The organism is Cobetia sp. PDI-23MA, assembly GCF_059507735.1.
Window position 1 is genome coordinate 1,430,536 of record NZ_CM183352.1, and the last position, 461,373, is coordinate 1,891,908.

At 61.2% G+C, this 461,373-nt stretch carries 381 protein-coding genes and 6 pseudogenes (2 of these 387 cut by a window edge); 183 read left to right on the top strand and 204 right to left on the bottom strand.

Annotated elements, in window-relative coordinates; translation table 11 throughout:
- From AC5WNJ_RS06135 to AC5WNJ_RS06170, 8 genes are all read right to left on the bottom strand, one after another.
- Positions 1-925 carry the 5' portion of a site-specific integrase gene (locus tag AC5WNJ_RS06135; protein ID WP_495930708.1) on the bottom strand. The gene continues 1,358 nt to the left of window position 1, outside the view, so the window shows 925 of its 2,283 coding nt (coding positions 1-925); its start codon is at positions 923-925; its stop codon lies off the left edge, out of view.
- Between the two features lie 326 nt (positions 926-1,251).
- The gene (locus AC5WNJ_RS06140; RefSeq protein WP_495930709.1) at positions 1,252-3,741 is read right to left on the bottom strand and encodes a hypothetical protein; all 2,490 of its coding nucleotides are present in this window, start codon (positions 3,739-3,741) and stop codon (positions 1,252-1,254) included.
- A 126-nt stretch (positions 3,742-3,867) separates the two neighbouring features.
- Complete coding sequence (locus AC5WNJ_RS06145; RefSeq protein ID WP_495930710.1) at positions 3,868-4,701, bottom strand: hypothetical protein; 834 nt, start codon at positions 4,699-4,701, stop codon at positions 3,868-3,870.
- 365 nt (positions 4,702-5,066) lie between these two features.
- Entirely contained in the window at positions 5,067-6,014 is a 948-nt protein-coding gene (locus AC5WNJ_RS06150) for a site-specific integrase (protein ID WP_024952250.1), read from the bottom strand.
- Between the two features lie 332 nt (positions 6,015-6,346).
- Positions 6,347-7,150 (bottom strand): DEAD/DEAH box helicase, encoded by an 804-nt coding sequence (locus tag AC5WNJ_RS06155; protein WP_495930711.1) that lies wholly within the window; start codon positions 7,148-7,150, stop codon positions 6,347-6,349.
- A gap of 20 nt (positions 7,151-7,170) precedes the next feature.
- On the bottom strand, positions 7,171-8,160 hold the full coding sequence (locus AC5WNJ_RS06160; RefSeq protein ID WP_495930712.1) for an IS481 family transposase: 990 nt from the start codon (positions 8,158-8,160) through the stop codon (positions 7,171-7,173).
- 42 nt (positions 8,161-8,202) lie between these two features.
- The gene (locus AC5WNJ_RS06165) at positions 8,203-8,994 is read right to left on the bottom strand and encodes a DEAD/DEAH box helicase (RefSeq protein WP_495930713.1); all 792 of its coding nucleotides are present in this window, start codon (positions 8,992-8,994) and stop codon (positions 8,203-8,205) included.
- Complete coding sequence (locus AC5WNJ_RS06170; RefSeq protein WP_495930714.1) at positions 8,991-9,536, bottom strand: VspR family transcription factor; 546 nt, start codon at positions 9,534-9,536, stop codon at positions 8,991-8,993. Before AC5WNJ_RS06170 ends, AC5WNJ_RS06165 begins: the two co-directional genes overlap by 4 nt.
- Positions 9,537-10,307: 771 nt before the next feature.
- On the opposite strand from AC5WNJ_RS06170, the gene AC5WNJ_RS06175 reads away from it, so the two are divergent.
- Positions 10,308-11,207 (top strand): DMT family transporter, encoded by a 900-nt coding sequence (locus AC5WNJ_RS06175; RefSeq protein ID WP_176676769.1) that lies wholly within the window; start codon positions 10,308-10,310, stop codon positions 11,205-11,207.
- Here the strand turns inward: AC5WNJ_RS06175 and AC5WNJ_RS06180 are convergent.
- The 6 genes from AC5WNJ_RS06180 to AC5WNJ_RS06205 form a co-directional block, all read right to left on the bottom strand.
- Entirely contained in the window at positions 11,185-11,934 is a 750-nt protein-coding gene (locus tag AC5WNJ_RS06180) for an ABC transporter ATP-binding protein (RefSeq protein WP_176676770.1), read from the bottom strand. The two genes, AC5WNJ_RS06175 and AC5WNJ_RS06180, sit on opposite strands and share 23 nt — an antisense overlap.
- Positions 11,928-12,995: a FecCD family ABC transporter permease gene (locus AC5WNJ_RS06185; RefSeq protein WP_176676771.1), complete on the bottom strand. Its 1,068-nt coding sequence runs from the start codon at positions 12,993-12,995 to the stop codon at positions 11,928-11,930. Before AC5WNJ_RS06185 ends, AC5WNJ_RS06180 begins: the two co-directional genes overlap by 7 nt.
- The gene (locus AC5WNJ_RS06190; RefSeq protein ID WP_285460342.1) at positions 12,988-14,112 is read right to left on the bottom strand and encodes an ABC transporter substrate-binding protein; all 1,125 of its coding nucleotides are present in this window, start codon (positions 14,110-14,112) and stop codon (positions 12,988-12,990) included. Before AC5WNJ_RS06190 ends, AC5WNJ_RS06185 begins: the two co-directional genes overlap by 8 nt.
- Before the next feature lie 374 nt (positions 14,113-14,486).
- Positions 14,487-14,873 (bottom strand): DUF1360 domain-containing protein, encoded by a 387-nt coding sequence (locus tag AC5WNJ_RS06195; RefSeq protein ID WP_271302054.1) that lies wholly within the window; start codon positions 14,871-14,873, stop codon positions 14,487-14,489.
- Between the two features lie 103 nt (positions 14,874-14,976).
- A complete protein-coding gene (locus AC5WNJ_RS06200; RefSeq protein WP_495930715.1) occupies positions 14,977-16,089 on the bottom strand; it encodes a flavin monoamine oxidase family protein in 1,113 nt (370 codons plus the stop codon).
- Complete coding sequence (locus AC5WNJ_RS06205; RefSeq protein WP_495930716.1) at positions 16,086-16,757, bottom strand: cupin domain-containing protein; 672 nt, start codon at positions 16,755-16,757, stop codon at positions 16,086-16,088. The genes AC5WNJ_RS06200 and AC5WNJ_RS06205 overlap by 4 nt, the downstream gene beginning before the upstream one ends.
- Before the next feature lie 205 nt (positions 16,758-16,962).
- On the opposite strand from AC5WNJ_RS06205, the gene gcvA reads away from it, so the two are divergent.
- Positions 16,963-17,904 (top strand): transcriptional regulator GcvA, encoded by a 942-nt coding sequence (gcvA, locus tag AC5WNJ_RS06210; protein ID WP_495930717.1) that lies wholly within the window; start codon positions 16,963-16,965, stop codon positions 17,902-17,904.
- A 232-nt stretch (positions 17,905-18,136) separates the two neighbouring features.
- A complete protein-coding gene (locus tag AC5WNJ_RS06215; RefSeq protein ID WP_253062021.1) occupies positions 18,137-18,589 on the top strand; it encodes a DUF417 family protein in 453 nt (150 codons plus the stop codon).
- Positions 18,590-18,670: 81 nt separating this feature from the next.
- On the opposite strand, the gene AC5WNJ_RS06220 is transcribed toward AC5WNJ_RS06215, so the two are convergent.
- Positions 18,671-19,354, bottom strand: coding sequence for a LysR substrate-binding domain-containing protein (locus AC5WNJ_RS06220; protein ID WP_495930718.1), 684 nt, complete (start codon positions 19,352-19,354; stop codon positions 18,671-18,673).
- Positions 19,355-19,603: 249 nt separating this feature from the next.
- Positions 19,604-21,631, bottom strand: a complete 2,028-nt coding sequence (locus AC5WNJ_RS06225; RefSeq protein WP_176676777.1) for a TonB-dependent receptor domain-containing protein — start codon at positions 21,629-21,631, stop codon at positions 19,604-19,606.
- Between the two features lie 466 nt (positions 21,632-22,097).
- Between AC5WNJ_RS06225 and AC5WNJ_RS06230 the strand changes: the two genes are divergently transcribed.
- Positions 22,098-22,868: an ABC transporter substrate-binding protein gene (locus tag AC5WNJ_RS06230; RefSeq protein ID WP_176676778.1), complete on the top strand. Its 771-nt coding sequence runs from the start codon at positions 22,098-22,100 to the stop codon at positions 22,866-22,868.
- Positions 22,869-22,974: 106 nt separating this feature from the next.
- Here AC5WNJ_RS06230 and AC5WNJ_RS06235 read toward each other — a convergent pair whose 3' ends face one another.
- The 5 genes from AC5WNJ_RS06235 to AC5WNJ_RS06255 form a co-directional block, all read right to left on the bottom strand.
- Positions 22,975-23,967, bottom strand: a complete 993-nt coding sequence (locus tag AC5WNJ_RS06235; protein WP_176676779.1) for a nucleoid-associated protein — start codon at positions 23,965-23,967, stop codon at positions 22,975-22,977.
- 172 nt (positions 23,968-24,139) lie between these two features.
- Positions 24,140-25,153, bottom strand: a complete 1,014-nt coding sequence (locus AC5WNJ_RS06240; RefSeq protein WP_176676780.1) for a CobW family GTP-binding protein — start codon at positions 25,151-25,153, stop codon at positions 24,140-24,142.
- Between the two features lie 63 nt (positions 25,154-25,216).
- Positions 25,217-26,962, bottom strand: a complete 1,746-nt coding sequence (locus tag AC5WNJ_RS06245) for an amidohydrolase (RefSeq protein WP_176676781.1) — start codon at positions 26,960-26,962, stop codon at positions 25,217-25,219.
- A 90-nt stretch (positions 26,963-27,052) separates the two neighbouring features.
- Positions 27,053-28,432 (bottom strand): YjiH family protein, encoded by a 1,380-nt coding sequence (locus AC5WNJ_RS06250; RefSeq protein ID WP_176676782.1) that lies wholly within the window; start codon positions 28,430-28,432, stop codon positions 27,053-27,055.
- A 159-nt stretch (positions 28,433-28,591) separates the two neighbouring features.
- Complete coding sequence (locus AC5WNJ_RS06255) at positions 28,592-29,332, bottom strand: class II aldolase/adducin family protein (RefSeq protein WP_176676783.1); 741 nt, start codon at positions 29,330-29,332, stop codon at positions 28,592-28,594.
- A 170-nt stretch (positions 29,333-29,502) separates the two neighbouring features.
- Between AC5WNJ_RS06255 and AC5WNJ_RS06260 the strand changes: the two genes are divergently transcribed.
- Entirely contained in the window at positions 29,503-30,396 is an 894-nt protein-coding gene (locus tag AC5WNJ_RS06260; RefSeq protein WP_495930719.1) for a LysR substrate-binding domain-containing protein, read from the top strand.
- 65 nt (positions 30,397-30,461) lie between these two features.
- Here AC5WNJ_RS06260 and AC5WNJ_RS06265 read toward each other — a convergent pair whose 3' ends face one another.
- Together AC5WNJ_RS06265 and AC5WNJ_RS06270 are read right to left on the bottom strand one after the other, a co-directional pair.
- Positions 30,462-31,517 (bottom strand): substrate-binding domain-containing protein, encoded by a 1,056-nt coding sequence (locus AC5WNJ_RS06265; RefSeq protein WP_176676784.1) that lies wholly within the window; start codon positions 31,515-31,517, stop codon positions 30,462-30,464.
- Between the two features lie 135 nt (positions 31,518-31,652).
- Entirely contained in the window at positions 31,653-32,657 is a 1,005-nt protein-coding gene (locus tag AC5WNJ_RS06270) for a helix-turn-helix domain-containing protein (protein WP_176676785.1), read from the bottom strand.
- A 174-nt stretch (positions 32,658-32,831) separates the two neighbouring features.
- Here AC5WNJ_RS06270 and AC5WNJ_RS06275 point away from each other — a divergent pair, with 174 nt between their 5' ends.
- From AC5WNJ_RS06275 to AC5WNJ_RS06290, 4 genes and pseudogenes are all read left to right on the top strand, one after another.
- Positions 32,832-34,022 carry an SRPBCC family protein gene (locus AC5WNJ_RS06275; protein ID WP_176676786.1) on the top strand — a complete coding sequence of 397 codons (1,191 nt, stop codon included), beginning with the start codon at positions 32,832-32,834 and terminating at the stop codon, positions 34,020-34,022.
- Between the two features lie 19 nt (positions 34,023-34,041).
- Complete coding sequence (locus AC5WNJ_RS06280; RefSeq protein WP_176676787.1) at positions 34,042-34,209, top strand: rubredoxin; 168 nt, start codon at positions 34,042-34,044, stop codon at positions 34,207-34,209.
- A complete protein-coding gene (locus tag AC5WNJ_RS06285) occupies positions 34,206-35,375 on the top strand; it encodes an FAD-dependent oxidoreductase (protein ID WP_495930720.1) in 1,170 nt (389 codons plus the stop codon). The genes AC5WNJ_RS06280 and AC5WNJ_RS06285 overlap by 4 nt, the downstream gene beginning before the upstream one ends.
- A 181-nt stretch (positions 35,376-35,556) precedes the next feature.
- Positions 35,557-35,838: pseudogene (locus AC5WNJ_RS06290) on the top strand (AMP-binding protein); the annotation flags it as partial.
- Between the two features lie 124 nt (positions 35,839-35,962).
- Here AC5WNJ_RS06290 and AC5WNJ_RS06295 read toward each other — a convergent pair.
- Both AC5WNJ_RS06295 and cadR read right to left on the bottom strand, forming a co-directional pair.
- Positions 35,963-36,157: pseudogene (locus AC5WNJ_RS06295) on the bottom strand (IS3 family transposase); the annotation flags it as partial.
- A gap of 169 nt (positions 36,158-36,326) precedes the next feature.
- Positions 36,327-36,734, bottom strand: coding sequence for a Cd(II)/Pb(II)-responsive transcriptional regulator (gene cadR, locus AC5WNJ_RS06300; RefSeq protein WP_007148576.1), 408 nt, complete (start codon positions 36,732-36,734; stop codon positions 36,327-36,329).
- A 95-nt stretch (positions 36,735-36,829) separates the two neighbouring features.
- Between cadR and AC5WNJ_RS06305 the strand changes: the two genes are divergently transcribed.
- From AC5WNJ_RS06305 to AC5WNJ_RS06315, 3 genes are read left to right on the top strand one after another with little or no spacing between them, the layout of a single operon-like run.
- On the top strand, positions 36,830-37,726 hold the full coding sequence (locus AC5WNJ_RS06305) for a cation efflux transmembrane domain-containing protein (protein WP_004364974.1): 897 nt from the start codon (positions 36,830-36,832) through the stop codon (positions 37,724-37,726).
- A 3-nt stretch (positions 37,727-37,729) separates the two neighbouring features.
- Positions 37,730-38,242 (top strand): signal peptidase II, encoded by a 513-nt coding sequence (gene lspA / locus AC5WNJ_RS06310; RefSeq protein WP_003821921.1) that lies wholly within the window; start codon positions 37,730-37,732, stop codon positions 38,240-38,242.
- Between the two features lie 21 nt (positions 38,243-38,263).
- Complete coding sequence (locus AC5WNJ_RS06315; protein WP_004574636.1) at positions 38,264-39,553, top strand: ISL3-like element ISPpu12 family transposase; 1,290 nt, start codon at positions 38,264-38,266, stop codon at positions 39,551-39,553.
- A gap of 58 nt (positions 39,554-39,611) precedes the next feature.
- On the opposite strand, the pseudogene AC5WNJ_RS06320 reads toward AC5WNJ_RS06315, so the two are convergent.
- Positions 39,612-39,872: pseudogene (locus AC5WNJ_RS06320) on the bottom strand (transposase); the annotation flags it as partial.
- A gap of 47 nt (positions 39,873-39,919) precedes the next feature.
- Between AC5WNJ_RS06320 and AC5WNJ_RS06325 the strand changes: the two are divergent.
- Positions 39,920-40,846, top strand: coding sequence for an ISL3 family transposase (locus tag AC5WNJ_RS06325; RefSeq protein ID WP_495930721.1), 927 nt, complete (start codon positions 39,920-39,922; stop codon positions 40,844-40,846).
- 16 nt (positions 40,847-40,862) lie between these two features.
- Here the strand turns inward: AC5WNJ_RS06325 and AC5WNJ_RS06330 are convergent, their stop codons facing one another.
- From AC5WNJ_RS06330 to AC5WNJ_RS06355, 6 genes are all read right to left on the bottom strand, one after another.
- Positions 40,863-41,357: a phosphate-starvation-inducible PsiE family protein gene (locus AC5WNJ_RS06330; protein ID WP_495930722.1), complete on the bottom strand. Its 495-nt coding sequence runs from the start codon at positions 41,355-41,357 to the stop codon at positions 40,863-40,865.
- A gap of 279 nt (positions 41,358-41,636) precedes the next feature.
- The gene (locus tag AC5WNJ_RS06335; protein ID WP_495930723.1) at positions 41,637-42,629 is read right to left on the bottom strand and encodes an IS30 family transposase; all 993 of its coding nucleotides are present in this window, start codon (positions 42,627-42,629) and stop codon (positions 41,637-41,639) included.
- 160 nt (positions 42,630-42,789) lie between these two features.
- Positions 42,790-43,506, bottom strand: coding sequence for a glutathione S-transferase family protein (locus AC5WNJ_RS06340; protein ID WP_495930724.1), 717 nt, complete (start codon positions 43,504-43,506; stop codon positions 42,790-42,792).
- Positions 43,507-43,609: 103 nt separating this feature from the next.
- Positions 43,610-44,410 carry an SDR family oxidoreductase gene (locus AC5WNJ_RS06345; protein ID WP_285460351.1) on the bottom strand — a complete coding sequence of 267 codons (801 nt, stop codon included), beginning with the start codon at positions 44,408-44,410 and terminating at the stop codon, positions 43,610-43,612.
- Between the two features lie 26 nt (positions 44,411-44,436).
- Positions 44,437-44,784, bottom strand: coding sequence for a cupin domain-containing protein (locus AC5WNJ_RS06350; RefSeq protein ID WP_495930725.1), 348 nt, complete (start codon positions 44,782-44,784; stop codon positions 44,437-44,439).
- 29 nt (positions 44,785-44,813) lie between these two features.
- The gene (locus tag AC5WNJ_RS06355) at positions 44,814-45,440 is read right to left on the bottom strand and encodes an NAD(P)H-dependent oxidoreductase (protein ID WP_495930726.1); all 627 of its coding nucleotides are present in this window, start codon (positions 45,438-45,440) and stop codon (positions 44,814-44,816) included.
- 203 nt (positions 45,441-45,643) lie between these two features.
- On the opposite strand from AC5WNJ_RS06355, the gene AC5WNJ_RS06360 reads away from it, so the two are divergent.
- The 4 genes from AC5WNJ_RS06360 to AC5WNJ_RS06375 all read left to right on the top strand — a co-directional run bounded on the left by AC5WNJ_RS06360 (position 45,644) and on the right by AC5WNJ_RS06375 (position 48,530).
- Positions 45,644-46,003 carry a winged helix-turn-helix transcriptional regulator gene (locus AC5WNJ_RS06360; RefSeq protein ID WP_495930727.1) on the top strand — a complete coding sequence of 120 codons (360 nt, stop codon included), beginning with the start codon at positions 45,644-45,646 and terminating at the stop codon, positions 46,001-46,003.
- 104 nt (positions 46,004-46,107) lie between these two features.
- The gene (locus AC5WNJ_RS06365) at positions 46,108-46,788 is read left to right on the top strand and encodes an IclR family transcriptional regulator (protein WP_495931027.1); all 681 of its coding nucleotides are present in this window, start codon (positions 46,108-46,110) and stop codon (positions 46,786-46,788) included.
- Between the two features lie 147 nt (positions 46,789-46,935).
- A complete protein-coding gene (locus AC5WNJ_RS06370; RefSeq protein WP_176676797.1) occupies positions 46,936-47,343 on the top strand; it encodes a GlcG/HbpS family heme-binding protein in 408 nt (135 codons plus the stop codon).
- A complete protein-coding gene (locus AC5WNJ_RS06375) occupies positions 47,340-48,530 on the top strand; it encodes an MFS transporter (protein WP_495930728.1) in 1,191 nt (396 codons plus the stop codon). Before AC5WNJ_RS06370 ends, AC5WNJ_RS06375 begins: the two co-directional genes overlap by 4 nt.
- Positions 48,531-48,961: 431 nt before the next feature.
- Here the strand turns inward: AC5WNJ_RS06375 and AC5WNJ_RS06380 are convergent, their stop codons facing one another.
- Together AC5WNJ_RS06380 and AC5WNJ_RS06385 are read right to left on the bottom strand one after the other, a co-directional pair.
- The gene (locus AC5WNJ_RS06380; protein ID WP_495930729.1) at positions 48,962-49,276 is read right to left on the bottom strand and encodes an IS3 family transposase; all 315 of its coding nucleotides are present in this window, start codon (positions 49,274-49,276) and stop codon (positions 48,962-48,964) included.
- Positions 49,277-49,302: 26 nt separating this feature from the next.
- Positions 49,303-49,641 carry a transposase gene (locus AC5WNJ_RS06385; protein ID WP_495930730.1) on the bottom strand — a complete coding sequence of 113 codons (339 nt, stop codon included), beginning with the start codon at positions 49,639-49,641 and terminating at the stop codon, positions 49,303-49,305.
- A gap of 215 nt (positions 49,642-49,856) precedes the next feature.
- Here AC5WNJ_RS06385 and AC5WNJ_RS06390 point away from each other — a divergent pair, with 215 nt between their 5' ends.
- The 11 genes from AC5WNJ_RS06390 to AC5WNJ_RS06440 all read left to right on the top strand — a co-directional run bounded on the left by AC5WNJ_RS06390 (position 49,857) and on the right by AC5WNJ_RS06440 (position 63,787).
- Positions 49,857-50,888, top strand: coding sequence for a LacI family DNA-binding transcriptional regulator (locus tag AC5WNJ_RS06390; protein WP_495930731.1), 1,032 nt, complete (start codon positions 49,857-49,859; stop codon positions 50,886-50,888).
- Between the two features lie 279 nt (positions 50,889-51,167).
- Positions 51,168-52,403 carry a Gfo/Idh/MocA family protein gene (locus AC5WNJ_RS06395; RefSeq protein WP_495930732.1) on the top strand — a complete coding sequence of 412 codons (1,236 nt, stop codon included), beginning with the start codon at positions 51,168-51,170 and terminating at the stop codon, positions 52,401-52,403.
- A gap of 138 nt (positions 52,404-52,541) precedes the next feature.
- Positions 52,542-54,269: an L-arabinonate dehydratase gene (araD, locus tag AC5WNJ_RS06400; protein ID WP_495930733.1), complete on the top strand. Its 1,728-nt coding sequence runs from the start codon at positions 52,542-52,544 to the stop codon at positions 54,267-54,269.
- Positions 54,270-54,389: 120 nt separating this feature from the next.
- A complete protein-coding gene (locus AC5WNJ_RS06405) occupies positions 54,390-55,346 on the top strand; it encodes an SMP-30/gluconolactonase/LRE family protein (protein ID WP_495930734.1) in 957 nt (318 codons plus the stop codon).
- 48 nt (positions 55,347-55,394) lie between these two features.
- Positions 55,395-56,177 (top strand): HpcH/HpaI aldolase family protein, encoded by a 783-nt coding sequence (locus AC5WNJ_RS06410; RefSeq protein ID WP_495930735.1) that lies wholly within the window; start codon positions 55,395-55,397, stop codon positions 56,175-56,177.
- A gap of 55 nt (positions 56,178-56,232) precedes the next feature.
- Positions 56,233-56,997 carry an SDR family NAD(P)-dependent oxidoreductase gene (locus tag AC5WNJ_RS06415; protein ID WP_084208925.1) on the top strand — a complete coding sequence of 255 codons (765 nt, stop codon included), beginning with the start codon at positions 56,233-56,235 and terminating at the stop codon, positions 56,995-56,997.
- A gap of 337 nt (positions 56,998-57,334) precedes the next feature.
- Positions 57,335-59,185 carry a 3D-(3,5/4)-trihydroxycyclohexane-1,2-dione acylhydrolase (decyclizing) gene (iolD, locus tag AC5WNJ_RS06420; RefSeq protein WP_495930736.1) on the top strand — a complete coding sequence of 617 codons (1,851 nt, stop codon included), beginning with the start codon at positions 57,335-57,337 and terminating at the stop codon, positions 59,183-59,185.
- A 124-nt stretch (positions 59,186-59,309) separates the two neighbouring features.
- Complete coding sequence (locus AC5WNJ_RS06425) at positions 59,310-60,512, top strand: Gfo/Idh/MocA family protein (protein ID WP_495930737.1); 1,203 nt, start codon at positions 59,310-59,312, stop codon at positions 60,510-60,512.
- Positions 60,513-60,604: 92 nt separating this feature from the next.
- Positions 60,605-61,561 (top strand): sugar phosphate isomerase/epimerase, encoded by a 957-nt coding sequence (locus AC5WNJ_RS06430; RefSeq protein WP_258038180.1) that lies wholly within the window; start codon positions 60,605-60,607, stop codon positions 61,559-61,561.
- A gap of 164 nt (positions 61,562-61,725) precedes the next feature.
- The gene (locus AC5WNJ_RS06435; protein ID WP_495930738.1) at positions 61,726-63,231 is read left to right on the top strand and encodes a sugar porter family MFS transporter; all 1,506 of its coding nucleotides are present in this window, start codon (positions 61,726-61,728) and stop codon (positions 63,229-63,231) included.
- A 160-nt stretch (positions 63,232-63,391) separates the two neighbouring features.
- Positions 63,392-63,787 carry a VOC family protein gene (locus tag AC5WNJ_RS06440; protein ID WP_495930739.1) on the top strand — a complete coding sequence of 132 codons (396 nt, stop codon included), beginning with the start codon at positions 63,392-63,394 and terminating at the stop codon, positions 63,785-63,787.
- Positions 63,788-63,981: 194 nt separating this feature from the next.
- On the opposite strand, the gene AC5WNJ_RS06445 is transcribed toward AC5WNJ_RS06440, so the two are convergent.
- The 9 genes from AC5WNJ_RS06445 to AC5WNJ_RS06485 all read right to left on the bottom strand — a co-directional run bounded on the left by AC5WNJ_RS06445 (position 63,982) and on the right by AC5WNJ_RS06485 (position 76,208).
- Positions 63,982-65,436, bottom strand: a complete 1,455-nt coding sequence (locus AC5WNJ_RS06445; RefSeq protein WP_495930740.1) for a sugar porter family MFS transporter — start codon at positions 65,434-65,436, stop codon at positions 63,982-63,984.
- Between the two features lie 148 nt (positions 65,437-65,584).
- Positions 65,585-66,427 (bottom strand): sugar phosphate isomerase/epimerase family protein, encoded by an 843-nt coding sequence (locus AC5WNJ_RS06450; RefSeq protein ID WP_495930741.1) that lies wholly within the window; start codon positions 66,425-66,427, stop codon positions 65,585-65,587.
- A gap of 100 nt (positions 66,428-66,527) precedes the next feature.
- Complete coding sequence (locus AC5WNJ_RS06455; RefSeq protein ID WP_216061561.1) at positions 66,528-68,030, bottom strand: CoA-acylating methylmalonate-semialdehyde dehydrogenase; 1,503 nt, start codon at positions 68,028-68,030, stop codon at positions 66,528-66,530.
- A gap of 89 nt (positions 68,031-68,119) precedes the next feature.
- Positions 68,120-69,025: a myo-inosose-2 dehydratase gene (gene iolE / locus AC5WNJ_RS06460; protein WP_495930742.1), complete on the bottom strand. Its 906-nt coding sequence runs from the start codon at positions 69,023-69,025 to the stop codon at positions 68,120-68,122.
- A gap of 120 nt (positions 69,026-69,145) precedes the next feature.
- Complete coding sequence (gene iolD, locus AC5WNJ_RS06465; RefSeq protein WP_495930743.1) at positions 69,146-71,023, bottom strand: 3D-(3,5/4)-trihydroxycyclohexane-1,2-dione acylhydrolase (decyclizing); 1,878 nt, start codon at positions 71,021-71,023, stop codon at positions 69,146-69,148.
- Positions 71,020-73,011, bottom strand: a complete 1,992-nt coding sequence (locus tag AC5WNJ_RS06470; protein ID WP_495930744.1) for a bifunctional 5-dehydro-2-deoxygluconokinase/5-dehydro-2-deoxyphosphogluconate aldolase — start codon at positions 73,009-73,011, stop codon at positions 71,020-71,022. Before AC5WNJ_RS06470 ends, iolD (AC5WNJ_RS06465) begins: the two co-directional genes overlap by 4 nt.
- Before the next feature lie 115 nt (positions 73,012-73,126).
- A complete protein-coding gene (locus AC5WNJ_RS06475; protein WP_495931028.1) occupies positions 73,127-73,909 on the bottom strand; it encodes an ATP-binding cassette domain-containing protein in 783 nt (260 codons plus the stop codon).
- Positions 73,910-74,019: 110 nt separating this feature from the next.
- A complete protein-coding gene (locus AC5WNJ_RS06480) occupies positions 74,020-75,138 on the bottom strand; it encodes an ABC transporter permease (protein WP_495930745.1) in 1,119 nt (372 codons plus the stop codon).
- A gap of 77 nt (positions 75,139-75,215) precedes the next feature.
- The gene (locus AC5WNJ_RS06485; protein WP_495930746.1) at positions 75,216-76,208 is read right to left on the bottom strand and encodes a sugar ABC transporter substrate-binding protein; all 993 of its coding nucleotides are present in this window, start codon (positions 76,206-76,208) and stop codon (positions 75,216-75,218) included.
- A 285-nt stretch (positions 76,209-76,493) separates the two neighbouring features.
- Between AC5WNJ_RS06485 and AC5WNJ_RS06490 the strand changes: the two genes are divergently transcribed.
- The 3 genes from AC5WNJ_RS06490 (at position 76,494) to iolB (ending at position 79,356) form a co-directional block, all read left to right on the top strand.
- A complete protein-coding gene (locus AC5WNJ_RS06490; RefSeq protein WP_495930747.1) occupies positions 76,494-77,414 on the top strand; it encodes a MurR/RpiR family transcriptional regulator in 921 nt (306 codons plus the stop codon).
- A gap of 107 nt (positions 77,415-77,521) precedes the next feature.
- Complete coding sequence (iolG, locus tag AC5WNJ_RS06495) at positions 77,522-78,517, top strand: inositol 2-dehydrogenase (protein WP_495930748.1); 996 nt, start codon at positions 77,522-77,524, stop codon at positions 78,515-78,517.
- A gap of 35 nt (positions 78,518-78,552) precedes the next feature.
- Positions 78,553-79,356: a 5-deoxy-glucuronate isomerase gene (iolB, locus tag AC5WNJ_RS06500; RefSeq protein ID WP_495930749.1), complete on the top strand. Its 804-nt coding sequence runs from the start codon at positions 78,553-78,555 to the stop codon at positions 79,354-79,356.
- Positions 79,357-79,453: 97 nt separating this feature from the next.
- Here the strand turns inward: iolB and AC5WNJ_RS06505 are convergent, their stop codons facing one another.
- The 5 genes from AC5WNJ_RS06505 to AC5WNJ_RS06525 form a co-directional block, all read right to left on the bottom strand.
- Complete coding sequence (locus AC5WNJ_RS06505; RefSeq protein WP_233593508.1) at positions 79,454-79,582, bottom strand: putative transporter small subunit; 129 nt, start codon at positions 79,580-79,582, stop codon at positions 79,454-79,456.
- 54 nt (positions 79,583-79,636) lie between these two features.
- Positions 79,637-81,328, bottom strand: a complete 1,692-nt coding sequence (locus AC5WNJ_RS06510) for a sodium:solute symporter family protein (RefSeq protein WP_495930750.1) — start codon at positions 81,326-81,328, stop codon at positions 79,637-79,639.
- Positions 81,329-82,152: 824 nt separating this feature from the next.
- Positions 82,153-83,775, bottom strand: a complete 1,623-nt coding sequence (locus tag AC5WNJ_RS06515) for a BCCT family transporter (RefSeq protein ID WP_176676805.1) — start codon at positions 83,773-83,775, stop codon at positions 82,153-82,155.
- A gap of 313 nt (positions 83,776-84,088) precedes the next feature.
- On the bottom strand, positions 84,089-85,699 hold the full coding sequence (locus AC5WNJ_RS06520; RefSeq protein WP_495930751.1) for a BCCT family transporter: 1,611 nt from the start codon (positions 85,697-85,699) through the stop codon (positions 84,089-84,091).
- A gap of 360 nt (positions 85,700-86,059) precedes the next feature.
- Positions 86,060-86,977, bottom strand: coding sequence for a LysR substrate-binding domain-containing protein (locus AC5WNJ_RS06525; RefSeq protein WP_495930752.1), 918 nt, complete (start codon positions 86,975-86,977; stop codon positions 86,060-86,062).
- A gap of 98 nt (positions 86,978-87,075) precedes the next feature.
- On the opposite strand from AC5WNJ_RS06525, the gene AC5WNJ_RS06530 reads away from it, so the two are divergent.
- From AC5WNJ_RS06530 to AC5WNJ_RS06550, 5 genes are all read left to right on the top strand, one after another.
- Positions 87,076-87,981, top strand: a complete 906-nt coding sequence (locus AC5WNJ_RS06530) for a HalD/BesD family halogenase (RefSeq protein ID WP_495930753.1) — start codon at positions 87,076-87,078, stop codon at positions 87,979-87,981.
- Positions 87,982-88,067: 86 nt separating this feature from the next.
- Entirely contained in the window at positions 88,068-89,324 is a 1,257-nt protein-coding gene (locus AC5WNJ_RS06535) for a M24 family metallopeptidase (RefSeq protein WP_495930754.1), read from the top strand.
- Positions 89,325-89,592: 268 nt separating this feature from the next.
- The gene (locus AC5WNJ_RS06540) at positions 89,593-90,507 is read left to right on the top strand and encodes a LysR substrate-binding domain-containing protein (RefSeq protein ID WP_495930755.1); all 915 of its coding nucleotides are present in this window, start codon (positions 89,593-89,595) and stop codon (positions 90,505-90,507) included.
- A gap of 302 nt (positions 90,508-90,809) precedes the next feature.
- A complete protein-coding gene (locus tag AC5WNJ_RS06545) occupies positions 90,810-91,769 on the top strand; it encodes an NAD(P)-dependent oxidoreductase (RefSeq protein WP_495930756.1) in 960 nt (319 codons plus the stop codon).
- Positions 91,770-91,877: 108 nt separating this feature from the next.
- Entirely contained in the window at positions 91,878-93,311 is a 1,434-nt protein-coding gene (locus AC5WNJ_RS06550; RefSeq protein WP_495930757.1) for an aldehyde dehydrogenase family protein, read from the top strand.
- A 307-nt stretch (positions 93,312-93,618) separates the two neighbouring features.
- On the opposite strand, the gene AC5WNJ_RS06555 is transcribed toward AC5WNJ_RS06550, so the two are convergent.
- The 4 genes from AC5WNJ_RS06555 to aldA form a co-directional block, all read right to left on the bottom strand.
- Positions 93,619-94,377 carry an IclR family transcriptional regulator gene (locus tag AC5WNJ_RS06555; RefSeq protein WP_279836693.1) on the bottom strand — a complete coding sequence of 253 codons (759 nt, stop codon included), beginning with the start codon at positions 94,375-94,377 and terminating at the stop codon, positions 93,619-93,621.
- 181 nt (positions 94,378-94,558) lie between these two features.
- Positions 94,559-96,187: a GMC family oxidoreductase gene (locus tag AC5WNJ_RS06560; protein ID WP_495930758.1), complete on the bottom strand. Its 1,629-nt coding sequence runs from the start codon at positions 96,185-96,187 to the stop codon at positions 94,559-94,561.
- Positions 96,188-96,192: 5 nt separating this feature from the next.
- Complete coding sequence (locus tag AC5WNJ_RS06565; protein WP_495930759.1) at positions 96,193-97,428, bottom strand: mandelate racemase/muconate lactonizing enzyme family protein; 1,236 nt, start codon at positions 97,426-97,428, stop codon at positions 96,193-96,195.
- Between the two features lie 172 nt (positions 97,429-97,600).
- Positions 97,601-99,025, bottom strand: coding sequence for an aldehyde dehydrogenase (gene aldA / locus AC5WNJ_RS06570; RefSeq protein WP_495930760.1), 1,425 nt, complete (start codon positions 99,023-99,025; stop codon positions 97,601-97,603).
- Positions 99,026-99,454: 429 nt separating this feature from the next.
- On the opposite strand from aldA, the gene AC5WNJ_RS06575 reads away from it, so the two are divergent.
- The 8 genes from AC5WNJ_RS06575 to AC5WNJ_RS06610 all read left to right on the top strand — a co-directional run bounded on the left by AC5WNJ_RS06575 (position 99,455) and on the right by AC5WNJ_RS06610 (position 108,016).
- A complete protein-coding gene (locus AC5WNJ_RS06575) occupies positions 99,455-99,664 on the top strand; it encodes a putative quinol monooxygenase (RefSeq protein WP_495930761.1) in 210 nt (69 codons plus the stop codon).
- Between the two features lie 162 nt (positions 99,665-99,826).
- Positions 99,827-100,540 (top strand): UTRA domain-containing protein, encoded by a 714-nt coding sequence (locus AC5WNJ_RS06580; protein ID WP_495930762.1) that lies wholly within the window; start codon positions 99,827-99,829, stop codon positions 100,538-100,540.
- Positions 100,541-100,685: 145 nt separating this feature from the next.
- Positions 100,686-101,732: a putative 2-aminoethylphosphonate ABC transporter substrate-binding protein gene (locus AC5WNJ_RS06585; protein WP_131431808.1), complete on the top strand. Its 1,047-nt coding sequence runs from the start codon at positions 100,686-100,688 to the stop codon at positions 101,730-101,732.
- A gap of 62 nt (positions 101,733-101,794) precedes the next feature.
- Positions 101,795-102,985 carry a putative 2-aminoethylphosphonate ABC transporter ATP-binding protein gene (locus tag AC5WNJ_RS06590; protein WP_495930763.1) on the top strand — a complete coding sequence of 397 codons (1,191 nt, stop codon included), beginning with the start codon at positions 101,795-101,797 and terminating at the stop codon, positions 102,983-102,985.
- On the top strand, positions 102,982-104,673 hold the full coding sequence (locus AC5WNJ_RS06595; RefSeq protein ID WP_495930764.1) for a putative 2-aminoethylphosphonate ABC transporter permease subunit: 1,692 nt from the start codon (positions 102,982-102,984) through the stop codon (positions 104,671-104,673). Before AC5WNJ_RS06590 ends, AC5WNJ_RS06595 begins: the two co-directional genes overlap by 4 nt.
- Before the next feature lie 49 nt (positions 104,674-104,722).
- Entirely contained in the window at positions 104,723-105,862 is a 1,140-nt protein-coding gene (locus tag AC5WNJ_RS06600) for a 2-aminoethylphosphonate--pyruvate transaminase (protein WP_495930765.1), read from the top strand.
- A gap of 13 nt (positions 105,863-105,875) precedes the next feature.
- Positions 105,876-106,694, top strand: coding sequence for a phosphonoacetaldehyde hydrolase (gene phnX / locus AC5WNJ_RS06605; RefSeq protein WP_248379005.1), 819 nt, complete (start codon positions 105,876-105,878; stop codon positions 106,692-106,694).
- A gap of 425 nt (positions 106,695-107,119) precedes the next feature.
- The gene (locus AC5WNJ_RS06610; RefSeq protein WP_495930766.1) at positions 107,120-108,016 is read left to right on the top strand and encodes an EamA family transporter; all 897 of its coding nucleotides are present in this window, start codon (positions 107,120-107,122) and stop codon (positions 108,014-108,016) included.
- A gap of 119 nt (positions 108,017-108,135) precedes the next feature.
- On the opposite strand, the gene AC5WNJ_RS06615 is transcribed toward AC5WNJ_RS06610, so the two are convergent.
- Positions 108,136-109,617: a mannitol dehydrogenase family protein gene (locus AC5WNJ_RS06615; protein WP_495930767.1), complete on the bottom strand. Its 1,482-nt coding sequence runs from the start codon at positions 109,615-109,617 to the stop codon at positions 108,136-108,138.
- Positions 109,618-109,753: 136 nt separating this feature from the next.
- On the bottom strand, positions 109,754-111,514 hold the full coding sequence (locus AC5WNJ_RS06620; RefSeq protein WP_495930768.1) for a purine-cytosine permease family protein: 1,761 nt from the start codon (positions 111,512-111,514) through the stop codon (positions 109,754-109,756).
- A 792-nt stretch (positions 111,515-112,306) separates the two neighbouring features.
- Between AC5WNJ_RS06620 and AC5WNJ_RS06625 the strand changes: the two genes are divergently transcribed.
- Positions 112,307-112,702 carry an RcnB family protein gene (locus AC5WNJ_RS06625; RefSeq protein ID WP_495930769.1) on the top strand — a complete coding sequence of 132 codons (396 nt, stop codon included), beginning with the start codon at positions 112,307-112,309 and terminating at the stop codon, positions 112,700-112,702.
- Positions 112,703-112,834: 132 nt separating this feature from the next.
- Here the strand turns inward: AC5WNJ_RS06625 and AC5WNJ_RS06630 are convergent, their stop codons facing one another.
- Positions 112,835-113,443 carry a helix-turn-helix domain-containing protein gene (locus tag AC5WNJ_RS06630; RefSeq protein WP_176676824.1) on the bottom strand — a complete coding sequence of 203 codons (609 nt, stop codon included), beginning with the start codon at positions 113,441-113,443 and terminating at the stop codon, positions 112,835-112,837.
- Positions 113,444-113,771: 328 nt separating this feature from the next.
- On the opposite strand from AC5WNJ_RS06630, the gene AC5WNJ_RS06635 reads away from it, so the two are divergent.
- From AC5WNJ_RS06635 to AC5WNJ_RS06675, 9 genes are all read left to right on the top strand, one after another.
- Positions 113,772-114,830: a type 2 periplasmic-binding domain-containing protein gene (locus tag AC5WNJ_RS06635; RefSeq protein WP_495930770.1), complete on the top strand. Its 1,059-nt coding sequence runs from the start codon at positions 113,772-113,774 to the stop codon at positions 114,828-114,830.
- An 81-nt stretch (positions 114,831-114,911) separates the two neighbouring features.
- Positions 114,912-115,427, top strand: a complete 516-nt coding sequence (locus AC5WNJ_RS06640; protein WP_285461921.1) for a TRAP transporter small permease subunit — start codon at positions 114,912-114,914, stop codon at positions 115,425-115,427.
- The gene (locus tag AC5WNJ_RS06645; protein WP_244995194.1) at positions 115,424-116,752 is read left to right on the top strand and encodes a TRAP transporter large permease; all 1,329 of its coding nucleotides are present in this window, start codon (positions 115,424-115,426) and stop codon (positions 116,750-116,752) included. The genes AC5WNJ_RS06640 and AC5WNJ_RS06645 overlap by 4 nt, the downstream gene beginning before the upstream one ends.
- A gap of 31 nt (positions 116,753-116,783) precedes the next feature.
- Positions 116,784-117,824, top strand: a complete 1,041-nt coding sequence (locus tag AC5WNJ_RS06650; RefSeq protein WP_495930771.1) for an Ldh family oxidoreductase — start codon at positions 116,784-116,786, stop codon at positions 117,822-117,824.
- 328 nt (positions 117,825-118,152) lie between these two features.
- Complete coding sequence (locus tag AC5WNJ_RS06655; protein WP_495930772.1) at positions 118,153-119,247, top strand: ADP-ribosylglycohydrolase family protein; 1,095 nt, start codon at positions 118,153-118,155, stop codon at positions 119,245-119,247.
- Positions 119,248-120,082: 835 nt separating this feature from the next.
- Positions 120,083-120,427 (top strand): hypothetical protein, encoded by a 345-nt coding sequence (locus AC5WNJ_RS06660; protein WP_043334022.1) that lies wholly within the window; start codon positions 120,083-120,085, stop codon positions 120,425-120,427.
- A gap of 66 nt (positions 120,428-120,493) precedes the next feature.
- The gene (locus tag AC5WNJ_RS06665) at positions 120,494-120,832 is read left to right on the top strand and encodes a hypothetical protein (RefSeq protein ID WP_495930773.1); all 339 of its coding nucleotides are present in this window, start codon (positions 120,494-120,496) and stop codon (positions 120,830-120,832) included.
- Positions 120,833-120,900: 68 nt separating this feature from the next.
- A complete protein-coding gene (locus AC5WNJ_RS06670) occupies positions 120,901-121,239 on the top strand; it encodes a hypothetical protein (protein ID WP_495930774.1) in 339 nt (112 codons plus the stop codon).
- A 77-nt stretch (positions 121,240-121,316) separates the two neighbouring features.
- Positions 121,317-121,664, top strand: coding sequence for a hypothetical protein (locus AC5WNJ_RS06675; protein ID WP_253061867.1), 348 nt, complete (start codon positions 121,317-121,319; stop codon positions 121,662-121,664).
- A 392-nt stretch (positions 121,665-122,056) separates the two neighbouring features.
- Here the strand turns inward: AC5WNJ_RS06675 and AC5WNJ_RS06680 are convergent, their stop codons facing one another.
- The 6 genes from AC5WNJ_RS06680 to AC5WNJ_RS06705 form a co-directional block, all read right to left on the bottom strand.
- Positions 122,057-124,039 (bottom strand): ABC transporter ATP-binding protein, encoded by a 1,983-nt coding sequence (locus AC5WNJ_RS06680; protein WP_495930775.1) that lies wholly within the window; start codon positions 124,037-124,039, stop codon positions 122,057-122,059.
- A gap of 23 nt (positions 124,040-124,062) precedes the next feature.
- The gene (locus AC5WNJ_RS06685; protein ID WP_495930776.1) at positions 124,063-124,962 is read right to left on the bottom strand and encodes an ABC transporter permease; all 900 of its coding nucleotides are present in this window, start codon (positions 124,960-124,962) and stop codon (positions 124,063-124,065) included.
- Between the two features lie 7 nt (positions 124,963-124,969).
- On the bottom strand, positions 124,970-125,914 hold the full coding sequence (locus AC5WNJ_RS06690) for an ABC transporter permease (RefSeq protein ID WP_495930777.1): 945 nt from the start codon (positions 125,912-125,914) through the stop codon (positions 124,970-124,972).
- Position 125,915: 1 nt separating this feature from the next.
- The gene (locus AC5WNJ_RS06695) at positions 125,916-127,187 is read right to left on the bottom strand and encodes an alkaline phosphatase family protein (protein ID WP_495930778.1); all 1,272 of its coding nucleotides are present in this window, start codon (positions 127,185-127,187) and stop codon (positions 125,916-125,918) included.
- The gene (locus AC5WNJ_RS06700; protein WP_495930779.1) at positions 127,187-128,686 is read right to left on the bottom strand and encodes an ABC transporter substrate-binding protein; all 1,500 of its coding nucleotides are present in this window, start codon (positions 128,684-128,686) and stop codon (positions 127,187-127,189) included. The genes AC5WNJ_RS06695 and AC5WNJ_RS06700 overlap by 1 nt, the downstream gene beginning before the upstream one ends.
- 318 nt (positions 128,687-129,004) lie before the next feature.
- On the bottom strand, positions 129,005-130,042 hold the full coding sequence (locus AC5WNJ_RS06705) for a LysR substrate-binding domain-containing protein (protein ID WP_495930780.1): 1,038 nt from the start codon (positions 130,040-130,042) through the stop codon (positions 129,005-129,007).
- A 253-nt stretch (positions 130,043-130,295) separates the two neighbouring features.
- On the opposite strand from AC5WNJ_RS06705, the gene AC5WNJ_RS06710 reads away from it, so the two are divergent.
- Complete coding sequence (locus tag AC5WNJ_RS06710; protein ID WP_495930781.1) at positions 130,296-131,393, top strand: TauD/TfdA family dioxygenase; 1,098 nt, start codon at positions 130,296-130,298, stop codon at positions 131,391-131,393.
- Complete coding sequence (locus tag AC5WNJ_RS06715; RefSeq protein WP_253061853.1) at positions 131,390-131,965, top strand: HD domain-containing protein; 576 nt, start codon at positions 131,390-131,392, stop codon at positions 131,963-131,965. Before AC5WNJ_RS06710 ends, AC5WNJ_RS06715 begins: the two co-directional genes overlap by 4 nt.
- Before the next feature lie 16 nt (positions 131,966-131,981).
- Here the strand turns inward: AC5WNJ_RS06715 and AC5WNJ_RS06720 are convergent, their stop codons facing one another.
- Positions 131,982-132,884: a LysR family transcriptional regulator gene (locus AC5WNJ_RS06720; RefSeq protein WP_495930782.1), complete on the bottom strand. Its 903-nt coding sequence runs from the start codon at positions 132,882-132,884 to the stop codon at positions 131,982-131,984.
- A 205-nt stretch (positions 132,885-133,089) separates the two neighbouring features.
- On the opposite strand from AC5WNJ_RS06720, the gene AC5WNJ_RS06725 reads away from it, so the two are divergent.
- Together AC5WNJ_RS06725 and AC5WNJ_RS06730 are read left to right on the top strand one after the other, a co-directional pair.
- The gene (locus tag AC5WNJ_RS06725; protein ID WP_495930783.1) at positions 133,090-134,076 is read left to right on the top strand and encodes a zinc-dependent alcohol dehydrogenase family protein; all 987 of its coding nucleotides are present in this window, start codon (positions 133,090-133,092) and stop codon (positions 134,074-134,076) included.
- A gap of 134 nt (positions 134,077-134,210) precedes the next feature.
- Entirely contained in the window at positions 134,211-135,020 is an 810-nt protein-coding gene (locus AC5WNJ_RS06730; RefSeq protein ID WP_495930784.1) for an SDR family NAD(P)-dependent oxidoreductase, read from the top strand.
- 100 nt (positions 135,021-135,120) lie between these two features.
- Here AC5WNJ_RS06730 and AC5WNJ_RS06735 read toward each other — a convergent pair whose 3' ends face one another.
- The 3 genes from AC5WNJ_RS06735 to AC5WNJ_RS06745 form a co-directional block, all read right to left on the bottom strand.
- On the bottom strand, positions 135,121-136,533 hold the full coding sequence (locus tag AC5WNJ_RS06735) for an amidase (protein ID WP_495930785.1): 1,413 nt from the start codon (positions 136,531-136,533) through the stop codon (positions 135,121-135,123).
- Positions 136,534-136,669: 136 nt separating this feature from the next.
- Positions 136,670-138,196 carry a sodium:solute symporter family protein gene (locus AC5WNJ_RS06740; RefSeq protein ID WP_495930786.1) on the bottom strand — a complete coding sequence of 509 codons (1,527 nt, stop codon included), beginning with the start codon at positions 138,194-138,196 and terminating at the stop codon, positions 136,670-136,672.
- Positions 138,197-138,206: 10 nt separating this feature from the next.
- Entirely contained in the window at positions 138,207-138,446 is a 240-nt protein-coding gene (locus AC5WNJ_RS06745; protein ID WP_495930787.1) for a hypothetical protein, read from the bottom strand.
- Between the two features lie 268 nt (positions 138,447-138,714).
- On the opposite strand from AC5WNJ_RS06745, the gene AC5WNJ_RS06750 reads away from it, so the two are divergent.
- Positions 138,715-140,907, top strand: a complete 2,193-nt coding sequence (locus AC5WNJ_RS06750; protein ID WP_495930788.1) for an OsmC domain/YcaO domain-containing protein — start codon at positions 138,715-138,717, stop codon at positions 140,905-140,907.
- Between the two features lie 99 nt (positions 140,908-141,006).
- On the opposite strand, the gene AC5WNJ_RS06755 is transcribed toward AC5WNJ_RS06750, so the two are convergent.
- Positions 141,007-141,948, bottom strand: coding sequence for a LysR family transcriptional regulator (locus AC5WNJ_RS06755; protein WP_495930789.1), 942 nt, complete (start codon positions 141,946-141,948; stop codon positions 141,007-141,009).
- Between the two features lie 169 nt (positions 141,949-142,117).
- Here AC5WNJ_RS06755 and AC5WNJ_RS06760 point away from each other — a divergent pair, with 169 nt between their 5' ends.
- Together AC5WNJ_RS06760 and AC5WNJ_RS06765 are read left to right on the top strand one after the other, a co-directional pair.
- Positions 142,118-142,822, top strand: a complete 705-nt coding sequence (locus AC5WNJ_RS06760; protein ID WP_495930790.1) for an SDR family oxidoreductase — start codon at positions 142,118-142,120, stop codon at positions 142,820-142,822.
- Between the two features lie 230 nt (positions 142,823-143,052).
- The gene (locus AC5WNJ_RS06765) at positions 143,053-143,736 is read left to right on the top strand and encodes a type 1 glutamine amidotransferase domain-containing protein (RefSeq protein WP_176676848.1); all 684 of its coding nucleotides are present in this window, start codon (positions 143,053-143,055) and stop codon (positions 143,734-143,736) included.
- Positions 143,737-143,825: 89 nt separating this feature from the next.
- On the opposite strand, the gene AC5WNJ_RS06770 is transcribed toward AC5WNJ_RS06765, so the two are convergent.
- The 7 genes from AC5WNJ_RS06770 to AC5WNJ_RS06800 form a co-directional block, all read right to left on the bottom strand.
- The gene (locus AC5WNJ_RS06770) at positions 143,826-144,659 is read right to left on the bottom strand and encodes an ABC transporter ATP-binding protein (RefSeq protein WP_495930791.1); all 834 of its coding nucleotides are present in this window, start codon (positions 144,657-144,659) and stop codon (positions 143,826-143,828) included.
- Complete coding sequence (locus AC5WNJ_RS06775; protein ID WP_495930792.1) at positions 144,656-145,699, bottom strand: FecCD family ABC transporter permease; 1,044 nt, start codon at positions 145,697-145,699, stop codon at positions 144,656-144,658. Before AC5WNJ_RS06775 ends, AC5WNJ_RS06770 begins: the two co-directional genes overlap by 4 nt.
- A gap of 101 nt (positions 145,700-145,800) precedes the next feature.
- Positions 145,801-146,736 (bottom strand): FecCD family ABC transporter permease, encoded by a 936-nt coding sequence (locus AC5WNJ_RS06780; protein WP_495930793.1) that lies wholly within the window; start codon positions 146,734-146,736, stop codon positions 145,801-145,803.
- Positions 146,737-146,812: 76 nt separating this feature from the next.
- Positions 146,813-147,811 (bottom strand): iron-siderophore ABC transporter substrate-binding protein, encoded by a 999-nt coding sequence (locus tag AC5WNJ_RS06785; protein WP_495930794.1) that lies wholly within the window; start codon positions 147,809-147,811, stop codon positions 146,813-146,815.
- Between the two features lie 182 nt (positions 147,812-147,993).
- Positions 147,994-150,189: a TonB-dependent siderophore receptor gene (locus AC5WNJ_RS06790; RefSeq protein ID WP_495930795.1), complete on the bottom strand. Its 2,196-nt coding sequence runs from the start codon at positions 150,187-150,189 to the stop codon at positions 147,994-147,996.
- A gap of 326 nt (positions 150,190-150,515) precedes the next feature.
- Entirely contained in the window at positions 150,516-150,929 is a 414-nt protein-coding gene (locus AC5WNJ_RS06795; protein WP_495930796.1) for a DUF6691 family protein, read from the bottom strand.
- Positions 150,926-151,384: a YeeE/YedE family protein gene (locus AC5WNJ_RS06800; protein ID WP_495930797.1), complete on the bottom strand. Its 459-nt coding sequence runs from the start codon at positions 151,382-151,384 to the stop codon at positions 150,926-150,928. The genes AC5WNJ_RS06795 and AC5WNJ_RS06800 overlap by 4 nt, the downstream gene beginning before the upstream one ends.
- Before the next feature lie 139 nt (positions 151,385-151,523).
- Here AC5WNJ_RS06800 and AC5WNJ_RS06805 point away from each other — a divergent pair, with 139 nt between their 5' ends.
- Positions 151,524-152,435 (top strand): LysR family transcriptional regulator, encoded by a 912-nt coding sequence (locus AC5WNJ_RS06805; protein ID WP_495930798.1) that lies wholly within the window; start codon positions 151,524-151,526, stop codon positions 152,433-152,435.
- Between the two features lie 156 nt (positions 152,436-152,591).
- On the opposite strand, the gene AC5WNJ_RS06810 is transcribed toward AC5WNJ_RS06805, so the two are convergent.
- The 7 genes from AC5WNJ_RS06810 to AC5WNJ_RS06840 all read right to left on the bottom strand — a co-directional run bounded on the left by AC5WNJ_RS06810 (position 152,592) and on the right by AC5WNJ_RS06840 (position 159,102).
- Positions 152,592-153,341 (bottom strand): 2OG-Fe(II) oxygenase family protein, encoded by a 750-nt coding sequence (locus AC5WNJ_RS06810; protein WP_495930799.1) that lies wholly within the window; start codon positions 153,339-153,341, stop codon positions 152,592-152,594.
- Between the two features lie 128 nt (positions 153,342-153,469).
- Positions 153,470-153,790 carry a DMT family transporter gene (locus AC5WNJ_RS06815; RefSeq protein ID WP_043332225.1) on the bottom strand — a complete coding sequence of 107 codons (321 nt, stop codon included), beginning with the start codon at positions 153,788-153,790 and terminating at the stop codon, positions 153,470-153,472.
- A 14-nt stretch (positions 153,791-153,804) separates the two neighbouring features.
- On the bottom strand, positions 153,805-154,173 hold the full coding sequence (locus AC5WNJ_RS06820; protein WP_495930800.1) for a DMT family transporter: 369 nt from the start codon (positions 154,171-154,173) through the stop codon (positions 153,805-153,807).
- Between the two features lie 254 nt (positions 154,174-154,427).
- Positions 154,428-155,837, bottom strand: coding sequence for a trimethylamine monooxygenase (locus AC5WNJ_RS06825; protein WP_495930801.1), 1,410 nt, complete (start codon positions 155,835-155,837; stop codon positions 154,428-154,430).
- A 171-nt stretch (positions 155,838-156,008) separates the two neighbouring features.
- Positions 156,009-156,875: a PAS domain-containing protein gene (locus tag AC5WNJ_RS06830; RefSeq protein ID WP_495930802.1), complete on the bottom strand. Its 867-nt coding sequence runs from the start codon at positions 156,873-156,875 to the stop codon at positions 156,009-156,011.
- On the bottom strand, positions 156,872-157,795 hold the full coding sequence (locus AC5WNJ_RS06835) for a response regulator (protein ID WP_495930803.1): 924 nt from the start codon (positions 157,793-157,795) through the stop codon (positions 156,872-156,874). Before AC5WNJ_RS06835 ends, AC5WNJ_RS06830 begins: the two co-directional genes overlap by 4 nt.
- Positions 157,792-159,102, bottom strand: a complete 1,311-nt coding sequence (locus tag AC5WNJ_RS06840; RefSeq protein WP_495930804.1) for a sensor histidine kinase — start codon at positions 159,100-159,102, stop codon at positions 157,792-157,794. The genes AC5WNJ_RS06835 and AC5WNJ_RS06840 overlap by 4 nt, the downstream gene beginning before the upstream one ends.
- Before the next feature lie 274 nt (positions 159,103-159,376).
- On the opposite strand from AC5WNJ_RS06840, the gene AC5WNJ_RS06845 reads away from it, so the two are divergent.
- The 6 genes from AC5WNJ_RS06845 to arfA all read left to right on the top strand — a co-directional run bounded on the left by AC5WNJ_RS06845 (position 159,377) and on the right by arfA (position 165,877).
- A complete protein-coding gene (locus AC5WNJ_RS06845; protein ID WP_495930805.1) occupies positions 159,377-161,776 on the top strand; it encodes a DUF1989 domain-containing protein in 2,400 nt (799 codons plus the stop codon).
- 352 nt (positions 161,777-162,128) lie between these two features.
- A complete protein-coding gene (locus tag AC5WNJ_RS06850) occupies positions 162,129-163,487 on the top strand; it encodes an ammonium transporter (RefSeq protein WP_495930806.1) in 1,359 nt (452 codons plus the stop codon).
- A 136-nt stretch (positions 163,488-163,623) separates the two neighbouring features.
- Positions 163,624-163,791, top strand: a complete 168-nt coding sequence (locus AC5WNJ_RS06855; RefSeq protein WP_153635554.1) for a hypothetical protein — start codon at positions 163,624-163,626, stop codon at positions 163,789-163,791.
- 183 nt (positions 163,792-163,974) lie between these two features.
- Positions 163,975-164,907 carry a phosphodiesterase gene (locus tag AC5WNJ_RS06860; protein WP_225347934.1) on the top strand — a complete coding sequence of 311 codons (933 nt, stop codon included), beginning with the start codon at positions 163,975-163,977 and terminating at the stop codon, positions 164,905-164,907.
- A complete protein-coding gene (locus tag AC5WNJ_RS06865) occupies positions 164,904-165,560 on the top strand; it encodes an HAD family hydrolase (RefSeq protein ID WP_215824296.1) in 657 nt (218 codons plus the stop codon). The genes AC5WNJ_RS06860 and AC5WNJ_RS06865 overlap by 4 nt, the downstream gene beginning before the upstream one ends.
- Before the next feature lie 137 nt (positions 165,561-165,697).
- A complete protein-coding gene (gene arfA / locus AC5WNJ_RS06870; RefSeq protein ID WP_215824297.1) occupies positions 165,698-165,877 on the top strand; it encodes an alternative ribosome rescue factor ArfA in 180 nt (59 codons plus the stop codon).
- Positions 165,878-166,010: 133 nt separating this feature from the next.
- Here the strand turns inward: arfA and AC5WNJ_RS06875 are convergent, their stop codons facing one another.
- Positions 166,011-167,210: an oxidoreductase gene (locus tag AC5WNJ_RS06875; RefSeq protein ID WP_495930807.1), complete on the bottom strand. Its 1,200-nt coding sequence runs from the start codon at positions 167,208-167,210 to the stop codon at positions 166,011-166,013.
- 169 nt (positions 167,211-167,379) lie between these two features.
- Here AC5WNJ_RS06875 and AC5WNJ_RS06880 point away from each other — a divergent pair, with 169 nt between their 5' ends.
- Together AC5WNJ_RS06880 and AC5WNJ_RS06885 are read left to right on the top strand one after the other, a co-directional pair.
- On the top strand, positions 167,380-168,258 hold the full coding sequence (locus AC5WNJ_RS06880; protein ID WP_215824299.1) for a LysR family transcriptional regulator: 879 nt from the start codon (positions 167,380-167,382) through the stop codon (positions 168,256-168,258).
- Positions 168,259-168,368: 110 nt separating this feature from the next.
- Positions 168,369-169,148: an NYN domain-containing protein gene (locus AC5WNJ_RS06885; RefSeq protein WP_043332362.1), complete on the top strand. Its 780-nt coding sequence runs from the start codon at positions 168,369-168,371 to the stop codon at positions 169,146-169,148.
- Positions 169,149-169,236: 88 nt separating this feature from the next.
- Here the strand turns inward: AC5WNJ_RS06885 and AC5WNJ_RS06890 are convergent, their stop codons facing one another.
- The 3 genes from AC5WNJ_RS06890 to AC5WNJ_RS06900 all read right to left on the bottom strand — a co-directional run bounded on the left by AC5WNJ_RS06890 (position 169,237) and on the right by AC5WNJ_RS06900 (position 171,884).
- Complete coding sequence (locus AC5WNJ_RS06890) at positions 169,237-169,479, bottom strand: HP1242/YdcH family protein (protein WP_043332194.1); 243 nt, start codon at positions 169,477-169,479, stop codon at positions 169,237-169,239.
- A 120-nt stretch (positions 169,480-169,599) separates the two neighbouring features.
- Entirely contained in the window at positions 169,600-170,445 is an 846-nt protein-coding gene (locus AC5WNJ_RS06895; protein WP_043332193.1) for an enoyl-CoA hydratase/isomerase family protein, read from the bottom strand.
- 251 nt (positions 170,446-170,696) lie between these two features.
- Positions 170,697-171,884 carry a CNNM domain-containing protein gene (locus AC5WNJ_RS06900; protein ID WP_064503239.1) on the bottom strand — a complete coding sequence of 396 codons (1,188 nt, stop codon included), beginning with the start codon at positions 171,882-171,884 and terminating at the stop codon, positions 170,697-170,699.
- Positions 171,885-172,404: 520 nt separating this feature from the next.
- On the opposite strand from AC5WNJ_RS06900, the gene AC5WNJ_RS06905 reads away from it, so the two are divergent.
- A complete protein-coding gene (locus AC5WNJ_RS06905) occupies positions 172,405-173,352 on the top strand; it encodes a helix-turn-helix transcriptional regulator (protein ID WP_052384362.1) in 948 nt (315 codons plus the stop codon).
- A 125-nt stretch (positions 173,353-173,477) separates the two neighbouring features.
- Here AC5WNJ_RS06905 and AC5WNJ_RS06910 read toward each other — a convergent pair whose 3' ends face one another.
- The 3 genes from AC5WNJ_RS06910 to AC5WNJ_RS06920 all read right to left on the bottom strand — a co-directional run bounded on the left by AC5WNJ_RS06910 (position 173,478) and on the right by AC5WNJ_RS06920 (position 178,065).
- Positions 173,478-175,457 carry a tripartite tricarboxylate transporter permease gene (locus AC5WNJ_RS06910; protein ID WP_043332191.1) on the bottom strand — a complete coding sequence of 660 codons (1,980 nt, stop codon included), beginning with the start codon at positions 175,455-175,457 and terminating at the stop codon, positions 173,478-173,480.
- Positions 175,458-175,632: 175 nt separating this feature from the next.
- Entirely contained in the window at positions 175,633-176,766 is a 1,134-nt protein-coding gene (locus AC5WNJ_RS06915) for a type 2 periplasmic-binding domain-containing protein (RefSeq protein ID WP_052384361.1), read from the bottom strand.
- A 183-nt stretch (positions 176,767-176,949) separates the two neighbouring features.
- Positions 176,950-178,065 (bottom strand): 4-oxalomesaconate tautomerase, encoded by a 1,116-nt coding sequence (locus AC5WNJ_RS06920; RefSeq protein WP_043332189.1) that lies wholly within the window; start codon positions 178,063-178,065, stop codon positions 176,950-176,952.
- A gap of 134 nt (positions 178,066-178,199) precedes the next feature.
- On the opposite strand from AC5WNJ_RS06920, the gene AC5WNJ_RS06925 reads away from it, so the two are divergent.
- Both AC5WNJ_RS06925 and AC5WNJ_RS06930 read left to right on the top strand, forming a co-directional pair.
- On the top strand, positions 178,200-179,090 hold the full coding sequence (locus AC5WNJ_RS06925; RefSeq protein WP_043332186.1) for a LysR family transcriptional regulator: 891 nt from the start codon (positions 178,200-178,202) through the stop codon (positions 179,088-179,090).
- 261 nt (positions 179,091-179,351) lie between these two features.
- A complete protein-coding gene (locus AC5WNJ_RS06930; protein ID WP_043332184.1) occupies positions 179,352-181,193 on the top strand; it encodes a dipeptidase in 1,842 nt (613 codons plus the stop codon).
- 226 nt (positions 181,194-181,419) lie between these two features.
- Here the strand turns inward: AC5WNJ_RS06930 and AC5WNJ_RS06935 are convergent, their stop codons facing one another.
- Positions 181,420-182,868: an amidase gene (locus tag AC5WNJ_RS06935; protein ID WP_495930808.1), complete on the bottom strand. Its 1,449-nt coding sequence runs from the start codon at positions 182,866-182,868 to the stop codon at positions 181,420-181,422.
- Positions 182,869-183,086: 218 nt separating this feature from the next.
- Here AC5WNJ_RS06935 and AC5WNJ_RS06940 point away from each other — a divergent pair, with 218 nt between their 5' ends.
- On the top strand, positions 183,087-183,275 hold the full coding sequence (locus AC5WNJ_RS06940) for a DUF3008 family protein (protein WP_043332182.1): 189 nt from the start codon (positions 183,087-183,089) through the stop codon (positions 183,273-183,275).
- 127 nt (positions 183,276-183,402) lie between these two features.
- On the opposite strand, the gene AC5WNJ_RS06945 is transcribed toward AC5WNJ_RS06940, so the two are convergent.
- Positions 183,403-184,191 (bottom strand): OBAP family protein, encoded by a 789-nt coding sequence (locus AC5WNJ_RS06945; protein ID WP_052384359.1) that lies wholly within the window; start codon positions 184,189-184,191, stop codon positions 183,403-183,405.
- Positions 184,192-184,463: 272 nt separating this feature from the next.
- On the opposite strand from AC5WNJ_RS06945, the gene AC5WNJ_RS06950 reads away from it, so the two are divergent.
- Positions 184,464-185,201 (top strand): HAD family hydrolase, encoded by a 738-nt coding sequence (locus AC5WNJ_RS06950; protein ID WP_084589273.1) that lies wholly within the window; start codon positions 184,464-184,466, stop codon positions 185,199-185,201.
- 172 nt (positions 185,202-185,373) lie between these two features.
- On the opposite strand, the gene AC5WNJ_RS06955 is transcribed toward AC5WNJ_RS06950, so the two are convergent.
- Positions 185,374-185,685, bottom strand: coding sequence for a hypothetical protein (locus AC5WNJ_RS06955; protein WP_043332181.1), 312 nt, complete (start codon positions 185,683-185,685; stop codon positions 185,374-185,376).
- A 575-nt stretch (positions 185,686-186,260) separates the two neighbouring features.
- Here AC5WNJ_RS06955 and AC5WNJ_RS06960 point away from each other — a divergent pair.
- Positions 186,261-187,892: a BCCT family transporter gene (locus AC5WNJ_RS06960; RefSeq protein ID WP_054555939.1), complete on the top strand. Its 1,632-nt coding sequence runs from the start codon at positions 186,261-186,263 to the stop codon at positions 187,890-187,892.
- Positions 187,893-188,064: 172 nt separating this feature from the next.
- On the opposite strand, the gene AC5WNJ_RS06965 is transcribed toward AC5WNJ_RS06960, so the two are convergent.
- A complete protein-coding gene (locus tag AC5WNJ_RS06965; RefSeq protein WP_043332177.1) occupies positions 188,065-189,096 on the bottom strand; it encodes an LLM class flavin-dependent oxidoreductase in 1,032 nt (343 codons plus the stop codon).
- 288 nt (positions 189,097-189,384) lie between these two features.
- Here AC5WNJ_RS06965 and AC5WNJ_RS06970 point away from each other — a divergent pair, with 288 nt between their 5' ends.
- Positions 189,385-190,152, top strand: a complete 768-nt coding sequence (locus tag AC5WNJ_RS06970; protein ID WP_495930809.1) for an extensin-like domain-containing protein — start codon at positions 189,385-189,387, stop codon at positions 190,150-190,152.
- A gap of 285 nt (positions 190,153-190,437) precedes the next feature.
- A complete protein-coding gene (locus tag AC5WNJ_RS06975) occupies positions 190,438-190,875 on the top strand; it encodes an Sbal_3080 family lipoprotein (protein WP_176676892.1) in 438 nt (145 codons plus the stop codon).
- Between the two features lie 152 nt (positions 190,876-191,027).
- Here AC5WNJ_RS06975 and AC5WNJ_RS06980 read toward each other — a convergent pair whose 3' ends face one another.
- Complete coding sequence (locus AC5WNJ_RS06980; RefSeq protein WP_495930810.1) at positions 191,028-191,450, bottom strand: VOC family protein; 423 nt, start codon at positions 191,448-191,450, stop codon at positions 191,028-191,030.
- A 278-nt stretch (positions 191,451-191,728) separates the two neighbouring features.
- Between AC5WNJ_RS06980 and AC5WNJ_RS06985 the strand changes: the two genes are divergently transcribed.
- From AC5WNJ_RS06985 to AC5WNJ_RS07000, 4 genes are all read left to right on the top strand, one after another.
- Positions 191,729-192,460: an SCO family protein gene (locus AC5WNJ_RS06985; protein ID WP_495930811.1), complete on the top strand. Its 732-nt coding sequence runs from the start codon at positions 191,729-191,731 to the stop codon at positions 192,458-192,460.
- On the top strand, positions 192,457-192,933 hold the full coding sequence (locus AC5WNJ_RS06990; protein ID WP_495930812.1) for a hypothetical protein: 477 nt from the start codon (positions 192,457-192,459) through the stop codon (positions 192,931-192,933). The genes AC5WNJ_RS06985 and AC5WNJ_RS06990 overlap by 4 nt, the downstream gene beginning before the upstream one ends.
- 108 nt (positions 192,934-193,041) lie before the next feature.
- A complete protein-coding gene (locus tag AC5WNJ_RS06995) occupies positions 193,042-194,568 on the top strand; it encodes a PepSY-associated TM helix domain-containing protein (RefSeq protein ID WP_495930813.1) in 1,527 nt (508 codons plus the stop codon).
- Positions 194,565-196,700, top strand: a complete 2,136-nt coding sequence (locus AC5WNJ_RS07000) for a TonB-dependent receptor domain-containing protein (protein WP_495930814.1) — start codon at positions 194,565-194,567, stop codon at positions 196,698-196,700. Before AC5WNJ_RS06995 ends, AC5WNJ_RS07000 begins: the two co-directional genes overlap by 4 nt.
- A 139-nt stretch (positions 196,701-196,839) precedes the next feature.
- Here AC5WNJ_RS07000 and aguA read toward each other — a convergent pair whose 3' ends face one another.
- The 3 genes from aguA to AC5WNJ_RS07015 all read right to left on the bottom strand — a co-directional run bounded on the left by aguA (position 196,840) and on the right by AC5WNJ_RS07015 (position 200,925).
- Entirely contained in the window at positions 196,840-197,961 is a 1,122-nt protein-coding gene (gene aguA / locus AC5WNJ_RS07005; RefSeq protein WP_495930815.1) for an agmatine deiminase, read from the bottom strand.
- 22 nt (positions 197,962-197,983) lie between these two features.
- Entirely contained in the window at positions 197,984-199,243 is a 1,260-nt protein-coding gene (locus tag AC5WNJ_RS07010) for a Na+/H+ antiporter NhaC family protein (RefSeq protein WP_495930816.1), read from the bottom strand.
- Positions 199,244-199,476: 233 nt separating this feature from the next.
- Positions 199,477-200,925 carry an aminotransferase gene (locus AC5WNJ_RS07015; RefSeq protein ID WP_495930817.1) on the bottom strand — a complete coding sequence of 483 codons (1,449 nt, stop codon included), beginning with the start codon at positions 200,923-200,925 and terminating at the stop codon, positions 199,477-199,479.
- Positions 200,926-201,208: 283 nt separating this feature from the next.
- Here AC5WNJ_RS07015 and AC5WNJ_RS07020 point away from each other — a divergent pair, with 283 nt between their 5' ends.
- The 3 genes from AC5WNJ_RS07020 (at position 201,209) to AC5WNJ_RS07030 (ending at position 205,046) form a co-directional block, all read left to right on the top strand.
- Positions 201,209-202,465, top strand: coding sequence for a Zn-dependent hydrolase (locus AC5WNJ_RS07020; RefSeq protein WP_495930818.1), 1,257 nt, complete (start codon positions 201,209-201,211; stop codon positions 202,463-202,465).
- A gap of 65 nt (positions 202,466-202,530) precedes the next feature.
- A complete protein-coding gene (locus AC5WNJ_RS07025) occupies positions 202,531-204,021 on the top strand; it encodes an aldehyde dehydrogenase (protein ID WP_495930819.1) in 1,491 nt (496 codons plus the stop codon).
- A 248-nt stretch (positions 204,022-204,269) separates the two neighbouring features.
- Positions 204,270-205,046, top strand: a complete 777-nt coding sequence (locus AC5WNJ_RS07030; RefSeq protein WP_495930820.1) for a response regulator transcription factor — start codon at positions 204,270-204,272, stop codon at positions 205,044-205,046.
- Positions 205,047-205,192: 146 nt separating this feature from the next.
- On the opposite strand, the gene AC5WNJ_RS07035 is transcribed toward AC5WNJ_RS07030, so the two are convergent.
- The 3 genes from AC5WNJ_RS07035 to AC5WNJ_RS07045 all read right to left on the bottom strand — a co-directional run bounded on the left by AC5WNJ_RS07035 (position 205,193) and on the right by AC5WNJ_RS07045 (position 207,767).
- The gene (locus AC5WNJ_RS07035) at positions 205,193-205,777 is read right to left on the bottom strand and encodes an NAD(P)H-dependent oxidoreductase (protein WP_495930821.1); all 585 of its coding nucleotides are present in this window, start codon (positions 205,775-205,777) and stop codon (positions 205,193-205,195) included.
- A 245-nt stretch (positions 205,778-206,022) separates the two neighbouring features.
- Positions 206,023-207,297, bottom strand: a complete 1,275-nt coding sequence (locus AC5WNJ_RS07040; RefSeq protein ID WP_495931029.1) for a Y-family DNA polymerase — start codon at positions 207,295-207,297, stop codon at positions 206,023-206,025.
- 8 nt (positions 207,298-207,305) lie between these two features.
- Positions 207,306-207,767, bottom strand: a complete 462-nt coding sequence (locus AC5WNJ_RS07045; RefSeq protein ID WP_495930822.1) for a LexA family protein — start codon at positions 207,765-207,767, stop codon at positions 207,306-207,308.
- A gap of 288 nt (positions 207,768-208,055) precedes the next feature.
- On the opposite strand from AC5WNJ_RS07045, the gene AC5WNJ_RS07050 reads away from it, so the two are divergent.
- Positions 208,056-209,264 (top strand): glutamate carboxypeptidase, encoded by a 1,209-nt coding sequence (locus AC5WNJ_RS07050; protein WP_495930823.1) that lies wholly within the window; start codon positions 208,056-208,058, stop codon positions 209,262-209,264.
- A gap of 107 nt (positions 209,265-209,371) precedes the next feature.
- On the opposite strand, the gene AC5WNJ_RS07055 is transcribed toward AC5WNJ_RS07050, so the two are convergent.
- The 3 genes from AC5WNJ_RS07055 to aptA all read right to left on the bottom strand — a co-directional run bounded on the left by AC5WNJ_RS07055 (position 209,372) and on the right by aptA (position 212,885).
- Entirely contained in the window at positions 209,372-209,683 is a 312-nt protein-coding gene (locus AC5WNJ_RS07055) for a putative quinol monooxygenase (protein ID WP_495930824.1), read from the bottom strand.
- Positions 209,684-209,922: 239 nt separating this feature from the next.
- Entirely contained in the window at positions 209,923-211,413 is a 1,491-nt protein-coding gene (locus tag AC5WNJ_RS07060) for a CoA-acylating methylmalonate-semialdehyde dehydrogenase (protein ID WP_495930825.1), read from the bottom strand.
- Between the two features lie 122 nt (positions 211,414-211,535).
- Entirely contained in the window at positions 211,536-212,885 is a 1,350-nt protein-coding gene (aptA, locus tag AC5WNJ_RS07065) for an omega-aminotransferase AptA (protein WP_495930826.1), read from the bottom strand.
- Positions 212,886-213,033: 148 nt separating this feature from the next.
- Here aptA and AC5WNJ_RS07070 point away from each other — a divergent pair, with 148 nt between their 5' ends.
- Entirely contained in the window at positions 213,034-214,020 is a 987-nt protein-coding gene (locus AC5WNJ_RS07070) for a LysR family transcriptional regulator (protein ID WP_495930827.1), read from the top strand.
- On the top strand, positions 214,017-215,084 hold the full coding sequence (locus AC5WNJ_RS07075) for a LacI family DNA-binding transcriptional regulator (RefSeq protein ID WP_495930828.1): 1,068 nt from the start codon (positions 214,017-214,019) through the stop codon (positions 215,082-215,084). The genes AC5WNJ_RS07070 and AC5WNJ_RS07075 overlap by 4 nt, the downstream gene beginning before the upstream one ends.
- Positions 215,085-215,148: 64 nt before the next feature.
- Here the strand turns inward: AC5WNJ_RS07075 and AC5WNJ_RS07080 are convergent, their stop codons facing one another.
- The 5 genes from AC5WNJ_RS07080 to AC5WNJ_RS07100 all read right to left on the bottom strand — a co-directional run bounded on the left by AC5WNJ_RS07080 (position 215,149) and on the right by AC5WNJ_RS07100 (position 221,098).
- On the bottom strand, positions 215,149-216,285 hold the full coding sequence (locus AC5WNJ_RS07080; RefSeq protein ID WP_495930829.1) for a hypothetical protein: 1,137 nt from the start codon (positions 216,283-216,285) through the stop codon (positions 215,149-215,151).
- Positions 216,286-216,457: 172 nt separating this feature from the next.
- A complete protein-coding gene (locus AC5WNJ_RS07085) occupies positions 216,458-217,933 on the bottom strand; it encodes a sodium:solute symporter family protein (RefSeq protein WP_495930830.1) in 1,476 nt (491 codons plus the stop codon).
- Between the two features lie 503 nt (positions 217,934-218,436).
- Positions 218,437-218,865, bottom strand: a complete 429-nt coding sequence (locus AC5WNJ_RS07090; RefSeq protein ID WP_495930831.1) for a GNAT family N-acetyltransferase — start codon at positions 218,863-218,865, stop codon at positions 218,437-218,439.
- 64 nt (positions 218,866-218,929) lie between these two features.
- Positions 218,930-219,652 carry a helix-turn-helix domain-containing protein gene (locus tag AC5WNJ_RS07095; RefSeq protein WP_495930832.1) on the bottom strand — a complete coding sequence of 241 codons (723 nt, stop codon included), beginning with the start codon at positions 219,650-219,652 and terminating at the stop codon, positions 218,930-218,932.
- A 300-nt stretch (positions 219,653-219,952) separates the two neighbouring features.
- A complete protein-coding gene (locus tag AC5WNJ_RS07100; protein ID WP_495930833.1) occupies positions 219,953-221,098 on the bottom strand; it encodes an aminomethyl transferase family protein in 1,146 nt (381 codons plus the stop codon).
- A 676-nt stretch (positions 221,099-221,774) separates the two neighbouring features.
- Between AC5WNJ_RS07100 and glnT the strand changes: the two genes are divergently transcribed.
- The 8 genes from glnT to amt all read left to right on the top strand — a co-directional run bounded on the left by glnT (position 221,775) and on the right by amt (position 230,950).
- Positions 221,775-223,109 carry a type III glutamate--ammonia ligase gene (gene glnT / locus AC5WNJ_RS07105; protein ID WP_495930834.1) on the top strand — a complete coding sequence of 445 codons (1,335 nt, stop codon included), beginning with the start codon at positions 221,775-221,777 and terminating at the stop codon, positions 223,107-223,109.
- A 115-nt stretch (positions 223,110-223,224) separates the two neighbouring features.
- Positions 223,225-224,142, top strand: a complete 918-nt coding sequence (locus tag AC5WNJ_RS07110) for a class II glutamine amidotransferase (protein WP_253061711.1) — start codon at positions 223,225-223,227, stop codon at positions 224,140-224,142.
- Positions 224,142-224,828, top strand: a complete 687-nt coding sequence (locus AC5WNJ_RS07115; RefSeq protein WP_495930835.1) for a protein glxC — start codon at positions 224,142-224,144, stop codon at positions 224,826-224,828. The genes AC5WNJ_RS07110 and AC5WNJ_RS07115 overlap by 1 nt, the downstream gene beginning before the upstream one ends.
- 14 nt (positions 224,829-224,842) lie before the next feature.
- Positions 224,843-226,183 (top strand): FMN-binding glutamate synthase family protein, encoded by a 1,341-nt coding sequence (locus AC5WNJ_RS07120; RefSeq protein WP_253061707.1) that lies wholly within the window; start codon positions 224,843-224,845, stop codon positions 226,181-226,183.
- 562 nt (positions 226,184-226,745) lie between these two features.
- Entirely contained in the window at positions 226,746-227,432 is a 687-nt protein-coding gene (locus tag AC5WNJ_RS07125) for a dimethylamine monooxygenase subunit DmmA family protein (protein WP_495930836.1), read from the top strand.
- A complete protein-coding gene (locus tag AC5WNJ_RS07130; protein WP_495930837.1) occupies positions 227,417-228,361 on the top strand; it encodes a PDR/VanB family oxidoreductase in 945 nt (314 codons plus the stop codon). The genes AC5WNJ_RS07125 and AC5WNJ_RS07130 overlap by 16 nt, the downstream gene beginning before the upstream one ends.
- Positions 228,362-228,401: 40 nt before the next feature.
- A complete protein-coding gene (locus AC5WNJ_RS07135; RefSeq protein ID WP_495930838.1) occupies positions 228,402-229,457 on the top strand; it encodes a heme-dependent oxidative N-demethylase family protein in 1,056 nt (351 codons plus the stop codon).
- An 89-nt stretch (positions 229,458-229,546) separates the two neighbouring features.
- Entirely contained in the window at positions 229,547-230,950 is a 1,404-nt protein-coding gene (gene amt / locus AC5WNJ_RS07140) for an ammonium transporter (RefSeq protein ID WP_495930839.1), read from the top strand.
- 215 nt (positions 230,951-231,165) lie between these two features.
- Here amt and AC5WNJ_RS07145 read toward each other — a convergent pair whose 3' ends face one another.
- The 7 genes from AC5WNJ_RS07145 to purU form a co-directional block, all read right to left on the bottom strand.
- Positions 231,166-232,011, bottom strand: coding sequence for an IclR family transcriptional regulator (locus AC5WNJ_RS07145; RefSeq protein WP_495930840.1), 846 nt, complete (start codon positions 232,009-232,011; stop codon positions 231,166-231,168).
- 141 nt (positions 232,012-232,152) lie between these two features.
- Positions 232,153-232,848 carry a hypothetical protein gene (locus tag AC5WNJ_RS07150; protein WP_495930841.1) on the bottom strand — a complete coding sequence of 232 codons (696 nt, stop codon included), beginning with the start codon at positions 232,846-232,848 and terminating at the stop codon, positions 232,153-232,155.
- 1 nt (position 232,849) lies between these two features.
- Complete coding sequence (locus tag AC5WNJ_RS07155; RefSeq protein ID WP_495930842.1) at positions 232,850-235,858, bottom strand: 2Fe-2S iron-sulfur cluster-binding protein; 3,009 nt, start codon at positions 235,856-235,858, stop codon at positions 232,850-232,852.
- Positions 235,855-236,166 carry a sarcosine oxidase subunit delta gene (locus AC5WNJ_RS07160; RefSeq protein ID WP_054555966.1) on the bottom strand — a complete coding sequence of 104 codons (312 nt, stop codon included), beginning with the start codon at positions 236,164-236,166 and terminating at the stop codon, positions 235,855-235,857. The genes AC5WNJ_RS07155 and AC5WNJ_RS07160 overlap by 4 nt, the downstream gene beginning before the upstream one ends.
- Positions 236,167-236,261: 95 nt before the next feature.
- Positions 236,262-237,503, bottom strand: coding sequence for an FAD-dependent oxidoreductase (locus AC5WNJ_RS07165; RefSeq protein ID WP_495930843.1), 1,242 nt, complete (start codon positions 237,501-237,503; stop codon positions 236,262-236,264).
- 38 nt (positions 237,504-237,541) lie between these two features.
- The gene (gene folD / locus AC5WNJ_RS07170; RefSeq protein WP_495930844.1) at positions 237,542-238,489 is read right to left on the bottom strand and encodes a bifunctional methylenetetrahydrofolate dehydrogenase/methenyltetrahydrofolate cyclohydrolase FolD; all 948 of its coding nucleotides are present in this window, start codon (positions 238,487-238,489) and stop codon (positions 237,542-237,544) included.
- A gap of 105 nt (positions 238,490-238,594) precedes the next feature.
- Positions 238,595-239,473 carry a formyltetrahydrofolate deformylase gene (purU, locus tag AC5WNJ_RS07175; protein WP_253061688.1) on the bottom strand — a complete coding sequence of 293 codons (879 nt, stop codon included), beginning with the start codon at positions 239,471-239,473 and terminating at the stop codon, positions 238,595-238,597.
- Positions 239,474-239,926: 453 nt separating this feature from the next.
- Here purU and AC5WNJ_RS07180 point away from each other — a divergent pair, with 453 nt between their 5' ends.
- A complete protein-coding gene (locus tag AC5WNJ_RS07180; RefSeq protein ID WP_495930845.1) occupies positions 239,927-240,271 on the top strand; it encodes a hypothetical protein in 345 nt (114 codons plus the stop codon).
- Positions 240,272-240,362: 91 nt separating this feature from the next.
- Here AC5WNJ_RS07180 and AC5WNJ_RS07185 read toward each other — a convergent pair whose 3' ends face one another.
- The gene (locus tag AC5WNJ_RS07185) at positions 240,363-241,265 is read right to left on the bottom strand and encodes a LysR family transcriptional regulator (protein ID WP_495930846.1); all 903 of its coding nucleotides are present in this window, start codon (positions 241,263-241,265) and stop codon (positions 240,363-240,365) included.
- Between the two features lie 122 nt (positions 241,266-241,387).
- On the opposite strand from AC5WNJ_RS07185, the gene AC5WNJ_RS07190 reads away from it, so the two are divergent.
- From AC5WNJ_RS07190 to AC5WNJ_RS07220, 7 genes and pseudogenes are all read left to right on the top strand, one after another.
- On the top strand, positions 241,388-241,678 hold the full coding sequence (locus AC5WNJ_RS07190) for a putative quinol monooxygenase (protein WP_176676911.1): 291 nt from the start codon (positions 241,388-241,390) through the stop codon (positions 241,676-241,678).
- A gap of 98 nt (positions 241,679-241,776) precedes the next feature.
- Complete coding sequence (locus AC5WNJ_RS07195; protein ID WP_495930847.1) at positions 241,777-242,505, top strand: glycine betaine ABC transporter substrate-binding protein; 729 nt, start codon at positions 241,777-241,779, stop codon at positions 242,503-242,505.
- Between the two features lie 138 nt (positions 242,506-242,643).
- Positions 242,644-243,810: an L-dopachrome tautomerase-related protein gene (locus AC5WNJ_RS07200; protein ID WP_495930848.1), complete on the top strand. Its 1,167-nt coding sequence runs from the start codon at positions 242,644-242,646 to the stop codon at positions 243,808-243,810.
- Between the two features lie 172 nt (positions 243,811-243,982).
- A pseudogene (locus AC5WNJ_RS07205) lies at positions 243,983-245,124 on the top strand (IS3 family transposase).
- Positions 245,125-245,377: 253 nt separating this feature from the next.
- Positions 245,378-246,391 carry a zinc-binding alcohol dehydrogenase family protein gene (locus AC5WNJ_RS07210; protein WP_495930849.1) on the top strand — a complete coding sequence of 338 codons (1,014 nt, stop codon included), beginning with the start codon at positions 245,378-245,380 and terminating at the stop codon, positions 246,389-246,391.
- Positions 246,392-246,788: 397 nt separating this feature from the next.
- Positions 246,789-247,319: an RcnB family protein gene (locus AC5WNJ_RS07215; protein ID WP_495930850.1), complete on the top strand. Its 531-nt coding sequence runs from the start codon at positions 246,789-246,791 to the stop codon at positions 247,317-247,319.
- A 215-nt stretch (positions 247,320-247,534) separates the two neighbouring features.
- Complete coding sequence (locus AC5WNJ_RS07220) at positions 247,535-247,951, top strand: RcnB family protein (RefSeq protein ID WP_495930851.1); 417 nt, start codon at positions 247,535-247,537, stop codon at positions 247,949-247,951.
- A gap of 129 nt (positions 247,952-248,080) precedes the next feature.
- Here the strand turns inward: AC5WNJ_RS07220 and AC5WNJ_RS07225 are convergent, their stop codons facing one another.
- The 7 genes from AC5WNJ_RS07225 to AC5WNJ_RS07255 all read right to left on the bottom strand — a co-directional run bounded on the left by AC5WNJ_RS07225 (position 248,081) and on the right by AC5WNJ_RS07255 (position 255,460).
- Complete coding sequence (locus AC5WNJ_RS07225) at positions 248,081-249,472, bottom strand: amidase family protein (protein WP_495930852.1); 1,392 nt, start codon at positions 249,470-249,472, stop codon at positions 248,081-248,083.
- Complete coding sequence (locus tag AC5WNJ_RS07230) at positions 249,469-250,152, bottom strand: DUF2848 domain-containing protein (RefSeq protein WP_495930853.1); 684 nt, start codon at positions 250,150-250,152, stop codon at positions 249,469-249,471. The genes AC5WNJ_RS07225 and AC5WNJ_RS07230 overlap by 4 nt, the downstream gene beginning before the upstream one ends.
- 114 nt (positions 250,153-250,266) lie before the next feature.
- A complete protein-coding gene (locus AC5WNJ_RS07235; protein ID WP_495930854.1) occupies positions 250,267-251,547 on the bottom strand; it encodes a TRAP transporter large permease in 1,281 nt (426 codons plus the stop codon).
- Positions 251,547-252,152 carry a TRAP transporter small permease subunit gene (locus tag AC5WNJ_RS07240; RefSeq protein WP_495930855.1) on the bottom strand — a complete coding sequence of 202 codons (606 nt, stop codon included), beginning with the start codon at positions 252,150-252,152 and terminating at the stop codon, positions 251,547-251,549. Before AC5WNJ_RS07240 ends, AC5WNJ_RS07235 begins: the two co-directional genes overlap by 1 nt.
- Before the next feature lie 193 nt (positions 252,153-252,345).
- Positions 252,346-253,392 (bottom strand): TRAP transporter substrate-binding protein, encoded by a 1,047-nt coding sequence (locus AC5WNJ_RS07245; RefSeq protein ID WP_495930856.1) that lies wholly within the window; start codon positions 253,390-253,392, stop codon positions 252,346-252,348.
- 188 nt (positions 253,393-253,580) lie between these two features.
- Positions 253,581-254,381: a putative hydro-lyase gene (locus AC5WNJ_RS07250; RefSeq protein ID WP_495930857.1), complete on the bottom strand. Its 801-nt coding sequence runs from the start codon at positions 254,379-254,381 to the stop codon at positions 253,581-253,583.
- Between the two features lie 176 nt (positions 254,382-254,557).
- The gene (locus tag AC5WNJ_RS07255; RefSeq protein WP_495930858.1) at positions 254,558-255,460 is read right to left on the bottom strand and encodes a LysR family transcriptional regulator; all 903 of its coding nucleotides are present in this window, start codon (positions 255,458-255,460) and stop codon (positions 254,558-254,560) included.
- A 477-nt stretch (positions 255,461-255,937) separates the two neighbouring features.
- On the opposite strand from AC5WNJ_RS07255, the gene AC5WNJ_RS07260 reads away from it, so the two are divergent.
- The 7 genes from AC5WNJ_RS07260 to AC5WNJ_RS07290 all read left to right on the top strand — a co-directional run bounded on the left by AC5WNJ_RS07260 (position 255,938) and on the right by AC5WNJ_RS07290 (position 261,999).
- Positions 255,938-256,207, top strand: a complete 270-nt coding sequence (locus tag AC5WNJ_RS07260; RefSeq protein WP_495930859.1) for a helix-turn-helix domain-containing protein — start codon at positions 255,938-255,940, stop codon at positions 256,205-256,207.
- Complete coding sequence (locus AC5WNJ_RS07265) at positions 256,107-256,865, top strand: LysR substrate-binding domain-containing protein (RefSeq protein WP_495930860.1); 759 nt, start codon at positions 256,107-256,109, stop codon at positions 256,863-256,865. Before AC5WNJ_RS07260 ends, AC5WNJ_RS07265 begins: the two co-directional genes overlap by 101 nt.
- A 93-nt stretch (positions 256,866-256,958) precedes the next feature.
- Positions 256,959-257,834: an MBL fold metallo-hydrolase gene (locus AC5WNJ_RS07270; protein WP_495930861.1), complete on the top strand. Its 876-nt coding sequence runs from the start codon at positions 256,959-256,961 to the stop codon at positions 257,832-257,834.
- Positions 257,835-258,187: 353 nt separating this feature from the next.
- The gene (dctP, locus tag AC5WNJ_RS07275) at positions 258,188-259,216 is read left to right on the top strand and encodes a TRAP transporter substrate-binding protein DctP (RefSeq protein ID WP_495930862.1); all 1,029 of its coding nucleotides are present in this window, start codon (positions 258,188-258,190) and stop codon (positions 259,214-259,216) included.
- A gap of 165 nt (positions 259,217-259,381) precedes the next feature.
- Positions 259,382-259,957: a TRAP transporter small permease gene (locus AC5WNJ_RS07280; protein WP_495930863.1), complete on the top strand. Its 576-nt coding sequence runs from the start codon at positions 259,382-259,384 to the stop codon at positions 259,955-259,957.
- Complete coding sequence (locus AC5WNJ_RS07285) at positions 259,954-261,231, top strand: TRAP transporter large permease (RefSeq protein WP_495930864.1); 1,278 nt, start codon at positions 259,954-259,956, stop codon at positions 261,229-261,231. The genes AC5WNJ_RS07280 and AC5WNJ_RS07285 overlap by 4 nt, the downstream gene beginning before the upstream one ends.
- A 6-nt stretch (positions 261,232-261,237) precedes the next feature.
- Positions 261,238-261,999 (top strand): M15 family metallopeptidase, encoded by a 762-nt coding sequence (locus AC5WNJ_RS07290; protein ID WP_495930865.1) that lies wholly within the window; start codon positions 261,238-261,240, stop codon positions 261,997-261,999.
- A 127-nt stretch (positions 262,000-262,126) separates the two neighbouring features.
- Here AC5WNJ_RS07290 and AC5WNJ_RS07295 read toward each other — a convergent pair whose 3' ends face one another.
- A complete protein-coding gene (locus AC5WNJ_RS07295; protein WP_495930866.1) occupies positions 262,127-263,404 on the bottom strand; it encodes a Zn-dependent hydrolase in 1,278 nt (425 codons plus the stop codon).
- Between the two features lie 48 nt (positions 263,405-263,452).
- Positions 263,453-264,289, bottom strand: coding sequence for a FadR/GntR family transcriptional regulator (locus AC5WNJ_RS07300; protein WP_495930867.1), 837 nt, complete (start codon positions 264,287-264,289; stop codon positions 263,453-263,455).
- A 227-nt stretch (positions 264,290-264,516) separates the two neighbouring features.
- Between AC5WNJ_RS07300 and AC5WNJ_RS07305 the strand changes: the two genes are divergently transcribed.
- Positions 264,517-265,950, top strand: a complete 1,434-nt coding sequence (locus AC5WNJ_RS07305; RefSeq protein ID WP_495930868.1) for an NAD(P)/FAD-dependent oxidoreductase — start codon at positions 264,517-264,519, stop codon at positions 265,948-265,950.
- 202 nt (positions 265,951-266,152) lie between these two features.
- Here AC5WNJ_RS07305 and AC5WNJ_RS07310 read toward each other — a convergent pair whose 3' ends face one another.
- A complete protein-coding gene (locus AC5WNJ_RS07310) occupies positions 266,153-267,373 on the bottom strand; it encodes an alpha-hydroxy acid oxidase (protein WP_495930869.1) in 1,221 nt (406 codons plus the stop codon).
- 257 nt (positions 267,374-267,630) lie between these two features.
- On the opposite strand from AC5WNJ_RS07310, the gene AC5WNJ_RS07315 reads away from it, so the two are divergent.
- The 13 genes from AC5WNJ_RS07315 (at position 267,631) to AC5WNJ_RS07375 (ending at position 281,708) form a co-directional block, all read left to right on the top strand.
- The gene (locus AC5WNJ_RS07315; RefSeq protein ID WP_495930870.1) at positions 267,631-269,403 is read left to right on the top strand and encodes an aminoglycoside phosphotransferase family protein; all 1,773 of its coding nucleotides are present in this window, start codon (positions 267,631-267,633) and stop codon (positions 269,401-269,403) included.
- Complete coding sequence (locus tag AC5WNJ_RS07320) at positions 269,396-270,298, top strand: GAK system ATP-grasp enzyme (RefSeq protein WP_495930871.1); 903 nt, start codon at positions 269,396-269,398, stop codon at positions 270,296-270,298. Before AC5WNJ_RS07315 ends, AC5WNJ_RS07320 begins: the two co-directional genes overlap by 8 nt.
- Positions 270,295-271,488, top strand: a complete 1,194-nt coding sequence (locus tag AC5WNJ_RS07325) for an HprK-related kinase B (RefSeq protein ID WP_495930872.1) — start codon at positions 270,295-270,297, stop codon at positions 271,486-271,488. Before AC5WNJ_RS07320 ends, AC5WNJ_RS07325 begins: the two co-directional genes overlap by 4 nt.
- A 2-nt stretch (positions 271,489-271,490) precedes the next feature.
- Positions 271,491-272,465: an NUDIX domain-containing protein gene (locus AC5WNJ_RS07330; RefSeq protein ID WP_495930873.1), complete on the top strand. Its 975-nt coding sequence runs from the start codon at positions 271,491-271,493 to the stop codon at positions 272,463-272,465.
- A 134-nt stretch (positions 272,466-272,599) separates the two neighbouring features.
- Positions 272,600-273,316 carry a histidine phosphatase family protein gene (locus AC5WNJ_RS07335; protein WP_495930874.1) on the top strand — a complete coding sequence of 239 codons (717 nt, stop codon included), beginning with the start codon at positions 272,600-272,602 and terminating at the stop codon, positions 273,314-273,316.
- Between the two features lie 282 nt (positions 273,317-273,598).
- Entirely contained in the window at positions 273,599-274,891 is a 1,293-nt protein-coding gene (locus tag AC5WNJ_RS07340; RefSeq protein ID WP_495930875.1) for a metallophosphoesterase, read from the top strand.
- Positions 274,892-274,911: 20 nt separating this feature from the next.
- Complete coding sequence (locus AC5WNJ_RS07345) at positions 274,912-275,193, top strand: amphi-Trp domain-containing protein (protein ID WP_054555998.1); 282 nt, start codon at positions 274,912-274,914, stop codon at positions 275,191-275,193.
- 166 nt (positions 275,194-275,359) lie between these two features.
- Positions 275,360-276,355: a class A beta-lactamase gene (gene bla, locus AC5WNJ_RS07350; protein WP_495930876.1), complete on the top strand. Its 996-nt coding sequence runs from the start codon at positions 275,360-275,362 to the stop codon at positions 276,353-276,355.
- A gap of 207 nt (positions 276,356-276,562) precedes the next feature.
- Positions 276,563-277,669: an NADH:flavin oxidoreductase/NADH oxidase gene (locus tag AC5WNJ_RS07355; protein ID WP_495930877.1), complete on the top strand. Its 1,107-nt coding sequence runs from the start codon at positions 276,563-276,565 to the stop codon at positions 277,667-277,669.
- A gap of 296 nt (positions 277,670-277,965) precedes the next feature.
- On the top strand, positions 277,966-278,922 hold the full coding sequence (locus AC5WNJ_RS07360) for an NAD(P)-dependent oxidoreductase (RefSeq protein WP_495930878.1): 957 nt from the start codon (positions 277,966-277,968) through the stop codon (positions 278,920-278,922).
- A gap of 123 nt (positions 278,923-279,045) precedes the next feature.
- Entirely contained in the window at positions 279,046-279,795 is a 750-nt protein-coding gene (locus AC5WNJ_RS07365) for a class II aldolase/adducin family protein (protein WP_495930879.1), read from the top strand.
- Positions 279,796-279,846: 51 nt separating this feature from the next.
- Complete coding sequence (locus AC5WNJ_RS07370) at positions 279,847-280,521, top strand: TetR/AcrR family transcriptional regulator (protein WP_495930880.1); 675 nt, start codon at positions 279,847-279,849, stop codon at positions 280,519-280,521.
- A gap of 2 nt (positions 280,522-280,523) precedes the next feature.
- Entirely contained in the window at positions 280,524-281,708 is a 1,185-nt protein-coding gene (locus tag AC5WNJ_RS07375; RefSeq protein ID WP_495930881.1) for a pyridoxal phosphate-dependent aminotransferase, read from the top strand.
- A gap of 97 nt (positions 281,709-281,805) precedes the next feature.
- Here the strand turns inward: AC5WNJ_RS07375 and AC5WNJ_RS07380 are convergent, their stop codons facing one another.
- Positions 281,806-282,024, bottom strand: a complete 219-nt coding sequence (locus tag AC5WNJ_RS07380) for a TIGR02450 family Trp-rich protein (protein ID WP_495930882.1) — start codon at positions 282,022-282,024, stop codon at positions 281,806-281,808.
- Positions 282,025-282,204: 180 nt separating this feature from the next.
- Complete coding sequence (locus AC5WNJ_RS07385) at positions 282,205-283,083, bottom strand: helix-turn-helix domain-containing protein (protein ID WP_495930883.1); 879 nt, start codon at positions 283,081-283,083, stop codon at positions 282,205-282,207.
- Positions 283,084-283,238: 155 nt separating this feature from the next.
- Here AC5WNJ_RS07385 and AC5WNJ_RS07390 point away from each other — a divergent pair, with 155 nt between their 5' ends.
- Complete coding sequence (locus AC5WNJ_RS07390) at positions 283,239-284,483, top strand: MFS transporter (RefSeq protein WP_495930884.1); 1,245 nt, start codon at positions 283,239-283,241, stop codon at positions 284,481-284,483.
- Positions 284,484-284,539: 56 nt separating this feature from the next.
- Positions 284,540-286,585, top strand: a complete 2,046-nt coding sequence (locus tag AC5WNJ_RS07395; protein WP_495930885.1) for a bifunctional 2',3'-cyclic-nucleotide 2'-phosphodiesterase/3'-nucleotidase — start codon at positions 284,540-284,542, stop codon at positions 286,583-286,585.
- A 185-nt stretch (positions 286,586-286,770) separates the two neighbouring features.
- Here AC5WNJ_RS07395 and AC5WNJ_RS07400 read toward each other — a convergent pair whose 3' ends face one another.
- On the bottom strand, positions 286,771-287,076 hold the full coding sequence (locus AC5WNJ_RS07400) for a hypothetical protein (protein ID WP_495930886.1): 306 nt from the start codon (positions 287,074-287,076) through the stop codon (positions 286,771-286,773).
- Between the two features lie 177 nt (positions 287,077-287,253).
- Between AC5WNJ_RS07400 and AC5WNJ_RS07405 the strand changes: the two genes are divergently transcribed.
- Entirely contained in the window at positions 287,254-288,096 is an 843-nt protein-coding gene (locus tag AC5WNJ_RS07405) for an alpha/beta fold hydrolase (RefSeq protein WP_495930887.1), read from the top strand.
- Between the two features lie 127 nt (positions 288,097-288,223).
- Here AC5WNJ_RS07405 and AC5WNJ_RS07410 read toward each other — a convergent pair whose 3' ends face one another.
- Positions 288,224-288,922, bottom strand: a complete 699-nt coding sequence (locus AC5WNJ_RS07410) for a GNAT family N-acetyltransferase (protein ID WP_495930888.1) — start codon at positions 288,920-288,922, stop codon at positions 288,224-288,226.
- Positions 288,923-289,349: 427 nt separating this feature from the next.
- On the opposite strand from AC5WNJ_RS07410, the gene AC5WNJ_RS07415 reads away from it, so the two are divergent.
- From AC5WNJ_RS07415 to AC5WNJ_RS07430, 4 genes are read left to right on the top strand one after another with little or no spacing between them, the layout of a single operon-like run.
- Entirely contained in the window at positions 289,350-290,888 is a 1,539-nt protein-coding gene (locus tag AC5WNJ_RS07415; RefSeq protein WP_495930889.1) for an ABC transporter substrate-binding protein, read from the top strand.
- On the top strand, positions 290,885-291,811 hold the full coding sequence (locus AC5WNJ_RS07420; RefSeq protein WP_495930890.1) for an ABC transporter permease: 927 nt from the start codon (positions 290,885-290,887) through the stop codon (positions 291,809-291,811). Before AC5WNJ_RS07415 ends, AC5WNJ_RS07420 begins: the two co-directional genes overlap by 4 nt.
- Positions 291,808-292,725 (top strand): ABC transporter permease, encoded by a 918-nt coding sequence (locus AC5WNJ_RS07425; RefSeq protein WP_495930891.1) that lies wholly within the window; start codon positions 291,808-291,810, stop codon positions 292,723-292,725. Before AC5WNJ_RS07420 ends, AC5WNJ_RS07425 begins: the two co-directional genes overlap by 4 nt.
- Entirely contained in the window at positions 292,722-294,239 is a 1,518-nt protein-coding gene (locus AC5WNJ_RS07430; protein WP_495930892.1) for an ABC transporter ATP-binding protein, read from the top strand. The genes AC5WNJ_RS07425 and AC5WNJ_RS07430 overlap by 4 nt, the downstream gene beginning before the upstream one ends.
- A 166-nt stretch (positions 294,240-294,405) precedes the next feature.
- On the opposite strand, the gene AC5WNJ_RS07435 is transcribed toward AC5WNJ_RS07430, so the two are convergent.
- Together AC5WNJ_RS07435 and rhtA are read right to left on the bottom strand one after the other, a co-directional pair.
- Complete coding sequence (locus AC5WNJ_RS07435; protein ID WP_495930893.1) at positions 294,406-294,945, bottom strand: TspO/MBR family protein; 540 nt, start codon at positions 294,943-294,945, stop codon at positions 294,406-294,408.
- Positions 294,946-295,113: 168 nt separating this feature from the next.
- A complete protein-coding gene (gene rhtA, locus AC5WNJ_RS07440; protein ID WP_495930894.1) occupies positions 295,114-296,007 on the bottom strand; it encodes a threonine/homoserine exporter RhtA in 894 nt (297 codons plus the stop codon).
- Positions 296,008-296,153: 146 nt separating this feature from the next.
- On the opposite strand from rhtA, the gene AC5WNJ_RS07445 reads away from it, so the two are divergent.
- Both AC5WNJ_RS07445 and AC5WNJ_RS07450 read left to right on the top strand, forming a co-directional pair.
- On the top strand, positions 296,154-296,726 hold the full coding sequence (locus tag AC5WNJ_RS07445) for a helix-turn-helix domain-containing protein (protein WP_495930895.1): 573 nt from the start codon (positions 296,154-296,156) through the stop codon (positions 296,724-296,726).
- Positions 296,727-296,822: 96 nt separating this feature from the next.
- Positions 296,823-297,860, top strand: coding sequence for a hypothetical protein (locus AC5WNJ_RS07450; RefSeq protein WP_495930896.1), 1,038 nt, complete (start codon positions 296,823-296,825; stop codon positions 297,858-297,860).
- A 317-nt stretch (positions 297,861-298,177) separates the two neighbouring features.
- On the opposite strand, the gene AC5WNJ_RS07455 is transcribed toward AC5WNJ_RS07450, so the two are convergent.
- The 3 genes from AC5WNJ_RS07455 to AC5WNJ_RS07465 all read right to left on the bottom strand — a co-directional run bounded on the left by AC5WNJ_RS07455 (position 298,178) and on the right by AC5WNJ_RS07465 (position 300,232).
- Positions 298,178-298,693 (bottom strand): DUF3455 domain-containing protein, encoded by a 516-nt coding sequence (locus tag AC5WNJ_RS07455; protein WP_495930897.1) that lies wholly within the window; start codon positions 298,691-298,693, stop codon positions 298,178-298,180.
- A 291-nt stretch (positions 298,694-298,984) separates the two neighbouring features.
- Positions 298,985-299,524 carry a redoxin domain-containing protein gene (locus AC5WNJ_RS07460; RefSeq protein WP_495930898.1) on the bottom strand — a complete coding sequence of 180 codons (540 nt, stop codon included), beginning with the start codon at positions 299,522-299,524 and terminating at the stop codon, positions 298,985-298,987.
- Between the two features lie 138 nt (positions 299,525-299,662).
- Positions 299,663-300,232: a manganese efflux pump MntP gene (locus tag AC5WNJ_RS07465; protein ID WP_495930899.1), complete on the bottom strand. Its 570-nt coding sequence runs from the start codon at positions 300,230-300,232 to the stop codon at positions 299,663-299,665.
- Between the two features lie 384 nt (positions 300,233-300,616).
- On the opposite strand from AC5WNJ_RS07465, the gene yghU reads away from it, so the two are divergent.
- Positions 300,617-301,480, top strand: a complete 864-nt coding sequence (yghU, locus tag AC5WNJ_RS07470) for a glutathione-dependent disulfide-bond oxidoreductase (protein ID WP_495930900.1) — start codon at positions 300,617-300,619, stop codon at positions 301,478-301,480.
- A gap of 172 nt (positions 301,481-301,652) precedes the next feature.
- On the opposite strand, the gene AC5WNJ_RS07475 is transcribed toward yghU, so the two are convergent.
- Both AC5WNJ_RS07475 and AC5WNJ_RS07480 read right to left on the bottom strand, forming a co-directional pair.
- The gene (locus AC5WNJ_RS07475; protein WP_495930901.1) at positions 301,653-302,687 is read right to left on the bottom strand and encodes an alcohol dehydrogenase family protein; all 1,035 of its coding nucleotides are present in this window, start codon (positions 302,685-302,687) and stop codon (positions 301,653-301,655) included.
- Positions 302,688-302,713: 26 nt separating this feature from the next.
- A complete protein-coding gene (locus AC5WNJ_RS07480; protein WP_495930902.1) occupies positions 302,714-303,235 on the bottom strand; it encodes a TetR/AcrR family transcriptional regulator in 522 nt (173 codons plus the stop codon).
- Between the two features lie 383 nt (positions 303,236-303,618).
- On the opposite strand from AC5WNJ_RS07480, the gene AC5WNJ_RS07485 reads away from it, so the two are divergent.
- The 3 genes from AC5WNJ_RS07485 to AC5WNJ_RS07495 all read left to right on the top strand — a co-directional run bounded on the left by AC5WNJ_RS07485 (position 303,619) and on the right by AC5WNJ_RS07495 (position 308,169).
- Positions 303,619-305,769 (top strand): TonB-dependent siderophore receptor, encoded by a 2,151-nt coding sequence (locus AC5WNJ_RS07485; RefSeq protein WP_495930903.1) that lies wholly within the window; start codon positions 303,619-303,621, stop codon positions 305,767-305,769.
- Positions 305,770-306,220: 451 nt separating this feature from the next.
- Positions 306,221-307,114, top strand: coding sequence for a LysR family transcriptional regulator (locus AC5WNJ_RS07490; protein WP_495930904.1), 894 nt, complete (start codon positions 306,221-306,223; stop codon positions 307,112-307,114).
- 353 nt (positions 307,115-307,467) lie between these two features.
- On the top strand, positions 307,468-308,169 hold the full coding sequence (locus AC5WNJ_RS07495; protein WP_176676954.1) for an HD domain-containing phosphohydrolase: 702 nt from the start codon (positions 307,468-307,470) through the stop codon (positions 308,167-308,169).
- Positions 308,170-308,290: 121 nt separating this feature from the next.
- Here AC5WNJ_RS07495 and AC5WNJ_RS07500 read toward each other — a convergent pair whose 3' ends face one another.
- A complete protein-coding gene (locus tag AC5WNJ_RS07500; RefSeq protein ID WP_495930905.1) occupies positions 308,291-309,160 on the bottom strand; it encodes an urea carboxylase-associated family protein in 870 nt (289 codons plus the stop codon).
- Between the two features lie 162 nt (positions 309,161-309,322).
- Positions 309,323-310,807, bottom strand: coding sequence for a sodium/proline symporter PutP (gene putP, locus AC5WNJ_RS07505; protein ID WP_495930906.1), 1,485 nt, complete (start codon positions 310,805-310,807; stop codon positions 309,323-309,325).
- Positions 310,808-311,118: 311 nt separating this feature from the next.
- On the opposite strand from putP, the gene AC5WNJ_RS07510 reads away from it, so the two are divergent.
- The gene (locus AC5WNJ_RS07510; protein ID WP_495930907.1) at positions 311,119-312,042 is read left to right on the top strand and encodes a LysR substrate-binding domain-containing protein; all 924 of its coding nucleotides are present in this window, start codon (positions 311,119-311,121) and stop codon (positions 312,040-312,042) included.
- A 146-nt stretch (positions 312,043-312,188) separates the two neighbouring features.
- Here the strand turns inward: AC5WNJ_RS07510 and AC5WNJ_RS07515 are convergent, their stop codons facing one another.
- The 6 genes from AC5WNJ_RS07515 to AC5WNJ_RS07540 all read right to left on the bottom strand — a co-directional run bounded on the left by AC5WNJ_RS07515 (position 312,189) and on the right by AC5WNJ_RS07540 (position 317,177).
- Positions 312,189-312,908: an SDR family oxidoreductase gene (locus tag AC5WNJ_RS07515; protein WP_253061576.1), complete on the bottom strand. Its 720-nt coding sequence runs from the start codon at positions 312,906-312,908 to the stop codon at positions 312,189-312,191.
- Positions 312,909-313,068: 160 nt separating this feature from the next.
- Entirely contained in the window at positions 313,069-314,382 is a 1,314-nt protein-coding gene (locus tag AC5WNJ_RS07520) for an arsenic transporter (protein WP_495930908.1), read from the bottom strand.
- 61 nt (positions 314,383-314,443) lie between these two features.
- Entirely contained in the window at positions 314,444-315,166 is a 723-nt protein-coding gene (gene arsH / locus AC5WNJ_RS07525) for an arsenical resistance protein ArsH (RefSeq protein ID WP_495931030.1), read from the bottom strand.
- 108 nt (positions 315,167-315,274) lie between these two features.
- Positions 315,275-315,706, bottom strand: coding sequence for an arsenate reductase (glutaredoxin) (gene arsC / locus AC5WNJ_RS07530; RefSeq protein WP_495930909.1), 432 nt, complete (start codon positions 315,704-315,706; stop codon positions 315,275-315,277).
- Positions 315,699-316,103 (bottom strand): ArsR/SmtB family transcription factor, encoded by a 405-nt coding sequence (locus AC5WNJ_RS07535; RefSeq protein ID WP_225347997.1) that lies wholly within the window; start codon positions 316,101-316,103, stop codon positions 315,699-315,701. The genes arsC and AC5WNJ_RS07535 overlap by 8 nt, the downstream gene beginning before the upstream one ends.
- 159 nt (positions 316,104-316,262) lie before the next feature.
- Positions 316,263-317,177 carry a LysR substrate-binding domain-containing protein gene (locus AC5WNJ_RS07540; protein WP_495930910.1) on the bottom strand — a complete coding sequence of 305 codons (915 nt, stop codon included), beginning with the start codon at positions 317,175-317,177 and terminating at the stop codon, positions 316,263-316,265.
- 201 nt (positions 317,178-317,378) lie between these two features.
- Here AC5WNJ_RS07540 and AC5WNJ_RS07545 point away from each other — a divergent pair, with 201 nt between their 5' ends.
- The 4 genes from AC5WNJ_RS07545 (at position 317,379) to AC5WNJ_RS07560 (ending at position 322,163) form a co-directional block, all read left to right on the top strand.
- Positions 317,379-318,635, top strand: coding sequence for a M24 family metallopeptidase (locus AC5WNJ_RS07545; RefSeq protein WP_176676963.1), 1,257 nt, complete (start codon positions 317,379-317,381; stop codon positions 318,633-318,635).
- A 279-nt stretch (positions 318,636-318,914) separates the two neighbouring features.
- A complete protein-coding gene (locus tag AC5WNJ_RS07550) occupies positions 318,915-320,546 on the top strand; it encodes a BCCT family transporter (protein ID WP_495930911.1) in 1,632 nt (543 codons plus the stop codon).
- 83 nt (positions 320,547-320,629) lie between these two features.
- The gene (locus AC5WNJ_RS07555) at positions 320,630-321,013 is read left to right on the top strand and encodes a hypothetical protein (RefSeq protein WP_176676965.1); all 384 of its coding nucleotides are present in this window, start codon (positions 320,630-320,632) and stop codon (positions 321,011-321,013) included.
- Positions 321,014-321,074: 61 nt separating this feature from the next.
- Complete coding sequence (locus tag AC5WNJ_RS07560; protein ID WP_495930912.1) at positions 321,075-322,163, top strand: NAD-dependent epimerase/dehydratase family protein; 1,089 nt, start codon at positions 321,075-321,077, stop codon at positions 322,161-322,163.
- Positions 322,164-322,169: 6 nt separating this feature from the next.
- Here AC5WNJ_RS07560 and AC5WNJ_RS07565 read toward each other — a convergent pair whose 3' ends face one another.
- Entirely contained in the window at positions 322,170-322,586 is a 417-nt protein-coding gene (locus AC5WNJ_RS07565) for a hypothetical protein (protein WP_152965372.1), read from the bottom strand.
- A 217-nt stretch (positions 322,587-322,803) separates the two neighbouring features.
- On the opposite strand from AC5WNJ_RS07565, the gene AC5WNJ_RS07570 reads away from it, so the two are divergent.
- Positions 322,804-323,796, top strand: coding sequence for an IS30 family transposase (locus AC5WNJ_RS07570; RefSeq protein WP_495930913.1), 993 nt, complete (start codon positions 322,804-322,806; stop codon positions 323,794-323,796).
- Positions 323,797-323,806: 10 nt separating this feature from the next.
- Here AC5WNJ_RS07570 and AC5WNJ_RS07575 read toward each other — a convergent pair whose 3' ends face one another.
- Positions 323,807-324,019: a DUF3820 family protein gene (locus AC5WNJ_RS07575; protein ID WP_175090234.1), complete on the bottom strand. Its 213-nt coding sequence runs from the start codon at positions 324,017-324,019 to the stop codon at positions 323,807-323,809.
- A 136-nt stretch (positions 324,020-324,155) separates the two neighbouring features.
- Between AC5WNJ_RS07575 and AC5WNJ_RS07580 the strand changes: the two are divergent.
- Positions 324,156-325,622, top strand: a pseudogene (locus tag AC5WNJ_RS07580) (aldehyde dehydrogenase family protein).
- A 241-nt stretch (positions 325,623-325,863) separates the two neighbouring features.
- Here AC5WNJ_RS07580 and AC5WNJ_RS07585 read toward each other — a convergent pair.
- A complete protein-coding gene (locus AC5WNJ_RS07585) occupies positions 325,864-326,670 on the bottom strand; it encodes a sulfite exporter TauE/SafE family protein (RefSeq protein WP_175090232.1) in 807 nt (268 codons plus the stop codon).
- A gap of 307 nt (positions 326,671-326,977) precedes the next feature.
- Between AC5WNJ_RS07585 and AC5WNJ_RS07590 the strand changes: the two genes are divergently transcribed.
- The 7 genes from AC5WNJ_RS07590 to AC5WNJ_RS07620 all read left to right on the top strand — a co-directional run bounded on the left by AC5WNJ_RS07590 (position 326,978) and on the right by AC5WNJ_RS07620 (position 333,900).
- The gene (locus tag AC5WNJ_RS07590) at positions 326,978-327,652 is read left to right on the top strand and encodes a response regulator (RefSeq protein WP_153635664.1); all 675 of its coding nucleotides are present in this window, start codon (positions 326,978-326,980) and stop codon (positions 327,650-327,652) included.
- A gap of 148 nt (positions 327,653-327,800) precedes the next feature.
- A complete protein-coding gene (locus AC5WNJ_RS07595; RefSeq protein ID WP_253064624.1) occupies positions 327,801-328,964 on the top strand; it encodes an ATP-binding protein in 1,164 nt (387 codons plus the stop codon).
- Between the two features lie 84 nt (positions 328,965-329,048).
- Positions 329,049-331,001, top strand: coding sequence for a copper resistance system multicopper oxidase (locus AC5WNJ_RS07600; RefSeq protein WP_153635666.1), 1,953 nt, complete (start codon positions 329,049-329,051; stop codon positions 330,999-331,001).
- A 9-nt stretch (positions 331,002-331,010) separates the two neighbouring features.
- Positions 331,011-331,793 carry a copper resistance protein B gene (locus tag AC5WNJ_RS07605; RefSeq protein ID WP_084589316.1) on the top strand — a complete coding sequence of 261 codons (783 nt, stop codon included), beginning with the start codon at positions 331,011-331,013 and terminating at the stop codon, positions 331,791-331,793.
- A 208-nt stretch (positions 331,794-332,001) separates the two neighbouring features.
- Positions 332,002-332,412, top strand: a complete 411-nt coding sequence (locus AC5WNJ_RS07610; RefSeq protein WP_153635667.1) for a hypothetical protein — start codon at positions 332,002-332,004, stop codon at positions 332,410-332,412.
- A 200-nt stretch (positions 332,413-332,612) separates the two neighbouring features.
- Positions 332,613-333,344: a c-type cytochrome gene (locus AC5WNJ_RS07615; RefSeq protein WP_153635668.1), complete on the top strand. Its 732-nt coding sequence runs from the start codon at positions 332,613-332,615 to the stop codon at positions 333,342-333,344.
- Positions 333,345-333,399: 55 nt separating this feature from the next.
- Complete coding sequence (locus AC5WNJ_RS07620) at positions 333,400-333,900, top strand: hypothetical protein (RefSeq protein WP_175090229.1); 501 nt, start codon at positions 333,400-333,402, stop codon at positions 333,898-333,900.
- Between the two features lie 87 nt (positions 333,901-333,987).
- On the opposite strand, the gene AC5WNJ_RS07625 is transcribed toward AC5WNJ_RS07620, so the two are convergent.
- From AC5WNJ_RS07625 to AC5WNJ_RS07635, 3 genes are all read right to left on the bottom strand, one after another.
- Positions 333,988-335,223 (bottom strand): TauD/TfdA family dioxygenase, encoded by a 1,236-nt coding sequence (locus AC5WNJ_RS07625; RefSeq protein WP_253064625.1) that lies wholly within the window; start codon positions 335,221-335,223, stop codon positions 333,988-333,990.
- Between the two features lie 128 nt (positions 335,224-335,351).
- Positions 335,352-336,443 (bottom strand): GlxA family transcriptional regulator, encoded by a 1,092-nt coding sequence (locus AC5WNJ_RS07630; protein WP_253064626.1) that lies wholly within the window; start codon positions 336,441-336,443, stop codon positions 335,352-335,354.
- Positions 336,444-336,639: 196 nt separating this feature from the next.
- Positions 336,640-338,031 (bottom strand): bifunctional diguanylate cyclase/phosphodiesterase, encoded by a 1,392-nt coding sequence (locus AC5WNJ_RS07635; RefSeq protein WP_176676969.1) that lies wholly within the window; start codon positions 338,029-338,031, stop codon positions 336,640-336,642.
- Between the two features lie 221 nt (positions 338,032-338,252).
- Here AC5WNJ_RS07635 and AC5WNJ_RS07640 point away from each other — a divergent pair, with 221 nt between their 5' ends.
- From AC5WNJ_RS07640 to AC5WNJ_RS07650, 3 genes are all read left to right on the top strand, one after another.
- Positions 338,253-340,700 carry a DNA polymerase II gene (locus AC5WNJ_RS07640; RefSeq protein ID WP_253064627.1) on the top strand — a complete coding sequence of 816 codons (2,448 nt, stop codon included), beginning with the start codon at positions 338,253-338,255 and terminating at the stop codon, positions 340,698-340,700.
- 142 nt (positions 340,701-340,842) lie between these two features.
- Complete coding sequence (locus AC5WNJ_RS07645) at positions 340,843-342,600, top strand: multidrug ABC transporter permease/ATP-binding protein (protein WP_176676971.1); 1,758 nt, start codon at positions 340,843-340,845, stop codon at positions 342,598-342,600.
- A gap of 360 nt (positions 342,601-342,960) precedes the next feature.
- Entirely contained in the window at positions 342,961-345,024 is a 2,064-nt protein-coding gene (locus tag AC5WNJ_RS07650) for a TonB-dependent siderophore receptor (RefSeq protein WP_176676972.1), read from the top strand.
- 129 nt (positions 345,025-345,153) lie between these two features.
- Here AC5WNJ_RS07650 and AC5WNJ_RS07655 read toward each other — a convergent pair whose 3' ends face one another.
- From AC5WNJ_RS07655 to gloB, 10 genes are all read right to left on the bottom strand, one after another.
- Positions 345,154-346,320 (bottom strand): DUF1513 domain-containing protein, encoded by a 1,167-nt coding sequence (locus AC5WNJ_RS07655; RefSeq protein WP_495930914.1) that lies wholly within the window; start codon positions 346,318-346,320, stop codon positions 345,154-345,156.
- A gap of 56 nt (positions 346,321-346,376) precedes the next feature.
- A complete protein-coding gene (locus tag AC5WNJ_RS07660; RefSeq protein WP_495930915.1) occupies positions 346,377-347,552 on the bottom strand; it encodes an imelysin family protein in 1,176 nt (391 codons plus the stop codon).
- 16 nt (positions 347,553-347,568) lie between these two features.
- Positions 347,569-349,071: a di-heme oxidoreductase family protein gene (locus tag AC5WNJ_RS07665; RefSeq protein WP_495930916.1), complete on the bottom strand. Its 1,503-nt coding sequence runs from the start codon at positions 349,069-349,071 to the stop codon at positions 347,569-347,571.
- Between the two features lie 197 nt (positions 349,072-349,268).
- Positions 349,269-350,579 carry an imelysin family protein gene (locus AC5WNJ_RS07670; RefSeq protein WP_253064632.1) on the bottom strand — a complete coding sequence of 437 codons (1,311 nt, stop codon included), beginning with the start codon at positions 350,577-350,579 and terminating at the stop codon, positions 349,269-349,271.
- 307 nt (positions 350,580-350,886) lie between these two features.
- Positions 350,887-352,524, bottom strand: coding sequence for an ABC transporter ATP-binding protein (locus tag AC5WNJ_RS07675; protein ID WP_253064634.1), 1,638 nt, complete (start codon positions 352,522-352,524; stop codon positions 350,887-350,889).
- Positions 352,521-353,660, bottom strand: coding sequence for an ABC transporter permease (locus tag AC5WNJ_RS07680; protein ID WP_290441804.1), 1,140 nt, complete (start codon positions 353,658-353,660; stop codon positions 352,521-352,523). Before AC5WNJ_RS07680 ends, AC5WNJ_RS07675 begins: the two co-directional genes overlap by 4 nt.
- 1 nt (position 353,661) lies before the next feature.
- Positions 353,662-354,750: a microcin C ABC transporter permease YejB gene (locus AC5WNJ_RS07685; protein ID WP_495930917.1), complete on the bottom strand. Its 1,089-nt coding sequence runs from the start codon at positions 354,748-354,750 to the stop codon at positions 353,662-353,664.
- 172 nt (positions 354,751-354,922) lie between these two features.
- Positions 354,923-356,953, bottom strand: a complete 2,031-nt coding sequence (locus AC5WNJ_RS07690; RefSeq protein ID WP_495930918.1) for an extracellular solute-binding protein — start codon at positions 356,951-356,953, stop codon at positions 354,923-354,925.
- Between the two features lie 429 nt (positions 356,954-357,382).
- A complete protein-coding gene (locus AC5WNJ_RS07695) occupies positions 357,383-358,789 on the bottom strand; it encodes a LysM peptidoglycan-binding domain-containing protein (protein WP_495930919.1) in 1,407 nt (468 codons plus the stop codon).
- A 209-nt stretch (positions 358,790-358,998) separates the two neighbouring features.
- Positions 358,999-359,787: a hydroxyacylglutathione hydrolase gene (gene gloB, locus AC5WNJ_RS07700; RefSeq protein ID WP_253064642.1), complete on the bottom strand. Its 789-nt coding sequence runs from the start codon at positions 359,785-359,787 to the stop codon at positions 358,999-359,001.
- 762 nt (positions 359,788-360,549) lie between these two features.
- On the opposite strand from gloB, the gene AC5WNJ_RS07705 reads away from it, so the two are divergent.
- The 4 genes from AC5WNJ_RS07705 to nudC all read left to right on the top strand — a co-directional run bounded on the left by AC5WNJ_RS07705 (position 360,550) and on the right by nudC (position 363,918).
- Positions 360,550-361,416, top strand: coding sequence for a methyltransferase domain-containing protein (locus AC5WNJ_RS07705; RefSeq protein WP_495930920.1), 867 nt, complete (start codon positions 360,550-360,552; stop codon positions 361,414-361,416).
- A gap of 353 nt (positions 361,417-361,769) precedes the next feature.
- A complete protein-coding gene (rnhA, locus tag AC5WNJ_RS07710) occupies positions 361,770-362,204 on the top strand; it encodes a ribonuclease HI (RefSeq protein ID WP_054556047.1) in 435 nt (144 codons plus the stop codon).
- 149 nt (positions 362,205-362,353) lie between these two features.
- Positions 362,354-363,145: a DNA polymerase III subunit epsilon gene (gene dnaQ / locus AC5WNJ_RS07715; RefSeq protein WP_253064646.1), complete on the top strand. Its 792-nt coding sequence runs from the start codon at positions 362,354-362,356 to the stop codon at positions 363,143-363,145.
- The gene (nudC, locus tag AC5WNJ_RS07720) at positions 363,145-363,918 is read left to right on the top strand and encodes an NAD(+) diphosphatase (protein ID WP_176676983.1); all 774 of its coding nucleotides are present in this window, start codon (positions 363,145-363,147) and stop codon (positions 363,916-363,918) included. The genes dnaQ and nudC overlap by 1 nt, the downstream gene beginning before the upstream one ends.
- A gap of 123 nt (positions 363,919-364,041) precedes the next feature.
- Here nudC and AC5WNJ_RS07725 read toward each other — a convergent pair whose 3' ends face one another.
- On the bottom strand, positions 364,042-364,359 hold the full coding sequence (locus AC5WNJ_RS07725) for an SCP2 sterol-binding domain-containing protein (protein ID WP_253064648.1): 318 nt from the start codon (positions 364,357-364,359) through the stop codon (positions 364,042-364,044).
- A gap of 558 nt (positions 364,360-364,917) precedes the next feature.
- Between AC5WNJ_RS07725 and sohB the strand changes: the two genes are divergently transcribed.
- Positions 364,918-366,021: a protease SohB gene (gene sohB / locus AC5WNJ_RS07730; protein ID WP_495930921.1), complete on the top strand. Its 1,104-nt coding sequence runs from the start codon at positions 364,918-364,920 to the stop codon at positions 366,019-366,021.
- Between the two features lie 167 nt (positions 366,022-366,188).
- Here the strand turns inward: sohB and AC5WNJ_RS07735 are convergent, their stop codons facing one another.
- Complete coding sequence (locus AC5WNJ_RS07735; protein WP_176676985.1) at positions 366,189-366,503, bottom strand: metalloregulator ArsR/SmtB family transcription factor; 315 nt, start codon at positions 366,501-366,503, stop codon at positions 366,189-366,191.
- Between the two features lie 567 nt (positions 366,504-367,070).
- On the opposite strand from AC5WNJ_RS07735, the gene AC5WNJ_RS07740 reads away from it, so the two are divergent.
- Entirely contained in the window at positions 367,071-369,041 is a 1,971-nt protein-coding gene (locus AC5WNJ_RS07740; RefSeq protein ID WP_495930922.1) for an AMP-binding protein, read from the top strand.
- A 127-nt stretch (positions 369,042-369,168) separates the two neighbouring features.
- On the opposite strand, the gene AC5WNJ_RS07745 is transcribed toward AC5WNJ_RS07740, so the two are convergent.
- Positions 369,169-370,770 (bottom strand): Na+/H+ antiporter NhaC family protein, encoded by a 1,602-nt coding sequence (locus tag AC5WNJ_RS07745; RefSeq protein ID WP_495930923.1) that lies wholly within the window; start codon positions 370,768-370,770, stop codon positions 369,169-369,171.
- Positions 370,771-371,277: 507 nt separating this feature from the next.
- Here AC5WNJ_RS07745 and AC5WNJ_RS07750 point away from each other — a divergent pair.
- The 3 genes from AC5WNJ_RS07750 to AC5WNJ_RS07760 all read left to right on the top strand — a co-directional run bounded on the left by AC5WNJ_RS07750 (position 371,278) and on the right by AC5WNJ_RS07760 (position 374,835).
- Positions 371,278-372,729, top strand: a complete 1,452-nt coding sequence (locus AC5WNJ_RS07750) for an alanine/glycine:cation symporter family protein (RefSeq protein ID WP_253064656.1) — start codon at positions 371,278-371,280, stop codon at positions 372,727-372,729.
- A gap of 338 nt (positions 372,730-373,067) precedes the next feature.
- Positions 373,068-373,733: a 7-cyano-7-deazaguanine/7-aminomethyl-7-deazaguanine transporter gene (locus AC5WNJ_RS07755; RefSeq protein ID WP_215824349.1), complete on the top strand. Its 666-nt coding sequence runs from the start codon at positions 373,068-373,070 to the stop codon at positions 373,731-373,733.
- 103 nt (positions 373,734-373,836) lie between these two features.
- Positions 373,837-374,835 carry a ParA family protein gene (locus tag AC5WNJ_RS07760; protein WP_495930924.1) on the top strand — a complete coding sequence of 333 codons (999 nt, stop codon included), beginning with the start codon at positions 373,837-373,839 and terminating at the stop codon, positions 374,833-374,835.
- Positions 374,836-374,993: 158 nt separating this feature from the next.
- On the opposite strand, the gene AC5WNJ_RS07765 is transcribed toward AC5WNJ_RS07760, so the two are convergent.
- Positions 374,994-375,818, bottom strand: a complete 825-nt coding sequence (locus tag AC5WNJ_RS07765; RefSeq protein ID WP_495930925.1) for an inositol monophosphatase family protein — start codon at positions 375,816-375,818, stop codon at positions 374,994-374,996.
- Positions 375,819-376,297: 479 nt separating this feature from the next.
- Between AC5WNJ_RS07765 and AC5WNJ_RS07770 the strand changes: the two genes are divergently transcribed.
- Both AC5WNJ_RS07770 and AC5WNJ_RS07775 read left to right on the top strand, forming a co-directional pair.
- Complete coding sequence (locus AC5WNJ_RS07770) at positions 376,298-377,581, top strand: pyridoxal-phosphate-dependent aminotransferase family protein (RefSeq protein ID WP_495930926.1); 1,284 nt, start codon at positions 376,298-376,300, stop codon at positions 377,579-377,581.
- Positions 377,578-378,927 (top strand): allantoate amidohydrolase, encoded by a 1,350-nt coding sequence (locus tag AC5WNJ_RS07775; RefSeq protein WP_495930927.1) that lies wholly within the window; start codon positions 377,578-377,580, stop codon positions 378,925-378,927. Before AC5WNJ_RS07770 ends, AC5WNJ_RS07775 begins: the two co-directional genes overlap by 4 nt.
- A gap of 35 nt (positions 378,928-378,962) precedes the next feature.
- Here the strand turns inward: AC5WNJ_RS07775 and uraD are convergent, their stop codons facing one another.
- Complete coding sequence (gene uraD, locus AC5WNJ_RS07780) at positions 378,963-379,496, bottom strand: 2-oxo-4-hydroxy-4-carboxy-5-ureidoimidazoline decarboxylase (RefSeq protein WP_495930928.1); 534 nt, start codon at positions 379,494-379,496, stop codon at positions 378,963-378,965.
- 390 nt (positions 379,497-379,886) lie between these two features.
- On the opposite strand from uraD, the gene uraH reads away from it, so the two are divergent.
- The gene (uraH, locus tag AC5WNJ_RS07785; protein WP_176676994.1) at positions 379,887-380,240 is read left to right on the top strand and encodes a hydroxyisourate hydrolase; all 354 of its coding nucleotides are present in this window, start codon (positions 379,887-379,889) and stop codon (positions 380,238-380,240) included.
- Between the two features lie 9 nt (positions 380,241-380,249).
- Complete coding sequence (locus AC5WNJ_RS07790; RefSeq protein ID WP_495930929.1) at positions 380,250-381,497, top strand: urate hydroxylase PuuD; 1,248 nt, start codon at positions 380,250-380,252, stop codon at positions 381,495-381,497.
- A 91-nt stretch (positions 381,498-381,588) separates the two neighbouring features.
- On the opposite strand, the gene AC5WNJ_RS07795 is transcribed toward AC5WNJ_RS07790, so the two are convergent.
- A complete protein-coding gene (locus AC5WNJ_RS07795) occupies positions 381,589-382,233 on the bottom strand; it encodes a TetR family transcriptional regulator (protein WP_176676996.1) in 645 nt (214 codons plus the stop codon).
- A gap of 227 nt (positions 382,234-382,460) precedes the next feature.
- On the opposite strand from AC5WNJ_RS07795, the gene AC5WNJ_RS07800 reads away from it, so the two are divergent.
- Both AC5WNJ_RS07800 and AC5WNJ_RS07805 read left to right on the top strand, forming a co-directional pair.
- Complete coding sequence (locus tag AC5WNJ_RS07800; RefSeq protein WP_495930930.1) at positions 382,461-384,557, top strand: oxidoreductase; 2,097 nt, start codon at positions 382,461-382,463, stop codon at positions 384,555-384,557.
- A gap of 229 nt (positions 384,558-384,786) precedes the next feature.
- Positions 384,787-385,446 (top strand): NADPH-dependent FMN reductase, encoded by a 660-nt coding sequence (locus tag AC5WNJ_RS07805; protein ID WP_495930931.1) that lies wholly within the window; start codon positions 384,787-384,789, stop codon positions 385,444-385,446.
- A gap of 113 nt (positions 385,447-385,559) precedes the next feature.
- On the opposite strand, the gene AC5WNJ_RS07810 is transcribed toward AC5WNJ_RS07805, so the two are convergent.
- From AC5WNJ_RS07810 to AC5WNJ_RS07835, 6 genes are all read right to left on the bottom strand, one after another.
- Positions 385,560-386,600, bottom strand: coding sequence for a type II asparaginase (locus AC5WNJ_RS07810; RefSeq protein ID WP_495930932.1), 1,041 nt, complete (start codon positions 386,598-386,600; stop codon positions 385,560-385,562).
- A gap of 249 nt (positions 386,601-386,849) precedes the next feature.
- A complete protein-coding gene (locus tag AC5WNJ_RS07815; protein ID WP_495930933.1) occupies positions 386,850-388,565 on the bottom strand; it encodes a gamma-glutamyltransferase family protein in 1,716 nt (571 codons plus the stop codon).
- Between the two features lie 51 nt (positions 388,566-388,616).
- Positions 388,617-389,456 carry a sulfite exporter TauE/SafE family protein gene (locus AC5WNJ_RS07820; RefSeq protein ID WP_176676999.1) on the bottom strand — a complete coding sequence of 280 codons (840 nt, stop codon included), beginning with the start codon at positions 389,454-389,456 and terminating at the stop codon, positions 388,617-388,619.
- A gap of 252 nt (positions 389,457-389,708) precedes the next feature.
- Entirely contained in the window at positions 389,709-391,037 is a 1,329-nt protein-coding gene (locus AC5WNJ_RS07825; protein ID WP_176677000.1) for a TRAP transporter large permease subunit, read from the bottom strand.
- The gene (locus AC5WNJ_RS07830; protein ID WP_495930934.1) at positions 391,034-391,564 is read right to left on the bottom strand and encodes a TRAP transporter small permease subunit; all 531 of its coding nucleotides are present in this window, start codon (positions 391,562-391,564) and stop codon (positions 391,034-391,036) included. Before AC5WNJ_RS07830 ends, AC5WNJ_RS07825 begins: the two co-directional genes overlap by 4 nt.
- A 195-nt stretch (positions 391,565-391,759) precedes the next feature.
- Positions 391,760-392,851, bottom strand: a complete 1,092-nt coding sequence (locus AC5WNJ_RS07835; protein ID WP_253064680.1) for a TRAP transporter substrate-binding protein — start codon at positions 392,849-392,851, stop codon at positions 391,760-391,762.
- 686 nt (positions 392,852-393,537) lie between these two features.
- Here AC5WNJ_RS07835 and AC5WNJ_RS07840 point away from each other — a divergent pair.
- A complete protein-coding gene (locus AC5WNJ_RS07840; RefSeq protein WP_495930935.1) occupies positions 393,538-394,485 on the top strand; it encodes a hypothetical protein in 948 nt (315 codons plus the stop codon).
- A 98-nt stretch (positions 394,486-394,583) separates the two neighbouring features.
- Here AC5WNJ_RS07840 and AC5WNJ_RS07845 read toward each other — a convergent pair whose 3' ends face one another.
- The 9 genes from AC5WNJ_RS07845 to AC5WNJ_RS07885 form a co-directional block, all read right to left on the bottom strand.
- Entirely contained in the window at positions 394,584-395,036 is a 453-nt protein-coding gene (locus tag AC5WNJ_RS07845; RefSeq protein ID WP_043332694.1) for an Lrp/AsnC family transcriptional regulator, read from the bottom strand.
- Between the two features lie 178 nt (positions 395,037-395,214).
- Positions 395,215-395,550: a hypothetical protein gene (locus AC5WNJ_RS07850; RefSeq protein ID WP_495931072.1), complete on the bottom strand. Its 336-nt coding sequence runs from the start codon at positions 395,548-395,550 to the stop codon at positions 395,215-395,217.
- Positions 395,507-396,937, bottom strand: coding sequence for a uracil-xanthine permease family protein (locus AC5WNJ_RS07855; protein ID WP_495930936.1), 1,431 nt, complete (start codon positions 396,935-396,937; stop codon positions 395,507-395,509). Before AC5WNJ_RS07855 ends, AC5WNJ_RS07850 begins: the two co-directional genes overlap by 44 nt.
- Positions 396,938-397,212: 275 nt before the next feature.
- Complete coding sequence (locus tag AC5WNJ_RS07860; RefSeq protein WP_253064688.1) at positions 397,213-397,521, bottom strand: putative quinol monooxygenase; 309 nt, start codon at positions 397,519-397,521, stop codon at positions 397,213-397,215.
- 320 nt (positions 397,522-397,841) lie between these two features.
- Positions 397,842-398,501 (bottom strand): oxygen-insensitive NAD(P)H nitroreductase, encoded by a 660-nt coding sequence (nfsB, locus tag AC5WNJ_RS07865; protein WP_043333519.1) that lies wholly within the window; start codon positions 398,499-398,501, stop codon positions 397,842-397,844.
- Between the two features lie 211 nt (positions 398,502-398,712).
- Entirely contained in the window at positions 398,713-400,335 is a 1,623-nt protein-coding gene (gene guaD / locus AC5WNJ_RS07870; protein WP_495930937.1) for a guanine deaminase, read from the bottom strand.
- Entirely contained in the window at positions 400,335-401,345 is a 1,011-nt protein-coding gene (xdhC, locus tag AC5WNJ_RS07875) for a xanthine dehydrogenase accessory protein XdhC (protein ID WP_495930938.1), read from the bottom strand. Before xdhC ends, guaD begins: the two co-directional genes overlap by 1 nt.
- Entirely contained in the window at positions 401,342-403,756 is a 2,415-nt protein-coding gene (gene xdhB, locus AC5WNJ_RS07880) for a xanthine dehydrogenase molybdopterin binding subunit (protein ID WP_495930939.1), read from the bottom strand. The genes xdhC and xdhB overlap by 4 nt, the downstream gene beginning before the upstream one ends.
- Complete coding sequence (locus AC5WNJ_RS07885) at positions 403,734-405,263, bottom strand: xanthine dehydrogenase small subunit (RefSeq protein WP_495930940.1); 1,530 nt, start codon at positions 405,261-405,263, stop codon at positions 403,734-403,736. Before AC5WNJ_RS07885 ends, xdhB begins: the two co-directional genes overlap by 23 nt.
- 380 nt (positions 405,264-405,643) lie before the next feature.
- Between AC5WNJ_RS07885 and AC5WNJ_RS07890 the strand changes: the two genes are divergently transcribed.
- Entirely contained in the window at positions 405,644-406,327 is a 684-nt protein-coding gene (locus tag AC5WNJ_RS07890) for a TetR family transcriptional regulator C-terminal domain-containing protein (protein WP_495930941.1), read from the top strand.
- A gap of 210 nt (positions 406,328-406,537) precedes the next feature.
- On the opposite strand, the gene AC5WNJ_RS07895 is transcribed toward AC5WNJ_RS07890, so the two are convergent.
- On the bottom strand, positions 406,538-407,143 hold the full coding sequence (locus AC5WNJ_RS07895) for a hypothetical protein (protein WP_495930942.1): 606 nt from the start codon (positions 407,141-407,143) through the stop codon (positions 406,538-406,540).
- Positions 407,140-407,583, bottom strand: coding sequence for a hypothetical protein (locus AC5WNJ_RS07900; RefSeq protein WP_495930943.1), 444 nt, complete (start codon positions 407,581-407,583; stop codon positions 407,140-407,142). Before AC5WNJ_RS07900 ends, AC5WNJ_RS07895 begins: the two co-directional genes overlap by 4 nt.
- A 373-nt stretch (positions 407,584-407,956) precedes the next feature.
- Here AC5WNJ_RS07900 and AC5WNJ_RS07905 point away from each other — a divergent pair, with 373 nt between their 5' ends.
- The 6 genes from AC5WNJ_RS07905 (at position 407,957) to AC5WNJ_RS07930 (ending at position 413,992) form a co-directional block, all read left to right on the top strand.
- Positions 407,957-408,946 (top strand): MurR/RpiR family transcriptional regulator, encoded by a 990-nt coding sequence (locus tag AC5WNJ_RS07905; protein ID WP_495930944.1) that lies wholly within the window; start codon positions 407,957-407,959, stop codon positions 408,944-408,946.
- Positions 408,947-409,542: 596 nt separating this feature from the next.
- On the top strand, positions 409,543-410,397 hold the full coding sequence (locus tag AC5WNJ_RS07910) for a transporter substrate-binding domain-containing protein (RefSeq protein WP_495930945.1): 855 nt from the start codon (positions 409,543-409,545) through the stop codon (positions 410,395-410,397).
- Positions 410,398-410,443: 46 nt separating this feature from the next.
- Positions 410,444-411,169 carry an amino acid ABC transporter permease gene (locus AC5WNJ_RS07915; protein WP_495930946.1) on the top strand — a complete coding sequence of 242 codons (726 nt, stop codon included), beginning with the start codon at positions 410,444-410,446 and terminating at the stop codon, positions 411,167-411,169.
- On the top strand, positions 411,166-411,819 hold the full coding sequence (locus AC5WNJ_RS07920; protein WP_077376658.1) for an amino acid ABC transporter permease: 654 nt from the start codon (positions 411,166-411,168) through the stop codon (positions 411,817-411,819). The genes AC5WNJ_RS07915 and AC5WNJ_RS07920 overlap by 4 nt, the downstream gene beginning before the upstream one ends.
- A complete protein-coding gene (locus tag AC5WNJ_RS07925) occupies positions 411,803-412,639 on the top strand; it encodes an amino acid ABC transporter ATP-binding protein (protein WP_495930947.1) in 837 nt (278 codons plus the stop codon). Before AC5WNJ_RS07920 ends, AC5WNJ_RS07925 begins: the two co-directional genes overlap by 17 nt.
- 36 nt (positions 412,640-412,675) lie before the next feature.
- A complete protein-coding gene (locus tag AC5WNJ_RS07930; RefSeq protein WP_495930948.1) occupies positions 412,676-413,992 on the top strand; it encodes an amidase family protein in 1,317 nt (438 codons plus the stop codon).
- Between the two features lie 131 nt (positions 413,993-414,123).
- On the opposite strand, the gene puuE is transcribed toward AC5WNJ_RS07930, so the two are convergent.
- The 3 genes from puuE to AC5WNJ_RS07945 form a co-directional block, all read right to left on the bottom strand.
- Positions 414,124-415,077 carry an allantoinase PuuE gene (gene puuE, locus AC5WNJ_RS07935; RefSeq protein ID WP_495930949.1) on the bottom strand — a complete coding sequence of 318 codons (954 nt, stop codon included), beginning with the start codon at positions 415,075-415,077 and terminating at the stop codon, positions 414,124-414,126.
- A gap of 125 nt (positions 415,078-415,202) precedes the next feature.
- Positions 415,203-418,055 carry an ATP-dependent DNA helicase gene (locus AC5WNJ_RS07940; protein WP_495930950.1) on the bottom strand — a complete coding sequence of 951 codons (2,853 nt, stop codon included), beginning with the start codon at positions 418,053-418,055 and terminating at the stop codon, positions 415,203-415,205.
- The gene (locus AC5WNJ_RS07945; protein ID WP_495930951.1) at positions 418,052-419,938 is read right to left on the bottom strand and encodes a VRR-NUC domain-containing protein; all 1,887 of its coding nucleotides are present in this window, start codon (positions 419,936-419,938) and stop codon (positions 418,052-418,054) included. The genes AC5WNJ_RS07940 and AC5WNJ_RS07945 overlap by 4 nt, the downstream gene beginning before the upstream one ends.
- 291 nt (positions 419,939-420,229) lie before the next feature.
- Between AC5WNJ_RS07945 and AC5WNJ_RS07950 the strand changes: the two genes are divergently transcribed.
- Positions 420,230-420,952 (top strand): DUF3581 family protein, encoded by a 723-nt coding sequence (locus tag AC5WNJ_RS07950; RefSeq protein WP_054556084.1) that lies wholly within the window; start codon positions 420,230-420,232, stop codon positions 420,950-420,952.
- Positions 420,953-421,157: 205 nt separating this feature from the next.
- Here AC5WNJ_RS07950 and selD read toward each other — a convergent pair whose 3' ends face one another.
- Positions 421,158-423,542 (bottom strand): selenide, water dikinase SelD, encoded by a 2,385-nt coding sequence (gene selD, locus AC5WNJ_RS07955; RefSeq protein ID WP_495930952.1) that lies wholly within the window; start codon positions 423,540-423,542, stop codon positions 421,158-421,160.
- A 125-nt stretch (positions 423,543-423,667) separates the two neighbouring features.
- Between selD and AC5WNJ_RS07960 the strand changes: the two genes are divergently transcribed.
- Positions 423,668-424,297, top strand: coding sequence for an ACP phosphodiesterase (locus AC5WNJ_RS07960; RefSeq protein WP_495930953.1), 630 nt, complete (start codon positions 423,668-423,670; stop codon positions 424,295-424,297).
- Between the two features lie 15 nt (positions 424,298-424,312).
- On the opposite strand, the gene AC5WNJ_RS07965 is transcribed toward AC5WNJ_RS07960, so the two are convergent.
- From AC5WNJ_RS07965 to AC5WNJ_RS08040, 16 genes are all read right to left on the bottom strand, one after another.
- Entirely contained in the window at positions 424,313-425,500 is a 1,188-nt protein-coding gene (locus AC5WNJ_RS07965) for a beta-barrel domain-containing protein (protein ID WP_495930954.1), read from the bottom strand.
- Entirely contained in the window at positions 425,497-427,761 is a 2,265-nt protein-coding gene (locus tag AC5WNJ_RS07970; protein WP_495930955.1) for a type I secretion system permease/ATPase, read from the bottom strand. Before AC5WNJ_RS07970 ends, AC5WNJ_RS07965 begins: the two co-directional genes overlap by 4 nt.
- Positions 427,758-428,993 (bottom strand): TolC family protein, encoded by a 1,236-nt coding sequence (locus tag AC5WNJ_RS07975; protein WP_495931031.1) that lies wholly within the window; start codon positions 428,991-428,993, stop codon positions 427,758-427,760. The genes AC5WNJ_RS07970 and AC5WNJ_RS07975 overlap by 4 nt, the downstream gene beginning before the upstream one ends.
- 284 nt (positions 428,994-429,277) lie before the next feature.
- Entirely contained in the window at positions 429,278-442,153 is a 12,876-nt protein-coding gene (locus AC5WNJ_RS07980; protein ID WP_495930956.1) for an Ig-like domain-containing protein, read from the bottom strand.
- A 491-nt stretch (positions 442,154-442,644) separates the two neighbouring features.
- Positions 442,645-443,451, bottom strand: a complete 807-nt coding sequence (locus tag AC5WNJ_RS07985; RefSeq protein ID WP_253063626.1) for a carbonic anhydrase — start codon at positions 443,449-443,451, stop codon at positions 442,645-442,647.
- A 229-nt stretch (positions 443,452-443,680) separates the two neighbouring features.
- Positions 443,681-445,000, bottom strand: a complete 1,320-nt coding sequence (locus AC5WNJ_RS07990) for a molybdopterin molybdotransferase MoeA (protein ID WP_495930957.1) — start codon at positions 444,998-445,000, stop codon at positions 443,681-443,683.
- Positions 444,990-445,520 carry a molybdenum cofactor biosynthesis protein B gene (gene moaB / locus AC5WNJ_RS07995; RefSeq protein WP_495930958.1) on the bottom strand — a complete coding sequence of 177 codons (531 nt, stop codon included), beginning with the start codon at positions 445,518-445,520 and terminating at the stop codon, positions 444,990-444,992. The genes AC5WNJ_RS07990 and moaB overlap by 11 nt, the downstream gene beginning before the upstream one ends.
- A 2-nt stretch (positions 445,521-445,522) precedes the next feature.
- The gene (locus AC5WNJ_RS08000; RefSeq protein WP_054556717.1) at positions 445,523-445,867 is read right to left on the bottom strand and encodes a DUF1244 domain-containing protein; all 345 of its coding nucleotides are present in this window, start codon (positions 445,865-445,867) and stop codon (positions 445,523-445,525) included.
- Positions 445,868-446,168: 301 nt separating this feature from the next.
- Positions 446,169-447,215 (bottom strand): formate dehydrogenase subunit gamma, encoded by a 1,047-nt coding sequence (locus AC5WNJ_RS08005; protein WP_495930959.1) that lies wholly within the window; start codon positions 447,213-447,215, stop codon positions 446,169-446,171.
- Positions 447,216-447,224: 9 nt separating this feature from the next.
- Positions 447,225-447,884, bottom strand: coding sequence for a formate dehydrogenase FDH3 subunit beta (fdh3B, locus tag AC5WNJ_RS08010; RefSeq protein WP_084208727.1), 660 nt, complete (start codon positions 447,882-447,884; stop codon positions 447,225-447,227).
- A 130-nt stretch (positions 447,885-448,014) separates the two neighbouring features.
- Positions 448,015-450,861: a molybdopterin-dependent oxidoreductase gene (locus AC5WNJ_RS08015; protein ID WP_495930960.1), complete on the bottom strand. Its 2,847-nt coding sequence runs from the start codon at positions 450,859-450,861 to the stop codon at positions 448,015-448,017.
- Between the two features lie 214 nt (positions 450,862-451,075).
- Complete coding sequence (locus tag AC5WNJ_RS08020; RefSeq protein WP_495930961.1) at positions 451,076-451,303, bottom strand: twin-arginine translocation pathway signal; 228 nt, start codon at positions 451,301-451,303, stop codon at positions 451,076-451,078.
- 85 nt (positions 451,304-451,388) lie between these two features.
- The gene (locus tag AC5WNJ_RS08025) at positions 451,389-452,165 is read right to left on the bottom strand and encodes a TorD/DmsD family molecular chaperone (protein ID WP_495930962.1); all 777 of its coding nucleotides are present in this window, start codon (positions 452,163-452,165) and stop codon (positions 451,389-451,391) included.
- A gap of 4 nt (positions 452,166-452,169) precedes the next feature.
- On the bottom strand, positions 452,170-454,086 hold the full coding sequence (locus tag AC5WNJ_RS08030; protein WP_495930963.1) for a 4Fe-4S dicluster domain-containing protein: 1,917 nt from the start codon (positions 454,084-454,086) through the stop codon (positions 452,170-452,172).
- Positions 454,087-454,567: 481 nt separating this feature from the next.
- The gene (locus AC5WNJ_RS08035; RefSeq protein WP_495930964.1) at positions 454,568-455,338 is read right to left on the bottom strand and encodes a DUF3306 domain-containing protein; all 771 of its coding nucleotides are present in this window, start codon (positions 455,336-455,338) and stop codon (positions 454,568-454,570) included.
- Positions 455,335-455,892, bottom strand: a complete 558-nt coding sequence (locus AC5WNJ_RS08040; RefSeq protein ID WP_495930965.1) for a DUF3305 domain-containing protein — start codon at positions 455,890-455,892, stop codon at positions 455,335-455,337. The genes AC5WNJ_RS08035 and AC5WNJ_RS08040 overlap by 4 nt, the downstream gene beginning before the upstream one ends.
- A 208-nt stretch (positions 455,893-456,100) precedes the next feature.
- Here AC5WNJ_RS08040 and AC5WNJ_RS08045 point away from each other — a divergent pair, with 208 nt between their 5' ends.
- Positions 456,101-457,036 carry a formate dehydrogenase accessory sulfurtransferase FdhD gene (locus AC5WNJ_RS08045; RefSeq protein ID WP_495931032.1) on the top strand — a complete coding sequence of 312 codons (936 nt, stop codon included), beginning with the start codon at positions 456,101-456,103 and terminating at the stop codon, positions 457,034-457,036.
- On the top strand, positions 457,036-458,085 hold the full coding sequence (locus tag AC5WNJ_RS08050) for a substrate-binding domain-containing protein (RefSeq protein ID WP_495930966.1): 1,050 nt from the start codon (positions 457,036-457,038) through the stop codon (positions 458,083-458,085). Before AC5WNJ_RS08045 ends, AC5WNJ_RS08050 begins: the two co-directional genes overlap by 1 nt.
- A 367-nt stretch (positions 458,086-458,452) precedes the next feature.
- Here AC5WNJ_RS08050 and AC5WNJ_RS08055 read toward each other — a convergent pair whose 3' ends face one another.
- Both AC5WNJ_RS08055 and AC5WNJ_RS08060 read right to left on the bottom strand, forming a co-directional pair.
- A complete protein-coding gene (locus AC5WNJ_RS08055) occupies positions 458,453-459,091 on the bottom strand; it encodes a helix-turn-helix domain-containing protein (RefSeq protein WP_495930967.1) in 639 nt (212 codons plus the stop codon).
- 507 nt (positions 459,092-459,598) lie between these two features.
- Positions 459,599-460,531, bottom strand: a pseudogene (locus tag AC5WNJ_RS08060) (histone deacetylase family protein); the annotation flags it as partial.
- A gap of 201 nt (positions 460,532-460,732) precedes the next feature.
- On the opposite strand from AC5WNJ_RS08060, the gene AC5WNJ_RS08065 reads away from it, so the two are divergent.
- A protein-coding gene (locus AC5WNJ_RS08065; protein ID WP_495930968.1) for a bifunctional acetate--CoA ligase family protein/GNAT family N-acetyltransferase crosses the window boundary here: on the top strand, positions 460,733-461,373 show its 5' end (the start). The gene runs 2,449 nt beyond the window's last position; 641 of the gene's 3,090 nt are visible here — the first part of the coding sequence; its start codon is at positions 460,733-460,735; the stop codon falls past the right edge of the window.

The following is a 461,373-nucleotide window of genomic DNA, read 5'->3' on the forward strand; positions in this document are numbered from 1 at the left end:
CAGGGGTGTGAAGATCAATCTCGATGTCTTCCGGTTCAGAGACATCCATGGCTCCAGAAGCGCTCGACGTACTGGAGGTAGAGAGGGGGGCCGCCGATAAAATGAGACTTTCGTCATGCTGCCAAGGAGAACGCCAGCTACACACTGGTAGGGGGTAGCGACGAAGCAGCTGTGACCAGAGGGGCGCAGGGCCTAACAATGTCGTGCATCGAAAGGCATGACGAAGCAATGATCGGACACTCTTCAGCGAAGCGGAGGAACCAGTCCTGCGTGGTGCCTGGCTATCTAGCAGCTGTGACAGACCGGTGACCAAGAGCTGATCCAGATGGGCAGCTCGCGCTTCCAATGGACTGTTCAGGTCCAGCGTAGCATCCGAGGAGAACCACCATACATCGGCCTGCTGGGAGGAGGTGGCTGGTGATGGGACAGGGGACTGACGGCAAGCCCTGAGTAGCCTCCTGATATGATTCGGGATTTTTAGCCGGTAATGGGCTGGATGTGTTCGAGGTAACCCTGGCAGGCAGCCGATGAACCAATGGTGGGGACCGCGCTTGATGTTCAGGCGTGGCAGATGCTCTGAGCTCAAGTTCAGCAGAGTATGGCGAATCACTTCTTCCTCCATCCCCAGCAGGGTACCCATGCTCAAGGCCAGGAAGAGAAGAGACTGCTCTGGCGTACATTGGTTGGCGGGAATGCGCTGCAGGGTGCGTACCGAATCCAGCACCCGTTGCTGAACCTTGATATCTCGTGATGAGGTAGCCGCGGATGAGGGTCTGACCGGGCGTTTGATACTGGTCGGAATCGTAGCCTCGAAGTCAGGCTCTCGGTTGAGATGAGTCAGTACAAGCGCGACTTCCTTGGTGACCTTTCGGGAGCTGAAGTCAAGTCCAGTTTCCTTGGCAAGCTGGATGGCGTTGCGAATCAAGGCTTGTACATCTCGCTGGTTCAAGCGTGTGGCATTGTGTCGAGCGCGAGACGGCTTGGTGGAAGGCGCACTTTGCGCTCTAGCCTGTGCTCTGGTTACCTTTTTCTTATGCCGTCGCCAGGCGTAGCGTGCGACATTCTTGCGGAAATGTCTGAGCTCTTCAGAAGAGGAGAAAAGGCGATGATCTGGATCATCCCAGCGACGGAATATCCTACCCAGTGTTTTCGAAAGCTCGATCGGAGGCAGCTTCGGAGCTGTAAGCGCCTTGAGAGTGCCCTAGGCAGGTACATCGGTTTTCTTCCGAAGGTCAATGGGGGTAACAGCGCTCATCCTCTATCTCCTTGAATGGCTGGTCCGGCGTGCTCAATGGGCCATGGGAGGTCGTCTCTGTGAAGCAGATTCGGCGTCAAGCCGCATAGTCTAGCGATATCGGTTAGTGCACTTCGTGTCGCCGATTGAATCAGGTTCCGATCACTGGACGGGGATTGGAGTGAATGTCCCTGAGTGGTGTGTCCAGCGAGCGCGCTAAATTCAGCGTGAGAAAGTCGCGATTGGAGCGCGGTGATCATGCTATGGCGCGTGATATTGGAAGGCTGTCGGCCCCACTGGCTCAATTCACTTGCCAAAGGCGAAGGCATGAACGTTGGAAGATCCTTGAGCCACTGCCGCCAGTCAGCATGCTGCATGCGTTGCTGCGTCAACATCATTGTCGAGGCATTGAACTTCCATTGAACGGGGTAGGCGACTTGTTCATGCCTAAGAAAGTCTGCTTTGCCACCGTGGCGTTTCCACCATCGTTGCCATTCCTCCCGCCACTCATGCTGAAGCCGGAGCAATGCGCCAAGGGCAGGGACAAGTGGAATTTGGCGGCTTTCCTGTGCCCGAGCCGAATCCTTGTCGCGTAGCCAGAGCGTATTTTCCAGCTGCTCACATTGGGTTTTGGATCCAATTGGGCGAGCCAAGGTGCAGAGCTGCCATGCAAGTAAGGTCAGCGCTCCCAGTATCTGACCTTGCCGGGCAATGGCTTCGCCGACTGCCCGTAAGTCGCTACTACGATTCCCTTGTAAGGTAATCAATGAGGTAACCAGCATGGCGTGGTTCTTGGTAAGTTGCGTCAGCAAATGAAGCGGACGTTTGAAATAGCTCGGCTCCTGGGCTTTTGTGGATCCCACGGTGTGATCTTCGCGAGGTGTACGACAGTCTTCTTCTAACAAGGGAAATAGGCCAAGCGCAGCTTGAGCCGAGAGAAAAGTCTTCTGAATCTTGCGCAGAGGTATCGTTCGATACGTTGCCGGGGCAGAGAGTGAGAGCGGGAGCTCGCCTCGCAACCAGGTCGCGATCACTTCATCTTCACAGGCAGGCACCACCCAATGATGATGACTGGCAGACACGCGCCTCAACGTCAGGGTACTTCCCGGGCGATTATCCCCCCAGCGCTTGAGTTTTTTCTCGATCAGTGATTTCAGTGCTTTGAAAGGCTGGGCGCCGGGGAGCCATACCTTTTCAGCCATGAGTGACTGATTGAGAGCGTTGGGCAAGGGCAACGTGATGATGGTTTCGGTAGGTGCCTTGTTGACAGAGTAGTGGAGTAGACCCTCCTCCGGTGACCAGCTGGGAATTTGATCCAGCGTCTGGCAGATGATCCACTCACGATTTCTGTCGCTATTGAGGAGCAGCTTGGGGGATCGGGAGATTACCGTCGTCTGCAGCAAGCGCTCAGGTGCTATTCCACTGCAAAGTAGAATGCTAAGAAATGCCAAGGCTTGTCGGATTGCAATGACACTCTCAGATTCTATGAGAAATTCCTCATCTTTCGGTGGTTGGAAGATACGTAAAGCTGCTAGAACCTCTTCTTGTGGGCGTAGGCTGATGTCTGCAGATGTCTTGAGACTGCGGGCCTGTTGCAAGAGCTGAACGCGTTCAAGGTGAAGCGCCTGATCGCCTTGTGAAAGCAGCGTGTTATGGAATAGTTCTTTCACTGGGTCGAGGGGTGAGATGCTGCTTTGGCTTAGGCCATTAGATGATGATTCATTCTTATGTTCATTGCCATCCGTGAGCTCTTCATCATTCTCTATTAAGGCATGGTCAAGTGCTTGGATTGACCTGTCAAGGGAGCGATAGTCGGTATATTCAGCATGGATTTTGTGAGATTTGTCACTGGCCCAAAGTGGCGAATCACGAAGAATGGTATCGACATGCTGGCGTCTTTTTTGATTTTCATTGCGAGCTCTATGCTGTTTTTTTATTGGGCTACGAGTGAGCTGGCTCGACTGATAAATTTCGTCAAGCAAAGCGCGTGTCGCTTTCTTATTGCGCAGATGGTTGGGATGCTCCGATGGACGATCAGTTGCTATATCATAGGCATGAAGAAACTGTTCGAGCAGCTTCAAATCAGCATTGGAAAAATGCTCGGGAGGAGGAACTAACTGCTCTCCCAGGGTAGGGGAAATGGGTCTGGGAAAGCTGTTGTGAATATCATCCAGGTCACCCCAGTCAAGTAGCCGCTTGAGCGTCTTTCTAAGCTCAAGTATCTGGGTGTAGTATTTTATGGCAGAGCCACGTGTCACAGTATGATAAGGCTGACCGAAAATCAGTCTAAGCAGCTTTCGGATACTGCTTACGCGAGGGTCAGTGAGCGATGTAAATCGGTAATTTACCGTATAATGAAGGCAGTGAGACATTCTATAATTTCGATGTGTCTCGTCCTCCATAAAAAATTGGCTTCCTAGGAACTCCTCTACTTGGGACACAAGGTCTGGCATCGAGTAATCGTTGGCAAAGAGGCGAGCGCTGAGGCGATATTCTGAGGCAATCAAGGGAGGGAGGCTCCCCCTGAGCCACTCCGGTATAAGGGGCCAGCGGGACCCGATCGCATTGAGGTCGTAATTAGCCAGTATTTGGTCAGGTAGTTGGTGTTCACTCACGTGAGAGCCTCCTGTTAATCAGTCAAGCGAACTTGGAAGTGCAAGTCCCATTTGCGGATTCGAGTCGGTTTTCTCCTTGTTATTCGAGTGCTTGCTTTTTTCTTTAGCGTTGCTTTTCTTATTGATATCTGGTTGCTGCTTCCTATTATCTTTTCGTTTACTATGAGCGTTTTTATTATTTGTTTCAGCAGCAGTAGCAGAGTGTGCTGTATTCCTATCTTCAGATATACCGCTTTGGTAAGTATTTGTATTTTTATTTATTTCGTTCATGAATTTCCTGATCGAGTCATCAGAATAACGATGCCTGAACATTGATGAGATTTGCTTGCGTGTTATTGGTAAGTTTTGTTGAGTGACTACATTGCTCCATGCGTGTTGTAATCTTTCATCATTAATGAAGTTTCTGAGTATAGTGTTCCATAACTTCTTTTCGTTAATTCTGATATCGCCAGTAGTATGTAGGTTGTGGATATTGATCCATTCCCAGCCAAGCTCGAGCAGAGGCTGTAGCACCTGGTAATAGAATCTCACCACCTGGACTTCATCTTCGTTGAGTCTGCCGATATCGATCTCGATGCAAAATACACTTTGTGAGACGGGCACTTTCTGTGTGGATACGATGGCTTTGATGACATGAAAATTCACGAACTCCTCGGAAGTGTGAGTCGACTGAACGTTGCTGCGGAAGCGGACAGGCGCTAGGGGCAGGTTCTCTGTCGCGACCGTTGGTCGAAAAGCATGCTCCTCGCTCATAAGCTCGGCGGTGTCCACCTCGAGTACTCGCTGATGGATGACAAGCGTCTTGTCAGCGCTGATTTTCACTAGTGACGGTGTATAGGTAGCATCTGGCATATTGATGACTCCAACGATAGGCAAAGGGGGGGCCGAGACGTATGAGAGAATCATTCGTCGAGTTCATGTCCAGCAAACGCGAGTAACTTTGAGTAGTGATGATCAGTCGAGCAATACACCCGACCTGTAGAACGATATTTCTGGGAGTGCCGCCTCCTGATATATCCAAGCTGAATCAGTGTGTACTAATAGCATAACTCAAGTGGCAAGAATCTAAGGTATCTTTTAACCGTCAAAATCGACCGTTTCGAGAGCATTAGGGATTTTTGGCGTCAAACTTGGTAGATATTTTGTATTGCAAGCCCTTGAGCGATTGCTTTTGTCAATTCATCGATTATTGAACGGTGATGCATTGCTCATATTTATCAAAAGTCGTTGGCGCTGTTTTCGAAGGGGTCTGCGACCCGAATGTACTCCGTCAAGGTGCTGAGATGTCTGTGACCTGTCACGCGTTGTATCTGCTCCAGGCTCTTCCCCCGCAGATGAGCTTCAGTGATCAGGCCAGCACGCATGCTATGTGTGCTGAATCCGCGTGAAGCCAGGTTTGACCGCTCAAGCCCCCTGATCAACGCATTCTGAAAAGCAGTTCGAGAGAGTTTCGAGCCTCCTGGCCTGCCGCCCAGCGAGACGCTGCGAAATACCGCACCTCTCTGGATATGGGCGGCTTCCAGCCAGCGATACAGGAGATTGACGGGGCAGTAGGGGAGCGAGGTATCCGCATGGTGAATGGCTTTGACTTCATGTCGTCCTTCTTGATTGGTCTTGCTGCGGGAGAGCCTGACCAACACGCCTCGTGTATCCCATGTGAGGTGCTCGACACGAAGGTTGAGGACTTCGCTGTAACGAAATGCTCCATAGAACGTCAGGCAGAACATGGCGGCGTCGCGCAGATCTCGCAACTCGCTCAAATCCAGGCTATTCAGCAGCTGATGCAGATCGTCTCGCATCAAGGCTGGTGCACGTTTCACCGGCACTTCATTGAGGCGTGCACAGCCGCGCATGACCCCCTTGATCATTTGCTCATTGCCCAGGGTGGGGCAATTCATGACAAGGTGCCAACGCCGTAACGAGCACAGCTGTCGCTTGAGCGTATTCGGTTTATAACCGTCCTCGAAACACCGGGTGAGGTAGTTGGCAATCTCCGTGTCGGTGCTGGGGAGGGTGCCGCCACGTCTGAGAAACATCCGTATGTCGCTTTGGAAGGCTCGGATGGTACTCGGTGCAAGGCTTGCCATGATCAGCTTTCGTGCCGAGACCGTCAGGCAAAGTCCCGGCAGAGAGTCCTGGTTTCCCTGATAGGGGATCACTTGCATTGCCTGATGCCTCCGTCTTTGAGGCGGGTGGATGCCTGTCGGTGGTCTGGACACCATAAGGGATCTCCATCGATGTCGAAAAGTTGGAATGAGGGCCGATATGCGCTGTGAGGTGGCCATCGAATTTCACGCTATCACCCTTCGTAAATCAGCCAACCCGAAATGCATGCTCTAGAAAGCATGGAGAGTTGAGAGTCACGCATATGCAAGGTTGTTCGAGAGGCTCCACTGGTAAATGTGCGATTTGTAGATGTTATGCTTAGGGTTAAGCCATAAAAAAGTGAAATCATCTAGTGATCGCGCGGGCGTGGCTGCCGAGCCGCCTCCCGTAATCAGAGCGATACCAGGCGCGCCAAGAAGGCGTTGGAGAACGCCACATCATTTGCCAGATCAAGAGTGATCTCTCGTACTCCCTCTGAGAAGCTCACACACTCACTCATGGGGGCCTGAGCATGTGGCGCGCCATGCATGTCAATCGTGGGGAGTTCTCCGCACGTGCCGGGGTCGTTGGAGGCTATCGAATCAGTGGCTGGAGAGACGATCGGGGCGGGTAGTGTCGGGGAGGAGAAGGAATCCAGTTGGATCGCAGCATGCTCGTCGGGCAAGTCGTCAAACAGTCGATAGGCGTAGTGTCGCAGCGTGCTTTCGTTGAGGGCATAGAAATAGCACGCATCATCCTGTGCATGTCGACGCCGTATGATCCGGCCAAGCACTTGGCGAAAATACTGTTCGGTCCTGACGTGGCTGAGATAGCAACATACCTGCAAGCGGGGAATGTCGATCCCTTCACTGACCATGTTGACGGAGACAATCCACGAAGTATGACCGTAGCGAAACGCCTCAAGTCGTGCGTGCGCTCCTTCTGTCTGGCTGGTTACCAGGCACACCGTCTGTCCCATCTGTTTCAGACAATCAGCGATGTCTTCTGCATGAGAAATGTTGGATGCCACCACCAATCCTGCGGCGCTCGGGTCTTTTTCCTGAAGCTGTCGCAAGCGTTGGCAGCTGACGTCCAGCAAATGCTGCTGAGGCCCGGGGTGACGCAGCAAGGCGGCGTAATGCACCGCTGGGTGACGCAGCAAGGCCGGGATGCTTTGGTAATACAGTGTCTCGCGCTGCGCCTGCTGTTCTGCCACCAGACGTATGTCGTCGTTATCTATCTGTCGGGTTCCGTCTGATTGACTATAGCTTGCGTAAACAGCTCAGGTCGTTCGACCTGCCACTCCTTCATTGCTGCTATAGGCGCTTTGTGCTGTAGTGCCTTCTGAGGAATGTGGTGATTATAGAGCCAGCAATAACGCTCGAGTGTCTGTTCTAAATCCTCACTTGAGTCATAACGCCGAGTCGCCAAAACATCGCTGATACGCCCATTGAAGCGCTCCACCATCCCGTTCGTTTGGGGTCTGCCTGGCCTGATCAATCGATGCTCAATACCATGGTTCTGACATTCCTGGTCGAAAAGATGATTTCCACTGGGCTTACGTTCGCCACCCACGGTGAAGCGATCGGTAAAGGATTTACCATTGTCCGTGAGCACGGTTCGAATCGTGAAGGGAGCCTCCTCTTCCACACGCTTCATGAACGCCTGGGCGTCCTTTGCAGATTGACTTGATCTGACCTCCAGATACACCCACCGAGTGGCACGATCAATCGCGACGTAGAGATAACGCTTCTGATCTTCGTCAGGCATTTGGGGCAGGTGCTTGATATCAATGTGCACATACCCGGGCTCATAATCCTTGAAAGGCCGATGCTTGGGCTTTTCGTCCTCCTTCGCATCTTGACGCGCCAGCTTGGCGAGAGTCGGTACATCACGTCGTTTGAGCATGCGCTGAAGTGCGGAACGCGACAGATTTGGGTTCAGGAATTCCCGAGCAACGACAAGTAGATCATCGAGCCCCAGGCGAAGCAGTTCACGTGCGGCGATGACGATCTCTTCCTGTTCTGAGGTCAGAGTCGCGAGTAGGTTATGACGTGTGTGGGAACGATCCAGGACATCATCACGATAGCGCCAGCGTTGTATAGTTGAGACGCTGACCCCGAACTGACGAGCGAGATCTTTGTTCGTCATGCTGGAGGGAGCTGCTTGGATGTCGGCACGGATTTTCGGTGTCGTCGTCGCTTGCTTATGCAGCTTGATGTCCATGAAGCTTTTCCTGAATCAATTGCTTGATGAGCTCACGAGAGGCTAACAAAGGATAGCTTCGTTGTGAAATCCGATCATCCGGCACCCTACATCTATCAAATAGATCTGGGGAGTACGGCAGACATCATCCTGGATGGCATCACGCAGGGGATAAGTGAAGTCTGGGATCAGCGCGAGGCGGTCATTGTCGGCCGATGGCAGGGTTGGCACCGATGGCTCGGACGCTGAGGCGGCTTCATGGCTCGGTGCCATATAACGCAGCATCGGAAGGCAGCTGCCATCAGTGCGCCATGGAGTGCCTGACAAGGCGAGCGTAAAGCGAACATCGCGCTCCAATGCCAAGAGTGCCAACCCCCATTGATTGGCGCCGGTGGCTGCCGAACTGGTGTAGGCGTTTTTTGCGGCGCATGCTGTCGCGCCGGCGGCATGGTGGCTTTCGTCCCAGACCAGCAGGACACGCCCTTGGCGACAGAGTTGCTTGAGGTCCTCCAGGCGGAAGCTGAGCGCTTGATAGGTCAGCGCGATACCGATGTCCCCCAGCCTGCCCTGCATGGGCTGCCCCAGAATTTGCGAAAACGTCTCGCGTGCACGCTCCACCACGGCAGAGGTGGGGCCGAGATAGATGACGTGATCAATGCTCCCGTTGAGAATCAGCTCCTCAGCCAGGACGGCGGCCATCAGCATCTTGCCCGCACCCGGGGTGGCCTGGCACAGGAAATGGGGCTGCTGATCCGAAAGCCGTTGAAGCGCTGTCTCAATACAACGCGCTTGCCAGGCTCTGAGTGTCGGGCTTGTCAGAGAGGGCAGTAATCGATTGATCTGACGCGGCGTCATGAGGCACCTCCAGCATGGCGTTTTGCAGAGAGCGCCAGCACGGCAGCCAGTTGTCCCTGGAGTTCACAGGCGCGCTGAATTGCATCCTCCTGGAGTGGAGCGATGTCGGGTTTCGCCTCCGGATAGTCCTTTGCCAATTGATAGAGGTGCTCGGCTTCCGCGCTCGCGGCCCGCATGGATTTTTTCAAGGCTCGACGTTGTTCCTGCAGTGCTGCATCGAGCGGTAGATGCGATGTGCTATCGGTTTTCGACGTGGCAAGATCCTGTCGATTGCTCGGCAGTGGGATATCCGGTGAGCGCTCCGAAGTGCTATCGATGAGTTGATAGACACGGCGACGCTTGCCGATGGTGTCGGATTGCACAACCTGACCATCAATGACCAGGCGATCGATCAGGTCACCGACCCGCTGCAGGACAATAATGGGTTTATAGCCCGCCAACTCTGGATGTTTCATCAGCTCGTTGCGGCAGCTAACTTTCGTGAAATGAGTCGGTTTATCCTTCAAGGCTTTCAGCCACTGCTGGAAGTGCTGTTTGATCAACTGTCCTCGCCGATAAGCTGCGGCAGTCGAGGAATCCTGGAATGTGGGAGTGCTCGAGGTGTGAGGGGGAGGAGAGCGACGCTGGCTCTCTGAGGTGATGGTAGATGTCGAGTCGTGTGACACCGAAGTCTCGGGCGTTTGGGAAGACTCGGCTATTGCCTTGCCCGTAGCAGAGGGCGCAAGAGGAGTAGATGAGGGTGTTGGTGTGGTGCGAGAAGAATTCGAGGTCATGACAGCACCTCGCTGCAGTCGCCAATGACGCGTGAGCGACAGTCTTGGGAAGGGGGATCGGGATAGCCGCCATAGGGGGTGGGTAGATCGGGGCTACGCGGGGATGCCGTAGTCTGAATGACCATGGTTGAAGCTCCTTTGTGTTGGAGCCGCTCCCGCTGTCGCCAAACAGTGATGGGGGCGGCCGTACACGGGTTGGCGAACCGGCCACAAAGGACACCGGCAGACCCGAGGGTCTCCCGCGCACGACCGCCATAACGCATGGCAGACACAAAAAAAGCGCCAACCATGGTACGGGGCGCTTATGCGCCTTTGTGGTTTCGAGTCGCCAAACCCGATCGAGGATTTTGCCTCGATAAATCAAATCTAGCAGATGAAAGAGAGGTCGTAAATATCACCCATCGGGAAAAGAGGCGTCTATTCGAAGTTGGCCTCAATATCGTGAAAATTCGCCTCTGGCGTGGCACGTTGCCATGGCATTCCGTCGAGGGAATCGGGAGAATGCTGCCTTTCTTTCAGCCGCGTAGCGAATCGATAGTCATGACGGAGTTGGTGGATCGGCCCTTGGCCGGAATTGTTCTCAGATTGCTGTCCGGTGTGTTGTTCACCGGCATGATGGTGTGTGTGAAGGCGGTCAGCGAGACGGTGGAAGTGGGGCAGACGGTGTTCTTTCGTTCGGCCTTTGCCTTGATCCCGATCATGATCTTCATGATGTGGCGCAAGGAGTTTCCGCGTGGTCTTGCGACCCGTCGACCGGGCGGGCATCTGCTGCGCTCCGGATTCGGTGCGGCCGCGATGTTTGCCTCCTTTGCGGCGGTGGCCTTGCTGCCCATCTCGGAGGCGACGCTGCTGGCACAGCTGACGCCGGTCATGATGGCCGTGGGTGGTGTGGTCTTGCTGGGGGAGCGGTTCAGTCGGCAACGGGCGTTGGCGCTGGGGCTGGCCTTGGCGGGAGTATTGGTGCTGATTCTGCCGTCGCTGAACCTCGAGAGCAGTACCGGCAATGTGACCGGCTACGTGCTGGGGGTACTCTCGGCACTGCTGACGACTGGCGCGTTGCTGACGGTGAGGCGTATCTCGCGTACCGAGACGGCCGGAGCGATCGCCTTCTATTTCATCCTGGTCTCGGCCTTGGCCGGCCTGGCGACGCTACCGATGGGATGGGCGCCGCTTTCACAAGAGGCGCTGGGGCTGTTGGTGCTGTCGGGATTGTTCGGGGGGGCCGCGCATATCTGCATGACACTGGCATTGCGCTACGCTGAGGCGTCCCGCCTGGCACCCTTCGAGTATGTCGCGTTGCTCTGGCCGATTCTGGCGGACCTGCTGATCTTCCATGCCCCCATCTCGAGTGGCTTCCTGTTTGCCCTGCCCCTGATGCTGGCAGGAGCAGGGCTGGCCGCCTTCGAAGGGCGTCAGATCAGATGGCCTCTTCGACGATGAGCTGTGGCTGCCCCTGGGAGCAGGGCTCGATGCGGGCAGCCACGCGATAGACCTCACGCAGTCGCTCCGGGGTGACCACCTCAGCGGTCGGGCCGCTGGCGATGAGGCGGCCGTTCTGAAGCAGCATGGCCTGGTCCGTGAAGCGCAATGCCTGGCCCAGGTCGTGCAAGGCGGCAATGATCAGCATGCCTCGCTCGCGGGCGAGGCGGCGCAGAATGGTCAACAGCTGCAGCTGGCGATGCAGGTCCAGTGCGGAGGTTGGCTCATCCAGCAGCAGAATCTCGGGTGACTGCACCAGCGCTTGGGCGGCCCCCACCAATTGGCGCTGGCCTCCACTCAGATCACTGATGTCCCGCTCGCCCAGCGCGCTGATTCCCAGATCGTCCAGTGCACGCTCTACCTCGGCCATGTCCTCGGGCTGAACCTTCAGGCTGCGGCCCTGCATGCGCGCCAGAAGTACCGATTCATAGACCGTCAGCACGGCATTGACGCCGGTGTCCTGTGGCATGTAGCCGATGGGGCGCTGGCGAGTCGCGCCCTCGACGCGTGCCTCTCCACCGCCGTCGATCAACCCGAGGATGCGCCGGAACAAGGTCGACTTGCCGGCGGCGTTGGGCCCCAGCAAGGCCACCACCTGGCCCCCTTCGAAGCAGGGCGTCGTGACCTCCGCCAGAATCTGGCGGCGACCATAGTGGGCGGACAAGCGATCAAGCGTGAGCGTTACCATGAGGATGACTTCTGTCGCAGGATGAGGAACAGGAAGAAGGGAATGCCGACCAGTGAGGTGATGATGCCGATCGGGATCACCGTACCCGGCAGGATGATCTTCGACAGCACTGAGCCGATCGAGAGAATCAACGCCCCGCACAGGGCAGAGCCGGGCACGAAGAAGCGTTGATCTTCCCCCAGCAGCAGGCGTGCGATATGTGGACCGACCAGTCCGATGAAGCCGATGGTGCCGACGAAGGCGACGGCGATGGCAGCCAGTAGCGAGACCAGTACCAGCACTTCCAGGCGCAGCGCCTTGGGTTTGACGCCCATGCTTTCCGCCTTGGTATCTCCCAGACGCATGGCCGTCAGTGCCCAGCCATGACGTGCCAGCAGCGGCAGCACGATCGCCAGAACGCCGAGCGAGACCCAGAACTTGGGCCAGGTGGCCTTGGTCAGGCTGCCCATGGTCCAGAAGACCACGGCGGCCACGGCCTGTTGGCTGGCGAAGAACTGGATCAGGGCCATCAACGAATTGAAGATGAAGACCATGGCAATGCCGAGCAGCACGATGGTCTCGATCGTTACGCCACGCTTCATGCTCAAGGCGTGGATGAAGAAGGCCGTGATCATGGCCATGACGAAGGCATTGATGGGGACCACATAATCGATGGCGGCGGGAATGATCGCGACGCCAAAGGCCAGTGCCAGCGCGGCACCGAAGCTGGCCCCGGCCGAGATGCCCAGGGTGAAGGGACTGGCCAGGGGATTGCTCAGGATGGTCTGCATCTGGGCACCGGCCACCGACAGGCTGGCACCGACCACCAGCGCCATCAGGGCAACGGGCATGCGAATTTCCCACAGGATGACCCGCACCTGATCACTGACGGAGTCCGGGGAGATCAATGCCGCGATGACCTCATCGAGCGGGAAGCGTGCCGGACCGAGCGACAGGTCCAGACACAGACTCAGGAACAGTGCCACGCCCAGTGACACCAGAATCAGTTGTCGTTTGACCACCGAGGCGCGGTAGTGGCTCCCCCCTTGCGAGAGGGGAGCGGAAGAGGTGACATCATTCATCTTTCAGCGATACCCAGTAGCCAGGTGCGTAGTCCACGGGCAGGAAGCGTTCGTGCAGCTCCTGCATGGTGGCTTCCGGGTCAAGATCGGCAAACAGCTCCGGATGGAACCACTTGGCCATCTTCTGAACCGCCACGAAGTAGTAGGGGCTGTTGTAGAACTGATGCCAGATGGCGTGGAAGTTGGCGTCGTCCACGGCTTGAATGCCTGTCATGGCGGTGCGCTGGGTCAGAGCCTGGAGCTTTTCGCGAGCGAGATCCTGATCGGCCCCCGGACCGACACCGACCCATTTGCCGCCCGGCACATAGGCGTCCCAGCTTCCCCCTGTCACGACGACATGCTCAGGGTTGGCGGCGATGATCTGCTCGGGATTCAGGGTGCCGAAGGTGGAGGGAATGATGCCTTCGGCAATGTTGTGGCCGCCGGCCAGATCAACGTATTCGCCGAAGTTGCCCGGCCCGAAGCTCATGCAGCAGTCGTCGGAGTAACCGCCGGCGCGATCGATGAAGACGTCAGGGCGCTGTGGGTCCTGCTTCGCGATGACATCGGTGACGCGAGCCATCTGCGCTTCGGTGTAGGCGATGAACGCTTCGGCTTTGTCTTCCTTGCCTAGCAACTGGCCCATCAGGCGCATCGACGGCGTGGTGTTCGCGAGTGGATCCTCACGGAAGTCGACGTAGACGATCGGGATGTCCAGCTGTGCCAGCTTGTCGTCATAGGCCGCGTCCTCGGTTGCCTGACGGGCTTCCAGATTCATCAGCACCACATCCGGCTTCAGGGCTGCTGCCTGCTCGACATCGAAGGTGCCATCCTTGAAACCACCGAAGGTCGGAATCTTCTCGAGTTCGGGGAAGCGTTTGGCGTAGTGGGCGTAGTTGTCCGGGTCGGCTTGAGAGAAGTCTTCACGCCAGCCGACCACCTTGTCGAAGGGAGACTCGGGCTCCAGCGCGCCCAACAGGTAGACCTGGCGACCCTCGCCCAGGATCATGCGCTCTACCGGGGCGTCGAGGGTGACTTGCCGGCCGGCAACATCTGTCAGAGTGATCTCATCGGCGACAGCGCCGAAGCTGGAGGCCAATAGCAGGCCGCCGGCTGTCATGGAAAGCAGAGGCTTCATGTGTGACTCGCTGGGAGGGTAAGGAAAATTCATCGGGCGCGTTGTCGCCCGCACGGCTGTGATCGATGCAGGACAGGTTGCATCTCATTATCATCTGCGTTGCGATTATGAAGTAATTCCCGATGAGCGTCGATATGGTCCCTGTCGTCTCGTTTTTCGTCGGTGTCGTTACTTGGTGCTCCAGCAGGCAACGATTTGGAGCGAGAGTGTCGGCCAACGGCACTGGCCCCCAGCAAGCAACGTTGTCTGGGGGCCGGCGAAGAGGGAAGAGGGAAGAGCGGTCGGCCATCTGCTTCTGGGCTGTCACTACACTCAAGACTGCGATGACGTGCTGGAAGGGTGGTGTTACAGCCCGTGGCTCGAGATGGCTGAGGTCATTTGGCCGCGAAGATTTCCTTTACTTCCTTGTCGCGCACCTTCTTCGCCATACCGGTCAACAACACCTTGAACAGTAGGCCACTCACCAGGGTGGAGAGCGTCAAGGTGAAGAAACCAGCCAGGATCCAGTCCACCAGCACGAAGCCGCTATTCGTCAGGGTCGGGTGATAGAACACCATGCCAGCGAAGACCACCCAGTGGCTGATGCAGAAGAAGCATTGGAAGAGGTGGCCGATCATGTGGCCGAAGCGTTGTGCGTACTGACGCAAGGGTGCGAACAGCTCACCCTGGGTGATCGAGATCGCGATGCTGCTGGCCGCCAAGGCCATCACCAAGCAGGTCCATAGCGCGTTCAGTGTCTCGGGGGAAAATACGGTGGTCATGGGGATCCTTGTGTGTCTTCGTCAAAGTGACGAGTGGGAAAAGTGAGTGGGTCGTGCTCAATGTCTGTCGATGCGGGTGTCTGGTTATCTCTCAGCCTTCTGTCTAGCGTGCGGTCAGCATCCGCTCGACACCCCGGGTGGCAGCATCGATGGCGCCCGCGAGATGACCCGGGTATTGCGGCGACCATTCACTGGCGATACCGAACAGACGTTGCTGCCAAGGGTCTTCATTTGCCTCCAGCAGCGGCACCGAGACATGGGATGCCACGTCTTCCAGATCTGCCGGGCTCGCGATGAAGGGTGAGGTTGCCCAGTCCTTGAGGTATTCCTGCCAAGGATGTGCCGCCTCAGCGCCGAACAGGCGCACCAGCTGGGATCGACAGTGCTGGCGTAATGCGTCCGGCGTGATCTGACGTCGGTGACCTGCCGGGACTCCCACGAACCCGAAGAGTGCCCCGAGGCCTTCCCTTGGGCTGGCATCGTGAATCTCCACCATCGGGCCACGCGCGCTGCGTGCGACACCGGACAAGCCGGCCTCGCGCCAGAAAGGACGCTCGTAGACCGCAAGATACTTGGCGTGGGGCGCCATCCAGGTCGCGGTCTGCTGCCACTGTGCCGCAAGCGCGCTCGGCAATGCCGGCGTGAACTGAATATGCTGGAGTGCCTGACGTGGCGGAATAGCCAACAAGACCTGCTCCACTTCGCAGCTCATGCGTTGCCCGCTGTCATCCTCGGCACTCAGCGCAATCCCGTCTGGCAAGCGCTCGAGATGACGGACGACCTGCCCAGTCAATACCTTGTCCGCGGGAATATCGCGACGCAGTCGCTCGATCAGCGCCTCCATTCCTCCCACCACACGCATGGCGGTCAGCGAGTCCCTGATGCCAGCGGTGCGCAGTGGGCTCTTGTCCGTGGCGCGCTCGAGGAGGCTGTCGCCCGTCACATGTTGTGCAAAGCATTCCAGGCCCAGTGTCTGCATCAGTTGCGCCATTTCGCGCTGATGCTCCGGCCAGAACCAGGTAGGCCCCAGGTCCAGGCGGTGCTGTGCTCCTGTCTCGGCAAGGGACGGCATTGCGGAAGCGATACGGCCTCCCATGACGTGCTGGGCTTCGAACACCCGATAGTCATGAATGCCATGCTGCTCCAGTTGCCAAGCGGCATAGAGACCTGAGAGACCAGCTCCGATAATGGCAACGCGTGGCGAAGGTGTGTTCATTCACCCTCCAGGGCGATCAGATGCCCCATCTTGAGGTAGAAGGTCGCTCCCTCTGCGCCGGCTGAAAGCGCCAGCGGTTCGCTGGCTGGCAAGCGCAGCCAACTGCCGGCAGGGCAGGACCCGTGCCCTGGATGCAGGCAACCCTCCAGCACCAGCAGCTCGGCACCGCCAGTGTTGACCAACAGCGGAAGCTCGGCATGTGGCGCCAGGCGCTGCAGGCTCACCTGCTCGGTCGCACTGGTATACAGTGGGCAGATCTCGCGGCCATCCTGCTCACGCCAGTTGGCCGGGTCTCGAGTGTTGATGCGTACCGCCTCATGCTCCTCGGACGGCATCTGTCGTAGCTTGACGAAGATCACGCAGCCGTCGGTGCTGCTAGGGGTGTGGCGCGAGTCTGGCGGGTTGCGCAGGTACCACCCGGCAGGGAAGTCCCGCACGCCATCTTCGGTGAAGGTACCGGACAGCACGAGAATCTCTTCGCCTTGTGGATGCTCATGTGCTGAAAAGTGGGAGTCTGGTGCATATCGGACCAGGCTGGTGGCCCGTGCCTTCTCCTCCCCGATACGGTCCAGCATCATGCGCTCGACCCCTCCCTGGGGGGACGGCACCCACTGGTAATGGTCCGGTGTAATGCTGGCACGTTGTGAAAAGTCGGCATTGAGGCGCATGTAGGGCATCTCCACGAGGGCGAGAGAGGGAAGAAAACCTTTTTCCATGTCTGGCGGTCATCACACTCGAGCGCCATGGCATGAGCAGGGCAGGACAGACACCTATGAGCTGTCACGATCCGTCTATGCGGCGTATTCTGGAAGCTGACTGAACATTCAACAAACGAGATTAACTAGGCAGTAGGGAAAGAAAAACTTTATCGCCATGACATCGCCCAATCATCTGAATGCCTTGCGTGCCTTCGAAGCGAGCGCCCGCCACAAGAGCTTTGCCGCTGCGGCAGAGGAACTGCACGTGACCCCTGCCGCTGTCGGCCAACTTGTGCGGGGACTGGAGGAGTGGCTGGGTGACTCGCTGTTTCATCGTGCCAACAGCGGCAAGACACGCCTTGTCCCGACGGAGCTTGCAGAGCAGGCACTGCCGGATATCCGTGCCGGATTCGAGAAGTTGTCACTCGGGGTGGAGCGCCTCAAGGATGGCACTCGGCGTAGCGTGCTGACGGTGACGGTCAGCCCCGCCTTTGCCGCCAAATGGCTGTTGCCACGCCTGCATCGGTTTCAGGCGGCGTGGCCGGACATCGATGTGCATCTGGATACCAACCACAAGCCGGTCGATTTCTCACGGGAGCGGGTGGATATCGGGGTACGCTACGGGCCAGGCAAGTGGAGGGGCGTGGTGGCTCAAGAGCTGATGCACGAAGAGGTCTATCCGGTCTGCTCGCCCCAGCTGCTGCGTGACCCCGAGCGCTTGAAGACACCCGCAGCCCTGCTGGAGGAAACACTGATTCACGACTTGTCCATGGAAGGCTATGACGGCTTTCCTTCGTGGGGTGGCTGGTTCAGGAAGGCGGGTCTTACGGATGCCGATTCATCGCGCGGTCTGCAGATCAACAACTCTGCCGCAGTGCTGCAGGCCGCGATTGATGGTCAGGGCATTGCGTTGGCACGTGGAGTCATGGTGCATGATGACCTTGTCTCGGGGCGCCTGGTCAGGCTGTTTGATGAGGTGATGTGTGCCTCCTCTCTGGCCTATTACGTGATCCACCGGCCCGAGGTCACTCAGGTGGCCAAGGTACAGGCATTTCGGGAATGGTTGCTGGAAGAGGCCGGGCTCAGTTGCCGAATACCTTCCATCCCGGCGTCGTGAATGGCTCTGTGGTCAAGCACATCGGGGGAGCCTAGAAGGTGCCCGATGGCCACTGATAGAAAGAAAAGGCGAAAATCCTGTCTTGCCGCATCCGGTTGCACGACATGCCCGTATCTCCCTGCATCGAACGCAAGATGTCATGAAAACAGCACATGCAACACGCTGACCTGACAGCCTTGTCGGAATACTCAATCGACTTCCTCAGCGAAGTGATGCAATCGGAGATATCAGCATGCAGCAGGGTTCCCAGGCAGTGAATCAAGGGCGTTATGGTTATTACATCGGTGTATTTGGAGTGGTGCTTCTGCTCCTGTGGCTGGGGATCTACAAGTTCACGCCCACAGAAGCGGGATTGATCGAGCCGCTGGTGGCCAATCACTTTGCCATGAGTTGGCTGTATGACGTGATGTCAGTCCAGATGGTGTCCAATCTGGTCGGGCTGTCAGAAATACTGGTGGCGATCGCCATGATCGTCGGTCTGAAGTATCGCCAGGTGGGCTACTATGCAGGGATTGCCGGCAGCGTCATCTTCCTCTCCACTTTGAGTTTCCTGTTCACGACTCCTGATGTCTGGAAGGTCACGGATGGCGTACTGATCGCCAACTTCTTCTTGGTGAAGGACATTCTCTTCCTGGCAATTTCCGTCAGCATGGTGGAACGAAATCGACCGATCAACGCTGACTGATTTCTCTCTATGAAGCCTCAAGGCGCTCGGCAATATTGCCGGGCGCTTTTTTGCGTGGCTCACGCCTGGCTTGGCGGGGCATCAGCCAGTCACATCCATGAGCTGGCTCACGACCCACTGATGCAGCGGGTCGTCGTTGTAGCGAGGGTGCCAGGCAGCGGTGACATCAAAGGGCTCCGGCAATGTTTCGAGTGCCAGCTCTACCAACTCACCTCCGGTGATCGCTCCGGCAGGGAGAAACGCTACTGAATCTGTGGCTTCCAGGTAAGCCGGGACGACCGAGAAGCAGGGGGCGGAGATCGCGACATTGCGGGCAAGGCCCTGCGCCTTGAACCAGTCATCCAGCGAGCCCTTCAGATTCGGGCGCGAGGGCGATGCAATGATGTTCGGGTGGCGGGCTATGTCCGCCAGTGTCACCGATTGATCAGCGATCGAGGAGTGCTTCGAGGTCATGCACACATGACGATCAGAGAAGAGATGCCGGCTGGGGTAGGACTCTGGCTGGTAGTTGGGAAAGGCGATGGCGAGGTTGACGTGATTGCTCTCCATCAAGGCATGCAGAGTATCGATCTCGAAGTCCCTCACCACGATCTTGAGCCCCGGAGCTTCGCGGCGCAGTTCAGCCAAGAGCGTCGGTAGCACGATCTGTTGTGCGTAGTCTGTGGCGGAAATGACGAAGGTGCCCTGCACGGCTGCCGGGTCAAACTTCTGGGGAAATTGCCGCGTGGGATTCGCATCAACGCCATCAATCCCACCGTGCTGCAAGAGGCTTGGGACGTGTATGGCGAGATGATGCCGGGCTTCCAGCCCGTGTCTGGCGCACTGGTCGGCAAGGCGTTCGAGCGCTCCGTCGATGGCTTCATCACCGGGGAAGTGATCTTCGTGGATGCCTGATCGGGGAGAGAAAGGTGTCAGCCCGCGTGGCTGACCGACCTCTGATGTAATGAACTGAAACGCCACAAGGGGAGCCGAGGCTCCCCTTGTGGCGTAAGCATGACTGAATCCAGCCGAGGGTCAGAAGTCCATGGTCAGCCCCAGGTTCAACCGGCGGCCATCCAGTACCACGCCGTAGGTGTCATTGGTGACTTCCTTGTCAGCGATGTTGTAGAGGCCAGCCTTGACGCGGGCGTTCTCGTTCAAGGCATAGACAACGCCTACATCGAAGAAGGTATAGCTGGGGGTGCCTTCGCTCATGCTGGTACGTGACAGGTAATCACTGGTTTCGCCACGGTAGTTCCCCTGTGCCCACAGGTTGAGGTCGTGAGTGGCTTGCCAGTCCAGCGCCACGTTGAGCATATGTTCCGGGATCTTGTTCAAGGGCTCGCCCTTGAATTCACCACTTTTCTGCTCGGAGTCGGTGTAGGTGTAGCTGGAGCTAAGGTTCACGCTTGGCGTGATGGCATAGTCCAGTGACAGCTCGACGCCCTGCATGACAGCTTCGTCGATGTTGCGGTAGGTGCTGACGAAATAGTAATCAGTGCCGGCATAGTTGCACTCACGGAAGGCGGGGTCGGAGAAACCTGCATCCGGGCCCTGGCAGAGGCGGTCTTCGGAGATCTTGTCCTTGAACTGAGTGTAGAACAGGGTGGCGCCGGCGCTGAGTGTGCTTGACTGGTTCTGGAAGACGGTGCCCAGCTCGTAGTTGGTGCTGGTCTCCGGATCCAGCTCCTCGTTACCGATGATGACGGCGCTGCCCCGACCGGTTCGGCGCCCAAAGCCCTCTGTCGCAGCGGATAGACTCGGCTGACTATAGCCTGTGGAAACCCCGCCCTTGAGCGTCCATTGCGGATCAAGGTGATAATTGGCATAGACGCGTGGCGAGAGATGTCCGCCAAACAGCTCGTCATCGTCGTAGCGTAAGCCGGTGGTGACGTTGAGGTCCTCAGTCAGACTCCATTCCATCTCGACGAATAGTGCGGCAATCCAGCGATCGACGTTATCGACGGCACCCGGGACATTCGAATCCAGCAAGCCATTGGTTTCATCCGTCAGCTGCTCGAATTTGTACTGACCGCCGAAGGTCAGCATGTGGTCGCCCCAGAAGTACGTGGTCTGGTTGTTGAGCGTGGTAACTTCTTCGCGCTTCTCATCATCGGAGTCCAGCACGTTCTCCGAAATGTCGTGCTGTAGATAGGTGTCCGTGAGGAAGCTGCCATAACTTCCCTTGTGGCCAAGGGTATAGACATCCTTGTCGTAGCGATAACGACTGGTTTCGGAATCATCCGGGATGCTCACGCCAGCATTGTGAGTGTATTCCTTCTTGGAGGCGGTATAGCCGAGCGTGAACGCATTGTCCTCATCTGGTGTCAGCGTGAACTCGGCACCTCCTTGACGTGTATCGCTGTCGGGCATGCTTTCAGCATTGTCACTACCGCCCTGGTAATCGCTTTCTTCATAACCGGTCCAGTTGCCATGGACCTTGAGGCCAAGCAGGCCATCGACGAGCGGCCCGCTGGTATAGAAACTCAGCTGCTGCCCGTCGTTGCTGATGTCATTGAGCGAGTAGGTATATTCCGTCGTGACAGATCCCGACCACTCATCCGCCACCTTCTTGGTGATGATGTTGATGACGCCGCCCATGGCTTGTGAGCCGTACAGCGATGACATCGGTCCGCGAATCACTTCCACTCGCTCGATCATCGAGATCGGGGGGAGGCCAATCTGCTTGCCTTCATCATTGCCATTGGTATTGACGGAGCGGCCAGCCGAGAGAGGGCGGCCATCGATCATGTAAAGCGTGTAGCTGTTGTCCATCCCTCGAATACTGATGTCCTGAGAATTTCCGCCCCCCGTGACATAGACGCCAGGCACATTATCCATGGCATCTGTGATGTCCGTGTACGACTGCTTGTTGAGCTGCTCGCCGGTAATGACCGAGATACTGGCAGGAGCATCCGAGATCACCTGTTCGTAGCCGGAAGCTGTCACCACCACAGGTTCCAACTGGCTGGAGTCGTCAGCCTGTACGCCAGCAGGTAGGCAAGCGGCGGCGATACTGATGACCAAGGCCGATCGAGCAAAGGGGAGTGCGGGGACTGTCATGTTCCTGAATCCTTGAGATCGCGATTATGTCGTTATTGAGCCACGAGGTTTTTTAGGGCTGTGGGCCACTGAGTGCTCTGTTGACGTCGACTTCGGGTAGGGAATGCGACAGGCGTCATCGCATCAGTGTCGATCTTTTTCTCGTGTTTACGAAAACAAATGATAAACATTCGTATTTTTTAGTTTAGGTATGTTTCTTTGCTGTCAGAGTTGCGTTCTGCGCAACCCTCGGTGGTGGCATGGAGTCGTCCGTAAATTGCGGGTTGTGCAACGCACAGTTGCATGATTTTGAGGAAATAGCCGTGCTAGGATCGCAAACATAAATGATATTAATTATTATTCAATAAAGGGAATGTCGATGAACGTCGCTGGGCTCACCTTGTCTGTCTCTACTGTGTTGTTGGCTGCTTTACCTATTGGTGCCCAGGCACACGAAGTCGCCGGGGGAGAGCATGGCCCTTCCGTCGTGAGTTTGGACTGGGGCGCTGCCGATACGCTGGATGAGCTGGGCTTGGCCGAGCACCTCGTCGGGGTACCACATCAGTCTGCGCCCGCCTATGTGTCACACCTGGTCAAAGGTCGGGCAGATATCGGCGGGCTCAAGGAGCCTGATGTCGAGGCGATCGCGGGCCTGGAGCCGGACCTGATTCTGGTCACCGGTCGTCAGTCCGGATCACTTGAGGCGCTCAAGGCTGTGGCGGAAACGCGAGATGTCACTCTCAAGGAAGGTGACTACTTCGAAGCACTGAGCGACAAGGTACTGAGCTTGGCGTCCCCGTATCATGCTGAGGAAAAGGCACGTGAGAAGCTGGCAGCGCTCGAGTCGGATATCGCGACGGCGCGTGAAGGGCTGGCGGAAGATCTTGACGCGTTGGTTGTGATCCATAACGACGGTAGTTATGTTCTGCGCCAGGAGCCGATTGTCACTGAGCTGCTGCAGATCGATCAGCCGGCGCTGCCTAACTCCGTGGAGCCGGTCAGCCGTGGTGCGCGTACTTTCTACCCGCTGACGCCAGCGAATATTGCCGAGATGGCGCCGGATGCTCTGTATGTGGTTGATCGCAGTGCTGCCATTGGCCAGACCCCGATGGATGCTGACGCGCTTGAGGCCGCGCTGGCCGATGCTGGCGGGGCGGACATTGGTGTCACCGTGCTATCCCCGGGGCTTTGGTATCTCTCCGGCAATGGCTTGCAGAGTGTGCGTGCCCAGATGAATGAGATTCTCGAAGGACTGTAAAGGCCGGAGCACACGGTTTCTTGTCAGACACACGAAGGCCAGGCATCTGCCTGGCCTTCGTGTGTCTGACGGATATACATCAGGCGAGGTTGTCTGATCAGAGGCTTCAGCGTTGCTTGAGCTGATCGCGCAGCCCTGTCGGAACCTGTTTGATGATCAGACGGTCACTTGCTTCATCGTATTCCACCGAGTCGCCCAGCAGGTGCGAGTCAAAGCTGATCGAGACGCCCGCGGCGCGTCCGGTGAAGCGCTTGAACTGGTTGAGCGTCTTCTTGTCCGGCGGGATTTCCGGTGACAGTCCGTAGTCACTGTTGCGAATGTGGTCGTAGAAGGCCTGCGGATGCTCTTCATCGATCAGCTCAGACAGCTGATCCAGAGTGATCGGCTCGCCGAGCTTGGCCTGGTCGGTGGCATAATCGACTAGGGTATCGGTCTTTTCGCGGCTGGCTTCCTCGGCCATGTCTTCCTTCTCGACATAGTCGCTGAACGCCTTGAGCAGGGTGCGGGTTTCCTGGCCGGCATCCCGCTGCTCCTGTGCGCCCAGTGTTTCGGCGAAAGCCTCGGCGAGCTTGGTGCGTCCGCGATCACGCGCCCAGGATAGATAGGGGTGAGAGGTCGAGCTACCTTGCCACTGACTGATATCCAGTCGTGCGGCCAGCGACATCTGGGTCATGTTGAGCTGTCGGGCGGGGGTTACCGCGAGGGACTCGTCGATCGCGAAGCCGTCACGATGGTGCAGCAACGCCATGAACAGGTGGCGCGTCTCGCCCTGCTGGTGATCCACCACCAGCAGATGGCCGCCTGTTGGGAGATTGTCATCGATCAACGGCATGAGTCGACCGGCAAGCGTCTGGGTCAGGCTCGCGAAATCGGTTTCACCTGCGAGGAAAGACGCCAGCTCGGCAGGGAAGGCGGCAGGTGCGTCTTCATTGAAACGGCCCCAGTTCTTGGTCTTGCCGTGGTAGGCATCATTGAGCCCGGACACCAGATCCTCCAGTGCATCGGATGCCGGCAGGGCGGTGGCGGCAGGCACCAGCTGAGCCGGCGTCTCGCTATTGCCCTTGTCGATACGGTGAATGATGCTGTGCAGGATCGGCATGGAAACCTCCCTCGGCTGCGATGAACGGGCTGGGGATGATACCTGCCACGATTCGGCAGTGGTAGGGCTGTAGGCAGCCGGGGAGAGCGCCTTGGCTATACACCTTTTCTGCAAGGCGCCCATCAGGAGTTCACCTATCAGAAGAGCCTCTGACTTTATTTTGTTGAATGCATCAGTGGATGGCTGCTTTCGTCTCTACTTCGTCATGGCATGCCTCAAGGAGCATTCTCAAATTATTGGCATCCATAGTGCCGCGCTTTCCAATCACAATCAGTTGAGTGCCTGGCGTTTGTCCATTCCATGGTTCTGTAGGTGTGATCTCGCAACGTGCCCCTACAAGATGAAGAATACATTTCTGGTCGTGAGCTTCCGCGACATGACAAATGCCCTTGGCACGGTAAATAGTGGCGGGGAGGTTAGCCATCACCTTGCGAAGAGCCTTCAGGTTCAGTGGGATATCGCTTTGCCAGCTCCATGTATCGAATAGATTATCGTGATGGAGTGGGACTGCCCTGAACGTTCCAAACGCCATCGTGGATGCTGGGGAGTTACCGCTATCAGGGCTGACTGGTTCAGCAGTCACCTTTCTTTCCACACCGAGTAACAGCTCCAGTGGGACTACACCATATTCACTTTCTATCACGCGCGCGTTCGGATATAGCCAACGTGCCTTGAGTGAAGTGTGTTGATCTGGTGTTAGTAGGTCAGTTTTGTTGAGTATGATGATATCAGCAGCATCTAGCTGCTCGGTGGCAAGCCGTGTCATATCACTATCCAGATCATCAAATTGAGCAGCATCGACTACAGTCAGAATGCCATCGATATGGAGCGACTGACGAAACTGAGGATAGCGCAAGGTGTTGGCGATCTTGACAGGATTCGAGACACCGCTAGCTTCGATGACCAGATGCTCGGGGCGTTTCTGTGGGTCTGCCAACAGCGTGGAAAGTTGCGCGATCAAGTCACCCTCCACCGTGCAGCAGATACATCCATTCGCCAGACTGACGGTGGTCTGGGTCTGGCTGACGATCAACTGTGAATCAATGTTGATAGCCCCGAAGTCATTTACCATCACGGCCATGCGGCGACCGTGGTCACTGTTGAGCAGGTGATTGAGCAGCGTCGTTTTGCCCGCACCGAGAAAGCCTGCGACCAGCGTGACGGGAATGCTGTGTTGTTGTGTCATGGGAGTTTCTTCTCATTATTGAGTCAAGCCGCTTCGCTTGGCTCGTGGTCAGGAAGTCGGGTGTCAGAAGGCGGGCAGTGGTTCCTGCCAGGTAGCAGCCATATCGGTATCCGTGAAGGCTCCCAGACGATCCCATGTCACTTCTCCTTCCAGCAGAGTCAGCTCCACTTGTGTGGCATGCAGATTTCCCTTGATGGCGATATCGAAGAGGTCACGGTCCAGCACGATGAGGTCAGCCGACTTGCCGACTGATATTGATCCCGCGTGTTGTTCGATTCCCATGCACCATGCGCCGTTGATCGTCATGACACGGATGGCTTGCTCTAGAGAGATGGGGTGACCAAAGAACTGACCTTCTTCTTCACCGAAGGGGTTTTGACGGGTAATCATGGCTTCGAACCCGATCCACGGGTTCAGGCTGGAGACTGGCCAGTCTGTCCCCATCACGGCATTGCCGCCGGCCTCTATTACGCCCTTGAAGTTGTAGGCACGCTGCATGCGTTCTTCGCCGAAAACAGCGCGAGCATTCGCGAAGGAGGAGGGGAACCACCCCACGGGCGAGAATTCGGCAGTAACATCCAGTGCTTTGAAGCGTACAAGGTTGGTGTCCAGTAGCGTTGTGCTATGGGCGCATTGATGACGCACGCCATTATTGCCATTTCGTGCTCTTGCTTGAGCGACGGCATCCAGGAAGATATCGGAAGCTCCATCACCGGTGCAGTGCGCGATGACACGAACCCCTTTGCGATCCATGTCGACTACCATGTCGACGATATGCTCTGGCGTGAGATTCAGGTGTCCTCTCCAGTTCTTCTCGCCTGGCCAGGGAGTTGATAGATAGGACGAACGTGATTCATGGGTGCCATCGAAGTGAAACTTCACCGCATTGGCATTCAGGCGATTGCTTCGATAGTAATGACGCTCTCCTGCCAGTAGCTCCCAGCGCCGTTTGACCGGGAAGATATCATCCTGCCAGCTGATGGCTGCTTCTACTCGGACGGATAGCTTGCCATCTTGATCGAGACTGCGAAGTGCATTCAGGCGGTGTTCGCAGACGTGCACGTACTTGGTGCCCACCACGCCATGTCCACTCTGGAAATGCAGCCCCTCTCGATAGGCACGTGTCAGCGCATGCTGCGGTGTTGGTGGCATGGTAGCGTGGATGATGGCGTAGGCACCATCGACCAGAATGCCGGAAGGTTCATGGGTAATGGAGTCTCGCTCGATATAGCCATGACGTGGGTCCTGGGTCTCAGCGGTAATGTTTGCCAGCGCCAGTGCGCGCGAGTTGACCATCATGCAGCCCCATGAGCGATCAAGAATGGCCACAGGGCGATCAGGCATGAAGCTGTCCAGCCAGTCACGATCAGCGACCAACCCAGCCTGCTTGAAGGTATAGCGCACGAAATATTGGCCGTAGATCCAGCCATCGCCCGGATGACTGTCGGCGTAGTCGAGTATTGCCTGCTTGACCTCCTCCGGGGTGGGATCCTCAAAACCGATATTCAGATAGTCGGCATAGCCGGGCGCCAATGCCAGGTCGGGGTGAGTATGCATGTCATAAAGACCGGGCATCACGAATCGACCTTCAAGATCGATGACCTTGGTGTGGTCTCCAATGAAGGGCGTCACATCATCTTCATTACCGACGGCCATGAAGCGACCGCTGCGAATCGCGACGGCTTTCGCCCGGGGAGTATTGTCGTCCACGGTATGGATGTTGGCATTGATCAATACGATATCGGCAGTTTCTGCCGGTGAAGAGGCCGCTACAAAAGAAGGTGTCGTCAGAGTGCTGGAGGTAATCATTATCATGAACTCATAATCGAAAGGGGGAGGCACAGCACGAGAGAAGAGCGAGGCACGGGCGTGCATCACGATGGGATACACGCCCGTTCATCAGCCGATCATCCAATGGCCCAGCAGGGCGAGGATAGGTAGCGAGATCATCACTCGCAGGGCATAGATCATGACCAGGTCACGTAATGTGAGCCCAATGTCAGCTCTGACCAGGATGATGGCAGCTTCGGTAAAGAAGATGATTTGAGTGACAGCGACACCCGCCATCACGAAGCGTGTCACTTCGCTTTCGATTCCAGCACCTAGAATGGAAGGCATGATGCTGTCAACAATTCCGGCGAGTAGCGCGGGCGCTGCCTGAGCAGCCTCCGGAAGACGCAACAACTCCAGATAGGGCACCAATGGCAGTGATAGCACCTGGAATAACTGGGTGAACTCGATCAGCGCCAATCCGACACATCCCACCAACATCATGGCCGGATAGATGGAGAAGGCCACATCTGCGCTGATCTGAAGCCCTTGCTTGAGCTGTTCTGTGGGAGAGTTGGCTTTCTCGGCACGTTCGACGGCGCGGCGTAGACCAAGGGCCAGTACACCTTCTCCAGGACGACGGTCTGTCTTGAGCTGCTTGCCGACTGCGGGATGGTAGACCGGCAATTTGTTACGAAGCGGTGGCAGCTTGGGCACAATGATGGCGCACAGGACGCCGGTGATGGCAACGGCGATGTACCATTGAATGAACATCTCCTCGAGGCCGATCAGCTTTAGCAGCAAGTAAGAATACGCAATCGAGACGATCGAGAAGTTGGTCGCGATCGTGCACGCCTCACGACTGTTGTAAAACCCCTGACGGTACTGCTGAGTCGTAAGGATGATGCCCACGCTGGAGGCTGACAGCCAAGAGGCGAGGCAGTCCACCGCTGCTCTCCCCGGCAGGCCGAAGAGACGCTCGAACATGCGGCTGCACAAGGTGCCGGCGAACTCCATCAGTCCGTAGTCAGTCAGCAGAGGTAATAGCAGTGCTGACAGGAAGTAGATGGCCAGGACGACTGGGCCAACATCATAGAGCATTACGCCGCCGGTATTGCGACTCCATACCCACTCAGGTCCTACCTCAAAATAGACCATCGTCATCAACAAGGCGCCGATGACGCGTACGATGGTCCAGCCCATGCCGGGATTGAATAGCGTGATCAAACGCCCCTTGCGGTGGCGTAATGGACTGAAGGTGACGGCCAGGGTCATCAGACTAGGAATGATGGCGACCGCGGCTGTTGCTGTCACCATGAGGGGTTTGAGTACATCATTTATGTAGTCGATGACGAACGCGATCATGATCGTCATCCGACCATCAACACTGATCGGCGTAAAGAAAAGCAAAACGCCGAGAAGCGTGGGGATCAAGCATTTGAGCAGCTGTTTCGTGCTATAGCGAGATTGAGGGACTTCTGAGGCGACGGGAGTCGGGCGGTCGGTCATGGGACGCGTACCTTTTTTATAGTTGTAATGACGAGTTGATGGTTTTCATGAATCATCAATCGTTGCTTTTACGATGCCATCGTGCAGGCAGCTCGTGCCAGGGTGGATGTATCCAGCGAGAGTAATTCTGCCAAGCTCATCCGGAAATGGTGTGCCGTTCTAGTGACGAAAGTCGGGCGCTTCTCTATCCAGGCGCCGTAGTTCTGCGGCCCAGGTCAAATCTACGCTCTCTGCGTGGTAGCGTGGGTTCTCAAACTGCTGGGCGGTGTATTCACATTCCTGTGCAGAAGGCATTATGAGTGGGCGGCCTGCTTTCATTGCTTCAAGTTGAATCTCGCAAGCCTTGTTCAGATAGAACATGTTGAAGTAAGCCTCAGCAACGCTGCGACCAGTGGTCAGTAATCCATGATTGCGCAGAATGGCACACTGCCGATCACCAAGTGCTGCCACGATGCGATTACGGACTTCAAGATCGAGTGGAATACCTTCGTAGTTGTAGTAGGCCACGCGATTGTAAAAGGCCATGTTGGTTTGATTAAGAGGAAGAAGCCCCTCTTCCAATGCCGCGACTGCCATGCCAGCCAAGGTATGAGTATGCATGACGCATACAGCATCATGACGATGCATGTGGATGGCACTGTGAATCGTGAAGCCTGCAGGATTTACCTCAGGATCATCAATGTTCAGTTTCTGGCCATCAATGCCAATAGTGACCAGATTGGAGGCGGTAATCTCCTCTGGTAGCAAGCCATAGGCATTGATCAGGAAAGCCGGTGTCTCGCCTGGCAGGCGTACGGATATATGAGTGAAGACTTGATCGCTCCAGCCATTTCGCTCCAGCAGGCGATAGGCGGCGGCCAGGTCGACTCTCAAGGTTTCTTCAATCGCGGGTTTTGGCATGTGGCGCACTCTCGGACGGGAAGGCATGGGACAGTGGTGTGGCTCAGGACACGGGATAAGGGCGTGCTCATCCTGTGGCAGGCTGGCCTTGTATGCATCCTAGGTTGCTTGTGAGAGAGCGGATATCGATTTATTCTCCAGAAGTTCATTCCAAAAAGTCATGACCTGCCATGCAACGACAGCTCCCCAGCATGATATCTCTTCGGTGCATCGTCGCTTTCGCACGCTTTTCCAGCGTCACAAGAGCCGCCGAAGAGTTGAATCTCACTCAGAGTGCCGTAAGTCGCCAGATCAAGAATCTGGAGGAGTTTCTGGGCTGCCCGCTGGTAACGCGTTCTCGACAGCGGCTTACGCTCAATGAGTTGGGGCAAGCCTATGTGCACGAGATAGCGCCGTTGTTGGAGAGTCTTGAAACAGCGACTCATCATGTCCGCACCAGTCACGTTGGCCATCTGCGTATCGGAGCTGAACCTTCGTTTACCTCTCGCTGGTTATTGCCCAAACTCAAGTCATATGCAGTACTCAATCCCGAGATTGAGCTCGAGATCATGAATGATCTGCGCCGGCTTTATGACAGTCATGAAGGCTATGATGTTGGCATCCTTTTTGGGGAGGGTGAATGGCCAGGATTTGATGCACGTTTTCTCATGTCCAGTGAGCTACTTGCTGTGTGTACACCGGACTTGCTGACTGAAAAAGGTCCTGTCATTGAGCGGCAGGATATTCTGCGTTACCCGATTCTCCATCATGTGGCGCATTCACCTTTGATGAAGTCTTCCACTCAGTTGTGGTTGGAAGCAGCGGGGCTATCGATCAGAGAGTGCAATGCATTACCAGGGCAGCGGTTGGAGCATTTTCAGTTTGTTCTTGAAGCGGCTTTGCATGGGCTTGGGATAGCCATATTACCGCGCTATTTCGTGACACCAGAACTTGCTGAGGGGCGCTTGGTGATCGCAAGCCCCTCACCCTTGAGGTGCGGTGGTTATTACGTAGTTGTGCCCTCAGGGCAGCATGACCCCAAAGTCAGTCGTTTTGCGGATTGGTTGTTGTCTTGGGAGTCTTGATATAGGCGACTATCAGAGGACTGCCTGGTGCGCTGTACATCTTAGGACTGCCAATGGCTCCTTCCTCACGGACAGGTTTCACCCTTGATGAGCCGAGTCGTCAGCAGGCGAGTCGAGGCGGGTTCCAGCCCCAGAATCATTCGCGCGGCAAGGCGGCCTTTCTCGGTACTGTCCTGCTGGACCGTGGTCAGGCGTGGTGAGCGATATTGACCTTCCTCGATACCATCAAAGCCGGTGATACGCAGGTCTTCGGGAATCCGGATGCCGCGTTGTTCGGCCAGGGTCACGGCGGTCAACGCGATACGGTCGGACATGCATAGCAGGAGGTCTGGCCGTTCACTGGCCGGAAGATCCAGAATCTCTGCCAGCACCGGTGCGCAGACCTCGTAGGTGTTTTCCTCGATGTTCCACATCGCCACAGAATCGGGGGAGATATCCTGCTCAGCCAGCGCACGATGAAAACCTGCCAGACGCGAGCGGGTGATTGTCTGACCCGTCGGTAGCAGTGCGTGGGCACTGGTGATACGTCCATTGCAGGGTGTTTCGGTCAGGCGCAGGTTGACGATGCCGATGCGACTGGTGGGTGTCTTCAGGGCATGTTGCGCGATGGCGTAGCTAGCGGGCTCATTATCCACGTGGATGGCGGGTTGATCGCCCAGATCGAAGTCGACTGCCACGATGGGCTTGTGACCCGCACTCTGGAGTTCCTCCTCCAGCGCCATGCTGGCCATCAGCCCGTAGACAATGAAACCATCGGCAATGCTGGAAGATCCTGGTACCTGTGAGGCATCTTGGCGACCCGAGAGCAGCAGTAGGGTATGGCCATGGGCGTCGAGCACTTCTGCGATGCCCGACAGCAGCTCGCTGGCGACCGCATCCTTGAGACTGTAGGTCAGTGTCTCCGCAAGTACTACGGCGATGATCCGTGAGTGCCCCGTGCGTAGACTGCGCGCCTTGGCGTCCGGGCCACGGTAACCAAGGCGTTTGGCCTCCTCGAGAATCCGCTCACGCAATGCTGGCGAGAGCTGGTCGGGGCGGTTGAAGGCGTTGGAGACACTGGCAGTGGAGACGCCGAGTTGTGTGGCTAGCTCCTTGAGAGTGATACGGCGAGGCGATGACACAGGCGTCGGGTTCCTGGAGTGGAGGCTGATACGGTCAAGAGTAATTCAGGATATCGATCAGTCGTAAGCGTTCGGGCATCACTCGCAAGCGGTGATGCCCGAACGCTTACGATGAATCGCTGAAAACGCCGTTGGTTATTTCGCGCTGGGCAGGGAGCGGCGGTAGGCGCCCGGGCTTTGGCCAAAGGCTTTACTGAAGTTACGGCAAAACACCGTGGCCGAGGAAAAACCGCTTTGCTCGGCTACCTGCTGGATCTGCAGGTCAGTGGCGCCCAGCAGGCGCCGCGCATTGTTCAGCCGATGACGCTGCAGGTAGTGGATAGGCGTCATGCCGGTGGCGGCTAGAAAGCGCCGGGACAGGGTGCGGGGCGTCACACTGAGCTGGTGGGCCAGTAGCGGCAGGGTCAGCGCGTCGGTCAGATGCAGGCGCATGTAGTCGCGGGCGGCGTCCACCAGGGTGTCGTTGCAGCTGGGCTCGAGAAATACCGGCAGCGGTGCGTCCTTGTCGCGGATGGTGAAGTAGTGAGAGGCAAACTCGGCTGAGCGGTCGCCGAGAAAGCGCTGGATCAGCAGCAGGGTCGCATCGAAGGTCGCCGGTGTGGTCGCGGTGGTGATGATGCGATCCGCCTCGACCATCTGCAGGCGGGGGCTAACGCGAACCTTGGGGTAGCGCTGTCGGAAGATGTTCTCCGACGCCCAGTGAATGGTCGCCTCTCGACCGTCCAGCAGGCCGGCCTCGGCCAGATGAAAGACACCTGTCACCAGCCCTACCACAGTCGCTCCGCCGCTGTGCTGTTGTTTCAGCCACTGCAGTGCCGGGCGGGTGCGCTCCAGATTGTCCATTGACAGCCCCCAGACTGATGGCAGTACCACCACATCGAATTGGCGCTCGCCCACGTCGGCAAAGTACTGGGTATCAAAACGCAGGCCGGAGAAGCCGCTTACCGGCTCTGGCGTGCAGCGCAGGAACGTCTCGCCAAAGCCACGCCAGGCGCTGTTTTTAAACAGCCCTGCGCTCAGCTGCATGCCCTGGAAAACCTCAGCCATGCTGATGATTGTGCTGCTCCAGAACCGCTCGGGAATCAGGTAGGCAACCTCAATGGCGCGTTGTGCGGTGGAGACTGTAGGTGGCTGCGGCATGGGTTTGTCCGGTGGTGTTGGTTGGCGGTGCAATAGCCATTATGTCTTAAAAAGTTGATAAGTGGTCTTTTATGGTCATTTGGCGTTGATTAAGTATTGATAAAGTTAGCCCCATCAACCGCCAAGACCCGCCGCGGCCGCGCCGCAGGAGGGCTACCTGATGAGGACCTGACCATGGATCGCCAGACGGAAATTCGACTGATCAAGCAGGCGCTGGAGCTGAAGGCGCGTGGTGAGACGCAGTACCACGAATCGACTCAGACCCACGCCACTGACCGCTACATCTCCGCTGCCTGGTTTGAGCGCGAGAACGATATGCTGTTTCAGCGCCAGCCTATTGCGCTTGCGGCTGGCGCCGAAATACCCAACCCCGGCGACTACCTCAGTGTGGAGTGGGTCAAGGGTGTACCGCTGTTGCTGGTGCGGGGTGAGGATCAGCAGGTTCGGGTGTTTGCCAACGCCTGCCGACATCGCAATGCCCGGCTGGTAGCAACCGGTGAAAGCGGTTGTCGCAAGCGCTTTGTCTGCCCCTATCACGCCTGGACCTACGACACCCGGGGCAACCTAGCCGGAGCGCCGGATTTTGAGCGCGGCTTTGCTGATCTGGACCAGCAGAAGCTCGGGCTGGTCGAGTTTCACTGTCGGGAGCTGGGCGGCATGGTGTTCTTCCACCCGGACCGCAATGCCGAAGTGCCCGAGGATCTGCTGGCGTCGGAAATGGCGTCCGGCTTTGACTACCTCAAGCTTGCTGCCCAACGGGTCTACAAGCGCCGCAGCTATGTGATCAAGGCCAACTGGAAGATCCTGCTGGAAGGTGGCATTGAGGCCTATCACTTCAATGTGGCCCACAAGAACACGCTGGCGCCGTTCTTCCTTGGCAACATCTCGACTTGGGAAAGCTGGGGCGATTTGCAGATGCGCATGATTCTGCCGAAAAAGCCGATGCTGGAGGCCGCCGAGCTGCCGGAGCAGGCGTGGGACATGCGCAAGATGGCCAACATCATTTTTACGCTGACGCCGGCGGTTTTGTTACTGGCCCAGCCGGACAACATCTCGCTGATTCGCATGGTACCGCTGTCAGCTGGTGAGACCCGCATTGAAGAAGTGCTGCTGGTAGATCCTCCGCAATCGGGCGCCGAGCAGTGGTCAGAGCAGGAGCTGACCATCCACGAGACCAACCACAACCTGGTTCACAAGATTCTGATGGAAGACTGGGTGCTGGGCGAAACCATTCAGGCCAACATGGCCAGCGGAGTGGTCGACGAGATTCACTTTGGCCGCTTCGAATCTGCGCTGACCTGGTTTCACGAACAGTACGCACGCTTGATGGCGCTTGATGACGGCGTCATCGCGCGGCTGGCCTGAGGCGGCGGAGGGTTAGACGATGAAAAAGTGGCAATGCGTGGTCTGCGGCCTCATTTACGACGAGGCTCTGGGCTGGCCGCAGGACGGTATCGCCCCGGGTACCGCCTGGGAAGATGTACCGCCTGACTGGATGTGCCCCGATTGCGGCGTCGGTAAGGACGAGTTCGAAATGGTGGAGCTGTCGTGAGCGCGCCTATCGTGATTGTTGGCAGTGGCCTGGCTGGCTATACGGTTGCGCGCGAGCTGCGCAAGCGCGACAGCAGTACGCCGTTGGTGATGCTGACGGAGGACGATGGTGCCTTCTATTCAAAGCCATTGCTATCCAATGCGCTCGCCAAGGGTACAAGCGCCGATGCGCTGGTCAGTGCTGACTGCGACAGCATGGCGGCGCAATTGAATATGCGCATCCTGCCCTTTAGCCGGTTGGTGTCCATTGAGCCGACTCAGCATCAGTTGGTGTGTGAGGGCCAGCGGCTCGACTATCGCGCGTTGGTGTTAGCGGTCGGCGCCGAAGCGACGACGCTGGCGATACCCGGAATCGACCTGCCCGGAGTGCTGTCGGTCAACTCGCTGACCGACTACCGCCCGTTTCGCGAGCAGCTTGAGGTGGCTGAGCGGGTATTGATCATGGGGGCCGGGCTGATCGGTTGCGAGTTTGCTAACGACCTGCTGGCTGCCGGTAAACAGGTTGAGCTGGTTGATCCGCTCGCCTCGCCGCTGGCCGCTTTAGTGCCCGAGCGAGCCGGGCAGGCGCTGGCCACTGCGCTGACCCAGGCCGGCGCGCATTTTCATATGGGGCGCCGGGTAGCGTCGCTGGCGCCGAGTCAGGGGAGGCTGCAAGCCAGCCTTAGCGATGGTCAGACGACGGAAGTCGATCTGGTGCTTGGCGCTGTAGGACTGACGCCACGCATGGGATTGGCGCGGACTGCCGGCCTTCGCTGCGGGCGCGGCATCTGTACCGATGCGCAATTGGCCACCAGCGAGCCGGATATCTACGCCCTGGGCGACTGCGCCGAGGTGCAAGGGCTGTGGCAGCCCTACGTGATGCCGCTGATGAGCGCGGCCCGTGCGTTGGCGGCCACGCTGACCGGCCAGCCCACAGCAATGAGTTACCCACCCATGCCCATCATCGTCAAAACACCCGTTTGCCCCATGGTTGTACTGCCGCCACCGGCTGTAGTCGGAGAGTGGCATTGGCAGGGGACTGGCGTTGATCTGCAAGGTGAATTTCGTGATTCGCAGGGCGCCTTGCGCGGCTTTGTGCTGAGTGGCGTGCAGGTGGCGCAGCGCCAGGCGTTGCTCAAGGTATTGCACTACTCCGATAACAATGAACAACACAGCTCACTAGCGTAAGTGCAGAGGGCCTGATGAGAGGACATATTGTTGAACAATTGGCGCGGCACTGCGCCGCTCGACCACAGGCGATTGCCTGTGCCGATGGCTCGCGCCAATGGTGCTTCGCTGAGTTGCGCGAGCTTGCTGACCAGTTAGCTGCGCGGTTGCGGGCAGAGGGAGTGCCGCAGGGGGGGGGGAGCGTTTGGCTGTGCTGACCCGTTCACACCTGGATGCGCTGGTCGCCTTGCTGGCGGCCCAGCAACTCGGGCTGATCTACATGCCGCTTAACTGGCGCCTGTCGATTGAGGAGCAGGCCTACGTGTTGGGACATGGCGCGCCCGCCCTGGTGCTGGCCGACGCTGACCTGGCGCAGCTGTATGCCGAGGCCCTGCAGAGTATTTCTTGCCTGGTGGATGTGGTCCGAGGGCTAACGCCGGCTGCGGAGGGGGAGAATAGTGGAGCCTTCCGCGCAAAGCCTTGAGGATGCCGGCTTGCTGCTCTACTCCTCCGGTACTACAGGGCGCCCCAAGGGCGTGCTGCTCTCGGTACCTCGGCGGCTGCGAACTCATCAGCCCCAGCTGCTTCATCCGCCTGCTGGCCCGATAACGACTCAACTGTATTCCTGCCTGCGTGACCATTTTTGCAATACTGCGAGCGCCGGCAGCGCCGTTACTGACGGTATGCGCCTCGACAACCTGATCCAGCAGCTTCTGTTCAGTCTCACAAGATCTTCTATCCCGACTACGCCAAGCCCGGTAGCTACTGCGATGCACCCCAAACACCTGACACAAGTGCTGCATCGCGTAGCTCTCTTCAAGTCGCTCGATTATCGAGAATTGCTCAGGGAGTCCGACATCAAGAGAGCGGTAGCCTTTTTTAATAGGGTAAGCGGATTAAATGGTTGATCTTACCTTTGCATGAGAGTGAGACAGACCGGCATCTCATCGGATTATCTGGTTGATGCTTCACCTACTGCTGGTGCATGTTTCCTTCGCTAATTCCAGCAAGAACCCCACACGCCTCAACTTCCCGGTCATCGTTGCAACTCGCTCTCAGTGAAACGAGTTGTTTCTCAAGCGCTTGCAGAGCGGTTATCTGCGACCGCACATGAGAGATGTGATCATCGAGCAAGGTGTTGACGGCGGTACAAGGCTGATGAGGGTCGTCCTGATAGCTCTGTAGTTCGTGAATCTCAGCCAGTGACAGGCCCAGGATTCTGCAGCGACGGATGAAGGCCAGCCCCTCACCATGCTTCTCGGTATAGACACGGTAACCGTTGTCCTGCCGATCAGGCGGCGGCAACAAGCCCTGCTGTTCATAGAAGCGGATCGTCTGTGTTTCGACCCCTACCAACTGCGCCAACTGACCAATGCGCATCAGCCTCCTCCCCAACGGATTCTTTACTCTATTGACCTTATAGTAGCTTTATAGTTTTAAATGGTACCACAACATTGTTCAAGTGGAGTCGTATCATGAGCAAATCCTGTGGTGGCGCCTGTGGCGGTGATGCAACGTCCGCAGCGGATACCGATATACAGGCCTCCTCCGAGGCGCCAGGGAGATGGGTCAGTGTTTATGCCGTGCCGAAGATGGACTGTCCATCAGAAGAACGAATGATTCGCCTAGCCCTGAACGGCTTTGAGGAGATTCGGGCGCTGTCCTTCGACTTGTCGAACCGCCGGCTGAAGGTCGTGCATGACGGCGAGGTCGAGCCCGTCACCTCGAAACTGAAGACCTTGGGGCTAGGCGCCTCGCTTCAGGAAACCGTCGCTGCAAATCCGGAGACCATCAAGGCCGCCGAGTTTTCGGCAGCTTCTGCTAAGCAAGAATCCGGGACCCTGCGCTGGTTGCTCGGCATCAATGCACTTCTGTTCGTGGTGGAAATGACTGCCGGTCTGATCGCCCGGTCCACCGGCCTGATTGGAGAATCCCTGGACAATTTTGCCGATGCGGCGGTGTACGGGCTTGCCCTTTATGCGGTTGGACATAGCGTGAAAATGCAGGTACGTGCCGCGCATCTTGCTGGTGTACTGCAACTGATCTTGGCTGTGGGCGTGCTCGTAGAGGTGGTGAGACGCTTTGTATTCGGTAGTGAGCCTGAATCGCTGGTGATGATGGCTATCGCATTCGTCGCATTGATTGCCAATACCAGTTGTCTGCTGCTCATATCCAAACATCGGGAAGGCGGGGCGCACATGAAGGCAAGCTGGATATTCTCGGCCAACGACGTGGTGATCAACCTGGGGGTCATCACCGCCGGCGCCCTGGTCGCGTGGACCGGTTCCAATTATCCGGATCTGATTATCGGCACCATCGCGGGGGGCATTGTACTTAACGGTGCCAGACGCATTTTGGCGTTGAAGGGTTAAATAATGCTCATTATTGGCAAAAAGCTCTCGCCGTATGCCCTATTGTCCATATCGGGCCTGCTGGCAGCGTCTGATCAGGCTGTAAAGTGGCTGGTGCAGCAATCAATGGCCTATGGCGAGTATGTTTCGGTGACCCCGTTCTTTAACTGGGTGCACCTATGGAACACCGGTGCCGCATTCAGTCTTTTTGCGAATGGTGGAGGCTGGCAGCGCTACTTTTTTATCGGAATCGCGGTAGTGGTCTCGATTTTTCTGATCAAGCTGATCCTTGAAAATCGTCATAAAGGAGAAGCCATCGCTTACAGTCTTATCCTCGGTGGCGCCATGGGCAACCTGATTGACCGGGTCTTTCGCGGCTATGTTGTGGATTCCTTTGATTTCTATTGGCGAGACTGGCATTGGCCGGCCTTCAACCTGGCTGATATTGCAATTGTCCTCGGTGCCTTACTTTTCGTTTCCAGCAGCTTGTTGGGTAAAAAAGCAAACACCAATGCCGAGTCGGATGGATCTGACTGACACCTACGCCTATACAACACCATGACCGAACTTCCCGACAACATCCTTCACCTGCCGCAATACCAAGTACTGGGCTGCAAATCAACCGACGACGAAATGCACTTCCAGGTGGACGTGCCCGATCCCATCGCCTGCGAGGAATGCGGCGTGCAGGGTGAGTTCGTACGGTTCGGCAAGCGTGACGTTCCCTATCGTGATCTGCCCATCCACGGCAAGCGGGTCACTCTCTGGGTGGTCCGCCGCCGATACACCTGCCGGGCCTGCAAGACAACATTCAGGCCCCAGCTACCGGAGATGGTGGACGGATTCCGTATGACACTGCGGCTGCATGAGTACGTGGAGAAGGAATCCTTCAACCACCCCTACACCTTTGTGGCGGCACAGACCGGCCTGGACGAGAAGACGGTGCGCGACATCTTCAACGCCCGCGCCGAGTTCCTGGGGCGCTGGCACCGCTTCGAGACGCCCCGCATCCTGGGCATTGACGAGCTATACCTGAACAAGCGCTACCGCTGCATTCTGACCAACATTGAGGAGCGAACCCTGCTCGACCTGCTGGCCACCCGCCGCCAGGACGTGGTGACCAACTACCTGATGAAGCTGAAAGACCGGCAGAAGGTCGAGATCGTCAGCATGGACATGTGGAACCCCTACCGGGCAGCGGTCAAGGCTGTGCTGCCCCAGGCCCGTATCGTGGTCGATAAGTTCCATGTGGTGCGCATGGCCAACGATGCCCTAGAGAGAGTGCGCAAGGGCCTCAGAAAGGAGCTGAAACCGTCCCAGAGCCGGACTCTCAAGGGAGACCGGAAAATCCTGCTGAAACGCGCTCACGAAGTCTCAGACCGGGAGCGCCTCATCATGGAGACCTGGACAGGCGCGTTCCCGCAACTGCTGGCCGCCTACGAGCACAAGGAGCGCTTCTACGGCATCTGGGACGCCACCACACGGCTCCAGGCAGAAGCCGCCCTGGACGAGTGGATAGCCACCATCCCGAAGGGCCAAAAGGAAGTCTGGAGCGATCTGGTCAGGGCAGTGGGAAACTGGCGCGAAGAGACCATGACCTACTTCGAGACGGACATGCCCGTCACCAACGCTTACACGGAGTCCATCAACCGACTGGCCAAGGACAAGAACCGTGAAGGGCGCGGTTACTCCTTCGAGGTGATGCGGGCACGAATGCTCTACACCACGAAGCACAAGAAGAAGGCACCGACTGCGAAGGTCTCTCCTTTCTACAAGAAAACCATCGGTTACGGACTGCCGGACTTCGCAGAGGAACTCAACTACGGAGTCGATCTATCAACCATCTGAGGGTGGTATCAGATTGATGGGGTGAAGGTGCCCCATCAACCATTAAATCCGTATACCCTTTTAATATTGCCTTCTCTTCTTCCACTCGCCGCAGCTTGCGCTTCAGTTCCTGGATCTCACGCTGTTCCGGCGTCAGAGCCTCATCTTTCAGCGGCGCCTTGCCTGCCCGCTCAGCGCGAAGCCTGCGAACCCAATACTCCATGGTGGATTTGCCAACCCCCATGGCCTCACACGCCGCCTTCAGCGTGTAGCCCTGGTCGACCACGAGCTGGGCCGCTTCCAAGCGAAATTCCGGGCTAAACGTTCTTTTCTTCGTCATCATCTGCACCTGATTGTCTCTGTGAGCCATCATACACTCAAAGTCAGGTGGCCAGATTCACTGTGCCACTACAGCCTGTACTCGCCGTCTCTCGGCAATTGGAAGTCACTGACAAGCGTTTGTGGCGCATCGTGCATCATTACGTAGGCCGCATGCAGGGAGACCTGGATCTTTCTCAGGTTGCCAATGTCGGGGTCGACGAAACGGCATCACGTCGAGGGCAACGTTACGTCACCGTATTTCTCGATATGCAACGCCAGCAAGAGCCGGTGATCTTTGCTGTCCAAGGACGTGGCAGAGAGACGATCAAGGCGTTCAGCGCCTTTCTAGAGGCACATGGTGGCGCCCCGGGTAATGTGGTTGAAGTCGTGTGTGACATGTCTCCGGCCTTCCTCAATGGCACTGCGGAACATCTTCCTGATGCTCGAGTGACGGTTGACTGGTTCCATATCGTGCAGACGTTCACCAAGGCGCTGGATGAAGTGCGTAAGCGGGAACGTCGAGAAAAATCCCATCCCAAGGCCCTGCGCTGCGCAGTGCTGAAAAGCATGGATAACCACAACCTGACGGAAAAACAGCTGGTCGCCCTCCGGGAGCTGGTTGCTGATCAAGGGGCTACCGCGAATGCATGGATCATCAAGGAAAAGCTGAGGTGGATTCGTCGCTCACCGACAGCGCGCGGGGCTCGTTGGCGCATCACGAATTACCTCAAAGTGATGCGTGAGGCAGTCGCTGGTCACACGTTTCTCAAGCCAATGGCAAAAGCACTCAATACGTTGGAGCGACATGCCGACCAGGTTGTGAGGCGCTGGTACTCAGGCCTGACGAACGCACGTTTGGAAGGCATGAATGGCCTCTTTCAGGCTGCCAGATCTCGGGCTCGCGGCTACCGAAACGAAAGCAATTTCATTGCGATGATCTACCTGATCGGCAGTCCCGTGGGGCGCATGCTGGATGAAGTCAAATCCACATGAAACGTCGAAGAGCCCATTATTTTTTGTGTGCCACCAGCCAATAAGCGATTCCTAAAGAGACGACGACAGCAGCAGTTGCATATATATACTGAGCAGAAATAGTGTCGAAGTCCATGATGATTACTTTTCTCGCAATAGCCATCAAGGCTGTCGCAATGACCAGTTGTAAAGGAAAAACATCTGTTCCCAGATACAATCGAATATTGACGAATATTTCAATAGCAATTAATACTACCATGAAAGCGCCAAAAAGACGAAAGATATCACTGACCTCAAGTAGAAGATAGGGTGGTGCAGTCAGCTGTTGATATAATACATAAATAATGTCAATAATACCCCAGATGATCACGAGGACCATAAGACAAGCCAGCACCTTCACGCCGAGTCGAATAACTTTGTGGAGCGCGCGAATTAGTGAGTCCTCGTGCTCCTGTGGAAGCTCCTCATGAATTATATGACGAGTTGTCTCAGTAGCGTCAGGTAGATGATGGTTATTGCTGTCTAAGCTCATGTCATCTCCTTTTGGTATGCTGTAATGCTTTCTTTATATTGTTCTCAGTAAGTCGAGTAAAGTGAAAAATAGAGCTTGATTCACACGCTGTCCTCTACTAGCGGACACGCTATCTTGTCTCTTTATTGATAAGATGATGTATATATTGCTTATTGCTTTGCTGTATAATTGGCATTTTACCAGTTAATGCTAGAAAGGTCGGAACCATATTGCCATGTTTGCATTGTAGATATGGTGAATGTTCTCTAATAGGCAGGCCCCCTGCTTTACTTCCTGAATTCAAGCAATAAGCGCAGCACCTGCAGTATTCAGGCCTCCTGAGCATTCCCCTATAAACACCTGCGCCGGTGTCCGGTAGCCGAGTCGCTTTCGAGGACGGTCATTCAGCTTTTCGACCACCTTGCGTAGCTCTGCATTGCTGACCTGGCGGAAATCCGTTCCTTTGGGGAAGTACTGCCGTATCAGGCCATTCGTATTTTCGTTGGTCCCACGCTGTCCAGAGCAGTAGGGATCGCAGAAGTACATCGCCGCCGTCACGGCCTTGGCCACTACTTCGTGGCCAGCGAATTCCGAGCCATTGTCCAGTGTGATCGTCTGGACCGCTCCCCGGCGCGGCTTCAACAAGCTTATCATGGTTGCTTGCGTCAACTCGGCCGAGATCCTGGGCAGTCGTGCCGCCAGTAAATAGCTACTGCGACGCTCAACCAGCGTGACCAAGCCTGATTGCTTGTGGCCCTGTATCACGGTGTCGCCCTCCCAGTGGCCGATGAAGCGCCGGTCATCAACCTCATCTGGGCGGTGCTCGATACCGACTCGGTTGGGGATCTTGCCCAACCCGGCGCTCTTGGCATGTGTGCGATGCTTATTGCGGCGTTTGGGCTGACGGAGATGCCGCCAAAGGTCACCACCCCGTGCCTTGTCGTCCCAGATCAAGGAGTAGATCCATTGATGACTGACGCTAACGCCGGCCAAGGGCGCCATGAAGCCACTGATTTGCTGTGGGCTCCACTCCTCACGTAGCCGACCGGCAACGGCGGCCATCATGCCTGGAAGGCGCTTTGTCCACTTGCTAGCAGTGCGGCGTCGATGATCACTGAGTGTCTGGGCCTGCTCGGGATCATAGCCATCAGCGGTGGCGTTACGGCGAATTTCACGGCTGATCGTGCTGATGTGGAGGTTCAGCTCCCTGCCGATCTGGCGCTGGCTCATGCCCAAGTCATAACGGGCGTGGATCAGGTATCGTAGGGTCTGGGTCAGCTGTCGGTATTCCATACTCTGCTTCACTTTGGTCGGTGAGCCGAGAAGGGAACCGGCGCTGGCCCTCCTGCCTCTACCGTGCGGTCCAAAGTGCTGCGTTTATTCTATGAATCCAGGCTTTACCGACCATGATCGTCCTTGATGATCAGAGCCCCATGCACTCTCACAGGTTCACTCACTTTGCGACGTCGCTGGCAAAACGAGCGGCGTTCTCAAGTAGAAAATCGCTGTCGTCCGCGTCACCCCAGAAGGCGGGCTGCGCCTTCGGGATGGTCAAGGCCTTCTGGATCTGGGGGCGCGCATCGAGCCGCTCGAACCAAGCCTTCAGGTGGTCGAGACCCTCGATCGATACCTTGGCCCAGACGTAGGCGCGGGCCCAGGGGTAGGTCGCCATGTCGGCGATGGTGTACTGATCCCCCGCCAGCCACTCGCGGCCTCCCAGGCGGGTGTTCAGGACCTCCAGCAGGCGACGGGATTCCTCCACGTAACGCGTGATGGAGAAGGGTTCCTGCTGGCCGTTGGGGGCGGCGATGCGCTGGAAGTACATGGCCTGCCCCATCATCGGGCCGATGCCGCCCATCTGGAACATCAGCCACTGCAGCGTTTCGCTGCGGGCCTTGGCCTCTCTGGGCAGGAAGCGGTCGTACTTCTCGGCCAGGTACCAGAGGATGGCGCCGCTCTCGAACACGGCGAAGTCGTCGTTGCCCCGGTCGACGATGGTGGGAATGCGCCCGTTGGGATTGAGCTTGAGATAGTCGGGCGCCTTCTGCTCCTTCTTGCCGAAGTCGATGAAGGTCAGCTCGTAGGGCACCTCCGCTTCCTCGAGAAAGATGACCGGCTTGTAGCCGTTCATGGTGGCGGCGGTGTACAGGTGAATATCAGGCTGTGACATGGGGAACATCCTCATGGGGGTGACGCGATGAAGGGCGGTGCGCGTCGGGCCCGGTATCCTCTTGCATCGGGCCCGGCGCGCATGGCCGGTTGCCTGTGGACGGTCACATCTGACGGTCCCAGAGGCTCTCCTGGTAGCGCTTCACGTCTTCCTCGAATCGTGCGGGATGCACGTTGCGGAAGGCATGCTCGTCCAGCGGGATGAGGCGCACCATCTCATCGATCATGGAGGAGGGGTCGAGCTGCAGATCGTCCCCGGCGAACAGCTGCTGGGTCTCGCGGATCGGCGCCTCGGGGGTGAAGTGTGTTTCTGGGTCGTACCACTGGTCGAGGGTGTCGTACATGCGGTCGTTGAAGCCGGTGCGGAAGGGGCCCGGGTTGATGGTGGCGACCTTCACGCCCAGCGGTGCCAGCTCTTCATGCAGGAGCTGAGAAATGCCTTCCAAGGCATGCTTGGACGCGACATAGGGCGCGAGGTAGGGGAAGGTGGTGAAGCCGGCGATGGACGATACCAGCACGATCTTGCCCTGGCCGCGGTCGGCGAAGGCCTTGGCGTAAGGCTGCACGAACTCCAGCGTCGAGAAGACGTTCGTCTCGAAGACCTTGCGCACTCGCGCCACGGGAATCTCGGCGATGGGGCCGGTCTCGCCGATCGCCGCATTAGCCACCACAACATCCACCTCGGCGCCGTAGCGCGAAAAGATGCTTTCGCGATTCTGGGCATCGGTGATGTCGAGTTTCTCGACTTCCAGGTCAACATCCTGCTGCTGCGCCTTTTCCTTCAAGGCCGATACCTGAGGCCAGATTTCTACCGTGGCAATCACTCGGTGTCCTTGTTGCGCCAGTGCCAGTGCTGCCCCTTCCGCCAGGCCGCTGCCGGCCCCTGTCATCAGAATGGTCTTCATCGTCTCTCTCCTCGAAATAAGTGGGATTACGCCGGATCGTCGCGATCCAGGCGCTCGAAAATGATGGCCTCGACGGAAGTCGCGCCGACGTTGGTCACTTGGTGCGCCCAGGCCTCGTTGTGCATGACGTCGCCTGCCACCACGTCACGCTCCACGACATCGCCGCTTTCCAGTGCGATGCGCAGGCGCCCGGCGGAGAGGAAGTAGACGATCTCCTCCGGATGGCGATGAGGCGCATCGGCGGCCCCGGGGGCCATGGTCATGTGTACCAGCCTTGTCTCACCGGTATTGACGAGCTCGCGATAGAACTCTGGAGAGGCTTGGTCGGCCAGCGGCACCGGGCGCCCAGCGCCAGGCCATTGAGATGTTGTCATCAGGTGATTTCCTTAAAGTGGCGGATAGCTCAACCAAAAACATCCTCAAGATGAGCCTCGAAGCGCTCTAGGTCACTGGCAATATCCGGGTTCTTCATCACGTCGAAGGCCCCAAAAGTGGGGAGTGGGCTCATGTCGAAGAAGCGTGCGTTCAGATGCACGGGCGCGACCAGATCATTCAGTGACTTGCCAGCAAAGAAGCGTTCGTCGGGATCATCAAAGGCTTCTGCCGGTGCGTTGAGCGTGATGCTGAGCATGTACTCAGTACCGGTGAGGGTGCCGCCCAGGCCGTAGTTCTCCTTTGGCTTCTCGGCGGTGCGGCCGTCGCCGTTGCAGAAGCGGCCATCCATGCCGGCGGTATAGACCTCATCCATATACTTCTTGAAAGACCAGGGCACCATCATCCAGTTGATCGGGAACTGCATGATTACGACATCGGCCCACTGGTGATCGGCGATCGCTTCCTCGACGTCATAACCTTCTGCGATGCGACTGACGCGCACCTCGTGTCCCTGGTCGTCAAGCCAGGAGCGCGCGCGTTCGACGAGGCTGTCGTTGAGCGCGCCCTTGGCAAACGGATAGGGCTGGTGTCCGTTGATGATCAATACCTTACGCATGAAATCCTCCGCCACGACGGGCAACGAGTAGTGGATCAACAAGCTCTGCAGGCGTTAAGATGACGCGATGGGTAACCAAAAACAACTAGTATACTTTTAGTAACCTTATTCTTCGCGGGACTGACCATGCTTGCCCTGAGGTGGCATCTCCCGGGGGAACTCGGGAATCGACGAGCGGTTGCAAGTCCAGAGCCCCTTGGCTCTAGGCAGACACGACAGGAGATGTGCGATTGGAGGCGTTTGTGACGGAAGATCCGAAAGGCCGGCGCCGGGTCGCGGCGCCCTGCATGGAACCCTGCGCCATCGAGAAGGGCATGCGCGTGCTCGGAGGCAAGTGGACGGGGTCCTTGCTGTGGCACATCAAGGACGGGCCGGTAAGGTTCAACGACCTGGCCCGGATGGTGGGCGGTGCCAGCAAGAAGATGATCACCGAGCGACTGCGCTTCCTCGAGGCGAAGGGATTGATCTCCCGCCACGTGCGCGAGACGTCCCCGGTGATCGTGGAATATGCGATCACGCCGCTGGGGGAGACGGCCATCAAGGTGCTCGATGAGCTGCGCGAATGGAGCGAGTCCTTACCGGACGATGTCGTGGAGGAGTGACGGCATGAAAGCACCATGTACAGAATCACGAGGTGAATACCGCGGCCTCTGGGAGACCCTATGAAGTGGCGCCAACGAAACGATGAGGCATGCTCGTGACCAGGATGATTCAGTCGGTATCACGCAGCTTCCTGCTGCTGGAGGCGCTACGTCACGCAGATAAGCCACTGACATTGGCGAGCCTCAGTGCCGAGGCGGGCCTGAGCAAGACTACCGTTCATGGGCTGCTGGATACCCTGGTGGCGCTGGGCTACGTGCGTCGCCTGTCCGAGGGATACTGGCTCGGCCTGCGACTCGATGAGCTGGCCGAGCCCCTGGCGCAGGAGCGCGAGCAGCTTCGGCAGCACTACCGCGCGCTGCTGGACGAGGCCGCGGCGCTGAGTGACGAGACCGTCTATCTGGCCACCCCCTGCGGCAGCCAGGAGTACCTGTATCTCGAGGCCGTGGAGGGTCGGCAGCCGCGTCGCGTCCAGAGTCCTCGAGGGCGCCGGGAATCGTTACGTCATTCGGCGATCGGCCATGTCTTCCTGGCCAACGATGACGACCTGCTGCGCCAGGTCAGGCGCGATGGCCCCCTGAGCGATGCGCAGGAGGCCCGGCTTCGGGAGGTCAGCGCCCGCGGCTTCGCGCTGGACCTCGAGGACGTCGAGGCGGGCCTTTGCTGCCTGGCGATCCCCTTGCGGCAGCGGGGCGACTGCGTGGCGGCACTGGGCATGGCGGGCCCGGCCTCGCGCTGGTCGCCGTCGCGGCTGAATCGGTTGGCGAAGCAGCTGCTGGCGCGCTGATTCTCCTGTCCGTCCCGCCGTTCGACATTGTCGAATGTTGGTCGGCATCCGCCGCTCCCCCTATGCCTGCCTGCGCGGCATCGGCATGCTCCTCATCGCGTCGTCGCCGACGGCGCTGATCTTGACCAGATTCTTGAGGAGAATGACATGCACCTTGACGATGCCCACCACATCATCGCCGGTATCCGCCAAGCCGCCGCCGATGAGGGATTCGCCGTCTCGCTGGCCATCGTGGATGCCAGCGGCCTTCAGGTCGCCTTCGAACGTATGGATGGCGCGGTCCCCGGCAGTATCGACGTCGCGATCAAGAAGGCGCGCACGGCGTCGCTGTTCCAGACTGACAGTGCCCAGCTGGGCCAGATCGCCGCCCCGGGAGAGGCGATCTATACCCTGGAGAACACCAACGGAGGCCTGATCAGCTTCGGGGGCGGCGTGGTACTGCGCGATGCACAACAGAGCGTGGTCGGGGCGGTCGGTGTGGCCGGCGCGACCGTCGAACTGGATGAGACTCTTGCCCAGCTGGGGCCGCGCCTGATGGCCCGGGAGGCGGCATGATGCGCGGCCAGCATCCTGCCGTCCTGGCATTGGCGGTCGCCGCCTTTGCCATCGGCATGGCGGAGTTCATCGTGGTCGGGGTGCTGCCCGCGATCGCCTCTGATCTGGGCGTCACTCAGGATCGTGCCGGTGCGCTGGTGAGTGGCTACGCCCTGGCCCTGGCGATCGGTACGCCGCTGCTCATACTGACGCTGTCCCGCTTTGCGCCGCGTCGGGTGCTGACGGGGCTGATGACGCTCTTCGTGATTGGCAACCTGTTGTCGGTCGTCGCCCAGGACTTCACCAGCCTGATGCTCGGTCGTGTCACCACCGCCGTGGCGCATGGTGCCCTGTTCGCCTTGGGGGCCACCGTGGCCAGTCGGCTGGCGCCGGAGGGGCGATCCGGCAGTGCCATTGCGCTGATGTTCTCGGGGCTGACGCTGGCCATGGTCGTGGGCGTGCCAATCGGCAGCCTGCTGGGGAACGGCATGGGGTGGCGGATGCCCTTCGTGGCGATTCTGGCCCTGGCGGCCATCGCGCTCATTGCGCTATGGCGTTGGGTCCCGGCCTCGCTGGCGGCTCAGCCGACGGGGAACTGGGGGGAGCAGCTGTCGGCCCTCGGCCATCCGGTCATCGTGTTGACCATGGCGCTGACGGCACTGGGCTTCGGGGCGACCTTCCCGCTGTTTACCTACATCAGCGCCTGGCTGACCGAGCTGACGGGCTTCTCCACGGCGGCTGCCAGTGGCCTGCTGGTGGTCTTCGGTGGCGCCACGCTCGTCGGCAACCTGATGGGCGGGCGGCTGGTCGGCGCCATCGGCTGGCGGCGCACGGCCGCCTGGCTGCTGGTCGGACTGGCGGCGATCCTGGCGATCATCCACGCCTGGGGCGAGGCTAGGTGGTTGATGCCGGTTTGGCTGGCGGTGTGGGGCGCTTTGGCCTTCGGGCTGTCGCCGGCCTTTCAGTCCGGCATGCTGGCCACGGCCGAGCAGCATCGGCCACGGGCGGTGGCCTTCGCCTCGGCGCTCAACATCTCGTCGTTCAACATCGGCATCTCGGCCGGCTCCGCCTTGGGGAGTGCACTGGTCGCACAGCAGGCGCTGGGGATGACGCCGCTGGCCGGTAGTGGCTTGGCGCTTCTGGCGCTGGTTGCGCTGTGGTTCCAGGGGAAGGTAAACGGCTCTCACCACTCTGAGGCGATGGCGTGATGAAATCTTTCTTCAATTACGATACAGCTCCCTTTGTAAGGAGCATTGGCGGGGTGGAGAGCGCACCATGAGGCGAGAGGAGAGATGTGGTGTAGTGGGATAGTGAATCTGGCCACCTGATCTTGCCCAGTGGCAGTGGATATCCTATTAAGGAAGTTCGCTGTTGCTGGGCAAGATCTGATGTTTTTGCGCTACCGAATGGAATGACGCTGAGTCTCAGTCGCCGCGGAAATTGCTGGGACAATGCCCCAACAGAGCGCTTCTTCAAAATCCTGAAAATGGAATGATTACCAGAGATCGGCTGTCCCGATATTGCTGTGGCGAAGCGATCTGTCAGTGATTATATGGTCGGTGACTTTAGTAGCCTCAGGGCGCACAAGCATAACGATGGGTTACCGCCGAACCTGGCAGAAAAGAACTACTGGTATGCATCAAGATCGGTGGCCAGAAACACTTGACCGCTGCAGTGGCTGATCAGCCTTCTTGTAGGCGTGCCTCGGCGGCTGCGAACTCATCAGCCCCAGCTGCTTCATCCGCCTGCTGACCCGATAACGACTCAACGGTATTCCTGCCTGCGTGACCATTTTTGCAATGCTGCGAGCGCCGGCAGAGTCGTTACTGACGGTATGCGCCTCGACAACCTGATCCAGCAGCTTCTGCTCAGTCTCACAAGGTCTTCTATCCCGACTACGCCAAGCCCGGTAGCTACTGCGATGCAGCCCAAACACCTGACACAAGTGCTGCACCGCGTAGCTCTCTTCAAGTCGCTCGATTATCGAGAATTGCTCAGGGATTCCGACATCAAGAGAGCGGTAGCCTTTTTTAATATTGCCTTCTCTTCTTCCACTCGCCGCAGCTTGCGCTTCAGTTCCTGGATCTCACGCTGTTCCGGCGTCAGAGCCTCACCTTTCAGCGGTGCCTTGCCTGCCCGCTCAGCGCGAAGCCTGCGAACCCAATACTCCATGGTGGATTTGCCAACCCCCATGGCCTCACACGCCGCCTTCAGCGTGTAGCCCTGGTCGACCACGAGCTGGGCCGCTTCCGTGCGAAATTCCGGGCTAAACGTTCTCTTCTTCGTCATCATCTGAACCTGATTGTCTCTGTGAGCCATCATACACTCAAAGTCAGGTGGCCAGATTCACTGTGCCACTACAGCTATTGACTCTCTGGTGGCACACGTCAAAGCCAACGTGATATGGCTGTATTCTTCAGCATGTGCCTGCTGCATGCTTGCGTGATCCGCGGTATGGTCGGCCAATGATTATCCAGTGTGGGGTGGAATGCCTTGATGAGATCTTGGGCATTGAGCCTCGTTAGGGAGTGAGCATGAAGAAGTCCGAGGACAAACCCTCATCCAAGCGTGTCACCATCACTGAAGTTGCCAAGGAGGCCAATGTCTCGATTGCGGCGGTCTCTCGGGCAATGAATCCTGAAGGCAGCAGCTCCCCAGAGATGCGTAGCCGGATCCTGGCGGTAGCCGAGAGAATGGGATACAAGCCGAATCGTCTGGCACGAGGCATCAAGTCGCAATCCAGCCTGATCGGGATTCTCGTGACCAATTTCGAGAACCCTGTCTACCTGGCGATTCTCAGCGAATTTTCTGCTGCGATTCAGCGGCATAACTGCCACACCTTGTTGATCAACGTGAATACCGAGAAAAGCATCTCGGAGGCTGTCTCGTTGGTGATGGAATATCATGTTGATGCTTTGATCGTTACTTCTGCTTCAGTGCCGCCGGAGTTGGTCGAGGCCTGTGCGAAGCAGAATACGCCTGTGGCCATATTCGGACGTGATGGAGAAGACTCCGGCGCCTGTGTGGTGACCTGTGACGATGTCGAGATGGGGCGCATGGCAGCAGATCATCTCATTGATCTCGGTTATCGACGGCTGGCCTATGTGGGGGCGTCGACCAAGGAGCAGGCCACGCTGGATAGAAAGCGTGGATTCATCGAGCGTCTGGAGCAGCGCGGGCTGACCTTGCATGGCGTGGGGGAAGGGCATCGCCACAGCTACGATGCGGGTTATGAAGCCACCTGTGAGTTGTTCGCAGAGGCGGAGGTCATTCCTGATAGCATCTTCTACTTTGACGATATCATGGCATGTGGCGGCATGGACGCCATACGTCATGAGTTCTCGCACCGCATACCACAGGATATCGGCATCGTCGGGGTGGATGACATTCGCTTTGCCTCAAGCAAATCCTATGATCTGACGACGATCTGCCAGCCATTCACGGAAATGGTCGACAAGACGGTGTCGTTGTTGTTCGTGCGCATCAAGCAAGGTGGCATGGCGCCCAGTCGGGTCATCATGCCGTGTCAGATCACGCAACGCGGGTCGACTCGTCACGTCAACTGACACGCGCACTGCAGAACGCTTGATAGTTTTCTCGTGAAATCTTCTCTGGTGGCGGAGCAGCACTCTCTTGGTAGTCCGCCTGGAATACTGGCGATTCGTTGGCACATCGGTGGATTTTCGTTCTTTCTCGTCCCTTGGTCTAAATGGCTTTGAAAACATTTTCAAAGCCGGTTTGGCTGCGCTAGGCTGCTTGATATGCAGCGTACCAAAGCCAAGGAAAAGCCCCTGTGGTACGTGATAGAACAATAACGCCATCCACGCCTGAAGCCGAGACGCCCAATGACTCAGCAGACACCGCCCTCATTCGATCACCGTGCAAGCTCACAGCAGACAGCGGAGCACCAGTCGAGCACTTTGGCCCCCAAAGTGCTGCGCATAGGGATGATCGGGGGAGGCGTTCAGTCTTTCATCGGTCAGGTCCATCGTGCGGCGGCGCAGATGGATGGGCGGTATCGTGTCGTCGCCGGTGCGCTGTCATCGAATCCCGAGCGTGCTCGCCAGCAGGCGGAACAACTCAACATCGCACGTGGTTATGGCGATGGTGAATCACTGCTACGCGAGGAAGCTGCCCGCGAAGATGGTGCTGAGGTGATCGCCATTCTCACGCCCAACGATAGTCACTTCGTCCTGTCCAAGCTGGCTCTGGAGCTGGGCTTTCATGTCGTCTGTGAAAAGCCGCTGGTCAATGATCCGGCTCAGGCTCGCGAGCTTGAAGCGATTGCCGAGCGGGCAGGGCTGCGCTTCTGCATGGCCTATGGCTATACCGGTTATCCCATGGTGCGTCAGGCACGCGCCATGATCGAGAATGGCGAGCTCGGTGAAATCCGTCAGCTGCAGTGTGACTACGTTCAGGGGCACCTGGCCTGCCTGACGGATGCGGAAAAGGCAGGCCACGACTGGCATATGGACCCCGCCATGGCGGGGGAGTCGATGATTCTCAATGATATCGCGACCCACGCCTTTCATATGCTCGAGTATGTTTCGGGACTTGAGACCAGTGAATTGAGTGCCGATGTCACGGCCAGCGTTGCCGGACGCGAAGCGCACGATAATGCCAACGTAATGTTGCGCTATGGCAATGGTGCCCGCGGCCTGATGTGGATTACCCAGGCGGCTGCCGGCGCCGAGCATGGCCTGAGCTTCCGGATCTTCGGCAGTCTCGGGGGGCTCGAATGGCATCAGGAAACCCCCAATCAGCTCCTGTTCCGCCGTATTGATGGCGCTCCTGTGCTGCTCTCCAAAGGGGCAGCAGGACTTCACGAAGCCTCCACGCGTATCTCTCGTGTGGCCTTTGGACACCCCGAAGGTTATCGCGAAGCCTTTTCTTCCCTGTATAGCGACCTCCATGAGGACATCACTGCCTGCCAGCAGGGGACTGAGCCGCACCCATTGGCCTGCTGGTATCCCGACCTGCGCAGTGGTGTGCGTGGTGTCGAGTTCGCCGCCACCGCGCTCGACTCCAGTCGACGAAATGGCGATTGGGTGTCTCTCCCATCACGGCGGACAGTCAATTGACGCGCTGATTCGGCTGTTCCATTGAGATAGCCAACGCTACTTCATTCAGGAATGTCGCAATGACGGGCCACCCTCGAGGCAGCCGGTGCGGATTCTGCTACGCCATTGTTCGGTCAATTACGTTGTAAGGAGTACGGAATGAACAGGAAAGGGGTCGACGATCTGCGCAGTAATCGCTGGTTCAAGCAGGATGATCTGCGCTCTTTCGGGCATCGCTCTCGCGTCAAGCAGATGGGCTATTGGGGAGAGGAGTTCGTCGGCAAGCCGGTGATCGCCATCATCAATACCTGGAACGACCTCAATACCTGCCATTCTCACTTTCCTGATCGGGTCAAGGATATCAAGCGTGGTATCACGGCAGCGGGGGGCTTTGCTGTCGAACTGCCTGCCATGTCACTGGGTGAGCAATTGATGAAACCCAGCGCCATGATGTATCGCAACATGCTAGCCATGGAAGTCGAGGAATTGCTGCGCAGCTACCCCGTAGATGGCGCCGTGGTCATGGGCGGGTGTGACAAGACCACGCCGGGCGTGCTCATGGGCGCGATCTCCATGAATCTGCCGACCATCTATGTCCCCGCTGGTGCCATGCTGCGCGGCAATTACCGTGGGCAGGTGTTGGGGAGCGGTACGGATGTCTGGAAGTATTGGGATGAGCGACGCATCGGCAACGTCAGCCAGAGTGACTGGAACGAGATCGAGAATGGGATTGCCCGCTCTCCGGGCACTTGCATGACCATGGGCACGGCGGCAACGCTGATGTCGATCGGTGAATCTCTGGGTATGAGCCTGCCGGGGGCCTCAAGCATCCCCGCGGTGGACGCCAATCACAACCGTATGTGCTACGCCAGCGGCAAGCGAGCGGTGGAAATGGTCTGGGAAGATCTCAAGCCGACCGATGTCATGAGCGAGGCATCCTTTGATAACGCGATTGCCGTCGACATGGCGATCGGTGGCTCGACCAACGCCATCATCCACATCGTGGCCATGGCGCGGCGTCTCGGAATCACGCTGCCGATGGAGCGCTTCAACGAGATATCGCGTCGTGTACCGCTGGTGCTGAACCTCAAGCCTTCCGGCGAATATCTGATGGAAGATTTCTTCTATGCCGGAGGGCTTCCGGCCTTGATGACGAACATCGGCAGTGAGCTGAAGCTCTCCGCCATGACCGTGACCGGCCGTACCCTGGGCGACAACATCGAGGGTGCCAAGGTCTGGCGCCCGGAAGTCATTCTCCCGCTGGACAGTCCGGTCAATGCCTCGGGCGGGACTGCCGTGCTGACCGGCAGCCTGGCGCCAAAGGGCGCCATCATCAAGCCGACCGCGGCGGACCCTCGCCTGCATGTCCATCAAGGGCCTGCCTATGTGTTCGAGAACATCGCCGACCTCAAGGCACGTATCGATGATGAGGACCTCCCGGTCACGGCCGACAGCATCATCGTGCTCAAGAATGGCGGGCCGGTGGGCGGCCCCGGCATGCCGGAATGGGGCATGATGCCGATTCCGGCCAAGCTCCTGAAACAAGGCGTACGCGACATGCTGCGGATCTCCGACTCGCGCATGAGCGGCACCAGCTACGGGAGCTGCATTCTGCATGTGGCGCCGGAAGCCGCCGTCGGCGGGCCGCTGGCCATCGTTCAGACCGGTGACATCATCGCGGTCGATGTTCCCAATCGTCGGCTGGATCTGATGGTCGACGAAGAGGAGATCCAGCGTCGACTGGCGGATTGGCAGCCGCCCAAGGACCGGCATCCTCATGGCTATGCCTCTCTCTACAAATCGCATGTCACCCAGGCAGATGAAGGCTGTGACTTCGACTTTGCCAATGGTGCCCCTGGTAGTACCCCTGAGCCCGATATCTATTGAGCGGCGCTGCTTGAAGCAAGGAGATAAGGTCGAGGGTATCGGGTGCAGAGAGATAGAAGGTGTAAGCCCGCAGGGGTATCCACGCATGTGCCATAGCCATCGTCAACGGGAGTCCAGGAAATGGCGGAAATCGAACTGCTGATAGAGAGCCGGGCGGAGTTGGGGGAATCCCCGGTCTGGGATGTCAGTCGCAACAGCCTGTTCTGGGCAGACCTTTATGCCCCGGCGATCGAACGTTACTGCCTGAGTGATGGCAAGCGAGAGCGTCGCGTGCTGCCTGAGACGCTGGGGGCATTCGGGCGCTGTGCCGATGGGCGTCTGATCGTTGCCATGCGTTCGGGAATCCATCTGCTCGATTTCGCGTCTGGTGCATTGGAGTTCCTGGCCTGCCCACCCGGAGAGCCGTTGGCTGGCACGCGCTTCAATGATGGCAAGGTAGCGCCCAATGGACACTTCGTGATCGGCACCATGGATGAGGCGAGTCGTTCACGGCCGCTGGGGCATTTTTATGATGTCGCTCCCACTGGACAGACCCAACGGCTGCAGTCAGGCCTCATCGTCGCCAATGGCCTGGCCTGGAGCGCTGATGGACAGCGCATGCTTTTTGCGGATACGCGACGCGACACCATCCATGTCGCGGACTACTGCCCGGAAAGTGGTGTCATGGGCACACCGCGTGTATTCGCCGAGACCCAGCCTGCACTGCACGGTCGCCCCGATGGCGGAGCGATGGATATGGCGGGAGGCTACTGGAGTGCAGGCGTTTTTGGCGGAGTACTCAATTACTGGGATGCCGAGGGACGTCTGGCGCGCCAGGTCAGCCTGCCATGTCCCGGCCCGACCATGCCGTGCTTCGGCGGGGCCGATATGAGAACGCTTTACGTGACCACCTTGCGCAAGGGCATGAGCCCTGAGGCGCTGGCCGCGGCCCCCTTGTCCGGCAGCGTCTTCGCGATGGAGGTCGAGGTGCCGGGCGTCTCCGTCGCTGCCTTTGCCTCTCGCTCTCCAGCGTCACCCGACATGCCGAGTGGGGGGCGCTCACCCTCCCGGGACACGATTCGTGAGACTCATGAGTGACCTGCCCCTTGTGACTGCCACCATTGATGAACTTCAGAGGGAGACCCCATGCGCCTTAATCGCCTCAAGCAACGCATTGCCCAAAAGGAGGGCGTTGTAAATGGCTGGCTCTCCATGCCGTGTGCCTTCTCGGCAGAGATCATGGCCCATCAGGGCTGGGACAGCCTGACCATCGACCTGCAGCACGGGGTGATCGATTACAGCGATCTGTTGCCGATGCTGACGGCTATTTCCACCACTGACACCGTTCCGCTGGTGCGAGTGCCGAGCCTGGAACCCGGTTTGATCATGAAGGTGCTGGATGGCGGTGCCTATGGAGTGATTGCTCCCTTGATCAACAACGCGGAAGACGCCCGTGCACTGGTGGCTGCCTGCCGCTACCCCCCGCTGGGTATGCGCAGCTTCGGCCCTCATCGCGCCATGCTGTACGGCGGGGCGGATTATGCCCGTCATGCCAACGACGAGATGCTGGTGCTGGGCATGATCGAGACCCGCGAAGGCGTGGCAAACCTCGAGGAAATTCTCGCTGTCGAGGGGCTGGATGGCCTCTATATCGGTCCCGCGGATCTGGCGCTCTCTCATGGCCATGCTCCGGGGTTCGATCACGGGGATGGCCCGATGGATGCCTTGATCGGTCAGCTCATCGAGCGGGCTCGTCTGCATGACAAGATCGTCGGTATCCACAATGGGGGGGCTGCGCATGCGAAGCGAATGCTGGCACGTGGCTGTGACCTCGTCACCGTCGGGTCAGATACTCGTCTGCTGATGGCAGGGGCCCGCGAGTTGTTGAGTGCCATGGAGCGCGAGACGGATCACCGCGAAGGGTATTGATCGAGGCGTGCGTTACCTGCAAGTCACGAACCCGCGATAGGAGAGGAGAGGCAACATGAGTCAATTTGCACGTTATCCGAGTCTTGAGGGGCGACATGTCTTCATCAGTGGAGGCGCGAGTGGCATTGGCGCCACGCTGGTCGAGCATTTCTGCAAGCAACAGGCCTGTGTGAGCTTTGTCGATATCGATGATGCGGCAGGCGAAGCGCTGGCAGAGCAGCTCTCAGGCACAGGTGGGAAGGTACGCTATCAGCATTGTGACGTGACCGATATTACACAGCTTCGTGCTGTGATCTGCACTGCCGCTGATGAGTTCGGGACGATTGAAGTACTGATCAACAATGCGGCTCGGGATACGCGTGTGCCTTTGTCGGAGTTGGATGTCGAGACATGGGACAACCTGCAGGCTACCAACCTGCGACATGTAGTCTTCGCAAGCCAGGCGGTGTTTGCTGGCATGCAGGCAGCGGGCGGTGGGTCGATCATCAACTTCAGCTCTCCCAGTTTCTTGCGGCGTTCGCGTGATATCACGGGCTACTCGAGCGCCAAGGCCGCTACCATCGGCCTGACGCGGACACTGTCACGTGACATGGGAGACGCCGGAATTCGCGTCAATACCGTCTTGCCGGGATGGGTCATCACCGAGCGCCAGAAAGCCTTGTGGTGGGACCCGGAGCTTGAGCGCCAGGTGCTGGAAAACCAGAGTCTGCATCAACGTGTGCAGCCGGAAGACGTCGCACGGATGGTGCTGTTTCTGGCCGCGGACGATAGCCGGATGATCACCGCGCAGACCTATATCGTGGACGGTGGACTGGTCTAGATGGACTGGTCTGTATGGGCTGTGTCGTGGGGAAGAGGGCTGAGAAAAGGCGACGTTACTGAGACGCCTCTCGATAGGTGAAACATGTCTTTTCTGCCTGTTGGATAGGCCACTTCAATCATGCATGAATGACCTTATTGAACTTTGATCCAAGGCGGGGCCTTTTTTTTGAAATTTGGATGAAAACGTTTTCAGGCACTGCTAGTGTCTTTCCAAACGGTGAAGAATCTGCGCTGACCATCATTTTCCTGCGTCATGATCACTGAGCTTTAGGTGCCGATTTTTCGACCTGAATGCACACAACAAAACAACGCCATATGCTCGTCGGGAGAGAGGAATGAAAACGATAAAATTGACCGTCTCCGAAGCCATCGCCAGATATCTGGCTGCGCAGAAGATCGACATCGACGGTAAGGTCGAGACCTTGTTTGGTTGCGGGTTCGCCATCTTTGGTCACGGCAATGTGACCTGCCTGGGGCAACAGCTTCACAACATCCAGGACACCATCCCGATCTGGCGCGGCCAGAATGAGCAATCCATGGCAGTTGCTGCCGTTGCCTATGCAAAGGCCAACCAGCGCCAACGCATCGGGATCGCCAGCACCTCCATCGGGCCGGGAGCCACCAACATGATCACGGCGGCGGGTATTGCGCACACCAACCGTCTGCCGTTGCTGATGTTTGCCGGCGATGCGCATGTCTCACGCCTCCCGGATCCGGTGCTGCAGCAGGTCGAGCATGCCCATCAGCCCAGCCTGAGCGTCAATGATGCCTTCAAGCCCGTCACTCGTTTTTGGGATCGGATTACTCACCCCGCACAGCTCATGCAATCCTTGCCGACCGCGATCGCGACCCTGACGGATCCCGCCAATTGCGGCCCGGTCATGATTTCATTGCCACAGGATATCCAGGGCGTTGCCTATGACTATCCAGAGGCGCTCTTCGAAGAATGCATTCACCATATTCGTCGCCCGGAAGCTGACACACGCTCGATTGAAGCGGCTATTTCTCTGCTGGAAAAGGCCGAGAAGCCACTGATTATCGCTGGCGGTGGTGTGCATTATTCCGAAGCTAATCAGTTGCTGGCGGAGTTTGCTCAGCGTCGCAATATCCCGGTGGTTGAGACCATCGCAGGGCGTTCTTCCCTGCTGCAATCTCACCCCTGCAATATGGGCCCTATCGGCGTGACCGGCTCGAATTCCGCCAATGCCATGGCAGTACAATGTGATGTGCTGGTGGCCATCGGCACACGTCTTCAGGACTTCACTACCGGATCCTGGTCGGTATTTCGCAATCCGGCGCTGAAGATCGTATCCGTCAACGTGGCGCATATGGATGCCATCAAGCATCGCGCCATGGCGGTCATCGGCGATGCTCGCCACACGCTGGCGCGCCTTGATTCAGGGTTGGGGGAATGGCAGGCGGATCAGCGCTGGCTGGAAAAGGGTCAGGCCGAAGTCGCCGAGTGGAAATCCCTGTGCGCCAACCGCGGGGAGATCGTGGCGGGGCAGACGGCGTCCTACGCTCAGGTCATTGCCAGCGTCAATGCGGTGCAGGAGCCCGGTGATACCGTGCTGACCGCGGCGGGTGGCCTGCCGGCAGAGCTGAACATGAACTGGCAGAGCAAGCAGCTCGGCAAGTTCGACATCGAGTTCGGCTTCTCCTGCATGGGTTACGAAGTGGCCGGCGGCTGGGGTGCCAAGATCGCCAACCCCGACAACGAAGTCGTGGTCCTGGTCGGCGACGGCTCCTACATGATGATGAATTCCGATATCTACAGCTCGGTACTGACGGGCCACAAGATGATCGTTGTCGTCTGTGACAACGCTGGTTTCGCGGTCATCAACAAGCTGCAGAACAACAGCGGCAATCCTTCCTTCAACAACATGCTGGCCGATTGTCGTAGCCAGGCCGACGAGCTGGTACGCGTCGACTTCCTCCAGCATGCCCAGTCGCAAGGTGCCTATGGTGAGCATCTGAGTGACATCAGTGATTTCCGGGCCGCTTACCAGCGCGCCAAGGAGAGCCCACGCACCTACGTCATCGTGGTGGATATCGATTCCACCAAGTGGTCTTCCTGTGACTGCTGGTGGGATGTGGGGCTACCGGAAGTCGTCCGCGAGGACGTGGATGAAGCGCAGGTGGCCGCCATGAATGCCGGTCGTGCCCATCAGCGCCGCGGTCTCTGATTCTGCGGGACTTTGATTCTGCGTGAGTCGTGAGGCCCGGCGCACGCAGCAACGGGCTTCATGAACACCTTTGCAATGACAACGCCAATTATCAGCACCCATGCATTTGCCAGGAGAATCCCTGATGTTCAATGAAGAACACAATCTCGCGCCGCTGCGCTGGGCCATGGTCGGTGGTGGCCGTGGCAGTGAAATCGGTCACGCCCACCGCGCCGCCGCGCATCGCGATGGACTCTTTCGACTGGTCGCCGGTGCCTTCGATCTCGACGCGGAACGCGGGCGTGAATTCGGTACCAATCTGGGACTGGACCCAGAGCGTTGCTACCCGGATTACGCCAGCCTCTTCGAGGCCGAAGCTGCCCGCGACGATGGCATTCAAGCCGTCAGCATCGCCACACCTAACAGTACCCACCATGCCATCAGCCTGGCAGCGCTCAAGGCTGGCCTGCATGTGATCTGTGAAAAGCCGGTGACCTTCACGGTTGCCGAGGCAGAGGAGCTCAAGGCTGAAGCACAGGCGCGCGGTCTGGTCTTCGGTGTCATGTATGGCTACAGCGGCTATCAGATGCTTCACCAGGCCCGCGCCATGGTGCAGTCGGGTGAGCTGGGGCAGGTACGCATGGTCAACATGCAATTTGCCCATGGCTTCCATAGCCAGCCGGTCGAACAGGTCAGCAGTGGCGCCAAGTGGCGCACCAGTCCTGCCGTTTCCGGGCCGACCTATGTGCTGGGGGACCTCGGGACGCACATCTTTTATGCCGGCCAGTTCATCACCGGACTCAAGGTCGAACGCCTGATGTGCCACCGCCAGAGCTTCGTGGCCTCGCGGGCACCGCTGGAAGATAACGCCCAGGTGTTGCTCCAGTACCAGAACGGCGCGGTGGGATCACTGTGGGCCAGTGCGGTGAATGCGGGCTCCATGCATCAGCAGAAGATTCGTGTGGTGGGAGAGAAGGCCAGTATCGAATGGTGGGATGAATATCCCAACCAGCTGCGCTACGAGGTCCAAGGCGAACCGGTACGGATTCTGGAACGTGGCATGGGCTATCTGGCCGAGGGCGACAACGCCGTGAACAGCAATCGCATCGGCGGCGGCCACGCGGAAGGCTTCTTCGAATCCTGGGCCAATGTCTATCACCGTTATGCACTCGCCATGCAGGGCGCTGAAGCACGACGTAACGGCACAGGCACTCAACACCTTGGCCTGTCGGAGCAGGAGCTGGAGTCTCTCTGGTTCCCCAATATCGATGCAGGCATCGAAGGCGTGCGGTTGCTGGAGTGCTGTGTGGAATCCTCTGACAACGAGAATCGCTGGGTCGCGTTCTGATCTGACTGCGACATCAGGAGCGCCTCATGTCGGTTCCACCGCTGCCAGTCGGTCGGTACCCGATGTGAGGCCTCGTTTCCACGTCACTGACGATGGTCATCCCGAAAGACAACGACAACGCCAAGAAGAAGGACATCATCATGCACATCAAGCTTTCCAACGCACCGTGTTCCTGGGGTATCGAGTTTGCCGACAACCCCGCCAATCCCAGCTGGCAGACCGTGCTCGACGAAATCGCCGGTGCCGGTTTCAAGGCGACGGAGCTTGGCCCACTCAATTACCTGCCGACCGAGCAGGCGGCACTGGCGTCCGCGTTGGACAGCCGAGGGCTCGAACTGATCGCCGGTACCATCTTCAAGCATCTGCATGACGCGTCACGTCGTCAGGAAATCCTGGATTACACCCGTGCGACCTGTGAGGTACTCAAGCCTCAGCAGGGCAACTACATGGTCATCATCGACCATGTCAGCTCGCCACGTACCGATGAAGCCGGTCAGCAAGAAACCGCGACCCGGCTCGATGATGCACAGTGGAACGAGATGATGGTCACTATCCGCCAGGTGGCGGAAATCTGTCAGGAATATGCGGTCACACCTGTGCTTCATCCTCATGCCGGCACCTACATCGAGTATCGCGATGAAGTGGACCGTGCGATGGCTGAACTGGATGCTGATCTGGTCAAGCTGTGCATCGATACCGGGCACTGCACCTATGCGGGCATCAATCCGGCCGAGCTGATTCGCACTTATGGCGAGCGCGTCGCCTATATCCACTTCAAGGATATTCAGGCACCAGTACTCGAAAGCGTGGTGAAGGACGGCATCGACTTCTATACCGCCATCGGCCAGGGCGTGTTCTGCCCGCTGGGCCAGGGCTGTGTCGACTTTGATGCGGTCCGCGAGAGCCTGGAATCCATCGGCTATCAAGGCTGGATCACCGTCGAGCAGGACGTGGATCCGACCAAGGACAACAGCGCGCTGGAAAATGCACGCGAAAGCCGTGAATTCATCGAGCGCAGCATTCTGGAAAAAGGTCTGGCGGAAGCCTGATCGGCATGAAGCCCTGTCGCCATCACGCCAGAAGATGACAGGGCATACAAGATTCATCAATGACTTGTCTCGATCGCATGGTGCGTCAGATGCCACTAGCGCTCGAGCCACATCTGCCTCAGCAGTTCTCGTAATACTATAACAATCGATCACGAGAGGTCGTCATGCCCACTTCGCACCCCGGTAGCGATACTGCTACCTCGACAGAATCAGCTAATCCCGCCTCATCCATTCATCAAGAAAAGCTGACGCCAGCGCAGCTTGTCTTCCTGATCAAGATCATCCTGGTGGCCGCCCTCGGTGGCCTGTTGTTCGGCTATGACACGGGGGTCATCTCCGGCGCCATCGGGCCCATCGCGCAATATTTCGACCTGTCTGCCGCCGAGAAGGGCTGGGCAGTCTCCTCCGTCGTCATCGGCTGTATTGGTGGCGCACTTATCGCCGGACGGTTGTCCATTGCCTATGGGCGCAAGGCCGTCTTCATGCTGTCAGCATTGATGTTTACTGCGTCAGCACTGGGCTCTGGTCTGGCGAGCACCTTTGATGCCTACATCTGGTGGCGTATTCTGGGTGGACTGGCGGTCGGGATGGCCAGCGTCATGGCACCGATGTACATCTCCGAGATGTCACCGGGCTATATGCGCGGTCGCACCGTCAGCCTGTTTCAGCAGTCCGTGGTCTTTGGTCAGATGGTGGTGTTCTTCGTGAACTACTTCATTGCCAAGGGCATGGCCGAGACCTGGATCCTGAATCATGGCTGGCGCTGGATGCTGGGATCGGAAGCCATCATCTCGATCCTGTTCGCGGTACTGATTCCCTTCGTACCGGAATCCCCGCGCTGGCTGGTGTTGAAAGGACGTCTAGATGATGCGCGGCGGGTGCTGGCGCGCTTCTATCATGCCGATGCCATCGAGCGCACCCTGGGCGAGATCCAGAAATCCTTCCAGCACAACGAGAACAAGCGCCACGCGTCTCTGCGCACCAAGGGAATGTTGGGGCTGGTGGCCATCGGGGTCTTCATCGCTGCTGCTCAGCAACTGACCGGCATCAATGTGGTGATGTACTACGCCCCGGATGTGTTGTCCGCCGTCACTTCCAGCAATGAAGATGCTCTGTTCCAGACCTCCATCATGGGGGTGACCTTCGTCGCCGGTAATCTGCTGGGCATGCTGCTGATCGACAAGGTCGGCCGTCGTCCGCTGTTGATTGCGGGGAGTCTGGGCAGCATCGTCGGCATGACCTTCCTCGGTGTCGTGATCGGCAATGGCGAACCGGGCATCAGCGCCTTGATTGCCCTGATCGTCTATGTCGTCTCGTTTGCCATCTCCTGGGGGTGTGTCTGCTGGACACTGGTCTCCGAGATATTTCCCAATGCGATTCGCGCACGCGCGATGTCACTGGCTGTCGCAGCACAGTGGTTGCTCGGCTTCATCGTCACCCAGACCTTCCCGATGATGCGCCAGAGCGACTTCCTCAATGAGCTGGTCGGTGGCGGATTCAGCTTCTGGCTCTATGCGGTACTGACCTTCCTCAGTCTGCTGATCGTGCTGCGTTACTTACCGGAAACCAAGGGCAAGACCCTGGAAGAGCTGGAAGACATCACCGGGACTCGTCTCAGCAAGCGACGTCGCCGGTTGGCGCGTCAAGGTTTGCCGCTGACAACGGAGTAACTCAGCAGCGCTCAAGGCTTTCCATCACTTTGTCGCGCGACGCTCCCACTGGCAATCTTCATGTGCCGGCGGGAGCGTATTCTTGTGAAAGCGACATCGTCCTGCCTAGTCATCGATGGCATGCTCAAGAGACCCCGAGCTACCTCCAGAGGACACAGGGATGAAGCATAACGTCGCACGGTATGGCCTGATATTGAATACAGAGCGGTTCGATGAGTGTGTCGCGTTCTACCAGGGCCTTTTTGAACTGCCGCTTCTGTTCAGCAAGGAAGATGGCGGTTTCAGGCTGACCTGCCTGGCCTATGGAGACGGATATTTGATGATCGAGCAGGGCGGAAGGGCGATTGAGGGAGGCAAGAGTCCCGAGCAAGGTAGCGCCAAGCTGCGCTTCAATGTCAGCGACATCGAACAGGCCTTGGCGGAGGTCAGGGCATGGGGGATCGATGCCGAGATCGAAGAGACGCCCTGGGGGAGGACGATCCATCTGCATGACCCGGATGGTAATCGCGTAGGGATTCGAGATGAGGCCGGATTCGCGGGGCAGATGGCGTATTGAGCGCCTGTGCAATGCCAGGAGGGTGCCCTGTGCTGTGCTGCTGAATTTTCCTCACCCGGGATCCCTACAGAAAAGCTCCTTGCCAAGGCCACGTGATCAGGTGGTCGGCAAAGAGCTCATGGGGCATGCAACTTATGTGTCATTGGGCACATGGGGCATGACGCCCAGACGGAGCTGGGCGTCACTAATGGCCGTCAGCTGCTCAAGCTCGTGCTGGCAAGCGCCCGCCGACGTTTGCTGAGGCGAGTGCCTGTAATGTTCTCAAGCTCTTCCAGAGTCTTGCCCTTGGTTTCCGGCACATAGCGCAATACCACCAGCAGGCTCATCAGCGTCAGCACGGCATAGAGCCAGAAGCTGAAACCGCTGCCAAACAGGTGGTTGAGCCAGTCACTCTCGCGCAGCATCGGGAAGGTCTGTGTGACCATGAAACCCGCGAACCATTGGCCAGCCACGGCCAGCGCCATGGCGCGTCCACGAATCGCGTTGGGGAAGATTTCTGACAACAGTGTCCAGCAGACACAGCCCCAGGAAATGGCGAAGGACACCACGTATACGATCAGCGCAAACAGTGCGCCATAGCCCACCGCATCTCGCCCGATGATGATGCCCAATGCACACATGCCGATCATGCTGCCGATACTGCCGGCAATCAGCAGTGGGCGACGCCCGACCTTGTCGATCAACAACATCCCCAGCAGGTTGCCGCCCACGAATGTGACACCCATGATCGAGGTCTGCAGCAGGGCATCCTCGCTGCTGGCGGTCACCGAGGACAATACGTCCGGCGCGTAGTACATGACGACATTGATACCGGTCAGTTGCTGGGCACTGGCGATGAAGACGCCCAGTATCACCAGCCCCAGCAGACCGCGCTCACGCAGACTGATGAGATTGTCCCGCGAGGAGTCACGATAGGAGGTGATGATGCTGTTGAGTGTCTGGTCCAGGTCTTCGGCAGGAGTAAAGCGGCTCAGTATGTTGCGGGCTTGCTCGGGACGACCTCTCAGCACCAGCCAGCGTGGCGATTCTGGAATGAAGAACAGCAATGCGCCGAACAGCAAGGCAGGCAGGGCTTCGGACCCGAGCATCCAGCGCCAGCCATGGTCGATCATCCAGTGTTCAGCCATGCCCTTGGCAATGAAGTAGTTCACGAAGAACACCACCATCTGTCCGAAGACGATTGACTGCTGGAACAGGCTGACGGTACGACCTCGCAGATGCCCGGGGGACATTTCAGAGATGTACATCGGCGCGACCACACTGGCCAGTCCCACCGCCATCCCGCCGATGATGCGCCACAGGGTGTAATAGTGGAAATCAGTCGCCGTGGCAGAGCCGATGGCGGAGAGTAGGAACAAGATGGCGGCAATCAGGAAGGCCTTGCGTCGGCCGAAACGGATGGAGATCCAGCCGGCGCTGATGGCCCCTGCGATACAGCCGATGACGACGGAGGATACCGCCCAGCCCTTTTCCGCGGGTGTCAGTTGGAAATATTCAGCGATGGGGCCGATGGCTCCGGAGATGACGCCGGTGTCATAACCGAAGAGCAACCCGCCTAGAGTGGCGATCAGCGTGATGCGTATCAGATAGCCGAGTTGCTGACGTGACAGGGAATGTCCGGCCCTGCCGGGCGAGAGCTTGGCAGTCATGTGAAATCTCCAGCGTTGGGACGTGAAGGCGTCCCGCGCAGATGGCAACAGACAGACGAGTGGGTTGGCGTGACTCGCTGCCCGCGATGTTGTTATGCCCATGCAGGTGATGAGGTATCACTCCATGGGAGGTAAGGCGCCTGAAAGCTCAGGCAGGTACGTCAAGCGCAAAATGCTGGCGAAGCGCCGAGACACTGCCTGACAACTGATCTTCCAGTGTTGTCAGATAATCGCCTGTCTTGACTGGCGTGAAGGGATCAGGACCCATGGCCGGTGCCTCGACGATGATCGGGCCGTCATAGTGCATGGCACGCAGCTGGGTGAACTGATCCGCCAGCTGACTATGCCCCTGACCGATACCGCCGCGATTGGAGTCGGCGACGTGATAAAGCCCCAGGTGATCGCCAGTCTCGGCCAGCGCTCGCACGGGGTCAGGCTCTTCGATATTCATGTGGTAGGCATCCAGCAATACCTTGAGCTGGGGAGAACCGATGTCTTGGATGAGCCTGCGACACTGGGCTGCAGTGTTGATGAGGTGGGATTCGTAGCGATTGAGAACTTCGAAGACGAGCGGCACATCTCGACTTGCTGCATGGTCACACAGTGGAGTGAGCACTTCGACGAGGTGGCGGTATTCGCTGTCTTGATCACTGCCATCTGCGGGACGGATTCGCCCCACGAGTCCGTGCAGTGAGACTCGCGCGCCGCCGATCGCCTGGGCAAAGTCGATCAGCTGTCGATAGTAGGTCTCGGCAGCCTCGCGATCCGACGCGTCGGGGGAGGCGGGATCGCAATCTCCCGGCGTGAGTGAGAACACTTCCAGCCCATGCGTCTGGCAAAGGGCGCGGATCATGTCTGGTGTGAAGGCGTCGAGATCGCCATGCAGTTCCACCCCGTCAAATCCCAGACGTGCGGTCCGCGCGAAGATATCCTCGATCGGCAGCGGGCCGAAGGTCCAGGTACAGACACCCACTTTCATTTTGTGCGTCATGACATGCCTCCATGGCGGTCATGTGCCTTACCGGTCAGGCAAGGCGCAATGAAAAGCGGTCGGGCATGACGCTGTCATGCCCGACCCTGCGAGCGGTGAATCAGAGTGTCGGCATGGTGAAGTGGCTAGCTTCACTGCGCAGACCATCAGGCCAGCGGGTGGTGACGGCTTTCATGCGGGTATAGAAGCGCACGCCATCCGGGCCATGCATGTGAAGCGGGCCAAAGAGAGAGCGCTTCCAGCCGCCAAAGCTGTGGAATGCCATCGGTACAGGGATCGGCACGTTCACGCCGACCATGCCGACCTGAATGCGAGTGGTGTATTGACGGGCAGCATCACCATCGCGAGTGAAGATGGCCGTGCCATTGCCATATTCGTGGGCATTGATGAGGGCAATCGCCTCGTCGAGTGACTCCTGGCGGACCAGACAGAGGACCGGCCCGAAGATTTCTTCGGCATAAATGCGCATGTCTGGGCGCACATGATCAAACAAGGTCGCGCCCACGAAATAACCGTTCTCGTGCCCAGGCACCGTGATGTCACGGCCATCCACGACCAGCTCCGCACCTTGCTCGACACCGCTGTCGATGAACTCGATGACCTTGTCGGCATGCACGCGTGAGATCAGTGGCCCCATGTCATTTTCTTGGCCTTCGACCTCACCCGGCCCCACCCGCAGAGTGGCCATGCGCTCGAGGATCTTGTCGCGCAGTCGCTCTGCGGTCTGCTCACCGATCGGGACTGCCACCGAGATGGCCATGCAGCGTTCACCAGCACTGCCGTACGCCGCCCCCATCAGGGCATCCGCTGCCTGATCCAGATCGGCATCCGGCATCACGACCATGTGATTCTTCGCCCCCCCCAGGGCCTGGACTCGCTTACCGTGTGCCGAGGCAGTGGAATAGATGTACTCGGCGATCGGAGTGGAGCCGACAAAGGAAACCGCTTCGACACGCTCATCGGTCAGCAGGACATCGACGGCTTCCTTGTCACCATTGACGACGTTGAACACGCCCGGCGGCAGGCCGGCTTCCGCCAGCAGTTCCGCCATGCGCAGCGGGGCAGAGGGATCTTTCTCGGACGGCTTCATGATGAAGGTATTCCCGGTGGCCAGGGCGATGGGGAACATCCACATCGGCACCATGGCCGGGAAATTGAAGGGAGCGATGCCCGCACACACACCCAGCGGTTGCATCAGAGAGTGGCTGTCCACCCCGGTGCCCACGTTCAGCGAGTGCTCGCCTTTCTGCAGATGGGGCATGCCGCAGGCGAATTCGACGACTTCCATGCCGCGAGTCACCTCGCCAAGCGCATCCGAATGCACCTTGCCGTGCTCGCGGGAGATCAGCGTGGCGAGTTCGTCGCTGTGCTTTTCCAGTAGCGCCTTGAAGCGGAACAGGATGCGCGAGCGCTTGAGTGCCGAGGTGTTGGACCAGCCAGGAAAGGCGGTGCTGGCGGCAGCAATGGCGGAACGAGTTTCCTCGGCACTGGCCAGTGACACACTGGCGGACTGCTCGCCGGTGGCCGGGTTGTAGACTGGTGCGTTACGACCGCTATCGCCGGGTTGTGATTGGCCATTGATGAAGTGATGTAACTGTTGCATGAACGTGTCCTCGTGGAGAGTGGTGTATACGCAGACTCAAGAGATAATCAGAGTCGTGCGGGCTGTCTGTGCAGCCTGGTGGCTTGGAATCAGATGCGAATCAAGCCGGCCTCGCGTGCCAGGCGGGCCAAATTGTCATGACCGAGCGTTGCGTAGGTCAGCGGGTTGGCGACAGCAGGATCTTGCTCGGCTTCCACAACCAGCCAGCGATCATCGTGCTGACCATATTCTTGACGCTTCAGCTCGGTGAAAAGGGAGGTAAAGTCGACACCGCCGTCTCCCGGCACGGTGAAAACGCCATCCAGTACGGCATCCAGGAAGGACTTGTCACGGTTGATCGCGTTGTCCATCAGTGCCATACGGATGTCCTTGCAATGGACGTGGGTAATACGGTTGCCATGCTTGCGTGCTACGGCGACGGGATCACCACCGGCATAAGTCAGGTGACCGGCATCCAGCAATAGCTTTACGTGCTGTGTTGAGGCCATTAGGCGGTCCACATCAGCTTCACTCTCGATGACGGTGCCCATGTGATGGTGATAAGCTATTTCCACGCCTTGAGACGCCATCTCTTTCGCGACAGCATCCAGGCCGGTTGTTAATCGCGCCCAATCAGCATCATTCATGACGGGGCGGCGTGAGACGGGAGTGGCTTGGTCACCATGTACACAGCGGCTGACTTCGCAATACACCATGACGGTAGCGCCACACGCCTTGAGCAGTTGGAGGTGGCTGTTCAAGGCTTCCAGCTCTTCCTCGACGCTACGTTCCAGCAGGCGACTTGAGTACCAGCCAGATACCAACGCCAGATCGTGAGCATCGAGCACCTGAGACAGAGCATCGGGCGTGCGCGGGAATTTGTTTCCTAGCTCGAAACCGGCAAAACCTGCCTGGCGGCCTTCGCTGAGACAGACTTCCAGCGGTGTGTCGGCACCGAGGCTCGGAAGGTCATCGTTGGTCCAGGTCAGCGGGTTGATGCCCAGGCGAATGCTCATGGCGGTATCCTTCTTCGAGATATTGAGAGTGCAGGGAGGCACTTTGGCCTCCGAGAGATGGCGTATCGTCCAGGCCGGCCAACTGATGTCGTAAGGGCGGTTGGCCGGCCCTGAAATGCGTCAGCGAGCTTGCTGGCGTTTGTGCGACAGATAGCCCTGATAGGCGTCACGGACTTCAGTACGTTCGCTGACTTCGGGAATGGCGACTTCCCACCAGTGCCCACCTTCCTGGGTAGAAGGCAATGGATCCGTGTCTAGCGCGATGACGTAGGTCGTCGATGAGGTCCGAGCACGCTCGAGCGCGGCGCCCAGTTCGCCAATCCCTGTGACCTGTTCGGCCTGACAGCCCAGTGCACGAGCGTGCGCCGCAAAGTCCACCTTGGGGGCGCCTTCCGCAACGGTGCGACAGTCTTTGAGCAGGTTGTTGAAGCCGGCGCCGCCAGTCGCGTGTTGCAGGCGGTTGATGCAACCGAAGCCACGGTTGTCGAGGACCACCACGGTCAGCTTGTGGCCGAGCATCACGGAGGTGGCAAGCTCAGAGTTGAGCATCAGGTAGCTGCCATCGCCGACTACGACCACGATGTCCCGCTCCGGGCGTGCCATCTTGACGCCCATCCCGCCGGCCAGTTCATAGCCCATGCATGAGAAGCCATATTCCACGTGATAACTGCCGGGGACACTGGCCGCCCATAGCTTGTGAAGCTCACCTGGCAAACCGCCGGCAGCACAGACCACCGTGGTGTCATCTGTCGCTTGACGATTCACGGCCCCGAGCACCTGGGCATCGGTTGGCAGCGCGAGCCCCTGATCAGCCATCACGCTCTCGCGGACCGCTTCCCATTCCTGCTTGAGCCCGGATTGGCGTTGCACCCAGCTGTCTGGTGCGGCCCAGTCACCCAGCCCTGCCGTCAAGGCCTCAAGTCCCCGCAGGGCATCGCACTGCAGTTGCCGTGCGCCATGCTTGGCGGCATCGAAGCGACCGACATTGAGGCTGATGAGTGTCTGGCCGGCGGCTTCAAAGAGCGTGCGAGAGCCGCTGGTGAAATCCTGAAGTCGTGATCCGATGGCCATGATGACGTCGGCTTCACGTGCCAGCTGGTTGGCGCTGGCCGCGCCGGTGACACCGATTGCGCCCATGTTGCGAGCATGGCCCCAGGGCAGGGCACCCTTGCCAGCCTGTGTCTCGACCACTGGAATGCCGTGTTGCTGGGCAAAGGTGGCGAGGGCCTCACACGCCTCGCTGTAATGCACGCCGCCCCCGGCAATCAGCAGTGGCCGCTTGGCGGTGCGCAGTGTGTCCAGGGCTGCCACCAGCTCTTCCTGAGCGACGGGAGCGCGACGGATGTGATGCACTCGACGGGTGAAGAAGTCTTCCGGCCATTCAAACGCAAGCGTCTGGACATCCTGTGGCAGACACAGGGTGGCAGGGCCACAATCCACGGGATCCAGCAGCGTGGCCAGCGCCTGAGGCAGGCTGGTCAGCAACTGTTCCGGTCGCGTGATGCGGTCGAAAAAGCGTGACACGGGACGGAAGCAGTCATTGACGCTCAGACCGGGGTCATTGAAGTGCTCGACCTGTTGGAGCACCGGGTCCGGTGCGCGGCTGGCGAAGGTATCGCCGGGCAGGAACAGCACCGGTAACCGATTGACATGAGCAAGCCCTGCCGACGTCACCATGTTGGTGGCACCAGGCCCGATGGACGAGGTACACGCCATGATGCGACGGCGATTGTTGGCCTTGGCATAGGCAATGGCCGCATTGGCCATGCCTTGTTCGTTGTGGGCGCGATAGGTGGGGAAATCATCGCCCGCGGCGTGCAAGGCCTCGCCGAGACCCGCCACGTTGCCGTGGCCGAAGATGGCAAAGCAGCCACCGAACAAAGGGACTTCCTGTCCACGCTGTTCGATATATTGCCGGCTCAGGTAGCGCACCAGTGCCTGAGCGACGGTCAGGCGCACGGTACCCGACGCTGCCGCCGAGTGAGAAACAGAGCTCATTGCAGGACTCCTTCTGCGAGCGTGGGAGCAGAATTGGCATCCTCTGCGTTGCAATAGGCATCACGCAGTGACTGCCAATGGGTAATCAAGTCGAGATAGTTGTCAGCGGCCTGACGAATCAGGGTCGCATCGTCAATGCTGCCTGACAGCCAGGCCTGGCTGGGAGCGGTGAACAAGGTGCGTCCGACGGTGAATCCCTTGCAGATCGGGAAGCGTGCTGCCTGCTCGAAACCGCGTTTGACCTCGTCAATCGGCGCATCAAGCCCCAGCAGTACGACACCATGACACCAGGCGTCGCGAGTGCTGATGATTTGGCTGACGCGTTCCCAACCTTGCGTCGTCAGAGCGGGCAGTTTCCACCAGTCCGGGCGAATGCCGAGGTTGTAGAGACGCTCCAGGCTACGTGGAACGGTGGTCTCATCACAGGCGGGTGCATCTGACTGACGTGGCGGGATGACTTCGATGAGCAACTCATGCCCCGACATGCAGCAGGCGTCATACAGCTGGCGCAGGCGGGCTTCCTGGTCGAGGCGCAGCGTGGCCTCATCATCCGGGTGATAGAACACGAGGCACTTCACGATGTGGTGGCGCGGCCAGCATCGCAACTGGCTACCGATGTCATCACCATGCTGGAAGCGCAAAGGCCGTGAGCTGGGGAGCTCGACCGGACGGCCGACCCACCAGTCCAGCTCTGCCGTGTCATTGAGCGCATCCTGCCCCAGGACATCATCACAGAGAATGGCAGGGCGCTGGATACCGGCCTGTTGTGCCGCGCTGCGGGTAGCCTCAACCAGTAATTGCTTGAGGCGTGGCAGGCGCTCGGGGTCGCCTTCGACATCGCGTGCCATGTCCAGGAATTGACGACGGTGATCGAATGCCAGCCCCAGCACGCTGTCCCAGTGCGCTACACGACGAGTGGTGACGCGATGCAGATGAGTCAGGTGGTCATCAAGATCCGGGCGTGGCACGGACTCGCGGCGGCTGAGGTAATCGAACAGTTCCGCTTCCGTGGGCATGGCAGGTGCACATCCGTGCCGAGATACGACCAACGCGCCGCAGGCGTTGGCGTAATGGCCACACGTTTCCCAGCTTTCATCGCGCAGGTAGCCGCGCAGGAAACCGCTCATGAAGGCATCACCGGCACCGAGTACGTTCATGACCTCGACCTTGACGCCCTCGACCAGGATGCCGTCTTCCAGATGTCGTGGAATGTCGCCCTCGAAGATGACGCAGCCGCGCGCCCCTATCTTGCACACGAGCACGGCATCGCTGTGACGCCGAACCTCGCGCAGCGCGTCCAGCGTGTCAGTACTGTTGCCCGCGATATGAAACTCTTCTTCCGTGCCGACGATCAGGTCGAAGTCTCCCAGCCAACGGGCCATGTGCTGACTGACACTCTCGTCCGCGACAAAGCGCGTCTCGCCATCCCCGATGCTGGTCAGCCCCCAGAGTACGGGGCGATAGTCGATATCCAACACGCGCTTCACGCCAGCCTCGCGTGCGGCATCCAGCGCCTTGCGGGCGGCACGTTGGGTGCGGGGAGTGGAAAGGTGCGTACCAGTGATCGCCAGGGCACGGGCTCGAGCGATGAACGCCGGGTCCACATCATCTTCATCAATGGCCATGTCGGCACAGTCGTTGCGCACGAAGAGCAGCGGGAACTGATCCTTGTCCTTGATGCCCAGAAGCACCAGCCCGGTCAGACGTTCGGGATCGTGTTTGAGGTGGCTGACATCACAGCCGACGGAAGCGAGCTCTTCGCGCAGGAACTCCCCCATCTGCTCGTTGCCAACACGACCCAGCATTGACGAGTTTAGCCCAAGGCGTGCAGTGCCATATGCCATGTTACCGGAGCTCCCGCCCAGGTATTTCTTGAAACTGGTGGCGTCTTCGAGACGCGCGCCGATCTGTTCCGCATAGAGGTCAACGGCGACGCGGCCGAGGCAAATGACATCCAGATCCGGTGTGTGAGATGAGTGGCGCGTCATGAGCATATCCCTTAATGGGCCGGTGTTACCCGGCATTGACAATTATCGGTGTAGATCTAGATGACGGGCAGTCCCGGGACACTAGGTAATGATCTACGTGTAGGCCTGCTCGCGGTCAGGCAACTGAGACGGAATCCGTCCGTTGGAACTCCGCCAATTCTGCATCCAGGCTGGCCATTTCTTCGCCGCCGGCCATCATGTTGAGTACTTCCTCACGGGTGATGTCTTCCTTGCGCCAGCTGCCTAACGAAGTGCCACGTTTGAGTAGAGTAAAAGCATCACCGATGGGGTAGGCGTGATGGACGTTATGCGTGATGAAGATGACGCCGAGCCCCCGGTTGCGCGCTTGTGCGATATAGCGCAGTACCTTCGAGGCTTGCTTGACCCCCAGTGCTGACGTCGGCTCATCCAGAATGAGCACTTTGGCACCGAAGTAGACGGCGCGTGCGATTGCGACACACTGGCGTTCGCCGCCCGACAGCGTGCCGACTGGTTGAGACGGGTCACGCACATCGATCCCGATCTTGGCCATCTCTTCACGTGCCACCCGATCTGCAAACTCCCAGTCCACATATTTGAAAGGACCGAATCCCTTGGTGGGCTCACGGCCCATGAAGAAATTACGGGTGATCGACATCAAGGGAATCATTGCGAGGTCCTGGAAGACCGTAGCGATGCCGGCATCGAGTGCCTGGCCGGGGGACGTGAAATTGGCAGGATTCCCCTCCAGCAGCAGTTCACCGTGAGTCGGGGCATGCACTCCTGATAACGTCTTGATGAGGGTCGACTTGCCGGCGCCGTTATCGCCGAGCAGGCACATGACCTCGCCTGCGTAGACTTTCAATGAAATATTGGAAAGGGCGACTACGTTGCCGAAGTGCTTGTCGACAGCCTGCATCTCGATCAATGGCGTGCGAGTGTCGGCGGTTTTCGGAGTATCACCTCTGGCGCGGTCGGCGGCGGTCGTAGTCTGTTCCGGCGCCTGTTGCAGGTTGGCGTTAGTAGTCATTACTTAGCCTCCAGCGCTTTCTTGCGCACGTAATTGTTGAACAGTACTGCGATCAGGAGCATGGCGCCGAGGAATACCTTGAACCAGTCAGTGTTAACGCCGGTGTAGAAAATACCCATCTGAACAGTGCCGAAGATAAGCGCACCGAACACGGCACCCACGGCAGATCCATAGCCGCCTGTCAGCAGGGCTCCGCCGATGACGACGGCGATGATGGCTTCCAGTTCCTTGAGCAGACCGCGTGTTGTGTCAGCTGAACCGGTATCCATGACCTGCAGGCAGGCAAAGATGGTGGCGGCGACAGCGGTGAAGATGAACAGAAGGATCTTGACCTTCATTACAGGGACGCCGACGTTGCGTGCAGCATTCACATCACCGCCGCAGGCGAAGATCCAGTTACCGAAGCGGGTGTAGAGCAGCAACCAGGTCGCGGCAGCGGCCAGTACCACCCACCAAACGATGGAGACTGGCACCCCAGTGACGCTCGGATTTCCTGCGAAGTTGGTCGCAATCCATCCCTGGGCCGCCATCCAGCTGAAGAGGCCAGTAAACACCTCGCCGGAGAATAACGGTGCCAGCCAGTCATGATCGGCGAGCTCTTGCAGGCCGCTGACCTGGGTGCGGCCAGTCGTCAGGCGGGTCAGGCCGATGGCCAGGCCGCGCAGGATGAACAGAAAGCCCAGTGTGACGATGAAGGAGGGCAGGCCTGTGCGCATTACCAGATAGCCGTTGATCCAGCCAATCAGGACGGCACTGGCAAAGGCGAAAGTGATAGCCAACCATAGCGGCCAGCCGTATTGCACGGCAGGGATGGCAATCAAGATGCCGGCAAAGCCGATCATTGAGCCGAGAGAAAGATCGAATTCACCGCCAATCATCAACAGCGATGCCGCGATGGCGAGGATGCCTAGCTGTGCAGAGACTTCCAGGAAGTTGAGAATGCCCGCCAGGCTGAACATGCCTGTCCCTGAAGCGGCCACCGAGAAGAAGGCAAATACCAGGATGGTGCCGGCAATAGCGCCGAATTCAGGACGTTTCAGTGCAGCCTTGAGGGGATGGACGCGGCGCAGCCGTTCGTCATCAGCGGCCGGAACAGCGCTGACAGTGTGCTCAGTCATGATGCTCTCTCCAGGCGCCCTCACAGGTAGGACGCCATGTCATGGAAATGAAAGTGTTGCCAGATGGAGCTTTTGGCTCAGCGAATGCCTTGCTCTGAAAGCTCGATGACCTGACCTGCATTCTCGGCGGTGACAAAGCCGGGGCCTGTGGCGACATCGCCAGCCGGCATCAGACCGTGTATGTGGTACTGATGCATGAAGACCACCGGCAGATAGCCCTGCAGGTACTGTTGTTGATCAATGGCAAAATTCATTTCACCCGACTGAATCGCGGCAAGAATATCGGGGGAGAGGTCGAAGGTGCCGAGCTGGAATTTTTGCGTAGCGCCGGCTTCTTGCATGGCCTTGAGCATTGGCTCAGACCCGAGAGGCCCCAATGCAAGGATGGCGTCTACTTCGCTGTGCTGATTGAGGTAGGCCACGAGCGAGTTCTTGATTTCGGTAGGGTCGGTGCTGGTGGCTAGCTCGCTGGCGCTACCGTCAAATCCCTTGATAAAGCCCGCACACCGTGCATCCAGGCCTACGTTTCCTTGTTCTTGATTGATGCAGAGTCCGTGCTTGGCGCCACTCTCGACCATGCGCTCTGCTGCCCCACGCCCTGCTTCATATTCACTTTGGCCAATGTGAAGGCGTGCGCCAATTTCCTTGGATTTATCGCCACCAGAATTGATGGTGATGACCGGGATCTGCTGATCCACAGCGTTCTTGATACCTTGCCCCAATGCATCGGCGTCGGTCAGAGAAATGATAAGGCCGTCTGGCTGTGAAGCCACAGCAGCATCCAGCAGCTGCGCCATCTTTGCCATATCAAAGGTAGAAGGTGCGCGGTACTCGACTTTGACACCAAGCTCTTCCGCCGCGTCGTCAGCGCCGCGCTTGACGACAGACCAGAAGGGGTCCGAGTTCTGTCCGTGCGTGATCATGACGTAGCGTTCGGTGTCGTCTGCCCAGGCGGCATTGGCTACAGAGACTGCTAGCATGGCTGTCGTGAGACTGGCTATCGCACGGCGCAGGCGTGGCATCTTTCTGCGAGAATTCGGGGAGGTGGCGAGAGGCTCGACTGTGTACATGGTTGGCTCCTGACGTTCTTTGGTTATTGTCTTTGTCAGTGAGGAAGAGCGACTGGCGTTGCTCTCTTCCAGTATTCGAGTTCCCGGTGATCTGGAATATGGCGTATTCCATTGTGACCGGTAGATGGAATGTAGATTCCGCTAGCTTGGAATGCAACCGGAACATTCAATTTATTTTTATGTTGGAATTTTCATTCTATTTGCCTAGACTGCCAGACATCGTTCACTCCCGCGTTACGGCGACATCTACGCCGCACCGGCAGGTGACAAGTGACAGGAGTTACCATGGCAGATATCACCCCTCTACAAATGACAGCTCGGCAGATTGAATCTTTCGAATCCCTCGAGGCACATATCAGCCAGCAATACCCATCGCTGTCGCGTCGCCTGCAACAAAGTGCCCGCTTCCTGTTGGATCATCCTCAAGAAGTAGCTTTTGGTACCGTGGCAGGTCTCGCCGAGAAAGCCGATGTCACGCCCTCCACGCTCATCCGCTTCGCCAATGCTGTGGGGTTTTCGGGCTTTTCGGAGATGCAGAAACTTTTTCGTGCACGCCTAGTAGAAGCTGAGCCCAGCTACAGCGAGCGCATCAGGGTCGCCCGAGAAGTGACGGGTGAGAGTCCTGGCGCACACGAGCTGTTGAGAAGTTTCTCGGCTGCCAATCAGCAAGCGCTTGGCGAACTGCCTGGACGTATCGCGCCCAAGGATATCGAGCGAGCTCTCGACCTACTGGAAGCCGCGGAGGCTGTTCACCTTCTGGGAGCACGGCGAAGTTTCGTCGTCTCAAGCTACCTGGCCTACTCATTGCGGCATATCGCCAAACGCGCCTTCCTGATGGATGGCATGGGGGCGATGTATCGCGAGCAGGCAGAAGCGATCTCCCGCCAGGACTGTCTGCTGGTCACCAGCTTCGCGCCCTACGCAGAAGAGGTGCAATCTGCCGTCCATGTGGCGCGTGAGCGCGGTACCCCCACGATACTCATTACCGACTCTTCCCTGAGCCCGCTGACTCACCATGCAGATGTCGTGTTGGTGGTGAACGAAGCCGAAGTTCAAGGCTTCCGAGGCCTGACGTCCACGCTATGCCTGGCCCAAGCACTTGCCATCGGACTGGGCGTTCGCCAGCAGGGCAACGGGGAAGTGCAGGGCACCACACCGCAGGACATCTCATTGCAGGAAGAGGGCGCTGCCAACCTTCGAGGCTGAAGTACGGTAAAGGCGAGCACTACAGGAGGTAGTGCCCGCCGACAATCTCTCTCAATTCGTTCGAGACGCCACAACAACAAACGCCATAGATATGGAGGACGCTTCACATGAAAATCGCTCTGCTGGGCGCCGGTCGCATCGGCCGTGTTCACGCTCGCGCCATCTCTGATCACCCCCGGGCTCAACTGGCATGTGTCAGTGATGCTTTCCCGGAGGCTGCCAATTCGCTCGCTGCGGAATATGGTGTGCCGGTGATGACGGCGGAGGACATCTTCGCGTCAGCGGAGATTGATGGCGTTCTGATTGCCTCCTCCACTCCGACTCACTGTGACTTCCTTGAGCGTGCGGCCCGTGCGGGCAAGGCGGTACTTTGCGAGAAGCCGATCGATCTGTATCTTGCGCGAACGCGTCACTGTCTTGGGGTGCTGGCGGAGCACCCCGTGACCTGTGCTCTGGGGTTCAATCGTCGCCATGACCCTCAGTTCTCGGCGCTCAAGCAGGCGCTGGAAGCGGGACGAATCGGCGAACTCGAGATGATCACCATCACCAGCCGTGATCCAGAGCCGCCGCCCGCGGAATATGTGGCAGCCTCGGGAGGACTCTTCCGTGACATGAGCATTCATGATCTGGACATGGCTGCCTGGCTGCTGGGCGAGCCGGTCACGGAGGTGACGGTCAGTGGCAGCTGCCTCGTGGATCCAGCCATCGGTGAAGCGGGAGATCTGGATAGTGCACTCATCAATCTGAAGAGTGCTTCCGGCAAGTTGGTCTCCATCAGCAACTCGCGTCGTGCCTGTTACGGCTATGACCAGCGGATCGAGGCCTTTGGCAGCCAGGGCATGCTGGAGGCGCGCAACGAGACGGATACGCGCCTGCGCTTCACCGGCGTGGAAGGTGTGGTGGAAGAGCGTCCACAGTGGTTCTTCCTCGAGCGTTACGCGCAGGCCTATGTGCGTGAAGTGGGAGATTTCGTCACTGCCTGGCAAGAAGGTCGTGCCCCGCTGGCCGGCGCGCAGGACGGACTCGCCGCGCTTGAACTGGCCGAAGCGGCGTTGATTTCCTATCGCGAAGGGCGCCGGGTACTGCTCAGTGAGATTCGTTGAGCCCACTTCTCCCTGCTGCTGAAAAGGACAAGAACATGACACTTCTCGTGAGACCGCATGCCCCGAGCGAAGATGGTACCTTGCTCGAGGTAACCCCGGAATCTGCAGGCTGGACACACGTGGGCTTTCGCGTACATCGCCTGAAACAAGGTGAGCGTTTCGAGCGCCACACCGAGAGTCGCGAACAGTGCCTCGTGCTGCTCTCGGGGCGCGCAACCGTGCGTACCGGTGACCAGACGTTCGAGAACATCGGTGAACGCATGAGCGTGTTTGAGCACCTGCCGCCGTACTCGGTGTATCTACCGGACGGGATAGCCTATTCAGTGGAAGCACTGACGGAGCTGGAGATAGCGGTCTGCAGTGCTCCGGGGCATGGCAATCATGCCGCTCGCCTGATTCGCCCCGAGCAGGTGGCCTGTTCGACACGTGGCGAGGGGACCAACACACGTCACGTGCAGGACATTCTTCCCCAGACGGAGCCCGCCGATAGTCTGTTGGTGGTGGAGGTCTATACGCCTCCTGGCAACTGGTCCAGCTACCCGCCACACAAGCACTGTGCCGACAATCTGCCGGAAGAGTCTTTCCTGGAGGAGACGTACTACCACAAGCTCAATCCGTCACAAGGTTTTGCGTTCCAGCGCGTCTATACCGATGACCGATCCCTGGATGAAACCATGGCGGTGGAAGATGGCTGTTGTGTGATGGTACCGGAGGGGTATCATCCCGCCGCCGCTCCACACGGCTATGAGCTTTATTATCTCAATGTCATGGCTGGCCCCAAGCGGGTCTGGAAATTCAAGAATGATCCCGCGCATGAGTGGATCGTCGAGCAGGCGTGATAGACAAGATATTCGTCGATAAATTGTGAAAAAGCCCGCCTCTGAACATTCCAGAGGCGGGCTTTTGCTTTCATGGCGTCACATTACGCCAGGAGCTTCATACCAGTTCGCGGTTTTCTTGCCGTGCACTGCGGCGATCACGTGCGACCGCGCGACAGATGACGATCAATACCGCCAGGGTGAGCACTGGCCATACCAGTACGTAGGTAGCGAAAAGCAATGTCATGGATCATGCCTCCTATTCTCTCGCTTCAGGCGTTATTCGGTCTCATGTGCCGATTCATGCCGCAGGTTGCGGCTGATTCGGCGCTGAAGCTGTGCGATTGTCTGAATCGAGTGCTTCGTCATAGTTGCCGACACGTGCGGTGATGGTGTCGAAGTCGAAGCGTTCCTGGCGGCTGGCGAGGCTCATGACCACACACACCAGGGTGCTGGTGCCGTAAGCGGTCAGTGAGGCCAGCAGGACGGTGTAGTCGCGCAGGAAGTCAGTCGCGAAGATCAGCATGGCGATCATGGCCGCGATTCCAGCAAGGATGCCGAGAATGCGCCCCAGGAAGCCGAATACCATCAGTCCGATGATCACCCCGCCACCGATGCTGGCGAGCAGCTCGAAGAACAGACCGCTCATGCCGGTCAGCGGCACCAGTTCAAAGCGTGCCAGGCAGAACACCACCATCGCGACGATGACCGACGTGGTGAAGGCAGTATTGGTCACGCGATTCCAGAAGCAGCTGGCGATGACCGGGAAGACGATCGCGCCCCACAGAGCCCCGACGAAGACCAGCATCACCAGGATATCCAGTGAGAAGCTGGCGAAGACGATGCCCAGCACCGTGGCGATGATCATGGTCAAGCGGCCGATGAAGAGCATGCGCTTCGGGTCTGGCTTGCCGCGGGCGATATTCTTGCCATAGACATCGGCCATGATGATGGCGGACAGCGCGGAAAGGTCGGAATCCGCGGTGGAGGACAGCGAGCCGATCACGAGAATGAAGAACAGCGCGATGAAGAACGGCGGCAGATACTCGGACACCATCTGCGGGATGAGGTTGTTCATGTCGCCGTTGAGCGGCTCCACCCCAAGTGTCAGTGCCATCAGGCCAATCATGCCCAGGCCGATGACGATGGCGCCATAGCCCAGCGTCGCGGTGAGGAAGGTCGGCTTGATGTGGTCTTCGTTGACGGCGAACAGGCGCTGAGAAATGGTCTGGTTACCGATCGCATAGGCCAGTACCGCGACGAAGAAGGGCGCCCCCTGGTTCAGGATGGCATCTGTCGAGAAGAAATCGGCCTGCTCAGGCGTCAGATTATCCAGGCCAGCGACCAGCTCTGTCGGGCCGCCCATGGCGAAGAACACCGCTGGAATGATCACGATGGCGATCGCCATCAGGGCAACCAGTTGCGCGAAGTCGGTCAGTACCGAGGCGCGGAAGCCGGACCACAGGGTATAGAACAGCACCCCCACACCCGCCATGATCACGCCTGCCTGGAAGGACAGCGGCGAGAGTACGGACACGAGCGCCCCGGCGGCGGTGAAGTTGACCATCAGGCTGATCACGCTACCCAGCAGGTTGGAGAGCGCCAGAATCAGCTGGCTGGAGGAGCCATGACGTGCATGGATCAGCTCGCCCAGTGTATGCGCATTGGGTGCCAGCTTGCGGAAGCGGCGGCCGAAGGGGTAGATGAACAGAATCATCAGTGCGCCCCACAGGCCATAGTGGATCGGTCCTGATACGCCATAGGTATAGCCGGAGGTGGCGGCGGCATAGAAGGAGGCCGCCCAGATCCAGGTAGCCGTCATGCTTGCCGCGCCCATGCCGAAGCCTACGCGATGGTTGGAGACCATGAAGGCATCGGCATCTTCATTTTTCTTGCGGATCCCCAGCGTTATCAAGTAGGTGCCGCCATAGAAGGCAAGCAGCAGCAGTACGACAGTCAGGGTAGAGAATTGATATAGCGATTCGTTGTTCAAGAACTGGCCCTCGGTAGGGAAACAGGGCGCTACGCAACGCAGTTGCCAGAGGGAAACGGTTGTCGATAGCGACGAGTAAGGAGGGGAAGGTTCTTAGCCGTGGACGTAGTTCAGCGTCATTTGCTCAAGCAAATGGCATCCAGCGCAGCACGTGGGCCGCGTCATCAATAATCGGCAATCTCGGTCAATGAAGACGGAGTTGGTGGCACTTCCCGGTCAGGCGGGAACTTGGGGGAGGGCGGCGTGGCATGCATCTGCCTTCATCGGAATAATGATATCGCATACGCGTCCTTGTTCTCGGTCAAGCCTTGCAAGGGCGCTGATGCGAGTTGTTGGTCAGCCCCAAGCTTGGCAAAACAGTGTTTTTATATTGTCTCGTTATCAAATGCGTCGACAACGATAAATTATGCGCATGTCAATGTCCACACCCTGGGAGGAGAAGCTTGCTTCTCATCCAAGTCAACGATGGTTGGACGAGTGGCGAGCAACGACACTCAGTGGGGTAAGACGTGGCAGAGCAGCATGCGAGACATGACTTGTTATATAAATAAGCTTCCTCGGTATTACTCATTACTATTTATAACTTCTGGATTTCACCAGCAAGCTGAATAAATGGTTGTCATTCCGATATGCGTATTACTTGTCCAATACTGCAGACACATACTTGCTCAATGGCTCAGGCAACGACTGACTCGGCTTGGAAGAGGACGTTGCTTGATGGGAGGGTGGGTCTTCAAAGCGGCCGGCCCACGGTAAAACGCCCTGTCTGAAGACAGGGCGTTATAAACATGCCCAAGGTAGGCATGCGCAGCACAAGGCTTGGCTTACCGAGAGCTTTCTGCCGTCTTGCGGGTGCTTTCCCAGCGCAGGTGCGCTTCAGGAGAATAGCTACGTGACGGCGTGTGCTCGAGACCGATCTTGGCGGTACCGATCGACACCAGACGCAGCAGGGACGCCGTGGCGGCAATCACGATGAACAGTGCCGGCACACCGCCGAGGTTGGAGAGCATCTTGATGCCATCAATGCCCACGAAGGCCGTCATGATCCAGGCGACGGCGCCGATCGTGCAGCCCCAGATGATCTTCATGAGCAGACGATCATTGGTATTTTCATCACTGTCACCGGCCATGGCGGCCTGGCTGTCGGTGCTGCACAGCTGGCTGATCGCTTCGGTGTTGGAGTCGGCTGCCGTCACGAAAGACAGGAAGGCGATGATCAGGAAGATGGCGCTGACCAGGGTGCTCATCGGCAGTTCATCAAACAGGGCATAGATGACGGAGCCTGCACCAGACTCATTCAGCAGTTGGTAAAGCGCACCGCCACTTTGCATGTCGAACTGGATAGTGGAGCTTGCGAAGACACTCACGTAGGTGATCGAGAACAGTGCCGGCGCGACCAGGTTGATCAGCATGAACTGGCGCACGGTATAGCCCCGGGAAATCTTGCCCAGGAACAGGGCGGAAATCGGTGCCCATGCCATCCAGTTGGCCCAGTAGAAGATACTCCAGCTTTTCGGCCACGGATCGTCATCGAAGGCCCCGGTGAACAGGCTCTTTTGCATGAAGTTGTTGAAATACTCACCTGCGGCTTCGGTGCCATAGCCAAGAATGGTCTGGGTCGGGCCACACAGGAAGACAAAGGCCATGAAGACGAAGAAGGCCTTGGCATTGATGGCAGATAGACGCGCAATGCCTTTCTGCAGACCACTGGCCGCGGAGGCGGTAAAGCAGGCCACGATGGCCAGAGTCACCAGTGCCAGCATCAGCGGGCCAGTGCCGGTGCCCAGAAAGCGGTCCAGCCCACCGGCCAGTGTCATGGCGCCGGTGCCCAATGACGAGGCCATGCCGCAGACCAGTGCAAACAGCGCCAGTGCATCCAGCGCACGGCCCTTGCGACCTATCAGGCGATCACCCAGCAGCGGCACGAAGAGCGTGCCGAGCGAGAACGGCTTGCCCAGGTTGTAATGCATCAGAGCGAACAGCAATGCCGGGACGGTATAGATCGCATAGGGCGTGAATGACCAATGCAGGAACATCGTCGAGAGCGCGAATCTGGCAGCCTCAGGTGTATTGGCAACCACATCGAGTGAACCTGGTGGAGTATGCAGGTGATAGAGCGGTTCTGCGGTCGACCAGAACATGATGCCGACGGCCAGCGTGGTACATAGCGTGATGGAAAACCAGCGCCAGGGTGTCAGGATCCGCGTGGCATTTTCACCCCCGATCCGGGTCCGGCCCAGTGGTGACAGGTAAGTGATCAAGCATGTCACCACCATCGCCAATGCCGTAATCGAGAACAGCCAACCGAACTTGTCGAGCACCCAGTCATTCAAGGCCGTCGTGGTGGCGAGGAATCCTTCGAGATTGATGAGGCTTGCTGCCACCGCGACCATCAACAGGATGAACGGTGGCCAGAAGACCAGGGGGCGGATGGAAGAGCCAAACATACGCATTCCTATAATTTCTTGTGAGGGTGCGGATCCTAACTCATAAAATTCTGTTTTGTCAGCGTTGAGATTCGCTCATCAACGGCGTATATACGCGCGCGTTCATGTAATGCGCTGGCGGGATTTTCAGGAAGTGCTGTCCGGAAATTGCATCAGTGGCTCACACCCTCTGACCATCTCGCAGGCTGTATGGCTCACGCCACCATGCGAGCCATGACACTCAAGAGAAAACCATGACACCCCCGTCGCCTCTCGGCCGGGGGTGTCATGGTTTCTCCTTGAGGACTTGAGTATCACGCCATCTCGAGCTGACTCAGCTGGACTGGGAAGATTGCCAACGCTGATGGGCTTCTGCCGAATAACTGCGTGACGGCGTGTGCTCGAGGCCGATCTTGGCGGTGCCGATCGAGACTAGACGTATCAGAGACGCCGTGGCACCGATCACGATGAAGAGCGCTGGTACCCCGCCGAGGTTGGAGAGCATCTTGATGCCGTCGATGCCGACGAAGGAAGTCATGATCCAGGCGACGGCGCCGATGGTCGAGCCCCAGACGATCTTCATCATCAGTCGGCCCTTGCTGCGCTCTTCGCTTTCGTTGCCTGCCAGGGCCGCCTGGCTATCCGAGCTGCAGAGTTGGCTGATGGCGTCGGTATTGGAGTCGGCCGCTGTCACGAAGGACAGGAAGGCGATGACCAGGAAGATTCCCCCCACCAGAGAGCTCATCGGTAGCTCATCGAATAGTGCGTAGATCACCGAGCCAGCCCCGGCCTCGCTGAGAATCGTGTTGAGTGCCCCGGCGGTATCCATGTCGAGCTTCAATGTCGTGCTGCTGAACACCGCGACATAGATGATCGAGAAGAGCGAGGGCGCCACCATGTTGATCAGCATGAACTGCCGCACGGTATACCCCCGTGAGATCTTGCCCAGGAACAAGGCCGAAATCGGTGCCCATGCCATCCAGTTGGCCCAGTAGAAGATGGTCCAGCTCTGTGGCCAGGGGTCATTGTCGAAGGCCCCGGTGAACAGATTCTTGCTCATGAAGTTGGTGAAGTATTCGCCAGCCGCTTCCGTGCCGTAGCCCAGGATGGTCAGCGTCGGACCGAAGGCGAACACGAAGATGAGAAAGGCGAAGAAGGCCTTGGCGTTGATGGCGGACAGGCGTGCGATGCCTTTTTGTAGACCACTGGCCGCCGAAGCGGTAAAACACAGCACGATCGCGAGGGTGACGATGCCCAACATCAGCGGGCCCGAGCCAGTGCCGAGGAAGCGGTCGATACCGCCTGCCAGTGTCATGGCCCCTGTGCCGAGGGATGATGCCATGCCACAGACCAGGGCGAAGAGCGCGAGTGCATCGAGCGCACGTCCCTTGCGACCGATCAGTCGATCTCCCAGCAGTGGCACGAACAGGGTCCCGAGCGAGAAGGGCTTGCCGAGGTTGTAATGCATCAGGGCAAAGATCAGCGCAGGGACGGTGTAGATCGCATAGGGCGTGAACGACCAGTGCAGGAACATGGTCGAGAGCGCGAACCGCGCGGCTTCCGGGCTATTGGCGGCAATGTCCAGCGAGGTGGGCGGCGAGTGCAGATGATAAAGCGGCTCTGCGGTCGACCAGAACATGATGCCCACGGCCAACGTGGTGCATAACGTGATGGAGAACCAACGCCATGGAGACAACAGTCGCGTCGCGTTCTCACCGCCGATACGGGTGCGGCCCAGCGGCGAAAGATAGGCTATGAGGCAGGCCACCACCATGCTGAGCGCCGTGATGGAAAACAACCAGCCTAACTTGCTCAGTACCTGGTTGTTGAGATTGGTAGTGACAGCCAGAAAGCTGTCGAGATCGATCAAGCTCGCCAATACGGAGGCGAACAGCAGAATGAAAGGTGGCCAGAAGACCAGTGGGCGCACGGATGCTCCGAACATTTGATACTCCTCGATCTTGTTGTCGGGTATAGCCGATCATCTTGTTGTCAGGTGTTACCGATCATCTCGGGGTGGCGCTTGACGTCTTGTCTGCGCCGATCAGGGACCTCATCGGTAAGGGGGAATGAGCGTCTGATCATGTAGGGACGATCATCTGATTTTGCAACGTCAGTGCTCGAGGAGGAGGCGGAATGACGTCAGCTTTCCGGGCTCCCTGTGACATGCAGCGAACTGCCGTGCAGCGTATTGCAGTGAAGAGCGAAAAATCTTCCATCCTGTCGCTGGCAGAATGTCAGGGGTCGTGATGGGGATAGTAAAAACGCCCGTATAAGCAGCAAGACCGATGATCCTGATGAGGACTCATCGCACTTGAGGTTTCTCTCGCAACAATTCGCGAATCATCTCTGCGCAAGTATCGAAGATCGGGTGCGTCAGGCTGGGGGAACGATGGAGTTCAATTTCGGCAGTGGGTAGCGCCGGAAGCCCTGTCTCGGTGCCCAGCTCACACCAGTCCTCAGGCAGCGAGCGTCGATCAGCCACCGTGATGGCATGGCCCTGATTGACGATGACTCTCAAACCACTGGGGCTTTGACTGGTGGAATCGATACGCCAGCTGCGTTCTGCCTGGGTCAGGGCGGACAATGCCCTTTCGCGATAGATGCATTGTTCGGGGAACAGCGCCAACGGCAGCGGAGTGGAAGGGTCCAGCACAAAGCGTTGATGCGCCGCCCACACGACAGGCTCGCGAGACAGCAGTTCCCCCTGGCGTTGTTGGTTGTGGCTGACCGCGATGACCAGGTCCAGCTGTCCGGCATCGAGCTGTTCCAGCAGTTCCGTGGACATCCGGCAGTGGATGTGTGGCCGGATCTGGGGGTAGCGCTCGCCGAGATGTGCCAGCAGCTGTGGCAGCCAGGTGGTGGCGTAATCCTCCGGCAAGCCGAGGCGTAACGTGATCGGGTGGTCGTTTTCGCTGAGGGCGGCCACGGCTTCGCGTTGCAGTTGCAGGATTCGTCGTGCGTAACGCAGAAACGTTCGCCCGGCATTGGTCAATTCCATATGACGGCTGGTTCGCATCAGCAGTCGATAGCCAAGTCGCTCCTCGAGGGTGCTGATGCGCAGACTGACAGTGGACTGCGTGCGATGCAGATGCCGCGATGCCTGAGTGAAGCTCCCGCTGTCAGCCACCGTCACGAATGCCAGTAGCAGATCCGTATCCAGCGATGGCAGCGGGCGAGGGGTATCTGTGCTTGATGTATCGGGTTTGCCGATGGATTTCATTGGAATGACTCGTTTCTCAAATGCATGGATTCTGGCCAGCATAGTGCCTGACCCATGAGCTGTCTTGTCCCCCAGCCCCACGACGTGAGGATACCTCCGTGACTGACCTGACTTCCGCGATGCCCCCGCAATTGGCCGATGCCGAGACCGTCGATCTCTCCGCGTTGATCGATACCGAGCGTTACCCCCTGCATGACCCCCGATCTCCGGTGCTTGAGGCCACGATCGCCAAGGCGCGTGAAGATCTCGAGCGTGAGGGTTGCGCCGTGTTGAGAGGATTTCTGCGTCCGGAGCGCCTTGCGCAGATGCAAGCGGAAACGGCCCGTCTCGCCGAGACCGCGTTCTACAACACCCGCGAGGTGAATGCCTATTTCACGGCCGATGACGACCGCTTGCCCCAACAGGACCCGCGTCGCTTGTTCATGACGCGCACCAGCGGCTTCGTGACGCGCGACATGATCCCTGCCGATAGCCTGATGCAGCGGCTGTACGTCTCGCAGGCCATGAAGCAACTGGTGTCTGCCTGTCTTGGGCGCGAGCGGGTGTACGAGTATGCCGACCCCTTTGCCGGGCTCGTGCTCAACGTACTGCCAGATGGCACCGAGCAACCCTGGCACTACGACACCAACGAATTCATCGTCACCATGATGACGCAACAGCCCGAAAGCGGTGGTCAGTTCGAGTATTGCCCCGGCATCCGTACCCCCAACGATGAGCACTATGCTGCCGTGGGCGAAGTGATCCGGGGAGAGTCGCGTGAAGCGGTGAAGACCCTGAGCCTCAACCCGGGCGATCTGCAGTTGTTCAAGGGGCGGTTCAGTCTGCACCGCGTTACGCAGGTATCGGGTCAGGTCCCCCGGTTGACGGCGATCTTCGCGTATTCCGAAACGCCGGGAGTGGTCGGCCGGCTTGAGCGTACGCGTCAGCTGTATGGACGCGTCTCGGAGCAGCACATTCTGGCGGAAGCCCAGCACGTCCAGCGCGCCGACGGTCTGCTCGACTGATCGACGATCGGTGTCCCCGTGACGCCTTCTCAACTTGCATGCGCCTTTTGAGCGCTTGATCGAACACTTCCCACAGAGCACTCCACATGAAAATGGACCTGACAGCGATGGGCATTCTGGCCCCGACCCATGCACTGGAAGACTGCGAACCGACGTCGGAAGAGATTGCGCAGATCCAATGCGACCGACTTGCGCGTGTTCGCCAGGAGCTGGCCCGTCGCGATATCACGGCGGCAGTTCTGTTCGACCCGGCCCATGTCCGCTATGCCACCGGGTCTCGTAACATGCAGGTATACAGTTCGCGCAATCCGGCTCGCTACGTATTCGTCCCCGCGGCAGGGCCGGTCGTGCTGTTCGAGTTCTCGGGGTGTGAACACCTGGCCAGCCATCTGCCGACCGTGGACGAGATTCGTCCGGCCAAGGCGATTTCCTATTATTTCAATGAGAAGAATACGGAAGCCGTCACCACAGCCTGGGCGGATGAAATCATCGATCTGGTGCGTCAGTGCGGCGGAGGTGAGCGGATCGCCATCGAAAGCGCGACCGCGGAAGCCGCTTTCATGCTCGAGCAGCGAGGCTATCAAGTGCTGGATGCTCAGGAGCCTCTTGAGCAGGCGCGAGCCTTCAAGGTACCCAACGAGATAAAGATGATTCGCTCCTCGCTGAGAGCGGTCGAGGAGGGAGTGCGCAAACTGGAGGCCTCCATACGGCCCGGGGTCACCGAGAATCACGTCTGGTCCCGACTGCATCAGCACATCATCGAGACAGACGCCGACTTCATCGAGACACGCCTCATGAATTCCGGGCCGCGCACCAACCCCTGGTTCCAGGAATGTTCCGACCGGATCATCCAGGCGGGAGAACTGGTCGCGCTGGATACCGATGTGGTCGGGCGTTACGGGTACTACGCGGATTTCTCGAGAACCTTCCTGTGTGGCACGGGTGAGGCCAGCGCCGAGCAGAAATCGCTCTATCGCATGGCGTATGACCAGATCCAGACCAACATGGAAAATCTCAAGCCGGGGGTCAGCTTCAAGGAGTACGCTGAACGCGCCTGGCGAATCCCTCCCGCTTACCGCGCGCGTCGTTACTTTGCCCTGGCGCATGGTGTCGGGATGAACGGCGAGTATCCCTACATCGTTCATCGCGAGGATATCGAGGACAAGGGCTACGACGGCATCCTCCAACCGGGGATGACACTATGCGTGGAGAGCTATATCGGACATGAGTCCGGCGGCGAAGGCGTCAAGCTCGAAGAGCAGCTGTACATTCGTGACGATGGTCAGGTGGAGCTGTTGTCCGACTACCCCTTCGATGAGCGCCTGCTGAGCCAGGTCGTCTGAGCCAGGCCGTTTGAGCCAGGCCGGTTGAGCCGGGCCCGGGTAGCTTGCCGAGGCACATCGGCATTACGCGCCATGGCGGCTTTGGTAACATGATGTCAATTGTGCGGGTGGCTGTCAGCGACGGTCACCCGCTTTGCCATTGTCTCATGGCGAAAGAGGGCCTGATGGCAGCCGTGTGCCGTGAACGGGAGAGAGCGTCGAGAACGACTATCGTTCATGGGGTACCAGTTGCTTCCTGCTCGCCTTTTGCCCTTCGTGAGTGCCGTCTATGCCAACCCCTCTGCCACTGCAGAAACTGCCGCCCTTGAGTTCGTTGAAAGGGTTTGAAGCTGCTGCGCGTCTGCTGAGTCTCCGCGCGGCTGCCGAGGAGCTGAATCTGACGCATCCGGCCATCGCCAACCAGATTCAGCGTCTCGAAGAGAGTCTGGACGTCAAGTTGTTCGCACGTGAAGGCCGTCATGTGGTGCTGACGGCGGCTGGCGAGCGTTTCTATCCGGTAGTGCGTGAAGCGCTGGCGGGCCTGGTGCAAGGCGCCGAGTCTCTGCGCCAGATGCAGCATGCCCAGCCGCTGACGATTCAGGTCTATGTCACGACCTCGATTCGCTGGTTGGCACCTCGCTTGTCACATTTTCAGGCCATGCATCCTGAAGTCGAGCTCAAGCTGATGACGTGCAGTCTCGGCTGGGAGTTCGATGAGGCCAATGCCGATATCGGTATCGTCTTTCGTGATGCGCCGCTGGCGGATCACCTGCACTGGCAGCCGTTGTTCGAGTCACGTCTCTTCCCGGTATGCAGCCCCCAGCTGTTGGGCGACGATGCACGCCCGGTTCCCGCGGATGCCTTGAAGACGCTGCCGTTGATCGGGGTCTACACCGAGGGCTGGAATTGGGAGAGTTACTTTGAAGCATTGTCGCTAGGCCCTTGTCCCACCCGCAATTGCATCGTGGTCGACACCTTGGCCGTCGCCCTGGAGATGGCGGCGCGCGGGGAGGGTGTCGCACTGGTCAACGGGCCCTTTGCCGACGATGACCTGGCGAACGGTCGACTCATCAACCCGACTGGTCAAGTGACGACCGGGCGCGGTGAATGGGGTGCTGTCTGTCATCGTGAGCTGGAGCGGGACCCGCGCGTCGCGACCCTCCTTGGCTGGCTGGAGGCACAGAGTCGCAGCGCGCCCATCTGATGCGCCAGAGCGAGAGCTGTTACGTGACAACGCCACCTTCGGGTGGCGTTTTTCGTTTCCGGGTTCCGGGTTCCGGGCATTTGCCGGTTGAACGCAGCTTGTTGTCAGCAGACACGAGGTCTGAGGAGGCTCACAAGAATTGTTACCAATCGCCAAATTCTTATGAATTGTTGGCAGGCAGGCCGGCCAGTAGGGTGAGCCCCAAGATGACATGGGCCACACCGGACAGGATTTTCCTCCGTCCCGGTGGCCCTGTGCAGTACACCGGACAGCCAGCAGGCAGACAGCAGAGAGGACAGCACATGAAAGTCGGATTCATCGGTCTCGGTAACGTGGGTGGCAAGCTGGCAGGTAGTCTGCTGCGCAACGGACATGACGTCACCGTGCGTGACCTTGACCCGGAAGCCGCCAAGCCTTTCCTCGCGCAGGGTGCCAAGTGGGCGGATTCTGCCAGGGAACTCGCCGAAGCCAATGACATGGTGATCACCTGCCTGCCGTCTCCGGCTGCCTGCAGCGCCGTGATGGAATGCGATGACGGCATCATTGCCGGTCTGCGTGAAGGCAAGATCTGGCTCGAGATGAGTACTACCGATGACAGCGAACTGCGTCGCATCGCCGACAAGGTGCTGGCCACCGGTGCCAAGGCACTGGAAGCCCCGGTCTCAGGCGGCTGCCACCGCGCCGCCACCGGCAATATCTCGATCTTCGTCGGCGGTGATCGTGAATCTTTCGAGCAGGTGCTGCCGGTGCTGACCAACCTGGGTCGCCGTGTCCTGCACACCGGGGAGCTGGGCACCGCCTCCGTGCTCAAGGTGATGACCAACTACCTGGCCACCGCCAACCTGTGCGCCGTCGCCGAAGCCCTGACCGTCTGCAAGAAGGCCGGCATGGACATGAATACCACCTACGAGGCGATCAAGATTTCCTCGGGTAACTCCTTCGTCCACGAGACCGAGTCCCAGGTCATCCTGAACGGAAGCCGCAACATCAGCTTCACCATGGATCTGGTGCTCAAGGATGTCGGCCTGTTCGACACCCTGGCCAGGAACCTGGATGTGCCGCTGGAAATCTCCCCGATGCTGATGGACATCTTCCGCGATGGTCAGGAGCGCTTCGGTCCGCGTGAGTGGTCATCCAACATCATCCGTCGCCTCGAGGAAGCCGCCGATGTCCGTGTGCTCGGCACTGGCTTCCCGGCAGAGCTGACCGATGACGAGCCGGAAGAAGTCGGCTACGAGGTCGGCGTTACCGGCCGCAACTGAGCCGTGAAGACTGCCCTGGAGCGCCGTGCGAATGGCCTCCGGGGTATTTGCCTTTGAGACTCACCCTCAGGGAAAGTGTTATCTCCCACCAGCAACGAGAGGTCTGGCATGCAACATCACGACAACTTCTACATCAATGGCCACTGGCAGGCACCCTTCGGGCACGAGCGCATGGAGGTCATCAATCCGGCCACCGGCGAGCTGTGTGCCAGTGTGCCGCGCGCCGGCGAGCAGGATGTGGAGGCTGCCATCATGGCAGCAAGTCAGGCGCTGCCTGCCTGGTCCACGACATCTGCGCAGGAACGCCACGACATCCTGATGGCGGCAGCGGATGAGATGCAGCGTCGCTTCGATGAGCTGCGCGACGTGCAGGTGCTCACCATGGGGTGCCCGGTGCAACTGGCCGGCGCGCTGCACGTGGAAGGCCCCATCGAGGGTATGCGTTACTACGCCGAACGCGCCTTCCAGATGGAAGAAGATGAGCGCAAGGGCGATGTGACCCTGATGCGCGAGCCCATCGGCGTCTGCTCGCTGATCAATCCGTGGAACTATCCGCTGCATCAGTTGATCGGCAAGCTGGCCCCGGCGCTGGCGGCAGGCTGCACCGTGATCGCCAAGCCGGCAGAGCAGACGCCGCTCCAGGACTTCATCATGGCCGAGATCTTCGAGAAGGTCGGTCTGCCTGCTGGCGTCTTCAATGTGGTGACGGGCGAGGGCAGCGAGATAGGCCCGGTGATGTCCGGCCATCCGCAGGTCGACATGGTGTCCTTCACTGGCTCCACCGTTGCCGGTAGCAAGGTCGCCGAGAGTGCCGCGCCCACCGTCAAGCGTGTCTGTCAGGAACTGGGCGGCAAGTCGCCGCTGCTGGTGACGGAAGATGCCGACCTGGCCGCAGCCGTGCGCTTGAACGTCGAGAACGTGATGGCCAACACCGGCCAGACCTGCGACGCCTTCACGCGTCTGCTGGTGCCGCGTTCACGCATGGAAGAGGCGACCCGTCTGGCAGTCGAGATCGCCAATGAGCAGGTGGTGGGTGACCCGAATGATCCGGCGACCACCATGGGGCCGCTGGTCTCTCAGCGTCAGCGCGAGCGGGTGCTTGATCTGGTGCAGCGGGCCATCAACGACGGTGTCGAGCTGGCGCTGGGTGGCGTCGAGCCGCCCGAAGGGCTCGAGAAGGGCTGCTATGTGCGGCCGACCATCTTCACCAATGTCAGCAATGAAATGGAGATCGCCCGTGAGGAGGTCTTCGGCCCGGTGCTGTGCATCCTGCCCTACGATGACGTGAAGCAGGGGATCGCCATCGCCAATGATAGCGTCTATGGCCTGTCATCTGCAGTCTATGCGCGTGACGCCGAGGCAGCATTGCCGATCGCCCGCTGCATGCAGGCAGGGCAATGCTATCTGCAAGGGGCAGAGTTCTCCTTCGATGCGCCCTTCGGTGGCTACAAGCGTTCCGGCAACGGCCGTGAATGGGGCGACGAAGGCCTGGCGGAATATGTCGAGGTCAAGGCACTGCTCGGTGCGCCGGTCATCTCCTGACAGGAGGCGAATGACGCCGCCGTGATGCCACGCAAGATACCCGTGATTCGTGAGGCCAGGCTGGCCTTGTGAATCACGGGTATCTTGCATTCGCGCCATCGACCATTCGCGCCATCGACAAAAGACACCCTCAAGGCGCTTGTCGGCTGTCGCGGATGCGCTTCGCTATCAGAGCAACGCCCATCGCGTCTGTCACATCGCTGAGTACTGAAAAATACCTATATGCTCAGTGCTAAAAATACCTATATATAGTGGCAAGACTTTGTGCGGTGCAGCATGGCTGGCTCGCCAGGTGCCGTTTTTGACCTCAGATGATGCGCGAGGAGAGCTGACGCGCTGCCTGAACCAGATGCTTGGAGTAGGCGCGAGCCTGCTGCGGATTCAGGCAGTCTTGGCTGATGACGGCGCTGATGGCGGCAATGGGCTCGTTGCGCATGTTCAGCACGGGCGCCGCGATACAGCTCAGCTGTCCTTCAGCCTCGCCGCTGGACACCGCATATCCCAGGCGTTGTGCGCGTTCAAGCTCGGCATCCATCTCGTCACGGCGTTCGGCCAGGCCGGGCGTGCTCCGCGTTGCAGCTTCCAGATACAGTTGGCATGAGGCATCGGGGCGCATGGCGAGAATCGCCTTGCCGGCGGCACAGGCGTGCTGGGCCATGGTCTTGCCGATGTAGAGGTTGTAGCTGCCACTGCCGGAGGCATCGACCTTCGAGATCACCACCACCTGATCCCCGATGGGGATGCACAGGAAGATCGAGCGGTGAATCTCGTTCTTGAGAATCTCGGCGATGGGGTAGAAGACCGGAATCAGGCTCTGCTTGTTGTAGATCGTCGAGGAGATCTGGAAGATGCGCGAGCCGATGCAGTAGGACTTCTTGCGACCGGGATCATGGGCGACCAGCTGGTGATGCAGCAGGGAGTTGATCACGCGGTGTCCGGTGGCAGGCGAGATGCCGGTGGACTCGCAGATTTCCGAGAGCGTCAGCGGGTAGGAGGCTGCCGCAAGCAGATCCAGAATCATGACACTGTGGTCGACGGCAGGGGCTTTGGTCTTCTCGTGATTCATGAACGCGGGGACACTCCGAAACGCGAATCTCGGTCACAGGCGGCGTGCATCCGGGGCTGTGACGCTTTGACGACGGATGAACGATGCCACATACGGCATCTCTCATGCGCTGAAAATAAAACGGCCCATAGGGTACCAGACCCATGGGCCGTGCGCGGGTTGTTTGGTGGCTGACCTCGGCTCACTCGGCGTGATCGGCCAGCACCAGGTCCGCGCCTTTTTCCGCCACCATCATCACCGGCGCATTCAGGTTGCCGGAGGTGATATTGGGGAAGATGGCGGCATCGATGACGCGCAGCCCCGCCACACCATGCACCTTCAGCCGGCTGTCGACCACGGCGTTCGCCTTGTCCGGGCCCATCGCGCAGGAGCCGCACAGGTGGTAGATGGAGCCACCTTGGGAGCGGAAATACGCAAGCATGCTGTCCTCATCCTGGACCGTCTCGGCCGGGGCGACCTCGCACTCGGTGATGGCCTTGAGCGCGGGCGCGCCCATCAGCTTGCGCACCAGACGACTGCCCTGGATGACCTCATCGATATCCTTCTGGGTACTGAGGTAGTTGGGGCAGATCGTCGCCGGATCTGCCGGGTCTGCCGAGGACAGTGAAATGCTGCCACGGCTGGTCGGTCGGCAGGAATTGAAGGCCAGCAGGAAGCCGGAATACGGCTCCGGTGTCAGCTTGGCCTTCGGGTCGTTGGGAATCTGGTAGGACATCGGGTTGAAGTAGAGCTGGATGTTCGGCTCTGACTCCGCCTCGCTGCCCCGGAAGAACCCTCCGGCCTGATTCACGCTCATGCCCAGCGGCCCGCTGCGGTTGATCAGATACTGCAGCCCTGCCTTTGCCTGGCCCCAGAAGGATGCGAAGTCATCATTCAGCGTGGTGCGATTGGCGCGGTAGTAGTAGCTGGCACACAGATGGTCCTGCAGGTTCTGCCCGACGGCCGGCAGGTCTACCTGTGTCTGGATACCATGCGTCGCCAGCGCCTCACGCTCGCCGATCCCCGAAAGCTGCAGCAGCTTCGGGGAGTCCACCGCGCCAGCGCAGAGAATGACCTCGCGATGTGCTGACACCTCGATGACCTCGTCATCAAGCCGGTAGACGACACCCGTGGCGCGCTTGCCGCCATCGGGCGTCTCTTCCAGCGTCACGCGTTCCACCCGACAGATATGCTTGAGCGTGAGGTTGTCGCGTGACAGCGCCGGCTTCAGGTAGGCGGTGTTGCTGGAATCCCGCTGTCCCTTGCGGATGTTGGCCTCATAGATGCCAGCACCCTCGAAGTGTTCGCCATTGAAATCATCATTGAGCGTGTAACCCAGCTCGCGGGCACCTTCCAGCCACGACTGGCAGATCGGGTGCGCGCCATGTTTCAGCGGCGTGATGCCGATCGGCCCCTGGCCGGAGCGATACTCGGTGTCGCCATCCGGGTGGCATTCAAGACGCTTGAAGTAGGGCAGTACCTCGCGATAGGACCAGCCGTCGTTGCCGGCGCGCGCCCAGTCATCGAAGTCCGAGGCCTGGCCCCGGACATAGATCATCGCATTGATGGAGCCGGAGCCACCCTGCACCTTGCCGCGGGGGGTATAGATCTTGCGCCCCCCCATCGCGGCTTCTTCCTTGCTGTAATACATGTAGTTGTAGGTCGGGTTGTAGTAAGTCTTGGCGAACCCGACCGGCACCTTGATCCAGGGCGAGGTGTCCTTGCCGCCGGCCTCCAGCAGCAACACGCTGTGGCGTCCGCTGGCGCTGAGCCGGTTGGCGAGGATACACCCCGCCGACCCGGCACCGACAATGATGAAATCGTATTGCATCGGCGTTACGCCTCCGGCTTGCGCTTCCAGTCGGTGCTGGACTGTTCCTTCACGTCATAGGGACGCGGGTCCATGCTCAGGTGCAGGGTCCGGCCGGTGTAAGGCGAATTGGCCTTGACCACGTCCATGTCCAGCTCGACCCCCAGGCCCGGCTTGGTGGAGGGGATGATGTAACCATCACGCCACTCGATCTTCTCCTTGAGCACATCGGCGTGGAAGCCATCCCAGGTGCCGATGCTTTCCTGAATCAGGAAGTTGGGCGTGGCGGTCGCCAGCTGGATACTGGCCGCGGCGCCGACCGGGCCGTTGTAGAGATGCGGGGCGATCTGGGCGTAATGGACTTCTGCCAGCGCCGCGATCTTCTTGCCTTCCAGAATGCCGCCGACGCGTCCCAGGTTCATCTGCAGGATGGAGGCCGCGTTGTTCTTGAGCACATCGTGGAATTCGTACTTGGTGGTCAGGCGCTCACCGGTCGCGACCGGAATGGAGGTGTGGTCTGCCACACGTGCCATGGCCTCGCTCTGTCCCGGCGGTACCGGCTCTTCCAGCCACAGCGGGTCATAGGGTTCGAGATACTTGGCGAGACGAATGGCGGATGCCGGCGTCATCTGGCCGTGGGTGCCGAACAACAGATCACAGCTGTTGCCGACCGCTTCGCGGATGCGGCGGCAGAAGGTGGCGCTCTTGTCCATGCCTTCCAGAGACAGCATCTGGCCGGAGTAGGCGGTGTAGGGGCCGGCCGGGTCGAACTTCAGCGCAGTGAAGCCCTTCTCACGGTTTTCCAGTGCGCATTCGACAGCCAGCTCGACGTTGTCATAGTCATAGTTGCCGCGTGCATCCTTGGGGTACAGGTAGGTGTAGGAGCGCAGCTTGTCGTGAACCTTGCCCCCGATCAGCTCATAGACCGGCAGTCCGGCCGCCTTGCCGACGATGTCCCAGCAGGCCATCTCGAGACCACTGAGCACACCCATCATGGTGAGATCAGGGCGTTGGGTGAAGCCACTGGAGAAGGCTTCGCGGTACAGGCGTTCAATATGATGCGGGTTCTTGCCTTCCAGATAACGCGAGAAGACATCGGCGATCGCCTTGCTCATGACTTCCGGATGGAAGGTGGCGGCATAGACTTCACCGACCCCTTCGATGCCGCAAGCGGTACGTAGCTGAACGAAGATCCAGTACATGCCGCCGACGTGGGGCGGCGGAGTGGCGACGATGTGTGTATCGCAACTGACAACTTTCATGGTGGCAGGCCTTTCAGTGGTCACTGGCTAGCAGGATGGTGTGGGAGCGCACTGCCTGGCATGCAGACATTCGACGCCAACAGCGCGCTTCCGGAAAGAAATGGGGTAGGGCGTCAGCGCCTCCGGGGAGAGGGTTCCCCGAAGGCGTGACAGTCAAGACGGAATGGCGTGATCAGTAGTTCATCACGACCAGACGGGTCTGGGTGTAGTCGAGCATGCCGTGCTTGCCATCATCACCGCCCAGGCCAGAGCGCTTCCAGCCGGCGTGGTAGCCCTGGTAGGGGTCCGCCGGGGTGCGGTTGATGTAGAGCTCGCCGGCTTCGATGTTGTTGGCGACCTTCATGGCGGTGCGATAGTTCTCGGTGAAGACCACGGAGGCCAGACCGAACTGGTGGTCATTGGCCAGTGCCAGCGCCTCGTCCACATCGCTGTAGGTCAGCACCGGCAGTACCGGGCCGAAGATCTCTTCCTGCACGATCTCCATGTCCTGGCGGCAACCGGTCAGCAAGGTCGGCGGGTAGAAGTGACCCTTGCCCTCGGGGATATAACCGCCGATTTCCAGAGTGGCGCCGTCATCGATGGCGCGTTCCACCATCTGATGGATGTTGAGACGGGAATTCTCGTTGATCAGCGGCCCCATCAGGCTGGCATCTTCCAGACGGTTGCCGAACTTGACGCCTTCCATCTGCTGCTTCAGCTGGGCGACGAAATCGTCATAGACGGATTCGTGCACATAGACACGCTCGATGGCGGTACACAGCTGGCCACAGTTGGTGAGGGTAGAGGCCGCGATCTGTGCCGCTGCCTTGGCCAGGTCGGCATCCGGCTCGACGATGGCCGGTGACTTTCCGCCCAGTTCCAGCGAGGACTTGGCGATGTTGACCTGGGAATATTCCAGCACCTTGCGACCGGCGCCGACGCTGCCGGTCAGGGTGATCATGCCCACCTTGGGGTGCGTGCAGACGGCTTCTGCGGTGCCGTGGTCCATCGCCAGGATGTTGACGATGCCTGCCGGAATGCCGGCATCCTGAATCGCCTTGGCGATCTCGAAGGCGGAGGTCGGGGTGTTGTTGCTCGGACGCACGACCACGGCATTGCCGGTGATCAGCGCCGGGGCGATCTTGCGCAGCAGGGTGAAGACCGGGTAGTTGAACGGAATCAGGCAGGCCACGACGCCGATGGGCTCACGCTGCAGCAGCAGGCTTTCATTGGGGGTGTCGCTGGGGACGATCTCGCCCTCGATACGACGTGCCCACTCGGCGTGGTAGCGCGTGATGTCGGCGGCGTAGACGGCTTCATTGGTGGCGTCTTCCAGACTCTTGCCGGACTCATCTGCCAATGCCTGGCCGATGGCATCCTTGCGCGTCATCAAAGCCTCGGCAAGCTTGTGCATGTAGCCGGCACGCTCGGTGCTGGTCTTGGCACGCCAGCCCTTCTGAGCCTTGGCCGCAATGCTCACCGCTTCAAGCGCTTCGTCAGTGGTTGCTGCCTGCACCTGACCTACCAGTGCTTCGGTGGCCGGGTTGTAGACCGAAATCATCTCGCCCTGGGATGAGGCGACGAATTCGTTGTTGATGAAGTTCTTGTCAGTGCGCATGCATCACTCCTCCTGAATTTGGCCTACAGGCTATGAAGTGACGTCAAAGGTGTCAAATTGTTTTTCACATGTAGAAATAGATTTCCGTATATAGAATTTTTTGCGGGAGTTATGGGTGGGAGAGTACTGCTGGTGGGAATGGCGTGAAGATGATTTCGTACGCCATTGCCTACCCATGGCCATCAGTCTGGAAACAGGGAAATCAGCGTCCTGGCAGTGCGTTCAGCACCAACTGGTCAGCCTTGTTGCCGGGTACTCCAACGTTTCCTTGTTCAAGGTTTCATTGAAAGTCTTTCTCCGTGCCGCGGGTTTTTCAGCTAGGCAGCGAAAGATAGTGTCAGTCACTTCCCGAGACAGGCCTGCTGCCACGTGACGCAACAGCTCTTGCCGTTGGGCCGATGACAACCATTGACTATAAGGGGCATCTCCATGCTCACCTTGATCGTGAAATTTGACGTCAAGCCCGAACAACTCAATACCTTCAAGCAGGCCTTGGCTGACAACAAGCTGGGCTCAGCGGCTGAACCGGGGATGCTGGAAATGCGTTTCTTCGCGGCCAAGGATTCTCCCACCGCCATCCACGCCTGTGAGCTCAACCAGGCGGCTGTCATGAAATCCTGCAGCGTCAGCGGCACATAAGCTGGCAGGCCAGTGCGAGTCACGCGAATGTGATAGTTTCTGGAGCATCCAGCCGTTTGTCGGCGCAGAGTCCCGGGCATTTTCTTCGCCGGCGGGGCAAGCGGCGCCATGTTATTACCCGGTAGTGGCAACCCTCTTCATCTTTGGTCAGGACTCCTCGTCATGAGTGATGCGTATTACCTCCACCTTACCGATCGCCTGCGCGAACAGCTGAAGGACCCTGATGCCTTTGAAGAGGGGCGATTGCCTTCTGAACGCGTGCTGGCCGAGCGCTTCGATACCACGCGCGTGACGTTGCGTCAGGCGTTGGGGCAGCTGGAGGGGGAAGGGCGCATTCATCGCAGCAATCGGCGTGGGTGGTTCGTGTCGCCGCCGCGGCTGGATTACGACCCCACGCGTGACTCCGGCTTCAATGACTATGTGACGGCGCAGGGGCGGCGGCCACGCACGGAAGTGCTGCTGACCGATGTTCAGGCCTACCCACCGGCTGCTCAAGCGCTGGGCCTGGCGACCCAGACACCGCTCTATCATATTCGCCGCCGGCGTTTCGTGGATGAGCGAGCCGTGCTCAGCGAGTCGATGTGGGTGGTGCCGGAGCGTGCCCCGGGGCTGCTCGAGGAGGGCCAGTTCGGGGTGTCACTGTGGGCGGAGCTGCGTGGGCGCTACGGCCTCACGCTGGCCCACCGTGAGCTGCGCTTCTACTCCGAGTCGCTGGGAGAGCAGGCCGCCCGGGAGCTGGGGGTCGCCATGGGCAGCCCCGGGCTGACCGTGCGTCGGGCCACCTTCGATGAGCAGCATCGTCCCATCGGCTATGACGAAGAGCGCTGGCTGCACAATGCGCTGTGCATCACCGTCACGCTCAAGAACAAGCCCTGAACCCGCGCTGCAGGGACACTATATGAGGTAACACTGTTTCACTGGGCCTTCAACTGACTGTCACGGGGGTGTCATTCGGCCCGCTCATACTCTTGGTATATACCAGATGGCGAGAGCCATTCATTCCAAGCGTTGGAGAGTCCCGATGTCCTTCTTGACCCGTTCCTTCCTCACCCGTTCCTTGCTGGCCAGTGCCGTTGGTCTGGTCGTTTCCCTCAATGCCCAGGCGGCCACCGAGCTCACCGTCTATACCGCGGTGGAGTCCGATGATCTGCAGAAATATGCCGAGCGCTTCCAGCAGGCGCACCCGGATATCGACATCAAATGGGTACGCGACTCCACGGGCGTGATCACCGCACGATTGCTTGCCGAGAAGGACAACCCGCAGGCGGATGTGGTGTGGGGCCTGGCCGCGACCAGCCTGCTGGTGCTCGAGAAGGAAGGCATGCTGTCGCGTTATGCCCCCAAGGGAGTCGAGGCGCTGGATACCAAGTTCGTCGACCCCGCCTACCGTGATGGCCAGGACCCGTCCTGGGTCGGGATGGACGCCTGGGTCGCCTCGCTCTGCTACAACACCGTCGAAGGTGAGCGACTGGGAGTGCCCAAGCCGACGTCCTGGGAAGACCTCACGCGTCCCGAGTTCAAGGGCCACGTGATCATGCCCAACCCGAGTTCTTCCGGTACCGGCTATCTGGATGTCGCCAGCTGGTTGCAGCTGTGGGGTGACGAGGGCGGCTGGGAGTACATGGACCGCCTGCACGACAACATTGCCCGCTACACCCACTCAGGCTCCGCGCCCTGCAATCTGGCCGGTTCCGGCGAGGCCGTGGTCGGTGTGTCCTTCGCCTTCCGAGGCGCGCGCCTCAAGGCACAGGGCGCACCGGTGGACCTGGTCTTCCCCGAGGAAGGGCTGGGCTGGGACATGGAAGCCGCGGCGATCATGAAGGGCACCGACAAGCGTGAGGCAGCGCAGACGCTGATGGATTGGGCTGTGTCCAAGCCGGCCAATGAACTCTACAACGAAGGCTATGCGGTCGTGGCCTATCCGGGGGTGGCCAAGCCGATCGAGCATTATCCGGCCAACATCACCGAGATGATGATCGAGGCTGACTTTGCCAAGGCGGCCAACCAGCGGGATGCAGTGCTCGCCGAATGGCAGCGCCGTTACGACGGCAAGTCCGACAGTCAGTAAGTCACGCCCAGCCACCTTCGTCATTGCCCCGGCGCCTTGCGCCGGGGTCGGGAGTTTCTCGCATGTCTCTTGTGACCGCACCTCCGCGTCATCACGCCTCGACGCGCGGGGTATCCGCCCCTGCAGCCCGGGCGCCTGCGCGTGACGCAGCGCCTCAGGCACTCACCACGCGTTCTGCGTCGTCAGGCAGCATTCACCTCAAGATCAGCGGCCTCACCAAGCGCTATGGCCAGTTCACGGCCCTGAGCGAGATCGACCTCGCGATCCGCGAAGGCGAATTCGTGTGCTTCCTCGGCCCCTCCGGCTGTGGCAAGACCACCTTGCTGCGCGCCATCGCCGGGCTTGCGCCGCAGAGTGAAGGCACCATCCACCAGCGCGACCGGGACATCTCGCGGCTGCCGCCGCAGGCGCGCGACTTCGGCATCGTCTTCCAGTCCTATGCGCTGTTCCCCAATCTCACCGTGTTCGACAACGTGGCCTATGGGCTGCGCAATCGGCGCGATGCGCGTGATGCGATGCGCCGTCGCGTGACGGAGCTGCTCACCCTGGTGGACCTGGCCGGCAGTGAAGGCAAGTATCCGGCGGCCCTGTCCGGGGGCCAGCAGCAACGCGTGGCACTGGCGCGGGCGCTGGCGACCGAGCCGGGGCTGCTGTTGCTCGATGAGCCACTGTCGGCACTGGATGCGCGCGTACGCCTGCATCTGCGCAGCCAGATCAAGGCGCTGCAGGCACGTCTGGGCGTCACCACCATCATGGTGACCCACGACCAGGAAGAGGCCCTGGCCATGGCGGACCGCATCGTGGTGATGAACCATGGTGTGATCGAGCAGATCGGCACTCCCGCCGAGATCTACCGTCAGCCGGCGAGTGCCTTCGTGGCCGAATTCATCGGCAGCATGAACTTCCTGCAATGCTGTCCCGAGAACGCCAGTACCCTGCGACTGGGCCAGCAGCGACTGGAATGTGCGGTGCATGATCTTGTGGGGCTGGATCAGGCGCGTCTGGCCATTCGCCCGGAAGCCGTCTCGCTGTGCGCAGTGGGTGAGGGGCTGTCGGCGCAGGTGGAGCACGTCGAGTTTCTCGGCGCCTTCCTGCGCATCACTCTGACGCTTGAGGGCTGTGGGCAGACACTGTCGGCGGATGTGGCGCTACAGAACAGCGAGTCACTGGGCGTGCGGGTCGGCGCTCGAGTGGGTGTGCGTCTGCCGTCCGAGGCGATCCGCCTGTATCCGCTGGTGGAGGCGCAGGCATGATGGCGCGTGCATTGACCTTGTCGGGAAGGCTGTCAGGCGAGTCCGGCTTGCGTCTGTTGATGTTGCTGCTGGCCCTGGCGCTGCTGGTCATCGGGCTGCTGTTGCCGCTGGCCACCATGCTGATCAAGAGCGTGCAGGACCGCAGCGGCGACTTCGTCGGCCTGGCCAACTTCGCGCGCTATGTGCAGACGCCGGCGCTGGTCGGCTCGATCATCAATTCCGTCAGCATCGCGTTGATCAGTACCCTGACGGTGGTGAGTCTGGCCTTCCTGTGCGCGTACGGCATCACCCGCACCTGCATGCCGGGCAAGCGCGTCTTCCGCATGCTGTCCATTCTGCCGCTACTGGCTCCGTCACTGCTGCCAGCCATCAGTCTGGTGTATCTGTTCGGCAATCAGGGCTGGTTCAAGGATGTGCTGCTGGGGGAGAGCATCTACGGCCCTATCGGCATCGTGATGGGCATGACCTTCTGGATCTTCCCGCATGCGCTGATGATCATGATGACGGCGCTCAGCAACAGCGATGCTCGTCTCTATGAAGCCGCGGATGCGCTGGGAACGCCCAGATGGCGCAGCTTTCTGACCATCACCTTGCCGGGCGCGCGCTACGGCATCATCTCCTGTGCCTTCGTGGCCTTCACGCTGGCGATCACCGATTTCGGCGTGCCGAAGATCATTGGCGGGCAGTTCAGTGTGCTGGCCACCGATGTCTATCGTCAGGTGGTGGGGCAGCAGAACTTCCAGATGGGCGCGGTAGTCAGCGTCATCCTGCTGTTGCCGGCCTTGCTGTCCTTCGCGGTGGACCGCTGGATCCAGCGCCGTCAGGTTGCGCAGCTCTCGGCGCGCGCCGTGCCCTGGCAGCCGACGCCAAGCCCGCTGCGTGACTGGGTCTTCGCGTTGCTCTGCTATGGCGTGGCCGCCGCGATTCTGGCCGTGATCGGCACCGCCATCTATGCCTCGCTCGTGCAGTTCTGGCCCTACAACCTGAGCCTGACCCTGGATCACTACGCCTTCAAGGCGCTGGCGGGCGGTGGCTGGGACGCGTGGCTCAACTCGCTGACGCTGGCCTTCTGGGTCACCTTGATCGGCACGCTGGTCATCTTCTTCAATGCCTGGCTGACCGAGAAGAGTCAGGGCTATCGCCCGCTGCGCCAGGGGCTGCACTTCATGGCGATGATGCCGATGGCCGTGCCGGGCATGGTGCTGGGTCTGTCCTACATCTTCTACTTCAACCAGGCCGACAACCCGCTGAACTGGATCTACGGCACCTTCGCGATTCTGGTGCTCAACACCCTGGTGCATTTCTATACCGTCTGCCATCTGACCTCGGTGACTGCGCTCAAGCAGCTTGATGGGGAATTCGAGGCGGTCGGTGCCTCACTCAAGGTGCCGCTCTGGAAGACCTTCTGCCGCATCACATTGCCGGTGTCTCTGCCGTCAGTGCTGGATATCTCGGCCTATCTGTTCATGAACGCGATGACGACCGTCTCGGCGGTGGTATTTCTCTATAACAGCGATACCCGACTGGCCTCCATCGCGGTGATGCATCTCGACGAAGCCGGGCACTTCGCCAGCGCGGCTGCCATGGCAGTGCTGATCTTCTTCACCTGTCTGGGCGTCAAGCTGCTGCATGCGGTGGTCAGTCATCTGCTGTTGACCCGTGCCCAACGCTGGCGACAGGCGACCTGATTACGCCGTTGGCCGTCTTTTTTTTGTGCAAATTAACTGGTATATACCAATGAGCATTCAACATCCGTACCTGCTGACTCCCGGTCCCTTGACCACCAGTGAGAGCGTCAAGGCCGCCATGATGAAGGACTGGGGCTCCTGGGATCAGGACTTCAACACCAAGACCGCCGAGATCTGCCAGCAGTTGCTCCGCTGTGCCAATGCCAGTGAGCACCATGAGTGCGTGCCGATGCAGGGCAGCGGTACCTTCGCGGTCGAGGCGGCGCTGGGCAGTCTGATCGAGCCGACGAGTACGACGCTGGTGCTGGTCAATGGCGCCTATGGCAAGCGGCTGGTCAGTCTGCTGACCCGCATGGGGCGCGACTGCGACGTGCTGGCGTGGGGCGATGCCGAGGCGCCGTGTGCCAAGGCCGTGGCCGACAGACTCGCGGCAAGGCCCGAGATCGGCCATGTCGCCATGATTCACTGCGAGACAAGCTCCGGGATGCTCAATCCGGTGGCGGCCATCGCCGAGGTGGTGGCAGCACACGGCCGTGAGCTGATCCTCGATTCGATGAGTGGCTTCGGGGCACTGGAGATCGATGCGCAACGTATTCCGTTTCTGGCGCTGATCTCCTCGGCCAACAAATGCTTCGAGGGGGTGCCGGGGTTCGGATTCGTGATCGCCCGGCGCGATGCGCTGCAGGCGGCACAGGGGCGTAGCCACTCATTGTCGCTGGACCTGCACGATCAATGGCAGTACCTCAAGCGCACTGGGCAATGGCGTTATACCCCGCCGACTCACGTGGTGGCGGCGTTTCACCAGGCGCTGAAGGAACACGCCGAGGAGGGCGGCGTCGCGGGTCGCCACGCCCGGTATCACGCCAACATGCAGCGACTGGTGGCAGGCATGCGTCAGCGCGGCTTCACGACTCTGCTCGACGATGCCTGGCTGTCGCCGATCATCACCACCTTCCTGAGCCCGGCACACCCGGACTTCGACTTTTCACGTTTCTACGCCGAGCTCAAGGCACGTGGCTTCATCATCTACCCGGGTAAGCTCACCGACGTGGAGAGCTTCCGCATCGGCAGCATCGGGCAGCTGGATGTCCGCGTGATGGATCAACTTCTGGCCGCCGTGGATGACGCGCTGGCCACCCTGGGTGTCGACGATGCCCGCCCGTGCGCTGACGCTGTCGCACTCAACTGACTGGAGAACTGACATGCAATATCACACCCCGGATCGTCTGCAGGCTGCCATCTTCGATTGGGCCGGCACCCTGGTGGATTTCGGCTCCTTCGCGCCGACCCAGATCTTCGTCGAGGCCTTCGCGGAAATCGGCGTGGCCATCAGTCTGGAAGAGGCGCGCGGCCCGATGGGCATGGGCAAATGGGAACACATCCGCACCCTGTGTGATGACCCTGCGATCGCGGCCCGTTTCGAGGCGGCCCGTGGCCACGCCCCCAGTGATGCCGATGTCACGGCGCTTTATGAGCGCTTCATGCCGCTGCAGATCGACAAGATCGGGGCGCACTCCGCACTGATTCCCGGTGCGCTCGAGGTCATCAACGGGTTGCGCGACAAGGGCATCAAGATCGGCTCATGCTCCGGCTACCCCCGCGAGGTGCTCGAGCAGGTGGTCGCACGGGGCAAGGGCAATGGGCTGGTGGTGGACCATGTCGTGGCCACCGATGAGGTGCCCAAGGGGCGACCCTCTCCGGCGCAGTCTCTGGCTAATGTCATCGCGCTGGGCATCACTGACGTGGCGGCTTGCGTGAAGGTGGATGACACGGCGCCGGGGCTGCTGGAAGGTCGCAGTGCCGGCATGTGGACGGTCGCGCTGACCTGCTCCGGCAACGCCATGGGGCTGGATCACGCGGCGTTCATGGCCCTGTCAGAGGCAGAGCTCAATGAAAGGCGCAGCGCCATCGAAGCCCAGTTCGCGCCGTCTGGGCCGCACTTCATGATCGATACCATCGCGCAGCTGCCCGAGGTGATCGCCGAGATCGAGGCGCGTCTGGCGCGCGGTGAGCGCCCCTGACAGCCTGGTGATGGGGCGGTGACGCCAGGCCTGACGCTGCACTGCCTGTCAGCTCGCTCGCCCACCTTGATCTACCATTTCACCCCACCACTTCACTCCACCCCTTCAGGCACCAGCCCTGGGCTCTTGTACCAGGCCCGGAGGCTGGCGCCTTCTCGCGAAAGGTAAGGACATATGCTTATTGGCGATTGCCGCCTGGTTGCCCTGAAAGCCCGTTATCTCCACATGTCTCTCCGCATGCCCGTCTCCATGCACAGGCAAGCTCAGTCTCACGCCCAATTTCATGCTCAGGCCCAGTCTCATGTTCAGGCTCAAGCCCAAGCCCAAGCCCAAGCCCAAGCCCAAGCCCAAGCCCAAGCCCAAGCCCAAGCCCAAGCCCAAGCCCAAGCCCAAGCCCAAGCCCACTCGATTGCCGTGAGTGCCTCTTGAGCCCACTGGCGCTGGGACTCATCCTGACCTCGGTCTGTCTGCATGCCGGCTGGAATCTGCTCGGCAAGGGCCGGGCACCGTCGCTGGCCTTCTTCATGCTGGCCATGGCCAGTGGTGCGCTGATCTTTGCGCCGCTGCTGGGGCTGGGGCCGTCGTTTTCCGTGTTGCCCGGTGAGTTCTGGGGCTGGCTGGTGGCCACCGGACTCTGCCAGGTGCTCTACATGGGCGGACTTGCCTGGGCCTATGCGCGCGGTGAGGTCAGTGTGCTGTATCCCATCGCGCGGGCCTTGCCGGTGGTGCTGGTGCCGCTGGTGTCACTGAGTCTACTGGGCAGTCAGGCGCTCACTACGTTGGATCTGGTCGGCATGGGGCTGATCGTGCTTGGGGCGTTGATGCTGCCCTTGAGCAGTCCGCAGGGCCTGCGCCCCTCGACCTATCTGACCCCGGCACTGGGGTTCGCGCTGCTGGCAGCAGTCGGCACCACCGGCTATTCGCTGATCGACAAGCAGGCGCTGGATATCATGGTGAGTGTCGGTTACTCGCCCACCTCGGCGGGCGCTGTCTTCCTGGTGTTGCAGGCCATCATGACCGTCGCCTGGGGCGCGCTGCTGGTGATGTTGCTGCCGGCAGAGCGTCGCCGTCTGCCCGCGCTATGGCGGGGTGAGCGGGGCAGCATGGTGCTGACCGGCGTGATGGTGATGGCGACCTATGGACTGGTGCTGGTTGCCATGACGTTGACGGCGGAGGTCAGCCTCGTCGTGGCGATGCGTCAACTGTCGATCCCACTGGGCGTGATGCTCGGGGTACTCTGGTTGGGCGAGCGAGCGGCCATCGCCAAGTGGATCGGCATCCTCATCATGCTGGCGGGGCTGTGGACCGTTGCGCTGATATAAAGAAGGGCGTGGCATGAGGCACAAAAAAAAAGCGAGACAGGCGGCTGCCTGTCTCGCTTTTGTCTTTCTGCGGGTGCTGGCGGGGCATCACGTTGTCGTGAGTCCCTTCACCGCCATGCTTACTTGGCGTCTGCCACCAGCATTTCCAGCGTGGCGCGTGCGCCGTTGTCGTGCAGGCTCTTCAGGGCCTTGAGATAGGCATCGCGGAAGCGCGGCTGATCGACCAGGTCACCGAACAGTTCGCGGTTGTCCAGGAAGGCAGTCGGCTCTTCGCGCTGACGGCTGGCACGCTCCATCAGCTCGTCCTTCAGCGGGTCGACCACCTCGATGGTCTCGCCTTGCTCGTCCACGCCTTCTGCATAACGCGCCCAGCTGGCCACGACGGCTGCGGTACGACGCAGTTCGCCGTCGGTCTTGAGCTGTGCGTGTGCCACCGGGATCAGGAACTTCGGAATGCGGTCGGAGGTCTCGGCGCACAGACGCGCGAGGGTGTCCTTGACTTCCGGGTTGGCGAAACGCTCGATCAGCGTGCGGCAATGAGCGTCGAGATCGATACCCGGCAGCTGGGCCAGCGTCGGGCGAGCTTCCTCGTTCATGTAGCCGAGCAGGAAGTCGACGATCAGCGGGTCGTTGCAGGCTTCATGCGCGTAGCGATAGCCGGCCAGATAGCCGAAGTAGCACAGCGCCTGGTGACCGGCATTGAGCAGACGCAGCTTCATCAGCTCATAGGGCTCGACATCTTCCACCGGCTGCACGCCGGCATCTTCAAAGGCCGGGCGGCCATTGGCGAAGTGGTCTTCCAGCACCCACTGGGTGAAGGGCTCGCAGACCACCGGCCAGGCGTCTTCCACGCCGAATCGTGAGGACAGCTCTTCGATGTCAGCCGGCGTGGTCACCGGCGTGATGCGGTCGACCATGGAGTTGGGGAAGGGCACTTCGGCTTCGATCCATGCCGACAGTTCTGCATCACGTGCACGCGCGTAGGCAGTGAACATCTTGTGAGCGACGTTGCCGTTGCCTTCGATGTTGTCACAGGACATCACGGTGAACGGGGCGACGCCACGCTCGCGACGACGTGCCAGGGCTTCGGTGATCAGGCCGAAGCTGGTCTTGGCTTCCCCTGGGTTGGCCAGGTCGTGCTGGACGTTGGCGTTCTCGAGATTGAATTCGCCGCTGACCGGGTGGAAGTTGTAGCCCCCTTCGGTGACGGTCAGCGAGACGATGCGGATCGCCGGGGCGGCCATCAGCTCGATGACGGCCTCCGGGGAGTCCGGGGCAAAGCGGTAATCGATGATGGAACCCACCACGCGCGGCTCATAGTTGCCGTCCGGGTGCTTGAGTACCACGGTGTAGAGGTGGTCCTGCGAGGCCAGGGCTTCCTGCATGCGGCGGTCACCCGGCATCACGCCGACGCCGACGATGCCCCAGTCCAGCGCCTTGCCCTGATTCATCAGCTCGTCGAGGTACATGGCCTGGTGCGCACGATGGAAACCGCCCACGCCGAAGTGGACGATACCGGCGCTGACTGCAGTGCGATCATAGTTCGGAGTGGCTACCTTGGCGTCCAGCTGAGTCAGACTGGCATTGGAGAGACGGGTCATGGGAGGTCTCCTGCCGCGTGTCGCGGTCGAGTCGAGATGGGTAAAAGGGTAGGTCGTAACGGCCAGCGGCGAAGGTCACCCGTGTGATTCAGGCTTCCTTCGCCGCTGGCATGGCAGGGGGCTAGCCCCTGCCGACTCAGCTAGCGGTGGCCGCTTGCTTCGGGGACTGCTTGTTGAACAGCGCCTTGCTGCGCTGCAGTTCCCAGTACGCGAAGATGAAGTAGATGATCGTCGACCAGATGGTCACGTCATAGAACAGCTCGCGATTCGCTTCGTAGCTGGCCAGGTCCGGGCTGCCGAACAGCACGCGCAGCGCGAGGACCAACGGCACCGCCAGGCCCAGCACCATCCAGATGGCCTTGATGACCTTGGTCAAGCCCGAAGTGTCCTTGACTGGTGCGTGGTTGATGGTCTCGGCCTGCTTGGCGTGCAGGACTTCGACACGCTCCTGGAATTCCCGCTCGGCCGCTTCGGCTTTCGGGTAGGAGGCGGCAGCACCGGCCGATCTGGCCATCAGGGTGTAGAGGATGATGGAGACGAACCAGGTCGGCAGGAACAGGTAGTAGAACGGAATCACGTCGACCATCTCGAGGCCAAAGCCGAAGATCAGTGACAGCGCCCAGGTCGCCAGTGCCGGCGTGTTGTGCTTCACGCCCTTGTAGCGTGCCCAGTAACGGCTGAAGCCGAGTTTCGGGAACAGGTGATGCTCAGCGAAGATGATCCCGCCGACCGGCACCAGCACCAGACCCGCATAGGTCAGCAGCGGCAGCATGCTGCGATAGACGAACGGGAAGCAGCTGAGCACGGCAACGCAGATTCCCACGGCCAATGTCGCCTTGTTGCGCGACAGGTTCGGCATGGCCGACTGTGCGGCAAGGCCCGCGCGGTAAAGGTTGGCGTTGGCGGTTGTCCAGCCTGCGACCACCACGATCACGAAGCCTGCGGCACCCAAGGCGTGCAGTGCCACTTCACCCGGTTCCAGCACATCGATGCTGATGCCGGCGACGGCAGCGGTGGCCGCGCCCATCAGGCCGGCGGAGATCCAGGCGACGTAGTGGCCGAACATCATGCCGGTGCTGGTGGCGAGACCGGAGCGCATGCGCTTGGCATAGCGCAGCAGCGCCATGTCGATCAGACCGAAGTGAGAGAAGGTGTTGGCCGCCCAGGCGAAGCCGATGACTTCCCAGATGCCGATGCCGGCTTCACCTTGAGAGTTGACTCCGGTGAATACCGTACTGCCACCGACTTCGATCAAGGTGGCGAAGCTGTCAAGAGTGGTCTCGCCGGTGACGGATTCGGTCAGCTCCGGCAGCAGCACCATGCCGCCGACGGTGAACATCAACATCAGCCAGGGAGCACAGATGCTGGCGAATTCGGTCAGGGCATTGAAGCCATAGACGGCAACCAGTACCACGATGGCGGCAACGGCCAGTGCCAGCAGGATGAACTCGAAGCTGGTGGGGTAGGACTGGGTCTGGGCCGGAATGTCGAACAGCAGCCTGACCGCCGTGGCGGAAACGGTGATCATGGCCGCCGAGATGGCGGTGAATATGATCACGTTGGCCCAGTTGTAGAGCCGTGACATCGAATCACCGGCAATACGGTGAAGATAGGTGAAGAGGCTCAGACGGGTTTCGATCGCGATTGGCGTCGTGATCAACCAGAAGCTGAGCACTGCGAGGCCATTACCGATCAGCAGGCCAAGCAGGATATCCCAGATACCCGCACCGAGCGCCACGAAGGTGGCACCGATGACAAATTCGGTCGCGGCAACGTGCTCTGCGGCATAGAGACCGGCAAAGTGCGGCCACCGATGCAGTTTGTGACGTGGCACCGGCAGTAGCTCATCGTCCATATGGGCGATCTGCCGATCCAAATCTGGCGCAGTACTGGCCATGATTGGCTCCTGTTTTTTTACGGCTTGTCTTGCTGCTCCTACCCGAGATGTCACGCAGCCGCCTTGGCGACCCTGTCGGCGATGACGAGGGTAGATCGTCTATTATCGATCAAATGACTCAGGTTTGGTGCAAATGATCGGTGAATGGTCATCAAAACGCAAAGCCCGCGTGCTTGAACTTTGGGCTATGCCTTTGAGTGATCCTGGCTATTGACCTCAGGAATGCGCTGAAGGCCGCATGAAATCTGGGATTGCGCGGGAGTGTCTCGGTTCAATGACACGATTCAGCAATGTGAATTTTTCCGTTCTCACACCTCGTTCGGTGTCTGAAGCATTGTGTCCTGGCTAAACGGACAACGATCCAGGGTCAGATATCCCCCATCTTTGAGGGTGGTCTTGCACCGATGTGGTGCGACCGGCGTACCAGGCATCGTCGCTTTCTTGCCATGCCTCAGCAGTCTCCTGATCGAGGCTCGAGAGTCGAGAGAGGAAAAGGAGTAACGGTAAGGGAAGCGGGGAGGGCAGCGAAAGTCGGGTCGCTGCGAGAGAGCACTATAGAGAGCGCTATAGAGGTGGCGACATATAAAGGTGGGTGTTGGTCAGTGACGACATCAGTATCGGCACAATGCGACGGCAAGTGAATGAAATAACGACAAATAACGAGGAAAATGAGACATCTTGCGGCGTTCCCCGGTTCTCGCTAAGGTTGCGCAACACTGTTTCCTAACCAGGAAGCCCCCAACACAGCTCTCGGCGCTTGATTGGCGACGGGGCAAGGCGAGGAGGCCAGCCATGCGAACGCGCACACTGACCATTCTGATGATGATATTCACGCTGCTGGGAGCCCCACTGGCTCAAGCAGGACCGCACGATAGAGGCCATGGGCATCATGACCGTGGGCATGGCCACCACGACCGCGGCCATCATGGAAAACATCACAAGAAGCACTACAAGCAGAAGCGTCACCACGAACGCCACCGTCATGAGGCGCGACATCATCACCAGTGGCGCCGTGGCGATCATCTGCCGCGTCATTACTATTCCGACAGCCGCTACTGGGTGAAGGACTGGCACCATCACCACCTATCCAAGCCGCCGCGTGGGCATCGCTGGCTCAACATCGACGGGCGCTATGTACTGGCGGCGGTGGCGGGTGGCGCGATCACGGCCATCATTCTCAATCGCTGATTTCTGCCGCATGGTCAGACGTCAGACAGCAAGACCAAAGACAAGGGCCTCCAGTGAGGCCCTTTCTTGTGCTCGTCGTCCACGTTATGACATGGCGAGGCTGCCGACGCAGGTCAGGCTCGGGCAGCATTCTCAGGCGTAGGCGCTGCAAACCCAGGTCATGGTCGCCGGGGTGTCTCCGTTGTAGGTGATGGCGTGTCCGAGGGTGCTGTCGAAGGCCAGGCTGTCACCGACCCTGAGCAGGATGGGGTCGTAGAGTTCGGTCCAGACCGTCACCTCGCCGCTGGTCACGATGATCTGTTCCTGGCCGGAATGTTTTTGCAGGCCGCCGAACTCCTCGAGACTGCGATTGAGCACGGTGGTTTCCAATACCATGTATTCCTTGGACGCCACATTGTTGCAAAGCGGTCGATAGCGGTAGTTGGGCGTCTCGATGACGTCTCCCTCCTGCGCTCGCGTCAAGGCGAGCCAACCCCGAAATGACGTGTCCTCCGTGTGATAGAACAGCTCGCTGACATCCACCTTCAGGCCTTTGGCGAGGTTCACGATCGCCTCGAAGGTCGGTGAGATGCGTCCATTCTCGATTCTCGACACGCTGGCCGCCGAGATACCTGACGCGCTGGCCACGGCCGCGATGGTCAGCCCCTTCTCCTTGCGTAGTGCCTTTAGATTGTCACCAATGGCGCCTGCCTTGCGTTCTCGGTGCTTCAGGGCGATCGGCGTTTCCTGGTGGGGTGTCATGTCAGCGTGCTCCATCGTGTTCATCTGCTGGGGTGGCGTCTGTCGCTGCTTATGCCGATGTAGCGCAAGAGCACGAGCTTTCAGGTCATGCTGCGGCAGGGAGAGGCATGAACGCCATGATGGCGTCCATTTAGGGCTCCCATGAGAAAAATGTCGAGCCTGATATCCATATTTGACCCAATATTGCATATATGCAATTGTGAAGGCGAATGCGCAATCGACAGTGGCCGCCCACTGGGTGTGTATCCGTCCTCAGCCTGCATCAGGCATTCGCCTGCAGGTGCGCATGGCATTGCGCGCTAATTAAAATAATTACGGGAAAACAATAATGTACAACTTCAAGAAACAGCTCCTCGGCATGGGTATCGCTGCCAGCCTGTTGGCGACTGCCACGACTCAGGCGGCGGACATCGAGTGGAAGATGGCGACACCGTGGGGCGGTGGGCCCTGGCTTGAACGGGATGCCAAAACCTTCGCGGACTATGCAAACGAATTGACCAATGGTGATGTGAGCATCCAGGTGTTCCCCGGCGGCACCTTGGGCGGCGCGCTGCGTGTCACCAATACCGTGAAGTCCGGTGTCGCACAGATCAGCCATAACTACATCAACTATGACTACGGAACTGACCCGACGGCAGCGCTGCTGGCCGGGCACTCCAGCGGCCTGACGCCGGAAGAATTCATGCTGTGGATGTACGAGGGCGGCGGCGTCGAGCTCTATGAAGCCTTCCGTCGCGAGGTATTCGGCGTCGTGGCCTTCCCGTGCTCGACTCTGGGCACCGAGATATTCCTGCACTCGAGCAAGAAGGTGCAGACGCTTGAAGACTTCCAGGGCCTGCGCCTGAGAACCTCCGGTGCCTGGGCGGAGATCGCCTCGCGGCTGGGTGCCTCCACCGTGGTGATGGCCGGCAGTGACATCTATACGGCGCTGGACCGGGGGGTGATCGATGCGGCGGAGTGGGGAAGTCCTGAGCTTAACAAGCCGACCGGTTTCCAGAATGTGGCGCAGTACGTCATCTTGCCCGGCATCCATCAGTCGGGCGGCATTCTTGAGTGTGAAGTGAATGTCGAGGCCTGGGACGGCCTGAGCGAAGCCCAGCAGAGCCAGTTGCGCCTCGCGGGCAAGCTGAGCGTGTTCGAGTCCTGGCTGGATAGCTCCTTTGCCGATCTCAAGGCCTTCAAGGAGCTGGAGGAAGGCCCCAACGAAATCGTGCAGCTGGACCAATCCTTCATCGATGCCATCTACGACGAGACGCGCGCCTGGGAAGACGAGAAGGCGGGCGAGAACGAGTGGTTCGCACGTGTGCTCGAGTCGCAACGTACCTTCAAGCAGAACATGACGACCTGGCAGGACTACCGTTTGCCGATCGGGGAAATGGGGCGCTGAGTCCTCCTGAATGATGTCCCTGGCCCGGGCGATACCTGTATCGCCCGGGCTCTTTCCTTGTCGTCAGCTTGGTGAGTTGCCATGAAAATCGTCGCTGTCATTGAGCGCCAGACCCGCTGGGCCGGGTATCTGGGGGCAGTCTTGATACTGCCGCTGGTGCTTGCGTTGGTCTATGAAGTCTTTAGTCGTTATGTGCTGGGAAGGCCCACCTTGTGGGCGTATGAAGTCAGCTACATGGTGATGGGTGCCATCTTCATGCTTGGCATGGCCAATGCCCTGCGTGTCGGCCAGCACGTCAGTGTGGATGTGTTGAGCCAGAATTTTGCACCGCGTCTCAAGGCGGGAGTTCATTTGGCCTGTTATGCGGTATTGCTGCCGGTATTGATGTGGCTTGTCTGGGAGCTTTGGTTCTATGCGCTCGAGGCGTTCTCCAGCAATGAGCGCTCCGGACGTTCTGCCTGGAATCCGGTGATCTGGCCGGTCTTCGGCGTGTGGTGGTTGGGCTTTGTCTATCTGACGCTGCAGGTGATCGCGGAGATATTGAAACTCTGGAGCACACTGCTGGGCCATGATCATGGCGCGGAGGTGTCCTCATGAGCGACTTCATTGCCCTTATCATGTTCCCTGCGCTCATCGCGCTGATCGTGCTCGGTTTCCCGATCGCCTTCTCGATGATCGTCGTCGCTACCGTCTTTGGTGTTGCCCAGTTCGGGGATGCCGCGGCCTATCAACTGCTGACCAAGATCGAGGACACGGCGTCCAACTCCATTCTGGCTGCCGTGCCCCTGTTCATCTTCATGGGCGCGATGCTCGAGAATTCCGGCATTGCCGAGCGACTGTTCGGGGCCATCCATCTGTGGACACGCCGGATGCCCGGCGGACTGGGCGTCGGCGCGGTCATCATGGGCACCATCTTCGCCGCTGCCAGTGGTGTCGTCGGGGCCACCGAGGCCGTGATCGGCATGCTGGCGGTGCCTGTCATGCTCAAGCACCAATATGACAAGTCGCTGATCTCCGGCACTATCTGTGCCAGTGGCTCATTGGGCACGGCGATTCCGCCTTCCATTACCGTGGTCATTCTCGGGCCTGTCGCGGGTGTCTCAGTCGGATCACTGTTCAGTGGTCTGCTGATCCCGGGCCTGCTGATGGCGCTGCTGTTCCTCCTCTATATCGTCGTGGTCTGTGCGCTGAAGCCAGCCCTTGCGCCGCGACTCAAGGAAGATGAGCAGCATCCGGGGTGGGGCAAGCTGCTCACCATTACCCTGAGTGCGCTGCTGCCGACCATGAGTCTGATTCTGGTGGTGCTGGGCACGATTCTGATGGGCATCGCCACGCCGACGGAAGCGGCAGCCTGTGGGGCGCTCGGCTCCGTATTGCTGGCACTGGGGTATCGCAATCTCACGCTGTCCATCCTGTGGAACGCGGCGATACGCACACTCAACATCACCGCGATGATTCTGCTGATCGTGCTGGGCGGCAACATGTTCGCGGGCGTCTTCTTCGCCTCCGGCGGGATGGCCACCGTCCAGTCGCTGCTGCTGGATACCGGCTTGAGCCCGTGGCTGATTCTTGGCGCCATCCTGCTGATCGCCTTCCTGGCCGGTTTCGTGCTCGACATGATCTCGGTGGTCCTGATCGTCATCCCTGTGGCGATGCCGGTCATCGGCCTGCTCGGGTTCGATGAGATCTGGTTCTGCGTGGCCTTCCTGATCGTGATGCAGACGAGTTATCTGACACCGCCGTTGGCGCCCTCCATCTTCTATCTGCGTGCCATCACGCCTCCTGAAGTGACGCTGAAGCACATGTACAAGGGGGTGATGCCCTTCATCTTCCTGCAGCTGGTGGTGTTGGCGCTGATCCTGGCCTTCCCGGGGCTGGCGCTGTGGCTGCCTGATGCCATCAGCGGACCGTCATGGAAATGATGGACACCTTATTGGAAAGGAACGAATTCTCATGAGCGATGCAATGAAGGAAGCGGCAGGAATGGACGTCAATCTCGATCGGGCAGCGCTCAAGGCGCTATGTTACAAGGTGTTGAGCCATCATGGCTTCAGTGAGCCACACGTCGCTGCCATGAGTGATGCGCTGGTGGCGGCGGAAATGGACGGTTGTCGCTCCCATGGGCTCTATCGCCTGATGGGGTTCGTCGCGACGCTGAACAATGGCGGAGTGGTGCCGGACGCCGTGCCGGTGGTCGAGGATACGGCGCCTTCCATCGTCAAGGTGGATGCCAAGGGTGGCTTCTCGTCGCTGGCCTTCCAGCAGGGCGTACCTGAACTGCTCAGCAAGGCGCGAGCCAACGGCATTGCCATTCTGGCCATCAATCATTGCGTGCATGGCACGGCATTGTGGGTCGAGATCGAGAGGTTGACGCGGGAAGGGCTGGTTGCCATCGCCTGCAACCCGACCCAGTCGTACATGGCACCCTATGGAGGCAGCCAGCCCCTGCTGGGCACCAACCCCATTGCCTTCGGCTGGCCGCGCGGGGATGGCAACCCTTACGTGTTCGACTTCGCGACCAGCGCCATCGCACGTGGCGATATCGAGCTGCATCGTCGTCAGGGAGATGAGATCCCGCTGGGCTGGGGAGTCGATCGAGAGGGTACGCCGTCACAGGACCCTGCCGAAGTGCTGGATCATGGGGCGATGTTGCCCTTCGGGGATCACAAGGGCTCTGCGCTGGCGATCATGATCGAGCTGATCGCAGGGCCGCTGATCGGTGACATGCTGAGTATCGAGTCCAGCGAACACGATCAAGGCAAGGGCAGCCTGCCGTATCATGGTGAGCTGATCATCGCGATCGACCCCGCGCGCCTCACGGGTGGCAGCACCCAGCAGAACATGCTGCGCTCTGAAAGGCTGTTCGAACTCGTGAAGCAGCAGGGCGCAAGGCTCTCCTCCGAGCGTCGCTTCAAGGCTCGCCAGAAGCATCAAGAACAGGGCGTCACGCTGTCGAGAGCCTTGTATGACGATATTCTCAAGCTGGCCTCATGAACATCCCAACAGGCCGAGCAGCGAAGTGATCGCTGAAAAAATCCTGCTGCAGGAAGTCACGACGGCATGACGTCGTGACGGCAGAAAACAGAACGGCCGCCTATTGGGCGGCCGTTCTTGTATGAAGGTATCCGTTGTCGGCCTTGCCATCGGTGTTGTCTTCGGTGCTGTCTGCCTCACGCCTGCTGATACTGAGCGCTCATCCAGTTCTGCCTGATTATGCGCACCACTGGTTGAGCCTGCTTTTCAGCAAATGCGCAGATGCTGATAGCGTAAGGTGTAGTGAGGGTGGCTGACGTCACCTGAAGGTCACGCAGGGGAGAGGCACATGACGCTTGAGATGACATCGCGGTTTCGTGGTTGCCTGTTGGGTGGTGCGGTGGGTGACGCCTTAGGGGCGCCGGTGGAATTCCTGTCACACGAGGAGATCCAGGCACGTTTTGGAAGTGATGGCATACGTGACTATGCCCCGGCCTACGGTGGGCTGGGGCGGATTACCGATGATACGCAGATGACGCTGTTTACCGCTGAGGGGCTGTTGCGCAGTCATGTGCGTGGCTGTCTGAGAGGCATCACGACGCAAGGCAGTCTGGTCAACAGTGCCTATGAACGCTGGCTTTACACCCAGGGTGAACGCTCGCGGCAGGAGACCGAGCAGGAATGGCTGGACAGTGGCTGGCTGATCAAGCAAGGCGAGCTCCATTCGCGCCGCGCCCCGGGCATGACATGTCTGGCAGCGTTAAAGCAGGTGCGTCGCTACAGTGACACTGCGCAGAATGACAGCAAGGGCTGTGGCGGCGTGATGCGCGTCGCGCCGATTGGTTTGTTCGCGCATGTGATGGGAGCCTCCCATGAGATGTGCTTCGCACTCGGGGAAGAGGTCTGCGCGCTGACCCATGGGCATGTGACCGGCCAGCTGACGGGCGGCGTGCTGGCGGTGATGATCCAATGTCTGGTGGCGGGGGATTCGATGGCACAGGCACTTGCGCACGCCATGCGCATTCTCGAGCGCAAGCCGGGCTGCGCAGAGACCATGCAGGCTCTACAGCAAGCCCGCGAGCTTGCCGAGTCCGGCACTGCGCCGCAGGTGGCTGTCGTGATGCTGGGGCTGGGCTGGATCGCGGAAGAGGCCCTGGCGATGTCCGTGTATTGCGCACTCACGGCGCGGGATTTCCGCTCCGCGATTCAGCTGGCGGTCAATCACGACGGGGATTCTGATTCTACGGGCGCCATCACGGGCAATCTGCTCGGGGCGCAATGGGGAGAAGAAGTAATACCGAGTGACTGGCTGGCCCCACTTGAACTGCGAGATGTCATCGGTGAGATCGGGCAGGATCTCCACGATTGTCCGCGCTGGGAGCTCTACACCAACGGCGGTGGCAAGGATGAACGGTGGGTCTGGGAGAAATACCCGGGTTATTGAATCGCGATGCAGCAGCATGAAAAGCGCGGAGCCATCTTCCAATGGCTCCGCGTTTTCGTGTCTGGACAACAATTTTCATCGCCCGTCGCGATGAAGGGGAACGCAGAGGTGCAGGGAGCGCTTGAAGCAGGTGACTTGAGGGGGCGCCCACGGGTTTCGTAAGCGGTTGATAATCCTATGCTTATTACCAAAGTCGTAGACGAGTATCTGTCCAGCGGGCCAGGTGAGTGATGTATTGGTTCGCTGCTGGAATCAATGCTGTTCCAGTGGAGGGATATCTCGCGTGGCGGGTTTCGTCCACAATGCGCTCATTCCACATTGCATGAAACGGCAGTCTGGATCGGGTCGATGGCAGGCGCCTGTCAAGACGCCTTCCACTTTTTTGAAGATGGCATGCATCCAACCCGTTGGCGCAAGCGTAAGACTCTACAAGCACAACGGTGAGGGTTTCAGCAGGGTAGAGAGACATACTGCTGACGAATGCCTTCCTCATGATCGCGACCAAAGTTGAAGTGTCAGGCAGCGGTACCGGAGCAGACCTGAGTGACTGATCGACATTCGATCACTGGCGACATGCACCTTCGTAGTTGTACAGAAGTGATGCAAAAAGCTTGCAAGGGTTTTGCTTGGTGAGGGGCTTCATCACTTACGGGTACCGAGGCAATGACAAGGCATCGCAATCTGGTTCTTTGATGGAAACAGTGAGCTGCCAGCGACACGGCTAGTGTGATAGCGCAATAATCATTAGTCTGTTAACAAGTTAGACGGGTGCAGCCGAGACTGCACACGACATCACAAGGGCAACATCGCCCAGGACAAGCAAAGGAAAATCATCATGAAAACTCTGAACCTCAAGACTCTGATCGCCGCCGCCGCTCTTGCCACCGTGAGCACTGCCTCCTTCGCAGCGGATGACAGCCCGGCCGCACAGCGTGTTCAGCAGTCCGTCAGCCAGGACGTCGTCGTCGGCACTGCCCAGCAGGCACCGACTGCCCAGGCCACCTTCGCCGATACCGGCATGAGCGTTGCCGCAGGTCGTGTCGAGACTGCCCTCAATCAGTCCGCCATCGAAGGCAAGGGTGTTGCCACCGTCAGCCGCGAGCAGGCCTTCGACAATGACGCCGGCAAGAGTGTTGCTGCTACCCGCGTTCAGCATGCCCTGAGCGACAGCAACGTCTGAACTATTCAACCGTCTTGCCCGGGCACTCACGCCCACTGACCACTTTGTTCATCGAGGAGATTCATCATGAAAACCATCAAGACTCTGATCGCCGCCGTCGCTCTCGCTACCGTCAGCACCGCCACCTTCGCCGCGGATGACAGCCCGGCCGCACAGCGTGTCCAGCAGTCCCTCAGCCAGGACGTCGTCGTCGGCACCGCTCAGTCAGCCGCTACCCAGCAAGCCAGCTTCGCGGAAACCGGCATGAGCGTCGCGGCAGGTCGCATTCAGCAGTCCATCAGTGCCGATCGCATCCACGGTCAGTCGCACACCGTGGCCACTGCCGGCCAGGCATTCGATAACGATGCCGGCAAGAGTGTCGCAGCGACTCGCGTCCAGCACGCCCTGAACGACAGCAACGTCTGAACCATCGTCAAGCCTGACCTGGATTGCCGGGTCTGATCATCGCTTTGCTTCTATCGAGGAGATACACCATGAACACTCTCAAGACTCTGATCGCCGCTGCCGCACTCGCCACCGTCAGCACTGCGTCCTTCGCCGCCGACGATAGCCCGCCTGCCAAGCGCGTCCAGCACAACGTCAGTGACAGCGTCATCCATGGCTCTGCCCAGCAGGCACCGACCGCCCAGGCGACCTTTGCGGAAACCGGCATGAGCACCGCTGCTGGCCGTTTCCAGGTGGCATCCGGTGACGACGAGATCCGTGGCCTTGATCGCTCCATCCATCTGCAGGAATTCGATGTCGCCAATGATTCCGGCGATAGCGTTGCCGGCACCCGTGTTCGTCACGCCGTGAGCGACGTCAACGTCTGAGACGCCCGACGTCTGCGTCAGGCGCTTGCAGGCTAGGTGTCTGCACTGACATGACCTTTTTCGACAGGAGAACCCCCATGCAATCCCTCAAGTCTCTATTTGCCATTGCCGCATTGTCCGTTGCCGCCACTGGTGTGGCCTCCGCCAACGACAGCGAAGCCGATGCCCGTGTCCGTGCCACCCTCAGTGATCGTGTGATCATGGGTCAGGCACAGCCGGTGACTCAGCAAGCCGCACTGCATCACGATGATGTCGTGGAAACCGGCATGAGTGTCGCTGCCAGCCGCGTCCAGAAGTCCATCAGCAACGCCGGCATCCAGGGCACTACCCGTGCACTGGCGAGCGATTCGGCGGTTTACGTCAACGATGCCGGCAAGAGTGTCTCTGCCACACGCGTCGAGCATGCCTTGAACGAAAGCGCATGATCTCTCGTCGGCGGATGAACATCCTCCGACTCTGCAAGACAGCCAAGGATGCCGATATGCCATCGACTTGCCCCTGTCAGTTGCTGAATGGACCCACTGACCATCGTGTCGCGTCATGATGGTCAGTGTCCCAGAGAAGAATACGTGAGAGAGAAGAACGCTTGAGCAAGTGTTTTGGCTGAGTGGAAGCCAGTGTGGAAATGCGCACTCGTCGTCAACTGCAGAGCCCTTGCTCAAACGCTTTCCTGTCCTGAATGTCCTGTCCCGACATTCCCTGCCCGCCATTGGCGGGCTTTTTTCGTTGCATGAAGGTAATCAGCAGCGGCGAGCGGCAGCAGGGAGAGGCAGCCGGGACAGGAGGGCGGGACAGAATGGTGGGACAGAAAGCCGGGTCATGCCGCGACCAGCTTGGCCTCCATCAGGGTTTGCACATAGGGCGGCAGGTCCCCTGTGGCGAGGCTTGCGACATCTCCCAGATGCTCGGTGCGGCCATTGCGCAGCACCAGTACGCGGTCCGCGAAATGACTGACCAGCCCCAGGTCATGGGTGACGAAGACCAGGCTCAGGCCGCGCTCACGCTTGAGGCGTTGCAGCAGGCGAATGATGGCGGCCTGAACCGAGACATCCAGTGCTGATGTGATCTCGTCACACAGCAGGATGTCGGGCTCGGCGGCCAGCGCTCGGGCGATGGCGACGCGCTGCTGCTCGCCCCCCGACAGCTGGCTGGGCAGACGGTCGAGATAGAGCGCGGGCAGGCGCACCTCTTCCAACAATGACTGGGCACGCTGGCGGGCGCCATCGCCCTTGAGATCGAACCAGCGAGAAAGCACCGGTGCGAGAGATTCGAACACGGTCAGACGAGGATTCAGTGCCGTGCTGGCATGCTGGAATATGTACTGGATCTTCTGACGCTGCACCGGACGCCGCTCGGCGACCAATCCCGCCAAGGACTCCTGACGCAGACTGAGCTGCCCGGAGACGGGGGAGAGCAAGCCGGCCAGCGCCTTGAGGATCGAGGTCTTGCCGCTGCCGGATTCGCCGATCAAGGCCAGCGTCTCGCCTTGCTGGAGCGAGAATGCCACATCGCTGACGGTGAGTGCCGGCGTTTCACCGCGCAGGCGCGCCAGCCAGCCGGGCATGCGATAGCACAGGTTCAGCGACTCCACGGCCAGCAGCGGCGCGATGTCCAGCGACGTGGCTGACTGCGAGTCGTTCTTTACGCGATCGGCCCGCTCATCGGTTGCTGCGTCACTTTTCGTACTTTGGGGTCTTTCCGCACTTTTCCCGCTCGCCTTTGCCGCCATTGCGTGACCTTCCAGCGCATGATGACAGGCGTAGCGACCTTGCCAGCTCGGCACGCTGTCACGGCACGTTACACTTGCGCGCGGGCAGCGCGGTGCAAAGGCACAGCCCTTGATGGCGCTTCCCACCAGGGGCGGCGTGCCTTCCAGCGCGGCGTCAGGTCGATAGCACTGACTGCCCGGCGTCGCGGCCAGCAGCGCGTGACCATAGGGGTGGCGCGGGCCGTTCAGGAAGTCGCGAGTCGCGGCGACCTCCACCAGTTGACCGGCGTACATCACCGCGACGCGGTCACACAGGTGAGATACCGCGCCCAGATCATGGCTGACGAAGACGATGCTCATTCCCAGCTCAGTGCGCAGCGAAGCCAACAGCGCCAGAATCTCATTCTGGGTGCTGGCATCCAGTCCGGTGGTCGGCTCATCCATCACCAGCACTCGTGGGCGTTGCGCCAGGGCCAGCGCCAGACTGGCGCGTTGCTGCTGTCCGCCGGAAAGCTGGTGTGGATAACGCTGCATCAGCACTTCGGGGTGAGGGAGGTGGACGCGTCGCAGCCATGCCACGGCCTGTTGTTCGCGTTCTGTCTTGCCTTTCACGCCCTGCGACAGCAGCGTCTCGCACAGCAGGCTGCCGAGCGTGAGATGGGGCGTCATGGCCTTTTCGGCATGCTGGGACACCAGCCCGAGCCTGAGTTCGCCCAGCCAGCGCCCCGGTTGATGATGAAAACTCAGCTGGCGGTGCTCGTCGTGAAGAGGGTCATGACTGGTAGAGGTAGAGGCGATGGCAGAGGTGGAGGCAGTGGCAGAAGTGGAGGCAGTGGCAGAAGTGGAGGCAGAGGCGGGCGCAGGTAAGGCGACACTCACCTCGCCGGTGCGCACCAGGCTGCCCCGACGCAACAGACCCAGCATGGCCGTGGCCAAGGTGCTCTTGCCGCTGCCGGACTCGCCCACCAGACCCAGAATCTCGCCCTGGCCCAGGCTCAGGTCGATACCGCGCAGCACGGGTCGCCAGGTCTGCTGGCGATCATGAAAGCCGATGTTGAGATCGCGAACGCGGATCACGGTGTTGTCCGTCATGGCGTCACCTTTGGAGTTCGGAATCATTCGGGGCGCCCCGCACGGTCGATGCCCAGTGTCTTGGCCAGGGTGTCGGCGACCAGATTGATGGCGATGATCAGGCTGGACAGCGCCACGATGGGCGGCAGCACGGCCCAGGGCGCAAACGACATGAAGCCGCGGCCATCGGCGACCATCAGTCCCCAGTCCGGGGTCGGCGGGGAGACGCCGAAGCCGAGAAACGACAGCGAGCTGAAGGCCAGCAATGCCCAGGACCAGCGCATCGCCAGCTCGACGAGGATGGTGTCGAGCACGTTGGGTTTGATCTCGCGCCACAGCAGACGCATCAGGCTGTCGCCGCGCAGCCGTGCGGCCTGTATATAGTCAAGGCACAGCACTTCGCGGCACGCAGTGACCATCACGCGCACCACCGCCACGCCATAGAAGATGCCCAGAGTCAGGATGAAGACCAGTGGGCCGGGGCCCATCACGCCGATGACCAGCAAGAGGAACAGTAGCCAGGGAATCGACAGCAGGGCGTCCACCAGACGCATGGCAATGTTCTCGACCCGCCCACCGATGATGGCCAGCAGCATGCCGCAGGCGCTGCCCCATACCACGGCCAGCACGGCGGCCGGCAGCGAGGTGTAGATGGCCTCGCGGCCCCCGGCCAGGGTGCGGCTGAGGACATCGCGGCCGAGCTGGTCGGTGCCCAGCCAATGTTCGGCACTGGGGGGCAGCAGCGAGGCGAGACTGTCGCCCGCGGAGATGTCATAGGGCGCCAGCCAGCGGCCAGCGACGGCCAGCAGAAGGTGCAGGCCGATCAGCACCAGGCCAATCCGGCCCTGGCGGTTGGCCCACAGCAGCGCCAGGGTGTGTTGACCCGGCAGGCTGGCCAGGGTCAGCCGCGGGCCGCGTGCGGTCGTCGAGGAAGAAGCGTTCATGAGTGACTCAGGCTGTCTTGAGTTTGGGATTGAGCACGATGACCAGCATGTCGGCGACCAGATTGCACATCACATAGGTGACGGAGAGCACCAGTGCGCAGGCCTGCACCACCGGCATGTCGCGGTCATTGATGGCCGAGATCATCAGGCGCCCCAGCCCCGGATAGTTGAATACCTGTTCGACGATCACCACGCCGCCCAGCAGCCAGGCGATGGTCATGGCGGCCAGACTGATGGTCGGCAGCAGGGCGGCCGGCGCCAGATGGCGGATCACCAGACGCCAGCGCGGCAGCTGGCGGATACGCGCCATGTTCATGAAGTCGCTGTCCATCACGCTGATGGTGTTGGAGCGGGTCATGCGCATCATGTGTGCCATGGCCACCAGCGCCAGCGTGATGGCGGGCAGCCAGACACCGGGCAGCAGGTTCCACAGGCTCTCGTTGGCACCGGCCACGGTGATGGCAGGGAACCACGGCAGCCAGATGGCGAAGGCCAGGGTCAGCAGGGTGGCGCTGATGAATTCCGGCACCGTCATGGCAACCAGCACCAGGCTGGAGAGGCTGGAGTCGAGCCAGCTGTCGCGCTTGAGCGCCGCGATCAGCCCCAGCAGGATAGCCAGCGGAATGGCCATCACGGTCGCGATGCCGCCCAGCAGCAAGGTGTTGGCCAGACGCGGCATCAAGGTATCGCTGACCGGTGCGCGACTGGTCAGCGAGGTGCCGAAATCACCACTCAGCAACTGCCCCCACCAGCTGACAAAGCGTGTCGTCACCGGTGTGTCCAAGCCAAGCTCGGCGCGGCATTGGGCGAGATTGATCGGGGTCATGCTGCGTCCCAGGTAGTTGACGCAGAAGTCGCCCGGCAGCATCTCGATCACCCAGAACACTACGCAGGCCACAAAGACCAGCGTGAAGCCGCCATACAGGCAGCGCTGCAAGAGCATTGCCCACATCTCAGTCCACCTCTTTAAGATCGCGTGTCCGCTGTGGCGCCGAAGGCCCACCTAGGGACGGCAGGCCCAGTATCTGCCGCAGGCGCGGGTGGAGGGCCAGAGACTCGAGTTGAAGGCGCTCGCCCGCAGTGATTGACGGGCCGTGCAGAATGGCGAAGCGCTGATCCGACGTCGCGCCGGGGCCGAAACCGTGCGTGGAGACATAGCCGGGGGCTGCCACCAGCTCCGCGTGATGGAGATGCTTGCAGACGGGTTCGAAGCTCATGCCCGGCGGTGCCTGATAGAGCTGGATATGCTTCACGTCCGGGGGCAGGAAGTCGGATGCCGCGATCGGCGTGACGCCGAACTCGGCCAGGCGCGCGGCCTGCTCGCGTTGGCGCTCGTCATCATCACAGGCCACCAGCAACAGGCCACCATCACATTGCAGCGCGACATCCGGTAGAAGGCGGTCTGCCACCAGCGCCCGCTGGACCGGGGCATGTCCATGATCACTGAAGACACACAGGTGGTAGGTCTCGCGCTTGTTGATGGCTTCAAGGCCGGCCAGCAGGCTGCCGAGCTGGGCATCGACCATCATCAGGGCACCATCGACCAGGGCATCATCATTGCCATGCACATGCAGGCAGTAATCGGGGGTGTTGAGTTCGAGCAGCACCAGCTCAGGCGTTTCGCGCTCGATCAGCGACAGCGCCTCGTTGAGCAGTTGCTGGTCATTGCTCATCGCGCGCATCAGGGCGTCATTGCGGGCATCCCAGTGATTCAGGCGCGGCGCGGTCATGCCCTTGGCGCGCAGGTCACCTTCCTCCCACCAGGGCGACAGATACCAGTCACAGCTCTCGGGGCGGGCCAGCCCGAAGCCGAGGCTGGCCACCCGCAGTCCTGCCGCGCGCGCAGCCTCGAGCAGGGTCTCACCACGCAGGTCCTCGACCCTTGCTGGACGAAAATGCCCTGCAGTGGCGCTGGCGTCTGAGGCGTGACGGTCGCGATCCGTCTCAGTCCCTGTAACAGACGCAAACTCCGTCTCAGCACCGGGGCAATGGATGCCGTTGGAATAGATACCGTTTGAGTAGATGCCGTGCACCTGAGCCGGTTGCCCGGTCAGGACACCCGCTCGCGCGGGCATCGAATTGGCATTGGTATCGGCACCCAGGCGCTCGATCAGCAGGCCGTCTCTGGCCAGGGCGTCGAGATGCGGCAGACGCGCCCGCGTCTCGGCGAAGCGTTGACTGCTGATACCGTCTATCAGAATTAGGATCAAGCCAGGGCGGGACATCAGCTCTCTCCCTGCTTGTCGACCTGGTGCCAGCGAATCGCGAAGTGTTCGACTGCCGGGATATGCACCTCACGCTTCATGACGCGGTTGTTGTTGAGGTGGAAGGGAATCAGCGTCGCGCCGGTCTTGGTCAGCAGCGCCTGGGCCTGATGATAGAGCTCGGTGCGCGCTTCGTCATCCAGGGTGGCGCGCGCCTTGGCGAGCAGGGCATCGAATTCGGGATTCTGGTAGGCCGACTCGTTCCAGTTGGCCTCGCTCTGGAAGATCTCGTTGAGCACCTGATCGGTCGGGCGCTGGCCCCAGGCTGTGGTGAAAGCCGGCTTCTTCATCCAGGCGGTGTTCCAGTAATCCGCCGCGGGCACGTTGTGCACGTTGACGGTGATGCCGGCCTCGGCTGCCTGACGCTGGTAGAGCTCCGCCATCGGGCGGAAGTAGTTGTCGACGCCGCTGGTGTAGACGTCGATCTCCAGCCCATCGGCATACCCCGCGTCGCTCAACAGGCTGCGGGCGGTGTCGAGGTCCTGCGGGCATTGCTGTGCCAGCTTGTACTGATCGCCATTCCAGACCGGGTTGTCACAGGTAATGGTGGCGCCGCCCTTGCCGAACAGCAGGTTGACCATCTCTTCACGGTCGGCCACCAGACGCAGCGCACGGCGCACGCGCACATCCTGGAAGACCTCGTCGTCGGCGCGGAACACCATGCCACGCCAGTCGCCGGTGGCGATGGAGTCGTAGTGGTAGGCCGGGTTGCTGGAGAACAGGCGCAGCTGCTGGGCGTTGACGCCATTCCAGCCCGACCAGTCAATCTGGCCGGCCAGCAATGCCTGGGTGCGGGCGTTGTCATCGGGAATGCCGATCAGGTCCATGCCATCCAGCTTCGGTGCGCCTTCCCAGTAGTCAGCGAAGGCTTCGAAGGTGGTGGTGCCCTGCGGATCGAATTCGACCAGCTTGAAGGGGCCGGTGCCGATGCCCTGCAGTGAAGTGTCGTCATCAAAGCCAGCCGGCACGATCTTGGCGCGGTAATCCATCAGCAGGATCGGCAGGTCAGCATGGGACTGGCTGAGACGGAACACGATCTGGCCGGCCTCATTGACGCTGACGTCCTCGATGACCGACAGCGCGGCACGTGCCGGAGCATCGCGCTCGGGGTCGAGCAGACGCGTGAAACTGTAGATGACGTCATCCGCGCTCAGCGCCTTGCCATTGTGGAAACTGACCCCGTCACGCAGCGTGAAGGTCCACTCATCGGCAGCGGGGTTGGCCTGCCACTCGGAGGCCAGGTCCGACACCGGCTCGCCCTTGCTGCCCTGACGGACCAGGCGGCTGTAGATCAGCTGGTTGGCCGCGTAGAAGCGCGTCGGGGAGATGGGGTCCAGTGACTCCTTGCCACTGAACTCGACCCAATGCGGGGTGCGCAGTGTCTCGGCATGGGCCAGCTGGGGGACGGCCAGTTGGGCAAGCGCGGCAAGGCCGATGGCGGCGATCAAGGGCTTCTTCATGTCAGGCTCCAGGCAAGGGCAACGGTCAGGGACGGTAGTCAGGGACGGTCGTCAGGGACAGTGGTCAGGGGCAGTGGTCAGGTACGGTCATCAGTGTCAGCAAGCAGGTTCCGCAAGACCGGGTCAGGCCGACAGGCAGGCCGTTGGATGGCTCATGGCGCAGCCCGCCGGGACGGTCGAACTGCGTCAACGCTGTCGTCTTGAGGCGTCATATTTGGCGCAGATGATGACGTTTCCGTGACAGATGCCAGCCGTTGGCCGCAACAAAAACTGCGACTGTGCCTTAGAAATTCTGAGGCTCGCGTCTTGCTGCCCGTGCTAGCGGGGCTGAGAGGGCATCTCGCTGGTGACAGGATTGGCCTGAGAGGTGTGCATGGTGCTGCGCAACCAGGCACAGAAATCGTTGACCGCCGGGGCATGGCGGCGTTCTGGAGACACCAGCAGGTACTGACTGCTGGTGCTGGGCATGCGCAAGGCGTGCGCCAGCTGCAGGCGTCCGTTCTTGATCAGGTCCATCACGAAGGACTGGCGGACGAGCAGGAAGCCCTGCCCCTCGAGCGCCGCGGCAATCGCCAGACTGGCATTGCCGAACTTGAGGCCGGCCGGCGGGATGTGGCCGCGAAACTTCTGCAGACGGAACCAGTCCAGCCAGCTTTCGCGGTAGCCGATGCACTCGATTCTGGGCGCACGGGCCAGATCGTCGAGTGGACTCGCGGGTGAGGCGTTGGGGGCGAGGGAGGAGTGCAGGAAGGTGGGGCTTGCCACGACGACCCACTGCTCATCGGCCAGTTTCTCGTACTCGCGCCCACACCAGCCGCCGTAGCCATTGATAATCTCGATATCGACATCGGGCTGCTCGTCCGGGAGTACCTGATTGTGTGGCAGTACCGTGACCTGGATGTTCGGATGCAGCCGCTGGAAGTCCTTGAGCCTGGGGATCAGCCAGTATTCGACGAAGCTGTGATTGGAGCGCAGCGTCAGGCTTTGTTGCTCATCGTGCTGGAAGAGGGTGGCGGTACCGCGCTTGAGGGTCTCGAACACCCCACTGACCAGCGGCAGATAGGCATGCGCCTCATCGGTCAGCTCGATGCGATTGCCGCGGCGCACGAACAGGCTGACTTCAAGAAAGTCTTCCAGCTGCTTGACGCGCTGACTCACTGCGCCCTGGGTAATGCACAGTTCGGCGGCGGCACGGGTCAGGCTGCCGAGGCGTGCGGTGGCCTCGAAGGCGGTCAGGGCATTGAAGGGGGGCAGGCGCTGAGCGAGGCGCTGGGAAGGGTGATAGGCAGGACGCGACATGCAGAACTCCAGCTTGACTGAGCCAGTCGCCGCATCGGCGGCTGGTGCTGAAGCCATGACTGCAGATCCTGCCGCGGCACGCGGCCGGGCGCTCATTCTTGCAGCCGTGCATGACGATGACATGACAGTCTGCGCGCATAAAAACTAAGGCTCGCCGCCAGAAAGTCTCGCTATGGTCACGGGTCTGCGTTCACTAGCATGGCGGTCATCCACTGGCGGAGCGCTCGTATGACATGAGCGCCAGCCACGCCCGTTCGTCATGCCGTGCCTTGCGGCTTGTGATCGCACTCGACAGACAGGAAGACTCTGCATGCCTCGCCTCGCGTTTGACGCCGAACAGCTTCACCTGACTCTGGATGATGGCCAGACTCTTGCCCAGCATGTGCTGTGGCTGCAAGACCACGACCCCGCCCGTCGCCATGCCAATGGCCAGCGTCTGGACAGTGTGCTTGACCTCGACTGGGACGCCGCCATCATCGAGGCGTTGCTTGAGGAGGGCGACGTCCTGCGAGTGACACTGAGCAATGCGCGCGAGATTCGCTACGGCGTCGATGAGCTGGCCGCCTTGAGCACCGGCTTCCCCGATGAGCGCAGCAGTGCGCACAAGACGCTGTGGCAGGGCAGCGAGTTCTCGGTCGCCCGGGTCGAGTGGGCCGATGTCATCGCCGGGGGAGAGGCACGTCGCAAGGCACTGGCCTGGGTCCGTGACACCGGGGTGGTGTGCCTGCGTGGCGTGCCCGTCGAGCCGGGCAAGGTGCTCGAGGTGATCGAGCAGTTCGGGTATGTGCGCGAAACCAATTACGGCAAGCTGTTCGATGTCCGCACCGAGGTCTCGCCGAGCAATCTCGCCTTCAGCAATCTCGGGCTCGGGGCGCATACCGACAATCCCTATCGTGATCCGGCGCCGAGCATTCAGCTGCTGCATTGCCTGAGCAACGAGGTGGAAGGCGGCCAGACCTTGCTGGTGGATGGCTTCGCCGCCGCCGAGCGCCTGCGCGAACTGGCGCCCGAGAGTTTCGCGCTGCTGACGCGCACGCGGGTACCGTTCCGCTTTCATGACTCGGACCATGCCGACCTCAGAAGCTGGGTGCCGTTCATCGAGACCGACCACAACGGAAACATCCGCCAGGTGCGTTACAACAACCGCTCCATCGCCTCGCTGCCGCTGCACCTTGAGGCGCAACGCGCCTTCTATCGTGCCTATCACGACTGGGCGCGCGTGATCGGTCAGCCGGAGCAGGCCACGCGCCTGCGCCTTGCCCCGGGGGACTGCCTGCTGTTCGACAACAGTCGCGTGATGCATGCCCGTACCGCCTTCGTGGCCGGTGGTAATCGTCATCTGCAGGGCGCCTACGCCGATCTCGACAGCCTGTATTCCACTCTCAACCTGCTGGAGAACGCCCGATGATCACGCAGCCTGCCAACGCCGAGGGGATCGTCGGCCTGATCGAGGACATCTTCGCCCTGCACGGTGCGGACTCCTATCTGGGTGAGGAGGTGACCATGGCCGAGCACATGCTGCAGGCGGCGCATCTGGCCGAGCAGCAAGGGGAATCCGAGTCGGTGATTCTGGCCGCCTTGCTGCATGACGTGGGGCATTACGCCAATGCGCTGCCGCCGGAGGTCTTGATGAACGGCCAGGACAATCGTCATCAGGTCAGCGGTGCCGACTGGTTGGCGCGCTTCTTCCCGGCCGAGATCGTCGAGCCGGTACGCCAGCACGTGGCGGCCAAGCGTTATCTGGTCGCGGTGGAACCGAGCTATCGTGCCTGTCTGTCACAGGCCTCGCTGGATAGCCTGGCCCTGCAGGGCGGGGCGATGGAGCCGCACGAGGCCGCGGCCTTTGCCCAGCTGCCCCAGCTTGCGGCCATTCTCAAGGTGCGACGCCTGGATGATGCCGCCAAGGTGGCCGGCATGCAGACGCCGGACTTCGCTCACTACAAGCCGATGCTTCAGCGCTGGGTGCTGGCGGTGGGATGACAGGCTTTCCGGCATCTCAGTCCTGTTGGACATCCCAATAGGGCGGGCTGCCGAAGTATTCGGAGAAGTAGTCCAGGAAGGCGCGCACCTTGGGGGCGAGCTGGCGGTTGCTGGGATAGACCGCCCAGATGCCCGTCTCGCTGATCAAGGGCGTCTCGGGTAGCACCTCTACCAGGCTGCCTTCGGCCAGGTGGCGGTAAATGCTCCATGTCGAGGACAGGGTGATGCCCAGACCGGCGGCGCAGGCGTCACGCACGGCTTCGCCATTGTCGGTGCGGATACGCCCCTTGACGCGAATCGGCTCGATGCCGTTCTCGCACTGAAAGCACCACTGGTCCATGCCGATCAGGGTCAGGCATTCGTGTTCGTGCAGCATCGAGGGGTGCGTCGGTGTGCCATGGCGCGCGAGATAGTCCGGCGAGGCGCACAGAATACGCTTGTCTGGTGCCAGACGCCGCGCGATCAGGCTGGAATCCTTGAGGGCGGAGTTGCGGATGGCGATGTCAAAGCCGCCCTCGACCAGATCGACGATGGTGTCGGTCAGGCGCAGGTCCAGTTCCAGATCAGGGCAGCGTTCGAGAAAGCCGGCCAGACCCGGCACCAGGTGCATGCGCCCGAAGGAGGCTGAGGCGGTGATGCGCAAGGTGCCGCTGGGGGAAGTCGTGCCGACGCCGACGGCAGCCCGCGCGGCCTCGGCGCTGATCAGCACCTCCTCTGCGTGGGGGAGAAAGGCGCGACCTTCTTCGCTCAGTGCCACATGACGCGTGGTGCGATGCAGCAGGCGTACCCCCAGACTGTCCTCGAGCTTGCGCAGGTGAGAGCTGGCGACGGCGGGCGACAGTCCGAGGTCCTCGCCGGCCTGACTGATGCTGTTCACGGCGGCCAGACGAACAAACAGCTTGAGGTGCTCAAGATTCATGCGGGTGTCCTCATTTGCGTCGACGTGCGTGGCTCCCGGTGGGAGGCATGCCAGCAACGGCTTGGCGCAACGTTCGTGACGTCCACTACGCACAATACATCCAATACTTTCAACAAAACCAATAAACTGATTGTAGTTTATCGCCGTTTATCATTCAGGCCCATGACAATTATGCTGGCTCCACATCCACGCAGGAGGCAGACTCATGAAAGCGATGCTCGTCAAATCATTCGGTGGTCCCGAGGTGTTCGAAGCGGCGGAAATCGCCAAGCCCCAAGCGGCGGCAGGTCAGGTGCTGGTACGCATCGCCGCCACCAGCATCAATACCGTCGACACCATGATTCGCGAGATGGGCCCTGAGCTGCAGCTGTCTCCCTCACTGCCGGCGCTGTTGGGCATGGACTTCGCCGGTACCGTCGAAGCCGTGGGCGAGGGCGTCGAAGACTACGCCATCGGGGATGAAGTCTATGGCTGTGCTGGTGGCCTGGCCGATCTTCCGGGCACGCTGGCCGAGTACATCGCCGCCGATGTTCGCCTGATCGCCCACAAGCCGAAGTCCCTGAGCATGGTAGAAGCCGCGGCGCTGCCGCTGGTCGGCATCACGGCCTATGAAGGCCTCAAACGCGCCAACATCGAGGCCGGTCAGAAGGTGCTGGTTCACGGCGGTGCGGGGGGTGTGGGTCACATCGCCATCCAGCTGGCCCGTCACTTCGGTGCCGACGTCGCCTCTACCGTCGGTCGTGATGAGCACGAGACGCTGGTCGAAGGCCTGGGCGCCAGTGCCATCAATTACCGTAATGAGCAGGTCGCCGACTATGTGGCCAAGCACACCGACGGCAAGGGCTTCGACATCGTGTTCGACTCTGTCGGCGGTGCCAACCTGCCGACCTCCTTCGAGGCTACCGCGCTCAATGGCCATGTCTCGACGACCGTGTCCTTCATGGAAATCGACCTGACCACCGCGCACTTCAAGGGCCTGTCACTGCATGTCGTCTTCATGCTGATCCCGATGCTGCATGACTTCCGTCGTCAGGAGCATCACGAGATTCTGGCCGACATGGCGCGTATCGCCGATGCCGGCGAGCTCAAGCCGATCATCGATGATCAGGTCTTCCCGCTCGCGGAAGTGGGCCAGGCCCACGCCCGTCTGGGTAGCGGCCAGGCAACCGGCAAGGTCATCGTCGAGGTCTGATTCCGTGACCGAAAGCCACATAGGCAGGATCATCCTGACACTGCGCTGGCACGGATGAACGACAGGGTGTGGCCATCCGGCACACCCTGTCGTTCGTGTCTCAAGCGTCGTGTGACATTTCAAGGAGAGAGCGCATGAAAACCATCCTTATCACCGGTTCTACCGATGGCATCGGCCTGGTCACGGCCAAGGCCCTGCTGGAGCGCGGCCATCGCGTGCTGATCCACGGACGCAGCGAGCAGAAGGTCAATGGTGTCGTCGCCGAACTTGCGGCGCTGGCAGGCACCGAGCGCGTTGCCGGTTTCGTGGCAGACCTGTCTGACCTGGCCGCCATCGATTCACTGGCAAGCGACGTGCTGGCGGCCAATGCCAGTCTGGATGTCCTGATCAACAATGCTGGTGTCTTCCAGGCCCCCAGCGTGGTGACGGCGGACGGGCTCGACCTGCGCTTCGTAGTCAATACCCTTGCCCCCTATCTGCTCACCCAGAAACTGGCGCCGGCACTGCGTCCGACCGGGCGGGTCGTCAATCTGTCCTCGGCGGCTCAATCCTCCGTGGACCTGAAGGCTCTGGCCGGCGAGGTCGCGTTCAATGACCACTACGCGGCCTATGCCCAGAGCAAGCTCGCGATCACCATGTGGACCCGCACGCTTGCCCGGGACTGGGAAGGTCAGGGGCCTATACTGATCGCGGTCAATCCGGGCTCTCTGCTGGCCAGCAAGATGGTCAAGGAAGGCTTCGGCGTGCCGGGCAAGGACCTGGGCACCGGTGCCGATATTCTGGTGCGTGCGGCACTGGATGAGGAATTTGCCGGCGCCAATGGTCAGTACTTCGACAACGACGCCCAGCGTTTCGCACCGCCGCACGCCGACGCACTCGATGATGCGTTGTGCCGTGAAGTGGTCGCGACGATGGAGAAGACGCTCGGCTCTCTGGCTGGCTGAAGTGCGCCAGGATTCGCTGTCACGCTGCAATATGACGCCCCGCTCATGCTGATCTCTCAGCGTGGGCGGGGCGTCGTAGTTTGCCAGGGAACTTCGCTTGCTAGGGCCTGGGATAGACAAGCCCGGGAAGCATCTCCTCAAGCAACATGGCGGTGTGCATCACCTTCATGTCCTGGAATTTTCCTCCGACAATGTGCAGGCCGACAGGCAGCCCTTGGTCATCCAGCCCACAGGGGAGGGAGGCAGCGGGTTGTTGGGTCAGGTTGAAGGGATAGCTGAAGGGTGTCCAGTCCATCCAGTCAGTGTATTTCTCGCCGGGTGGGACATTGTGCCCAGCGGCAAAGGGTGAAATGGGCAGTGTGGGAGTGACGAGCAGATCCCATTGCTCGTGGAAGGATTGCATGTGTGCGCAAAGCGCAGTTCGCTCTCGTCTTGCCGCCAGATATTGCGACAAGGAAATGTTGCTGCCTCGCTCTGCAATGTCCAGCAAGCCCGGGTCCATTTGATCTCGCTGGCTGTCGGTCATCTTTTCGACCACCTGGGTGGCACCCGCGAACCACAAGGTGTTGAAGGTATCGAGGGGGCAGGCAAACCCGGGGTCTATCTCGATGACCTCAGCGCCCAGTCTCGAGAGTAGAGCGACCGCTTCGTCCACTCGCAGGCGTATGTCCTTTGCAACGTCGACATACCCAAGCGTCGGGCTGTAAGCGATTTTCCATCCCTCAAGAGATAGCGGGGGTGGCGCCTTCCAATCGATGCCATGCGGGTTGCCGAGCAATCCGTCTCGGGCATCCGGTCTTGCCATGCTGGCAAGCATCAGGGCGCTATCGGACGCCGTCCGCGTCATTGGTCCCAGGTGTGAGAGGGTCGACATGGCACTGGTCGGCCACTGGGGAATCCATCCAAACGTGGGTTTCAGGCCGAAGGTGCCGGTAAAGCTGCAGGGGATGCGGATCGAGCCACCGGCATCACTGCCCTGATGGAGCATGCCCAGGTTGAGCGCAGCCGCTGCTCCAGCCCCGCCTGAGGATCCACCGGAGGTCAGCGCGGTATTCCAGGGATTGCGCGTCACGCCATGCAGCGGGTTGTCCGTCACTCCCTTCCAGCCATACTCCGGCGAGGCTGTCTTGCCGAGAAAGACGGCGCCTGTCTTGCGAAGACTTGCGGCGACGGGGGCATCGACGTCATTGCCTATGTCTGGTGATGTGGTGGCGGAGCCATACCGGGTCGGCATGTCCCGGGACAGCGTCAGGTCCTTGAGGGTTGTCGGTACACCGTCCAGCGGGCCGCAGGGCGAGCCGTTCATCCAGCGGGCTTCGGCGTCTTTCGCTGCTTTCATGGCCCCATCATGGGCGATATGCACGAAGGCATTGACCTTGGGGTTGAGCGTGTCGATACGTTCCAGACAATCCCGGGTCAGCTCGACAGGGGAGAGCTCGCCCTGGCGAAATAGTGTCAGGGCGTCAGTGGCGGTCAATTCCGATAATTGCGTAGGAAGAGAGGCTGGGGTCATGTCAGATCCTGTCCATTGGCTATCAAGTGCTGGCTATCAGCTACTGTGATCAAGTACTTGCACCTGGGGCGTACTCGGCACGTGAGACGTGCTCGGCAATGAAAAGGGCCTGCGCAATGCAGGCCCTTGTCGCTGGTCAGCGGGCTTCGATCACCTGAGGTGAGGGAGCCACATCATCTTCCAGCTGCTCCGGGTGATATTCCGCGGTGTAATCCCGACGGGCCTGGGCGAAGCGTTCCACCACCTCGGCATCCTTGCGCTGCAAGGCGAGACTGATGATGACGAAGGCTGACGCATTGAGAATCAGGCCCCAGATACCGGCATGCAGGCCAAGCGGGTTGCTGACACTGGCACCATAGGACAGCCAGAGGACGGTCATGATGCCCAGAATCAGGCCCCAGAAGGCCGCTTGCGGGTGGGCCTTGCGCCAGGTGATGGCGCCCAGTGTCGGCACGATCAGCTGAGCGGTGCCCGCCAGTGCCGCGATCCCGATGGTGACAAGCAGTCCCGGTACGGTCAGTGCCAGGATGTAGGCCGCCAGAGAGAAGCCGACCAGGGACAGGCGACCGATATGGACGATGCGTTCCTGATTCGCCTGCGGGTTCACGTAGCGCTTGTAGATATCCATGGTGACGACGGTCGATACCGCATGGATCTGGGAGTTGGCCGTGGACATCGCCGCTGCCGCGCCAGCCGCCATGATCAGTGATGCCAGCAAGTAGGGTGCATAGTTCATCAGCATGACAGGCAGGATCTGGTCAGCATTCTCCAGGCCTGGCTCCAGCAGTACGCCGGTATAGCCCGTCAGTACCGAGCCGAAGTAGGCGAAGGCGGCGAGCCCCAGCAGGAAGGGCATCAAGCCGAACAGCTTGCCGCTTTTCACCGAATACATGCGCAGCCAGATCTGTGGGCCCATGAAGGCGCCGATGGCGACGATCACGAACAGCGAGAACCACATGGAGTAGCCCATGTTGCCATTCGGCCCCGGCAGGGTCAGATGCGCGGGCGAGTCGCTGGCGAGCTGAGCGAACATGCTGGTCGGGCCACCTGCCTGGCCAGCGATGTAGTAGCCCGCATACATCATGCCGAAGAACAGCAGTGCCCCGTAGATCACATCTGTCCAGGCGATGGCGCGAATACCGCCGACCCACACATAGACGATGATGATGAAGTAGAACAGCAGCGCGGCCAGCCAGAAGGGCACGACGCCACCCGAGGCGACCTCGATCAGGTAGGCACCGCCGGTCAGCTGGATCTGCAGATAGGGCACGGTGAAGATCAGCGTGATGACGGCGACGAGGATTCTCAGCGCTTCACTGTTGTAGAAATCGCCCATCAGGTCTGATGGCGTCAGGTAGTCGAAGCGCTTGCCGAGATACCAGACGCGCTTGCCCACCCAGTAGTACATGAAGCCGAAGAGCAGGTTCCACGCCAGCGCCGTGAGATAGATGGGGCCACTGGTATAGAAGGTGGCATTCGATCCCAGGAAGGCAAAGGCGCTCCACCAGGTGGCCGCCACCGTAAAGAACACGGCAATGCTGCCCATGGCCCGCCCTTGTACGAAGAAATCCTCGCTTGTCGTCTGGGACTTGCGTGCGGACACGAGCCCGACGATCAAGGGGATGATCATGAAGGCCGCGATGATCAAGATACTTCCCGTCATGATGAGCTCCTCAGCGCTTGCCGCCGGTGGAAGGGGCCTTGGCGCTACCCCAGTTGGTCAGGTAGGCATACAGGAACACGGCGGTGAGGAAGCCCCACCACACCAGGTTCCAGACGAGGAAGAACGGAATTCCCATCACCATGGGCTCTATCTTGTTGGCCATCAGGATCAATGGACTCTCGAGCATCAAGAATCCCAGCAGCATGCTGCCGTAGATGGCGACCTTGCGGGTCGTGAAGCGCTTTCTCATTGCATTCCCCTTTATTGTGGTTGGTGGGGCGGGTTGTGACCTGTCGTGTCGATGGCAGGGAACCGGGCATGGCAAAGCATCAATTATTGTATTTATGCGTATAAATTAACCAATAGGTGACAATCTCCCGACCGTCAAGGAAGTCGCGGCGTTTTCGCTTTTCGCCTCACCCGCGACGCAGGCCCCCAAAATCTGGATAATGGCGGCCATCGCGTAGCCGTCAGACTGGCGTGCTGACGCCCACACTCTTCACAGCGGTGCATCGTTCATGGAAATCAAGGTCAACTTTCTCGACAACCTGAGGCTCGAGGCGAAATTCGACGACTTCACGGTCATCACCGATCAGCCCATCCGCTACAAGGGTGATGGATCGGCGCCGAGCCCGTTCGACTACTTCCTGGCGTCGTCAGCGTTGTGTGCGGCGTATTTCGTGAAGGTGTACTGCGTGGCGCGGGACATCCCGACCGAGAACATCCGTCTGTCGCAGAACAACATCGTCGACCCAGAGAATCGCTACAACCAGATCTTCAAGATCCAGGTGGAGCTGCCGGAAGACCTCTCCGACAAGGACCGTCAGGGCATCCTGCGCTCCATCGAGCGTTGCACCGTGAAGAAGGTCGTCCAGACCGGCCCGGGCTTCGAGATCGAGACGGTCGACAACCTCGACGAAGACGCCCAGGCATTGCTGATGGCGGAGCCGCCGGAAGGGCAGAGCACCTGGATCGAAGGCAAGGATCTGCCGCTGGAGCAGACCATCGCCAACATGACGGGCCTTCTGAATGATCTCGGCATGAAGATCGAGATCGCGTCCTGGCGCAACATCGTGCCGCACGTCTGGTCGCTGCACATTCGTGATGCCGCCTCGCCGATGTGCTTCACCAACGGCAAGGGTTCGACCAAGGAGAGCGCGCTGTGCTCGGCCCTGGGCGAGTTCATCGAGCGCCTGAGCTGCAACTTCTTCTACAACGACCAGTTCTTCGGCGAAGCCATCGCTGACAGCGAGTTCGTGCACTACCCGAACGAGAAGTGGTTCCAGCCGGGCCCGAACGACGAGATCCCGGAAGGCGTGCTGGATGACTACTGCCTGGAGATCTTCAATCCGGACGGCGAGCTGGGTGGCTCCAATCTTATCGACACCAATTCCGGGCGTGCGGATCGTGGCATCGTGTCCCTGCCGTTCACTCGCCGCTCGGACGGTGAGACGATCTACTTCCCGTCCAACCTGATCGAGAACCTGTACCTCAGCAACGGCATGAGCGCTGGCAACACCTTGCCGGAAGCCCAGGTGCAGTGTCTGTCCGAGATCTTCGAGCGTGCGGTGAAGCGCGAGATTCTCGAGCAGGAACTGACCCTGCCGGACGTGCCGCAGGAGGTGCTGGCCAAGTACCCGCAGATCGTCGAGGGTATCGAGGCACTCGAAGCCCAGGGCTTCCCGATTCTGGTCAAGGACGCCTCGCTGGGCGGCCAGTTCCCGGTGGCCTGCGTGACCTTGATGAACCCTAAGACCGGCGGTGTCTTCGCCTCCTTCGGCGCGCACCCGAGCTTTGAAGTCGCCATTGAGCGCAGCCTGACCGAGCTGATGCAGGGCCGCAGCTTCGAAGGGCTCAACGACTTTATGCCGCCGACCTTCAACTCGCTGGCCGTCTCCGAGCCAAACAACTTCGTCGAGCACTTCATCGACTCCTCGGGCCTCGTTTCCTGGCGTTTCTTCAGCTCGAAGACTGACATCGAGTTCGTCGAGTGGGACTTCTCCGGCAGCAATGAAGAAGAAGTCGCCAACCTGTTCGGTATTCTCGATGAGATCGGCAAGGAGTCCTACATGGCGGTGCACGAGGACCTCGGCGCGCCGGTGTGCCGTATCCTGGTGCCGGGCTATTCCGAGGTCTATCCGGTCGAGGACCTGGTGTGGGACAACACCAACATGGCGCTGGATTACCGCGAGGACATCCTCAATCTGCATCGTCTCGATGATGAGCAGCTGGCGGACCTGGGCGAGCGCCTCGAAGAGAGCCAGCTTGATGAGCACATGGACATCAAGACGCTGATCGGCATCGAGTTCGACGAGAACACCATCTGGGGTCAGCTGACGATTCTCGAGCTGAAACTGATGATCAACCTCGCGCTGGGTCAGCACGAGGACGCGCTGGATCGCGTCGAGATGTTCCTGCAGTATAACGACAACACCGTCGTGCGCGGCCTCTATTATCAGGCCATGAAGGCGGTGCTGGAAATCACCCTCGACGATGAGCTGGAGCTCGAGGACTACCTCTACAACTTCCGCCGCATGTTCGGTGAAGACACCATCGCTGCAGTGGTCGGCTCCGTGCAGGGGGAAGTGCGCTTCCATGGCCTGGAGCCCACCAACATGCAGCTGGAAGGGCTCGACCGTCACCTGCGTCTGATCGAAAGCTACCAGAAGCTGCACGCCCATCGCGCTGCGCTGGCAGCCAAACAGGCCTGATACCCACCGGCTGAATCCTGTGGCATGAAAAGAACGGCCCCTCACTGGATGGTGAGGGGCCGTTTTCGTTCCGAGGGCTTGCGTTCGCGTACCAGTGGCTCAGGGCAGAACCTGTTGTTCCTGTGTCAGACGCTGACAGCACTTGATGATCTGCTCGCGGATCCAGCGGTGCGCCGGGTCCTTCTGATAGCGGCGATGCCAGCTCAGATGGAAGGGGAAGGAGGCGAAGGCCACGGGTGGCGCCACACGGGTGACGGCGAACTGGCGACAGAAATGCTGGCATAGTCCGGTGGGTAGGCTCGCGATCAGCGGCGAGCGTTCCAGCAGGGAAGGCACGGCCATGAAGTAGGTGACCGCCAGGGCCACCTCACGCTTGAGCCCCTGGCTCTCGAGTTGCTTGAAGATGCCGCTTTTCAGGCGGGTATGCGGCTGAACCAGCACATGGGCGTGCTGCTCGAAATCCGCCTTTGTCATGCGGCCCTCGTCATCGAGACGCTCCAGCAGCGGATGCCCGTTGCCGACCAGGCAGTCGATGCCTTCCGTGATCACTTCCCTGACCACCAGATTCTCGGGCGGGTCGACCTGACGCCCGAAGGCGAGGTCCGTCGTGCCGCTCATCACGCCGGCTTCGCTCATGTCCTGCGAGAGGCGGCGTACCTGAATGGTGATGCCCGGTGCCTGTTCACGCAGGATCGTCGCCAGTTGCGGCAGGATCAGCACCTCGAAGTAGTCGTTGGCGGCAATCTCGAAATGACGGCTTTCGGTGGTGTGGTCGAAGTGCCGCTCGCTGTTGATCAGGCCATCGAGATCGGTCAGCGCCGCCTCGATGGTCGGGAACAGGTGGTCGGCCTTCTCGGTAGGGCGCATGCGCTGGCGGTCGCGAATGAACAGCGGGTCATTGAACAGCTCGCGCAGCCTGGAGAGCGCCGCACTCACCGAGGGCTGACTCAGGTGCAGACGCTCGCCGGCGCGGGTGACGTTCTGCTCGAGATACAGCGCATGGAAGGTGCGCAGGAGGTTGAGGTCGTAGTTGAGCTTCATGATGACTACCAGAGCAGGCGGAGTGTCTCGGCTGCACTTGGGCGAGTGAGCACTATTTGTCTGGATGATAGCAGCTATCCGCACTATCGATTATCACGATGGGGAACTCAGGCGCTAGGCTGTCCATCACAACAGAGTAAGTGATGCACGCGACCCACAGGAGTGAGCCATGAATGATGTGAAGCGGACAAAAGCCGATGAGGAAAAGATCGTACTGATCACCGGCGCCTCCAGCGGTATCGGCGAGGCCACCGCACGTACCCTGGTCAAGGCCGGGCACAAGGTCGTTGCGACCGCCCGTCGCATAGAGCGCCTCGAGGCGCTCGTCGAGGAGCTGGGCAGCGACAAGGTGCTGGCGATCGCCGCCGATGCGACGGACTACGATCAGCTCGCCAAGGTCGTCGAGCAGGCCGTCGCACATCATGGCCGTCTGGATGTGGCGTTCGCCAATGCCGGCACCGGCGTCAGCCAGCCAGGCACCGAGAACGGCGATCCCGAAGAGTGGAAGCGAGTCATCGACATCAACATCAATGCGCTGCTGTGGACCGCCCACGCGACCCTGCCGCACCTGAGAGAGCGCAAGGGCCACTTCATCCTCACCAGCTCCGTGGCCGGCCGCGCCAACCATGCGGGCTCCATCTACAGCTCCAGCAAGTGGTTCGCCTACGGCTTCGGCCAGAACCTGGCGATGGAAATGGCCGAGTGGCAAGGCCGCTGCACTACCATTACCCCGGGCATGGTCAATACCGCCTTCTTCGATCAGCCCAAGCCGGACAAGCTGGACCCGCAGGACGTGGCCGATGCCGTGCTCTACGCCATCAGTGCCTCGCCGCGTGCCAATATCCGCGAAGTGCATCTGATGCCAACTTACTGATCTGGCAAGTCAGGCCCTTCACCGCTGATCTGCTGACACGGATGTGCATGACCATCTTGAACTGAGCGAAATGAGCACTATTTATCTCAGTGATAGTGGCTATCCGGACTATCGATTGTGGCGATGGCGATCAGAGCAGTAAGGTGGGTTCAACACAGGGCGAGCGATTCGCTGACGACGTATTTACACGATTACCGTTGCGGGCCAACCCGCACGTTGAGGAGAGCATCATGAGCAAGGTTCTGGTGGTAGTGACATCCCACGATACGCTGGGTGACACAGGCAAGAAGACAGGCTTTTGGCTGGAAGAGCTGGCGGCTCCCTATTACGTCATGAAAGACGCCGGTATCGAGGTGACGCTGGCCTCTCCCAAGGGGGGGCAGCCGCCGCTGGACCCGGCAAGCCAAGGCGAGGATTTCCAGACGGATGCCACGCGTCGTTTCGACAAGGATGCCGCAGCTCAGCAGGACCTCGCCACCACCGCCGTGCTGGCAGACATGAAGGTCGAGGATTTCGACGCCATCTTCTACCCGGGCGGCCACGGCCCGCTGTGGGACCTGACCAACGACGCGGACTCCATCCGTCTGATCGAGCAGTTCCATGCGGCCGGGAAGCCGGTCAGCTCCGTCTGTCACGCCCCGGCAGTGCTGCTCAACGCCCGCAAGCCTGACGGCACTCCCTTCGTGGACGGTGTGCGCGTCACCGGCTTCACCAATGGCGAAGAAGAAAGTGTCGGCCTCACCAACGTCGTGCCGTTCCTGGTCGAAGATGCCCTGCAGCAGAAAGGTGGCATCTATGAGAAGAAGGCTGATTTCACCTCCTTCGCGATCCAGGATGGCCTGATCATCACCGGTCAGAATCCGATGTCTTCCGAAGGTGTCGCTGAGCTGCTGATTGACAGCCTCAAGAAGTAAGTCGGGCGAGCTCAGGCTCCATGAAAAACCCCGCGACCGGGTTACCGGTCGCGGGGTTTTCGTGTCAATTGCGCATCGAATGGCAGGATTTACTCCAGAACGGGAGCGCGAGGTGTCAGCCCATGCCTGCCCAGTGGCGTCATCATCGGCTTGCCGGTGACGGGGTCGGGCGAGATGTGACTTTGCATGCCGAAAACGTCTTTCACCATCTCGCGCGTCAGGACTGTCTCGGCGTTGCCATGGGCGTAGATGCGGCCCTCGGATAGTGCGATCAGCTCGTCGGCGTAGCGTGCCGCCAGGTTCAGTTCGTGCAGCACCATCACGATGGTCGTGCCTTTGGCATGGTTGAGATCTGTCAACAGGTCAAGCACTTCCACCTGATGATTGATGTCGAGAAAGGTGGTCGGCTCATCGAGCAACAGGATGTCGGTCTGTTGCGCGAGGGCCATGGCGATCCAGACGCGTTGGCGCTGCCCGCCGGAGAGCTCATCTACCGGGCGCTCCGCCAATGAGGCGGTATCCGTGGCGTTGAGGGCTTCCAGCACGGCGCTATCGTCCTCATGACGCCAGCGCTGAAACAGCTTTTGATGGGGGTGACGCCCGCGACTGACGAGGTCGAGCACGGTGATACCCTCCGGCGCGATCGGTGATTGAGAGAGCAATCCCAATCGCTTTGCCAATTGCCGGGTCGGCAGGCGATGGATCGATTTGCCGTCCAGCAGGACCTCGCCGCGGGCGGGCGTCAGTAGCCGTGAGAGCGTGCGTAGCAATGTTGACTTGCCGCAGGCATTTGCCCCCACGATGGCCGTTGTCTTGCCCGACGCGATGTCGAGATCGATACCGGAAAGGACCGGACGTTCGGCATAGCCAGCCGCGAGGTCTGTCACGCCAAGGCCTGAAGTGCAGGAAGAAGGCTGCGTCATGAGGATGCTCCGCGCTGGTTTTCACGAATCACGAGATAGAGCAGGAAGGGCGCACCGAGCACACCGGTTACCACGCCCACCGGATAGCGGGCGGGCAGCAGAAATTGTCCGATGAAGTCTGCGCCCAGCATCAAGAGCGCACCGATCATCGCTGCTGGCACCAGCACGGAACCCTGATGGTGAAACAGTCGTGTCGCGACAGGGCCGCTCAGGAAGGCCACGAAGGCGACCGGGCCTGCCACGGCAGTGGCGCAGGCCACCAGACCGACAGCGGAAATGATGATGCCCAGGCGAGTCATGGACAGCCGCACGCCTAGCCCGGCTGCCATGTCATCGCCCATGCGCAGGACTTCCAGGCTCCGGCTTAGCAGCAACAGGACGCCCCCCAGCAGGACGAACACGATACCCAGCGGTGTAACCTGGCTCATGGTCACGCTGTTGAGACTGCCCGTCATCCAGCGCAGGGCCTCCTGAAGTGACCAGCTGGGTGCCTGGGTCAATACATAGGCGGTGATGCTCTGCAGCATGGCGCCCAGCCCGATGCCTACCAGAATCAGGCGTGCACCGGCCACGCCATTGCGCCATGACAGTGCGTAGATCAAGCCCGCGACGCCCAGCGCTGCCAGTACCGCGATCACTGACACGGCAGTGCCACTCAGCGACAGCATCACGATGGCGAAGACCGCCGCAGCGCTGGCACCGGCACTGATACCGATGATGTCCGGGCTCGCCAGCGGGTTGCGCAGCAGACTCTGGAAGGCGGCTCCGCCCAGACCAAAACAGCCACCTGCCAGCACCGCGACCAGTGCGCGAGGCAGGCGCAGCTCGCCCACGATGAAGCTTGCACCTGCGACCGGCTCGCCCCACAGCACACGCATTACCGTCAGTGGGGAGATAAAGCTTTGGCCTTGTGCCAGGGTGAGGCTGAAGGCTGTCACCAGGACCGCGAACAGGCACCAGGATTTGCGCCTTCTGGCATCCTGGCGAGATTTACGCAGCACCCGGATATCACGGTGGCCGTATTGGGCGCGTGGGCGCATGGGCGTCAGGTGGGGCCGGTGAGGGTCATCAAGTGATGCGTGCATCACATGCTGCGCCGTCTCATCCTCAGGTTGGGAAGAACGACGAGAAGAAAAGGCAGTCACAGTGATTTCACCTTGTGGCGACGTACGATCCAGAGAAAGACGGGGGCGCCAACCAGCGCTGTCATGATGCCGACATCGAGTTCGGCAGGGCGGGCGATCAGCCGGCCCGCGATATCGGCCGACGTCAGCAACAGCGCCCCGGCCAGCGCCGACAGCGGAACCACCCAGCGGTAATCACTGCCGACTATCAGACGGCAGACATGTGGTACGACAAGGCCGACAAAGGCGATGGGGCCGCATACGGCGGTGATGCCGCCGCAGAGTAGAATCGCCCCCAGCGCCGCCATGAGGCGGACTAGTGCAACGCGCTCGCCGAGCCCGCTGGCCATGTCATCACCGAGCGCGAGCATATTCAGCTTGCGTGCTGAAAGCCCGCAGATCAGCAGACCGCTGATCACGAAGGGCAGGGCAGGGGTGATCTGATCCAGCGTCGCGCCACCCACGCCACCGATCAGCCACGATTGGATCAAGCCTCCGATGTCGGCGCGCGGGAGGATGATGGCCGAGGTCAAGGAACTCAGTGCTGCTGACACGACGGCACCGGATAGCGCCAGTCTCAAAGGGGTGGCGCCACCTCGACCGAGACTGGCGATCAGATAGACCACCACGGCGCTCACGCCTGCCCCGACAATGGCCAGCCATAGATAGTCGCTGGCCAGCTCGATGCCGAACCAGGCGATGCCGATCACCACTGCCAGAGCGGCACCGGCATTCACGCCAAGTAGCCCCGGGTCTGCCAACGGGTTGCGGGTCAATCCCTGCATGGCCGCTCCTGAAACGCCCAGTGCCGCACCGGCCATGATGGCCAGCAGCGTGCGTGGAAGACGGCTGGCGACAGCCGCCTCCGCCATCGTATCGAGAGAGCCATCCAGCAGCCCGGTGATATCAGACCAGCTCGTTGCCCGCGCGCCGAACATCACTGACAACGTCATGACAGCGGCCAACGCCAGCACCAGTCCCAGCGTCCCCAGCCAGCGCCGCTTACGGGAAGCGGCGCGCCCGGTGAGATCAGTCGGCCTTGTTGGCGGCGATGGACAACAGGTCAACATAATCGTCGAGTACCCAGGGAATCGAGAGGGGGGTGGGGTTGGCGGCCGTGCCCATCGGGCCGTTTTCCAGCAACACCACGGCGTCCTGTTGGATGGCCGGCAGGCGTGAGGTCAGCAGGTGTTCGTTGAGGCGGTCAACCAGTGCCTGGCCGCCATAGGTCAGCACGATATCGACATCGGCCAGCTCATCGAGGCGTTCTGCACTGATCTGACCGGCAAAGCGACCCTCGACGGCGGTCTCGGTGACGAACTGTGGCGAGACCATGCCCAGTTCGTGGAAGAAACGCACCCGGGCATCGTTGTCGTTGTAGAAGGCGATGCGGCTCAGATTGGTCGGGTCGATATGGCTGATCACGATGATCGACTTGCCCTGGATCTCCGGGTGACTTGCGACATTCTCGGCAACTTGCGTCTCAAGACGCTCGATCAGCGCTTCGCCCTCGGCGGCCATGCCCATGCCGGCACTGTCGAGGCGAATCATGTCACGCCAGCTGGAAGACCAGCGCGGGCCCGGACGAGCCACGACAGGGGCGATCTTGCTCAGGGTGTTGTAGTCGGCCTCGCTGAGTCCGGAATAGGCGGCGAGAATCACGTCCGGCTCGCTCGCGGCCACGGCCTCGAAGTCGATGCCATCTCCTTCGTCATACAGATTGGCGGCGTCACCCCCCAGTTCGTCCAGTCGTGCCTTGACCCACGGCATCATGCCGTCGCCATCATCATCTCCGAATGCCTGGCGGGGGAAGCCCACCGGCACGACGCCCAGTGCCAACGGCACTTCATGATTGGCCCAGGCGACGGTGGCGATACGTTGGGGCTTCTTCTCGATGACGGTGGTGCCGAAAGCATGCTGGATGGTGAGTGGATACTGGGCTGTTGTCTCGGTGACATCTGAGACAAGCGAGGAGGTGTGGGTGTCAGCCTGTGAAGAGTGTGACTCGTGTGCCTGGGCGGCAGGCATGAAACAAGTGGCCATGACGGCCAGGCCAATGGCGCAGGAAAGTCGCGTGCGTCGCAAGGGAGAATCCTTTTGTGATCGTGTCGCGGTGGATACCGCCATCAAGATGAGACCAGACAGACCCTGTCGGTGAGGGCCTGTCTGGTCGTCGGATACAGAGAAGGTTCGTACAGGAAATGCTCGACTCAGAAGTCGTAGGTCATGCTCAGCAACGCACTACGCGGCGCGCCGTACAGGTACTGGCTGTAGAAGCCCTGCTGCGTGTAGTACTCCTCATCGAAGAGGTTGGACACGTTGAGCTGGGTGCTGAAGTTGTCATTGAAGCGATAGCGCGCCATGGCGTTGGCGAGGAAGACATCGCCCTGGCCGACCTTCTCGCTACCGGTGGGCGTGTCGGCATTGCGATAGGTATCGCCCTGCCAGGTGCCGCCGGCGCCCAGGGTCAGGCGTGACCAGTCACCGGGCAGCTGCCAGGTAGCGTAGACCTTGGCCTGCTGGCGTGGATAGCTGGTATTGAGCTGGGTGCCATCGGAATCCTCGGCATCCACCAGTGCGTAGCTGGCGGAGAGATTGATGCCCGGCGCGACTTCACCGGCCACTTCCAGCTCGAAGCCCTCGACCACGGCACCGTCGGACTCGGTGTAGGCCTGATCGGTGGTGCCGTCGACATAGACGCCCGGAATCTCGACGGCCAGATTGTCCTGCTCGCTGCGGAAGACGGCGAAGGACACGTCTGCGCGGTCATTGAACAGCTCGGCCTTCAGGCCCGCTTCATAGCTGGTGCCTTCCAGCGGATCGAGCAGGGCACCATCGGGGGCGCGTTCGCTCTGGGTGTTGAAGATCTGCGTATAGCTCGTGTAGGCGGTGAGGTTGTCGGTGATATCGACGATCAGGCCGGCATAGGGCGTGAATTCGTCGTTGTACTCATAGCTGCGCTCACCGCGATAGTCCTGGTCGATCTCCCAATCCGTCAGGCGGGCACCGAGGATCAGGTGCACGGGGTCTGCCAGCGAGAAACGCGTGACGGCGTAGAAGCCTTCCTGCTGGGTCTCGGTGTCGTCCGTCAGGCCCCATTCGCCCCATTCGGGCTCGGCCAGTGCCGGGTCGTCACGATCAGTGAAGCTGCCCAGCGCCGGTACACTGCCGGCCGGGGTGCGACTCCAGATCTCGTATTCTTCCTTGAGCTGCATGTAGCCGAAGCCCAGCTGATGCTCACGACCAAACAGCTTGAAGGGCCCCTCGGCGCTCAGGTTGAGGTTCTTCTGGGTGCGATCACCGCGATAGTCGACCAGATAGGAGGTGGTCGGCACTTGACGGTTGCTGTCGTAATAGAGGATGCCGTTGTCACGATCGACATAACCGCCGCGGTAGTTGTAGGTCAGCCCGTAGTTGGCATCGCCATGGCTGTAGGCTGCCGTTGCCTTCCAGCCATTGGCGAAGTAGTGGGTAAGGTCCGCGAAGCCACGCGTGTTTTCGGTGAAGAAGTGCGCCCATTCGGTATTGTTGGCGACTGACTGATCGAAATCGGTGCGCGTGCCATCGGTGTAGTAGAGCGGCACGCCCAGATAGGCGCCGTCCTGGTCGTAGCGCTGATACTCGACGCCGACGTTCAGCTCGGTATCCGGTGTCAGTTCCGCGGCGATCACGCCGTAGAGGGTCTCGCGATCATTCTCCACGTCATCCATGAAGCTGTCGGAGCGGTCCTTGGCGGCCACGAAGCGTACGCCGACCTTGCCGGCGTCATCCAGAGGTGTGCTGACATCCACTACACCACGACGGCGGTCCCAGCTACCCACGGCACCGGTCACGCTGGCGGCGGCTTCATCCAGCGGCTTCTTGCGCACGAAGTTGACGGTGGCGGACGGGTCGCCCACGCCAGTCATCAGGCCGGTGGCGCCGCGGACGACCTCGACACGATCGTAGATGGCGGTATCCCACTCGGCGTCGCCGAAGGGCCAGAAGCCGCTGGTGTTGCTCTGCTGACCATCGAACTGGAAGTTGCGGATGGTATAGCCGCGAGACTGGAAGCTGGCGCGTGTGCCATCGAGACGATTGGAAGACACCCCCGGCAGGCGATTGACGGCTTCCGTGGTGCTGGTCAGCACCTCGTCGTCCATCTGCTGACGGGTCAGAAAGCTGACAGACTGAGGTGTCTCGCGCGGCGACAGTGTCAGGCCATTGGCGCTGGTGCTGGAACCGACCGTATACGCCCGTGTCTCTTCTGTAGTGCCGGTTTGTGCTTCGCCGACGATGGTCATCGACTCCAGTTTTTGCGTCTCGTCCGCGAAGGCGGTGGCGCTGAGGAGTGAGGACGTCGCGAGGGCGATGGAGATAGCGAGTGGCGAGCGTGTAAAACCTGGACGGCGGAGTGAGTGAGCCAAGATTGCGTTCCCTGATTGTTTATAATAATCATTATTATTTACCCGCTGGCGGCACTTTTGTTTTGCGAAATGCCAGACTTTCTTTGCGGGATGCCAAGAATGAAAATTTCGGGGAACTTCATGAGCTCGGCGTGGTGCTATCGGGCGATGGGGCTGGTCATGTGGTACACCGGAGGAGATGCACTATGTCGCCGCCGTACTGCACGAAATGAAGGCCAAGGGCATCGTCTAGCCGTGACGATCTCCCTTGTAGGAAGATGAAATGCCCGCCATTTGGCGGGCGTTTCTGTTGCGTGGTTTTTTTCTTGAGTCGCGTAGCGCTCGGGTCAGTGACCGCGCGTCAGGCGGGTAGCCAGCCACCAGCCCACCAGCATCGTCACCAGAAAGCCCTCCAATGGCAGATTCATGGCGCTGCTGGAGACGATGGCAGGTCCGGGGCAGTAGCCGCTGGGGCCCCAGCCGATACCGAACAGGGCCGCGCCGAGCAGCAGGCGGCCATCGATATCGCGACGCGTGGGCAGCTGGAAGCGCTCGTCCAGCAGGGGAGTGCCACGCCGCCAGACGAGGTGATAGCCGAGGAAGGTGGTGATGACGGCACCGCCCAGCACGAAGATCAGTGTGGGGTCCCAGTCTCCGGCCACGTCTAGAAAGCCGACCACGCGCGCGGGGGCGGTCATGCCGCTGAGTGTCAGCCCGAGACTGAAGACCAGGCCTGCAAGAAAGCCGATGACCGTTTTCATGGTGACTCCCCCAGCAGATGTTGGCTCACGAACACCGTCAGCATGGCCACAGTCACGAATACCACCGTGGCCACCAGCGAGCGGGGAGAGAGACGCGCGATACCGCAGACACCATGACCACTGGTACAGCCGCCGCCGATGCCTGTTCCGATACCTACCAGCAGACCGGCGAACATCATGCTCAGCATCCCACTGGCGGGATTGCCGATCAGCGCATCCGTGCTTACGGCCACATTGCCCCAGTCAAGATTGAGCAGCAGGAGGAATAGTGGCCCGCTGATCAACCCCAGCACGAAGGCGATACGCCAGCGGCGGTCCGGGCCTGATTCCAGCAGCGCGCCGCGCGTGATGCCACTGATACCGGCGATACGTCCCAGAAAGGCCATCAGCATCACTGCCGAGAGTCCGATGAGGACGCCACCGGCGAGTCCTTTCATGCTGCTTATCATGTCCATGTCGTTCATCCGCGTGTCGCGGTCATCCTGCGGTGCGTCGATGATATGCTCGCGGCTGGTGAGCGCCAACCGGCTGTCTGGCCGGTTGGCTGCACAACAAGGGCGCCGACCTTTCGATGGAGAGCACCGCAGGAGCACCATGAACGAACTGACCCAACGCCTGCGCACCTTTCTCAAGGTGGCGGAGCATCAGAGCTTCAACGTGGCGGCGCGGGAGCTGGATATCGCCAGTTCCACGGCGACGCGTCACGTCAATCATCTGGAGCGCCAGCTGGGCGAGCCATTGCTGGTGCGCACCACGCGCCATGTACGGCTGTCGCCGGCCGGCGAGCGCGCCCTGATCCGCTTTCGCGCCATTCTGGCCGAGGTGGATCAACTGGAGGGTGAGCTTGAGTCGTTGAGTGAGCGGGTCGCGGGGCCGCTGCGCGTCTCGGTGCCGTGGCGCTATTCGCGCCTCTATCTGGCGCCGCTGGTGAGCGAGTTCATGCAGTGCTATCCCGAGGTAGCCCTAGATATCGTCAGCAGTGACCAGCGGGTGGACCTGGTCGAGGACCACTTCGACGTGGCGCTGCGCATCGGCCATCTGGAAGATTCGAGCCTGATCGCGCGCCATATCAGTGACCAGCGCTTCGTCCTGGCTGCCGCGCCGTCCTACCTCGCCGCCCAGCCGCCTATCCATCAGCCGCAGGACCTGGAGCAGCACCGCCTGCTGACCTTCAGCTATACCACTGCCAATCATCACTGGCGGCTGGTGCAAGGCGATCGGGAGCATCGCATCTCGGTGCGCGCTCGCGCGCTGCGCACCAATAATGCCGACATTCTCACCCAGGCGGCGTTTGGGGGCGCCGGCGTGGTAGTACAACCGCTCTGGGCCATTCGGGAAGAGCTGGCAAGTGGCCGCCTGCTGCCGGTGCTGGAGGACTTTCAGGTCACCTCATCGGATTTCGACACCGGTATCCACGTCGTCTTCGCGCGCGAGAATCAGCACAACCCGCGTGTACGTGCCTGGGTCGACTTCCTGCTAGCCCGTAGGGAGCGGCTGTCCTGCTGACAAGCCCTGTGAATGGCACGCAGGAAAACACGAAGGGCCCGGTCTTGAGAGATCGGGCCCTTCGTGTTTCCAGGCTGCGCGCTGGGTACTTACCAGACAGCATCTACCAGGCGGTACCTGCCGAGCTGCGCCCGGCCACTGCTGCTCAGGCAGCCATCAGTAGAGGATATCGCTGCGGATGATGTACTTGGCACCGTCGCGGATCGGCTCGCCGGCATGCACGCAGTGCTGCGGATGCGAGCCATGCGGGAAGCACAGTACGCCCCCCTTGGGCGTGGAGACCGAGACCTTCTGGATATCATCCTGCGACTGGGCCGGCTTGCCGGGGTCGCGACGGCTGACCAGAAACTCGGTGCGCCCGCCGGTATAACCATCGCTCAGGAAGATGAGGAAGGTGTACTGGCTCATCAGGCCCGGATAGGCGTCCTGGACGATCTCGCCATTGATGACGCGGCTGCCCGGCCAGGCGCCATCGGTGTGTGGTTTGAAGAAGTCGCCGGCCTCGTAGCGATAGGTACGAAAGCGCGCATTGATGCCCTTGGCGCCTTCGCCCTGGATCTGCTCGGTCACCAGCGGCGCCGAGCGCTGCCAGATGACCTGATCGACCGCTTCACTGACGACCCAGTTGACGTTGTGGTTGTGGCGTACCGAACGCGGCAGGGAGACGGGCGCATCTTCCTCGAAGCCCATTTCCTCCAGCGCGGCGACGAAGTTGTCGCACTCGGCGGGTGTCAGCACATTGAGCAGCTGGAAGGCCCCCGGGACACCCTCGACTTCCTGACGGACCACCTCTGGTGTCGCGTCGGCCTCGAAGAGATCAGACACGTCGCCGTTGTCGGTCCAGATGGGCAGGGGCGTGGGAGAGAAGCCGCGTTCGTGGCGGACGACATGGAAAGACAAGCTCATGGCAAAGCTCCTGACGGGCAGGTTTTGGAAGATTGCCCGAGAGGCTAGTGCACTGTTGCGGGCAGAAAAAGACGCCGGCCGGCAATTGGTCATTGCACAAATGGCAATAATCAACCGCCGACCGGCGCTCAATGCCCGCCGGAAAGATGCAGGCCGGCAATGGACAGCACGATGACGCCTATGCAGGCCATGCGGCGAAACGAGAAGTGCTCACGCCAGAACAGCACGCCGATGATGGCGCTGACCACGGTGCCGATGCCGGAGAACACGGCATAGGCGATGCCCAGACTGATGGTGTCCATGGCCAGATACAGCAGGCTCAAGGAGGAGCTGAAGCCCAGCGCGACCAGCAACACGCCCATGCGGCGGTGCTGATTGGCGTACTGGTTGAAACCGGTGACGCCGACGACTTCACAGCAGCCGGCGGCGATCAGATAGACCCAATCCATGGCATCACTCCTGGTCATTCACTGAAGGTGGTCTGCGGTATGGCACTCGCGCGAGACTGCTTGTCGGCAGGCGCGCTGGGGGCCGTCTTGAGCACGATGATGCCGATCAGCATCAGCACCACGAAGCCCAGCGTGGACCACTGGAATTCGAGATCGAAGAACAGCAGGTCAGCGACCACTGTCCCCACCGTGCCCAGGCCGACGAAGATGGCGTAGGTGGTGCTGGCGGGCAGTGTCTTGGCGATCTGGGTGACTAGACTCAGGCTGATGATGACCAGCAGCACCGTCAGTACCCATTCCAGCGGACTGTCGGCGGCCTTCAGGCCCGTGGCCCAGCCGATTTCGCACAGGGTCGAGATCAGGAAGTAGAGCGTGATGCGCATGGAGATCGGGCGTCCTTGTGAAGTGTCGGGAAAGTGGGGCGTTCAATCGCCAGCGAAAGACGTGCGTTGCATGAATGCGGGGCTATATGAGTTTTTGAAGATGTTTCGATTCAGGAAAAGGCGGAGGGAGCCCCTCCGCCTGTTGTCCCTCCACCTGCTACCAGCAAGTCGTTGGTGCAGCCTCGTCTGACTCGCGTCCCCGTGAACAGAAGTTCTAGTGAACACAAGCTCTAGTGAACAGTGATAAGAACGCGTCAGGAGGCCAGCGGCGTGGTCGTCGCCTGAGTCGCTGACTCCTCGTCGAGTGGCGTCTCGGCCTCGACCGGCTGGGCCAGATAGGCTTCCAGCGAATCATCCATTGCCTCAAGCCACGGCGTGTGATGCCTGGGCGCCTGGGTGCCGGTCATCAAGGAGCGATAGCCGTGGTCGCGGAAGGTCATGATGTTCTCGTGCTTGTGATGCTCCCACTCGAGGAAGGTGCGATTCACGCCATCGATATCGAAGCTTGGGTAGTCGGTCTCGCTGATCAGCGATTTTACGTAGTCCCCCTGGAAGACGATCATCGCCTCGTCGCTATCCAGCGTTTCCTCACGCTCGCGCCACGCCTGGCTATCGGCTTGCATCGCTGCTTTCGCCGGCAGTGTCTGAGTGCAGAGAATCGCATCGCGTACCCACCAGGCCTGGGCATCGAACATGTTGAAGGTGTACCACTGGTCCTGCATGCCGAGGTAGAAGAGGCGCGGGTTCTCTTCCCACACCACGCCCTTGTAGAGCCCCAGCGGCCACATGCGGTTGGCAGTCTTGAGGCGCAGTGACTCCTCGAGGAACGGGAAATGATGCAGGTAGCCGGTGCACAGGATGATGGCATCGACTCGCTTGTGGCTGCCGTCACTGAAATAGGCGGTATCACGATCGACCTTCACCAGTAGCGGTTTTTCCTCCCAGTTATCCGGCCACTTGAAGCCCATCGGCGCGGTGCGATAGCTGGTGGTGATGCTACGCGCACCGTACTTGTAGCATTGGGAGCCTATGTCTTCGGCGGAATAGCTGCTGCCGAGCAACAGCAGATCCTTGCCCTTGAATTCCAGCGCATCGCGGAAGTCATGCGCATGCAGAATGCGGCCATTGAAGCTCGAGAATCCGGGGAATTCCGGCACATTGGGTGTCGAGAAATGTCCGGAGGCCACGATGACGTGGTCGAACTCTTCGCTGGTCACCAGATCGAGCGACTGATCATGCACACTGACCGTGAATTGCTGGCTGGCATCATCGAAGGTGACCTGGCGCACCGGGCAGCCGAAGCGGATGTACTTGCGCACGCCGGCCTTCTCGACACGTCCCTTGATGTAGTCGAACAGCACGGCGCGCGGCGGATAGGAGGCGATAGGGCGCCCGAAATGTTCTTCAAAGGAGTAGTCGGCGAACTCGAGACACTCCTTGGGACCGTTCGACCACAGGTAGCGATACATGCTGCCGTGAACCGGCTCGCCGTGGGCATCCAGCCCGGTGCGCCAGCTGTAATTCCACAGACCACCCCAGTCATCCTGCTTCTCGTAACAGACAATCTCGGGAATCTCGATGCCCTTGTCGGCGGCGGATTGAAAGGCACGTAACTGAGCCAGGCCACTGGGTCCTGCACCGATGATCGCGATACGTTGGGTCATGGATACCTTCCTGTTCTTGTTGTGTCTTCATGCGTTATCCGGGGCTTCAGGACGTGATGACGTCGTGAAACGCTGACAACGAAACAGGCTAGCGAGATGTGGTCCGGCTGCACATTGCTCGGAAAGGGTAGCCATAAAGGGGTATGCGATATCGATACCATGCCCTGCGAATCATGCAGCATCCTCTGCCAGGCCCGAGGTGTCGACGGCAAAGATGATGCCTTCCACGGCCAGCGGCGTGCCGTCAGGTGAATAGATGCCATGGCCCTTTTCCTGTACCTGGATCACGTCGCCTTCGCGATGGTGAATGCGGTAGGCGAGGGTGAAGGGGGTGCGGGCCTCAAGGGCTGCCTGCACCTGCTCCCACACGCGATCAGCATCTTCGGGATGGATCATCTCCCCGTAGGTGAGGGAGGGATGATCGAGCAGTTGCTGGGGGCTGAGGCCAGTGATGGCCAGGCAGCCGTCACTGATGTACTCCATCGACCAGTGGCGGTTGTTGCGCGCGCGATAGACCATTGCGGGCAGCCCCTTGATCAGCCGTGTCAGGCTGCGCAGGTTGGCGGCGTCGATCTGCTCCTGCTGCACGCGCTCGCTGATGTCATGCACAGTGAGCGTGGCGGGCCAAGGCGATGCCAGCGAAAGTGACTGGCTGCGCACTTCACACCAGCGATAGTGGTGGTCTGCCCCCATGATGCGCAATCGCCAGCAGCCGGGGCGTTCGCGGCGCGAAACGTGGCGGGCGAGCATGTCCCAGCGCGATTGATCCGCGGGGTGCAATGCTTCCCGCAAGCGCTGCGCTGCCGTGCCGTGTCCCTCCGCTCGAGGGGTGGTTGGCGTGTCTTCTCGTGGGCCGCCTGATTCGTGTCCGCTCAGGGCTTGCCAGCCGCGCGAGGCATACAGCAGGGTACTGTCGGCATCCACTACCAGCACGGCATCACTCAGGCCATCGAGAATTGCCTGTGCGCTGAAGGGCGAGGCAGTCGATGCGGTCGAGGCAATCGAGGCGGAGGCGAACTGTTCAAGAAAGCGCATCATCGCAGGCTCTCCTTTTCGGCCCGTGTCATGGCCTCCTTGGCGCTTGTCGCGTCCACGGCGGGCGCTCGGCTGCCATCACTCGCTGGCGTCAGCGGATGGGCGTAGACCCAGGCGGCCAGCTCCAGTCGTGAATGCAGGTTCAGCTTGCGCAGCAGATTCTTGACGTAGACCTTCACCGTGCTGTCACTGATGCCCAGTTCGCGGGCAATCAACTTGTTGCTGAGGCCGCGCCCGATCCATTTGAGGGTATCGCGTTCACGCTCGGTCAGGCCTTCGTACCAGTCAGCTGTCGTGGGCCAGTCAGTTGTCGTGGGTCGGTCGAGCGCGGGGGCCCCGTCGGGCGTGGAGCCACCAGGGGTATTCGCCGCGGCGGGCAGCGCCTCGGCCTGCTTCCGCTCCTGCTCCTGTTTATGTGTATATGCTGGCGAGTGTTCCTCGCGCTGGCGGTGATCCTGCTGCAGGCGTCTGGCCAGCAGCAGCAAGGTCCCTTCTTCCAGCCCCAGCTTGCCGTCGACCACGGCCTGTAGGCGCTCGAGTATGCGTTCGGGGTCGGTGTCCTTCATCAGGTAGCCATCCGCCCCTTGCTGGATGGCATCCAGCAGGTGGCGGCTGTCGTCGGATGCGGTCAGCAGCACTACCTTGAGAGCGGCATCACGCTGCTTGAGATGGCGCATCAGGGTCAGGCCATCAAGCTGCGGCATCTGCCAGTCGACGATCACCAGCTCCGGGGAGAGGGTGGGCAGGGCATCAAGCAGGTCGGTGCCGTCATCGAAGTCGGCCACGATCTCGAACAGGCCACCTTCACTCAAAAGCTCGGCAAGTCCGCGCCGAAACAGCGGATGGTCGTCGACGAGCACGACTCTGGTCGGGGGTGTCGAGGGTGTCTGGTGTGCCGAGTGCATCTGGCGAGTCACGGTCATGTGTCGCGGCGCTCCCAGCTCAGTGTCACGCGGGTACCGCCCTGGCGGGGTTGGGTAATGGCGAAGTCGGCTCCGATCTGGTGTGCGCGATCCTGCATGATGCCCAGTCCGAAATGGGCGGGGGCGATGTCAGCAGGGTCAAAGCCGCAGCCGTTGTCCTCGACGGTCAGCAACACTCGCGCAGCCGGTGGATGCCCAGAGGATTGGTAGAGCAATTGCAGGCGCAGGTGGGTGGCTCGGGCATGGCGCACGCTGTTGGTCATCGCTTCGCGCACGATGAACATCACCTGCAGGGCCTGGGCATCGGGGAGGTGCAGCGACTGGATGCGGTTGTCGAGCTCGAACACCATCCCCGAGCGTGTCTCGAATTCCTCGATCAAGTTGTCCAGCACACAGGCCAGCGGCGCGTCTCCCCAGGTGGCGTGCGCACCGTTGATCAGTTCACGGGTCTGGCGGAAGGCGCGCCGGGCCTGGGTATGCACGTCCTCGGCCAGTGCCTGCACGTCCTGTGGCGCATGACGAGCGGCGCGAGTCAGGCGTGCGCTCTGCATCTGCAGATAACTCAATTCCTGGGCGAGGGTGTCGTGCAGCTCCGCGGCCAGATGTCGGCGTTCGTTCTTCAGTGCCTGCGCCACCGCTGATTTCGTGTCTTCGGCATGACGCGCCTGTTGCTGCTGATGCAGTGCCAGGCCACGGCTCAGGGTATCGATGACGTCGCTCGCCAGCCCTGACTCGATGGCTGCGGCTGTCGGCTCTCCAAGCCACAACCAGTCATCGCCCGTCGCCCCTCTGCCCGTCTCCCCTCTATCAGTGGCGTCCGTGAGGGCGATCAGCACGCCACCTGGCGTGCCGTCCATGTCAGACACCTGCTGTCGGGCGTCGGGATCGCGACCGCGACTGATATCCCTGACGACTTCCTGCAATCTCTCACGCGTAGCGACTGGCAGGGCGAGGCCAATAGGGGAAATCACCTCATGGGTCGCCTGACCGAGGGCGCGAAGCACGACACAGAGTTCGCCAGTCGCGAAGCGAGCCGCACCGCTGTCAAGACAGCCGTTCAGCATGTCCAGCAGCTCTCTCAGCACGGATGGCAACGCTTCCTTGAGGTCAGCGCAGGTAGCGATGTGCAAGGTGATGGCATCGAGGTGGTGCCTGTCACGCAGATCAGGCGGCGGGATGGTAGCAGGATGAACGGGAGGCTCGGCACTGGCGGGACAGACTTGTGCGCGCTGGGCTTCAAGGCGATGGGCTATCCCTTGCAATGCAGGCGCCTTGCCTGCCTTCGATGCGCCGAGACTGAGTGCCATGCGAGTTCCTCTGTCGTTTCGCCGCCCCTGCGGCGCGCCCTGATTCGAGTGTCACACCAGCAAGCTTCATGCCAGTGAACGGCTTACCCCTTCATGGGTACCTCTCTTGATGGATTGTCGGCGCCTCTACTGTGAGTAAATTTAATTAACCATGAAGAACGTGGTGCGTCACAGAAGGGGGCATGCACCATCCAGGTACATCGGGGAGCTGCTTCGCCCCATCACGTGTGCAACGCCGAACCCACTTGCCATGACAACAAGAGGTATCACCACGATGGAGCTTGCAGTCGAGATACCCGCTGCCACGCCGTGCCAGCCGTATCGTTACCGAATACCCGGGCTGGATGCGCTGGCGCTGGAGCTGTCGCCGGGAGACAGCGTGCAGGTGTCATCTGCCGATGGGGCCCAGGCCTGCGAGTGGCTGCTATTGCCGCCAGGGGGGCGGGAGGGACAGAGCAGTGAGGCTGGAGAAGCAGACGCTGGAAAGGCTTCAGATACCGTCGATGCAGTGAGACTCGCGCGCTACGCCAGCATCACCTGTCTGGAAGAACATGCCTTTGCCAGCCAGCCACAAGAGGGAGAAGAGGGTGGGGCCGAGCAGGCACGAAGCCCGTTCACCCAGCAGCGTCTGGCAGCGCTGGGAGTCGCGCAGGTGCCATTGTCACAGTGGCAGAGCCTGTCAGCCGCCGGGTTGCCGGCCGAGATTCGCTGGCCGCGTGAAGCGCCAGCCGCGCGCCTGATTCTGCTGGCCCCCGGCAATGACATGTTGCTAGATGGCAAGCATCTGGCCACTGAGCTTGAGGTCGCGCACTTCTGCGAGGGGCTGGTGGGTCAGGAGCAGCTGCCAGTGCCATTGGCGCCGATCAAGCAGGAGGTCAGGGTCTCGTCAGGCACGGCTCAGGTCTATGAAGTCAAGAAGGGCGAGTGGATCCAGATCATCGATGTCGCCGGTCGTCAGTGTTCCGACTTCGTGGCCTTCGATGCCAATGCCTGGGCACAGGGCGAGGAGCTGGGACTGGATGGCGGTGCCACGCGCAGCCTGTCCGGCCATTGCATGCCAAATCCGGGGCTTTATTCAGTGTTCTTCGATCAGCACATGCACCCGATGCTGGAGGTGGTACAGGACACGGTGGGCCGCCATGACAGCTTCATGCTTGCCTGTTCGCCGCAGTATTACGAACACCACGGCTACTTCGGCCACGATAGCTGCACGATCAATTTCAACAACGCCCTGTCGGCGTCGCATGGCATTCAACAGCGTGCCAGCTGGCCGGCGATCAACTTCTTCTTCAATGCCTATGTAGAGCCTTGCGGCACCCTGGCGGTGGATGAGCCCTGGTCGCGCCCCGGCGACTACGTGCTGCTGCGCGCCGACCGTGACCTCATCTGCGCCTCATCGGCCTGTCCGGATGACATCGACGCCGCCAACGGCTGGGTACCGACCGATATCCAGGTGCGCATCTACGCCGCTGAACATGATTTCCCCCGTGGGATCGCCTATCGCAATCGGCCCGAGGAATTGCCGCGCATGACACTGCCCACCGCCTTTCATCCCTGCACCTCCGCCTTGACCAAGCAGTTCATCGACTACCACGGCTACTGGCTGGCCACGCATTACGAAGGGTGGGGTGCGCGGGCCGAATATCTGGCCTGCCGCGAGCGGGTCGCGATGATGGATCTCTCGGCGCTGCGCAAGTTCGAGGTCGCCGGCCCCGATGCCGAACGCCTGCTGCAATACGCATTGACCCGCAATGTACGACGGCTCTCCATCGGCGAGGTGGTGTACTCGGCCATGTGTCAGGAAACCGGCGGCATGCTCGATGACGGCACCTTGTTCCGCATGGGCGAACAGACCTTCCGCTGGATCTGCGGTGACCCGGCCAGCGGCCAGTGGCTCAGGGAGCTTGCCCAGCGCCAGGGCTATCGCGTCACGGTGCGTGACTCCACCCATCAGCTGCACAACATCGCGCTGCAGGGACCGAAGAGTCGTGAGGTGCTGGCGCCGTTGATCTGGAATGCGCGCACCCAGCCTGAGGTGGAAACGCTGGGCTGGTTCCGCTTCATGATCGGTCGTCTGTCGGGACCGGATGGCATCCCGCTGATGGTGTCGCGCACCGGCTATACCGGTGAGCTCGGCTATGAAGTCTGGTGTCATCCCAAGGATGCCCCGGCCGTATGGGAAGCGATCTGGGCGGCGGGTGAGCCCCATGGCATCGCGCCGCTGGGACTGGATGCCCTCGACATGCTGAGAATCGAGGCGGGGCTGATCTTCGCCGGTCATGAATTCTGCCCGCAGACCTCCCCCTATGAGGCGGGCATCGGCTTCACCGTGCCGATGAAGAGCAAGGAGGATGACTTCGTCGGGCGGGCAGCGCTGCAACGCGAGGCGCCGGAATCACGGCATCGCGTGATGGGTCTGAAGATGCACAGCAGCGAGTTGGTCAGCCACGGCGATCTCGTCTATCACGGCCGCTATCCGGTGGGCGTGGTCACCAGTGCCACCCAGTCGCCGCTGCTCGATCGCTCCATCGCGATGTGCCGCCTGGCACCGGACTTCGCAAGCCCGGGAACCCAGCTTGAGATCGGCCAGCTGGATGGCCATCAGAAGCGCCTCGCCGCCGAGGTGGTGACATTGCCCTTCCATGACCCGGAGCGCCTCAAGGTGCGTAGCTGATCTCACTGCCAGGAGGGGAAGCATGAGAGGTGAGTCGCGCGCAATGACTTGCGTATATGCAGCGCCCTGCAAGTCATCTCACGGTGCATGCCGTGGCCGGCATGCCTCAATAACGCCCATCCTCCTCGCAGGGAAGGCTTCATGGGCTTCATATCTGAAGAGGAGTCCTCGGTTTCAAGAATGATGCAGTAAAAACAACGAATTGCTGAGGGTGGCCGATGAGGGTCATCTGGCATGTCGCTTGCTTTATCCAGCAGGTCCCCTTGAAAAACAACAACAACCCCCGGACGGGCAGTGCCGCTTGCACAGTGAGGCGCGCTGATCCACAAGCTCCGGTAAAGGAGAAAAGACGATGGATGAAAAGACGTTGCAAAGCATATTGGATATGCATCAGGCGATGAACATCGAGGTGTTCTATTGGTGGTGTACCGCCATCATGTTCCTGATCCATGCAGGCTTTCTGGCCTATGAGATCGGTGCCTCACGTTCCAAGAATGACTTGGCATCCGGCATGAAGAACGTGCTGACGCTGGCCTCGATCATCCCCGCCTTCTACTTCGTGGGCTGGTGGATCTACAACGCCTTCCCCAACGGGCTGATCCCCATCGAGGCGTCCGCCGCTCTGCCGTGGAGCGCGAGCATGCGTCCGGACGCCGATGACATGGGCACCGGCATCTTCTTCGCCGCCTTTGCCCTGTTCGGCGCGACTACCGGTTCCATCCTGTCGGGGGCGGTGATCGAACGCATCCGCCTGGGGGCCTTCCTGATTCTGGCGGTGATTCTCGGTGCCGGTGTCTGGATCATGGCGGGCGCCTGGGGCTGGCATCCGGATGGCTGGATGCTGCACAAGCTGGGCTACCACGATGTCGGCGCCGCCGGTGTGGTGCACGCCGTGGCCGGCTTCTTCGCGCTGGGGGTGCTGCTCAATCTGGGCGCGCGCATCGGCAAGTACAGTGACGATGGCAAGCCGCAGGTGATCGCGCCGCACAACATGCCGATGACCCTGATCGGCCTGATGCTGATCATCGTCGGTTTCTTCGGCTTCCTCGGCGGCTGCATCATCTTCAACACCGGTGACATCGGCTGGACCACCATCTACGGCAATCGTACCAACCTTTCTGCCTTCGCCTTCAATACCCTGATGGGCTTCGGTGGCGGCGTGATCGGTGCCTATCTGTCCTCGCGTGATCCCTTCTGGACCATGTCCGGTGCGCTGGGCGGCATCATCACCGTCGCGGCGGGGCTGGATCTCTACAACCCGGGCCTGGCCTTCGTGCTGGCGGTCACCGGTGGCGCCCTGATGCCGAAGATCGGCGCACTGCTCGAGAAGCGTGGCCTGGATGACTCCGTCGGCGCCTTCGCGGTGCATGGCTTCTGCGGCTTCTACGGCGTGGTACTGGTGGGCATCTTCGCGGCCGGCTTCCCGAATGTCGGCGAAGGCGTGCCGGACGTCTCCTTCACCGGCCAGCTGACCGGCGCGGTGGTGATGGCGCTGACGGGCTTCATTCCGGGCTGGGGCGTGGCCTATCTGCTCAAGAAGTTCAACCTGCTGCGCGTACCGCCGCATGTCGAAGTACTGGGGCTGGACCTGTTCGAAGTCCCGGCCAAGGCCTACCCGGAGAGCATGGCAACCGAGTCATCTTCGAGTGTGCCGGCACGTTCCGGTGGGGTGGTCGCGGCGCCGATGGACAAGCGCCCGGACATCAGCTGAGCCCTGGTAGCTGAGTCCCGGTGCACCTTCTGAAGGGGCCGGTCTGTCGAGATGATGTCGAGATAAGCGCTGACTGGCCCCGTTATTGCAGTACTGGTAGACCGAACCGATATCCGCTTTCGCAAGGAGTCTTGCAATGGAAACTGTCGATACTGTGGTACACGCAGGCAACTACGCCTTCTTCTTCAGCAACTCTGGTGCCGTGGCGGTGTGCCTGCTGGTCGCCGCTGGCGTCTGCATTGCGCTGAGCGCCAACATCCTGCGCCACGAGAAAGCGTCCTTCGAGAGCAAGAAGACGCCGTGACCCTCCGGGCATCAAGACCGGCATATCAAACGCCGCAGCGCTCAGCGCTGCGGCGTTTTTGATAGGTGCCATTGCACCCGATTGGCTTTGCGCGAAGAGAGTGTGGCGTGCGTCACGCAGTCGTCACCTGAGAGCTTGATAATGGCGGCCCCTCAAGGTGGCACTCATGGAACGCGCGATAGCATGAAACTGATTCATCTGACCGATACCCATCTGGTCGCCCCTGACAAGCGACTTTACGGGCTGGACCCGCGTGCACGGCTGGCGGCTGCCGTCGCCGATATCAATCTGCACCACGGCGATGCTCAGGGTGTGATCATCAGCGGTGACCTGACCGATCGCGGTGAGCCGGCCGCCTTCGAGGCGCTGCGTGAGGTGCTGGAAGAACTGTCGATGCCGTATTTCCTCGGCATGGGCAATCACGATGCGCGTGAGACTCTGCAGGCCGCCTTCCCGGAGCTGCCCTGTGATGACGGAGGCTTCGTGCAGTATGCGCATGCCTTCGGCCCCGGCACCGATGATTGCGTGCTGGTGATGCTCGATTCGGCCGTCGCGGGGGAGCATGGCGGTCTGCTGTGTGAGTCCCGCCTGGCGTGGCTGGATGCCTGTCTGGCTGCGCATCACGATCGCCGTATTCTGCTGGCGCTGCATCATCCGCCCATGGCCCTCGGTATCCGCTACATGGATGGCATCCGCTTGCAGAATTCACAGGCGCTGCATGACGTGATCCAGCGGCATGGCAACGTCGAGCACTTGCTGTTCGGGCATGTGCATCGTCCGGCCAGCGGTGTCTGGCGAGGGCTCTCGTTCTCGACCCTGCCGGGCGTCAATCATCAGGTCGGGCTGGATCTGGTCTCCGCGGCGGATTGTCTTGCAGGCAGTCATGAGCCGCCGGCCTATGGCGTGCTGATGATAGGCGAGGAGCAGATCGTCAATCACCTGCACCTCTACATGGATGACAGTCGCCGCTATTTCTTCCACGACACGCTCGAGGCCGCCCAGTCGCTGGAGGCGCTCGATGAATTGATCGCTCTGCAGCGCGATGAGCGGATTCCGACTCGCGAGCGCGAGCCGTTGAGCAATACCTTGCAGGCAGCTGAGGCAGCAAAAGAATGAACAAAGCGTTATATGTCTTTGATTTTGATGGTGTGATTGCCGACAGCCTGACACTGTGCCTCAAGGCCTGTGCACATGCGGCGTACCTGGAAGGGCGGACGATCGTGCTGGAACGCGATAGCTGGGAGTCGCTGGACAACGTGACCTTCGAGGAGATGGCGCGTGTGCAGGGCTTCACGGGCGAGGCCGTCGCGCGCTTTGCCGCACATGTCTTTTCCTATACCCGCCAGGCGACGCCGCCGGCGGTCTTCACCGGCATGCGCGAGGCCTTGTCGGCACTCGCCGAACAGGGCGACGTCATGGTGCTGTCGGCCAATCACAGCGAGATGATTCGTGCCACGCTGGCCGCCGCCGGCCTGGCGGATTGCGTGTCACAGGTGCTGGGCGGTGAGATCGCGGGTAGCAAGGGGGCCAAGCTGGCGGGTCTGTTGGCAGCGCCGCAAGTGGCGGTGGAGCGCAGCTGGATGGTGGGCGACGCCGTCAGCGACATTCGCGCCGCGCACGAGGCTGGGTGTCGTGCCGCTGCGGTCAGCTGGGGATGGCAGAGCCCCGAGCGGCTGGCCAGCATGGCACCGGAGCGGGTCATCGCGCAGCCTCAGGCGCTGATGATGCTGAGTGACCCGAGCATGACCCCGTCATTGACTCACGTTTGAGTCGCTGGAAACACGACCCATGGCGTTGAGTCGGCGACGCTGTATTTTCAGTGCTCAGCCCCTCGCCAAGGATTGATTTGTGCTTGGCGAGGTCTATAGTCGCGATGTTGATTCATCGACGACAGGAGATCATCACGATGACCCACAAGCGAAAGGTGCAGGACAACGCGCTCAAGGCGGTGCTGCGTACCCCGATGTTCAAGCAACGCGTGGTAAAGGCGCGCAAGGGCAAGGGCAGCTATCAGCGCCAGGGCAAGTCGCAGGGAAACAAGGGCGGCAGTGAAGCGCCTTCAGTCATTGTGCACAACGCTGCCTGAAGACGCTTCATTGGTGCGGTTTCCCACGACCTGACATGCATCACTGCAAGGGACTGAAACATGAACGCCGCAGCGTCAGCGCTGCGGCGTTTTGCGTCTTTTCTATTTTTTCGTCTGACCTACTGAGAGCGACTCAGCTCGAGAAGTGCGCATTCCAGGTCTCGGCGCGTGCGGCGTCGCGGGCCTCATAGTCGGCCAGCACCGTCTCCAGTTCGCCCAGTGATTCATGCTCACGATCCTCGCCCAGCTGGGTCAGACGCAGGGTATACCAGGCTGTCACCCCGCCTTCAGGCGGCGCGCTGAAGCGCGGGAATTCTGGCGTGGGGCATTCTCCGGCCTGCCAGAGTGTGGGCAGCGATGGGTGCAGCGCCAGTGGGCGGGCCAGGCCGACGAGGTCGACGGCGCCCTGTGCCACGGCGTCTTCGGCCTGGGCGAGTGTCTTGAAGCCGCCGGTTGCCATCAGGGGCAGGGTCGTTACCTCGCGTGCACGCTTGGCGAATTCGACGAAGTAGGGGCCGCTGGCGCTGGCATCCGACGCCGAGCTCGCGCCGGGGAAGTAGGTGCCGCCACTGATATCGATCAGGTCGATGGGCAGCTCATCGAGCGCTGCTATTACCTGCAGCGCTTCGGCTTCCTCGAAACCGCCTTGCAGTTGGTCGCTGGAGTTGAGCTTCACCAGTACCGGGTAGTCGTGGCCAAAGGCCTCACGCACGGCAATGATCACCTCACGCATCAGGCGCATGCGGTTTTCGAGGCTGCCGCCGTAGTCATCCGTGCGCTGGTTGAAGAGGGGAGACAGAAACTGGCTGAGCAGGAAGCCGTGTGCCGCATGCACCTGTACCCCGCCAAACCCGGCTTCACGCGCCAGGCGAGCCGTCATTGCCATGGCGCCAGGCAGTGCCTTGATGGCCGCCAGACTCATGGCCTCGCAACGTAGCCCGGGAATATCCAGTGCACTGGGGCCGTGCGCCGTGCTGGTCGGTGGGTAGGCCATCGCACCGGCGTGGCCGAGCTGCAGCCAGAGGTCTGCACCGTGCTGTTGACCGCGCTGGGCCAGTTGCGTGAAGGCCGCGAGATCGGATTGCGCGTTGAGCACCAGATTGCCCAGTTTCTCGGCATGGTGGTGGTCAGGCTGTACCTCACCGACCAGCGACGCCGCCACGCCACCCTCTGCCCAGCGCTCGTAAAGGCGCAGCTGTGCCTCACTGGGATGCCCCGTGCCATCGCCGAGAGAATCCGACATCGCAGCCTTGACGATTCGGTTGGCGAGCACCCGGCCGCTTGGCAACGTGAGAGGGGTAAACAGGGCGGAGGCTGTCGGCTGGTCTGTCATGGCGGCGATGTCTCTCTTGGTGCGGGTTGAGTAAAAAAGATGTGGCAAGGAATATGCTGAGCAATGTGGCACTGAATCTGTCATTTCAGGAACTGATGACAGGGTGACATGCCTTGCGGACGGAGATAATCCGTTGTGCGCGCACAGTATCCGTGAGCAAATGGAACATATGAAAACGCATACGGACCTCGACATCTTTCACGCCGTCGTCGACGCCGGCACCTTCACCGGGGCGGCGCGCCAGCTTGGCATTACCCACTCCGCGATCAGCAAGCGCATCGCGCAGCTGGAACAGCGCCTTGGTGCCCAGCTGTTGATTCGCTCCACTCGGCAGATGCGCTTGAGTGAAGCGGGGCAGCTCTATGCCCTGGAGACGCGCGAGTTGCAGGAGCGCCTGCGCAATGTGGAGCAGGAGATCGCCGAAGGCAGCGGCGCGCTCAGGGGCCGCATTCGCCTCTCGTGTTCCAATGCCTTGGGCAAGCTGCAGGTGATGCCCCTGCTGTTGCGCTTCATGGAGCGCTATCCCGAGGTGATCGTGGACCTGACGCTGTCGGACGCGGTGGTCGACCTGGTCCATGAAGGGATGGATCTGGCGATACGCAGCACCGCACAGCCCGAGCTCGGCCTGATCGCCAGACGGTTGGCCACCAACCATCGCGTCATCTGTGCATCACCGGACTATCTGGCAAGCCACGGCACGCCGCGCTCAGTGCCGGAGCTGGCGGAGCATGTCAGCCTGATCCTGAATCTCCCCGGCGGCTTCAATGCTTGGGGGCTCAAGTCACTGCCCGACATGCGTTGCGGCTTCCTCTCCAATTCCCTGGAAACCCTGCACGCCGCCTGCCTGGGCAGCCGCGGCATTGCCTGTCTGCCGCACTACCTGATCGCCGATGACCTGACTTCTGGACGCTTGATCCCGCTGCTGGAAGACATACGTGGGGACGGCGCAGATACCAGCATCTACATCGTCCGCCCGGAGACGCAGATTCTTCCTCGGCGAGTGAGGGTGCTGATGGATGCCTTGATAGAGGGATTTGAAACCGGCTAGGGGCGTTTGCCAAGGGCATGACTTATCTGGTGATCATCATGGTCATTACATGACATATTATCTCCAGGAGAGATAACAGGATTTCAGTGACGTACATCATGGAGCGATACATGTCACAGATAGGACGCAATAGATTGGCGGTACTTATTGATGCTGACAATGCGCAGGCTGCTATCTGCGAAGCGCTGCTGGCAGAGATTTCAAAGCTGGGGGTCAGCACCATCAAGCGGGCTTACGGAGACTGGACGACGCCGAACCTTGCGCCATGGAAAGAGCATCTTCTGCGTCATGCCATTCATCCGGTTCAGCAGTTCAGCTATACCCAGGGCAAGAATGCAACTGACTCTGCGTTGATCATCGATGCCATGGACTTGCTGTACTCGGGGAACGTGGAGGGGTTCTGCCTCATCTCTTCGGACAGCGACTTTACACGGCTGGCGGCTCGTTTGAGAGAGAGCGGCATGCTGGTATATGGCTTCGGTGAAGACAAGACACCGCAGCCATTCGTGTCTGCCTGCGACAAGTTCATCTACAGCGAAGGACTGCGCAAGGTGGCTGAGAAGCCTGTCCCGGCCATGTCAGTCAGCAAGCCGGCTGCTGAGCCGGTAACCCTCGTCAAGCCGACCAAGGCACAGAGGCAGTTGAGGTCGCATATCTTGAATGCGGTGAATGAACTGCAACAAGTTGATGGTTGGGCTCCTTTGTCAGCAGTTGGTGGATATCTAAAGAAGAAGATGCCCGACTTGAAACCGTCTGATCATGGCGCCAGCAAGCTTGGAGCGATGATTCAGAAACTGGATTATCTGGATGTATGCCGTAGGCCTGTTAAAGGGGGAAGTATGCATTTCTATATCCGAAAAAAGAGTAGCCAGCCTGCAAAGGCCAGCTGATCAGGCAATCTAATGATAGAGGTAGTCAGTCACACAAGCCGATGGATAATAATCGGCCGCTATTTCCAGGTAATGCGCAGTCGTCGCTTTACTTAGCCGCCATCATTCGCTCGTACAGACCATCCTTGAGCAGGCTGCGCTGGTGCTTGAGCTGGTGCATGGAGTCATCGCCGATCGGCGATTCATCGACTTCCAGGGCGTGAATCTCGATATCGATACGGGTATAGGCTTCCGCGATGCGGGCAAACTCTTCATTGCCATTGATCAGGCGCAGAATGAGTTCACGTTGCTGAGGGAAGTCGTTGCACAGGGAGTGGTCATCGATATGCATGGTGTGGCTCCGAAATAGGGTGGGAGAATCCAAAAAGAGAAAGGGGGTGGGAGAATTCAAAAAGAGGGAGTGTCGCCACTCCCTTAAAGGGCATCCTTGCTTACGTTGCAGGACGTATTCTCAAACGATGGACTGGACGTCGATCACGATCTGGTCCCAGTTGCGCTGGGCGGTCATGTCGTTTTCGACATCGCTGTCATAGGCATTCTGGAAGCGCTTGATGGCGGCGGTCTGGCTGGTGGCCTGATAGAGCCAATAGGCCTCTTCCTTCAAGGCGTCTTCGATGGGCTTGTCGATGGAGGCGTAGACGGCCTGTTTGCAGGCGTTGATGGCGGCTGATGGCCACAAGGAGATTCGCTCGGCCAGCGAGTCGACGAAGGGGCCGATCTCCTGCGGGTCCAGCGCACGATTGATGGTGCCGTATTCGGCGGCCTGATCGGCATCGAAGTCCTTGGCGCTGAGGATGATTTCCAGCGCTCGGCCAAGGCCTGCCTGACGTGCCATGCGTGAGGCACCACCCCCGCAGGGCAGAATGCCCATCGCGACTTCCATCTGCATGAAACGGGCCTTGCCACGTGCGGCGAAGCGCATGTCACAGGCCAGGGCAAATTCGTGACCACCGCCGCGGGCAAAACCCTCAATCTTGGCGATGGTCGCCTGGGGCAGGCGGCTTACGCGCTCGAGGACCACCTGCAGGTCCAGCAGCTTGACCTCACACTGGTGGACCGCATGAGTCGACATGTCCTTGAGGAAGTCCACGTCTGCATGGGCGACAAAGATTTCCGGATGGGCTGACTGGAAGACCACCACCTTGGTGTCGCTGTCACGCTCGAGCTTCTGCGACAGCATGGTCAGGTCGGCCAGCATGGGAATGTCCTGAATATTGACCGGCGGATAATCGAAGGTCACATACAGAATGGCGCCTTTCTGTTCAGTGCGGAACGTCGTAAATTTCTTGTATATCATTATGTTATCTCGGTTCGTTCGCTGCCCGTCGTGTGTGATTAACGTTAGCACCGAGTCCGGGGATTGATTACCGAGAGATTGGAAGAAAGAAATTATTCGATTGATTGAGAGTCGGGGTTCGCAAGAGGAATCAATGGGTTATCAGGCGGTATCAACAGCCGCCAATAAAAAAGTCCCGCGATAGTCGTATCTGGCAACGACTTTCACGGGACTTTTGCCTGCGAGCGGGTCACAAGCGTGGAGGGACGAGCCTAGCCCTTGCTGTCATCGGCGCTCTTGGCAGGCCCTTTGGCAGAGTTATTGGCTGAGCCCGCCTCTTGCTCGGTTTGCTCGTAGACGGGTAAAGCACCTTCACCAGAGCCAGCTTCATCGCCCGAGACAGCACCTTCACCAGCCGCCGTTTCAGCGGAAGGCTGGGTGCTTGAGGTGTTGGCACCGATACGCTTGGTCCAGCGCTGGCGGGCAAAGCGGCGCAGATTGGCCACGTTGTCCGTCTCGTCGATGATGTCCTCGCCCAGAATCGTCTCCATCACGTCTTCCAGCGTGATGACACCCAGCCAGTTGCCGAGGTTGTCGTAGACCACGCACAGATGCTGTCGTTCGCGCTGCATGAGCCCAAAGGCATGTTCGACGTTGTCTTCGGCGTGCAGCTCGCTGATCGGGCGCATCAGATCCTTGAGCGGCGTGGTGGGCTCTGCCTGATGGGCATCGGCCCGATGGATCATGCCCAGCGTTCGCTCATCGTCGGTCATCACCGGGTAGCGGCTGAAGGGCCAGATCGTCAGCTGGTCATTGAACTCGGCCACGCTCATCTCGGGACTGACCGTCTGGCAGACAGGGCGCGGCGTCAGAACGTCACGCACCTTCATCTCATGCAGATTGAGGATGTTGGTGATGACGCGCTGTTCATCATTTTCCAGGGCTTTCTTGTCGAGCCCCATCTGGGCCAGTGCCTTGATCTCGCCACGCACATCGATGTCATGGGCATCCTTGCCGATGCGCGAGGTGATCAACTCCGACAGCCAGATCAGTGGCTTGAGCGCGATGACCATGGCATTGAGCACGCCGGGCAGCATCGGCGACAGCTGACGCCAGTAGGTGGCACCGATGGTCTTGGGGATGATTTCCGAGGCCACCAGGATCAGCAGCGTCATCACCGCCGAGGCTACGCCGACCCAGGCTTCCCCGAAGACGACCGATACCTGCGCGCCCACCCCCGTGGCACCGACGGTATGCGCGATGGTGTTGAGCGTCAGGATGGCGGCCAGCGGCTTGTCGATATTGTCCTTGAGCTTGGCCAGAGCGGCGTGGCGCTTGGGGTGCTGGTCTCTCAGGCTTGCCACATAGCTGGGAGAGAGCGACAGCAGCGCCGCCTCGAGCACGGAGCAGATGAATGAGATGCCAATCGCGATGGCAGCGAACAGGATCAACAGAAACATGAGGCGTGCTCCTTGGGGGAAAGGCATCCATTAGTGACATAAGGCGCAGCACTGTCAAACCCGTGAATTCTCGCAGAGTTTTCAGCCTGCTGGCCAAGCTTGCCAGCCTGTGTCGCAAAGTGCCGTTGACTCGAGGGATGCAAGAGGGCTGTGAGAGGACTGGGAGAGAGAACAGGGCTTTACATGAGACAAGATGCAATACTTATATGATAATGAGATTGTTTTGCTTTCGGTAATCATTGTATTTTGTGGTCGCCAGCCGTATTCGCAAGCCGCGGCCTGGCGTGGCCGCTGAGTAGCATCGTGCGACCCTTCAGCCGTCAGTGCGACCCGCAGCAGGCGATAGGCCTTCACCAGGATTCACCTTGCAGGGATTTGCAGCGTCATGTCACAGCCGCTTGGAGACATAGCCGACAGTCGGGCCACTCGCCGCGTCATGGCCCCACCTCAACAGCGCCCTTCATCGCTCAGCGAGCGGCGAGGCTGGCGAGCAGCGAAATATCCGCATTGCGAGGGGCAGATGCATGACCTGCATCCCTGGCGGGATGCGCATCTGACGCTGTGTGATCTAGAGGTGTCACGCGCCTATCATGGCCAGCATCAGTTTCATGAGGGCCTCTATCTCTGCCTGGTGCTGGAAGGGCGATTGACGCTATCAGGCGTGGACGGCGCGGGGATCGACTTGTCCGCGGGGCAAGGAGGGATATTTCGCCCGGCGAGAACGCAGTCTGCGCCGCCGACGCTGAAGAGCTATCACCCTCAAGGCCGCCTGCGCTGTATCAGCTTGCATCTGGAGGGCGAGTCCAGCCAGAGCCTGCAGGTACGGCGGGGGCTGGCGAACTGGGATGCATTACCGTGCGCGCGTCATTCCAGCCCGCTGGGCTGGACGCCGGGGCGCTGGCTTCATCAGCAACTGGATGAGCGTGTCAGGGTCCCTGATGGTGAGGGCGTACGAGGAGAGTGCGAGACGCCAGCGACCCCCGCCTGCGAGGGTGATATGCTGGAGTGGCAGGGGATCGCGCTGCAGTTGTTGGGGGCGGCACTCAAGCGCCGCGCTGGTGAGGCGCAGGAGGTGCCGGCGTTCTCCGCAGCTCCTGCACCCCCTGCATCGCCATTAGCGTCCCCATCGGGACCCCACGGTGCCTGTCGACATCTGGAGGCGGTGCGCCAGTGTCTTGCCGCCGTGCCGCATGGCACACACTCGCTGGAGGAACTGGCGCGGCTGGCCTGCATGAGCCCCTCCGGTTTGCGCCACAAGTTTCGCCAGGCCTTCGGGCAGTCACTGGGCAGTTATCAGCGTGAATGTCGCATGCGGTGTGCCGAGCAGGCTCTGCGGCGCGGGGTGAGCATTCAGCAGGTGGCGCATCAGGTGGGGTATGCCCATGCCTGCAACTTCGCCACGGCCTACCGGCGTCATTTCGGGGTGTCGCCACAGGTGGCACGAGCCAGGTTTCATCGCGTTGAGTGAGCCGTGATGGCGGCGAGCACCTGACAATGGGCTTGGGGTTGTCACAATACGCAAGCGGGCACCCAATGGGTGCCCGCTTGCGTATGTCGTACTCGAGAGTTGAGTGCTGGTGATGCCCGCTGGCCTTACAGGAAGGGAATCATCGGCAGCACCACGTCATCCAGCAGACCCGTCGGGTAGTGCAGGTTCATCGCCGCCTGCATGCCGAGCAGGAAGACTGCCACGCCCAGCGCGAAGAGCCCTGCGAACAGAGGCGACTTGCGCGCGATGGTGAGCTGGAAGCCCAGGCAGAACAGCACGGCGGTAGAGACGAAGCCCAGCAGCGCACTGACGCCTATCAGCACGAAGAAGCCAAGAACCACACCCACTGCCTTGAAGGCCGGTTGCTTGACGCGAATCATGCCGCGACGCCAGCCGTTGAAGACCACGGCGATCACCGAGAGCAGCGTGATGAAGGCGGCCAGCGTCGGGAAGGCCTTGCCCAGCGGCATCAGGTCCCTGACGTCGTAGAGCGCCCACAGGGCGGCTGCGCCCATCATCAACAGCAGCAGGAAGTCGACGCCACCGAAGCCACGCGATTCCAGCACATCCTCTTCCGGCGACGGCGCAGTCTCGACCACTTCATGGGTCTGGCGACGACGCATGATCGCCTTGCGGATCACCGGCAGGAAGAAGGCCAGCAGGATCAGGCCGAGGATGATCAGTACGCCCGGACGCAGGAAGGCTTCGGCGCCGTGGAACTGCATGCTCTGGTAGAAGTAGTTCTCGGCACCCGGTGCCAGCACGAAGCCGATCAGGAAGGCCGGACGCGACCAGCCAGCACTCTTGAACAGCACACCGATCATGCCGATCATGCCCAGCGCGGCCCAGTCACCCAGCGAGCGGCTGGCCTGATAGGCAGCGAACAGGATCAGCACGGTGATGGCAGGGGCCAGAATGGCGAAGGGCACACGCGTCAGCTGCGCGACCGGACGCGCCAGCATCAGACACAGGCCCGCGCCCAGGATATTGGCCAGCGCCAGTGACCAGATGATGGTGTAGGTCATGTCCAGATTGGTGGTGATCATCGACACACCGGGTTCCAGACCCAGCAGCAACAGCCCACCCAGGAAGACCGCCGCCGTGCCGGAACCTGGCACCCCGAACAGCAGTGTCGGCACCATGGCACCGCAGGCGCAGGCATTGTTGGCGGATTCCGGCGCGATGACGCCGCGGATGTCACCCTTGCCGAACTGGCTCGGGTCCTTGGCGGTCTTGACCGCGAAGCCGTAGGTGATCCAGTCGACCACGGAACCCGCCAGACCCGGAATGGTCCCGATCAGGCTGCCGATACCGGCACAGCGCGCGACCAGCCACTTGTTCTTGACCACATCCTTGATGCCGGCAGACCAGCCCTTGCCCAGGTCGGTGTTCCCGTTCTTGGCGATACTGCCACGTCCCAGCAGCAGCTCGACGATTTCCGGCAGGGCGAAGATGCCCAGACCCAGCACGATCAGTGGCACGCCGTCGTACAGATAGTCGATATCCAGGTTCATGCGGTACTCGCCGGTCGCCGGTGCGGCGCCGATGGCACCGACCAGCAGGCCGAGGCCGCAGGCTGCGGTGCCCTTGAACAGGTTCTTGCCGGACAACACCGCCACCATCGTCAGGCCCAGCAAGGTCAACACGAACAATTCGGCTGACGAGAAGGCCAGTACGAGGGGGCGTGCGACGAGGATGAAGCCGGTCAGGATGATGGCGCCGATCACGCCACCACACAGAGAAGACAGGAAGGCACTGGTCAGCGCGCGGGCTGCCTGGCCCTTCTTGGCCAGCGGGAAGCCATCCAGCACCGTGGCTTGCGACGCGCTGGAACCGGGAATGCCCATCAGGACAGAGGCGAAGGTATCGCCGGTAGGAATGACCGCGACCATGCCCATCAGCATGCCCAGGGCGTAGCCCGGGTCCAGTCCATAGAGGAAGGGCAGCAGCAGGGCCATGCCGGCGATGCCGCCCAGGCCGGGAATGATACCGACCAGCAGGCCGACGAAGATGCCGATCATCATGAACAGCAGATGCGTCAGCGTGAAGACGTGTCCAATGCTGGACAGGAGAGTGTCGATCATGGCGTTACTCAACCTCTTGTTCTTCTCTAGATGCTTCTCTAACACTCAGAGGCGGTGCCGGGGAGAGCATGGTGAGGCAGGGAGTGAAAGGCTCACGGGGCTGCTGGTCGGCAGCCCCGTGAGTGGGTCCCCATCACACCCGGGGATCAGGCCGTTACGGGTGTGATTGCGCGCCTCAACGAGATTGCAGGCGGATATTGTGGCGTTCCATCAGCCAGTTCTTGACCCATTCGTGCTCGGCTTCGCTCAGCTGCATGGCTTCCTGAAGCTGGGTCGCGGCGGCCTTGCCGACCATCAGGCCATAGGGCCCGACCTTCTCGGCGGCCTCCTTGAGGAACTCGGGGTCCTTGGCCAGATCACGCGCGGCCTGGCGGTAAAGCTCCAGCAGTTCCGGGTCCACGTCCTTCGGCACCAGCAGCATTTTCTGCATGGCGTAACCGGAGGCGAAGAACTTGTGGAAGATCTGGTAGGCCTCGTCGTCACGTGAATGGCCTTTCTGGGCCAGATACAGCTCGGAGAAGGTCGGCAGGTCCGGGAAGGACGGATCGCGCTCGATATGGCCTTCGTCATCCATCACGCCAAGGCTGAACAGCGGTACGGCCTGGCCGGCGTCGACCAGCGGCGTGACGTTGCTCTTGTAGGCGGAGGTGGTCTGGAAGTCGAGGGCGACTTCGCCACGCTCGAAGGCCAGACGGCCTTCACCACGGCTCTTCATGCCGAAGACCGGGTCGACCTGGAAATCGAGCAGATCGAAGGCCATCAGCACCGGCATCTCGAGCCCGGTCGGGTTCTGACCGGCGAACTTCACTTCTTGGGAGGCGAGGGCCTCGAGCGCACTGGCGCTGTCCTTGCCCAGCGAGCTTGAGGCGTAGACGATACCCCCTGTCGGTGCGGCGAAGATCGGCTCCCAGTCGGCATAGTCATAGCGCACGCGACGGTCGCGCAGCATGGCCGGATACTGGGTAGAGGCCGAGGTGACGACCATCTCGTCGCCGTCATCGCCTGCACGCTTGCTGAACAGGTTGACGCCGGTGATGGAACCACCGCCCGGGACGTTGTCGATGACGACAGCCGGGTTGCCCGGCAGGCCCTTGGTCACCCAGTTGGACATGAAGCGTGCCCAGACGTCCGTGCCGCCCCCGACACCGAACGGGACGGTCCAGGTCAGGGTGTCGGGGACTTCCGCCGCGGCGTGAACGGCTGAGGACAGTGGCATCAGGCCCATGACGGGCAGCATGAAGGCCAATGCGGTGGTACGGGCATGACGCTTGAGGGTCTGGCGCTTGGGGGTAGACACGATGATGGACATGGTCTGACTCCTGATTATTGTTGGAATGCGTTGTCGATCAGTGATGCGCTATCTGCATGGCGGCGCAGTCAGGCTATTTCGTTTAGCGAAAATTCATTGTAAATCAATATACTGCAGTACCAGCTCGTTGCCTGTCGACGAACTCTTCGCCTCTGGCGCTTGCCAGCGCGGTCGTCTGGCGTGTCATGCACGCCCAGGCATCTCCACCGAGTCGGGGAGGTTCAAGAACACCTCGCCACTCATGATCTTGCGTGCCGTGCGCAGCAGAGACACTCGGCTGGGGGTCATCGGGTCGGCATTGGCATGCTCGACCTCGACATCCAGAAATCCGGCGGGATGTTCCAGATGAACGTTTGCCGCCAGGCTATCCGGTGCCAGAGTGCCGGCCGCGAGTGCCACACGATTGGCCAGGGTGCCCGGGATGCTGGTCGCAACGGCCAGCGTGATGGCACCCGTGACGGCCAGGGCGCCATGGCAGCGATGCGGCACGAAGTAGCGGGCGCACAGAGAACCGTCCTGGGTGCGCGGGGCGGAGAGAATCACCGGCTTGGGCAGCACCGAGCCGCTGACGTCGCCCATGCCCATCAATTCCCCCGCCTTGAGGCGAATCTGCTCGAGACGTGCCATCGCCTCGCGGTTGGCATCCATCTCGGCCGGCGCTTCGTTGCCTGCCCAGCCCAGACTTGCCGCTTCGATCAGCACCACCGGCGTGGCGGAGTCGAGACAGGTCACCTCGACGCCATCAATCACGTCGATGACCTGGCCGCTGGGCAGCATCTTGCCGGTCTTGGCGCCCACCGCGCCGAGGAAGCCCAGCTTGATGGCGCTGCCGGCGCCGGGTACACCACTGATGCGCGTGTCACCCTGGTAGGCCACCGCGCCGCCGGGCGTCGGCACCTGGCTATCGATCAGCGTGCGGGTGTTGAGGTTGTGAATCCGCAGACGCGTCAGGTCGCCCTGCGGCGCAATCATGCCGGTCTCGATGGCGTAGGGGCCGACGGCGGCCAGCATGTTGCCGCAGTTGGGCGAGAAGTCGACCTTGTCGCCTTCTACGTCGACCTGAGCGAACAGGTAATCGACATCAGCTTCAGGATGACTGGGCGGCCCGACGAGGGCGACCTTGCTGGTCAACGAATTGCCGCCGCCCAGGCCATCGATCTGCAGTACGTGGCCGGAGCCCATGACCTGACGCAGAACTTCGCGACGGCCTTCGTCATCGGCGGGGAGGTGATCCAGACGCAGGAAGGGACCCCGAGAGGTACCGCCACGTAGGATCATGCAAGGAAGTGAATGCATCATGTTGGAACGCGCTCCTGTCTGTTTGCGCCTTCGTGAAGCATCACAGCCGATGATCTATGCATCAAATGCAAATAAAACCTATACTGTCATCATTGTGCGCATTAATCCGAAAACTGAAACAATAAGGTAGTTGCATGCATAGATTGGAGTTTCTGGATCTGTCGGCGTTCGTCGAGGTCGCCGAGAATCATTCCTTCAATGAGGCGGCAGAACGGCTGCATATTTCGCAGCCGGCGTTGTCGCGCCGCATCCAGAAACTGGAGGAGATTCTGGGCGCCAAGGTGCTCGAGCGCACCACGCGAAGAAGTCGATTGACGCCCGTTGGGCGTGATTTCCTGCCCAAAGCCCGCAAGTTGCTCGAAGATTATGAGTCGTCTCTGGTCGGCGTCCGCGAGCTTGCCACCCACCGCAAGGGGGTGCTGACCATCGCCTGCCTGCCCACGGCAGCCTTCTACTTCCTGCCCAGCGTGGTGCGCGAATTCAATACCGCCTATCCCGGTATCCGGATTCGCATCCTGGATGTCAGTGCCAATGAAGGGGTCGAAAGGGTGGTTTCGGGGGAGGCAGACTTTGGTATCAATATGGTCAGTGCCCACCATCCGGCGGTGGATTTCACCTCCATCTATCGTGATCCCTTCGTGCTGGCCCTGCGGCGTGACCATCCTCTTGCACAGAAACAGCGCGTGGAATGGAGTGACCTGGACGATGTGCGCCTGATCACGGTCTCGCGTGACAGCGGCAATCGCATTCTGCTCGACAACACTCTGCTGTCCGCCGGCCTGCATCTGGATGGCTTCTACGAAGTGCAGCACCTTTCGACGTCATTGGGTCTGGTCGAGAGCGGGCTGGGCGTCGCCATCCTGCCGTCGATGGCCATGCCGGGGCCGGAACACGAGGTGCTGTGTCAGCGTGAACTGCCCGAACCGCGCATCGATCGCACCATTGGCCTGCTGCGGCGGCGCGGTGAATCCCTTTCGCCGATTGCGGAGCTGTTCATCGAGATTCTGCTCAAGCGCTGGAACTGAGTCGCTCGTCTGGAGTGAGGGGGCCAAGGCCACAATGGAGCGCAGAGTGGCAGGCATCTCTCGCCAGGGTTGGCGTGGCGTGGCCTAGTACATAAGATGGTTGTGTATAAGACATTCATGTTTCACGGCAAGGCCGATGAAACCGTCTTGATGTCGCGTGGTCAGCTGCCGCCGGGCGTCGGTGAGGGTCTTCTCCTCATCGCTTGTCTCTGCGGCCATTGACGACGTGGCGTCTTGCCTAACACAAGGATGTACATGCCCATGAGTACCCGCACAGCCACTCACGCCACCTCTCGTCAGACGGCCCTCGCGCTGGGTCTGGCACTCGGGCTCGGCAGCGCACTGCCTGCCAGCGCAGACGAGCCGATGGCGGCCGATGACACGGGCAAGCGCGCACCGCAGGGTGAACATACGCTCAAGCGTGCCCAGCTGGTCAGCTTGATCGAACAGGGCCGGCAGGAGCTGGCGCCGGACTTCAATGGCTTTTTGACCCAGGTAGCCGAACGCAATTCCCAGGACACGGCCGTCAGGGCCGCCATCGAGCAGTATCAGGCTGGTGAGACGCTGGAAGGTGACGCCTTCGTCAACATCTATCGTCTGCTGGGGGTCTACAACCGTCTGCAGTACGGCGATGATGTCCAGGCGCTGCTCAAGGAAATGGTCGCGATCCCGACCGCCAAGGTGGGGGAGAAGCCGCAATTCGAGAACCCGGAAATCGCGCGCTTCGGTGAGTTGATCAAGGCGCGCGCCGAGGCGTTCGGCCTGACGTTCCGTAACGTCGACAACCGCGTCTTCGAGGTTGAGCTCGAGGGAACTGGCGATGACGTGTTCGGCATTCTGACCCACGGCGATGTGGTGCCGGCAGGCGAGGAGGGCTGGACACTCGACGACGGCACCCATCTTGACCCGTTCGCGATGACCGAGATCGACGGCAAGCTCTACGGGCGCGGCACCGAAGATGACAAGGCCTCTATCGCCGCGGCGCTGTATGCCATGAAGTCGCTCAAGGAGAATGAGGTGCCGCTCAAGCGCACCATTCGCCTGATGATCGAGACCACGGAAGAGACCGGCGGTGATGGCTTCAAGTACTACAAGGCCAGAAATGACCTGCCGGAATACAACATCGTGCTCGATAGCGGTTATCCGGCGATCACGGCCGAGAATGGTTTCGGCACCATCGATGCGCATTTCCCCTTGACGCCCAAGGCGGGCGAGGCGTCATCTGATCAGGCAGTCGACGCTCTGCCGACGATCACCAACTTCCAGGGTGGCCTGGCGACCAACCAGATTCCGGAGCGCTCCACTGCCACGCTGCACGCGGCTGACGCAGCGGGCGCCAAGGCGCTCAGCCACAAGCTTGAGACGCTCGGCAGCCGCTACGTTAAGGAGCATGGCCAGGACTTCAGCGTCGCCAGTGAGGTGGAAGGCGAAGAGGTCAGCGTGACGGTGACCGGCAAGTCGGCCCACTCCTCGGCGCCGGCCAACGGCGTCAATCCTGTCACACGGCTGGCGGGCCTGCTCGCCACCTCCGGCATCGATTTCCATGACAATGCTTATGAAGATGCCATCCATTACCTGAACGACAACTACGGACTGGACTATCACGGCAAGCAGCTGGGCATCGCGTATTCCCATGATTTCATGGGGCCGCTCAAGGTGACGCCGACCTTCTTCGCCAGGGAGGACGATGCGCTGCGGGTCGCGGTCAATGTGCGTGCGCCCGCCGGTGAGAAATCACCTGAGGAATTGAGCCAGACGATTCAGGACAAGCTGAGCGCCTATGCCAGCGAGCAGGGCATGGACATGACGCTGAACGTCGAGATTCGCGACTGGATGCTGCGTGATCCCAGCGGTGCCTGGCTGCAGACGCTGCTCAATATCTTCGGGGATACCACCGGCATGAAGGCCGAGCCGCGCTCCTCCGCGGGCAGCACTACCGCTAAGCTGTTGCCCAATGCGATCAACTTCGGCCCGTCCATGCCGAGCGAGACCTATACCGGGCATACCTCCGAGGAGTTCAAGCGGGTCGATAACCTGATGCTCGACATCCAGATGTTCACCGAGATGATGGCGCGCATCGGCAATCAGGATTCGCTCAAGTAACGGGGCCGGCTCACGGGGCTGCGTTCATATGAATCGCCTTTTGCAAGGCGTATTGAAATAGCCCCTTTGATCGCTTTTTGAAATAGTCCTTGAAAATAGTTCCTGGAAATAGCCTGTTGCCTGGATGACAGGCATCACAGCCAACGCCCGCCACCGCCCTGATGAAGGGGCAGTGGCGGGCGTTGTCGTATGTGAAGGTCGCCGGTCAGCCAGTGCGGCCGCGATCTCACCTCGCGGGGTAGGGCTCGGCGGGATGCGCGGTAGGGTAGGCATCCATATAGGCAGCGGCTGCCCGCAGCAGTCGCACGTCATCGTGCTTGCCGCCTGCCAGCTGAAAGCCGACGGGCAGCCCCTGAGACGTGAAGCCACAGGGCACTGACGCCGCAGGTTGGCCGCTCAGGTTGAAGGGGTACGAGAACGGTGCCCATTCCTCCCAGTCATGCATCTGGCTACCCGGGGGTACCTGATGATTCAGGGCGAAGGGGGTGACGGCGACGCTGGGTGTCAGCAACAGGTGGTAATCCTGATTGAATTGCTCCAGCGCCTGGGTGATCCGGTAGCGCTCCTCAAGCGCCTTGAAGAGATCCAGCGACGACCATTCGCGTGCACACATGGCATTCTCGACCAGCCCGGGGTCGAGCAGTTCGCGCTGTTGGGCATCGCAGTCATCCCAGAGCCCCAGCGAGGCGGTGAACCAGATCTTGCGAAACGTCTCGAGGCTTGTCTCGACCGGGGGATCGACCGTCACGATGTCCGCGCCAAGGTTCGCCAGACGTTGTGCGGCGCGCTCCACTAGACTTGCGATCTCGGGGTCGACCTCGACAGACCCGAAACATGGCGAGTAGGCGATGCGCAGTCCTGCCAGCAGCTTGCCGATATCCGCTCCCCAATCCTCGGGTTGGCCGCGATTGGCGTAAGGGTCCTGGGCATCGTGACGGCCGATGACATTGAGCATGGCGGCGGCGTCACGGGGGCTGCGGGTCATGGGCCCGATGCTGGACAGAAAGGCAGCCTTGGAGGGCGGCCACTGCGGTGTCCAGCCGAAGGTGGGCTTGAAGCCGAAGATGCCACTGAAGGCGGCAGGAATACGGATCGACCCTCCGGAGTCACCGCCCTGATGCAGCACGCCCAGATTGAGGGCGGCGGCGGTAGCCGCGCCACCGGAAGAGCCACCGGGTGTCAGTTCGGTATTCCAGGCATTGCTGGTGGTGCCATGCACGAGGTTGTCGGTGACGGCCTTCCAGCCAAACTCGGGGGTGTTGGTCTTGCCCAGTAGAATCGCGCCTGCCTCACGCAAGCGCCTGACCGGCGGCGCATCCTGCTGGCATGGCGTAGCCGTCGTGATCAGGGAGCCTGCTCTCGCTGGCATGCCGGCAACATCGGTCAGGTCTTTCAGTGAGGTCGGAATGCCATCGAGCGGACTCAACGGCTTGCCGGCCTGCCAACGCTGCGTGGATTCACGCGCCTCCTTCAGCGCCGTGTCATGCGCGACATGCACATAGGCATTGACGAGCGGGTTGAGTCGCTCGATACGATCGAGCACCGCTCGGGTCACCTGTAACGGGTCGAACTCACCGTGTTGATACCCGCATGCCAGTTGCTCGGCGTCCAGCGCCGTCAGGTCATCCTTGGCAGTATGGGGCGAAAGATGTTGAGGAAATTCGACGTCACGCATGGTGGCTCTCCTGCTGCTGGATGGCGATATTCTTGTTGAGGACTGTTATCTGTCTCTTCTACATGGCCTTGGGTCAGAGAGGGGAAACTCAAGGCATCGCGAGGCTTGAAAAGGGCGAAGGCGGGCCGCATGGCCTGTGGAGAGTGACAGCAAGCTGCATGGTCGAGCTCATGGCAGCCGACCATGGTTCACGATATTCGCCCAGAGGGAGGACAATCATGCCAGCCAAGTCCAAGGCACAGCAGATGGCAGCCGGGGCAGCACTGTCAGCACGTCGCGGCGAGCAGAAGGTCAGCGAACTGGATGGGGCCGCTCGCTCGATGTATGACTCCATGAGTGAGGAGGAGCTCGAGAAGATGGCCTCGACATCACGTGAAGACAAGCCGCGACACGACAATCAGAGCTGAGCCCTGCGGGATGCCCATTGCGGTTTCCTGGCGCGATAGCTGAAACGACAAGGCGCCTGGCAAATGATTGCCAGGCGCCTTGTCGTAGCTGCATGTCGTGGCTTGTGTCGCTGATGCGCCGCTGGCCTCAGCGGCAGTCGTTCAGGCTCTCATGCGGCGGCTGGTGTGACTCGCTGTCGGGCGGGGTCGGGCCACCGTTGGCCTTGGGACTGACATCGGGCAGCGGAATCTCGGCGCGCTTCCGGCGGCGCTCCTCGGTGCTGATGCCCAGGCGCTCATCACGACGCTTCATCAGCTCCTCGTCGATCTGACCGTCACGGGTGAAGGCCATCATCAGCTGCGGGATACCGTAGGGGAAGTCGTCGCGGTCGATCTGCCAGGTGTGGAAGGTCTTGCCGTAGGTGGTGACGAGGTCCTCGAAGTAGCTGCGCTCCGCCAGTTCCGGAATCCCCGGGGCCACCAGGATGCCGGACTTCACCTCATAGTGATGGCTGTGCCAGAGCGGCTTCTCTTCCTCGGGCAACTGCTCGTAGCGCTCGGCGCTAATGATGTATTCGATCCCGATCAAGCGGGCATCACTGCGATTGGAATCGAAGATCACGCATTGGTGCAGATCATGTTCCAGGTGGATGCAGAAGTGGCTGGCCTCCACCTGACGCCCCATGTCATCGGCGTAATGGTGGAAGCCGTTGAGGTAGGTACTCATCGCTTCCAGCGGATACTTGCGCTGCATGACCTGCGAGGCTGCATCGAGCACCTGATGCTTCAGCGGATGGCCGCTACTGACCTTGCGAGCACTGTTGAGGCGCCGGCCCAGAAAGAAGGCAGTCGCCGCGGCGGCGCCGGCCAGAAGGCCCGTGCCGAAGCCGGATGAGTGTGAGGGATGTGAACATGTGCGGGAATGGCGATGTCGCATACTTCCTCCTGCATGGGTGTCTTGATAAGGCAAGAATTCCTGTCATGACGTTGCCATTGCAGTGCATTACCCTTGAACGCGTCAAGTCACCTACCGACAGCCTTGCCTCGAAAAATCCTCGCTCAGATCTGCTGCAGAATGTCGGGATTGCTTTTCAGTTTTCTGCCCTCATCAATAAGGGATATCACTTCTTGTGGCCGCTCAATGCCTTGCGCGACAAGGTGTCTTGTTCATCACGTGTTTCGGCCATCTTTTCTCGAATTGGAGCTCGCATGAAGCAACTTATCTTTGATTGTGACGGTGTACTGGTGGATAGCGAGATCATCGCTGATGGCGTGCTCAAGGAAAAACTTCCCGTCTGGCTGCCAGACTTGGGGAGTGAAGAGCAGATCGAGCATGAGCTGGACCGCTGTCTGGGCATGATCACGCGCGATATCCTGCTGGACCTGGAAGCCCGCAGTCAGCACACGCTGCCCGTGGATGCGCTCGACCAGGTACGCCAACTCGTCGATGCCCGTCTGGGCGACTCGCTCAAGGCCATGCCCGGGGTGCGCAAGACGCTGGAGTGGATTCGCGATCAGCGTCTGCCGTTGGCAATCGTGTCCAACAGCTCTGAGCAGCGCATGAAGATCAATCTCGAGAGTTCGGGGCTGCGTGGCATTCTCGATGAGATTGCCGCGGCCAATGGCGACGAGCAGCTGCCGATTTTCACTTCCGATGAGGTCATGAATCCCAAGCCGGCGCCTGACCTTTATCTGCTCGCTCTCAAGACGCTGGGACGCTCTGCCGAGGAATGTCTGGTGGTGGAAGACAGCCGCACGGGAATGCAGGCTGCCGTGGCCGCGGGCCTCAAGGTCGTCGGCCATCTGGGCGCCAGCCACATCCCGCCGGGCCACGCCGAGGTGCTGCGGACCACAGGCGCCTGGCAGGTCATGAAGCACTGGGATGAATTCAGCCGCCTGTGCACTGATGCCGGTTTCGTGGCCAATGAAGAAGCCGTGAGCCAGTGAGGTGCCTCCAATCCCTTCGCATTCTCCACAGAGCTTGAGCCATGCACATTCTGCTGAGAGCTGGCCGGATGGATGATCTTGGATATGGCACAGCAACACATAAAAGCCGCCCTCGGCAGGGGCGGCTTTTATGTGTCAGGGCTGACATCCCCGGGGGGACATCTCTCGGGTATCACTTGAAACAGATACGCGTGCCCCAGGCGAGAAGCTCTTCCTGATTGAGGCTGCGCGATTCGACCCCGATCATTTCATCTCCCCATTGATCCGCCCAAGTCAGCACGCCGTGGCTGATGCCGCGCGCGCCCATCAAGTCGCGTATCTCACCGGTACCCTTGAACCATAGTGCGCTGTGATCATTGCGCGTCAGGTCCGAGATGCCGTGGCAATGATGGATTCTCACCTTGTAGATGCCATCCAGTGACATGACCTCGACCACCGGCACCATGCCGTGCTGCAGTGCGCGTGCCAGCGACTCGAGTGTCATGCTGGTCTCGTCCTGGTGGGCGAGCGGCTGATCGGCGAGCTGGCTTGGGGGTAGTGGGGTAGCAGGCGACGCGTGGGTGGGGGTCACAGCGGTGCGTGGCGGGTGTGCTGCAGTGGTATGTGCAGGCATCGGGAATACCCTCGGTGGGATGTCATGTCGGCGGTGAATCGCGTTTTATAACTATCGTACAAGTAATGTAGAGGTTATCTGGCGATCTCGCCATCGTGAGTGGCCAGCTTGCCCGGGACTTTCCGTCCCTCTGCTCCTTCGTCACTGTCCTTCCAGGGCCTGCACAGTCCTTCCAAGGTCTGCACTGTCTTTCAAAGCCTGCACTGACCTTTCAAAAGCGGCTTTCTCCTCCCACGCGGAGGCTGTGGCCTGGTTGGGGCAAACGCTTACCTGTACAGACGGTGACAAATTTTCCTGTGCTGCTGACGTCGTCTGCCCTTGAAGTTCTGGGGAATCAGGTTCATGTCTAGAAGGCACTGCGAATATTCGTTGGCGATACGCTACTCGTTTCTCGCTGGTGCGCGATCCACCTCACCGCTGTCACAGCTCACAGGGAGTAGCGATTTATGACATCTGGAGGAAAGCGCGTATTCAGCGCGTCGGTCATCATCATTCTGGGGCTGGTCGCATTGGGGGCAGGATTCCCCACCCGTTTCGGTGAATTGGCAGATCAGGCGCTCGGCGCCGTGACCAGCATGTTCGGCTGGTTCTATCTGATATCCGTCTTTGGTTTCGTGATCTTTCTCATCAGTCTCGCGTTGAGCAAGTACGGGAAGATCCGGCTCGGGCCGCAGGATAGCCGGCCTTCCTATACCTTCTTTTCCTGGGTCAGCATGCTGTTGGCAGCAGGGTTCGGCGTCGGACTGGTGTTCTATGGGATGGCGGAACCCATGCAGCACTATCTGAAGCCGCCGTTCGCCGATATGCCGGGCGAGACGCCAGAGTCTGCGCGCTATGCCATTCAATATGCCTTCTTCAACTGGGGCGTCCATCAGTGGGCTGCCTTCTCGGTGGTCGGCCTGATCATTGCCTATTTCCAGTTCCGCAAGGGACAGGCGGGGCTGGTGTCCTCGGTGCTGTCTTCCGTAACGGCCAAGCATCCCAAGGTGCGCCGCTATGGCCCGGTACTGGATGTCTTTGCGGTGGTGGCGACCGTGATGGGGGTCGCGACGTCGCTGGGCCTGGGCGTGTTGCAGATGAATGGCGGGCTGCACTTCGTCTTCGGCGTGGAAGAAGGCTGGCAATGGCAGTTCATCATCATGGGCGTGATGTTCTGTGCCTACATGGCCTCGACCTGGTCCGGGCTCGACAAGGGCATCAAGCGCTTGTCCAACCTCAACATGAGCATCTGCATCGCGCTGATGCTGTATGTGCTGTTCACCGGCCCGACGCTGGACATCCTCAAGACGATCACCCTGGGTATCGGCGATTATCTGCAGAACTTCATCGGCATGAGCCTGCGCATGTCGCCCTATGACGGCAATGACTGGAACAGCTCCTGGACCGTCTTCTACTGGGCATGGGTCATCGCCTGGTCGCCGTTCGTCGGCACCTTCGTCGCGCGTGTCTCGCGTGGCCGTACCATCAAGGAGTATGTGGTGGGCGTGCTGATCGTGCCGCCGCTGCTGGCGTGCCTGTGGATCGGTGTCTTCGGTGGCGCGGCGATCAACATGGAGTTGGCCAGTGATGTCGGTCTGGCGGCCGCGACGGATGCCAACATCACGTCTGCCTTGTTCGAGATGTTCGATCTGATGCCCTTCAGCAGCGTGCTGTCGGTGGTCGCGATCATGCTGATCTTCATCTTCCTGGTGACCTCCGCCGATTCGGCGTCCTACATCGTGGCACAGATGACCGACGGCGGCTCGATCAATCCGCCGCTCTACAAGCGTATCGCCTGGGGCGTGCTGATCGCGGCCATCTGCCTGACGCTGATCTCGACGGGCGGTCTCAAGGGCTTGCAGTCAGCCTCGGTACTCTCGGCCTTGCCCTTCACCTTCATCATCTACGGCATGATCGTGGTACTGGTGAAGGAGCTGCGGGCTGATCGTCGCCAGATGCTCAGTCAGCTGTATCGCCGTCATGGTGAGACACCGGTCGGTGCGGATATCTTCGAGGCTGACAGCCTGGCGGAGGAAGATCGCATCCGCCGTGCGCCGGACGTCAAGAATCGTCGCGTGAACCCGCGCGACCATCATTGAGCCGAGTCGTGGCATGAACTTATCGCCTTAAGCTCATCGTTTTAAGTTCATCGCCTTCAGCTCATGACGTCAGTGCGTGTCTTCACAGCAGGCTCAGAACGACAGACGCCGCTCACAGGGGATGTGAGCGGCGTCTTGTCTTGGCAAGCCAGTCAGCGTGAAGGGGCTCACGTCATTGACTGGCGGCCGGCGTCCGGCGGCCGGCGACCTCGGCGAGTATCTCGTAGCTCTTCAGGCGGTCGGCATGCTCATAGAAATCCGAGTTGAACATCAATTCGTCGGCTTGGGTCACCTCCAGCAGATGCTCGAGTTCGCTGCGAATGCGCTCTGGCCCGCCGATGATGGCAGCGGCCAGATTCTGGCCGACCATGGCTTCCTCGCGTGCTGACCAGTCCAGTGTCTCGCGTGGGGGCAGGGCGCGCGTGCTCTTGCCACGGATCAGATTGAGGAATTTCTGTTGCTGGGTGCTGGCCAGGAAACGGGCGCGTTCATCGTTGTCGGCGGCGATCAGGGGCAGGCCGAGCATCACATAGGGCGCATCCAGCACCTCGGAGGGCGTGAAGTTCTCGCGATAGAGCTTGATGGCCTCCAGCATGTAGCCGGGGGCGAACTGACCGGCGAAGGCGAAGGGCAGACCTTTTTTCGCTGCCAGGCGTGCGCTGTAGTCGCTGGAACCCAATAGCCACAGGGGGACATGAGTGCCTTGTCCCGGCATGGCCTTGATGCGCTGACCAGGTGAAGCCTCGCCCAGATACTGCTCGAGTTCGGCCAGCCGCTGGGGGAAGTCATTCACGCCGGCGGAAGGGTCGCGACGCATCGCCTGCATGGTGATGCCATCGGAGCCCGGCGCGCGGCCAAGGCCGAGATCGATCCTGTCGGGGTAGAGCGTGGCCAGGGTGCCGAACTGTTCCGCTACCACCAGCGGGGGATGGTTGGGCAGCATGATGCCGCCCGAGCCGACCCGCAGGCGGGAGGTCTTGCCCGCCACATGACCGATCAGCACCGAGGTGGCGGCACTGGCGATGCCATCGATGTTGTGATGTTCGGCCAGCCACAGGCGATGAAAGCCCAGCGCTTCGACATGCTGGGCGAGACTGACGCTATTGTGGAAGGTTTCAGCAACACTGCCGGTATCGCGGATGGGGGCAAGGTCCAGCACCGAGAGCGGAATCGTGCCCAGGCGTGAGGTAGGGGCTGTCGTCATGTGCGCTCCTGATAGCGAGTTGGCGTGCAGAGAGCAGCTGGGGCGTGGCCCCTATAGGCATGTGGCTGGTCTGCTGAATGGCGTCCAGCATAGTGGACAACCGCGTCTCTGACAGCGCCTCGCCCCTTCATTTCACTGTTTCTGATATGGCATATATGAGGCGGTCGATACGTCATGCCATTCACGGTGGTCAGTCACCCTGGGGCAGGTGAAGCCCAGGGCAGGTGAAGTCCAATGCAGGCGAAGCCCGGGGCAGGTGAGGGCCTGCAACGTGTACAGGAGGCGGACATGAACGGTTTGCAGCACAAGCAGCGCCGCAAAGGCATGGGGCTCACATTGATATGCCTGGTGCTCATCGGCCTGGGCGTTGCGGTCCAGCGCGATATCATCGTGCTGGAGCGCTGGATACCCGCTCACTATCTCCCGTGGGCGCCACTGCAATTGGAGGACCCGCCCGGCATGGTGACCGGCTGGAAGCTCTCACGCTTGAACGAGAACCCGGCCGCCTGTCGCGCATTTCTCGCGCGGGAAGCCCCGCAACGGGTGACCTTCCTGCCGGACCGCCCCAGCAACAACGGCTGTGACCTCATCAATAGCGTACGCATGCATTCGGCGTCAGGCGCGAGTGGTGAGCAGGGTGTTCGCTTCAATCAGTCCTTCATTGCCAGCTGCCCGCTGGCGGTGAGCTGGCTGCGCTTCGAGCGTCATGGGCTCAGGTCAGCGGCGCAAAAGGTCATGGGGAGCGAGGTGACGCAAGTGTTCCATGTTGGCAGCTACGCCTGTCGCAACATCTACGGACGAGAGAACGCACGCCGCAGTGAACATGCCACTGCGGATGCGCTGGATGTCACAGGCTTCACGCTGGCGGACGGCCGTCAGGTTCGCCTGCCGCGCGACTGGACGGCGCCCGAGGATGAAGATGCCCCGGGCCGCTTCCTGCGTGCCGTGCAGGACGCTGCCTGTGAGAGTTTCGGTACCGTGCTGGGGCCGGATTACAACGCCGCCCATCGTGATCACTTCCACCTCGACACGCGGGGCTGGCGATTCTGTCGCTGAGCAATACTTAATGCTGCGTCGGGCAAGAGTGCGGCAATGCGGACATCCGCGCACGCTGTCAGTGGGGCATTATTGGCTCGGCGTGATAAAGGGGACTCATGTTTGCCACGCCTGTCATCATTTGTCGGTGTCTCTGTAGGAGACTCGCGCTTGCATGGGGGAATTACGCCTGATCACGGGCAGATTCCTCGCATTTATTTGTTTTCACTAATACCCTGCGGACAAGCATGCCTTCCATGGCATATCTCGCGATAAAGCCTCTTGTTCAATGACAGGGAGTCAAGAATGACAGGGATGACGAAGGCGTTATTGGCAGCTTCCATCACCTTCGTGATGGCCGGCTGTACCTCGGTGCAGGTTCAGCCTCTTGAGCGCATGTCCTATCTGGATACCGTGTGCATCGAGCGCAATGAAGCCGTGATCGTGCCCGGCTTCCTGAATGTGATTCAGCAGGGCTTCAGTCGCAATGGCTTGAATACGCGAGTCTATGACGCGCCGGTGCCCGGATATTGCGAAGTAGTTCTGAAATATACCGCGCTGCGCTCATGGGATTATGTGACATACCTTTCTCACGCAGAACTATGGCTAGACGATCCGTATGGCGATGAAATCGCCTATGCGCAGTATCATCTAATAGCAAAAGGGGGATTGGGGTTCTCTAAGTACGCCAGTGTCGAAACCAAGATGAACCCGGTCATTGATGACCTGCTCGTCAACTACTGACGTGTTTACCGTGATGGGCATCCAAGCCATTTTCTTGCACGCCTCACCAGAACGTCTTTTCTCGCCATGATGGCGCACTTGATAGCGGGGCCGGCGCTCTTGTCATGCGCTGGCCCAGCGGAGACTCTCGAGCCATCTGGTGTGCTGGAATCTCAGGGTGCCATGCCCATGCCTCGGCTGATCGTCGGAGCGCAGCGCTCGGGGTTGATGCTGACCACGCGTAGGCGATGCCCATCGGGGAGCACGCAATCGAGCACCTGCCAGGCACAGCCGGGGGCGCTGCTGCCGTGACTCTCGATCAGATGCGCTCCCTGGGCCTGCCATTGCTCGCGGAAGCGGGCAAAGTCCGTTTGCTCTATCTCAAGCGTCAGCTGGCGGCTGTCGGGTTGCTCGGCACTGCGCTGCAACAACAATACGCTGGTCTGCTTGTCTCGACGATGGTTCAGCTCCAGGGTCGCGCTGGTGGCATTGCGCAACAGGATGGGCAGGGCGAGTGTTTCGGTGAAGAAGCGGCAAGCGGCATCGAGGTCGCGCACTTCAAGGATGGCTGCGTGCAGGGAAAGGCGCTGAATCATGGCGAAGCCTCATGGCGTGAGGGGAAGAAGGGCTTGGGGGACTGGCTCCATTGCAGGAGCATGGAGACAGTGTCGTGTCCGTCCGGGCGAGGCGCACTTTGAATCTGATGATGGTGGTGATGGCTTTACGCTATCTGGGACCTTGTCGCGCTTGCGAAGGCCCGGGGGAAACGCTGTGGCAACTTGTCGCATTAGTGGTTTCACGAGTGTGAATGGTTAGCATCCCTGTCATCGACCCTGCTGCCTTTACCTTCTCTGCACGCCACGCTGGAGTGTTCATGTCGCCGCGCAAGCTGATCCTGATGGGACTCAGTGCTTTTGCCCTCGTCATTATCGCGTTGATCACGGGGCTTTCTGCCTCGCATCAACCGCGTGATGCGTGGCCGACGACGCTCGAGCTGCCTTCTACGCGGGGACTGCTGCACGCGGACACCCTGTCTCGGGGGGAAGCGGGCCATCTAAGCGTGCTGATTCCCGGATTTACGCATTGCCCGGACATCTGTCCGTTGTCGCTTGCCCGGTTGCAGATGGCCTGGCAGCGCCTTGACGAGACGTCACGCGCGCATCTGCATCCGATGTTCCTGACACTGGATCCGGCGCGCGATACCCTGCCCGTGCTATCACGTTATCTGTCTGCCTTCAGCCTGCCGGTGACCGGCCTTCGCCTCCCGTCACAGGACGACACGCGTCTGGAGGAATTCACCCAGCGCCTCGGCATCCAGTTTCAGCGGCGAGAACCCGAGCAGAGTCATCCCCCTGAACACGCGCAAGCGCAGGCGTCGGCCGGCGAGGCCGATTACATGATTGACCACAGCGTGGCGATCTTCGTGATCGATGAGCAGGGTCGGCTGCGTGACACCCTGCCGCTCAGTCAGACGCCTGCGCAGCTTGCCGACCGCCTGACGTTCCTGCTCCAGTCCGTGGCCGCAGCGCCGTCTTCTGCCGATGTTGCGACCGTCAACACGAGCGCAGATACGAACGCTGATGCTCCGGCCATGGGGGGCGCATGACAGAGACTTGTCCCTCGACTCGCCACGCCAGGCGTGAATCCGTCTCCTATCATCGCGCCTTGTCGCGACTGACTGCGGCCAATGGGCATGTCGTCTTCGTGATGTTGATCGCGTTGGCCGCCATGCTGGTCATGCCGCTGGCGGCCCCACGAGTGGTGATGGTCAACGACCATGCTGTCTTCGAGAGTGTCGGTACCGGGCGTTGGGTGACTGCCGATAGCGACTGGATAACGCGTGCCGCTCGTGAAAGCGGTTCGCAGGCGCAGATCACCCATAGTTCCGCTGCCTCAGATTGTCCGTTGGCCAGCATGGCGGCCTTTACGCTGGCATTGGTCGCCGTTGCCCTGTTGCTGGCGTTGGGGCGCTTGTCTCGCGACGCGGCCCCGCGTCCCTGCCTTGTCGCGTTTCGCGACATCAATGTCTATCTGCGTCCGCCCGGGCGCGCACCTCCCCACGATTCCCACGCGCCATGAATTGATGGGCTGCCTTGTGGCGGCTCTCCATAGTGTTCGGTGACCGCACGTTGACCGACGGACAAAGTATCCGTCGCGCGTCGTGGCACCTGTCGATGGGTAATCGAGATGAGTTCAACAACCAATACCGAGTCCGCGGGTCGCGCCGCTCGCGGTTTCAGCGATATCTACCGCGCTGTGTGGCGCTGGCATTTCTATGCCGGCCTGCTGGTGCTGCCTTTCCTGACCTTGCTGGCCGTCACCGGCGGTCTTTATCTGTTCCGTGAAGAGATTGACCACTTCGTGCATGCCGACCTGATGAAGGTCAACACGCCGGTGGTGCAACAGGCCAATGGCCAGGCACAGGCGAGTGTCCCGCTGAGCGAGCAGGTGCGTGCCGCCGCGCAAAGTCTGCCCGGCAAGGCCGTGCGTGTCGTGCCGCCTGCGGCCAGTGACTTGACCACGGAAGTCGATATCGTGGCAGCCGATGGCAGTGGCAAGCAGGCGGTCTACGTCAATCCCTACAGCGGTGAAGTGCAGGGGCAGATGGCCTACCGTGACAGCATCATGTGGACGGTGCGCAATCTGCACAGCCTCGCCATCACCGGCCCCATCGGCAATGCCGCGATCGAGATCGCCGCCGGCTGGAGCATTCTGCTGGTACTCAGCGGCCTGTATCTGTGGTGGCCCCGGGGCCAGAAAGGTGGCGTCGTCACGCTGCGTACCACGCCTGCACGCCGTCTGTGGTGGCGCGACCTGCATGCCGTGTGCGGCATCTTCGCCGCTGGCTTCATCCTGTTTCTCGCCGTGACCGGTATGCCGTGGTCGATGGTGTGGGGTGCCAAGGTCAACGAGTTGGCCAACGGGCATAACTTCGGGTATCCCGATGGCGTGCGTGTGAACACGCCGATGTCTGATACACGCCTCGTGGATCAGGAAATGACTACCTGGTCATTGGAACAGGCTATTATCCCGTTATCTTCGTTACCGGCTGCCGCGATAGGCTCAGGCGTAGATGAGGGGGAGCATGCCGGGCATGGCGGTGGTAGCAATACTGGTGCCGAGCAGGCCTCCGGCGCCGCGGCCGTGCCGCTGAGCGCCGCCGCGATTGCCCATGCCGATATCGGCCTCGATCAGGCTGAGCGCATCTTCGCTCGAGAAGGCCTGGCGCCGGGCTATGCCATCAATCTGCCGAGCACGCCGCAGGGCGTCTACACCGGCTCCATCTATCCGGATGCGCTGGAGCGCCAGCAGGTGGTGCATGTGGATCGCTATTCCGGTGATGTGCTGCTGGACATGCATTACGCCGATTATGGCCCGCTGGGTCGAGCGCTGGAGTGGGGCATCAATGTTCACCTAGGGCAGCAGTACGGGCTGATCAACCAGCTGGTGCTGTTACTGGCCTGTATCGCGATGGTGATGATGAGCGTCGGTGCGGGCGTGATGTGGTGGAAGCGCCGTCCGGTGGGCGGTATCGGTATCCCGCCGCTGCCCAAGGAGCGCAAGCGAATCGCCGGTGTCTGGGGCTTGATGATGATCATCGGTGTCATCTTCCCGCTGGTCGGCCTCTCGCTGATCGTGATGGGGCTGCTGGACTGGCTGTGGATTCGCGCCACGCACAAGCGAGGGGATGACCTGCAGGAGGCCAGCGCATGACACTGCCTCTCGCCAATTTCCCGATTCGTGCGCGTCGTTTGTCATCGCCAGTGAGCGCATCGCGTGGTCGTCTGCCCTTGGCCATTGCTGCCGCGATCGCGGGTAGTGGCACGCTGCCGGTTTACGCCGATGCTGACACCACCAGCGTATTGCCGTTGATCAGTATCGAGGCGCAGGCGCCCATGGCCAGCCCCGTACACGCGGTAGATGAGGGGCACGCTAGGGGCAACATGGACCTCGGCGAACAGCTGCGCGAGGTCAATGGCGTCAGTGGTTCGCGCCTGGGTAGCCACGGTGTCTCGCCCATCTTTCGTGCTCAGGGCGGTGAACGCCTGATCCAGGAGGTGGATGGAGCCTCGCTGTATCCGGCCTGCCCGAGCGGCATGGACTCCACTCTCGGCTATGCCACCACCGGTAGCCAGTCGGACCTCACGCTCTACAAGGGCGCGCAGACCGTCAGCCGTGGCCCCAACTTTGCCGCGGGCAGTATAGAGGTGACGCGTCACACGCCAACGCGCAGTGATGATGGGGTGCATGGCACGCTGGGCGCTGGCTGGCGCAGCAATGATGATGCCACCAGCGAGACTCTGTCACTGACCGCCAAGCAGGGCGATGTCTGGGCTGCGCTGGACTTCGAGCATTCCGAGCGCAACAACTACGAGGATGGCAACGGTGATACCCAGCCCGGCGCCTATCGCAGCGACAACGGCAGTCTCCGAGTCGGCGCCTTTGCCAGCGAGGATGTCGCCATTGAGGCGGGCGTCGCCGTGGTGCGCATCGATGATGCGCTGTATCCGGCGATGGATGCACCACGCAGCGATATGGACCGCCAGTATCTCAAGCTGACCATCGACAACGTCGGACCGTTCTCGCACACCGAGACACAGGTCAACCATGCTCGCGTCGTGCACGACATGGATAACGTCACCCTGCGTGACTTTGATGACTCCTCGATGAGTATGGATATGGGCTCTGGCATGGATATGGGCTTTGGCATGGATATGAGCGACATGGCCATGTTCTCCAGCGCGACCACCGAGACCTGGTACGCCAGCACCCAAGGCGATATTTCGCTGACTGTTGGGGGCCATGACGCGATATTGACGCTGGGGGCCGATGCCGAACGGCTCGAGAGCAACACCCACTCCAGGATGGGCATGTCACTGGATAGCCTGTCGGATAGCCAGACCTGGCCGGATGTCGTGCGGACGCGCGGTGGGGTGTTCGCGGAACTGGATACCACCCTCGATGCCGACAATCGGCTGGTGACTGGCGCGCGTTATGACGTTTCCATCAGTGATGCGCGAGATGCCGATGAGGTAGTGGGCAGCAATGCCTCGGCCATCTCCGCCTGGCGTGCCCAGTACGGCGATGATGTAGAAGCCAAGCAGCGTGACGGGGAGTTCAGTGCGCTGGCGCGGCTGGAGCATCGCTTCAGTGAGGAGGTGAAAGGCTACGCAGCCCTCAGCCGCAGCGTACGTTTTCCTACCGCCACCGAGCGTTATTACAATCGCCAATCGGACAGCAATGTTTGGTTGGGCAATCCGGAGCTTGATCCCGAGGTCCATCAGCAGCTCGAGCTCGGGGTGGCGGTCAGGCAGGGCGCTTGGCGGTATTCGGCCGATACCTACTATAACCGGGTGCATGACTGGATCGAGCTGAGCGAAGGTGACTCACTGACTACCTACGACAATGTCGAAGCCGAGATCTACGGTCTCGAGCTTGAAGCCAGCTGGCAGCGAAGCGGCTGGCGACATTCTGCCGGCGTTGCCGCGACACATGGCACCAATCTGAGCGATGGCACGCCGCTGTCGCAGGTCGCCCCCTTCAATGGCTATCTGGCGACTCGTTATGATGCGGATCGCTGGTGGGCTGGTGCACGGCTGGATGCGGCCGCACGCCAGTCGCGCATTTCCGACAATGAAGAGGCGACGGCAGGCTTCGGTATCGTCGGGCTCGAGGGTGGCTACCGCGTCACGGATGCCATCGAGCTGAGTGCCGGCATCTCCAACCTGTTCGACAAGGCCTACGCCTACCACGTCAATCGTTTCTACGACGATCCGTTGCAGGGCGATGTACAGGTCACCGAGCCGGGGCGTATCTTCTGGACGCACGCCAGCTGGAGTTTCTGAGAACCATAACCCTTGCCTTGGTGCCTGACGGACCATCGCCGTGAGACGTGACAGGTACTGAAACGACAAGCCCGCCACCGGTTGCCAATCAATGGCCGGTGGCGGGCTTTTGCGTGTACGGCCCGTCAGCGAGAGCCAATCAGCGAGCGCCAGTCAGGCGCTTGGGTTGCTGTTGGGTAATGCAGTGGATGTTGCCACCCCCCAGCAGAATTTCACGAGCATTGACGCCAAGAATCTGCCGAGTCGGGAAGATGGCTTGCAGTTTCTCGCGCGCGACATCATCCAGCGCCGGGTCCAGCAATGGCATGACGATAGCCTCGTTGGCGATGTAGAAGTTCACGTAGGAACCTGCCATCCGATCGCCGGGGCGTCTCGGGTGTGAGCTACCCAGGCGGTCCAGACCATTGGCTTCATCTTCCTGGATATACAGAGGCCCGGGCTGTGGGAGTAGATGCACCTTGAAGGCACGCCCTCTGGCATCCACGGAGTTCTCGAGAACCTCAAGCGCCGCCTTGGAAATCGCATGCTGTGGGTCCTGGGGATCATCGCTCCAATTGAGGGCGACTTCTGCAGGCCCGACGAAGCAGCACAGGTTATCCACGTGGCCATCGGTCTCATCCAGATGGCAGCCATTGGGAAGCCAGATGATGGTGGTGACACCGAGATGGTCCTTGAGGATCTGCTCTATCTGCTCGCGACTCAGATCAGGGTTGCGATTGGCGTTGAGCAGGCACTCTTCGGTCGTGATCAGCGTCCCTTCGCCGTCGACATGAATGGCACCGCCTTCCAGCATGATCGAGGCATCAAAGCGCGGAACATCCAGAATCTGCGAGATCTTGGTGCGGATTCTACGGTCCTTGTCCCAGGGGAAATAGAGCCCTCCATTGAGGCCGCCCCAGGCATTGAACTCCCAGTCGATCATGGCAATACGGCCATCCGGATGAGTCAGGAAGGTCGGCCCGACATCGCGCATCCAGGCGTCGTTGCTGGATATCTCGACGACACGCACATGCGCGGGCAGTTCATTGCGTGCGTTTTCGTACTGCTCATCATTGACGCCGACGATGACGGTCTCGCTGCCGGCGATGGCTGTGGCGACATCCACGAAAGCCTGTTGGGCGGGCTTGGCACCATAGCGCCAGGTATCCGGCCGTTGCGGCCATAGCATCCAGCAGGCGTCATGCGCTGCATATTCGGCAGGCATGAAGAAGCCCTTGGCAGCAGGCGAACCCGGAGTGAAGGCATCAGAAGGAGAGGGCATGGGAGAAATCATGATGTTCGTCTCACAGGTAGCCGGCAGCAAGGAAGATGAGAGCGGAAATGAAGGCCGCGATCAGGACATACGGCAGTTGGGTCAAGGCGTGTGCCATCGGCGAGCAGCCACTGCCCTGTGCCGAGAGCACCGTGGAGTCGCCATAGAAGCAGGCGTGACTGCCGAAGGCACTGGCCGAGATCAACGCACCGACCACCAGTGGCATGTTGGCATCCATGCTCATGGCCAGCGGCAATACAATCGGCATCGCGACCGCGAAGAGGCCCCAGAAGGAGGCCGTCGCGAAGGCCAGCAAGGCCATGGTCAGGAAGATGACCATCGGCAGCAGACCCGGCGTCATGATCGGTTGCACGTGGGTAATGACGAAGGTAGTCAGGCCCAGGGTGTCGTTGACTTCCTTCAGGAAGAAGCCTGAGACCAGTGTACCCAGGGGCAGCAGCATTGACTTGAAGCCTTCCAGTGCCGTGTCGAAGGTGTCATTGAAGCTGAGAAGGCGCTGCGCAAGGATCATCACGAACAACACCAGCAATGCCACGATCACGCCACGCAGAATGTCAGTGTCGAAATACCAGGTAAAGAAGACCAGCGCGAACATCGGGATCAGGAAGTTGAGCAGATGTGGCGGTGTCTTGCCGCTATCTTCGACTTCCAGAGTGGTATCCGTAGTGTCATCCGGAATGGTCTTCCCGGTAGCGGCACGCATTTCGGCGGCTTTCATCGGGCCGAAATCGGGAATCCAGCCCATGGCGACCATCGGGACGATGGCGGCCGCTACCCAGGCATAGAACATGTACGGAATGGCTTCGATATACATGCTCACGCCATTGCCCGGGATGCCATTTTCTTCCAGCAGGCCCGAAAAGAAGACCGCCCAGGTCGAGAAGGGCACCAATACGCAGACGGGAGCTGCGGTGGAATCGACGATGTAGGCGAGCTTTTCGCGCGATATGTTGAATCCATCGGTAATCTTCTTCATCGAAGCACTGATGGTCAGCGCATTCAGATAATCGTCGACGAAGATCGCCAGACCCAGCAGCCAGGTGGCCAGCAAGCTCTGGTTTCTGCTGCGGATGCGGCTGCCAAGTGCCGCTCCGAAACTGAGTACACCGCCTGTCTTTACCAACAAGGCGATGAAGCTGCCAAATAGACCACATACGAGAATGATCCAGGTAACCGTATCATTGGCCAGCACGCTCAGCATGGTGTCTGCGCCGTCTGAGATGGCAGTGTAAGGATTGATCATCAGTAGGCCGACGATGGCGCCTGTCATGAGGGACTCGATTGTTCTGCGGGTAATGAGTGCCATGATGAGCACGACCGTGGTCGGTATCAGGCTCAAGTATCCAAAATTTTCCATGAGATGCCTTTGGTTCTGTCATTGTATTTTTTATATCGCCATGTCTCAGGCATGGCCGCTGGCGGGGAGAAAGCCTGGTCGCCAGCGGCAGTTCTGCAGGGGAGCGACTCTGCAGGGGAGCGACGCTATAGAGGAGCTACGGCGGCTCAGAGGAAACCGTCACGTGACAGGGATTCGGTCACGGCGGTGAAAGAGGCATCAAGAATGGCGACCACTTCATCGACGACGGCTTCATTCCAGATGAGCGTCGGAGAGATGATGTTCAAGTGGCCGACGGGGCGAATGATCAGGCCACGTTTCTGAGCTTCTGCAGCGACCCTATCCCCGACACGCGCTTCCAGTGGCAAGAGCTCACCGGTTGCCTTGTCTGCCACATTTTCCAAGCACATCATGAAGTTACTGCCACGAACGTCGCCAACGGTAGCGTGATGCTTCAGGGTTTTCAACTGCGCCTCAAGATAGGGGCCGACTCGCTGGATGTTTTCGCACAGCGCTTCTCTTTCCATGATCTCGATGTTCTTGAGCGCGGCGGCACAGCTGACCGGATGGCCTGAATAGGTAAACCCTGTGCTCAATACACCCCCTTTCCCCTGGGGTGTACTCAGCACCTCATAGAGGGAATCTGAAATCAGCGTTGCGCCAAGCGGCACATAGCCTGAGGAAAGTCCTTTGGCGCAGGTGATGATATCCGGACTGAGACCGAAGACCTTTTCACTGCTGAAGAAGTGGCCAAGACGTCCGAAGGCTGTCACGACTTCATCGACGATCAACAAGATATCGTGCTGGCGACAGAGGGCCTGCATGCGAGTGTGGTAACCCTCGGGAGCGACGAGAACACCGCCTGCGCCCATGATGGGTTCCATGATGAAGGCCGCGATATTGTCAGCGCCGAGCGTATCGATCCTGTCCGCGAATTCATTGATCAGCTGATCGCAATATTCCGCCTCGCTCATGCCCTGGGGGCGACGATAGCAATTGGCTTCACTGAGATAGCTGACATGTGAATCGAGCGTATCGAACATCCAGTTGTTGCTCTCGATGCCGGTCAGGGTCGCTGCCATGTAGGTCGTGCCGTGATAGGCATTTCTGCGCGAGATGATGGTCTTTTTCTGCGGCTTGCCGATACGGTTGAAGTAGTAATGTACCAGGCGAATGGCGACATCATTCGCGGTGGAACCACCGCAGGTATAGAAGACGTGATTGAGGTGTGCCGGTGCCAGGCTGGCAAGCTTGGCGGACAGCTCTGCTGCCGGGATATTGGTCAGATTGTTGAACGTCGAGAAGTACGTCATGCGCGTGGCCTGTTCCGCCATCGCGTCACCAATTTCCTTGCGACCATGCCCCACGTTCACGCACCACAGCCCCGCGATACCATCGATGAAGCGGTTGCCTTCGATATCTGAAACATAGATACCGTCGCTATCACTGATGATGTCGCAACCCTGCTCGTGGAAGGTCGAGAAGTCAGTGAAGGGGTGGATGAAGTGATTTCTGTCCTTCTCCCAGACAGCCTGAGCATCGCCGCTCAGGCCATGGGCGGAATGTTCGGATGGCGCATTGATCGATGAGGTGTGATCCAGAGTGTTGGTGGTCATCAGTGTTGTCTCTTGTTGTTGGTGATGGCGGAGAGCCAGTAATTGTCTCGGTCTGGTGTCATGCAGCGTGCCAAGCGCTCTTCACTGTCGCTTTCGCTGCAATCGTTCACTGGAGCCAGCGTATCCAGATCGGATAGCCGCCCGGTATATCCCAATGGGGGTATTCCGCTCCTGGTGCGTGAGTTTCTAAGGTGACGGTCTACTCGATGTGACGGCGGGGTGCTGATCGACAGATCGGTACACGCCCATCGACATACGGACACAAGAACAAGAGGACGTAATCATGCGGGCAGTTGCACAAGAGGTTCAGGCGCTCAGGATCGATCAGCAACGTCTCTGGGATAGCCTGATGGATATGGCGAAGATCGGGGCCACGGCCAAGGGCGGCTCCTGCCGTCTTGCGTTCAGCGAGGAGGATACCCAGGGACGCCGCCTGCTGATGCAGTGGTGCGAGGCACTTGGTTGTCAGATGCGCGTCGATGAGGTCGGAAATCTGTTCATTCGTCGTGAGGGCAGCGAGCCGTCGTTGGCCCCGGTCTCGACCGGCAGCCACCTGGACACTCAGCCCAAGGGCGGACGTTTTGATGGCATTCTCGGTGTGCTGGCGGGACTTGAGGTCTTTCGAGTGCTGGATGCGCAGGGCATTGTCACGCGCCGGCCGCTGGAATTGATCGTATGGGGCAATGAAGAAGGTAGCCGCTTCTCCCCGGCGATGGTGGCCTCCGGCACCTACGCGGGCGTCTTTGAGCCGACTTATACCCTGGCGCGTGAAGACAGCGAAGGCATTACCTATGGTGAAGCGCTGGCGAGCACCGGACTGCGCACGCCAGATTTCAAGACGGGTCCCAGGTTGGACAGTTATTTTGAGCTCCACATTGAACAGGGGCCAGTGCTGGAACAGGAAGGCAAGTCACTGGGGGTTGTCACCGGCGTTCAGGGAATTCGCTGGTTTGATGTCACGATTTCTGGTGTCGCGGCGCATGCAGGGCCGACGCCGATGCGTTACCGCCGCGATGCGATGATGGCGGCTGCGCGTTTGATGGATCAGATCCACCAGCATGTGCAATCAGACCCGACGGGGAATGCACGTGTCACGGTGGGCACCCTGAATATTCCCTCCGCCTCGCGCAACGTCATTCCGGGCGAGGTCAGCATGACGGTGGACCTGCGCCACGTGAAAGAAGCCGAGCTTGAGTCACTGGAAGCCACGTTCATGTCGATGCTTGAGAAGGTGTCGGAGGAATATGGTGTCAGTGTGACGCAGGAGCGCATCTGGAAGTCAGAAGTCGTCGACTTCGATGAAGCATGCATCGAGGTCGTCAGGCAGGCCGTCGCCAATCAGGATGCTCCCTCACGAGAGATGATGAGCGGTGCTGGCCATGACGCCGTCTATGTCTCGCGCGTGGCGCCGACGGCAATGATCTTCGTGCCGTGTCTCGATGGCATCAGCCACAACGAGGCGGAATATGCTTCACCTGAAGACTGTGCCCTCGGCTGCCAGGTACTGCTGGAATCCGTGTTGGCGCGCGCGGGTCGCTGATTTCTCCACCGTTGCCATCTCGTTCTCACGTCTTTTCCGCCGCAGTCATCTCCCGGAGCCATACCATGCCACTCACTCATACCCAATGGCAGCAACGTGCCAGCCAGCTGTCCTTTGAAACTCGCGCCTATCTCGATGGCGAGTTCACCCACGCCGCCAGTGGCAAGACCTTTCCCTCTCTCAATCCTGCGACGGGCGACACTCTGGCGCAGGTGGCCTGCTGCGAGGCGCCCGAGGCAGAACGTGCCGTGGCGTGTGCCAGAGCTGCCTTCGACAAGGGCGATTGGTCGCGGCTGGCACCGGCTGCCCGCAAGCGCACCTTGCTGCACCTGGCAGAACTCATCGCCGAGCACCAGCAGGAGCTCGCACTGCTCGATACACTCGACATGGGCAAGCCGATCACCAGTGCGCTGGGCGATGTGGCCTCTGCCATTGAATGTCTACGCTATACCGCTGAGTCCCTGGACAAGCTCTATGGTCAGGTCGCGCCGACCGGCGAAGAAGCACTGGGACTGATCGTGCGTGAACCCTTGGGCGTGGTTGTCTCCATCGTGCCCTGGAATTTCCCGTTGATGATGACGATCTGGAAGATTGCTCCAGCCCTGGCAACTGGCAACAGTGTCATTCTCAAACCCTCCGAGAAGTCATCGCTCTCGGCGCTGCGCCTGGCGCAACTGATCGCGACGACGGATATTCCCCGTGGCGTCTTCCAGGTACTGCCGGGATTCGGCGCAGATGTCGGCAAGACCCTGGCGCTTTCGATGCAGGTCGATGCCATTGCCTTTACTGGCTCGACTCAGGTGGGCAAGCTTCTGACGCAATATGCGGGTCAGTCGAATCTGAAGCGCACTTTCCTCGAGTGTGGTGGCAAGAGCCCGAATATCGTGTTCGAAGACTGTGCTGACATCCCGGGCGTCGCACGTCAGGCCGCTGCCGCCATCTTCCATAATCAAGGAGAGGTTTGCATCGCAGGTTCTCGCCTGTTGGTGCACAACCGTATTCGCGAGCCATTCGTTCGTGCGCTGTGTGAAGCTGCCAGGAGCATGCAGCCGGGGGACCCGTTGGACCCGCAAAGCTTCATGGGCGCCATCGTCGATCAGGAGCAATACGACAAGATTGCCAGCTACATCGCGCTCGGTGAGCAGCAAGGGGCAAGACGTGAGGCGATCATCACGGGTGACAATCGCCAGGTTGAGGGCTGTTTCATTGCACCGACCATCTTCACTGGCGTGACGCCCGACATGGCGATTGCCAACGAGGAGATCTTTGGCCCGGTTCTCGCCGTCATGGGGTTTGATGATGAGGAAGAAGCGATTGCGATCGCCAATGACTCTGACTATGGGCTGGCAGCAGGGCTCTGGAGTCAGGACGTCAACCGGGTGATTCGTGTCGCGCGCCGACTGCAGTCTGGGCAGGTCTATATCAACAACTGGGCAGGGCCGGACATGACGATGCCCTTTGGTGGTGTGAAGCAGTCCGGTAATGGCCGCGACAAGTCATTGCAGACACTCGGTGAATATACCGAGACGAAGTCCATCTGGTTGGCCATTACCTGAATGGTGGTGGCGGGAATGAGCCGTACTGGACGTTCTGACACGAACAAGCGTCTTGCAATGAAAGCGCCAGGCTCATGCCTGGCGCTTTCATTGGCGTTCGGGGCGTGATGGCTCCGGATGCGCCAGCGTTATACCTTCGTTGGCTATGCTAGGATGTCTCGATACGTCACCAAGGTCGGCTCATGATTCACAAAGAGTTGTTGTGTGCTCCAGAAATATCGAGCTGGCATTGCGTGCTGGCGAAGCTGATGACATCGGCATCTTCGGCGGAATTCCCTCGCTTGCTGCAGGACGTCTTCCACGACCTTCTGCCTTTTGACACGATACTGGTCAGCACCTACAAGCAAGGGTGCGCACCCATCCTGATCTACGACAATTATCCTCCTGAGCGTCGGCAGCAGGGGGTAGAGCGTTATATTGGCGATGCCTACATATTGGATCCCTTCTATACCTCGACCCAGCAAAGCTGTCGTCCCGGCGTCTACCGCCTGAGTGAGCTGGCGCCTGATTGCTTCGAAGACAGTGAGTACTACAAGCATTATTACGGCGCGTTGGGGCTCAAGGATGAAATTGGCATCTTCATACAACTGCCCGGCGACATCGTGATGGTATTTTCGCTGGGATTGCATGAGACCTCTCTGCCGCTGACTCGAAAATCACTGCTGGCGCTCAAGAACCTGCAACCGATCATCGAGCCCCTCGCGCGCGAGTATTGGAAGTGGCAGGGCGTCAGTTTCGTGGATCGCCTGGAGCATCATGAGCCGGTAGAGGCCGCCTTCGATAGCTTTGGTGATGGTCTTCTGACGCAGCGTGAGCAGGACATCGTCAAGTTGTTGCTGGCCGGACACTCCACCAAATCTGCCGCGCGTGAGCTCGATATCAGCGATGGCACCGTCAAGGTACATCGCAAGCATATCTATCAGCGCCTTGCCGTCTCGAGCCAGGCCCAGATGTTCCGCCTGTTTCTGGATCACGTCTCGCTCGTCTCTCGCCAGAGCGGGGCACTGAGCCAGGTCGGGCCTTGATAGGTGTCCTCGAGCGTCGGATTATCGCTACTCGATGGCTGAATGACGGCTACTCAACGACGAAAGGCTGCCCATGGGCAGCCTTTCGTGTATTCGAGAGCTTGAGAGAGGCGTCATCAGCTCAGACTGTATGACGCCCCGAGCCTTCAGGCGCGGCCGACATGCTCGCGAAGGTGCTCACGATAGGCTTGGGTATAAGCGGGGATGTCCGGATTCTTGATCACGTCATTGGCCAGATAGGTCGGCAGTCCCTCGAGACCGACAAATTCCATTGCCTTGTGCACCGGATAGTAGACAGCGTCGATACCCTTGCCTTCGAAGAAGTTGCCCGCTTCATCGAAGGCTTCGATGGGAGCATTCCAGGTCAGTGACAGCATGTATCGGCGCCCCTGCATCAAGCCACCCGTGCCGTAGCCCTGGGTCGGGGCGGTACGATGCCGGCCATCGCTGGCATATAAGGCGCCATGGCCTTCTGTCAGGATCTCATCGAGATACTGCTTCACGGTCCACGGCAGACCCATCCACCAACCTGGGGTCTGATAGATGATCAGGTCCGCCCATAGTTGCTTCTCGATTTCCGCCTTGGCCTCGAAACCTTCCTCGATGACGGTTTCACGCACTTCATGACCCAGCTCGGCCAGCTCACCGCGCGCCAGTTCATGCAGCGTCGCGTTCAGTTCGCCATTGGAATGGGCGAAGGCCTTGCCGCCGTTGATCAGTAGAATCTTCATGCCGGGTACTCCACAACTGTTGGCTTTTCAGCAATGGCGTACAGCATGAGTGTTCGCAAGTCATTGATAAAGCGGCGCTGGCGTAAAACACCTTTGCTGTGGATGCAACAATCCGATCAGATTGCGCGCGATATCTACGCATTTAATCCCTTCACGCTCTCTGCGGTATGAACGCCCAGGAAAGGGATTGTATTGCTGATGGTTGTGGCGGTCGAAATTACGCTCAGAGCATTCGGCCAAGCCTACTAACGCAACCGCTTCAATTCCTGCCAGTTGGTGGTGTAGCGGGCGCTGCGGTGGGCGCAGCGCAGTTGCCAGGCGGCGTCGGGGCGTGCGACGCCGAGGCGCACGGTGCCGCGGCCCATCTTCTGATTCATGGCGTCCAGTGTCGCCATCAATTGCTGGCTGCGTTCGCGCTTGGCGATGTCCTCTTCGCTTTCCAGCAGCGAGAGTTGCTCGCGTGGCTGGTCGATGAGTTCGAGCAGCATCACGCCAGCCTTCATGAAGCGATAGCCGCGCAGGTAGATATGCTCCAGCGCCTGTTGCGCGGCGGCGAGTATCTCGCGGCTGTCATTGGTGGGGGCGGGCAGCTCGACGATGGTGCTGGGTGAGTATTGCGGCAGGTCGGGTCGGTGGCGATTGCTCTTGAGGAAGACCAGCACGGCGCGTGTCAGGCTGCCTTGATGGCGCAGCTTCTCGGCGCCACGCTGGGCATGCTGGCGGATGGCATCCCTGAGTTCATTCAAGTCACCGGTCATGCGCCCGAAGGAGCGCGAGGTCATGATGCGCTGGCGAGCGTCATCGGCATCATTCATCTCGAAGCAGGGCGTGCCTTGCAGTTCGCGCGCGGTGCGTTCCAGTACCACGGAATAGCGCTGGCCGATGGCGCGCGGGTCGGCGCAGCGCAGGTCCCAGGCAGTGTGCAGGCCTTGCAGTGCCAGGCGTTCGACCAGACGTCGGCCCACGCCCCAGACATCGCCCAGTGGCGTATCGGCCAGCAGGCGCTGGGTGCCGACTTCATCGGGTTCCAGCACGCAGACACCGCCGAATTCCGGACGCTTCTTGGCAGCGCGATTGGCCAGCTTGGCCAGCGTTCGAGTTGGCGCGACCCCGACACATACGGGGATGCCGGTGAACTTGCGGACATTGCGGTGCAGGGTGCGGCTCAACGTCAGCATCGAGTTGCGATCAAAGCCATCGAAACGCACGAACATCTCATCGATGGAGTAGGGCTCGACCCCGGCACAATATTCCTCCAGCACCTCTCGCACGCGCGCCGACATGTCGCCATACAGCTCGTAATTGGAGGAGAGCAGGTGGATGCGCCCCTCACGGACGAGTGGCTGTAGCTGGAAGGCGGGGGTGCCCATCTCCACGCCCAGCGCCTTGAGTTCGTTGGAGCGCGCGATCACGCAGCCGTCATTGTTGGACATCACGCCGACAGGGCGGCCCTCCAGGCGCGGGTCGAACACTCGCTCGCAGCTGGCATAGAAGTTGTTGCAGTCCACCAGTCCGATCATTGGCGTCTTCATACCGCGTATTCGTGGATGACGGAACGCACCACCCCCCAGACCTGGCATTCGAGGTCGAAGATCGCGACCGGCGGATACAGCGCATTGCCGGAGCTCAGATAGGGGCGCTGACCGATCATCTCATAACGCTTGACCACCACCTCTCCCTCGACCAGTGCCACCACGATATGCCCGGGGCGGGCATCGATGGAGCGGTCTACCACCAGGGTGTCGCCCTCATAGATGCCGAAGCCTTCCATGCTGTCACCCGCCACCGTCATGAAGAAGGTCGCTGCCGGGCGCTTGATCAGCCGCTCGTTGAGGTCCAGCGTGCGCCCCGCGTAATCCTCCGCCGGCGAGGGGAAGCCGGAAATGCCAGCGCGCCCCGTGATGTGAGGGTGCGGCAGTGCACAGGGTTCCGGCGTTGGATGAGGGCGAGCCAGCGAGGCGTGGGACGGCTGAGCGGCAGATACGGTCATGGGTGGGGTCTCCTTTCGATACTGTATTCCTATACAGTATCGGCGCTGAGAAGCCCTCAGGCAACCGATAATCCCTGCGAGTGCTGCACATTCACGAGACGCAGATCAGATGAGGTGCACCTGTGTTCAATGGTGGACGACAGGTAAAGCTGCTAGCGGAAAAAATTTCCCGGTAGGACTCGCATTTGCGTTTGCCTGATATCCGCCTTACCTTCGTTATTCCTTATATAACAATATTAGAGGTGGAAAATGCGGCTTCCGATGTTGGCGGTGGGTTTGGCATGCGGTATGTGCAGTGCCGGTGCGCAAGCGGCGGACTATCAGGATGTTCAGGATGCCGTCGAGCAACAGCGAGCGCCTCTGCTGGAGACGCTGGAAACACTGGTCAACGTGGATTCGGGAACGGGCTACCGTGAAGGCTTGAATGACGTTGAGGCAATGCTGACCCAGCATCTAGAAGCGCTTGGCGCACAGGTGGAAACGCACCCTGCCAAGACCTATGGCGGCAATACGATTGTCGGTCGCCTGCAGGGGGATGGCAGTCGCAAGATCATGTTGATGATTCACTACGATACCGTCTTCGATGAAGGCGCCGCCACGGAGCGTGCCTTCCGTATCGAGGATGGGCGTGCCTATGGCCCGGGCGTGGGCGATGCCAAAGGTGGTGCAGCCGTTATTCTGCACAGTCTCGAGGCGCTGAAGTCGCTCGGGTTTGATGACTATGGCCAGGTGACGGTTGTCTTCAATCCTGATGAGGAGAAGGGCTCGCCGGGCTCGCATGACCTGATTCATGAGCTGTCGGCAGATCAGGATGCCGTGCTGGTATTCGAGCCTACCTTCGCTGACCCGGGAGTCGATGCCGTCACCGTCGTCACCAAGGGCATCAACTATGCGTTTCTCGAGGTGAAAGGCCGTGCCTCCCATGCCGGTGGCGCACCAGAGGAAGGGCGCAACGCCATCATGGAGTTGTCTCATCAGCTGCTGCAGTTGAATGAGCTTGATGATGCGGACAAGGAGACGACGCTCAACTGGACGATCGTCGAGGGCGGCGTCAAACGCAACGTGATTCCGGAGCATGCCAGGGCGGAGGGTGATATGCGCTACTTCGATAGCAGCGAGTATCAGCGTGTCCTGGAAGAAGCGCAGGCCATCACGAAGAACCGGTTGATCGATGATACCGAAGTGGAGTTTCACCTCGAGAAGGGGCGTCCGCCGCTGCCTGACAATCCGCAGAGTCAGCAGCTGGCCGAGCAGGCCCAGAAGATCTATCAGGAGTTGGGGCAGACACTGCAAGCGGTCGAGATCGGTGGCGGCACGGATGCGGCCTACGCCTATCATGCAGATTCCGATAAACCGGCAGTGCTCGAATCCCTGGGGCTCGTCGGCGGCGGCTACCACAGCGATCAGGAGTTCGTGCTGGTCGATAGCGTCGTACCACGCCTTTATCTGACGACACGCATGATCATGCAGTTGTCCGAGGAACAGTCGCAGGAGTGAAACCGGGGCTATAGCGGTAAATGATATGCCGTCATGATGGCAAGCCCGATAAAAAAGCCCGGCCTCCTGGAGGCCGGGCTTTTTGGATCTTCCCCAATGCTGTTCTGTCAGCCCGCCGGGCTCAGGATGCGGATATCGCCATCGGCGATCCAGTCACCGGCATTGTCGCGGAAGCGCTGCATATGTTCCGTCTCGCGGTGGGCCTGCAGGGCATCGTGGGATTCCCAGGCTTCTACCACGGTGATGGTGTCGGGGCGTGGATCGTTGTCCTTGTCGGCGGCGCGCTCGGAGTCCATGCACGGATGGTAGGCGTGGCAGCCATCTTCCTCGCGCACGGTGGGCGCGACGGCGCAGAGTTCATTGAAGACATCCTGAACGTGGCCTTCCTTGGCGGTAACGGTGGCGATTACCCAGATCATCTTGGCTCCTTGTGACGGTACTGACCGCCGATGTTGTCGGGATTCTCGTGATGAGATGTCCCGACTATGTGGAGGCGTTTCTGGCCACTGCAAGGGGCAGGGGCTGACTCTGACTGCCGGCATGATCCTGCATGATGAGCACACGAAAGCGCCGGACAGCAGGGCTGTCCGGCGCAGTTGTTATCAGACGCAGTTGTTATTAGATGATGATCCGCGGATCAGAACGGGAAGGCGATGGTTCAGGACGGGAAGGCGAACTGGGCGCCTTCACGCAGGCCGGCGGAAGGCCAGCGCTGGGTGATGGTCTTGCGGCGGGTGTAGAAGCGCACCGCATCCGGGCCGTAGGCGGACAGATCGCCGAACAGCGAGCGCTTCCAGCCGCCGAAGCTGTGATAGGCGACCGGTACCGGCAGCGGCACGTTGATGCCGACCATGCCGACCTGGATATGATCACTGAAGTAGCGGGCGGCTTCGCCATCCCGGGTATAGATGCAGGTGCCATTGCCGTATTCGTGATCATTGATCAGCTGCATGGCGGCTTCCATCGAATCGGCGCGCACGACCAGCAGCACCGGGCCGAAGATCTCTTCCTGGTAGCAGGTCATCTCCGGGGTGACGCCATCGATCAGTGTGCCGCCGACGAAGAAGCCGTTCTCGCCGCCTTCGACCTGCGGATTGCGGCCATCGACCACCACCGTCGCGCCTTGCTGCTCGGCGCTGTCGATGTAGCCGACCACCTTGTCGCGATGGGTTGCGGTGATCAGCGGGCCGAAATCATTGCCCTTGTCGCTGTAGATGCCGACCTTGAGGCCTTCCATCTGCTGCTTCATCTGCGCGATCAGCTTGTCGGCGGCGTCATCGCCCACGGCCACTGCGACGGACAGTGCCATGCAGCGCTCACCGGAGGAGCCGAAGGCGGCGCCATTCAATGAATTGGCCACGTATTCCATGTCGGCGTCTGGCATCACGATGGCGTGGTTCTTGGCGCCACCGAGGGCCTGACAGCGCTTGCCGTTGGCCGCGGCGCGGCTGTAGATGTATTCAGCGATCGGGGTGGAGCCGACGAAGCTGACCGCCTGGATGCGCGGGTCGTCCAGCAGTGTATCGACGGCTTCCTTGTCGCCATTGACGACATTCATGACGCCGGCCGGCAGACCGGCCTCCATCAGCAGCTCGGCGATGAACAGCGTGGAGGTCGGGTCGCGCTCGGAGGGCTTGAGGACGAAGGTGTTGCCGCAGGCGATCGCCATCGGGTACATCCACAGCGGCACCATGGCCGGGAAGTTGAACGGCGTGATGCCGGCAACCACGCCCAGCGGCTGGAACTCGCTCCAGGAATCGATACCCGGGCCGGTATTGCGGCTATGCTCGCCCTTAAGCAGTTCCGGGGCGCTGCAGGCATATTCGACATTCTCGATGCCGCGCTGCAATTCGCCCAGCGCATCGTGACAGATCTTGCCGTGCTCCTGACCGATCAGGCGAGCGATCTCGTCGGCGTGTTCTTCCAGCAGCTGCTTGAAGCGGAACATCACTCGGGCGCGCTTGATCGGCGGCGTATTGCGCCATTCCGGGAAGGCCGCCTCGGCAGCCGCGATGGCTTCCTCGACCGTCGCCTTGCTGGCCAGGCGCACCTGACCGCCGACTTCGCCGGTGGAGGGATTGAAGATGTCCTGGGTACGGCCTTCGCTGTGATCGATGTTGCCGTTGATGAGGTGTCCGAGCGTCTTCATTGGGTGGGTCTCCCTGAGATGACTTGTGAAATGAATGGCGATGAATGAAGTAGTGTTGATCGTCAGTTCTGAATGTTGATGGTCAGTCTTGAACGTCGACCGTCAGCCTTGAGCGTCGAGCGTCAGTCCTGGGCGGCGAAGGCATCGCCGAGGGCATTGATCAGACGGTCCAGCTCATCGTGTTCGGTGATGAACGGCAGACCCAGCTGGATGGTGTCGCCGCCGTAACGGACATAGAAACCGGCCTTCCAGCAGTGCATGGCAATCTCATACGGGCGCCGCGCCGGCTCGCCGGGATAGGCCTCGACCTGCAGGGCGCCGGCCAGGCCGTAGTTGCGGATGTCCGTGATGTAGCGGGTGCCCTTGAGCTCGTGCAGCTTCTTCTCGAAGACCGGACTCAGCTCGCGGACGCGCGGGATGAGCTGGTCATTCTCGAGCACATCGAGAGATGCCAGCGCCGCGGCACACGCCACCGGGTGGCCGGAATAGGTGTAGCCGTGGGGAATCTCCATCATGTAATCGGGGCCGCCGTTGTCCATGAAGGTCTGGTAGATGTCGCCCTTGACGACCACGGCACCCATCGGCACGGCGCCATTGGTGATCTGCTTGGCGACGTTGAGGATATCCGGCGTGACCCCGAATTCCTCGGCGCCGCTCATTGCGCCCATGCGTCCGAAGCCGGTGATGACCTCATCGAAGATCAACAGGATGTCGTGCTGGTCGCATATCTCGCGCAGGCGCTTGAGGTAGCCCACTGGCGGCGGCAGCACGCCGGCCGAGCCTGCCATCGGCTCGACGATGACGGCGGCGATGTTGGAGGCATCATGCAGCGCGATCAGCTCCAGCAGCTCATCGGCGCGCTCGGCGCCGGTCCTGGGCATGCCGGGGGTGAAGGCATTCTCCTTGAGCAGGGTATGCGGCAGGTGATCGGCATCGACTCCCTGACCGTAGAGCGTGCGATTGGCGCCGATGCCACCGACGCTGAAGCCGCCGAAGTTGACGCCGTGATAGCCCTTGCTGCGTCCGATCAGCTTGGTCTTGGTCGGCTTGCCTTTCTTGCGCCAGTAGGCACGCGCGATCTTCAGAGAGGTGTCGGCACTCTCGGAGCCGGAACCGGTGAAGAAGACGTGATCCAGCCCCTCGGGCATCAGCGTCTTGATGCGGTGCGCCAGCTCGAAGGCCTTGGGATGGCCGTACTGGAAGGCGGGCGCGTAATCCAGCTCGCGCAGCTGCGCGCTGACCGCTTCGGCAATCTCCGGACGGCAATGGCCGGCACCGCAGGTCCAGAGGCCCGACAGGCCATCGAAGATCTGACGGCCCCGGGAGTCCGTGAAGTAGGCCCCCTGCGCCTTGGTGATGATGCGCGGGTCCTGCTTGAACTGCCGATTGGCCGTGTAGGGCATCCAGTAGGCATCGAGCTGCTCCTGGCTCAACCCTGCCTGAGCGGAAGGGGATGTATCGAAGGCGGTCATGATGTCTCCCACAGAGTGTGTTGTTGTTGGTTCTCGGCTCCTGTCGACTAGATTAGGAAGTCCTTTTGGTAAGATAAATGTCATTGTCTTTATCTTCAGGAAAGCATTTACTTAACTTTCTATGTTGTGGAATTCAGGAGGGCAGACCATGCGCAAGGACGGCATGAGGGGGCAGCTTGGCGATGCCGATCTGCGTCTGCTGCGCATCTTTCGCAAGGTGGTGGAGTGCGGCGGTTTCTCGGCGGCCGAGATCGAGCTCAATATCAGTCGCTCCGCCATCAGCATGGCGATGAGTGACCTGGAGGCGCGGTTGGGCCTCAAGCTCTGTCAGCGCGGGCGCAGTGGTTTCGCGCTCACCAATGAGGGAAGAGACGTGCATGAAGCTGCGATGCAGATGCTGGCGGCGGCAGAGGGCTTTCGCACCCGCATCAATGGTCTGCATGCCTGGCTCAAGGGCGAGCTGAACATCGGCATCACCGACAATCTGGTCACCATGCCCGAGATGCACATCACGGATGCGCTGAGTGCGCTGAAGGGCCACGGCCCGGAGGTGATGATCAACATCCGCATGATTCCCCCCAACGAGATCGAGCGTGCCGTGCTGGATGGCCGCCTGCATACCGGGGTGATCCCGACGCTCAAGACGCTGCCGGGGCTCGAGTATCGCTCGCTCTATGAGGAAACCTCCTGCCTTTACTGCGCGCGGGGCCACGCGCTGTTTCGCGAGCCCCGCGCGGGCGATACCCTTGCGCGGGGGCGTCCGGTGGGTGAGGAAGAGATTCGCCAGCATGATGCGGTGCTACCGGCCTACGCGCAGACGCCTGCGATCAAGGCGCTGCATGAACCGCTCAAAGCCGCCGCTTCCGCGACTGACCGCGAGGGCATCGCCTTTCTGGTGCTTTCCGGGCGCTATCTCGGCTATCTGCCCACCCACTATGCCGAGCGCTGGGTGCGCGATGGCCAGATGCAGGCGCTCAGTCCGGTGGCCAATTCCTATGTCACTTATTACAGCGCCATCACGCGCAAGAGTCGCCCACCCAATCTGGTGCTGGAACGTTATCTGACGGAGCTGGACGCCCTGCGCCAGGCGAAACCGGCCCGAAGAGCGCAGGCGGCGAGGGAGAGCAAGCCATGAACAAGCCCAGGCGTGCCGGGGTCAGGGAAGTCGCCCAGCTGGCGGGGGTGTCGGTCGCGACGGTCTCACGGGTACTCAACAATCCCGAAAAGGTGATGAAGAAGACGGCCGACAAGGTGCTGGCGGCGGCCGACGCCCTCGATTTCCTGCCCAATAATGCCGCGCGTGTGCTGTCTCAGCATCAGTCGCGCACTCTGGGAATCGTGATCCCGACCTTCGAGAACCCGATCTACGCCAAGTTCATCGATGCATTGGAAGGCGCGCTGGCGCGGGCGCACTACAGCCTGCTGGTGACGACCACTCAGAAAGGGCGGGTGACGGAATTCGACAAGGTACGCGAGCTGGTCAACATGGGGGTGGACGCCGTGATTCTGCCCGGTGGCAGTCATGCCGCCGAGACACTGGACTACCTGTCACGCTTCTCGGTGCCGGTGGTCTTCAACAGCATCTACCTGCCGGACTCGCCGTTGATCACGGTGGGCTATGACAACTATGGCCTGGCCAAGGCGCTGGCGGAGTATCTGATCTCCTTGGGGCATCAGCGTATCGTGATCCTCTCCGAACCGTTGGCTCACAACGACCGCGCGCGCCTGCGCTACGACGGCGCCGTTGCCGCATTGCAGGCGTTGGAGGCCGCCCGCACCGATCGCGAACATGATCAGTTCGTCGATATCACCACCGCCGGGGCGAGTGCCGCGATAGGCGAGCTTCATTGTGAGACTGGGGGCGCGCTCGATGGCGAAGGGCAAGGCGGCCTGCGGGATGGCATCACCGCCGTGATGTGCCTCAATGATGTACTGGCCAGTGGTGCCATGCTGGCACTGCAGCGGCGGGGAATTCGTGTGCCGCAACAGGTCTCGGTGGTGGGATTCGATGACCTGGAAATGGCGGAGTTTTTCAATCCACCGCTGACGACGGTAGACCTGCCGGTGGAGGAGATGGGCGAAGTGATCGCCCAGGCGTTGATCCGCCATCTCGAGGACGACGCGCCCTTGACGTCACGCTTGCTGGACGCGTCGCTAGCGATTCGCGGCAGTGCAGGCCCGGCGCCCAGTCCGGACTGAGCACCTGCTCGCGGGGTCTGATTCTCGGGGCCTGATTCTCGGGGCCTGACTCACACTGCCTGGCTCACAGCGTCTTGTAGTCGACCCAGCCCGGACCGTAGATCGGCTGCAACCAGGCGCGATGCAGGGAGTTGTCCAGCGACTCGGCCTGAAAGCGCACGTACTTCCAGTCGCCGTCCAGCTCCAGCTCCCACTCTGCAGCAGCGGTGGGGGCCGTGATCTCGATCAGCTGCGGCGCACCTGTCTCGCCCGCACCTGTGGGGGCCACGCCTCGCTGCACCATCGCCTTCCACTTCACCTTGTTCTGTGCGCTGACGCGCAAGGTGTAGCGCCCCTGCTGTTCAGACATTGCCAGTGGCGTATCAGCCAGCATCACCCCAGTGCTGGCATAGAAGCGGTTGCGCTTCACGTTGCGCAGGATATCGGCCTCGTTGAGCGCCGCGGCCACCATGATGAAGCCGAGGGGGGCATAGTTCTCGTAGATGTACTGTTCACGATAGAACTCGTCATTGCCGGCAAAGCCGGCACAACGCACCCCCTCGCAGAGCAGATCATCCCAGCAGGGCTCTGCCATGTGTGGCGCGTAGGACTTCGCCCCCATGTGTTCTTCCAAGATGGAAAGGCCGTTGTAGACCTCCATGCCCATGATGTTCATCTCCGCGAGGCGGACACACGGGTTGAGGAGTGTCTTCTTGATCTGTGTCCATTCGCCGCCTTCGCGCGGGCGGGTGGTCTCGAAGAAGTTGGGGTGGGCGCAGATCGACAGGCCGCCGACCTTGCCCATGCTCAGTACATGCAGATATTTCGAATGCTCGCCGGCGAAATAGCCGTCGAGATAGCCGCCATCGTCGATAGTGTCGTTCTGGATCTCGCGTCCGGGAATCACCACGAAGTCATCACGCTGCTCGCCGCGTGAGAACAGCTCGATATTGTTGAGGTAGGGGTGAACCGAGGTGCACACGAAATCGAAGTGGAAGGGAGCGGCCTGTGAGCGCCGGATCACTTCGTCATGATCCTCGCCATGAATCCGGTCCATCGAAATGCTTTCATCGAGCGCTTCGCAGGTGTGTACATGGATATTCCCCTTGAGCCAGCGCGTGCCGGGCTGAGGCTCTGACTCGCTCAGTGGGGCGTAGGGGTTATTGACACGATGGGCGGCTGGCATGGCGGCGCTGCGGGAAGTCTGTGCTGCTCGGGTCATGTGTGGCGTCCTAGTGATGACAGCGGGCCGAAATAACAGCTCTGCTGATCAGTCAGCAAATGAAGGGATCACAAGCAAGCGGGGGCAGGTACCAGACTTCAAAAAGCGGCTCGTGGCAGCAACAAGCCCCGAGCCACTTACTCTCGTTCTGGTTCTTGCGATTCAGGCTCGCTCAGCCAACTTTCGAGGTCAGCGCGAGATCCGCTTTGGAAGCGCTCGATGCGACGCTTGTGGCCTGTGAATCGGCGCCGTCCCAGTAATAGGCCGCAACATCCTCGCTGGGGCTATGGCGGGTCAGCTTGCTGACGACCACCAGCACCACCAGCGAGGTCAAAAAGCCCGGGTAGGCGGGGTCTATGTCGGTCGACAGCAGCGGCCAGAGAGCAGTGACGCTCAGGGCGCTCGCCATGCTGCTGATGCAGCCCTTGGACGTCGCATGCTTCCAGAACATCACCGCGAAGAACGGGAAGATCAGCGTGGTGGCCGAGATACGCAGCGCCCACTGGTAGGCCGAGATGATGTCGGTCATCAGGAAGGTGACGCCCAGTCCCAGCACGCTGATGATGACGACACTCAGACGTGCCGAGGCCATCTTCTGCTTCTCGTTGGCCTGACGATTGATGAAGTTGCCGTAGAGGTCATGCGCCAGATTGGAGCTGCCCTGCAGGATGTAGGAATCCGCCGAGGTCATCAGGGCGGCCAGCAGGCCGACGATGACCAGCCCGCCGATGGCCGGATGCAGCAACTGCATGGTGACGTAGGAGAAGACGTGGTCGGCCGAGGTATCCAGCGGCACGAATTGACGCGCCAGCACGCCGATGCAATAGGGCAGGAAGGAAATCAGCATCACGATCGAGAAGCCTGACACGCCGGCCTTGATGGCCACGTCCTCACTCTCGGAGGCAAAGATGCGCTGCCAGGTGCACTGCCAGACGAGATAGAACGGCGCCACCGTCAGCGCGAAGGTCACTACCTCCATCGTCTTGCCTTCCGGCAGCGGGGCCAGAAACTCGATCGGCGTATTGAGCAGGGCATGTTCCAGGCCTCCGGCATAGCTGAGCGCTGTGAAGCCCAGCACCATGATGCCGGCGATCAACAGGATGCTCTGCAGGGCATCGGTGACGATGGCCGCTTCAAGTCCTCCCAGAATGGTGAAACCGAGAATCAGCGCAAATGACACGAAGATGGCGGTATTGAACTCCAGCCCCAGCACCACGGTGAGAATGGTGCTCATGCCGATGATCTGGATCGCGGTGGCAGGCACCGAGTAGATGAAAGCCGAGAAGCACGAGGGAAACAGACTGGCCTTGCGGCCGAAACGGCGTCCGAACAGGTCTGCCAAGGTATAGAGCTTCTTGCGCCGCAGCGGGCGGCTGAAGAAGATGACCAGCATCAGGCTCGCGATGATGCCGGGCAGGGCGAACATGAAGTAGCCGGAGAGCCCCTTGGAAAAGCCCATGCCCATCCAGCCGATGAAGGCTGCCGCGCCACACCAGGTGCTGATGGTGGTGCCGGTGATCTTCCAGTAGCCCATGTTCCAGCCGGCAATCAGATAGCTGTCAGAGGTCTTCACCTTGCGGAAGTAGTAGTAGCCGATCGCGAACATGATCACGAAATAGCCAATGATATAGGAGTAGTACCAAGCCATAGTCGAGTCTCCGTTTATTGTTGATTGTTCTATGAAGGGCGTGCATGAGGCAGAGCGTACGTGGTGTTGCAGGGACTGAAGCGCCCCTCTGATTGTCGGGGATGGCGCAGTGGGGCAGGTAGCGGACATGGCCGGGACAGCCATGTCTTGGCTTCGAATGTAACCCGTTACATCGACTCAATCTAGCCGAGAAAAAGGCGCTGTCAAAAACAAATTTCACCGATGGACGAAAGTCTCATGCCGGCGCGATGGCAAGATTCTCGTGGGGAGGAGAGTCATGCAAGAAGCGTCATCCACATGCCTCTTCGCGCAGAAAACAGGTGCTGTAGCTGGAGGAGACGACGGCAATTCTGCCGCCATTCAGGTGATACGACTGCCAGAGGAGTGAAGGGCTATACAGGTCACATCGCGCAACGCAGTCATGGCAGACGATTTTTTCTTCGGCCTGCGGGGCATGGCAGGGCATGAACTCGGGGCGAGCTCAGTCAGGGAGGCGGGCAGAATCACGGGGTCATCTGAAAGACGCACTGTGTCTTGGCCAGCGTAAAGCCGCAGGCGGCATAGAATTTCCTGGCGACATCGCGCGCCTCATGAGTGCGAACTCGCAGGGTCAGCGCCTCGTCCGATGCCCAGGCAATGGCCTGCCTGGCCAATGCCCGCCCTGCGCCTTGTCGTTGCGCCTCCTGGGCGACGGACAGGCCCAGTATCTCGATGAAATCGGCTGAAGCGACACGAAAGACGTGCTGGGCGTGCAGCCAGCCAATCACTTTCCCCGCCTGTTCCGCTACCCAGATGCGGTCATGGCGTGACGCCAACAGGTGCTCCAGTCGCTGCAGGATCAATGCATCATCGTCGTGGGGCAGATAGCCCAGTGCGGACGCAACGCGTGAAATTCCTAGGGCATCCTCGGGTGTGGCAAGGCGAATCTTCATTGATGTTGTCCAGTCCCCATGACGATGATGATGGATGTTCGAGGGTCTCATTCGTCAGAGAGGCTCATTCATCGTCATAGTGAATGATCGACAGAAGCTGAATCGGTACCTCGTTCAATTTCTCGGGACCATGCGGCACACCGGCATCGAAGGCCAGACTGTCGCCAGGTTCCATATCGTAGAACCTGTCGCCATGACGATAAGTGAGACGACCTGAGAGCAGGTAAATGAACTCATGGCCGGCATGACAAAAGTTGGGGAAGACTTCGCTGGCATCATCCATGGTGATCAGAAAGGGCTCGTAGCGTTTCTTTGGTCCCTGCTTGTAGCTCAATAGTTGATAGGCATGGCCGACTTCCGTGCCGGTACGCACCACCTGCATGCCTTGCCCGGCCCTGATGTGCTGGGCACCACGCCCATTGACATCGTAATCGCTGAACAGCTTCGAGATCGGCAGGCTCAAGGCATTGCACAGCTTGTTGAGGGTATCGAGGCTGGTGGATACCTGAGCGTTTTCCACCTTGCTGATCATGCCCTGACTGACCCCAGCGATACGCGAGACGTCGGAAATCTTGTAGCCCTGTGAAACGCGCTGCTGCTTGAGCGCGCGCGCAATGTGCTGCTCAAGTCCCAGGCGTGTCTCGTCGGCTGCCGCGGTGATGGTCTCTTTCACCTCGGACTGCACGGCAGGTTCCGCGGCCAGTGCAGCGGAATTCGTGACAGAGGATTTGGTGTCAGACACCTTCGCTTGAGGTGTGTCGGGAGTACTGGAGGATTCTCGCGGCATGGATAACTCCTGTGGCGGAGGTGAATGCGATAGGGATGGGCAGGCGGGGTGAGAATACGCGTCCTTGTGGGAGTCGTTGCGCGTCACCCGCGTGCGGATATCGGGTGACATTATCAAGTTTACCGCCAACCCACATCCACGTTGATGACGAGCCCTCGGTTTGGCTCCATGGCATCTGATGCAAGAGGCCTCCTCGACGTCATGCCGAGGAGGCCTCTCAGGTTTCACGCTATCGAGCATCACGCGATTCGCGCTGTCGCCTCGGGGCTTGAGCTGTTGCCTCGTGGCTATGGCGCGCGATCAGCCGCGCGCCAGTCGCTTGGCCTTTTCCGGGTCATCGAAGGGCAGGGAGTGGCTGATGGCCGAGAGGCTGGTCTCGCCGTCAGTGCCGGTCTTGAGGGTCAGCGGGGTGCCATGCTCGGCATAGCCGGGTTCGAGACGTGCCAGCGCCATGGAGCGATCGCTCAGGCGCGAGTACATGCCCTGGGTAATGACACCGACACACTTGCCGTCGGCATAGACCTTGTCACCGATCTGGGCGACGTCTCTCGAATCCAGCAGCACGCCATAGACCTTGACGCGCTCCTTGCCCTGCAGCGCGAAGTGTTCGCTGGCGCCACGGAATTCGGTCTTGCCCGGCGAGACTGTGAAGTCCAGGCCCAGCTCCCACAGGGTGTCGCCCACCGGCTGATCAGGATAGGGGTAGGTTTCGGAATTGTCCGCCGGGTAGAACAGCAGGTGGCTCTCGACCCGCAGCCAGTCAAGGGTACCGAAACTGCACGGCTTGATGCCCATGTCGGCGCCGTCCTCGAGAATTTTCTCCCACAGAGAGGGGGCGTCCTTCGCCTTGCAAAAGATCTCGTAGCCACGCTCGCCGGTGTAGCCGGTGCGCGAGATCATCACGTGGTAGCCAAATAACTGGGTCTGCAGATGGTGGAAGTAACGCAGCTCACGAACACCTGGTACGTGACGCTCCAGGAAATCCACCGCGACCGGCCCCTGCAGTGACATGTCATGCATGTCGTCATCGAAGGTCAGGCTGACGGCGCGCCCCAGGGCACTCTTGGCCAGCATTTCATTCGCGGTACCTGTGCCGTGCACTACGAGGTAAGAGTTCGGCGCCAGACAATAGACGATGCAGTCGTCGACGAACTTGCCTGCCTCATTCAAGACGCTGGCGTACACCGATTTGCCCGGATACAGCTTGGACATGTCGCGCGTGGTGACGTAATCCAGCACGGCCTGGGCATGCGGGCCATTGCAGTGGATCTTCTTGAGTCCCGAGACATCCATCAATCCGGCGCGGGTGCGGATGGTCTCGTGGTCATCGGCCGTCTCCGAGACGGCGTAATTCCAGGCGGTGCCCATGCCATTCCAGTCTTCCAGCTCCGCGCCCAGCTTGCGGTGTTGTTCGGCCAGTGCCGAGATGCGCCATGAATTCGCCATGCGTCCCTTTCTCCTGTGAGTCGTGCTGCCTAGCGTAAGTGGGGGGTGCCGTAGTCCTGCTGATGATGGCGCGCAAGACGCGCATCCGCCGCAGGAGGTGTTGTTGTTCTTTCGCCTTGTCAGGCGCCTCTTCAGGCGCTTCACAAGGGCTTGTGCCTGCTGCTTGCCTTGCCTGATCGCACGAGGATCGATTCTTGGAAGGAAAGAAACATTCCTCATGGTTAAGCAAGGGGCTTGCCAATTCCGTCAAAGGCCATGGCCACGGCAGCCCTTGAGCGAGTCAGGCGCCAATTGGCAGCACGAATTCGGGCGTGAATATTAGCGGTTTGCGTCATGCTGGTGCGAAGAGATAGCTCTGGGCACCGAAATGATGCCTATTTCGAGAAACGGGCGGGAATTCACTCTGGATCACCTGGCGTTTCCTGTGGGGTGAAATGAACTTGGAAAATAAATTTCCATGCAAAACAGGAGGTTGGTGAAAAGTTCCGGGCGGCAACTGGCGAAATGGCATGCTGCATGCTTTTCTTTGAGGGAAATAAAGTTGACCAGCAGGAATCACAAAAATCGTTTCATCCGCTATCTTGACGTGGCGAGTCACCACAAGGGGTCAGGTTCCCCGGGGTGGCAGACAGTGTCGAGGGAGATGGAACCCGGTCCGCTCTCAGAGGAAACCCAGATGTCACCCGAAAACGCGCAACAGTTCATCAAGGATCACGACATTCGCTATCTGCTGGCGCAGTTCGTGGATATTCATGGCGCTGCCAAGACCAAGTCCGTGCCGGCCAATTGCCTGATGGATGTGGTCGAGAAGGGCGCCGGCTTTGCCGGCTTCGCCGTCAGTGGTCTTGGTATGTCCCCGGAGGGGCCGGACTTCTTGGCGCGGGGGGATCTGAGCTCGTTGTCGCTGGTGCCGTGGCAGCCGGGTTATGCACGCATGGCTTGCGATGGCTACGTCAATGGTGAGCCGTTCGCCAATGATAGCCGCGTGGTGCTGCTCAAGCAGCTAGAGCGTTTGAAGGAGAAGGGCTGGACGCTCAATACCGGATTGGAGCCAGAATTCTCGCTGTTCCGTCGGGGAGAAGCGGGTGAGCTATTGCCGGTGGACGAGAGCGATACCCTCGCCAAGCCCTGCTATGACTACAAGGGTCTGTCGCGTTCGCGGGAATTCCTCGAACGTCTGGTCGAATCGCTGCAAGCGGTGGACTTCGACGTCTATCAGATCGATCACGAGGACGCCAACGGCCAGTTCGAGATCAACTACACCTACAGCGATGCGCTGACCTCGGCAGACCGCTTCACCTTCGTGCGCATGGCCGCCGGCGAGATCGCCAATGACCTGGGCATGGTGTGCTCCTTCATGCCCAAGCCGCTGGCAGACCGCCCGGGCAACGGCATGCACTTCCACCTGTCCATCTGCGATGACACCGGCCGCAACCTGTTCGGCGATGATTCCGACGCCCAGGGCATGGGCCTGTCGCCGCTGGCGTACCACTTCCTCGGTGGTCTCCTGGCACATGCCCCGGCACTGTGTGCCTTTGCCGCGCCGACCGTCAATTCCTACAAGCGTCTGGTCGGTGGTGGCAGCACCAGCGGCGCGACCTGGGCGCCGGTCTTCGTCGCCTATGGCGACAACAACCGTTCGGCCATGGTGCGTGTACCCTACGGCCGCCTTGAGTTCCGCCTACCGGACGCCGGCTGCAACCCCTATCTCGTCCACGCCGCCATCATCGCGGCGGGACTGGATGGCGTGGCACGCAAGCTGGATCCGGGCACTGCACACAACATCAATCTCTACTCGCTCAGCCCGAGTGAATGCGCCGAAAAGGGCATCGAGAAACTGCCGCAGAATCTGGCGCTGGCCATCGATGCGCTCGAGGCGGACAGCATTCTGCGCGAGAGCCTGGGCGAGGGAATCTGCGCCGAGTTCATGCGTCTCAAGCGCGAGGAATGGCTGGATTACAACGCCCAGGTCAGTGCCTGGGAAGTCCAGCGCTACGCCGAATTCTTCTGACCTCATCCGGTGGCCTCGTGGATATCGCGGGTCATGCCTGACGAGGGTCACCACCTCACTACCACGCTCAAGATAACAAGCAGGAGACGCCTCCTGCCCGTGAGAGGACATCACCATGTGTGGAATCGTAGGACTATATCTCAAGAACCCGGCGCTGGAATCGCGCCTCGGGGAGCTGTTCGAGCCGATGTTGATCGCGATGACCGATCGCGGCCCGGACAGCGCCGGCTTCGCCATCTATGGCGACGAATTCGACGCTGGCATCAAGCTGACGCTGCAAAGCGATGGTGCCGATGAGGATTGGGAAGCGATCGCCAGAGGCCTGGGCGAGCAGGTCGGCACGGTGGCGGACTGGTTCAGCAATGCCAGTGTCGCCGTGTTCAAGATCGCCGGGGAAGAGAGCGCCGTGCGCAGCTGGCTTGCCGACAGCGCCCCGCAGATTCGCGTGCTGAGCGTGGGGCAGAGCATCGAGATCCTCAAGGCGGTGGGCCTGCCGGCCCATATCGCCAGCCTCTATGGCCTCAAGGGCATGCAGGGCAGCCACATCATCGGCCATACCCGCATGGCGACCGAAAGCGCCGTGACCCTGCAGGGCAGTCACCCGTTCTCCACCGGGCGCGACCTGTGCCTGGTCCACAACGGCTCGCTGTCCAACCACAACTGGCTGCGCACCAAGCTCAAGCGTGAAGGCATCAGCTTCGAGACCGACAACGATTCCGAAGTTGCCGCCGGCTACCTGACCTGGCGTCTGGAGCAGGGCGACAGCCTGGAAGCCGCGATCACCGGCGCCCTGAAGGACCTTGATGGCTTCTTCACCTTCACCATCGGCACGCGTGATGGCTTCGCCGTGGTGCGTGACCCGATTGCCTGCAAGCCAGCCGTGATCGCCGAGACCGATGACTACGTCGCCATGGCCTCGGAATACCGTGCCCTGGCCAGTCTGCCGGGCATCAAGGATGCCCGCGTGTGGGAGCCGGAACCCGGCCGCCTGTATCTGTGGGAAAAAGACACCGCCCGTTCGGAGGCCGCGTAATGATGAAGACACACGATCTGGCCGTTGAAGGGCTGCGCGAATTGAACCAGGCCCTGCACGATGCCGACACCCTGAAGGAAGCGCGTGAGTGGCGAGTGGTCAATTCCGACGGCGCCCACAACATCGCCTGCGGCATCAATGACGACATCAGTGTCGATATCGATGGCCATGCGGGTTACTACTGCGCAGGCATGAACCAGAAGGCCAACGTCACCATCCACGGCAACACCGGGGTCGGGGTGGCGGAAAACATGATGTCCGGCTGCGTACGAGTGAAGGGTGATGCTTCCCAGTCCGCGGGCGCGACCGCGCACGGCGGCCTGCTGATCATCGAAGGCAATGCCTCGGCGCGCTGCGGTATCTCGATGAAGGGTGTCGATATCGTCGTCAAGGGCAACATCGGGGCCATGAGTGCCTTCATGGGCCAGGCGGGACGCATGGTGGTCTGCGGCGATGCCGGTGAAGGCCTTGGTGATTCGCTCTATGAAGCGCGGATCTATGTGAAAGGTACGGTCGCATCGCTGGGCGCGGATTGTGTTGCCAAGGAGATGCGTTCCGAGCACCTGGAAGAACTGGCGGAGTTGCTGGCGAGTGCCGGAATCGAGGAAGACCCGGCCAGCTTCACGCGTTATGGATCTGCGCGTCAGCTCTATCACTTCAAGGTCGATAACGCCTCAGCCTACTGATCAGGATGCCCAACATGACCGACGAGACTCAAACACAGCCTTATAACCCGGCACTGCGCGAATCCGCGACCTTCGGCCGCGATGCCATCCATGAGATTCAGCGAGCGGCAGAAACGGGAATCTACGATATCCGTGGCTGGGGTGCCAAGCGCAAGGTGCCACATTTTGATGATCTGCTGTTCCTTGGTGCCAGCATGTCGCGCTATCCGCTGGAAGGCTATCGCGAGAAGTGTGAGACCGAAGTCGTGCTCGGCACGCGTCATGCCAAGAAGCCGGTCGTGATCAGCACACCGGTGACCATCGCCGGCATGAGCTTCGGTGCCCTGTCCGCCCAGGCCAAGGAAGCGCTGGGGCGTGGTGCCTCGGAAGTTGGCACCTCTACCACTACCGGCGATGGCGGCATGACCCCGGAGGAGCGCGGCCAGTCCTCGCGCCTCGTCTATCAGTATCTGCCGTCACGTTATGGCATGAACCCAGACGACTTGCGCAAGGCTGATGCCATCGAAGTCGTGCTCGGCCAGGGCGCCAAGCCTGGCGGTGGCGGCATGTTGCTGGGGCAGAAGATTTCCGAGCGGGTCGCGGGCATGCGCACGCTGCCGCAGGGCATCGACCAGCGCAGCGCTTGTCGCCACCCGGACTGGACCGGCCCGGACGACCTGGCGATCAAGATTGCTGAACTGCGTGAGATCACCGACTGGCAGGTACCAATCTACGTCAAGATCGGCGCGACCCGCACCTACTACGACGTGAAGTTGGCGGTGAAGGCGGGCGCGGATGTCATCGTGCTGGATGGCATGCAGGGCGGTACCGCCGCCACCCAGGATGTCTTCATCGAACATGTCGGCATTCCGACCATGGCCGCCATTCCTCAGGCCACTCAGGCACTGCAGGAAATGGGCCTGCACCGTGAGGTGCAGCTGATTGTCTCCGGCGGGATTCGCAACGGCGCCGATGTGGCCAAGGCGATCGCGCTGGGTGCCGACGCCGTGGCCATCGGCACCGCCGCCTTGATTGCGCTGGGCGACAACCATCCGCGCTACGCTGAGGAGTACAAAAAGCTGGGATCCGCCGCCGGTTTCTATGATGACTTCCAAGATGGCAAGTGCCCGGCCGGTATCTCCACCCAGGACCCGGAGTTGAGCCAGCGACTGGACCCGGCCGCAGCCGGAAAGCGTCTGGCCAACTACCTGCGTGTATTGACACTGGAAGCTCAGACTCTTGCACGTGCCTGTGGCAAGTCGCATCTCCATCACCTGGAACCGGAAGATCTGGTCGCCCTGAACGTGGAAGCCGCGGCCATGGCCCGGGTGCCGCTGGCGGGCACCAACTGGGTGCCGGGACAGGGTGGATATTGATGACATGATCTTTATTGTGCGTGTGCCATTGCGCATGTTTGATGTGGCAATGTGACCTGAAAATATCGAGTCATAAAAGCGCCTCACCCCTCCGGTGAGGCGCTTTCTTTTGTGCTGAGTCAAGCTAAGGAATCCGGCCAATATCATGCAAGCGAAAGCGCGTCAGAATGCTGACGACGGAGTAGCACATGGTGTCGTTTCGAATGAAAGGTCGTGATTTTATCAAGGCAGATTTTTTCTACTCTTTCAGGATGTTGTGGTTATTTAGTGAGGAAGATGTCAGGCGTAGAGGTTGGCTTGTTGAGTGAGGTTGAATCAGGGCGATAATGGTGAATACAAGCCGTGTTGCCTGAGCTTAGTGTTCTGTTTTGGTGCGTGAATATCTCCATTGGTCGTTCATATATGAAGTGGGGTTTTCAGGTGGTTTTTCGGGTGTGTAGGGCAATGTTTTTGCCGTCAATGGCACGAAATATGCTCAAGAAATGGAGTGGTAGTCGGATGCGCGTCATCGTCAAGACGGCGGCATTACAACAAGGACAATTTCTTGGAGCAGGGTCGTGTCATGAAAAGCCCGCAATCATCCTCTGTCACTGCCGGGATTCGAAGTCGGCAACACTATCCACGCATCGAGGCACTGCCCGATGCCCAACGCTATCTGGTGGCGTGTCAGTCTCCCGAGAGCCTGCCTGGCACTGGTGAGGCGGGGGGCAACGCCCGTCAGCAGCTGCAGTTGCATTGTCAGCTGATCAGTACGCTGCTCGATCAGCTCGGCAGCCACGAGGTGGGAGGCGCCGTGCAATCCGCCCCGGCAACAGAGGCGTTGCCCACGGGGCCCGCCGACAACGCCCGCCTGCATCGCTGGTATGACGTCGATGACCGCCCGAAGGCCTGCGACGCACTGGTCGGCGCCATCAGCGAGATCGGTGTCGCGGGGTGTCTAATCATCATCGGCAGTGAGCATTTCGTGTGGCAGATCGCCAATCTGGCTCAGCAGCAGGGGCTGCTGCTGGATGACATGGTGATGTTGCCGGTGGCGGCGCTGGGGCGGCATATGTTCTGCGTGCACTGTCAGCAAGTCAGTGAGCATGTCATCCACTCGCCGGCAGCCTGTGATGGCTGCGGTTTGATGCTGGAAGTGCGTGATCATTTTTCCAAGCGTCTCGGCGCCTACATGGGCGTGCGAATCGATGCGGAAGCCCCGGGAGAGATTCCCCCACAAGAGGAGGTGACGCCATGTCTCGCTTCATGAAGGCGCGGGTCGCCGCGGTCGATCAGCTCAGCAGCAGCGTGCGTCGGCTTACTCTGGTGCCTGCCGATGAGGCTTCCCCCTTCACGCCGTTCTCGCCGGGCAGTCATGTGGTGCTGGGCATTCCGGGAGAGGGGCGTGTGTGTCGCAACGCCTACTCATTGATCAGCCCGCCGGATGATCCCTCGCATTACTGCATCGCGGTGCGTCGGCAGCCGGTCTCGCGTGGTGGCTCCGAAGCCATCCATTCCCGCGTGCAGGTCGGCGATGAGCTGGAACTCAGCCCGCCGGCCAACCTGTTTCTGCCGCACTGGCAGGCACGCCATCACCTGATGCTGGCAGGGGGCATCGGCATCACGCCGTTTCTGTCCTACCTGCCGGAGCTTGAGCGACGTGACGCCAGCTGGGAGCTGCACCTGCGCAGTCAGGACCTCGACATCGCCCGCTTCCCGGAGGCCGCGCCCTATCTGGCAAGTGGCCACATCACCCAGCATCGTCTCGAACGCCCGAATCTGAAGGCCTTGCTGGCGCGACAGCCCGCCGGCACGCACGTCTACCTCTGCGGCCCGCAGGCCATGATCGATGCCGTGAAGGAAGCGGCACGCGAGCTGCACTGGAGTCTCGCGCGCATCCACCACGAGGTCTTTGCCGCCCCGGAACCGGGAACTCCCTTCACGGCCGTGGCACGCGCCAGCGGCGTCGAAGTGGCAGTCGGTTCGGATGAATCGCTGCTGGAGGCGTTGGAGCGCAGCGGTGTCGAGGTTACCAGCCTGTGTCGTGGTGGCGTCTGCGGACAGTGTCGGGTCGAGATGCTGGAAGGGGAAGCGGAGCACCGTGACGCCTTTCTCGATGAACAGGAGCGTGCCGGTCAGCGCTGTGTGATGCCGTGTGTTTCTCGGGCACGCAGTCAACGGCTGGTGCTGGATCTCTGAATACGTCTTCTGGCGAGATGGACACTCAAGGAGCAGGAATATGCAATTTTCCCCACGGGATGACCAGGCCTTCCATGGTCAGTTCACCTTCAAGAATTCCGATCACGCCATCCAGCGTTTTCCCTTTCCGTTTCCGGAGGATGAGTATCGTTACTCGGTCAATATCGAACCGCACACCTTGCCGGGCAAGCCAGGTTCCATCACCGAGCACATGCTGGACATCGATGAGCACTATCTGAGCGAGATCGCCGAGCGTGAGCGAGTGCTGGCCAAGGACCCCAGGCGCTGCCTGGTGATGCCGCACATGCAACCGGCGGCCTGGGACTTCCTGGAATTCGTGATGACGCATTACGCCCGGGACTATCCCGAGGCCTTCAGTTTCGAGCGCGACGGCGATGACTGCGTGTGGCGCAACCATCTGCTCGGGCTGGAGCAGGCCTTTTGCATGGGCGATGACGACAGCCTGCCATTGCCGCCGCTGGACTATATCGGCCGTCAGATGCAGGGCGATATCGCGCTGCTCGACCAGCGTGACGGTGACCTCTTCATGGATGCCGGCATGATCACCTGCCCGGCGGACTGGTCACTGGCCTTCGATGCCGGCATGAGCTTCAAGCAGTGGCATGGCCCGGTGCCGCTGGCGCATGAGATGGGTGTGTTCGATCGCGCGCTCAAATACCTGTGCGCCATCCAGGTCGGCGGGCCGGTGCGGCGCCTCAACTGGACCATGACCATCCATCCGCGCATGGACAGCTCCCCGGAGACCTATGCCGAGTGGGGCAGAGATCGTACCACCATCACGCCAGAGAATGCTGGCCGTGATGTACATCTGCGGGTCGAGCTGCAGACGCTGGTGCGCATGCCACGCAGTCATGCGCTGTTCTTCGGTATCCGCACCTATCTGATCAGCCTGGAAGACCTGTGCACCAACCCGTTCTGGCAGACGCGGCTGTTGAAGGTGCTCAAGACCCTGCCGCCGGAGCTGATCGACTACAAGGGACTGACGCGCTATCTGCCCAGCGTGATCGAGTGGCTGGAAATCCGCGAGGCGAGTGTCGCGACCAACACCGAGGCGACGGCGCAGGCAGCGGTCTAGGCCAAGCTCTCGGCAAGCTGCTTCTGGCAAACCGCTCCTGATAAAGAGCTCTCAGCAAACCACTTTCGGCGCCGAGGGCGTGACAGGGAATGGATCGCAAGCTTCTGACCACGGCGCTTGCAGATAACAACAAAGAGGAAACGCTGGTGAATATCGATGTGCTGCAACTCAGCTACGCGCTGGATACGTTCTACTTCCTGATGTGTACCGCGCTGGTCATGTTCATGGCCTGCGGCTTCGCGATGCTGGAATCCGGGCTGGTACGCTCCAAGAATACCGTCGAGATCCTGACCAAGAATGCGCTGCTCTATGGCATCGCCTGCCTGGTGTTTCTGGTGGTGGGCTACAACGTGATGTATCCCGGTGACAATGCCATCAGCAGCGTGATCCCCGGGCTGTCGTTCATGCTCGGCGCTGACAATACCCTCAGCGACATCAGTGCCGGCGAAGGCGCCGCCTATTACTCCAGCATGGCGGACTTCATCTTCCAGGCGGTGTTTGCCGCCGCGACCATGTCCATCGTCTCGGGGGCCGTGGCGGAACGCATGCGCCTATGGCCGTTCCTGATCTTCGCGGTGGTGATGGTCGCGGTCATCTATCCGGTGGAAGGCTACTGGAAGTGGGGCGGCGGTTTCCTGGATGCGATGGGCTATCAGGACTTTGCCGGTTCGGTCGTGGTGCACATGGCGGGCGCGGCGGCGGCATTGGCGGCGGTACTGCTGGTCGGTCCGCGCAAGGGCCGCTACGGCGTGGACGGCAAGGTGCGTGCCATCCCGGGCGCCAATCTGCCGATCGCCATGCTGGGCATGTTCATCCTGTGGATGGGCTGGTTCGGCTTCAATGGCGGCTCGATGCTCAAGATCGCCAGTCTCGATGATGCCAACAGCGTGGCGCGTATCTTCGTCAACACCAATGCCGCGGCCTCTGCGGGCATGGTGGCCGCGGCGCTGCTGTCACGCGCCATGTTCGGCAAGACCGACATGACCATGGTGATGAACGGTGCCCTGGCCGGGCTGGTCTCGATCACTGCAGAACCGCTGCTGCCGTCTGCCGGCCTTGCGGTGCTGGTCGGCGCGGTGGGCGGCATCATCGTGGTGCTGTCGGTGGTGGGGCTTGATCGTCTCAAGATCGATGACCCGGTCGGTGCCATCTCCGTGCATGGTTCCGCCGGTCTGTGGGGCATCATGGCGGTGCTGTTCTCCAATTCGGATGCGGTCTTCGGCACCCAGGTACTGGGCACGCTGATCATCTTCGTCTGGATGTTCGGCGCAAGCTTCGTGGCGCTGCTGGTGATCAAGAAGGTCTGTGGTGGCCTGCGTGTCAGCGAGCAAGAAGAACTGGAAGGCATGGACATGCACGAATGCGGCATGGGCGCCTATCCGGAATTCGTCAACATGTCCTCGCCGTCACAGGGGGATGGCAATGTGTCCGGGCACGCCGGCAAGGCGAGCACAGCGGCCTCGGCTGCGGTGCTCAAGGGGGCGACGCGTTGAGCCCGCACCCCGAGTGCTGGAGTCTCCTAGTCTGATGATTCAGAGGCGCAGAATTTGATGACTCAGAGTGTGATGCGCCCCGCCAGCATGTGATACGAGAAGGCCCGCCAATTGGCGGGCCTTCTCGTGTTCCGGGGTGAGCGAAGGGGAAAGGAGAGGAAGAGAAGAGGGAGGATGGCCTGGGATGAACAGGCCGCGACCAGACGGACAGGGCGTCAACGGCGGTGCAGCCCGCCTAGCTCATGATTGATATGGCGGGCGCAGTCCATCAGCGCGCCGCGCAACAGCAGGCGGCGGCGTTCATCGGCCATCATCGCATCGGGTCCCGAGATATTGATGGCGCCGACCAGATGGCCGGTGTGGTCATACAGTCCCGTGGCGATGGCAGTGGCGTAGTCGGAGCGGCTCTCCACCCACCCCTGGCGGCGGGCTTCCTCGATGGATTCCTTCAGGGCAGGCAGATTCTGTGGCGCCGGTGGTGGGTAGTCATCCAGGCGGATCTGGCGGTAGAGCTGTTGCAGTTCATCCTCGCCTAGGACCGTGAGCAGAATGCGCCCCATGGCGCTGACGTGACACGGCAGACGGGAGCCGATGGGGATGTTGACCGACATGCGCTGCGCGGCGAAGGCGCGGTAGAGATAGATGGCATCGGTGCCCTCGCGAACGCTCAGGTGACACGACATGGTGGTCTGGTCGCGTAGGGTATCCAGGTGAGGCGCCACTACCTCGACCAGGTCACGACTGGCCAGATAGCTGAAGCCCAGCGAGATGACCTGTGGCCCCAGTTCATAGGTATTGCGGGCGATCTTCTTGAGATAGCCCATGTCGGTGAGGGTGATGACGATGCGGTAGATAGCCGAGTTGCTGGTACCCAGCTCCTCAGCGAAGTCATTGGTGGTCAGCACCTTGCGACTGCTGCTGAACATCTCGAGGATTCTCAGCCCGCGAAACAGCGCCGGCACGGTGTAATCGTTCTCGCGTGATGTCGCAAGCGAGGAAAGTGCTGTCGGGGCGCTCGCGACATCTTGCCCGCGGGAAAGCGACACTTGGGAATCGGACATACCTGGTTCCTTTGGCTACGTACGACAGGCGGTGGGCGAAACGCAGCGTCCCCGTCGCGGCCTGTGGGTCAGACTACGACGGGGAGCGGGTGGTAAAGCGAGAGGCATCCGCTGACGGATGCCGATGTCGCGCCGCAATCGCTAGCCGTGATGATGGGCCAGCAGGGCAGCGGCTGTCACTTTCTCGCCGGAGTATTCGCGCATGGCATCGAGCATGACGCCCCATAGATAGTGGCTGGAGGCGATGTCGAACAGCAGGTGGAAGCAGGGACACGCAAAGCTCCCTGCATTGACGATGATGGCATTGGTGCGTGCCACCGATGTCTGGGCGACGCTTCCCGGCGGGAAGGACTCACTGCGCAGGTCCACCCCGCACAGCTTGGCCATCAGCGCGGGCAGGGTGCTGCCGCTCAGGCTGAACCAGGCGTGGGAGTCCCGCCGTGGCAGGGAATGCACGCGAATGCCTTGGGCCAGCGCTTCATCCGCCTGTGCGATGAGCGGCAGCTCGGCCACGCCCGCCTGTGGGCTGATGGCCGGCGCGAGGTGCAGAAACTCACCCACTGACAGCCTGACCAGCCAGCTGCCGTCTGACTGAAGCGTTGCCGCATTGGGCGTGCCCGGTACCGTGAAGCCCAGCGAGGCCAGCCAATCGGCGGCGGCGCGGCCGCGAACGCCTGCGCGACCCAGAGCGCTCATGTCGGCGAACGCGCAGTGACTGAGGGCCGCCGTCATGTCACTTGAGCTGTCGGCGGTCGACGCGCCAGTGAGGCTTTGTGGCAGCGCGCAGCGTGCCAACAGGCTGGCGCTGTTCAGAGGGTCCGTTATTGTTGTCGTCATCTCACAGCTCCTGGCGGACAGACTCGGGATCAAAGAAGGGCAGTGCCACGACGTCGGCCTGGACCAGTACGTCGCCCTGCGTGCGGATGGTGATCTTGCTGTCGGGCGAACTGCTGTCGATACCGACGTAGGCCAGGCCGATGATGGCGCCAAGGGTCGCGCTATACTCGCACGAGGTCACGTTGCCGGTGATGTCGCCGCCGGGCTTGGCGGCGTCTGCGCTCTGCTCACCTCCGCTGAGCACCAGCTGACCTTCCAGCGGTTGCGGGCTGTCCTTGGGCAGCATGAAGCCGACCAGCTTGCGGGTCTGGGGCTGGGCGGAAAGAATATCGATCGCACGGCGGCCGACACAGAAGGGCTTCTTGTGGCTGACCGCCCATTCCAGGCCGATCTCGCCGGGATGGCTCATGCCATCGGTATCCTGACCGATGATGATGTGGCCCTTCTCGAGACGCAGCAGTCGCTGGGCCTCGACGCCGAAGGGGCGGATACCGGCTTCCTTGCCCGCCAGCATCAGCAGATCCCACAGCGCTTCGCCGAAACGACTCGGCACATGGATCTCGTAGCCCAGCTCTCCGACGAAGCCGACCCGCAGCAGGCGTGCCGGTATGCTGCCGGTAGTGCCCAGCAGCTCGGTCTCGATGTGGCCGGTGCGGAGCTCCAGGTAGGGGAAGGCCTCGGCACTTAAATCGATATCGCGGCACACCTTGCTCAGTACTTCGCGGGCCCTGGGGCCGGCCAGATTGATGGCGCAGTAAGCGGCGGTGACATTGGTGATGTCGACATCGAGTCGCCACTGGGCATTCCACTTCAGCATCTGCTGGTAGACCCGGTCCACCCCGCTGGTGGTGGCGGTGACATAGAAGTGTTCCTCACCGAGGCGACACGACACGCCGTCGTCGATGATCACGCCTTGCTCGTTGGCCATGGTGGCGTAACGTGTGCGCCCCACTGGTTGCTTGAGGAAGGCAAAGGTATAGATTCGGTTGAGCAGTTCAGCGGCGTCCGGCCCGCGCAGCTCGATGCCCCCCAGGGTCGAGACATCGATCAGACCAACACCATTGCGCACGGCCAGTGCCTCACTCTGCATGGCGTCATTGCGCTCCTCCGGGCGGCCATAGAAGGCCGGGCGCGCCCAGTGGCCGGCCGGCATCATGGTGGCGCCCAGGTCCAGGTGGCGCTGATGCATCGGTGTCTGGCGGTAAGGGTCGAAACTGCGACCGGCCAGCAGGGGCAGCGGTTCGGCAACGAAGGGCGGGCGTGCGGTGGTCACGCCGGTCTCGCTGACGGTGCGCTGGGTGGCGTCGGCCACCAGACGCGCGGCCGGCAATGCCGAGTGACGACCCTGGGACGGACCCATGCCCAGCGTCGAGAAGCGCTTGACCAGTTGGATGTCGCGATAGCCGTGGCGGGTGGCATTGACGATGTCGCGAATCTGCAGGTCTTCGTCCAGATCGACGAATTCCTTGCCCTTGGGGTGTGCGAACAGCGGCCAGCCATGCTGGCGGAAGGGACGTGATGGCGTGACGGCTGGCGGCTCATTCGCCTCAAGCGTGACATCCACGACCTGGCCTGCGGCGGCAAGCCCGGCCAGTGCAGATCTGGCGGCACGCTGGCCATCGGCCATCACGTCCTTGAGGTGATAGAGGCCATTGGCAGAGCCCGCCATGTGCAGGTGTGCCGGCAGGCCGCTGAGGCTGAAGCGTGCATCGTCATCCAGATAGGAGAGTTTGGCGCCCGCCTGGCAGGCCAGCTGGTAGACTGGCATGTAGCCCGCCGTCATGCAGACCAGATCACAGGGGATCACCTCTCCCTCAGTGGCCAGTTCGCCGCGCGCGATGATCTTGCGTACCTCGACGCCCGTGACGTGATGCAGCGACTTCTCCGCCTGCGCCTCGAAGATGGCGTGCTCGAGCTTGAGCGCAATGCCGCAGTGACGCACCGCATCGGCAAGGCTTGGCTCATCGGGCTGGGTGCGCATGTCGAGCAGGGCGACGATGTTGACGCCGTGCTCCATCAGGTCCAGCGCCGCCAGATAGCCATCATCACTGCCGGTGATCACCACCCCTTGCTTGCCCGGCAACACGCCATAGTGCTGCATCAGGCGCTGGGCGGCACTGGCGAGCATGATGCCCGGCAGGTCGTTGTTGCGAAATACCACTGGCTGATCGAAGGCGCCGCTGGCGAGAATGCACTCCTTCGCCCGCACCTTGTAGAGGCGTTTGCCGCAGATCACCGGCAGGTAGTTGTCGGTAAACCAGGCATTGCAGGTCGCCTCGGTCATCACGTCGATGCGCGGATGCGCCGTGACGGCCGCACCCAGACGCTCAAGCGTCTGACTGGCCTCACGTCCTTCGGCATCGAAGCGTGCGTAGGTCAAGGCACCGCCGAGCAGACGGCCCTGTTCGACCAGCAGCACGCTCGCGCCACCCTCGGCAGCCTCAAGTGCGGCCGTCATGCCCGCCGGGCCCGCGCCTACCACCACCACATCGTGGAACAGATAGGCCTTGTCGTGATACTCGCCGCACACGTTCAGATTCAGCGTGCCCAGACCGGCCTTGCGCCGAATCAGCGGCTCCCAGTATTTCCAGACGCCCTTGGGCTTGTAGAAGGCGCGGTAATAGAAGCCCACCGGCATGAATTTCGAGAACTTGCCCAGCCGCATGTCGCGGTCGTTGTCCAGGCTGCCAGAGACGTTCTGGGCGGTGACTTCAAGCCCCGGGCTGATCTGGCGCTCATCGCCCAGCACGTTGGGCTCATCCGGCAACTGCACCAGGGTATTGGCGTCCTGGCCGGCGAAGGTCAGGGCGCCACGCGGGCGGTGATACTTGAAGGAGCGCGACAGCAGCCAGCGGCCATTGGCGGCCAGGGCACTGGCGATGGTGTCGCCGGAAAAGCCCTGATAGCTCTTGCCGTCGAAGCTGAAGGTCATGGGCATGTCACGGTCGATCAACCGCCCCATCGGGGCCGGCAGACGTGCGCCGCGGGTCATGGGGACTCTGGCGTTCATGCGCGTTCTCCCGAGCTATCCGTGGTGTGCAGTGGGAACTCCACGCGCTGTGTGAAGCGCTCGGAGGGGTCGAAGGTGCGCAGGATCTCGTCGGTCACGGTGTGACGCTCGGCGAGGAACCAGTAACTGGAGGCTGCGTGCATCCACCATTCGGTGACGACACCGGCGGTGTTGTCGCTGAAGAAGACGTAGTCAGCCCACTCGCGATCACTGCAGGTATCGGGGTCTGGCATGTCGGCAAGCTCGCCGCCATACACGAATTCGCTGATATTTCGGGGCCCATTGAGTGGGCAGGGCATGATCTTCATCGCGGAAATCCTTGACCGTTGTTCTTGTACATCCACCGTGGGGTACGCATATCCGGGCAGTCATCGAGCCTTGTCGGTCGAGCCGTCGCGAGGCATCAGTGGCTGGCGGCAGTCGCGCCCATCTCGTTGACCTGACGGAAGCGTGCGAAGCGTTCCAGCGCGAAGGGGGCAATCAGGTCTGGGGTCTTGCCGCCGGAGGCGACCAGCTCGGCCATGGTCTTGCCGCAGATCGGCGTCGCCTTGAAGCCCCAGGTGCCCCAGCCGGCATCCAGGTAGTAATTTTCGACGGGGCTCTCGCCCATGATCGGGCTGTAGTCCGGCGTCATGTCGGTCGTGCCTGCCCATTGGCGCATCAGGCGGGCCTGGGACAGGAAGGGGAACATCTCCAGCGCCGCCGCGATCAGGCTTTCCTTGAGATCCAGTGTCGAGCGGGTGTTGTAGAGCGGATAGGGGTCGGAGCCACCGCCGAACACCACCTCGCCACGGCTGGTCTGCTGCACGTAGCAGTGCAGGGCCGAGGAGCTGACGAGCGGATCGAGAAACGGTTTGAACGGCTGGGTGACCATTGCCTGCAACGGATAGCTGATGATGGGCATGGTGAAGCCGGCTTTCTTGGCGAGTACCGAACTGTGTCCGGCCACCGCCTGCACTACGCAGCCACAATGCACGGTGCCGCGATTGGTCTTCACCGCACTGATCTTGCCGCCTTCGACCACGAGGTCCTGCACCTCGGTGAGCTGGTGGATCTCGACGCCGCGTTTGGCGGCCTCCTTCGCATAACCCCAGGCAACCGCATCGTGGCGCGCGGTGGCGCCATCGATGTGCCACAGGCCCGCCATGACCGGCAGGTGGCCGGGGTCCAGATTCAGGGTCGGTACCAGCTCACGGATCTGCTGGCGATCCAGCATCTCGGTGCGTCCGCCGAAGTGGGTGTTGACCTCGGCGCGCTGGCGGAAGGCACGCACGGTGGCATCGGTGTGCGCGAGGGTCAGCTGGCCACGTTCCGAGTACATGATGTTGTAGTCGAACTCGTTGGACAGCCCCTGGAACAGACGCACCGATTCGCTGTAGAAGCGCACGCCTTCCGGCGTCAGGTAGTTGGAGCGAATCACCGCGGTGTTGCGCGCGGTGTTGCCACTGCCCAGGTAGGCCTTTTCCAGCACGGCGATATTGGTGATGCCGTGATATTTGGCCAGATAGTAGGCAGTGGCCAGGCCGTGCCCGCCGCCGCCGATGATGACCACGTCGTAACGGGACTTCAGCTCCGTGGGCGGGGGGAGGTCGACTTCGGCCGGATACTCGGAGGACAGGCCGTACTTGAGCAGGGAAAAGGGCATCGGTGACTCCCGGTACGCGCAAACGTACCTCTAGTGGTTCAGGTCGACTGACGACGCGCGGCAGTCAGGGTGTTGGCGAGCAGGCAGGCGATGGTCATCGGCCCAACCCCGCCGGGCACAGGCGTGATGGCACCAGCAATCTTGCTGACCGCAGTGAAGTCCACATCTCCGACCAGACGGGTGCGTGCCTTGCCGGTGGGGCTTTGCTCGGCGGACTGCGCGATGCGATTGATGCCCACATCGATGACTACGGCGCCAGGCTTGATCCAGTCGGCGCTGATCATGTTCGGGCGCCCGACCGCAGCCACCACGATATCGGCCTGACGACAGAGTTCGGCGGGATTCTGGCTGCGCGAGTGCAGCTGGGTGACGCTGCAGTTGGCGGCCAGCAGCAGACTGGCCATCGGCTTGCCGACGATGTTGGAGCGACCGATGATCACCGCATGCAGCCCGGAAAGGTCAACGCCGCGCTCTGCAAAGGTGTCACGCAGCAGGCGCATGCAGCCGGTGGGGGTGCAGGGCGCCAGGGCATCGGCCCCCTGCACCAGTGCGCCGACATTCATGCGATGGAAGCCGTCGACATCCTTGGCGGGGTCGATGGCCTCCAGCACGGCGTCTTCCTGGATATGGGCCGGCAGCGGCAGCTGGACGAGAATGCCGTGCACATCAGCATCGGCATTGAGCTTCTCCACCAGCGCCAGCAGCTCGGCCTGTGAAGTCTCGCTGGGCAGGATGTGCTCGAAGGACTGCATGCCACATTCGACGGTGCGCTTGAGTTTGTTGCGCACATACACTTGGCTTGCCGGGTCTTCGCCGACCAGCACGACGGCAAGCCCCGGTATCACGCCTTGTTGCGTGAGGCTTGCGACCTCTGCCGTGACTTCCTTGAGCAGTCGCGCCGAGGCGGCCTTGCCATCGATCACGGCGGCGGTGGGTTGTGCGAGTGTCTCGTCCGCGATCGCGGTGGGTGTCGCTTGGGTATTCATGACTGCGCTTCCTCCTTGTGTGACGGCTGATGATTCACGCGTGGTCTGTCTTGAAGGCTTGTTTGAAGGCTCATGTAGCGCCTGTCTTGAAGATTTTTTGAACACCTATTTAAAGATCACGGTGCGATCATTGGCGAGGAAGACGCGGTGTTCGATGTGATAGCGCACAGCATTGGTCAGCGCCTGGGTCTCGGTATTGCGGCCCGCTGCGACCAGGTCATCCGGGGCAAAGTTGTGTTCGACTCGCTGTACGGCCTGATCAATGATCGGCCCTTCATCGAGATCCGCAGTGACGTAGTGGGCGGTGGCGCCAATCAGCTTGACTCCGCGGGCGTGTGCCTGGTGATAGGGCTTGGCGCCCTTGAAGCCCGGCAGGAAGGAGTGGTGGATGTTGATGGCGCGCCCGGCCAGCTTCTGGCATAGCTCATCGGAGAGAATCTGCATGTAGCGCGCCAGTACCACCAGTTGAGTGCCGGTTTCTTCGACGATGTCCATCAAGGCCGCTTCCTGGCGCGCCTTGGTGTCCTTGGTGATCGGCAGGTAGACGAAGCGGATGCCTTCGCGCTCGACCATCGGGCGCAGGTCCAAGTGGTTGGAGACTACTGCGGTGATCTGCATGTCCAGCTCACCCTTGCGATAGTGGTAGAGCAGATCATCCAGGCAGTGGTCGAACTTGGAGACCATGATCAGCACCGGCATCTTGTCCTTGCCACCATGGATCTGCCATTGCATCTCGAAGGGCGCTGCCACATCTTCAAAGGCCTGACGCATACGCTCGATATCGCCCTCGGTGCCCGTGTTGAAACGGAAGCGCGCACGCAGGAAGAACTGTCCCTTGTCCTCATCGTCGTACTGCGCCAGTTCACTGATGTAGCATTCGTGAGTGTTCAAGAAGGTGGTGATGGCCGCCACGATACCGGACGTCGCCGGGCAGCTGATGGTGAGAATGAAGTGATCGTCTGAGGTGCAGGTCGCGTGAGGCATTCTGGGCTCCGATGTCGGCAGAGAGGCATTGTTGTTGTGATCTGAAGAGTTTCATTCACTGACGTGTTTGTGGATCGGTTATTTCCTGTCAGTGACTTAATTTTCTTCTCAAGTAAATAACAATGTTTTTCTGGCGCTGGGTCAAGCCTGATCGACGCGCCGGCCGGCGATAGCACTCATTAAATGAAAACAATCATTCACTGATGAATTTTTACCGCTTTGGGGGAGTGCGGCGCAGGGTGAAACCATGAGGCGGATGAGGGTGGGACAGGTGTCAGATGAGACACGCTCGTCTCGGGATGGCTACAACTTTCAGATAAGGTGAAAGAAATCGTCATGTCAGGGATCGACAATTGCGAGCTTGAATATCAACACGTTAGTGTCTGCTCATGACAAACCTCGAGGGACGCCCTCCAGGACTCGGTATTCATGCAAGGTGACGAGGTAGATACGATGCGCAAGTTGACGATCGCAGTACTGATGGTGGCCAGCATGGCCGGTTCCTCCGTGGCACTGGCCGGCAATCCGACGCTTGAGGCTCACAAGGACAGCGCCAAGTCTCAGTACTCCCAGACCAAGGACAGCGCCAAGTCCCAGTACACTCAGTCCAAGAACAGCGCCAAGTCATTTGCCAAATCTCACAAGGCCACGGCAAGCAGCAAGGCATCGGCCAAGACATCACACGCCAGCCAGGCGGCCAAGTCAGCCAAGTCCAGTGCTAGCAACAAGGCGAGCGATACCCATTCTCGTTACCAGAAGAAGAGCTACGCCGACGTGCTCAAGAACGAGCGCCACTGAGGCATGACATCGCTGCCTGATGGCAGCTGAGTGCCCCGGGTGATGAAAGCCCCCCGCAGCCTTTGGTTGCGGGGGGCTTTTGCGTTTCTGGCTATTGCGGATGCGACAGTGATTCGCTGAAGGTCTCGACCAGATGCTGGGCAAACGCCTGCACACGACGCGGTTGGGCGCGCGCCGGCGGAAACAGCAGCTGCAGCGGTGAGGGCGGTGCGGCATGTTCCGGCAGCAGTTCGATCAGGCGGCCCGCGTGGAGATCCTCCTTCACATCGACTTCCGATTTCAGGGCGATGCCCAATCCTTCCAGGCACCACTGGCGTACCAGTTCGCCGTCATTGGCGATCCGGTTGCCACTGACGGTGACGATCTGCGGCACCTTGTGACTACCGAAGCGCCATTCGTTGTCGAGGCTCTTGCCGAAGCGCATTACCAGGCAGTTGTGGTGCTTGAGGTCCACCGGCGTCAGCGGAGCAGGATGCTGCGCCAGATAGGCGGGGGAGGCGCATAGCAGGCGGCGTTTCTGGCCCAGATGCCGCACGCGCAGCGTACTGTCCATGATGGTGCCGAAGCGCAGGGCAAGATCGATCCCCTGGCCGACGATATCCACGTAGCTGTCCGACAGCAGCAGTTCTATCTCGATGGTGGGGTGCTGATGCTGGAATTCGGTGATGGCGCGTGACAGGGCATTGCGGCCCAGGTCGCTCGGTGCACTGATGCGAATGCGGCCGGTGAGGGTCTGGGCGCCCAGGCGGATGCGGGTCTCGAGTTCTGACACGCTATCAAGCAGGCCGCGAGCTTCTTCCATCAGTGTCCGGCCTTCTTCGGTCAGGCTGATGGCGCGCGTGGTGCGGTTTAGAAGTACGACTCCGTAATGAGCTTCCAGCGCGGCGAGGCGTTCGGACACGGTGGTGGGCGACAGGCCCGTCTCGCGTCCTGCAGCGGTCAGGCTGCCTTTCTCGATGATGGTCAGAAACAGGGCAATATTATCCAGCAACATTGTACGGTTTTTCCGAATTATATTTGCGCAAGTTGTACGTTTATACGGTTGAGGCTTGTGGCTAGGATGATCACATTGCTTGCGCAACTCAAGTTTCCTGATCACGCCACGGAGTCCCTTTCATGACTCAGCTGACCATCATCGCCAATATCCATGCCAAGCCGGACCAGATCGAGCAGGTCAAGGCAGCACTTCTGGCACTGGTACCCATCACTCGTGCTGAAAAAGGCTGCCTTGGATACACCCTGCACCAGAACAACGACAACCCGGCGCATTTCACCTTTTATGAGAATTGGGCCTCGCGGGAACTCTGGCAGCAGCACATGCAGGCGCCGCACCTGGAAGACTACATGGCAGCGACGGAAGGCGCGGTCAGCGAATTCACCCTGCATGAAATGACCGCCTTCGACTGAGGGCGGGCCTGGGTCCTGGATATGGGCTCTGGCTTTCCTGGGCGGCCATGCAGGCCTGCTCGCTTTCTTTCTTCTTCAATGACCCACTCGAGGCAGTCATGACAGACCCCATCCGTATCGGCCATATCGCGTTGTCCTTCCATGAGGCCAGCGCTCTGGAAGTGGCACGTGTGCTGGAGAGCCACGGCCATGAGGTGACCTTCGCTTCTGCTCCCCATGAAGAGGCCTTCGCGATGCTGGGGCGAGGGGAGGTCGACATTCTGGCCTCCGCCTGGTTGCCCTCGAGTCATGAGGCCTACCTGGCCCCCATGCTGGATGACGTCGACAAGATCGCCGTCATCTATGAGCCGTATTGCATCTGGGGAGTGCCGGATTACGTGCCACAAAGTGCGGTGGCAAGCGTCACGGACCTGCTGCGGGAACCGGCGCTCAGCAAGATGGAGCCCATCATTCAGGGGATCAATCCGGGGGCCGGCATCAGTCGCTTCTCGGCCGAGATGATCAAGCAATATGGTCTGGATGCCGCCGGGTATGTCTTCCGCACCGGCAGCGAAGCGGACTGCTTCGATCGTTACGAAGCGGCGGTGGCGCAGGGGCGATGGGTCGTGGTGCCGCTGTGGCATCCGCAGTTCCTGCATCACCGCTACCGAATTCGCGCCCTCAAGGAACCCAAGGGGCTTCTAGGTACCCAGGATGAGGCCACGCTGGTGGTGCGCAAGGAGGCTCGCCAGCGCATCGGCGCCGCGGCCCTCAAGGACCTCTCTCAGCTCTACATCGGCAATCCTCGCTTGAGCGAACTGGAAGACGACCTGCGTCGTCGCGCCTGATGCGTCGCACCTGATTTATCTCGCCTGAATCTCGACAAATCCCGGGCGATGGCCACGCCACCGCCCAGTCTCTTCATCTCATCATCATCGACCCTGCCGGTGCAGCGCATAGCGCCAACCGGCGGGCAAGGAGTCCCCATGCCATTTTCTCGCCTCAAGACTGCCATCCTCATCGCCTCGCTGGGCGTTGCCACCGTCGCCGGCGCCACTCAGGCGGCCGCTGACAGCACGGCCGTAAACCCCCAGAATGCGCAAGCCGCCTCCCTGCGCGACGGCACGCTGACCACCGTCGCCGAATATTCGGACACCCGCCCCGGCAACATCACCTTCACGCCGGATGGCCGCTTGATCATGTCCCAGCAGCCATTTGATGCACCGGCGCTGCGCGTGGTCGAGATCACCCAGGACGGCAAGCGTGTGCCGTTCCCGACCCTGGACTGGGCCGATGGCCCGGAAAAGGGCGAGGTCGGCATCGCCTCGATCATCGGCGTGCACTCCGACAGTCAGGGCGTGGTGTGGATGCTTGACATGGGCAGCCAGGACAGTGCGCCCAAGCTGGTGGGCTGGGATACCCGCAGTGATTCGCTCAAGAAGGTGATTTCGCTTGCCGGTGACAGCGTGCTGCCGATCTCCTTCCTGCAGGATTTCGTCATTGATGAGCAGCGCGGCAAGATCTATATCGCTGACATGACCTTTACCGCGCCGGCCTCCAGCATGAAACCGGCTTTCGTGGTGGTGGATATCGCCAGCGGCAAGACGCGTCGCGTGCTGCAGAGCGATGAAAGGCTGATGCCGGTGGAACACGACATGGTCATCAATGGCCATCTGATGGCGGCCAAGGGCGACAAGAATGGTGAGCCGAAGCCCTGGTACCTGGGCTTGAATGCCATCGCCTTCGATCCGGCGGATGACGTCGTCTATTTCGGTGGCGTGAACGGCAGTGAGGTCTATCGCCTGCCGGCAGCTGAGCTGGCCGATGACACTGCCACGGCGGCGGAACTGGCTCGCGCCATCACGCCTTACGCCCCCAAGCGCCCCAATGATGGCTTCATCTTTGATGCCAAGCGCGGCGGCATCATCGCCGGAGACGCGGAGCACAACGCACTGACCTTCTCATCGCCGGAAGGTATGTCGGTGATCACCCAGGATGACGAGCGTCTGCGCTGGCCGGATGGCTTCGCCTTCGCGCCGGATGGCAGCCTCTACCTCACCACCAACCAGCTGAACGCCCATCCGGCACTCAACCAGGGCGTGGATGGCAGTGACAAGCATTACTACCTGCTCAAGCTGACACCCGCCAACTGACCCTTGCTCCCTTGGGCCTTGGGCAACACATTGCCTTGGCGCCATGGCTTTCTCGTTAGCCTGTGATCTGCGCAGGACGTGTCTCACGACCGTCCTGCGTTGTCGTTTTTGAAGTGGTCCAATTGGAGCGGACACCCCGATAAGCCTCATAATAGAGGCGATGGAGGTGTTCATGACCAAGAAGACTCGACGTCGGTATTCCGATGAATTCAAGGCCGATGCGGTGAGCCTGGTGAGCGATCAGGGATATACCGTATCCGAGGCAGCTCGGCGCCTGGGAGTTGACCGTAGCTTGTTGGACCGTTGGTGCCGCAAGCAACGTCAACAGACTTCAGGCGCCTCGAGCCAACATGCGGATGATCGCGACGACGAGATCAAAATGCTCCGCGAAGAGGTTCGTAAGCTTCAGATTGAAAAGGATATTTTAAAAAAGGCGGCGGCCTTCTTCGCCAAAGAATCGAGCTGAGATATCAGTTCATCGAATCGGAGAAGGCTGCCTATCCAGTGGCCTTGCTGTGTCGGGTCATGCAGGTCAGCCGGAGTGGTTTCTATGACTGGCGACGGCGTGGCCCAGATGATCATCGCCAGGCCCTTCACCGTGAGGTCAGAGAGATCCACCGCCGGAAGCGAGGCAGCTACGGCAGCCGCCGCATCGCCAAAGAGCTGCAACGTCGTGGCTACGAGGTTGGCCGTTACCAGGCCCGGAGTCTGATGCGGGAAGCCGGCGTAGAAGCAAAGCAGCGGCGCCGCTGGCGTCATACGACCGACAGTGAGCACAGCCTTCCGGTGGCGCCCAACCTGCTCAACCGTCAGTTTTTGGTGTCGGCACCGAACCGGGCCTGGGTGGCCGATATCACGGCGATCTGGACGTTGGAAGGGTGGCTCTACTTGGCGGCAGTGCTCGATCTCCACGACCGGCAACTTGTTGGTTGGGCGATGGCAGACCACATGCGCACACAGTTGGTTCTGGACGCCTTGGAGATGGCCGTAGGGCGCCGGCAGCCCAAGAGCGGATTGATCCACCACAGCGACCGCGGCAGCCAGTACGCGTCACATGACTACCGATCCACGCTGGATCGGCACGGGTTCCAGACCTCCATGAGCCGCAAGGGAAACTGCTGGGACAATGCTGTTATGGAGCGGTTCTTCGGCTCACTGAAAAGCGAGTGGCTGGCTAACCAGCGATATGGAACCCGCCAAGCAGCACGGCGAGATGTGATCGAATATATCGAGATGGAGTACAACAGCTGCCGACTCCACTCGACCTTGGGCTACCGAACGCCGAGGGATATTGAACTGGCTGCTGCGGCTTAAAAATGTGTCCGCTCTCACTTGACCAGAACATTTTTGTGCCTGGCCGGCGTATCTCACATCGCAAGCTGATCACCCGTCGGCGTCTCCTTGCACGCAACACGCAAACTCGTCATACATTATCCGCTTTATCCGGATTAACCTTGCGGTTATGGGTTGTTTTTACGCCAAGGCCATAGAGTTAACATGCTGTCATCGCATCACGGCAAGGCCCTCAGCGCTGCCGTGACTGACCTGATCTTTAGGAGAGACTCTGATGAAAGCCATTGGTTACTACGCTGCCGGTTCCATTGATCGTGACGACGCCCTGGTCGATATCGAACTCGAGACACCGGTCGCCACCGGTCACGACCTGCTGGTCAAGGTTGCTGCGGTTTCTGTGAATCCGGTGGATTACAAGATTCGTGAGAGCCGCGAGCCGGCCGCCGGCGAAGCTGCCGTAATCGGCTGGGACGCCGTGGGCGAGGTCGTCGCCATCGGTGACCAGGTTACGGCCTTCGCCCCGGGCGACAAGGTCTGGTATGCCGGTGATATCACCCGCGCTGGCACCAACAGCGAACTCCATCTGGTGGATGAACGTATCGTCGGCCAAGCGCCCAAGTCCGTGCCGGTTCATGAGGCGGCTGCGCTGCCGCTGACCACGCTGACCGGCTTCGAGATGCTGTTCGATCGCCTGCGTGTCACCGAGCCGGTGCCGGGTGCTGCACGTGCCATCCTGATCATCGGTGGGGCCGGTGGCGTGGGCTCCATCACCATCCAGCTGCTGCGTGAGCTAACCGACCTGACCATCATCGCCACGGCGTCACGCCCCCAGACTCGCGAGTGGGTGAAGTCACTGGGCGCGCATCACGTCATCGACCACAGCCAGCCGCTGCCGGCCCAGATCGAGGCGCTGGGCATTGGTGCCCCGGCCTTCGTGTTCTCGACCAACTTCTCCGAGCACTACGCGCCGCAGGTCGCCGAATTGATCGCGCCGCAGGGTCGTTTCGGCATGATCGATGACCCGGAGACCCTCGATGTGGTGCCGTTCAAGCCCAAGGCCGTTTCCATCCATTGGGAGTTGATGTTCACTCGTTCACTGTTCACCACCGCCGATATCACGCGTCAGGGCGAGATCCTCACCAAGGTGGCGGGTCTGCTGGATACTGGCAGAATCACCTCCACCGCGACGGAAACCTTCGGCACTATCAACGCCGAGAACCTCAAGCGCGCGCATGCCTTGCTGGAAAGCGGCAAGGCCAGGGGCAAGATCGTCCTCGAAGGCTTCTGATCGAAGCCACTGTTAAGGCGGTGATGTGAATAAAGTGCGGCCGGTTACCCGGTCGCACTTTTTTTGTGATCAAGAGCGGCCAGGGTTCTTTCATGAGCGGCAGTCAGTCTGCTACAGAGTGTTCTCCGATCTTCTGCCATCTTGGCCAGATGAGCGATATCTGGCGTCAAGTGCTTGTCATTGAAGCGAAAGTCTCTAAACGGGAGGCGTATCCGACCGCAAATTGCGTTGCTGACACGTTATGCTGGTAGCGTGAATGGCGATCAACCCGTCTCGCTGCTTGTTAATGGCAATCATCGTTGCCTGAACCAGACTTGGCATGCCAGAGGCATCCAGCCTGATGAGGAGGCAAGACATGAATAAAAGGGCTTTGCGAGGGCTGACTCTGGCGTTAGCTGTGTTGGGCGCTTCAGGGCTACAGGCCGCGGAAGACGGCAAGGACAGCGACGATCATCTCAAGAAGAAACATGAAGCACTGGAAGGGCAGGCCAAGGCTCAGCGTGTCCAGGCCGAGCAGATGCGAGATCTCAAGAAGATCCAGAAGCAGCAACAGGCTCAGGAAGCTCAGGAGCAGCAGCAGGAGGCTCAGGAAGCTCAGGAGCAGCAGCAGGAGGCTCAGGAGAAGAACCAGCAGCAGGGCGGACAGGAAGCTCTGGAGAGTGAGAAGCAGCAGGGGGCTCAGGAGAAGCACAAGGGGCCACAGGCAGAAAGGTCCGCCGCCAGCTCGGCGGAGCGTGGGCCTCTGCTCAGACGGGGTGACCAGCTGCCTGATGCACTGGCCTCCGATGAGAGTCTGCGGGTGAAGGACTGGCAGCAATCCCGACTGCCCGAACCTGGCGAAGGGCAGCGCTGGATCCAGCTCAAGAGCGGTTATGTGTTGACGGATATCCAAAGTGGCGTCATCGAAGAGATTCTTCTGGGGCCGTGACGCTGTGACTCTGGCCCGATGCCTACGCGCGAGGCCGAGGGTGTTGCTTTCTGCCAACATCGGCTGCCTTTCTTGCGACATACGCGGGCATATCGTCAGAAAAAGTGAAGAGGACGCGTGGGGCTTGCAGTTTTCCCTTGTAGCCCACAGAATTATGGAACAGTGTTTTGTAATTCTTGACACCCCCGTGTCCCGGCATGACAAGGAGAGCGAACATGCGACACCGTACTCTGGCAGCCCTCGGCATGACCATCGCGCTGATGAGCGCTTCCGTGGTTCAGGCGGCACCTAGCGATCGTGATGATCGTGGCCAGGGTCAGCAACATCAGCAGCAACAACGCAAGCAGCAAGGCAATCATCAAGGGCAAAAGCAACACGCCAAACAGCAGCACGCCAATCAGGGACATGGTCAGTCCCGTGCCGCACGGCACTCTAATGGCCCCAGGAACTGGAAGCGTGGTGATCACGTATCGCGCGCTTACTACAATGACAAGCGTTACTGGGTCAGCGACTGGAAGGCCCATCACCTGTCCCGGCCGCCAGAAGGACACCGCTGGCTGAAGGTAGATGGCCGCTACGTTCTGACAGCGGTCGCGACCGGCGTGATTACCTCGATCATTCTCGACCACTGATCCAATACAGTACGATTCGCTGGCATATCCAGCAGAAGAGACAAGAAGGGCCTCCCGCAGGGAGGCCCTTCTGCGTATTGCCAACAGCCGTTGATCCTCTGCGCGTTGTTGCAATGATCCAGCACGTCACTATTGCGCGAGCAGTGTCTCCAGCGCCTGGGCGACGCGCAGCAGCGCCACATCCTGACCCTGAGGGCGTGACAGCATCAGGCCCAGCGGCTCTTCGTTCACCGCCGCTGGCGCCGGAATCGAGATCGAGCTGGCATCCAGGTAGTTGAAGACGCTGGTGTTGCGCAGCGCGCGCTTGTTGAGCTGGGCGAAGAGCGCGCCATCCTGCTCCAGCAGGTCACGACGTGGGGCACGCATGGCAACGGTCGGCATCAGCACCGCATCGACATCCTGCACCTGCTGAGCGAAGCGTTGCTGGATGGCAGTGCGCGGCCACAGGCGTGCCAGATACTCGCTGGAGGTGATGTCGCGCCCGCCGTTCAGGCGTTCGGCGATCAGCGGATCATACTGGGCTTCATGAATGGCCAGCAGTTCGTGATGCACGGCGGCCGCTTCCGGAATGACCAGGCCGCCGCGCTGGTTGATGGCGTAAGCGGCCTCGATGGCCTCGATCGGCGCACGCTGGAGGCGAACTCCCAGCCCTTCGAGCCGTTCCAGCAGGGCGGCGAAGTCGGCGGCCACATCGGCGTCAACTTCACTGACCAGCTCGCTCTCCGGCACCAGCAGCGTCAGCGGGCGAGTGAGCGGCGTCGCGTCAGCGACCTCACCGCTCAGGACTTCCCACAGCGTGCGACAGCAGGCGACGCTGGGCGCGATGGGGCCAATGCAGTCCAGGCTCGGTGACAGCGGGAAGGCACCATCTCCCGGCACGCTGGCCTGTGACGGCTTGAAGCCCGTCAGGCCACAGAAGGCCGCCGGAATCCGCAGCGAGCCGCCGGTATCGCTGCCCAGGGTCGCCGCGGCCAGCCCGAAGGCAACGGAGGCCGCCCCGCCGGAGGTCGAACCGCCGGTGATGCGCTCGCCATCGTAGGGGTTGGGCGGCGTGCCGACATGCGGGTTCAGGCCCAGGCCAGAGAACGCGAACTCGCTCATGCTGGTGCGGCCGGCGTGCAGGATGCCGGCGGCTTTCAGGCGGCTCAGCGCCGGGGCGTCTTGACTGGCAGGAGCGCTTCCTGCCAGTGCCCGCGAGCCTGCCAACGTCGTCATGCCGGTCTCGTCGAAGAGGTCCTTGATCGAGACCGGAACCCCTCCCAGCGGCAACGACGTCGCAGCTACCTTGAGTTGCTGCTGAGCGGTGGCCTGCACGCTCATGGCGGCATCATCACGGCTGATGATGCTGTGGCTGGCGGCCTCGCCCAGGGCCTGATGGCGCTCGGCAAGCACCGTGGCAGTCTGCTCGGGGCCGAAACTGCCTGTCTGATAGGCCTCGAGCAACTGCGTCAACGTGCGCTGGCGGGGCGGGCGCGCCCAGAATTCACGCGCCTGCTCAAGGCGCTTGTTCTCATCACTCATGCCACCACCTCAAGTTCTTCCACCTCATAACGGTGCTCGATGCGACGACCGGTCTGAGGGTCGATCAGGCGCATGGTAAAGCTCGGGCTGGGGCGGATGCCACCGATCGCCGGTACAGTGCCGCACAGCAGCACGCTGTTGGGGGCCAGGCTGCCGTCCTTGGCGATGGCGGCGGGCAGGCGCTCCATCAGAGTGGCGACCGGCAGCAGCTCGGCGAGAGTGCCCTGCTGATAGCTCACGGTCTTGCCGGTGTCTTCGATCTCGCTTTCGATCTCGAGGCTGTCCCAGTGGTCGATGACCTCACTGAGCTTCCAGGCGTGGCGGGCAATCGGCTTGGCGCACAGCTGCTTGGATTCGGCGACGCCGACGGCTTCGAGCTTGCGGTCGGTGTGGTCCGAGGCGATCGTCACCCACAGGGTGCCCTCGGCATCGCTGACCAGACAGGTCTCGACCTCACCGGAGCCTTCGCCGCCGAGCATCGCGACCTGAGAGGCCTGGGTCAGGGTCTCGCGGGTCACGCGGTAGAACAGCGGGGTCTGGGAGGGCGGCGCCACGCCCAGCAGCTTGAGCTCGTCGATATGGTGCTGCACGCCCGCCTGGTCGCGTCCGGCCCAGCCGGCAATCGCGACGCGCTGGACATCAAGGGTGAATTCGCCGTTGTCATGGGTAAAGGTCAGCATGGAAATCGCTCCGTTATCGGGGGGTGTCGTTGTTCTGTGCTCGAAGTCTTGAATGAACGGTGTTGCGCCAGTGACACCTGCCGGCTTGCCAGCAGGTGTCAGGCAAAAGCGGCTTTACAGTGCCGAAGGCAGCCACAGCGCGATCTGCGGGAAGGCCACCAGCAGCGCGGCCATCACCAGCATCGCGCCCAGATACGGCAGGGTGCCGATGATGACGTCGGCGAAGGCTTCGCCACGCCGCGAGGCCTGCACGATGTAGAGGTTCAGGCCGACCGGCGGAGTGATCAGTGCCAGCTCGACGAACAGGATCATCACGATGCCGAACCACACCTTGTCGTAACCGGCCGCCGCGATCAGCGGGGTGACGATTGGAATGGTGATGACCATCAGCGACAGGGTCTCGATGAAGAAACCGAGCACGATGAACAAGACGATTACCGCCATCAGCAGCGCGAAGGGTCCCAGGTCATAGGCCTCAAGCAGGCCGGTGACCTGCTGGACCATGCCGGAGGAGGCCAGCGCGAAGTTGAGGAAGGAGGCCGCCATGATGATGAACAGGATCATCGAGGTGGTCTTGACGGTGCCGTCCAGCGCGCGGCTGATCATCGCCATATTCAGCGAGCGGTTGATGGCGGCGAGGCCTAGCGAGGCCAGCACGCCGATGGCGGCGGCTTCGGTCGGCGTCGCCCAGCCCAGATAGATGGAGCCGACGATGACGATGAACAGCACCAGCAATGGCAGCAGGAATGACAGGCTCTTGATGCGAGTGCTCCAGCTGGCGCTCTGACGCGGGCCGCCCAAGGACGGCTTCCAGACACACAGCAGCAGCGAGGCCAGCATGAACAGCGCCGCCAGGCCGAGGCCCGGCACCAGGCCGGCCATGAACAGCTTCGGGATGGAGGTCTCGGTCAGGAAGCCATAGACGATCAGGTTGATCGACGGCGGAATCAGGATGCCCAGGGTGCCGCCCGCGGCGATGCTGCCGCAGAACAGCTTGGCGTCATAGCCCAGCTTCTTGCCCTGGGGTAAGGCCACGGTCGAGACCGTCGCCGCCGTGGCTACCGAGGAGCCGGAGGTCGCCGAGAACAGTGCCGAGGTGGTGATGTTGGCGTGCAGCAGGCCGCCCGGCAGCCACGACAGCCAGTGGTCCATGGCGCGGTAGGCCTTCTCGGCGATACCGGCACGTACGATGATTTCGCCCATCAGCACGAACAGCGGAATCGCGATCAGCAGGAAGGAGTCCGCGGCAGACCACAGGTTCTGGCCCAGCGCCTTGGTCAGCGGGAAGAAGGAGTAGAACTGGTCGATCCCGAAGGCGAGCAGGAAGAGGGTGACCGCAACGGGAATGCCGGCCAGCAGCAGGGTGAGGATACCCACCGAAAGAAAGCCCAACATCAGCGAGTCTCCTTGGTCGTGGAGGCCGCCTGGGCCAGAGCCCCTTCGCTTTCTCCGTGATCGGGGCCAGCCAGTGTCTCGAGCGTGGTGGTATCACGCAGACAGGCGGCAACAAGAACGCGCAGTCCCAGCACGCTGGTGGTGATCGCGAACCAGGCATAACCGGATAGCCACAGCAGCTGCGGAATCCATAGCGGTGTCGCCAGCGGGGTGTTGGCGGTGGAACCATTGCTCAACGACTTGCCGAGCACCGGCCAGGCATTGATCAGGATCACCCAGGCCACCAGGTTCAGCGCCAGCATCGCGAGGATATCCAGGGTGTGACGCGAGAAGGCCGGCAGCTTGCCGTGCACGACATCGATACGGATGTGGGCGCGCTCCATCAGGGTATGGGACAGACCCCACGCCGAGAGCATCGCCAGCACATAGCCGGCATATTCATGCACGCCGGGCAGCGGATGATTGAATAGTTGGCGCATCAGGATCTCGGCGCCGATGAAGACCACGACAGCCAGCAACAACAGGCCCATCAGGCGTGCGGCGTGGCGTGATATCGCGCGTGTCAGGCACACGAGGACATCGAGTGCGTGAAGGAAGGAGTTCATGAGTCGGGTCCTGCTGGGGCGCTGAACGAAGGCCGCTTTCTCGAGAAAGTCTGCTTTTGAAAGCTTGCGCTTGAATACACAGGCGCGAGTCGTTCAGCGCTACGTCTCTGGGGAACATGTCTGCCACGTCGGGACAGGGCGGGGCTATCGGCACCTGCTCACGAACCGGCTTCGGTGAGCAGGTGCCACTGGATCACTCCGCGGTGGCGGTCAGGCCGACGACCTTGCCGACGCTCTCGTTCCAGGTCTTGCGCGTCTCGGCATCGACACGCGCCGCCCAGGCTGGCAGGACGGTGTCTTCGAGCGCCGCACGTGCGCGCTTGGCGTCGTCATCGCTGAAGTCGACCAGCGTCATGTCGGCGCTCTTGCCCAGCGGGCAATCGCCTTCGCCGGTCAGGCAGGCCACGCCACGCGCGGTCTCACCACGCGCGTTTTCCCACACCGGCGCGGTGAACTCGCTGTCCACCTGTTGCTGGATCAGCGTCTGGCTATCAGTGCTCAGGCTCTGCCACTTGTCCTGATTGATGGCGGTGATCACATAATCCCAGCCGCCCAGGGGCAGCGGCATCAAGTGGCTGGAGACTTCATGCCAGCCGGCGCTGTAGCCGGAGAGCGAACCGGTGACTGCGCAGTCGATCACGCCACGCTCAAGGGAACCCGGCACCTCGTTGAAGGCGATGTTGAGGCTCTGCGCGCCCAGCGCCTCGATGAACTCACCGGTGGAGCGGCCACTGGCACGCACCTTCTTGTCCTTCAGACCATCGAGCCCTTCGATCGGGGTATTGCAGAACAGCACCTGGGCCGGATACGGCACGATGGCCAGCACGTGGCTATTGAAGCGCTTGTTCATGGTGCTTTCTGCCAGCGGGCGGAAGGCCTCGGCGACCTGCTGCGCTTCCTCGGCAGTGGGGGCCATCATCGGCAGATCCAGCCCTTCGAGTTCCGGTGCATCGGACACGGTGTAGTCGGCCACGGTCATGCCGACATCGAAGACACCATCGCCCAGATAGCGATAGACGTCAGAGCCGGGGATACCCATCTGATCGAAGGTGGTCACCTGGGTGCTGAGATCGCCATTGCTGGCGGCCGGGAGGGTCTCGCTCCAGAACGGCTTCTCGAATTGGCGGTTGAGCTCCAGGCTGCTCCAGCTGCCTACCACGTTGAGGGTATCGGCAGCATTGGCGCTACCGGCGGCGGCGAGTGCGAGACCAAGGGCGGAGAGGGCAAAACGTGTTTTCATGGGGATCACCATTGTTGTTGTGCATCTGGTGTTATCGGAAAAGCTTGTTGGCTACTTCTTTGCGGGGTGTGTCTTTCCCGCTGCTGTCCTGTGCGTTGCTGTGTTTCGATTCGCGGTGCGTCTCTGCACTGCGCCGGGCGTGATGAGTGCGGATTTCTCTCATGCCCGGTAGCACGCCTGGCAGTAGGTCATCCGTACTTGAGACGATGATTGGGAATGTCGGTAATCAGCATGTGGCCCGGGCTATGCGCGATCGCCAATGGCAGTCGGGCATTCTCCAGCGCCAGTTGTGGCGTGACGCCACAGGCCCAGAACACCGGCAGATCACCTGTCTCAAGCGTAGGCGCATCGCCGAAGTCGGGGCTTTCGATATCGGAAATACCGATCAAGGCGGGGTCGCCCAGATGGACGGGCGCACCGTGAACTCGAGGCATGTCGGTGGTGATCTGGATCGCGCGAATGGCGTGTGCCGCCGACATCGGGCGCAGGGACACCACCAGGCTGCCATGGAAGCGACCGGCACTGATCAGCGGGATATTGGTGCGATACATCGGCACGTTGCGCTTCAGGCGCGCATGGCGAACCTCGACACCCTCGTTGAGCAGCGCCTCTTCGAACGAGAACGAGCAGCCGATGGAAAACGCCACGAAATCGTCCTGCCACAGGGCGGCGATATCCTCGCGCGTTTCCTCAAGCTTGCCGTGACGGTAGATGTGATAGGCCGGCAGGTCGTGGCGCAGGTCGATGTTCTCACCGAGCCCTGTCGGGGCGGGAGAACCGACGTCCGTGACATCCAGCAATGGGCAGGCCTTGGGATTGGCCTGGCAGAATTGCAGAAATTCGCCGGCAGCCTCGTCTGGCAGGATGATCAGGTTGGTCTGGGCGTAGCCGGCAGCGATACCGCTGGTGTGGCTGGCCCAATGACCGCTGCGGATCTGCTCGCGCGCCTCGCGGGGGGACGACGCGGCACTGAGAAGTGTCTGGGGCATCGTGGGGGCTTCTTGTGAAGTTGTTGTTGTCTGTCTTCACCATAAGAAGCGTACCGGGATAAATCCAATCGATTTTTATCGAGTCAGGCCATCGGAAATTCCTTTCATATGGTGCGGGTTAGTAGAGACATCATGGCCGGAAGGGGCGCTATGCAGGGTATGGAAGACTGAGAAGATCAGGCGATTCGTGAATGCGCCTCCTGATCCTGCCTAGCGATCTCGATGGCGAGTTCACACACGCCTTCGGCGAGGGCGCTTTCCATATGGGTCGGCCAGGAGGCGGTGAAAGTCAGTTCTGGCAGGTCGCAGGGCAGGCTGAGCAGGGAGCCCTGGCGGACTTCCTCGGCGACAATACGTGGCGGGATGGCGCCGACGCCCAGGCCATCCAGCGTCATGCGCACGATGGTCCATAGCGAGCTGGAGCAATGCAGCTTCACGTCATCCAGCCCCATCTGATGGAGCAGGGAGCCAAGTTCATGGTGCGGTCGGCTGTTGCGGGCAAACGAGATCAGCGGCAGAGCATTCAGGCGCCGCAATGAGAAGTTGTCTTCGGTGAAGCCCAGCGCGGGACTGATCACGAAGCCCATCGTGTAGTTGCAGAGAAAACGATTGAGCACGCTCTCTGCCGTCACCGGCCCCATCAGAAAGGCTAGGTCGATATCGCCGGCGGTGAGCATGGCGGCAAGTCCCGGGGAGCTGTCGACCTCGAGTTCCAGCGTGAGGTCTGGATAGCGGCGCGCCAGTTCGGCCAGAAAGCCGGGTAGCCAGCTATGCGCGACGGTCTCGACGACACCCAGTCGCAGCACGCCCTGGAAGGGCGTATTCAATTCCATCATGGATAGCGCTTTCTGGCGCGCTTCCAGCAGCGCCTCGGCGTGGCGATAGAATTCGCGCCCCTTGAGCGTCGGCTGTACCGGTCGGCGAGTACGCTCCAGCAGACGGGTTTCCAGAGTGGTTTCCAGCTTGTTGATACGTTCGGAAATCGAGGGCTGGGTCAGATGCAGGTGCTGGGCGGCCAGCCGGAACGATCCCAGGCGGGTGATCCACACGAAGGCTTCCACTTCCTTGAAATCGAACATGGCCAGATCCTGTCTTAATGGATGATGCACCCCTGGGCCCACACTATCATTCGTTGAGAAATTGCGTTCTCTGTTGCTTGCGTTCCGGTACGATGTGAGGCATCAAGAGATGGTTGATTTTCATGAAAAGGAATGATGATGAAGACTAGTATGCGACTTGTCAGCTTGGTGATGCTGAGTACCTTTTTCATGGCGGGGTGCAGTTATACGCCGGCGCGAATCGATGCCGAACCTATCATCGAAATCGGTGATGGACATCATGATCACAAGCGTGGAGGTGGCAGCTTCTGTCCGCCCGGGCAGGCCAAGAAAGGCAACTGCTGATCACGTCGAACCACAAGGAGCCGCTCAAGCGGCTCCTTTTTCGTTGTCGAACTCTTCACGATATGGGCCTCTGGAGCCGCTTGATCTGCAAGGATATCCTGAGTGTTTCGAGTCTTACCTCTTCCTCCACTTCTGCTGGCGGGTACTGTCTCCATGCTCAATCCCAAGGCGCTGACGGCGCTGAATGAAATCATCCGCCGGGGCTCACTGCGGCGCGCGGCGCGGCATCTGAATCTAGACCCTTCCGCGGTCAGCCGCCAGATCAAGCAGCTGGAAGAAGAGGTGGGTGTCGCGCTGTGCGAGCGCAGCGAGACGGGCATGCGTGCGACCCAGGCCGGGGTTGCTGCTGGATCACTTTCATCGTCAGCAGGCGGCGGAGGCGGCAGCGCTCTCGCAGCTGAGTGCCTTGCAGGGCCTGCGTAGCGGTGAGGTGCGAATCGCGGTGGGCGAGGGCTTCATCGCCGACCTGATCTCGCTGCCCTTGCAGAGCTTCATGGCGCGTCATCCGGGTATCGAGGTCGTGGTGCGCATGGCCGGCGTGAATGAGGCGACCGAGCTGTTGCGCGACTTCGAGGTGGATATCGCGCTGCTCTACGCCCCGCCGGTGGACCCGATTCTCTGCTGTCATGTGGAGACCTGCCAGCCGTTGGACCTGATCGTGCCGGCGGCGCATCCATTGCTGGATATCGGCAGACCCCTGACGCTTTCGCAGGTGGCGGACTGGCCGCTGGCCTTGATCGACGACTGCACTGGCATGCGCCAGATGGTGAACCAGGCGGCACAGCAGGAGCGGGTTTCGCTGCGTGCACAATTGCGCACCAACTCCGTCTCGGTGCTCAAGAATTTCGTGCGCTCGGGAATCGGTGTGACCTTCATGCCGGAGCTGAGCGTGCTGGAGGAACTGCGGCGTGGCGATATCTGCCTGCTGCCGATGCAGCACCCTGCGCTGGCACAGACCCGCGCGCAGATGTGTACGCGGCGAGGGCGTGAGATGACGGTGGCCGTCGAGGCCTGCCTTACCCACCTGCAGCAGGGACTGCGGTTCTTCACCGCAGACGCGCCACGTCTGCTTGGCATGTGATGTCCGCTGCATCCAGTGTTTGCGCATCCTCGTATAGGGGCAGGGCAGGGTGACAACTCATGACAACCATTCCTGATGCGAGGACTTCCTCCGATGCTGAGCCCCCTCAAGAAAGCACTGGCGCTGGCAGCGCTCCCTTTCAGTCTGCAGGCCCAGGCCTATGAGATAGAACCTCTCGGAGAGGGGCTCTATCGCTTCATCGATGATCGCCACCGCTCCGTGTTCATGATCACCGATCAGGGCGCGCTGGTGACGGACCCGATGAATCACGCTGCAGCGAGCTGGTTGAACAACGAGATCAAGCAGCGCTTCGACACTCCGGTTCGCTATGTGGTGTATAGCCACAACCACAGTGATCACATCTATGGCGGCGAGGTCTTCGACACCCCGGAGACCACCTTCATCGCGCACCGGCTGGCCGCTCAGGATATCGCCAATACCCGTGCGAAGGCCCTGCCGCCGGACCTGGTCTTCGATGATGAAATGACCTTGCGACTGGGCGGCAAGGAAGTCCAGCTGCGTTATCACGGCCCGAATGACGGGCGCGGGTCGATCAGCATGTACTTCAAGGACCACGCCACGCTGTTCGTGGTGGACTGGGTCGTCATCGGACGCATGCCGTGGCAGAAGCTCTGGAGCTACGATATTCAGGGCATGATCAACTCGACGCGTGAAGTGCTGGAATACGACTTCGATACCTTCGTTGGCGGGCATGCCGAGGTGGGTGACCACGCGGATGTCGAACGCTATCTGGCGTATCTTGAATCGCTGTATTCCCAGGTGACGGACGGCATTCTCGCCGGCAAGTCACTGGAGCAGATTCAGCATGAGGTCGATCTCTCCGAGTACAGTGATTCGGCCCAGTATAAGGAGTGGGTCGGCCTCAATATCGAAGGCGTGCATGAGCGCCTGATGGAAGAGTCCGGTATGGGCTGGCGCAGTGACCTCAAGGGGGAGCATACCCACTGACGATGTAGCGGCTCGTTCGGCATGGCTATGCCCAGCACGGCTCCTTTCAGCCCTGCTTCATTCAGCCCTGCCTTGTTCAACACGGCCTCGCCGTGGCGCTGAAATGGCCCCGAAAGCTCCGGTTTTCGGGGCCATTCTGGTTTATAGGCATGTCTCATCAGCGGCGTGCCGAGACAGCCCGATAGGCGTGGACGAAAAAACAACACTCACACGATTGATTAGTCTACAGCGACAACGCTACTTTCGACGTGTGGGAGCAACGCTCGATATTTGGCTGGCCACAGTGCCATACCCCAGAACGGCGCTGCTCCGCCGCATACAACAGATATCTACAACAACAAAAGGGAATCCACATGTCCTTGTCCAAGACATCTCTGCTGCGCAAGACGCTTACCGGTTCCACTCTGGCGCTCAGCCTGCTGGCGGCCAGCGTGCAGGCCCAGACCATCAACCTCAGCTACAACGGTGCACCGGATGCCGACAAGAATGCCGTGCACGTCTTTGCCAGCAATCTGAAGACACTGGTGGAAGAGAAGACCGATGGTGAGCTGGAACTCAAGCTCTATCCCAACAGCATGCTGGGTGAAGAGCAGGAACGCATGGAGCAGGTGATCAGCTCACCGAGTCTGAACATCGCTTCCTTCGCGGGCATGGCCCCCATCGTGCCGGAAGTCTATGTCAGCGCCACGCCGTTCATGTTCGACGGCTTTGAGGATGCCCGCCGTTTCTTCGATGAAGGTCAGTACTGGCAGCAGGTGCAGAAGCTGTTCAGCGAGCGCGCCAATGGCGCAGAGATTCTGGCTGTCGTGGAAGAGGGGGGCTTTCTGGCCTTCACCAATGACAAGCGCCCGATCACCAGCCCGGATGACTTCGAAGGGCTTCGCTTCCGTGCGATGGACCCGAGTCAGGTAGCGCTCTATGAGGCATTCGGTGCCTCGGGTACGCCGATTCCGTGGACGGAAGTCTACATGGCGCTGCGCACCGGGGTAGCGGATGGCCAGATGAACCCGCCGATGTACATCCTGCTGGGCAGTCTGCAGGAAGTGCAGAAGTACCTGACGCTGGCCAACATCCAGTATTCGGATCAGTTCCTGGTCGCCAATGGTCAGCTGCTGGAGAGCCTGTCGGACGAGGAGCGCACGGCACTGCTCGAGTCCGTCAAGGAAGCCAATGCCCAGGCCCGCCAGGACAACCAGAATCAGGTCGAGTCACGCATCGCCTCACTGGAAGAGCAGGGCATGCAAGTGATCCGCCCGAGTGAGGCGGACCTCGAAGCATTTCGCAGCAAGGGCCAGCCGGCCTATCTGGAATGGCTCAAGAGCCAGGACATCGCCCCAGAGCTGATCGAAACCGCGATGAAGGATGCTGGCCTGTCCTCGTGATGGCCCTTTGCGATGACCTGTCGCGATGAACTGACACGTTGACTCGATGAGAAGCGAGTGACGCTCGAGCATCAGTGAGCATCCCGCTGCGGTACCCGGTGCCCGGGCGATGACAGTCCGGGCATCGAGGCTCTGAATTTCCCTCCTTGTTGGTGGATGCGGTAAATGACTTCTATGACTCCTTCACGACAGCCTTCCCTGCGGGAAGGCCTGTTGCTTGCCTGTGGCCGCGTGACGCTGGCGATCGCGGCGATACTGCTGGCTTCCACGGTACTGATCATGCTTTACGGCGTGGTGATGCGCTATGTACTGGGCGGCGCGCCCATCTGGGTCGATGAACTGACCCGCTATCTCATCATCGCCAGTGTCATGCTGGCGATCGGCGTCGTCTGGGCGGAAGGGGCGCACATGCGCGTGGCGCTGCTCGAACGGCGTCTGCCTCCACGCATGGCCAAGGTGCTGATCCATTACCAATGGTGGCTGACGCTGGTGCTGATGGCCGGCGCGAGCTGGATGACCTGGCACTACGCCATGTCGGCGAGCATGTTCCGTACCATGGGGCTGGGCATCAGCCGCAGCGTGCCGATGCTATCGATGCCGATCGGTTTCGCGCTGATCACGGCCCAGGTGCTGCTGCATGGCCCACGGCCGCTGAGATCCCAGACACTGGAGATCGCACCACACGAGCAGGCCGCCGATCTTGTGGCGCATGATGACCCGACTGGAGGGCCGCGCACATGATCTGGGCAATGCTGGCCATCTTTGTGGTGCACGTCCTGCTGGGCCTGCCACTGTTTCTCTCTTTGCTCGCCACCGCCGTGACCGGCTTTTTGTTCGTCGATATTTCGATGTTGGAGCGCCTCGGGCCGCAGCAGTTCTTCGGCGGCATCAATGCCTTCTCGCTGATGGCGATTCCGCTGTTCATCCTCGCCGGCAACCTGATGAACATCAGTGGCCTTACCGAACGCCTCATGCGCCTGGCGCGCCTGATGGTCGGACATCTGCGCGGTGGCATGGGCCATGTCAACGTCGTTTCTAGTGTGTTCTTCGCCGGCGTGAATGGCTCGGCGGTCGCCGATACTTCCGCGCTGGGCTCACTGCTGGTGCCGGCCATGCGCAAGGAGGGCTATTCGACGTCCTTCGCCGCAGGCCTGACAGCAGGTAGCTCGTTGATCGGACCGATCATCCCGCCCAGCATCTTCATGATCCTCTACGCCTCGCTGACCAACACCTCCGTGGGCAGTCTGTTCCTGGCCGGTGTCGTACCCGGTCTGGTGCTGGCGGTGGCATTCATGGCCATGAATGCCTGGTATGCCCGGCGTCATGGTCTGCAGGCGCGTGGCCAGGCACCGGCGCGTCGCGAAGTGATCGCGGCGATCATCGGGGCGCTGCCCGCGTTGGTGGCACCGGTAATCATCGTCTCCGGTATCGTGCTGGGCATCGTGACCCCGACCGAATCCGGCGCCTTGATTGTGGCCTATGTGCTGCTCTGCGGCTTGTGCCAGGGGCCGCTCAAGCTTGTCGAGGTGTGGGGTGCCATCAAGGACACGGCGCGCCTGACCAGCGCCATCTTCGTGATCATGGCGGTGTCATCCATCGTCAGCTGGCTGCTGTCCTATGCCCAGGTGCCCAATCAGTTCGTGGCATTGCTGACACCCTATATCGACAGCCCGATCCTGATCCTGTTGCTGCTCAGCGCCATCACCTTCGTCACTGGCATGTTCATGGAGGAAGTCTCGGCCTTGATGCTGTTGACGCCGATCTTCGTGCCCGTGGCCATGGCCGCCGGCATCGACCCCGTGCACCTGGGTGTCATCATCACGCTCAATATCACCATCGCGCTGATCACGCCGCCGATGGGGGCCTGCGTGTTCGTGGCCGCCGCGGTCAGCAAGCTCGAGATCACCTCACTGTTTCGCACTATCTGGCCGTTCGTGCTGGTGGCGGTCGCGGTGCTGCTGATGCTGATCATCTTCCCGCCTCTAACCCTGTGGTTGCCGACCCTGTCTGGATAACAACTCATGACGTCAACATTGAATCGCCCAATTCCCCCCATCCCGAGTCATGACGAGCCGGACTGGACGCAGGTTACCCGAATCCCCGTCAAGGGCTGTGACAGTACTCTGGTCCCGACCAGCCTCGGGCCGTCATGTCTGAAGGTCTATCCCGCCTACGCGCGCCTCGGTATCCCCGGGGCGGTCAATGAATGTCTGGTGCGGCGTGTGGTGTATCAGCGCCTGTTGCAGGCCGCGCGCGCCTTGCCGCAAGGGCTGTCGTTGGTGGTGATGGATGGCTGGCGTCCTTGGCGGGTGCAGCAGTATCTGTTCGAGACGCTGTATCAGTCGCTCAAGACGCATGACCCTGAGCTTGATGAGGAGCAGCTACTTGCGCGTACGCGCGAATTCGTCTCGCTGCCCAGCCGTGACCCGAACGCGCCGAGTCCGCATCTCACCGGCGGCGCCGTCGATGTCACCCTGTGTGACGCCGATGGCTTGCTGCTCGAGATGGGGACGCTGTTTGACGAGGCGACCCCCGAGTCCCACGCCGATCATTTCGAGCGTCATCCGCCTGCCAGCGATACGCCCCAGGCCGAGGCACGCGACAATCGGCGTCTGCTCTATCACGTCATGACCGAGGCCGGTTTCACCAATCTGCCCAGCGAATGGTGGCACTTCGATTTCGGTGATCAGCTCTGGGCCTGGTACCGCGGCGAACCCGAGGCGCTGTTCGGTCCGGCGGAGATGGACAGTATCGAGAGTCTCTGGAAACGCTCAATGGCGTGAAGGTATCAGAGCATGCCTGACAGCCGCTGGCCTGCAAGACACGAAAGCCCCGCTCGATGACGACTCGAGCGGGGCTTTTGTTTCAGCAATATGCGTGATCAAGGATCAGTGAGCCGTGCCTGTTGGCTCAGCTGACGATCTCGGCCTGATCGAGCATGGCGTGGAAGAGCACGTTGCAGCCGGCGTGCAGGTCCTTTGGCGCCGCGTTCTCGATCTCGTTGTGGCTGATGCCGCCTTCGCAGGGCACGAAGATCATGCCGGCGGGAGCGATACGGCCCATGAAGATGGCGTCGTGACCGGCGCCGCTGACGATGTCGAGATGCGAGTAGCCGAGCTGGCTGGCGGCATTACGCACCGCATTCACGCAGTTGTCGGCGAAGTGTTCCGGCACGAAGTCGGCGGTGGGGGTGAGCTCGTAGGTCAGGCGATGCCGCTGACTGACGGCTTCGACGACTTCTTTCAGCTCCGCGACCATCGCGGTGAGGGAGTCGGGTTCCAGCGAGCGCAGGTCGATGGTCATGTTGACCTGCCCGGGGATGACGTTGCGCGAGCCGGGGTGGACCTGCATCACGCCCACGGTACCGCGGCCATGCGGCGCGTGATCGATGGCGATGCGATTGACGGCGACGGTGATCTCGGCCGCGCCAAGCATGGCGTCCTGGCGCAGTGACATGGGCGTGGGGCCCGCGTGCGCCTCCTGACCGGTGAAAGTCAGATCGAACCAGCGCTGGCCCAGCGCGCCCATCACCACGCCGATGGTGGTCGCTTCATCTTCCAGAATCGGGCCCTGCTCGATATGGCTCTCGAAGAAGGCGCGCACATTCTCGCGGGGGATCTCATCGCTGCCGCGATAGCCGATGGCGTCCAGTGCCTCGCCGGCGGTCACGCCGTCACTGTCCTGCTGGGCGAGCATCTCATGCAGTGACAACTGGCCGGTATGCACGCCGGACCCCATCATGCAGGGCGCGAAGCGGCAGCCTTCTTCATTGGTCCAGACCACCACTTCCACCGGGCAGCGGGTCTTGATGTCGTGCTGGTTGAGGCTGCGCAGGACCTCAAGCCCGGCCATCACCCCGAAGCAGCCATCGAACTTGCCGCCGGTCGGCTGGGTGTCGATGTGGCTGCCTGTCATCACCACCGGCGCGTCCGGGTCGGTGCCGGCGCGGCGCGCGAAGATGTTGCCGATGGCATCGATACGGATCGTGCAGCCCTCGGCCTTGCACCATTGAATGAAGAGGTCGCGCGCCTGGCGGTCCAGCTCGGTCAGCGCCTGTCGGTTGACGCCGCCCTTGGGCGTGGCGCCCAGCTTGGCCAGGGTCATCAGTGATTGCCATAGGCGATCGCTGTCGGTGCGCAGCTCGCTCAGGATGCTGACGGGAGAGGTATCCATCTGGGCAGTGGTCATCGGCTTGATCCTTTCGTGGGTATTGTTGTTGTGATGTGTCGTGCGGTTTCAGGCTTTGCTGTCAGCCATCAGCTGCGCGGGGGTGACGAGCAACTGATCCGCCATTTCTACCTCGAGGGCCGTCATATGGTGCTCGGCATCCTGCATGTGCTCCGTCATGAGCTGACGGACCTGTTCGTGGTCCTCGTGGCGATACGCCGTGATCAGGCCGGTGTGATAGTGCTGATTGGCCCGATCGAACTGTTTGCGCTCCGGCAGATAGGCTTTCTTGATGACGACCAGCTCATGCAGCATGTCGTTGAGGAACTGGCACATGAAACTGAGCAGCGGGTTGGGGCAGGCGCGTGCCAGCACCTGATGGAATTCGATTTCCAGAAAGCGCTGGCGTCGCTGGTCCTCGTCCTGAGGTTGGTGACAACTGCACTCATGGACATTGTTCTCGAGCACCACCAGGTCCTCTTCGCTGAGCAGACCCACCACCGAGACCGCCATCTCGACTTCCAGCAGTCGGCGTAGCTGATAGACCTGGGCGCCATTCAGTGTCTTGAAATGCAGGAAGCTTCTCAGCATGCGGCTGGCGGGCTCCATGCTCGGCGCATTGAGCACGGCGCCGCCATTGGGGCCCGTCTTAAGAGTGATCAAGCCCTCAACCTCAAGAATCTTGAGGGCTTCGCGCAGCGTGCCCTTGGCGCAGCCGTACTGGGCCATCAGCGCCTTCTCGTTGGGCAGCCGGTCGCCTTCGCTCAACCCATCGCGCACGATGCTGCGCCTCAGGTCATCACTGATCAGCTCGGCCAGCTTCTGCCGTTTGGGCAGGTGGGTGCCAGAGGCGTTGGCACTGGTGCTGGAACGTGAAGTGTCCAGAGGGGAAGGCGATGTCGGCATGCGGTGTCCTGAATGGGCGAGTCAGTCAATTTATTCGTATAAATAAGCTTTAGTCGTGGACTGGAGTGCTGTCAAACCGCTGTAGTGGCTTCAAGCGTTGCCAGGTATGTCATGGGCATCACGCGTCGCGATGAGAGCCGTGTCCCGGCATGCCATTGCACAACGCTCTTGAAAAGGCTTCGAAGTGGCATAAGGTTTTCATATTCGTTCCTGCTAAAGGAGGTCGTATGGAAACGCACGATTCTCACCGCACGCGAGACACCGACATCGTCATCATTGGCGGTGGTGCTGGCGGGCTGGAGCTGGCAGTCCGCCTGGCCAAGGCAGGCCACAAGGACGTACTGCTGATCGATCGCGAGACCAGCCATGTGTGGAAGCCGCGCCTGCACGAGATCGCGGCAGGCCTCGGGCGGCGGCAGGTCGATGAACTGGGCTATGCCGGTCTGGCCGAGCAGTGGGGGTTTCGCTACGAGTGCGGCACACTCGCAAGCGTGGACCCTGAACAGCGCCAGTTCACCCTGGCCGCGATCCAGGGCAGGGAAGATCACGCGAGCGCCGAGGTGCCGGCCCGCACCAGGGGGTATCGTCAGCTGGTGCTGGCACTGGGCGGCGTGACGCCGGATATGGGCGTGGAAGGCGTGTTGGAGCATGCCTGCTTGCTGGACTCCCCCGACAACGCCGAGCGCATCGCTCAGCAGTTCTCGCGTGGGCTGCTGGCCAATCATGTGGCGATGGAAATATCACCGACAGGCGATGCTGGCCTGTCAGCCAGCCAGGGCGGCGCTCAGGTTGGTACTGAGGGAGGCACTCAAGATAGTGCCAAGGAGTCCCCGGGACGGCCGTATCAGGTGGTGATCGTCGGCTCCGGCGCCACCGGTGTCGAACTGGCCGCCTATCTGCATGAGTCGCGTGGCATGCATGACGCCCCTGCACCCAAGAGCGCGAAGGTCGAGATCACGATTCTCGAGGCCACCGAGACCTTCATGCCCGGTGTCTCACAGGAACTGCGCGAGTCGATCCATCAGCGACTCGAGGCGCAGGGCATCAAGATCGAACTGTCTCGTCAGGTCGCCAAGGTGTCCCCCGGCAGTGTCGAGATCAGTGAAGGCGCCGAGTCGGTGACGCGGGACGCGGATCTGGTGGTCTGGGCGGCAGGGCGTGTCGGGCCTGCCATCGTCGAGGAAATCGACGCCCTGGAAAGCAACAACAAGCGTCAATTCACGGTGACGCCCGGGCTGCAATGCCTCGGCCATGACAGCATCTTCGCACTGGGCGATTGTGCCAACATCGATGAGGCACCGCTGCCGCCCACCGCTCAGGTGGCCAGCGAGCAGGCCGAGTTTCTCGCCGATGAACTGCCGCGTCGCCAGCAGGGTAAGCCGGCTCAGGCCTTCGAGTTCAAGGACCGCGGCACCTTGCTGTCACTCTCCAGTGCCGGCAGCGTCGGTGAGCTCAGCGGCAAGTTGAGTGACAAGCTGGGCAATGCCCAGGGCAGTAAGGGCAATGATGATCTGCAGGTGAGAGGACGCTTCGCCCGCGCCGCCTATCAAGGGCTGCAGCGCCAGCACCAGTTCCTGCTGCTGGGGCCGCTGAAGGGCTCCGCCGAGGTGGTCAGCGACGTGCTGCGCCGAAGCATGGGGCCGCGTCTCAAGGTGCATTGAGTCTTGAGCGGATCTTGAGTGTGCCTTGAGCGGGTATTGAGAGGCTCTTGAGTGATTCTAGAGAAGCGCTTGAGTGAGCCTCGAGAGAGTCGCCAGCCAGTGATGACAGGCCGACATGCGCCGTGGTGGATTCCACGGTGCATGTCGGCCTTGTGCTTTTCAGGGCGTCATTGCTGCACCGCCCGTGTTCAGGAGGTCGTGTTCAGGATGTCGCGCCCAGCGCGTCATGGGGTTCCTGGCGGCGTGATGCTCGCGCTGCTTCTCTCTGCGAGCTGGCCACCGGATAGGTGCCGGGCCTGAGAATCCGGGTGTCCACGTCGTGGATATCACGCAGTCCGCACAGGGCCAGCGTGGTGTCGAGTTCCTTGTGGATGATCTCCAGGGACTTGGTCACTCCTTGTTCGCCCATGGCGCCGAGCCCATAGAGGAAGGCGCGACCCAGATAGACGCCCTTGGCACCCATTGCCACCGCCTTGAGCACATCCTGACCGGAGCGGATGCCGCCGTCCATGTGGACCTCTGTCCTGTCGCCGACTGCCGCGAGAATGTCCGGCAGGGCGGAGATGGAGGAGGCGGCACCATCCAGCTGGCGTCCGCCGTGGTTGGAGACGATCACCGCGTCGGCGCCTGCCTGCACGGCCAGCTCGGCATCTTCCGGTTCCATGATGCCCTTGATGATCAGCTTGCCGCCCCAGCGGTCCTTGATCCACTTGATGTCGTCCCAGCTCAGGCTCGGATCGAACTGGCTGGCGGTCCATTTTGAGAGGGAGCTCAGGTTCTCGGCATCCTTCACATGGCCGGCGATATTGCCGAAGGTGTGGCGCCGGGTCTTGAGCATGCCGGCACACCAGCGCCACTTGGTGGCCAGATCGAGCACGGTCGCCACGGTGGGGCGAGGGGGCACGCTCAGGCCGTTGATCAGGTCCTTGTGGCGCTGGCCGATGATCTGCAGGTCAGCGGTGAGTACCAGCGCGGAACACTCCGCGGCCTTGGCGCGATCGATCAGTCGTCCGATGTAATCCTTGTCGCGCATCACGTAAAGCTGGAACCAGAAGGGCCGTGAGCTGACGGACGCGACGTCCTCGATGGAACAGATGCTCATGGTCGAGAGCGTGAATGGGATACCGAAGTCACTCGCCGCGCGCGCGGCCAGCATCTCGCCATCAGCATGCTGCATGCCGGTCAGGCCAGTCGGTGCGATCGCCACCGGCATGGCCGCCTCCTCGCCCAGCATCGTCGTGCGCAGGGTGCGATTATCCATGTCGACCATCACCCGTTGGCGCAGCCCGATCGCGGCGAAGTCGGCCTCGTTGGCCCGATAGGTGGACTCCGTCCACGAGCCGGAATCGGCATAGTCGTAGAACATCTTCGGCACGCGGCGTTTCGCCAGGCGTTGCAGGTCATTGATGCAGGTGATGGTCATGCGGGTCTCCATCCGTGGTGGGTCGCGCGGGGGCTGGCAGGGTCACTTGCGCCACTGTCACCGAATCGGGTCATGTCCAGCTATAGGCGATACGTCTAGGGGGAAGCGTTCGGGGGGTGGAATTCAATGAAAAAACCGCGCTCCAGACCGGCGACCACCCACAAGACAGTCGATTCCTCCAGCGCGTGTCGCGGATTGTCATCTTTGCGTGGAATACTATGGCATTGGGATGATTTCCGAGTGGATGGAGAGATGGCATGGATCAGGCCTGGCCTGAAAGCACGCGCGACAACCTTCGATTTCTGTGTTCGGAAGTGGATAGCCAATATGGCTGGCTGCAGGCGTTCGTGTCCGCGCCCACGGCGGCCATGGCGCGCAAGCTGCTGGAGCGCCAGGGGTACGCCGAGAACCTCTGCCAGCGTATCGAACAGGCATGCCCTGAAGCCCGAAATCACAAGCGCTCGCACGCGCGGGCCCGCTTCCAGCAGAGCCTGGTCGAGGTCGCCAGTGGTCTGGCACGGCTCAGTGAGCTGGCGCGTAGTTGTCTGGAGCAGCTGATTCGCGTCGATGATGTCCAGCTGGTCGATGATGTCGTGTTGGTCAAGTCGCTGCGCCGTGTGCGTCGCGGCATTCTGCGCAGCGAGATGTCGCTGGAGAACGGCTCCCTGTCCCTGGCCCTGAAACTCGCGCGCAGTCGCGAGAAGCTGAAGCGGGACAGTGAAGGCCGCATCCGGGCACTCACTGGCCAGCTCAAGAAGAAGCGCGCTCCCGCCGAAGACCTGACACATCTGCTGTTTGTGGCCCGTGAAATCAGCCAGATGGGCGAGGTGCTGGGGCAGTTGGGTGAGGCGGTCATCTCGGCAACCCTCGGTCAGTCACTCAACTTCGAGCGCTATGCCTCGCTGACGCACCTGGTCAATGAACTCGGTGATGGCAGTCAGACGGCGGGCGAGATGCGCGTCGACACCCTAGCCGAGACACGCTCCGGCAGCCGGATCTCTGGGATTGCCAGTGAGAAGGGCAGTGACAAGGGCGATGCGAAGAGCAAGCCGGCCAACCACAAGCAAAAGCGCAGCAAGCAAAAGGGCCGCAAGACAAAGGCGAGCAAGTCCAAGGACAGCAAATCAACCGGCGATCTGCCGCTGACCTCACCGGAGTATCTGGCCATCTTCAAGGATGGCCTGGGGCGCAAGGTCGAGGAGGAGCGTCAGGGCGTCGAGCGCTGGCACGACATCTATCCCGGCATCGCGCCCCGCATCCTCTCGCATCATCAGCAGGGCGACAGCGCGGCACTCTTGATCGAGCACCTGCCGGGCATGACCCTCGAGCATCTGTTGATCAACGAATCGTCACGCCTCAATCGTACCGCCCAGCAGGCGCTGGTCGAGACGCTACACTCGGTGTGGACCACCACCCGTCGCGACAAGCCGGTCACTGCAGGGCACATGCGTCAGTTGCTCAAGCGGCTGAGTGATGTCTATCAGATCCATCCGGAATTTCGCCACTGCGGTGCCTCGCTGTGTGGGCGCGAGATGCCCTCGCTGGAAGCGTTGATCGAGCAGGCCGCAGAGCTGGAGCGTTCGCTCGAGGCTCCTTTCGCCGTCTATATCCACGGCGACTTCAATGTCGACAACATCCTCTTCGATCCGGCGAAGCAGAGCATCCGCTTCATCGATCTTCACCGCTCGGCCTATCAGGACTATGTGCAGGATGTATCCGTGCACATGGTGTCCCATTACCGTCTTCAATTGACGGATGCGGCGCTGCGGGCCCGTATTCTGGCGCTGGCACTGAGTTTCGGTCAGCAGATGCGTCGCTTTGCCCACGAGCAGGGCGATACCACCTTTGAATGGCGTCTGGCACTTGGCCTGGCGCGCTCCTTTGCCACCTCGACACGTTTCATCCTCGATGCCGGGCTGGCAGGGCGCATGTTCAACCGCGCCCGCTTTATACTCGAGCATGTGCTTGGCGCCGACCCTGAACGGCCGGCCGATTACCGTATTCCCCTGGAGGAGTTGTTCGTTGACTGATTTCAAGATTGGCGTCGTGGGTATTCCCGGCAAGTGGTCGACCGAAGTGCTGGCGGATGCCATCGAAGCACGGACGGGCTTTCGTCTCGTGATCGACATGGCGGCCGTCTCGCTGGACCTGACCCGCAACTGCCTCGAATTCCGTGATTCTGCCGGGGTGTGTCATGACCTGACCGAGCTGGATGCCCTGATCGTCAAGAAGATCAGCGCGGAATATTCCCCGGGCAGCCTGGACCGCCTGGAGCTGCTGCGTGGCGCCGAAGCCGCGGGCGTGCGTGTCTTCAGCAGCGCGGAGAGCATGATTCGCCTGATTGACCGCCTGAGCTGTACCGTCACACTGGCCAACGCCGATATCCCGATGCCGGCCACGCTGGTCACCGAGGATGTGCCAGCGGCCTGCGAGGCCGTCAAGCGCTTCAAGGCCGCCGTCTTCAAGCCGCTTTTCTCCACCAAGGCGCGGGGCATGTGCATCATCGAGGACACCGGCGATGATGCCGCACTGGAAGCTGCCGTGCGTGAGTTCGCCGCCGAGCACCCGATGATGTATCTGCAGCAGCGCCTCGATCTGCCGGGGCAGGATTACGGCATGGTCTTCGTTGGAGGGCGTTATCTGTGCAGCTACGCCCGGGTCAGTGGGGGCGATGCCTGGAATACCACCATCCACGCCGGTGGCAAGTACGCGCCCTTCGAGCCCTCCGAGGAGCTGATCGCGCTGGCGCAGCGTGCCCAGGCGCCGTTCAAGCTTGACTTCACCACCGTCGATGTCGCGCTGACCGACGATGGCCCGATCATTTTCGAAGTTTCGGCCTTCGGCGGCTTCCGAGGGGCGCTGGAAGGTGCCGGTGTCGATGCGGCCACCGCCTATCTCAATCACGTGATGGAGTGTCTGGCATGAACGCGACGACCTGTGACAGCCCAGCCAGCCTTGCCACGCTGCCTTTTGCAGAGTGGAGGGCCGCCGTCTGCTTTACGGCGCTGACGCCGTCACGCCAGTGCCTGAGCGAGGCGCTGCTGTTCGAGGTGGATGACTTCCGCCTGTGCGTGATGACGGATATGCCTCGGCTGCTGCAACGTCTGGCGACATATTTCCGCCATTGCGCGCGTATTGTGGCGCTCGACACGGTCCCGGTAGAAGTCAAGCTCGTGCATGTGCTCGAGGCACCGGCACTCAAGGACATGCCATCGGCAGCGAGCCTCGGCCTCTTGCCCGAAGCCTTCGTTGATTGGATACCGGAGCCCGGCAAGACACGCCGCAAGGACGCCATCATCGATTTGGCCGATGGGCGCCTGATCCACAAGGTGCGCACGGGCATGGCCTTTCTGCGCAGCAACAACTACAACTTGGCGTTCGGGCCCTGTGAAGACAACGAAAGCCAGGTGATCAACTTCCTGCTCAATCTGCATATGTCGCATCTGCAGCAGAATGGCGGCTTGATCTGTCACGCCTCGGCGCTATCGAAGGGCGATCGCGCGGTGGCCATCGCCGCCTTCTCGGGCGGCGGCAAGTCTACCACCATGGTGAAGGCGCTCGACAATCCCGAGTTCGACTTCATCAGCAATGACCGGCTGTTCCTGGACTTCCCGGGGCCTGATGGAACGCTGCGTGCCCGAGGCGTCGCCAAGTTGCCACGTATCAATCCTGGCACCATGCTCAACAATCCACGACTGCGGCCGCTGCTGGACCCCGCGCGTATCGCAGGCTACGAAGCGATGCCGCGTGATGCGCTGTGGGACCTGGAAGAGAAGCACGACCTGATCATCGAGGACGTCTACGGCCCCGGGCGTATCCGCGCCAGCGGCGAGCTTGCGGCCATGGTGATACTCAACTGGACGCGTGGCAGCGAGGCGCCGCTCGAGGTGCGCGAGGTCGAGGTCAGCCGCAGCGAAGCGCTGATACGCGCGGTGATGAAGACACCGGGACCCTTCCACCAGCAGCGGGATGGCCGTTTCGTGCCCAATGGCGCGAGCCTTGATCCCGCGCCGTATCTGGAGCGCCTGGCGGGAATCCGCGTGCTTGAGGTGACCGGGCGCGTGGACTTCGCCGCGCTGGTCGAGAACCACCTGACCCCCTTGCTGGAGGCTTGAACATGCGTCGTGAACTGCTGTTGATGCGCCACGGAAAGTCGGACTGGTCAGTGGCAGCTGACGACTTCCATCGCCCCCTCAAGGAGCGCGGCAAGCGGGGCGCCCAGCGCATGGGAGCCTGGCTTGCCCAGGAGGCGCTGGTGCCGGATGCCATCCTGAGCTCGCCAGCCCTTCGCGCGCGCGCCACGGCGGAAAAGTGCGTGAAGTCGATGGGCCTCGGCGTCGACATGATCGAGCTCAAGCCTGCGCTTTACTGCGAGGACGAGGCGCCGCTGCTCAAGACAGTGCGCGCCTGCCCGGACAGCGTGCAGCGACTGATGATCATCGGCCATAACCCGGCATTGGAAGATGCGCTGGTGTGGCTGACCGGCAAGCGTCCGCGCCCGCCCAAGGAGACCAAGCTGCTGCCGACGGCGGCGGTGGTCAAGCTGACCTTCGAGGGGCGCTGGGAAGACCTGCGCTCCGGCCAGATGAGTCTGGAGCTGATCCAGCGCGTGCGTGCCTTGCCGGATGGCTTCCCCTGGCCGTTCCCGGCCGGTGAGGAGCGCCGCGAACGCCCCGCCTATTACTACCGTCAATCGGCCGTCCTTCCCTGTCGTCTGCAGGGGGAAGGCGACGATGCCCAGTGGGAGGTGCTGCTGATCGGTTCTTCCTCCAATCGTCACTGGAGCCTGCCCAAGGGGATCGTCGAGCCGGGGCTGAGTCCGCTTGAGTCCGCGCTCAAGGAAGCCCGCGAGGAAGCGGGCATCGAGGCTGAGGCGCTGGACCACGCAGCGCTGGAATTCAGTTACGAGAAGTGGGGCGCTCCTGTCTCGGCCAGTCTGCACGCCGTGAGAGTCGTACATGAGCAGGAGGAGAGCGAACGGGAGGAACCGCATCGCAGTCGGCGCTGGGTGGCGGCGGAGGTCGTGCCGAGCCTGTTGAAGAACCACGAGATGGGGCACGCCGTCATGGCGCTGCTGGCACGGCTTGAGTAGTCGCGCCAGGCGACCTGAGCGCGGGAGACTGGCGCCTTTAGCTCCATTGGCGCCACTTGCCCCGTACGAGGCGACGCATGGCGAGGACCGCCAGCTGAATCAATACCGAGTGAAGACGGGAAGAGCGACGGCCGATGACTGATGAACCGACAATCCGACGTGTGGCATTGATTCGTCATGCTGACTATCACCAGCAGATTGATACCCCGAGCGCGCTGCAGCCGTTTCCCTTGACCCGTCGCGGTGAGCGTCAGGCGCGAGAGGGAGCCGAGGAAGTGCTGACGCTGTGTCAGGCACATGGCTGGCAACCGGCCAGCACGGTACATGCCTCCAGCCTGTTGCGTGCCTGGCAGACGGCGCAGGTGATGAACGAGGTCATGGGAGACAGGACAGAGCGTGTGTTCTCGCTCCTGGCACATGATGCCCTGTGGGAGCGCAGTCTGGGCAGCGCCGCCAATCTGACCACGGCACAGATCGCCGAAGCGGTGCGTCATGACCCGCGCGTGGATTTCCTGCCGGCCGACTGGAAATCCAACAGCCACTTTCGCCTGCCGCTGCCGGGGGCTGAATCCCTGATGCAGGCCGGTCAGCGGGTGGCCGACTTCATTGCTTCGTTGCCGGCTCCCACATCAACCCCCACATCGGGCGCTACGCTGACGCTGATCGTCGGCCATGGCGCAGCGCTGCGGCATGCGGCGTATCTGCTGGGCGTGCTGGACTTCGACCAGATTGCCGGGCTGAGCATGCACCATGCGCGGCCGGTGGTCATCGCGGAAACTCCGTCAGGGTCATGGCGGCATGTGGCTGGCGAGTGGAAGGTGCGCCAGCGTCACGAGCCCGCGCAGGACTGAGTTGGCGGCCAGCCGGCGGGGTACTGAAGTGCAAAGAATGGGCGGAGTGCTGGAGAGCAGGGGGTGGGCGGAGTGATTTACAGCAGAGAAGCAGGCCTGCGCACCAGCGTGATGCAAGTCTGTCATCTTTCTGTGATCAAACGGTCATAAGCTTGTCGCCCTGTGCTCGCGAGCTAACCCACATTCCTCATCCCCGGATGGGCCCCAAGGGGCGGCAAGGCGCTTGCTTGCCACAAGCCGGTAGTTCAACGAGGCAAGCAGATGCCACAAGGAGATAGCCCAATGACCCTCAGTCCCCCCATGAGCGACGCCGTACCGCGTTACCGAGGCCCGACGCGTTATCTGAAGGCGCTGCCCAGTCACGCGGCTCAGTGGCCCGAGACACATCAGCACCTGCGCGCCGGTGACAAGGTGTCCCGCGCCGCTCGCAAGCTGGGCAGCAAGGACTGGCCACGCCGCGATGTCATCTTCATCTCCGATGCGCATGCCGACGCGGAAGCCTTCATCGCGTCTCTGGTGGCCAGTGGCGGTGTGCGCCTGACCTCACGGGACAACCTGGTGTTGACGGCGCGGGGCAAGCGCAGTGTCTTCGTCATCGGCGGTGACTGCCTCGACAAGGGCCCCAGCAATCTGGAGCTGCTGGAAGCCTTGCGCACCTTGATGCGCAGCGGGGCGCGTCTCAAGTTGCTGGCGGGCAATCATGACATGCGGCTGATGCTGGCGCTGATGCGGCTGAGTCATGATGATTCGGCGCGGACCGATCATCTGTTCGTGCGCATGGGCGCCAAGGGCCTGGCGCTGCTCAAGGAAGTCTTCGATCACTATCTGGCGGACAGACCGCGGGCGATGAAGAGCATTCCCTCGCGAAGTGAGTGCCGTCGACGCCTGTACCCGGGGCCGGACTGGGCGGAGCAGTTTCGCCTCTCGGCAAGCCATGTACTCAAGGGGGAGGCGCTGGAGAAGGAGATCACTCGCCTGAGTGCCAAGGCCGATGGCTTCGAGCATGCCTGTGTGAAACATGGCCTCTCGCTGCGCCAGACCTACGCCGCCGCACTCAAGGCCCACGAGCTGTTTCTCAAGCCCGGCGGACGCTTTGCCTGGTTCTTCGACGAGATGCGACTTGCCTATCGCAGTGGCGCCTTCCTGCATGTTCACGCAGGCGTGGATGATGCCTTCGCCAGACGACTCGGCCGCCAGAAGGTCTCGCAGATCAATCAGGAATTCCGGCGCATCCTGCGCGAAGACCCGTTCACCTTCTATTACGGTGAGCTGGCCAATGTACTGCGCACCAAATATCGCAAGAGCGACATGGTGCTGAGCGCCGCGGGCGTCAAGCGCCTGCACAAGGTCGGCATTCGTGCCGTGATGCATGGTCACGTCAATCATCAGGCGGGCCAGCAACTGGGCTGGCGTCACGGGCTTCTGCATATCGAGGGCGACGTCACCCTGGATCGCAATTCACGCCGCAAGGAAGGGCTGGATGGCGTGGGCATGGGGGCGACGCTGATAGAAGCCTGTGGACGCATCGTCGGCATCAGCAATGACCATCCCGAGGTCAAGGTCTACGCGCCCTGAAACACGCACAGGAGAGGCAGGTGAAAGACGACAAGCAGGACAAGTCGCTGTTCCGACATGAATCATTGCAATCCATCGATGGCGTTCAGGATATTCTCAAGGCCATCATCAAGGGGCTGGGCAAGGGGCTTTTGTCATTTCGCGATGAGGACGGCGAGATACGGCTGGCACCGCGCGGCCTGATGACCCTCAAGGTCACGGCGCGGCGAGAGGATGATCATCATCGCCTCGATATTCGCCTGTCATGGCATGCCAAGCCCGGCGCCAAGCGCAACAAGACGCTCAAGGTTCTTGATGAGTGAGGTCAGCGTGCGCTGGCATTGACCCAGATCAAGTCTCTGCCAGTCCGCGGCCCGTAGTGAGATGGCCGGCATGTCCGCGCTCGAGCCACTATGGTATATGTAGCATGCTGCATATTAGGTCGTGTCTTGCGACACGGCCGCTCCCCATGATCAGGACATGTCATTGATGCCTTCATCCCCTCAGCGCCTGTGCGGTGCCGATCATCGCTCGTCTCCATTGCACTCTTCCAGCCTTGCGGCAAAGCCTGCCGTCAGGCCCACAAGGCGCTGGCAGCAGTGGCTGGCGGCCGCCGCGCTTGCCTGTCTGCCGCTGGGCGCACAGGCCGCAGACGATGCGCTGGCCGCTGACAAGCCGCTCTCGGTGTCGGCCATTCAGGCCATCGAATCAGAGGTCGGCGCGCGAATCGGTGTCACCGTTCTGGATACCGCCGATGGCACCCGTTTCAGCTGGCGGGGGGATGAGCGCTTCCCCATGAGCAGCACCTTCAAGGTGCTGGCCTGCGGTCATCTTCTCTCCCGGGTGGACGAAGGCCAGGAATCGTTGTCACGCACTGTGGAGATTCGCCCGGGGGATCTCGTGACCTATTCCCCCATCACCGAGCATCACACCCAGGATGGCGGGCTGACGCTCGAGGCGTTGTGCCATGCCACCATCACGACCAGCGACAATACCGCGGGCAACCTGATTCTCGATGCTCTGGGCGGGCCTGCCGCACTGACGGCCTATTTGCGGCGTCTGGACGATGACAGCACGCGGCTGGACAGACGTGAAACGGCGCTCAATGAGGCCACTCCCGGTGATCCGCGCGATACCACCACGCCGCACGCGATGGCGGCCACCCTGCAGCGACTGCTGGTGGGGGATGCGCTGAGCGAGCCATCGCGCCTGGCCCTGCAGGGCTGGATGCTGGCCAACACCACCGGCGATGACAAGCTGCGGGCGGCCTTGCCCGATGACTGGCAGATCGCGGACAAGACCGGTGGTGGGGGATATGGCACCAACAATGACGTTGCCATCCTGTGGCCGCCGTTGCGTGCTCCGTTGATCGTGGCGGTCTATCTGACCGAAAGCGAGGCGGAACTGGCAGCGCGCAATGCCGCGATTGCCGATGTCGGGCGTCTGCTGGTCAAGCAAGTGCTGGAGGCTGAGGCGAGTCGCTGATGGTGGGGTGCTGGCATGGCGTGCGTGAAGTATGGGCAACTCAGCGTTGCCGTCATCACGGCCAACCTGCGCTTGTGGCGCCTGTTCGGTGCCCGCATTATGCTTGCACTGCATCGGCATTGACAGCACGGACCTAGCACGGACCTTCTCGCCATGTTAGTGCCTGCGTCTTGCCGAACCCGCCCTGTCTGCCTCCAGAGGAACTCCATGTCCACACTGTTTTCATCGCTGAAACTCGGCCCGCTCACGCTGGACAATCGCATCATCATCGCACCGATGTGTCAGTACTCCGCCGAGGAGGGCCGGATGCAGGCTTGGCATGATCAGCATCTTGGCAATCTCGCCCAGTCCGGGGCTGGGCTGTTGATCTTCGAGGCCAGCGCCGTTGCCCCGGAAGGGCGCATCACCCATGGCGATGTCGGACTCTACGATGAGGCTTGCCAGCAAGCCATGCAGGGAGTCGTCGAGCGTATCCGCCGCTATTCGCCGATGCCGCTGGCGGTGCAGATCGGTCATGCGGGGCGCAAGGCATCCTGCCAGAAGCCCTGGAAGGGCGGTGCTGCCATCGCGCCCGGCAACGAAAACGGGTGGCAGGTACTCGCGCCCAGCGCGATTCCCTTCAGCGAAGGCGGGCCGTTGCCCGTGGCGATGAGTGGCGAGCAGATCCGTCGCACCATCGCGGACTTCGTTGCGGCGGCGCAGCGCGCCGTCGACATCGGCCTGGATGGTATCGAGCTGCATGCGGCGCATGGTTATCTGCTGCACGAGTTCCTGTCGCCGCTCAGCAATCAGCGCGACGATGACTATGGTGGCTCGCTCGAGAACCGCATGCGTCTGACGCTTGAGGTCTTCGACGCCGTGCGGGCTGCGATCCCGGAGCATGTGATGCTGGGCATCCGGATCAGCGCCACGGACTGGGTCGAGGGCGGCTGGGACCTCGAGCAGAGCATCGAGCTTGCCAAGGCGCTGGACCGTCGTGGCTGCCACTATCTGCATGTCTCCAGTGGCGGGCTCAGCGCGCAGCAGCAGATTCCGGTAGCACCCAACTATCAGGTGCCGCACGCCGAGGCCCTGAAGGCGCAGGTGAAGATGCCGGTGATCGCCGTTGGCCTGATCACCGAGCCGCAGCAGGCCGAAGACCTGCTAGCGAACGAGCGTGCCGATGCTATCGCACTGGCGCGTGGCATCCTCTACGACCCGCGCTGGCCGTGGCACGCGGCCGCTGCGCTGGGTGACACCGTCAAGGCCGCGCCCCAGTACCTGCGTTGCCAGCCGCATGGTCTGAAGTCGCTGCTGGAAAATCAGCAGGATTGAGCCGTGTGAAGCGCCATTGAAGAGGTGAAAAGCCATTGAGGGCCGACGCCCGCGTTCACGAGCCCCTGCTCGCTGATCGCGGGCGTTTTCGTGTGCGCTGCTCATGGGCACTGCTTGTGTGGTGGGGAGCTTTCGGGGCAGGGGCCTTGCATGATCAGAGCGATGATCAAGGCCCGGTTAGGGCCAGCAAGGTGGGGATGAGCACACGATGGTTGGCACTAATTATACGACTGTGCAATAGTGTCGAAAAACCCGCCCTAATCCATCGGTCGCCAGCCGTGTCACAAGGAGAGCCAATGCCAAGCCAAGCCCCGATTCTGGGTGTCTATCTGAGTGAGTCCCTGGACCTGGACAGCGTCTACGGTGAAGCGCTGCGCCAGCGGGGCGACGATGTCGTACTGCGTCATCCGCATGAGATCGAGGACCCGAGCGAGGTGCGCTTCGCCATCTGCTGGCAGCCGGGGGAGGACGCCTTCACGCCGTACCCGAATCTCACGCTTGCCATGTCGATCGCGGCGGGGGTGGACGCCCTGCTGGGGCATCCGGGGCTCTCGGCCGAGGTTCAGGTCGCACGGGTGCGCGACCCGCATCAGGCGCATCTGATGGCCGGTTTCGCCGCTCATGAGGTACTACATCGCGAGCGCGAGTTTGCCGTCATGGCCGACAATGCCACGCGTGGCGAATGGCAGCCGCTGGCCATGCGCGCACCAGAGAAGGCACAGGTGGCCGTGCTGGGCCACGGCAGCATGGGGCGCGCCGTGGTCAGCTCGCTGGCGACTCTGGGGTTCTCGGTGACGGTCGCCTGTCGCAGCAAACCGGCCGCGCCGGTGCCGGGTGTGCGCTATCTGACCGGTGATGGCGCCGTCATGTCGGCGGCCGATAGTGCCGATTATCTGGTCAATATCCTGCCACTGACTCCGGTGACCGAGAACGTGCTGAACGCTGCCTTGTTCGCCCGGCTGCGCCGTGGTGCCTGGCTGGTGCAGATTGGCCGTGGTGAGCACCTGGTGGAAGCGGACCTCGAGTCAGCGCTCGACTCCGGACAGTTGGCGGGAGCAACGCTGGATGTCTTCCGCGAGGAGCCGTTGCCGCCCACTCATCGCTGGTGGCAGGACACGCGCCTGCGCATCACGCCGCACGTGGCCAGTGATTCGCTTCCCGAGGTGGTGGCCGAGCAGGTGGTGGCCACGGCACGTGAGCTGCGCAATGGCCTGCCGCTCACGCTGGGCGTGGATCGCCAGCGCGGCTATTGAGGCTCACAGCTATTGAAGCCACGTCGACTGAACCCCGAAGGTGGACGCTTCAAGGCTTCTCAAGGCTCAGCCGAGCCTTTCCCGACTCCAGACAGCGACATCTTGAACACAGGAGACAGCAACATGACGGCATCGACCATGAGTGACGCGGAGTGGCAAGCACGTCTGGACCTGGCGGCCTGCTATCGGTTGGCAGCGCACTATCGCATGACCGACCTGATCTACACCCACATCACGGCGCGGGTGCCGGATGAGGAAGGGCATTTTCTGATCAATCCCTATGGCTGGCGCTGGGAGGAGATCACGGCGTCCTCGCTGGTCAAGATCGACGTCAACGGCCAGAAGGTCGATGACAGCGCCGCGCGGGTCAATCCGGCCGGTTTCACCATTCACTCGGCGATCCATGCGGCAAGTCACTCAGCCAGCTGGATCATGCATACCCATACGCGTGCCGGCGTAGCGGTATCGAGCCTGGAGGAGGGACTTCTGCCCCTGAACCAGATTGCTCTGCAGTTCCATGGCCGCGTCTCCTACCACGATTACGAGGGTATCGCGCTGGATCTGGATGAGCGCGAGCGCATCGTGGCAAGCCTTGGCGACAATCCGGCGCTGATCCTGCGCAATCATGGCCTCCTGACCACCGGTGCCTCTGCCGCCGAGATGTTCAACAACATGTTCTATCTCGAGCGCAGCTGCGAGATCCAGGTCGCGACCCTGTCCATGGGCCAGCCGGTGCGCCGCCTGTCACCCGAGATCTGTGAGCATGTGGTCGGTCAGTACGACATGGCCATTCATGAGGAGGGTGATCTGGCACTGGAATGGGACGCTCATCTGCGACTGCTGGAGAGTCTTGGCTGTGATTATCGTTGTTGAGTATTGCCAATTTGCTGCGCGCATCAGTGACACACAACAGGAGTTGCTGACATGAGTCGCAAGGCATTTCAGCGGCTTTCCCAGGATCAGCGTCGTCGCGATCTGCTGGAGGCCACCCTGAGCTGTGTCGCGCAGCACGGTCTGGCTGGCGCCAGCGTGCGCCGCGTGGCGGAGGCAGCCGGGGTCTCGCCCGGCCTGATTCGCCACCATTTCGGCACCAAGGACGACATGGTGCGGGCCGCCTATGCCTACATGATGGGCCAGCTGACCTCCGATATCGCCGATGCCAGCCCAGCCAGCGATGACTCCCCGGCGTGTCGTCTGGCGCGCTTCATCGCGGCGAGTCTCACCCAGCCCAACCTGGCCGCCCACAAGATCTCCCTGTGGGCGACCTTCATCGGTCGGGTGCGCCACGATGCCAGCTATTCGGCGGTGCACCAGGAAACCTATCGCGAGTTTCTCGACCTGCTCGCACAGCTGGTCCAGCCGGTGCTGAGCGCCCACGCACTGCCCGCCACCGAGAGCGAATGTCAGGAGCAGGCGATCGCCCTCAATGGCTTGATCGATGGCCTGTGGCTGGAAGGTGGGCTGGAACACGGCCTCTATCCGGTCGAGCGGCTGCCCGCGATTGCCATGCGGGCGGCAGAGGGCATCCTGCGGCTGCCACAGGGCACCTTGCTTGAGCACGTCGCTATCACGACATCACCCCCACCTCACAGGAGTTGAGCATGCGCTACGCCACCATTACCGAACGACTGAGTGATCTGGGCGGTGACAAATGGGCCGTTCACAGCGCCGCCCGCCAACGTATCCAGGCCGGCGAGCCGATCATCGAGCTGACCATCGGAGAGCCGGATATCGCCACGCATCCGGCCCTGGTCGAGCACTGTGTCGAGGCGCTGCGCGCTGGTCGTACCCGCTATTCCGATGGCCGTGGTGAACCTGGGCTGGTCGCGGCACTGGCCGAGCGCTACGCCGCGCGCATGCCCGAGATCAGCGCAGACAACGTGCTGTGTTTCCCTGGCACGCAGACGGCACTGTTCGCGGTAATGCTGGCATTGGTGGAAGAGGGGGCCGGCGTGCTGACCGGCGACCCCTACTACGCCACCTATGAAGGCGTGATACGTGGAGCCGGCGGTAACCTGCAGCCGGTACCGCTGCGCATGGAGCATGGCTTCGTGTTGCAGCCACGGGATCTGGCCGCGGCCATCACGCCGCAGAGCCGTGTCTTGCTGCTTAATACCCCGCACAACCCGACAGGGGCGGTGATGGACCGTGCGACCCTCGAGCAGCTCGGTGAGCTGTGTCGCGAGCATGATCTGTGGATCGTCTGCGATGAAGTCTATGAAGCGCTGATCTTCACGGGGGAATTCGTCTCGCCGCTGGAAATCGAGGCTCTGCGTGAGCGCACCGTGGTGGTGTCCTCGATCTCCAAGAGTCACGCTGCCACCGGCTTCCGCAGTGGCTGGGCCATCGGTTCGGCGGAATTCTGTCGTCGATTGTTGCCTGTCTCGGAAACCATGCTGTTCGGTAACCAGCCTTTCATCGCCGACATGACCGAAGCCGCGCTACGCGGGGATTTCGATACTACCGAGCGTCTGCGCGATTCTCTCGGGCGCCGCGCGCGTCTGGTGCATGAGGCGCTGGCGGCCATCCCGCAGCTGTCCTCCAGTCTGCCACAGGGGGGCATGTTCCTGATGGTCGATGTCTCCCGCACCGGCCTTGACGGTGAGCAATTCGCCTGGCGGCTACTGGAACAGCAGCAGGTGGCGGTGATGCCCGGCAGTGTGTTCGGTGATTGCGGTACCCCCCTGGTGCGTGTCGCCCTGACCGTACCGGATGACACTCTGCTGGAAGCGGTGCAGCGCATGGCCATGCTGTGTGACCAGCTGGAAGCCGAGGTCGTGCCCTGAGATCGTGGTCTGGGATCATGGGTAGATCCGTCGCCTGAACGCAGAAACGCCGCCCTTGGGCGGCGTTTCTGCGTTCAACGGTGCTCATGCCGGGCCATCATTTCCAGCCCATCTGCCAGACGTCATCTGCCTTGAGCTCGCGCCAGGAGAGAGTGTAATCCTTGCGGGTCAGTACCGCTTGCAACACGACTTCGACCACATGCTCGTCCTGCTCATCACGAATCAGGCGGGTGACGATGAAATGTCGCTCACGCTCCCGGGGCGACACGGCGGTCCATTTGCTCTGCAACAGTTTCTCGGGGTTGATGCGATTCATGGCGGGCTCTTGGAAATGAAAAGTGATGAGAGACTCACGATGTCATGCGGCAGGCAGACTCTCATTGAGCAGTTGCCCTGATGCACTATCTCTGTGCTGTTGTTGTCATTGCGGCAATAGCAGGTAACCTCAAGGGGCGGGCCACCTAGATCATCCGGCAGCGAAACCAGCTTGCCGCCGTCACGCGCTGCCCATGCCACTGCCCGAGCGGCGTTGCTCGCGTTCCTGCAGGTAGCGGGCGGGCGTGGTGCCGAGCAGTTTCTTGAACATGCTGATGAAGGCGTTGACGGACTGATAGCCGACGTCTTCCGAGACGCGCTGCACGCTCATGCCCTCTGCCAGCAGGCGAATCGCCACCACCAGGTGCAGTTGCTGACGCCAGCGGCTGAAGCTCAGGCCGGTGTCACGCTGGATAAGCCGGGCGAGGGTGCGTTCGCTCATCGCCAGTTCGCTCGCCCACTCGGCCAGGGTGCGTCGGTCGTCCGGGGTCTTGATCAGAGCATCGCTGATGCGGGTCAGCCGCGGGTCTTCGGGCAAGGGTAGATGCAGACGTTCGCTTGGCATGCAGGACAGCTCTTCCAGCAGCACGCCGACCAGCCGCGAGGTCGGCCCCTGTTCAGGATACGGCTGGGGCAACTCCGCCAGGCGCAGCACCAGCTCACGCAGCAGGGGTGAGATCGACAGCGTGCAGCTGTGGCTTGGCATCTCGAGCGCACCGGGCTCGATGAACAGGTGGCAGACGCGGCCGCCACGGGTCAGATGATTGCTGTGCGGCAGGTTGCCGGGAATCCAGACCCCGCTGTGCGGCGGCACCATCCACAGACCTTCCGGTACGCGACTGGTCACCACGCCATGCAGGGCGATCACCAGCTGTCCCTTACGATGCTGGTGGATCGGCACCTCCATCACCTGCTGGCCGGTCTCGACATGCAGGGCGCTGGCCGGAATCTCGTAGATGTCCGGGTCGTGCTCGCAGACGCTGCTGGAGAAGGGCACCTGATCGGGGCCACGGGGGCTGACCCCGGGCGATGACGGCAGGACGGGTGTGGTCACTGACATGGCGGCTCGCAGATTGTCTGATTTCAGTGATCTGATGTCATGATGGCTCAATTCTGCAGTGGGCGAGGGGATTAAGCTAGCCTCACTCTGTATGCGGACTCACCTTTGGGTGTCGTCCCGCCATTACCCCGTTTCACGATCGCTGCGAGCGCCTCATGACTGAACTCTGCCACTCGTCTCCTGTCCGGCGACTGAGCCACCCGGCCGTATTGATCGCCGGTATCCTGTTGATCGCCATGAACCTGCGTGCGCCCTTCACCAGTATCGCGCCACTGCTGGAGCGCCTGCAGGCGGCGCTGGGCTTCAATGCCACGGCGGCTGGCCTGTTGATGATCCTGCCGCTGCTGGCCTTCGTCGTCGTCTCGCCCTGGGTGCCGCGCCTCGCCAGAGGTCTCGGGCTTGAACGCAGTCTCTTCCTCGCCTTGCTGACGATCGCCGCGGGCATCGCGCTGCGGGTGCAGGGCAGCATGCTGGCCCTCTATCTGGGTATCGGCCTGATCGGGGCAGGCATTGCCGTGGGCAATGTGCTGCTGCCCAGCCTGGTCAAACGCAGCTTTGCGCAGCATGTCGCGTTGCTCACTTCCTGCTATGTGCTGACCATGGGCATCATGGCCGCCATCGCCTCGGCGCTGATGGTGCCGTTGGCCCAGGGCAGCAGCGCTGGCTGGCAGTACGCGATGCTCATAGTGGTCGTTTTGCCATTGGTGACGATGGGGGTGTGGTGGCCGCAGTTGTCACGTCGCTCCCTGCCGGCGGCGGCGAAGGAAGCCGAGAAGGTAGCAGAGAAGGGGGCCGCGCGGCCGGTGCGTCAGGCAGCGGTGTGGCGCTCGCCACTGGCCTGGCAGGTGACGCTTTTCATGGGCATCAATTCGTTGCTGTTCTATACCGTCAACAGCTGGCTGCCGAGCATGCTGGCGGACAATGGCTTCTCGGCCGAGAAGGCGGGCTCGTTGCATGGTCTGCTCCAGCTGGCTTCGGCCTTGCCGGGATTGATTCTGGTGCCCCTGATGCCGCGCCTCAAGGATCAACGCCTGATCGCCTTCGCGACGCCCTGCATGTCGCTGGCGGGATTCATCGGGCTATGGCTGATGCCAAAGTGGGCACTGATGTGGGTGCTGTTGCTGGGCGCGGGCTCCGGGGCCAGCTTCATTCTCGCCTTGTCGTTCATGGGGCTGCGGGCGCGCGATGCCATGCAGTCGGCATCGCTGTCGAGCATGGCGCAGACGTTGGGCTATCTGCTCGCGGCCATGGGGCCGCCGCTGATCGGCGCGCTCTACGATATGCAGGGCAATTGGCAGCTGGCACTAATGGTCTGCGCCGTCCTCAGTGTGCTGATGGCAGGTGTCGGCTGGCTGGCGGGCAGAGACCGCCAGTTGCCTGAGGCGTCGCCATCTGAATAATGGAGCGCTGCCCCCAAGGGGCACTGGCATATCCCCCCATGACAAGGAAGTGAGAGATGGCGAATGCTTCATCGGCTAGCGAAGATCAACGGGCGTCTGACTCGCCAGGTGTTGCGCAGCACCCCGGACGTCGGCGCAAGCCGCCTTTGCGGGCAGCCATCCTGGGCCTGGCCAGTCTCGGCGGTATCTTCATGATCGCTCAGCCAGCCAATGCCGCGACGCTGTCACTGCGTGTGATCGAGACCACCGACATCCACGCCAACGTGATGGATTACGACTATTACAAGGACCGGCCCAGCGTGCGCATCGGCCTGGTCCGCGCGGCGAGTCTGATCAAGCAGGCGCGTGCCGAGGTAACCAACAGCGTGCTGCTGGACAATGGCGACCTCATCCAGGGTAGCCCGATGGGCGATTACATGGCGGCAGAAGGTCTCGAGGAGGGCGATGTCTTCCCGGCCTATAAGGTCATGAATCAGCTGGATTACGATGTCGGCAATATCGGCAATCATGAATTCAATTACGGGCTCGAGTATCTCGAACGGGCGCTGTCCGGCGCGCAGTTCCCCTATGTGAACGCCAACCTGCTGGACGCCACGACAGGCGAGCCGTACTTCACGCCCTACCAGATCACCACTCATGCCTTCACCGACAGTGAGGGCAACGCTCAGACATTGAAGATCGGCTATATCGGCTTCGCGCCGCCGCAGGTGATGACCTGGGACCGCAAGCATCTCCAGGGCCGCCTGACGGCCGAGGACATCACCGAGAGCGCCAGGCGCTGGGTGCCCGAGATGCGCCGGGCGGGCGCGGATGTGGTGATCGCCATCCCGCACTCCGGCATCTCGACTGACCCCTACCGGGTGATGGCCGAGAATTCGGTGTATTACCTCTCGCAGGTCGAGGGCATCGATGGCATCGCCTTCGGACATGCCCATGCCGTCTTCCCCAGCGAGGAATTCACCGAGGTGCCGGGTGCTGATATCACTAAAGGCACCCTCAATGGCGTGCCGGCGATGATGCCGGGGCACTGGGGCAGCCATGTAGGCGTGATGGATCTCGAACTGAGCAATGCCTCGGGCCAGTGGCGGGTCGTGAGCGGCCAGACAGAAGCCCGGCCGATTCAGGTGGGCGGCGAGGCACAGGTGGCGGAAGATGCCGAACTGGCGGCGCTGGTCGATCATGAGCACGATGCCACGCGCGAGTACGTCAATCGCAGCATTGGCCGCGCCAGTGCGGCGATGAAGAGCTATCTGGCGCTGGTGCAGGACGACCCGACGATCCAGATCGTCAATCGCGCCCAGGCCGATTACGTCAAACGCTTCGTCGAAGGCGACCCGGACCTGGAAGGCTTGCCGGTTCTCTCGGCGGCCGCGCCATTCAAGGTCGGCGGCCGTCACAATGACCCGACCCAGTTCACCGAGATGGAGGCGGGCGAGCTGAGCTTCCGCAATGCCGCCGATCTCTATCTCTATCCGAATACGCTGGTGGCGCTCAAGGTCACCGGCAGGGAAGTGCGGGAATGGCTCGAATGCAGCGCCGGCCAGTTCCATCGCATTGATCCGGCGCTCACCACGCCCCAGCCCTTGATCAACTGGGAAGGTTTCCGCAGCTACAACTTCGACGTGATCGACGGCGTGGACTACCGGGTGGATGTCACTCAGCCGGCGCGTTACGACGGCAATTGCACGCTGATCGACGCCGATGCCCACCGTATCCAGGGCCTCACCTACCAGGGCGAGCCGGTCAAAGACAACGATGTCTTCCTGCTTGCGACCAACAACTATCGCGCCTACGGCGATGACTTCCCCGGCACCGGAGAGTCGCATGTCGCCTTCGCGTCACCGGATGAAAATCGCAGCATTCTGGCCCAGTACATCTCGCGACAAACGCAGCAGCAGGGCGCGGTGGACCCCGCGGCGGATCACAACTGGCGGCTGGCCGCGATCGACACCGACACCCCGCTGGACATTCGCTTTACCACCGCCCCCGGCGAGGATACGCAGCAGTTCATTGATGCTCAGGCGGTCTACCCGATGACCCTGGTGGATCAGGACGAGATGGGCTTTGCCCGTTATCGCGTCGGGCTGGACCGGATGGAATAGCCGAGGCAGCGCATTGTCGAGCACGTAGTTACTGGGTCGAGCACGAAGTTACTGGCCTGGATTCCGGTAGGAAAAAACGCCAATCAACGATTGCTGACTGGCGTTTTTTTGTCGCCAGGCGCTACCCGCTATCTGTCTCATTATTCGCTTTTGCCTCAGGTTCTTTTGCGCAGTCCCATTGCGGGTCAGCGCCAGGGCGCGTGCAAGGCGATGCTCAGCAGTACGCGTTTGCCGCGCTCGATGCGGCTGACGCTGTGTTCGTGGAGGTCCGGTCGAAAGAGGATCACGCGATCAAAGAGATTGAAGATGGTGTCATCGGTCTCGAACACGCCACCTAGAGGAGGTTGCTTGAGGATGACATTGAGTTTGTAGTAGCTGCCGCTGCCCATCGGGTCGTTGTGGCGCATCACGCTGTGGCCTTCGGGGTAGGTCACTAGGTTGATGGTCAGACGGCGAAGATCGAGCAGACTGCGGTTGATGACACGGGCCATGGGCGTTTCCCTAGAATTTGATGGGGTCATTAAAGCGTATTTTGAGCAATCAATCAAAATTGTTCTTGAGTGATCGCTCAGTAATCCGTAAGGTGGTCCCACGTTCACGGCAACACCGCGATATAGCACTGTTTCGCCAGGCCGTGATTGAGTATTCATCAAGCGAAGAGGTCAGCAATGAGCCACGACAACGTGACAATGGAAGCCCTGGAAACCCGTTATGCGATGATCGAAGGTCACCGCATTGCCTATAAGGAAATGGGTGAAGGTCAGCCGCTGTTGTTGATCCACGGCATTCCGACCAACAAGCTGATGTGGCGTGATGTGATGCCGGAATTGGCCAGGCATTATCGTGTCATCGCCCCGGACATGCTCAACTATGGCGAGTCGGACATGCCGGTGGATGCTGACGTTTCCATCAATGCCCAGACACGCATCTTCATCAAGCTGATGGATTCACTGGGTGTGGCGAGTGCGGATGTCGTCTCGCATGATATCGGTGGGGGTATCGGTCAGCTGATGGCCGTCAATCATCCCGAGCGTGTTCGCCGTCAGGTACTGATCGACAGCGTATGCTTCGATTCCTGGCCGATTCCGGAGTTCAAGCAGCTGCTGGAGCCGGGCGTCGAGGAAGCGACCAGCGTCGAGGAATTCATCAGCACCATGCGCGGCTTCATGCCCAGTGGTGTGCATGATCCGGCCGTCGCGACCGAAGAGATGGTCGAGCGCTATGTGTCCCAGTGGAACAGCGAGCAAGGCAAGGCGGCTTTCTTCCGCAACATGCGTCGTCTCAACAAGGAATACACCCAGGCCATCGCCGGTGAGCTCAAGAATATCGAGATCAAGACTCTGGTGCTTTGGGGGGACAAGGACAACTTCCAGAAGCCGGATTACGCCCCGATGCTGGCAGATGCCATTCCGGGTGCCGAGCTGATCTGGGTGAAGGACGCCGGTCACTGGGTGACGGATGAAAAGCCGCAGGATACCGTGCACTATATCCTGGACTTCCTCGCCCGCTGAGGAGAAGCCCATCAGCCATCAGCGCAGTAAAAGCTCTCCCATGATGGTGAATGAGCCCTGAACGACAATGCCCGGTCATAAGACCGGGCATTGTCGTATCTGGCGGAAATCGCGCACGGGAAATCGCCTAATGATGCGCGATATTCCGCGCGCCCGGAGGGGGCTGTCGCTTGCGCTTGGCGGTGATCGTCAAGGCGTCTTCCTCGGTAAGGTCGTCGATGATCGTGTCGAGAGAGGCATTGCCTACCGGGGGCAGGGGCGCGTGATCACCCCGCGGGGCAAGCGTCGGCGCTGTCTGGAAGGCGAGGGGTCTTTCCAGTGCCATGATGCTGCCACTGCGCGTCGGGGTGCACTGCTCATTGACCAAGGTGAAACCGTGGCGCTGGTAGAGCGCCAATGCCGGGCTGTCGGAGAAGACTCTCAGGCGCAGCGCGCGCGGGCAGGGCTGAGCGCCCGGGGAGAGCTCGGAGGCGCGGTCTTTCATCAGCGACTGGCCGAACTCCTGTTGCGTTGCCAGCTGGATCAACCAGTTCAGGCAGGCGGAGCCGGCGCCACGGCCTTGCCAATGTGGCACCAGTTGCAGGTCGCGCAGATACAGGATATCCGGCAGGGCCTTGAGGCTGATGAAGCCGACCCATTCGCCATTGATACGTATCGCGTAGTTCTCGTTGTCCCGCCAGCGCTCGCTGAACAACTCCTCGTCCCAGCTCATGCCATGCCGTTTGTAGGTCGCGAGCATGTTGCCGCAGCACAGTCGCCGAGCCGCGGCGCTCAGATAGCTGCTGCAAGCCGAATCGCTGATAGGGGTAATGCTGAGATCATCCATGATCCTGTCGCTTATTGTTGAGGGTATGGGCACAGATGCGCGGACTGATGACCATTCGTCCAGAATAGCGGACCAGTCGGTTAGCGCATACTAATGTAGCTTGCCATCTATCATCGGATGTTGAGTTGCCGCTGACAAGTGAATGCCTGTCCAGTACTTGACCCGCACCTTTCAAGTGCCTCTCAAGCACCTCTCATGCGCCTGTCCAGCCTTGCCCAGTCTTAGAAGGTGAGTCGAGAGTTGTCAAATTGTAATAGTTATACTATAACATCGCGTTTCGTTCGTTGGCGCCAATTATGCGTCGGCCTCAACCTTCTTGCTCTTGCTCGGATACGCGATATCGATGGTCAAATTGCTTTCAGAGCTTCGGTGGCCATACCGAAACTCCCTTCATTTTCGCAGTCAGCTGGCCGTCGTCAGCGTCGCGATGAGCTTGCTCCTGGTTCAGCCCAGCCATGCGGATGATGCCACATCGACACAAGAGGCAGCGATTGACGCACGTCGTCTCGAGATTGTCGCGCCCTTCGATATCAAGGGGGCAGGCCCGCTCCTGAGTGGCATTCTTTTCCAGCGCATGCAGATCGTCGAGACACTGGTCGAGGTAGATGCCACGGGAGAATTGTTGCCTGGGCTGGCAGTGGACTGGGAGGTCTCGGACGACGGCCTGGAGTGGCGCTTCACGCTCCGCTCCGGCGTGCAGTTCCATGATGGCAGCCAGTTGAATGCCGAAGTCGCGCGCCAGAGCCTCGAGATCGCACGAGCCAAGCCGGGCATCATGATGTCGGTGCCGGTTGAGCGGATCGTCGCCCAAGATGCTCAGACGCTGCTGATCACCCTCAGCGAACCCTTCGCGGCATTGCCCGCCTACCTGGCTGACTATCGCCAGCAGATACTGGCACCGTCATCTTTCGACGAAACGGGTACCGCTCAAAAGGTGATCGGTACCGGTCCTTATCGCATGCTGCGCATGACGCCGCCCTTGAGTCTGGAAGTCACCGCATTCGAGGACTACTGGGGCCCGCAGCCCGAGGTGCGTCAGGCGCGTTATCAGGCGGTCAGCCGAGCCGAGGGCAGGGCATTGATCGCCGAGAGCGGAGATGCCGACTTCACCTACGGGCTGGATCCCGCCAGTCGCCAGCGACTCTCCAGCTCGCCACGTGTGACTCTGGCAGCGGCCGCGACACCCCGTACGATGATGTTGAAGGTCAACGCGAATCACCCGGCCTTCAAGAATCCTGATGTGAGACGAGCCGTGAGCCTGGCGATCGATCGTACTGCCATCGCACAGGTTGTGCTGCGCTACCCGCGCGGTGCTAGCCAGCTGTTCCCGCCGATGGTGGAAGGCTGGCATGACCCCGAGTTGCCTGAGTTGCATCAGGATGTCGACGAGGCGCGTGCACTGCTGGACGCCGCCGGTTGGGTCGTCGGTGAGGACGGTATCCGCCACAAGGATGGCCAGCGCCTCGCGATCAGCCTGATCTCCTTCTCGGACCGTCCGGAGCTACCGCTGGTCGCTACGGTGCTGGAACGCCAGTTCCATGCCATTGGCATCCAGACAAACCTCGATATCACAAGCTTCTCGGCCATTCCGGCGGGCCATCATGACGGCAGCCTCGACATGGCGTTGTACGCGCGCAATCTGGCCATGGTGCCGGACCCGATCGGTAACGTGCTGAGCGATTACGCGGGAACCCCTGAGGCCCCTGGTGGTGACTGGGGGGCGATGGGCTGGTTCGATGCAGACTTCACCGCAGAGCTTCAGCGTATGGCACGCGAGGGTTATGGGCCCACACCTGAAGGTGAGGACCCGCGGGCCTTGGCCAGCGGTGTGATTCAAGAGGCGCTGCCGGTGATCCCTATCGCCTGGTATTACCAGAACCTGGCGATCTCCAATCGACTGCAAAGCGCTCAGGTAGATCCCTGGGAGCGTAGTTTCGGCCTTTCAGAATTGCGGTGGGCACAATGAATATCCCCTCACGTCTGTTGCAGCTATTGATGGTAGTGCTGATGGTTGGTGGCGCCAGCTATCTGATGATGCAGAGCCTGCCCGGAGATGCCGCCTGGCGTATCGCGGCCGGCCGCTTTGGTTATGACGCGCTGGATGCGGCTGGCGCAGCCGCGGTCCGCGCCGAGCTGGGTCTCGATACACACGGATTCATGTACTTCCTGCACTGGCTGGGCGATATCCTGCGTCTTGACTTGGGCACGTCGTTGATTTCCGGGGAATCGGTGTGGGTAGAGATTCGTCACCAACTGGGCAACTCCCTGTCGCTCGCCGGCGCGGCGCTGGGTATCTCGCTGTTGATCGGCCCGCCGCTGGGCCTGCTTGCTGGTCTGCGTGCCGGTGGCTGGTTGGATAGAAGTCTGCTGGCCGTCTGCAGTTTGCTGCGCGCTACGCCGCAGTTCCTGATGGCGCTGGTGCTGATCCTGCTGATCTCAGTGGAAATGGGCCTGCTGCCGGCCGCCGGTCATGGTGAGCCGCAGCATTTCATTCTGCCGGCGATGACCTTGGCACTTGGCTTGGCTGCGGTCTCTGCACGCCTGGCACGTGATGCCATGGCCGCCGTCACCCAGACGGCCTTTCATGATTTCGCACGCTGGAAGGGCCTCAGCAATGCGCAGACCTTCTGGCGTCACGGCCTGCGCCATGTGGCCTTGCCGCTGGTGACCTACCTGGGACTGCAGTTCGTGACCCTGGTGGAAGGGGTGGTGGTGATCGAGAGCATCTTCGGCTGGCCGGGCATCGGCCATGCGCTGGTGCACGCCATCTTCTCGCGTGACGTACCGATGGTGCAGGGCACCGCACTGGTGCTGGGCGTCGGCTTTGTCTTGATCAATCTGCTGGTCGATCTGCTGGGTCGCCAACTTGACCCACGGGGTGTGAAATGAATCAGGTGGTGGAAGGACTTGCACCTCAGCGCGTGGACGCCGCGCGGCGTTCGCGTTTCAACTGGCCATTACGTCGAGTGATCGGCGCCCTGATGGTCGCCAGTCTGGTACTTCTGGCCTTGCTGGGCAATCTGGTGATACCGGGGGACCCGCTGGAGCAGCATCTCTATCGAGCACTGCAGGGCGCGGATGCCGTTGGTGTCTCTGATGCTGGTGAGGTGATCACCAGCGCGCCGCTGGGGTATGACCATCTCGGCCGCTCTTTGTATCACCGCCTGGTAGCAGCACTGGGACTTTCGCTCTCTATCGCTGCAGGGGCTGTGATTCTTGCAGCGTTCTCGGGCATCTCGCTGGGCCTGCTTGCGGCGGGGCGCGGTGGCTGGGTCGAACGTGTGTTCAGTTTGGTGGCTGACAGTCTATTGGCGCTACCGGGACTATTGCTGGTGCTGATGGTCAGCGTCATCCTGCCGTCGACGCCGCTGGCATTGTGGTTAGGTCTCTCGCTGGTGTTGTGGGTAGAGTTCTTCCGTCTGGCACGTGCCACTGGTCGCAGCGTGCTGGCGAGTCCCGGTGTCGAGGCCAGTCGTCTACTGGGCTTCGGAGCCTGGTACCGTTTCCGTCATCACCTGTGGCCGGAAATGGCGCCCGTGATGATGACGACGATGGCCTTTGGCATGGCCAATGCCCTGATGGCAATTGCTGCATTGGGTTTCGTGCACGTCGGCATTCCGGAGCCCACGCCAGAGCTGGGCACCATGATGGTCGAGCTGTTGCCGTACTGGCGTGAAGCGCCGTTCGCGCTGCTGACGCCGGTGCTGGTCACCTTCCTGCTGTTGCTGGGGCTGTTGCTGATGTCCGGCAGCAAGGCCAGAACGTCAACCGCCGCAGACACCCTCGAAGGAGCGCGCCCATGAATGTCGCGACAATGACCACGCCTGCCTCTCACACGCGGGATGGGGGAACGGCGGATGATGTGGTGCTGAGTGCCGAGGATGTGAGCGTGCGGGTCCAGGGCGCGCAGTCGGCGCTGCTGGCGCCTGTCTCGCTTGCGCTCAAGGCGGGCGAGCCGCTGGTGGTGATCGGTGAGACGGGGTCCGGCAAGAGTTTGCTGGCTCAGGCGCTGCTGGGCACGCTGCCCCCGGAGCTTGTGGCCTCCGGCAGCCTGTGGCTTGACGGCGAGCAATATCCTCTGCATACGCCAGAGAATCGTCGCCCGCTCTGGGGTCGCCGCCTGGCGGTATTGCCCCAGGAGCCATGGCTGGCGCTGGACCCGCTGATGAAGGCGATTCGTCAGGTCGGAGAGGCCTATCGACTGGTCGCGGGGCGTTCGGCGCAGGCCTCCCATACGGCCGCGCGTAGTGATCTGGAGCAGCTCGGCGTCGCCGCGGCCAGCGAGCAGCTGCCGGGCAAGCTGTCCGGCGGCATGGCGCAACGTGTGGCCTTTGCCGCCGCCCGCGCCGGCGGCGCGCCGCTGTTGATCGCCGATGAACCGACCAAGGGGCTGGACGCCGCCCGCGTCAGCGAGATCGGCGATCTGCTGCTCAAGTCATTGGCCGAGACTCCGCGTGCCGGCTTGATGGTCATCACTCATGACATGGCGTTGGCGCACCAGATCGGCGGCCGTTTGATAGTGGTACGCAAGGGGCAGGTGATCGAGCAGGGCGCAACGCGTGACGTGCTGGCCGCGCCGACACATGACTATACTCGACGCCTGGTGAATGCCGCGCCGCAGGCCTGGCCGGAAACCGCCTTCAAGCCGGCAGCCGACAGTGTGAGCGGTGATGGCAAGGCGGCAGGCAAGACCATCATCCACGCCGAGAATCTGACCATCGCGCGCGGGGCCACCACACTGCTGCGTGACGTGGAACTCAGCGTGAAGGGCGGTGAGATCATCGGCGTCCAGGGCGCTTCAGGCTGTGGCAAGTCATCGCTGGGCGATGCGCTGCTCGGCCTGTTGGCACCGCATTCAGGACGCGTGGTCCAGCATGCCGAACGCCTGGAGTATCAGAAGCTCTATCAGGACCCCGTGGCAACTTTCCCGCCACGCCGGACACTGGGACGCCTGTTGAAGGTTCTCAGCGCACGTCATCGTCTCGATGACAGCCAGCTGCCGCAGCTGATGGAGCAACTGAGCCTGGCGCCGGAATTGCTCTCACGTCTGCCGGGCCAGGTCTCGGGTGGCGAGCTGCAGCGTTTCGCACTGTTGCGTCTGATGCTGATCAAGCCGCGCTTCGTGTTCGCCGATGAGCCGACATCGCGCCTAGACCCGCTGGTCCAGCAGGAGGTCATCGCCTGCATGGTGAAGATGGTGCGCGAGCAGGGCACGGCGTTGGTACTGGTCAGTCATGATGCGGCGCTGCTGCGCAAGGTCGCGGATCGCGTGCTGGTAGTAGAGGAAGGGCGCTTGAAGGCGCGTCAGGAGACCTGATAGAAGACCTGATCGCTCCAGCAAGACGACGCTGGATATGACAACGCCCGTTCGAGACGCCCAAGAAGTCTCGGACGGGCGTTGTCGTTTGGTGTGCGCGGGGAGGGTCTGGCGTCGGGGCGCGAGTGCTGGCCGCTCATCGGCCATCAGGTCGATCGCTGACGGTTCAGCCGCCCAGCAGGGCGGGATTGGCTTGCCAGACGGACCAGGTCAGCGCACTGGCCAGCGTCACCCATGCCAGATAGGGCAGCATCAACAGCCCGGCCAGGCGACTGATACGCCAGAAGGTGATCAGGGTGACGGCGATCAGCGTCCACAGCACCAGCACGTCGATGAACGCCGCCTGACCGAGATGCCAGGCGAAGAACAGCCAGCTCCACAGGCCGTTGACGATCAGTTGCCCCACGAACAGCCCGAGCGCCAGACGATGGCGGCAACGGAAGCCATTGCTGGCATGCAGGCCATCGCGCGCGACACGCCAGGCGGCGAGCGCCATCATCACGAACAGCGCCGTCCACACCGGCCCGAAGGCGCCCGCCGGCGGGGCCCAGGGCGGTTGGGTGAGGCTTGCATAGAAGGTCTTGGCATCTACCGAGGCCAGCGCGCCGATGGCGGCAGTGAGGAAGCTCAGCCCGAACCACATCACCATCTGGGCGGTGGAGCGCGCAGCGGAGGGTGAGGAAGGCGTGGAACGTGGCGATGTCATCTGGCGGTCTCCTGTCTCGAAAAGCGTGATAGAGAAAGACACGATATCCCACGCTGCATCCTGATTCACCGTCCTGTTCTTCCTGAAAGGAGCCCCTGAACTGTTCCGCCAAGTGGTGCGGGCAAGTGGTTCAGGTCACTGGTTCAACTGAGAACGGCGGGGAATTCCTCAATCCGGTACCGGCCCATCGAAGACTTCCTTGCTGCGACCGGTCAGCGTCGTCCCCACCGAGGCGGCGATGACCAGACCGATGGCGAGCCACTGAAAGATGCCCAGCGCCTGACCGAGGAACAACAAGCCGGAGAGCGCCCCGATGGCGGGTTCCAGGCTCATCAGGGTGCCGAAGGTGTGGGTCGGCAGGCGCGGCAAGGCCACCATCTCGAGAGTGTAAGGCAGCGCGGTCGAGAGCACCGCGACGGCTAGTGCCAACGGCAGGATATCCACGGAAAACATGGCGCTACCGGCCTCCATCAGGCCGACGGGTGCGACGACCAGCGCCGCGATCGTGATGCCCAGTGCCGCGCTCTGGGTGCCATTGCCTGCGCCAGCCTTCTGGCCGAACAAAATATACAGTGCCCAGCAGATGCCAGCGCCGAGGGCGAAGGCGGCGCCGACGGGGTCGATCGGCGCGGCGGTGTCCTCACCCAGCAACAGCAGCAATACCAGCCCGGTGATCGCCAGCGCCACCCAGCCAAGGTCGATCCAGCGGCGCGAGCTCAGCAGCGCCACGGCCAGCGGGCCGGTGAATTCCAGTGCCACGGCGATGCCCAGCGGTACCGTCTTGAGGGCCTGGTAGAACAGCAGATTCATCACGCCCAGCGCCACGCCGTAGATGGTGATGGACTTCCAGGCCTTGCGCGTCACCGGCTTGCGCCACGGGCGCAGTATGGCCAGCAGCAGAATCGAAGCGATGATCAGACGAATCGACGTCGCGCCCGCCGCGCCGATCATTGGGAACAGGGAAGTGGCCAGCGAAGCACCGCTCTGGATCGAGCACATGGCGACCAGCAGCATGGCGACGGGCCACAGACGAGAAGAGGAGGCGGCGACGGCAACGGACATGGGGGCTCCTTGAGCGATCCAGTGGGTGACGGGCATGGTCAGTCAAGAACACATGCGGCATGATTCAGGGCTATTGAGGTAGCAAGGAAAGGGAGCTTGAGGCCAGTTGGACATCGGCTTCCCTTATCGTCAGCGAGATTGTACGGATGCGCACTATATTGCACAACAGGAAAGATCGACCCGATGTTCTGGTCCATGTCGCGGCCAATGTTCGCCGTCTGCGCCTGGCCGCCGAGCTGAGTCAGCAGGCACTCGCGGACCAGGCCGAGATCAGTCGCCGCATGCTGGTGAACATCGAGAAGGGCGACGTCAATGTCAGCCTGGGCACGCTCGACAAGCTCGCCGAGGCGCTTGGGGTGCTCTTCTACGCGCTGGTGCAGCCCCCGGAAAGCGAAGACTCGGCACGCATCAATGAGCTGGCGTGGGTCGGGCAGGCGCCAGAAAGCCGCGCGGTGCTGCTGGCCAGCAAACCGGCGACCCAGGAAGTCGAGTTATGGGACTGGACCCTCGCCCCCGGCGAGCACTATGACTCCGCGCCCGATGATGCCGGCTGGCACGAGATGTTGGTGGTCACGCAGGGCGAGCTGACCCTCACGCTGGAACGTGAGGAAATCGTCATTCACGCCGGGGATTTCCATGTCTATCCCAGTGATCAGGCCTACCGCTACCACAATACGGGCACCGGGATGCTGCGCTTCATTCGCAATGTGCTGCACTGATGATGATTGTGGTTCAAGGTCTTCAAGTGGCTAGCACGAACTCAATCCCGCATGGCCTGTCCCACTGTCATGACGTTTCATTTCAAGGAGTCATGCATGGCGAAGGTACGTATCACGCAACAGGGCACGATCCATTGTTTTCCGGCAGGCTTGAAGGATGAGGATGGCAAGCTGGTGAACGCCGAGATTTCTGCCGTGGCCTATGACGGTGAGCGACTGCTGATGGCGAGTGACAAGCCGATTCCGGGGGAGGGGCGTTCAGCCGTCTTCTCCTTGCCACTGGATTCTCGCGGACCGGATGACAGCCAGCTTGAGTATCTGACCACGCCGTTGATCCGTCAGGCGGTCAAATATGAAGACTTCGCGCTGACCACCGATGGCCGTCACGTGTTGGCGACTACGGGTTTTGATCGTATCGACAGCGAGAGCCATGTCCTGAATGCCTACAACCACCTGTTGATCTGGCCGCTGGGCGAGCCGGACAAGGTGCAGGTGGTTGACCCGGACCCGCGTGACGGAGTCGAGGGCTCACTGGAGTTTCGTCAGAAGCTGGGCACGGCCATCGGCCACCCGTATTACAAGATAGAAGGTCTGGCGGTCGTGCCGAGTGACAAGGGCGATGGGCTGATCCTGTTCGGGGTGCGCGAACAAGGCAACTCGCATGATGACTTCGCGTACGTGCGACGCGTCATCGGGGCGCGCTATGCGATGACCGACAGCGACAATATCGAGTTCATCGAGGACCTTCACGACGTCTATGCTTTTGACCCCGCCGAGTATGAGGGCGTGAATCACGAGTGTGGTCTTTCGAGCCTGGAATATGATCCCTATCACGCACGTCTCTATCTAGTGACCAGCTTCGAGACCGAGCAGGGCAGTGAGGAGGTGATCGGGGGCTATCTGTGGGTGCTGTCGCTGGCCGACTTTCATGCGGGCAGGCCTCCGACGCTGGTGACCCATGAGGATGGTCGCGTGCTGGAGTTCGAGCACAAGGCGGAAGGCCTTGCGGTACTGGATCGCGAACGGCTGTTCGTTGTCTATGACAATGATCGCAACCATGAGCTGGGTAGCGTGGATGAACGCGATGAGCGCCACTCCTGTGAAGCGCCCTATACGATGCTGGCACTGGTCTGACGGCAACTCGTCGGATCAGGCATCTTTTCACGCCGTGGGGAAACAGTCTCACGGCTCTTGCGTAGAAATGGGAAGCCGTCTGACTTCGCGATGGCCTCCCTGATCATCTCTTTTGCGCCCCTGTTATCGCCTGCATGATCACAAGATTTTGCTTGTTCAATTTCATGCTGAATCAGCATCTACCTGCCGGGATTGGTGACGACAAAGCCCCGACATGCCTATGCATGTCGGGGCTTTTCATGATCGCACCTTCCCTGTGTCAATGCGCGTTGTCACACGACATCGAGTGGTGAATCCATGTTATTGAAGGCTTGAGATTACATGGCCTTGTAGAACAGGTAATCGGCCTGGTACATCACGATTTCGACCTTGTCCTTGAGAGCTTCATCGCAGGCCATGTCAGGTGCGGCACCGCCCTGCGTATTGAGGCGCTGAACATAGGTGACGCCCTGCATATGCCCTTCACCTTCGGCCGGATTGGCCTCGACCAGCTGCAGCGGGATGTTGCCCTTGCCGTTGGGCTCTACCGCCAACTGTGTGCCGGTGATCTTGGAGCCATCCATGGATTCCCAGGTGGCGGGCGGACCATAGTATTTGCCGACCTGCTTGCCATCGGCATCATTCAGCGCGGCATCCGGCCCCTTGAAGACCCAGCCCATGGTGCCATCGTCCTTGGCTTCGCAGGCCCATTTGATCTTGCCGACACCGACGGTTTCCATGGCGACTTCATTGCCTTCTGGCACCGTGACGCTCTCGGGAACCTCCATGGCCTGAGCCAGCGGGCTCAATGCGAGGGCAGCGAAAATACCAGAGATACAGGCGATTGTTTTCATCTTGACGACTCCGTAGACAGATAAGGTTCAGCTAGCGGTTGCAGGTGTGTCGTTGTCTCCCTTGCACTGTTCATAACGCTGGCTTTCTCGTCTGGATGTCACGGGATCACATTTTTTTCGTGGGTCATTCATCGCCTGTGTTCAGCGCCTATCAGCGGCGTCATGAAAAGAGGACAGAAGCGCCAGGAGTGCAGGGTGAAGGCCAGGTGGCAAGCAATAGACCCAGATACACAGACGCCCCGCAGCACGTGGCTGCGAGGCGTCTGTGTGACGGCGTGAACCCTGAAGTATTCAGTCGTAATTGCGGGTGCCGCGAATCGGGTAGTCATTATCCGGCTTGCGGATGAACTCGATGCCACCGATGAGGGTATCCAGGTCAGGCCGCACGAAGGGCGCGTTGGCAATTTCCTGGATCTGGATCTTGCCCTCGCCATTGACGACGAAGAAGGCAGGCTCCGGGAAGTCGTGATCGGTTTCCTTTTCGCTGCGCGGCGTCGAGATGAACAGCCCAAGCGTCTGCATCTGTTCGAGGGTCAGTCCATAGGCGAGCGGGAAGTTGACCTCCAGCGACTCGCGATGCTGTGTGAGCTGCTGCTGATCATCGGCAGACACCGCGACCAGATCGACGCCCTCGGCGCTGAAGCGCCCGCGATAGCTCTCCAGTTTGTTGAGGAACTTGCTGCAGATCGGGCAATGCTTGCCGCGATAGACCACGACCAGCTGCCAGTCATGCTCTCCCTGGGGCTTGCCGAGGGTCAGTGTCTCACCGTCGCTGCGTTTGACCTGGATGGCCGGGAATTCACTGCCTGGATGAAGCTTGTGTGTATACATGCTGTCTGACTCCCAGAATGTCTGGTGGGCGAATTGCCGTGTCCACGAACAATGGCGCTGCTGGTGAATATTTCAATGCCCGGCCGTGCAACGAGGTGTTGCCTGAATCAATATCGGCAAGGCCCTCATGGGCGGGGCTCAGCCGAGATAGCCGGTATGCTCCAGCAGGATGACCGTGCCGATGCCGATCAGCACCAGACCACCGATGATTTCCGCACGCTTGCCGACCATCTTGCCCAGCACACCGCCCAGCATCACGCCGGTGGTAGCCATTACGAAGGTGGCGGTGCCGATCGCCAGCGCAGTGGTGACGATGTTCACGCCCGCAAAGGCAAGCCCGGCACCCACGGCCATGGCATCGATGCTGGTGGAAAGGCCGGTCAGCATCAGGCGGGGCAGCGACTGCGGCGTGGTGCAGTCCTCGTCTTCCTCGTCCTTGGAAAGCCCCTCATGAATCATGTGCAGACCGAGCAGCAGCAGCAGGGCGAAGGCGATCCAGTGGTCCCACTGTTCGACGTAGACGGCCAGTGAGCGACCGATCAGCCAGCCGATCACGGGCGTGATGGCTTCGATGACCCCGAAGATGAGGCCGATGCGCAGGGCGTCTTTCAGAGAGGGACGACGTATGGCGGCTCCCTTGCACAGGGCGGCAGCAAATGCGTCGCAGGACATGGAGAAGGCGAGCAGAAATGTCGATAGCAGAGGCATGAGTCAGGATGTTCCAGGCCGGTTGCGAGTCAATAACAGCGAGACACCACCGGCCGGAAGCGTCTGACTGTCATTGGTCTCGCCGAACCTCGTCCTGATTGATCACGGGCATGATCGGATAGGTGGGTCCTCGGTGCCACGGCAATGCCTGCCGACTATGTTGACATCCGAGACTCTCGTTGGGTGACGAGAGCGGGCTACTCCCCAAAAACCGGTGGCATACTAGCAACAAAATCTTGTCATTTCATCCCCTTGTGTCACGAGCGCCTTACCGTCATAACTTGTCTACCGAGTCAGAGCGGCGCCACGCCGACGTGTCTGACGCCACCGAAGTCTTGAAGCGTCAGTCTTGAACCTTCAACAGGATGCCAAGGAGTCAAGGGTATGAGCGACAGTTATCAGCCACCCAAGGTCTGGACATGGGAAAGCGAGAGTGGCGGCAAGTTCGCCAGTACCAATCGGCCGATCGCGGGCCCGACGCATGACATGGAGTTGCCGGTCGGCGAGCATCCCTTCCAGCTCTATTCCATGGCGACCCCCAACGGCGTGAAGGTCACCATCATGTTCGAGGAGCTGCTGGCGCTTGGGCATAGCGGTGCCGAGTACGATGCCTGGCCGATTCGCATCGGTGAGGGCGATCAGTTCGGCAGTGATTTCGTCGCGATCAACCCCAATTCCAAGATCCCTGCACTGATGGACAGAAGCGGCGAGACGCCGATTCGCGTCTTCGAATCCGGTTCCATCCTGTTGCATCTGGCAGACAAGTTCGGTGCTCTGATCCCCAAGGATCCCGCCAAGCGTGCCGAAGTCATGAACTGGTTGTTCTGGCAGATGGGATCCGCGCCGTATCTGGGAGGTGGCTTCGGTCACTTCTACAATTACGCGCCGGAAAAGCTCGAGTACCCGATCAACCGCTTCGCGATGGAGACCAAGCGTCAACTGGACGTGCTGGATCGTCAGCTGGCTGACAACGCCTACATCGCCGGTGACGAATACAGCATCGCGGATATCGCCATCTATGCCTGGTACGGCGCGCTGGTCGAAGGCAAGCTCTATGACGCCGCCGAGTTCCTTTCCGTGCAGGAGTACACTCATGTACAGCGCTGGGCGGCCTCGATCGCCGAGCGTCCTGCGGTCAAGCGTGGCCGCATGGTCAATCGTTTCTGGGGCGAACCCGAGGAGCAGCTGATCGAGCGCCATTCGGCGAGTGACTTCGAGACCAATACCGAAGACAAGCGCGCCGACTGACCCTCAAGGCCAGATGTCCGGCGAGTCGTTGCTGGCAGGCATGCAAAAGGGCTACCCGATGGGTAGCCCTTTTTCCGTTCAGGCCTTTGTACGTTCAGGCTCTTCTGCGTTCAGGTCGTCTTGGGTTCAGATCAACCTGCGTTCAGGTAATCAGTCGTGCGAACAGATTGGCTCAGTCCTCGCGAACCTTGAGTACGACCTTGCCCACGTGGCCTTTCTGCTGAAAGACTTCCTGAGCAGTGGTGATTTCTGCCAGCGGGAAGACCTCGGCGACCAATGGCTTGATGTTGCCTTGCTCGATATGGCGCACGAGATTGGGGAAGACTTCCGGTTCCAGCACCGTGCAGCCGAAGAAGCTCAGGTCCTTCAGGTAGAGGGTACGCAGGTCGAGTTCCACCATTTCGCCACCGATGGCACCCGCGACGGCGTAGCGCCCCTTGTGGCCAAGAATATCCAGCAGCTCTGGCCATTGCGGGCCACCCACCAGATCAATGACTACCTCGACACTGTAGCCGTTGAGCACCTCGCCGAGTGTCTGCTCACGCAGGACGATCTCATCGGCGCCGAGATCGCGCAGGGCATCCGCCTTGGCCGTACTGGTAACGGCGATCACATGGGCGCCACGTGCCTTGGCCAGCTGGACTGCCGCGGAGCCGACGCCTCCTGAAGCACCGGTAATCAACACGCGCTCGCCCTTGGCAAGCTGGGTGCGGGTCAGCAGATTCTCGGCGGTGGAGTAGGAGCAGGGGAAGGAGGCGAGTTCCACATCGCTGAGCGAGCTCTCAACGCGGTGGGCATGGCGCGCCGCTACCTTGGTGTATTCGGCGAAGCCACCATCGCATTCAGCGCCGATGTACCACGCAGAGGCGAGGTTCTGGCCATCGTGCTCCTGCAGGCAGGGTTCGATCAGGACACGCTCGCCGATACGCACATTGCTGACATCTGAGCCGACCGCGACGATCTCGCCGCAGATATCCGCGCCCTGAATGCGTGGGAAATGGATCGGTTGCCCAGACCAGCTGGCATCTTCCGCGTCACCTTCTCCCTTGGAATACCAGGCCAGACGTGTATTGACGTCGGTATTGTTGACGCCTGCCGCGCCGACTCGCACCAGCACGTCACGCGGGCCGGGCGCCGGGCGAGGGATGTCATCACGCACTTCCAGGACTTCCGGGCCGCCATGGCCGGTCAGGTAGACGCCGTGCATGCTGGCTTTGCTTATGGGGGGAGAGCTCATTTGCGTGGTGCTCCCAGTAGCGTGAGTGTCGTGGAGCGTGCGGTCTCGATGGCCTTCTCGCCCAGCACCAGCCAGGCGGAGGAGGCCCCTTCATGGATCAGGAACAGCTCGGTGGCGAGGTCTGTGCGGTGGCTGCGTTGGCCCAGCCATTCGAGAATCTCGTGCTTGTGGCGATCGACGGCCTCGCGCACCTGTGGGTTGTCGGGAAAGGCCGCTAGGGCATTGACCGACATGCAGCCGTTGGGTGCCTCGAACGCCATCCAGTGGCCCAGCCGCTGGTAAAGGTGGCTGAGCGCAGCAGCGCCATCCTCGGGCACTCCCTCGTCGAGGAAGGCCATGTAGCGCTCATGGCGATGCTGAAGCGCACCGATCACCATGCTCTCCTTGGAGGGGAAGTGGCGATAGAGGGTGCGCAGACTGACGTCTGACGCTGCCTTGAGCTCAGCAACACTCGGTTCTGCGAAGCCGCGCTGGCTGAAGAGTGTCTCCAGGCGGGCGGCGATATCGTGCTGAATCATGTCGGTGCCATGGTCGAATCAACGAGGGAGAATGTTTGTTCTACCTGTGCAGGGTAGAGCGCCCATTCTTCCTGTGTCAATGCAGCCTTTCCGAGTCTTGTGTCATTGCTCCCATGGCCTGACGTCGCGAATTACGTGTGTGACGCTTCGATGTCAGTAGAATTACGCAAGTAGAGGTTATCTGAGCGTTAAATGAGGCAAAGCTCAGGTCATTCCGCGGAAAAAACACGCACCTTTCGTTGCGGTAGCATTTGATAAAGATTAGCATTCGCGACTCATTTACTGGCGCGGGGGGCGTCAGTCATGACCACTTTCTGCTCATCGAGCAGATGAAAGGTGTGGTTCAGCAGGACGCTGTCGCATCGCGTACAAAGGGTTTTCAGGTGCCAAATCATTCTCGGGATAGCGCTGCAAGCACGAACAAGGGACATTTTTCCTGCCTGATCTTCAGCCTGATGGCATTGCCGGCCACTTCGCTGGCGGCAGAGGGCGCCACCTCAAGCGAGTCGCCAGTCGCGAATTCGGTAATCGTGGTGACAGGGGAGCGTGAGGGCGAAGTGGCGCCGGGCAGTTACCGCGCCGAAGCCTCGAGCCTGGCCAACAAGCAGTCGGTGGACTTCCTGGAGCAGGCACGCACCATCAATGTGGTAACCCAGCAGGTCATGCATGATTTCAATCTGGATGATCTGGAAGAGTCACTGCAGCCGGTGGCCGGCATTCAACTGGGCAACACCCTGGGGGGCACCGAGGATGGCTTCGTCAAGCGGGGCTTCGGCAGCAACAGTGATGGGTCGATGCTGATCGATGGTATCCGTCAACCGCGGCGTACCTACACCACGGCGACACTGGACCGCGTCGAAGTGCTCAAGGGGCCTTCATCACTCTTCCAGGGCCAGCAGAACCCCGGCGGTGTGATCAACATGGTCAGCAAGCGCCCCCAGTACGAGACGCACACCGAGATCAGTGGCGAAGCCAGCTCCTTCGGCGGTGGCAATACCACCCTGGACACCACCGGCCCTATCGAGGATACAGGCCTGGCCTATCGCTTCATCCTGTCGCATGAGGATGAAGATTCCTGGCGCGAGTACGGCAATGACCGTCGCACCACCATCGCTCCGTCACTGCGTTGGGAAGGCGAACACAGTAGTGCTCAGGTCAGCTATGTCTATCAGGATTACGAGCTGGATATCGATCGTGGCACCGTCTTCTACAACGGCAGCGCCGCCGACGTCACACGGGGCACGCGCTTCGATGAATCCTGGAACCGTGTCTATGGCCATGACGAGTCCGTCAATGCCTGGTGGAAGCAGGAAGTCACCGACGACTGGGACATGAAACTGACCTACGGCTGGACGCGGCGCCAGTACAGTGATGCACGTGCCAACGTCACGAATGTCAGTGACAGCGGTGATGTGACCGTGCGAGCGGAAGAGAACCAGGGCTATGATCGCAGCGAACATTACACGGCGCTGGATGCAATGGGCGATGTCGAGATTGCGGGCCAGCGCCATCAGCTGGTCATCGGTGCCGATTATGAAACCACTCGCGACTATCTGGATGAGCGCTATTTCGGCGATTCGGTCACGGTTTCCACCGTCACCGATGTGAACCACGGCCAGCTGGCCCAGGTGACCTCCGACGACATCAATACCTCGCGCAGCAATCGTCTCGACGAGACCCAGGCCATCGGGGTCTATGTCAGCGACAGCTGGTACCTGACCGACAAGTGGATTCTGGGGTTTGGCGGGCGCTACACCTGGTTCGATCAGCAGAGCGGGCAGGGCGAAGACTTCGTGTCTGACCCCGATTACAGCGACGACCTGTTCCTGCCCTCTGCAAATCTGCTGTATCGCATCGACGATGCCAGCTCCGCCTATATCAGCTATAGCGAATCCTTCGTGCCGAACGGCAGCGACAGTGACAGTGGGGAGAGCCTCGACCCTGAGCTCGGCAAGGGCTACGAGATCGGCTACAAGCGTCAGTGGAATCCGCGTCTGGCGACCTCCGTGGCGCTCTACCAGATCCGCAAGGAAAACGTCGCAGTCACTGACAACGGTGTGACACGCACCATCGGTGAAGCCGGCTCGCAGGGCCTGGAATTCAGCCTCGAAGGAGCCCTGACGGATCGCACGTCCCTGCTGTTCAGCTATGCCTATACCGATACCGAAGTTCTGGAAGATACCGAGGGCACCGAGGGCAATCGTCTGCCGAATGCTGCGCTCAACGCGGCCAGCCTCTATCTGGCACATGATCTGGCGATCGATCCGTCCTATGGCGAGTGGCGAGTCGGGGGTGGCGTACGTTATGTCGGCGAGCGTGAAGGCGATGACGACAACAGCTTCTCGATGGATGCCTACACCGTGGCAGATGCCTTCGTCGGATGGCGTCATGACTTCTTCGGCCCGGACACCGAATTCAAGCTGAATGCCAAGAACCTGTTCGATACCGGCTACTACTACGGCAGTGGTGGCGATACCCGTGTGCTGGTGGGTGACCCGATGGAAATCACCCTGTCAGCCAGCGTCGGCTGGTAATGTGGCTCCCTCTGGCAGGTTGACTCGCCAGGGGCGGTTATATGCCGGGATAGTCACGATATATAGACAGTCACTCCATATAGACAGTCACGGCATCCAGACAGGCAAGACAGACGATATAAGTCAGTTTCGGAAGTCGGGTGATTTAGCCATAGGCTGGTGATCTGGTAATAGACTGGTGATCTAGAAATAAAAAGGGGCGCTCATCAGCGCCCCTTTTTGCATGTGTTGTTTACCGCTCAAGATCCCACGAGCCACTCGTCGTCGGGGAAACTTCGTGATGAAAGCCTGCGCTGCCGCTGAAGACGTCGATGCGGCTGGTAGACTGCTGACATGATGCTCTGTCACTGACTGTCTTCGATCGCATGTCTTCGGTCGAGTATCTTCGATTGAGTGTCTTGGCGTGCCTGCCTCTGTGTTTCCTCTCGACATCACACCTCTGGAGAGCCCCATGCTCGAGTCGCTTCCCCTGGCCGATATTCGTGCCTTCGTCATGACGGCGGAGCACGGCAGCTTCACCCGCGCCGCCGAGCAGTTGGGTGTCTCGCGGTCGCAGGTCTCCAAACAGGTGACTGCGCTGGAGCAGGCTTTGGGGGTGACTCTGATGCAGCGCTCGACACGCTCGTTGCGACTCACCGAAAGCGGTCATCTGCTGCATGCCCAGTGTCGCAGTGCATTGGGCGACATCACTCAGATCGTGACGCTGGTGCGCGAAGAGCGTAATGCCATGCGCGGACGGCTGCGCATCAACAGCGTCGGTGGACCGGTGGGCGAGCAATTGCTGGCACCCGCCGTGCACGCCTTCATGCAGGCGTGGCCGGATGTGCAGGTGGAGCTGGATTTCAGCAGCCATCGCGTGGATCTGATTCGTGATGACTTCGATATCGCTCTGCGCATGGGCGCCCTCGAGGATGCCGATTTCATTGCGCGTCCGCTGATGACACTGCCCTACGTGGTGGTGGCGAGCCCTGACTATCTCGCTCGCCATGGCGCGCCGAATACGCCCGGCGAGCTGGTGGATCACCGCTGCCTGGTCGGCTCGGTCTCGCGCTGGTCCTTCACCGCGCGTGGGGTAGAGTCTCGCGAATTGCAGGTAGACGTCGGTGGCCAGCTTGAATGCCGCAACGGGCATGTGCTGGTCAGTGGTGCCATCGCCGGCAACGGCATCATTCGCGTGCCCAGGCTCTACTGTGAATCAGCCCTCGCGCGAGGGGAGCTGCAGGAGTTGCTGAGCGACTGGCAGCCGGCGGATGTGCCGTTATCATTGATCTATCATCGTGAGCGCCATCGCCCGCTGCGCACGGTGCGCTTGATCGAGCATCTGCTGGAATGGTTCGCGAGATGATATGCGCGCGTCTCTGAGCGCGGTATGCGTCATGCTTCAATACGAATAAGGTAAAGACTTGATGAAGGAAACATTGAGATACGTCATTGATATCGCCTAATATTCACTAGGTACTTTTTTATCACGTGCTGTCTATCAGATCCTTTTTAGCAAATGCAGGGGCTTGGAAGAGCTGGTCTTCAAAATGGGTGTGAAGGCTTGAGCTTGCCAGATGAATGTGAAACACAAATCTAAAAAAACGAACAAGAAATAGTCTTTCGTCATTCCGGGCTGATGCGACCCCGGTGGCGCATCGATCATGAGCCCCCTGATGACTCACGCCCCTTGACAGGCAGATTGCACAAGGAGCCCCCATGGAAGATATCCTGTTCGCGACACGGGTCGTGCTTGACGGTGATGACCCCTTGCCGGGCTATCTCGCCTTGCCGCCCCCCGGGGAAAAGCCCCTCGAGCCGGCAGTCATCTGCCTGCTTCGCGTGTTGTACCAGCATGACAGCGATACCTTGGCACATTCCTGGCGAGTGGCGGGACTTGCGGTCTTTCTCTATTCGAAATTGCTGCCGCCTGCAAAGCGCAATGTGCCATTGTCCGACCTGCACAGTGCCGCTCTGCTGCACGATATCGGCAAGATCGACATCTCGAACGAGCTCCTGACGGCACCGCGTGCGCTCAGTCAAGAAGAGCGTATCACCATGCGCGGCCATGCCAGTCATGGCGGGCGCCTGCTGCTTTCATTGCGTGGCCCTCTGCGAGCGCTTGCCTGCCAGGTGGCGATCACCCATCACGAAGCCTGGAATGGCACGGGCTATCCCACCGGAACAGGCGGCAAATCCCTGCCGCTGTATTGTCAGGTCGTCGCGATGATGGATGTCTTCGATGCGTTGGCTTCGCCGCGTGCCTACAAGCCGGGCTGGTCATTGGTGCGGTTGGTCAGACTGTTTCGCGAGGAATCCGGCAAGCAGTTCGACCCGCGCCTGGTTGCCCGTATGGCGCCACTGTGGAGGCCATTGCATGCCGAGCATCGCCGCCTGTTTGCCTTGACCAGTCAAGGATGAGGCGCTGGTGTCAGCTCACGTGGTGCAGTCCTGCAAACACAAGGCCCCCTGTCGAGAGTCTCGGCAGGGGGCCTTGCTACATCAGTACCCGCCAAAGGCGATCAGCGAGCCATGAGCCGCCTCAGCAGCAGCGCTCACGCTTGATGGCGGCCCAATCGGTGGTGGGGTGCTGGCGGCCGTGGTTGCCAGCGTAAGCCGCGACCTTGGGCGACTCCCAGCCTGCGAGAACATCGCCTTCCAGTCGGTAAATCTCGACACCCAGCGGGTTGCAGGTCTCGAGCGGGTCACGCGCATCAGGGCCCCACAGGTCGACTGACAGGTCACCGCCCGGGCAACAGGACATCGCGCATAGCAGGTCCGTCTCGGCAAAGAACTCCAGGTAATCGCCCTTGCGTGCCGGGCAGGCTTTCATGAAGTACTTGTCTTCACTGTTGAGACCGGTGCACTGGAAGATATTGAGCACATCGTGGATATCGAATTCGGTCAGCCCCCAGGGCGCCACTGCGCGAACCAGATTGGAGTGACAGTGGTGATCGAAGTCCTCGCCGGTCAACAGGCGATTGACGTAGGGGTCGCAGCGCGTGCCTAGCAGGTCATGCACGCGGCCGCCTTCGGCATCGACGCCATAGTCGGCGAGGGTGTCATCGATGATGGTCGCCATCGGGCGCAGGTAGGGCAGTGTCGACCACAGGCGATCATAGGTGCTTACATGCGCGCGCTGCAGCTGGCGGGTGCGAGACGCCCACATGCGCTCACGCGGGTTGTGCAGATTCCACATGTTGAAATCGCCGACCTGTGAGCCTTCGGTGATCTTGATGCGCAGTACGTGGCCCGCCGGCACTTCCCATGCCAGGCCATCACGCAGCGGCACGCTATGGGTCGCGATCAGCGTGCGCTCAGCCTTGCCTCCGGTGAGGCTGTCGTAGAAGTCGCGATCGACGTCCAGAATCGACCCCTTGCTGGCTTGATAGGCGGCAGGTACATCACTCATGGCAGGACTCCTCGTGAGTCGAAATTGGATCTGATGACCAGGCCGGACTGCCTGGAATTCGCTGCCCGGCCGGGGCTTGCGAGCACTGCCGGCAAGTGTGATGGCCGGCAGTGGCGGTTTCTGTGGGGGCCAGAGAGAAATTCTTGGTTCTCTCGCGCGGGATCATGCCTGTTCGCGGTGCCAGTGCTTCATCAGACGGTCGAAGCAGACGCTAGCGGCAGGTTCTGTGCTCATGCGGCTGACGATGACGACGGCGATCAGGGCGAACAGGAAGCCGGGGACGACCTCGAACATGTCGAAGATTCCCAGCGGCCCGCCGCTCAGCGGCTTCCAGATCGCGACGCTGAGCGCGCCGACCAGCAAGCCGGTAATGGCGCCGTTGCGGGTCATGCCGCGCCAGAACAGTGACAGCAGGATGACGGGACCGAAGGCGGCGCCGAATCCACCCCAGGCGTAGGACACCAGGCCGAGGATGCTGCTGTCACGCTCGCTGCCCATTACGGTGGCAAGCAGCGCGATGCCGATCACGCTGGCACGGCTCAACCAGACCAGCTCCTGCTGTGACGCCTTGGGACGAATCAGGCCGCGGTAGATGTCTTCGGCGATGGCGCTGGAGCACACCAGCAGCTGGGAGTCGACAGTGCTCATGATCGCGGCCAGCACACCCGCCAGAATGAAGCCTGCCACCCAGGGATTGAGCATGATCTGACTCAAGGTGATGAAGACGCGCTCGCTGTCCGTGAGACCGTCACCCAGCTCACCTCCGAACCAGTAATACCCCAGCACACCCACCGCGACCGCCGCCGCCATCGTGATAGCGGACCACAGCAGGGCGATACGTCGGGAGACCTTGATATCTTCCCGCTTGCGTACGGCCATGAAGCGCACCACCACGTGGGGCTGGCCACAGTAGCCAATGGCCCAGCCGGCCAGTGACAGCATGCCCAGGAAGGTCACGCCTTCCAACATGCCACCGATGGGAGCGACATCCTGCGCCGCTGCCGGAGCGGCTGCCCCATCGCCGAACAGCGCCACAGCCGTCATGGCAGCCACGGCACACAGGGAAGCCGCCATCATCAGGCCCTGGACGAGGTCGGTCCAGGAGGCCGCGAGAAATCCGCCGAGAAAGGTATAGCCGACGATGACCAGTGCACCCAGCCACAGGGCAACCCGATAATCGATCTCGAACAGGCCTTCGAACAGCACGGCACCACCGACCAGACCCGCCGAGACATAGAAGGTGAAGAACACCAGCATGACCACGGATGATAGGGTGCGTAGCACGCGTGAGCGGTCCTCGAAACGCGCTTCCAGGTAGTCCGGCACCGTCAATGCATTGCCAGCGGCTTCGGTGAATACACGCAGGCGCTCGGCGACCAGCGTCCAGTTCAGGTAGACACCGACCAGCGTCCATACCGCGATCCAGGCCTGGGAGAGGCCACCGCTGAAGATGGCGCCGGGCAGGCCCATCAGCGCCCAGCCGCTCAGGTCAGAGGCCCCGGCACTGAGGGCAGCGACGCTGGGCGGCAGGCAGCGTCCCCCGAGGATGTAATCCGATAGATCGTGGGTGATGCGATAGAAGTAGATGCCGATGCCCAGCATCAGCAGCAAATAGAGTCCGAATGACAGCAGGACAGGTAAGTTCATCCCGGGAGACCTCATGGTGACGCCAAGGCGTCTTGTTATTGTTCAACAGTGGTGTCGTGCTTGGTGTCGTGCTGCAGCAGGTGGCTGCCTGACAGCGAGTGTGCCGGCACTGACACCCTCACCTTATCCATGAGCCGGGTTGCAAAAAAGTGACCATTTATCGTTTGATACATGACTGAATGTCATGAGTCAGATGTGATGACGCCATCGTCATGACAGGACGTCGTATCTGCAGAGCATGGCCTGTCGTCATGCGTCACTTTGAGCGTCGATCGCTGGCGGCTCGCTTGGCTTGATCACAGGAAAACTCGATGCGCCCCAGTCTTTCATCGCTCAATGCCTTTGAAGTCGTGTCGCGCCTGGGCAGCCTCAGTGCAGCGGCCCACGAATTGAATATCACCCAGTCGGCGGTCAGCCATCAGATACGTCGACTCGAAGCTGCTCTGGAGGTGAGCCTGCTGGAAAGGGCGGGACGCGGTGTCGTGCTGACCCATGCCGGACGCCGACTCGCGGATGGCCTGCAGGCGGGCTTTGCCCGAATCGAGCAGTCAGTGGCCGAGTTCGAGGTGGGATCACTCGGCAGGCAGCACCGACGCCAGCTACGTGTCAGTTGCCTGCCCTCGGTGGCGGTGCGCTGGTTGATACCGCGACTCAACAGTTTCCGTGAGCAGTGCCCCGACATCGTGGTCAGCCTGCAATATGCGGGGATCAGTGCACGAGGGCTGTTGCCGGAAGTCGATGTGATGATCACCTGGCAGGATGAACTTCCCGCCAGGACCGTACAGGGAGTCCGGCTGTTCTCCGGGGCCACCCAGCCAGTGGCCAGCCCCCTGTATCTGGAGCACCACCGCCGCCCGAGTCAGCCAGCGGATCTTCTCAAGCTTGAATTGCTGCATGATCAGTCGCGCCAGCCTTGGCATGACTGGTTCAACAACTGTGGCCTGTATCCCCCTCAGCTCGACAAGGGCGATCTCTATCAGGACTTCAGCCTGCTGAGTGCGGCGGTGGTTGCGGGGCAGGGTGTCGCGCTGTGTCCTCCACGTCTGATCCGCAATGAGCTTGGGGACGGAACCCTCGAATGCCTGTTCGAGATGGCTGCCAACCGTCAGCGTGCCTACTGGCTGTTTCATCATCCGCAGCCCGCGACGCACGTAAAACAGTTCCGAGACTGGATGTGCGAGCAGATCGCCGCTGAGGGCGAGGTGGCGGATAGTGGATATATTGCTGATGCCTGATATCTGACGCCTGAGTGGGTGGATTGCATGAACTGCCTGGCATGGACTGGCTGGCACGAAAAAGCCCCCACCGAGAGGCTCGGCAGGGGCTGAGGCGTGCCCGGGTTCATCTCGGGAACACGTGAAGCGCGATCCGGAAATGCGCGTTAGGGCTGCTGGCCTGTCGGTGCCAACACGATTTCACGGATGCAGACGGATTGAGGCTGCTGGTAGGCAAAGTGGACGCTGGCAGCGACATCCTCCGGTGCCAGCACGCCGCCCATCTCTTCTTTCCACGCCTTGTAGCCGTCCTTGATCTCGTCGCTGGTGGTGTGATCGATCAGTCCCGTCTCGACAGCACCGGGCGCGATGGTGATCACGCGGACGTTGTCGGCGGCGACTTCCTCGCGCACGTTCTCGCTCATGGCGTGTACCGCGAACTTGGTGCCACAGTAAGCCGCGTGTCCCGGGAAGGTCTTGCGTCCTGCCACCGAGCTGATGTTGATGATGGTGCCACCCTTGCGTGCCTGCATCTTGCCAAGGACGGCCTGCATGCCATTGAGGACGCCCATCACATTGACATCCAGCATGCGTTGGAACTCGCCGGGGTCCTGGTCGGCAATCTGGCCCAGCAGCATGGTGCCGGCATTGTTGACCAGACAATCTACTTCACCGTAGTGGGCCTCAGCTTCGGCGATGGCCGATTCGATGGCGGCCTTGTCGCAGACATCGACGCTGGCGCACAGCGTGTTCGGGAGCGCCAGTGCCTCGAGTGCGTCCACGCGGCGTGCCAGCAACAGTAGCGGATGCCCGGCAGCACTGAGTGTCTGAGCAATGGCAGTACCGATGCCGGCGCTGGCACCGGTGATGACGATCAATTTCTTCATGAGTGACTCCAGGAAAGGACTAATCAGACAACGGCATGCAGTATGGCATGCACCGCAGAAGAGATAATCGCGGTGCAATTCACGTTATTGTTGCCTGTGGCTTACTAATCCTCCCTTGGCGCTCATTGCCATCGTCGTCGATGACCCCGGCGGGTCGCGATCAGCCGTTGAGCACACCCAACCAGGCCCACAGCCCCAGCAGGCTGGCGATCAGTACCGGCGGGGTCAGGATCAGGCCGACCTTCATGTATTGCCCCCAGCTGATGTGATGGCCTTTCTGATCGAGCACATGCAGCCACAGCAGTGTGGCGAGACTGCCGATCGGGGTGAACTTGGGGCCCAGGTCATTGCCGATCACGTTGGCGTAGACCATCAGCTCGCGCGTCGCGTCATTGACCTGTTGCGCACTGAGGTGGTCGATGGCCAGCGCGCCGATCAGCGTGGCCGGCATGTTGTTCATCACCGAGGCGGTGACGGCGGCCAGCACGCCGGTGCCGAGGGTGGCGGCCAGCTCGCCTTGGCTTGCAAGCCAGGCGAGGATGTCGCTGGCGTGATTAGTCAGGCCGGCATTGCCCAGCCCGTAGACCACCAGATACATGCCCACCGAGAACAGCACGATCTGCCACGGCGCGCCGCGCAGTACCGGGCCGAGTTCGATCACGGCATCACCGCTGCCCAGCCAGCGCCCGGCGATGGCCAGCAGGATCAGCGCGGCGCTGCCGGTGACGACGGCGAGCGGAATGCCCAGTGGCGCGGTTACGAAGTAGGCCACCAGTAGCACCCCCAGCAGCGGGAAGGCGGCGCGAAATACCTGCGGGTCCTTGATGGCGCCCGACGGTGCCTCGAGCTTCTCCAGCGCATAGTGTGGCGGCAGCTCCTTGCGGAACATCAGCCATAGCACGATCAGCGTGGCGGCCAGCGCGATCAGATCCACCGGCACCATCACGGCGGCGTAATGCGTAAAGGAGATGTCGAAGTAGTTGGCGCTGACGATGTTGACCAGATTGGAGATCACCAGCGGCAGGCTGGTGGAGTCGGCCACGAAGCCGGTGGCGATGATGAAGGCCAGCGAGGCCGCCGCCGAGAATTCCAGGCGCACCAGGATCGCGATCACGATCGGCGTCAGCAGCAGGGCGGCACCATCATTGGCGAAGAAGGCCGCGATCACCGCGCCCAGCAGCACGATAAGAGGAAACAGCTTGCGTCCGTTGCCGCCGCCCCAGCGTGCGACATGCAGTGCGGCCCAGCTGAAGAAGCCCGCCTCATCGAGGATCAGCGAGATGATGATCAGCGCCACGAAGGTGAAGGTGGCGTCCCAGACGATATCCCAGACCACCAGCACATCTGGCAGATTGACCACGCCGCAGGCCAGCGCGACCACGGCGCCGCCGAGGGCGCTGGTGCCGATCCCCAGCCCACGTGGCTGCCAGATCACCAGTGCCAGCGTGATGACGAAGATTGCCAAGGCAAGCATGAGGTCTCCTTGTTGAGGGTGAAGAGTCAGTGCGAAGCCGCGTGTGCGACCACGGGCTGCGTCAGATCGTGCTCTGATTGACGCGACGGGAGACCTCTTCGGCGCTCTCGACACGCTCCGAGTAGCGCTCGGTCAGATAGGCGCTGCGGTCGCGGTTCATCCAGGTGAACTTCATCAGCTCTTCGCAGACATCGACGATGCGCAGATACAGCGGCGACAGGCGCATGCGGCCATGCTCGTCGAATTCATTGAAGGCCTTGGGCACGGATGACTGGTTGGGGATGGTCAGCATGCGCATCCAGCGGCCCAGAATGCGCAGCTGATTGACGCTGTTGAAGCTCTGGCTACCACCACTGACCTGCAGGATGGCCAGCGTCTTGCCCTGGGTGGGGCGCACGCCGCCCAGTGACAGGGGAATCCAGTCGATCTGTGCCTTCATGATCGAGGTAATCGCGCCGTGACGCTCCGGGCTCGCCCACAGCATGCCCTCGGACCACTGGGCCAGCTCGCGCAGCTCCTGCACCTTGGGATGGTCGGCCTCGCAGTCATCCGGCAATGGCAGGCCGGCCGGCGAGTAAAGGCGCACCTCGGCACCGAAGGCGCGCAGCAGGCGCGCCGCTTCCTCGGCGGCGAAGCGCGAGAAGGAACGCTCACGCAGGGAGCCGTACAGCACCAGAATGCGCGGCGCGTGACGCGGGGCATCCGGCCCGACCAGGCGATCGATCTTAAGCGGTCGCCAGTGCTCGGCATCGATATTGGGCAGGTCGGCCAGTGCCGCTTTCATCTCGTCGGTCATGATTTCATCGGTCATGAGTTCATTGGTCATGAGTTCATTGGTCATGGTGTCGCCTGTCGGCAGGTGAGACGTGTCGGGAGTGTGTGCGTTCATGATTCAGGTCCTGGGGGCGTGGACGACGTCGCCGTCTTCCTTGGTGTATTGCGCGACCGGATTGTCCAGCAGCTCCAGTACCGCCTCCGACGGGCGGCACAGACGCGTGGCCGTGGGCGTGACCACGATGGGGCGATTGATCAGGATCGGGTGGGCCATCATGGCGTCGATCAACGCCGCATCGCTCAAGGCCGGGTCATCCAGATTGAGCTCGTCATAGGGCGTGCCCTTGCGGCGCAGCAGCGGGCGCGGGCCACCTCCCATGGCGGCAATCAGGGATTCCAGCGTCTCGCGCGTCGGCGGGGTGACCAGATATTCGATCACCTCCGGTGTCTCGCCGGAGGCCTTGAGCATGGCCAGCACATTGCGTGACGTACCGCAGGCCGGGTTGTGATACATCGTGATCTTGCCGGAAGTACGGACGGAATCAGTCATCGTTGCGAGGCTCCTGAGAAGCACAGGGGGTGGCAGAGGCGCTGCAGTCGGGCACGGTGAGCGAGGCCAGCAGTGGGTCGCAGACCACCGAGGAGCCCGCGCAGCAGTCACGTACCAGAAACTGCACGGTGGCGAGCATGTGCTCGAGGTTGGCGCGGTAGATCAGCGAACGGCCTTCGCGCTGGGAGTGGATCAGCCCCGCGCGGCTCAATACGCCCAGATGGGTCGAGAGCGTGTTGTGCGGCACCTCGAGACGACGGGCGATCTCGCCGGCGGGCAGGCCTTGTGGCTCATGGCGGACCAGCAGGCGAAACGTGTCCAGACGCGTGGCCTGGGACAGCGCCGCGAAGGTGTCCAGCGTGGCCTGCGGGTCGGGCAGGCTGTCGGAGTCATTCATTTGATATGTCCATATGTCGAGACTTGTCGAAATAACGATGGTGCGATGATAGATCAGCGTGCCGCGGATGGGAAGTCTGCTCTCTGCTCTCGGTCATCAGCGCTCGATCTTCATCCCCCTGTCTTGGGCTGACAGCCATCAGTATTCGTGCTGGCCATCTTAGACCTGCTCATGCAGCCAGCTGGCCAACGCTGCCTGGCGCGGGTTCTGGCTCTCGAGACGCGCCGCGAGCCAGTAATCACAGCCGGAGGAATACTCTAGTGTCCCCAGCCGCACAAGCTGTCCCCGTGCCACCAATGCACTGACTTGCTGATGACTGCCCAGCGCGACGCCTTGTCCGGCCAATGCGGCATCCAGCACCAGGTGGTAGCTGGTGAATTGACGTTGCACATTGAGCGCCAGCCCCGGCTTGCCCATGCCACTGAACCAGCGTGGCCAGTTGATCCAGTTGGGTTCGAGGCGCTCGTAGTCGAGCAGTGGCAGAGCCGCCAGCAGAGGTAGCTCCCGACAGTCGTGGGCACCTTGTGGCAGCTCGGCGATGAAGTCGGGTGACGCCACCGGATAGAGCGTCTCTGTGAACAGAGGGGTCAATTGCCAGTCCGGATGCGGCGCCATGTCATAGCAGATGGCGAGATCCACATCCTCGGTGAGGATGTCGCGATGATGATCTGCAGTGATCAGGCGCAGGCCACTGGCAAGCGTCGGCTGGGTGGCGCGAAGTCGATTCAACATCGGCCCCAGCCATAGGTGTGAGATGGCGCTGTTGGCGGCCAGTGTCAGGCGGGCATTGGGAGAAGGGCGGCTGACGCTCTCCATTGCGTCGATCATGAAGTCGAAACTGGTCGCCAGGCGCTGGCTCAACTGCTGTCCTGCTGCGGTCAGAGAGACGCGTCTGCCATGGCGATGAAACAGCTTGGTATCGATGTGATGCTCAAGGATGGCGATCTGACGGCTGACGGCAGCCTGGGTGATATGCAATTCGCTGGCGGCACGCGTGAAGTTGGCGTGACGCGCGGCTGCCTCGAAGGTCAGCAGGCTGTTGAGAGGCGGAAGGCGATGACGAAAGCTCTTCATGCAGGGCTCCGAGACGAGGAGGGTAACGTTGGCTGATAGGTCAATGCTTGATGACTTCAGGTTATCAAGGTTGATCAGGATTGAGGCTATACACAGCTGGAATCATCAGGTTCACACTGATGTCATCGTGATGCATAGGGTATTCCGTAGATGACTACGGGCTATCAGCATGACACTCCGTGACCTGACTGGGTAGCAAACATGAATGAACTTGATTGGCATGCCGACCGTAGTGACCTTCACCCGCTGGAGCTTCAGGACAATGCCCCTGAAAGTGAAGGCATCGACCTGGTGGCCGTGCGTCGTTATCGACAGAATCGCCTGCGCGAAGAGATGAACACCCAAGGTGTTGATGCCTTGATCATTTCGGACCCGGTCAACATCCGCTATGCCAGCGGCGCACGCAACATGCAGGTCTTCAGCGCTCGCAATACTCCGGCGCGTTACCTGCTGCTGACCCAGCATCGCAGTGTGCTGTTCGAATTCACGGGCTGTGAGCATCTCGCCGATGGCCTGGAAACCATCGACGAAGTGCGCCCGGCCATGACTGCCAGTTTCGTTGCGGCAGGTCACGATATCGCTGAGCGTGAACAGCAATGGGCGCGCGAGATGCTGGCGACCATTACCGAGCTGTGCGGTCTGAAAGCGGTGATCGGCATGGAGCGCATGAATGCCGGGACCGCCATCGCCTTTGATCGTCTGGGCGCGCGCGTCGTCGATGCCCAGGCACCGCTTGAACGTGCACGTGCCATCAAGTCTGACGAAGAGCTCAAGTGTGTCGTGGCCTCGCTGCGTGCTACCGAGCGCGGCGTAGGACGTCTGCGTGAAGCGATTCGCCCCGGCATCACCGAGAACGAGCTGTGGTCAGTGCTGCATCAGTCCATCATCGCTGACAATGGCGACTACTGTGAGACTCGCCTGCTCAACTCAGGCCCGCGCACCTATCCCTGGTTCCAGGAAACCGCGTCCAAGCGACTGGCCGCCAACGAGCTGGTGGCACTGGATACTGACGTCGTCGGCTGCCACGGCTATTACTCCGACTTCTCGCGCACTTTCCACGTTGGCCCTGACAAGCCGACCGAGACCCAGAAGCTGCTGTATCGCACCGCCCATGAGCAGGTACAGCACAATCTCGACATCCTGCGTCCCGGCATGAGCTTCCGTGAATATTCCGAGAAGGCCTGGAACATCCCCGAGCGTTTCCATGCCAATCGCTATTACCTCTCTGCCCATGGCTGTGGCATGACCGGCGAATATCCCTACCTGTATCACCATGCCGACTTTGCCGTCTCAGGCTACGACGGCGTGATCGAGCCGGGCATGGTGCTCTGCGTCGAGAGCTATATCGGCGACCCCGAAGCCGGGGAAGGCGTCAAGTTGGAGGAGCAGTGCGTGATGCGCGAAGACGGCCTCGAGATCCTGAGCAAGTTCCCGTTCGAGGAAGCCTTGTTGAACTGATGATTTCAGGATGGCGCTGCTGGTCAAGCAGCGCCATGGCACTCCTTGGCCCGCAGTCTGCCGTCTGCAATGACGTTGTTTTCATACTCCGGGGTGTTCGGTCGGGCAGCTGCCTGATCGCAATCTCCTGACGCGTTTCGTAGTGACACAGATGTAGAGACACAGATCACCATAATTCCAATAAATGATCGTGCCGCCATTGTCTGCTTCCTTCATGTACCAGTGCCTATGGCGCGTGAGGGACGGCTGGCTGCGCGCCTACTGACGTGAGGTAAAGACATGTCGTCCGATGTGAATGACAGCAGTATCACAATCACTTGCCAGAAAACGGGGTTATATCGAGGACTCAACATTCCAGTGACGCTGATCAGCAAACTGATCATCACTCTTCTCGTGGCATTTGCCGTGGCCCTCCCTGATCGGGCCGTAGCGCTGTTGGCCACGATCAATCAGACCATGCTTGAGCACTTCAATCTCTATTACGTCTATGCCGTCGCCTTCTACCTGGTGTTCTGCACGGTGCTGTGTGTGTCGCCGTTGGGGGGCAAGCGACTGGGACGTGATGATGAAGTGCCTGAATTTTCGCGTTTTGCCTGGTTTTCGATGATGTTCGGCGCCGGAATGGGCATCGGGCTGCTGTTCTACTCCATCGGGGAACCTGTCTCGCACTTCAATTTCAATCCGGATATCGCGGCAGGCCAGGTGCAGGCGGGGTCCGAGCAGGCCATTGAAAGTGCCGTCAGCTATACCTTCCTGCACTGGGGGCTGCATGCCTGGGCAATCTATGCCTCTGTGGCGCTGGCGCTGGGATATTTCGCCTACCGTCGTGGCTTGCCGTTGACCATTCGCAGTACCTTGATGCCCATCTTCGGCAAGCGGTTGCTGGATGGCCCCTTGGGTCACGCCGTGGATATCATCGCCGTGGTCGCAACCACTCTGGGCGTGGCCACCACCATGGGCGCCGGTGTCAGTCAGCTGGTGGCAGGGCTGGATTTCGTGATGCCGGGCACTGAATTGCTGGACTCCGCCGGTATTCCACGCCCCTGGCCGTTGATCCTGACACTCGTCGTGATAATGGGGCTATCGACACTGTCCGCCGTGACCGGAGTGAAGCGCGGCGTCAACTGGCTCAGCCAGTTCAACATGCTGCTGTCCTCTGCCCTGCTGGCCGTCTTCATCTGGTTCGGCAGTCGTCTGTTTGCCAGTGAACTGCTGGTTTCCGCGACCTGGGATTATTTGAGAACCCTGCCGGAACGCAGCTTTCAAACCTGGCCGGTGACGAGTGCGTTAGGCCAGTGGCAGGTCGACTGGACCATTCTGCAGCGTGCCTGGTTCATTGCCTTTGCGCCATTCGTCGGGCTCTTCCTTGCGCGTATTTCACGTGGTCGCACGATTCGTGAATTCGTGTTGGGGGCGGTCGTGGCTCCCAGTCTCATGTGCTTCGTATGGATCTGTTACATGGGTGGCAGCAGTCTGCACATGGAAACCAGCGGATTGGCGCAAGGCACGATTCTGGCAACCGTGCGTGATCATATCGCCACCGTGTTGTTCGTGACGCTGGATTACCTGGATACCGGCGCCTTGATCCATGTCATTGTCGGCGGCACCTTGATTCTGATCATCACGTATCTGGTGACCAGTGCGGACTCGGGCGTGCTGGTGCTCAACGCCATCATGGCCGGGGGAGAGGAAACCAACGAGCGCCGTCACCGCATCATCTGGGGTGTGTTGCTGACACTGGTGGTGGGCTCATTGCTTCTGGCGGGTGGCCTGGCGGCGATTCAGAAGGCAATGCTCATCGCTTCTCTGCCGTTTTCGTTGCTGATGATCCTGATGTGCGTTGCTACATTCATGTCGTTGTGGCGTGAGCCCAGCGACCTGCCAGCCGTGAACGAGGCTGAGCCAACCTGATGCCGGTGGCTTAAGTCAGGCATTTGCCCGACAGTATTGGTAGCATGTGCGCCATTAATTACCGGATAAGGGAAGATGGCGCGATGATGATGGTATTGCAGATTCTGGGCGGCTTCGTGCTGACAGCAGGGGTGCTGCTGGCGGCAGTGCCGGAGCTGGTCAACCGCTTCAAGGGCCCGAACGACACCCCGCTGACTGTTCCGAAGGAAACCGGCGCGGCGATCTCGCGGCGCATTCGTTGGGGCTGGGTCATCGCGGTGGGGTACCTGCTGATGTATCCGCCGATCGGCCTGGGTCTGTTGCCGGTGCTGGTGACGCTCGCGGTGGCCGGTATCGCCGGCATCATGACGGCCCGTCTGATGGGATTGATGCTGGATGGCATCGAGATGCGCCATCTGTTCCGCTTCGCCGCCGAGTCGCTGATTCTGGGCGGTCTGTGGACCTGGTTCGTCAGGCTGTCTGCCTGACGCCATTGCCGCGTACATTGTGCCGTCAGATCGCCAATGACTGCATTCCGGGAGTCCGTCCATGCCGCTCAATGCGTCTACGCAAACTTCATTGGCAGGGCTGGAGCGATCGCGACCGGTACTGGTGACCGGCGCGACCGGCTATGTGGCGGGGCAGCTGATTCGTCGCTTGCTGCAAGAGGGCCTGACGGTGCATGCCGCCGTGCGCGATCCCGGCAATAGCGAACGTATGGCGGCGCTCATGGCACTGGGCGAGCGCTTGCCGGGGGAGCTGCGTGTCTTCGCCAGTGATCTGCTCGAACAGGGCTCCTACGCTCAGGCGATGGCAGGCTGTGGGGTGGTCTTTCACACCGCCTCACCCTTCGTGGTTAGCGTCCTGGACCCCGAACGCGATCTGGTGCGTCCGGCGGTGGACGGCACGCGCAATGTGCTGGAAGAGGCCAATCGTCAGGCCAGTGTCGAACGGGTGGTGCTGACCAGCAGCTGTGCCGCCATCTACAGCGACAATGCCGATGCTCAAGACACCCCGGGCGGCTGTTTCGACGAGAGTGTCTGGAACACTACAGCATCGCTGACCCATCAGGCCTATTCGCTCTCCAAAACGCTGGCGGAACAGGCCGCGTGGCAGATCGCCGAGCGGCAGTCACGCTGGCGGCTGGTGGTGATCAACCCCTCGCTGGTGCTTGGCCCCGCGATCAGCGATGACACGCGCGGCGAATCCTTCAACCTGATGACGCAGCTATGTGATGGCACGCTCAGGATAGGCGCGCCGGATTACGGCATGGGCGTGGTGGATGTGCGGGATGTGGCCGAGGCGCATCTGGCGGCGGGATTTCTGCCCACGGCCAATGGGCGTCACCTGGTCGCCGGGCATTCCTCAAGCTTCATCGCGCTGGGGCGCCTGTTGAGTCAACACGCCGGCCCGCACTACGCAATTCCCACTCGCCAGCTGCCCAAATGGCTGGTGTGGCTGGCGGGTCCGCTGGCCAACAAGGCCGTGACCCGCAAGGTCGTCGCGCGCAACGTGGGCCATCCCTTCGTCTTCGACAATACCCGCAGTCGCGAGCAGCTGGGTCTGATCTACCGGCCCCTCGAGGCGACGCTGCACGACATGTTCGATCAACTGGAGGCCAGCGGCCGCCTGTCGTGATTTTGGTCAATACATTGTCGGGAAAAGCCCCAGTGTTCCGCTTGGGTCATACCCCATTCTATAGCGTATTGTTGTATTGGGAGTAATGGTGTCTTTCACTTCTTTTACTCCAGTCTCACAAAGCCCTTGATCCGCTGAAGCGCTGACGATATATGTACCCGGAGTAAGATCCAGCGAGACAGTTTCTGCAGGGTCAAGCTTGGCGGTTAGAACTCCATTGATTTTTACAATGATCCCGCAAGCGCTGCCTAACAGCCCACTATCACGGGTCAGAGTCAATGTCCCATGCTCCTCCTGTAAAGGTTGATTGTGTGCATAGATTCGTTCAGGAGGGACGGGGTCGGCATCTAATGATGAAATTGGCGTAGTAGAGCAACCTGTAATGGTAAGCATGAGTACAGTTGTTATTAGTGTGCGTGTCATGATTGCCTCAGAAATGGTGGGCATGAAGTTAGGAGCATGCAAAGACCATCATATATTTTGGTTGCTCGCAGGTATATTTAAATCAACTTAATCGACAGCATAATTCTCTTTGGCTCCTGGATTCATAGAATAACCGCAGCACTTTGGACCGCACGGTAGAGGCAGGAGGGCCAGCGCCGGTACCCTTCTCGGCTCACCGACCAAAGTGAAGCAGAGTATGGAATACCGACAGCTGACCCAGACCCAACGATATCAGATTCACGCCCGTTATGACTTGGGCATGAGCCAGCGCCAGATCGGCAGGGAGCTGAACCTCCACAGCAGCACGATCAGCCGTGAAATTCGCCGTAACGCCACCGCTAATGGCTATGATCCCGAGCAGGCTCAGATACTCAGTGATCATCGGCGCCGCACTGCTAACAAGTGGACAAAGCGCCTTCCAGGCATGATGGCCGCCGTTGCCGGTCGGCTACGTGAGGAGTGGAGCCCACAGCAAATCAGTGGCTTCATGGCGCCCTTGGCTGGCGTTAGTGTCAGTCATCAATGGATCTACTCCTTGATCTGGGACGACAAGGCACGGGGTGGTGACCTTTGGCGGCATCTCCGTCATCCTAAACGCCGCAATAAGCACCGCACGCACGCCAAGAGCGCCGGGTTGGGCAAGATCCCCAATCGAGTCGGTATCGAGCACCGCCCAGATGAGATTGATGACCGGCGCTTCATCGGCCACTGGGAGGGCGATACCGTGATACAGGGGCACAAGCAATCAGGCCTTGTCACGCTGGTCGAGCGTCGCAGTGGCTATTTACTGGCGGCACGATTGCCCAAGATCTCGGCCGAGTTGACACAAGCAGCCATGATCCGCTTGTTGAAGCCGCGTCGGGGAGCGGTCCAGACGATCACACTGGACAATGGATCGGAATTCGCTGGCCACGAAGCGGTGGCCAAGGCCGTGACGGCGGCGATGTACTTCTGCGATCCCTACTGCTCTGGACAGCGTGGGACCAACGAGAATACGAATGGCCTGATACGGCAGTACTTCCCCAAAGGAACGGATTTTCGTCAGGTCAGCAATGCAGAGCTACGCAAGGTGGTCGAAAAGCTGAATGACCGTCCTCGAAAGCGACTCGGCTACCGGACACCGGCGCAGGTGTTTCTAGGGGAATACTCAGGTGGGCTGGATACTGCAGGTGCTGCGCTTATTGCTTGAATTCAGGGCTTTAGCGTTTTCTCAACGGCTCCAGCAGCGCATTCAACCCGTTGTGATCAATCTCGTGCATCAGCGCGAGCAGGCGACCGATCTCGCCCTGCGGGAATCCCTTGCGCGCAAACCAGCCCAGATAATCCCCGGGCAGGTCGGCAATCAGGCGTCCGGCATACTTGCCATAGGGCATCTGGCGGGTCGTCAGTTTCTGCAGGTCTTCAGGGCTCATCCTTTGACTCTCATTCGGTTTCGGTAGGGGGGATGCTCTCAGTTGGCGGTGCCATTCTGGCATAGCTGAGTTGCGGTGGTTGGGTTTTGCCACACTATCGCCATGTCTCCTATAACCCCATAGCACGGAGAGACTCATGCCTCGCGATTACCAGAACCTGGAGCAGCTACCTCTCGCCGGTGAATGGCGTGCCGGACGAGCCGGCAAGACGCTTGAGGTGTTGGACCCCTTCGATCAGAGCTCGCTGCTCTCGATTTCCATGGCCAACGCCGAGGATCTCGACGCCAGCTATCGCAAGGCGCGCGATGTCCAGCCTGACTGGGCCCAGACGCCGGCAAGCGAGCGCGCGGGCGTGATGCACAAGGCGGTGGAGCTGATGGACGAGCGACGCGAGGAGCTGCTCGGCTGGTTGATTCGTGAGTCCGGCAGTACTCGCATCAAGGCGCAGGCGGAACTGGCCGCGGCTCGCGCGATCACGCTGGAATCTGCCGCGATGGCTAACCGCGTGGCCGGAATGGCGATGGAGGCTCAGGTGCCGGGCAAGGAGAGCCGTGTCTTTCGCAAGCCGCTGGGTGTCATCGGCATCATCAGCCCGTGGAATTTCCCGCTGCATCTGACCCAGCGTTCCCTGGCACCGGCATTGGCGCTTGGCAACAGCGTCGTCATCAAGCCGGCGAGTGACACGCCGCTGACCGGTGGCCTGCTGCTGGCCAGATTGTTCGAGGAGGCGGGCCTGCCTGCCGGCGTCTTGAGCGTGGTGGTCGGTTCCGGCAGCGAGATCGGCGATGCCTTCGTGGATCACGAGGTGCCGCGGCTGATCTCCTTCACCGGTTCCACCCAGGTGGGCAAGGGCATCGGCGAGCGCGCCGTCGGTGGTGATCATCTCAAGCACGTTGCCCTGGAACTGGGTGGTAACAGTCCCTTCGTGGTGCTGGATGATGCGGATATCGAGCAGGCGGTGGACGCCACTCTGGTCGGCAAGTTCCTCCATCAGGGGCAGATCTGCATGGCCATCAACCGCATCATCGTCGATGAGTCGGTCCATGACGCCTTTGTCGATCGCTTCGTGGCGCGTGCCCGTGCACTCAAGGTCGGCGATCCCGCACAGGACGATACCGTCATCGGGCCGATCATCAATGCCAAGCAGCGTGATGGTCTACTCGAGATGATCGAGACGGCCAAGGGCGAGGGCGCCCAGGTGATGCTTTAGGGCGAGACGCAGGGTCAGCTGGTGCCGCCGCATGTGTTCACCGAGGTCACCAATGACATGAGTCTGGCCCGCAACGAGATCTTCGGTCCGCTGGTCGGCATCCAGAAGGCCCGTGATGAAGCTCACGCGCTGGAGCTTGCCAATGGCACCGAATATGGCCTTTCGGCGTCCGTCTTCACCGCGGATATCGCACGTGGCGAGCGCTTCGCGCGCCAGGTCGAGGCTGGCATGGTGCACGTCAATGACATGCCAGTGAACGATGACCCGCGCGCGCCCTTCGGTGGCGAGAAGAACTCCGGCCTTGGGCGCTTCAATGGCGACTGGGTGCTTGAGGAATTCACCACCGACCAGTGGGTCAGCCTGCAGGTCGAGCCCCGCCAATATCCGTTCTGATGTCTCTGACCTGTAGTTGACGCATGACAAGCAGCGCCCCGCTCAGCCTGATGCCTGAGCGGGGCGCTTTTGATGGTAGGTAATGCTGACGTGTCATGATGGACGAGGTAGGCAAAGAGCCAGCTCAGTGTGACACCCAAGGCATCCCTGTCGAGAGGACAGGGACACATGCTGTGATCATCAGCGCGACCGCCAGATGAGCCGTGCGTGAGAAGCGGATCAGGGCGCGCCTGACGGCGGATCAATGACTGATCAGAGAAGCGCTACCCAGCCAGGCAAGCCTGAGCGCCAGCAATGACAGCGCCCATTTGAACAGGCCATCGAAATGCCGGTTGGAGACGCGATCCAGAAAGCGCAGTCCGAGGCGGGTACCGATCAGGCCCGCGCCGATCATCAGCACGATCAGGGGCAACCACTCCTGGAAGAGAAACCCTGCCATGCCGAAGATGAAGGCTTTGGTGAGGTGCTGCGCGACCATGCAGGCCGCGAAGGTCGCCACCTTGGCGTGACGCTCGCCGCCGCCTTGCTTGATGAAGCTCGCGACCAGTGGGCCGCTGGCACCGATCAGACTCGAAAGGAAAGTCGTGATGGCTCCGGCGATCAAGGTGCCCGTGCGGCTCAAAGCTCGCTTAGGCAGTGCCGGCCCCCAGCAGGTGAACAGCACGAACAGCGCGATGGAAAGCTCCAGTACCCCTTCAGGCAAGCGGATCAACACCCAGGCCGCGACCAGCGCACCCAGCGCCACGCCGGGCAGAAAGGCCAACAGGCGGCGCATGTCGATATGGCGCCACGTCATCGCCATGCGCCCGCCGTTGGAGCCCAGCTGCACCATGCCATGCACCGGAATCAGGGCAGCGGCAGGCATCAACTGCGCCATGAACATGATCAGCAGGGTGCCGCCGCCGACCCCGACAGCTGCGGACATGGCTGACGTCAGCAGGGCAAGCAGCAGCAACGTGCAGACGATAGATAGCGAGAGCGGGAAATACTGCGCGAGGCCCTCAAGCAGGCTTGCGAGGTAGGGAATATCGGCGGGACTTGCGAGCATTGCGGGCATCCTGTGCAATTAGCCAATAGAGAGAGAATAGGGGCTCAGGCAGCCGACATGATGCATGTCCTGCCTGACAGGCGTGCAAGGCTACCGTGACCAAGAGGCGCTATCCAGCCAAGCGTGCGTGGCTGGATAGCGCCTAGGAGATTCGAGCGGCTTCGCGTGTTGGTGAAATTGCATGTTGCTGTCTTTTCAGCTAGAGATCAGCTTTCCCCTATAGGATGGTGAGGCTTACCATGGCATGTTGGTTTAGCCATATGCCGCAGTGTTCAGTGGGTGTTTTGTGGATCAGGAGAAAGCTGGCATGAAGCTGTTGTTGCTTGAAGATGATGACCTGCTGGCGGAAAGCCTGGCCGAGCTGCTTGAGGACAATGGTTATCGACTGGATGTCTCCTCCAATTTGAATGATGCGCAAGCCTTCATGGCAACCGAGCAGTACGCGCTGGCCATTCTGGATCTGGGACTACCGGACGGCTCCGGGTTGGATTTGCTCAAGCGCTGGCGTCAAGGTCAGGTGGATATTCCGATACTGATTCTCACGGCCCGTGACACGTGGGAAGACAAGGTCGTCGGTTTGCGCAGCGGGGCAGATGATTACCTGACCAAGCCATTTCATGAAGCAGAGTTGCTGGCACGTCTTCATGCGCTGCTTCGGCGTCGTCAAGGGGCAAGTCATGGGTATCTTCAGGTGAGCGGAATTCAGCTGGATGAAGAGGCGCAGCGTGTGTGCTGTGATGGAGAGCAGTGGGCGAGCTTGACGGCCACCGAATTTCGCCTGTTACGGTACCTCATGCATCATCCAGACAGAGTGCACTCCAAGACACAGTTGCTGGATCAGCTATATGCCCTGGAGCAGGACGCCGCGGCGCCCAATCTGGTAGAAGTCTATATCGCTCGCCTTCGCCGCCGCCTGGGCAAGGACTTGATACAGACCCGCCGCGGACAGGGGTATCTGCTTGTTTCACATCGATCGTCGTAGCCTTCGTTTTCGCCTGCTGACCCGCCTGGGAGGTGCATCCCTCGCGGTGGTGTTGTTTGCCTGGTATCTGCATGGCTTCTTTCTCCACGAGCTGGCGAAGGACTTTCTTGGGGAGCGTCTCAAGGATGAGGCATCGCATATCGTCACCTTGCTCAAGAAGGATGAGCGGCCTGTTGCCCAGCTCATGGCAGCGGCCCGTGAGGAATCTCTGAGCTTTCATCATTTCTATGTGTTGCGAGTCGGGGAGAAGGTCAGTACCTCGTTGCCTGCCTTGCCGACGCAGATGCTCCCTTTGCTTGAGGGCAAGGGGGATGCGTTATTCATGCATCAGTTTCAGCAACAGCCACTGTTGGTCTATCGGCACGTCTTCGATATCCGCGGGGACGCGGTGCAATTGTTGATTGCCGAGAATTTCTCGCCAGTGGAGCAGGGCTTGACCCGAGTTCATTGGTGGATCGCCGCCAGCGCCATCCTGTTGTGGGGGATTCTGATATCACTCAATCTGCTGGCGGTAAGGCGGGGGCTCAAGCCGTTGAGTGTCCTGCGCCATCAATTGAGTGAACTTCAGTCCGGGTATCGAAAGCGGATTGTGCTTGAGGCCCCTTCCGAGCTTGATGCGCTGGTATCACAGCTCAACACCTTGCTGGATGAGTTTGATCTTAGGTTGACTCGTTCACGAGAGTCTGTGGCGAATCTGTCCCATGCGCTCAAGACACCTCTGGCGGCACTGACACAGGTGCTGCGTGGCAAGCGACCGATCAATGAGGTACGTCGTGGCAAGATGCTGCAACGTGTAGAGACGATTCATTCCCAGCTGGAGACAGAACTCAGGCGAGCCCGCATTGCTGGCCCGCGCGCCGGTCAGACAACACGCCCGGTTGAAGAGGCCCAGCGCTTGATCGAGATGTTCCAGGGGATCTATCCGCAGCGTACCTTCTTGCTGGAGTGTCTGGGCGTATCTAATGAGCATGCGGATAGCTGGGTGAATGTCGAGACACAGGATTTCACCGAAATGCTCGGCATATTGCTGGATAATGCGGGCAAGTGGTCTGTCAATCAGGTGCAATGCCGATTGACGATAGAGAGTGACCAGATCGTGCTCTGCGTCGAGGATGATGGTCCGGGGGTGCCGGAGGCACAGTTGGCCCATCTTGGCGAGCGTGGGTGGCGTCAGGACGAAACTCACCCGGGTTATGGGTTGGGGCTCTCCATTCTTGCCCATCTCGTCAAGCATTACGCTGGTTGCGTGAGCTACTCAACAGCCGGCGCAGGGGGATTGAGAGCCGAGGTGCATCTGCCCACACGCAAATAGGCACTCCATTCAGGTTCGTTTCAGCTTGCCGTGGCTTCATCCATGTCATGACTCTTCATTCATGACTCGGGAGCAGCAACGGCCATGGCACCAAAACCGTCTGAATTTTCTGTATCACGTCGTCAGTTGCTCAAGGGAGGTTCTGCCCTGGGGCTGGGCGCAATGGTGTCAGGCGTGGCACCCGCCTGGGCCAACCCCTGGGGGCGCACATCAGGTTACTCCCAAGGGGTTGAGCATGGGCCCGAGATCTCTCTTGTCATTCGACGTGAAGACATCGACATTGCCGGGCAATTCGCTCGTCCTATCAGCATCAATGGCAGTAGTCCCGGGCCCATGGTGCGCTTGAAGGAGGGGCAGGATGCTGTCATCAAGGTGACAAACCTGCTCGATGAGCCAACCTCCATTCACTGGCATGGCATCATACTTCCTCCGGAAATGGACGGCGTGCCGGGTATCAGCTTCGCAGGGATAGCACCGGGCGAAACCTTTACCTACCGGTTTCCTGTCACTCAGAGCGGTACCTACTGGTATCACAGTCATTCAGGCCTCCAGGAGCAGGAAGGCCACGCAGGTCCATTGATCATCGACTCCGCAACACCCGAAGCCTTCACCTATGATCGTGAGCATGTCCTGCTGCTGACTGACTGGACATTCGAAGACCCCAAGTCCGTATTTCGCAATCTCAAGACCATGGAAGGCTACTATAACTACCAGGAGCGCACCGTCGCTGATTTCTTTGCGGATGTACGACGGGGTGGTTGGGTGGACACGATCGAGTCGCGCAGCATGTGGGCAGAGATGCGCATGAGCTCACGGGATATTGCCGATGTCACCGGCAGTACCTATACATATCTTCTCAATGGTCATTCACCAGAAGAAAACTGGAGCGCGCTATTCAAGCGTGGGGAAACAGTGCGTCTGCGTGTCGTCAATGGCTCGGCAATGAGCTACTTCGATTTACGCATTCCCGGCTTGAAGATGACCGTGGTGGCGGCAGATGGTCAGCCAGTGCAACCGGTTGAAGTGGATGAGTTCCGTATTGCCGTGGCGGAAGCCTACGATGTGCTGGTGACACCGGAAGATGACAAGGCGTACACCATCTTCGCCGAAGCCATGGACCGCAGTGGCTACGCGCGAGCCACGTTGGCACCCCGCCCCGGAATGGAGGCGCCCGTACCTGAACGACGGCAGATCGCTGATCGCGGGATGGAGGCCATGGGCGCTCATGCTGGAATGGACCATTCGCAGATGGCAGGCATGGATCATTCGCAGATGGCGGGCATGGATCATTCGCAGATGGCGGGCATGGACCATTCGCAGATGGCGGGCATGGACCATTCGAAGATGGCAGGTATGGACCATTCGAAGATGGCAGGCATGGACCATTCGCAGATGGCGGGCATGGACCATTCGAAGATGGCAGGCATGGACCATTCGCAGATGGCAGGTATGGACCATTCGCAGATGGCGGGCATGGACCATTCGCAGATGGCAGGTATGGACCATTCGAAGATGACTGGCCTGCAAGCCGATGCAGCCCAGGGCGGCATGCTGATGGCGGGTGCTGCTCAGCAAGGGGCTCGTTATGACCAGGCAGGAATCGGTCTGGACCAGTCGCTGCGTCGTGTACTGGTCTATCAGGATCTCAAGGCCTATTCACCATGGCCGGACAGACGTGGGCCCATGCGCGAGATGGAGTTGCATCTGACCGGCAATATGGAACGTTATATGTGGTCCTTCGATGGCAAGAAGTTCAGTGAAGTCAATGGCCCTATTCATTTTCATAAAGATGAGCGCCTCCGTCTCATCTTGATCAATGACACCATGATGGAGCATCCCATTCATTTACATGGGATGTGGATGGAGCTCGAGAATGGCCACGGTGACCTGATCCCTCGCAAGCACACCTTGAATGTCAAACCCGGTGAGCGCGTCTCAGCGTTGATCACTGCCGATGCAGAAGGTAGCTGGGCTTTCCATTGTCATCTTCTGTACCACATGGATGCAGGTATGTTCCGTGTCGTAAAGGTTTCCTGAGGAGTCATCATGTCAATCAGTCAGCATTCATTTCGTCTTGCCTGCGTGACGGTATGTCTATTCTCCAGTGCTGGTGCCTCCCAGGCATTTGCCCAGGATGGATATGATGCCCCGGCGTCATGGCCATCGCCCATGGCCGAACATCTCCAGTGGAGCGCAGTTTTCGATCGCCTGGAATATAGCCTTCCGGACAAGGGAGAGGACTCCCTGGTGTGGGATTTTCAGGCCTGGTATGGCGGAGATACCCACCGCGTCTATCTCAAGTCAGAAGGGGAGAATGTCCAAGGCGATGGTGAAGAAGCCGAGTTTGAATCCCTTGAGCTTCTCTACAGTCGCCTGGTTGCCGATTTCTGGGAGTTCCAGGTTGGAGCTGGCTATCAGGGTGGTGTGTTCAACGATGATCATGATGAAGGCGTATATGGGGTCTTCGGCTTTCAGGGGACCGCCCCCTACCGGATCGAGACGGATGCCGCAGTGCAGTACCGAGAGGAAGGTATCGTGACTGCCAGCCTGGAGCTTGAACATGATGTGCGCCTGACCCAGCGCTGGTATCTACAGCCACGTAGTGAAATGGTGTTCGCTGCCAATGAGTCCAGGCAGCAGGGGATTGGGACGGGCCTCAACTCAGTACGAATCGGCTTGCGTGCACGCTATGAGATAACTCGGCGGGTAGCGCCTTACGTCGGCATGTACTGGCAGAGAGAGTATGGCGAAACCGCCGATATGCAGCGTGAAGAAGGTGAGGATGTGGAGGATACGGCTGTCGTGGTCGGTGTGCGCATGATGTTCTAGAGGAGTCAGGATGGCAGTGACATTTTTCAATTGAATAGCGGTGGTGTAGTTGCGTGATCATGTTTTACATGAATATGCAGAATGGCCTTTTGATTGGGAGACTATGTCTTATGGTTTTGTACAATGTGATGATAATCTATTCTATTTTCAGGATGTTTTCAGGTTGTGTTGCCATGATGATAAGTGAACCCATAAAGAGATGATTTTCATGAAAACATCAACGCTGTTACTTGCTGCTACCATGACTTTTTTTACCGCTGTGACGCAGGCCAATGATGAGCATAGCCGTCTTCCGACTCTTTCGGCTGGAGTTTCAGAAACATATGGACTTGTGGCTGGAAAGCCATTGCGTTTCCAAATAGCCGTTGAACATGATGCAGTTCTAAAGATCAGCAGTCGACATTTTGCAGCTGATTCGAGTAAGAACAACCTGATGACTGCTGTGCTACGAGACCCACAAGGAAATGTCGTCGCGACAGCCTCTGATGATAATGGGCATTTTTCACTGGAGCAGGATGTCCAAGAAGGCTATTACCAATTGGAGGTCGCAGGAAATTCAATAAGTGGTTCGGCTGACGAAAATGGGCGTAGCTATTCTCTAAATGTTGCTTTTGAATAAGAGGTGGTTATGGCGAAAGATGATCAATGATAGGTTTAATGTAAATTGCTGAGCGATATTTGAAAATTATTCATTGATGTTGTGTTGTAAATAAGGCGTCACTCTGGATCGTGTTGATGGCCGGCATTCGTCGGCCTTTTTTTTCGCTTTGGTTGACAGCCTTGTCATTGACTATTCTTGCCGTCTAAAAGGGGGGCGACATGAAGAAATTATTGTTGGGGATGTGTCTGGCATTCATGGTGCTGCTGGCAGCAGGGGCCGGAGTCATTTACTCCGGCGTCGTCAGTGTCGCGGCAGATGATCCGCATGGGTCATGGGTCCATGGAATTCTTGAAACGGCGCGTGAACGTTCGATCGAAAGCCACGCGAGTGATATCGCCGCGCCACCCCTCGATGATGAAGCCATGAAAGTGGCGGGGGCCGGCAATTATGCATCGATGTGTGCCTCCTGCCATCTCGCGCCAGGCATGCAAGAGACAGAGCTCAGCAAGGGGCTTTACCCCAGTCCACCGAATTTTGTATCTTCGGATATGCATGGTGAGCCTGAAGAGCGCTTCTGGGTCATCAAGCATGGGATAAAAGCCAGCGGAATGCCGGCATGGGGCAAGAGCATGCAGGATGAATATATCTGGCAGATGGTCGCTTTCATGCAAGAGCTACCGGACATGAGTGCTGCTCGTTATACGGCTCTTGTGGCAGCAAGTGATGGTCATCAACATGGCGGAGGCGAGACTGCACAATCACCGTCATCGCATCATGACGATGACACCCGCCAACCACATCACGCTAGGGAAGCTGATGGGCCTGCTGATTTACAAGACAGCCATGAGCCGGAGGGCAGTCATGAGCCGAAAGAGAATCATGAGCCGAAGGACAGTGGCCGGGCTGAGGATCATCCTCACTCATCACATGATGCAGAGCATCAACATTGAGGCCAGGGCCAGCATCAGGCATCGGAAGTGACGTACACGGCCAGCCGCAAACAACATGACCTGCCTGACAGGCGTACGATGCCAGAGCCGGCCTCAGCTTGAAGAGGTGGTGCACGGCGACATTCTCGATGTGCTGGCAGAGACGCCGGCATCCTGCGTGGCGATCAGCTGTCGCATCAGTGCCAACTGGCAGCAGGGCGAGCAACTCGCGAGACTCGTCGAGGTGATTCTTCGTCATCCACGCCTGCGAATCGTGATCGATGCCTGTGATGTCGAACGTCTGCCGTTGTCCACGCGCATCGTGTCGGGCAGCGGTCGCCATCAACTGGCCTGGCAGACCCTGTCACGTCACATGCTGGAGCCGGAATGGGGCATGCATGCCGTCCACTGGCGGGGCGAGAAGCCTGATAGGCCGGCATGGGTCAGCGCCTGTGAACCTGCGACGCTGACCCGATGTCTTGCCCGCCAGTTGCCTGGTCATGAGGTGCGTTGTCTGCCGCCCCTGATCCCGCAGGACCCCGGCTTCACGCTCGTCATCACGCCACGCACGCCCTGATTCCCCCGCACGTTCTCATTCTCATGCCGGCCATCGGCGTGAGCTGATGTGTGAGCCAATTCGCGAGCAGAGGCATGCCGTGCCGAATCACGCCGTCTGGGTAGCTTCCTCGACCCGCTCGGCGCGTTCGGCGCGTTCGGCACGCTTGAGCATGCGATAGCGAGAGCGCACCTCGTCACGTTCCAGGTAGCAGCCTTGCAACCAGCGGCTGCCGCTGTCGCCCTCGAAGGCATCGCGGGCGTGCAGCAGGCGGCGATTGTCGAAGATGACCATGTCGCCGGGGGCATAGGTGAAGCGCATGGCGAAGCGCGGCTCACGCAACATGCGCTGTAGCGTCATCAGTGCCTCATAGGCGGTCTCGGTCTGCTCGAACGGCGCCATCATCGGCCCGCGCAGGAAGTCGGCGATTCGCACCTCCAGCAGTTCTCCTGCCTGACCCAGCACGATCATCGGCGAATACCAGACATGATCGGTATTGCGCGAGGTATTGGCGTAGCGCCAGTGCACCGTGGTGAGTGTCGCGTAGGCCTCGGGGTGTTCTTCCTTCAGCGCCGCCGCGATGGCGAAGCCATCCATCATCACCGCCATGCCGCCTTCCACGGTGTTCTCGAGACAGTAGAGGCATTGCAGGCCCGGCTGATATTCCCGGGTCGGCAGGTCCACATGCGGCGGCAAGGCGATGGAGGTATAGGCGTTCGAATCCGGGTTCTGGATTGCGCGGACATTGAAGAGGTGGCCGAAGTTGGTGGTGCGGATCGAGCCGATGCGCTCGGCGACCTTTTCGATGGCGCCTTCTTCCGTCGGCAGGTTGCGCAGGCGCACCAGTCCCTTGCCGAGCAGTTCGTGCAGGGTCGGATACAGAATCTCCGCCTCCTGCGCGCTGCCATGATCGGCCTCGGCCAGGCGGGCGGCATCGATGGTCGGCGGCTGTTCCAGCTGCTCACCGTGCCAGAGCGTCAGCGGCGGCAGTTCCGGCGGCAGCGCGTCCTGGTTGTCATAGTCATTGGCGCGCAGGAAGCCCGGGTGGAAGCGCAGGCGGCGGTCTTCTGGCGTGAACAGTACGCTGAGTGCGCCGTCCTCATCGATGCTGGCCTCGGCGATTTCCGGCCAGGCGGGAATCTGGGAGAGGTCCAGAATGCGTTCGCGCGTCGCCGGATTGACGGTGGTATCGTCCGCGGCGTTCTCGCGCAACCAGACACTATGAAAACGGCTGACGCGGCCATCGCTCCAGGTCACGCTCAGATAGCGTGCTTCGTGAACGACCTTCACGAGAGTCTCGTCAATTGGCCAGCTGTCGTAATCGGGTGTGATCGGGAGCGCCATGGAGAGTCCTTCCTTCTGTCAGGTGAGCGATTCCCCGACAGAATGGCAGCCCACGGCGCTCGCTACTGTGCCCAATTCGACACCGACTGTGCCCAATTCGACATCGCGTTGCGGGTATCGAGCGTGGATCACATCAGAGGACGTGGTGGCTGACGGCGTGCCTGGGTCGGGGTAATGCCGAAGCGACGGCGAAAGGCACGGGTGAAACTCGAATGCGAGGTGAAACCGCAGGCCAGGGCGATATCGGTCACGCCATGGCGGGTATCGTGAAGCAGGCTGCGTGCATGCAGCAGGCGACGCTCCCCATGATAGGCGCGAGGCGTGCAGCCGAGCCCTTGCTGGAAGCGGCGCTCCAGCTGGCGCCATGAGAGGCCGAGTTCCTCGGCGAGTGCCTCGATGCTGAGCGGGGCCTCCAGGGTGTTCTCCATGCGCGTGATCGCACGCCTGAGCAGCGGGTCAGCCAGATCGGCCGTCTGCTGACTGATGCCGCGCTGGCGGCTGGCCGGCAGTCGGCCCTGATCGAGAATCAGCTGTTCGCGTACCGCTTGATAGAGTGTCTGGCCATGCTGGCGGCGGATCAGCTCCAGGCTCATGTCCAGCGGGGCGCTGCCGCCGGCGCAGAAGAAGCCATCGTCACTGATTTCATACAGTGACTCCACGGCGTCCACCTCATCGAAGCGCTGGCTGAATTCCGGCAGGCTTTCCCAATGCAGCGTGACCGTCTTGCCGGCGAGCAGGCCGGCGCGCGCCAGCACGAAGCAGCCGGTATCCACGCCTCCCAGCTGGCAGCCGCTGTGTGCCCGCTTCTGCAACCAGTGCAAGGTGCGGTCTTCCAGATAGGCTTCCGGGGCAAAGCTGGTGCACACCACCAGTTTGTCCACTGCGGTGAGCTCATCACGTGCAGTATCCACCGGCAGCAGCATGCCGTTGGAAGCCTTGACCGGCGCGCCATCCTGGCTTGCGAGTGTCCATTGATAAAGGCGCGCACCACGCAGTCGATTCGCGATGCGCAGCGGCTCGATCATCGAGAAAAGCGCGACCATCGCAAAGCCCGGCAGCAGGAAGATGCCGAGTTGGTGACGGTCAGCGGGGGCAGGCGAGGCAAGGGTGGCGGTCAGGGGCGCAATGCTGGTGGGCTGGTCAGACAACACGCCGTCTTCCGGAAGGCCGAAGGCGTAGGACGCACCGGGTGGGACAGCGCTGGAATCGTGTGAAGGCATGAGGATAGGCAACGACGACGTCGGGTGGCTCGGCAGAAGGGGATGGGCCTGACCTTAGCGTGTTCGCTACCTGACTGCGAGAGAGACGATGGCGTGACCCAAGGGCTCTGTTGAAAGGAGTTCAGTAAGCAGGCTCCGCCTTGCATGTGGCTCCTGATCAGGACAGACAGGGCGGAGTATTTCACGAATCATTGCGTTATAGCATCCTGAGGCAGTTGCGCCCTGCTTCCTTGGCCGCGTACATGGCCTCATCGGCGCGTGCGATCAACTGCTCACGCGTGGCGCTGTCATCGGGCTCCAGACAGGTCACCCCGATGCTCAATGACAGTGGAAGTTGTTGGCCATTGTACTTCAGGACACTGTCCATCATGCGTTGTCGGAGCAGGTTGAGACGCGTGGCCGAGTCACTGAGCAGCGAGTCAGGTAGAATTGCCAGGAATTCTTCTCCACCCCATCTGGCAAGGGTGTCGCCGGGCAACAGAACCTCTCCGGCGAGGACGCTCAAGTGTTGTAGAGCAAGATCCCCGGCGTCATGGCCATGATTGTCGTTGATCTTCTTGAAGTGATCGAAGTCCAGCAGCGCTACGCACAGGGGGTGATCCACCTCGGCACTGGCAAGTGCCGCGATGCTGTCGTCGAGCACCTGCTGGGCATGGCGGCGATTGTAGAGGCCGGTCAATGGATCGGTGATCGCGATCTTCTCGAGTGCCTGATGCGCTTCTTGCAGGGCAGTGAAGTCATTGGCGCGTGCGACCTCGTGGCCGGCCCAGAGCGCTATCAGACGCACCAGCTCGATATCCTGTGGGGTGAAGGGGGGGACCGGGTCCGGGCTTGAGAAATTGAAGGTGCCATAACGCTCGCCATCCACGATCACTGGCGCCCCGATATAAGCTTCCAGGTTGAAGCTGGCGTAGCAGGGGTGATTGCGTATCTCACTGTTGGCCACATGGTGGAAGGCCTGCACACTGTCAGCCCTGTAAACGTGATCGCAGTAAGTCTCGCTTAGCGAAAAGCTCAGCCCTGGCTCCAGCAGGTCTTCCGGGTGACAGGCACGCTGGACGATATAATCGTCGCCCGAGATGCGGCTGAAGATACCGATCGGCAGACCGAAATGAGCGCAGCCCAGTTTCAGCAGCTCGTCAATACGCGCATTGAAGTTGAGATCGCGTGATGAAGTGATGGCATGCAGGCTGTGCAGGGTATGTTCTGCTGTCACGCGCCGTGAGACATCGCGGATCAGCCCGAACATGAAGATGTTGTCGCTGGTGGGGTCCTTGATGGGGCCACCGAGCGTTTCTCCATAGAAGTAGGTGCCATCCTGGCGTCGGTAGCGGATGACCCGGCCTTCCTTGGCGGGTTTGGCATCGACACGAAAGCGTCTCTGCCCCTGGCGTTCGAACTCATCACTGGAGGCATACAGCACACGTGTCTGCTGGCCGATCAATGCTTCACGCGGGTAGCCGAATGCCTCCACCGCACTGTCGTTCATATAGGTGATATGGCGCTGATCATCTGCAAGCAAGATGATGTCGTCGATCTGGCCCAGCATCTGGCCCAGCAGGGTTTGAATCGTCTCAAAGCGTTGCATGATGCAGACTCCTTGTGAGTGCCGCTATCTCGGGGAGAGGCTTCCCTTGTCTCAGACATCCATATTGTCATGTCGACGGGAAGGCACGGCATTTCTGGCATCAAGCTCAGGCTTCACGCCAAATGTTGTACGATGCAGAATTCATATTATCGTATGAGGAGGCAGGTACGCCTTGCTATCATCCCGTCCGGCATTCGTGTATTCAACGCAAGGGTAATTCAGTGCCAGAGGCCGTATCTGAAGATATCCCCCACGCTCCTGTCGAACTTCATGGCTTCGTGCTGACACGCCATTGGCGGGACACGTCAGAGGGAGTGGTGATCAGCTTCTGGATCCGCACCGAAGAGGGCGCCGTACGTGTTGAATGTGCGCCCCAGAATGTCGTCGCTTTCCTGCCCGCCGAACAGCAGGTGCTGGCAGAGACACTGGTGAGGTTTGAGGTCGGCGCCGAGTTGCGTCCGCTGGCATTGGAAGACTTCCACCATCGCCCGATAGTGGGGCTCTACTGCCGTGAATATCGCACCCTGGACCAGCTGGCGCGTCGTTTGAAGGCGATTGGGGTCGATGTCTACGAAGCGGATGTTCGTCCGACGGACCGCTATCTGATGGAGCGTTTCATCACGGCAGGCGTCACGGCACGCGGCGAGCGCCAGCCTGATGGCAGCGTGAGGAATGCACGGCTGGCTCCGCTGAAGGGCTATCGGCCACCACTGCGATGGGCATCGCTGGATATCGAGACCGATGCGCGGGGCAATCTGTATTCCATCGCGCTCGAGGGTTGCGGTCAGCATCAGGTGTACATGCTGGGCCCCCCTAATGGCGAGGAGAGCGCCAGCCGCGATTTCTCGCTGGAGTACCGCGTCAGCCGGCGTGACTTGCTGCAATGCCTGCTGGACTGGGTCGCAAGGCATGATCCTGATGTCATCATCGGCTGGAACGTCATCCAGTTCGATCTGCGCATGCTGGTGCGGCTGTCAGAGGCCGAAGGCCTGCCGCTGCGACTGGGGCGTGACGCCAGCGTGATGCAGTGGCGCCCTCATCCTCGCCAGGCCGAGCACTTCTTTGCCGGGATCGCCGGGCGCTGGGTGGTGGATGGCATCGAGGCGCTCAAGTCAGCCTTCTGGCATTTCGAGTCGTTCAGCCTCGAGAATGTCTCGCGTGAGCTGTTGCACGAAGGCAAGGCCATCGATGACCCTTACGGCCGGCTGGACGAGATTCTGCGCATGTTCGCCGAGGACAAGCCTTCCCTGGCGCGCTACAACCTCAAGGATTGCGAGCTGGTCACCCGTATCTTTTCGAAGACGCGACTGATGGAGTTTCTGCTCGCGCGGGCGGCAGCCACGGGGCTCGAGGTAGATCGCAGCGGTGGTTCGGTGGCGGCCTTCACGCATCTGTATCTGCCGAGATTGCACCGGCTGGGCAAGGTCGCGCCCAATCTGGGAGACGTGGTGGGGGAGGACAGCCCCGGCGGCTTCGTGATGGATTCCCAGCCAGGGCTTTATGACTCGGTGCTGGTGCTGGATTTCAAGAGTCTGTATCCCTCCATCATCCGCACTTTCCTGATCGACCCGCTGGGCCTGGTCGAAGGGCTGCGTGGGTCGGAGAACGGCACGGATGATGCCCCTGAGGCCGGTGTGCCCGGTTTTCTCGGCGCGCGCTTCTCGCGTGACCGACACTGCCTGCCGGGCATCGTCGCCGAGATCTGGCAAGCACGTGACGCCGCCCGCGCGGCGGGTGATGCCCCGCTGACCCAGGCGCTCAAGATCATCATGAATGCCTTCTACGGCGTGCTGGGGTCACGCGGCTGTCGTTTCTTCGATCCACGGCTGGCGTCCTCGATCACGCGGCGTGGCCATCAGATCATCCAGCAGACGGTGGAGTTGATCGAGGCGCAGGGCTATCGCGTCATCTATGGCGATACCGACTCCACCTTCGTGTGGCTGGGCGCTGCGCATGAGGAAGCCGAGGCGAGCCGGATCGGCCGTGAGCTGGCGGCGCATGTCACCGACTGGTGGCGACGGCATCTCAAGGACAGTCTGGATCTCGACAGCGCGTTGGAGCTGCAGTTCGAGACCCACTATCAGCGCTTCGTGATGCCGACCATTCGCGGGGCCGAAGAGGGCAGCAAGAAACGCTACGCTGGGCTGCAACAGACAGGCAGCGGCAGCCAGACGGAACTGGTGTTCAAGGGACTGGAGTCTGTGCGCTCTGACTGGACGCCGCTGGCAAAGACCTTCCAGCAGGGACTCTATCGCCGCATCTTCGAAGGCAGCCCCTATCAGGAGTACCTGAAAGGCTTCGTGCAGGATTACCTGCAACGCCATGCCCATGGAGCGGCGGACACTACGGATGTCGAGGCCTTGATCTACCGCAAGCGACTGAGGCGCAAGCTCGACGATTATCAGCGCAACGTGCCGCCCCATGTCCGTGCGGCGCGTCTGGCGGATGAAGAGAACCGCCGGCGGGGCCTGCCGTTACGCTATCAGCGCGGCGGCTGGATTCGCTATGTGATGACCACCTCCGGCCCGGAACCTCTCGAATATCTGCGCTCGCCCATTGATGTCGAGCATTACCTGAGTCGCCAGCTCAAGCCCGTCGCCGATGGCATCCTGCCATTCGTGGGGGATGATTTCGATCGCCTGCTGGATCGTCAGATGACGCTGTGGTGACGCTTTTTGCGTAGTGATAATCTTTCTCATTATTTCTTGCATTAATGTATGTTCGACGTAAGATCCTCTCTCGGTGCAGCCATCAGGCCTGCACAGTTTTCATGTGATGGCGGTCTGATCGCCATGGTGCCCGGGAGCAGGTGTGACGTTACTGAAAGTGGTTCTTGCCCATTATCGCTGGTCCTTTGTTGGCGTGATGCTTCTCAGTCTTGCCAGCGCGGGATTGGGTATCGGTGTCATTGCCTATATCAACCAGCGACTCATCACACATGCTGATTCCGCCCCCCTGGATCAAGGGCTTGCGGCCCATGTCGGGGTGCTTCCGGAGTTTCTCGGACTGATTCTGCTGTTGCTGGCGATCACCTTGGGGGCACAGCTGGCGTTGACGACGCTGGGGCATCATTTCGTGCACGGACTTCGCGGGCGTCTGGTCAAGCAGATTCTCGATACCGATATCGAGCGGCTCGAGCAGCTGGGCAGTGCCAATCTGCTGGCGAGTCTGTCCAGCGACATCCGCAACATCACCCTGGCGTTCGTGCGTCTGCCGGAACTGGTGCAGGGCATCGTGCTGACCCTGGGGGCCGTGTTCTATCTTGGCTGGCTATCCCCCGGCATGATGCTGGTCACTGCCATCTGGGTGACCTTGACCATCATGGGGGGCAGCTGGCTGGTCACGCGAGTCTATCGCCACCTGGCCGAGGTGCGAGAAGCGGAGAGTCGCCTTTACGCCGACTATGAGGCTGTCATCGATGGACGCAAGGAACTGGCGCTCAATCGACCCCGTGCGCGTGACTATTTCGACACTCGCTACAGCGTCAATGCCCGCGAGTATCGTCACCACGTCGTACGTGCCGATACCTACCACCTGAGTGCCGTCAACTTCTCCAATATCATGATGCTGGGGGCCATCGGCATCGTCTTCTATCTGGCCAATGGCCTGGGGTGGGCCAGTGGTGAGGTCGCCGCGACCTTTTCCCTGACGCTTCTCTTCCTGCGTACCCCGCTGATTCAGGCAGTAGGCGCATTGCCGACTCTGCTGGGGGCGGATGTGGCCTTCGCCAAGCTGCGCAAGCTGGCATTGGCTCAGGTCAACGCCGATTTCTCATCACCTCAAGGTGTGCAGCCTCAGGCACAGGCATCAGCCGCAGACACGTCGGCCGAATCTGGCTGGCAGACCCTGAGCCTGCAGAGTGTCTGCTTTCGCTATGGCAGTCACGTGAATAGTGAGCACAGCGCACAGCAGGACGATCAACAGGCCTTCTCGGTCGGCCCGCTGGATCTCACCCTCAGACGCGGTGAGCTGGTGTTTCTGATCGGCGGCAACGGCAGTGGCAAGTCGACTCTGGCCAAGCTCTTGACCGGTCTCTATCAGCCGACGTCAGGCTCACTTCTGCGCGATGGGCGCCCGATTAAGGCGCATGAGCGGGAAGGTTGGCGTCAGCAGTTCTCGGCAGTCTTCACCGATTTCCATCAGTTTGATCGTCTGCTGGGGCCGACCGGCGAGCCGGCGGACCCGGCACTCATCGCACAGTGGATGGAATATCTGCAGATGCGAGAGAAGCTGATGCTGGACGGAAATCGCATCGTCAATACGGAGCTGTCGCAGGGACAGCGCAAGCGACTGGCGCTGTTGATGGCCGTGGCCGAGTGTCGTGACATCCTGCTGCTGGATGAATGGGCGGCAGATCAGGACCCGCAGTTCCGTCGTATCTTCTATCGTGATCTCTTGCCGCATCTGCGCGAGATGGGCAAGACGGTGTTTGCCATCAGTCACGATGATCATTATTTCGAGCAGGCGGACCGATTGTTCGAGATGCGTGCCGGCAAGCTGCAGGAGTTGTCGGGCGCCCAGCGTGATCGCATCAGTCAGGATGCCGTCGCGCGTCTGGATGAAGCCTGAAACACCCCGATCGGGCTGGCGGAGAGGACGGCCGCGGGATGCCGCGGCCGCTCATTTCCACCGAAATCACCTGACAGGCAGTGGCAGGACGTGAGCCCAGGAGCCGGGCTCATGTGATGGGCCAGGGAGGATACCCACGGCAGCAGACTCCACGACTTGCGTTGCTGCAGTGTGGTGACACGCGCGATTCTCGAGATTGCAGGCAGGATCTCCGTGAAATGGCGGGCCATCATGATCGATGAAAGATAAATACGAATCATCCTGATTCCATTCCGTATTCGATATCAGCGTGCCAGTGAGAGATGCGTCGAGACGGAAGGGGAGATTGACCACATAACGATCGTTGCAAGGGAACACGACATGTCCAGATATCCAACATCACGGCAGGCACCTGTCCGGCCGGCACTCGCCCCTCTTTCGCATGCCATACGGCTCTGCATCGCGGCAGGGCTCCTGTCACAGTCGGCCAGCGTGCTGGCTGACGAGACCGATGACACCATGGTCGTGGTCGGCACGGCACTGAAAGTCGATGCGCCGCTGGTGGAGACGCCGCGTCCGGTCTCGACGGTCAATCGCGAAGAGCTCGACACGCGCAACGTCCAGCAGCTCGATGAAACCTTCCGCTACCGTGCCGGCGTCCTGTCTGGCCACTATGGGTCGGACAACAATACCGATTGGTTCAAGGTGCGAGGCTTTGATCAATCCACCTATCAGGATGGCCTGCGCATCTACCGTGAAGGCTTCTATCAGTGGTTGCCGGAGACCTGGGGGCTGGAGCGCGTCGATCTGTTCAAGGGGCCTTCTTCCATCCTTTACGGGGAGGCGCCTCCCGGCGGATTGATCAACGCCATAAGCAAGCGCCCCACCGATGAGCCACAGAGCGAGATTCAGATTCAGGTCGGCAATCGCGGTCTGCGCCAGACGGGGCTCGATACCAGTGGCTATCTGAGCGATGACGGTGACGTACGCTATCGGCTGGTCGGGTTGTATCGCGAACGTGATGGGGATCTCGACCACACTGAGAACGAGCGCTACTACTTCGCGCCGAGCCTGACCTGGGACATCTCGGATGCAACCCAGCTGACGCTGCTCGCCAGCCTCCAGAAGGATGATGGCGTGCCCACCAATGCCTTCAAGCTGGCCTATGGCACCGTGGACGATACACCGTTCGGCAAGGTGGACCCGCAGACCAACTACAGCGAGCCGGGGTATGACAAGGATGAGCGTACCCAGACCTCCCTGGGCTATGAGCTGCGCCACCAGCTGAACGACACTTGGGCGCTGGAGCAGGACTTCCGCTATAGCCAGCTGGATCTCGACCTGATCAGCAGCTACATCCTCTTTCAGTCCTCGGCGCGCGAAGGGCAGCGGGGGCTGCTGTACCGCGAGGGCACCATCGACAGCTATACCGTCGACAATCGCGCCATCGGCAAGTGGTATGGCGAGCGCACCGAGAACACCTTGCTGCTGGGCGTGGATTATCAGAATCTGAGCCTGTCGGGCAAGGAAGCTGATGATTATGCCTTTGGCGATCCGATCGATCTATTTGACCCGCAATACGGTAATTACACCGCCTTGAGCGATGACCAGATTACGCGGCGCGATATCGACAAGGAGCAGATCGGCCTCTATGTGCAGGATCAGCTGCGCATCGACGACGAGTGGGTATTGCTGGCCGGGGTTCGCTACGACCAGGCCGAGACCGAGAACGTCAATCGGACTACAGGGGTTCGTGAGCGCTCCGATGATGACGAGATCAGCTGGTCGGGCGGGGTGATGTACCTGACGGACTTCGGTCTCAATCCCTATCTGAGCTATACCGAATCCTTCGAGCCGATCAGTGCGACCGATGATGGTGGCTCTCTGTACGAGCCTCGAGAAGGACGCCAGTGGGAGCTGGGTGCCAAGTATCAGCCCGCCGGCTGGGATGGTTACGTGACGGCGGCTGTCTTTGACCTCACCGAAGACAATACGCTGGTCACCACCGGCGGTGTTCAGGTGCAGGAGGGCGAGCGTCAGTCGCGTGGCTTCGAGCTGGAAATGGTCGGTTACCTGACGGACCACCTCAAGCTGACCTCGGCGTATACCTATACGGATGCACGCCTGGAAGACGATGTCCGCGCGCCGCTGATACCGCGCCACCAAGCTTCCAGCTGGCTGGATTACGCCTTCGAGAGTGGTTCCCTGGAGGGCCTGCGTCTGGGGGCGGGTGCCCGCTATGTCGGTGAATCGGTGGATGGCGACACCACCGTGTCGGACTATCTGCTGTTCGATGCGATGGTGGGGTATGACTTCACGCGCGAGCTGAGCGCTCAGATCAATGTCAGCAACCTCACCGACAAGGAATATGTCGCCAGCTGCAGCTACTGGTGCTACTACGGGGAATCCCGCAGCATCATCGGCAGTCTGAGCTATCGCTTCTGATTCCCTGCGTCCTTGCATCAGTCCTTTGAACGACAACGCCCCGCAGGCTGCTGCCTGCGGGGCGTTGTCGTGTCTGGCCGGGTATCACCTTCCTTCCCGTCATGGGGTGCTGTTGTCCCCGGTAACGTCCTACATCAACGCCAGATGATTGTCCCAGTGGGTATTGGCCAGGCGCACCGGCCCCAGTGCCGGCAGGCCATCCTCATCGATCAACAGCCATTCCCCGCGTCCATTGCTGACCACGAATCCTGCGGGGGTCTCCTGCGTCGCCGGCACCGCCAGCACCCCGGCGCAGTCAGCGAAGTCCAGTGTCGTCTCAAGCTCTCCTGTCTCGAGGTTCCAAAGCGTGATCAGATTGCCCCGTGGGGCGGTCGCCACGGCCAGGTGACCCTGGGGGGTGATGGCGATGCTCGCGATGTATTGCTTGAACTGCGGGACGTATTCCTGTGGTAGCGGCAATTCCTGCAAGGTCTCGCTGGCGGGGCGCTTCATCACCACCAGAGGGTGATGGTCCGAGGCCGGCCCCTGATACTGGTACCCCGCGACGATGGTGCCATCACGGCTGACATCCAGGTGTCGCAATGACAACTGGTGGTGCGATGGCTCGCCTTGCCAGCGAATCTCGCCCGAGACACGGTCGAGCAAGGTCAGATTCGACTGCATGCTGCCCAGATTGAGCTTGACCCGACCGGTTTCAGGCCGCGTCAGAATCCCGCCATTGGCGATGATCAGCTGCTGACCATCCGGATGCAGGCGAATTTCATGCGGGCCGATCCCGCCACTGGCGAACTCGCCGATCCGCGCGAAGTCACGATTCACGTCGTAGATGCCGATGCGGCCTTCTCCGGGCGCGATGGCATTCTCGGTGGTGTAGAGCAGACCGCCATCCGGGCTGAACACGCCATGCCCATAGAAGTGGCGGTCCGGTGCGGCCTCGATGCGTGCGATCCGCTCACCGCTATCGAGGTCGAAGACATTGATTTCCGTCCCCGGACGCCGTGAGAAGGTCAGCGCCCACGGCTTGTGAGGGTGCCGAGTGGCACCGTGGGCGCGCTGGCGTATCGGCTGGCGCCAGCGCTCCACTCCCTGATAGCTGGTGCAGCTGGCAAAGTGCTGCCCCGTGTCATCATCACATGCTGAGATGGCCACCCCGAGCGGCTCGCGCCCCTGGGCGCTGGCGGCGTTGTTGCCGCCTGCCACGGCCATGCCGCAGGGCAATCCCATCAGTGGCGTGCAGGCCAACGCCTTGAGCAGCCGACGTCGCTGGCGGGCGTCGGCTGCGTGTGTGTCTGTCATGCCGTGAGGCATCTCGCCTGGCCCCTTGTCAGTTGTCATTCGCCGCTCTCAATTCCTCAGTCGCCATCGGTGCTGTTGAAGCCCAGTGACAGGCCCAGCGCCGGGTTGAGCGTGTCGGCAAAACTGGCCTGCAGGGTCTCGACATGGATCAAGGCCTGCTGCAGCTCACCATTGCGCGGGTCATCGCGCAGTATGGCGGCGAGATCATCCGGCAGGGCGACGAAGGCCTGGCGTGCATCGACGAAATCGCTTGTGGTGGAGGCCACCATGCGCGGATCGACCTGCTGATTCAGATAGCCTTGAATGCCAGCGGCCTCGTCATTGCCGAGCCAGAGCGTTTCCATCATCGCAAGCGTCGCCCCGATGTTGGCGAGCCCCATGCCGCCACGCCAGGACTCAGCCGCATAGGGGTTGGCCGTGCCGCCGTTGTCGAGGCCGATCGGGCGACGCAGTTTGCGGTCCTTGATGGCTTCCAGCTGGACGGTCATCGCGCGTACCAGGGAAAGCACGGCGTCACGCGAATCGCTGAAGGCGCCAGTGCCTTCGGCCAGTTGCGGCGCAAACTGCTGCCACTCATCACGCAGCGTCTTGCCAGTATTGGCGGCATAGGAGGTGTTGGCCGTCATCAACTCGCAGCGGCGCGAGTCGGCGGTGAGGGGAGAGTCGGCATAGCGGGCATCGAACAGCTGATACTCCACGCTGCCCAGTCCCTGCATGACGATGGATTGCTCCGCCAGACTCTCGACCGTGATCGGGGCATCACCGGCGAGCAGGGCGCGGGTCTTGCGCGCGACCAGATCCTTCTTGTCAGGCCAGAAATATAGCTGCCATTGACGCGAGTTCTGCAGGATCGGGCCCATTTCCACCCAGTTGACCTGATTCAGCCCCAGCATGGCGCTGCGCCAGTCCTGCTTGAGGGTGTCGAGGGTCACGTCACCCTCGGCGGAGCAGAAGTCTTGAGTATGCTGCTCTAGCTGTTGCAGGCGGCTGGCAAGTTGCTGGTGCGCCTCGCTCAGCGTGTCAGCGGCAAACCGGCTGACCGCCGCTGCGCTGTTGGTGTCTGTGGCGGCGTCTGTGTTGGCACCAGAAGAGTCCGTCGCCGCCAGTGTGCTCGTAGGCAATAGCGAGGCGCCCAGCAGCGTCATGCCACAGGCCATCAGGGCCAGGGGCGAGGTCTTCCGCAGGGCAGGTTTCATCGGGGTTGCAGCTGGGGTGAAGGTGTCGCGGGGCATGAACGGGTATTCCTTGTCAGAGAGTCTCGAGGAAGCGCAACAGGGCTTCACGCTGGTCAGTCGGTAGGGCCACGACGGCATCGCGGCTGGGCTGGGCTTCGCCGCCATGCCATAGCACGGCCTCGAGCAGGGTGCGTGCACGGCCATCATGCAAGAAGCCCGTGGCAGGGTTGACCTTCTGGGCCAGGCCGATGCCCCACAGGGGCGGCGTGCGCCATTCTTGACCGCTGGCGTCGAATTCGCGGCGATCATCCGCCAGTCCTTCGCCCATGTCATGCAGCAGCATGTCGCTGTAGGGCCAGATCGTCTGCTCGGCCAGTTGTTTCGCCACGCCGCCGGACCGGGTGGTCATGCGTGGGCGGTGGCAGCTGGCGCATTCAAGCTCGCGGAACAGTTGCTCGCCTTGGCGCACCGTCGGGTCATCGATGTCACGCCGAGTGGGTACGGCCAGGTTACGCGAATAGAACGCCACATTGTCCATGACATTGTCGTCGACCTCGATCTCTCCCCCATCGGGCAGTGTCTCGCACTTCTGATGCGGGGTGCAGTCGCTGGAGCTGACCAGGTTGGAGGTCAGCCCCATGTCGCCGGCGAAGGCCTTGGCGCTCTGCTGTCGCACATCGGGCTGGCCGGCCTTCCAGCCGAAACGCCCCATGACCTCGCGTTGCTCGGCGAGTGACCAGACAGTATTGGGGCGCCCGCTGATGCCGTCGCCATCCGCATCCTGCGGGTCGGCCCACTCGAGCAAGGTCTCGTCGCTGACCGCCTCGAGCAGCCCCAGCCCCACCATGCCGGGGGCGAGACGCGGGGAGAGCGCGATGGCGCCCGGATCACCGAAGCCGGGTTCGACGATGGAATAGCGCGGCTTGCGCAACGCGATCACTTCCCCGTCCGCCAGGGTCACCGTCACTGGCTCGTAATCCACTTGCATGCGGCCTTCGCGCGCGATGCCCGGTGCGGCGGCATTCTGCAGCTGGGTGCCATAGACAGGATGTGGCATCACCCCGGCGATACGCCGGAATTCACGCTCCTCATCGCTCCAGCTGTCCTCGTGGCTGTCCGGCAGACCCAGGCGCAGGAAAAGGCCCACCGAGGGGTCGCCCTCGGCCGGCAGGCTGCCGCGACCATCCTTGACGTGGCAGTTCTGGCAGGCGTTGGTGTTGAACAGCGGGCCGAGGCCATCGCGCGCGGTGGTGCTGGCGGGCGCGATCACCCAGGGGCTCTTGAAGAAGCTGTTGCCGACACTGAAGGACAGACGCTGATCGAAGCTCAGGTTCTTGGCCGGCAGCGAATAGGCATTGGTATCGTGCTTGGGCACGCTGCCTTCACCGCCGCTTCTGGCGTTCTCCTGCATCGGTAGCGCGGACAGGTACTGTGTCACTGTCAGCGCTGAATTCGCGGCAGGCTCGTCATGAACTGCCCACACCGACTGCGCCGGCAGGAATGTCAGCGCGATAGCGAGTGATAGGGAGCGCCGTAGCGGGTGGCGTGAGGGGATATCGGATATCAAGGGTTGCATCACGGTAGGTCCTTGCATGCGCTGTCAGGTTGCGAGCTCGTCTCAGGCTGCCGAATGCCCAAGAGATTTAGCATGAGCGCATAAAACACTGTCACGAAAAGCATCAACGCCCGCCCTGTACAGGACAGGAGCGGGCGAGGGGGTTGACACGATACGGGGCGATTCAGGAATCGCCCCATGAACTGGTAATGGCGAGATCAGAACTCATGGTCCGCGGTATCGGCCTTCATGCCGCTGATGCCGACATCGTCTGCAATCTCTTCGATCAGGCGGGTCTGGGCGACCAGATCCTGAATGCTGGCATTGATGATCTCGGCGCCTTCAGCGTTGCCCGGGGCGATCATCTGGTCAAACTTCATGCCGCCGTCGGCTTCTGCCGTGTCGACCATCACCTGCAGCTGGCCCATGGTGGTGTCCAGTGCCTCGTGCATCTTCTCGGCCAGTTCCGGGTCATTCTGGGCGACGAGTGCATGCAGTGACGGGCCTTCGAAGGTGCGACCGTCCAGGGTCACGTACTTGCCTTCGTAGACGTTCTGGATGCCCTTGGCATTGTAGAAGTGCGAGTAGTGGGTGTTGTCGGAGAAGCAGTCATGCTCGTCTTCATAGGAGTTGGCTTCCAGCGCGACCTTCATGCGCTCACCGGCCAGCTCGCCCAGTGACAGGGAGCCCATGCCGAACAGCATCTTCTCGAGGCCTTCACCGGCTGGCAGTGAAGTCAGTTCCGCACGGTAATTGTCCTTCTCGTCCTGTGCCCACTGGCCGACCATGTATTCCAGGTCGCTGATCAGCAGGTCGTTGGCGGCCAGCAGGTAGGCGCCACGACGGTCACAGTTGCTACCGGTGCAGTCCTCGCCCTTGGCGAAGTCGGTCGCCGGACGCTCGCCGGCACCGGCCTCAAAGCCGTGCATGTCCTGACCCCAGAGCAGGAATTCGATGGCATGGTAGCCACTGGCCACGTTGGCCTCGAAACCGCCCAGCTCGTTGAGGGACGCCAGCAGCTCCGGGGTGATCTCGGTGGTGTCGATCTTGTCAGCACCGATCTGCACGCTGTCGCTGGCGATGATGTTGGCGCTGGCACCCGGGTTGCCCAGCTCTGCCTGATAGCCGTCGCCTTCGACGTAATCGATCAGCCCTTCATCCAGCGGCCAGGCGTTCAGCTGACCTTCCCAGTCATCGACGATGGAATTGCCGAAGCGGAAGACTTCGCTCTGCTGGTAGGCGACGCGCGCTTCCTTCCAGGCGGCACGTGCCGCGGCCAGCGTCGCCTCGGAGGGAGACTCGATCAGCGCGGCATTGGCGGCGCGCAGGGCATTGGCACTGGCCAGGGCATCGCTGTAGGTAGCGTGCGCGACGTTGGCGTACTGAGCGACGACAGCGGCTGCCGTCACCGCATTGTCATGTGCGTCGCCATGATGCTCTGCCAAAGCGGCACCGGTGAACATGGAGGCTGACAATGCGATGGCAGCTGCCAGCGGCTTGCGTGAGGCAAAACGGAAAGAGGCAGTCATGTGAATCCCTTGATCGGTCTGTTGTTATGCAGTGCGCGCAGAACGGCAGTGCGTGGGGTAGCTCGAGAGAGGGCGGGAAGTCATTACACGATCTCTCGATGGTCGGCCCGCATCTCACTGGATAATATTGAGAACCTTTATTATTTGCAATCGACAAAACGTGAGTCCTGCAACGCAAGGGTGCACTGACTGCAATGCGTCAATGCGCTGCACATCACTTGTGGCTGCCTGAGCAGGGTGATCGTCACACTCGTGCTGGTCGGGCCAGCCAGGCTAACCGAGTCCGGTCAGGCCATGGCAGAGCGTGTCAGGCCAGACCCGCGGCCTGTATCAGGGCACGCGTATAGTCCTCGCGAGGGTTGCCGAGCACTTCTGCCGTCGTGCCCGTTTCCACCAGACGTCCTTCACGCAACACCATTACCCGATGGGACAGCGCGCGAACCACTGCCAGGTCATGACTGATGAACAGATAGCTCAGGCCTCGGCGTGCCTGAAGTTCACGCAGCAGGGCAATCAGCTGTTTCTGCACGCTGCGGTCCAGTGCCGAGGTGGGCTCATCGAGCACCAGCAGTCTGGGCTCGAGGATCAGGGCGCGTGCCAGGGCAATCCGCTGACGTTGGCCGCCGGAGAACTCGTGGGGATAGCGATCGGCACACGCCGAGGGCAGTTCGACTTCCTCCAGCACCCGTGCCACACGCAGGCGAACCTCGTCCTTGTTGAGCGTTGGATGATGAAAGCGCAGACCTTCACTGATGATGTCCGCCACCGGCATGCGCGGCGACAGCGAGCCATAGGGGTCCTGGAAGACGATCTGCATCTGACGGCGACGCAGGCGCAGCGTATTGCGATCCAGCGTATCGATGCGTTCGTTCTCGAGGTGGATCTCGCCCTTGGCGGCCTGCAACTTCAAGAGCGCCAGGGCGAGTGTTGTCTTGCCGGAGCCCGATTCCCCGACCACGCCCAGCGTCTCGCCGCGGGCCAGTGTCAGATCCAGCGGATGAACGGCGACGAAGTCAGCGGGGCGCTTCTGGAACAGCTTCTTGCTGCGCGCGAAGCGCACCTCCAGCTTGCGCGCGGCGAGAACCGGTGTCGCGGCGTCCTCGGCACTCAAGTCGCTGGCGAGGCCTTCGGGTTCGGCGGCCAGCAGCTCGCGGGTGTAATCGGCCTGCGGCGCATCGAATACCCCGTCGACGCGCCCTTGCTCGATGCATTCCCCGTCGCGCATCACGATCACGCGGTCGGCATGACGGCGCACCAGATTGAGGTCATGGCTGATCAGGACCATCGCCATGCCCTGGTCGCGACGCAGGCGATCCAGCAGCTGGAGTATCTCCTGCTGCACGGTGACATCCAGCGCCGTGGTCGGCTCATCGGCGATCAACAGCGGTGGCTGATTGGCCATCGCCATGGCGATCATCACGCGCTGGCGTTGCCCGCCGGAGAGCTGGTGTGGCCAGGCGTCGATCAACTCCTCGGGGCGCGGTAGCTGCACCTGGCAGAGCAGCTCCAACACGCGCTGGCGGGCGGCATTGCCACGCAGTCCCTGCTGGAGGCGCAGGCTTTCACTGATCTGTTCGCCGACACGCATCAATGGGTTGAGCGAGGTCATCGGCTCTTGGAATACGAAGCCGATCTGTCCACCACGCACCCGCTGCCATTGGCGTGGCGTCAGGGCGGCCAGATCCAGCGTCTTGCCGTCCGGCTGCGTGAATTCGCGCTGCCCGGTGACATGGGCGTGGCCTGGCAGCAGGCCAAGACTCGCCAACAGACTGACGGACTTGCCCGATCCGGACTCGCCGACGATGGCCAGGCATTCTCCCCGTCTGACTTCAAGGCCGAGATGCTTGACGACGGCTGTCTGACCGAAGCGGATGCAGAGGTCGTCAAGTCTCAGCACGCTGGCAGTGGCGGCGGTGTTGGCTGCAGGTGAAGAGGGATGACTCATGCGTTCTGCTCCCGGGCACTGATATGACGTGGGTCGAAGGCATCGCGCAGCCCTTCGCCGATGAAGACCAACAGCGTCAGCATGATGCCGAGGCTCAGGAAGGCGGTCATGCCCAGCCACGGTGCCTGCAGATTGTTCTTGCCTTGGGCGACCAGCTCGCCCAGTGAGGGGGAACCGGCCGGCAGGCCGAAGCCGAGGAAATCCAGTGCGGTCAGAGTGGTAATGGCGCCGGTGAACAGGAAGGGGATGAAGGTCAGGGTGGCGACCATCGCGTTGGGCAGCACATGACGCCACATGATCAGGCGCGAGGGCAGCCCCATGGCCCGGGCGGCGCGCACGTATTCCAGATTGCGCGCGCGCAGGAATTCGGCGCGCACGATATCGACGATGCCCAGCCACGAGAACAGCAACATGATGCCGGTCAGCCACCATAGGTTCGGCTCGACGATGCTGGCGAGAATGATCAGCAGGAACAGCACCGGCAGGCCAGACCACACCTCGATCAGGCGCTGGCCGATCAGGTCGACCTTGCCGCCGAAGTAGCCCTGCACGCCACCGATCACCACCCCCAGCACCAGCGAGCCCGCCGTCAGTACCAGCGCGAAGATCACCGACAGCCGGAAGCCATAGATGACGCGCGCCAGTACGTCACGGCCCTGGTCATCGGTGCCCAGCCAATGCCGGCCATTGGGGGCCGACGGCGCCGGAGAGCCCAGATTCAGATCCAGGGTGTCGTAGGAGTAGGGAATCAAGGTGTTGAGCATGAAGCCCTGCGCCTCGATGGCCTCGATCACATAGGGGTCGCGATAGTCTGTGGCGGTGGGCAGGAAGCCGCCGAAGGTGGTCTCCGGATACTCGTGCAGCATCGGCAGGTAGGTCTCGCCTTGATGCTCGACCAGCAGGGGGCGGTCATTGGCGATCAGCTCGGCCCCCAGCGAGAGCACGAACAGCACGCCGAAGATCAGCAGCGACCACCAGGCGCGACGGTTGTCACGAAATGCCGCCATGCGCCGTCGGGTGATGGGCGACAGGCGTGAGGCGCGCGGGCGTTCCAGTGGCTGCTGGCTTTCGTCGCTCGCGTCGTGAGCGGGTGTTTCGTGATTTGAGGTTCTGTGAACCGTTGTCTCGTGGCGCATGTCAGGCCTCCCGTGTCGCGAAGTCGATGCGCGGGTCGATCCACACATACATCAGATCAGAGACCAGCTTCAGGATCAGACCGATCAGGGTATAGAGATACAGGGTGCCGAAGATCAGCGGGTAGTCGCGCTGCAGGACAGCCTCGAAGCCGAGCAGTCCCAGCCCGTCGAGGGAGAAGATCACCTCGATCAGCAGCGAGCCGGTGAAGAAGATGCCGACCAGCGCCGCGGGCAGCCCGGCGATGATGATCAGCATGGCGTTGCGGAAGACGTGCCCGTAGAGGATGCGGTTCTCGCTGGCTCCCTTGGCGCGTGCCGTCAGGACGTATTGCTTGTGGATCTCGTCCAGGAAGCTGTTCTTGGTCAGCATCGTCAGGGTCGCGAAGCTGCCGATGGCGGAGGCCAGCACGGGCAGGGCGATGTGATGGAAGTAATCCAGAATCTTGCCGGCGGTGGACAGCTCCTCGAAGTCCGGCGAGGTCAGCCCCCTGAGCGGGAACCAGTCCAGATAGCTGCCGCCGGCGAATACCACGATCAACAGGATCGCGAACAGAAAGCCCGGAATGGCATAGCCGACGATGACGACGCCGGAGGTCCAGATGTCGAAGCGCGAGCCATGCACCAGTGCCTTGCGGATACCCAGTGGGATCGAGACCAGATAGACCAGCAGCGTGGTCCATAGCCCTAGCGAGATGGAGACCGGCAGGCGCTCCAGCATCAGGTCGATCACCGGGCGATCACGGAAGAAGCTGTCGCCGAAATCGAACTGCGCGTAATCGACGACCATGTTGGTGAAGCGCTCCCAGACCGGCTTGTCGAAGCCGAACTGCTGCTCCAGCTCCTCGATCAAGGCCGGGTCGACCCCTGACGCGCCGCGATAGGTCGAGGAGCCCCCGCCACCGCTGATGACGCCATCACCGCCACCACTGTTGAGACGGGTGCTGGCACCGGCACTCATGCCGTCCAGACGTGACATCAGTTGTTCGATCGGGCCACCGGGGGCGGCCTGAACGATCAGAAAATTCAGCAACAGGATTCCGAGCAGCGTCGGAATCATCAACAGAATCCGGCGCAGAATATAGGCACCCAATGGCAATCTCCCTGCGTGCCCCTCATCACCGGCATCTTGTGTGCGGTGCAAGGGGCATCGGTTATTGGTGTCGTGGACGCATCAGCAAGGCGTCAGTCCCGCCAGGCATCTATGCCTGGCATAGGCGGCGAGCGTGTTCTTCAGGTTTGTTAACCAGACGTATTCGCTCGGCTCATTCACCTGGTTCAAGCGAGGCATCCTTGTCGGGCTCGATCCACCAGCTGTCCAGACTCAGCTGGTATTCCGGGAAGGGCTGCGGGTAGCCGAACTTGTTCCAGAGCGCGATGCGCGTCGCCGCCAGGTGCCACTGGGGCACGACATGGAAGCCCCAGCGCAGTACGCGGTCGAGTGCCCGTGTCGCGCTGAGCAGGTCTTCGCGGGTCTGTGCCTGAATCAGAGCATCGGTGAGCGCGTCCACCACCGGGCTCTTCAGCCCGATCAGGTTGCGTGAGCCGGCCACGTCGGCATAGTCGCTGGTCCAGTATTCACGCTGCTCGCTGCCGGGACTATTGGACTGCGGATAACTGCCGACCACCACGTCGAAGTCGAAGCTGCGACGGCGGTTGATGTACTGATTGACGTCGACAGTGCGAATTCGCGCCTTGATGCCGATGCGCGCCAGATTGCGAATCCACGGCTGGATGATGCGCTCGAACTGGGTGTCGTAGTTGAGCACCTCAAGCGTCAGCGGCTTGCCGCTGCTGCGGCTGACCATCTGGCCCTTGACCACTTCATAGCCCGCTTCGCGCAGCAGCCCCAACGCCTTACGCAGGCGAGGGCGCAATTCCTTTGGCTCATCGATCGGCAGGGGCTTGTCGAAGACCGCGCTGGGCAGCTCATCCTTGAAGGGCTCAAGCAGCGCGAGTTCCTTGCCGGTGGGCATGCCATCCGCGGCCATGTCCGAATTCTCGAAATAGCTGTGGGTCTGCTGGTAGGCACCGTAGAAGAGGTTGCGGTTGATCCAGTCGAAGTCGAAGACCAGCGCCAGTGCCTCACGGACCCTCGGGTCCTGGAAGCGCTCGCGGCGCTCGTTGAGCACGAAGCCTTGCATGCCGGCCGGGTTGCTGTCCGGGACTTCCAGCTTCTTCAGTCGCCCCTCGTGGAGCGCGGGAGTGTCGTAGGCGGTCGCCCAGTTCTTGGCACTGCTTTCGACGTGCAGATCGATGCTGCCGGCCTTGAAGGCTTCCAGCGACACGGTCTGGTCCCGGTAGTAGTCGTAGACCAGTGTCTGGATATTGTGGCGGCCCTTGTTGACCGGCAGGTCCTTGCCCCAGTAGTCGTCGACACGCTCGTAGCGAACCTGGCGGCCGGCGTCCAGAGATGCCATGCGATAGGGGCCGGAACCCAGCGGGATTTCCAGGGTGGCGCGCGTGAAGTCTCGGCTCTTCCAGTAGTGCTCCGGCAACACCGGCAGCTGTCCGATGATCAGCGGCAATTCGCGCGCCGCGCCTGGCGCCATCTCGAAACGTACGGTGTCGGCATCGATCACGCTGACGCCGGTGACATCGTGGTAATAGCTCTTGAAGAACGGCAGGCCTTCATCCTTGAGCAGGCGATAGGTGAAGACGACATCTTCGGCAGTCACCGCCACGCCATCGTGAAAGCGCGCCCGATGATCGATATCGAATTCGATGGCGCTGCGGTCCTCGGCCAGGCGGACGCCGCTGGCCAGCAATCCGTATTCGGTGAAGGGTTCATCGGCGGAGGGGATCATCAGGGTGTCGTAGATCAGCCCCCCGAAGTAGTTGAGTCCCGCCACCGAATTGCCCTTGAGGATGAAGGGATTGGTGGAGTCGAAGCTGCCGATGGCGGCGCGCGTCATGCGCCCGCCGACCGGTGCCTCTGGATTGACGTAAGGAAAGTGCGTGAAGCCGGGCTTGTGGGCGGGCTCGCCGTAGATGGCCAGGCCATGCACAGTCGGGACGTCCAGCGGTGTCTGCACGTTCGAGGTTGGGATACTGGATGCCTGCGCGCTGGTTGCCTGCGCGCTGGTTGCCTGAGTGCCCGACGCCGTCTCGGCGCTGGGACGTGAATCGGCAGATTGCTCGCTATTCGTATTGGACTTGGTCGTATTGGACTTAGCCGCATTGGGCTCAGCCGCGTTGGCCGTGGCAGTGAACGAGCCGCTCACCATCAGCGCCCCCAGGCATAGCGCACGTAGCGCGGCCCAGCGACGGTGGGTGAGTGAAGAAACACGCTGCATCGAAGACTTCCTTGACTGAATGACCCGGGCCTCGCGGCCGTGATGAAATGACCGGCATCTGGGCAGCGGCTGGTTTGCGCCTGACTCGCCATCAACTCCGCTGGCTTGGGTGGCCTCAGCGGTTGCCGACAAGAGTGTCGACAATTGTGAGGACACCTCTGTCGACACACTACCGTGAGCTGCCGTGAGCTGAAGAAGAACCGCAGGAGAACTGCAGAAGCGGTACAGCAGGTGCGCGCCACGCGCCGGGCTGCGGCCGGTCTCCTTGCATCGACCCCGCCAAGAGTAACGAAGTTCCCTGTCAGCGGCCATGCTGCGGCGTTTGAATCGCAAACGCCCCCACCATCGCAGATGGCAGGGGCGTGGGAGAATCGCATATCACGGTCATCGCCAGACGCGTGAAGCGACTGGCTCAGTCGGGCTGAAGGCTCAGTTGGCGCTGTAAAGGGTCAGCATCTGACCGGGGCGCAGGTAGTCCGCAGATGACAGCTTGTTCCAGCGCGCGAGCTGGTGGGTGCTGACATTGTGACGCGCGGCGATCAGCGACAGAGAGTCGCCACTCTTCACGCGCACCTTCTTCTCGCCGTTGGCCGAGGCCAGCTGAGTGGCGACCGAGTTGCCGCGGTCCGGTACCAACAGTGCCTGACCGATGCGAATGGTGTTGCCCGAGAGACGGTTCCTCTGTTTCAGCTCAGACAATGTCAGCCCATTGCGACGTGCGATGACGGATAGGGTGTCGCCGTGTTTCACGCGATAGCTGGCCCAGCTCTGGCGCGCTTCTTCGGGCAGCGTAGCCAGCTGACTGAGGAAGGTGTCGCGGGCGGTGACCGGAATGACCAGCGAGCTGTCGCCCGGCTTGGTGGCCCAGCGCTTGTAGGCCGGATTCAGGGCGCGCAGCTTGTCTTCACTGATACCGGCCAGCTCCGCGGCAGTGGAAAGATCCAGCTGTCCGCCCGTCTCGACGGCCGCGATCTGCGGCTTGTCGGCAATCTTGGGCAACGACAGGCCATATTCCTGCGGATCGCGAATCACCGCGGCCAGGGCCAGCAGCTTCGGCACGTATTCCATGGTCTCGTTGGGCAGCTTGATGTTCCAGTAATCCTCATCGCCACCGGCGCGGCGGCGTGCACGATTCACGGTGCCGGCACCGGCATTGTAGGCGGCCAGTGCCAGCTCCCAGTCACCGTCATACCAGCGCTCGCCCTGAGTCTCCAGGTAATCCAGCGCGGCGTCCGTGGACAGCAACACGTCCTTGCGACCGTCATACCAGCGGTTGCGTGTCAGCCCCATGGCGTCACCGGTGCGCGGCATGAACTGCCACATGCCGGTCGCACCGCCCGGATGCGCGGCATCCGGGTCGTAGGCGCTCTCGATGAAGGGCAGCAGTGCCAGCTCTGCCGGCAGGCCGCGTGCTTCGGTGCGCAGTGTCACGTAGCGAATCCAGGGGCGGGCCTGTTCGGCGATGCGCTCCACGTGGTGGGGGTGTTCCTGATACCAGCTGATCCATTTGCGCACGCGTGGGCGACCGGTGTCCTGCTGCAGCTGATAGCCGGCGCGCAGGCGCTCCCAGACGTCGTCGTAGTGCGCGGGAATGGCATCGACGGCCTCCATGAAATTCAGCGGGGCGCGCTGATATTCACTGGTGGGCGTAACCCCGGGCACCATCGCTGAATTGGCGCTGGCGGTCAGCGGCATCAGGCACAGGGTGGCACCCAGAGAGGCGAGGCGAATCAGGTGACGCAGTCGAGCCGGACGGAAAGGGGGCTGGGTCGGAGTGACACGACACGGCGTGTCGGCGGCCATCTGGCCGTCGGTACGGAGGTCTTGCTGATGCATTGACGAAATACTCTCTGGCGAGCCGCGGCTGGATGGGGTCAGCTGCGGCTCGGCTGGCCGGCCATGCCGGCACGAATCAGTGACTGCGGGGGCTGATCGAGATCAGGAATGTTCTCGACCCGCTGTCACGCGAAATGCCATTCACGCCGCGCTCCAACCGCTCACCAGAGTGGCGTCAGAACGGGGGCAATGGCACGCGGGCAGCAGGGCTAGAAGTTGTCCTTCCACTGACGCAGTGCCGTGAAGGCCGCCAGTGGGGAAGCTTCCTGACCCGAGGGTGCCGAGAGGCGTCCTTCCTGCTCGAGGTGGCGTTGCAGCGCCACCTCGTCACTACGCAGGAACGGATTGATCTGCTTTTCTCGGCCGATGAGGGTGGGCAGCGTGGGGCGGCCCAGTGAACGCAGCTGTTCACATTCTGCGTTGAGGGTGTCTCGCGTGGGGTTGTTTGGCTCGGCGGCTCTGGCGAAGGCCAGATTGGCCAACGTGTACTCGTGTGCCGGGAAGACGAGCGTCTCTTCCGGCAGAGCGGCGAGGCGCGACAAGGAGTGATGCATCTGCTCCGGCGTGCCTTCAAACAGGCGACCGCAACCGCCACTGAACAAGGTGTCGCCGCAGAACAGCAGTCCCGGCATGCCGGAGCTGACAAAGGCGATGTGGTCCAGGGTATGGCCCGGCACTTCCAACACCTCGAAGAGGCGGCCCTGCAGGCGGAAGCTGTCGCCATCGCCGACACGCTCGTCGATACCGTGGATGGCCGGGTTGTGCGGGCCGACCACGTGAGGTTGATAGCGTTCGATCAACTCCGGCAGGCCGCCGGTGTGATCCTGGTGATGATGGGTGATGAGGATGGTGTCGAGGATCAGGCCTCTGGACTCCAGGACCTCCATCACCGGGCGTGCATCACCGGGGTCGACGACCGCCACGCGGGGATTGTCGTCGCTCTGTATCAACCAGATGTAGTTGTCCTGAAAGGCCGCTATGGGCGTTACGCTCATCATGGTGGTCAGGTGCTCTTGATGTCTTGCAGTCGTCGATCGAAGCAATGACAGGCCAGTGACGCGAAAAGGGGCTTCATACGTCCTCGCCGAGGAATCGGCCAGGCTGAAGCAGTTGAACATGGCATGTCATCATCGCCTGCAATGCTGATGGGCAGGCGGTTCCATCGACTCCTTACTGAAAGTTAGTTGTCGAAATCGGCATAAGATCATGCTCAGAGACGGCTCGGGCCGCTCGTGCTAATGAGAGCTCCCCCATGCCGCGTATCCGGGCGGCAGGGGCAATACGGGGGCTCCATCATCGACAACGCATGTTTATGGGTCATTCGCAGGATGTTGGGTAACACCTTGCTTCACTCTATCCTGAGTGTCGGGCCGGGCTGTCGAGACGCTCGGTACCCACAGTTCTGTTCAAGACTCGCTCATCGGCATTTCGTTCCCGGTCGGGCTCGCCGTTTGCGATCAGGCAGCGGATGGCAGATGCCTGGTCCTGCAGGGAGTGTCCTTGAGGAAGAGTCCATCAGGAAAAGCCACGACTGGCCGCCTTTGCTCAGGTCCATGAGCGCCATCAATCGCAAGGCCGAAAGCCAGCGTGATGATGCTCAGTGGACTGATTCGTGGCGGGAATCTGATTTTTCCGGATAACAAGCCTGACGAGCCAGCAGGTAAGTGTCAAACCTCTTATGGTGTGAGAATGTAGACAAGTGTCAAAGCCTGTCTATGCCGTGGGGAGTGTCTCCCCGCCTGAAGCCCGGGAGATGCAAGATGTGGAAAGGCCCCTTTGGTGTGAATGACTCCGGTGCGGACGAGGCCAGCGCGTCCCTGACCGCCGAGGAACGCCAGCGCCAGCATGCGCGCCAATTGAGTGCCCATGTGCGCGCCATGCGTGCCTTTTTCGAGGGCTCGGATGGCCAGGATATCCTGACGGCGGAGCGCGAGATGCTGTCCCCGCTGTTCGAGCGCTGCTTCGGTTTTCACAGCCTGAACCTGGGCCCGGGCAGCAATGACCTCCTGTCACTCTCCGCCATCCGACATGCCATCCAATGGAGTCCCGAGGCAGCGCTTGCCGAGTCGCCTTCCACCTTGATCTGCCCGCTGACGCAGCTGGCATTGCCGGACGAGAGCATGGATCTGGTGATGCTCCACCATCTGTTGGAAGTCGCGCCGGAGCCGCACCGACTGCTGCGCGAGGCGGCCCGCGTCCTGCGCTCCAGTGGCTGTCTGGTCATCGTCGCCTGGCAGCCGTTATCTGGCGAGGGGCTGCTGCGTCTGGACCCGCGCCGTCGCCACATCACTCCCTGGGAGGGGAGCTGGCGAACGCCGGCGGCCCTGCGCGATTGGCTGGCCTTCGTGGATTTCGAGATCGAGCGCATCGACTATGCCGGCTTCCACCTGCCGGGGTTACGCCTGCGACACGGTTGGCTTGAACGTATGGGGCGCCGCTACAACCTGCCGCTGGGCAGCCTGATGTTGATACGGGCGCGGCGCAATGTCGGGTACGTGCAACCCTTGAATGCCAAGCGATCGCGAGTCGCCATTCCCGGTGTCTCCATCGGCCAGGCCACGCGGGTGCATTCCCGGGAGGAGCATGTGAAGCGTGAGTCACGCAAAGACCTGTCCGAGTGCGGCTAGCTCGGCGGCTCGCTAAAGGGCTCCCTTTTCTTCAAGGCTTCAGTCTGGCTGAAGCTGTAAAAAAACACAGGGGCTTTGGCCATGCTGCATGCGAGTGGGTAGAATGACGCTCATTGTGGCGAGGCCTGCTGTTGCCGCGGGAGGGCTACCGGAGAGTGATTGTCAGGGGGCGGTTTCCAAGCCCCGCCTCTGCGAGCCAGGCTTGCCCCTGTCGTGACAGCCTGCGCCGTCGCACTTGCCCGTCTTCGTTTCCTTTGTCGAGAGTGCCGTTTGTGAGCCAGAGTGCATCCACGTCCGAACCCCAGAATCCCTCCGCTGTTGCGACGTCCGAATCCAAGGCGGCGCCGACGCGCGTGGTCATCCACACCGATGGTGCCTGTCGTGGCAACCCGGGGCCGGGTGGCTGGGGCGCGATTCTGGTCAGTGGCAAGCATCGCAAGGAACTCAATGGCAGCGAGGCCCAGACGACCAACAATCGGATGGAGATGATGGCGGCGGTCGAGGCGCTTACGGCGCTTACCAAGCGCTGTCAGGTGGTGCTGTGGACCGACTCCGAATACGTCAAGAACGGCATCACCAAGTGGGTGCACGGCTGGGTCAAGCGCGGTTGGAAGACGGCAGCCAAGCAGCCGGTAAAGAACGAAGATCTGTGGAAGGCACTGCTGGCCCAGAGTGAGCGGCATGATATCGAGTGGCGCTGGGTCAAGGGCCATAGCGGCGATGAGGGCAACGAGCGCGCCGATGCGCTGGCCAACGAGGCCATCGACGAGATGCAGCGCCGCCGCTGAGTGTCTCGGCTGGCAGGCACGCCGAGCGCGGTGGCCAGCCGTGTTTGAGCACGGACATGCAGGATCCGATATTGAGGCACCCTGATGCGCGGGCCGAAGCTTGAGGCGGACCGATCAGGGAGCTGTCACTGTTTACCAAGAGGTCTGAGATGCGTCAGATTATTCTCGATACCGAAACGACAGGTATCGACCCGAAGGAAGGCCATCGCCTGATCGAGATCGGCGCGGTGGAGATGATCAACCGCCGCCTGACCGGACGCACCTACCATCAGTACGTCAATCCTGAGCGCTTGATCGATGCAGAGGCGATCGGGGTCCACGGCATCACCGATGACCGAGTCGCCAACGAGCCGGTCTTCGCCGAGATTGCCGATGCCTTCTGGGACTTCATCAAGGGTGCCCAGCTGGTCATCCACAATGCGCCCTTCGATGTGGGCTTCATCGATCACGAATTCGGGCTGATCAACCCCGGGCGTGCCAACCCGCTGGGCCCGGTCGCCGATCACTGCGCCATACTCGATACCCTGAAGCTGGCCCGAGAGAAGCACCCCGGACAGCGCAACAATCTGGATGCGCTGTGCAAGCGCTACGATATCGACAACGGGCATCGCGTGCTGCACGGCGCCTTGCTGGATGCCGAGATTCTCGGCGACGTCTATCTGGCGATGACCGGTGGCCAGACGGCGCTGGGCCTGGACGTGATAGAGGAAGGCGATGGCGAGGAGGGCGGTATCGTCGGGGTTCGTCGCCTGCGTGCCGATCGCCCACGTCTGGTCACGCCCGGCTTGTCCGCGCTGGAACTTGAGCGTCACTCGGCCTGGTGTGAAGAGATTCGAGGCAAGGCGGATGAGTGCCTGTTCGATCGCCTCTCGATCGATGCCTTGGGCAGTCTTGAAGGCGCCAGTCTGGACAACCGAGGTGCCCGCGGAGACGACGCCTGATGTTGATTCGTGATCTCTCGCGTGTGACTCAGCGCCATGGTTATCTGATTCGCGTGGGACGTGATGGCGTGGCGCCTGCGCCGGATGGCGGCATCATCCAGCCTATCGCGGATTGGCCCAGCGGCGCCGTGGCCCTTGGGGAATGGCTGGGCGCACCGATTGCGGTGTTCGGTGAGAATGGTAGTGCGGATTGGCCCACCGCGCGTCAGTGGCTGCATACGCTACCACGTGATCAGTTTCCGCTGCTTTCCAGCGCGCTGCAGGTACTCAAATGGCTGCGTGACCATCGATTCTGTGGCCGTTGTGGCAAGCGCATGAAGCGTCTGGAACATGAGTTCGCCATGCACTGCACCGGTTGTCAGCATCGCAGTTATCCGCGTATCTCGCCCTGTATCATCACGCTGATCACCCGGGGTCGCGAGATGTTGCTGGCGCGCAGTCCGCGCTTCGGGCCGGGCATGTATTCGACCCTGGCGGGCTTCATCGAAGCCGGTGAAAGTGCCGAGGAAGCCGTGCGGCGTGAGGTGCATGAGGAAGTCGGTGTCGAGGTCGGGCGAGTCAGCTATTTCCAGAGTCAATCGTGGCCGTTCCCGCACTCGTTCATGCTGGGCTACTACGCGGAATATGCCGGTGGCGACATCACCATCGATGGTGTCGAGATAGAGGATGCCCAGTGGTTCACGCCGGAAGACTTGCCGGGGCTGCCACCGAAGTTCTCTATCTCGCATGCCTTGATCGACAATTTCCTGCGCTCGGTCGCGACGGGCCGCTGAAATTGTGAGCCTCTCCCCAAAGAAAACGCCCCGACCATTGGCCGGGGCGTTTTCTTTGGCAGGTGCATCAAGCGAATCTTTCCATCGGGCATGTTCGCAGCGTTGCAGCTGCTCAGCAGACGCTCACTTGTTCGGGAACAGAGACGTCAGCTTGGTGGCCAGCATGATGTTGCCGGTGGCTTTCAGGCGGCCAGTCATGAAGGCCTGCATGCCGTCGACTTCGCCCTTCATCACACCCTTGAGGGTGTCGCTGTCGGTGCTCAGGGTCACTGACGGATCATCGTGCTCACCCTCGCCGACGTCCAGAGAACCGTCCTTGACGACCATGTAGTAGTCATCGCTGTCGGTGATGTTGAATTGAAAGACCTCATCCATGCCCTTGGCGGCTTCGGGGTTGAAACGGCTCTTGAGCATGTCGATGACGGCGTTGGCGTCGGCCATGGTGATATTCCTTGTCAGTGCTAGCGGTGGAGAAAGGCCAATGATCACGGGGAAAGATGACGTGCATGGCGAGGGGGAGGTGTCGTTCATCACCTTGCTCACCATGAAGTGATCACGCTGCTGACCTTCAAGACTGACATCAGACTATTTCAAACGATCGTTCCAATCAAGTCGTGTGATCGATCTGGCGTGTTCCGCGCTTCAGCGCTCAGCTCTGAACCTGCAGAAGTAACGTGCAAACATAACGCACAGGGATAACGTACAGATCGTGTCCAGGTCACCTGGAGAACTCGCACAGGCGGCACGCCAGTCCCATGACAATACGAGCAGTGTGTAATCTGCCCAGGCGCCTGCCAGCCTTGCAGGCGGGCAAGCTCGCCCCCATATCGAGTACCATCCCGCACCGGCCCTTTAGCCGGTGATTTCGTTATGGGGTCCTGGTCGTGTGGCAGATGTCTTGACCTTCTGCCTGACAGCCATGCACTCGAGAGCGAGCGTTCGTCGCTCACGTGCAGGCGAGAGATCAGACACCTTCTTCAATGTTTCAGGAGCAAGTGCATGCAATGGATTTCACAGTACGGCCTCTTTCTGGCCCAGGCGATCACCGTAGTGGTCGCGATCGCGGCCATCGTGCTCATCATTGCACGTGCACGACAGGGGGAAACGGGAGAGCGCCAGGCCAAGCTGAAGATTCGCCCCTGGCATGAGCGCATCAAGGGCTATCAACGCGAATTGAGCCACGCCGGCCTGGAAGAGGCCGAGTACGCCGCCAAGGAGAAGGCGCGGGCCAAGAAGCACAAGCAGGAAGCCAAGGCGCTCAAGAAATCGCTCAAGGCCAAGGCGAAAGCCAACAAGGGCGGCAATGCGGACAAGGACGATGCGTCGGCCAGTACGCGTGGGCGTCGGGTCTTCGTGCTCGACTTCGTCGGCGACATCAAGGCCAGCGGTGTGGAAAGCCTGGCGGAGCAGATCACGGCACTGGAAGGCGTGCTGGGTGAGCAGGATGAGGTCGTGCTGCGACTGGAGTCCGGCGGTGGTCTGGTGCATGCCTATGGCCTGGCCGCGGCACAGCTGGACCGTCTGCGTGCCAGTGGCGCGCGCCTGACGATCACGGTCGACAAGGTCGCGGCCAGTGGCGGCTACATGATGGCCTGTGCGGGGGACCACGTGGTGGCAGCGCCCTTTGCGGTCATCGGCTCGATCGGGGTCGTGGCTCAAGTGCCCAATGTGCACCGTCTGCTCAAGAAGCATGATGTGGATGTCGAGATTCTGACGGCGGGGCGTTACAAGCGCACCTTGACCATGCTCGGCGAGAACAGTGAAGAAGGGCGTGAGAAGTTTCTGTCGGACCTGGCGCGCACCCATGAACTGTTCAAGCAGCATGTCGGCAGCCGTCGTCCGCAATTGGATGTCGAGGCAGTGTCCCAGGGCGATATCTGGTATGGCAGTGAAGCCATCGATATCGGTCTGATCGACGAGGTCGGTACCAGTCAGGCGTTGCTGGCACGCTATCTGAAGGAAGAGGTCAAGATCTTCGAGGTGAGTCTCGAGAAGCCGCGCCGCGTGATGGATCGTTTCGGCAAGGGCGTGACATCGAGTCTGGATCGTGTGCTGGACCGCGTGCTGGAGCGCAATGCAGAGTCGCGCTGGCATCAGCAATAAGCGACAGATTGCCGTCGCGGGCGAAGAGAAGAGGCTTGGAAGGCCATTCCGTGGCCTGCCCGATCTTGTTGGAGTCGGCGAGTGATACAGTTGTCCAGCGGGTCACGATCAGCGTGACTCAACGATATTCCCCTCAAAGGGCGTCAGTCACCGGCTGGCGCCCTTTTTCATTTATAGAGATCCTGCAGGGCACGAATGACTCCTGCGGCGTTGGGGCCTTGCAGCGAATAATAGATGGTCTGAGAAGCGCGGCGCGTCCGCACCATGCCTTCACGACGCAGAATCGCCAGATGCTGCGACAGCGCGGATTGCGACAGTTCCAGGCGCGAGTTGAGCTCGCTCACCGACATTTCGCTGTCGCTGAGCAGGCACAGGATGCGCAGGCGGTTCTCGTTGCCCATCGCCTTGAGCAGGGCAGTGGCTTCTTCGATGACGCGGTCACCGGCCTGGTGCAGGGTGATGGCATCGCTGGACACTGGCATGGGGTTATTCCTTGCAGCTGTAGAAAGTGTTGCGTTCATGCGGTCTCTCCCGGTCGGTCTATCTTAGTGCATCCCGAGGGACGCAATGAGCCATTGGTATGTTGTTATGACCTAACCTTGTTTTAGTGAATGATCAATAACTCCGCCTGCTATGTCCAAGACAATCTTAAACGATAAATCATCGACTTTGTCGTTCTCAGGCTTTGACTTTTTGTCGCATCTGCTGTGAGACCGCGTTCAAGCGTATGTTTTATTGCACGAATGACGCCTTTCACGCTGTCAGCTCGTCTGCGACCAAGGATTGAGTCTAAGACCATCAGACGCTGAAAACGGTGAGCTGAGCAGGTTTGAAAGGCGATTTTTGGCCTAAGGTTTCAACGTAACTATCGGTTCAGGCATCTCTGTCCTGCCTGTCCTTCCTCCATCGTCGTCTGTCGCATCGTCGTTGGCGAGCGACATCAACGACGACATGAAAAGAGGTCCGGTCAACGGGCCCCGGGGACAAGGCCTTGCGTCAGGACAGGCAAGAGATGTCCACAAAGCCATTCGTGGATCACGAGGTACGCCATGCCCGACGCCAATCACTCCTGTGCACGCGAGCGTTATCTAGCTCTGACGGCAAGAGCCAACGAGACGCCAGAAGACTTCTGGGCTGAGCAGGCGCAACGCATCGCCTGGTTTCGCCCGCCGCAGACCATTCTGGCCTGGGATGAGCAACAGCATGCTCGCTGGTTCATCGATGGCGAGATGAACATCTGCCATGCCGCGCTGGATCATCACGTCGCCAATGGGCGCGCGGATCAGGTCGCGTTGTACTGGGATTCGCCGGTCACCCAGAGCAAGCGGCAGTACACGTTTCGTGAGCTGCGTGATGAGGTAGCCCTGCTGGCGGGGGCGTTGCGTGATCTCGGGGTGGAGAAGGGCGACCGTGTCGTGCTCTACATGCCGATGGTCGCCGAGACCATGATGGCGATGCTGGCCTGTGCACGTCTCGGGGCGGTGCACTCAGTGGTCTTCGGCGGCTTTTCCCCCAAGGAGCTGGCGGTACGCATCGATGACGCCGCGCCCAAGGTGATCATGGCAGCGTCCTGCGGGGTGGAAGTCGATCGCATCATTCCCTACAAGCCCTGGCTGGATGAGGCCATCGAGCTTGCTGAGCAGACCCCGCAAGCCTGTCTGATCCTGCAGCGTGAACAGCAGCGGGCGACACTTGGGCCGCGCGATCATGATTGGCATGAATGTCTGGCCAGCGCCCAGGCCACTGAAGCGGTCAGCATGCTGGGCAGCGAACCTCTCTATGTCCTCTATACCTCCGGCACGACTGGCAAGCCCAAGGGAGTGGTGCGTGATCACGCCGGCTACGCCGTGGCGCTGCATTATTCAATGGAGCTTCTCTATGCGACCCGTCCCGGCGATACCTTCATGGCGGCCTCGGACATCGGCTGGGTCGTCGGCCACTCCTATATCATCTATGGCCCGCTGCTGATGGGGGCCAGTACCGTCATGTATGAAGGCAAGCCGGTCAAGACACCGGATGCCGGAGCCTTCTGGCGCTTGATCGAGGAATACCGCATCAACTGCTTCTTCACCGCGCCCACGGCGTTCCGCGCCATGAAGAAGGAAGACCCGGAAGCCAGTCATATGGCCAACTACGACCTTTCCAGCCTGCGCAGTCTGTTTCTGGCCGGAGAGCGACTGGACCCGCCGACCTATCACTGGCTCGCCGACCTCTTGCCGGTGCCGGTCGTCGATCATTGGTGGCAGACCGAAACCGGCTGGCCCATCGCCGGCAACCTTTTGGGGCTGGACATGCTCACCGAAGGCAGTCGCGAGGTGACGGCGCCGGTCGAGGCACGTGCCGGTAGTGCCACCTGGCCGTTGCCGGGCTTCAATGTGCAGATTCTCGATGGCATGGGAGATGAGGTGCCCACGGGAGAGCAGGGCAATGTCGTGTTACGCCAACCGCTGCCGCCGGGCTGCCTGACCGGACTCTATCAGGATCCCGGACGCTTCCATTCTGCCTATCTTGCCGCCTACCCCGGCTATTACCTGTCCGGTGATGGCGGCTACTTCGATGAGCAGGGCTATCTGTTCGTGATGGGACGCATTGATGATGTCATCAACGTGGCGGGGCACCGTCTGTCGACGGGCGAGATGGAGCAGGTGCTCGGTGCACACGCCGCGATCGCGGAATGCGCGGTGATTGGCATCGAGGATTCGCTCAAGGGCGAGATGCCGTTGGGACTGGTGATTCTCAAGGATGGCTGGCAAGGGGATGAAGCCAGCCTGTGCGCCGAGCTTGCCCAGCGGATACGCGAGGAAATCGGGGCCTTTGCCTCGCTCAAGGAGGTGCTGGTCGTCGAGCGCCTGCCCAAGACGCGCTCAGGCAAGATACTGCGCAAGATGATCCGTCAGATCGCCGCGGGCGAGAAATACCAGGTGCCCTCGACGATAGATGACCCCTCAAGCCTGGAAGATGTGCGTGAGGCGCTGAGCGAGGCCGGCGTCGGTCAGGCGAGGGAGGCACGTAGCGCATGAATCGAGGCGCATGAGCCGATGCAGTGATATCGCGGACGCATGACGCGGTCCGTGCTGCTCCAACAAGGCAAAAGCCCCCGCCATGAGACATGGCGGGGGCTTTTTCAGCAAGGCAGCATTTATTGCATCACGTGCGTGCCACGACCGGATCGGCCATCTCGCGTCGTGCAAGCCATGCAATGCTGATGACCAGCAGGCCCGCCAGGCTCAACCAGCCGAACAGGGTGCTGTCGGTCACGCCCATCACCAGGTAGGCGATCAGCGAGATCGCGGCACCCAGTAGGGCGTAGGGCAACTGGGTGATCACGTGATCGATATGGTGGCAGCTGGCACCCGTCGAGGACAGGATGGTGGTGTCGGAAATCGGCGAGCAGTGATCCCCGAACACGGAGCCGGCCAGCACCGCCCCCATCATCGGCAGCATCATGGCGAGCTCGGTGGCGGCCGCCATGTCACCGGCGATGGGCAGCATGATGCCGAAGGTGCCCCAGCTGGTGCCGGTGGCAAAGGCCATCAGGCCGGAGAGCACGAACAGCAGCATCGGCAGCCAGGTCGGAGACACGACGCCCTCGACCAGCGTGGCCAGGTACTGACCGGTCCCCAGAGAGCCGATGATGCCGGTCAGCAACCAAGCGAAGACGAGGATATAGACGGCCGGCAGCATGGAGCTGGCGCCTTGGGCGATGGCGCACAGGCTGCGACCAGCGCCCATGCGATGCCGCAGCAGCATCGCTACCGCAGCCAGCAGACCGATGGCGCCGCCGATGATCAGCGATTTGGCGACATCCGTCAGTTCAAAGGCGCGAATCAGGCCGAAGGCCTCACCCTCGGCGGCCAGTGCGCTGGCGCCGGTCTGCACGATCATGAAGAAGGTCGCGATGACCAGCACGATGATCGGGATCAGCAGGTCCATCGGGCGGCCACGCTCGGACTCTTCCACGTGGGTGTTGCCCGGCGGATTGCCGCGCTTGGCATCGAAAAGCTCACCGTCGCGCGCCGCGATGGCATGACGGCGCATGGCACCGAAGTTGATGTCGAACCAGGCGGAGGCGATCACCAGCACCAGCGCCGCAATCGCGTAGTAGTTGAAGGCGGATAGCTCGAGGAAGGCACCGAACGGGCTGACATCCGTGATGTGGTGGGTCGCCAGAATACCGGCGATCAGGCTGATGATGTAGGCACCCCAGCTGGAGATCGGCGTCAGCACGCAGACGGGCGCGGCGGTGGAGTCGATCAGATAGGCCAGGCGCGCGCGCGACAGCCCCTGACGATCGGTCAGTGGACGACAGATGTTGCCCACGGCCAGGCTATTGAAATAATCATCGATGAAGATGAATACCCCCAGCAGCACGGTCATCAGCTGCGAGCCACGGCGGGTAGTGACTCGCGCCCGCGCCCAGTTGCCGAAGGCACGGGTGCCGCCTGCCAGCGTGATCACGCCAACCATGGCACCCAGTGCAAGCAGGAACAGCAGGATATAGACATTCCAGCTGTTGAGGCTGGCATCGGCAAGCTGACCGCTGTCCGGTATCTCGATGAAGACGGCAACCAGCTGTTGCCAGAGATAGTGCAGCGTGACGAGCGGCGAGAAATCATTCAGCAGCAGGGCGCCTGACACGATACCCAGCCCGAGGGAGAGCATGACACGACGTGTCAGTATTGCGAGACCGATGGCTATGATCGGGGCGAGCAGCGAAAGCGGGGACGCCGCGTAGCTGGTCAATTCCATGTATCACCTGTAATCAAAGGCAGGCGCCGGGACAAAGCGCGCTACCGGGTGCCGTGATGGCGGTTATGGTGCGTGGGTGTCAGGGAGTTGCACCGCCTGATCGCAGCGCACACTCACGGGATCGCCGTTGCGCAACGGCAATCGATGAGTCGCGAGCCTGCGCTCGACAAGTCCTGGGCCGCCACTGGCAGGCGGCGACTTCCGGAAGGGGGCGCATTATGCCCGAGCCAAACAAGACGTGAAACATTACCGTGTTCACCTAAAGTCTAGATCGCAGTGAAAAACACCGTCATTGCGCTATTTTTCCCCTAGAATTCGGGCGCAGAAGACCGCTACACAGTGGGCTCTTCTTGCTTATCCCCGTGGGATATGAAGAATGGCGCTCACCAAAGCATGTCGAGCAGCCCTATCGTAGTGGTTGCTCGCTGTCAGTCGCAGGAAAGTCATGGGCTTTCCGTTGCCCTGGCAGCGTCGACAAGACCAAAAACCCGCCAAAGCGAGACCGACATGTCGGAAACAACGTCCATCATTCCAGCGCCGATTCTGGCGTTGATCGATGCAGGCAATGGCCTGCTGTGGGGCAGTGTATTGATTTACCTGCTCATCGGAGCGGGTCTCTTCTTCACGGTCATGACCAAGGGTATCCAGTTCCGTTATTTCAGACACATGTGGAAGCTGCTGGCCACATCTCGTCAGGGCAGTGAAGGGGGTATCTCTTCCTTCCAGGCGCTGGCCACTTCTCTGGCGGCGCGCGTCGGTACCGGTAACCTCGCCGGTGTCGCCGTGGCGATTTCCCTGGGTGGCCCGGGCGCCATCTTCTGGATGTGGATGACGGCGCTGGTCGGCATGTCCACCAGTTTCATCGAGTCCACCCTGGCGCAGGCCTACAAGGTCTCCCACGATGACAATACCTTCCGTGGTGGTCCGGCCTATTACATCGAGAAGGGCCTCGGTCAGCGCTGGATGGCCATCCTGTTCTCCGTCTGTCTGATCATCGCCTTCGGTCTGGCCTTCAACTCCGTGCAGTCCAACTCCATTGCGTTGGCCATGGAGCAGGCCTTCAGCGTGCCGCCGTGGATCATGGGTGTGGTGCTGGTCGTGGTCATGGTGCCGATCATCTTCGGTGGCATGAAGCGCGTCACGCGCACCGCTGAGCTGATCGTGCCGATCATGGCACTGCTCTATCTGCTGCTGGCCATCTTCGTCGTCGCCATCAACATCACCGAGCTGCCGGCGGCGCTGGGTACCATCTTCCGCAGTGCCTTCGGTCTTGAGCAGGCCGCAGGTGGCGCGCTGGGCTACACCATCGCCCAGGCGATGATGAATGGCATCAAGCGAGGTCTGTTCTCCAACGAAGCGGGTATGGGTTCCGCCCCGAACGCCGCCGCAATGGCGACCACCAAGCATCCGGCGTCCCAGGGCTTCGTCCAGATGCTGGGCGTGTTCATCGACACCCTGGTCATCTGCACTGCGACCGCGGCCATCATCATCATGAGTGGCACCCTGGGCAACGATGGCGGCAATGACGGCATCCAGATCACCCAAGTGGCGCTGTCTTCTCAGGTCGGTAGCTGGGGGGGCGGCTTCGTGGCGATCGCCATTCTGCTGTTCGCCTTCACCTCGCTGGTGGCGAACTACTCCTATGGCGAGTCCAATATCGAGTACATCGCCGGCAAGAAGAACGCCAAGGCCGTCGTCATGGTCTACCGCTTCGCCGTGCTCGGCATGGTCATGCTCGGCGCTGTCGCCAGCCTGAAGAACATCTGGAACTTCGCTGATCTGTCGATGGGCGCGATGGCCTTGATCAACCTGATCGCCATCCTGCTGCTGTCGCCGCTGGCCTTCCGTATCTTCAAGGATTACGACCGTCAGCATAAGGCCGGCAAGGAGCCGACCTTTGATCCAGAGCAGTTCCCGGAGCTCAAGGGCAAGGTCGATGCCAGCATCTGGAAGAAGTGACTCTGAGACTCGCTTTCTTTGCAACGTAAGCGGCACCGGGGGAGACTGACGGCCTGATCATCTGGCCAGATTTTCCCCGCAGGCACCTGTCAATGGCCGCGCATCGTGATACGATGCGCGGCCATTTTGCGTTCTGACGATGTGCAAGCCTCCCTGCGGTTGTCAGTGGAGCATGTCGGCTGCCGCTTGCCAGCAGTGCTCAATCGTTGCGCCTAGGCGTCAGCGGCCGAATGCCAGTCGATGGCAGTGATGTCAGCATCGACGACGCAAACCTCAACACGCTCGTGACAGGGTTCCCTCACCCCTGGACGACGGCTTTGATCCAAAAAGGACCTGCAATGCTACTCCTCTCGTCTGCCCAGACGCAGCGCGCACTCGTCGCCCTGGCCCTGTTTCACATCCTCATCATCACCGCCAGCAATTACCTGGTGCAGTTGCCGATGACCCTGTTCGGCTTCCATACCACCTGGGGCGCCTTCAGTTTCCCGTTCATCTTCCTGGCAACGGATCTGACGGTTCGTCTGTTCGGCAAGTATCAGGCGCGGCGCATCATTGCACTGGTCATGCTGCCGGCGCTGTTGGTCAGCTACATGGTGTCGGTGATGTTTCAGGCGGGCAGCTTTGCCGGAGTAGAGGCGCTGGCTGACTTCAATCTGTTCGTGGCCCGTATCGCGCTGGCAAGCTTCATTGCCTATGTGATCGGTCAGTTGCTCGACATTCAGGTGTTTGATCGTCTGCGTCGCAATGCCCACTGGTGGATCGCGCCGCTGGCGTCGACATTGTTCGGCAATCTCGCTGACACCTTTGCCTTCTTCTCGGTGGCGTTCCGCAACGGGCCCGATGCCTTCATGGCGGCTCACTGGATCGAGATCGCCTGGGTGGATTACGCGATCAAGCTGGCCATCTCGATATTGCTGTTCCTGCCGATGTACGGATTGTTGCTCAATCGCCTCACGAATCAGTTGCTCAAGCGCGGCCTGGTCGATGAGCGAGAGCCTGTTTGACATAAAACTGTCATATCATTTTCTCTCGTTTCGCCGTTGTCAGTCAGGGTTATGGCGCCGGATTGTGCTAACGTTGCACAAACTGGAATGACGGGAGGGAGCCATGAAAATCGCTGCGGTGTACAGCATCAAAGGGGGCGTGGGCAAGACTGCTTCTGCCATCAATCTGGCGCATTGTGCCGCCAACAGTGGCCTGCGTGTGTTGCTGTGGGATCTTGATCCGCAGGCCGCTGCGACCTTCTACGTGCGTACCAAGCCCAAGTTGAAGGGCGGGGTCGAGAAGCTGATCAGCGGCAAGCAGGACATGTCCCGAGTGATCCGTTCCACGGATTATCAGAACCTGGATGTCCTGCCGGCGGAATTCTCCTACCGCAATCTTGACCACATACTCGAGGAAGAGAAGCGAACCCGACTGCGCAAGGTCCTCAAGCCGGTACGCGATGACTACGACCTCGTCATCCTTGATTGTCCGCCGAGCATTTCCAGTCTTTCCGAGCAGGTCTTCGCCGCTGCCGATACTCTGCTGGCGCCGATCATTCCCACGGTTCTGTCGCTGCGTACCCTGGAGCAATTGAACGCCTATCTGGCCGAGATCGATCTCGATGTGCCCGTCTGGCCGTTCTTCACTCTGGTGGATCGCCGCAAGACATTGCACAAGGATGTGATGGAATCGCTCAAGCAGGATTATCCGTTGCAACTCAGTGGCTATATCCCGTATTCCAGCGTGGTCGAGCGTATGGGAATCGAGCGCAAGCCCATCGGGACTTTCTCGCGCAACAGCTCACCGGCCGTCAGCTATCGCAGCCTGTGGCAGGAAATCGGCCAACGCCTGAGCCTGCTCAAGGAGCCGACGGTGTCGCCAGCCGCCGCCAAGGCTGCTGAGGCTGAATCAACCGCCACCGCGCCTCAAGGTGCTGCCACCGGCAAGGCCAGCGCCAAAGGGGAGGCGGCCAGCAATCCAGCCGCCAAGCCTGCCAGCAAGAAAGCGGGCGGCGCTGACAAGAAACCGGCGAGCAAGCCTTCCGCCAGTAAAGACTCTCGCAAGGCGTCTAGCAAGTCGGCCGCCAAGGGCAAGAAGAAGGGCGGTAACCTGGGCGATTGATGCCGAGTGTCAGCCAGCCAGAAACACAGAGCCCCGCCAATTGGCGGGGCTCTTGCGTATTGCAGCGGCAGTCTGTCATTAAAGTCACGTCATGAAAGTCATGTCATCACAGTCGCGTCACTACAGTCTTCTACCCAGCACTTTACCAAGTGCCTTCCCTACAGCCCCGGCAGCCCTGAACTGGCGTCGGCCTCCTCCAGCAGGCGCTTGAGCGGGGCATGCAATCCCGGCGAGGCTACCACGATATTCTCGCCATAAAGCTCATCAGGGATGCCGTCCGGACAGCGATACAGGTGCCCCGTGCGTGCGCCGGCTTCTCGCGCGATCAGAAGGCCCGCCGCAAAGTCCCAGGGGGAGACGCTTTCGTAATAGGCATCCAGGCGTCCGCACGCCACATCACAGAGATCCAGCGCGGCACTGCCGTTGCGGCGCACATCCTGGCAGACCAGCAGCATGGCCGAGAGGCGCTTGAGCAGCGGCGGACGGCTGTCACGGTTGTAGGGGAAGCCGGTCGCGACCAGCGCACGGCTCATCTCATCGGTCTCGCTGACCGAGATGCTCTCGCCGTTGAGCCAGGCCCCCTTGCCGCGGATGGCGGTGAAGGTCTCGCCGAGGAAGGGCGCATGCACGACCCCCATCTGGATCTTGCCACGCTCGCACCAGGCGATGGACACGGCGACATGGCGCAGGCCATGGGCAAAATTGACGGTACCGTCGATGGGGTCGATCACCCACAGGCCACCCTTGGTACCGATCACGTCCCGCTCGGGCGACAGCTCTTCGGTAAGGCGCGCATCCTCGGGAAATTCGGCTTCGAGCGCTTCCGCCAGGAAGGTATCGATCGCCACGTCGATGTCGGTGACCAGCTCATCGCCTTTCTTGTAATGGTGCGCGAAACCCTGTTCCTCGCGCGCTTGCACCATACGTTCACCAGCCTGTCTGGCCAGTTGTGTTGCTCGTTCCAGGCGTTGTTCCAGCGTCATGTAGCTCTCCGGCAGCGATGATCAGGTCGGATGAGGCAACCCTCACTCATCCGATACCTCCTTGTATAACAGACTCATGTGGCGAGTTCAGCCTCGGGCAGTGAGCGCCGGCGCATGAAACAGGTAATGAAAGCGTCGATTCCGCTCATTCATGCCCTGCCATGGTGCCTGCCAGGCAAGGCATGCACCGTCAGAGCGACACCGGTCAGTGTGGTCAGCAAGATTATAGCGTTATCCTAGAGCCATGCCGTCTTTTGCCGAGGTGCCTTTCTGTCATTCGGTTATCAGGTTGCCTGATTGCCTTTTGCCCCTCGATGCCCACGCCATGACAGGGAGGTGGCGCCCGTCAAATACACCGGTAATTCAACATTTGTTTCATTTCTGAAATTCTGGCGCACTTGTTGCAGTTGTCTGGGCATGAGGCTCGGCGAGTTGGCGAGTCTTCCCGCATTCCATGCCCTGCTGCACGAGGAGCGACCGTGAGCCCGACCTTTGACCAGATTCATCCTCCCCAGCGCCTGCTGATGGGCCCCGGTCCGATCAATGCGGACCCGCGTGTATTGCGAGCGCTTTCCGCTCCCTTGATCGGCCAGTACGACCCAGCGATGACGCACTACATGAACGAGACGATGCAGCTTTATCGCGGCGTCTTCGAGACCACCAATGATGCCACCCTGTTGATCGATGGCACCTCGCGTGCCGGTATCGAGGCGGTGCTGGTCTCGCTGATCCAGCCGGGGGAGCGTGTGCTGGTGCCGATCTTCGGCCGTTTCGGTCATCTGCTGCGCGAGATCGCCGAGCGCTGCGGTGCCGAGGTTCATACGCTGGAATGCGAGTGGGGCCAGGTGTTCCGCCCGGAGCAGATCGAAGCCGCCATTCGCGAGGTCAAGCCCAGTGTGCTGGCGCTGGTGCAGGGCGATACCTCGACCACCATGTGCCAGCCGCTGGAAGACATCGGCGCCATCTGTCGCCGCGAAGGCGTGCTGTTCTACAGCGATGCCACGGCCTCGCTGGCGGGCAATCCTCTCAAGACCGATGAGTGGGGACTGGACGCCGTCACCGCAGGCTTGCAGAAGTGTCTGGCGGGACCGTCAGGCAGCTCGCCGTTGACGCTGTCGCCGCGTGCAGTGGAGGTGGTGCATTCGCGTCGTCATGTCGAGGCAGGTATCAGTAGCGGGGCGGATCGACTGGCGGAGCCGGGCGCACGCATCCGCTCCAACTATTTCGATCTCTCCATGGTGCTCGATTACTGGGGTGAGCTGCGCCTCAATCACCACACCGAAGCCACCAGCATGCTGTATGGCGCACGTGAGTGCGCGCGCCTGCTGCTCAATGAGGGCATGGACAACGCCATCGCGCGCCATGCGCTGCATGGTCAGGCGATGGTCGAGGGCTTGAAGGGGTTGGGACTTGCGCTGTTCGGCGACCAGGCCCACCGCATGAACAACGTCAGCGCGGTGATGATTCCCGACGGCCTGGATGGCGATGGCCTTCGCCGCAGCATGCTGGAGGATTTCGGCATCGAGATCGGCACCAGCTTCGGCCCGCTGCATGGCAAGGTCTGGCGTCTCGGCGTGATGGGCTACAACGCGCGTCGCGATACCGTGCTGACCACGCTGGCGGCGCTGGAACAGACTCTGCGCCGGGGTGGCGTGAATACTGTGGCCGGTGGTGGCGTCGGCGCCGCGCTGGACTTCTATCAGGAGCATCAGGGTCAGGCGGCCAATGGTCGTGCCAATCCCAGCACGGGAGGTCAGTCATGAGCGATGCCGGATCCATACCCCCTGACGCCACCGCGCCGCTGGAAACGGCCGCCGATGTGCTGGCCGCCTGCGACACCCTGGCGGCGATCTCGCGCAGCGACAGCGGGATCGATCGCCGCTATCTGACGCCGGAACACGCCGCCGCCAATGCCACCACGGCTGGCTGGCTCAAGGCTGCCGGTCTGCGCAGCTGGCAGGATGGCGCCGGCAATCTCTGGGGCCGCTGGTGTCCACCCGCTCTCACCGCTGCCGCTGACAGCGAAGCCGGTGTGCCGCGACTGGTGATCGGCTCGCATCTGGACAGCGTGCCGGACGCCGGCCGTTATGACGGCATTCTTGGTGTCCTGCTCGGCGTGGCCGCCTTGACGCATTTCAGGCAGTGCGCCGATGCCGGCGAGCAGAGCTTGCCCTTTGCGCTGGAAGTGGTCGGTTTCGGTGATGAAGAGGGCACCCGCTTCGGTGCGACCCTGCTCGGCAGTCATGCCATCGCCGGACGCTGGCAGTCGGACTGGGAGCGGGTGGAGGATGAGGAGGGCATCCCGCTTGGCGACGCGCTCGAACGCTTCGGGCTTTCCGGGCAGACGGCCGCCGGGGCCAGCCTGCAGGCGAATCCGCCGCTGGGCTATCTGGAAGTGCATATCGAGCAGGGCCCGGTGCTGGAAGCCGAGAAGCTGGCGCTGGGCACCGTGACCGGTATCGCCGGTGCGCGACGCTTCGCGGTCAACTTCGTTGGCCAGGCGGGACATGCCGGCACCACGCCGATGGCACTGCGTCAGGATGCGCTGTGTGCGGCGGCAGAGTGGACACTGGCGGTGGAATCGCTGGCGCGTGATGTCCAGGCGGGCAAGCGCGCTGACATGGCGGACCACTCACTGGTCGCGACCGTGGGCTGTTGCGAGCTGCGTCCCGGGGCGGTGAATGTCATCCCCGGGGGGGCGGCGTTGAGTCTGGATATCCGCGCGCTGGACGATGCGCAGCGTGATCGTGCGCTGGATGAACTCTTGAATGTGGCGCACAGAATCGCGGCGCGACGGGGCCTCACCTTTCACTGTGAACAGACGCATGTGGCCGATGCCGTGGCCTGTGACGAGGGATTGATGCAGGCCGTCGATGCCGGTATCGCGGCCATCGGTCAGGCGCCATTCCAGCTGCCGAGTGGTGCCGGGCATGACGCCATGGCGGTCAGTCATCTGTGTCCGGTGGGCATGCTGTTCCTGCGCTGCGAGCGCGGTATCAGTCACCATCCGCTGGAGGCGGTGACCGAAGACGATGTCGCCAAGGCCCTGGCGGCACTGATCGCCAGTATCGAGGCCGTGGCCGCCAGGCACGTGCAAGACGCCACCTGAAGGCCAGAGCGTGCTGGTGGCCACTGCGGTGTGGGTCAGCCGGCCTCGAGCAGTCCCGGCAGGCGCACTGCGGCGATCGCATTTATCTGGGCCAGAGCCTCCTGGTATTCCGCCTCGGTGGGTTGCGGCAGGCGGCGCTCCAGTTCCTCGAGAATGCTGGTGGCGCTGTGGCCCTTGACGCAGATGATGAACGGAATGCCGTGGCGCGCCTGGTAGTTGGCATTGGCAGCCAGGAAAAGTTCACGGGTGGCGTCATCGAGCTGATCGAGGCCTGCGCCATGCTGCTCGCCTTGCGAGGCGGGCGTCAGGGTCTCCAGCTTGCCGGCAGCCAGCTCAGGATGGGCCAGAATCAATTGGTGGCGTTCGTCATCATTGGCCTGGCGTACCGCATTGGCACACGCCGTCAGCAGGACTTCCATGCTCGCGAACGGGCGCTCTGCCGCGGCGCGCTCCACCACCCAGTCCGAGTGCTCATAGAGACCACTAAAGCGTCGTGCCAGCGCCTCGGGTGGCAGGGCGTTGAGCGTGTCCAGCATCACCAGATAGTGCATTGGGGTCTCGATTGGCATGCGCCTTGCTCCAGAGAGGGGGGTGAAAAGCTCACGGAATCATCAGCTTGCAAGGCGCATGCCGTCGCTGGCAACGCGTCTGACCAACGCTGTGTCACACGTTGCATCGCCATGCCAGTGGTTGACGACAAGGCTGTATCGCCACCGGCTTGCCTGACGGCGCCGAGCGGCGTCTGTCATCGGGTGATACGGCCTGCACCTTGACCGATCGGTCAGAATGCAGCAATGCACTCATCGGGTGCAATACCACCAACCGCTGACGGCAGGCCAGAACAGAGCAAGCCAGAAAACCGAAACACGGCCGTCTTTCGCAGGGCTTCATTTGTACAGGCCCCCGTCTTACAGGGCCCAGCCGTACCCGCCACATCCACACAAGAACAGGAAATCGCCATGCCTAGACTGACGACGCATGTGCTCAATCAGGCCGAAGGCATCGCTGCCAGCGGTGTGCATATCAGCCTGGAGCGCCAGGATGCGCAGGGTCACTTTCACGAGATCGCGCAGGTCACGACCAATGCCGATGGGCGTCTCGATGCGCCGCTGCTTGAGGAAGCCGACGCTCCCGCTGATCTCTCCGGCGTCTATCGTCTGACGTTTCAGGTCGGGGATTACTTTGCCAGCCGCGCGGTGGGCCAGGGCATGCTCGGCCGCGTGCCGGTCGAGTTCACCCTCGAGGCCAGTGGCCATTATCACATTCCGCTGCTGGTCACTCCGTGGGCCTACAGTGTCTACCGCGGCAGCTAAGGAGCCGGCATGAGCGCATATCTTCTCGATTGGGCGATGCTGCTGACACGCTGGCTGCATGTCATGGCGGGGATCGCCTGGATCGGCGCATCGTTCTTCTTCATCTGGCTCGACAACCGGCGACAGCCTGCCACTCATGCAATCGATGGCCGCCCCGGCGGCGAGCTATGGGCGGTGCATGGTGGCGGTCTCTATCATCTTTTTCGTCATGATGGGGTCAGCGAACGGCTACCCAGCGAGATCCACTGGTTCAAGTGGGAGGCCTATGTCACCTGGCTGTCCGGGATGGGACTTTTCACGCTGATCTACCTGCTGCAGCCGCACGCTTACCTGATCGACCCGCGCGTCTTCGAGATGAGCGGCACGCTCGCCGTGTGCAGCGCTCTGGGTGTGCTCGTCGGCGGCTGGCTGGGCTACGAGGCGCTGTGTCGCAGTCCCTTCAAGCGCCATGCCGGGGCGCTGTTCGTCGCGGTCGGTGTTTGGCTGACGCTGGCGGCCTGGGTCGCGACCGAACTGTTCTCGGGGCGTGCCGCCTTCCTGCTGATGGGCGCGCTGATGGGCAGCATCATGGCGGGCAACGTCTTCAATGTGATCATCCCGGGTCAGAAGGCCCTGCTGGCTGCTGCCAAGCGTGGGGAAACGCCGGACCCGATCCACGGGCAGCGCGCCAAGCAGCGCTCGGTGCACAACACCTTCATCACGCTGCCTGCGGTGCTGATGATGATCAGCAACCACTATCCGCTGCTGTATGCCAATGACTATCGCCTGGGCGTCATTCTGCTGCTGCTGGTGACGGGCGGTCTGATCCGCATCGCCACGGTGGATCACCACAAGGGCGTCAAGCGCCTGTGGGTTCCCGCGGGGGCAGTGTTGGCGTTGATCGGCGTGATTCTGCTCTGCGCACCGCGCTCACAGACGGCGCCTGCGACCGCCCAGACTACAGCGTCTTCAGCATCTGTCACGGCCAGCAGCGCTGCGGTCAACCAGGGCCTGGGGGAGAATCAGGCCCTGCGAGACAAGGTCAGCCATATCGTCGAGCAACGCTGCGCCGGCTGTCACAGTGATACGCCGAACTTGATCGGTTTGACGGCCCCGGCAGCCGGCGTGGCCTTCAATGGCTGGGAGGACATCAAGCGTCAGGCCATGCGTATCCATCAGCGCACGGTGGTCGACAAGAGTATGCCGCTGGCCAACATGACCCAGATGACCGATGCCGAACGCCAGCTTCTGGATGACTGGTTGCGGGCGAGTCAATAGTCAGCCTTCTGTCTTTCATCTTGTGTCTTGCCTTCGCAGAGTGACGCACTCATGAAGCCCCCGCCAATCTCCCTGGCGGGGCTTTGTCCTTTCAGGCCGGGTGTCGCGCCGCAAAGCGTGCCAGCTCCTGAGGCTCGCAGCGCTCGCCGACGAAGACCTCGACATACTCGGCGACACGGCTGATGCGCTCGCTGACGCTTTCCTGAGTGCGCATCGACAGATAGCCGATCTGGGTCAGGTAAGTGGTGCGCGCCCGCACGTTGGCGAGTTGCTCGGGCTGGCCGTAGCGCACCAGCATGCTGGTCAGCGCTTGAATGCGTGCCTGATCAGCGAGGGCGACGGCAGCGGCGACCTCCGCGTTCTGAGAAGCCCAGTTGCGGATCGCCAGCTCGAAGCGGGAATCGAACAGCGATTCATCCAGCCAGCAGTCGAAGACATTGAGCATGGCTTCCACCACCGTGGCGGCGTATTGCTCGCAGCGCCCGATTAAGCCAGCAGTATTGTGAGTATCCCATCGGGCGAGCAAGGCCGCGAGCAGGGCATCGCGGTCCTTGAAGCTCCAGTAGAAGCTGGTGCGAGACAGTCCCAATGTCTTGGCCAGCGTCAGAACGCGTACCGAGTCTACGCCACCGAGCAACAGCTGCTGATAGGCGGCCTCCAGCCAGTCTTCGGCCTTGCCGCGCCCGGCAGCCTGGGCGCCGTCACTGGCCCGGGGGACGCTTTGGGACTCTGGCATGGGCGGTCTCCTGAAAGGCGGGGGATGGTGGGGCTGATGTGAGGTAAATCGTGTGATGACGCCAAGAGCATGCTGTTTGCGACAGCGACGAGTCTGGCTGCGTCAGGCGGGCGAGAACGGCGTGTCCGGCGACGCATGGTCTGAAGCCTAGGACTATAGTCAGCGTATGTACACAGGTGTACGCAATAAAGACACCCCTGTTCTCGCTCTGCTCATCAGGAGGCCACATGGCTCAGGACCCGCTGCTCACGCCGTTCACGCTCAAGCATCTGACCCTCAAGAATCGCTTGATGATGACCTCCCACGAGCCTGCCTATCCGGAAGATGGCATGCCCAAGGCGCGCTACCGCGCCTATCACGAGGAGCGGGCGCGCGCCGGCATTGCCCTGACCATGACGGCGGGTTCTGCCTCGGTGGCAAAGGACAGCCCGCCGGTGTTCAACAACCTCCTGGCGTATCGCGATGAGGTGGTGCCCTGGCTCAGCGAGCTGACCGATGCCTGTCACGAGCACGGTACCGCGGTGATGATCCAGCTCACGCATCTGGGACGCCGCACGCGCTGGGACAAGGCCGACTGGTTGCCAGCGGTCTCGGCGTCCCATCGTCGCGAGGCGGCGCACCGCGCCTTTCCCAAGCGGGTCGAGGACTGGGATATCGCACGGCTGATCCAGGACTACGCCGACGCCGCTGAGCGCATGCAGGCAGCCGGCCTCGACGGTATCGAGCTGCAGGCCTATGGCCATCTGATGGACCAGTTCTGGTCACCGCTCACCAACACCCTGGAGGGGCCCTACGGCGGCAGTCTCGAAAATCGTCTGCGCTTCACCATGGAAGTGTTGAGCGCCATTCGCGCTCGAGTGGGCAGCGAATTCATCGTCGGCGTTCGCTACACCGGCGATGAGTGTCTGAGTGGCGGGCTGGATGCCAGCGAGGGCCTGGAGATCTCGCGCCTGCTGCGCGATAGCGATCAGGTCGATTTTCTCAATGTGGTACGCGGCCATATCGACACTGATGCGGGCCTTACCGATGTCATACCGATCCAGGGCATGGCCAGTGCGCCGCATCTCGACTTCGCGGGGCAGATTCGCGAGGCGATGGATTTCCCGACCTTCCACGGCGCCAAGATCCAGGACATCGCCACCGCCCGTCACGCCATCGCCACCGGCAAGGTCGACATGGTCGGCATGACGCGCGCCCACATGGCGGACCCGCACATCGTGCGCAAGCTGATGGCCGGGCAGGAGGAGACCATCCGCCCCTGTGTCGGGGCCAACTATTGTCTGGATCGCATCTATCAGGGCGGCTCCGCCTACTGCATCCATAACGCTGCGACCGGGCGAGAGCTGGAGCAACCGCATGACATCGCGCCTGCCGAGGTCACCCGCAAGGTCGTGATCATTGGCGCGGGCCCGGCAGGGCTCGAGGCCGCGCGCGTCGCCGGTGAGCGTGGGCATCAGGTGGTGGTGCTGGAAGCGGCCGACCAGCCGGGTGGCCAGATTCGCCTCACCGCCCAGAGCGAGCGGCGACGCGAGATGATCGGCATCATCGATTGGCGCATCAGTCGCTGTGAGGCGCTCGGCGTCGAGATGCGCTACAACGTCTTCGCCGATGCCGAGGATGTGCTGGCTGAGCAACCCGATGTCGTTATCGTCGCCACCGGTGGCTATCCCGAGGAAGACATGCCGCAGGTCGGCAGCGAGCTGGTCGTCTCCAGCTGGGACATACTCTCTGGCCATGTCACGCCTGGCCGCAATGTGCTGCTGTTCGATGATGCGGGGGATCACGCTGCGCTACAGGCCGCCGAGATGATCGCCAACTCCGGTGCCAGGCTCGAGATGATGACGCCAGACCGCACCTTCGCGCCGGAAATCATGGCCATGAACCTGGTGCCCTACATGCGCAGTCTGCAGCGTCTCGCCGTCACCTTCACGCCGACCTATCGTCTCGGCAGCGTCACACGCAGCGAAGATGGCCAGCTGATCGCCCATATCGGCAGTGATTACCTGGATGACGCCGTGGCGCAGGGCAAGGGCACCGGCGCCTACGCGGATCAGCGTCTCGTCGATCAGGTTGTCGTCAACTACGGGGCCCGTCCGATGGAAGACCTTTACTTCGAACTCAAACCCCACTCGCGCAACGGCGGGGCAGTGGACTACGACGCCCTGATCGCAGGCCTTGCCCAACCGGTGGACGGCCCGAGTCCGCAGCACACCGAGCGCGCAGCAGAGGGCAGCTTCCAGCTCTATCGCATTGGCGACGCCGTCGCGACCCGCAATACCCATGCGGCGATCTACGACGCGCTGAGGCTGATGAAGGTGGTGTGAGTAGTCAAAAATTCACTAATTAAAATATAAGCTTACGAATCTACAGGATGAGATTTTCCACAAGCGGGTAATCAATCAGGCGAGACCCGACAGTCAGGCACAGCATGAAGATTGATGCAGTGTCCTGCAGCGTAGAGCATCGGTGTGCAGAGTTCGGGATATGATGCAATGGAGAGCGAATATCGAGTACAGGAATCCACTTCATGGGGCTCGCCACAAGGAGAGAACAATGGCACTGAAGATTCTGGTCTTTCTGGGGTCGGTGCGGGCCAGCACACCCCCTGCACCTGCACGTCTTGGGGAGAGGGTTGCCAGGTGCTGCGTCGCACAGCTCCAGGAAAGTGGCCATGAGGCGGTGCTAATCGATCCACTCGATTACGATCTGGCAGACCCCTTCAAGCCGCTGTTTTCCTATGCGCAACGCAATGCCCCTCAGGACTTGCTCAATCTCGCCCAGCAAATCGAAGCGGCGGATGGTTACGTGATGGTCAGCCCCGAGTACAACCATTCCATGAGTCCGGCGTTGGCCAATCTGCTGAATCACTTCGGCAGCTCGCTTTACTCCTACAAGCCCTCGGTCATCGCGACCTATTCCGCAGGGCAGTGGGGTGGGTTACGCGCAGCAGTCAACATGCGCACCTTCTTGTCGGAGCTGGGTTGCCTGCCGGTCTCGGCGATGATTCATGTGCCTCGAGCTCAGGAAGTGCTCAACGAGGATGGCGGCTACGCTGAAGGGCACGATGCACGGGAATGGGCTGGCTATCTCCAGCGCGCCTTCGAACAACTTGCCTGGTGGGCGAATGCCGCCAGGCGTTATCACGAGAGCGAAGACGGTGAGAAGCGCCCCGGCGCCTTCACGCGCAGTCCCACGCAGCGCAACGCGCCTTGAAGGAATGATAGCGTTTCACGTCTCGACAGAGGGGGGACGCAGCAAAAAGGGACTGCCTGAGCAGTCCCTTTTTGCATCGATAGTCAGTCACGTTCCGTCATGTGACTGCCAACTCACTCGAAGTAGCCCCGCAGCTTGTCCATGTCATCGGTCTCCGTCAGCGCCAGAGAGAGCAGAATGCGCGCCTTCTGAGGATTGAGGGCGCCACTGCCAATGCCTTCTTCCTTGGCACTGACGATACCATTGCCGGTACGGGTGCTGCGCACGACCGGGATGCCATCCGCCATGGCCTGCTTGACCAGCGGCTTGACGGTCTCCGGAATCGAGCCATTGCCGCTGCCGGCGATCACGATGCCTTTGGCACCGTTGTCGAGGGTGGCGGTGAACAGCGCCGGGTCCATGTCCTGGTGGGCGTAGATGATATCGACCTTCGGCAGGCCATCGAGGGACGTCACATCAAAGTGAGGCTTGTCGGTCGGTGTCGCCGGTGTGTAATAGAAGTGCGGCTTGCCGCTGACGAAGGCACCGAGGTAACCCTGCTCAGTCGCCTTGAAGGTGTCCATCATGATGGCATTGGTCTTGGTGGTGTAATACGCCGAGCCGATGCGGTCGTTGAGCACGATCATCGCCCCACGTCCCTCCGCGCCTTCATCGGCTGCCAGGGTGACCGCCTCCAGCAGGTTGAACGGGCCATCGGCACTGATGGCAGTCGCCGGACGCATGGCGCCCACCATGACCACCGGCTTGTCACTGTCGACGGTGAGATCCAAGAAGAAGCCGGTCTCCTCCAGAGTGTCGGTACCGTGGGTGATGACCACGCCGTGGGTGGCGTCCGTCGCGAGCTCTTCATTGATCGCCTTCGACAGCTTGAGCAGGATTTCCTGATCGATATTGCTGCTGCCGGTATTGGCGATCTGTTCACCGGTCACTTCGGCGACATCGGCCAGTTCTGGTACGGCGTCCAGCAGCGCTTGCACCCCCAGGCTGCCGGATTTGTAGTTGGTGGTGTCCGTGGAGGAGGCAGAGCTACCTGCAATCGTGCCGCCGGTGGCATAGATCTTCACCCCCGGGTGTTCCGCGGCGTTGGCCTGAATGCCATAGGCCAGAGAACAGGCGGCAATCGAGATGGCAGCTACAAGGCGGCGGGGAGTCATGAAGTCAGCTGTTGTCATTGTGATGAGTCGCTCTGTCGTTGTTATGAGTGCAAATGAAGGTCGTGTCTCAATCTTTCATTATTCATGAATAAGGAATATATAAATTCAAGAGGTCAGTTCTCCTTGTCATCTTGTGTGGCGACTGATGCTCAGCATGGGGTGGAGGTGGTAGTCAGGCGAAAGGCTTCATCCCCCATCGAGTCAAGCAAGAATCCGGCCAGTTCGTGACATGACACTGGCCGGTTTTCATCACGTCAGCGCCGCGCCACCATCACTGCGTGGGTCGTGGGCCGCCTCGACCTGCCCATCCGGGTGGCGCATCACGGCACCGGCGTGACCCAGGGTGTCGCTGAAGGCCTCATCGAGGACTTCCACTTCATGGCCCATGGCCGCGAGTGTCTGAGCCGTTTCGCCCGCGAGGCGCGATTCGAGCTTGAGGCTGGTGCTGACATCGCCCCAGGTACGGCCAAGCAGCCAGCGCGGTGCGCTGATCGCGGCCTGCAATGACATGCCGTGGCGGGCGATGCGCGTGAAGACAGCCGCCTGAGTCTGCGGCTGACCTTCACCGCCCATGGTGCCGAAGGCCATCACGCGGCCATCATCGAAGCAGGCCAGTGATGGATTGAGGGTATGGAAGGGCTTGCGGCCCGGTGCCAGGCTGCGCAGTTTGTCCGGCGCCAGATCGAACGCCAGCCCACGGTTCTGCCACATCACGCCACTGCTCGGCAGCACCACGCCACTGCCGAATTCCCAATAGACGCTCTGGATGAAGCTGACGGTGGTGCCGTCACTGTCCGTGGCGCCCATCCAGATGGTGTCGCCTTCGGCGGGCTCGTGCGGCCAGCCCAGCGCGGACTGCATGTCGATCATCTCGGCCTGGCGGGCGAGGGTCTCCGGGGAAAGCTGTGCCTGTTGCGTGGCGATGCTGCCTTCGAGGCTGTCCTCGAGCGCCCCCTTGATGCATTCCGGCGAGGTAATCAGGCTGTCGCGTACCAGGAAGGCGCGCTTGGTGGCTTCGATCAGTGCATGCAGGTGACGCGGTGTGTTGCCGTCTGCCTCGCTGATACCGTGTCTGGCGCTCAATTCATCGTAGAGCCCCAGAATCATCAATGTGGCCAGACCCTGGGTCGGGGCGGGCAGGTTGTATACCTCACTGTCACGCAGGCAAACCTTGAGCGGCGTGACGCGCTGGGCGCGATAACCGTTGAGATCAGCCAGGCGCAGCGGGCTGCCGGCGGCTTCCAGCTCCTGTGCCATGCGCGTGGCAAGTTCACCACGATAGAAGTCATCGAGTCCGGCATCTGCCAGACGTGAGAGCGTCGCGGCCAGCGCCGGCTGACGCAGCCGCGCGCCTTCTTCCAGCGCGATCGGCTCACCTGACTCACTCTGACCCAGATAGCGCTCAGCGAAGCCGGGCTGCTGCGAGAGCACGGCCAGGTGTTTTTCGCTGAGTGCCTTCTGGCTGGCGCTGACGGCCACGCCATCATTGGCATGGCGGATGGCATGGCTCAACAGTGTCGAAAGCGCCAGGGGCGAGCGCTCATCCGCCGAGGTTTCGGCAGAGAAGGCCAGCGCCTCCTGCCAGCCGCCGATGGTGCCGGCCACGGTCAAGGCCGACAGCGGCCCGCGGGTCGGGATGCTGCTGCCGTTGGCGAGGGGAGCAGTCCCCTCACTGTCAGCCGCATAGCCATGGCCGTGTTCGGCATAGAATTCGCGGCTGGCAAGCCCTGCCGCCGGGCCACAGGCATCGATCGCTAGCGGCGCCAGCCCCGGGCGCTTGATCAGCCAGAAGCCGTCACCCCCGATGCCGTTCATGTGGGGGTAGACCACCGCGATGGTCGCTGCCATCGCGACCATCGCCTCGATGGCGTTGCCACCATCGCGCAGGATATCGCGGCCCGCTTGCGCCGCCAGATGATGGGGCGCGGCGCAGGCGCCGCCAAAACCACGTCGGGTATGAATCATGGCGTCTTGCTCCTGAGGATTCCGTTGTTGTTATTGAGCGTCCAGTGCGGCTCAGCTACCGGTGAACAGGTCGTAGAACATGCGCAGTGCCGTAAACATCAGGAAGATGGCGAAGACCTTCTTGAGCTTGGCGGCGTCCATCGCGTGAGCCAGCTTCGCGCCGATCGGGGCGCACAGCATGGTGGCCGGGACAATGGCGGCGAAGCCGAGCAGATTGACGTAGCCGATGGAGCCCGGCAGCAGGTTCGGTTCGCCGATGCCATTGAGCAGGAAGCTGGCGGTGCCCGGCAGACTGATGACCAGGCCCAGCGCCGCGCCCGTGCCGACGGCCAGGTGCATAGGGGTGCCCAGGGTGCTCAGGGTCGGTACGCTCAGGGTGCCGCCGCCGATGCCCATCAGCGTCGAGACACTCCCGATGAAGGTACCCAGTGCGCTGCTGCCCAGCGGGCCCGGCAGGCCATTGCCCAGCACGGTGGACTGACGGCGGAACATGTTGAGCGCGACCAGGAAGGCCACGGTGGCAAACAGCCCCATCAGTACCGCACCACTGAACAGGTTGGAGAGCAGGCCGCCGATGATGACGCCGATGATCACGCCCGGCAGCAGGCGCTTGAGAATCGCCGGGTCCAGATTGCCCTTGGCGTAGTGGGCCCTGGCCGACATGATCGAGGTAGGAATGATGGTCGCAAGCGAGGTGCCGACCGCCTGGTGCATGCGCACCGCTTCATCGACGCCCAGCAGGCTGAAGAGGTGAAAGAGCACGGGCACGATGACGATGCCGCCGCCGACCCCCAGCAGGCCGGCCATCACGCCGGCGATCATGCCGGTGACGATCAGTGCGGCGATCAGGCCGAGAATCCAGTGCAGTGGATAGGCTGAGAACAGTTCCATGGTGTTTCCTTGTCGTCCCCTATGGCGCGGGGTCATTTATTGCTTTTTAAAATTGCCGACGAATACCATCGACAGACGTTGCATGCCCCCTGAAGCACTGCATGGAGCACTGCCGGGTGTGCTGTCTTGAGGGGCGGCGAGCCGCAGGGCAGGCCACAAGACATTACGCGTTGCTGAATTACCTTTCCAATGGCCTTTGCGCTGAATCACCACTCGAGTGTCTCGAGCCCCGCCGGTACATGGCTGGCCGGCTTACCAACCGATCGCCTCCGGCAGCCAGGTCGCGAGCCCCGGGAAGCAGAACAGCAGCACGACTGCCGTAGCCTGCAGGCCCACGAAGGGCAGCACACCGAGATACAGATGGCGGGTGGTGACCTCTGGCGGGGCGACGCCCTTGAGGAAGAACAACGCCCAGCCAAAGGGCGGCGTCAGGAAGGACATCTGCAGATTCATTGCCACCAGCACGCCCAGCCACACCATGTCGGTGCCATAGCCGATGAAGACCGGCAGGAACATCGGCAGCGCGATGTAGCTGATCTCGATCCACTCCAGGAAAAAGCCGAGCACGAAGAGTATCACCATCAGGAAGATCAGCGCGCCCAGCTCGCCACCCGGCAGCAGGTTGAACAGATCATGCACCATGTTCTCGCCGCCAAGGCCGCGGAAGGCCAGTGAGAAGGGCTGCGCGCACAGCAGAATGAAATAGACCATGGCGGTGATGGTCAGGGTCGAGTGCAGACAGGCCTTGAGCATGGTGAAGTTGAGACGCCGAGCCAGCAGCGCGATCAGCATGCTGCCCAACGCGCCCATCGAGGCCGCTTCGGTGGGAGCGGCCACGCCGCCCAAGATCGAGCCGAGCACCGCGAACACCAGCATCAGCGGCGGAATCACGCTACGGGCCAGGTCACGCAGCAATTCCTTCATGCCACCGGCGGCGGCGCGCTCCTCTTCCGGGATGGCCGGAACGAGAGCCGGCTTCCACCAGCCCAGTACGAGCAGATAGACGATATAGATGACGGCGATGGCCAGCCCCGGTACGAAGGCGGCCGCAAACAGGGTACCGACGGATTCACCGAGAATTTCCGACAGCAGGATCAACACCAGACTCGGCGGGATGATCTGCCCAAGGGTGCCGGAGGCGCAGATGGTGGCCGAGGCCACGCCGGGGTGGTAGCCACGCCGCAACAGGGTCGGCAGCGTCAGCATGCCGACGGTGACCACGGTCGCGCCGACGATGCCGGTAGAGGCCCCCATCAGCACGCCGACCAGGATGATCGCGATGCCCATGCCGCCATTGACGCCGCCCATGGCACGCCCGATGGTCTCGAGCATGTCCTCGGCGACCCGCGATTTCTCGAGCATGACCCCCATGAAGACGAACAAGGGGATCGCCAGCAGGGTGTAGTTGGTGACCACGCCATACAGACGGGCCGGCATCAGGCTGAACAACAGCGGGCCAAAGCCTGCCAGCCCCGCCACGAAACCGGCCACGGCCAGGGAAATCGCGACCGGAATGCCGATCAGCATCAGGACCAGAAAACCGCCGATCATGGCCAGCGCGATCCACTCGTTCGGGCTCATGGCGTCACCTCGCGTTCCAGGTCACCGTCGACGGGCTTGCCCGACAGCACCAGCAGCGCGTGCAGGCAATCTGCCACGCCCTGCAGCGCAAGCGCGACGAACCCGAGGGGAATGAAGGCCTTGAGCAGATAGCGATAGGGCAGGCCGCCGGGGTCGGGCGAGCCTTCCATCAGCAGCCAGGACTGCTCGGTGTAGCTCAGGCCCAGCCAGGCGATGGCGGCGCCGATGGCGATGGTCATCAGCGCACCGATCAGGTCCACCAGCGCGCGGCCCTTGAGAGAGAAGCGGTCGTAGAAGACATCGACGCGAACGTCGGCGCGATGCTTGAGGGCGTAGGAGATGCCCAGCAGCGCGATGGGAGAAATCAGGTGCCACTCGAATTCCTGGAGTGGCACGGGGCTGATGCTGAAGAAGTAACGCAGCAGCACGTTACTGGCGACCAGCAATACGAGCGCCAACAGCGAGTAACGGGCGATGACGCCCAGTCGCTCGATGATGCCCTCGAGAAAATGGATGATGTACAGCATGGCATGGCCTCATGAACGCCACGACGGGACAGGTCGTGGCGTTGGACAGGGAAGCAGGAAGACGGAAAAAGGCGTTTGCGCTCGGGGTTTGTACCTTGAGTTCGCCCCCGCAACGCAGCGAAGGGCGAATTCATAGGGCGATGAGTCTGAACGCGGGGCTTGAGCCGACAGAGACGAGACCCGAGACATCAGGCGTCAGAGCGCCAGGAAGGTCTTCTCGCTGACGGCGGCCCATTCCTTGTGCTGGTCGCGGAAGGCCATGAACGACTCGTGCACGCGCGCGGTATCCGGATCGGCCGCCGCCATGTCGGTCAGTGTCTTCTCGGTGACTTCCTTCAGGCGCGCTACCACCGCGTCCGGTAGCGGCTGGGCGGTGACGCCTTCGTTGTCGACCAGATCATTGAGCGCCTCGGCATTCACCGATTCGCACCAGGCCTGGCTCTCGACGTTGCACGCCTGGGCGGCGGCCTTGACGATGGCCTGCAGGTCTTCCGGCAGGCCCTCCCAGGCTGCCTTGTTGATCATCAGCTCGGTGACGTTGGTCGGCTCGTGCCAGCCGGTGGTGTAGTAATACTTGGCAGCCTTCTGCAGTCCCAGACGACGATCCTGATAGGGGCCGACGAACTCGGCGGCATCGATGACGCCACGTTCCAGCGCCGGGAAGATCTCTCCGCCGGGCAAAAGACGCACGGCCACGCCCAGTTCGGCGTAGACCTTGCCGGCCAGCCCCGGGATACGCATCTTCAGGCCCTTCAAGTCTTCGACGCTATTGATCGGCTTGCGGAACCAGCCGGTCATCTGCACGCCGGTATTGCCCATCGGGAAGGCGATCAGCCCCTTGGGGGCGTAGAGTTCATGCCACAGCTCCAGCCCGCCACCGTGATACAGCCAGGCATTCATGCCCTGGGTATTCATGCCGAAGGGTACGGTAGTGAAGTACTGGGCGGCGGGAATCTTGCCAGCCCAGAAGTAGGCATTGCCGGCGTTCATCTCCACCACGCCACTGGCGACGGCATTGAAGCCCTCCAGGGCCGGAATCAGTTCACCGGCTGCGAAGTGCTGGATCTTCATGCGCCCGCCGGACATGGCCTCTACCTTGCGGCAGAAGTCGGTCGGACTGCCCGGACCCTCGACATAGAAGGGCGAGCCCGGACCATAGGCATTGGTCATCTTCCATTGATAGGTCTTGTTGGATTCCGCGCGCACGATGGCGGGCGCACCCATCACGAGTCCAGCGGTTGAGGTTGCCAGTGCGGCACCCAGGAACTTGCGACGATCGAATGTCATGGGAAGATCTCCTGCGGACGGATGACCAGTAATGCCCTTGCGACAGACTGCTTTGAACGCTCTGTGTGAAAGAGTCTTCTGTCTCAAGGGGCGCCTGTACGGCATGCCGACATCGAGGCCGGCGATCTTGTTGTGTAGGTGTTTCTGCATGTTCTTGAGTAGCGTTGCCTGTCATTTGTCAGCCAGGAGGCTGCCATTTGTCAGTGGGCTACGTGGAAGACATTGCAAGGCATGTGCCATTTGGCGCGTAGGGAGATTTATTCTGTATTTTCAATTGATTGCATGGGGATTCTGGACGCTGTGTTCCGCGGATGGAGCGTGAGCGCGCCCCTGGCGTTGCCCAAGTGAGGCCGTGGCAGCGCTGATTGGAAGAGTTCAGGGACTGACAAATGTCAGAAGATGACGCCTGTCGCGGCATTTGTTCACCGATAGAGACCTAGAGGGTGACATCTGGCTCACGAATGTGGGGTGGAGATGATCAATTGTCATGCTCGCGACCTGATGGTGCGTGCGATCGATCATGGTGCACCTGGATAGGGGCGCTCGGAGTCGGTCAATCAGCGTCGGTCAATCTGAGCAGGTCAATAAGAGTCGGTTCGCTCACATCGAGTCTTCATGCGAGGCGCCATAGACGACAGTCTGAGAGGCTGGTGGCATCATGCGGCTTTGTCCTGATGGAGCGTTAGATGTCACCTCATGAGCCTGAAGAGCCTACCGCCCGCTCGGAGTCTTCTCCTGCCGCCGCATCCACCTGCGTGACGAAGGCTGCCGGGCCGCGCCTGCCCGCCACGCTCGGGACGCCGGAAGGGGCACAGGTGCCGCGCATCCTGCTGGTCTTCATCCTGGTGGTGATGGCGGTGCTTGCCTGGTGGGAAGTGCCGCAGCAGTGGGCGCTGGATTTCCTCGACGCCACTCTGGGTCAGGCCTTCAGTGCCTTCGCCATCGCCAAGGGGTTGAATGCGACCATCTCGGTGCTGCAGTCCTCGACCATCGACCTGCAGGTCTTTCAAGTCTCGCCCGGGGAAGCGCTGGACCCCGCCAATGACATGATCGAGCGCTTCTCGTGGGTGATGTTCGCGGCGACCGGCTCGCTGGCGCTGCAGAAGCTGCTGCTGGGCATCTCCGGCTCGCTGATCATCAAGGCCTTCGCCAGTGGTGCCTGCCTGCTGGCAGCGCTGGGACTGCTTACGGGAAGTCGCCAATCGGACGAGGGGATGCATCCCCGCCAGCGCTGGTGGCAGGTGGCTATCCTGCGCGTGGCCCTGTGGGGCATTGCACTGCGCTTCGCGGTGTTGAGTGTCGCGCTGGCCAGCGGCGTCGCGGGTCAGGCCTTTCTCGATGACAGCCGCGATACCCAGATGGCGCAGCTGAGCGTGACGCAGCAGCAGCTGGCGGAAGTCGCCGACAAGCAGGTAGGTGGCGCGCACGAGGAGCGCAGCTGGTGGCAGCAGTTCAAGGGCAGCATGGAAGGCTGGGTCGGCGGGCCGATCACCAGTGTCACCCAGGGCTTTGATGCGATGACCGACAAGGTGATCGACCTCACCATGCTGTTCATCACCCAGACGGTGCTGTTCCCGCTGGGCTTTCTGTGGATCGCGCTACGGCTGCTGCGCGGGCTGGGAAGGTTGCAGTGACGCTTGAGGTGATACTGGAGATGACGATTGAGCTGACAGCCCTGGCGCCTGCCGGGGCTGCGGCGTCAGAGATAGAGGCGGAGGCAGAAACAGAGACGTTATAGCCGCGCACCGCCACGCCGGTGCTTCACGCGAGTCATCAGCGACTTGCAGTCGACGGAGAGGATCTCGTCGCGGTTGAAGATATGCGCGCGCACGAAGGCATCGAAGGCCTCGTAGCTGTCGGTTAGGGTGTGGATGTGCAGGCTTTTCAGGTCGCTCATGATATAGAGGCTGACCACCTCGACGCAGGCGGAAAGCTCCTCGGCGATGCGTTCGATGGCACTGGGGGCAACGGTCAGGTCCACGAAGGTGGAGATGCCCTTGCCGAGCTTGTCGGGGTTGATGACGGCGGTGAACTGCTCGATCACGCCGCTCTCGACCAGCGCCTGGACGCGGCTGCGTGCATGGGCACGCGAAATGCCGAGCTTGCGGGCGATATCGGCGTAGGACATGCGACCGTCCTTGATCAGCAGGTTGAGCAGCTCACTGTCGGTGCGGTTGAGATTCATGGGCCAGGGTCTCGACGGTCTTTGTTGTAGTGGTGCGCATGTCGTATCAAACCTGTGCGATCCGCACTTGTATAGTCCGAATGCAGCCTCTGGCGAGGATATTCCGGCTCTGGAAACCACAACGGGACGCCAAGGCGCCCCGTTGTCATGTGCATGTTTAGAGCAGAAGCCTCAAGCGTCACTGATAGATGATCTCGCGCGCAGGCAGCGAGGCGCGCACGCCACCTGCCCTGATAGAGGGCAGGAATTCGCGCAGTTCGCTGTCCTCGGGATTTCCTTTGCGACCAGCACCTTCCTGCGCTTGCCATTCTTCTCTACGGTCTTCTTTAGATTCACCGGAATCAGCTGATAGTTGACCATTGTCAGCTCGCCATTGCGGAACTCGTAATCGGCGGGCTTCTTCCTTGGGGTCGCGGAAGTCGAGGTTGATGAAGTATCGGGGTTGCCGATGCGCACGGTGTCTTCGGTGGTCAGGCGTGTTCCTGGTCCGCGCTGATGCTGTCGATGGACTCACGCTCACTCGCTCTGGGATTGAATACCTCGGCGTCTTCCATCTTCGGCAGCAGCAGCTCGGCGATGATGGCGGTCAGGCCGCCCATGGTGATCGGCGAGCGCAGCGCATCGGCGAAGGCGCCCGGAATGGCGTTCAGCACATCCGGTACCATGCCGACGCCAAGCCCCAGCCCCAGGGCCAGCGCGATGATCATCATCTCGCGACGCCCGATGGGCTGCGCCATCAGGATGCGGATACCGGACACCGCGATCAGCGCGAACATCAGCGTAGTAGTGGCACCGAGCACCGGGCGCGGCATCTGGGTCAGCAGGGTAGCGATGAAGGGCGACAGGCCCAGTAGCAGCAGGAAGCCGGCCACGTAGCGGCCCACATGGCGGCTGGCGATGCCGGTCAGCTGGATCACGCCGGTGTTCTGGCTGAAGGTGGTGTTGGGGAAGGTGCCGGCCAGCGCGCCGAGCGCGGAATTCAGGCCATCGCCCAGCACGCCGCCACGCAGGCGCTTCTGGTGCAGCTCATCATCCACGGCGAGACCTGAGGCGCGTGCGCTGCCGGTGAGGTCACCGACGGTCTCGATGGCGGTGATCATGAAGATGAAGGCTACCGGCAGGAAGGCGGCCAGCGAGAAATCGAAGCCGGTATTCAGGGTCGCCGGATGCGGCAGGGCCAGCAGAGCGGCATCGGCGAGATGCGGAGCGTCGTACATCCCGCCCAGCGCCGCGATCACGCAGCCTACCGTCATGCCGATGAAGATGGAGGCGATTCTCAGCCACGGATGACGCGAGACCTGGCAGGCCAGCACTGTGATCAGCACACAACCGGCCAGCGCCAGATTGGCGGGCGCACCGAAGTCCTTGGCGCCGAAGCCGCCGCCGATATCCGTCATGCCGACCTGGATCAGGCTCAGGCCGATCAGCATTACCACCACGCCGGTGACCACGGGCGTGATGACCCGCTTGAGCCACGGCAACACCGTACCCAGCGCCATCTCGATCAGGCTGCCCGCCAGGCAGGTGCCGAACAGCACCGCCAGTACCTGCTCGTCACTGGCATTCTGCGAGCGTGCGATCAACCCGGCGGTGATCAGCGCGGACACGAAGCTGAAACTGGTGCCCTGGATGCTCAATAGCCCCGAGCCGAACGGGCCGATGCGCTGGGACTGGATCCAGGTGGCGACCCCGGAGACCACCAATGCCATCGACAGCAGGCTGGCGGTGTAGGCATCGAGGCCCAGCGCGCTGGTGATGATCAGGGTCGGGGCGATGATGCCCGCCAGGCTGGCGAGCAGATGCTGGGCGCCGGCGAGGGCCGAGATGGGGACCGACGGGCAGCTTTCGAGGCCGAGCAGTGGTTCGTCGATCCCCTTGGAATCGGAAGAGGATTGGCTCATGTGACGCTCCTTGTTCTGCTCGCGGTGCAATGGCGGAAATGGTGTCGGGCACTGGAGGGTTCAGCGCGGGCAGCCAATTATAAGCAAGATGTGAACCAAGTTCAGTGATCGTATCGATTTTTCCATCACTTGTTGCGTGTCCCGCGGCCTGGCCAGCGGATGAGCAGGCCAAGTCCGTGTGCCACAAACGCAAGATCCCCGCCGGGCGTGATGCCCGGCGGGGATCTGTCTTTGCTCTCGCGGCGCCTTGTCTGAGCGAACGTACGCCCAGCGGCTCAGGGTGTCAGCAGGCGCTGGATATTGAGGCTGATCTCGCCTTCGCCGAAGGTGCTCAAAAAACCCTGGAAGTGTTCGGTGGCCACGTGGGCTTCGATGGCGTCTTCATCCCACCATTCTTCCAGTACCACGAAGTCGCCTTCCGGTACTGGCTCACCTTCCGCGACGTTCTTGTCGATCGCGAAGAATTCGTACTGCAGGCAGCCCTTGTCGGACCGGCTCTTCTCGACCAGTTCGGCGAGAGCATCGCGTGCCTTGTCCTGCTGGTCGGCGGGGAAGGTCAGTGTCGCGATAAGCTTGATGGACATGGCATGAATCCTGTCGTGAGCGTAAGAAGTGGACGTAACGGATGGGCGAAATAAATCAGGCACGCAAGCCGGCCATCGCCGCCGGGAATGCAGTGCGCTGGCCTGCCTCGAAAAGGTGGCATGTCCGCCATCGGGATGCAATGCGGCGGGCACGGGCGGCGACTTGCCCCCCGTGCCCGCCGTTGGCCGGCAAGGCGGTCACGTCGATGTCTTGCGAACAGCTGCTGTGAACAGATCTTCAGAATCCGCTCTTGAGAGCGAGCTGCTGAGAGCCTGACCTTGAGAGCCTGACCTTGAGAGCCCGGCCTTGAGAGCGAGCCTTACAGGCGAGTGAAGATCTCGTCTGCCGGCAGGCGGGACTTGGGCAGCTCGGCATTGAAGTCGTCAGCGGCGCGGTAACCCAGGCTCACGGCGACCAGGGCGTTGAAGCCTTTTTCGCGCAGGCCGAATTCCGCATCCAGCGCCACCGGATCGATGCCTTCCAGCGGCACCGCATCGATGTTCAGGCTGGAGGCTGCATACAGCAGGCTGCCGTAGTTGAGGTAAACCTGCTTGTCCATCCAGTGCTGCAGGTCCTTGAGGTCATGACGGTGCAGGTCGATGAACAGACGACGCGCGCCGTCCATCATCGCGCTGAACTCGTCATCCTTCTTGAAGCGGCCATCAGACGCTTCGGTGTCCAGCAGGTGGTTCAGGTAGTCGTCGTCCAGGGTGGAGCGAGTGCAGAACAGCACGACGTGGGACGCATTGGTGATCTTCGGCGAGTTGAAGGCGTACTTGTCATCGGTACCGGCGCGCGCGAAGCGCTGTTTGGCATCGTCGGATTCCAGCACCAGGAAGTGCCACGGCTGGGAATTGACGCTGGAGGCGCTCAGGCGCATCACGTTTTCCAGTTCCTGCCAGTCGGCGGCGCTGATCTTGCGTGCCGGATCGAAGGCCTTGGTGGAATAACGACGTTGCATGATGGCGGTGGGAGTCATGATGATGGTCCTCGTAGTGGCAGGCCAGTCGCTGAGCGTCCATGACCTTGTGAGAAGCCTTGTGGAAAGACTTGTAGAAGGAGATGCCGCCATAATAGCGAGTGGATTCAGCGTTGAGTATCCGCGTTGCTCGCATCTTTAAGATGAAAAAATGGCACCAATCCCGAGAATTGGTGCCATATGTCAATTACTTGTCATCGCTGTGATGCTTTCATGGCATTAATGCTGCGGCAGGCTCTCTGGATGGCGTCTCAGAAGAAGCACTCAGCATCAGGCCGTGCAGCTTGCGACACTGACCCGCCACATGGACTTCGCGTATCACGCGGTCGTCGCCCAGCATCATCAATGCGAACAGCACCTCCTGCAGCGATACCTGGCTGGACTGACCCCAGCGAGTGCGCCGTGCCAGCAAGGGCGTGGCGGCCGGGTCGAGCACGATGACATCGGCTTCCATGCCCGGACGCAGATTGCCGACCTTGTCTTGCAGACGCATGGCGCGCGCATTGCCCAGCGTCAGTTGATAGAAGCCCTGCCAGGGTGTCAGCGGTTGATTGGCGCGTGCGTCGAGTCCGGCGACATCATGGGCGACGGCGCCGTGAAGCTCGCCGACCTGATAGGCGGCCTTGAGGCTCTCCAGCTGACACAGGCTGGAGCCACCGCCGACATCGGTGGCGATGCTGATGTTCATGCCCATGGCGCGGGCACTGGCGCGATCGAAGAGTCCGCTGCCGAGAAACAGATTGGAGGTCGGACAGAAGGCGATGCTGGCGCCACGATCCGCGATGCGCTGGCGCATGCCATCGTCCAGGTGGATGCCATGGGCGAAGGTGGTGCGCTCATGACTCAGGCCGACATCCTCATAGACCGCCAGATAGTCGCGAGCGTCGGGGAACAGTTCGGCGACCCACTTCACCTCATCGAGGTTCTCGGCCAGATGGGTCTGCAGGTGCAGGTCCGGCTGGCTCTTGAGAAGTTGGCCGGCAGCCTCGAGTTGCTCGGGCGTGGAGGTCGGCGCGAAGCGCGGCGTCAGCACGTAGCCGAGGCGATCACGCCCGTGCCAGTCGGCGATCAGGCGCTCATCGTCCTTGAGCGCGGCGACTCCGGAGTCCAGCAACTCGGGCGGGGCGTTGCGGTCCATCATCACGCGCCCGGCGTGTACGCGCATGTTGCGCGCCTGGGCGGCCCGGAACAGGGCATTGGCACTGCTGGCATGTGAGGTGGCGAACACCTGGGCGCTGGTCGAACCATGACACAGCAGCGCATCGAGGAAGGCATCGGCGACCTCGGCGGCATGTGCGGGGTCGGCGAAGCGCTGCTCAGCGGGGAAGGTGTAGGTGTTCAGCCAATCGATCAGGCAGTGGCCGTAGCTTGCGATGATATCCAGCTGCGGGAAGTGCACATGGGTATCGATGAAGCCCGGCATCATCAGGCCTTCGACCTTGCGCGGCGGAGACAGGCGCATCAGCTCGCCCACGGTCTCATGCCGGGCAAGCGAGCGATGATCCCCCACGGCGACTACATGGCCTGCGTGCATCACCAGCAAAGCATCGGCGTAGTGTTCGACGGCGCGTGCCAGGGTCGCCGCCATGTCAGAGGCTCGACTGTCGCTGTTTCCCTGATTACGGTCTCCCTCGTCGCTGTCACCTTTATCGTTGCCATCGCTCGAGGCCGCGTCACTCAGCATGGCGTCTTCAGGGTCGGCGACGAAATGCAGCAGTGCGCCGCGCAGCAGGCTGACGCAGGAAGCGTCCCTGGCGGCCGCGCGCAGGGCTACTGTCAGGCGCTGCTCATCCAGGTGGCAGGCCGCAGTGTGCGACGTGTCTTGGTCAGTCATCATTCGGCCTTCTGTATCGTTTCTGTCTGGTGCATCGCGTCACGGGCAAAATGGGCGCGTAGCTGGCGGGCACCCTGACGCGTCAGCCCATGGCTGTCCAGTGACGCGCCCTGGGTTGATGTGCCATGGGCGGTGGCCTTGTCGGACGAGTTCACGGCCGCTTCATCATTGCGCCGCGCCTCGATCTGCAACAGTTCTGCGACGACGCCAATCGCGATTTCTTCAGGGCGCTTGCCGGGAATGCCGGGTACGCCGATCGGGCAGCGAACCCGGGCGATCTCGTGCTCATCGAGATCACCGCGCAGGCGCTGACGAAAGCGCGCCCACTTGCTGTCGGAACCGATCAGTCCCAACGACGCCAGGTCATCTCGTGGTGCGAGCGCCGCTACCAGGGCCTGATCCTCGATATGGTCATGGGTCAAGATCAGTACATGGCAGTTCGTCATCCCGGGCAGCAGGGTAGACAGTGACTCCTTGGCGGGAGTGGCGCTGGCGAGCGACGGCCCACTCAGGATATTGAATATCTGACGCTGCACCCGGCCCTCATAGCCCGGCGGTACCGCGGCGGCCGCGAGCTGCTCGGCACGTGAGTCGTGCCAGTCGATCTGCCAGCCCAGCGGTGCCAGCAGCGTGACGATCGCCTGACCGACATGGCCGGCGCCGAACAGGGCGAGGCGTGGCGCAAGTGCTGGGTACAGCTCGATCAGCACCTGCACATGGCCGCCGCAGCATTGCTGGGCATGCTGGCCGAGCGCGATCTCCTCGAGCAGGCAGCCTGACTGCCCTTGGGCCAGCCTCTCGCGGGCGCGCTCCACCACCAGCTGCTCCAGCCGACCGCCGCCGAGGCTGTCGTGCAGCGTATCGGGGGTGATCAGCATCTTGCTACCGGCACCACGCGGGGCAGAGCCCGCCACCGTCACCACGGTGGCCAGTGCATGCGCCGTCAGCGCTGCCTGAGCCTCGGCGAGCGCCTGATACCAGCGGCCGGTCGCGGCACTCTTTGCATTCATGACGGCACCTGCGCTGGCTCTGCGCCAGCAGTGTCGTGCTGCGCCTGCCAGTCACGCTGTTCGCGCGCCGCCAGCATCACACGCTCCGGCGTGGCTGGGGTATCCAGGCGTACTGCGCGGCGGTAGTCGGTCAGCGAGGCCAGCGCATCGCGCAACGCCGCCCACACGCTGATGGCGAGCATGAAGGGCGGCTCGCCGACCGCCTTGGAGCGGTAGATGCTGGCGGCCGAGTTGGGGTGGCCCTCCAGCAGGCGCACCTTGAGCGCGCCGGCCGGCACGTCACTGATCGCCGGAATCTTGTAGGTCGCTGGGCCATCGGTGAGCAGCCGGCCATCCTCGTTCCACTTGAGCTCCTCCGTCGTCAGCCAGCCCATGCCCTGCACGAAGCCGCCCTCGATCTGGCCGATGTCGATGGCCGGATTGAGCGAATCACCGACATCATGCAGGATCTCGGCGCTTTCCAGACGGTATTCACCACTCAGCGTATCGACGACCACTTCGCACAGCGCCGCGCCGAAGGCGTAGTAGTAGAAGGGGTGACCGGTGCCGCTGGCGCGATCGTAATGGATATCCGGGGTGGCATAGAAGCCTTTCTCGGACAGTGAGATGCGTTCCAGATACGCCGCCTGGATCAGCTCGCCCCAGGTCATCAGCACACCGCTTGGGCCATGCAGTTTGCCGTCCGTGAGGCTCAGGCTCACGCGTGGCTGGGCGAGATGCTCGGCGGCGAAGTCGAGCAGGCGCGTCTTGAGACGCAGACAGGCATCGCGTGTCGCCATGCCGTTGAGGTCCGCCCCGGAGCTTGCCGCCGTCGGCGAGGTGTTGGGCACCTTGTCGGTGCGGGTGGCGGTGATGCGTACCTTGTCCACGCTCAGCCCCAATTCACGCGCCGCGACCTGGGTGATCTTGGTGTGCAGGCCCTGACCCATCTCGGTACCACCGTGGTTCACCTGCACGCTGCCATCGGTATAGACATGCACCAGCGCCCCTGCCTGATTGAGGTGCTTGGCGGTGAAGGAGATACCGAACTTGACCGGCGTCAGTGCCAGCCCCTTCCTGACCACCGGATTGGCGGCATTGAAGGCGCGTATCTCGGCGCGGCGCGCCCAATAGCGGCCGCTGTCCTCGAGCTGATCGATCAGGGTGGCCAGCAGCGGGTGCTGATTGACGTGTTGGCCATAATGCGTGGTCTCACGGCCTTCGCAGTAGAGGTTACGCTTGCGGATCTCCAGCGGGTCACGCCCCAGACGCCGGGCGATATCCTCCATCGCGGACTCGACCGCCAACATGCCCTGAGGGCCGCCAAAACCGCGAAAGGCGGTATTGGACGCCACATTGGTGCGTGCGCGAATGCCGCGCACGTGGGCATTGCCCAGGTAGTAGGCGTTGTCGGCATGGAACATGGCGCGATCGACGATGGCATCCGACAGATCCGGCGAGTGGCCACAGTCGCCGGTCAGCTCGATGATGGCGGACTCGATGCGCCCGCTGTCATCGACGCCGAATTCATAGCGATGGTGGAAAGGGTGGCGCTTGCCGGTCAGGCGCATGTCATCTGCGCGTGCCAGACGCAGGCGTGCCGCGCGGCCGGTGCGCCGGGCGATCATCGCGGCCAGGCAGGCCACCGGCGCGGCCTGGGTTTCCTTGCCGCCGAAGCCGCCTCCCATGCGGCGGGTCTCCACCGTGATGGCGTGGAAGGGCACGCCGAGCACTTCGGCAATCAGCTTCTGGACTTCGCTGGGGTGCTGGGAGGAGCTATGCACCAGCATCTCGTCATCTTCGCCGGGCAAGGCCAGTGCGGCCTGACTTTCCAGATAGAAGTGTTCCTGGCCGCCGCTTTCCAGCTCACCGCTCAATTGCCAGGCGGATCTGGCGAGCCTGGTGCTGATGCTGTCGAGATCGCCGGCGCGACCATTGGCAAGCCGTGCCTGGGTGTGGGTCGGGCGCACCAGATCACCGCGGCTGGCCGCCTCGCGCGGGTCCAGGCATACCGGAAGGGGGGACGTTGCGACCTTGGCCAGTCGCGCCGCTTGACGTGCCGCGCGCTCGCTGTCGGCGGCGACCACGAACAGCGCCTGACCATGATGGCTGATGATGTCACTGACCAGCAGCGGGTCGCCGGGGAAGACCGGCCCCACATCGCTGTGACCGGGGATGTCGGCGGCGCTGAGCACGCAGACCACGCCGGGGGCACGGCGCACCGCTTCGAGATCCAGCGCATCCAGAGTGGCGTGCGCGACCTCACTCATGCCGATGGCCAGATGCAGCGTGCCGGTGGGCAGTGGCAGGTCATCCACATACCGCGCCGAGCCGCTGACATGGCGCTGGGCGCTTTCATGCTGACGTGACTGGAGAACGGGGGCGGCCGGCGCAGCGCTGGCGTCGGACTCAAGACTGTGCAAGGTACGCATCGAGGCTCTCCAGTGGCGTGAGGGAGGTCGTGGGCTGGCGCTCATTCAGGATGCGCTGGGCCACGCGGGGAATCAGATGGCTGGCGGCCAGCAGGCGATACTCGCGTGAGCCGCGCACGTCACTGAGTGGTGAGAAATCGGCCTGCACGGCCTGTTCGATCTGCTGGCGAGTCTGCGCCGTCAGCCGGGCGGGCGTGAGAGATTCCAGCGCTTGCAGCGTCAGCAGTGCCTCCAGGTGCGGGGCGCGGGCCGGAATGCCGGCCATGCCGCCGAAGGCCACCCGCCAGTGTTGCGCGCGCCCGCTGGCATCCCGCCGCCAGGCGAAGACACCGAGCAGGGTGGAGATGTCATCATCACGCCGCTTGGACAGCTTGTGCACCGCCAGTCGCTGGTTGGGTAGCGGGCGTGGCAGGAAGACGGAGTGGATGATCTCGTTCGGCATCAGCTGGGTACGCTTGTAGTCGAGGAAGTAGTCCTCGAGCTTCAGAATGCGCTCATTGTCCTGGCTCATCAGCTGGATATAGGCGTCCAGCGCGATCAGCAGCGGCGGCATGTCCCCGATGGGCGAGGCATTGCCGATATTGCCGCCCAGGGTGCCACGATGGCGGATCTGTTCACTGCCCAGTCGCGTGAGCAGCTCCGCACCATTCGGGTAATGTTCCCGCAGCAGCGGCATCAGCTGGTGATAGCTGACCGCGGCCCCGATCCACCAGCCTGCCTGGCCGGCGTGCTCGCCTTCCTCTATCTTGCCAAGCGCCGCGACCCGGGTGGTGTCGATCAAGGCCGGGAAGTCGCGCAGGCGCTGGGTGTGCTCCAGCATCAGGTCCGTGCCACCGGCGATCAGCGCGGCATCCGGGTGCCCGGTGCGCAGCGCCAGCAGGGCCTGCAAGGTGACCGGCCGATAGAAACGCCCGGTGTCTGGCTCGTCATCTGGGGCGGTATCGTGCGCTTCCGCTGTGCTATCGCCAGCGTCCTGCAGGCTGGCTGGCCCGAATTCGCCTTGCAGCAGGCGATGAGCGGCCTCGCGAATCGGGCGATAGCCGGTGCAACGACACAGGTTACCGCCCAGTGCATGGTCGATCATGGTGTCGCGCTGTCTGGCATCGATCACTTCGCCCTGATCGATCTGGCGCTGATGACGGACATGCAGCACCGCAAGGCTCATGGCGATGCCCGGGGTGCAGAAACCGCACTGGCTGGCATGGGTGCTGACCAATGCCTGCTGCACTGCCGAGAGGGTTGGCGTCTGGCTGGCACTCGCCAACCCCTCGACGGTGATCAAGTCGCAGCCGGCCAGCTGGTGGGCGGGCATCAGGCAGGCGTTGGCGGTGCTCATATTGTGGCCCGGCCCCTGCAAGGCAATGGTGCAGGCGCCGCAGTCGCCGGAGGCACAGCCTTCCTTGGTGCCGTCTTGCCCAAGTGAGGTGCGCAGCACTTCGAGTACGCTCGTTCCCGGTGCAGGTGAGGGCAGTCGGCACGCGCGCCCGTTCAAGGTGAAGTCGATCATGCGGGCATCCTGTCAGGTCGTATTGTCATTGTGGTGCCTTGTTGCGTACAGCGTTGTCCCAGCGCTCAAGTCCTCTGTTCTACGCTGCCAGCGAGCCTGTTCTTGCCAGGCGGCGAGCGTTGGTCTGCTGGCTGTTGTCTCTATCAATGTAACAGGTCGTATTGTGATTCCTGCAAGAATCTGACCAAATGGTCAGTGCATGTTGTGGTATTTTGTTCGCCGGTGTCTCAACGGGCTGTTTTCACTGCTTTTCCAACGCCAAGTGATAGTCGCTTGACCAGAGCCTCCTGCTTGCGCACATCGCCGCTGACAGGCGAGACCGACAGGGGGCTGTCGCCAAGAGACTCGAATGCTTTTTTCTGACCTGATGAGTGATGCCGATGCCCGCGGATTCTCCTTCCTCCCTTTACGCTGAAGTCCGTCGTACCCGTAGTGCGGAGTTGAGCGTGCCGCCTGCCAGCTCTCCGCGTGAGCAAGCCGAGAGCCGCATTCTCGAGGCCGCCGAATGTGTATTCGCCTGTCACGGTTATCGCGGCAGCACCTTGAAGCAGATTGCGGAAGTGGCCGAGTTGCCCAAGGCCAATCTGCTCTATTATTTCGGCTCCAAGGAGAAGCTCTACGTTCACCTGCTGGAGCAGACCCTGACGCGCTGGAATGCCTCGCTCGAGGATATCTCGCCTGATGACGAGCCGCGTGAGGTGTTGGAGGCGCTGGTGCGCGTCAAGCTCAAGCTGGCACGCCAGGCACCGCAGGCCTCGCGTCTGTTCGCGGCGGAGGTGATCAGCGGGGCGCCTTTCCTGCGCGATTATCTCAGTGGCGACCTGCGTGACTGGGTACAGGCGCGCTGCGATGTCATGAAGGCCTGGATGGTCGCGGGCAAGCTGCGTGAGGCGGAGCCGATGTGGGTGATTTACCTCATCTGGTCCACCACTCAGCATTACGCGGATTTCGCCGCCCAGATCGATCAGCTGGGGGGAGCGCCGCAGAGCGATGAAGACTGGGAGCAGCTGGCGGATTTCGTGGCCAGCACGCTATGTGATGGTCTGTGCCCGCGACAGTCATGAGCGGCATGAGTGGCGTAAGCGCTTGAGCCGGCGGGTTCAGCGCTCTGTCAGTTGCCTGCTGTTTGGTGCCTGTTCTCACAGCCTCGCCGCACAGTAAAAAGCCCGCCCCGGATTCCGGGGCGGGCTTTTTGGTTCTTGAATCTCGAGTCGTTCTTGCGTCGCTCGCTCTTGCGTCATTCTGGAAAAGCGAAGGAAAAGACCTTCAGGTGGTCAGCTTGCCATCTCCAAGGGCATGCCAGGATCGCGATCCAGCACGGCTTCTTCCTCTTGCTTGGCCCCCGACAACTCGGCTTTTTCCAATTGAGAGATGTCACAGTGTTGATGCATCTGCCAGCCATCGCGGGCATCGTCGGCAAGATAGATCAGCGCGGCATCGGCGCTGGCCCATAGCCGGGCGAGGTCACGTTGGTGGCGGGTGCGGTTGGCCAGCGGCAGGGCATCGGCGGTGACCACCACTACCGGCGCCTTGCGTAGCCAGCGCGGCGCATGACTCGGCCAGCTGTGATGCACGGCGTCCAGCCAGGGCGCTTGGGGATGGCCGGGCGATGACTGCCAACGCCAGCCACGCCCGACTTCGGTGATCCCGCGCGCCGTCCAGATCAGGCTGCGGCGCGGCAGCTGCGCCTCCAGGCTTTTCAGCAACGCATCGTCGCTATCCGTCAGCGGCTGGATGGCGCCTGACATCATGCTCAGGTACTCGCCAGTGTGCTGGCCGGCGGTCAGTTCCAGCTTGATGCGAGGCGCCGGGGTGAGGGCGATGCTGTTCTCCAGCGGTATGTGCATGCCGCATTCCATGCCGATGGTATAGACGCTCATGCCAGCATTCCCCGACGCGTCATGGTCTGTCGCAGCAGGGTGTGGTGGCGGTGCATCGCCTCCCAGTCGGCGTGAGCCTTGCGATTGATGTCCGGGTTGAAGACGGCTTTCTGCTGCGCGATGGGCGATGCTGTCGAGGTCGAAGTAGGAGTGTATGTCTCGGCTGAGGCCTGGGCCGCCATGGCCGAGGCGGCAATCTCAGCCTGGCTGCGCGTGTCATGGGCCGGCGAATGCGGCGTGGGGGCCGCCGTTGCCTTCAGACTCAGCGGCGGTGCCTCGTAGCCCATTGCCATCACGCCCAGCAATTGAGCGGACTGGGCACTGGCGACATCCTGGCTAGCGCTGCCAGAGCGGGGCAAGAGGGTGAATGTCTGTGTCGTGACCTTGGCTGTCATGGCTCGGCAGGTATCGAGGAGGGCAGTCATCGTTGAGGTGGCCATGAGAATGCTCCTTGCGCATCGCGAGCGCTTTATCGGGAATATTGCAGTCCGGCAAGGGTCGTTGGCGTTACTGCGCGGCATATGACCTGTCGGCTGACTAGTCTTGATCAAGCGGCTCGCGTGCCGATTTGATGTGATGAACAGTAAAAACAGGCGCTTGTGTCTGTCGCGCGGTGCGGATGGTTGGCGTCGTGCAGCGATTGAGGGCGTCAGAGGCGCTTGAGATGAGGAAAAAGCGCTCATCGCGAGGGTTACGCCTTTCGTCTATGCACTTTCAGTCAGCGCTTGGCCCAGGCTTTGCACTGTCTTGATGCAAGCGTTGAGGCAATCATTGCTCTGCGCTCACGCAGAATCTTTTCAGGAGTGTGTCTTCATGCCACGAGCGCCCATGGATCACAGCGCGGCCCCCGAGGATGACGTGTCCGGCGAGTCGCGGGCAGTGCACCCGGAGGGGGATGTGCCTGCCCCCGTTGCCGATGCCACTGTCAGTCTCGCTGTCAGCCGCACTCGCCATTCCGCAAGGCAGTGCAACAAGAGCCTGAGTCTGCATCAGCGTCTGACCCGTTCGCTTGAGGAGCTCACCCCGAATGAGCAGCGCATCGCGCGCTTTCTTCTCGCGCATCAGGATGAACTGGCGCTATACAACGCCGCGGAACTGTCACGGCTGACCGACGTCTCCAAGGCGACGGTCAGCCGCCTGTTCCGCCGTCTTGGCTATCAGGACTTCCGTGAAGCGCGGGATCAGGCGCGCAGTCTGCGTCAATCGGGTGTGCCGGTGGCGGCAGCGCCGACGGCAGACCATCACCAGCGTCACTATGAGCAGGAGTGTCGCAACCTGCGTCAGGCGCTGGCGGCGCTGGACATGCTCGACATGGCGGCCTTGAGCAGCGCTCTGGCCAAGGCCGAGCGGCTGCAGATCATCGGCTTTCGCAATGCCTATCCACTGGCGCTGCACCTGCGCCAGCAGTTGCTGCAGCTACGCGAGCAGGTGGCGGTGTTGCCGCAACCCGGCCAATCACTCGGCGAGGAGGTCGCACGCCTGGATGCCGATGATGCCGTGGTGGTATTCGCCATGCGCCGACGACCGCAGGGGCTGGCCCGATTGCTTGAGTGGCTGGGGCAGGCACCGTGTACAGTGTTGCTGGTCTGCGATGACAGCTTGAGCACCATCCCCGCCGGTATCGAGCATGTTCTGCGCTGCCCGTTGGACAGCGTCAGCGCCTTCGACAGCTACGCCGCAGGCATGAGCCAGATCAACCTGCTGGCCACGCGCCTGCTGCATGACGACCTCGTCGGCGGGCGCAGTCAGATACGCCGCGTGACCGATACCTTCGATGCGCTGGAGGAACTGGGCGACGGCTGATCGTCCAGCGTGAAGTGCTCCTGCCTTTCCTTTCTCCCTCTCTATCTCCCTGTGGGCCGCCAGTCTTGCTTGTGATCTGTGCCGCGGCCCGATTCGACTCGCCGCGCTCTGCGCACTCGCAGGGCGCATATGCCTGCCTGACTGCACCATCTGCTGCCATATCGCTGGTGTCGGCGCCCTGATCTCGCCGCCCGGTGAGGACGTCATCCTCGATTTCGCCTCCCGCAGGCGTGTGTCGCTTCTTCTCCTTTCCATTCGCTGTTTGCTTGCATGCCTGTGCCCAGTCCTGTGCTGAGGCGCGTTCTCGGGCGTGTGAGCCGCAGTTGACTCTGCGCTGCCTGCAACTCGATCACCTTATTGAGCACGAAGCGGAAGCTTTGGCACACCTGTTGCAAAGATTGATAAGGGAATCACTTGTTTCATTGGTCAGGTTCTCAAGACGAATGGGGCAGGGAGTCACTGGATATGACTCGACGAGACACTCGGCAAGCAGCACGGCGGGACAACCAACAACAATCCACTGCCGCAAGGCACCAGGTGCACCAAGAGCCGTTCTCGCATCAGCGCCTGGCATTGACGGATACCGGAGTCGACCGATGAGCAAGCGTCACGAGAGCAAGGCCCAGCAGCGCGCCGCACGGACAGGCAACAAGCAGCGTCTTGGCAACTGGGTCCGCAAGGGAATATTGCTGGCCCTGTGGGGCACGTTGGCGTCCACCGCCTTGAGCGCACACGCGGATGCACTGAGTGACATCAAAGATAGCGGGGTGCTGAAAGTGGCGGTGCCCCAGGACTTCCCGCCCTTCGGCTCGGTCGGCCCGGACCTCAAGCCGCGTGGCTACGATATCGACATGGCGCGCTATCTGGCAGACGAGATGGAGGTGAAGCTTGAGCTGGTGCCGGTCACCTCGGCCAATCGCATCCCTTACCTGCAGACCCGCAAGGTCGATCTGGTGATCTCGAGCCTGGGCAAGAATCCCGAGCGTGAGAAGGCGATCGATTTCTCCGATGCCTATGCGCCGTTCTTCCTCGGCGTGTTCGGCGAGAAGGGCAGTGAGGTGGACTCCGCGCAGGGACTGAGCGAGAAGACCATCGGCGTGACACGTGGCTCGGTGGAAGACATGGAGCTCAGCAAGGTGGCACCGGAATCGACCACCGTGAAGCGCTTCGAAGACAACAACACGACCTTGTCGGCCTTCCTGTCAGGGCAGGTCGAGATGATTGCCACCGGCAATCTCGTCACCGCCGCCATCGCCGAGCGCAATCCTGCCCGCGTGCCGGTCAGCGTGCTGCCGCTCAAGAATTCTCCCTGCTATGTGGGCATGCGTCATGACACGCCGGCGCTCAAGGCGCGCGTGAATGAGCTGATCGCCCAGGGAATCGAGGATGGCACGCTCAATACGCTCTCCGAGACCTGGTTCAAGGCGCCGCTGCCGTCACTGGATGCCTGAATCGAGACGTCACACGTCTGATCCCTTTGCCCGTGAGGCTTGATCGATGAATTATCTCCCTGATTTCCCGCGCCTGTTGCCGTATCTGCCCGACCTGATGGCCGGGCTGATGACGACGGTCTGGCTGACGGCGCTGACCACCACACTGGGGATACTCGGCGCGGTGATGTGTGTCTGGCAGCGCCATCGTGCGCCGACCAGCCTCTTCAGCCGGCTGCTGGGCATGCTGGTGGAGCTGCTGCGCAACACGCCCTTCATCGTCCAGCTGTTCTTCATCTTCTTCGGCCTGCCGGCGCTGGGGCTGTCACTCAGCGCCGAGATGGCCGCGGTGATCGCGATGACACTCAACCTGGCGGCCTACAGCAGTGAAATCCTGCGTGCCGGGGTCGATGCCACCGGTCGCGGCCAGTGGGAAGCCGGGCGGGCACTGGGCCTTACCCGTTGGCAGAGCTATCGCCATGTGGTGCTGATGCCGGCGCTGGAACGCATGTATCCGGCGCTGACTAGCCAGTGCGTGATCGTGATGCTGGGCTCCGCCGTGGTCTCCCAGATCAGCGTGGCGGACCTGACCTTCGCGGCCAACTTCATCCAGTCACGTACCTTCCTGAGCTTCGAGAGCTACGTGGTGACGGCGGGGATGTACCTGCTGCTGGCCATCGCGATGCGTGCCTTGCTCAACCGTATCGGGCGTCGCCTGTTCGGCTTTCGCCACCTAGCGCCGGCCCCGCGAAGCCGTCTGTCTTCCCCTGTCCTGAAAGAGGCCCACTCATGATCGACTTCACGCTGTGGGACATTCTGCGCAACCTGTTGCTGGCGGCGCGCTGGACACTGGCGCTGTCCCTGATCGCCTTCATCGGCGGGAGTCTGGTGGGGCTGGCGCTGACCTTTCTGCGCCTGACCCGCTGGCCGGGGGCGGCGCTCTTCTGTCGTCTCTATACCGAGCTGTTCCAGGGCACGCCGCTGTTGATGCAGCTGTTCCTGGCCTTCTTCGGCGTGGCGGTCTTCGGGCTGGATGTCTCGGCCTGGACGGCGGCGGCCGTGGCGCTGACGCTGTTCAGCAGTGCCTTCCTGCACGACATCTGGCGGGGCTGTGTCGAGGCGGTGCCCAAAGGGCAGTGGGAAGGGGCGCGGGTGCTGGGGCTCGGCTACCTGAAGACCATGCGCCACATCATCCTGCCGCAGGCACTGCGCATGGCCATCGCGCCGACCGTCGGCTTCTCGGTGCAGATCATCAAGGGCACCGCGCTTGCCTCGGTGATCGGCTTCGTCGAGCTGACCAAGGCCGGCACCATGCTCAACAACGCTACCCTGGAACCCTTCACTGTCTTCGCGCTGGTCGCGTTGCTGTATTTCGCCATGTGCTATCCGCTGTCGCGGCTGGCTCGCCATCTGGAGGCACGTCTCAATGTCACTGCTCGCTGAAGTTTCTGCGCTGGATAGCGCCTCATCCGACGCCGCTGTCTCCGAAAAGACTACTGTCACCGGGAGCGCTCCCGTTTCCGAGAAGGCAAAGTCACCGCTGGTCAGCCTGTCGGCGCTGACCAAGTCCTTCGGCGACGTGGCGGTCCTCAAGGGCATCGATCTCGAGGTGCGTCCGGGGGAAGTGGTGTCGATCATCGGGCGCAGCGGTTCCGGCAAGAGCACCTTGCTGCGCTGTATCAATCAGCTCGAACAGCATGACGGCGGCGCCATTCATGTCGCCGGCAAGCTGCTGGATGGTAGCGAGATGGACGCCGCCGCCCTGGCGCAGGATGTCGGCATGGTGTTCCAGAGCTTCAATCTGTTTCCTCACAAGCGCGTCGGCGAGAACGTGATGCTGGCGCCGGTGCTGGTCAAGGGTATCGCTCGCGATGTCGCGGAGCGCGAGGCTCGCGAGATGCTGGCCAAGGTCGGGCTGGGGGAGAAATTCGATGCCTGGCCGAGTCAGCTCTCCGGTGGACAGCAGCAGCGGGTGGCGATCGCGCGCGCCCTGGCGATGCACCCCAAGGTGCTGCTCTGCGATGAGATCACCTCGGCGCTGGACCCGGAACTGGTCGGCGATGTGCTCAAGGTGCTGGAACAGCTCAAACGTGAGGGCATGACGCTGATTCTGGTCACCCACGAGATGAATTTCGCCCGCGATGTGGGGGATCGCGTGATCTTCATGCACCAGGGGCGCGTGCATGAGTCGGGCGATCCCGCGACGCTGTTCGCCAATCCGGCCACGGAAGAGCTGCGCCAGTTCCTCGGCGCGGTGCTATGAGCGCAGCGTCTTGAGCGTGCAGCGGTGGACCACATCATGAGTCGAAAGGAGTCGCTCCCAGTGGACAAGCGTATCTATGTAGCGCCGGCACGTTTTTCGGGGCCGCGGAAACAGGGGCCGCTTGATGGTCAGAGACTGGTGGTGAAGGATCTGTTCGCGATCAAGGGCGAGCGCATCGGCCAAGGCAACCCTGACCTGCTGGACAGTGCTCCCATCGAGCGGCAGACGGCGCCTGCTGTCCTCGCGCTTCAGCAGGCGGGGGCCGATTATCGAGCCCGCACCACCACCGATGAGCTGGCCTACAGCCTCAACGGCACCAACAGCCATTTCGGTACGCCGCAGAACCCACGCGCGCCGCTGAGATTACCGGGCGGCTCTAGTGTGGGCTCTGCGGTGGCGGTGGCGCGCGGCGAGGCGGAGATCGGTCTGGGCACCGATACCGGCGGCTCCATCCGCGTGCCGTCCAGTTACTGCGGGCTTTATGGGCTGCGCCCGACCCATGGCCGTATCAGCATGACCGGGCTCAAGCCGCTGGCGCCGCGCTTCGACACCGTCGGCTGGATGACGCGGGATCTGGCGACGCTGACGCAGGTCAGTGAAGTGCTGATGCCGGCGGCGACAGCCACCCGACTGCCTGCGCGCATCATCCTGCTGGTGCCGGAAGGGCTGGTCGCGGGGCCTTATCAGCGCCTGTTGGGGCCGCTGTCCCGGCGCCTTGAGTCGCTCGGCTTTCAGTGCGAGCGGCGCATGCTGAGCCAGGCCTTCATGGCACACGCCAGTGAAGCCTTCCGGATTCTGCAGGGCTGCGAGATTCGGCGTACGCACCAGGCGTGGTTGAGTACGCCGGAGCAGGGGCCCGAATCGCGCTGGCCGCGCCTCAACCCGGATATCGCGGCGCGCCTCAAATGGTGCATGACGCTCAGCGATACTGATGAGGAGGCGGCAGAAGCCAAGGCAGGTACCGTTCGACGCTGGTATCGCCAGCAGCTGGCGGCCAACCAGCCGGCCAGTCATCAGGAAGACAGCGAGGCGCCAGGGGAGTCCGGCAGTCGCGCGTCTCATGCCCAGGCCGAGGCCACCAGCGAGGCGGTCTTCGTGATGCCCACCACGCCGGGCGCCTCACCGCTGCTGGGTGCAAGCCTTGAGGTGATGGAGGCCTATCGTCATCGCCTGATGGGGCTCACCGCGCTGGCGGGCTTGAATGGTGCGCCGCAGCTGAGTCTGCCGTGGCTTGCCGACTCGGCGGCACGTCTGCCACAGGAAGCCGCGCCCCCGCCCTGGGGCGTATCATTGCTGGGCCTGCCGGGTCGCGATGAGAGCCTGCTGGCCTTGGCCCGCATGTTGGAAGACTGACCAGCATGTTGGAAAACTGACCAGCGCTGCCTTGCATGTGCGATTGCAGACATTGTCTGGAGTTGAACAGAAACGCCGCATCCCGAAAAGGCTGCGGCGTTTCTGGTGCTGGCGCTTGAAGGGATGGTTCGTCAGCTGGCGGGGGGATAGGGATGCTCGCGTTGCCAGTGCTCGGCGATATCGATGCGTCGCGTGATCCATACCTTGTCATGCGACTGAACGTAGTCGAGGAAGCGTTTCAGCGCCGCGAAGCGTCCCGGGCGGCCGGCGATCCGGCAGTGCAGCCCGACGGAGAGCATCTTGGGCGCCGTGTCGCCCTCGGCATAGAGCACATCGAAGGCATCGCGCAGGTACTGGAAGAAGTCCTCGCCGTTGTTGAAGCCCTGGGCGCTGGCGAAGCGCATGTCATTGGTGTCCAGGGTGTAGGGGACGACGAGATGCGGCACCTGCTCGCCATTGGCGGTAGTCACCTCCATCCACAGTGGCAGGTCATCGCCGTAGTAATCGCTGTCGTAGGTGAAGCCGCCGTGTTCCACCACCAATCGGCGGGTGTTGGGGCTGTCGCGCCCGGTGTACCAGCCCTGCGGTGCATGACCGACCAGCTCGCGATAGCTTTCTACCGCCCGTTCCAGGTGGGCGCGCTCATGGACCTCATCCATGTGCTGGTAATGAATCCAGCGCCAGCCGTGACTGGCGATCTCATGGCCATCCTCCAGAAAACGCGCCACCAGATCCGGATGGCGCGCCAGCGCCATGCCGACGCCGAAGACCGTCAGCGGTAACTCGCGGCGCTTGAATTCATCCAGAATCCGCCACACGCCACTGCGCGAGCCGTATTCGTAGATCGACTCCATGCTCATGTGCCGCGCGGGGTAGGCCTCGGCACCGATGATCTCGGAGAGAAACTTCTCGCTCTCGCTATCCCCGTGCAGCAGGCAGTTCTCGCCGCCTTCCTCATAGTTGAGCACGAACTGGACCGCGATCTTCGCGCCACCCGGCCAGTTGGCATGGGGGGGATTGGCACCATAACCGATCAGATCACGCGGATAGTCGTCGCCCCACAGGGCGTTGTCGTTGTCTGGCATCGTGCGGCTTCCTTGCGGGTGGCTAACGAAATGAAGAGCGATATGAATACCCCATCACTCTCCATTGATGTGCAGGCATTGTGCCATCACGGCGCATGGTGGCGTCGTCACGCTTGCATCCCGCATCAATTCGTCGGTGTCCACCAGCGAGGCAGCAACCGTGCGACTTCCGGGCGCATGAAGCGGTCATCGATCAAGTGGATCACGCCCTGATCCTGCTCGCTGCGAATCACTCGGCCGGCAGCCTGCACCACTCTGGTGAGTCCCGGGTACAAATAGGTGCAGTCATCGGCATTCAATGGCTGGATGACCGGGCGAGGTGCGCGCGGATCGTCATGTGGGTCGCCTTCAGCCTGATTCGGTTGGCTGCGCCGCTGAGCGTCGTTGTTCAGCCACGTGGCCAGACGCTGCTTGAGTGCTTCATTCTCGGGGCTGAAACCGGCCAGTCCCAGGGTGGCGATGAAAGCCCCGATCAGCCGCGAGCCGGGCAGATCGATCCCTTCGCCGAAGGCGCCACCCAGCACCGCGAAACCGATGCCTTGGCCGTCGGGCGTGAAGCGCTGAATGAAGCGGGTGCGCTCAGCCTCCGTCATGGCGCGGGTCTGGCGCCATTGGGGAATCTCCGGCGCCAGCTGTTGCAGGGTGCTGGCGACCTGTTCCAGATAGGCGAAGCTCGAGAAGAAGGCCAGATAGTTGCCCGGGCGCTGACGGTATTGGCGCGCCATCAACTCGGCGATCGGCCGACAGGAGGCGTCGCGATCCCGCAGGCGTGTCGAGATCCGATGACGACTGACCTGCACCTGGGTCGCGGTGAAGGGGGAGTCGACACTCAGCCAGACGGTATCGTCCGCCAGACCCAGCAGGCGATGATGATAGGCCGGTGGATTGAGCGTGGCCGAGAACAACAGGGTGGCGTGACTGGCGCGCAGGCGGGGGGCCAGCCACGGCGCTGGGCTGACGCAGCGCAGTCGCGGCTGGATCTGGCGCACGCTGCGCCCGCGGGCCTTGCGTGGCCGGGCTGCTGTTCCTGCTTCTCCTCCTGCTTCTCCTCCTCCTGCTTCTGCTTCTGCACCTGCATCCGATGCTACGCCGCAACTCGAGTTTGAATCGCTGGCGAGTGATGCTTGCCGCGCAGGGGGCGTGGCGGCGAGTTCGACCTCGAACAGCGAGTGATCGCCGAAGCCTTCGGCGAGTCGCGCCAGAGTCAATGCCGCGAAGTAGGCCTCCATCATCTCGACATCGGGCTCCATACGGTGCCTGGCCGTGGTGGAGCCGGAGATTGTCGTTGCAGTGCCTGAAACAGTAGTGCCCGGAGCAGCAGAGGAGGCATCGCTTGCGATCAGACCCAGCTGTTCGGGGGCTTGTGTGGCGGTGGCTTTCGCTGGTTGTTGCCTGACCGCAGCAGGGGATGCGGCCTTGTCAGGCTCTGCCAACCAGTCACCCATCGCGCCGGTCCACTGGCTCAAGGCCTTGAGGAAGTCGCCGGGCAGAGCCTCCAGCGCAAGTCGCTGGGCCTTGCGGCCTTCGTCCTTGCTTGTCTGTTTAGCGCCTTCAGTACCCTGCTCGAGCTGCTCCAGCGCGCGCCATTGGCGAGCCAGCGCGCGTGAAGCCGAGCGCAGCGGGGCCGGATGGCCCGTGCGGCTCAACTGCTTGAGCAGAAAGTGGAACTGGCGCGCGTCGAGCTCGGTGCTGTACATGCCGCGGGCGCGCTCGATGAGATTGTGGCTCTCATCGACCAGTACCACCGTGCGCCAGTCATTGGCCTGGGTCAGGGCGAACAGCAGCGCATGATTGTCGAAGTAGTGGTTATGGTCGCCGATGATGACATCCGCCCAGCGCGAGAGCTCCTGGGCGAGAAAATAGGGGCAGATGTCATGGGCCAGGGCGTGGCGGCGTGTCGTCGCCAGATTCAGGGGCCGTCGGTCGGCGAGGGCGGCGTCGCGCACCGCGGGCAGGCGATCATAGAACCCGCGCGCCAGCGGGCAGGACTCGCTATGACAGGCGAGGGACGGGTGCTCGCAGGTCTTGCTGCGCGCGCCCAGTTCCAGAATGCGCAGCGGTGTCGCCGGTGCCTTTTCCTGCCCTTCGCTGTCATCAGCGGCTGGTGCCAAGGTGGCCAGTGCGTCGAGTGCCAAGGCGCGCCCCGGGGTGCGGGCGGTGAGGTAGAACAGCCTGTCGGTGCCGCTTTCGGGCATCGCGCGCAGCGCAGGATACAGCGTCGCCAGGGTCTTGCCGGTGCCGGTCGGCGCCTCGGCCAGCAGCTCGCGGCCGGTCATCACCGCCTTGTAGGCATGCTCGGCCAGTTGGCGTTGCCCGGGGCGCCAGTTCGGCCACGGAAAGGCCAAGCGGCTCAGCGCGCTGTCGCGGGCACTGCGATGGGCCAGCTCATTGGCGGCGAATTCGCTGAAGCGTGCCGCCAGACGTGCCAGCTCCGCCTCCAGCGCCTCACGGCTCCACCAGGCTTCCAGACGCTGCTCATCGTGATGCGGCTGGCCTTTTTTGGGGTCAGTCTGCTCGTCCTGCTCATCCTTGCTGCCCTTGGCGCTCCCGGGCGCATCCGTCGCGATGTCCAGATAGACCAGCGCCAGCGTGATGCCTTCGAGGTCCCGGCTGCGACACATCAGTGCGCCGTAGACGCGTGCCTGGGCCCAGTGCAAGGCGCGATGGTGTGTGGGCTGGCGGGAGAGGTCGCCGCGATGGGTCTTGATCTCCTCGAGGCAGTTGCGCTTGGGATCATAGCCATCGGCGCGCCCACGGATGGTCAGGTTGCCGATGTCACCGCTGAGCGAGATCTCGCTTTCATAGTCCTTGCCGCGTCGGCGCACGATACGCTGATGACCACGGATGCCCTGCTGGGCAGTGGGCGATGGCGTGAAGCGCAGGTCCAGATCGCCCTCGCGCGCGGCAAAGGCACACAGTTCACGCACCGCGATCCGGTAGCGTGCGGGCTCAGCGTGGTTCTCGTCTGCCTTGGTCATGATGCAGGAGGTACCTTGTGCTCGGAGGATTCACCCTGCGAGGCTTTGGTCGCGCTCAGCCACTCGACTCGACACTCTAGCGCCGGCATCGCATGGCGTGCGAACAGGGCCAGCCATTGACGCTGGTTGTCCTGCAGGCGGTCAGTGGGCGCCTTGACCTCGATCAGTCGATAACGGTCGCTGCTGTGTTCGGGGAAGAACTGGATCAGGTCCGGCAGGCCGGCGCGATGTTCGCGAGGGTTGGCCAGCAGGTGGCGGAAACAGGCTTCCAGGTGCGCGGGCGGAATGCAGTCCAGTGCGTGGTTCAGCAGTTCCTCGCTCAACAGCTCCCAGTGCACGAAGGGTGCCTGAATGCCCTGTTTCTGCTGGTGGCGTTCACGAATCACCTTCCGGTAGCTTTCGTCCTTCAGGCGCGCGAAGCAGGCCTCGAAAGCGGCCTGGCGGCGGCTGACGAAGTCAGGACGATAGAGGTCCGCCGGGCCGGTATGGAAGGCGTGGAAGAAGGCCCCCGGCAAGGGGGCGAACAGCGCCTCCCAGCACAGCAGAGTGAAGAGCGCGGGGATCAGGCCATTCTCGACATAGAAGACCGGTGCCTCGGGCGTGGCCAAGGCATGGGCGGCCGCGCGCTCGACGCCGTGGATGCCGTCAGCCGCCGAGGTGGCAAGGTTGGGCACCGTGAGAGTGATCTGCGGAGTGGTCGGTGCCTTGGCGCGTCTGGGCGCGGGCAATCCGAGACCACGACACAGACGCGGCAGGGCGCGTTCGAGTGCCAGCTGCTCGTCCAGCGTGATCTCGGCGCGCGCCAATCGCTCGCTGGCCAGCCCGTGGGCTGTGCTGATATCGCCAGACAGCTCCAGCGCTCTCACCCGGCGCGGCATGGCACGCGGGGCATACGCGGAGTCCTCGAGACAGGCGTACTGGCGGGCAGCCGCCTGATGCCAGCCCTGACGCTCGGCGTCGCGGGCCAGGGAGAAGCGCAGGCGGTCACGCCGCTGTGCCAGCCAGGCATTGGCACGATCATCAATAGCGCGCCCGTCGGTGGCATGAGCGTCAGTGAGCTGATGAGGCGCGGACGGCTCAGCGGGGATCTCATCTGACGCTGCAGACGGCGTCGCATCCAGCGCCGCGACGATGCGCTGCCAGTGCAGCTCAAGCCCAGCGTTAGCCGTGCGGCCCAGCCGCTCCCGGGCTTGCTGCCAGTCCTCACGCAGCTTCTCCAGGGCCAGATAACGATCCACCTCCCAGCGATGGGTGAAGGCGCGCGAGGCCGGCGACAGGGCGACCGTCTCGCAACGCAGCAGGCCAAGCTCGCTGAGTACGAAGTCCGACAGGTTCTGGCGCAGGTTGCCGAAGAACATCAGGCTCAGGCGCCGCGACAGCTCACCCAGCCCGACACTCAAGGTGTCGGCGGCAGGGTCGCTCAACCACGCTGGCAGTGGCCGTGGCGTGACGTCGCCCAGCAGCTCGCTGATGGCATCATGCATGCGGCGCTTGGGCGTACTTCTGGGCAGCTCGGCAAAGGCAGCCCGGAGGCGCGGCAAGGTCACCAGCGCCAGCATCTCGTCCAGCGTCAGATCGGCATTGTGGCGGCACAGACCGTCAGGCGTGGCACTGTCGGCGAGCGGTGTGATCAATGGCTGGCTTGCGGCCTCGATCGCACCGATCTCGGCATAGTGCAGCTGTGAGCGCTCGAAATGATCGCCCTTGCGCATCAGCAGTCGCACCAGCAAGGCCCGCGACGCATCCGGCAGACGCGTGATGGCGTCCACCGTGGCACGCTCCGTCTCTGTCAGCAGATCGGCGTGACACTGGCAGACCCAGTCGATCAGGGTGTCGAAGTTGGCCAGGTAGTAGCGTGGATTGTCGAGGGGAGCGGCTTGCATGGCGACCTGTCGAAGTGGCGGGCAGTGCAGCGGTTTGCCCGAAAGCATGGGGTTATATACAGTATATGGCCATCTATCGTGCTGCAATCTCTTGCAAAGCCTGTCACGAGTCACCACCTGACCGTCATCCAGTGGTAAAATCGTTTCATCTGCATGTCTTGAAAGCTTCATGACACGACAGGTGGGCAGGCGTGACAGCGCGCCGACCGCGATTCCTCCCCTCGGAGGCATTTCCGCGATGGTTCAGGATGGGCCATCGATCATCATTCAAGCAGGGCAGGAAGGCAGTCCATGTTTCTTGATCAGTTTCACCGGGTCGAAGATGGCCGCGTGCGGATCACCGCCGAGCAGGCAAGTCGTTTCGCCAAGCAGATGGCGGGGGATTACAACCCCATTCATGACCCGGACGCGCGACGCTTCTGTGTGCCCGGCGATCTGCTGTTCTCCCTGCTGCTGGCGAAGTTCGGTCTGTCGCAGTGCATGACCATCCGCTTCTGCGGCATGGTCGGCAACGATGTGCCCTTGATCTTCGAAGCGCTGGACGCCCCCGACGAGAATGGCGTGTCCCTGCTGGTGCGCGATGAAGCCGGCAAGGTCTATCTGACGGTCGAGCGCAGCGGCGATACCACTCATGATGAGGAAGTGGTCGCCAATTTCACCCGCCAGTACATCGCCTTCTCCGGGCGCAACTTCCCGCACTTCCTGCAGCCGTTGATGCTGGAGAAGGGCGTGATGTTCAACCCGGCGCGCCCGCTGGTGATCTACGACAGCATGGGCTTCTGTTTCGAGCGTCTGGATATCGCCGACCTGCACCTCGATTTCGTGGGCTCTTCCCTCGAGGTCAACGGCAAGCGTGGCGATACCCTGCTCGAGTTCAGCATCCATGATGGTGAGCAGTGCATCGGCAGTGGCTCCAAGAAGCTGGTCGTCAGCGGGCTGCGGGATTACTGTGCCGAGACCATGGATGCGTTCGTGGAGTCCTTCGAGGCGCTCAAGCGCGAAGCCGAAGCCTGAGATAGCCGGTCAGTCTGACGCTTGTCGCCAGACGCCCCGCGCATGAGTCGGCAGTCATGAAGACGCCCGCCAGAGAGTTCTCTGGCGGGCGTCTTGGCATCTGAATGTCACAACGCTGAATGTCACACCGCTTGTGAAGCGTCGCTGGAAGTCGCCGGTTGTCATTCACCGTCGGCTGGCTCACTGTGTGACCGTCTAACCGTGCTCAGCGCTTGATGCTGATCGGCGCCAGTGCATCGCCCTGGGGCGTGATGCGTCCGATGATGGCGCTGGCGTGATAGCCGGCGGCCTTGAGCGCGGCCAGACAGGCCTCGGCCTCTTCGGCCGGCACACTGGCTAGCAGGCCACCGGCGGTCTGCGGATCGAACAGCAGCGGATAGCGCGGATGATCGATGACGCCGGCCTGATCCTTCAGGGCACGCTTGAGGCGCAGATTGGCCGGTTGCAGCGAGCTGACCACGCCGCGGGCGACACAGTCCTCGGCGCCCTCGAGCACCGGCAGGGCATCGATCTCGAGTTCGGCATCCACGCCGCTGGCGCGGGTCATCTCCACCAGATGGCCGAGCAGGCCGAAGCCGGTGACATCCGTGGACGCGCTTGCCTGATGCGTTCGCAGGATACCCGCCGCGCGCTGACTGGATTGCTGCATGCTGCTCAGCGCGGCGTCGATCCAGCGGCCGCGGGCTTCCAGGCGTGCATGCGCCGCCAACAGCGTGCCGGTGCCGATGGCCTTGGTGAGGATCAGCACCTCGCCCGGCTGCATGCCGCCCTTGCAGGTGACGCCGGTCAGACTTTCCTCCACCAGACCATTGAGCGCGAAGCCCAGCGCCAGCTCCTGACCTTCGCCGGTGTGGCCGCCGACCAGACTGCAGCCTGCCTCGTTGAGCACCTCGGTCGCGCCTTGCATCAGCTCGCGCACCAGCGGTTCGACCTTGCGCTCGACCCCTTGCGGCACCGTGGCGACGGCGGTGGCGGTATGGGGTGTTGCGCCCATGGCGTAGAGATCGCCCAGCGCGTGATTGGCGGCGATGCGCCCGAACAGATAGGGGTCATCGATGAAGGCGCGGAAGAAGTCGACGCTGTGCACCAGCGCCTGTCCTTCGGGTACGCGCACGATGGCGGCATCATCCGGGGCATGCAGCCCGACCAGCACGTCCGGGTTATCGCGTGGGGCAAGGCTCTGCAGCGCTCGCGACAGCACGCTGGCACCGACCTTGGCACCACAGCCGCCACAGCGCATCGCCAGAGCGGACAGGGCCTGATGTGCCTCCTGCTCATCCAGCTCGGCGGTCAGGCGCGGGTGGAGCCTGCCATCGCCGCCCTTGAGCGCTTGCCAAGCAGCGCTGATGCGCTGGTGCAATCCTGACAGGCCGCCGGTGGCCGTGGCGTCCTGCATGTTGGGCAGTTCAGTGAAGCGCGTCATGAACTGGCGGTCGATATGGTCCTTCCAGCGCCACAGCCACGGGCGCAGAGCCGGGGCGACCAGCCCCAGGCTGCCGCGTGAGGCGATGGCGTCGCGATCCCCAGTGCTGATCAACGCCAGCCAACGTGACTGTGGGGCATGGGGCTTGAGTGGCTCGCCGCGCACGGCCCGTCGCAGGTTGTCGGCCAGTGGTCGCGCCTGACGCACGGCAAACACGCCGGCCTTTTCGCGGGGATGATTCAGCTGATGCGCGATATCGCCCGCGGCGAAGATGGTGTCATCCTCCAGCGTCTGCAGGCTATCGCGCACCTTGAGGAAGCCATCCTCATCGAGGCTCAGTCCTGTCTTCTCCAGCCAGCGCGCCCCCCCGGCGCGTGTCACCCAGATGGCCTCATCGGCTTGATGGCGGGTGCCACTGGCGCTGATCAGCAGCCGCTGTGAGGACGTCGTGGAGGATTCGACAGCGGTGATCTCCTCACCGAAATGTACCTGGATACCACGCTCGTGCAGGGTAGTGGCAAGCGCCTCGCTGACCGTGTGCGCATGGGTGGGCAACAGACGCTGTCCGCGGGTGATCAGCGTCAGGTTCGGCTTGAGCGCATCGGGCAACTCGGTGGCAAGGCGCTGCTGGATGGCCAGCAGCAGCTCGACCCCGCCGGCACCGCCGCCGACCAGCACGATATCGAGCGGGCGCTCGGCGCTTCTGGCGCGCTCGAGCAGACTCAGCCAGCGCTGCTGGAAGGTGCTGATCGGCTTGACCGCCACCACGGGGGCGTCTGCGACTTCAGGATCACCGATACCATCGATGTGGGACAGGCGAGGCGTGGAACCGATATTGATCGACAGCAGGTCGTAGTCCACCGCCGGGCGCTCGGCGCAGATCACGCGGCGTTCACGGCGGTCGATGTCGATCACCTGATCGCGATAGAAGCGGGCGCCGGCGAACTGACACAGCCGGCGCAGGTCGATATGCACATCGTCGAACGTATAATGACCGGCGACGTAGCCCGGCAACATGCCGGAGTAGGGCGTGTCGGTGTCGCGACAGATGACGGTCAGGCGGACACCGGGCTCTGGCTGCATGGCAAATCGCATCAGCACGCCGACGTGGCTGTGCCCACCGCCGATCAGGACGATATCGCGCACGATGGGTGCTTTGACTGGCATGGAGGCGGACGGCATCGTGAATCTCGACAATCAGTAAAATAGGGAAACAGGAGCACAAGAATGCAGAGCCTGGGTGTGACAGATCAGACCGGCGACAGGATGCGCAAAGGCCGGAGTCTAGCAACTTGAACTTCCTCGGTCATGCACGCCTGAGCCTTTCGGGCAGCGATAACTACCTGTTTGGCAACCTGATTGCTGATGGCGTGCGCGGCAGTGACCTGAGCGACTGGCCGCACGAAGTGGAGGCGGGCATCCGTTTCCATCGCCGCTGTGATGCGGTGATCGATGCCCACCCCGAGACGCGCTGGCTGCTGACGCAGGTGCCACCCACATCGCGACGCGTGGCCGGCATCGCCTTCGACATGATGTGGGATCATCTGCTGGCCGCCGACATGCAGGATGACGATATCGAGCGCCTCTATCGCCTGCTGGCACGCGAGGAGGTGCCAGCACGGCTGGCGAGCCTGATCGAGTGGATTCAGGTGCGCGATGCACTCAGGCGCTATCGAGAGCTGGACTTCACGCTCGCGACGATTGCCAGCATCGGCGAGCGCATGGTGGCCAGACGTCGGTCACGCAATGGCGGTCGTTCGAGCGGCGTAGAAGGTACGCACGGACAGCGAGTTCTGGATGCAGAAGCCAATCCGCTGGCGGACATGACGCCGTGGCTGGCGGATAACCGCGCGATGCTCGAGGACAGCTTCGCGCGGTTGTGGCCGGACATGCTGGCATTGCGCCAGCCGCCCGCTATCTGACGATCAGGCTTGCACTCAGCGCAGCTCCAGACGCGTGAAGGGCCTCAGCAGGTAGGAGAGCACGCTGCGCTCGCCGGTCTCGATGTCGACCGTGGCGACCATGCCCGGCTTGATCGGCAGCGTCTCGCCGTTGTGCTCAAGTGCCGCGGTCTCGCTGCTGACCAGCACGCGATAGTAGCTCTCCTCGCCGCGTGGCGTTTCCTCCTCCAGCGTGTCAGAGCTGATGCGCTCGACCTTGCCTTCCAGCGTGCCGTAGACCGCATAGTCGTAGGCGCTGATGCGGATCGTCGCCGGCATGCCCGGGGCGATGAAGGCGACATCCTGCGGCCGGATGCGCGTCTCGAACACCAGGGTGTCCTCCAGCGGGGTGATCTGCATGATCTCCTCGCCGGGCGGAATCACTCCACCGCGGGTCGTGATCGAGATGTTGTTGACCACCCCGCGCACCGGCGAGAGCAGCCGTGTCCGATCCAGCTGGTCACGGCGCTGCACGCTGGTTTCTTCAAGCGTCGCCAGTTCGGACTTCTTGTCGGCAAGCTCGGCGTAGGAATCCTGAAGATAGGTGTTGCGGATCTCGGCCTGACGGCCCTTGAGCTCGGCGATCTCACGGTCGAGCTTCAACATCTCCATTTCCCCCACGGCGCGACGCTTGACCAGCGGACGGATCACCGCGAGCTGGCGCTGTGCGGCACTGATTTCCTTGCTGACTGCCTCCAGGGCGCTGTCACGCTTCTTGCGCCGGGCCGTGAACAGCTCGCGCTCGGTGGCGGTCAGTGCCTCGTTGTCACGCACCTCTACAGGGAACTCGATGCTCGACTTGTCCAGTACCTCGGCTTCCAGACGGGCGATGGTGGCGCGTAGCGCCTGTGCCTGGCTCAGTGACTCCATGTAGGCCGAGCGGAAGCGGGTCTCGTCGATGGCGGCCAGCAGCTGACCGGCCTCGACGATCTCGCCTTCGCTGACCATCATCTCGTCGAGGATACCGCCCTCGAGGCTCTGGATGGTCTGCTGGCGGGAGGAGGGGATGACCTTGGCTTCGCCACGCGCCACCTCATTGACCTCGGCCCAGCTGGCCCAGGCGATGAACAGCGCGATGACCAGGAAGCTGGCCCACAGCAGCGGACGCGACCAGTGGCTTTCCAGCTTCTGGTCCGGCGCGCCCAATTCGCGTTTGATGAGTTCGGGATCGAAACGCTGGCTCATGAGGCCTCCTGGCGCTGACGGGATGCGGAGGTGGCCGGTGTCTTGCCGGCCGATTGTCTGGCCATGATCTGATCCAGCGGGCCGTCCATGACGCGCTTGCCGTGGCGCAGCACCAGGGCACGTTCGACCCAGCCGAGCAGCGACTTGCGGTGTGTGGCCAGCACCAGGGTGCGGCCAGCAAGCCAGGGGCCGAGGGTCTTGATGACGTGTTGCTCGGTGGCCTGATCCAGCGAGGCGGTGGGCTCATCCAGCAGCACCACGGCCGGGTCCTGCAGCACCAGGCGGGCAAGGCCGAGGCTCTGGCGCTGGCCACCGGACAGGCTGTGGCGGTCATGCAGCATCATGTCCAGCCCCAGCGGGTGGCGGCGCACGAAGTCGCCCAGCCCGGTCATCTCGATGACCTCCAGCAGGCGCATGTCGCTGACATCCCGCCCGTCGATACACAGGTTGTCGCGCAGCGTACCGCTGAACAGGCTGATGTCCTGCGGCAGATAGCCGATGGCACGCTGGCGATCGGCAGGGTCGATCTGACTCAGGGCGAGGTTGTCGAGGGTCAGCCCGCCACTGGTGGGCGTGAAGTAGCCGGCCAGCAGACGCAGCAGAGTACTCTTGCCGGCGCCGTTGCCCCCCAGCAGGGCGAGGTGCTCACCGGGTGCGATGCTCAGGCGGTCCAGCGCCAGGGCTTCCGGGGCTTCCTCGTCGTAGCGCCAGTGCAGATTCTCGGCCTGGTAGTGCCCGCGTGCCTGGGCGAGGCGCGCGAAGCGACGATCGCTAGGACGCTCGATGTCAGTCTCCATCAGCGCATCCAGCCCTTCCTTGGCGACCTTGACGTGCTGCCAGCGACTCAGCAGCGCACTGATCTGCAGGGTCGGGCCGATAGCGCGCGACGACAGAATCGAGCAAGCGATCAGGGCACCGACACTCAACTCGCCGGCCATGATCAGGTAGACCCCGGCGATGATGACGCCGACGTAGGCCAGCTGCTGCATGCCGGTGCCCCAGCTGGTCAGCCAGGCGACGGCGTGGCGGAAGGTGACGCCGCGGTGCGTCTGCTCGGAGGTCAGGCGCTGCCACTGACGGCTGGCATGGCCCTCGGCGCGACAGGCCTTGAGGTTCTCGAGATTGTCGAGGGTCTCGAGCAGCACGCCATTCTTGACCGCGGATTCGCGCATGCCTTCACGCGACAGACGCGACAGCCAGGGTTGCGCCAGCAGCACGGGAATCAGCATCAACACGATGGCGGCCACCGGCACCCAGACCACCGGGCCGCCCAACAGGGCGATCAGCCCCAGGAACAGCAGCGCGAAGGGCAGGTCACCACAGGCCCCGAGGGTCGAGGCGGTGAAGAATTCGCGAATGGCATCGAAATCACGGATCTGGCTGGTCATCGCGCCGGTGGAACGGGGCTTGGCGGCCAGGCGCATCTGCACGGCATGGCGGAAGATATGGTCATTGAGCTCGAGATCGATCTTCTTGCCCGAGTTCTCGATCAATTGGGCCCGCAGCGCACGCAACAAGGCTTCCAGCCCAATGGCCAGTATCACGCCGATGCCCAGCGCCCACAGCGTATCGACGGCGCCGGTCGGTACCACGCGATCATAGACCTGCATCGCGAACAGCGCCGTGGCCACGGCCAGTAGGGCGGCAAGTGAGGAGGACAGTGCGACTTCGGCAAAGACGCGCCAATGCGACTTGAGACGTGAGGTCAGCCAGTGCCCCTTCCGGGTCTGGCTGTAGCCTTCCGCGCGCTCCAGCGAGATCTCGCCATGCGCAAACAGTGCAATGCCGGCATAGGTGGCAGCCAGCGCTTCCTGTGACAGCCAGTAGGCGCCGCCGGACAGAGGATCGAGCAGCCGGTAGCTGGGTCCGCTGGAGGGGGTTGCCGTGTCATCCTCTGTCTGGGTGTCGCTCGTGTCGCTGCCCGACTCACTAGACAACTGGTCAGGCCACTGGTGCGAGGCTTCATGGGCCAGCAGTACGCGACTGCTGCCGTCTTCCAGCAGCACGACACAGGGCATCAGGCTGTCGGGAATCTCGCTGAGCGGCGCCTGACTCAGACGCGCGGCGATGCCCTGGCGCGACAATGCCTGCTCCAGATCCTGCGGCGCCAGTTCACCCTTGGTGAGGGGCATGCCGTGTCGTAGACGCTCGAGATCAATGCCGTGGCCCTGCAGGCGCAGCAACTGGCGAACGCTCTCCAGCAAAGGGTCGGGTTGCGATGTCGCCGTGGCCGAGGAGGAGGTGGTCTGTGGGGCGCTCATGGGCTGACTCCCTGGCTGGCATGGTGATGAGAGTGGGGCAGCGAGGTGCGCGCCGTCTCTGGCGGGGTGGCAGTGGCGTCGGCCCGATAGGGCGAGGAGACCAGCGGCAGGGCACCCAGCTGGGTCGCCAAGTCATATTGATCGGTGAGCAGCTGGGTGTTGAGCTCGATCATCTGGCGGCGTGCGGCGAAGATCTCGCTTTCGATGGTCAGCAGGTCCTCGATATTGCGCGCCCCGGTGATGAACTGGTCGCGGTAGCTGCTGCGCAGGCGCTCGCCGCTGCGCGCCTGTTGGTCCAGCGCCTCGATGCGCGCCTCGACCGCCGGCTGACTGGCCGACAGACGCTGGATCTGACGGCGCAGCTCGCGGGCGGTGGAGGCGGTCTCGAACTGGGCGGCGGTCAGGCGTGCGCGGTCCGCTTCGGGTTGGCGCAACGGCGTCAGACCCTGGAAGACCGGGGCCTCGATGCGCAGACCGATGCTGGAGTCGCTGACCATGTCGTCGTTCGACTCATAGCGTGAGCTGGTCGCCTCCAGACGCAACTCCGGCCAGCGCTCGGCCTCGCTCAGGCTCAAGGCGTGGCGTGCGGCATTCTGCTGGCTGACATGGCTGCGATAGGCTGGCGCATTGGTGATGGCGGCATCGGTGGTGGCGGGATCGCGGGCCAGGTCCGCCACGATCGGCAGCGGCGGCGGGGCGCTCAGGGCGACATCCCTGAGGGAGCGACCGCTGAGTATCTCGAGCTCCTGCCGGGCGGTGTCGGCATCGCCCTGCAGACGTGCCAGCCATTCGCGGGCACTGGCGAGGTCCACGGCCGCGCGGTCCAGCTCGACGCGGTCACCGTAGCCCGAGAAGGTGCGGTCATTGGCCAGGGTCTCGAGGCTTTCGAGCTTCTCGATATAATCGCGTACGCGGCGCATCATGGCGCGGTTGGCTCCGAGATCGATGTAGGCGGTGATCGCCTCCTGGGCAACCTCCATCCGCGTCTGATCCAGAGTATCCCGCTCGACATCCCGCTCTGCCTTGCGCTGCTCGACCTCGGCCTCCACCTGGCCCCAGTCGTACAGCATCTGGCTCAGGGTGAGCCGGTAGCCGCCTTCGGTGAAGTTGTCTTCGGTACCGACACTGCTCTCCAGGCGCGGCCAATAGCCATCCTCGGCGATCTCGATCTCTGTCCCTGCGGCACGCACATTGGCCTGAGCGGCCTCGATGCGAGGATCATGGGCAAGCACATCGCCCAAGACGTCGGCAAGATCTCGATTCGTCTGGGCAGTGGCCGTGAGTGATGCTGAAAGCCCGGCGGAGATGACACAAATGGCGACGCAACGCTTTGTCGCTGGCATGCGCGCAAGTGTTGCCTGTCTGTGGGCAGACGGGCAACGAAATAGGGTGGGCATCATGTGACTCCTTGTCTTCAGAGTGTCCTCTGAAGTGCTGCGTCATCCTGACGCTCTAGTGTTTCTGAATCATGCTGATCATCAAGGGAGGCGCCCCTTGCGGGGCACCTCGATCAGGCTTATCCGTTGCTGGTATTCACGGTCACGTCTTGATCGATATACAGCGTTGCCTCACCAAGTTGATAAGTATCATACGTCGTGCCGTTGAACTCGGTCGTTGTCGCGGAGGATGTTGCCCCAGCCGCTTCCACGCTATCGCCTTCATCGCCATCGATGTACAGCTCGTTATCACCATCGGTGAGGTTCAATACCGTATCGGCATCGATTTTCAGACTGGTGCCGGTCTCGCTGCTGGCCGAGATATCGAGCACTTCGATGTTGGTCATGACACTGGGCTCAGCCTGGGCGGACAAGGCGACGAGATCGATGCCTTTTCCTGTGCCATCGAAGCTGACGGTATCGCTACCTGCACCGCCTTCGATGATGAAGTCCAGGTTGGAGATGACAATCAGGTCATCCCCATCGCCACCATCAAAGGTATTGCTGCCCGAATCGCCAATCAGCAGGTCATTCCCTGCGTTCCCGACCAGTGAGTCATCCCCCTCGCCCCCTCGAATGACATCATCAAAGCTACTGCCGATGAGAGAGTCATTGCCGGAAAGGCCGAATATGGTGCTTCCTTCGAGGTTAGCTGAAATATCGATTTCATCATTGGTCAGCAGGCTACCAATAAAGGTGTTGCTCTCGTTGATACCCGAGAACAAGGGGTCATTGCCATCGAGCAGCTCCACACCTGCCAAAGAGGAGATGCCATCCGTGGTGCTGGCATCGTAGGCATCGGTTGCCGTGATGCTATAGGCATCAAGTAGATCGATGTCCAGCAAGTTGTATTCCGCAGCACCGCCATCATCAAATCCGATAGTCGCCAAGAATTGATTGAGCGCAAGGTTGTCGATGTCTCCACCGTCAATTGCAGTAATGGTCAGCTCCGCGGTAGTGGCGAGTGTCCCGATGATCCCGCCATTGCTACTTGTAACTGATAGACCAAGCGAAGTTGCCAGGTCGTTGTCCCAAGTGAATTGAGGATCAGTGAGCAAACCGCTCAGTGCACTGACATCCACAACTGCAGCGTAGTTGATCACGACTTCGCGCAGGTTGTTGTCAGGGTCTGCGACGAAGACCTTGTTGTTGGAAAGGTCAATTAGATCGAGTGCCTCGAGACCGACCAGGCCCAACAGCTCAGAATCCTGCAGGGTGACGATAGGGGCGGTATTGGAGACCGCATCCAGGCTTTCTTCACCGACGAAGGTGATTTCACCCGTCGCCGTGTCGTCATCACCATCCACGACAGTGACACTGACATCAGACTCATTGACCTCCGTGCCCACCAACAACTGCTCGCCGCTGATGAGGGAATCAATGACCTCACTGCTCGTCAAGGTGCCACCTTCGGTCAGGTCGAGGCCATTGATGTTGATGACCTGATTGGCTGACGTGGCAGGGTCAGCGGTCAATCCACCCTCTGTGTTGAGATAGAGGACGGTAGTATCAGTTGCCGAGACATATTCGGCACTGATATAGCCCGCAAGATTGTTGGTGGCGCTATCGATGTAATAGGCCCCGTTGAGCATATCGCGCAGATCAAGAATGTCTCCCGATCTGGCGCCACCATTATTGAAGTTGAGCACGGTGTCTGTTGCCGCAGCGACAGTGCCCTCATCACCAGCTTCCCAGCGAATGACGTCGACGCCTGCTCCGCCATTCAGGCTGTCATTACCTGAACCGCCGATCAGCAAGTCGCTGCCAGCTCCACCATCAAGGGTGTCATCACCATTCCCACCCCGCAGGATGTTGCTTCCACTTCCACCATTCAGTGTGTCATTACCTGCGTATCCATAGAGGTTGGAGCCTGCCTGTGAAGCGTTAACAGAGTCGTTTCCGGTAGTCCCTTCATCTACAGGAACAACATAGTCACTCGTAAGAAGGTCCACATTAGCTATTGAGGCATCACTATCAGACGAGCTTGCAGCGAGTGAGTCCGTTGCATAAATGGTGGTGGTGCTCAAGATTGAGTCAGCCAGAGAATCCAAGTCGAGCAAACTTAGCAGACCAGTCAAAATACCTGCAGAGGAAACTGTAAAGTCGACGCTTGCCAATAATTCATTGATTTCGATGTTGGTGATTTCGCCACCATCAATTTTAGTGACAGTGATGCTTTGGGTAGACTCACCACTAGGTGAAGCCGTTACTGTCAGACCTAGCTCCGCAGCGAGTTCTTCACTATAAGTCCAACTGCTGTTCCCTACTAAAATATCTATTAGCTCTGAGACAGTAGGGACTCCTGGGACAAGCGAAAGAGTATCTAGGAGTGCATTCAATGCCTCACTGATAGCATCTAGATAGTCAGTTACAGTATTGATTATTCCATCTGCTGTGATAGTGACTGAGGCCACATTGTCTTCGGCATCATAGACACTATAGAGCTGATCGTTGCTCAAGGTCACGATATCAAGCACATTGACGCCGACAAGGCCTAGCACACCATCGCTTTCAGTCAGGTTGGCTTGCGGACGTGTATTGACATCCTCTGTTGCGCTGAACTGGCCCTGGTGGCTGTAGCTGTAGTCCCCTGAGTCGATATTCAGGCTGAAGGATTCACCGGACAGCGTTTCGACCGCCAGAATGCCATCGACGATGCTGACAATACCGCCAGCTTCCAGGCCAATCTCGGTTGAGGTGCCGGTCACGTCCGCGTAGGTGCCATCATCAGAGACAGTAAATGTCAGGCCCTTGAAGGTGAAGGACTGTACCTGCCCATTTGCCGCATCAGCCCCAAATCCGAAGTCGCCCTCACCATCGAAGATGGAGCCGGTGTAATCCGTGTTCGAGCTCAGTGACTCCACGATGGTACTTGCCGCAATCGTCGGTACATCATCAGTGATATCGATGTTCAAGGTACTGCTGGTGCTCGACGCACCGTCGGTCAGAGTGACTAGCACATCCACCGTGGATGACTCGGCATCCACCTGATCAATATTGCCGAGCAGTTCTGCGCTGTAGATAACTTCCGAGCCATCCTCGGTGACGGAAACGACCATGACGGCCGTCGCTGCAGCGTTGTCGACATCACTTGCCAGTGTGAGCGTGCGTCCTTCATCCGTGACAACCCAATCAAGCGCCTGGCCGTTGCTGGTGAGCGACTCGGTGGAGCTGAGTGATAGTGTTGCCTCACCGCTGGTATCAGCGAATGCCGGCGTGCTGGCGACAGCACCTGCCACAGAGGCGATCAGCGCTTCCGAGATCGTCAGACGGTTGGCATTGCCCAGATCGAGGAAATCGTCGCTCAGCTTGGTCGCCGTATCGGTCACGGCGGCCACATTCTCGTTGCCTGCATCGTCCGTCACGGTCATGGTCACGGTCAGCAGTCCCTCTGCCAGACTGGTGAGATCGACGCCTGACACAGTCACTTCGCCCGCCGCCGAGACAGTGATGTTCTCGGTCGGGACGGTGACGGAGCCATTGTCGGTATCGGTGATCACGATCGTGAGATTGCTGCTGGTCAAGCCAGCTTCGACAGTGCCTTCGAATGTCACATCTGTCGCTTCTGCAGCGTTGAGGTCATCCCCATCTGAATCCGTGAAGTTGATGACGCTCCCTGACGGAGCAGTCGTATCGATGACGATGTCTTGACTCTCGATGGCGCCATCGTTGCCGGCGGCGTCCTGCACCTTGAGCTGCACGGTGGCAGAGGTGGTGAGGTCGGTATCTACGTAGCTGACGGCAGTACCGATCACGCTGTCGGTGATGTCTACCCAAGTGGTGCCATCGGTGCTGTAGAGCAGAGTTTCCCCGGTGGCGAGCTCGGTACTCAGCGTAGCGGTAACGGTCAGACCATCATCGTCATTGGTGATGAAATCATCGGCTGCGAGGCCAGTATCATCACTGATGGAGTCGATGGTGATAGTCGTTGTGGGGGCAGTGGCATCTATGGTCACTGTACCCAGATTGACTTCATTGCTGACGTTGCCTGCGGCGTCAGTAATGACAGCTGAGGCGTTGTAGCTACTGCCATCGGTCAACGTGTCAGCCGGGATGGTCACAGCCACAGTGCCTGCGTCGATATCCGTTTCATCCAGCTCCACATCAGCAGTAATCACATTGACCGCATCATCTGTGTCAACCAAGGTGACCGTGGCCGTATCCCCTGCGACGGTATCCGCACTGAGCGCGACCTCGGCTTGCAGCCCATCTGCCAGCTCATCGATATTTACGCCATTGAGGGCTTCACCAATCACTAGTGACGGAGGTGCGCCCGGCGCTGTGTTATCAACCGTCACAGCGCCCAGGTTCACGGCGTCGCTGACGTTGCCGGCGACATCGGTCTGACGAATCTGCACAACACCATCGGCATAGACACCTTCCTCCAGTGTGAAGGTGGTGCCAGTGCCATCGATCCAGGTGCTGCCGCCGTCGAGGGAGTACTCCCAGGTCGCCCCAGTCTCGAGGCCACTGACGGTGACCTCACCATTGCTGGTGATGCCGTCGGCATCGAGCGTGTCGGTGGTCAACGCGACGGCCGGATCAGCGATGGTGGTATCGATCGTCACTGCGCCGAGGCTGGTCTCATTGCTGACGTTGCCGGCCACATCGGTCTGACGGACCTGCACAACACCATCGGCATAGACACCTTCCTCCAGTGTGAAGGTGGTACCGGTGCCAGCATCCCAGGTGCTGCCGCCGTCGAGGGAATACTCCCAGGTCGCGTCTGTCTCGAGGCCACTGACGGTGACCTCGCCATTGCTGGTGATGCCGTCGGCATCGAGCGTGTCGGTGGTCAGCGCGAGGCTCGGAGCGTCAGGCACCGTGAGATCACTGGTGGCGGTGCCGTCAGTCTCGAACGTATTGCCCGCCACATCGGTCACGGTCATCGAGACGGTGAGGGCGCCTTCTGTGAGCCCGGAAGTTGCGGTGCTCAGGTCCAGACCGGTGACGGACAGATTGCCGTCACCGTCGACCGTGATATCAGTCGTGGCGACGGTGATCTCGTTGGCTGGATCGGCGCTGTCAGTGATGGTGAGCACGACATTGCTGCTGTCGAGGCCGGCCTCGATGCTGCCAGTCAGGTCGACGGCGCTGATGTCTGCCAGATTGAGCAGGCCATCGTCACCATCGACGAAGGCGATGCTGCCCGTCGGGGCGGTCGCATCGATCGTCACCGCTCCGAGGCTGGCCTCATTGCTGACGTTGCCGGCCACATCGGTCTGACGGACCTGCACAACACCATCGGCATAGCTGCCTTCAGCGAGGGTGAAGGTGGTGCCGGTGCCAGCATCCCAGGTGCTGCCGCCGTCGAGGGAATACTCCCAGGTCGCGTCGGTCTCGAGGCCACTGATGGTGACCTCACCATTGCTGGTGATGCCGTCGGCATCGAGCGTGTCGGTGGTCAGCGCAAGGCTCGGAGCGTCAGGCATCGTGAGGTCACTGTTGGTGGTGCCGTCAGTCTCGAACGTATTGCCCGCCACATCGGTCACGGTCATCGAGACGGTGAGGGCGCCTTCTGTGAGCCCGGAAGTTGCGGTGCTCAGGTCCAGACCGGTGACGGACAGATTGCCGTCACCGTCGACCGTGATATCAGTCGTGGCGACGGTGACCTCGTTGGCTGGATCGGCGCTGTCAGTGATGGTGATCACGACATTGCTGCTGTCGAGGCCGGCCTCGATGCTGCCAGTCAGATCGACGGCGCTGATGTCTGCCAGATTGAGCAGGCCATCGTCACCATCGACGAAGGCGATGCTGCCCGTTGGGGCGGTCGCATCGATCGTCACGGCACCCAGGTTCACGGCGTCGCTGACGTTGCCGGCCACATCGGTCTGACGGACCTGCACAACACCATCGGCATAGCTGCCTTCAGCGAGGGTGAAGGTGGTACCGGTGCCAGCATCCCAGGTGCTGCCCCCGTCGAGGGAATACTGCCAGGTCGCGTCGGTCTCGAGGCCACTGACGGTGACCTCACCATTGCTGGTGATGCCGTCGGCATCGAGCGTGTCGGTGGTCAGCGCAAGGCTCGGAGCGTCAGGCACCGTGAGGTCACTGGTGGTGGTGCCGTCAGTCTCGAACGTATTGCCCGCCACATCGGTCACGGTCATCGAGACGGTGAGGGCGCCCTCAGTGAGCCCGGAAGTTGCGGTGCTCAGGTCCAGACCGGTGACGGACAGATTGCCGTCACCCTCGACCGTGATATCAGTCGTGGCGACGGTGAACGTGTTGGCCGGTTCGGCGCTGTCAGTGATGGTGATCACGACATTGCTGTTGTCGAGGCCGGCCTCGATGCTACCAGTCAGATCGACGGCGCTGATGTCTGCCAGATTGAGCAGGCCATCGTCACTATCGACGAAGGCGATGCTACCCGTAGAGGCGGTCGCATCAATCGTCACCGCTCCGAGGCTGGCCTCATTGCTGACGTTGCCGGCGACATCGGTCTGACGGATCTGCACGTCGCCATCGGCATAGTTGCCTTCGGCGAGAGTGAAGGTTGTGCCAGTGCCATCGATCCAGGTGCTGCCGCCGTCGAGGGAATACTCCCAAGTCGCGTTGGTTTCCAGGTCGCTAACGGTGACTTCGCCATTGCTGGTGATGCCGTCGTCGGTGATGTTGGTGTCGTTGGTGAGCGCCAAGGCCGGATTGGTGGGCTCAGCAGTATCGACGGTGAGGGTGAACTCGCCAGAGGCTGCACTTTCGTTGCCGGCGGCATCGGTCGCGGTGACGCTGAAGACGTGATCACCGTCGGTGAGATCAGTGCTCGGGGTATAGCGCCAGCTACCATTGGCATCTGCCACGACCGTATCAACGACTTCGCCGTTGTGGGTGATGGTGACGGTGCTGCCGGCTTCGGCGCTGCCGGTCAGCGTTGGCGTCGCGTCATTGGTGCTGTCGCCGGAGGCGAGGGTACCGGTATCGGCTGGTACATCGTCGACCGCCGAGGTGATGGTCGGCGTGTTCGGCGCGGTAACGTCAGCATCGACCGGCACATCGAGTGCCGCGGACGCTGCGCTTTCATTGCCGGCCGCATCGGTTGCCGTGGCTGTCAGAGTGCTGCCAGCTTCCTGCTCCGGTGAGAGCTCAACGGAGAAGTTGCCTTCTGCATCGACGACCGCAGTACCCACCACATCATCGTTGGCATTGGTGATCTCGACCGTGGTGCCCGCTTCACCGGTTCCGGCGACGGTGGTGCCATCGGTCTCGGACAGGACTGGCGCATCCGGCGCAGCAGTATCGACGGTGAGGGTGAACTCGCCAGAGGCTGCACTCTCATTGCCGGCGGCATCGATCGCGGTAACGCTAAAGACGTGATCACCGTCGGTGAGATCAGTGCTCGGGGTATAGCTCCAGCTGCCATTGGCATCTGCCGTCACGCTATCAACGACTTCGCCGTTGTGGGTGATGGTGACGGTGCTGCCGGCTTCGGCGCTGCCGGTCAGCGTCGGCGTCGCGTCATTGGTGCTGTCGCCGGAGGCGAGGGCACCGGTGTCGGCTTCCACGTTGTCGGTTGCGGAGGCGATAGTCGGGGCGTTGGGGGCAGTGACATCCGCAGCTTCCGGCACCACCAGGGTGTCGGAGACCGGGCTTTCGTTACCCGCGGCGTCAGTGACAGTGGCGGTCAGCTCAGCGCCGGCTTCCTGCTTCGGAGACAGCGTGATGCTGAACGTGCCGTTATCGGCCACAGTGCCGGTGCCCAGCAGGTCGCCATCACCATTGGTGATGGCGACGGTGCCACCGGCCTCGGCGCTGCCATTGGCCGTCTCGCCATCGGTCTCGCTCAGGACTGGGGCATCAGGCGCGGAGGTGTCGACGGTGAGTGTGAACTCGCCAGACGGCGCACTCTCGTTGCCGGCGGGATCTGTCGCAGTGACGCTGAAGACGTGCTCGCCATCGGCGAATTCAGTGCCTGGTGCGAAGCTCCACGTGCCATTGCTATCGGCGATGGTCGTGCCGATCACTTCGCCATTATGCGTGACGGTGACGGTGCTACCGATCTCGGCGCTGCCGGTCAGGGTCGGCGTCGCGTCATTGGTGCTGTCGCCGGAGGCGAGGGCACCGGTCACGGCTGCCACATCATCCGTGGCGGAGGTGATGGCTGGGGTGTTCGGCGCGGTAACGTCAGCGTCTTCCGGCACCACCAGGGTGTCGGAGACCGGGCTTTCGTTACCCGCGGCGTCAGTGACAGTGGCAGTCAGCTCAGCGCCGGCTTCCTGCTTCGGAGACAGCGTGATGCTGAACATGCCGTCATCGGCAACAGTGCCGGTGCCTAGCAGATCGCCGTCACCATTGGTGATTTCGACGGTGCCACCGGCCTCGGCGCTGCCGTTGACGGTGCTGCCATTGGCCGTCTCGCCATCGGTCTCGGACAGGACTGGCGCATCCGGCGCAGCAGTATCGACGGTGAGCGTGAACTCGCCGGACGACGCACTTTCGTTGCCGGCGGCATCGGTCGCGGTGACGCTGAAGACGTGATCGCCATCGGTGAGATCAGTGCTCGGGGTGTAGTTCCAGGTGCCATTGGCATCGGCTATCACGCTATCAACGACTTCGCCGTTGTGGGTGATGGTGACGGTGCTGCTGGCTTCGGCGCTGCCGGTCAGCGTCGGCGTCGCGTCATTGGTGCTGTCGCCGGAGGCGAGGGCACCGGTCACGGCTGCCACATCGTCTGTGGCGGAGGTGATGGCCGGGGTGTTCGGCGCGGTAACGTCAGCGTCTTCCGGCACCACCAGGGTGTCGGAGACCGGGCTTTCGTTACCCGCGGCGTCGGTGACGGTGGCAGTCAGCTCAGCGCTGGCTTCCTGCTTCGGAGACAGCGTGATGCTGAACGTGCCGTCATCGGCAACAGTGCCGGTGCCCAGCAGATCGCCATCACCATTGGTGACTTCGACGGTGCCACCGGCCTCGGCGCTGCCGTTGACGGTGCTGCCATTGGCCGTCTCGCCATCGGTCTCGGACAGGGTTGGTGCATCAGGGGCGACAGTATCGACTGTGAGGGTGAACTCGCCAGAGGCTGCACTTTCGTTGCCGGCGGCATCGGTCGCGGTAACGCTGAAGACGTGATCACCGTCGTTGAGATCAGTCCTCGGGGTATAGCGCCACGCGCCATTGGTATCCGCCGTCACGCTATCAACGACTTCGCCGTTGTGGGTGATGGTGACGGTGCTGCCGGCTTCGGCGCTGCCGGTCAGCGTTGGCGTCGCGTCATTGGTGCTGTCGCCGGAGGCGAGGGTACCGGTATCGGCTGGTACATCGTCGGCCGCCGAGGTGATGGTCGGCGTGTTCGGCGCGGTAACGTCAGCATCGACCGGCACATCGAGTGCCGCGGACGCTGCGCTTTCATTGCCGGCCGCATCGGTTGCCGTGGCTGTCAGAGTGCTGCCAGCTTCCTGCTCCGGTGAGAGCTCAACGGAGAAGTTGCCTTCTGCATCGACGACCGCGGTACCCACCACATCATCGTTGGCATTGATGATCTCGACCGTGGTGCCCGCTTCACCGGTTCCGGCGACGGTGGTGCCATCGGTCTCGGACAGGACTGGCGCATCCGGCGCAGCAGTATCGACGGTGAGGGTGAACTCGCCAGAGGCTGCACTCTCGTTGCCGGCGGCATCTGTCGCGGTAACGCTAAAGACGTGATCACCGTCGGTGAGATCAGTGCTCGGGGTATAGCTCCAGCTGCCATTGGCATCTGCCGTCACGCTATCAACGACTTCGCCGTTGTGAGTGATGGTGACGGTGCTGCCGGCTTCGGCGCTGCCGGTCAGCGTCGGCGTCGCGTCATTGGTGCTGTCGCCGGAGGCGAGGGCACCGGTGTCGGCTTCCACGTTGTCGGTTGCGGAGGCGATAGTCGGGGCGTTGGGGGCAGTGACATCCGCAGCTTCCGGCACCACCAGGGTGTCGGAGACCGGGCTTTCGTTACCCGCGGCATCGGTGACAGTGGCGGTCAGCTCAGCGCCGGCTTCCTGCTTCGGAGACAGCGTGATGCTGAACGTGCCGTCATCGGCCACAGTGCCGGTGCCCAGCAGGTCGCCATCACCATTGGTGATGGCGACGGTGCCACCGGCCTCGGCGCTGCCATTGGCCGTCTCGCCATCGGTCTCGCTCAGGACTGGGGCATCAGGCGCGGAGGTGTCGACGGTGAGTGTGAACTCGCCAGACGGCGCACTCTCGTTGCCGGCGGCATCTGTCGCAGTGACGCTGAAGACGTGCTCGCCATCGGCGAATTCAGTGCCTGGTGCGAAGCTCCACGTGCCATTGCTATCGGCGATGGTCGTGCCGATCACTTCGCCATTATGCGTGACGGTGACGGTGCTACCGATCTCGGCGCTGCCGGTCAGGGTCGGCGTCGCGTCATTGGTGCTGTCGCCGGAGGCGAGGGTGCCGGTCACGGCTTCCACGTCGTCGGTTGCGGAGATGATGGTCGGGGTGTTCGGCGCGGTGACGTCAGCGTCTTCCGGTACCACCAAGGTGTCGGAGACTGGGCTTTCGTTACCCGCGGCATCGGTGACGGTGGCGGTCAACTCAGTACCGGCTTCCTGCTTCGGCGACAACGTGATGCTGAAGGTGCCGTCATCGGCGACAGTGCCGGTGCCAAGCAGATCGCCATCACCATTGGTGATTTCGACGGTGCCACCGGCCTCGGCGCTACCATTGACGGTGCTGCCATTGGCGGTCTCGCCATCGGTCTCGGACAGAATCGGCGCATCCGGCGCGGTGGTGTCAACGGTGAGTGTGAACTCGCCAGATGCTGGGCTTTCGTTGCCTGCGGCATCGGTCGCGGTGACGCTGATGACGTGCTCGCCATCGGCGAATTCGGTTTCGGGCGTGAAGCTCCAGGTGCCATTAGCATCGGCGGTGGTGGTGCCGATCACTTCCCCATTGTGCGTGACGGTGACGGTGCTACCGATCTCGGCGCTGCCAGTCAGAGTTGGGGTCGCGTCATTGGTGCTATCGCCGGAGGTGAGGGTGCCGGTCACGGCTTCCACGTTGTCGGTGGCAGAGGCGATGGTCGGGGTGTTCGGGGCGGTCACGTCAGCGTCCTCCGGCACCACCAGGGTGTCGGAAACCGCACTTTCATTGCCTGCCGCATCAGTGACGATGGCGGTCAGCTCACTGCCGGCTTCCTGCTCCGGGGAGAGCTCGACAGAGAAGGTGCCATCTGAATCGACGACCGCTGTTCCCAGCACATCATCGTTGGCATTGGTGATCTCGACCGTGGTGCCCGCTTCACCGGTTCCGGCGACGGTGGTGCCATCGGTCTCGGTCAGAACGGGCGCATCTGGCGCGGTGGTATCTACGCTCAGCGTGAATTCGTCAGAGACGTCGCTGACGTTGCCAGCCTCATCGGTCGCGGTGACGTTGAAAACGTGATCGCCATCGGAAAGCTCGGTGTTTGGAGTCAAGCTCCAGGCACCGTTGCTGTCGGCGATGGCGGTGCCGGTCACTTCACCATCGAGCGTGACAGTGACGGTGCTGCCGGCTTCGGCGCTGCCGGTCAGGGTCGGGGTCGCATCGTTGGTGTTGTCGCCGGAGGCGAGGGTTCCGATACCGGCTTCCACATCATCCGTGGCAAAGGAGATGGTCGGGGTGTTCGGAGCAGTGACGTCAGCGTCTTCCGGCACCACCAGGGTGTCGGAGACTGGGCTTTCGTTACCCGCGGCGTCGGCGACAGTGGCGGTCAGTTCAGCGCCAGCTTCCTGCTCCGGTGAGAGCTCAACCGAGAAGTTGCCTTCTGCATCGACGACCGCTGTTCCCAGCACATCATCGTTGGCATTGGTGATCTCGACCGTGGTACCCGCTTCACCGGTCCCGGCGGCGGTGGTGCCATCGGTCTCGCTAAGAACCGGCGCATCCGGCGCAGTGGTGTCGACTGTGAGCATGAACTCGCCAGACGCTGGGCTTTCGTTACCGGCGGCATCGGTCGCGGTGACGCTGAAGACATGCTCGCCATCGCCAAGCTCGGTGTTTGGAGTCAAGCTCCAGGCACCGTTGCTGTCGGCGGTGGTGGTGCCGATCACATCGCCATCGAGCGTGACGGTGACGGTACTGCCGATTTCAGCAGTACCGCCCAGGGTCGGCGTGGTGTCATTGGTGCTGTCGCCACCCTCGAGCGCACCGGTGATGGCTTCCACATCATCGGTCGCGGCGGCGATGGTCGGGGTGTTGGGTGCCGTGGTGTCAGCATCCTGCGGCACGGTAACTGCGGTGGAGGCTTCGCTCACGTTGCCGGCGGCATCGGTCGCGGTGGCGGTCAGTTCGGTGCCGGCTTCCTGTGTGGGGGACAGCTCGACCGAGAAGTTACCATCCGCATCGGCGACGGCGCTTCCTACGCTGTCGCCGGCGGCATTGGTGACCTCGATAGTGGCGCCGGGCTCACTGCTGCCGGTGAGGATGTTGCCATTGGTCTCGTCGAGGATAGGCGCCTCAGGTGCTGTTGTGTCCTCATCCGAGGAGGAGTTGTCATCGCCAGTGGCAGCGGCCACGCCGACACCGGCGGCCACGGCAACGCCGCCTGCCACGAGGCCAGCGGTGCTGATGCCAGCCCCCGCGCCTGCGCCCGTCGCAGCTTCTGCTCCCGCAGTGCCCGCACCCGCTGCTGCGGTAGTGAGAGCCGTCTCTGCCGTCGTCAAGGTCGCGGTACTGGTGAAGGGCACGGCCCCTCCTGCGCCAGCTTCACCCAGACCCACCTGAAAGAGCTCACCGGCGAACTCATCGCCTTGCAGATACAGATGGCTGAGCTCGGTGGGGTCTGCGTAGAAGTTCTCGATCGTGATCAGTTCCCCGTTTTCGAGGGTGACAAGCAGGTTGTCTCCCTGGCGGGTCATCACCTCGATATCGCGAGGATGGAGATCCAGACTGACATCCGATGATCTATTGAGGGCAATGGTATCGACTTCACGCAGGACCGTTTCCTGTTCCGCGAGCTGACCGTGGGGCGCGACCTTGGCAGTTACCGGCATATCGTTATTCTCAATGGCACATCTTGTGCATTCGCGACTTTCTATTAATTATCTATAATCAACACGTTATTATGGCTCGGATCATTTTTCTAGTACTCAGGTGTCAATCTCTTTCGTTGTATTATAGTTTATTCGTGTATAGGTTTTCTTTCGGCTGTAAATTTTCATGACTCAATGTCTCGTTGCCTTCGCGAACCGCTGCTCTACTGGAGATCGGGGAGTCGAGCGTTAAATTCAATAACGCCTGGTGAAGGGGTTCGGATCATGCGCTGAGTATGATTTTTCTAATCGCCTCTCAGACTAAAGGCCAAGTAGTGCTAACTGGTTAATTTAGCGTCAAAAAATGATCTTAATTTAAGGTGTGCTTATAAACTGTTGGCTGTTGAGGCGCAGCATGCGTTGTTTAAACGCATGAAATATGTCTTCGAGAATAAAAAAGGCGCCACCCGCGAGGGTGGCGCCTTTGTCGTCCGTGGCGTGCCTTGTATCAATCAGCGCTGAAGGGGGCGGGCATTCTCTCCGCCTTGCCATTCACGGTAGGCGTCGATCTGTGCCTGGGAGGCTTCGATCGGCGTCTTCATGACAAACCAGGTGACGGGCTCAGAGCATGGTGGGGTGGTAAGCGAGCCGGAGTACTGCCAGCCGGCATGCTCGCGCGGCAGCAGCAAGTTGGCAGACAGGCCGCTTGTCAGGGTCTCGGAGAGGCCGCGCTGGGGCAGGCGACTCAACAGGCGGCTGAGAGCCAGGTTGTCATGCCCTTCCTCGACCAGTACGGCCAGAACGGCCAGCTTGCCTTCCGGCGTGCTGTGCACCAGATGGATTTCCATGGCGGCACGCTTGCCGTCGATGGCGTGCTCTGACGGCACATGCAGGTGCACCTGCGACAGAGTGTACTGGGTGCCATCCAGCGTCATGGTATTGCCGCTGGCCCCTTCGATCTGCAGGGTGTGGCCCGTATCGCGCGTGACGAGCAGCGACGAATGGTAGTCGAGTATCGGGCCCGCTTCATTCAGCGTGCGTGACTGGCTATCGATGTCGATCGGCGACTGCTGGCTGCCGGCCGAGCACTCGGCATACCCCGGGGTGAGCTCCCCCCAATGCTCGGGGCCATTGGCACCGGCATTGGTACCGTCCGCTGATTCACTCTCATAGCTCCACTCAGTGACCGACGTGCCCGGGGCGGGCGACGTAGTAGTGTCATCGGCGAGCGCCGGGAAAGATGACGACGTGGCGGCAAGCAACACGGCCATGGCAAGTGGGCGTAACAGCGCGCGAGGCGACGAGGAAGAGGCTGGCATTGAGGTGTCCTTGCTCAAGAGTCCGTAACCGATCAGTGTCCTGAGTCGCCGTAGGCAGTCAGAACTCAGATGAATGAAGGCAGTTAGTGTGCCGGACTCAGGGGCGAGGTCAAGATGACGCTGGAGTGTCACTAGGGTGTCGCATTCCAGCGTCAGTTGTCGCGACGTTCATCGCATCAGTAGTCACGACAGTTGTAAAGACAGTTGTGAAAATAGGGAGGGGGAGATGTCAGCGCTCGAGCCACAGGCATTCCACACTGTCGCCGTGGTTGAGCTGTGCGTGGGGCGGAATCATGGCTAGTGCCTGAGCACCGGCACAGGAGGAGAGAACTGCTGAATTCTGGTCCGGGAAGGCATGCGCTTCAAGCTGGCCGTCACTGCCGGGCGACAAGGTCACGCGCAGGTGGTCCTGACGGATGGCAGTCTTCGCCGTGAAGGCTGCGCGAACCGTCATGCGTTTCAGCTCACGCAATGCATCACAGTCGGTCATCTCGCCCAGCAAGGGGCGAACGAACAACCAGCCGCCGACCCAGCTGGAAACCGGATTGCCCGGCAGGCCCACGACACGCACCGCGTCACCACGGGGGCTGTTGATACGCCCCAGAGCCAGCGGTTTGCCCGGTTTGATGGCCAGACGCCACAGATCCAGGCTGCCCAGCGCCTCGATGGCAGGGCGGACGTGGTCTTCCTCACCGACGCTGACTCCACCGCAGGTGACGATCAGGTCAGCCTGTTGCGCCGCCAAAGCGAGGACGTCACGGGTGGCCTCGAAGGTATCGGCCACATTGAGTGGCGCCAGCACCACCTCAGCCCCGAAGTCGCTGAGCATCTGGCTGAGCATTACGCGGTTGGAGTTGTAGATCTGGCCGGGCTTGAGCGGCTGGCCGGGTTCGATCAGTTCATCGCCGGTCGCGAACAAGGCCACTCGTACCTTGCGGCGCACCATCACGTGACTTGCCCCCTGGCCACACAGAAGGCCCAGCGCGGCAGCGTCCAGTCGCGTGCCCGCCGCGAGCAAGCGATTGCCTTTGCTGACATCCCTGCCTTGTACCCGAATGTTGTCGCCGTGGGTGCGAGGTCCGGGCAGCCAGACCAGGGTGGTGCCATCTTCGTCTTCACGCAGTGTCACCTCTTCCTGCATGACCACCACGTCGGCACCGTCGGGGATTTCCGCTCCGGTGAACAGGCGCGCGCAACTCGCCACGGCCAGCGGCGTGGCACGCTGACCTGCCGCGACACGCTGACTGATCGGCAGCCAGGCACCGTCACCAATGTCTGCCACGCGGGCACAGTAGCCATCCATCTGGGAGTTGTCGGCAGGCGGCACGTCAAGCTTGGCATGCACGTCCTCGGCGAGCACGCGCCCGGCAGCGTCACTGACTGCCACGCGCTCGGCAGGCATCAGCGGGCAGCTGTCACGTAGCGCGGCGAGTGCACTGGCCAGGGGCGCCAGCCCCTTGGCGCCGACAGGCACGGCGTCGCAGCCACATTCTGCCGCTGCGGAGGGCGACGGGCGAGAATGCGGGTCTTTACTGGTGTCAGTGGGCATGGGTTCCGCGCTCCGGAATCACCAGGTTGGCGAAGTTGCAGGGGCGGTGACGGCTGTCGAGCTGCTCCTTGAGGATACCGTTCCAGGCCGTCTTGCAGGCACCGGTGGAGCCGGGCAGGCAGAACACCACGGTACGGTTGGCAAGCCCTCCCAGACAGCGGCTCTGGATCGTCGAGCTTCCGACTTCCTGGTGGGAAAGCTGACGGAAGAGTTCGCCGAAGCCCTGGATTTCCTTGTCGAGCAGCACGCGAATGGCTTCCGGCGTGGAATCACGCCCGGTGAAGCCTGTGCCGCCCGTCGTCAGGATGACCTGCACGGCCGGCTCCGCGATCCACTCGCTGACCACGGCGCGCAGTTGATAGACGTCATCGGGCACGATGCGCTTTTCATGCAGCGTATGGCCAGCCGCCGTCAGGTTGTCGACCAGGGCGTCGCCGGAGCGGTCATTCTCCGCCGTACGTGTATCCGAGACGGTCAATACCGCGATGGTGAGGCCGATCTGTTCGTCATTGCCGCTCATGATCAGTCCTTCTTGCCTTGTTGACGTGCCTCGAGCGCTGCCAGCTGCTCAGGTGTCGCCTTGGCCTGGTGGTGTGTCTTCCACTCGGAATAGGGCATGCCGTAGACATGCTCGCGCGCCGCGTCGTAATCGAAGCTCACGCCGCGCTCCTCGCCAGCGGCCATCAGCCACTTGGACAGGCAGTTGCGGCAGAAGTCGGCGAGGATCATCAGATCGATGTTCTGGACATCCTTGTTGTCATCCAGGTGCTTGAGCAGACGACGGAACGCGGCCGCTTCCAGTTCGGTGCGGGTCTGTTCGTCCAGTTGGCTCAGGTCTTGTACGGCTTGAGGGGTCGGGTCGCTCATCGAATTCTCCTGAGAAGGCGCAGCCTGGCGCCTGCCTTCATGCTGTCGGGGTGCCTGGTGGGCCCAGGCGGGATATCTGAAACTTTACGCAACTAATGCAGAGCTGTGAACCAGCGCTGCACGCCCGTGGTTCGGTCTGTGATTTGGCAGACGGATTGGCCGGTGGAATGCCAGTGGGTGGCAGAGTCGCGAAAGAGTGTGCGCGGGCAAGCGAGAGAGCAGGCGCTGGCAAGCGAAAACGCCCGGCAGGCGAACCTGACCGGGCGTATCTTCACTCATCCAGCGGATGTCTGACGCCGCGCTAATTCGGACGTTGCTGACGTGCCAGGCTATCGTCAGGTGCCGTGGCGGGGTCTGCTGCCGGGTCTGCCGCTTCGGCCTGCTTGACCTCGTCGTACCACAGATTGTGGTGCTGCTTGGCCCAGGTCTCATCGACATAGCCGGTCTTCATGCCCTCGAAGGCACCCTCGGTACCAGCGGTGCCGATATAGATGTGGCCGAAGGACACCGCGATCAGTATCAGCGAGGCGATGCCGTGGAAGACATTGGCCCACTGCATGTTGTCACGCGTCTGACCGAAGATCGGGAAGTCCAGCACGAGCCCGCTGGCAATCACTACCAGGCCGACCGTCGCCAGAATCCAGTACCAGGCCTTTTCCCCGCCATTGGCGAAGCCGGCATCCGGATGCTTACCCTTCATCATGCCGCCACCCTGACGGAACCAGTCAAGGTCATGCTTCTTGGGAAGATTGAGCTTCAGCCACTTGGCCAGCACCAGGATCAGCATGATCGAGAACAGGGGGCCCACATAGTTGTGGATCACCTTGGTCGCCATGATCATGTTGGCCCAGAACACATCCCCGAACACATTGCGGAACACGAATTTGCCCCACAGCAGATTGATGCCGGTAATGGCCAGCGTCAGGAATAGCGTCGCCAGCGTCCAGTGCATGGCACGCTCCAGCGCCGTCCAGCGCAGCATCAGCTTGCCGCTGCGCGGGTGGTCCAGATTGTTGCGTCCCACCAGCAGGTAGAAGATCGCCAGCACGGCCAGCATGCCACCCAGCGCGATCAGGCCGCCCGGTGAGATCCAGCGATTGCGGATCTGGCGCCAGGTCTCGCCGCTCTGGTTGATCAGGCTGTAGTTGGAGTCATGACGGCTGTCGATGGAGTTGCCCCCATTCTTGACCTGCCGCCAGGTATCGGCGTCCACCGTGCCGACCGCCTGACCGATCTCGCCGTCAGGGTTCGCGGCCAGTGCCTGAGGAGCCAGCCAGAGACTGGCCAGCATCAGGCACAGGAACATGGCGACCACGGTCAACCGTGAAGCTGTAAAGTGCGCGCGCATGTCGCCTCCTTACCCCTTGCGGGCTGCGTCGTAGGCCAGGTGGTCCGCCTGCTGGACGCTGCTGGTGGTCAGATTGGCAGAGGTTTCCGGATGGCTGGCCTTGTCGACCGGCGACCAGGCGCCGTCTTCATGGCCGCGGTAGACCACACGCTGACGGAAGATGTCGGAGACGGTCTCGGCATCGCCGGCCAGCAGGGCCTTGGTGGAGCACATCTCGGCGCACAGCGGCAGCTTGCCTTCGCTGATGCGGTTGGCGCCGTACTTCTCGAACTCTTCTTCCGGGCTCTCGGCCGGGCCGCCGGCACAGAAGGTGCACTTGTCCATCTTGCCGCGCTCGCCGAAGGCGCCTTGCTGCGGGAACTGCGGGGCGCCGAACGGGCAGGCGTACAGGCAGTAGCCGCAACCGATGCAGATGTCCTTGTCGTGCAGGACGATGCCATCATCGGTCTTGTAGAAGCAGTCGGTGGGGCAGACCGCCATGCACGGCGCGTCATCGCAATGCATGCACGCCACCGAGATGGAGACTTCACTCGGCTTGCCGTCGTCCAGGGTCACCACACGGCGACGCTGGATGCCCCACTCGGTCTCGTTGGCGTTCTTGCAGGCTGTCACGCAGCCATTGCACTCGATGCAGCGCTCTGCATCACACAAAAATTTCATCTGGGCCATGGTGCTTCTCCTTCACGACCTGTCGCCGGGTTACTCGGTCAACAGGCCGGATGATTCTGGTAACGGATACGTACGATCGTGTCCTGTGCTGCGTCATGGCCGCGTCACTTGGACGCGGCCGTCACTCGAGTCAGGCGAGGCTGACGCGGCACAAGGTGACCTTGGTTTCCTGCATCAGGGTCACGGGGTCGTAGCCGTAGGTGGTCGCGGTATTGGCCGATTCACCGAGCACATAGGGCACGGTGCCTTCCGGATAGCGGGACTCGAGGGATTCGCCTTCGTAATGCCCACCGAAGTGGAAGGGCATGAAGACGACATCCGGGCCGACACGCTCGGTGACCATCGCCATCACCTTGACGCGGCCGCCCTCGGCGCCCTCGACCCACACCATGTCGCCGTCCTTGATGCCCTGGTCATTGGCCAGAGCCGGATTGATCTCGACGAACATCTCCTGCTGCAGCTCGGCCAGCCACGGAATGGAGCGCGTCTCTTCGCCACCCCCTTCGTATTCCACCAGGCGGCCCGAGGTCAGGGTGATCGGGTACTTGGCGCTGACGTTCTTCTCCTGGATGGAAGAGTAGAGCGTCGGCAGGCGATAGATGGACTCGGAATCCGGCCAGGTCGGGTAGTCCTTCACCAGGTCGCGACGCGCCGTATACAGCGGCTCGCGGTGCTTGGGAATCGGGTCCGGGAAGGTCCACACCAGGGCGCGCGCCTTGGCGTTGCCATACGGCATGCAGCCATGCTTGATGCACACGCGCTGGATGCCGCCGGACAGGTCGGTCTTCCAGTTCTTGCCCTCCGCCGCCTGCTTTTCCTCGGCCGTCAGGTCATCCCACCAGCCCAGCTGCTTGAGCAGCTTGTCGGTGAACTCCGGATAGCCATCCTCGATCTCGGCGCCCTTGGACCAGGAGCCTTCCGCGAGGATGTTGGTGCCGTTGTGCTCCACGCCGTAACGCGCGCGGAAGTTGCCGCCACCCTCGGCCACCGTCTTGGAGGTGTCATACAGGATGGGCGAGCCCGGGTGCCCCATCTCCGGCGTGCCCCAGCACGGCCACGGCAGGCCGTAGAAGTCGCCGTTGGCCGGGCCGCCACGGGCCTTGAGCGTCTCGAAGTCGAAGGTGTGCCAGTTCTGCTGGTGAGCCTTAAGGCGCTCAGGGCTCTGGGCGGTGTAACCCACCGTCCACATGCCGGCATTGAACTCGCGCGTGATGTCCTCGACGACGGGCACGCTGCCCTCGACCTTGATGTTGCGGAACAGCTCGTCGGCGAAGCCCAGTTTGCGAGACAGCAGGTACATGATCTCGTGGTCGGGCTTGGACTCGAACATCGGCTCGATGACCTGATCGCGCCACTGCAGGGAGCGGCTGGAGTTGGTCACGCTGCCGGTGGTCTCGAACTGGGTCGCGGCCGGCAGCAGATAGACACCGTCGGTACGGTCGTGCATGACGGCGGCGATGGTCGGGTAGGGGTCGACCACCACCATCATGTCCAGCTTGGCCATCGCCTTCTTCATCTCCGGCCCGCGGGTCTGGGAGTTGACGGCGTGGCCCCAGTAGAACATCGCCTTGAGCGCCGTGCGCTGCGAGATGCGATCCGGATTCTCGAGCACGCCATCGACCCAGCGCGAGACGGTGATGCCGTTGGTGTGCATCGGCTTGCCGTCATGATATTCGGTCTGGTCGTAGCGGTTCTGGATCCATTCGTAATCGACGTTCCAGACCTTGGACCAGTGCTTCCACGCGCCTTCGGAGAGGCCGTAGTAGCCCGGCAGGGAGTGGGACATCAGGCCCAGATCCGTGGCGCCCTGGACATTGTCGTGACCGCGGAAGATGTTGGCGCCGCCACCGGACTTGCCGATGTTGCCCAGCGCCAGCTCCAGGATGCAGTAGGCGCGGGTGTTGTTGTTGCCGGTAGTGTGCTGGGTACCCCCCATGCACCACACGACGCTGCCCGGACGGTTCTGGGACAGGCGGCGTGCGACGTCGAGCATGTCGGCCTCGGCGACGCCGGTGATGCGTTCGACTTCCGCCGGTGGGAACTTGGCGACTTCAGCACGCACTTCCTCCATGCCGTAGACACGCTGCTGGATGTAGGCCTCATCTTCCCAGCCATTCTCGAAGATGTGCCACAGCAGGCCCCAGATGTAGGCGACATCGGTGCCCGGGCGCAGGCGCACGTACTTGTTGGCCTTGGCCGCGGTCCGCGTGAAGCGCGGGTCGACGACGATGATCTCGGCGTTGGAGCGTTCCTTGGCCAGCAGGATGTGCTGCATGGCCACCGGGTGCGCTTCGGACGGGTTGGAGCCGATGAACAGGATCGAACGACAGTTGTGCATGTCGTTGAAGGAGTTGGTCATCGCCCCGTAGCCCCAGGTATTCGCGACCCCGGCCACCGTGGTGGAGTGGCAGATACGCGCCTGGTGATCGACATTGTTGGTGCCGAACAGGGCCGCGAACTTGCGCATCAGGTAGGCCTGTTCATTGCTGAACTTGGCCGAACCCAGCCAGTAGATGCTGTCGGGGCCGTGCTCCCTGGTGAGCTCGAGTACCTTGTCGCCGACTTCCTCGATGGCCTGCTCCCAGGAGAGTTTCTTCCACTTGCCACCTTCGAGCTTCATCGGGTACTTGAGGCGACGGTCGGAGTGACCATGCTCACGCAGCGATGCGCCCTTGGCGCAGTGCGCGCCGCGGTTGAAGGGGTGATCGAAGGCGGGTTCCTGCTTGGTCCAGACACCTTCTTGGACCTCGGCATAGACGCCGCAGCCCACGGAGCAGTGTGAGCAGATGGTGCGCTTCGTCTCGACCGGCGCATCAGACACTTCGGTCTTGGCTTCGGCGCGTTTCATCATCGGGGCGGCCATGAAGCTCGCAGCGGCAAGGCCGCCGGTGGCGACACCGCTGCGTTTCAGGAACTGGCGGCGGTTGATACCGAGTCCTGAGGTCTCTTTGGCAGAGGGGGTGGGGGTCAGTCGCATGACATCATCTCTCCTCGTCACCCGAATCATTGCCCGGGCCGCGTGAGCGGGTCAGGGGGCAATGTCGGGAGCGGCGGTCTTTCAGATCAGGGGCAGTCCTGATCCGTGCCGACTTGTCACTGTCGATGGCGGGCGGAAACCTCTCCGCGCTGCCCGTTGTTCAGGCCGCTGGCCGCGCGCATGGCGCTGGCTCTGTGCACTGTCTGTCTGGCATTCAGTCACGCAGCGTGGCGTAGAAGGCCTTGATGTGATCACTCTCGCGATAATTGTCAGTGCCCTTGTCCTTGACAGGGGCCTCTGGCGCGGCCTGGTCCGGAATCACGGCACCGGCCAATGACCCTGCTGCGGCAACTCCTACGGTGCTGGCGCCCAATACGCGCAGGAATTTGCGGCGTCCCTGGCGCGCCTGGTTATGGCTGTCTTTTGCGTCATCAGTCTTCATGCTGATCTCCTGTCGGCAATGCTGCTGGGTGATGCGAGATGGATAGCGTTGCAGTCTCGAATGTTGCTTCACGTCATGCGTGACATCAGTGTCTTGCGTCGGGCGCCACACTGGCTGGCATGACGAGCTGGACGGTCTCGGCCGTCACCTGCTCGCCAGAGTTGTGTTCGGTCGCCGCATGCAGCGGGATCGAATCACCGAGGTTCAGGCGCTCTGCCCGCAGGAAGGCCTGCCCCAGGTAGCCGACAGCGGCATAGAAGGGGCTCTCGCGTCCCGCGAGGTCGGCGCAGCAGCGCTCGCCCCAGCTGGCCACATGGCGGCGGAAGAAATTGACCTGCTCGCCGGGCATCTCATCGATCAGCATGGCCATCACTTCGCACAGTGCGCCGAGATGATCCTCGGGCTCATGCACGTCGCTCTGGCGTTCGAAGCCGAGACGTTTCAGGTCCTGGCGCAGGGCGACCAGCGGCATCTCCATCAGCGAGCCGGTGAGGTACCAGCTGGCGTAGGGCACTACCTCGCCCTGCACCACGCCTACCAGGCTCTGGAAGAAGTCGTCTTCCAGCCGGCGCGAGTCGCTGACGCGGGCGGCCAATGACAGCGACGCCAACGCACGCGGCAATTGTTGCTCGGCAGCCCCGGGCAGGCTGATGGCGTCATGGTCGAGTTCGGCCAGAAAGCCGATCAGTTCCGCATCCGGCGCTGCGCGCAATAGCCGCGCCAGTAGTCGGTAGAGGTCGACGCGCAATGCCTGCTGTTCTTCACTATGGCTTATCAGAGAGTCGGCCGCAGTGGTGTCAGGTGCACGGTCGTCAGTCCCACCTGCTGCAAAGTCGTCGGGAGTCGACGTGGGTGATGTCATTGGCTCACACCTTGAGTTGGGCATCGGGATTGCGTGCCATTTCGTGCCAGATGTCCTTGACGCGGCAGTCGCTGCACATCTTCAGGCGCAGTGCACCATCGCCCTGGAAGTAGGCATGCGAGGCCAGTTTGGTCTGCATCGCCGTGATGGTGGCGGTGGAGCCGAACGGCGTGCCGCAGCTGATGCAAGGGAAGGGCACATCCTGCTTGATCAGCTGCGGTTCGCGGCGCACCTCGGGCTGCGGCGCAAAGCCAGGCGTCAGGGTGATGACCTGCTCCGGGCATGCCTGCTCGCACAGGCCACACTGCACGCAGTCACCTTGAGTGAAGGATAGTGCAGGCGAGGTGCGATTGGCCGAGAGGGCGCTGGTCGGGCAGACGGCGACACATCCCTGGCACAGCGTGCAGTTGTCGCTGTCGACGTTCACCACGCCGAAGGGCGCGCCTGTCGGTACGGCGACGCTGTCCTGCGCCAGGTCCGCGACCGACAGGGTCGCCAGGTGATCGAGCACCCGATTGAGGCGTTCGCGCTTGCCGGGGCGTGCCTGCGGCTGACCCAGCAGCCAGTCACGGGCGATCGGCTGGCCGGGCTGCTGCTCTTCTTCGCTGTCCGCGCCCGGTGCCAGAGCAACACACAGCGGCGTAATCAGGGGCAGGGCTTCAGCCTCGTTGCTATCCATTTGTGGCAGAGGGGACGGCATAGAGACGAAGCGGATGCGCGGCTCGCCACTGGCCGCATTGGCAAGTCCCATGCTGTCGAGCAGGGTCAATGCCAGGCGACGTTCGCTGTCGAGCTGCTGGTGCTGGCCTGCAGGCAGGTCGTGGGGCAGTTCGACGATGACCTGTGTGGCGCCGAGTGCGAGTGCGGCCAGCCACTCGTCGTGCCCGGTGGCGGAGATTTCCTCGAGAGTGATATCGAGGCAGCGCTCCTGGTCGACACTCGCCAGGGCAGTCTGCGAGGCAAGGGATTGCTCCAGGCGATAGCGCAGCAGCGGGTAGAGGCCGCCGCCATCCTGATAGCGCTCCAGCAGGCGCTGGATCTGTTCCATGCGCTGCTCGGCCGGAGGCTGGGTGAAGCTCAGCGCGCCGGTCGGGCAGGCGCTGACGCAGCTGGCCGCGCCGTGGCACAGGTAAGGGTCGATCTCGATATGCGCATTGCGACGACCAGCCACCGAGAAGATGGCATCGGCACTGCACGATGACAGGCAGCGCGTACAGCCGATATTGCCGGCACTGGCGTGCGCGCAGGTATCAAGATTGACGGTCACGTAATTCGGTTTGTCGAAGTTGCCGATCAGGCCCGCGAACTGCATGGCCCAAGCGGTCAGCTGTGGCAGTGATTCCTGAGAGGCCTCTGCATCGGCGACCAGCTGATCCAGCTCGGCGATGATGTCCGCGCCGGCCTGCAGATAGCCGGGCGGTGGCAGTTCCGCCTGGTTGAGCGGCTGGCTGGACAGGTCGGCGATCAGGTCGAAATGGGGCGCGCTGCCGGCACCTTGCGGCGCCAATGCGGCGGCCAGATTGACGCCATCACTGGCAAGGCTGAACTGGCCGAGGTGACCGCTCAGCGCGAGCATGTCACGCGGGACACTGTGCGCAGGCAGGGACTCGCTGGCGGCGAGATGCTGTTCATCCATCGTCACCAGCGCACTGTTGTCCTGCTCACTGATCAAGAGTGCCACCGGCAGCTGAGCGGTAGCCGGCAGGCGGGTCAGCAGACTTGCCAGTGCGCGCACTCGCGCCTCGCTGCCGATGATCACGGTGCGTCCCTGACTGTGATAGCGGATGGGGGCGCTGCCGGCATCCGTCGCCAACAGCGGCAGACTGGAGGCAGGCGAGCCACCCATGGCGGATGACAGGGCGCGTTGGCGTGCTTGTTGATTGAGGGCGCGTTGAGCGCTCTCGAGGCTTGAGCTGAGCATCCTCATCCTTATTCGGTCGTGGCGGACCTTGCATGCAAGCTGCCGTCAGGTGGCAGGCGGATGATGCAGGTCCCGGTCGTCGCTGATTCTCGCGGCCTCTCTCGGTCTTTCGCGGTCAGGGCCGGGTCGGCGATCGACAGTCGTTCAGTGGGGATTCATGACAGGCCAGCTGTCCTTGCACCATGTTGATGACATTGCCGTTTTCGCGCTCGGCGCGCGCGAGGTGCGGTCAGGTCGCGCAGGCGCTCATCACCGCAGGCGGTTGACGTTTGTCATCATCTTCAAGGGTTGGCATGTCATGCTGAATCTTGCCTGTGTGTTGCAGACAGTGCGCCTTGATTGGGCGCGTCAGGGTGACCCATGAGGCATCAGGATGACCTTGGTCAGGCGTGCTCGGCTTGCTCGTGGGTCATAATGACTCATGTCGAGTCGCGGCGCGTCATCCTGACGCCCTGTTGGGGCTTGTGGTATCGGCCTCTCGTCACGGCTTGTAACGGGCGACACGGCCATCATCTGATTCGGGTGCTGTCTCGGGCGAGTCTTGCGCAGGTATCGCTTGCGGGTCAGGCGAATCGACTATCTCTTCTCTGGGTGTCGCGTGTGTCTCGCCCACCGACGCCCCGCCATCAGGTGCCTGCTCAGCGATCTGATCGTCTGTCTCCTGCGCCGTATCCACCTGGGGTGTCTCGCTCGCCTCATTGAGCTTTTCCAGGCCTTCTTCGACCTTGCGGGTCCAGCTGCGCAGCGTGTCGGCGACACCTTCGGCGAGCGGGCGCATCTTGGAAAAGTCCTGGTCGTAGTCATCCAGCCCATCGCGCACCGAGTGCTCGCCACCCATGAAGATGCGTCGCAGCGCACGCTGGCGTAGCGCCGGGTCTACGCCGCTCTGCATGAAGGCACTGATGTCGGCGTCTGGGGTCAGGGTGTCGGGGTCTGGCAGCTCGATGGCTGGCGTTTCAGCATTGTCATCGCCCGATGCGTGCTGAGCGTTCTCGGCAGCTGCCTGTTTTGCTGTGAAGGTGCTATCGCCGCTCGGGGCTTCGTGCACCGAGACGCTCGCTGCTGAGGTGTCAGCGCTATGGTCAGAGACGACTTCCGCCTGTGAGGGCGGGAGGGTGTCGTCTTTGGTTCCCACGGCGCTGTCCGGCTGTGCCAGTTGGTCTTCTCGGCGGGTGTCGCCTTGCTTGCGGCGTGACCAGCGCGAGAACAGGCCTTCATTGGCCGGGCTTGCGTTATCGTCGTGCTGGCTCATGACGTGCTTTCCGTACCATTACCGGGCTGATGCGCCCTGTGGGGTGTCGCGGCGGGTTGCTCTGCCTGACTGGCGCGCCCGGCGCCCTTGCGTTTCTTCTTCTTGCCTTCGTCGATGCGCTCACCGTGACGCGCGAGGTAGGCTTCCAGCCACACCATCAAGGCAGGGGGCATCGGCACGTCCAGCACCAGCTGGTCGCCATCCATCCACTGCGATGCCACCTCCTGACAGGCCGTCACCACGCGAGGCTGCATGCCGTCGGCTTCGCGCTCATCGCATTGGACGAACAGGCGCGGCTGCTCGCAGCGCAGGTTGTAGCGGTAATCGGTGCGCTCAGTCAGGTGAAGCTGCAGCGGCAGGATGCGGCGATGCGCTACCTCATCAGCGGGGGCGGGCTCTGCTACGTGCGATTCCGTCTCTGGCGTTGCAGAGGGCGAGAGATCGGCAATCCGCCAGGTGTCGATGCTGAAACGCCCCAGTTTCTGCGTGGTGGGCGCCAGGGTGATGCTCAACCAGCGGGTGTCGTCACTGCGGGGAGGGATGGATTCAGACATGGCTTCCTTGTTCACTGCTGTACCCGCAAGCGGGTCTGAAAAGAATGCTGCGAGGGTGCTGGTTTGCAAGATGCATGCCGGCGCTTACGATATCAGGGTCTTCATCAGTCAGTGCGGGGACAGCTCTGCCATCGGACTGGTACTCTACGGCGATTCAGCGCAAGAATTGCCATTCCAACCGGCTCGATCAGGGAGACCCGAGTTCATGATGCCCTCTGCACGGCCAGCGATCAGTCGCGCCACACTACCCACTACGCTGGACATCGAAGTCATGGATGAGTGCGGTGAGCGCCATCAGCAGTCCATTGCCGCCGAGCGCTCGCTGACCATCTATCTCAATCGGCGCGAGATCGTCACCTTGATGACCCTGGGTGCCGAACCTGAGGCGCTGGTGGCCGGTTATCTGCGCAATCAGGGACTGCTGGGTGAGCTTGAGGACCTCGAAGCGCTGCAGGTGGACTGGGAAGTCGAGAGCGCCTCGGTAGTGACGCGTCATCTGCCCGAGGATATCGAGCAGCGCCTCGGCAAGCGCACCGTGACCACCGGCTGTGGGCAGGGCACTGTGTTCGGCAATCTGCTGGAGCGCCAATCACTGGCCTCGCTGGACGCAGGCCCCTTCAGTCAGGCCTTGTTGTATCGCCTGCTGGAGGCGCTGGCGGCGCACAACGCGACCTATCGCAAGGCCGGTGCGGTTCACGGTTGCGCCCTGTGTCGGGATGATGAGGTATTGGCGTTCATCGAGGATGTCGGCCGCCACAACGCCGTCGATACGCTGGCGGGGCTAAGCTGGTTGGCGCCCCTGAGTGATGATGCCAGTGATTATCAGGGGGCCAACATCTTCTACACCACCGGCCGCCTGACCTCCGAGATGGTACTGAAGGTGGCTCAGGCGGGGATCTCGGTGCTGGTCTCACGCTCCGGCGTCACGCAGAAGGGGGTGGAGCTGGCGGAACGCTTTGGCGTGCTGTTGATCGCGCGCGCCAAAGGGCGCCACTTCCAGGCGGTGGACCCTGCCGGGCGGCTGGTGCTGGACGCCATCCCGCCGCTGCGTGCAGGTGACGCTCTCAAGTCATCGCGCCATGACGCGTCAGGCAAGCCATCTTCATCAGCCTGCGCAGCCGGGCACGACAAGGAGGGGCAGTGATGAGTCGTCTTTCTTCGCCGCTGGGCGTCATACCCTCACAGGGCTTTTCCTCTGAACTCGGCACACCTTCGGGTAGCTCAGTCAGTGAGTCTTCAGGCGAGGCCCTGAATGCGGCCACCGGTCGGCAGGCTCCGGTCTCCCACGACAACCCCTTTCTGACGGTGCAGGAAGTCGCGCGACTGCTGCATCTCAACGAGAAGAAGATCTATCAGCTGGCCAGTGACGGGACCATGCCGGCGACCAAGGTGACCGGCAAGTGGTTGTTTCCACGCCGATTGGTGGAGCAATGGATTCTCGAGTCCAGCCATCATGGTGTACTGGCGGATCGTCTGATGATCACCGGCAGTGACGACCCGCTGCTGGCCGCGCTCTCCATGCGCCTCAATCAGCAGCATGCCGGTAGCGCCTTCTATGGCATGAGTGTGACCGGTACGCGTCTGGGGCTTGATCTGCTCAGCCAAGGGCGGGCTGACGTCTGCGCCATTCACTGGGGGCGAGCGGAAGAGGCGGCGCTGCGTCATCCGGCGCTGATTCGCGGCCACGATGGCTATCGTCAGTGGGTGATGGTGCGGCTTGCGCGTCGTACCCAGGGGCTGATCATCCGCAATGATGATCGTCATCTGTCCATCGACCCCAGCGGCCTGTTCGGTTCGCAGCGGCGGTGGGCGGTGCGACAGGAGGGGGCGGGCTCGCAGCGCTTCCTGCAGGAGTGGCTGTCCGGCCATCAGATGCGTGCCGAGCAGCTCAACACCCTGGCGATCGCCTATTCCGAGCGTGAAGTGGCCTCGATGGTGGCGCGGGGCGAGGTGGATGTCGGCCCCGGCACGCTGTCGGCCGCCAATGAGTTTGGCCTCGGCTTCGTGCCGGTCTGTGAAGAGGCCTTCGACCTGGTGGTGCCGCGCAATGTCTACTTCCGCGATCTCTTCCAGGGATTGCTGGACTATCTGGCCACACCGAATGGTATTCAGCTGGCGCAATCCCTCGGCGGCTATGATCTGCGCGAATGCGGACAGTTGATCTGGCGCGGCGATGCCGCACAGCACGATTGAGACGCTCGGTATCGAGACGCTCAGTATTGAGACACTCGGTATTGAGATGCTCTGTAATGAGACGCTCGATAAGCTGAACACCTAGCGGATGCTGGCGGTCAGGACTGGCCGGAAGCCATGAGTGTCTTTACGACATCCAAAAAATCGCCCATTAGCGCATGGCTAGTGGGCGATTTTTTTATTGCGGGCTGACGGCGAGCATGGTCTAGCAAGTCATTGTTTCGAATGGACCGGCCAGGTGGCACTCGCGTTAAGGCAATCTTTGCGGTTTAGCTTCCCGCCAGCGCGTCATATGGCTTATCTCAGCTCATCTCACTTCAACACAGCCCAGCTCGCTTAAACACAGCTCTGCTCACTTCACATCAGCTCAGCTCGGATCCGAATCATTGCGAGTACACACTGACAGCACGATGGCATCTTCTTCGCTGGTAGAAACCAGAGCGTGACCCATGTCGGAGTCGAAATAGATGCTGTCACCCTCACTCAGCGGCAAGGGTTCATAGAATTCCGAATAGAGCTGAATGCTGCCCGCCAATACCATCAGGAACTCCTCGCCGTCGTGACGCACCCAGTCGGGGAAGTCATCGAAGCTGCGCGCACGCACGCGAGTCTTGAAGGGAATCATGCGTTTCTGCGCCAGCTGCCAGGACAGCAGCTCGTGCTCATAGGTCGGTGTCGGGTGTGACTTGCCATCGCCGACGCGCGTCAGATCGCGACGCCCGAGAGTGCCACTCTGGCGCTTGGGCGGGCTCAGCAGCTGCGGCAGGTCGATGTTGAGTCCATGAATCAACTTCTGGACCGCAGTGAAGGTCGGCGAGATCTGCTCATTCTCGATCTTGGACAATGTCGAGCGTGCCAGCCCCGTGCGCTGGCTGACATCTTCCAGCGTCCAATGATGGGAGAGGCGGATCTGCTTCACGCGTTCGCCAAGCTTCAGGGGCTCAACGAAGGGTTTGCGACCGGAAGCGATCCGGACGGCGGCGTCCTTGTCTGTCGGTGTGCTCATGAGAGTGGCTTCGCTATGGGCGTGATATTGGCGGCGCACGACATTGAGTGTCGCAGCGCTGTCAGCTGGCGATAAAGTTTACTATCGGAAACTTTATCGCCAGCTTATCACAGCATGGCAAGTGCGCATCATCCCGACACGTAGCCAGCATGGCTGTCCGCGACATGGCTGTCTGTAACACTCAAGGCTTGCTGGTGCTCGCTTGATGGAGCGACAGGTTTCCTGGCTGCGCGAAACCTGTCGCGAGGTGTGGTGCTCGCCAGGGGGAAGCCACCTGTGCGGGGGATGCCCAGCGCTAGAACAGCCGGGCATTAGAACAGCAAGGCGCTAGAACAGCGGGTGATCACGCTCATCCTCGGCGGGCTTGGCAAGCGGCGGCTGGACGCAGTCTGGTGTGCCAGGGGCGGAGCGGGTTGGGAGGGTAGCCACGGTGGGAGGCGCGAGATCGAGCTGATCTAATGGGCACTGGCCGGGGCGTTGGCCGCTGGCACGCGCATCGAGGCCATCCTGCATCGGCAAGCCCGCCAGCGCCTTGAGATGCGCCTCGGTGCTGCGCCCCAGTGCCTCCAGGCAATACCCGCCCTCCAGCACGGAGACGATACGCCCGTGGCAATGGCGCCGCGCGACATCCATCGCCAGCAGGGTGACCCAGTAGTAGTCGTCATCTTCCAGGCACAGTTCCGCCATCGGGTCTTCACGATGCGCATCAAAGCCCGCCGAGATCAGGATCAACTCCGGCTTGAAATCATCCAGCTTCTTCAGCCATTGGGCTTCAATGGCGCGTCGGAAGGCCAGTGAGCCGCTGCCTTCGCTCAAGGGGGTGTTGTGGATGTGCTCCCAGCGGCTCTCCAGATAGCGCCACGGGTACATGGCGTCTTGGAAGGAGGAGCATACCAGCGTATCGGGATCATGCTTGAAGATATCGACGGTGCCGTTGCCCTGGTGCACATCGAAATCGAGGATCGCGATCCGCTTCACGCCGTAATGCTGGCGGGCGTGCAGGGCGCCCACCGCCACGTTGTTGTAGAAGCAGAAACCCATCGCATCGGCGCGTTCGGCATGGTGGCCCGGTGGGCGCACGGCGCAGAAGACGTTGTCGGCCTGATCGCGCATCACCTGGTCGACCCCGCGTACCACCGCGCCGGCGGCCAGTCGCGCCGCGACCAGGCTATCGGCACACATCACGGTGTCTTCGTTGATGGTCAGCAGCTGCCCGGCCTGGGGCGGGCATTTTTCCAGTGCCTGCAGGTGGCGCATGGGGTGCACGCGCGCCAGCTGCTCAAGCGTTGCCGCTCGCGCACTGTATTGCTGGACATGCTGAATCACGCCGCTCAGCGCCAGCTGACGTTCGATGGCCTGCAGACGCAGTGGGCTCTCGGGATGGGTGGGGCCCATGAAATGCTGACCGCAGTCGCGATGGGATATATAGGAGGTGATCATCGGCATGCCTGCGTGAGTGTGCGGGTCATAATGGTCTGCACCATGACGTAACAGTAAGAGTCGTCAATGGCATGAGCCAGTCGCCGATGGTCTACCTTGTTTCACGCATGAAGGGCGCGAGGATAGCTGTTCAGACCTGCGCTTTCGCGGCATGCTGCTCATTTCGCGCTGACGAGGCGCAACCGCTGACAGGACAAGCCTATGGGAACGCGATTTCTGCGCAATTTCTTCGAGCCCGCCAGTATCGTGGTGATCGGCGCTTCGGAAAAGCCGCATTCACTGGGCGGGCAGGTATTGCGCAATCTGCTTGAAGGGGGCTTCAAGGGCGCCCTGACGGTGGTCAATCCCAAGGGATATGAGACGGTGCATGGCGTGGCGTGCGTCAAGCGGGTCAATGAGCTGGAGCAGGTGCCGGACTTGGCCATTCTGTGCTCACCGTCGGATACCTTGCCGCGTGTGGTCGAGAAGCTGGGCCGGCGCGGCGTCAAGGCGGCGCTGCTCATTTCGGGAGGTGTCGCGCCGACACCGGTCAGCTCGTTGGCTCGCGTTACCGGCAAGGGGCTTGAGATGCTGTCACGCCGCGATGGGCTGAACTTCTCTGCCCCGCGCCTGCCGGGCATTCACACGTCCATTTCGAGCAAGTCAGGCCCCAATCCCTCCGCCACCGAGTCGTCGTCTTTGGATGAGGCCGGCGAGCCTTTAGCGTCGAGCCCCGAGCGCTATCCGCGAATCGCCGACAGCACGGACGACGTGCTGGACGCCTCGCAGGCACGAGAGCCGGGGGCCGAAGTCCCGCGTATCCACCGTGATCAGGAAAGCCTCAACAGTCGGTTGCTCAAGGC

Bases quoted from the DNA above. Each gene is read 5' to 3' on its own strand.
- AC5WNJ_RS06915 (WP_052384361.1), bottom strand. From the start codon at position 176,766: ATGTCCATCATCGTGTCTACCCCCAAGCGCCAGACCCTCAAGCGTCAT.
- AC5WNJ_RS06685 (WP_495930776.1), bottom strand. From the start codon at position 124,962: ATGAACGCTTCTTCCTCGACGACCGCACGCGGCCCGCGGCTGACCCTG.
- AC5WNJ_RS07340 (WP_495930875.1), top strand. From the start codon at position 273,599: ATGACCCTCAGTCCCCCCATGAGCGACGCCGTACCGCGTTACCGAGGC.
- AC5WNJ_RS07990 (WP_495930957.1), bottom strand. From the start codon at position 445,000: ATGCCCACTGACACCAGTAAAGACCCGCATTCTCGCCCGTCGCCCTCC.
- AC5WNJ_RS07585 (WP_175090232.1), bottom strand. From the start codon at position 326,670: ATGCTCGCAAGTCCCGCCGATATTCCCTACCTCGCAAGCCTGCTTGAG.
- AC5WNJ_RS06925 (WP_043332186.1), top strand. From the start codon at position 178,200: ATGCATAGATTGGAGTTTCTGGATCTGTCGGCGTTCGTCGAGGTCGCC.
- AC5WNJ_RS07375 (WP_495930881.1), top strand. From the start codon at position 280,524: ATGCGCTACGCCACCATTACCGAACGACTGAGTGATCTGGGCGGTGAC.
- AC5WNJ_RS06840 (WP_495930804.1), bottom strand. From the start codon at position 159,102: ATGGCACTCAGTCTCGGCGCATCGAAGGCAGGCAAGGCGCCTGCATTG.
- xdhB (WP_495930939.1), bottom strand. From the start codon at position 403,756: ATGCGTACCTTGCACAGTCTTGAGTCCGACGCCAGCGCTGCGCCGGCC.
- AC5WNJ_RS07750 (WP_253064656.1), top strand. From the start codon at position 371,278: ATGTCGGAAACAACGTCCATCATTCCAGCGCCGATTCTGGCGTTGATC.
- AC5WNJ_RS07325 (WP_495930872.1), top strand. From the start codon at position 270,295: ATGAACGCGACGACCTGTGACAGCCCAGCCAGCCTTGCCACGCTGCCT.
- AC5WNJ_RS06445 (WP_495930740.1), bottom strand. From the start codon at position 65,436: ATGACTGCCAAGCTCTCGCCCGGCAGGGCCGGACATTCCCTGTCACGT.
- arfA (WP_215824297.1), top strand. From the start codon at position 165,698: ATGACCCACAAGCGAAAGGTGCAGGACAACGCGCTCAAGGCGGTGCTG.
- AC5WNJ_RS06215 (WP_253062021.1), top strand. From the start codon at position 18,137: ATGCAGCAGGGTTCCCAGGCAGTGAATCAAGGGCGTTATGGTTATTAC.
- AC5WNJ_RS06715 (WP_253061853.1), top strand. From the start codon at position 131,390: ATGATCACGCAGCCTGCCAACGCCGAGGGGATCGTCGGCCTGATCGAG.
- AC5WNJ_RS06885 (WP_043332362.1), top strand. From the start codon at position 168,369: ATGTCACAGATAGGACGCAATAGATTGGCGGTACTTATTGATGCTGAC.
- AC5WNJ_RS06975 (WP_176676892.1), top strand. From the start codon at position 190,438: ATGACAGGGATGACGAAGGCGTTATTGGCAGCTTCCATCACCTTCGTG.
- AC5WNJ_RS07760 (WP_495930924.1), top strand. From the start codon at position 373,837: ATGAAAATCGCTGCGGTGTACAGCATCAAAGGGGGCGTGGGCAAGACT.
- AC5WNJ_RS06175 (WP_176676769.1), top strand. From the start codon at position 10,308: ATGACGGAGTTGGTGGATCGGCCCTTGGCCGGAATTGTTCTCAGATTG.
- AC5WNJ_RS06205 (WP_495930716.1), bottom strand. From the start codon at position 16,757: ATGCGCCTCAATGCCGACTTTTCACAACGTGCCAGCATTACACCGGAC.
- AC5WNJ_RS07195 (WP_495930847.1), top strand. From the start codon at position 241,777: ATGACAGACCCCATCCGTATCGGCCATATCGCGTTGTCCTTCCATGAG.
- AC5WNJ_RS06335 (WP_495930723.1), bottom strand. From the start codon at position 42,629: ATGGAATACCGACAGCTGACCCAGACCCTACGATACCTGATCCACGCC.
- AC5WNJ_RS06970 (WP_495930809.1), top strand. From the start codon at position 189,385: ATGAACGGTTTGCAGCACAAGCAGCGCCGCAAAGGCATGGGGCTCACA.
- AC5WNJ_RS07885 (WP_495930940.1), bottom strand. From the start codon at position 405,263: ATGATCGACTTCACCTTGAACGGGCGCGCGTGCCGACTGCCCTCACCT.
- arsC (WP_495930909.1), bottom strand. From the start codon at position 315,706: ATGACTGATTCCGTCCGTACTTCCGGCAAGATCACGATGTATCACAAC.
- AC5WNJ_RS08025 (WP_495930962.1), bottom strand. From the start codon at position 452,165: ATGACATCACCCACGTCGACTCCCGACGACTTTGCAGCAGGTGGGACT.
- AC5WNJ_RS07210 (WP_495930849.1), top strand. From the start codon at position 245,378: ATGAAAGCCATTGGTTACTACGCTGCCGGTTCCATTGATCGTGACGAC.
- AC5WNJ_RS07950 (WP_054556084.1), top strand. From the start codon at position 420,230: ATGTTTCTTGATCAGTTTCACCGGGTCGAAGATGGCCGCGTGCGGATC.
- AC5WNJ_RS07150 (WP_495930841.1), bottom strand. From the start codon at position 232,848: ATGACGACAACAATAACGGACCCTCTGAACAGCGCCAGCCTGTTGGCA.
- AC5WNJ_RS07255 (WP_495930858.1), bottom strand. From the start codon at position 255,460: ATGTTCGATTTCAAGGAAGTGGAAGCCTTCGTGTGGATCACCCGCCTG.
- AC5WNJ_RS06960 (WP_054555939.1), top strand. From the start codon at position 186,261: ATGACATCTGGAGGAAAGCGCGTATTCAGCGCGTCGGTCATCATCATT.
- AC5WNJ_RS07810 (WP_495930932.1), bottom strand. From the start codon at position 386,600: ATGACTCCCCGCCGCCTTGTAGCTGCCATCTCGATTGCCGCCTGTTCT.
- AC5WNJ_RS07110 (WP_253061711.1), top strand. From the start codon at position 223,225: ATGTGTGGAATCGTAGGACTATATCTCAAGAACCCGGCGCTGGAATCG.
- AC5WNJ_RS06825 (WP_495930801.1), bottom strand. From the start codon at position 155,837: ATGACCCAACGTATCGCGATCATCGGTGCAGGACCCAGTGGCCTGGCT.
- AC5WNJ_RS07825 (WP_176677000.1), bottom strand. From the start codon at position 391,037: ATGAGCCCGAACGAGTGGATCGCGCTGGCCATGATCGGCGGTTTTCTG.
- AC5WNJ_RS07690 (WP_495930918.1), bottom strand. From the start codon at position 356,953: ATGCAGCGTGTTTCTTCACTCACCCACCGTCGCTGGGCCGCGCTACGT.
- AC5WNJ_RS06560 (WP_495930758.1), bottom strand. From the start codon at position 96,187: ATGCAATACGATTTCATCATTGTCGGTGCCGGGTCGGCGGGGTGTATC.
- phnX (WP_248379005.1), top strand. From the start codon at position 105,876: ATGCAATATCACACCCCGGATCGTCTGCAGGCTGCCATCTTCGATTGG.
- AC5WNJ_RS06905 (WP_052384362.1), top strand. From the start codon at position 172,405: ATGCATGACCTGCATCCCTGGCGGGATGCGCATCTGACGCTGTGTGAT.
- AC5WNJ_RS07090 (WP_495930831.1), bottom strand. From the start codon at position 218,865: ATGAAGATTCGCCTTGCCACACCCGAGGATGCCCTAGGAATTTCACGC.
- AC5WNJ_RS07480 (WP_495930902.1), bottom strand. From the start codon at position 303,235: ATGATTCAGCACGATATCGCCGCCCGCCTGGAGACACTCTTCAGCCAG.
- AC5WNJ_RS06575 (WP_495930761.1), top strand. From the start codon at position 99,455: ATGCTCACCTTGATCGTGAAATTTGACGTCAAGCCCGAACAACTCAAT.
- AC5WNJ_RS07360 (WP_495930878.1), top strand. From the start codon at position 277,966: ATGCCAAGCCAAGCCCCGATTCTGGGTGTCTATCTGAGTGAGTCCCTG.
- AC5WNJ_RS06370 (WP_176676797.1), top strand. From the start codon at position 46,936: ATGCACCTTGACGATGCCCACCACATCATCGCCGGTATCCGCCAAGCC.
- AC5WNJ_RS07940 (WP_495930950.1), bottom strand. From the start codon at position 418,055: ATGACCAAGGCAGACGAGAACCACGCTGAGCCCGCACGCTACCGGATC.
- AC5WNJ_RS06550 (WP_495930757.1), top strand. From the start codon at position 91,878: ATGCAACATCACGACAACTTCTACATCAATGGCCACTGGCAGGCACCC.
- AC5WNJ_RS07085 (WP_495930830.1), bottom strand. From the start codon at position 217,933: ATGGCTTGGTACTACTCCTATATCATTGGCTATTTCGTGATCATGTTC.
- AC5WNJ_RS07980 (WP_495930956.1), bottom strand. From the start codon at position 442,153: ATGCCGGTAACTGCCAAGGTCGCGCCCCACGGTCAGCTCGCGGAACAG.
- AC5WNJ_RS07725 (WP_253064648.1), bottom strand. From the start codon at position 364,359: ATGGCCGACGCCAACGCCGTCATCGACATGCTCAAGAGCCGTTTCAAC.
- AC5WNJ_RS07920 (WP_077376658.1), top strand. From the start codon at position 411,166: ATGATCGACTTCACGCTGTGGGACATTCTGCGCAACCTGTTGCTGGCG.
- AC5WNJ_RS06535 (WP_495930754.1), top strand. From the start codon at position 88,068: ATGAAAATGGACCTGACAGCGATGGGCATTCTGGCCCCGACCCATGCA.
- AC5WNJ_RS06730 (WP_495930784.1), top strand. From the start codon at position 134,211: ATGAAAACCATCCTTATCACCGGTTCTACCGATGGCATCGGCCTGGTC.
- AC5WNJ_RS07575 (WP_175090234.1), bottom strand. From the start codon at position 324,019: ATGAGCCCTGAAGACCTGCAGAAACTGACGACCCGCCAGATGCCCTAT.
- glnT (WP_495930834.1), top strand. From the start codon at position 221,775: ATGTCACCCGAAAACGCGCAACAGTTCATCAAGGATCACGACATTCGC.
- AC5WNJ_RS06315 (WP_004574636.1), top strand. From the start codon at position 38,264: ATGACCGAACTTCCCGACAACATCCTTCACCTGCCGCAATACCAAGTA.
- iolG (WP_495930748.1), top strand. From the start codon at position 77,522: ATGAAAATCGCTCTGCTGGGCGCCGGTCGCATCGGCCGTGTTCACGCT.
- AC5WNJ_RS06775 (WP_495930792.1), bottom strand. From the start codon at position 145,699: ATGCGCCCACGCGCCCAATACGGCCACCGTGATATCCGGGTGCTGCGT.
- AC5WNJ_RS08005 (WP_495930959.1), bottom strand. From the start codon at position 447,215: ATGCGCGCGCACTTTACAGCTTCACGGTTGACCGTGGTCGCCATGTTC.
- AC5WNJ_RS06950 (WP_084589273.1), top strand. From the start codon at position 184,464: ATGAAGCAACTTATCTTTGATTGTGACGGTGTACTGGTGGATAGCGAG.
- rhtA (WP_495930894.1), bottom strand. From the start codon at position 296,007: ATGTCCGTTGCCGTCGCCGCCTCCTCTTCTCGTCTGTGGCCCGTCGCC.
- AC5WNJ_RS06710 (WP_495930781.1), top strand. From the start codon at position 130,296: ATGCCTCGCCTCGCGTTTGACGCCGAACAGCTTCACCTGACTCTGGAT.
- AC5WNJ_RS06765 (WP_176676848.1), top strand. From the start codon at position 143,053: ATGAGCAAGGTTCTGGTGGTAGTGACATCCCACGATACGCTGGGTGAC.
- AC5WNJ_RS07075 (WP_495930828.1), top strand. From the start codon at position 214,017: ATGAACAAGCCCAGGCGTGCCGGGGTCAGGGAAGTCGCCCAGCTGGCG.
- AC5WNJ_RS06410 (WP_495930735.1), top strand. From the start codon at position 55,395: ATGCGCCTTAATCGCCTCAAGCAACGCATTGCCCAAAAGGAGGGCGTT.
- AC5WNJ_RS07695 (WP_495930919.1), bottom strand. From the start codon at position 358,789: ATGCATCAGCAAGACCTCCGTACCGACGGCCAGATGGCCGCCGACACG.
- AC5WNJ_RS06750 (WP_495930788.1), top strand. From the start codon at position 138,715: ATGGAAATCAAGGTCAACTTTCTCGACAACCTGAGGCTCGAGGCGAAA.
- AC5WNJ_RS06995 (WP_495930813.1), top strand. From the start codon at position 193,042: ATGAGTTCAACAACCAATACCGAGTCCGCGGGTCGCGCCGCTCGCGGT.
- putP (WP_495930906.1), bottom strand. From the start codon at position 310,807: ATGAACTTACCTGTCCTGCTGTCATTCGGACTCTATTTGCTGCTGATG.
- AC5WNJ_RS06340 (WP_495930724.1), bottom strand. From the start codon at position 43,506: ATGTCACAGCCTGATATTCACCTGTACACCGCCGCCACCATGAACGGC.
- AC5WNJ_RS07590 (WP_153635664.1), top strand. From the start codon at position 326,978: ATGAAGCTGTTGTTGCTTGAAGATGATGACCTGCTGGCGGAAAGCCTG.
- AC5WNJ_RS06470 (WP_495930744.1), bottom strand. From the start codon at position 73,011: ATGACGCGCCACTCATCTCACACACCGGATCTGGATGTCATTTGCCTC.
- AC5WNJ_RS06475 (WP_495931028.1), bottom strand. From the start codon at position 73,909: ATGCAGGCTGTCGACAAGCACTTCGGCAACGTAGTCGCCCTTTCCAAT.
- AC5WNJ_RS07545 (WP_176676963.1), top strand. From the start codon at position 317,379: ATGAATGAACTTGATTGGCATGCCGACCGTAGTGACCTTCACCCGCTG.
- AC5WNJ_RS06850 (WP_495930806.1), top strand. From the start codon at position 162,129: ATGGATGAAAAGACGTTGCAAAGCATATTGGATATGCATCAGGCGATG.
- AC5WNJ_RS08045 (WP_495931032.1), top strand. From the start codon at position 456,101: ATGCCCTCTGCACGGCCAGCGATCAGTCGCGCCACACTACCCACTACG.
- AC5WNJ_RS06655 (WP_495930772.1), top strand. From the start codon at position 118,153: ATGACGCTTGAGATGACATCGCGGTTTCGTGGTTGCCTGTTGGGTGGT.
- AC5WNJ_RS07425 (WP_495930891.1), top strand. From the start codon at position 291,808: ATGAATCAGGTGGTGGAAGGACTTGCACCTCAGCGCGTGGACGCCGCG.
- AC5WNJ_RS07845 (WP_043332694.1), bottom strand. From the start codon at position 395,036: ATGAATCTCAACCGCACCGACAGTGAGCTGCTCAACCTGCTGATCAAG.
- gcvA (WP_495930717.1), top strand. From the start codon at position 16,963: ATGACATCGCCCAATCATCTGAATGCCTTGCGTGCCTTCGAAGCGAGC.
- AC5WNJ_RS07055 (WP_495930824.1), bottom strand. From the start codon at position 209,683: ATGATCTGGGTAATCGCCACCGTTACCGCCAAGGAAGGCCACGTTCAG.
- AC5WNJ_RS07820 (WP_176676999.1), bottom strand. From the start codon at position 389,456: ATGGAACTGTTCTCAGCCTATCCACTGCACTGGATTCTCGGCCTGATC.
- iolD (WP_495930736.1), top strand. From the start codon at position 57,335: ATGAAAACGATAAAATTGACCGTCTCCGAAGCCATCGCCAGATATCTG.
- AC5WNJ_RS07600 (WP_153635666.1), top strand. From the start codon at position 329,049: ATGGCACCAAAACCGTCTGAATTTTCTGTATCACGTCGTCAGTTGCTC.
- AC5WNJ_RS07330 (WP_495930873.1), top strand. From the start codon at position 271,491: ATGCGTCGTGAACTGCTGTTGATGCGCCACGGAAAGTCGGACTGGTCA.
- AC5WNJ_RS07190 (WP_176676911.1), top strand. From the start codon at position 241,388: ATGACTCAGCTGACCATCATCGCCAATATCCATGCCAAGCCGGACCAG.
- AC5WNJ_RS07020 (WP_495930818.1), top strand. From the start codon at position 201,209: ATGCGGGCAGTTGCACAAGAGGTTCAGGCGCTCAGGATCGATCAGCAA.
- AC5WNJ_RS07905 (WP_495930944.1), top strand. From the start codon at position 407,957: ATGCCACGAGCGCCCATGGATCACAGCGCGGCCCCCGAGGATGACGTG.
- AC5WNJ_RS06345 (WP_285460351.1), bottom strand. From the start codon at position 44,410: ATGAAGACCATTCTGATGACAGGGGCCGGCAGCGGCCTGGCGGAAGGG.
- AC5WNJ_RS07465 (WP_495930899.1), bottom strand. From the start codon at position 300,232: ATGCCTCTGCTATCGACATTTCTGCTCGCCTTCTCCATGTCCTGCGAC.
- AC5WNJ_RS07830 (WP_495930934.1), bottom strand. From the start codon at position 391,564: ATGCTGTACATCATCCATTTTCTCGAGGGCATCATCGAGCGACTGGGC.
- AC5WNJ_RS06190 (WP_285460342.1), bottom strand. From the start codon at position 14,112: ATGAAGCCTCTGCTTTCCATGACAGCCGGCGGCCTGCTATTGGCCTCC.
- AC5WNJ_RS07455 (WP_495930897.1), bottom strand. From the start codon at position 298,693: ATGAAAACAATCGCCTGTATCTCTGGTATTTTCGCTGCCCTCGCATTG.
- AC5WNJ_RS07415 (WP_495930889.1), top strand. From the start codon at position 289,350: ATGAGCTTGCTCCTGGTTCAGCCCAGCCATGCGGATGATGCCACATCG.
- AC5WNJ_RS06405 (WP_495930734.1), top strand. From the start codon at position 54,390: ATGGCGGAAATCGAACTGCTGATAGAGAGCCGGGCGGAGTTGGGGGAA.
- AC5WNJ_RS06700 (WP_495930779.1), bottom strand. From the start codon at position 128,686: ATGAAGAAGCCCTTGATCGCCGCCATCGGCCTTGCCGCGCTTGCCCAA.
- AC5WNJ_RS07890 (WP_495930941.1), top strand. From the start codon at position 405,644: ATGCCCGCGGATTCTCCTTCCTCCCTTTACGCTGAAGTCCGTCGTACC.
- AC5WNJ_RS07280 (WP_495930863.1), top strand. From the start codon at position 259,382: ATGACTTCTATGACTCCTTCACGACAGCCTTCCCTGCGGGAAGGCCTG.
- AC5WNJ_RS07400 (WP_495930886.1), bottom strand. From the start codon at position 287,076: ATGGCCCGTGTCATCAACCGCAGTCTGCTCGATCTTCGCCGTCTGACC.
- AC5WNJ_RS06725 (WP_495930783.1), top strand. From the start codon at position 133,090: ATGAAAGCGATGCTCGTCAAATCATTCGGTGGTCCCGAGGTGTTCGAA.
- AC5WNJ_RS06635 (WP_495930770.1), top strand. From the start codon at position 113,772: ATGTACAACTTCAAGAAACAGCTCCTCGGCATGGGTATCGCTGCCAGC.
- AC5WNJ_RS07555 (WP_176676965.1), top strand. From the start codon at position 320,630: ATGATGATGGTATTGCAGATTCTGGGCGGCTTCGTGCTGACAGCAGGG.
- AC5WNJ_RS07335 (WP_495930874.1), top strand. From the start codon at position 272,600: ATGACTGATGAACCGACAATCCGACGTGTGGCATTGATTCGTCATGCT.
- AC5WNJ_RS07310 (WP_495930869.1), bottom strand. From the start codon at position 267,373: ATGACCATCACCTGCATCAATGACCTGCAACGCCTGGCGAAACGCCGC.
- AC5WNJ_RS06820 (WP_495930800.1), bottom strand. From the start codon at position 154,173: ATGCGCATCACGCTCTACTTCCTGATCTCGACCCTGTGCGAAATCGGC.
- AC5WNJ_RS07135 (WP_495930838.1), top strand. From the start codon at position 228,402: ATGCAATTTTCCCCACGGGATGACCAGGCCTTCCATGGTCAGTTCACC.
- AC5WNJ_RS07610 (WP_153635667.1), top strand. From the start codon at position 332,002: ATGAAAACATCAACGCTGTTACTTGCTGCTACCATGACTTTTTTTACC.
- AC5WNJ_RS07540 (WP_495930910.1), bottom strand. From the start codon at position 317,177: ATGAAGAGCTTTCGTCATCGCCTTCCGCCTCTCAACAGCCTGCTGACC.
- AC5WNJ_RS06835 (WP_495930803.1), bottom strand. From the start codon at position 157,795: ATGACCGTGACTCGCCAGATGCACTCGGCACACCAGACACCCTCGACA.
- AC5WNJ_RS06785 (WP_495930794.1), bottom strand. From the start codon at position 147,811: ATGCCTGCCGCCCAGGCACACGAGTCACACTCTTCACAGGCTGACACC.
- AC5WNJ_RS06760 (WP_495930790.1), top strand. From the start codon at position 142,118: ATGAATGATGTGAAGCGGACAAAAGCCGATGAGGAAAAGATCGTACTG.
- AC5WNJ_RS07745 (WP_495930923.1), bottom strand. From the start codon at position 370,770: ATGGAATTGACCAGCTACGCGGCGTCCCCGCTTTCGCTGCTCGCCCCG.
- AC5WNJ_RS06865 (WP_215824296.1), top strand. From the start codon at position 164,904: ATGAACAAAGCGTTATATGTCTTTGATTTTGATGGTGTGATTGCCGAC.
- AC5WNJ_RS07915 (WP_495930946.1), top strand. From the start codon at position 410,444: ATGAATTATCTCCCTGATTTCCCGCGCCTGTTGCCGTATCTGCCCGAC.
- AC5WNJ_RS07155 (WP_495930842.1), bottom strand. From the start codon at position 235,858: ATGAACGCCAGAGTCCCCATGACCCGCGGCGCACGTCTGCCGGCCCCG.
- AC5WNJ_RS07165 (WP_495930843.1), bottom strand. From the start codon at position 237,503: ATGCCCTTTTCCCTGCTCAAGTACGGCCTGTCCTCCGAGTATCCGGCC.
- AC5WNJ_RS08035 (WP_495930964.1), bottom strand. From the start codon at position 455,338: ATGAGCCAGCACGACGATAACGCAAGCCCGGCCAATGAAGGCCTGTTC.
- AC5WNJ_RS06955 (WP_043332181.1), bottom strand. From the start codon at position 185,685: ATGACACTCGAGTCGCTGGCACGCGCACTGCAGCACGGCATGGTGCCG.
- AC5WNJ_RS06600 (WP_495930765.1), top strand. From the start codon at position 104,723: ATGAGCATTCAACATCCGTACCTGCTGACTCCCGGTCCCTTGACCACC.
- AC5WNJ_RS06580 (WP_495930762.1), top strand. From the start codon at position 99,827: ATGAGTGATGCGTATTACCTCCACCTTACCGATCGCCTGCGCGAACAG.
- AC5WNJ_RS08020 (WP_495930961.1), bottom strand. From the start codon at position 451,303: ATGAAGACTGATGACGCAAAAGACAGCCATAACCAGGCGCGCCAGGGA.
- AC5WNJ_RS06455 (WP_216061561.1), bottom strand. From the start codon at position 68,030: ATGCAACAGTTACATCACTTCATCAATGGCCAATCACAACCCGGCGAT.
- AC5WNJ_RS07225 (WP_495930852.1), bottom strand. From the start codon at position 249,472: ATGAGTGATGAGAACAAGCGCCTTGAGCAGGCGCGTGAATTCTGGGCG.
- AC5WNJ_RS06875 (WP_495930807.1), bottom strand. From the start codon at position 167,210: ATGACAGACCAGCCGACAGCCTCCGCCCTGTTTACCCCTCTCACGTTG.
- AC5WNJ_RS07765 (WP_495930925.1), bottom strand. From the start codon at position 375,818: ATGACGCTGGAACAACGCCTGGAACGAGCAACACAACTGGCCAGACAG.
- AC5WNJ_RS06660 (WP_043334022.1), top strand. From the start codon at position 120,083: ATGAAAACTCTGAACCTCAAGACTCTGATCGCCGCCGCCGCTCTTGCC.
- AC5WNJ_RS07445 (WP_495930895.1), top strand. From the start codon at position 296,154: ATGCGCACTATATTGCACAACAGGAAAGATCGACCCGATGTTCTGGTC.
- AC5WNJ_RS06260 (WP_495930719.1), top strand. From the start codon at position 29,503: ATGCAACGACAGCTCCCCAGCATGATATCTCTTCGGTGCATCGTCGCT.
- AC5WNJ_RS07835 (WP_253064680.1), bottom strand. From the start codon at position 392,851: ATGACATTCGATCGTCGCAAGTTCCTGGGTGCCGCACTGGCAACCTCA.
- AC5WNJ_RS07050 (WP_495930823.1), top strand. From the start codon at position 208,056: ATGTGCAGTGCCGGTGCGCAAGCGGCGGACTATCAGGATGTTCAGGAT.
- AC5WNJ_RS07365 (WP_495930879.1), top strand. From the start codon at position 279,046: ATGACGGCATCGACCATGAGTGACGCGGAGTGGCAAGCACGTCTGGAC.
- dctP (WP_495930862.1), top strand. From the start codon at position 258,188: ATGTCCTTGTCCAAGACATCTCTGCTGCGCAAGACGCTTACCGGTTCC.
- AC5WNJ_RS06620 (WP_495930768.1), bottom strand. From the start codon at position 111,514: ATGGCCAGTACTGCGCCAGATTTGGATCGGCAGATCGCCCATATGGAC.
- AC5WNJ_RS06415 (WP_084208925.1), top strand. From the start codon at position 56,233: ATGAGTCAATTTGCACGTTATCCGAGTCTTGAGGGGCGACATGTCTTC.
- AC5WNJ_RS07675 (WP_253064634.1), bottom strand. From the start codon at position 352,524: ATGAGTCATCCCTCTTCACCTGCAGCCAACACCGCCGCCACTGCCAGC.
- uraH (WP_176676994.1), top strand. From the start codon at position 379,887: ATGCCTAGACTGACGACGCATGTGCTCAATCAGGCCGAAGGCATCGCT.
- AC5WNJ_RS06740 (WP_495930786.1), bottom strand. From the start codon at position 138,196: ATGACGGGAAGTATCTTGATCATCGCGGCCTTCATGATCATCCCCTTG.
- AC5WNJ_RS07860 (WP_253064688.1), bottom strand. From the start codon at position 397,521: ATGTCCATCAAGCTTATCGCGACACTGACCTTCCCCGCCGACCAGCAG.
- AC5WNJ_RS06350 (WP_495930725.1), bottom strand. From the start codon at position 44,784: ATGACAACATCTCAATGGCCTGGCGCTGGGCGCCCGGTGCCGCTGGCC.
- AC5WNJ_RS07790 (WP_495930929.1), top strand. From the start codon at position 380,250: ATGAGCGCATATCTTCTCGATTGGGCGATGCTGCTGACACGCTGGCTG.
- amt (WP_495930839.1), top strand. From the start codon at position 229,547: ATGGATCGCAAGCTTCTGACCACGGCGCTTGCAGATAACAACAAAGAG.
- AC5WNJ_RS06795 (WP_495930796.1), bottom strand. From the start codon at position 150,929: ATGAAAACGGTCATCGGCTTTCTTGCAGGCCTGGTCTTCAGTCTCGGG.
- AC5WNJ_RS07680 (WP_290441804.1), bottom strand. From the start codon at position 353,660: ATGCGCCACGAGACAACGGTTCACAGAACCTCAAATCACGAAACACCC.
- AC5WNJ_RS07500 (WP_495930905.1), bottom strand. From the start codon at position 309,160: ATGAGTGATGTACCTGCCGCCTATCAAGCCAGCAAGGGGTCGATTCTG.
- AC5WNJ_RS07900 (WP_495930943.1), bottom strand. From the start codon at position 407,583: ATGGCCACCTCAACGATGACTGCCCTCCTCGATACCTGCCGAGCCATG.
- AC5WNJ_RS07405 (WP_495930887.1), top strand. From the start codon at position 287,254: ATGAGCCACGACAACGTGACAATGGAAGCCCTGGAAACCCGTTATGCG.
- AC5WNJ_RS06675 (WP_253061867.1), top strand. From the start codon at position 121,317: ATGCAATCCCTCAAGTCTCTATTTGCCATTGCCGCATTGTCCGTTGCC.
- AC5WNJ_RS07030 (WP_495930820.1), top strand. From the start codon at position 204,270: ATGACATCGGCATCTTCGGCGGAATTCCCTCGCTTGCTGCAGGACGTC.
- AC5WNJ_RS07230 (WP_495930853.1), bottom strand. From the start codon at position 250,152: ATGCTGACCTTTACCCATGACAACGGCGAATTCACCCTTGATGTCCAG.
- AC5WNJ_RS07430 (WP_495930892.1), top strand. From the start codon at position 292,722: ATGAATGTCGCGACAATGACCACGCCTGCCTCTCACACGCGGGATGGG.
- AC5WNJ_RS07535 (WP_225347997.1), bottom strand. From the start codon at position 316,103: ATGAATGACTCCGACAGCCTGCCCGACCCGCAGGCCACGCTGGACACC.
- AC5WNJ_RS06515 (WP_176676805.1), bottom strand. From the start codon at position 83,775: ATGTTTGGCTCTTCCATCCGCCCCCTGGTCTTCTGGCCACCGTTCATC.
- AC5WNJ_RS07120 (WP_253061707.1), top strand. From the start codon at position 224,843: ATGACCGACGAGACTCAAACACAGCCTTATAACCCGGCACTGCGCGAA.
- AC5WNJ_RS07270 (WP_495930861.1), top strand. From the start codon at position 256,959: ATGCTGAGCCCCCTCAAGAAAGCACTGGCGCTGGCAGCGCTCCCTTTC.
- AC5WNJ_RS06855 (WP_153635554.1), top strand. From the start codon at position 163,624: ATGGAAACTGTCGATACTGTGGTACACGCAGGCAACTACGCCTTCTTC.
- AC5WNJ_RS06395 (WP_495930732.1), top strand. From the start codon at position 51,168: ATGACTCAGCAGACACCGCCCTCATTCGATCACCGTGCAAGCTCACAG.
- AC5WNJ_RS07840 (WP_495930935.1), top strand. From the start codon at position 393,538: ATGTCACCTCATGAGCCTGAAGAGCCTACCGCCCGCTCGGAGTCTTCT.
- AC5WNJ_RS07965 (WP_495930954.1), bottom strand. From the start codon at position 425,500: ATGAGCCAGCGTTTCGATCCCGAACTCATCAAACGCGAATTGGGCGCG.
- AC5WNJ_RS06235 (WP_176676779.1), bottom strand. From the start codon at position 23,967: ATGCCGATCCTGCACAGCATCATTCACCGTATCGACAAGGGCAATAGC.
- AC5WNJ_RS06910 (WP_043332191.1), bottom strand. From the start codon at position 175,457: ATGATCGACACTCTCCTGTCCAGCATTGGACACGTCTTCACGCTGACG.
- AC5WNJ_RS07740 (WP_495930922.1), top strand. From the start codon at position 367,071: ATGCCCGACGCCAATCACTCCTGTGCACGCGAGCGTTATCTAGCTCTG.
- AC5WNJ_RS07755 (WP_215824349.1), top strand. From the start codon at position 373,068: ATGCTACTCCTCTCGTCTGCCCAGACGCAGCGCGCACTCGTCGCCCTG.
- AC5WNJ_RS07395 (WP_495930885.1), top strand. From the start codon at position 284,540: ATGGCGAATGCTTCATCGGCTAGCGAAGATCAACGGGCGTCTGACTCG.
- nfsB (WP_043333519.1), bottom strand. From the start codon at position 398,501: ATGACTCCCACCGCCATCATGCAACGTCGTTATTCCACCAAGGCCTTC.
- AC5WNJ_RS06160 (WP_495930712.1), bottom strand. From the start codon at position 8,160: ATGGACATCAAGCTGCATAAGCAAGCGACGACGACACCGAAAATCCGT.
- AC5WNJ_RS07315 (WP_495930870.1), top strand. From the start codon at position 267,631: ATGGATCAGGCCTGGCCTGAAAGCACGCGCGACAACCTTCGATTTCTG.
- AC5WNJ_RS07490 (WP_495930904.1), top strand. From the start codon at position 306,221: ATGCTCGAGTCGCTTCCCCTGGCCGATATTCGTGCCTTCGTCATGACG.
- AC5WNJ_RS06845 (WP_495930805.1), top strand. From the start codon at position 159,377: ATGGAGCTTGCAGTCGAGATACCCGCTGCCACGCCGTGCCAGCCGTAT.
- AC5WNJ_RS06880 (WP_215824299.1), top strand. From the start codon at position 167,380: ATGAAAACGCATACGGACCTCGACATCTTTCACGCCGTCGTCGACGCC.
- AC5WNJ_RS06985 (WP_495930811.1), top strand. From the start codon at position 191,729: ATGTCGCCGCGCAAGCTGATCCTGATGGGACTCAGTGCTTTTGCCCTC.
- AC5WNJ_RS07795 (WP_176676996.1), bottom strand. From the start codon at position 382,233: ATGCCAGAGTCCCAAAGCGTCCCCCGGGCCAGTGACGGCGCCCAGGCT.
- AC5WNJ_RS06485 (WP_495930746.1), bottom strand. From the start codon at position 76,208: ATGTACACAGTCGAGCCTCTCGCCACCTCCCCGAATTCTCGCAGAAAG.
- AC5WNJ_RS07450 (WP_495930896.1), top strand. From the start codon at position 296,823: ATGGCGAAGGTACGTATCACGCAACAGGGCACGATCCATTGTTTTCCG.
- AC5WNJ_RS07925 (WP_495930947.1), top strand. From the start codon at position 411,803: ATGTCACTGCTCGCTGAAGTTTCTGCGCTGGATAGCGCCTCATCCGAC.
- AC5WNJ_RS07245 (WP_495930856.1), bottom strand. From the start codon at position 253,392: ATGAAAACACGTTTTGCCCTCTCCGCCCTTGGTCTCGCACTCGCCGCC.
- AC5WNJ_RS07040 (WP_495931029.1), bottom strand. From the start codon at position 207,297: ATGATCGGACTGGTGGACTGCAACAACTTCTATGCCAGCTGCGAGCGA.
- AC5WNJ_RS07125 (WP_495930836.1), top strand. From the start codon at position 226,746: ATGAAAAGCCCGCAATCATCCTCTGTCACTGCCGGGATTCGAAGTCGG.
- AC5WNJ_RS06425 (WP_495930737.1), top strand. From the start codon at position 59,310: ATGTTCAATGAAGAACACAATCTCGCGCCGCTGCGCTGGGCCATGGTC.
- AC5WNJ_RS07235 (WP_495930854.1), bottom strand. From the start codon at position 251,547: ATGTTGGGCTTTCTTTCGGTGGGTATCCTCACCCTGCTGCTGGCCGGC.
- AC5WNJ_RS06225 (WP_176676777.1), bottom strand. From the start codon at position 21,631: ATGACAGTCCCCGCACTCCCCTTTGCTCGATCGGCCTTGGTCATCAGT.
- AC5WNJ_RS06695 (WP_495930778.1), bottom strand. From the start codon at position 127,187: ATGTCCCGCCCTGGCTTGATCCTAATTCTGATAGACGGTATCAGCAGT.
- AC5WNJ_RS06505 (WP_233593508.1), bottom strand. From the start codon at position 79,582: ATGACATTGCTTTTCGCTACCTACGTACTGGTATGGCCAGTGCTCACC.
- AC5WNJ_RS06450 (WP_495930741.1), bottom strand. From the start codon at position 66,427: ATGACGCACAAAATGAAAGTGGGTGTCTGTACCTGGACCTTCGGCCCG.
- AC5WNJ_RS07660 (WP_495930915.1), bottom strand. From the start codon at position 347,552: ATGCCCCGCGACACCTTCACCCCAGCTGCAACCCCGATGAAACCTGCC.
- AC5WNJ_RS06540 (WP_495930755.1), top strand. From the start codon at position 89,593: ATGCCAACCCCTCTGCCACTGCAGAAACTGCCGCCCTTGAGTTCGTTG.
- AC5WNJ_RS06935 (WP_495930808.1), bottom strand. From the start codon at position 182,868: ATGCGTGACGTCGAATTTCCTCAACATCTTTCGCCCCATACTGCCAAG.
- AC5WNJ_RS07985 (WP_253063626.1), bottom strand. From the start codon at position 443,451: ATGCCAGCCTCTTCCTCGTCGCCTCGCGCGCTGTTACGCCCACTTGCC.
- gloB (WP_253064642.1), bottom strand. From the start codon at position 359,787: ATGATGAGCGTAACGCCCATAGCGGCCTTTCAGGACAACTACATCTGG.
- folD (WP_495930844.1), bottom strand. From the start codon at position 238,489: ATGAATACCCAAGCGACACCCACCGCGATCGCGGACGAGACACTCGCA.
- AC5WNJ_RS06720 (WP_495930782.1), bottom strand. From the start codon at position 132,884: ATGAATCTTGAGCACCTCAAGCTGTTTGTTCGTCTGGCCGCCGTGAAC.
- AC5WNJ_RS07240 (WP_495930855.1), bottom strand. From the start codon at position 252,152: ATGAACTCCTTCCTTCACGCACTCGATGTCCTCGTGTGCCTGACACGC.
- bla (WP_495930876.1), top strand. From the start codon at position 275,360: ATGCCTTCATCCCCTCAGCGCCTGTGCGGTGCCGATCATCGCTCGTCT.
- AC5WNJ_RS06185 (WP_176676771.1), bottom strand. From the start codon at position 12,995: ATGAATGATGTCACCTCTTCCGCTCCCCTCTCGCAAGGGGGGAGCCAC.
- AC5WNJ_RS06250 (WP_176676782.1), bottom strand. From the start codon at position 28,432: ATGACCGACCGCCCGACTCCCGTCGCCTCAGAAGTCCCTCAATCTCGC.
- AC5WNJ_RS06430 (WP_258038180.1), top strand. From the start codon at position 60,605: ATGGTCATCCCGAAAGACAACGACAACGCCAAGAAGAAGGACATCATC.
- AC5WNJ_RS06940 (WP_043332182.1), top strand. From the start codon at position 183,087: ATGCCAGCCAAGTCCAAGGCACAGCAGATGGCAGCCGGGGCAGCACTG.
- AC5WNJ_RS07380 (WP_495930882.1), bottom strand. From the start codon at position 282,024: ATGAATCGCATCAACCCCGAGAAACTGTTGCAGAGCAAATGGACCGCC.
- AC5WNJ_RS07520 (WP_495930908.1), bottom strand. From the start codon at position 314,382: ATGCTTGCCTTGGCAATCTTCGTCATCACGCTGGCACTGGTGATCTGG.
- AC5WNJ_RS06585 (WP_131431808.1), top strand. From the start codon at position 100,686: ATGTCCTTCTTGACCCGTTCCTTCCTCACCCGTTCCTTGCTGGCCAGT.
- selD (WP_495930952.1), bottom strand. From the start codon at position 423,542: ATGCCAGTCAAAGCACCCATCGTGCGCGATATCGTCCTGATCGGCGGT.
- AC5WNJ_RS07115 (WP_495930835.1), top strand. From the start codon at position 224,142: ATGATGAAGACACACGATCTGGCCGTTGAAGGGCTGCGCGAATTGAAC.
- AC5WNJ_RS06440 (WP_495930739.1), top strand. From the start codon at position 63,392: ATGAAGCATAACGTCGCACGGTATGGCCTGATATTGAATACAGAGCGG.
- AC5WNJ_RS06490 (WP_495930747.1), top strand. From the start codon at position 76,494: ATGGCAGATATCACCCCTCTACAAATGACAGCTCGGCAGATTGAATCT.
- AC5WNJ_RS06520 (WP_495930751.1), bottom strand. From the start codon at position 85,699: ATGTTCGGAGCATCCGTGCGCCCACTGGTCTTCTGGCCACCTTTCATT.
- AC5WNJ_RS06365 (WP_495931027.1), top strand. From the start codon at position 46,108: ATGATTCAGTCGGTATCACGCAGCTTCCTGCTGCTGGAGGCGCTACGT.
- AC5WNJ_RS06165 (WP_495930713.1), bottom strand. From the start codon at position 8,994: ATGACGCCGCGTCAGATCAATCGATTACTGCCCTCTCTGACAAGCCCG.
- AC5WNJ_RS06590 (WP_495930763.1), top strand. From the start codon at position 101,795: ATGTCTCTTGTGACCGCACCTCCGCGTCATCACGCCTCGACGCGCGGG.
- AC5WNJ_RS07060 (WP_495930825.1), bottom strand. From the start codon at position 211,413: ATGAAGACGCTCGGACACCTCATCAACGGCAACATCGATCACAGCGAA.
- AC5WNJ_RS07565 (WP_152965372.1), bottom strand. From the start codon at position 322,586: ATGACACGCACACTAATAACAACTGTACTCATGCTTACCATTACAGGT.
- AC5WNJ_RS07180 (WP_495930845.1), top strand. From the start codon at position 239,927: ATGCGCAAGTTGACGATCGCAGTACTGATGGTGGCCAGCATGGCCGGT.
- arsH (WP_495931030.1), bottom strand. From the start codon at position 315,166: ATGAAAGCGGCACTGGCCGACCTGCCCAATATCGATGCCGAGCACTGG.
- purU (WP_253061688.1), bottom strand. From the start codon at position 239,473: ATGCCTCACGCGACCTGCACCTCAGACGATCACTTCATTCTCACCATC.
- AC5WNJ_RS07515 (WP_253061576.1), bottom strand. From the start codon at position 312,908: ATGAAGAAATTGATCGTCATCACCGGTGCCAGCGCCGGCATCGGTACT.
- AC5WNJ_RS07560 (WP_495930912.1), top strand. From the start codon at position 321,075: ATGCCGCTCAATGCGTCTACGCAAACTTCATTGGCAGGGCTGGAGCGA.
- AC5WNJ_RS06615 (WP_495930767.1), bottom strand. From the start codon at position 109,617: ATGACCCGTCTCTCCAATGCCAGTCTGACTCAGCTGGACGCCAAGGTA.
- AC5WNJ_RS07495 (WP_176676954.1), top strand. From the start codon at position 307,468: ATGGAAGATATCCTGTTCGCGACACGGGTCGTGCTTGACGGTGATGAC.
- AC5WNJ_RS07550 (WP_495930911.1), top strand. From the start codon at position 318,915: ATGTCGTCCGATGTGAATGACAGCAGTATCACAATCACTTGCCAGAAA.
- AC5WNJ_RS07295 (WP_495930866.1), bottom strand. From the start codon at position 263,404: ATGACCACTGCCCAGATGGATACCTCTCCCGTCAGCATCCTGAGCGAG.
- AC5WNJ_RS07510 (WP_495930907.1), top strand. From the start codon at position 311,119: ATGCGCCCCAGTCTTTCATCGCTCAATGCCTTTGAAGTCGTGTCGCGC.
- AC5WNJ_RS07385 (WP_495930883.1), bottom strand. From the start codon at position 283,083: ATGTCAGTGACCACACCCGTCCTGCCGTCATCGCCCGGGGTCAGCCCC.
- AC5WNJ_RS07815 (WP_495930933.1), bottom strand. From the start codon at position 388,565: ATGATTCATACCCGACGTGGTTTTGGCGGCGCCTGCGCCGCGCCCCAT.
- AC5WNJ_RS06195 (WP_271302054.1), bottom strand. From the start codon at position 14,873: ATGACCACCGTATTTTCCCCCGAGACACTGAACGCGCTATGGACCTGC.
- AC5WNJ_RS07970 (WP_495930955.1), bottom strand. From the start codon at position 427,761: ATGAGCGCCCCACAGACCACCTCCTCCTCGGCCACGGCGACATCGCAA.
- AC5WNJ_RS06255 (WP_176676783.1), bottom strand. From the start codon at position 29,332: ATGCCAAAACCCGCGATTGAAGAAACCTTGAGAGTCGACCTGGCCGCC.
- AC5WNJ_RS07670 (WP_253064632.1), bottom strand. From the start codon at position 350,579: ATGACTGCCTCTTTCCGTTTTGCCTCACGCAAGCCGCTGGCAGCTGCC.
- AC5WNJ_RS06280 (WP_176676787.1), top strand. From the start codon at position 34,042: ATGAAAAAGTGGCAATGCGTGGTCTGCGGCCTCATTTACGACGAGGCT.
- moaB (WP_495930958.1), bottom strand. From the start codon at position 445,520: ATGAGCGGCAATGACGAACAGATCGGCCTCACCATCGCGGTATTGACC.
- aptA (WP_495930826.1), bottom strand. From the start codon at position 212,885: ATGACCGCCTTCGATACATCCCCTTCCGCTCAGGCAGGGTTGAGCCAG.
- AC5WNJ_RS06525 (WP_495930752.1), bottom strand. From the start codon at position 86,977: ATGAAATCCATCGGCAAACCCGATACATCAAGCACAGATACCCCTCGC.
- AC5WNJ_RS07070 (WP_495930827.1), top strand. From the start codon at position 213,034: ATGCGCAAGGACGGCATGAGGGGGCAGCTTGGCGATGCCGATCTGCGT.
- AC5WNJ_RS07220 (WP_495930851.1), top strand. From the start codon at position 247,535: ATGCGACACCGTACTCTGGCAGCCCTCGGCATGACCATCGCGCTGATG.
- AC5WNJ_RS06555 (WP_279836693.1), bottom strand. From the start codon at position 94,377: ATGAATCACGAGAAGACCAAAGCCCCTGCCGTCGACCACAGTGTCATG.
- AC5WNJ_RS06665 (WP_495930773.1), top strand. From the start codon at position 120,494: ATGAAAACCATCAAGACTCTGATCGCCGCCGTCGCTCTCGCTACCGTC.
- AC5WNJ_RS07370 (WP_495930880.1), top strand. From the start codon at position 279,847: ATGAGTCGCAAGGCATTTCAGCGGCTTTCCCAGGATCAGCGTCGTCGC.
- AC5WNJ_RS07100 (WP_495930833.1), bottom strand. From the start codon at position 221,098: ATGGCGAATTCATGGCGCATCTCGGCACTGGCCGAACAACACCGCAAG.
- yghU (WP_495930900.1), top strand. From the start codon at position 300,617: ATGAGCGACAGTTATCAGCCACCCAAGGTCTGGACATGGGAAAGCGAG.
- AC5WNJ_RS08030 (WP_495930963.1), bottom strand. From the start codon at position 454,086: ATGCTCAGCTCAAGCCTCGAGAGCGCTCAACGCGCCCTCAATCAACAA.
- AC5WNJ_RS06860 (WP_225347934.1), top strand. From the start codon at position 163,975: ATGAAACTGATTCATCTGACCGATACCCATCTGGTCGCCCCTGACAAG.
- AC5WNJ_RS07200 (WP_495930848.1), top strand. From the start codon at position 242,644: ATGCCATTTTCTCGCCTCAAGACTGCCATCCTCATCGCCTCGCTGGGC.
- AC5WNJ_RS06645 (WP_244995194.1), top strand. From the start codon at position 115,424: ATGAGCGACTTCATTGCCCTTATCATGTTCCCTGCGCTCATCGCGCTG.
- AC5WNJ_RS07650 (WP_176676972.1), top strand. From the start codon at position 342,961: ATGTCCAGATATCCAACATCACGGCAGGCACCTGTCCGGCCGGCACTC.
- AC5WNJ_RS07605 (WP_084589316.1), top strand. From the start codon at position 331,011: ATGTCAATCAGTCAGCATTCATTTCGTCTTGCCTGCGTGACGGTATGT.
- AC5WNJ_RS07805 (WP_495930931.1), top strand. From the start codon at position 384,787: ATGGCACTGAAGATTCTGGTCTTTCTGGGGTCGGTGCGGGCCAGCACA.
- AC5WNJ_RS06830 (WP_495930802.1), bottom strand. From the start codon at position 156,875: ATGATGCGCTTTCTTGAACAGTTCGCCTCCGCCTCGATTGCCTCGACC.
- AC5WNJ_RS07895 (WP_495930942.1), bottom strand. From the start codon at position 407,143: ATGAGCGTCTATACCATCGGCATGGAATGCGGCATGCACATACCGCTG.
- puuE (WP_495930949.1), bottom strand. From the start codon at position 415,077: ATGCCAGACAACGACAACGCCCTGTGGGGCGACGACTATCCGCGTGAT.
- AC5WNJ_RS07390 (WP_495930884.1), top strand. From the start codon at position 283,239: ATGACTGAACTCTGCCACTCGTCTCCTGTCCGGCGACTGAGCCACCCG.
- AC5WNJ_RS06180 (WP_176676770.1), bottom strand. From the start codon at position 11,934: ATGGTAACGCTCACGCTTGATCGCTTGTCCGCCCACTATGGTCGCCGC.
- AC5WNJ_RS07460 (WP_495930898.1), bottom strand. From the start codon at position 299,524: ATGTATACACACAAGCTTCATCCAGGCAGTGAATTCCCGGCCATCCAG.
- iolB (WP_495930749.1), top strand. From the start codon at position 78,553: ATGACACTTCTCGTGAGACCGCATGCCCCGAGCGAAGATGGTACCTTG.
- AC5WNJ_RS07145 (WP_495930840.1), bottom strand. From the start codon at position 232,011: ATGTCCGATTCCCAAGTGTCGCTTTCCCGCGGGCAAGATGTCGCGAGC.
- uraD (WP_495930928.1), bottom strand. From the start codon at position 379,496: ATGCCAATCGAGACCCCAATGCACTATCTGGTGATGCTGGACACGCTC.
- AC5WNJ_RS06735 (WP_495930785.1), bottom strand. From the start codon at position 136,533: ATGACCCCAGCCTCTCTTCCTACGCAATTATCGGAATTGACCGCCACT.
- AC5WNJ_RS06630 (WP_176676824.1), bottom strand. From the start codon at position 113,443: ATGACACCCCACCAGGAAACGCCGATCGCCCTGAAGCACCGAGAACGC.
- AC5WNJ_RS06980 (WP_495930810.1), bottom strand. From the start codon at position 191,450: ATGATTCAGCGCCTTTCCCTGCACGCAGCCATCCTTGAAGTGCGCGAC.
- AC5WNJ_RS08040 (WP_495930965.1), bottom strand. From the start codon at position 455,892: ATGTCTGAATCCATCCCTCCCCGCAGTGACGACACCCGCTGGTTGAGC.
- AC5WNJ_RS07625 (WP_253064625.1), bottom strand. From the start codon at position 335,223: ATGGCGCTCCCGATCACACCCGATTACGACAGCTGGCCAATTGACGAG.
- AC5WNJ_RS07855 (WP_495930936.1), bottom strand. From the start codon at position 396,937: ATGAGCCAATCCTCTTCCGATTCCAAGGGGATCGACGAACCACTGCTC.
- AC5WNJ_RS06990 (WP_495930812.1), top strand. From the start codon at position 192,457: ATGACAGAGACTTGTCCCTCGACTCGCCACGCCAGGCGTGAATCCGTC.
- AC5WNJ_RS06895 (WP_043332193.1), bottom strand. From the start codon at position 170,445: ATGATATACAAGAAATTTACGACGTTCCGCACTGAACAGAAAGGCGCC.
- dnaQ (WP_253064646.1), top strand. From the start codon at position 362,354: ATGCGTCAGATTATTCTCGATACCGAAACGACAGGTATCGACCCGAAG.
- sohB (WP_495930921.1), top strand. From the start codon at position 364,918: ATGCAATGGATTTCACAGTACGGCCTCTTTCTGGCCCAGGCGATCACC.
- AC5WNJ_RS07010 (WP_495930816.1), bottom strand. From the start codon at position 199,243: ATGACAGGCGCCATCGTCGGCCTACTGATGATCAATCCTTACACTGCC.
- AC5WNJ_RS06945 (WP_052384359.1), bottom strand. From the start codon at position 184,191: ATGCGACATCGCCATTCCCGCACATGTTCACATCCCTCACACTCATCC.
- AC5WNJ_RS06435 (WP_495930738.1), top strand. From the start codon at position 61,726: ATGCCCACTTCGCACCCCGGTAGCGATACTGCTACCTCGACAGAATCA.
- AC5WNJ_RS06800 (WP_495930797.1), bottom strand. From the start codon at position 151,384: ATGGACATGATAAGCAGCATGAAAGGACTCGCCGGTGGCGTCCTCATC.
- lspA (WP_003821921.1), top strand. From the start codon at position 37,730: ATGCTCATTATTGGCAAAAAGCTCTCGCCGTATGCCCTATTGTCCATA.
- AC5WNJ_RS07095 (WP_495930832.1), bottom strand. From the start codon at position 219,652: ATGCCGCGAGAATCCTCCAGTACTCCCGACACACCTCAAGCGAAGGTG.
- AC5WNJ_RS07475 (WP_495930901.1), bottom strand. From the start codon at position 302,687: ATGCACGGCGTCTACCTGACCGGCCATGGCGGCCCGGAAGTCCTGGAA.
- AC5WNJ_RS06815 (WP_043332225.1), bottom strand. From the start codon at position 153,790: ATGGATTGGGTCTATCTGATCGCCGCCGGCTGCTGTGAAGTCGTCGGC.
- AC5WNJ_RS06545 (WP_495930756.1), top strand. From the start codon at position 90,810: ATGAAAGTCGGATTCATCGGTCTCGGTAACGTGGGTGGCAAGCTGGCA.
- AC5WNJ_RS06890 (WP_043332194.1), bottom strand. From the start codon at position 169,479: ATGCATATCGATGACCACTCCCTGTGCAACGACTTCCCTCAGCAACGT.
- AC5WNJ_RS06240 (WP_176676780.1), bottom strand. From the start codon at position 25,153: ATGACACAACAACACAGCATTCCCGTCACGCTGGTCGCAGGCTTTCTC.
- nudC (WP_176676983.1), top strand. From the start codon at position 363,145: ATGTTGATTCGTGATCTCTCGCGTGTGACTCAGCGCCATGGTTATCTG.
- aguA (WP_495930815.1), bottom strand. From the start codon at position 197,961: ATGCCCTCTCCTTCTGATGCCTTCACTCCGGGTTCGCCTGCTGCCAAG.
- AC5WNJ_RS07910 (WP_495930945.1), top strand. From the start codon at position 409,543: ATGAGCAAGCGTCACGAGAGCAAGGCCCAGCAGCGCGCCGCACGGACA.
- AC5WNJ_RS06150 (WP_024952250.1), bottom strand. From the start codon at position 6,014: ATGCAAGTGATCCCCTATCAGGGAAACCAGGACTCTCTGCCGGGACTT.
- AC5WNJ_RS06920 (WP_043332189.1), bottom strand. From the start codon at position 178,065: ATGATGCATTCACTTCCTTGCATGATCCTACGTGGCGGTACCTCTCGG.
- AC5WNJ_RS07800 (WP_495930930.1), top strand. From the start codon at position 382,461: ATGGCTCAGGACCCGCTGCTCACGCCGTTCACGCTCAAGCATCTGACC.
- AC5WNJ_RS07635 (WP_176676969.1), bottom strand. From the start codon at position 338,031: ATGCAACGCTTTGAGACGATTCAAACCCTGCTGGGCCAGATGCTGGGC.
- AC5WNJ_RS06625 (WP_495930769.1), top strand. From the start codon at position 112,307: ATGCGAACGCGCACACTGACCATTCTGATGATGATATTCACGCTGCTG.
- cadR (WP_007148576.1), bottom strand. From the start codon at position 36,734: ATGCGCATTGGTCAGTTGGCGCAGTTGGTAGGGGTCGAAACACAGACG.
- AC5WNJ_RS06805 (WP_495930798.1), top strand. From the start codon at position 151,524: ATGAACGAACTGACCCAACGCCTGCGCACCTTTCTCAAGGTGGCGGAG.
- AC5WNJ_RS07300 (WP_495930867.1), bottom strand. From the start codon at position 264,289: ATGCCGACATCGCCTTCCCCTCTGGACACTTCACGTTCCAGCACCAGT.
- AC5WNJ_RS07250 (WP_495930857.1), bottom strand. From the start codon at position 254,381: ATGCCCCAGACACTTCTCAGTGCCGCGTCGTCCCCCCGCGAGGCGCGC.
- AC5WNJ_RS06965 (WP_043332177.1), bottom strand. From the start codon at position 189,096: ATGACGACAGCCCCTACCTCACGCCTGGGCACGATTCCGCTCTCGGTG.
- AC5WNJ_RS08055 (WP_495930967.1), bottom strand. From the start codon at position 459,091: ATGAGCACACCGACAGACAAGGACGCCGCCGTCCGGATCGCTTCCGGT.
- guaD (WP_495930937.1), bottom strand. From the start codon at position 400,335: ATGACTGACCAAGACACGTCGCACACTGCGGCCTGCCACCTGGATGAG.
- araD (WP_495930733.1), top strand. From the start codon at position 52,542: ATGAACAGGAAAGGGGTCGACGATCTGCGCAGTAATCGCTGGTTCAAG.
- AC5WNJ_RS07290 (WP_495930865.1), top strand. From the start codon at position 261,238: ATGACGTCAACATTGAATCGCCCAATTCCCCCCATCCCGAGTCATGAC.
- AC5WNJ_RS08000 (WP_054556717.1), bottom strand. From the start codon at position 445,867: ATGAGCGACCCGACCCCTCAAGCCGTACAAGACCTGAGCCAACTGGAC.
- AC5WNJ_RS06270 (WP_176676785.1), bottom strand. From the start codon at position 32,657: ATGCCGCAGCCACCTACAGTCTCCACCGCACAACGCGCCATTGAGGTT.
- AC5WNJ_RS08015 (WP_495930960.1), bottom strand. From the start codon at position 450,861: ATGCGACTGACCCCCACCCCCTCTGCCAAAGAGACCTCAGGACTCGGT.
- AC5WNJ_RS08050 (WP_495930966.1), top strand. From the start codon at position 457,036: ATGAGTCGTCTTTCTTCGCCGCTGGGCGTCATACCCTCACAGGGCTTT.
- AC5WNJ_RS07185 (WP_495930846.1), bottom strand. From the start codon at position 241,265: ATGTTGCTGGATAATATTGCCCTGTTTCTGACCATCATCGAGAAAGGC.
- AC5WNJ_RS06275 (WP_176676786.1), top strand. From the start codon at position 32,832: ATGGATCGCCAGACGGAAATTCGACTGATCAAGCAGGCGCTGGAGCTG.
- AC5WNJ_RS06930 (WP_043332184.1), top strand. From the start codon at position 179,352: ATGAGTACCCGCACAGCCACTCACGCCACCTCTCGTCAGACGGCCCTC.
- AC5WNJ_RS06305 (WP_004364974.1), top strand. From the start codon at position 36,830: ATGAGCAAATCCTGTGGTGGCGCCTGTGGCGGTGATGCAACGTCCGCA.
- AC5WNJ_RS07570 (WP_495930913.1), top strand. From the start codon at position 322,804: ATGGAATACCGACAGCTGACCCAGACCCAACGATATCAGATTCACGCC.
- AC5WNJ_RS06640 (WP_285461921.1), top strand. From the start codon at position 114,912: ATGAAAATCGTCGCTGTCATTGAGCGCCAGACCCGCTGGGCCGGGTAT.
- AC5WNJ_RS07305 (WP_495930868.1), top strand. From the start codon at position 264,517: ATGGAAACGCACGATTCTCACCGCACGCGAGACACCGACATCGTCATC.
- AC5WNJ_RS07945 (WP_495930951.1), bottom strand. From the start codon at position 419,938: ATGCAAGCCGCTCCCCTCGACAATCCACGCTACTACCTGGCCAACTTC.
- AC5WNJ_RS06650 (WP_495930771.1), top strand. From the start codon at position 116,784: ATGAGCGATGCAATGAAGGAAGCGGCAGGAATGGACGTCAATCTCGAT.
- aldA (WP_495930760.1), bottom strand. From the start codon at position 99,025: ATGCGCACTGACAAGAACTTCATCAACAACGAATTCGTCGCCTCATCC.
- AC5WNJ_RS07035 (WP_495930821.1), bottom strand. From the start codon at position 205,777: ATGAAGATTCTACTGATCAACGGCGGCAAGGCCTTCGCCCATTCCAAT.
- AC5WNJ_RS06385 (WP_495930730.1), bottom strand. From the start codon at position 49,641: ATGGCTCACAGAGACAATCAGGTTCAGATGATGACGAAGAAGAGAACG.
- AC5WNJ_RS06755 (WP_495930789.1), bottom strand. From the start codon at position 141,948: ATGAAGCTCAACTACGACCTCAACCTCCTGCGCACCTTCCATGCGCTG.
- AC5WNJ_RS06705 (WP_495930780.1), bottom strand. From the start codon at position 130,042: ATGGCTTCAGCACCAGCCGCCGATGCGGCGACTGGCTCAGTCAAGCTG.
- AC5WNJ_RS07410 (WP_495930888.1), bottom strand. From the start codon at position 288,922: ATGGATGATCTCAGCATTACCCCTATCAGCGATTCGGCTTGCAGCAGC.
- AC5WNJ_RS06670 (WP_495930774.1), top strand. From the start codon at position 120,901: ATGAACACTCTCAAGACTCTGATCGCCGCTGCCGCACTCGCCACCGTC.
- AC5WNJ_RS06245 (WP_176676781.1), bottom strand. From the start codon at position 26,962: ATGATTACCTCCAGCACTCTGACGACACCTTCTTTTGTAGCGGCCTCT.
- AC5WNJ_RS06200 (WP_495930715.1), bottom strand. From the start codon at position 16,089: ATGAACACACCTTCGCCACGCGTTGCCATTATCGGAGCTGGTCTCTCA.
- AC5WNJ_RS07735 (WP_176676985.1), bottom strand. From the start codon at position 366,503: ATGCCAGTGTCCAGCGATGCCATCACCCTGCACCAGGCCGGTGACCGC.
- AC5WNJ_RS06375 (WP_495930728.1), top strand. From the start codon at position 47,340: ATGATGCGCGGCCAGCATCCTGCCGTCCTGGCATTGGCGGTCGCCGCC.
- AC5WNJ_RS06690 (WP_495930777.1), bottom strand. From the start codon at position 125,914: ATGTGGGCAATGCTCTTGCAGCGCTGCCTGTATGGCGGCTTCACGCTG.
- AC5WNJ_RS07930 (WP_495930948.1), top strand. From the start codon at position 412,676: ATGAGTCGAAAGGAGTCGCTCCCAGTGGACAAGCGTATCTATGTAGCG.
- AC5WNJ_RS06390 (WP_495930731.1), top strand. From the start codon at position 49,857: ATGAAGAAGTCCGAGGACAAACCCTCATCCAAGCGTGTCACCATCACT.
- iolE (WP_495930742.1), bottom strand. From the start codon at position 69,025: ATGAGCATTCGCCTGGGCATCAACCCGCTGACCTGGACCAACGATGAC.
- AC5WNJ_RS07615 (WP_153635668.1), top strand. From the start codon at position 332,613: ATGAAGAAATTATTGTTGGGGATGTGTCTGGCATTCATGGTGCTGCTG.
- AC5WNJ_RS07045 (WP_495930822.1), bottom strand. From the start codon at position 207,767: ATGACCGTATCTGCCGCTCAGCCGTCCCACGCCTCGCTGGCTCGCCCT.
- AC5WNJ_RS07420 (WP_495930890.1), top strand. From the start codon at position 290,885: ATGAATATCCCCTCACGTCTGTTGCAGCTATTGATGGTAGTGCTGATG.
- AC5WNJ_RS07355 (WP_495930877.1), top strand. From the start codon at position 276,563: ATGTCCACACTGTTTTCATCGCTGAAACTCGGCCCGCTCACGCTGGAC.
- AC5WNJ_RS07000 (WP_495930814.1), top strand. From the start codon at position 194,565: ATGACACTGCCTCTCGCCAATTTCCCGATTCGTGCGCGTCGTTTGTCA.
- AC5WNJ_RS07655 (WP_495930914.1), bottom strand. From the start codon at position 346,320: ATGACAGACACACACGCAGCCGACGCCCGCCAGCGACGTCGGCTGCTC.
- AC5WNJ_RS06810 (WP_495930799.1), bottom strand. From the start codon at position 153,341: ATGAGCTTGTCTTTCCATGTCGTCCGCCACGAACGCGGCTTCTCTCCC.
- AC5WNJ_RS06565 (WP_495930759.1), bottom strand. From the start codon at position 97,428: ATGAAAGTTGTCAGTTGCGATACACACATCGTCGCCACTCCGCCGCCC.
- fdh3B (WP_084208727.1), bottom strand. From the start codon at position 447,884: ATGGCCCAGATGAAATTTTTGTGTGATGCAGAGCGCTGCATCGAGTGC.
- AC5WNJ_RS07665 (WP_495930916.1), bottom strand. From the start codon at position 349,071: ATGCAACCCTTGATATCCGATATCCCCTCACGCCACCCGCTACGGCGC.
- AC5WNJ_RS07435 (WP_495930893.1), bottom strand. From the start codon at position 294,945: ATGACATCGCCACGTTCCACGCCTTCCTCACCCTCCGCTGCGCGCTCC.
- AC5WNJ_RS07705 (WP_495930920.1), top strand. From the start codon at position 360,550: ATGTGGAAAGGCCCCTTTGGTGTGAATGACTCCGGTGCGGACGAGGCC.
- AC5WNJ_RS06680 (WP_495930775.1), bottom strand. From the start codon at position 124,039: ATGACGGACAACACCGTGATCCGCGTTCGCGATCTCAACATCGGCTTT.
- AC5WNJ_RS07015 (WP_495930817.1), bottom strand. From the start codon at position 200,925: ATGACCACCAACACTCTGGATCACACCTCATCGATCAATGCGCCATCC.
- AC5WNJ_RS06480 (WP_495930745.1), bottom strand. From the start codon at position 75,138: ATGACTGAGCACACTGTCAGCGCTGTTCCGGCCGCTGATGACGAACGG.
- AC5WNJ_RS06330 (WP_495930722.1), bottom strand. From the start codon at position 41,357: ATGAGCTTAGACAGCAATAACCATCATCTACCTGACGCTACTGAGACA.
- AC5WNJ_RS06745 (WP_495930787.1), bottom strand. From the start codon at position 138,446: ATGAGAAAGCGCTTCACGACCCGCAAGGTCGCCATCTACGGCAGCATG.
- AC5WNJ_RS07025 (WP_495930819.1), top strand. From the start codon at position 202,531: ATGCCACTCACTCATACCCAATGGCAGCAACGTGCCAGCCAGCTGTCC.
- AC5WNJ_RS06900 (WP_064503239.1), bottom strand. From the start codon at position 171,884: ATGTTTCTGTTGATCCTGTTCGCTGCCATCGCGATTGGCATCTCATTC.
- iolD (WP_495930743.1), bottom strand. From the start codon at position 71,023: ATGAGCTCTGTTTCTCACTCGGCGGCAGCGTCGGGTACCGTGCGCCTG.
- AC5WNJ_RS07630 (WP_253064626.1), bottom strand. From the start codon at position 336,443: ATGCCTTCACACGATTCCAGCGCTGTCCCACCCGGTGCGTCCTACGCC.
- AC5WNJ_RS07130 (WP_495930837.1), top strand. From the start codon at position 227,417: ATGTCTCGCTTCATGAAGGCGCGGGTCGCCGCGGTCGATCAGCTCAGC.
- AC5WNJ_RS07620 (WP_175090229.1), top strand. From the start codon at position 333,400: ATGACCTGCCTGACAGGCGTACGATGCCAGAGCCGGCCTCAGCTTGAA.
- AC5WNJ_RS06145 (WP_495930710.1), bottom strand. From the start codon at position 4,701: ATGCCAGATGCTACCTATACACCGTCACTAGTGAAAATCAGCGCTGAC.
- AC5WNJ_RS07775 (WP_495930927.1), top strand. From the start codon at position 377,578: ATGAGCGATGCCGGATCCATACCCCCTGACGCCACCGCGCCGCTGGAA.
- AC5WNJ_RS06595 (WP_495930764.1), top strand. From the start codon at position 102,982: ATGATGGCGCGTGCATTGACCTTGTCGGGAAGGCTGTCAGGCGAGTCC.
- AC5WNJ_RS06780 (WP_495930793.1), bottom strand. From the start codon at position 146,736: ATGACGTTGTCAGTGATGTTCGGCGCGCGGGCAACGAGCTGGTCTGAT.
- AC5WNJ_RS06770 (WP_495930791.1), bottom strand. From the start codon at position 144,659: ATGACGCAGCCTTCTTCCTGCACTTCAGGCCTTGGCGTGACAGACCTC.
- AC5WNJ_RS07080 (WP_495930829.1), bottom strand. From the start codon at position 216,285: ATGACCCGAGCAGCACAGACTTCCCGCAGCGCCGCCATGCCAGCCGCC.
- xdhC (WP_495930938.1), bottom strand. From the start codon at position 401,345: ATGAATGCAAAGAGTGCCGCGACCGGCCGCTGGTATCAGGCGCTCGCC.
- AC5WNJ_RS07285 (WP_495930864.1), top strand. From the start codon at position 259,954: ATGATCTGGGCAATGCTGGCCATCTTTGTGGTGCACGTCCTGCTGGGC.
- AC5WNJ_RS07260 (WP_495930859.1), top strand. From the start codon at position 255,938: ATGCTCAATCCCAAGGCGCTGACGGCGCTGAATGAAATCATCCGCCGG.
- AC5WNJ_RS07160 (WP_054555966.1), bottom strand. From the start codon at position 236,166: ATGAAGATCATGCCCTGCCCACTCAATGGGCCCCGAAATATCAGCGAA.